The organism is Mucilaginibacter yixingensis (assembly GCF_041080815.1).
Classification (GTDB): Bacteria; Bacteroidota; Bacteroidia; order Sphingobacteriales; family Sphingobacteriaceae; genus Mucilaginibacter; species Mucilaginibacter yixingensis.
Window position 1 is genome coordinate 57,672 of the sequence record NZ_CP160205.1, and the last position, 461,373, is coordinate 519,044.

The window sequence follows — 461,373 nt, forward strand, 5'->3', positions numbered from 1 at the left end:
GCCACCGCCTCTGTCCTCGCCGCTGACTCGTCACTGGTACGTACTACCGCTACCGATAAAAACGGGATGCTCAACATAGAAGGATTGGCCTTTGGTCATTACCGGCTCATGGTATCGCAACTGGGCTTACAACATAAAATTGTGCCATTTACCCTATCCGCAGAAAAACCGGTTGTTGATCTGGGTAAATTGCAAATGGAAGTGGCCGTACATGCCCTGAACCAGGTAGATGTTGTGGGCGAGAAAGCCCCGGTAACCATTAAGGGCGATACCACAGAGTTTAATGCCTCGTCATTCAAAACCCAAAAAAATGATAATGTAGAAGCGCTGATAAAAAAGCTACCGGGTGTTGATGTAGATAAAGACGGAAAAATTACCGCCCAGGGCCAGCAGGTTAAAAAAGTGCTGGTGGATGGCAAAGAGTTCTTCGGGAATGATCCTAAGGCGGCCACCCGCAACCTGCCTGCCGATGCCGTGAAATCTGTACAGGTGATAGACGATAAGACTGACAAAGCGAAGAATACCGGTATTGACGACGGCCAGCGCCAGAAAGTAATGAACGTAACGTTAAAGGACGATAAAAAGTCGGGCTGGTTTGGCAATATCACCGGAGCGAGCGGTAATAGCGACCGTTACCTCGGGCAATTTAATTTGAACCATTTTGATACCAAAAGGCAGCTATCGTTCCTGTTTCTGAGCAATAACGTAAACGAGTCAGGTTTCTCTTTCGAGGATCTGAACAATTTTGCCGGTAATGGCCTGTTCGATATGTTTTCTGGCGGCGGCGGCGGTGGTATCACCATTAATATGAGCAGCAGTGGCAGGGTTGATATTAATGGCGCGTTCTCGGGCGTTGGTGGTGGCTTAATTACCAGTCACTCAGGCGGTATTAATTACTCGGACGAGTTTGCCAAGGGAAAGTTGAAGTTTAATGCCAGTACGCTATCTATCCTTACTCGAAATACGGTTGCCCGCACTTCAGATATTCAGGATTTGCCTAATAATTTGTTCACCAATCAGTTGAGCAACGGCAATAATACCAGTAACAGTTATCGCCTTAACTTTTCTCTGGAGTATAAGCTGGATAGTCTAACCACGTTCAGGCTGAAACCTGTGGTATCTACCACTTACAAAAAGAATTACTCATCGCTAACATCGGGTACAGTAGACCAACTGGCAGACAGCGTAAACAGCATCAGGCAGCTGTTTGACCAAAGCATGCATAGCCCGGCAATTGGCGGCCAGTTTACATTTAACCGTAAACTGCATAACAACGCGGGCTCGTTAAACTTTTTTGTGGACGGCAATTACTCCGCTAATAACTCCGATTATACCAACCGCTCCAATACCCTCTTTTACCAGGGTACGCAGCCAAATTCTAATCTGAACCAATTGGCTTCGCAGGATGCTGATGTGAGCTATTTGAACGGTACCGCCTCGTTTGTGCGCCAGTTGAACCGTATAAAACGCATTAGCTTAACCATGAGTCAGGGCTTTAACGTACAAAAGCAAAATGCCACCCAAAACACGCTTGATTATAACCCCGTAACCGGCAATTATGAGATATTGAACCCCTTGTACAGTGGTCTGTCTGATAACCATAGTCACCGCTATACCAGCACCGTTGGCTTGAGCAAAACCAACGATAAGTTTACTGTTAACGTTAACATGGCTTTGAGCGAGCTGGGGCTGTCGGGCTACTCTAACGCCAACAACGCCGTGAACAACGTTGGCCGCGAGGATTGGGCGTTCACCCCCAACGCATCGTTTTCTTTACGGAAAAATAAAAGTGGGCGCTATGCCTACATCAGCGTGGGTACAGATGTAAGTCAGCCGTCGGCTACAGATCTGCAAACGGTGTTTACCAATACTAATCCGCTCTACATCAGGCAAGGAAATCCGGACCTGAAAATGTCGCGTTCGTTCTATGTCAACGGTAGCTTTAGTCGTTTCAACCAGAAAAATAATACCTACTACAACGTTAACGCAAGCTATAATACCACTTATAATGGCTTTAGTACCGCAAGTAGCGTAAATGGTGGTGTAACCACATCGAGACCTATCAATGTTGACGGTAATTACAGTATGACGGTGGGCGCCAGCATGGGCAAGCCAACGCAGATCAAAGGGCTGAAATTTAATACAGGCATTTACACTAACATGAGTCGTAATATCAATATGATCAATGATAACCGTAATGCAGTTACCCGTTTCTCGCCAAATGTAAATGCGGGGTTAAACTTTGATCGCGATAAGTTTCAGACCAGCATCAACACCGCTGTTTTTTATAATAATGCAAAAAACTCTTACCAAAGCGCAGCCGACAGGCACTATTGGTCTTACAACAACCGCATGAGCGCCAGTGTGCTTCCGGTTAAAACGCTGCGCATTTTTAGCGATGTTACGCAAAGCATGTATAGGGGGCAGCCGGCCAGCGCCAACACTACTTACTATTTATGGAATGCCGGTATTGAGCGTTACTTTCTGAAAGGGCGAAACCTGACACTTTCGCTCAACGCGTTTGATTTGCTCGATCAAAACTCGGGCATCCAGCGCAGCGTAACACAATTGGGCGCTATCCAGAATAATCAGACCAATACCCTGGGCCGTTATTTTTATTTAAAATTGATCTACAAGATCACCAAAGTTGGCGGCCCGACTAACCGTGGTTCGGGGATTGTGATTGGGAGGTAAAGGCTTTAACCAGGATTGAACGGATGTTTAGGATTTACAGGATAGCTATTCTCGCCGCCTAAGATCCTATTAACCATTTGCCCAAAATATACACCGCGTCATTGCGAGGAACGAAGCAATCTCTGCATATGCAAAGCGGATTTGCACATCCGAGTATCCTTCGCAGAGATTGCTTCGTTCCTCGCAATGACGCGATGGAGTATGCTTAATAACGACTGACGTTTGTAAAAATCCTGTAAATCGTTAAAAATCTATCTAACCTTGTTTGGGGTTATTTGGAATTATTTTAAATAAAGTTTACATTTGCCTACCTTTAATAGAAAAATGAAGCTTTCGCAACTTGAAGTAGGTATGAGGGGTATTGTAAAAGAATTTACAGACCTTGAAATGTCCGTGAAATTAATGGAAATGGGCTGTCTTCCTGGTGAAGAAGTGGTGGTTGAGCGTATTGCTCCCCTGGGCGATCCTATTGCCATTAATGTATCAGGCTATCAATTAAGTTTACGCAAACTAGAGGCTTCAACTATTATCTTACAATAGTTTGAGCATTGAAAGCTGATCTGAGAGTTGCGCTTGTTGGAAATCCCAATACGGGTAAATCAACCCTTTTTAACGTATTAACCGGCCTTAACCAGAAAATAGGAAATTTTCCAGGTGTAACGGTTGATAAGAAAACGGGTACCTGCCAATTGCCCGACGGTCGCACTGCCGAGATTATTGACCTGCCCGGCACCTACAGCTTATATCCTAAAAGTAAAGACGAATCTATCGTGTTTTCTGTTTTGGCAGATAAACACACCGATACAACGCCAGATCTGGTAGTCATCATTCTTGATGCCACCAACCTGAAGCGTAACCTGTTGCTTTACACCCAGGTGGCCGACCTGAAGATCCCTGTCATTGTTGCCCTCAACATGACTGACCTGGCCGGTAAATCGGGCATCATCATCAATACAGAAACTTTTTCGCAAAAATTGGGCGTGCCGGTGGTATCCATCTCGGCCCGTAAAGCCAAAGGGATTGATGAGTTGAAACAGGCCATTGCCTTTGCCAACAAGGTGCCCCTGCAACTGGATTCCATTGATGTGGAGAGTATAGCTCCTGCATTGATAGCCGACATCAGCGCCGAGGTAAAGACCGATAACCCGTACTTCGCCCTGCAACTGGCGCATCAGCATGAGCACCTGAAATCTTTAACTTCTGAACAGAGCGACAGGATAGAAGCCCTGGAGCAAAAACACAGCTTCCACTCGCAAAAGGCTCAGGCAACCGAAACCATTGCCCGCTACAATTTTATCAATGAATTGCTGGCCGACACGGTAACACAACCCGAAAATGCCCGCGAGGAAAGCATGAGCAACAAAATAGATCACGTGCTAACGCATAAGGTGTTTGGCTTTGTGATTTTTATTGGCATCCTGCTGTTTATGTTCCAGTCTATCTTTGCGTGGTCTGCCTACCCGATGGATTTGATTTCCAGCGGATTTGTGCTGCTGCAAGATTGGCTGCATAAAGCCTTGCCCGCCGGCCCGCTCACCAGTTTGCTGGTGGATGGTATTGTGGCCGGTTTGAGCGGCGTGCTGGTGTTTATCCCGCAAATTGCTATTCTTTTTGCCTTTATATCCATACTGGAAGATACCGGCTACATGGCGCGCGTTACGTTTATGATGGATAAAATTATGCGTAAGGTGGGGCTGAACGGTAAATCTGTAGTGCCGCTGATTGGTGGTTTTGCCTGCGCGGTACCATCCATCATGAGTACGCGTACCATTGAAAACTGGAAAGACCGCATCATTACTATCATGGTAACGCCACTGGTTACCTGTTCTGCGCGCTTGCCGGTTTACACGCTGTTAATTGCCCTGGTGGTACCCAATAAAACCGTCTGGTGGATTTTTAACATGCAGGGTCTGGCGCTAACGGCTATGTATATCCTCAGCCTGGTATCGGCCGTGGTGGTTGCCCTGGTGTTTAAGTTTATCATCAAAGGTCGTGAGAGAGGTTACTTCATTATGGAGCTGCCGGTTTACCGCATGCCGCGCTGGAATAACGTAGCGCTCAGCATGTATGATCGATCTAAAGCCTTTGTGTTTGAAGCTGGTAAGGTGATCATTGCGGTATCTGTAGTGTTATGGGTACTGGCCAGTTACGGGCCGGGGAAACGCTTTGAACAGATTGAAAGCAAATACAGTCAACCGCAATATACCAAAACTGTTAAGGCTGATGACTTGCAGCGTATGGTGGCTTCAGAGAAATTGGAAAACTCTTATGCTGGTGTGTTGGGCCATGTGATAGAGCCTGCTATCCGTCCGCTGGGTTTTGACTGGAAGATAGGCATCGCCCTTATTACTTCATTTGCTGCCCGCGAAGTGTTTGTAGGCACTATGGCCACCATTTACAGCGTAAATGGCGATGCCGACAACATGCAATCGGTACAAGAAAAAATGGCCGGTGCCAGGAATCCTGATACCGGTAAGCCGGTGTTTACGGTGGCGGTGGCTTTCTCACTCATGATGTTCTATGCTTTTGCCATGCAGTGCGCCAGCACCATGGGCGTAGTATATCGCGAAACTAAAAACTGGCGCTGGCCGCTGGCCCAGTTTACCTACATGACCGTGCTGGCTTATGTAGTGAGTTTGATAACCTATCAGCTACTGAAATAAATTCGGATTTCGAATGTTCAAATCCGAATTTATGAAAATTTGGATTTGGGTTTATGGTGTTTCTTGTCAAGTCGCTCAACCGTAAATAAATCCGAAATTGAAAATGCGAAATCCGATATCTAATCGGTAATATAAAATTTACCATTCCGTAAGCCCTGCTTAGCAATAAAGTTACATAGGTTACTCGGCGAAACCGATGCCAAAAAGTGATTTTTGCGGCATGAATTGTAAACCTTTACTCAAAGTTTTTTCCATCATATTTTTATTTGGTGTTTTAAGTGCTCAGGCCCAGACAAATGTGCCTGTAAAAGGTGCCGTGAGCGGCAAACTGGTAGACGCGGCCAGCAACCAGCCACTGGCTTTTGCCACGGCGGCGTTGATCAGAAAGGCGGATAACACCGCGGCTAAAAGCATCCAGACCGATATGGATGGTAACTTTAAGCTGGATAACCTGGCCGATGGCCTCTACCTGCTGCGCACTACCTATGTGGGTTACGGCAACTATGTAAAAGACTCGATCTATATCAGTCCGAAGAAAAAGATCTTTCAACTGGGCCTGGTGAAGATGAAGCAGGCCGGAAAAGCCTTGAAAGAGGTGACTGTGAAGGCGCAGCGTAGCAATATACAATTGGGTGTAGACCGCAAAGTATTCAATGTAGAGCAAAGCCTGGTAAGTGCAGGCGGCTCGGCAACAGATTTGTTGAGCAACGTACCGTCGGTACAAGTGGATGTGGATGGTAACCTGAACCTGCGCGGATCAAGCGATGTGCGCGTGTTGATTAACGGCAAACCCTCTATGCTGGCCGGTGCCAGTATGGCCGACATTCTGCAGTCAATCCCGGCAAGTTCTATCGAGACTATTGAGGTGATTACCAATCCATCATCAAAATATGATGCCGAAGGTCAATCTGGTATCGTAAACATCGTGCTGAAGAAAAATGCGCGTGTGGGTACCAACGGTAACGTTGCTGTAGCTGTGGGTAATCAGCATACTTACAATGTGAGCGCTGCTGTTGCGCACCAGGGCAAAAATGTAAACCTGTATGCCAATTATAGCTACCGCGATGCTAACCGCAACGGGAATGGCTATACCAACAGAACCTCGTTACGGAATGATACCAGCATCCTGTCTAACCAGATCTCTAACCAGGCATTCACTTTTAACTCACACAACATTCGTGCGGGTATCGATATCAGTCTCGATCCTAAAACCACGCTGAGCTTTTCAGGTAACGGCAACTTCCGCCAGCGCGATAAGTATCAGTTTGGGAACACCAACACTTTCACCAATGGCGTACTGACGCAAACATTAGGTCAGAACAATCAAGCCATCAGCGGCACTAACCGTAACCTGGATTTTAATGCTGATTTTGATCATAAATACAAAAAACAAGGCGAAGAGCTGACCGCTAACATTGGTTACTCCAGCGAGCACGAGACCTCTAACGACAGTTTAAGAAGTACTTACAACTTTTTTAACCCGGCAAGTATCAGGGAGCGCATCCAGCATAACAACAGCTTGCAGAAAGAGTATAACATTAACCTGCAGGCAGATTACACTTTGCCGTTGAGCCATAATAACAAGATTGAAGCTGGTTACCGCAGTACTTTCTCTCAGAATGATAACGGTAACGATGTGGATACCCTGCAAGGCAGCGGCTTTGTGCACGATGGTACGTTAACCAACCATTTTCTTTATAAAGAGCAGGTGCATGCCGTGTATGGTACTTATCAGCAGCAGTTTGGTCAGTTTGGCGTGCAAGGCGGTGTGCGTATGGAAGAGGCTATTATCAATACGATGGTACACGAAACCGGCGAGCCGCACCATCAAGACTATTTCCGTGTTTACCCAAGCCTTTTCCTGACAGATAAGCTGAACGATAACCAAACGCTGCAACTGAGCTATACCCGCCGGGTAAGCCGTCCGCGCGACAGGCAGATCAACGCGTTTCTGGATAAGAGCGATCCGCTGAACTGGCAAACTGGTAACCCACTGTTGAAGCCGGAAGACACGCACTCTATGGAGCTGAGCTATATCAACTACTGGAAAGCGCTTACGCTGACCTCGTCTTTATATTACCGGTTAACTAACGACGATATTCAGCAGATCCGCACGCCAATTACCTCAACCATCAGCAGCCTGACCTATCAAAATATCAAGAACTCGCAGAACAGCGGTTTTGAGTTGATTGCCAAGGTTGATGCTTCGCAGGCGTTAGATTTTACGGCCAACGTTAATGCCTACTACCGCTACCTGCAAGGCGATGCATCACTCAAGCTACCAAACTCATCAGGTTTTGCATGGAATGCCAATCTGACTGCCAACATAAAACCAACCAAAGCGTTGGGCGTACAGCTGCGTGGCGATTACCAGGCACCGCAGGTAATTACTCAGGGTCGTCAACGTGCAATGGCTGGTATGGATGCCGGTTTGAAATATGACCTGACCAAAGCAATTAGCTTAGGCGCCAACGTGCGCGATGTGTTTAACAGCCGCAAGTTTGGTTCAATTACAGATATCGTACAGTCGCCAACCTTCTCGCAGCACTCAGAATCAGTGCGTCGTTTCCAAACACGTACCATTCTGTTTACAGCGTCATACCGTTTCGGGTCAACGCCTGGACAGCGTCGTAACCGTAACAAAGACAAAAAAGATCAGGACAATGGTGGCGGCGGCGACGATATGGGCCAAGACCAGGGCGGCGATGGCGGCATGAGCGCACAAAGGTCAAATTAAAACACCCCTCCCGACCTCCCCGAAGGGGAGGTGATTAAAGGAAATCAGACATAAAAAAGAGCGGCTTTCAAAAATCTTGAAAGCCGCTCTTTTTTATTTATCCAGTAGATCTCCTCCCCTTCGGGGAGGTCGGGAGGGGTGTTACTGCTGCTGTTGCTGCTGCATCATCTCCAGATGGCGCTGATAGCTGTTGCGCGAAAAATCGCTGGCCGGTTTGATGACCGGTTCTTCAAACGTTATTTCATGGTGCTCGGCGTTAGGCGCAGTCGGCATTTCCTTGTCGTATCCCACAGATACCGCTACCTCCAGTTTGTGCCCATGTGCGCCTTTATACACACCTTTAACAGGAGAACAATCAGAGAAATTGCGACCGACCGCCAGGCGAACATGCGTTTCGTTAGCCACACAGTTGTTAGTTGGGTCTATGCCCAGCCAGCCATAATCAGGGATGTAGGCTTCGGCCCAGGCGTGGGTGGCACCTTCGCCGCGCATACCGTTACGGTTGGGGCATATATAGCCGCTTACGTAGCGGGCAGGGATGCCTATTAAACGCAGCATCTCCATCAGTATGTGGGCAAAATCCTGGCAAACGCCGGCTTTGAGTTTCCAGATATCGTCTAACGTACTCTCTACGCTGGTAACGCCTTTTATATAGGTAAAGTTGTCATACACATATTGGCAAAAGCGTAGTGCCGCCTGGTAGGGTGTATCATGGGCCTGGCGTTCGGCTTGTACAATTTGTTCCAGCTCGGGCAGTCCGTCAAAGTACTCCTGCTTCAGAAAGTCAATGTAGGGTACTGTATAACGCAAGCGTTCGTAATCAGCCCACTGTTGCGCCGGGAATATATCGTTTACCGGCAGCGGGCGATGTTTGGTGCTTACCCAGAGTTGGGAGTTAATCACCAGCTCGGTATGCTGATCGCGGTAGGTAAAGCTGCCTACTTTGTTGCCGTAATAGTCGGTATAAATATCAACGGGTGGCTCGCCGGTAATGCTGACGTCCTGCTTCAGTACCTCCTGAAAATCATCCTGCATGGGGAAGAGGATGATCTGGTTGGCGCTGTCGCGCACCGGTCCATCGTAGGTATATTTGGTAATATGTTGTATCTTAAACTCAGGCATAAAAAGCTAGAAGATGAGGGCGTAAAGCTAAAACCTTTTTGGTGATTATGAATGGGCAAAGTAATTCTCGTTCAGCGCATTGCCAATGCCGTACAATTCGTTCCTGATCTGGGTGAGGTACAGGTGCAAGCCCTCCTGGCTAATACTGCTTACCGAACTATACTTAATTCGGCTCTGCAACCGGCCTATCTGGAACGCCATTTTGCGGTAGCCCTCTTGCTCTGCATCGTTCTTCAACCGGTCAAAATACCGTTGGATGTGATTAACGGCATACAGCACCGAGCGTGGGAAATCATTGTTCAGTACTACCTGTTCCAGTACATTGGGTGCCTCAAAGCCCGAGCGATAGGTTTTCAGGTAAAGCTCATGGCCACCGATGGAGAGCAGCAAGTGTTTCCAATAGGTGGTATCGGTCAGCAAATCAGGGTTGTCATTAATAGAACCAAATTTCATATCCAGCAAGTCTACCGACTGGATGCCGCGCTCCAGGTATTTGCCCAGGTTCATAAAGCTGCGGCCTTCGCCGCGCTCCATGGTAATCTCCGCCGTGCCATAATAGAGCATCACCTGCTTGATCAAAATATCCAGCGTACCAATGGGGTCTTCGCGCTGCAACAGCCGATCCATTTTGGCATCTTTCACGGTGTGGTAATACTCGTTAAGGCACTGCCAAAGGTCTTTGGTAATGTGTTCCTGTACACCACGGGCATTCTCCCGCGCCTGGGTAATAATGTTGAGTACCGAGTTCCGATTCTCTTTGGAAGAGATCATATACTTGAGCACCGCGCGACTGTCATTATTCAGCGTGGCCACTTCCTCGTCATTAGGATTACCGAACAGGCGGATCACCGGGTCCCATGTAAACTCATGCACCGTATCCTGCGATGATGCGTAGTTGATTTTTAGCATCCGCAAAAGCCCGTCGCTGCGCTCCACATAACGGCTTAACCAATATAAACTTGCTGCTACTCTGCTTAACATTTGTTGTTGATGTCGGATTGCGGATGTTCTATTTCGGATTTATCCGTCCGTTTAATTAAAAATTTATCTAATACAGGTTTTCGATTACTTGTTCAAATCCGAAATTGAACATCCCAAATCCCAAATTACGCTAACACCCACGTATCCTTACTGCCGCCACCCTGCGAGCTATTCACCACCAGCGAGCCTTCTTTCAACGCCACCCTGGTTAATCCACCGGGGACGATCTCTATACCGCTGGGGCCACATAAGGCATAAGGGCGCAGGTCAATCCGGCGTGGAGCCAATTCTCCCTGTATGTAGCAAGGCGCTGCCGACAGGCTGATGGTGGGCTGCGCGATGAAATTGCGCGGCGCCTTCAGGATCTGTGTCTTGTATTCTTCAATCTCTTTTTCTGATGCCGCATGGCCCATCAGCATGCCATAGCCGCCGCTCTCGTTGGTTTTTTTGACCACCAGTTTGTTGATGTTCTCAAACACATACTCTTTCTCGTCCTGGTTGCGCAGCTGGTAGGTGGGTACGTTTTTAAGGATAGGTTCCTCGTTCAGGTAATAGCGAATCATCTCGGGCACGTAGATGTAGATAGCCTTATCATCAGCCACACCGTTGCCCGGGGCGTTTACAATAGCCACATTGCCCTTGCGGTAGGCGCCCATAATACCGGCCACGCCCAAAACGCTGGAAGGGTTAAATACCAGTGGATCCAAAAATTCATCGTCTACTCGGCGGTAAATTACATCTACCTGTTGCAGGCCGTTGGTGGTTTTCATGTAAACCTTGTGGTTGTCTACCACCAGGTCGCGGCCTTCTACCAGTTCCACGCCCATCAGGCGGGCCAGGGTGGTATGCTCAAAGTAGGCTGAATTATAGATGCCCGGACTAAGCAACACAATGGTTGGGTTGCTGGTTGGCCGCGGCGAGAGTGCCATCAGGTTTTTATATAGGATGGACGGGTACTCGGTCACGCTGCGCACATTACATTGTGGCAGCAGATCGGGGAAGAGGCGCTTGGTGATCTCGCGGTTCTCCAGCATATAACTCACGCCCGATGGGGTACGCAGGTTATCTTCCAGTACATAAAAAGTGCCCTCGTTATCGCGTATCAGGTCAATACCGGCAATGTGTACGTAAATATCATAAGGCACCTGCAGCTGATACATCTCGCGCAGGAAGTGCGGGCACGAGTAAATGATAGCGATAGGGACGATGCCGTCTTTTATAATAAATTGATTATGGTAAACATCTTTCAGAAAAAGGTTCAGAGCGGTTAAGCGCTGCTTGATGCCTTTTTCTACAAAAGCCCATTCCTCGCCGGTGATGATGCGGGGAATGATATCAAACGGAAAAATCTTCTCAATACCCTCGCCGCTATTGTAAACGGTGAAGGTGATGCCCTGACTCATGAACAGGCGTTTGGCCAGTTCTTCTTTTTTATTCAGATCATCGGGCGATTCTTTGGATAGATAGCCAATAACGTTACAATAATGATTGCGAATGCTTGAATCTGAGCCAAACATCTCGTCCCATACACCATTTATGGGGTTGTATTTGTTAAAATAGCCTGATTCTTGCATGATTTTATTGTTATGTGAAATATTTTATAGTGAATTTTTAAAATTCAATGGTAATCTATTAAGTATTTTCAATAAAATCTAATTTATTTTAAAATAGTATTAATTATTGGTTTTATTTATGATTTAAATTAGATAAAATATAGAAATTTAGGCAATAAAAAAAGCGGAAGTGGATTTTTAAATCCTTCTTCCGCTTTTTTTGTGCAATCTTTTTGGGTGATTGCACGATATTTTTTGTTAGTTATTCTCTATGGCCGAAAAAACCTCCAATAAAACGTTCCATTTGTGCTGTGAATCCTGCTCCCAGAGGCGTACATAGTTATAATTGCTTACTACGTTGCCTTTTTTAATGCGGGCAGTGCCGTAAGTATAAGCCAGATCATTGCTCAGGGAGCGGCCAGAACCTACATTTTCCGCAGTGATGGAAATGGCCTCGTTAGCCAGGAATTTTAAGGTTTTATCTACACCCACAATCGGGTCAAAACCCGGGAAGTAGTAGCGGCCTTCGGCGCTCATAAACTCTTTGTATGTGCCCAGCGACGAGATGGTGAGTGCATGATTAAACATGTTGTCGGTTTCCATGATCACGCGTTTGCCGCCAAATGGGTCTTTGCTTTGTGCAGAGTGACCGGCGGTATCGGCTGGTTCTTTAAAATCCACAGTGGCGGTGAGGTCTGGATCAGGGTGCTGAATGCCCAGGTCAATAAGCAGTTTCAGATTGCCATCTGGATCGGCATGCCAGATAGATACATAATCACCATAAACTTTATCTTCTTCAGATTTACCGTTCTGATAAACGTATGGGCCTGCGGTAAAGGCCAGATCGCCTTTGGCAGATATGCGGGCAACGTTTGGTTTCCATGATAATGAACCTGGTTGCTTATCTATAGCGCCGTAAAACTCTGTAATTTTTTTTGGGAAGGGCTTAAACACAATGCCATCGGGATCAGCCACTGCCAGAAAGCCATCTTTTATACCTTTTTTTGCTACAAGCTTGTTAAAATTCTCTTCGGCGGTAATTACGTTTTGTACATGTACGTTTTTTTGCGCCAGTGCAGAGCCGGTTACTAAAAGCAGTGCTACGGCTGGCACAATCATTTTTTTCATTTTCATCAGGAGTGTATGTTAATTATAAAAAGGGCTTGGTTTAATGTAATATCTTGATAACGGGGATAAGCCCCAAACAGTATTAACACCTGCGGGCAATTTACTAAAAATACCAGCTAAGCCCCAAATCCTTATTCGCCGTTTATAACACCCTTGCTACAAGCTTGTTTGTTTGTCAGGCATTTTTTACAACCGGGCCGTTAGTAAACTCCAGTTGATTATTCACCGAAACCTGCAAATCATTGATATAAACTGCCAACTCAGGCGATGTGTTTTTTTGATTGATAACATTGACCAATAGCTCTATTTGCGCGGTGTTAGCGCGTATTTTTTGCTGCGTCTCAAAATCGGGTGTGTGCATGTGGGCCGCTATAAAATTGATGTGGCGCATTAAGATGCCAATTTCGTCCTGGTAACCTTCGGGGAGGTGAGGCATGGTGTTGTGCTGAAGGAATTTGGATAGCGAGCGTTGCGCCATTTTTAATGGTCTGACTAAGCCATATAATACCCATAGGGTAACGGCGGTGCCAGCCAGGGTAAGGCCAAGAATCAGTAGCAGGCAGGTGCTACGGCTCATAGTGTCGCCGGTATCTGCCAGTAAGTAAACAATTAAGCCAATAAGCGGTATGTGTGTGCCGATGAAGGCAGTGAGCATCAATTTGAAAGCATACTTGCGATCTGTAAAACGCAGACGCGACATAAAATGGTAGATCTTCATAGGTGGTGTGAGTCAGGGTGTTGGTGCTGGTAAGTGTATTGTGTTAATTATTGTAAAGGGTTGGCTTAATGTGTTTTAATAGGTGCAACTGCGTTGCAAGATAATAGGATAATCGAGATTTTGGTATGCTTTCTTCCATATATCACCAAATTAACGGTTTATATGGTGGGTTATTATTGGTGTTTCTGAGGAGTGGATAGGTTAGAGAAACCTACTAGTGATGTGGAAATATATGTGATAAGGGAATGGTGTAAAGCAAAAAAGCCCGGCCAATTGGCCGGGCTGCTCTTTTATATTTTATTCCAGGTGGTTCCTTCTTTACCGTCTTTCAGCTGAAAGCCCAGTTTCTGTAAACCATCTCGAATTTTGTCAGACGTGGCGTAATCACTGCTCTTTTTGGCTTCATTACGTAGGGTGATGATCATATCCATCACATGTGGCAGGTCATCGTTGGCCGCTGTTTCATCTTGCAGGCCCAGTACGTCATATACAAAAACCTGTATCAGCGTTTTGAGCGCATCAAGGTTAGCCTGATCAATCTTCAACTTGTTATCATGCACCGAATTGATAATGCGCGATGCTTCAAATAGTTCGGCAATCAGTATCGGGCTGTTAAAATCGTCGTTCATGGCGCCGTAGCATCTGTCAGATAGTTCGGCAATATTTACATCACTGGTGGCTGATGCTTTTAAGCCGTTTAACAAACCCAGAGAGTTCATTAATCGCTTAAAGCCTTTTTCTGATGCCTCCATGGCTTCGTTACCAAAATCAAGCGTGCTGCGATAGTGCGCCTGCATCATAAAGAAACGTACGGTCATCGGGCTGTAGCCCTTGTTCAGGATCTTGTTATCGCCGCTGAATAACTCATGCGGCAGGAAGCTGTTGCCCAGTGATTTTGACATTTTCTGCCCGTTCACCGTCAGCATGTTGGTGTGCACCCAGTAAACGGCCGGGTTTTCGCCACAGCAGGCCACGCTTTGGGCAATCTCATTGGTGTGGTGAGTAGGGATCAGGTCCATACCACCGCCGTGAATATCAAACTGGTTGCCCAGGTATTTCTGGCTCATGGCAGAACACTCCAGGTGCCAGCCAGGGAAACCCAGTCCCCATGGCGATGGCCATTTCATCAGGTGCTCTGGTTTGGCTTTAATCCACAGTGCAAAATCCAGGCGACCTTTTTTCTCATCCTGTCCACCAAGTGCGCGGGTGTTGGTAAGCAAGTCATCCAGGTTACGGCCGCTCAAAATGCCGTAGTTGTTGCCGGCATTAAATTTCTCTACATCGAAATAAATGCTACCATCTACCTCGTAAGCATAGCCTTGTTTTATGATCTCTTTTACCAGTTCAATCTGCTCTATAACGTGACCGGTAGCTGTTGGCTCAATGCTGGGTGGCAGGGTATTCAGCTGGCGCATTACTTCATGGAAACCAACGGTGTAGCGTTGCACAATCTCCATTGGCTCCAGCTGTTCCAACTTGGCTTTTTTTGCAATTTTGTCTTCGCCCTCGTCTGCATCACCTTCCAGGTGACCGGCATCGGTAATATTACGCACGTAGCGCACCTTGTAGCCAAGGTGGGTGAGGTAACGGAAAATCAGATCGAAAGAAATATAAGTGCGGGCATTGCCCATGTGCGCATCGCTGTAAACGGTTGGTCCGCAAACGTACATGCCCACATGCGGCGCATTTAGCGGTTTAAATTCTTCTTTAGTACGGGTTAAAGTATTGTAAACAAATAGATTTTGTTTCATGCGCGCAAACTTACGATTTTTTAATGTGCAGATGTGCGGATATGTAAATGTGCGGATGATTTTATAGGAGTTTGACACGAGGCTGTGATTACGGCGGCCAGAGAAGTGTTGGAACAAGTTAGATTCCCTTCTTGAGAGGGGGCGTGTTGACGGTGCGGCTGCAGGGGGGGATTTCGCACGAATAAAGGACACACCCCTCCACCCCTCTCAAGAGGGGAATCGCACAATTCCATGGCTTCTTTCTACTTTAATGAGAATTTCGCAATCGCTCGCGTCTTCGCGAGTGATGACTATCCCGCGGCCTCTGGCCGCCATCAGCAAACTAATCTTTGATTAAACAATTACTGTTACGGACGTAACACCAAATCACTATACACCGGGTAATGGTCCGACAGCTTTTTGCGGATCACCCCGTACGTCAGCACGTCAAATTGTTTGCTGGCCATAATGTAATCAATCTGGTAATTGGGGAAATTGCCATTGTAGGTACGACCCAAGCCTGATCCCTTCTCGCGGAAGGCGTTTTTTAATCCCTTGGCCATTTGGTTAACGGCAAAGGATGATGGTGTATCATTAAAATCACCGGCAATAAGGAAGGGGTATGGGCAAGCATCCATACTCTCGCGTACGAGCATTACCTGGCGGGCGCGTTCTTCAAAGGCATGCTTGAGTTTTGAGCCGATGCGGCGCGAGTTCTGCATATCGGTTTTGCCACGAGAAACGTCCTTAATGTAGTCATAATCCTCAAACTCCAGGTGGATTGATTGCAGGTGCACGGCATAAACACGGAAGGTCTGCGTGCCCTTTTTCATATCGGCCCAGATACATTGGTTGATATCATAATCGCCGGTGAGTTTGATGACGCCGGTGTTAATGATGGGGTAGACAGAAATGATGCCCATGCCTACACCCTCTTTCCTGTCGGCCGGAAAGGTGGCAAAATAAGCGTAGTCGGCACCCAATATTTTTTTGATAGAATCTACCGTGGCAAAGCGGCCTCTTCGGCGCGAGTAAAACTCTTCGGAACAAAAGATAGTCGGCTTTTCATGAGCAATGAGCTGAAAAGCGTCATGCCGGGTAACCACTTTGTAGTCTTCTAAACCAGGTTTGCGGAAGCCATGTACGTTGTAGTTCATCACCCTGATGGTGTTGCTATCTCTCAAGGTAAGTTTTGACGGAAACCGCAGGCCGATATTATTATTTAGTATCCCCCAGCCAATTAATATAGTGATTACAGATAATAGAGCCCAGCGTGTACGTTTGCGCATCCACCAGTAGGGGATAAAAATAAGGGTTGCAATAAGTATAAACGGATATGCCAGGCCGAAGAAAGCAATGGGCCAGTATTTACGCGGATCTGCAACAGGGGCCAGGTAGCTAAGCAGCATAGCCACAACCGCCGCGCAATTAAGAGCCAGTATTAGTTTGTCAAAAAATGTGAGTCTTTTTTTAACGATCATTACTTCGGCTGGCGCGGGCTAGAGTGTCTTTTTCCTGTTTGCTTAAACTCTCAAACCCACTTTGTGATATTTTATCCAATATACGGTCAACCTCGTCCTGGCGTGGTGTGCCGCGCTGGGCATCACCAGAACCACCTTTAGATACAACCTTCAGTTTGGATTTAGATTTAAACAAATTGTGGAACGGTTTGCTCCAGTCGTTACCGCGTTGCAGTTGCTTGATGTAAATGTAGCCAATAAGTGCACCACCCAGGTGAGCCATCTCTCCGCCGGCATTAGCGCCAACCGACAGTATGAAATCAAGCAGTACATAAAAAACAGCCAGCCATTTCAACTTTACCGGACCGATAAACATCAGGTAAAGCGTATAATCTGGCAATAACGTGGCGGTACCAACCAGAATAGCCATTACACCAGCAGAAGCGCCAACAATGGCAGCACCGCCATTATTCATGCTCACAAAATACGGTATCAGGTTATAGGAGCCTACAAAGAAGATGGCGCCGGCTAACCCGCCCAAAATGTAGAGCATTACGGTGTGGCGGTTGCCAATAAACTCTTCAAAAATCTGCCCCATCCAATACAACCACAACATGTTAAAGAGGATGTGCAGCACACCATCATGCATAAACATGTAGGTAATGGGCGTCCAGAAGTGAGTGGCCAGATTAGAGAGATTGGCCGGCATGCGCAGATAGGCAAAGGCTAGCTCCTGGATATTATCGCTCTTGAAAAACCAGTTCTCAAGCGTGCCTGCAATGTTAATAAACAAAAACACAAACACATTGATGCCAATGAGCAGCCCAATCTTACTGCCCGAGCGCAGCATCTTAATTCGAATATCTTGCCAGAGGTTATTCATGTGGAGCAGTGTCTATACCAAAGATAACCATAACGGTTAATAAAAGTTGTTTCGTCTGCCGTATCCCCACAATTTTATGACAATAAATCCAATTAGCGCACCGCCCAGGTGGGCAAAGTGGGCCACGTCATCGCCGGCAAACTGCTTAACCCCTAAAAATAACTCTACAAGTATGTAAACAGGAATAATGTATTTAGCCTTTACGGGTATGGGGATAAACATGATCATCAGCTCCAGGTTAGGATATAACATGCCAAAGGCCACCAGCAACCCAAAGATGGCGCCTGATGCACCTACTATTGTGCCGTTATAAACACCGTAGAGCTTTACCGCATTGGGGATATCATAAGCCAGAAAAGGACTTGTTGCATCGCGTACACCCACATTGGCGGCAGTAACGCCAGCCACCGTAAAGTGGCCGGTTATATAATAAACCTCAACAATCTGCACAATAAACTGCAGGGCCAGGGCACCAAGTCCGCAAATGAAATATAGGTTGAAAAATCTTTTAGAACCAAGCGCATATTCTAAGATCCCTCCAAAGCTATATAGCGCAAACATGTTGAAAAAGATGTGCGCAAAGCCGCCATGCAAAAACATATAAGTGATAGGCTGCCAGATTCTGAAGCTGGGCGAGCCAAAATAGTGCGCCGCGCAATACTCATATATCTGGTCCTGTAAATGCACAGGGAAAACAACAAACGGAATAAAGCAGATGATGTTGATGATGAGCAGGTTTTTTACAACCGGCGTTAAATTGGCAAAAGGATTTCGGGTATTGTTAAACATCTTTCTTAATTAAAAATCATTTCTCAAAACGCTCCAGCAGCTCGTCCATTTTAAAGGTGCTGATAACGGTCTTGCCGTTTAGGGCAACGTTTGGCATCTGGCAGGCAAACAGCTGATCAATCAGCATGTTCATTTCTTCCAGCGATAGTTTGGTGCCGGCTTTTATGGCAGCGTTGCGGGCAAGGGCACGGGCCAGGTTATCACGGCGGTCCAGCTTTAACAAGGCCATATTATTTTTAAAACCTTCCAGCAGGTGTTCCAGTAATTGGTGCTCGCCAGAGCTGTTGATATCGGCAGGTACGCCGTCTACAATAAAAGTATTCGGGCCAAACTCCCTGATATCAAAACCTAAGGCTTTAATATCGGGCAGCAGTTCGCGCAGTAACTCGTAATCGGCACCGTTTAAGGTGACTGTTTGCGGGAACAGGCTTTGCTGGCTCACGCCTGAGTGGTTTTGCAGTTGTTGTAAAAAACGCTCATATAAGATACGCTCATGCGCCGCCTGCTGACTGATCAGCATAAAACCCGATTTGATTTGCGACAGGATAAACCGGTTATGAATCTGGAACAACTGCCGCTCGGTAGATTTACTTACCTGCTCGTTCTCAATGGTGATCTGCTGCGTTGGTTCAATTTCCAGTTCTTGTTGGGATGATTCTTCCCTGCGGGCAATCTCATACAAGGTATCCCAGTTGGTGGGGATGGCCGCTTTCTGGAAATTGCCGCTGCCGCCCGAGAATGACGATGCTGTTGTACGCACCGGCTTATCCTGGGCAAACGGGTTAAAATCAGGATTGAAGCTTACCGATGGCGGGGTAATGTTCTCCAGCGGTATCGGCGTAATTAAATGCTGAATGCTGTTCTCCTGGTCAAAGTCCAGGCTTGGTGTGATATTGTATTTCCCCAGCGAGCGTTTCACTGCCGAGCGGATGATGGCATAAATGGCCTTCTCATCCTGGTATTTAATCTCGGTTTTAGTAGGATGCACGTTAATGTCAATCCGTGATGGATCGATATCAATGAACAATACATACAGCGGGAAAGACTCATCTGGCAATAACTCCTCATAAGCCGTCATGACGGCATGATTCAGATAGTTATCTTTAATAAAACGGTTGTTCACAAAGAAAAACTGCTCGCCGCGGGTTTTGCGCGCAAACTCGGGCTTGCCCACAAAGCCATGCAGTTTAATAATGCTGGTATCTTCCTCAACAGGTACCAACCGCTGGTTATAGTTGTTGCCCAGCAGGTGTACAATACGCTGCTTCAGCGTGCCCGGCGGCAGGTGATATACCTCCTGCAGGTCATGATGTAGCGTAAACATAATCTGCGGATTAGCCAGCGCTACGCGCTGAAACTCATCCAATATATGCCGCATCTCTACCGCGTTGCTTTTTAAAAAATTACGGCGGGCGGGGGTATTATAAAACAGATTTTTAACCGAAATAGAAGTGCCCGCGGTGGCCTGGCAAGGCAGCTGGCTAATCACCTCGCTGCCTTCAATGATTAGGCAGGTACCCAGCTCATCCTCGGTGCGGCGGCTTTTCAGTTCTACCTGGGCAATAGCGGCAATAGAAGCCATGGCCTCACCACGGAAACCCATGGTGCGTATGGCAAACAAATCTTCGGCACGGCGTATTTTTGAGGTGGCATGGCGCTCAAAGCACATGCGTGCATCGGTAATGCTCATGCCGCAACCGTTATCAATTACCTGGATCAGGCCCTTGCCGGCGTCTTTAAGGATCAGCTGAATTTTATCGGCTCCGGCATCAATAGCATTCTCCACCAATTCTTTTACGGCCGATGCCGGTCGCTGCACAACTTCGCCTGCCGCTATCTGGTTGGCAACCGCGTCTGGCAAAAGCTGTATAATATCCGTCATGTAAAAATTCCCTTCTATTTTGGTGTCGGTTGCGAAAATAAATATTTGAACTCATAACTTTAGATGAGTTATCGGCGGTGTTGGTAAGTCCCGATCACTATTTGTGCCATTTAATACGTTTAGCTTCTAAAACATGCTGTTAGTAAAAAAAATGTCACAATGTGTTCAGGGCAAATGCAATTTTGTCACCTTTCAGACTAAAACCAGGGCAACGGTGCAGGTGGTGTTCTACAGATTGAACATCACATCCCGCCAGAATAATTGTCGCATAATTGAGGTATAATGTCTGGCCATCATGCCGGGCGCTATCGGCACTCTTATTTGTTGATTATCCTCCTGGCTGCTTTTTACGGTACGTTTATCCCAAAGAATACCCGCAGATTTGCCGGCAACATAAGCAAAGATGGTTTGCTCGGTCAGAAACTCATAGCCCGGGTGAACTTGTTCAAGTATGGGCCCCAATTGGAAGTCTTCATAAATATTTCTTCCGTAAACGTAAAGCATGCCGGCATTTATACCCGGTTGTGTATGTAGGTTATTTGGCGGCAACAGCGCTAATACCCTATGGTCATACGCCTTGAGCTCATCTTCTGTGCCGCCGCATATAAAGTTTGCATTAAACACGGGCAGGCGTAGCTCCGGGTCCTGAAAAAAAAGGATGTCGCTATCAACCCATAAGATGGGAACTATTTCTGCATAGTGCAAAATTACCGCCATTTTTTTACCGAAAGGATGGCTGGTTGCATACTGTATTAAAGCCTCCCGGTTCTTTTCTTTATGATAAACGGCGCTTTGCTGCCACGATACTATATGAAGCTCGCCTTGCCAGAAACGCAATGTTTTTTTTATTGCAGCGTTGCTAATGGAGCCATCATTAATAACGGTGAGCTTTGGCAGGTTGTGCCAATTGCGGGCTATAGAAAAAACAGACCAGCGTAAAAGCTGGACGTGGTTTTTTCCGGTCATCATCAGTACATTGCGGTTAGACGATGGTTTTTGCGGAGCGCGAAGCTTTTTGTATTGTAATAGTTTTTTATAGAACAGCGGCAGCCTGAAAGCCAGTGATGATTTTAATCTTTTGATCATACAAATTTATAGATCCGCTATACAATATAACTCAAGGTAAGCCGTATTATCCGGCGTTTAAGTGTGCGAAGTACAGGGAAACATATTAAAGAAACACTTTTGAAGGTATGAAAAATAAATAGCACATTAAATTGTCTAACCCATAACTTTACATCGGGTTAATTGTATGTTACATAATTAACTTTGTACATTCATTGTGCCATGTCGCTTTCTATGAAAAAACTTCTGCCAATATTGCTGATGATGAGCCTTTTTGCCATCACCTCTTGTCAGCAAAAAGAATACAATGCCGATCTGCTGCTCAAAAACGGAGTTATTTATACCGTCGATAAAAATTTTACAACCGCTAATACCCTGGTGGTAAAAGGCGGTAAAATCATTGCCGTTGGCAGTGCCGATACCCTCGAGAAAAAATACATGGCCCGCCAGGTGATTGATCTGCAGGGCAAGCCGGTTTACCCCGGCCTGATTGATGCCCACGCGCATTTTTACCAATACGGACTGAGCCTGCAAAATGCCAACCTGATAGGCACCGCCAGTTGGCAGGCCGTGTGCGATACCGTTGCCAGTTATGCCCGTAAAAATACTGATGGATGGATTATCGGTCGTGGCTGGGATCAGAACGATTGGGAGGTGAAGAAAAATCCGGATAAACAAAAGCTTGACTCGCTGTTCCCGGTTCGCCCGGTGATGTTGACACGTGTTGACGGTCATGCCGCCATTGTTAACCAGGCCGCGCTGAATATTGCGGGTATTAAACCCGGTCAAAAAATTAACGGCGGCGAGATTGAAACCGTTAACGGTAAGCTGACCGGTGTTTTGTTAGATAATGCCGTAGGCATTGTGGCCCGTAAAATACCTGTACCAAGCGATCAGCAAACGGAATCGGCCTTGCTGGATGCACAGCGTAATTGTTTCCAGGTGGGGTTAACCACGGTTGACGACTGTGGCCTTTCCGCTAATATGGTGACTACTATTGAACAGCTGCAGCACAAAGGCGTGTTGAAAATGCGCATGTACGTGATGCTGTCAGACCGTCCGGAGAATTATGATTACCTGTTTAAACGCGGTGTGTTTAAAACCCCGGGTTTGAATGTGCGCGGATTTAAAGTTTATGCGGATGGTGCGCTGGGATCACGCGGGGCTTGCTTGCTGGCTGATTACAGCGACCAGAAAAACTGGAAAGGCTTTTTGCTGAGCAGCAGACAGCATTTTGAGCAGATTGCCCAGAAGCTGGCTGCCAAAGGTTTCCAGATGTGTACCCATGCCATTGGCGACTCGGCCAACCGCATGATGCTGCAAATCTACGCCAAGGTGTTGAAGGGCAAGAATGATCGCCGTTGGCGGATAGAACACTCGCAGGTAATTGCGCCCGAGGATTTTAAGCTTTTTGGCGATAACAGCATCATCCCATCGGTGCAACCCTCTCACGCTACCAGCGATATGAGCTGGGCTGGCCAGCGCCTGGGTGCCAAACGCCTTAAAACATCCTACGCTTACAAGCAATTGCTGGAGCAAAACGGCTGGATGCCGCTGGGCACAGACTTTCCGGTAGAGAACATTAACCCGTTATATACGTTTTATGCAGCAGTAGAGCGCAAGGACCTGAAAGGCCGGCCTGCCAAAGGTTTCCAGATGGAAAATGCGCTTACCCGCGAACAGGCCCTGCGTGGCATGACCATCTGGGCGGCTAAAGCTAACTTTGAAGAGAACGAGAAGGGGAGCATAGAGGTTGGCAAGTATGCTGATTTTGTGGTGCTGGATAAAGATATTATGAAAGTGCCCGGTGCGGAGTTGCCAGGCGTAAAAGTGCTGAATACGTATGTTAACGGAGATAAAGTGTATGATCAGAAATAAGCGGGTAAAACTATCCGTACTAGTAGCGGGCCTGATGTTGCAAACCGCCTGTGCCCAACAAACTCCTCATCAAATTAACATGCGCCTGGTGACAGACCAGGCGCGGGTGCAAAACACCACCTATTTGCTCAATAATACATCGCAAATGGTGCCGTTGTTAAACCTGGAGAATGCGCGGGTGGCTAGTGTGCATTTTATGTTCCCCTACGCTGCCCCGTTTGATAGCTTGCTGAACAAATATACCCGTGTTGATGCATTTGACGACAGCGACTACAACGGTATCAAAAATATCAATAACCTGAGTGATGATCTGAAGCTATATAACACGCTGGTTGTAGCGGTAACAGCTGCCGATCTGAACAATACCCAGGTGCTCGAATTTCTGAAGCATATTAAAAAAATAAAGAAGGTGGTGCTGGTTGGCTTCGGTAATGATGTGCTTACCAAGCTTGATGGCATTGATGTGCCGGTCATTTGGAGTAGCGAGGTGACGCCGGTGTCTGCTGCGTTTGCGGCCCAGGCGGTGTTTGGTGGCACGGCTATCACCCAGAAAATGCCGAAGGCGGTTGGCCCGTTTGCGGAGGGTAGTGGGTTTATTACCCTGCAAACCCGTTTGCAATATGCCGTTCCGGAAGCTGCCGGCGTAAATACCGAAATGCTGGATGAGATAGACAAGGTGGCTAACGAGGCTGTGCGCGTGCACGCAACGCCGGGCTGTGTGGTGCTGGTGGCAAAAGACGGTAAGGTGATCTATAACAAAGCTTTCGGTTACCATACCTATAATAATACGCAGCCCGATAAAATCACCGATATTTTTGATCTGGCATCGGTTACCAAGGTGTCTGCCACTACGATGGAAGTGATGCGGCTGTATGATCAAAACAAGATCGGGCTCGACTCTACCGTTGGTAATTACATCGCGTTGGCGCGCACAACCAGTAAAAATGATATCCGCATTCGTGAGCTGCTAACTCACCAGGCTGGTTTGGTGCCAGATGTGTCTACTTACGAGCGACTGAAACCAACCGATCATAGCGTGGATTCGTCAGCAGCTTTTCCAACTAAGGCGGGCGAAAACTATTTTATCCGCAAAGATTTTTTTAAAGATGTGATCTGGCCGAGCATGCTTAACTCACCGCTGCGTACACGCGGAAGATATGTTTATAGCGATCTGAGCATGTATTTTATGAAAGAAATTGTGGAAACCATCAGCGCCACGCCGCTTAATGTTTACGTGCAGCAAAACTTTTATACCCCGCTGGGGATGCAGACCGCCGGTTTCCTGCCGCTGCAACGTTTCTCTAAAGATCGCATTATCCCGACCGAGCAGGACGATATCTTCCGTCATCAATTGCTGATTGGTTATGTGCATGACCAGGGGGCCGGTGTGCTGGGCGGTGTGTCTGGACACGCAGGCTTGTTTGCTTCGGCTAATGATCTGGCTATCCTTTACCAGATGATCTTGAACAAAGGCAGCTACGGCGGCACTCAATATTTTAAGCCGGAAACGGTTGATCTGTTTACCAAGCAGCAATCGTCAGTTAGTCGCCGCGGGTTGGGCTTTGATCGCTGGGATCCGGAGCTGAGCAAACATTATCCGTCAGAACTGGCATCGCCGCAAACTTTTGGGCACACCGGTTATACCGGTACCTGTTTCTGGGTGGATCCGAAATATAACATGGTCTATATCTTCCTGTCAAACCGTGTAAATCCTAAAGAAACGCAGAAGCTGACCAGCCTGCAGATCAGAGGACGCATACAGGATGCCGCTATCAGGGCAATTGTGAAGGGGAATTGAGTGCTTTTAGGCAGCAATTAGGTAATACGCCAGATTAGACTTATTAGATGCAGACTTACGAAGTTTTTAAAACTTCGTAAGTCTGCATCGGTTATATAATCTAGCATCCAGAACCGAAATCAACATGAACTTACCTAATGGCTACCAACAAGTAATGCCCTATCTGATAGTGCCACGCGCGGCAGCATTTATGGCATTTGTGCAAACCGTTTTCGGTGCTACCGAGCGGATGAAAGTGATGCGCGATGAAAGCCTGATTATGCACGCCGAACTACAGATAGGCGGCAGTGTAATTATGCTGGCTGACGCCACCGAGGAGTATCAGCAACAAAATGCCGGTTTGTTCATCTGCGTGGAAAATTGCGATGAAACCTACAAAATAGCAATGGATAACGGCGCCGAGTGTGTAATGGAACCCGTTAACCAGGACTACGGCCGCTCTGCAGGCATCATAGATCCATTTGGTAATACCTGGTGGGTGACGAGTGATGTGAAGTAGAAATTTTATGTCATTGCGAGCGATAGAATCCCGGCGGCGGGACTATGAAGGTGAAATGACAAACAAGAGGGCTGTCAGTCTGAGCTTGTCGAAGACTCGCGCGGAGATGCCCACTCACCATGCTTCGACGGGGCTCAGCATGACATGGTGATTATTGCCCCTCCATCACCTGCCTGATGGCATCATCCAAAAAATTAGGGATCAATGTATTTTGTGTGTGGGTAATCTTATCCGGATCTTCCAGGTGCTCCAGCATTTCATTGTATTTGGCTTCGCCATGCTCGTTAATCACTTCGCGCTTCCTGGTTTCGGTTAATAAGGATACACGCATCCCATCGGCATCCACCTCGGGATGAAATTGTACACCATAAAAGTACGGACTGTAACGAATGGCCATCATGGCGCGCGGCAGATTTACATGCGGGCGCTCTTTCTCAATAGCGGTAAGTGTCATGCCCAGTTCCGCAAAGCGTTGTTCATCGGGATAAATGACCTGCCAACTGCGTGAGTCGACGGTAAAGAATGGATCGGCCAGGCGGTTAAGGATGCGGTCTTGCTGACCCGCAGCAGTCAAATGAACCGGCAAAATGCCAAATGAAGGCGAACGACGCGTGCCGATAACCCCCAAACGATATTTACGACACATGAGCTGAAACGAGTGACAAACAAACAGCGCATGCTTTTTCTGCTGGGCGTCAGAAGCGTTGATGGCTTCCAACTGATCCATCAGTTTCATGTAGTTTTGGTCCCACACCTGGTGCTCTGTATCCAGTGGACTGCCCGGTCCGCCGCTGCTGATGTAGATATCAAAATTGGTATCCGGTAACTCATGCTGAGCACGGGTATCAAAAATCTGGTAAGTAAGATTCAGTTGGTTTTTCTCCCGGTACCGGTCCAGTACCTGCTGAAATCCGCGTATGCCCTGGTTGGGGATACCGTTGTAAAGGTCTATAATGGCTACTTTTATCTCTCGCTGTTCGTTCAATGCTATCCGTTGTTAGCTGCCGTTATTTAAGGCAAATTGCAAACGGCAAAAGTACAGGGAATGAAAAACAATTCCAACGGCAGATTAATGCTTAAAGTGAGTTGGGGATAAGGCAAAATAACAGGCCGCCCCGATGGGGCTTAAGAAGGAGGGGGAAATAAGCTACAAACAGGCCGCTCCTCCGGAGCTATTAATCACTTTTGTTAAAATCCCGTAGGGATGCCCTGTTTGTAGCATGCAACGTACCCAAACAGAAAGCCCCATAGGGGCGACCTGTCTATCATTTAGGGTTGTCTTTTTTAACTGGTTAATTTATTTCGGATATTATAATCCACTCAACGTATGAGATGTAATATAATCAACAACACTGGTTAAATCACGGTTTTGCTCGTAAACGGCCAGTTGTCTGTCAGCGCCTGTGCCATGTTCCAGTATTTTGTGCACGTATTGCAGGTCGTCGCGGCAGCCCAGGTCGTCTACTACATCGTCAATCAGATCCAGCAGTTCCATCACCAGTGAGCGGGTGTCTACTTCTTGTTCTTTGCCAAAATCAATCATTTTACCGTCAATGCCGTAGCGGGCAGCGCGCCATTTATTCTCATTGATAAGGGCGCGGTTATAGTTTATAAACGTCATGTTTTGCTGGCGCAGTTTGTACAGCTTGGCGCAAAGAGCCTGGAATAAGGCTACAATGGCGATGGTTTCATCTACCAACATCGGGCAATCGCAAATGTGGAAACCGATGGTGCCGAAGAAGGGGTGCACGCGCACATCCCACCAGATCTTCTTGGCATTATCAATACAATGGGTTTTTACCAGTAGCTTGATGTAATTATCATATTCTTCAATACTGCCAAAGGCGTCTGGAATCCCCGTGCGCGGGAACTTGTCAAACACCTTGGTGCGGAATGATTTAAAACCGGTGTTACGCCCCTCCCAAAACGGCGAGTTGGTGCTAAGCGCATAAATGTGCGGCAAAAAGTAACGTGCCTGGTTAGCAATATGAATAGCCATCTGCCGCGACTGGAAGCCCACGTGCACGTGCAGCCCAAAGATGAGGTTAGAGCGTGCGGCATCCTGCATCTCGTCCACAATTTCCTGGTACCGCGGATGATCGCTGATGAGTTGGTCCTGCCAGTGCGAGAACGGGTGTGTGCCCGCCGCCCCGATATGCAGATCCAGATCGCCGGCCAGTTGCGCCACCGTGCGGCGCAGTTTGCAAACCTCCTGGCGTACCTCGGTAGTGTTTTGGCAAACATGGGTGCCCACTTCTACCACGGCCTGGTGCATTTCGGCCTTTACCTGGTCTTCATGGATCTTTTGCGCGGCATCAACAATTTTCTGCTCGTGCGACCGGAGCTCCCGCGTTACGGGATCAATCACCATAAATTCTTCTTCAACGCTTAGGGTAAACTCGTTCATTGTGCCTGTTGTAGTGGTAAGATAAAATTAGGAAATATTTGGATGAAGGGGATAGGTTAACAAAAAACGTCATTGCGAGGCACGAAGCAATCTCTGCGAAGGACGATTCAATGAGCTATGTAGGCTAGATATTCCTGTACAGAGATTGCTTCGTGCCTCGCAATGACGTGTGTGGGTTAGCCTGTTTATTCTTCATCATCTTATTGTTAAATAAAGGTTATGGAAAGAGCTCCTGATTTTCAGCGCTTTTTATTATGATAAAATAACCGTACCTTTGCGCCAAATTTTAAAGGCATAAAATGCAAAACATCAGGAACATTGCGATCATTGCGCACGTTGACCACGGTAAAACTACGCTGGTAGATAAAATTCTGCACAGCTGCGCTATCTTTCGCGACAATCAGGAAACAGGTGAGTTGATATTGGATAATAACGATCTGGAGCGCGAGCGCGGTATCACCATCGTATCTAAAAACGTATCGGTACGTTATAAAGACGTAAAGATCAACATTATTGATACTCCGGGCCACGCCGACTTTGGTGGCGAGGTGGAGCGCGTACTGAAAATGGCCGACGGCGTATTGCTGCTTTGTGATGCCTTTGAAGGCGCCATGCCGCAAACCCGTTTCGTAACTCAAAAAGCGCTTTCGCTGGGTTTGAAACCAATTGTGGTTGTAAACAAAGTTGATAAAGAGAACTGCCGCCCTGATGAGGTTTACGAGCAGATCTTCGAACTGTTCTTTAACCTTGAGGCTACCGAAGAGCAGCTGGATTTTCCGGTGATCTACGGTTCGTCAAAACAAGGTTGGATGAGCACCGACTATAAAAAGAAAACTGAAGATATCTTCCCGTTGATGGATACCATTCTGGAGCACATCCCTGCTGCGCCAATTCAAGAAGGTACCCTGCAAATGCAGATCACTTCGTTGGATTATTCATCTTTCGTAGGTCGTATCGCTATCGGTCGTGTGGCTCGCGGTACCATCAAAGAGAACATGCCGGTAACGCTGGTTAAGCGCGATGGCACGATGCAAAAATCACGCATTAAAGAGTTATACACCTTTGAAGGCCTGGGCAAAGTAAGAGCAACCGAAGTAAAATCGGGCGATATCTGTGCCGTTGTAGGTATTGAAGGTTTTGATATTGGCGATACCATTGCCGATTTTGAGAACCCAGAGCAACTGGAAGTAATCAAAATTGACGAGCCAACCATGAACATGCTTTTCACCATCAACAACTCACCGTTTTTTGGTAAAGAAGGCAAGTTTGTAACCTCACGTCACGTACGTGACCGTCTGTTCAAAGAGATGGAGAAAAACCTGGCGCTGAAAGTGGTTGAAACTGAATCGCCGGATGCTTACCTGGTTTATGGCCGTGGTATTCTTCACTTGTCAGTATTGATCGAAACCATGCGTCGTGAAGGTTATGAGTTGCAGGTTGGTCAGCCGCAGGTTATTGTTAAAGAAATTGACGGTGTTAAATGCGAGCCAATTGAAAGCCTGATTGTAGACGTACCTGGTGATGTTGCCGGTAAGGTAATCGAGCTGGTAACTCAACGTAAAGGTGACCTGTTGATTATGGAGCCAAAAGGCGACTTGCAACACTTAGAGTTTGAGATCCCTGCCCGCGGTATCATCGGTTTGCGTAACAACGTATTGACTGCTACCGGTGGCGAGGCTATCATGGCACACCGCTTTAAGGCTTATGAGCCTTGGAAAGGTGCTATTCCGGGCCGCTCTAATGGTGTACTGGTATCTATGGACACTGGTAAAACTACTGCCTTTGCTATTGATAAACTGCAAGACCGTGGCCGTTTCTTTATAGATCCGGGTGTGGATATTTATGAAGGCCAGGTATTGGGTGAGCATATTCGCGATAATGACTTGGTAATTAACCTTACCAAAGGCAAGCAGTTAACCAACATGCGTGCATCAGGTAGCGATACCAACGTAAGAATTGCTCCGGCTATCAAATTCTCGTTAGAAGAATCCATGGAATACATCCAGGCTGATGAGTATATCGAAGTTACTCCGCAAAATATTCGTTTACGTAAAATTTACCTGAACGAGAATGAGCGTAAGATTAACGCTAAGCGATTTGTAAATCAATAATCAGTTATTGGTTTTAATTAAGTGAGTGGTTGATTAAGTTAAGCCAGTCATTAAAATATAGAAAGCATCCGGAAAAACCGGATGCTTTTTTATTGTGATCGTTTTTTTCTAACTATTCACTCAATCAACATAATCAACCAAAAACTATACATTTGCTGCCAACTATGCGTATACCCGCCATTCCCGGTTTTGATCAGCAGGCTTTAGAAAAGTATTTTAAAAATACGGGTGCGTTGTTTGTTGGGCGTGTGGGAACGCTGTTTATTAAGATGGTGGTGAACATCATCATTGCCAACTATTTCCTCACCTATAAGAACGGGGTATTATCAGGCGGTACTAATTATATCTATTTCTTCTCGGCTATAGCTGCGTTGGGATTGGATCAGTTTATTGTTAAAGAGCTGCATGCGCACCCCGATAATCGCGACCGCATTTTGGGTACTTCATTTTTTATGAAGCTGATGGCCGGCACGGTCTGTATTCCACTTATTTGGGCAGCTTATAAGATCGAACCTATTAACGGAACGCCCTATGCGTATGTACTTATTCTTTCATTTATCGGCGTAGTACAAGCCTTAAATGTAATTGATCCCTATTTTCAGTCGCAGGTTCAATCCAAATACATTATGCAGGTGCAGGTAGTGGGCAACCTGGCATCGGCCGTTGTTAAACTGCTGCTGGTTTGGCAAAAAATGCCGCTGGTTTGGTTTGTTTATGCCTATGCGTTTGATTTTTTGCTGCTCTCTATCGGTTACTACTTTGTTTACCAGCGCAAGGGCCGGAGTGTGTGGCGATGGAGCTATAGCGCTCAACTAGCAAAGAAACTACTGGGGTACTCTTGGCCATTGATTATCTCGGGCATCATGATCACGCTGTATATGCGCATTGACGCCTTGATGCTGCAGAATATGGTCAGTCCGGCAGAGGCGGGTGCCTACGCCACCGTTGCCCAGTTTAGCGAGGCCTGGAACTTTATCCCAACGGTTATTGTTAGCTCACTCTTCCCGGCCATCCTGAACGCCAGAAGGGATGACCAGCAACGTTATGAAAAGCGTACCCAGCATTTGTATGATCTGATGGTATACCTGAGCCTGCCCGTAGCATTGGTGATTACCTTTGCATCACCTTTGATCTACAAACTATTATTCAGGCCCGAATATGCTTCGGCGGCACCGGTGCTGTCGGTCCATATCTGGTCTGGCGTGTTTGTGTTTCTGGGAGTGGCCAGCAGCCAATATCTCATTGCCGAAAATTATAATAAGCTCACCTTTATCCGCACGGGTTTTGGTGCTATAGTCAATATCCTGCTCAACCTGGTATTAATACCCAGGATGGGAATGATGGGGGCAGCCATAGCTACATTAGTGGCTTATGCCAGCGCCACGTTTTTTATTATTTTCATCCCCAAAGTCAACAAGCAGGGGGTAATGATGTTTAAATCATTATTCTTAATTTCACTTTTTCAAAAATTACTTAAACGTTGAGCAATCTATCTGTACTGTTGCAATTGCTGGCCAAGCCAAAAGGACTTGCGTCGCTGCTGTCGTTCCGCAAAAAAGGTTATTTAAAAGATATAGGCTGGTTCAACGCTTTTGATGAGCAGAAGCCGATAGATGCTTTTGGGCAGCCTATCCCGTGGGTCACCTATTCGTTTATAGATTTTATAAAAGACCGGATTAAGAAAGAACATCAGGTGTTTGAGTTTGGCTCTGGTAACTCCACCTACTTTTATGCCAAGTATGCAGGCAATGTAGTGTCTGTTGAGCACGATGCGGCCTGGTATAAAAAAATACAGGGCAGCAAACCGGCCAACTCAGAAATGATTTATTGCGAGCTGCAAAAAGACGGCGATTATTGCCGTATGCCCATCGCTCTCAATAAAAAGTTTGATATTATTATTGTTGACGGCCGAGACCGCGTAAACTGCTGCATACAGGCCGTTGAGGCACTTACCCCCGGTGGCGTAGTGGTGCTGGACGATTCTGAACGTGAGTTTTATGCCGAAGGCGTGGAGTTTTTGAAGAAAGCCGGTTTTAAACAATTATCGTTCAGCGGCATCTCACCGGGTTTGTTCTATCTCAAAGCTACCTCTGTGTTTTATAAGGCTGATAACTGCCTGGATATTTAAACTTTATTATTCTCCCCAGTGCAAAAGCTTGCCCCGATAGCGCTTTTTGTTTACAACCGGCCAGATCATACCCGCCGCACTATTGCCGCATTACAGAAAAATGTGCTGGCCGATGAGTCGCGCTTGTTCATTTTTAGTGATGCCGCTAAAACCGATGCCGACAAGGCCAAGGTAGAGGAGGTGCGTAATGTGATTGCCGGCGTAACCGGGTTTAAATCGGTAAAAGTAGTGGCGCGTGAGCAAAATATGGGACTGGCTAACTCCATCATCAGCGGGGTAAGTCAACTGGTGAATGAGTACGGAACGGTAATCGTTTTTGAAGACGATCTGCTGTCCTCACCCTACACCCTTCAATATTTCAATGAGTCGCTAGCACGGTATGAGCAGCAGGAGCAGATAATGCACATAGGTGCCTACATGTTTAACCTGAAAAATCAGCAGTTGCCCGAGACTTTCTTTTGGCGAGCCGCTACCAGCTGGGGCTGGGCTACCTGGGGCCGAGCCTGGAAACACTTTGAGCCAGATGTTGACAAGCTGATGGCGCAGTTTGACAAAGAGAAGATCAGTCAATTCTCTATTGAGGGCACCATGAATTTTTGGAAACAGATGCAGGATTTCAAGGCCGGTAAGAATAACTCGTGGGCCATCCGCTGGTATGCGTCGGTGTTTCTGCGCGGCGGCCTCACACTTAATCCTGCGCAATCGCTGGTGCATAATACCGGTAACGATGGTTCGGGTACCCACTCAAATGATGAGCCGATGTATGGCGTAAAAATAGCCCAGCAGCCGGTAAAGTATTTCCCTGATGAACTAGCCGAAAACCAGCAGGCCTATGATGCCATTAAAGCTTTCCTTAAAAACAGGAAGGGATCGTTGTGGCAAAGGGCTGTGCGGTTTGTAAAGCAAAAAATAAAGGGCTAACTTTTTATAAAAGTAAGTTAGCCCTTCTTGTTATTTACCTGCTTCAACCAGTTCGATTTGTTTCTTCAATATATCGGAACTTTTAGGTTTAATGTCACAATCAAAATTTCCAGTTGTGGTTTCAACTCTTAAAAAGGTAACCGTGTTGGCTTTTATTTTCTCTATATCCTCCCGTGATAAATCGTACAGACCGAATGCGCTGCCAGTTGTAATCACCATATCGCCAGCTAGGCCAACCCGTGGGTTACCAAAATCTAGTGTAGATGATGTTAATGTGATTATTGAGTTATCACTTAGTTTTAGATAAGCCTTACCGCCTTTTACAATCGAGTAGACTGCTCTTTGGTTTACTGTTTGGACATTTAGGATTAGAACAACAGCTTCTTCCTTTCCTGTTTTGATTTTTTCAACCACACTAAGCACGCCCTCTCCTTGCCCGGTTAAATAATTACCATGCATGTAGATTTTTTCTTTCGAAGTAGCCCATGTCGTGTCACTTGTTATTTTATCTACACTCGGCTTAAGCAGCTTTTGTGCGGACGCAAATAAAGGGAGAATTAAGAGGGTAGAAATTAAGATTTTTTTCATTTTAAAGATTAAGGTTATGTTGATAATATATTAGATTTTGCAAGGTTATTCACTTTTGGAAAGAGCGGCTATAGAGGTTATCAATCCTCGCGTAGGCGCTCATCGGTATAGAAAATCTCAGTTTTGCCGTGTGGAGTAGGGCGGCCTTCGGCGTCGACAGCAACAAATACAATTTTATCTATCGTAAGGATTACTTTTTGGGTAATCTTATTGCGTACCTGGCATGCCAGCGTTAGCGAGGTACGGCCAAAATGTGTGGCCTTAATGCCCAGTTCAATAATGTCACCCTGTTTGGCCGAGCTGATAAAGTTAATCTCAGACATATACTTGGTCACACAACCATTGGTGCCCAGTTGGATGATGGTATAAATGGCAGCTTCCTCATCAATCCAGCTCAATAAACTGCCGCCAAATAAAGTGCCGTGAGCGTTCAGGTCTTCGGGTTTTACCCATTTGCGTGTGTAGAAATTCATTCAGATTACAAAAAGTAGAAATAATGCCGGCGTTGACTTGTTTTTTAAAATGATGAAGGTAGATAAAAGAGTTGAAAAGGTACCTGTAAAAATGATACTCATTGTGCTTGGATATTGGCAAGAATGCTATAATATTTGTGTCGATATGCCGCTTAATGTGGTACAAGCAATTCAATAACTATTTAACCTTATGTCGCAATACCCCGCTAAACTCAGAACTATCTTTCTCCCCTTTCTTATAATTTCGGTTTTTATCATCTGTATCTATACTTTTTTAAACTGGCTGCTGCTGATTAAATATCAAGCTTTTGTTATTGATGAAACCATTGTGCAGTTTTTTATCCCGATGGTATTGCCATGGATTCCGTTGCTGATATGGATGAGGCCGAGACTAAAACTGTTGAAATTGGACGTAAGTCGTGGTCGAAATCCCGTAGCGGGGCTTCTGATGCTACTTTGGATTATTATTGCTCTGCCCATGGCGTTTGCGCAGCGTTATATGGTTACTGCTACCGGTAAGTTGACACAATTGGATGCAATGAGCCAGATTGCCACAAAGCCACCCACTAAGTATTATAAGGTAAAAAACTTTTATGCCGATAAAATATATACCCACGCCAGGTCGATATTTAATGTAAGTGGAAAATATAATCGTGATTATGATATCACAATTTATTTAGCGGTACCCATTTTTGATCACAAAATCGAGCCCGATTCGGTATGGCGGCTTAAGGTGTCTGCTGCGGTCAGGCCATTATTTGTAGTTAACGGCGTAATTGTGCCCGATAGTCTTCTTTCACGTATTGACAAAAAACACGTTGATAGAATTACGATAATCAAAAACAGATCTGCAGCCATTGAGCTTTATGGGCAGCAGGCAAAGAATGGTGTGGTAATGATTACCACCAAGGGGCTAAACAGGGATCTAAAACCGACAGACCCACCACCAGCTATTAAATGGCCAATTGCCTGGATGGGGTTTAAATACCAGGAAACCATCAAAAATAGCCGAAGTCAGCAGGATAAGGATCAAGAATATCGGCGTTTTTTTAAAGAATGTCTTGCCCAATTTAATGCATCAAATATCAATGACTTTGAGTATTTAGACAGGGTGGGATATAATGAAGACCGCCGCAGACTTATAGACGCTGTTAATAATGACGAACATTATAGCCTCAATGGAGCAATTGTACTCTTGCCGGTTAATGCTCCGTTTGAAAGCAGAAATGGCTCTACACTCAGTTGGGCGGTCGCTTCATTTACCATAGGATCAATAGCTTTTATGGTTTTATTGTCTTTTATAAAACTTAAGGAGCAAGAGAAGGACATCTCTTTTTGTAAATAATTGATTGCCAGCCAAAAGTTTGCTTTTTGGCTGGTTTTCCTCATTTTCTGCGTTTAAACGGTCTTCTCTGTCACCAACACTGCACTTAACGCACGCAACTGCCTGAAACACACTAAAATTTATCGTAAAAATAATTCCGTAACTATTTGAGAGTTAATCTAAAATTTCTATCTTTGCCGTCCCTTTCGAGGGAATAACGTGCCTTGAACGAAGCCCTACTGCTTCGATGGGCAAAAAACAAAAAAATAAAATGTCAGGAATTATTGGTAAAAAAGTAGGAATGACCAGTATTTTCGATGCGGCGGGAAAAAACATCCCATGTACCGTAATCGAAGCTGGGCCTTGTGTGGTAACACAAGTTAAGTCTGTAGAAACAGACGGCTACGCTGCTATCCAGTTAGCGTATGACGAGGCAAAGGAAAAAAACACTACTGCTCCTTTAAAAGGCCATTTCGAGAAAGCCGGCACTACCCCAAAACGTAAGCTGGTTGAATTCAAAACATTCGAGGACGAAAAATCATTGGGCGACACCGTTACTGTCGAGATTTTCGCTGTGGGTGATTTTGTTGATGTGGCCGGTACCTCAAAAGGTAAAGGTTTCCAGGGTGTGGTAAAACGTCACGGTTTTGGCGGTGTGGGTATGCAAACTCACGGTCAGCATAACCGTCTGCGTGCGCCAGGTTCTTTGGGTGCATCGTCATGGCCATCTCGCGTATTTAAAGGCATGCGCATGGCCGGTCAAACAGGTAACGTTCGCGTTAAAGTTCAGAACCTTGAAGTTGTTAAGGTTTTCACTGAGCAAAACCTGTTAGTAGTTAAAGGCTCTATCCCAGGAGCTAAGGGTTCATTTGTAATCGTTGACAAATAAGATGGAAGTAAAAGTTTTAAATGTTTCAGGTAAAGAAACAGGTGCCAAGGTGCAACTTCCTGACGCGATTTTCGGTATTGAGCCAAATGATCATGCTATCTACCTGGATGTTAAGCAATTCTTAGCAAACCAGCGTCAAGGTACGCATAAAGCTAAACAGCGTAATGAAATTGCTGGTTCTACCCGCAAATTATACAAACAAAAAGGTACAGGCGGTGCACGTGCCGGTAACATCAAATCACCTCTGTTTAACGGTGGTGGTCGCGTGTTCGGTCCGCAGCCTCGCGATTACAGCTTCAAACTGAACAAAAAGTTAAAATCACTGGCTCGTAAGTCAGCTTTAACTTATAAAGCTCAGGAAAGCAATGTAGTGGTTATTGAAGATTTCAGCTTTGATGCTGTAAAAACCAAAAGCTACGCAAAGCTGATTGCTGACCTTAACGTAGCAGACGTAAAGACTTTATTAGTATTACCTGCTGCTAATAACAATGTTTATTTATCAAGCAGAAACCTGAAAAAGGCTAAAGTAGTAACTGCCGATCAGCTGAACACTTATGATGTGTTAAACGCTGGCAAACTGCTGTTAACCACTGGTGCTGTTAAAACCCTGGAGGAGGCATTTGCTAAGTAATTATGGAAGTTTTAAAGAAACCTTTACTTACAGAAAAAGTAGCTCAGCTTACTGAGAAACTGAATCGCTTTGTTTTCAAGGTTGATCACAGAGCCAACAAAATTCAGATCAAAGCAGCTATTGAAGACATGTATGGCGTAACCGTAGTAGCGGTTAACACCATGAAATATTCTGGAAAATTGAAATCGCGCTCAACCAAAGCTGGTGTTGTAAGCGGCCGTGCGGCTACCTACAAAAAAGCGGTTATCACTTTGAAGGATGGTGAAACAATAGATTTTTATAACACTTTATAAAAACAGGAGATGGCAGTTAAAAGATTTAAACCGGTAACCCCGGGTACTCGCTTCAGAGTGGGTGCTGATAACTCTGACATTACTACCAACGTACCTGAAAAGTCGTTAGTAGTATCTGTAAACACACGGTCAGGCGGTCGTAACCATAGTGGTAAAATGACCATGCGCTACTTAGGTGGTGGCCATAAACAAGCCTACCGTTTGATCGATTTCAAACGTAATAAATTCGATATTCCTGCAAAAGTTGCAACTATCGAGTATGACCCTAACAGGTCTGCACGCATTGCACTGCTGCACTTTGTAGATGGCGAGAAAAGATATATGATCGCGCCTGCAGGTTTAAAAGTTGGAATGACAGTGGTATCAGGCGAAAGCGTGGCACCAGAAATTGGCAACACTTTACCATTAAAGAACATCCCTCTGGGTTCATTAATTCACGCAATTGAATTGAAGCCAGGTCAGGGTGCGATCCTTGCCCGCTCTGCAGGTACTTATGCGCAGCTTGCTGCACGTGATGGTAAATACGCGGTTGTTAAATTGCCTTCAGGCGAAACCCGCATGATCCTTTTAACTTGTTTAGCTACCATCGGTATCGTTTCTAACGCCGAGAAAGCTAACGAAGTGTTAGGTAAAGCAGGTAGAAACCGTTGGTTAGGTCGTCGTCCTCGCGTTCGTGGTGTAGCAATGAACCCGGTAGATCACCCTATGGGTGGTGGCGAAGGCCGTGCATCAGGTGGTCACCCACGCTCACGCAAAGGCTTACTGGCCAAAGGTTACAAAACCCGCGACAAGAAGAAATCATCTGATCGTTACATCATTGAAAGAAGGAAGAAATAATGGCTCGTTCAATTAAAAAAGGACCGTATATCGATCATAACCTGGACAAGAAAGTTTTGGTTCTGAACGAAACCAACAAAAAATCGGTAGTAAAAACATGGTCACGCCGTTCCATGATCTCTCCAGATTTCGTTGGTCATACATTTGCAGTACACAACGGTAACAAATTTATCCCTGTGTACGTAACCGAAAACATGGTAGGACACAAGTTAGGCGAGTTTGCGCCAACCCGTACTTTCCGTGGTCACGCAGAAAAGAAAAAATAAGCAATGGAAGCAACACAAAAAGTTAAAAAATCTGTGCTGGTAAAGCAACAGAAAGAAGAAGCGAAAGCCCAACAAGGTGGCCCTGCTGTTGCCAAGTTGAACGATTGTCCAACCTCTCCGCGCAAAATGCGTTTAGTGGTTGATCTGATCCGTGGCAAAGAGGTTTTTGCAGCATTAAGCATCTTAAAATTCACCAACAAAGAAGCCGCAATTCGCGTTGAGAAACTGCTCCTGTCGGCTATCAATAACTGGGAAGCTAAAAACGAAGGTAAACGTGCCGAAGAAAACGGCCTTTTTGTAAAGGAAGTTTCTGTAGCAGGTGGTCGTCAGTTGAAAAGACTGCGTCCGGCTCCACAAGGCCGCGGTTACCGTATCCGTAAACGCTCAAACCACGTAACACTTGTTGTGGATACTAAAAACGTTAACAATTAATTTGAAATGGGACAGAAAGCACATCCAATAGGTAACAGGTTAGGCATCATCAGAGGCTGGGATTCTAACTGGTTCGGTGGTAACAACTACTCCGACAAATTAGTTGAAGACGAGAAAATCCGCAAATATATTGCCGCCCGTATTTCTAAAGGTGGCGTATCTAAAGTGGTTATCGAGCGTACTTTGAAACGCATCACTATCACCATTCACACTGCACGTCCGGGTATCGTTATCGGTAAAGGCGGTCAGGAAGTTGACAAGATCAAAGAAGAGCTGAAAAAGCTTACTAAGAAAGATGTTCAGATCAACATCTTCGAGATCAAGCGTCCTGAACTGGATGCACAACTGGTGGCTGAAAGTATTGCAAAACAATTGGAAGCACGTATCTCTTTCCGCCGCGCAATGAAAACCACTATCGCATCAACTATGCGTATGGGTGCCGAAGGTATTAAAGTGATGACTTCTGGTCGTTTGGGCGGCGCCGAGATGGCACGTACCGAGCAGTACAAAGAAGGCCGTATTCCACTGCACACTTTCCGTGCCGATATTGACTACGCTTTGGGCGAAGCTTTAACCACCTATGGTAAAATTGGTGTTAAAGTATGGATCTGTAAAGGCGAAGTTTACGGTAAACGTGATTTATCACCAAACATTGGTCAAACCAGCAGCGCAAGCGGTAAAGGTGGTCGCCCAGAAGGCGCAGCCGGTTTCGGTGAGCGTGGCGACCGCGGCGACCGTCGTGGTGGTAACGACCGCAGAGGTGGTAACAACGATCGCAGAGGCGGTGGCAACAATCGTGGCGGTAACAACCGTGGCGGTGGCCAGAACCGTGGTGGTCAAGGTAGAAGATAATCAAAGTCGAGACAGACATCGTTTATATTTAAAAGCTTAAAACAATGCTACAGCCAAAAAGAACGAAGTTCAGAAAGATGCAAAAAGGCCGCATGAAGGGTAATGCCTCTCGCGGTGCAGAACTGTCTTTCGGTTCATTCGGTATAAAATCACTCGAAGCGGCCTGGATTACCAGCCGTCAGATCGAGGCTGCACGTATCGCTGTAACACGTTTCATGAAACGTGAAGGCCAGGTGTGGATCAGGATTTTCCCTGACAAGCCAGTAACTAAAAAACCGGCCGAGGTACGTATGGGTAAAGGTAAAGGTGCCCCAGAATACTGGGTTGCAGTAGTGCGTCCGGGACGTATCATCTTCGAAGCCGAAGGTGTGCCAATGGAAGTTGCTAAGGAAGCCCTGCGCCTTGCTGCCCAGAAGTTACCGGTACAAACCAAATTTGTAGTTCGCAGAGACTACGCAGAAGCATAACGAACCCTGGTAGCTACAGGTGGTAAACAATATAAAAAGTGATTGAATACCTGTAGTGTTCAATAAACATTGTAAGTTGTAAAGTTGTGAGTTTAAGTAAGCTTACAACTCACAACTTACAGCATACAACAAGTTAAAAAATGAAAAACTCAGAAATTTTAGCGCTTTCAACTGAAGAGTTGAACGCAAAGATCAGCGAGGAGACTAAGAATCTCACCAAGCTGAAATTCGCTCACGCGGTTTCTGCTATCGAGAATCCGTCACGCATTACAGTTTTGCGTAAGGATATCGCCCGCTTAAACACCGAATTAACAAAACGTAAAGCGGCAGCAGCGTCTGAAGCCAAATAAATTTATCAGGAAATGGAAAGAAATTTAAGAAAAACACGTACCGGCCTGGTAGTAAGCAACAAAATGGAGAAATCTATTGTAGTTGCGGTAGAGCGTAAGGTGAAACACCCGATCTACGGTAAGTTCGTTAAAAAAACTACCAAATTTATGGCTCATGACGAAACCAACACTTGTGGCGTAGGCGATACCGTATTGATTATGGAGACCCGCCCGCTGAGCAAGAATAAGAACTGGAGATTAGTTGAAATTATAGAGAGGGCTAAATAACATGGTACAGCAGGAATCAAGATTGAACGTGGCCGACAATAGCGGCGCGAAAGAAGTTCTGGTTATTCGCGTTCTGGGCGGTACCGGTAAACGTTATGCCTCTATTGGCGACAAGATTGTAGTTACCGTAAAAAGCGCACTGCCTTCAGGCAACGTTAAAAAAGGTACTGTATCTAAAGCCGTAGTAGTAAGAACTAAAAAAGAGATCCGTCGTAAAGATGGTTCATATATTCGTTTCGACGATAACGCAGCAGTTTTGTTAAATAACCAGGATGAGCCGAGAGGCACACGTATCTTCGGTCCGGTAGCAAGAGAGTTGCGCGAGAAACAATTCATGAAAATTGTATCATTAGCACCGGAGGTATTGTAAAATGGGAAATAAAATTAATAAACCTGCCAAAATCAAGATCAAAAAAGGTGATCTGGTAAAGGTAATTGCCGGCGACTCAAAAGGTAAGCAAGGTAAAGTTACCGAGGTGATAGTTGACAAAAATCGTGCAGTAGTTGAAGGCGTTAACTTGGTGTCTAAACACACTAAGCCAAACGCTGCCAACCCTAACGGCGGTATTGTTAAACAAGAAGCCGCTATTCATATTTCAAACCTGGCACTTATTGACCCTAAAGCTGGCGTTCCAACTCGCGTTGGTCGTAAAGTAACTGATAAAGGTATTGTAAGAGTAGCCAAAAAATCAGGGGAGGAGATCAAGTAATCATGACTTACGTACCAAGATTAAAAACCAAGTATTCGGAAGAGATCCGCACTGCACTGAAAGAGAAATTTCAGTACAAAACTATAATGCAGGTTCCGAAACTGACTAAAATAGCAATCAATCAGGGTGTTGGTGGTGCAACTACCGACAAAAAACTGATCGACGTAGCTATCAACGAGTTGTCAACCATCACTGGTCAGCAAGCTGTTGCTTCGAAATCTAAAAAAGATATCTCGAACTTCAAATTGCGTAAAAACATGCCAGTTGGTGTACGTGTAACATTGCGCGATAACAACATGTATGAGTTCCTGGATCGTTTGATCGCTGTAGCTCTGCCACGCATCCGCGATTTCAAAGGCATCAACGATAAAGGTTTTGATGGTCGCGGTAACTATACCCTGGGTATCACCGAGCAGATCATCTTCCCGGAGATCAATATCGACAAGATCAACAAGATCATGGGTATGGATATCACCTTTGTAACTACCGCTACCAACGATGTTGAGGCGCTGGAGTTGCTGAAACAATTTGGTTTACCATTTAAAAATCAGAATAGCAATGGCTAAAGAAGGTATCAAAGCACGTGAAGTAAAACGCGCTAAATTAGTTGCTAAATATGCCGACAAACGTGCTGCTTTAAAAGCAGCCGGCGATTATGAAGCTCTGGACAAACTGCCTAAAGCAGCATCACCAGTAAAACTGCACAATCGTTGTAAATTAACCGGCCGTCCTCGTGGTTATATGCGTCAGTTTGGTATCTCAAGGGTAACTTTCCGCGAGATGGCCTTAGCTGGTAAGATCCCGGGAGTGAAAAAAGCAAGCTGGTAATAACAGCGGCAAGCTAAACCCCGAAGGCCCGAAGCGTTGAGTAGGAACCGAGAAAGGCCGGAAAGATTAGCTTAGTCTTTGAGCTTAAATAACATAAGTACAAGAAATTCATAACGCACTAGGTTGTGTTATGAATTTTTTTGTACCTTTGCGGCTCGTTTTTTTAAGAAAATTAACAGGCAGCAGGTCATTCCGGATGTTACGGAAAGCGAAACCACTGCCACAAACAACAAATAATGAATACAGATCCAATCGCAGATTATCTTACACGAGTAAGGAATGCTATTAAAGCCAACCATAGGGTTGTTGAAATTCCTGCATCAAATCTGAAGAAGGAAATCACGAAAGTGCTTTTCGACAAAGGTTACATTGCCAACTTTAAATTTGAAGAGAATGGTCCTCAAGGTACTATCAAAGTAGCTTTGAAATATCATCCTGTTACAAAGATCCCGGCTATCCGCACATTAGAGCGTATAAGTAAACCAGGTTTGAGAAAATACGCAGGCGCAGAAACTATGCCACGTGTATTAAATGGTTTAGGTATCGCTATCTTGTCTACTTCTAAAGGTGTTATGACTGACAAAGAAGCACGTCAGCAAAACATCGGTGGCGAGGTATTGTGCTACGTTTATTAATAGTTAAAGGAGAAAAAAAGCAATGTCAAGAGTAGGAAAAGCACCTATAGCAATCCCGGCAGGCGTTACAATTACTGTATCTAATGATAACGTAGTAACTGTAAAAGGTCCAAAAGGTGAATTGCAACAAGCGGTAGATTCAGACATCACCGTAGCTCAGGAAGACGGCCAGTTACTGGTTCAGCGTCCTTCTGATCAAAAACGTCATAAAGCACTGCACGGTTTATACCGCGCCCTGCTGTTTAACATGGTAACAGGTGTAACCACTGGTTACAAAGTAGAGCAAGAGTTAGTAGGTGTGGGCTACCGCGCTACCAACAACGGCAACACGCTGGATTTAGTGTTGGGTTATTCTCACCACTACGTGTTCCAGTTACCACAAGAAATTAAAGTATCAACAACTGCTGAAAAGGGTAAAAACCCTACCATCATCCTGGAATCAATCGACAAACAACTGTTGGGCCAGGTTGCTGCAAAAATCCGCTCGCTGCGTGCACCAGAGCCTTACAAAGGTAAAGGTATCAAGTTTGTTGGCGAGGTATTGAGAAGAAAAGCAGGTAAATCAGCATCTAAAAAATAATCGTCATGGCAGGTAAATTAACAAGAAGAGACAGAATAAAAAGAGGAATCCGTAAGCGTATTTCGGGTTCTGCAGAGCGTCCTCGCTTAACCGTGTTCAGGAGCAACAAGGGTATTTACGCTCAGATCATTGACGATGTAACCGGTAAAACCGTAGTTTCGGCATCTTCATTATCAAAAGACTTCGCCGCTACTGCCGGCAGCAAATCAGATCAGTCTGTAGCTGTAGGTAAATTGGTAGCCCAGAAAGCAGTAGCTGCTGGCATTACCAGTGTAGTGTTTGACCGTAATGGTTATCTGTACCATGGCCGTGTTAAATCATTGGCTGAAGGTGCACGTGAAGGTGGTTTAATTTTCTAAACTGAAAGAAAGATGTCAACAATCAACGTAAAAAGAGTAAAAACAAGCGAGATCGAATTGAAAGATCGCTTGGTAAGCATACAACGTGTTGCCAAAGTAACCAAAGGTGGCCGTACTTTCAGCTTCTCAGCTATCGTAGTGGTAGGTGATGAGAATGGTGTAGTAGGTTATGGCTTAGGTAAAGCTAAAGAGGTAACAGAAGCCATTGCCAAAGGCGTGGACGATGCAAAAAAGAACCTGGTAAAAGTGCCAATTATCAACAACACTGTTCCGCATGAGCAGTATGGTAAATTTTCAGGTGGTTTTGTATTTATCAAACCAGCAGCCAACGGTACCGGTGTAATTGCCGGTGGTGCGATGCGTGCAGTATTAGAGTCTGCCGGTATCCACAACGTATTGGCAAAATCAAAAGGTTCATCAAACCCGCACAACGTGGTTAAAGCTACTGTAGCAGCCCTGGCGCAAATGCGCGATGCTTATACCGTGGCACAACAACGTGGCGTTAATTTAGGTAAAGTATTTAACGGATAATCAATCATGGCAAAAATCAAAATAACTCAGATTAAAAGCGTGATCGACAGGACCGAGCGCCAGAAAAAAACCATCGAAGCTTTGGGTTTGAAAAAAATCAACCAAAGTGTAGAGGTTGAAGCCACACCGGCCATTATCGGTATGGTTAGAAAAGTTAATCATTTGGTAGCAGTAGAAAATATTTAATATTATGAACTTAAGTAATTTAAAACCTGCAGAAGGTTCTACTAAAAATAGAAAAAGAATTGGTCGTGGTACCGGTTCTGGCCGTGGCGGTACTTCAACCCGCGGTCACAAAGGCGCAGGTTCACGCTCTGGTAACTCAACTAAGGTTGGTTTTGAGGGTGGCCAGATGCCATTACAGCGCCGTGTACCTAAGGTAGGTTTTAAAAACCCTAACCGTGTAGAGTACGTGAGCATTAACTTAGATGCTCTTCAGCAATTAGCTGAAAACCATTCAGTATCAGCAATTGATTTTGATGTATTGAAAGAGCACGGTTTAGCATCTCGTAATGACCTGGTGAAAATCCTGGGCCGTGGCGAGCTGAAAGCTAAACTGACCGTTAAAGCACACGCGTTTTCTGCCACTGCGCAAAAAGCTATTGAGGCAGCAGGCGGTTCAATTGAAAAGCTGTAATTTCGATGAATAAATTCTTCACAACAGTTTCCAATATCTGGAAAATTGAAGACTTAAGAGTGCGTATAACTAACACACTCTTATTTCTTTTAATATACCGTATAGGCTCTTACGTAGTGCTTCCCGGTGTAGACGGTGCAGTTATTAACGCTCAGCATAACGCTAAAGACGGCTTGCTGGGCCTCTTAAACATGTTTGCCGGCGGTTCATTCTCTCGCGCATCAATTTTTGCGTTGGGTGTAATGCCTTACATTTCTGCCTCAATCGTAGTGCAGTTGTTGGGTATTGCCGTTCCGTATTTTACCAAAATGCAGAAAGAGGGTGAAAGTGGCCGTAACAAGATTAACCAGTGGACCCGTTACCTGACCATCCTGATCACTGGCCTGCAAGCCATTGGTTATGTACGTTCTCAGGTTCCTCAAGAAGCTATCAGTCCTGCGATTGCTGGTTTCTGGTTCAACTTAATCACCATTTTTGTACTTACATCAGGTACCCTGTTTGTAATGTGGCTGGGTGAGAAAATCACCGACAAAGGTATTGGTAACGGTATATCACTCATCATCATGGTGGGTATTATCGCCCAGTTGCCAGGTGCTATTGGTAGCGAGTTCCATGACCGCGTTATTGCCGGCATTGGTGGTCCTATCGTTTTCATTGTGGAGATTGTAGCCTTGTTGGCTGTTGTGATGTTTACTATCCTGATTGTTCAGGGTACCCGTAAAGTTGCAGTGCAGTATGCTAAACGTATTGTTGGTAACAAACAATACGGTGGCGTGCGCCAGTACATCCCATTGAAAGTAACAGCTGCCGGTGTTATGCCAATCATCTTCGCCCAGGCGTTGATGTTTATCCCGGCTACCGTACAATCGTTCTTCCCGAAAATTGCTACCAACGGCGTATTGATCGCCTTGTCTAACTACACTTCGTGGGAGCACAACTTGGTATTCGGTATTTTAATCATCCTGTTCACTTACTTCTATACCGCTATCACTGTTAACCCAGCTCAGATGTCGGAAGATATGAAGAAGAACGGTGGTTTTATTCCGGGTATTAAACCAGGTAAAGCAACTACAGATTTTATCGACGGTGTGATTTCTAAAATTACCCTGCCTGGTTCAATCTTTCTGGCTATCGTAGCGGTTATCCCTGCATTTGCCAGTATGTTGCATGTAAACGGTGTGTTTGCAAGGTTCTTTGGTGGTACCTCACTTATCATCCTGGTAGGTGTAGTGCTGGATACCCTGCAGCAAATTGAAAGCCACTTACTGATGCGTCATTATGACGGTTTGATGAAAACCGGCCGCGTTAATGGCCGTACCGGTATACCTACAGCCGCAGGCACAACGCCTCCGGTTATCTAAAAGGAAGGAGTTAAACTATGCCAAAGATCAATTTAAGATCTGCCGAAGAAATTGAGCTGATCAGAGAGAGTTCTTTGCTGGTTTCAAAAACCCACGGCGAGATTGCCAAGGTGATCCGTCCAGGTATTCAGACTATAGAATTAGATAAACTTGCAGAGACCTTTATCCGTGACAACGGAGGGGTCCCTGCATTTTTAAATTATGGCGGTTTTCCTTATTCTTTATGTATCTCGATGAATAATCAGGTTGTACATGGTTTTCCCGGGAAGTACAAATTAAAGGAAGGCGACCTGATCTCTGTAGACTGCGGTGTGCTGATGAACAAATACTACGGCGACTCTGCCTATACCTTTGCCGTTGGCGAGGTTAGCGAAAGCACCAAGAAGTTAATGCAAGTAACCAAAGAATGCCTTGAGCTAGGAATAGAGAAGGCGGTAGTGGGGATGCGCATTGGCGATATTGGTTACGCTGTACAAGAGCATGCCGAGCGTCATGGCTTTGGTGTGGTAAAAGAACTGGTTGGCCATGGTGTGGGTACCCACCTGCACGAGAAACCGGAAGTGCCAAACTACGGCAAGCGTGGATCTGGCATTAAACTGGAAGAAGGCATGGTAATAGCTATTGAACCAATGATTAACGGCGGCCGAGCCGGTGTTAAATTCTGGGATGATGGCTGGACTGTTTCTACCGTAGATGGCAAACCATCGGCTCATTATGAGCATACGGTGGCTATCCGTAAAGGTAAAGCCGACGTTCTCTCGACATTTTCATATATCGAAGAAGTTTTAAATAAAAAATAAATTAAATAAATCAAAAAAATTATTTAATTTTGCGTCCCGCTTTGGAGGCGGGATAATAAAGTAATAATCAGGAATATATGGCTAAACAGTCCTCAATTGAGCAAGACGGTACAATTAGAGAAGCGTTATCAAACGCAATGTTTAGAGTTGAATTAGAGAACGGGCACGAAATTATTGCGCATATATCAGGAAAAATGAGGATGCACTACATCAAAATTTTGCCTGGTGACAGAGTGAAGCTGGAAATGAGCCCTTATGATTTGACGAAGGGCAGAATAACCTACAGATATAAATAATCAAAAGAGATGAAAGTTAGAGCATCGATCAAAAAACGCAGTGCTGATTGCAAAATCATTCGCCGTAATGGTAAACTGTACGTGATCAACAAAAAGAACCCTAAATTCAAACAACGTCAGGGTTAATTAATTAAAAATTGGAACGATTCGTACATCGGTAGCCGCCGGTCGGTCGTTCACAAAAGAACAATTTACAAATATGGCAAGGATTGCAGGTATTGATTTACCAAGAAACAAAAGAGGCGAAATTGGCTTAACCTACATTTATGGTATTGGCCGTACTACCGCTCAAAACATTTTAACTCAAGCTGGTATCAGCTTCGATACTAAAGTTCAAGACTGGAATGACGATCAGTTGGCTATCATCCGTGGTATCATCAACGATCAACTGAAAGTTGAAGGTGCGCTACGTTCAGAAGTTCAGCTGAACATCAAACGTCTGATGGACATCGGTTGCTACCGTGGTACCCGTCACCGTAAAGGTCTGCCACTGCGTGGTCAGCGTACTAAAAACAACTCACGTACCCGTAAAGGTAAACGTAAGACAGTTGCTAACAAGAAAAAAGCTACTAAATAGTAATTGATTAGTAAGCGGTTGATTGGTGAATGATTACCAGTTAACCGCTTATTAGATTAAGAAAATAACCGAGTTACGGGTCCAGGTTATGAGTTAACCAAGTAATCCCTAACTCAACAAGTAAAAAAGAAAATGGCTAAAGCTAAAAAAGTAACCAAAAAACGCATTGTAGTGGTAGAGCCAGTTGGCCAAGCCCACATCAACGCTACTTTCAACAACATCATTTTAACCTTGACCAACAACCAAGGTCAGGCTATTTCATGGTCTTCTGCTGGTAAAATGGGCTTCAAAGGTTCTAAAAAGAACACTCCATACGCCGCTTCACAGGCTGCTACAGATTGCGCTAAAACTGCGTATGATCTGGGTCTGCGTAAAGTAGAAGTGTTTGTAAAAGGTCCGGGTTCAGGTCGTGAGAGCGCTATCCGTACCCTGCAAACTGTAGGTATTGAGGTTACTACCATCAAAGATATCACCCCACTGCCACACAACGGCTGTCGTCCGTCTAAACGCAGAAGAGTTTAATTAACCCGATTTTTTAAAGCTAAGATTCGGCAGCTGCGGGCTGCTTGATACTTTAAAAGCAACACAACAATGGCAAGATACACAGGCCCCAAATCAAGAATTGCGCGTAAATTCCGCGAGCCGATCTTCGGTCCGGACAAAGCGCTGGAACGCAAAAACTACCCTCCGGGCATGCACGGCCCAAACAAAAGGAGAGGCAAACAGTCTGAATACTCTGTTCAGCTGCAAGAAAAACAAAAAGTTAAATACACTTACGGTGTTTTAGAGCGTCAGTTCGAAAACCTGTTCCACCGTGCTTCTGCTGCTCAAGGCATCACTGGTGAGAACCTGTTGAAATTACTGGAAGCTCGTTTAGATAACGTAGTTTATCGTTTAGGCATCGCGCCTACCCGTTCTGGCGCACGTCAGCTGGTTGGCCACAAACACATCACTGTTAACGGCGAAGTAGTAAACATTGCTTCTTACACTGTTAAACCTGGTGACGTTGTTGCCGTACGCGAAAAATCAAAATCTCTGGAAGCTATCTCTACTTCAGTAGCTGGCCGCCGAGTTAACAAATACAGCTGGTTTGAGTGGGATGCTGCTAACCTTACAGGTAAGCTGATCAACTACCCTAACCGCGATGAGATCCCTGAAAACATCAAGGAAAACCTGATCGTCGAGCTTTATTCGAAATAATGACAGATTAGAGATATGGGATACAGGAAGTGAGGCAATTTTAACAGTTACCTCATTTTCCGTATCTCGCATCTTTTTGTCTATTTTTTATATTTTGCAAACAAATTAACCAAGGATATAAATGGCAATATTAGCATTTCAAAAACCAGACAAGGTGATCATGCAGAAGTCAACAGACTTTGACGGCACGTTTGAATTTCGTCCGTTAGAGCCTGGCTTCGGTGTAACTATTGGTAATGCTTTACGTCGTATCTTACTTTCATCACTTGAAGGTTATGCGATTACTTCGGTACGTTTCTCGGGAGTTACGCATGAGTTTTCAACCATTAAAGGTGTTGTTGAAGACGTAACCGAGATCATCCTGAACCTGAAACAGGTTCGTTTAAAAAAGACTGGTGAATCAGGCGATAGTGAAAAGATCTTCGTGATCATTAATGGTCAGGAAGCTTTTAAAGCCGGCGATATCACTAAATTCTCAAACAATTTTAGCGTTTTAAATCCTGACTTGGTTGTTTGTAACATGGACCCTTCTGTAACGCTTGAAATTGAGCTTACTGTAAACAAAGGTCGTGGTTACATTCCAAGCGAAGAGAACAAAAACCCTGATGCGGCTGTAGGCGTAATCGCTATCGACTCGATCTACACCCCAATCAAAAACGTAAAATATACCATCGAGAACTACCGCGTTGAGCAAAAAACCGACTATGAGAAATTAGTTCTGGATATTGCTACCGATGGTTCTGTTCACCCAGAGGATGCCCTGAAAGAAGCAGCAAAAATCCTGATCCAGCACTTTATGCTGTTCAGTGATGAGAACATGATGCTGGAAGCTCAGGCTAAAGAAGAAACCAAAGAGGTTGACGAAGAGATCCTGCACATGCGCAAGATCCTGAAAACCGAGCTGGTTGATCTTGACCTGTCTGTACGCGCATTAAACTGCTTGAAAGCAGCTGACATCCGTAGCCTGGCTGACCTGGTATCTTATGACGTTGCCGACATGCTGAAATTCCGCAACTTCGGTAAAAAGTCACTGACTGAGATTCAGGACCTGGTAAAATCTAAAGGCTTATCTTTCGGCATGAACCTGTCGAAATTTAAACTGGACGAAGAGTAATCTTTTTAAGAGAGTGGTGAGTAGAGAATGGTGAATGGTTTCACTTTCAACTCACTCACTACTCACTTATTCACTAATAACTAAAATAGGCATAATTCCGAGGGCTTGACAGCAATGCCGCCCGACGGTATGCACGTGCCGCAAACAACAAAACAAAAATGAGACACGGTAAAAAAGTAAACCACCTGGGCCGTACCGACAGCCATCGCAAAGCGATGATGAGCAACATGGCCACTTCACTTATCCTGCACAAACGTATTACTACTACTTTGGCTAAAGCTAAAGCACTGCGCGGATATGTTGAACCATTGATTACCAAATCAAAAAGCGATACTACGCACTCTCGTCGTACCGTATTTAGCTACCTGCAGGACAAAGATGCTACAAACATCCTGTTCCGCGAGGTTGCTGAGAAAGTAGCTAACCGTCCGGGCGGCTACACCCGTATCATCAAATTAGAAAACCGTCTGGGTGACAACGCCGAGATGGCTCTGATCGAGCTGGTTGACTACAACACTGTTTACACCAATGGTGAAGCTGCTGTTGCTAAAAAATCAACCCGTCGTCGTGGTGGTGCTGGTAAAGCTAAAACTGCTGCTCCTGCTGCTGAAGCAGTTGTTGCAGAAGAAGCACCAGTTGCCGAAGCTCCAGCTGTAGAAGAAGCCCCAGAGGCTCCAGAAGCACCTGCTGCTAACGAAGAGAATGCAGAAAAAGGCGAGTAATTAACTCCCGCTTTTTAAAGCATAAGAAAACGGCCCGATCAATTTGATCGGGCCGTTTTTGTTTTGGAGTATATTTTCTGGTTTATTTCTTTCCCGTTCTGCTCAATTGGCGGGAATTGAATGTTGTTTTGATCCCTGCCAGAAATAGTGCCCCACGATAGGCATAGTCGGTAGTATGGCTGTTGTATGAGCGATAGCCGGGATAAGTGCTTGACGAGGTGCTGAATTTGTATCCCACGCCTGCGTAAACATCAAGAAAAAATATTGGGGAGTTGGTTAGTCGGCCCTGGATGGTGCAATTAACCAGCATGCTGTGTATTTTCAGTACATCGTTAAAAGAAGCATAACGGTAATAACGCTGACCATCTTCCTGGAAGGGAATGAAGCCTTTGTCGCTGTAACCCACGTTTATACTGCGCAGTGTAGCGCCTGCATTAAACATGAGCGGGCTGTTGATAAGCTTGCCAAAGTATTTTTTGCCGTATAAACCCAGACCGACCCCGGTAATTTTATCACGATTAAAGCCCAGGCTATAATAGTCGGAAAGATAAACCTCTGGTGTTAGTTCGATGCCGAAGCTTTTCTGTAAAGGCTTCACCTCAATCCATGTTTTAAAACAGTTATTGAAAGCAAACAGAAACTCGGTGCCGATGCTATAGTCGGTGCCCTTCAAGGTAGAATCAGGCTTGGTTTGGGCTTTTAAATTAATGCTGCCAAAAAGGAGCATTAACAGGATAAGGTATTTGTACAACGTGATATTAGTTAAGTTTAAGTTTGCTGATCTGAACAAGCGCACCAGTTGAGTAGTCAAACTGATATAGTCCATCTGGTCCGGCGGCGGCCAACTTACCGTTTTGAGCTGCCAGGGTGGTAGACGCTATGGGTAATGTGAGCTTTAAAACAAGGTTGGCCGGATTGCTGGCATCATAATATTTTAAGCCTTTATCGCATATAAACAGGTTGTTGCCATCAACGGCTATGCCAGCGGGTGAACTCAGAGGATAAGCTTTTATAAGCACGGGTTTTGCAGGATTGCTTATGTCTACTACCTTAAGCTGGGTATATATAGAGCCGCAATAAGAATCTAATCGCTCGGTAATAAAGGCATAATTTCCATTAACAGCTACCGGTGCGCAGCCTTGATAATCTGAGTAGGTGGCGCTTAATGTTGGCGTGCCCGTAGTGGTGTTATATATATTGAAATTCCCGGCTCCTGCAGTATAGATATAGTTTGAACCGGAGGTTAAAGTTGTGGGGATGATACCGGTAACCGTTGTGGTTTTAACGGCGGTAAGTCCGGTTGCGTTGGTGGCATCATATTGGGCCAATCCGTCTTTGGTATAAGCGTACAACACGTTGCCGCTTGCTGTAAACAAAGCCTGCTGGCGAACGCTTACCCGCACGCCCGAGCTACCCGGACCCGGCGTATCCTTGACGCAGGCGGCAACTGACAGGCTAATTAAAATAAGGAAGAGGTTTCTCAGGTTTTTCATAACTATTTCTCCCAACCAACGATGACGCTATTTGGTGGACGGTTGGCAACGCTAAATTCATCAGGTAAACTCTTTTCATCTGGCGAAGACATCTCATTAAATATGTTCTTAACCCGTTTAGCCACGGTTACTGTTGAGGAACCTATATTGCTAAGATCTATCGCCACGATATCTACCGCGTTGTTGGCGTATAGCGTATTGTCTTTTATAGCTACGTCAAGACAGCCAGGGATGCTGATGTAGCCGCGATTCACCGGGCGGCTGGGGGTACTGTTATCGATGACGTGTACGCCTTTTCCTTGTTGAAGAATGAGGATGTAGTTGCTTTGGTAATAAACTTTTGACGGCGTATCAATTGGTGCAGCGGGGTGGAAGCTGACAGATTTTTCCAGCGCTTCCCGCGTCATCATTACCGGGTAGTAGGTGGTTTGATAGTCTGACGATTTGCGTATACAGGACGTAAAGCAGAGTAATACAGCGTAAAGCAGTAGATAAGGTGGTTTCATTTTGACTAAGATATTGTTTTTGCAGAACAGCGTTGTTAACAGTACGTTAAACCTGTCAGTTTTGCTACATGGCCGCGAATTATAAACCCGATAGTAGCGGATATCGGCTGTTGAGTGTAAGGCCTGTCCGAAGGACCCCTTCGGGGCAGATGTATGAGCGGATAGCGGGGCTATCGGTACCAAAGAGCTATTGTCTGTTCATTTTCCCGGCGGGTCACTTTATTGGATAGCGGGTATTAAAGTTTATGAAGCTATTGACCTACCTTTTCAAAAGACATCCTGGCGCCATGATTTGGCATTTGCTGCATATGACATACGGGCTTGATCAGTTTCGACTATATTGTGCCAAGGATCGTGTTTTGGATCAACCCGACTCCGGGTTGCCATTTGCAATGTTCACTTTGGCGCTTTTTATAGCTAACGTGTTGAATCTGATATTTAGAAAGGAAGATAAAGTACTCTATTTGTATTTGATTGTGTGGCTGATTGTTTTTCTGACACTTCTATGTTTTCTTCCCGAACTTACCTGGAAGTGGTAATGTTGTCGCAAAACCCTCCCCATTTGTCGCTTTTAAAACCTCTCGCGGATTCATGCTGTATTTATCTTTGAACTATGAAAACCATCCTCGAACCCCAAACCGCACGCGAAGTAATTGATCGCATCAATCAACTTAATGAAGACAGCCAGCCACTATGGGGCAAAATGTCTGTTTACCAAATGCTGCGGCATTGTGCCATGTGGGAGGAGATGTTGCTGGAACGCCGCATCTATAAACAGGCTTTTATTGGCAAACTATTTGGCAGAACGGCTTTAAAAGGTATGCTGTCCGACAAACCGATGAAGCAGAACATGCCAACTGTACCGTCATTCAGAATTACGGACGAAGGCGATGTGGAGGCCGAAAAGCAAAGATGGATCACGTTGATTGGCGAGCATGAGCATCGCGCCAATACCGGCTTTATGCATCCGTTTTTCGGTAAGCTTACGGCTGACGAGGCCGGGCGACTGGCATATAAGCATGTGGATCATCATTTAAGGCAGTTTGGTGTTTAGTAACTGACAAATGTTTGTCGGTTTTATGTCAACCTGTCACCGAAAACCGACACGGGACTGACGTTTTAATACCATTCGCAACGCACAACTCACCATTCTCTAAAGAAAATTCTGCCAAATACACATTGGCACAGGCATTGATAATATAGTGTTGTTAGCAAATTAATAGTTAAAAGGAAAAATCAATCATATGTCTAAAATCATTGGAATCGACTTAGGAACAACAAACTCCTGCGTGGCGGTAATGGAGGGTAATGAGCCTGTTGTTATCGCAAACAGCGAAGGTAAACGTACCACCCCGTCTGTAGTAGCGTTTGTAGACAATGGCGAGCGTAAAGTAGGTGACCCTGCAAAACGCCAGTCTATCACTAATCCAACCAAAACCATCTATTCAATTAAACGCTTTATAGGTAACCAATTCAGCGAGGTGACGAGAGAAGCCGAGCGTGTACCTTATAAAGTGGTAAAAGGCGACAACAATACACCACGTGTAGAAATTGGCGACCGTAAATATACTCCGCAAGAGATTTCTGCTATGATTCTTCAGAAAATGAAGAAAACTGCTGAAGATTTCTTAGGTCAGGAAGTGACCGAAGCGGTTATTACCGTACCTGCATACTTTAACGATGCACAGCGTCAGGCTACTAAAGAAGCCGGTGAGATTGCTGGTTTGAACGTTAAACGTATCATCAATGAGCCTACTGCTGCTGCCCTGGCCTACGGCCTGGACAAAGCCCACAAAGACATGAAAATTGTAGTGTTTGACTGTGGTGGCGGTACTCATGACGTATCTGTACTGGAGCTGGGTGACGGCGTGTTCGAAGTAAAATCTACCGATGGTGATACTCACTTAGGTGGTGACGACTTTGACCAGGTGATCATTGACTGGTTAGCAGATGAGTTTAAGAGCGAAGAAGGCCTGGATCTGCGTAAGGACCCAATGGCACTGCAACGTTTGAAAGAAGCTGCTGAGAAAGCTAAAATTGAGCTTTCAAGCACTACTCAGAGCGAGATTAACCTGCCATACATCACCGCTGTTGACGGTATGCCGAAACACTTGGTAAAAAGCTTAACCCGTGCCAAATTTGAGCAACTGGCAGACAGCCTGATCAAACGTACCATCGAGCCTTGTCAAAAAGCTTTGAAAAATGCTGGTTTCAGCACTTCTGAGATTGACGAGATCATCCTGGTAGGTGGTTCAACCCGTATCCCTGCAATTCAGGAAGCGGTTCAGAAATTCTTTGGCAAAGCACCTTCAAAAGGGGTTAACCCAGATGAGGTAGTAGCTATTGGTGCTGCTATTCAAGGTGGTGTGTTAACAGGTGACGTGAAAGACGTGTTGCTGTTAGACGTTACTCCACTGTCATTAGGTATCGAAACCATGGGCGGTGTAATGACCAAACTGATCGAGGCCAACACTACTATCCCAACCAAGAAGTCAGAAACCTTCTCTACTGCATCTGATAGCCAGCCATCGGTAGAGATCCACATTCTGCAAGGCGAGCGCCCAATGGCGGCACAAAACCGCACTATCGGCCGTTTCCACCTGGATGGTATTCCGCCAGCACCACGTGGTGTGCCACAGATCGAGGTAACTTTCGATATCGACGCAAACGGTATCCTGCACGTATCTGCTAAAGATAAAGCGACAGGTAAAGAGCAGAAGATTCGTATCGAGGCTTCTTCTGGCTTAACCGATGCCGAGATCAAGAAAATGAAAGACGAAGCTGAAGCTAACGCTGAGGCAGACCGTCAGGCTAAAGAAGAGGTTGAAAAACTGAACGGCGCCGATGCCCTGATCTTCAGCACCGAGAAACAGCTGAAAGAGTATGGCGACAAGATCCCTGCTGATAAAAAAGCACCGATTGAGAGCGGTTTGGAAAAACTGAAAGCTGCTTACGCTTCTAAAAATTTAGCCGACATTGAGGCTGCACAAAACGAGCTGAACACAGCCTGGACTGCAGCATCAGAAGATATGTACAAAGCTGCCGGCGATGCCGGTCAGGCTCCGGGTGCCGATGCCGGTCAGGCTGGTGGCAATGCCCAGAGCAACGGTGGTGCAGATTCTGTAACCGATGTTGACTACGAAGAGGTAAAATAACCAACTCGATATATAAGTTGAACGCCCGTTAGCTGCAAAGCTGACGGGCGTTTTTTTGTTATTGGTTGGGGATTCCTACTTTTCTTAAACAACGCGTTCCGGGTGTCATCCTGAGCTTGTCGAAGGGTGCGCGAAAGCCCAGATGCTCTTGCAAAGCATATTGTATAAGTTCACTGCATGTGTTTCGGCGGGGCTCCATGACATCCTCCCTTTTTAGTTTCGATTGAAGCGCCAGGTGTCATCCTGAGCTTGTCGAAGGGCGCGCGAGGGCCTATTTTGCAAAGCTTTTACTACGAGATAACTCAGGCAGCAAATCCCAATTATCATTAATAATAGCTTCTTTCTTTTTTCTGCTCCAGCCTTTTACCTGCTTCTCAAAAGCGATGGCTTGGTCAATGCTATTAAATTCAGCAGAGAACATAAGTTTAATCGGTCTTCTTTGGTAGGTGTAGCAGGTAGTATTTTCGCCTTCCTGATGTTCGATTAGTCTTCTTTCCATGTCATTCGTAACTCCGGTGTAATATGAGTTATCACTACATAAAAGAATATAAACGAAATATTGGTTCATGGTGGGCTAAATATATGAGAAATATTTAGCAGTGTAGTTAGGCCCTCGCGCACCCTTCGACAAGCTCAGGATGACACCCGACGCGCGGATGCTGAGTGGCTGGTATAGACTGGTAAGGCCTTCACGCGCCCTTCGACAGGCTCAGGATGACACATGGCGCGCAGATGTTGAGATGATTGGTGTAAACTGTTTAGGCCTTCACGCGCTCTTCGACGATGCTCAGGAAGGCATCTTCCCCACTATTGTAGAGGCACATGTAGCTCCTGTAAATCCTAAAAATTTGTTAAATCCTAGTTCATGACGCAATAATATGCGCACTCGGCTTCACATCCATAGCCTTTACCTGGTGGACGATGCCGGCGGCATCAAAACCGCACTCTGCCCAAAGCTCAGGTTGCTCGCCGTGCTCTATTACATGGTCTGGGATTCCTAAACGTACTATGCGGGCGCTGTAGTTATTGTCGGCCATAAACTCAAGGATGGCGGTGCCCATGCCACCTTCAATACAGCCGTCTTCAATCGTGATGACTTTGCTGTATTTCTGGAACACTTCGTGCAGCAATGTTTCGTCTAAAGGTTTTACGAAGCGGATATCATAGTGTGCCGGGTAAAACCCTTCGGCATTTAATTGGGTAATCGCTTTAGCGGCCTCGTTACCTATCGGACCGATAGTCAGGATGGCTATTTCCTCGCCATCACAAATCTTGCGGCCTTTGCCAACCGGAATTTCTTTGAACGGACGCTTCCAGTCAACCATCACGCCACTGCCGCGTGGGTAACGGATCACAAACGGACCGGCATTCTCCAACTGAGCGGTATACATCAGATTACGCAGCTCTTCCTCGTTCATCGGTGATGATACCGTGAGGTTAGGGATGCAGCGCATAAACGCCAGATCATACGCACCGTGGTGGGTGCCACCGTCAGCGCCTACCAAACCGGCACGATCCAGGCAGAACACCACGTTGAGTTTCTGAATGGCTACGTCATGAATCACCTGATCATACGCCCTTTGCATAAAGCTGGAGTAGATGTTACAGAACGGCACCATGCCCTGCGTGGCCAGGCCGGCAGAGAAGGTAACGGCGTGCTGTTCGGCAATACCCACGTCAAATGCGCGGTTAGGCATAGCCTTCATCATCAGGTTCATAGAACTGCCTGACGGCATGGCCGGCGTGATACCCATAATTTTAGGGTTTTGCTCGGCTAGTTCTATAATGGTATGCCCAAACACATCCTGGTATTTAGGCGGCTGGGGTTTCTCGTAGTATGTTTTCTTGATCTCGCCGGTAATCTTGTCAAACAAGCCGGGAGCATGCCATTTGGTTTGGTCTTTCTCGGCCAGTGCATAACCCTTACCTTTAACGGTGACGCAGTGCAGCAGCTTCGGACCAGGAATATCACGCAGATCGCGCAGCACTTTCGCCAAGTGTTTTACGTCGTGCCCATCAATCGGACCAAAATATCTGAATTTCAGCGCTTCAAAGAAATTGCTTTGTTTCAGAATGGTGCCTTTAATGCTTTTCTCTATCTTCTTGGCATACTTAAATGCATCAGGACCGACAGACGAAAGCTTGTTGAGCACGTACGCAATATCATCGCGGAAGCGGTTGTATGATTTTGAGGTGGTAATATCTGCCAGGTATTCTTTCAGTGCGCCAACGTTCGGGTCAATAGACATGCAGTTGTCGTTCAGAATAACCAGCAGGTTAGAGCTTTCAATACCAGCGTGGTTCAACGCTTCAAAAGCCATACCGCCGGTCATCGCACCATCGCCAATTACAGCAACGTGCTGACGGTCAGTCTCGCCTTTATAGTGCGATGCCACGGCCATACCCAACGCCGCAGAAATAGAGGTTGACGAGTGGCCTACACCAAAAGTGTCATACTCGCTTTCAGAACGTTTGGGGAAACCGCTGATGCCATGGTAAACGCGGTTGGTATGAAATACATCGCGGCGGCCGGTTAGTATTTTATGACCATAAGCCTGGTGACCTACGTCCCACACCAATTGATCATACGGCGTATTCAAAATATAATGCAGCGCAACGGTCAATTCTACCACGCCAAGGCTGGCTGCAAAGTGACCGCCGTTAACAGATACCACGTCAATAATATATTGGCGCAGCTCCTGGCATACCTGCTCAAGATCGTCCTCGCTAAGCTGTTTTAAATCAGAAGGTTGGTTGATGTTTTGTAAAAGTTTGCCAGCGGGTACCTGCATCTAGTTTCGTAACAATGTATTGAGTTACAAATTACGGGAAATAATATCAAAAAAAGCAAATTTTTAATAGATCGATAGACCGGTAAGTTGGGCCGCATTAGTTATCCTGCTCGGGCTTGATAGCTGTATTTATCAAAAGTTTGCCTTTTTTAAACTTCGTATTTATGATAATGGTATAAGCGCCATGTGTAATTTTCTGTTCGCCAACATGATCAATGGCCATTTGGATCAGTTGCATCCGGGTATCAGATTGTAAAAAACGTTTGCGTATAATAGTTGCATCGGCCGTGTTAAATGGCCATAGGTAAGGTACCTTTCGATAGTCTGAATGATTATGCTTTTCGATGTCAGTAAACGTGTATTCTTTGGTGTCGATGGAGATGGTGTACTTTTTAATATAGTGTCGGCTTGCATTGTACACGCGCACAGTTACAGAGTCATCAGCATCCGCCAATGCATAGGTTCTGCCCGAAAAAAGGACAACTAAAAATAAAATCAATATAGGCTTTGACATGATGTAGGGTTTAAGCGATTTAAAGCTAAATTACTTAATTGGATTCGTCAAGTCTGCAGGGCAGTCACTATCAACAAAATACCTATCTTTGACGCCTTTATTATGACCGAGGAAAGTTTCGAAATAAAGATCCCGCAGTTTGAAGGTCCGTTTGACCTGCTCCTGTTCTTCATAGAACGGGATGAGCTGGATATTCAGGATATTTCCATCACCAGTATTACTAACGACTTCTTGGACTTCATCCACCAGATGAACAGCCTGAACATGGAGATTGCCAGCGAATTTATCTTTGTGGCTGCCACCCTGATGCGCATCAAGGCCAAAATGCTGCTGCCGCGGCACGAGGTAGACGAGCAGGGCAACGAGATTGACCCGAAAGAAGAGCTGATTCGTAAACTGGTAGAATACAAACGTTTCAAACTGATCTGCGAAGAATTGCGCCCAATGGAAGAAGAGCGCATGAAGCAGGAGAAACGCGGTAACATCAAATTTGATGTAGAGCAGGTGGAACGTGTTACCACCCCGGGCGAAGAGCTCTCCTCATTAACCCTGTACCGCTTGATGACGGTTTACGAGCGCCTGAACCGCCGCTGGATGAGCCGCAGCGAAGAGGTGACCCACACCGTGGTGCAATACCCTTACACCATAGAAAAGCAAAAGAAAGTAATCAACGAGTTGCTGAGCATCAACAGCCGACTGGATTTCCGGGCGTTTGTGAGTAATTCTGAAAATAAGGTGCACTTTGTCTACAACTTCCTGGCCATGCTGGAAATGTTACAGCAGGAGTTATTGAATATTCAGATTGGATTGGGCTTTAATAACTTTTGGGTGGAAGTGAAGTAAGAGTTGCCCGTTGCCTGGATAATTTGATTTTTGACGGCGGCCAGAGGCCGCGGGATAGTCATCACTCGCGAAGACGCGAGCGATGGCAAGAAATCAAAACAAACAAGAAAAGCGGCCTTTGCCGCTTTTCTTGTTTGTTAAACCCGCAGTCGCTCGGCTCCAGCCGAGTGGCACGCTATCCCGCGGCCTCTGGCCGCCGTAAAAATTACAGTTTCTTTACTTTAAAATCATATTTGGTTTGAGGAGTAATCATCAGAATGCCATACTGTGGATACAGAGTTGTGCCAACTCTTAGTGAATAAACGCCCGCGTCCGGCAAATAGCCTCGCATTGCAAGCAGTCTGCTATAGCTTGCAAAAGGCTCACTATAAACCACTAATCTCAAATCTCATATCCCACATCTCAAATCTAAATCCTAAATTCGCGGGATGAAAAGAGATAAACTGATATTTGATTTGTTAGCCGACGAGCAGGACCGCCAGGAAGAAGGTCTGGAACTCATTGCGTCTGAGAATTTTGTGAGCAAACAGGTGATGGAAGCAGCTGGTTCGGTTGCCACCAACAAATATGCCGAAGGCTTACCAGGCAAACGCTATTATGGCGGTTGCCAGATTGTAGACGAGATTGAGACCATCGCTATAGATCGTGCAAAACAACTTTTCAATGCCGCATGGGTAAACGTGCAGCCGCACTCTGGCGCACAGGCTAATGCCGCAGTAATGCTGGCTTGTCTGCAACCTGGCGATAAAATATTAGGTTTCGATCTTTCTCACGGCGGTCACCTTACCCACGGTTCGCCGGTTAACTACTCTGGTAAAATTTACAAGCCTTTCTTTTACGGTGTAAAAAAAGAAACCGGTTATATCGATTACGATCAACTGAAAGAAGTTGCGCTGAAAGAAAAACCAAAAATGATCATCTGCGGTGCTTCGGCTTACTCGCGCGATTGGGATTATGCTTTCATCCGCAGCGTGGCTGACGAGATTGGTGCGCTGGTACTGGCTGATATTTCTCACCCGGCCGGCCTGATTGCCCGCGGTTTACTGACCGATCCGCTGCCACATTGCCACATCGTTACTACCACTACCCACAAAACCCTGCGCGGTCCACGTGGCGGTATGATTATGATGGGGAAAGATTTTGAAAACCCATGGGGTTTAAAAACACCAAAAGGCGAAGTTAGAATGATGTCTAACCTGTTGGATATGGCTGTTTTCCCAGGTACACAAGGTGGCCCGCTGGAGCACATCATCGCTGCTAAAGCCGTTGCTTATGGCGAGGCATTGAGCGATAGCTATATGAAATATGTATTGCAGGTAAAACAAAATGCCCAGGCTATGGCTAAAGCGTTGGTTGCCAAAGGTTATGATATTATTTCTGGCGGTACAGACAACCACCTGATGCTGATTGACCTGCGTAACAAAGGTATCACCGGTAAAGCTGCTGAGCAGGCACTGGTAAATGCCGATATCACTGTAAACAAAAACATGGTTCCGTTTGATGATAAATCACCGTTTGTAACTTCGGGTATCCGTGTAGGTACTGCTGCTGTTACCAGCCGTGGTATGAAAGAGAAACAAATGGAAGAGATTGTTGACCTGATTGACCAGGTGATAACTAACCCAGAATCAGAACAATCGCTTAAGAAAGTACGTAAACATGTACACGCGTTAACAGAGAAGTTTCCGCTGTATAAGTAATATAAGTGGCAGAGCATTCCCCTATTCCTGCAAATGAGCAACAACGACTTGAAGCACTAAGATCATACGATATCTTAGATACTGCACCAGAAGCAGTGTATGATGCCATCACCAGATTGGCATCATACATTTGCCAGGTGCCCATGGCTGCTATTACCCTGATTGATAGCGACAGGCAATGGCTCAAGTCAAGAATAGGGTTTGATATCACCGAAACTCCCCGTGCCGAGGCATTTTGCCGTTACACTATTTTAGATGACGTGATCCTGGAGGTGCCAGACACCCGCGAGGATGCCAAATTTGCCAATAGCGATTATGTTACCCCGATAGACGGCATCCGCTTTTATGCAGGTGCTCCGCTGATTGATGAGAGCGGCTACCGATTGGGTTCGCTCTGCGTAATTGATAATAAGCCCCGGAAACTTACCGAAGAGCAGCGCGATGCCTTGCGGACGCTCTCGGTAGAAGTTATTTCCCACCTCACCCTTCGTAAGCAAAAGGCCGAACTGGAGCTAACCGTTCTGCGCCATCAGGAGTTTTTTAACCTGTTTAATAATTCGCCCGATATTCATTGCATTGTTAATGCCAATACCGATGTTGATATAGCCAATGAGGCCTTCAGCAGCATTTTAGAGCATACGCTGGATGAGGTGATTGGCAAGCCTCTCTGGAACTTCCTGGCATTTGATAGTGATGATCTCCGCATATTCAGGCGGCATTTTGATTCAAGAAAAAGCTTCGAGCTGGAAACCCGTATAAAAACAGGTGCCGACGAAGCAAAGTGGATTGATTGGTGTGTGTCATGTAAAAACGGCAAATGGTACGTTAGCGGCAGAGATATCACTTACCAAAAACAGATCCTGGCCAATTTGCAGGAGCTTTCTACCGTGGCCAGCAAGATTAGCAATGGTGTTGCCATTATGAATGCGGATAACCAGGCCATTTGGATTAACGATGCGTTTACCCGCCTTACCGGTTATACAATTGATGATATTCGTGGTAAGCAATTCCAGGAGTTGTTACAGGGCGACTATCATAATAATCTGTTCCGCCAGAAAACGGACGATCTGGTGCGCTCGCAAAAGCCATTTGATATAGAACTGCATGTTAACCATAAAGATGGTCGCCCGCTTTGGGTATCAGTCACCAGTTCTGTGGTGTTTGATGAGGCGGGCAATGTAGAGAAATATATCAAAGTACTCAGCGATATCACCGCGCGCAAGCAAGCCGAGCAGGAGCTGAATATCCTCACGTTTGCTGCCCGAAAATCGCCGGGAGGCATTATGATTCGCGACCGCGAGGCCCGCGTGTTGTGGATGAACGAAAGTTTTGAGAAAATAACCGGCTATACGTTAAAGGAGATGAAGGGTAAAACCTTCGGTGCCAAATTAATTGGCGAAGAAAGTAACCATGAACTGTTTGCCAAGGCGGTAGAGGCGGTAAAGAACAACCAGTCTTATGAGCTGGAAATGAAGATCTACCGTAAAGATGGTACGCCGTTCTGGGCGTCAATGTCAAACAGTCCGATATTAAACGAAGACGGGCAGGCTGACCGACAGGTAGGAGTGATGACTGATGTTACCCAGCGTAAGCAGGCAGAACAACAGCTCAAAATGCTCTCGCTTGTGGCCAGCAGCACTACCAGCGGTGTAGTAATTAACGATGCCGATGGCAATGTGGAATGGGTAAACGATGCCTTCCATGACATTACCGGTTATACGATTGACGAAGTGCGGCACCAGCATCTGGGCGACGTTATTAAAGGTGAACTAACAGACGTAAGCCTCATAGAGAAAGCCCGTGAGCTATCGCGCAATAAACAATCATTCGAAGTAGATGTGCTGGTTTACCGTAAGGATGGCCAGCCCTTGTGGATCTCGGTTATCAACTCCGTGATTTTGGGTGGCGACGGCCAGGTAGAGAAATATATTGAAGTAATTATTGACATTACCGCCAAAAAGAAGGCCGAGCTGGAGCTGATTGCCGCAAAAGAAGAAGCATTGCAGTTGGGCAGAGCCAAAGAGATGTTTATCTCGGTAATGAGTCATGAGATCCGTACGCCGCTAAATGCAGTGATCGGCATGTCGCGTTTGTTGCTGGAAGATAATCCGCTGCCATCGCAGCAGGAGAATTTGAGTGTGCTGAAATTCTCGGCAGAGAACCTGATGATGCTGATTAACGACGTGCTTGATTTTACCAAGATTGAGACCGGTAACATCCAGTTGGAAAAAGCCAAGGTTGATCTGCGCGAGTTGGTGCAAAGCGTTGCCGCCTCTATGCGCTTTAAGGCTCAGGAAAAAAATATCTATGTAAAATGTAATATAGATGAGGCCGTTCCGCCATTGATTTTAGGCGATAGCACCCGCCTGGTGCAGATTTTGCTTAACCTGGTGGGTAACGCCATTAAATTTACCGGGCAGGGCGGCGTAAGCATTGATTTAAAAGTAATTGAACAAAATACCGACGTTGTACGTATAAGATTTGGAGTGGCCGATACCGGCATTGGCATTGCGCCGGAAAAGGTAAATACCATATTTGAGTTGTGGAAGCAGGCCGAAACCGATACTACCCGCAAATATGGCGGAACGGGACTTGGTTTGGCAATAAGCAAACGATTAGTAACTTTGCATGACTCGCGGATAAATGTGGATAGTGTTGTTGGGCACGGATCTACTTTTTGGTTCACCATCTCATTTAGCAAGCCATTAGACAATTTAAGCAGTACTCAAAAATTAGTGGAAGCAGGATTAAAGATAAACATACTGGTGGTTGACGATAACCAGATCAACCGGTTGCTCATCAATAAAGTATTGAAGAAATGGGGCGCCGATGCCGATTTTGCCGAAAATGGCGCAGAGGCTGTTGATATGATTAAAGCTAAACAAAACTATGATGTGGTGCTGATGGATATCCACATGCCTGTTATGGGCGGATTGGAGGCCACACGGGTGCTGCGTGCTATGCCAGAGTCTTATTTTCAGCAGTTACCTATCATTGCCCTTACTGCATCTATGCTCAATAATCAGATGAATGAGATTGGCGGCGCCGGAATGAACGATTATGTGCTAAAACCCTTCAACCCGAAAACCCTTTACGATAAACTGGCCCGCTACCAGCAGCAATAAGGCACAAAAAAAGGCAGGATATTGTTACATAACCCCTGCCTTAACCAATTATAATTAAACGCTCCATTTACTTATACGCGCAGGGGTCTAAAAGGTTTTATATTTTCTATTAATTTTTTGATAAAAGTTAACCGATGGTTTTCCGGATGTCATATCGACCGACGGGAGAACTATTCTCTTGAGCGATAGCGAAAAAATCGTTTCGGTTGAACGAAGTGAAAATCTTAGACGTTTGTTAGATAAATGGAATGGTTAGCAGGAGGCTTGTTCATCGTCTAAGATTCCTCCTCACCCCAACGCTCAAGCCAACCCGAGTTCGTTCGGAATGACAATTGGATAGGATCTTGTTGTTATTCTGTATACGCAATCGTCGCAATAAATAATTTAACCCCCGGTACCTGCAATAACACCGCTCCGCAAGCCTCCAGTGTGGCCCCAGTGGTCATAATATCATCTACCAATAAAATATTTTTGTCAATCAACTGATCCGGATTTTTTATGGTGAAGACAGATTGCATGTTTTCTGCACGTTCTGCACGCGATTTTTTGGTTTGTGTTTTGGTTGCCTTAACACGGATGAGGTTATCGGTAACAACCCGGGCCAATAACTTTTCTGTCAATCCTTCCGCAAAATGTGTGCTCTGGTTATAGCCGCGTTTTCGCAGCCGGCTTTTATGTAGAGGTACCGGGATAATCAAATCAATTTGCCCAAATGTTGCTGATGCTTGTAGTTGAATCGATGCCAGGCTCCCCAGCAAGTTGCCTACCTGTGGTTGATTTTTATATTTCAGTTGATGCATCAGTTGCTGCACCTTGCCGCCTTTGGTAAAGTAAAGCATGGAGTAAGCGGCCTCTACCGGGAGTTTGCCCCAGAATTGTTTGGCTACCAAATTATCAGCCTGTAAATGGAAATTGGTGTAGGGGAGATGGTACCTGCAATCGGTACAGATCAAATGCTCGCCGGTTACCAGTGACGTGCCGCAAGCCCTGCAAAGGTCAGGAAAGAGCAGCGATACAAAATCGGCCAGGTAACTGCGTAAGGTTTTCACAGTAGGAAGATAGGGTTTTATAATTGTCTTTTTGTCATTGCGAGGAACAAGAGGGGGCTTCGTGCTAGATCCGCTCCCGCGGCACTGTTCGCAATGACAATGTTTTTAAATGATTGTAAGGGGGCCAAAAAGCAGGAGCCACAAATATGTGGCTCTACGAAAATATCTTATAATGCCCTTATGTTTCCTGCGTGATTTTCAGCCCCCTCTCCCTCGGAGAGGGCGGGGGGAGAGGTCTACGCCTGCTCTTTAATAGCTAACTGCCCGCACGCGGCATCAATATCCTTGCCACGGCTGCGGCGCACGTTGGTGATGATATTTTGCTTGCGCAGGTAAGCAGCAAAGGCCTCAATCTTATCCTCTTCGGCATTAATAAAGCTGGCGAAGGAGATGGGGTTGTACTCAATAATATTCACCTTGCAGGGCAGGTGTTTACAGAAGCGGGCCAGCTCCATGGCATCCTGTATGTTGTCATTAAAGTCATTAAAAACAATATACTCGTAGGTTACCGGGTTTTTGGTTTTGGCGTAGTAATATTTCAGCGCGTCGGCCAGGGCTTTGAGCGTGTTTTGCTCATTGATAGGCATAATGGTGTTCCGCTTCTGGTCGTTAGCCGCATGTAATGAAAGCGCCAGGTTAAACTTTACGTTATCATCACCCAGTTTCCGAATCATTTTGGCAATGCCGGCGGTTGAAACCGTGATGCGCTTCGGCGCCATGTTCAGGCCTTCTTCTGAAGTGATTTTTTCGATAGACTTCATCATATTGGCGTAGTTGAGCAGCGGCTCGCCCATGCCCATGTAAACGATGTTACTGAGCGGGATACCATAGTTTTCCACAGCCTGCTGATTGATCAGCACTACCTGGTCATAAATTTCATCGGGATTTAAGTTGCGTTTGCGCTCCATATAGCCCGTTGCACAAAATTTGCAGGTAAGGCTGCAGCCCACTTGAGAAGACACGCAAGCCGTCATACGCTCGGGTGTGGGAATTAAAACACCCTCAATCAGATGGCTATCGTGTAAAATAAAAGAATTTTTTATAGTTTTATCAGCACTAAACTGAGAGTTATGAATTTTTACGTTATTGATGGTAAAAGTTTCATAAAGTTTAGTCCGAAGTTCTTTAGAAATATTGCTCATCTCATCGAAAGAAATGCATGATTTTTTCCAAAGCCACTCGTAAACCTGCTTAGCACGAAAGGCTTTCTCGCCCATGGCAACAAACTGTTGTTGCAGCGCATCTAAGCTCAAGCTGCGGATATCTGTTTTACCTACTGTATTATTCACAATACAAAGGTACTCAATATTTTAAAAATCATTTTTTGAGAATGGTTTTTTGATTGTAAAATTAAAAAACAACAATCAAAGGTTAATTGTAGCTATCATTGAAGTTAAAATATTTCATCGGATGGGTGCGAAATTTGAGGTGTTTCTGTTAAGGTGTGCCAAGTTTTATTTTAAATGAAAAGTTTTAGAGCCGATTACGTTTTCCCTGTTTGTGCCGATCCTGTTAAAAATGGAATAGTTACCGTTGATGACTTCGGTAAAATTGTCGCCATCAGCGACCAACCTTCAGACCACCACAATCCTAATGCAGAGCACCTGCATGGCATCATTTGTCCCGGATTTGTGAACACCCATTGCCACCTCGAACTCTCGCACATGCAGGGTAAGGTAGAGAGGGGCACCGGGCTGGTTAATTTTATTAAAAATCTGCAAGCCCTGCGCAACAGCGAGCCCCGGGAAATTGAGGCCGCCGCCGCTGCTGCCGATGCTGCCATGTATCAGCAAGGCATAGTTGCTGTTGGCGATATTTCTAATAGCACCATTACCGCGCCCATTAAAGCCCAGAGCAAGTTATACTATCATACGTTTGTAGAGGTCTTTAGCTTTACCCCCGCCCGTGCCGATGCCGCTTTTCAAAGCGCGCTGGAGATTGTGGAATATTTTAGACCGCTCCCGGCCTCAATTACGCCACATGCGCCATATTCGGTGTCGAAAGAGCTGTTCAGGATGATCAAAAATTATACCGATCAGCACCCTAACCTCATCAGTATGCATAACCAGGAATGCGACGACGAGAACAAGTTTTTCCGCTATAAGCTGGGTGAGTTTGTATCGCTCTATGAGCACTTTGGTATTAATATCGACTTTTTTAAACCGCAGGCCCGCAACTCTATCCAGAGTGTGTTGCCCTTGCTCTCTAATAAACAGCCCGTCTTATTAGTGCATAACACCTGCACTAATCTGAAAGATATTTACTTCATCAAACGCTTCGACCGTAAAATTAACTGGTGCTTTTGCCCCAATGCCAACCTGTATATAGAAGGCAAGCTGCCAAAAGTAGACTTGTTTGCCGATCAGGGTTTTAATATTACGCTGGGGACCGACAGCCTGGCCTCAAACCACACGCTGTCTATACTGGATGAAATGCTGGTGCTGCAAAGCAATTTTCCTAAGCTAGACCTGAGCCGCCTGCTGGAATGGGGGACGCTGAATGGTGCTCAGTTTTTGGGTATCGACAACAAGTACGGAAGTATACAAGCCGGCAAAACCCCTGGATTAAACCTGATTACCGGACTGGATGGCCTGCGCCTGACGGGTAACTCGCAGGTAAAGAGGCTGGTGTAGCCCCCTAACCCCCTGAAGGGGGGACCTATTTCGGATTTCGGATGTTCCATTTCGGATTTAGTAAGTAATTGAAATAATAAAGCCGCTCTGTTTCAGAACGGCTTTATTTATTTTTAATCACTAAATCCGAAATTGAAAACTCGAAATCCGAAATCACGGCGCTTTCTTCTCTCTCACCACCAAAAACACATCCTCATTTGGTTTTTTCATGAGGTATTTTTCGCGGGCAAATTTTTCGAGTTCTTCTTTGCTTGAGCTGAGTTCGTTCAGTTCGGTAGTAACGTCTGTAGTTTCTTTCTGGTAAAAATCGCGCTCCTGCTCCAGTTTACTCAATTGCTGGCGGTACTGGTATTGAGAGAACAGGTCATTGCGGTCAAAAAAGATCATCCACACCAGAAAAGTTGCGCTGATGAGGAAGTATTTATTCTTAAAAAGCCCAATGAGGCGCTGCATATTTAATAACCGGTTAAAATTCATCTAAATTTAGTTAACAGATTTTACGGATGCAAATATGGTTATTAACTTTTCAACATGGTGCGGCTTTGTGGTGTTGATTGGTTAATTGGTTGATTAGTTGAGTGGTTAAGTTTACTTTTGAATAATGAAAAACCTGATCTTGTCGCTGTATCTGTTATTGTGCGTTACAATACCGTGCATGGCCCAAAATAAAATGAGACCATTAGCAGAATTGATTAACATTGAAGACCCGGCGTGGCCATTGGTTAAAGGTTGGATTGACAGCGCAAAAAATAAAGTACAGGTTTTACCACGTGATACCGCTAAAGCAGATGATGCTTTGCTGAAAACACAAGTTACCACACGGTCGCCAATGGGGGCAATTGTTTATGAAACTGGCGGCTTGCTGATTGATGGCGGCTGGATCAGGATACTGGGCTCGGGCAGTTCAGGGCTTAATCGTTCGCTACCCTATTGGAATAAAGGAAAAACCATCAAAGAATGGGGCGATGTCTCGCCATACTGGCTAATAGCAGACGATGCCGTTGGGGGCTTTTTTGCTATAAACGGTGGGGGATTGGGTGCTGATGCCGGCAAAGTCTATTACCTGGCGCCAGATACGCTGGAGTGGGAGTCGCTTGGCCTTTCTTATTCCGATTTCCTGATGTTTTGCTTTAGCGGAAACCTGCAGGCATTTTATAAAACCATACGATGGAAAAGCTGGCAAAATGATCTGATACAGTTGAAAAGCGATCAGGCGTTTAGTTTTTATCCGTATTTATGGACATCTGAAGGCAAAGATATTGAAAAGGACAGTCGGAAGCCGGTGCCGGTAGAGGAGATATTTACTTTTACTGCAGATAGCCGAAAGCAGATGGGAATAAGATAGATGTTGCTTCCTGTTCGTTGTGGTGAGCAGCTCATCGCAAAACCCGGTAGTAAACAAATCTGTTCTACAATATCACCCGGCCCTCTCACAAGAAAATTATTAATTCTCAAAAAAAAATTGACACTTATAAATAAAACCACTACATTTGCACTCCTGTTTTTAAAGGGAACGAATACAATAATATAGTCATGAAAAGAACGTTTCAGCCATCTCAGCGTAAAAGAAGAAATAAGCACGGTTTCCGTGAGCGTATGGCCTCTGCCAACGGCAGAAGAGTTTTAGCCGCAAGAAGAGCTAAAGGCAGAAAAAAATTAACAGTATCAGACGAGCGTCGTCACAAAGCATAATACCGGTTGCCGGCTCCGGTAAACGGGGTTTAGTTTTGGTCCGGTTGCTGTAGCTTCCGGTCACATCAGGCAATATGTATACTTTCAAAAAAGAAGAACGGTTATGTAATAAGAGGCTCATTGATGGGCTTTTTCATAACGGTTCTTCTTTTTTATGCTATCCCTACAAAGTCTCGTGGCAGTTAGTTACTGCCGGTGCTGTGCCTGCGCAGATAGTTTTTTCTGTGGGCAAAAAGCGCTTTAAACGAGCTGTTATTCGCAATCTCATCAAGCGCCGCCTGCGCGAGGCATACCGCCTGCACAAACAACAACACCTTTATGATCATTTAACGGCTCAGGGTAAGAGCCTGATTCTGTCTGTTGGCTACGTAGGCAAACAGGTAGAAGCTTATGCCTTTATAGAGACTAAAATGATCAAGATGCTCAATCAGCTTAACGAGCAAGTGGCCAAACAATGAAATGGCTGCTGCAAATATTGAAAAGCCTGATTGGCGCTATCTTTTTGCTGCTGATAAAAATATACCAGTATTTCCTGTCGCCTTTGTTAGGGGTATCGTGTCGCTACACGCCTTCTTGCTCGCAATATGGCGTTGAAGCCATAAAAAAATATGGTGCCTTTAAAGGCGGATGGTTAACTTTGAAACGCATTGCGCGCTGCAACCCCTGGGGCGGCCACGGGCATGATCCTGTGCCCTGAATTATGCGGCCCAGCAAAGTTTTGATTTTATCAGCCGTGAGTATATCTCTGCTTTATAAATCCAAAATTGAACATCCGATATCCGAAATATAATGAGCCTGATACTGCAAATAGAAACCGCTACCGCATCGTGCTCCGTAGCCTTATCGCAAAACGGAAATGTAATTGCGCTGAAAGAGCTGAACGAGCGTAACGTCCATGCCGAAGTAATCACCTTGTTTATTGAGGAAGTGTTAAAAGCTGCCGGCTTTACCTATGCGCAGCTGGATGCAGTGGCTGTGAGTAGTGGTCCGGGATCATATACCGGTTTGCGTATTGGCGTATCTACCGCCAAAGGATTATGCTATGCGCTGGATAAGTCATTAATTGCTGTAGAAACGCTGGAAGCGATGACCGATGGCATGATTGCCCAGTCGGGCGATAGTATTGCTGCCGGCACACTTTTCTGCCCAATGATTGATGCCCGCCGCATGGAGGTTTATACCGCTGTGTTTAATGCATCTGGCGAGCGGGTAAAAGCTACTGCGGCCGAGATTATTGATGGTGATAGTTTTGCAGATTTGCTGGAGCAACAGCAGATTGTATTTTTTGGCGATGGTGCTGCCAAATGCCGGGAAGCCATTACTCACCCTAACGCAATTTTTGTAGACGATTTTGTTAACTCTGCCGCTCATCTTTCCAAGCGGGCGCTACAGAAGTTAAACAACAAAAGTTTTGAGGATGTGGCTTACTTTGAGCCTTTTTACCTCAAGGATTTTATTGCCGGCAAAAAGCAACCTTAATAACTTCTATTAGACTTAAAGAAGCGCGACCACAGGCGACCCAAAAAGCCCTGCTCGCCCATTGGGATGTGGCTGGCGTTCATAGGGTGCTCTATTATGCCGCCAAATTTGAGCGAGAAACCCAAGAAGAAGTCGGCAGTGGTTGAATTGCTCATTTTATCAATCTGTCCCTGATTTTGGTTAATAAGGCCACGTAATGTGCTGGCTGTTCCCAGCATCCGCTCGCTGCCGATAAAGAATTCGGCGTTGGGCGATTTAATCATCAGCTGTCCACCTAGGTTAAACAATTTCAAATCGTTATAAGAAGCGCTAATGGTGCCAATGAACTTGCGGTATTGGAAGTGGTTAACAAGCACGCCGGTAAAATCATTATAGTTTAAACTTTTTGACAGGATAATGTTTGGCGTAATCTTAAACTGTTTATCATAAGATGGCCAATAGCTTTTAGACGCGCTGAACTCTGCCTTAGCATCGGTTGATGTGGTGAATGAGCCGCGGCCAACACCCTGTTGTAATAAAGAATTGGCAGTATTGTAAAAATTGTCCTCGCGGTTTGGTCCTGAAAGCTCGCTTACCACGCCGGTATTATCTACATGTCCCACTTGCGATTTGGCATTCCAGTGTATAAAGCCCAGATCTTTAATACTCCATTGTAAATTTACTGCGCTTGGCGTGTGGTAAGTGGCACCAATAGTAATGGATGCGCCAGGGTTTTTAAATGTAGGCAATATATCATGCTCTGTAAATGTGCCCGGCTCAAAGCTGTTGCGATAATAGCCCGCCATGCTGATAAAGGCCTGATCGCTGGATTTGTCAAAGGTTACATGTGAGTTGAGGATGTTGGCCTGCGTGTATGCTATACCCAACAAGCCGGCTACTTTAAAACCCAGTGCAAAAGTTTTGGTGACATCCTCGCGGTAGGTAAAACCTATTTGGTGATAAGCCTGGTAGCTAAAGCTGGAGTTGAGCAAACCGTTATAATCGGTACCCTTGTACACGGTGTAGTCATCCATGATCTGCACAATATCGTCTTTAAATATCCCCCGGCCTTCGCCACGGCTTTGTGCAAAAAAGCCAAGCTCCTGGTTGCCATCTAAACTGGTGTATAGCTTAAACATTACAGAGTAGGCATTAGAGTATGCATACATGCGGTTGTAGCTATTTTGCGTCGGTTTCATGCTGCCTTCGTCATAATGGCCTAGAAAGGCACGACTTCTCAGCGCTGTTTGTACATTGCCGGTAAGGGTAACATTGGTTTGGAACGTAGGTAAAAAAAGATTGAAAGCAGCTTTGCGGCTAGAATCTGGTATAAAAGCCCTTTGGGCCGGGTTTTCGAACGAATCGTATAACGAGCCCGTATTAAATTGCGAATACTGCTGTGCAAAAAGACGGGCGCCGATGGTTAGTAGTAGTAAAACAAGTATAAATTTCTTCATCCCGCTCTTTTAATCCGGTATTTGATAGTAAGTGTGATAACGCTTAAATATATTATTTAAGGCTGATGTAACGTAATGTATCCTAACATTAAATTGCTCTACTTTTAACGCAATAATACTGCCAAGTGTTATGACCATGCAACAAAATGTTTAGTTATCATTGCCGGTGGTATCAACTTTGTTTAGGCGCATATAAAAGTTGGTGTAAAAGTTACCCTCTGTTGCACTAAATTGATAAGAGAGCCCGTAAAATTGTCCCCATTTCTTTTTGTCAGGATCAACGTCATCTTTAAACGCGGGCTTCAAATCGCGCTTAAGGATGGGGAACATATTTTTAAACTGTAGAAAGAAGGCTACATTGCTGCGCTCAGGCAGGTGGCTGTCAAACTCGTTATAGGCCTGCGTTTTAGTAATCAGTTTCTGATTCTCATAGCTGTCTTTATAACTATGCAGTTCTTTCTCGCTATTGGCCAGAATGAGATAGTTATTCAGAATCATGAAGTATGGTTTCTTCAGCAGGCTAAAAGCATCACCTAGTAAATAAAATGGCAGTTTCTCGTATTTAAACTGGCCGATATCATCCGTTACCATGTTACTCACATTTACCAGTAGCGGGCGCAGGGCCGAGCCGTCTTTCATCATAATGATACCATAGCGTTCATCATAGCGGGTCACCACAACGCCAAATTCATTGCCCATCAGCGCGTGGAACTCGGTGTTGATCTGCACGCCGGTTTCGTTTTTTATTTTGGTGTAGGCGTCGTCCTCTTCCTGCCCAATGCCTGCTTTCTGCTGAAAATCTGTGAGGCTGCCAATAAAATGTTTGGGGTTTGAAACGGCGAAGGCAGTGGCGTATGCCGTGGTAGACGGATATACATCTGCCAGATGGGTGTCTACCGGTTGCTGGTCTTTAAACAGGGTGAGGTAACTGCTGGCATTGGGCGCCAGGTTGCTATAGCCGTTAAACATCAGCGCATCGGTTTTATAATTGAGCGTTAGCGTTGCCATGGCCGGCATCATTCTAAAACTTCTGAAAATACCGGTGTTGGGTTCATCAAATAACTGGTCAAACAATGGGGTGAGCTGCGCATAGTTTACATAAAGGTTGGCCAGCGAGTTGTGGTTCTGCCTGTCGGGAATCAGCACAAAATCCTGGCTGCCTTTCTGGGGCTTCCAGGCGGCGCTTTGTTGTGCCAGCTCTTTTGAGAAGCTGCCCGAGAGAATATGCTGCCCGGCATCGGCCACGTAAAAATGTTTTTTTAGGCTGATGAGATAGATGTCGTAAAAATCAACCCCGTTTTCGGTGGATTTTTTGGTGCTGAGCGTTCGGTTATTTAATCCTGTCAGCAGGTCACTAAGGTCGCCTTGGGGAGTGTGCTTAGCAGCAACGGTAATCAAGAAGTTTACGCTATCGCCCTTTTGTCCGTGCACGGATAGAAAGACGTGCTGCTGATCAAAAAAAGGCTTGAGTGAAGGGTATTGCAGCACATTATTGCATAGCGCGTTGAGGCTTTGGATCTTTGACTTGCCTACCACGGCATCAAACACCGGATTATCGGCAAACAGATCATAAAAACCCTTATCGTTATCAAACTCAAAAACCAGCGCGGCAGTGTTGGGGATGGCCTGCATCAGCTGACCGGTAGTGCCGCCATTGGCGTTCAATTGTTTAAAATAAGCAACGGTAATGGCCACCACAATGGCCAGCAAAATGATGGTTCCGGCTATTAATCTCTTCATTCTTGAGTTATCATTCAAAGGTAGATTTTTAACGGCTATGGTTAAAGTAATACTTGCAATTGGTACTTTAGCTTTTTATACCTGCACATGAATAAACAGATTACCGTTACCGCCGCAATTTTGGGTATGCTGGCCGTTGTTGCCGGTGCCTTTGGCGCACACGCTTTAAAAAAAGTGTTATCGCCCGAGCACCTGGAAGCCTGGCGCACTGCCGTTCAATACCATTTTTACCATGTTTTTGCCATATTGTTTTTGGCTATATACGCACGTGATGGCAAAGAGGTAACCTGGCCGTTCATTTTCTTTTTGCTGGGTATTATCTGCTTTTCGGGCTCGTTGTATCTGTTGTCTTGTCGCGATGTGTTAAAAGCACCGGGATTGGTAAAGCTTGGTCCGGTAACCCCGCTTGGCGGTTTCTTTTTTATTGTGGGCTGGGGTTGGCTGGCGGTTGCTGTGTTGAAAGCTAAGTAAATAAAACGCTTTTGGGCGTAACTTATAAATTTTGTCATTGCGAGGAGGAACAACGAAGCAATCTCGTCTCAGAACTAATGCGTGCGACGAGGTTGCTTCGTCACCCCTTTCACAACGCTTTACCGTTCCTCGCAATGACAAGGTTTTATACTATTGTAAGATACCTTAAGATTTATATAAATTCAGATGCTTGAGTTTGCCGAGGCAAAATATACCGACCGTACCACGCTTTTTGTTGAGGTGATATTGCCGCTGGCTATTGCCATTAACTATACTTACCGTGTGCCGCTTGAGCTGAATGACCAGGTGGCCATTGGCAAGCGCGTGGTGGTGCAGTTTGGCAAAAGCAAACTCTATACGGCTATTATTGCGCGTATTACCGATCGCGCTCCCGAAAAATACGAGGCCAAATACATTATAGAATTGCTGGACGACGTGCCCGTGGTGAACCGTGAGCAATTGCAGTTCTGGACCTGGATGGCCGATTATTATCTCTGCAACATTGGCGAGGTCATGAACGCGGCCTTGCCATCGGCACTGAAACTGGCCAGCGAGACTAAGATCACCCTGAACAAAGAATTTGAGTTTGACCGCAGCGAGCTGAACGACCGTGAATACCTGATTGTAGATGCGCTTGATTTGCAGCCCGAACTTACCGTAAGCGATATAGCCAAACTGCTGGGCCAGAAAACGGTAATGCCGATACTTAAACAGCTGTTTGAGAAAAACATCATCATTATATCTGAAGAAGTGAGCGACCGCTACAAACCGCGGCGCAAAACCTATATCAGCATTAACCCGGTTTATCATAACTCTGCCCAGTTGCAGGAGCTGTTTGAGATACTGGAGCGCCGTGCCCCTAAACAAGCCGATGCCGTGCTGGCCTATATGAAACTATCGCGCCAGCAAAAAGCAGTTTTAAAATCTGAGCTGATTGAGGCCAGTGGCGCCGGTGCTGCTGCCATAAAAGGACTGATTGACAAGGAAATATTTTTTGCCGAAGAACGCACGGTGAGCCGCCTGCGCGAAGGGGACGAAGAACTGGAAGCCAACTTTGAACTGAGCCCGGCGCAGCAAGTAGCCCTGGGCGAAATAAAAACACAGTTTGAACAAAAAGATGTGGTGCTGCTGCACGGGGTTACCTCGTCGGGCAAAACGCAACTATATATCAAACAGATTGAAGAGATGGTGAACAGTGGCCGGCAGGTACTTTACCTGCTGCCGGAGATTGCCCTTACCACCCACATAGTTGAGCGCCTGCGCAAGTATTTTGGCGCGGCCATTGGCGTTTACCACTCGCGTTTTAATGATAACGAGCGTGTAGAAGTTTGGCAAAAGGTGCTGAACGGACAATACCGTGTGGTACTGGGTGCGCGTTCATCCATCTTCCTGCCGTTTGACGATCTGGGTTTGATTGTGGTAGATGAGGAACACGAAACCTCTTACAAGCAGTTTGATCCCGCCCCCCGTTACAACGCGCGCGACGCTGCTATTTACATGGGCAACATGTATAACAGCAAGGTGCTGCTGGGCTCGGCAACGCCTTCGTTTGAGTCATATTATAATGCCAAGGGCGGCAAGTACGGTTTCGTCGAACTGATGGAGCGTTACGGCGGCGTTCAACTCCCGGCTACCGATGTGGTGAGTATTACAGAAGAGACCAAGAAGAAAACCATTCAATCGCATTTTACCAGCGTGCTGATGCAGGATATTGGCAACGCACTAACGGCCAAAGAACAGGTGATCTTGTTTCAAAACCGTCGTGGTTATGCGCCGGTGATGGTCTGTCGCACTTGTGCCTATACGCCCAAGTGTGTCAACTGCGATGTGAGTTTGACTTATCATAAAAGCAGTGGCAGGTTGCATTGTCACTATTGCGGTTATCGTGAGGAATCGCCTGCGGTTTGTCCGGCCTGTGGTTCTACACAGTTAGAGTACAAAGGTTTCGGTACCGAGAAAATTGAGGATGAACTGCAACTATTGCTGCCCGACAGCAAGATTGCCCGCATGGATCTGGATACCACCCGCTCTAAAAACGCATTCCAAAACATACTGAACGAGTTAGAGGAGAAACGGATTGACGTGCTGGTAGGCACTCAAATGGTAGCCAAAGGATTGGACTTTGACGGGGTGACGGTAATCGGTATCATCAACGCCGATAGTTTATTAAAATACCCCGATTTTCGCGCCAATGAGCGCGCCTTCCAGATGCTGGCCCAGGTAAGCGGCCGGGCGGGCAGACGGGGTAAGCAGGGCAAGGTGGTGATACAAACGTATGATCCGGGCAATCGTGTACTCAAGCAGGTGATAGAGAATGACTATATCGATCTGTACAATACCGAGATGCCCGAACGGAAGAGTTACAAATACCCGCCGTTCTATCGCCTCATCAACATCAACATCAAGCATAAAGAAGCCGAGGTATTGCACAACCAGGCCGAATACCTGGCCAAAGAGTTACGCCAGCATTTTGGCGACAGGGTAATTGGTCCGGAGTATCCGATGGTGGGGCGGATCCGTAACTACTTCATCAAAAGTATCCTGTTAAAGTTTGAAAAAGACGGTGTGTCATTGCCAAAAGTGCGTGCTACCCTGCGCGAGGTGATCTTGAATTACAACACTACCAAGCTAAGCAAAGGCAGTATTGTACAGCCGGATGTGGATCCGTATTGATGGTGACTATTGAATGAAGTCTTTAAATAGGTCCATGGTGATCGTTATCGAAGGATCATCTATATAATACGCCGGAACATCGCCGACGAAAGACGCCCAACTAGAGAAGGTGCTTGGCGGGCCCATAATAAAATTACAGGCTGCCAATAGATATAGATCAACAATAGCCGGCCGTGGGGTATAAACTACATTTAATTCCTGAAAATCATTTACATCGAGTTGTTCATCACTGCATAGAATAAAAGTACAGTGGGGTAAAATCTGATTAATCTCCAGCATTTTTGACAGGTAAAGTTGATTAGGATAATACCACCTCCCATTATTAAAATCCTTATAGTCTGTGCGCCTAATGTGTATGCCTACCAAGGTGCTGCCTAATGATTTTGCTTTGTTAATGTCGGTTTGTACCTGGATTTTGAATTGAGGTTTAGGCGAAAAAAAAGCAGCCAGATCCTTTTTAAATTCCTTCAGATGTTTAAAATCGCGGTATAACCATCCTTCTGGTAATACTATTTTTGATTTGGCGAGATTTATAAATGCCTCATCATTAATGTTAAATGGATTAAGCGCGTTATCACTTTCTGGAATAGAGTGAAATACTACCCTCGGTATATCAATATGTAATTTGCACAGTATACTCTTGCTTTTATTAATTAGACGATTAATGATTTTCTGAATAATACTATTTCCCAAAATGATGGCTGGGAAAGATTGAACTTGTGGTTCAAATAATGCATGGAATTCTGGAAAGCAAGTGACTATTAGCTGATAGTTGTGGGCTTTACTGTTGGCAATAAAATAGGTGACAAAATGTAGCCGGTTTGCCAATTGACCGGATAACTTACTGATAATAACCATCTAAAACTATAGGCTCGAATATACGTATTGTAGGTAACATTATTATTGTAATTTCGAGCTAATTGCAGATTGATGCGGCTTTGCCGATTTATGATTTATATTTACACTGATAATTATAACCTTTAGATGAAAAAAATATTTCTTGCTGCTGCGATGATTGCCTTAACGGCGTTAGGTGCATCGGCCCAGCAAATGAGCAAGGCCCAAGCCGAAAAATGGTTCAAGGCTAAGGAGTACCTTAACGGTTTAAAAATTGTGCCAAGCGCAGCCGCTACCGACAAGGAAGAGTTTGCCCGCCAGTACTCACTCAATAAAGCGCAATGGGATGCCGCCTTTGCCTACATGAAAAATACCAATCTGGATACCATTGCTCCGGGGAAGTATCCTATCCCCGGTACAGACCTGGTAGCGTCTATCACCCATACGCCTACCAAAGATTTTGATAAAACGCTGTGGGAGTCTCACCGTAAGGTGATCGATTTGCAATATGTAATTCAGGGCTCAGAAAAGATCAGCACCATCAAAATAGATAAAGCCAAAAACACCGTGCCTTATGATGAGGCGAAAGACGTGGCCCGTTATGAAGCCGATGGTACTGTTTATACTGCTGTACCGGGTACGTTTTACCTGTTCTTCCCGTCAGACGCGCACCGCCCGAGCATAAAAGTTGATGGGGTAGAGAAAGACAAAAAGTTGGTGATCAAAATAAAATATATCCCATAAGGTCAACCGGTTATTGTGCTGTGTGCTGTCGCCACCCTTTGCGGGTGGTGCAGACGGCCGCTTTTTGTATAAATTTGTACTGAAATGGCGCGCAATTACATAGACAATTACCGGGAAAAAGGTGCCCGTAAAAAGCTGGTTGAAGAACTGGCAAAAAAGGGGATTGAGGACGAGCATGTACTGGCAGCTATAGGTAAAGTGCCCCGCCACTATTTTTTTGACGAAACTTTCTGGAACCAGGCTTATAAAGATATTGCCTTCCCGATAGGCGAGGGACAAACCATCTCGCAGCCTTATACTGTAGCCTACCAAACTCAACTACTGCACATCCGCAAAAACGACAAGGTGCTGGAAATTGGCACAGGTTCGGGCTACCAAACCTGTATTTTGCTGGAACTGGGCGCTAAGGTTTACACTATTGAGCGTCAGGAAAAATTATACGAGCAAACCCGCCGTGTGCTGCCGCATATTGGTTATAAAAAAGCGAACTTCTTTTTAGGTGATGGCTCGATAGGCATTGCTGTCCACGCGCCTTATGATAAAATTATCGTTACCGCAGGTGCTCCCACCGTACCCGATGTGCTGCTGCGTCAGCTGAAGATAGGCGGAATTATTGTTATCCCCGTAGGTGATGAGAAATCGCAAAAGATGATTACCGTGCTGAAGGTTGGCGAGAACGACTACGAGAAAGTAGAACTGGATACTTTCCGCTTTGTGCCTTTGGTGGGCGATAAGGCGTGGTAGTGATGCTTCGCGAAGATTAGAGATTAAAAATTAAAGATTAGATTTTATGTTGAGACGCAATACTTTGCGTCTTTTTTTGTTTTTTAAACTGATGCTTGCCCGTTGCTGCCGACACATTTTGCTAAAAGTTCCCGGGCGTTATTCCTTTTTATTGAACGGTCGATAAAAAGGGTAATCAGCATAAAACCCGCGAGGAATAAGGCGAAAATATCAACCACGATGCAATATAAAACGGAAACGGCAAGAATGAATAAAGGGTAGTTATAAGACGCAATGAAACTGAGTATTAGAACAGGTTTGTCGCCTTTTGTGCTGAATTGAAAAAAGCCTTCAGGTAATGCAGGTTCGGTTTTCCAATTGGGGTAAAAAAAAGCAGAAGGAATTTTAAATCGAATTAAATCCACCTTTTCTTCTGCTATCTCATAGCCACGCTCTTTTAATTCATATAGAATAGTTTGCCTGACATCATCAGGCGATGCGTTAAAGACTATACTGGTTTCATACCTATATTTCATCCCCGATACTGGCCAATTAATACACCTGCCAATCAATAGGCGTCTCACCTTTCTGTTCCAGGTAAGTGTTGGCTTTAGAAAACGGCTTTGAGCCCCAGAAGCCGCGCTCTACCGACAGCGGCGACGGGTGTACCGATTTGATGATATGATGCCTGCTCTGATCAATCAGCGGAATTTTTGATTGGGCGTAGTTGCCCCATAAGATGAATACCAGTCCTGTGCGTTTTTCTGAGAGGGTGCGGATCACCTCATCAGTAAACTGTTCCCAGCCTTTGCGCTGGTGAGAGGCGGCTTCACCGGCGCGCACAGTAAGCGTGGCGTTTAAAAGCAGCACGCCCTGCTGGGCCCAGCCCTCCAGGTTGCCGTGCGGCGGTTTTACAAAGCCCGGAATATCTGTAGCCAGCTCTTTATAAATATTGATGAGTGATTTGGGTATGGCAATGCCTTTCTGTACAGAGAACGACAGACCATGTGCCTGGTTGGGGCCGTGGTAAGGGTCTTGCCCCAGTATCACTACTTTTACATCATCAAACGGGGTGGTGTTAAAAGCGTTAAAAATGTCAGTATTGCGCGGGTAGATCACTGCGCCGGCCTCTTTCTCTGTTTGCAGAAATTTGCGCAGGTTAACCATATAAGGTTTTTCAAACTCATCCTTTAAAACGGCCAGCCACGAAGCTTCTAATGCGATAGACATATTTTTACCTAACTATTTGATTTAGGCGCAAATTAACGGATATTTGCAGCCTGTAAAAAAGGAATAACAAATTATGTCAAATATTATCCGGTTAATTGTTGCCTGTGTGTTTTTAGGAGCTGCTGTGGCTATGCCATTCTTTGGCATTTGGGGTTGGGCAATATTGGCCTTGTTTATAGGCGGTATTGTGCTGCTCACTTTCTTCTTTAACGAGAAAATGATTATCTCTCAGTATTATCTGCGTAAAGAGAACTCTGAGAAATCTGAAGAGTGGCTGCTCAAAATAAAAGACTACGAGAAAGAGCTGAACAAAAATCAGCATGGTTACTATAACTTGCTGATCGGTTTGATCGAATCGCGTAAGCAACCGTTAAAATCAGAAAAATATTTCAAGAAAGCACTGTCGCTGGGCATGAAAATGTCGCACAATACGGCCTTGGCCAAACTGAGTCTGGCAGGTATTGCCATGGGTAAACGCAATAAACGCGAAGCCCAGATGTACTTACAGGAAGCTGCTAAGGATGACAAGAACAAACTGTTGGCCGATCAGATCAAGATGATGAAAAATCAGATGGCCCAGATGGACAAACAACAGGTAGTGCGCGGTGGTTTTCGCCCAGGTGGGGGCGGTCGCCAATTCTAAATCAAAATCTCAGGTAGGGAAAAAATAAAAAATGGAAGAAAAAACTATTTTTCTTCCAATGAGCCAAAGTAATCAGGCTCTGCAGTGTTGCGGCTTTGGCCCTGTGCATTAGTAGCTACAGAACGCTCGGCAACTTCGTACTCATCTACATGGTTGGATACCTCCACCATTTTAAGCAGACTGCGTACAAATGATAAATTAAAACGCTTGCGGTTTAATTTGATCAGGTACTCGTTTTCGTTTATTTCTAATATTGAGCTCATTGCTTACTCTTTAATATGGTGAAACCACACAATTTTACTCAATGTGTATTAGTGATTTTTTAACCCTGTGTTAAGAAATTGTGTTTCATTGGGTTTGTGACACAAAAATGGTGTAAAGAGGGGAGCGGAGCGGTAAACACCCAACTCGTCATTGCGAGGAGTGAAGCAATCTCTGCAATTTGTCATTCTGAGCGATAGCGAAGAATCTCTGAGGACAAGCGAACAGGAATGTCCTTAGAGATGCTTCGTTCCTCAGCATGACAGGATGGTCAAAGATTGTCGATCTTTAATCTTCAACTAATCTTACACTCACGGTGTAGTCACCGCTACCGGCAATACTTTCCCGTTAAAAAACTTGTGGCCGCCAATGGCAAAATCGGCAATATACTTGCCCATTTCAAACGCCATTACCGGCGATTCATAGCCCGGAAAAGCCTGTTCCAGCATTTCTGTTTGTGCCGAGCCCAGCGCCAGGCAGTTTACTTTGATCTGTTGTGGTGCCAGTTCTTGCGCCAGGCACTCTGTAAGCGTGTGTAAGGCCGCCTTGCTGGCAGAGTAAGCTGCCAGTCCGTTAAATTTAGAACTGCCCTGAAAGCCGCCCATGCTGCCAATATTAACAATGTGACTGCCGGAAGGCATCAACGGCAGCACGGCCTGTGTCATGCGCACGTGGCCCAGGTAGTTGCTTTGCAGCATCTCTACAAAGTCCATCTCCTGCAATTCCATAAACGGTTTGTTGATGAGCGCGCCCGCGTTATTAATCAACACATCAACACGGCCGTCAAAGCGGGCAGTAATAAAATCCTGCAGGCCGGTGTAGTCGTCGTGCACAATGTCAAAAACCAGCGGGTAAACAACAGCGTCAGGATTTAAGCCGAGTACAATTTCTAACAGGCGGGTCAATTTATCCTGTGAGCGTGCCAGGGCAATGATTTTATGCTGAGATGAAGCACTCAATTCTATAACGGCTTCAAAGCCTACGCCGCTGCTGGCGCCTGTGATGATGATGTTCATGGGAAAGAAAAATTATTATACATCGTCATTGCAAGGCACGAAGCAATCTCTGCAAATGCATATCGGACTTATATGTCTAATTGTCCTGTACAGAGATTGCTTCGTGCCTCGCAATGACGTAGTGGTATTTTTTTAAGTCTTCGAAAGTAATAAACTCCCCTCACACCACCAATTTCTGCTCTACGGGATGCTTAATGAGATAAAAGCCATCCTCGATCAGTTTCTTGTATTCGGGTTCTTTCCCGGCTTTATTTTTTAGAAAGGCGGCTATCTCTGCGGCCAGTTCCGGCTCAATGTCTTCGTGGTGCAGTATCTCGAGGATCTCCATAGCGCACAGCCAATCGTCATGATGATTGCGTTGCAGTACTTCCCAAACGTTTCCTAAAAAGTAATAAGCGGTGCCATTGTGCCGGCAGTTGCGTACCTGCTGGTACAGACGATGGAGTTCTCGCGTGCGACCATCATACTCGGCATGAAAAGTAGCCGTGGTTGATCTTGGGCCGATGTCTTCAAAAGCCTCTTTGTCGGCGGCGCCACAATATACCGAGGTGATCTTTTCGCCCACGGCCATATCGTAATCGCCCCATGATGGATCGAACAACAGGTTGCCGTCCTTATCCTTCACCGTACAATCGGTAAAAGTGATCAGCTGGATCTTGCCATCATTCTTTACCAGGCTTTTAAATTTACCCTCAAGGGCAATGGCGCTCTCAAAGTTGAGGTAAGCGGTTTTGCCCGGCATCAATCCGGCGGTAATGAGTTGGCTTTCGGCAAAATCTTCCAGTGGGGTTTCGTATTCTTTCAACTTACCAATCGGCGAGCTGAATCCATCATGATGATAGTTTTTACCATGCCCCTTTAATTGTTTGTTCTGATAAGCCAGGGCCGCAGCGCCGTTTAGCTTGATAAATGTTGGTTCATTGGCTTTGTCTTGCTTAAACTCGGTAACGGTGCCACTTACCTGCAGGCCTGAACTGTAGACTATGGTGCAAGTATTCCTGCAGTCGATAGCTTTTTGTAAACCATAAGCACCAGCGCGACGGAAAGCCATGCCATTGGCAAACGTTTCCAGCACGTCTATCAGGTTTTGAAAGGTAGGGGTGACAAACAGGTGTGGCTGCGGCTTGGTGATATCATACGGGTAATTCACCGCGTCAATAGTGTAAGCAATCTTTTTTACATCTGCCTTCATGCAGCTGGAACTTTCGCCGATGGATGACAGGAGGCCAGCGCCGTAAATCTTTGCCTCGTCCAGTGTGCCAATCAAACCATACTCTACCGTCCACCAATGCAGGCGACTGAGTAGCGCCATTTCTGAGGGCTCGCCCAGGTTAGCCTGGCAATACTCAACGCGGTCTTCAGCTTTTTTAATGTCGCTTTCAGCAGCATCCGGCATTTCTTTAAGGATGGATAGCGTGCGGATGGCTTCGTACAGTTCAAAATCCTGCGCAGAGAACATGGCTTTGGCTCCTATCGAACCAAAATAGCTCAGGTACTCGTGGTAGTCTTTATCAGCAATAATAGGCGCATGCCCGGCAGATTCATGGATGATGTCTGGCGCTGGTGTGTATTCAATATGTTTTAGCTGACGGATGTCGGCAGCAATAACCAGCACCCGGTAAGCCTGATACTCCATAAAAGCCTGTGGCGGGATAAAACCATCAACCGTTACTGCGCCCCAGCCAATTTTGCCCAGGGCATCGTTCATCTCCTGCAGGCTGGGGATTTTCTCAATAGTCAAACCTGCTTTTTGTAAGCCGGGGATGTAGGGGTAATAGGCTACATCTTTGAGGTAACTGTAATTTTGACGCATTACGTAGCGCCACACGGCATGGTCTACCGGTGTGTAGTGCTCGTAGTGCTGGTCTACTATAAATTGCTTTAAATGCGCAGGCAATGCCGCCACCTGCGGGTTATTAAAATCAGTAAAAGACATCCTAAGTTCGGTTTATTGAGTAACCAAAAGTAGGGAAATTGGTTTATTAAAAGAATGATGCTGGGGTAGATGACAATGTGAACTCTGAAATTTTCATGTCATGCCGAACTTGTTTCGGCACCCCACAGGATGGTCGTAGATTGCATGATTGCCCTTGAAGATCAGTATGATGTGTAGCCTTGCTAATGGGATGCCGAAACAAGTTCGGCACGACGTACTGGGTTCGTTTGATAGAGGAGATGATTAACTACAGCATCTCCATCAAATCGCGCAGGCTGGTGATCTGTACCGGCACGTCGGCAGGCTTTTCCAATTCGGCCGGGTTAAAGTAAATGGCATCCATGCCGTAGCCCATAGCTCCGTACACATCAGCCTCCAGGCTATCGCCAATCATGATGCTCTCGCTAATGGTGGCACCGGCCAGGTTGAGCGCGTGTTCAAAAATAGCTTTATCGGGTTTGTTGATGCCTACCAGTTCTGAGATGATGATGTTTTGGAAATAAGGTGTCAAACCCGTATTGGCCACCTTTATGCCTGTGGCTTCTTTAAACCCGTTAGAGATGATGTGCAGTTGATAGCGTTTGCTCAGGTATTGCAATACCTCATGCGCGTGCGGAAACAAGTTTGTTTTAGTTGGGCAAATACGCACATATTCATCCTCAAACACCAGCGGGATCAGATCAGGTTCTACACCCAGATCCAGGAAAGTTTTACGGAAACGGGTCTCTCTCAACGCCTGCTTGGTAATGCGCCCCATATGATAATCGGCCCAAAGCTGGTGATTGTTGCGCGTATAAGTTGCGATAAACACATCGGCTGACTGTAGTCCCAGATCATCCAAATTGTGAGTGATGTAAAGCTCCTGCAAGGTTTCTTCGGCATTGCGGTCAAAATCCCAGATGGTGTGATCGAGGTCGAAGAAGATGTGTTTTTTTATTTCGAATTTGGGATGTTTTATTTCGGATGGGTTCATTTCGGGCAGATGTTTGGTTTGGCAAAGGTAAGGCAAAACCAAAGATCAAACCAAAAACCGGGTATATAACCCGGCTTTTGGTTTGATTAATAAAGATGATTTACTTCTTAGCCGGTGCTAAAACGCCCGGATATAAAACGCCATCTGTCGCCAGCTTCAGGTCCAGTAGGTAGGCAATCAACGGTGCGATATCTTCCTGCCCGATTTGCGGTAATACAACGCCTGGTTTAATGCCCCGGCCATAAGCAACAAAACCGGTTTGGATATCCTTAAAATCTGTAGGCAGATAGCCATGTGTTCCGCCTTTAGCCGCTGTTAAAAGCTCGCCGGCGGCCGTGGCACCAAAACTTACCCCGCGATAGGCGGCTAGCGCCAGAGCTGCATTCGGATCTCCCTGCGCCTCGGTCACGTGCTTTTTATCAAGCACGTGGAAAAGCTTTTTAACACCATCAGGTAAATTGGCCAGGGCCTCGTTTACTTTGGCCAGCGTGGCTTTATCTTTTGGGTCGCGCAGCTGCAAAAAGGCAGAGCCACCGCTAGCCTGAAAATAAGCTTTCCAGTTTTCTTTATGGTCATTGTCATACAAGCCTGCTTTTGCCAGCATTACGTTAGGGTTAAACTGGCTATGGATATCAACAAAGCCATGATCGCCGGTGATGATGAAGGTGGTGTTTTTTGCTAAACCCGCCATCTCGATAGCATCGGTAATGGTTTTGATGGCAGCATCTGCACCCGAAACGGCCGAGCGGACTTTGTCGCCGTCGCGACCCTGCTCGTGCTCAAAATGGTCTGTTAGCGCAATATGCACTGCCAGAAATGCAGGCTTGTATTTACGGATGATGTAGGCAGCCATGCGCGCTTTATTCTGATCGCTGTTATAAAAATCAAGAGTGGCTCCATATTCGCCAAACTTGCCTATGGCATTTTCCTGCACTTCTTCAAACAGCGATTTCGGGTTTGATTCCATGTACATGGCTTTGATCTCGTCTTTCTTTTCGCCTTTGCCTTTAGGTAGGATCACATATTCTGGTAGGTTATAATCAATGGGCGCACCAACGGTTACCGGCCAACTTACGCCCGCAGTAGTAAGGCCTGCGTCTTTAGCAGCTGTCCATAGCGTAGGTACTTTGATATCTTTATAAAACCAGAACCATTTGCCTGTAATGCCCAACGGTTCAACCGGAGTGTTGTAATAAATGCCGTGCTTGGCAGGCAGTACCCCGGTGATAATGGTAGTATGCGATGGATAGGTAACGGTAGGGAAACTGCCGCGAACGCCCTCAGCATAAGTCCCTTTTTGCATGCCCTGGCGCACGTTTACCATGCCCCAGGCTGGGTCCATATAAAATTCTGGGCGGAAACCATCTACACTAATTAGCACAACATGTTTGTCTTGCGCCATAACAGCCGGTGATAATAGCAGGCAGCAAATCACACTTCTTAAAAATCTTTTCATTTGATGAGAATGTTATTTTAATAAGAAGAGTGTTTGCGTCGGGTTTTCTACCGAAACAAAACTTTATTTTACTGTTAATTTTGTATTAACCGCTCTGTGTTGATATAGGATAAATTCGAAATCGAACGTCTAGCGTTCGAAATCCAATCAATGTAGTTTCTCTCCATAAGCCAAATCCCCGGCATCGCCCAGTCCGGGTACAATGTAGGCGCGGGTGGTCATCTCCTCATCTATAGCGCATACCCAGATGTTGGCTTTGGGTAGGTGGGCTTTTACATGCTCAATGCCCTCGGCACTGGCAATTACCGCGGCAATGTGTAGTGTTTTGATGTTGTATTGAGCAAGGAGTTCTTTACACACTTCTACTACACTTTGGCCGGTGGCCAGCATGGTATCGCAAAGGATGAGCGTACGGTCATCTAATGATGGAGTGGCGATATGATCGATCTTGATAATAAAATCGCCGCTCTTTTTTACTTTACGATAGGCCGTGATAAAGGCCGCCTGCGAGCGGTCAAAAAAGTTTAGAAAGCCTTGCTGAAAGGGGAGGCCTGCGCGCAGGATGGTGCCAATTACGGGCTCATCTGCCGGAACGTTTATAGGGGCGGTACCCAGAGGGGTTTGTACTTCTTTCTGTTCGTAGCGCAGCTTTTTGCTAATCTCGTAGGCCATAATCTCGCCCAGACGCTCCTGGTTGCGGCGGAAGCGCATGCGGTCTTGCTGGATGCTGACATCGCGCAATTCAGCCAGGAAACGGTTGGCAACAGAGTCGGTTTTGTTGAGGGTGAAAAGCATAGTTTAAATTTAATCAATCAGTTTAATAACTGAAAATAGGGATGGATGTTTTTAAGAATCCGTAGAGCCACATATTTGTGGCTCTTTATGTGTATCCGTTGGCATGTGGGAGCCACAAATATGTGGCTCTACGGAATGGCCTTCAGCCACCAACTTGTCACAATCGCCCCCTTGGGTTTTCGCTTTAGGGTATCACTGGCTTAACATGGCAGCTATACCTTTGTGCCATTACATCACTTAAAAAACTAAGACAATGGCAACAATGATTTTTATGAACATCCCGGTTAAGGATCTGGATAGATCAAAAGCGTTCTTCGCATCGCTGGGTTATACGTTCAATCCACAGTTTTCTAATGAGCAGGGCGCTTGCATGGTGGTTAGCGATACAATTTTCTACATGCTGCTTACCGAGCCTTTCTTTAAATCATTTATTGATAAAGAAGTTGCCGACGCCACCAAAGCAAACGAGTGCATCAACTGCCTTTCTGTAGAAAGCCGTGAAGGTGTTGATGAAATTATAGCCAAAGCCAAAGCTGCCGGGGCCCGCATCCCGGAAGAGCCTACAGACTATGGTTTTATGTACAGCCAGGGTTTTGAAGATCTGGACGGCCACCTGTGGAATTATGTGTGGATGGATCCGAATGGCAAGCCTGAGCATCAGTAAGGAAATATACCTCACCCCAACCCCTCTCCGAAGGAGAGGGGCTTTTTTGTTTTAGGACAGATAACTCCCTCTCCTTTGTCCGAAGGGCTTCTTAGGAGGAGAGGACCGGGGAAAGATAATTTAAAATATCTTTTCCCCTCAATCGTCTAAAACATTAACGCGTTAGGGTTAATTAATCAATAAACAGCTTAGCTGCTTATTGTTACCTTTGCGCCCGAGACATCAATACCCGCTATGGAAAAGAAACCCGGTATTTTATCATTACTTAAACCTTATAGAGGACTAGTGCTGCTGTTGCTGCTTTTTACGCTGCTGGGCAACGGCATTAACCTGTTGCTGCCCAAAATTATTGCCAAAAGCATCGATGCCTTCGGTGCCGGCCATTATGATATGAAGCCCGTAGCGGTGGAGTTTTGCGTGGCCGTGGTAGCCATCTTTTTGTTTACCTATCTGCAAAGCATCATCCAAACTTATGCCTCAGAGAAGGTAGCGCGCGATTTGCGTACCCGGCTGGCCGGCAAGATATCGCAGCAAAGCCATGCTTTTATTGAGAAGGCTAATCCGGCAAAGTTGCTCACTAATCTCACTGCCGATGTTGATTCGATCAAGATGTTTGTTTCGCAGGCCATCGTATCAATCGTGTCGTCTATTTTTATTATTGTGGGGGTAAGCGTTTTGCTGCTCACCATTAATTGGGCGCTGGCGCTGTGCGTTATTGCCATTATCCCTATCATCGGTATTACTTTCTTTTTGGTGCTGCGCAAGGTACGTGCCCTGTTTGTGGAAAGCCGTGCCGTGATTGACTGGCTGAACCGCGTGATTAACGAGAGCATTATGGGTGCCGCGCTCATCCGCGTGGTCAACTCACAAACTTTAGAGTATAACAAATTTTTAGATGCCAACACCAAAGCCAAAGGATTCGGTCTGCAAATCTTAAAGTTGTTTGCGGGATTGATCCCGGTCATCTCGTTTTCGGCCAATCTGGCCACGCTGACCATTTTAGTATTGGGCGGCCATTTTGTAATTACCGGCAGCATGACCATGGGTAACTTTGCGGCTTTTACCAGTTACCTGACCATGCTCATCTTCCCGATCCTCATTATAGGGTTTATGAGCAACGTGATTGCGCAGGCTTCGGCATCATTCGGGCGTATTACGGCTATTTTGGAAACGCCGGAGCTGACCGACCCGGGCACCATTACGGCGGAGTTGCAAGGGAAGATCGACCTGAAAAACATCACCATTAAATACGGACAAAAACCTGTTCTGAAAGACGTATCCATCAGCATAAAACCCGGCGAACGCACGGCCATAATTGGACCGACGGCGGCGGGTAAAACACAATTGCTATACCTGCTTACAGGATTGGTTAAGCAGAATGAGGGCGAACTGTGTTACGACGATCATCACATTGACGAGTACCACCGCGAGAGTTTTTATAATCAGGTTGGTTTTGTTTTTCAGGACAGCATCATCTTTAACATGAGCATTCGCGAGAATATTGCCTTTAGCGATACCGTGACCGATGATTCATTATCAAAAGCCATCCACACGGCAGAGCTGCATGACTTTGTTGAGAACCTGCCTGATAAACTGAATACCATTGTTTCAGAAAGGGGATCGAGCCTTTCGGGCGGACAAAAACAGCGTATTATGCTGGCCCGGGCGCTGGCCGTTAATCCGCGCATTTTGCTGCTGGATGATTTTACCGCCCGTGTTGACGCCGGTACCGAGAAGAAGATTCTGCAGAACATCCGTCAGAATTATCCGGGCATTACGCTCATCTCTATCACCCAGAAAATTGCAGCGGTGGAAGATTATGACCAGATCATCCTGTTGATGGAAGGCGAAGTAATAGGCCATGGCAAGCATCCGGAACTGATGAGTACCAGTCCGGAGTATGTTCAATTGTATAACTCACAGCAAAGCACCAGTAACTATGAATTACAATCTTAATCAACAGTCGCAGCAGGCACAAAAAAACAACACCTTTGCCGCACTGCGCAGTCTGCTGAAGCTGATTGAGCATGAGCGCGGTAATTTGCTGGTAGCGTCGGGCACCGTGTTGCTCAACGCCAGCATTAACTTGTTGGGGCCATATTTAATTGGCTATGCCATTAACCATTATGTGGAGCATAAACAGTTCCATCAGTTGCTGCTGTTTTCATCTATTTTGCTGGGCATGTTTATGCTGGGTTTGTTTACCAGCTATTTCCAAACCAAGCTGATGGGCAGCGTAAGCCAGCGCATGTTGTTTACGCTGCGCAATACCATATTTAACAAGCTGCAATTGCTGCCGGTAGCTTTTTTTAATGCTAACAAGGCCGGCGATCTGATCTCGCGCGTTAATAACGATACCGATAAGATCAACAGTTTCTTCTCGCAATCGCTCATGCAGTTTATCAGCAATATTGCCATGATGATTGGGGCGGGCATTGCCCTGCTGGTCATCAATATAAAGTTGGGATTGGCAGCATTGGTACCAGGCTTGGTGATCTTTATTTTTACCAAGCTGATATCGCCCTGGGTGAAGCGAAAAAATGCCACCAACCTGAAAAGCACGGGTGGCATGAGCGCCGAGATCCAGGAGAGCCTCAATAATTTCAGGGTGATCATCGCTTTTAACCGTCGCGATTATTTCCGCCAGCGGTTTGATGAAGCTAATCAGCAGAACTACCGTACTGCTATTGGCGCAGGTTTAGCCAATAACTTTTTAATGCCGGTGTATACCCTGCTGGCCAGCTTGGCGCAGTTGATTGTACTGACCTATGGTATTTACCTGATGTCGCAAGGGACGTTCACTATTGGCTTTTTGGTGACTTACCTGACCTACTGCGTCAGCTTTTATAACCCGCTGCGTCAGCTGGCGGCACTTTGGGCCAACTTCCAGCTGGCTATGGCTGGCTGGGACAGGATTGCCCAGATTTTGGGTATGGAAAGTAATCTGCTATCGGTAGATCAATCCGCAGAAAATTCTGACGCATTAGTCGAATTTAAAAACGTTCACTTTGGCTACGTGCCTGAGAAAGAGATTTTGCACAATGTATCCTTCGCACTGCAACGCGGCAAAACCTATGCTTTTGTTGGGCCGACAGGTGGTGGTAAAAGCACCACGGCGTCGCTCATCTCGCGTCTGTATGACCCGACCCAGGGGACGGTGCTGCTGGGTGGCAAAGACATTCGTACGTATGATGCACAAGAGCGCAGTAAAAAGATTGGTTTTATTTTGCAGGAGCCATTCCTGTTTACCGGCACAGTGAGGGAGAACATTCTATACGGTAACGAACAGTACCACAACTACAGCAATGAGCAACTGGAAGCTGCCATTAAGCAAGCCGGCTTACAAAAACTGCTCAATGTTTTTGAGGAAGGATTGGAAACCAAAGTGTCTTCAGGCGGCGATGGCATCAGCTTAGGGCAAAAGCAGCTGATTGCCTTTATGCGGGCCGTATTGCGTAACCCCGAAGTGTTGATACTGGACGAAGCCACCGCCAATATTGACACGGTTACCGAGCAACTGTTGGAAGATATCCTGAATAATCTGCCCGAAACTACCACCCGCATCATCATAGCCCACCGCTTAAATACCATTGAAAATGCCGATGAGATTTTCTTTGTAAACGCTGGTGAAGTGATCAAAGCAGGATCATTCCAGGATGCGCTGGATAAGCTGATGGTGGGTAAACGGGCAAGTTGATCTTATTCATACGAATTAAAGACCCTGTCATTTCGACCAACGGGAGAAATCTTAGACGAATGCCAAGTAAGTTGCAAAGCATGGGGGCTAAGATTTCTCCTCACGCTACCACACTTTCCCCGCTCCGTTTCGTCGAAATGACATGTTTGTTTAATGCAAAAAAAGGGCCGACATCACTGCCGGCCCTCCCATTATAACAGGTTTAAGGTTCAAAGTATCTTTAAGAGCAATTTACAATCCTGTAAATCCCAAAAATTCGTTTCATCCTGGTTCAATAATCCAGTTTTAACAATGATACGCCTTGTCGAGGCAAATCAATATGCAGCGCCAGCGTATTATTCTTTACCATTAGCTTTTGCGGCGCACCCATGGTTTGCAGTTGTCCGGCTTTTTCAAGCTCAGCTATCTGTGCTGCCGTAGGGTTTTGCGGCGATCCCATCTTTTTCCAGATCTCGTATGAGTTGCTGTGCGTGTTATCTATGCGGTATTGGGTTAACGTAACGCTGGCAGCAGGCAGGTGATCAATGGTGATGGCTATCGGTTCGGCAGCGCCTTGCTGGTCGTTGTCGTGGTAGTTCCATACCATTACGGCGGCGGTGTTTTTGCCTTTGGAGGCCAGTACGCCAATATCGGTTAATGGTCCGCGTACGCTGGAATCCATCATGGCTTTGAGCGTGTACATGCGGGTGCTGGTAGCCTCCACGCGGTTGCCGCTCATCTTACCAAACATGCGGAACACGTTGAGCACGGGCTTATCTACCCCATTAGTAGCCAGATCGCGGAAGCCGTAGAACCAGGGCTGATTTTCAAACTCAAACGACCATGATACCGCACCTTTGAAATTGATGCCATATTCATCTGCCAATTCATACTTGCGGGCAAACGTAGCTGCAGTATAACTGGAATACATGGTGCCATTACGATAGGCGTTTGACGGATTAGTAGCCATGCCACAAGCCGCACACCCCTCCGGGTCAGATTCGCCGATGATGAGCGGAATATTTTTTGTTTGCGGATATGACGATGCAATGCGGAAGCCCGTAGCAATATCACGCAGCTGTGGCGCGGCATTCATCTGTACCATCTGACCCACCAGTTTAGGCGAACCTTTGGCGTGGAAACTCAGCAGATCAAGCGGTGAACCGATTTTACCCGTGGCGTAGTTGGTATCCTGAGTGCAGTGTTTGATGAAATTATTGGTCCAATCCTGTGCGCTTTTGCCTGCGGTGCCGGCAATATCCAGTCCGCCTACTTTAGCGGTCGGCAGAGCGCGTTTCAGGCCGTCGGTAGCGTAGTCATAGATCTTAAAGTAGTCTTGCTGAGTGCCGTGCAGGTAGCCGTTGGGCTCGTTCCATACCTCCCAATACCAGCTTTCTACTTCTTTTTTACCATAGCGCTCCACGCAGTGTTTTACCCAGTTGTAGATCAGGTCATCCCACTTTTTATAGTTGTTTGGCGGATATGACCAACCGGTGAGGATATCTTTATACGGGTCGCCCGGCTTCCAGTGATGGCGGTAAGGCTCGGGATGGGTAGAGAGGGCCTCTGGCATAAAACCAATTTGCGCAAAAGGCTTCATGCCGCGTTTTACGTAGGTGTCAAAAATGCTGTCAACAATGGCCCAGTTATAAACCGGTTTGCCGTTGGCATCTTCGGTATAGGCATTGGTTGATCCCCATTTCAGCGCCGCTTTGCCATCGCCTGTTACCAGCAGGCTGTGCGTGCGCACATAAACAGGCACCGGACTCAGTGCCGAAATTTCTGAAAGCAGTTTTTTGCCGTCTTTCATATAGGTGTAGTTTGGTTCGTCATAGCCAAACCAAGCCCACACGGGTTTCATGGGGGCTTTCTCTTTGGCAAGATCTACATTGATAACAGCAGGCCTTGCGGGCTGTTGTGCCACCGCTATCCCGACCGAAAATAAAGACACGCCGAGTGCTGCTTTTATGGTCTTCAGCATAAAAAAATAGAGGATTACAGATTTTATAATTTGGTTCATACCAAGGTATTTAAAAACTGTCGGTCTAACAAATAAAAGAAGAGAGGATAGGAGGCGTAAGAGTTTTGTAGCGAAGAAAATACAATGACCCTGGGAGGGAAGTTGCCGTAAATAAAGGAGCCGCAAACAGAAAGAGCCACAAATATGTGGCTCTACGTTATTTTAATCTTTAATCTCCAACCATTAGTACTCCATTGGTACAATCGGTTCTTTTTTGCTGGTAGACATAATCATCATGGTTTGGAAAGTTTTTACCACCGGGATGCGGCTGATTTTTTCCATAATCAGTTGTTCGTATGATTTAATGTCGCGTACGTAAACTTTCAGCAGAAAATCGCACTGACCGGTTACGTGGTGGCATTCGGTTACTTCCTTAATGCTCTTGATCTCGTCTAGAAACACCTGGATGGTGTTCTTTTGATGAAAATCCAGCGAAATCTGGATAAATGTTTTGATGCCCAGGCCCAGTTTTTCTTCGTCAACCAGTGCATGGTAGCTCTTAATATATTCGGCATTTTCCAGTTTGCGTACACGTTCCAGGGTGGGGGCAGGCGAGAGGCCTATCTCATTAGAGAGTTGCAGGTTGGTAATGCGTCCGTTCTCCTGTAATATTTTCAGAATCTGTAAATCAATCTTGTCAAGTTCAGCAGCCATCGTTCAGGTTATATGTATTCCAGTAAAACAAAATTAAATTTTTTATATCATACCAAAGACAAAAAATAATTTTTTACCCATTTTGTTTTTAGGCAAGTCTAAATTTATTATTAGATTTGCTTAAATGAATACGTTTACTGAGGAGAATTATCTTAAAACCATATATCACTGTTCGCTCAATAATGAGAGCGTGAGCACTAATCAGCTGGCGGCTGCTATTAACACCAAAGCGGCGTCTGTAACCGATATGCTGAAAAAGCTGGCTGAGAAACAACTCATCAACTATACCAAGTACCAGGGCGTTACGCTGACCGAGACCGGCGAGAAGATTGCCCTCGGCATCATTCGCAAACACCGCCTTTGGGAATATTTCCTGGTAGAAAAACTGCATTTTAAATGGGACGAGGTGCATGAGATGGCCGAAGAGCTGGAACATATCTCGTCTATAGAACTCATTAATCGCCTGGATCAGTTTATGGACTACCCCAAATATGATCCGCATGGCGACCCTATCCCTGATGCCAGCGGGCAGTTTAAACGCCAGGAGTTAAAACCGGTTTCGGCATTAGTTATCGGGCAGGCAGGTATCATCTCCGGCGTGGGCGATCACTCCCCCGCTTTTCTGCAATATCTGGAGAAAACATCGCTGGTGCTGGGCGCCCGTATTGAGGTGAAAGATATTGTGGCTTATGATCATTCTGTAGTACTACTAATTGGTAACCAAACCACCGGCATCAGCAGAGAGGTGGCAAAAAATCTGCTTGTAACCTTATGAACAACTCTATAAATCGCGAATCATTAGGCAGCGTACATGGCTCTGTCGATACCAATAAAACCGGCTGGCGCAAAGTTTTTGCGTTTATTGGTCCGGCGTACCTGGTAAGCGTGGGCTATATGGACCCGGGCAACTGGGCTACTGATCTGGCTGCCGGTAGTCAGTTTGGTTACCGGCTCATCTGGGTGCTGCTGCTCTCTAACCTGATTGCGTTGTTGTTGCAATCGCTCAGCGTGCGCCTGGGCATAGTGCGCGGACTGGATATTGCGCAGGCTTCAAAAAACAGCTATCCGCCGTTTGTAAATATTTGTCTGTACGTACTGGCGCAGATCTCCATCATTGCGTGCGATCTGGCCGAGGTAATTGGTATGGCCATCGGTCTGCAATTGCTGTTTAACCTGCCGCTCATTTGGGGCGTATCCATCACCATGCTGGATACTTTGTTGCTGCTCTTTTTGCTCAACAAGGGCATGCGCAAGCTGGAAAGCTTTATTGTGTCGCTGATATTTATTGTGGGTCTGTCGTTCCTTATTGAGCTGTTTATTGTGCAGCCGCAGCCAATGGAGATTGCCAAAGGCTTTATTCCGCATGGTTTGAGCCACCCGGAACTGTATATCGCTATCGGTATTATTGGTGCTACGGTGATGCCGCATAATTTGTATCTGCACTCATCGCTGGTGCAAACCCGTAAAATTGAGCGGACAGACACAGGGATACGCAGCGCTATTAAGTTTAACCTGTGGGATACCACTATTGCCCTCAACCTGGCGTTTTTTGTTAATGCCGCGATATTGATATTGGCGGCAAGTGCCTTCTTCCGCAATGGATACCACGAAGTAGCCGAAATACAGGATGCACACAAGCTACTGCGCAGTCTTTTTGGCGACGTTGCACCCAAACTGTTCGCGCTGGCTCTTATTGCTTCCGGGCAAAGTTCTACCATTACAGGTACGCTGGCCGGGCAGATCATCATGGAAGGTCACCTTAACCTGCGTATTGCCCCATGGCTGCGTAGATTGATTACCCGTTTGTTGGCTATCGTCCCTGCGTTCTTCACCATTTTGCATGCGGGTGAAGATGGCTTGGGCAAACTACTCATCCTGAGTCAGGTGGTGCTGAGTTTGCAGCTGGGTTTTGCGGTAATTCCGCTGATCCACTTTACGTCAGACAAAAAGCGGATGGGCGCTTTCGCTATTCGCAGGTGGACTGCAGTGCTGGCCTGGCTCTTTGCTATCCTCATTATCGGTCTCAATGGTCGGTTGGTGGTAGAGCAGTTGAGCGATTGGGCAGCCTCAAGTCCACAATCACAGCAACTGGTGCATTATGTGTTTACACCGCTCGCCATAGCCATCGGGGTGTTGCTGATTTATGTTTTTGTGCGACCGCTCATCTTTAAATACAACGATAGGCCAGCCTGGGTGCCACACGGACTGGCAACTTCGCTCAGTAAGATGGATGCCATTAACTATAACCACATCGGCGTTACCATTGATTTTTCTAAGAACGATCATGAGTCTATCCGCCATGCGGTAATGCAGGGAGGCAAAAAGGCCCGCTATACCCTTATCCATGTGGTAGAGACTGCCGGCGCACAATATCATGGCATTGAAACGATGGACCACGAAACGCAGAGCGACGTAGATAACCTGGAAAAATATGCAGAGGAGATTCGTACGCTGGGCTATAAAGCCGACCCGCAGATAGGTTTCGGTTTCCCGGCTGATGCTATTACCCAGATTGTGCAGGAAGAACAGATTGATTTTCTGGTGATGGGCTCGCACGGGCACAAGGTGCTCAAGGATATTATTTATGGATCGACAGTAGATAAGGTACGCCACAATGTGCACATCCCGGTGCTGATTGTGACGCCGAAGAAATAATATTTAAGGATCATGTCATGCTGAGGAACGAAGCATCTCTGACGCAAATCCACATGGACTGTCCTTAGAGATGCTTCGTTCCTCAGCATGACATGGAGCTTTTGGGTTAAACAGCCTGGCTGAGATCCCATCCCATTAACTGATTTATTTGCATATTTGCAAAATGGCAAACGCTAGCAAAGACATCTACATCAAGAACAAGAAAGCCTACTTTGAGTATTTTATATCAGATAAGTACACCGCAGGCGTAAAGCTGCTGGGTACCGAGATAAAATCCATCCGCGAGGGTAAGGCTAACCTGAACGATGCCTTCTGCACGTTTATCAACGAGGAGCTGTATGTGCGTAACCTGCATATTTCAGAATACTCGTACGGCTCGTTCTACAACCACGAGGCCAAGCGCGATCGTGTGCTGCTGCTCCACAAAAAAGAGTTGAAAAAATTGCAGAACCGCACCGAAGAAAAAGGTTTTACTATTGTACCTCTTGCCCTCTTCATCAGCGACCGTGGCTTTGCCAAGCTGGAAATTGGCCTGGCCCAGGGTAAAAAACTGCATGACAAACGCGAAACCATGAAAGATCGTGAAAGCAAAATTGAGATGGACCGCGTAATGAAGCGGTAATAAAGATGAAAGCTTAGAGATTAAAAGAAAACATACCGTACAGCCACATATTTGTGGCTTTTTTTGTTTAGATGAAGTAAGTAAAACGGGTGTCATCCTGAGCTCTGTCGAAGGGCGCGGGAGGATAGCATGGCGATACGCCCACCGCGCGTGTTTCGACAAGCTCAACATGACACCCCTCACTCTTTTTACGCTGTCTCATTTCAAAAGAAGGTTTTGTGGGACTTTTTCGTTATTCGCGATTCAGGAGGGAGGGTGTCATCCTGAGCTCTGTCGAAGGGTGCGCGAAGGCCGGGTTTATTGTTGAGCGCTCAGTGCCATTAGGTTGCCCAACTCGCAAGCCGTTCTGCGCAGGTTATCATAGGTATGATGTAATGCCGTAGGCAAGTCGGCCGGCTCATTGCCAATAGCCAATAGCGTGTCAAAATATTTAGATAGTTCTGGGTCTTGTTCAAGCGGTACTGCGCCCGCCAGTCCTATAACGGGTAGCTGATGTTGTTTAGCTGCAGAAGCCACCGCAAAAGGCGCCTTGCCCTGTAAAGTTTGCCGGTCAATGCTACCCTCGCCGGTTATCACCAGATTGGCCTGTTGCAGGGCTGCTTCAAAATTGGTTAGCTGCAGAAAATAAGCGCCGCCGCTCACCAGTTCGGCATTGAGCAAGGCGTATAGGCCGGCGGCTGCGCCACCTGCGGTGCCGCCGTGTTTTACCGCGGCCATATCTTTGCCGGTGGTTTTTAAAGCGACTTCGGCCAGGCGGGTGAGAGCTTGATCCAAAACTTCAACGTCGTCTTCGCTTGCTCCTTTTTGCGGACCGAATACGGTAGCCGCACCTTCATCACCCAGTAATAAATTGTCAACATCGCAAAGAACCGTAACGTGGCAATGGCGCAGGCGATGGTCTAATCCGGTGATGTCGATGCTTTGTAGCTCGGTAAGCTGCGCAGGGGTGCTGATAAGTTCTCCATCGGCATCTTTAAATTGCACACCCAAGGCCATGAGCATACCCATGGCTCCATCCACCGTTGCCGAGCCGCCCATACCCAGAATAATGCGATCAACACTATGGTCAAGCGCAGCTTTGATCATTAACCCCGTACCGTATGATGTTGCCTGCAGGGGATTGCGTTCGTCCTCCTTGAGTATTCTTAAGCCCGATGCAGCTGCCATTTCTATAACCGCTGTAGTTTCGTCATCAATCAGTCCAAAAATGGCATCAATTTCCCTGCCAAGCGCATCTACCGTTTCTACCGTGACCGGTTGCCCATTCCTGTGCTTGATAATGAGGGTGCCGGTGCCATCGCCGCCGTCTGCTACGGGGAAACGTTGACACTGGCAATCAAGCCGGCTTTGCTCAAGACCTTGTGCAATGGCGCGGGCGGCATCATCGGCCGTCAGGCTGTTTTTAAATGCGTTAGGCGCGATCAGGATGTTCATCACTTATAGGTTTTGGTTAGAAAACTTTGTCATTGCGCTCAACCCGCCCACGTCCCGCTCGTAATGACAATAATTGATTTGTACGTCATTGTCCGTTCACCACATTAACAGGTGCACCACTCACAAAAGCTTTAATGTTATTAACCGTCACATCCATTAACCGCGTACGGGCCTCTTTTGTTGCCCAGGCAATGTGCGGGGTGATAATACAGTTTTTGGCTTTAAGCAGTGGGTTGTCGGCCGGTGGCGGCTCAACGGGTAATACATCAATCCCTGCACCGGCAATGATGTTGTTATTCAGCGCATCGGTCAGATCGGCGGCGTTGATAATTGGTCCGCGTGAGGTGTTGAGCACAAAGGCCGATGGTTTCATCAGCGCCAGCGTTTCTTTATTAATCAGATCCTGCGTTTGCGGGGTGAGTGGGCAGTGGATGCTGATTACATCGGCCTCCTTAAACAGATCCATCATCTCCACCCAACGGAAACCAGGACGGTGTGATTGATCGGTATGTGTACGCCCCGCAGCAATTACCTTCATGCCGAAAGCTGCCGCAGCATCAGCCACCTTACCGCCTATCGATCCCAGACCAATAATGCCCATGGTTTTACCTTCCAGCTCTATCAGGGGATAATCCCAAAAACAAAAATCTTTAGAGCCCGACCATTTGCCCGCCATCACCGCATCGCTATGGCGTTGCACATGGTGCGTCAATTCCAACAACAAGGCAAAAGTTAATTGGGCTACCGATGAAGTACTGTAGCCAGGAACATTGCTCACTACAATGCCTTTCTGCTTACAAACCTCGGTGTTGATGATGTTGTAGCCGGTGGCCAGCACGCCGATGTATTTCAGGTCGGGCAACTGATTCAGTGTCTCCTCACTCATGGGTACTTTGTTGGTAAGCACCATATCAGCACCGGCGCAACGGGATACAATTTCTGATACCGGGGTGCGATCATGGATGGTAACATCGCCCAGGCTGTTAAGGACATCCCACGAAAGATCGCCGGGGTTAAGGGTATAGCCATCAAGCACTACAATTTTCATAAGCAGGTTTATTGGGAGGTAAGTTAACTAACTAAAGTTGCGGATTACTCAACGAGTGAAATCTTTTGTCATTGCGAGGAACGTGAGGGCTGGTGAATAGGGGTGACGAAGCAATCTCGTCGTATGGTTATCCATGCGACGAGATCGCTTCGCGCTCAGTTCTTACCCACAACCCTGCTCGCAATGACAAACTTTTTATAAGAATTTGTAGTCCGCAACTTGAGTTAATTGAATTGTTTTGAGATTTAACTATCGCAAAATATAAAATACCCTTGAAGACGACAATTGAAATAACAGTGCACCGGCCGATAAAAACAAAAAAAGGCCGGTCAATGCAGACCGGCCTCCCTGTTTTATGAGATTATTTTGATTAGTACTGTGCATCCAGCGCAGTCTTGAAATCGTTTAATAAATCTTCGGTATCCTCAATGCCTACAGACAGGCGGATCATTGAATCAGGAATGCCCATCTCCGCGCGGCGGTCTGCACCCAGCTCAAAGAAGATGGTATGTGCTACAGGGATAGCCAGTGTGCGGGTATCGCCAAGGTTACTGCTCTTGATTACCAGTTGCAGGTTGTTCAGGAACTGGAACAGGTCTACATCATCGGTCAAGGCAAAGCTTAATAAGGCGCCATTACGTTTAAACAGGCGACCGGCCAGCTCATGCTGCGGGTGCTGCTCCAGGCCAGGATAATAAACTTTGCTCACTTTTGGGTGATGCGCCAGCAGGGTTGCCACGGCAGCAGCATTGGTACAAGCACGCTCCATACGTAGCGCCAGCGTTTCTGAACCTACCGATAGGGTATGCGCTGCCTCTGGTGCCAGGGTGCCGCCACCATCGCGCAGGCCGCGCTTGCGAATCTGCGCCATGCCCAGCATTTGTGGTTTGATCATGCCTTTCAGCACCGGGGCAATATTTTCATAAGTATCCCAGTCAAACAGGCCGGTATCGGTCACACTACCGCCCAGGGCGTTGGCATGGCCGCCAATGTATTTGGTTAAGGAGTTAATAACCAAGCTGGCATTCACACTCACCGGACGGAACAGGTATGGCGATGTCATGGTGTTATCAACCACATAGATCACATTTTTCTCTTTGCAAAACTCGCCTATCTTTTCCAGATCTGCCACTTGGGTAGCCGGGTTGGCAACGGTTTCTACCAGTACCATTTTGGTACGGTTGGTATAGGCGGCTTTTACGTTTTCTACATCGGTCGCATCAACAAAATCAATGCTCAGGCCAATATCGGTAAGTGTTTGCAGGATGCTGCGGGTGTTGCCAAACAGGTATGAGCTGGCAATCATATGGTCGCCGGCTTTTAGCAGGGCCATGATGGTGGCCGTAATAGCCGCCATACCGGTAGAGAAAGCAATGGTAGCAAGCCCCTGCTCCATCTGGGTAATCTTATGCTCAAGCGCGGTAACGGTTGGGTTGCCCTGACGCGAGTATGCGTAACCTTTTGATTTGTTCTGAAAAACATCTACCAAACCCTGCACATCATCAAAACCCCAGGTAACGGCGTTGTGTACAGGTTGATGCAATGCACCGTGCTCTGGTTTCAGCAGACGGTCTGAATGAAGTATGGTGGTGGTAAAGCCTTTATTATTGCTCATGACGATAAATGATTTGCGTGTGCTACCAAGACGGTAACCGTTTAGCGCCGCTGCGGACTATGAGCGCCCGATTGCAATACGCCAAAATTTTGGCAATTATAATAGAAGTTTTAGGAAATCGACGCAAAAAATTTAAGTTATAAGCATTGGCTGACAATTCTGATGCTGAAACTAACCTTATAGTTGTTTTGTGCCAAAATATCGCCTAACTTTAACTATACTGAACCATTTATCAAACCAATTATGCGGATATTAACCAGATCCATTACGTGCCTGTTGTTAGCTACGTTGCTGGGAGCATGTAACCTGCACTCATCTCAGAAAACAGATGAGCCCATTACCCGCCAGGATGTCGTCAATGACTTTGAAACGCGCTGGGCAAAGCTGGTCAATGAACGTGGCAGCCGTAACCCGCATTTCGGCATCATACGGTTTGAAGAAGATGGTCCCGTTGCTTTCAGACTGCGCCACAGGTTGAAAAACAGCTACCTGGTAACCATGGATTTTTATAAGACTGAGCAAAACGATGCGGGTACTTTTGCCACCAGCTACTGGAACTACCGCTATCGTTTTTATCGCGGCAAATATGGCGATGTCGTGCTGGGCGATGAGATTAAGGGCGATGTCAGGACATCACAGGTGTTGCGTTGAGTAAACGGTCAAATTTTAATTCAAAAATCTTGTCATTGCGAGCGGGCTAGTGAGTTTGGACTGAGCGCGAAGCAATCTCGTCGCATGCTTAGGTATGCGACGAGATTGCTTCGTCACCCTTACGCACATTCCCAAACGTTCCTCGCAATGACATAATTTGTAGAAAAGCTTTTCCTCCCTAAAACTTCACCTGTATCGCCTGTCCCGAATAAGTAATCAATTTATCAGTCTGCGCGGTCTCTTCACCCGCCACGCCATGCCCCGGCTTAACTATTACCACCTTAAATCTGTGTTGCTTTGGCATACCCTTATACCATCCCTTAGTTGCACTGATGCTAAGAGTTTTCAGCTGATCGTTCCAATTAAAAGTATAGGTGGCAGAGCGGCCTTGCTCGTAGTTGTAATTATCGTTCTCATCTTCATAAACCTTAAACTGGCCGTTGGCGCCGGGATAGATACGCAACTCTGTCGGCTCATCGGTTTTTTGTGTGGCGTATTCTACCACCGGGCCCATTGGTATGATGGAACCTGAACGAACGTATAGCGGCAAGATATCAATCGGCGCATCGGCTTGGAGTGTCTGGCCGCCTCTCAGCGTTTGGCCGGTCCAGAAGTTGTACCATTGCGTGCCTGCCGGCAGATACACCTTGCGGCTTTTTGCACCTGCTACGGCGTGCGCCCTGGTATAAAGCTGATCTGTTACCGGGCAAACCATCAACGCTGGACCGAACAGATATTGATCTTTTATATCATAAACCTGCTGATCGTTCCTGAAATCAAATGCCAGCGAGCGCATCATGGTGTAGTTATCTTGAGTCACGCTGCCCGCTACTGAATAAATGTAAGGTAGCAGCCGGTAACGCAGCTGATCAAATTTTAGCAGGATGGCCTTGGTATCGGCATCCCAGTTGTCAGAAAACAGCGCACGCTCACCCTTGCCATGGATACGGAAGATGGGGCAGAAAGCACCGAACTGAAACCACCGGGTAAACAATTCGCGATTTTCGGGTTTGGCCCAGTTGGGGGCGTTCCATTTGTAATGGTAGCCGCCAATGTCCGACGTCCAGTAGGGCATCCCCGATGTACAGGCATTGATGCCCTGCGGTACCTGGCACTTGAATGCCTCAAACGTGCAGGTAATATCAGATGACCATAGCGTGGTGGCGTTACGCTGCTGACCGGCAAAGGCCTGGCGTACCAAAAAGAACGCCCGTTTGCCCGGCATATCCTCGCGCCAGCCTTTGTACAGGCCTTTGGTATGCTCCAGCGAGTAGGTGTTAAAATAATCAATTCCCTTGCCAACGCTAAAGTTAGCCTGGCGACGGGCATCCAGCAGGGCGCCGTTGTCGGGTTCGCATTGGTCAACCCACCAGGCATCCCAGTCGTAACGTTTAATCATGCTGTCGCGGGCCTGCTGCCAGTACAAATCGCGGGCTTTGGGGTTATGGGCATCGTAATAGGTATCAAAAGTATGGGTCATTACGTTGTCCCAGGTAATATCGGTTAAAAAGCCGTTTTTCTTTAAGGCATCAAAGTTGGCGGTGCCTTTGCCAAATACCGGCCAGATGGAGATCATGGCGTGGATGTTGGCCTGATGCAATGCTGATACCATAGCCTTTGGATCAGGGTAACGCTCTGGCTTCATGATGTGCGACCCGATGGGCAGTGGTTCCCAGTAATACCAATCCTGCACAATGGCATCAACCGGGATGTGGTTTTTGCGGTAATTGTCTTTCACGCTCAATACCTCTGCCTGGGTTTTATACCGGTCTTGCGACTGGAACAGTCCGTAAGCCCATTTAGGGAACATGGGTGTCGTGCCGGTTGCCGTGCGGTAAAGATTGATGATACGATCAAAATCGGGTCCGTAAAAGAAATAGTAATCTACCATGCGGCCGCTCTCTGATACATATTTAAAGCGCGTGTTGCCATCCTCGGCACCATAAAAGTTAGAGGCCGAGTAATTATCCCAGAGCAAGCCGTAGCCGCGTGTGGAGAGTAAAACCGGGATAGCGCCTGTAAGGTATTTAATGGCCAGATCCTGATTGCGTCCCTTGTAGTTGATGGAAAGTGAATCCAGCGGGTGACAGCCTAAGCCAAACAAACCCTCATTGGCCGGCGAGTTAAACTGGGTTTGGCAGTTATAGGTAGCAATGCCTGCAATGGTGGCCGGTTGCATGCTTTTGTTTCCGGTTGGAGATTCAGCGCAGATCTGTTGTCCGGCGGTATTGGCGTATGTAATAGCGTTGGTGATTTTATCAATCGTTATCTTCAACTTTTTTGTGGTGATGAACACCGATTTGCCGTTGCTGTTTAGTGTAAAAGCCGGACGCTGTTTCCACGCGTTATTAACTACCAGCGATTGCACTTGCGGGAAATTATCCAGAACGGTATAGCGCACGCGGATAATGTCGTCAGTGCAAACATTGATCTGCATTAGTCCTTCTTTTAATTTGAAGCTAACACCATCCTGATTTTTGGAGAATGATTCAATTTGCGCACCGGCGATATAATGAGCCAGCAGAAAAGGCAAACATACGGCGAGTACCCGACGATAAAATTTCGGCATAATGGTTTTAGGAAGATTAGGTTTATAATGCTACTAAGTTAACCTTTTTTGCGAGCTGTTAACAATCGATTGCGTGTCAGTGTGATATGCCGTTTAGTATAAGGGCATATAAGGTTGGGGCTAAAGCCTTTTTATTGTATGCTGCTTATCCGTTGGCTAAAGCCAACGGCACTAAACTCGCTTTAAGTTCATTGCCGGCCTATTTATGGGACGGGGGGGGGCAATGATCGGGAGTGGCTTTAGCCAAAACAGGGTGCTTTTTAATGCGATTCCCTGGTCGTATATCGGCATTTGAAAACAAACAAGGCGACCTTGTACAGGCCGCCTTTTAAATATCAGTCAATTTAACTTTTTGTCATTGCGAGGAACGGTCGGGTACTGCGTGAGGGCGACGAAGCAATCTCGTCGCAGGAATAGACAAGCGACGAGATTATTAATGAGTCTAATATTTTTTAAGGCATTAATGAGCTCCCTCCGGTCGGTTGTCTTCGCGCTCCATCCTGCTCACAGCCTGCTCGCAATGACAGATTGTATCTAGTGACTACTCACCAGCTCAATCAAGCCGTAAGAGAGGTATAGAAAAGCAACCTCCCGGTTATTAAACAAGATGGCCGGTTTAGGCGGCGATACCAGCATGGCACCCTCGCCAGTCAGGCGCTCAATCTCGGCATTGATATCATCAACCTCAAAACAAAGGTGATAGTAGGAGATGCGCTTTTTAACCAGGTTCTCTACCTGCTTGCCAGAGATCAGTTCGATGTTGGTGCCGTCTTCCAGTGTCAGCATTACCAGTTCTGCGTTCTGTTGCTCGTCAAACACCACGGGGGTTTGATCAATCACTTTATGCAGACGGTGGATGTTGGCTATCTCCTCGTTAATATCGGCACAGGCTACGCCAACGTGGTGCAGTTTCATGGCCATTAACCCAGTTTGGCGGTAATAGAATCAATCATTGCGCCCACATTGCTCCAGGAGTGGATCTCCTGCGAGGTAAAGCGGATCTTAAACTTTTTCTCAATAGCAACAATCAGCTGAATGTGGTTTAATGAGTCCCAATCTTCCACGTCATCAGCAGTGGTTTCTCTTGATAACACAATATCCTCGTTATCTAAAATATCAATAAAAACTTCGTTTACGGTTTTCAGTACTTCGTTGCTATCCATAATATATTAATCTTTTTGGGTGATGTATACTTCTTTTGGTTGGTAGGCGGTTACGTCCAGTTCCCAGCGGTCATTAACCGGGGTAAAGCCCAGGTTAAGGTAATGGTCTTTTACCAGTGCGTTCTTTTTGGTAGGCAGGTATTCGCCTACTATCTTTTTAAAGCCACTTGCGCTTGCTGCTGCTACAATGGTGTTAAGCGTAAATTGTTCCATGCCGCGCTTCAGTACACGGCAGCTCATAATCCAGCTGTCAACAAACAGTTCTTGTGCTGATAGTGCCTTGAGGATCACTACGGCAATTAGTCCGTGGTCGCCAAACTTATCGCCCAGGTTAAAGCTCAGGGTAATGAAATCGCCGCTGGTAGCCAGTTGGGCAATGTCGTCCTCGGTATAGCGCACGGTACGCAGGTTAAACTGGTTAGAACGCTGGGTAAGTTGAGATACGCGCGGCGTGTTAAACTTATCAAAGCTTTTTACATCGGCCAGCATTTGCAGGCTTTGCAGAAAATCCTGCTCGCTGGTAAAGCTGTTTTGCAGTTGCGTGCGTTTGGCCTCCTGCTGATATTGTTGGGTACGCTGTGCGTCTTCTTCGGTATATGATGCCGTTTCAAACAGGTTAAGCGTGCGCAGGTATTGTACGTATTCGGCAGGGTCTTCTGGTAGCTCGGGCACGGTAATATCAGGGATGCCAGATTTTACCATCTCGCGCTCGAACGGGTTGTCATCCAAAAACACCATCGAGTCAAACCCGATGTTCAGCACCTGTTGGATGTGGCGGATGTTATCCACTTTGTTTTCCCAGTTGGCAACAAAAATGGCAATGTCATCAATTTTCAGCACCATATCCGGGTGACTGTTGAATGGCTCTATGGCAATGGCCTCGGTATTTTTACTGCACACGGCCAATATAATGCCACGGCGTTTCAGTTCTTTGCACCACAGTTGCAGCTCGGTAAAAGCTTTACCCATGCCCAGGTAACCTATCTGGATACCCTCCATGCCGTCGTCGCCAATAATGCCGCCCCAGGTAGTGTTGTCCAGATCGAGCACCAGACATTTTTTGAAAGAGCCGGCAATAGCACTGATAATCTGCGTTAGCGCATGTGCAACCGTCGGCACAAAATCAATGTTAAACACCATATCTGCACTGATGTACATCTTGGTGTCGAACACGTGCTCATACCCGCGGTGAGCCGCAAGTGATGCCAGATCGGCAATGAAAAGGTTTTTATTCTGGCGCGCCAGATCCATCAGTCCAAGGTTGATCTTGCGGAGCTGATAAGTGAATGAAACATGGGTCTTATTAGCATAGTTGCCAAAAACCTTGTCGTCAATTTCAATATAAGTGTTGATGATAACACGAGCCGAAAGCCGCGCCGAGAGTTGCTGATACAAAGCCTCGGTTTGCGCAATGATATGATCGGCAAAACCGGCCCTGTCCTGGCTTTTATAAAAGTCTTTCAGCAGATGCTCTGTTGAGCGGAGGATGATAACGTAAGCAGGCCCGGCCTCGTACAATTCAGACGATGGATCGAACACCTGTCGTTCAATCTGATTGTAATCTGCCTCGTAGATATCCAGATTGAGGCCAAACTCAAAACCGTAACCAGAAACAGCCTGGTTGATAAATTGCGAAGCCGAATCGGCCAGCAAGGCCACCTTTATTTGCTTCAGCCCTTCACGGCTTTTTTTGTTGTTTTTTTTAAGGTCTAAGAAACTCAACATATGGCCGCAAAGCTATGTGTTTTCGGGTAATAATTGGTATTGATAATACTAGTAGTTGTAAGTGTGTTGTTAAATAATCTTTAACCGTTCCTCTTCCAAATCAATCTGATATAGCTGCACACGGATCATCTCTTCGTTCACCTCGGTATCTTTATTCAAAGGTGAATCGCTAAATTTTTACGGCTGTATATAAAATGTCATTTGTACAATTTATATTTGGTTAAACCAAAGAGAACCAATACTATGAGAAGATTTACATCTTTCGCATTTCTATTAATGTGCGTTTGCGGCGGCGTGGCCACGGCCCAACAGCCAGACAGGCCAAACCTGGCTATAATTGCCACGCCAAGCGGATCTGGCGGCGAGTTATTGCGCTTAAACGATGGCGTGATGCCCTCCGGTAACCGCACCCCGGCAGGCAATCGTCGCCAACAGCCCCGGTTAGGTACCCAGTGGGTGCAGTACGACTGGAAACAGCCCGTGGCCGTTAAAGAAATTGCCACCTATTGGCATAGCGTAGATGGGGGAGTGCCGATGCCCAAAGCTTACCACATACTATACTGGGATGGCAGCGCTTTTGTGCCGGTTAAAAACGCCAGTGCATTAGGCCTGCAAAATAATCAACTCAACAAAACCGCTTTCGAAGAAATAAAAACCAACCGAATGCGCTTGGAGGTTGACTCGACCGACCGTGGCGTTACTCCACTGCAGGAATGGATTGTTTATCAAACCGAGGGTACTGCATATCCGGCCGTAATTACCGCCGGTATAGATCGGGACGTGATGCTGAATGGTAAAACCTACCTGGCCGGCGTGGTGAAATCATCAACGCCCGTGCAACAGGTAAAATGGGAAAAGGTATCGGGCCCGGGCTCGGTTGCTTTTAGTAGCGCGACGGATAAAACCGGATCGGCCACTTTTTCTGCCCCCGGCAACTATGTGTTGTCGCTAACTGCGGGTTCGGGTAACCTGGCATCGTCATCAACTTTGAAAGTTAGGGTAGCTACGCCGCCGCCGGCTAAACGCCTGGATGTGGTTTATACCCGTCGTTATAAAATTGACAGCAAGTTGTGGAACGATAGGGCCAAAGCCATGATTGTTAACTGGATTCCGTTTTGTGTCGATCAATGCGAACGTACCGACCTGGCTACCGGGCAGGGCGGTTTAGATAATTTTATTGAGGCAGCCAAAGCCCTGCGCGGCGAGCCGCACGGTAAGCATAAAGGATATGTGTTCTCTAACGCCTGGGTGCACCAAACGGTAGAGTCAATGTGCGAGGCGCTGATGGTTGACCCACAGGGTGATCCGGAAATGATTGCTGCCCAGCAGGAAATGCAGCAGACCTTAGATCGCTGGATCCCGATCATTTTATCGGCTCAGGAGCCTGATGGTTACCTGCAAACCGCCTGGACACTGCGCGATACCAGCAGATGGCATCAACGCTGGTCGCCAACGGAAAGCCGTGGAAACCATGAGGGTTATACGGCCGGTTATTTTATCGAGTCGGCTATTAACCATTACACGCTTACTGGCGGTAAAGACAAACGTCTATATAATGCAGCCAAAAAGCTGGCTGATTGCTGGGTGGCCAATATTGGTCCGGGTAAAAAGACCTGGTATGACGGACACCAGGAGATGGAGCAGGCGCTGGTACGTTTCGGCCGTTTTGTAAATGACATGGAGGGCCACCAGAGCCATGGCGATAGTTACATCAAACTAGCTAAATTTCTGCTGGATAGCCGCGGTGGCGGCAGCGAGTATGACCAGAGTCATGTACCAGTGCAACAGCAATATGAAGCCGTTGGTCATGCCGTGCGTGCTACTTACAATTACTCAGGGATGGCCGATGTGGCTGCCGAAACCGGCGATGTTGATTACCAGAGCGCTGTCATGTCGCTTTGGGATAACATGGTGAACAAAAAATATTACATCACCGGTGGCATTGGCAGCGGCGAAACTTCTGAAGGGTTTGGTGGTAACTATTCGCTGCGCAATAACGCTTATTGCGAATCGTGCTCCAGCTGCGGACTCATCTTTTTTGAGTATAAGATGAATATTGCTTACCATGACGCCAAATATGCCGATTTATATGAGGAGACGATGTACAATGCCCTGCTCGGCTCGCTATCGCTGGATGGTAAAGATTTTACCTACACCAATGCGCTGGCTACTGCGCAGCCACGTTATGAATGGCATGCCTGCCCGTGCTGTGTGGGTAATATTCCGCGCACACTGCTTATGATGCCTACCTGGACATATGTGCTTGGCGATGACGGTTTATATGTTAATCTGTTTGTGGGCAGCACTATCCGCGTTGATAAAATTGCGGGCACCGATGTAGAGATGGTGCAGAAGACAGATTACCCGTGGAGCGGCAAAGTAAACATCACCGTTAATCCAGATCAAAGCAGGGCGTTCACGGTTTATGTGCGGGTGCCAAACCGTGCCACCAGTACATTATATAGTGCAGTGCCACAGGTAAAAGGCCTTAAATCAATTTCGGTAAACGGCCGGGTGTTTACACCTAAAATTACTAATGGTTATGCCGCCATTAAACGGGTATGGAAAAAAGGCGATCATATTGATGTGGAACTGCCTATGGAAATACAGCGCGTAACCGCCGATGAGCGTGTAGCTGCCGACAAAGGCAAAATGGCCCTGCGCTACGGTCCGCTGATTTATAATGTAGAGGCTGCCGATCAGGATATCAGCAAAACCATCAGCAATAAACCGCTCAGCCTTAAATGGCAACCAGATTTTCTGCACGGGGTAATGACTATTAACGGTACCTGGGCAGATGGCTCGCCCCTGCTGGCGGTGCCCAACTACGCCCGCATGAACCGGGTAGCCACAACGGCTACACCACAAGCAGAGCAGGTGCTGGCGCCAACGCGGCCAAATGAGCCGCCCAGTTATGTAGAACGCGGTCCGGTAAGCACGGTCTGGATCAATTCAAAAGCAGAAAACAAATGATAGGAGAGGTTCTGTAGTATAAACAAAAAAGGTTGAGCATTGCTCAACCTTTTTTGTTTGTAAATGATGGTTAAAAGCGTTTGTTTGGTGGGCAACTTCGGGCCAGATCTGGCCCGAAAACTCGTCACATGTGGTGTGTCAATATTTGTTTTGAATGTTACTTTTAATAAAAGTTGCAACTTTAATTTGTTTTGTGTAACTACGTGTTAAGATCTGTAGCCAATTGAAGGTGCCAGGTTTGAACGTTGCCAATTATTCTAAAGAGTTAAAAAATTTTCCTGTTCTAAAATAAATTTTGAATTGTAATAATTGTATTATAATTTAGCAATGCAATCGATTGTTAAGAGTGGGGTCCAATTGCCACCTAACAATTATCCAATTATTAACCAGGCCGATAACTTAACCATCTATCGGTAGTATGAATCTAAATTTATAGTTTATGAGAGAAATTTTACTTTTCCCCCATGCTGCTTTTTATGTGGCATCCCACAACCATTTGATAACAAACCTGCACGGGCCTACAAAGCGAGCGTGAAGTTTGCATGTACGAAACATTACCAGGATCAATAAACAGCATTGTTTATTGTTTTTTGGTATTTGTTGCAGCTGTATTTAGGTGATAGCCTTTAACGCTTCCTTTAAGTAAGGCCAGACAGGCAGAACGACTTAGAACTGGTGATGTTGTTTGTTTTACTGTCTAAGTAATATCATCTAAAAGCGGCTTTGTACAGCCCCATTGCTATTGTTATCAACCAATTACGTAAAGTATCTTGAAGAGTGTCTGGGTGGATGCCGCCAATTATCAAGCCTCCAGACTTATTTGTGAACCTTTTATAATCCCTATTCAATTATGAGTTTTTCTAACCAATTATCATTAAGCGCCAACCCCTGGCGACAAAAAAAACAACTCATTACACGATGCTTTTCGCTCTGCATGGTGTTTGTGTTGATGGCCGCGCAGGTGTTTGCGCAGGCAACCAAAACGGTGAGTGGTACAGTGCGTGATGATCACGGACAATCTGTTCCTGGTGTTACCGTAAGTGTTAAAGGCACTACTACCGGAACCGTTACCGATATTCAGGGCCATTACAGCCTGAAAGTTAGCGGAAATGCTACGCTGGTATTTTCGTCTATAGGCTATTTGTCGGTAGAAGAAGCAATTAACAACCGTGCCACTATTAACGTTACGCTGAAGGACTCAGAAAAAAGTCTGAATGAAGTAGTTGTTATTGGTTACGGCACCGTTAAAAAGAAAGATTTGACCGGTGCGGTAGCCTCAGTAAGTGGTAAAGACATTGCCGCTACACCGGTTACCAACGTGGCGCAAGCCTTACAAGGCAAGCTGCCAGGTGTAAGCATCGTATCGCAAGACGGTCGTCCGAATGCAGACGTCGCCATTCGCGTACGCGGCGGTACCTCAATTACACAAAGTAATCAGCCACTGGTTTTGATTGACGGTCAGCCAGGTACGATTGGTGACGTACCGGGAGACCAGGTGGAGTCAATCGACGTGCTGAAAGATGCATCTTCAACCGCAATTTATGGTACCCGCGGTGCTAACGGTGTAATTTTAATTACTACCAAAGCGGCAAAAGCAGGTAAAACTGTGGTTACTTATAACGGCTACGTTAAAATTAATACGCCAACCAAATATCTGCAGGCATTAAACCCTTATGATTATTTGAAATATGTTTGGGCCAACGCAGCAGCCAACGGCGCAGCTTACCAAACACCATTTGAGAAATACTATGGCCTGGGTGCCAATAGCGGTGCTAATACCGGTGGTATTAACAGCTATCAGGGTTTGGCTACAGATGATCCGCAGAAACAAGTGTATCATCAATCTACTTCATGGAACCATGCGTTAACCTTATCTGGCGGTACAGACAAAACCAAAATGTTGTTCTCTACCACTTATGCTGATGAGCAGGGTATGAAGGTGAACTCTTACCTTAAACGTTTAACCGCTAACTTTAAATTGAGCCACAAGATTGCAGACAATCTTACCTTTGATTTAAATACCCGTTACACCAGCACGCCAATTGTTGATGATGAGGGTACCAGCAGCGGCAGCGGTTCTTTACTGTCATCTGCTTACCGTTTCCGTCCAATTGCAACCGACCACGTTTTGGGTGATAAAACTGCATTGCTGACAGGTAACATTGAGCAGTATGGTAAAAACTCTATGTGGGATATGTATAACCCTGCAGTGCGTGCGGCAGATTTTGATCCATATTCTATTACCGATGGTATTGCGTCAATCCAATCTTTAACCTGGGGCATTATTAAAGGACTAACCTATCATACCGATTTCAACGTAACCAAATCATGGGGCCAGCGCAAATACTGGTCAGGCGCTATCTATAACGCTACTTATACTGATGATAGCGGTAATAAACTGTACGCCGGTAACGTTGACTACCGCAAAACTGATAGCTGGTCTTTACGCTGGACCAACACCCTGAACTATGAATTTAACATTAACAAAATTCATAACTTCAGTGTATTGGCCGGTCAGGAAGTTTCTAACTCGGGCGGTACAGGTTTAGCTACAACAGCAACCTATTTCCCTGCCAACTATACTGAGGCAACAGCTTTTGCCAACATCAACCAATACGATAAAACTAAAGGCTTGCTAACAACCACATCAAGCGTATCAGTTCCAAACCGTATTCTTTCTTACTTCGGTCGTGCTAACTATTCATTGCTTGACCGTTATCTGGTTACTGTAACATTCCGTGCTGATGCTTCTTCTCACTTCCCGCCAGCCAATCGTTGGGGATATTTCCCTGCAGCGGCTTTGGCCTGGAGAGTTACCGAAGAAAAATTCATGAAGAATGTTAAATGGTTGGATTACCTGAAAGTACGTGCATCATTTGGTGAGGTAGGTAATGACCTTAACAGCTCTGGCTTGTGGACTCAAACCTGGGCATCTGTTACAGACCAGCGTTTAAATTATGATCTGGGTCATCAGCCTCAGGCTGCTTATGACTATACCAACTCTACCACACTGGCCAACCTGAATTTGAAATGGGAAACCACCATTACCCGCGATTTGGGTTTTGACTTTACCCTGTTTGGCGACAAGCTGTCTGGTACTGTAGATGTATATCATAACACTACTAAAGACCTGTTGCTGCAAACCGTTATTCCGGGTATTACCGGTTTCTCTACCACTTATGCTAACGTGGGTCAAACCAGTAATAAAGGTGTGGAGATCTCTTTATCTGGAACGATATTTAAATCAAAAGACTGGAGAGTTTCTGCAAGCGGTAACATCAACTTTAACAAAAACAACGTAGATCAACTTGCGCCAAGCGTTACCGGTTTATATGGTACCAGCTGGGCAAGCAGCGCCAGCTACCCAACTCAGGATTATGTGCTGAAAGTAGGAAACCCGGTTGGCTTGGTAAGAGGTTTTACTTATACCGGTTATTATACACCGGCTGATTTTAATTATAGCAATGGTGTATATACACTGAAACCAGGTGTGCCAGATTTGGGCACCTTCCAGGGCGTTACCCACGGTTTAACTACTGCTGATAAGCCATCTACACAGGTTGCTTACCCAGGCTTACCAAAATACAAAGACCTGAACGGTGACGGTAAAATTGACGATAACGACGTATCTGTTATTGGTAACATGAACCCTAAACATACCGGTGGTTTCAACCTTTCTGCAGGTTATAAAAATATTGACCTGAGCTTAAACTTTAACTGGAGCTACGGTAACCAGGTTTATAACGTAAACAAACTGGCATCACTGTACGGTAACAAAGAAGCCGGTGTTTATGAAAACAAACTGTCAATCGTAAACAATGCCTATAAAATTTATGATGTGGTTAATGGCAGCCTGGTGCGCTTATCAACCCCAGATCAGTTAAATGCAGCAAATGGCAATGCTTCTTTGCCATTGGGTTATAGCGAAGGCGGTGTTACCTCAACATTGGGTATTGAAGATGGCTCATTCCTGCGTTTAAATACGCTTACTTTAGGTTATACTGTACCTAAAAAGGTATTAACCAGAGCAAAAATCAGCAACCTGCGTATCTACGGTAGCATCTATAACGTATTCACCATCACCGGTTACAGCGGTTTAGATCCGGAAGTAAACACCAACCTGTCGGCTAACTCAGTTTATCCAACTCCAGGGTTTGACTTTGGTACCTATCCGCGTGCCCGTTCATTCGTAATAGGCGTTAACCTTAATTTCTAATCTTAAATAGTAGAAACAATGAAAAAGATTGCAACATATATAACCGGATTAGCATTGTGCCTCAGTTTAAGCCAATGCAAGAAATCCTTTCTGGATGCAACATCTCCATCAAATCTGGACGACCAGTTTGTTACCAGTACCACTACAGAAACGTTTAAAACACTTTCATGGTGTTATGCCAACTATCGCCAGAACTGCGTGATGGGAACATACCGCTGGAATGACCCGATTGGCTCTGATGCCGAGACTTATCCGGAACAGGGATCAACCAACAACATCAACGCCATTGGCAGGTCAGACTTATTGCCTATAGACGCCCAGTCAGGCGGTTTTAACGCACTTTACAGCACCGCTGCACGTGCAATTAAAATAGCACAGATTATTGCTGCTAAACCTCAGTATCAGGCTGATGTTGCTGCCGGTAAAACTACCGACTGGACCCAGCTGTATGGCGAGGCTATAACCATTAAGGCTTTATGTTATTTTGATTTGATTAAACACTTTGGTGATGTGCCTTACGGTTACGAGAATACTTATACCGATAACTATACCATAACCTCTCGTTTCACTATTTATGATAACCTGATCAGCGATCTGAAAAAAGTAGAAGCAAACATGTATCCTTTAGGTAGTGGTGGCATTACTGCAGAGCGTTGCTCAAGGACCTATGCCGATGCACTGATTGGCCAGTTGGCAATGTTTTCTGGTGGTTACCAAACCATCCGTACAGATATAGCTGGTTTATATGGCAATGTAGCCTTCACCAACAAAGGTACTCAGGCTAATGGTTGTGTATATGCCCGTCGTAATGATTATCTTAACTATTATACATTGGCTGAAACCTGGCTGCAAAACGCAATTACCAATAAAGGTACTGCGCATTTGTTGACAGCAGATACCAGGGCTGCATCTGTAGCAAACAATCCTTTCCAGTTGGTTTTCCAATCATTTATGGATTTGAAAGTAGGCGACGAATCGGTGTTTGAATTAGGTAACTATCAGGGTGGCTCGCCTGCAACCAGCAGCGAGTACGCTTATGCTTTTGGTCGCCCGTCAGAAGGTGGTACCGCTACCGCTGCTCCTCCAAAGGTGTTTGATGCATTGCGTATTATCCCTACCGTTTATTACGGTGATTTTATCAAAGCTGATAAACGCAGAGACGTAACCGTGGCTGTTACCGGTAGTAATGGTGATGGTAATGAAAGAATGATCTCTTTTGTACCAGGTAATAAAACCACAGGTGGTTTAGCTATTAACAAATGGGACGAAAACCGTATGAGCCCGCCATATACCACAACCTCAAGACAGTCTGGTATTAACTGGACCATGTTGCGATTGGCAGACGTTATTTTGATGCTGGCCGAAACTAAAGCAGAGCAAGGTAAAACCGATGCAGTTGGTTTGGTTAACCAGATCAGAGAGCGTGCTTTCGGTAGCGCCAAATATGATATTGGCGCGCTGTCTGGTCAGGCATTAAAAGATGCGGTGGCACAAGAACGTAAACTGGAGCTAATGGGCGAGGGTACCCGTCGTTGGGATATGATCCGTAACGGTACTTACTCTGAAAGAGCAATGGCTGTACGTCAGGACATGCAAAACATGTATAACGGCTTAAGGGCAAACGGTTATTATACCTTCCCTAATGGCAACACTATATCCAATTACATCTGGATAAAAGCGGTGACTTTAACCAATCCGTTAACTTATGATTGTACCGATACCACCAACCTTGCAACTTACCCGGCATGGCGCGGTCAGTACAATTACAGCACCATTGCAGGTCTTAAAGTAGTGGGTACTACTCACAACCTGTCCATCCAGGGTATGTACCGTTATATTGACCCTGCTGGTCCGGAAGCAATTGCCTTGCAGGCTGCAGGCTATGTTAAAACCAACTGGGGTATTGATATTGTTAACAACTATGCCACTTATCAAACCAATATCCTTTCGGGTATAACTTCTGCTACGGATGCACCGAGAATTTACTGGCCTATACCATCATCAACGGTGGCCCAATCAAATGGGCAAGTGACCAATGGTTACGGGCTGGCTAACAAGTAAAAAGCGATAATAAGCACAAAATATAAGTCCCCGCCGGTATTACCGGTGGGGACTTTTTTATTAAATTTGATCCTATACCAGTTATAAATCTATAAAGTAAATAAGCAAGTTTACCTTATAGGGCGTATGTATGTGCAAAAACCCTAATTAGAATGATCAGCAAAGTATTATGTTTCGGTGAACTGTTGTTGCGAGTTTCACCGGCTCCCCAGAATGAAAAAGATGCAGAGAAACACCCCTTCTACCTTTATATGGGTGGCGCGGAAGCTAACGTGGCCACGGCATTGGCTGGTTGGGGCGTGCCCGTAAAATATTGTACAGCGCTGCCCGCTAACTTTATGTCGTCGCACATTATAGACTACCTGGAGTATAAGGGCATTTTTACATCGTCCATCTTAATGAGCGGCGATAGAATTGGCGTTTATTACCTGGAGCGCGGTGCCGATTTGAAAGGCAGCGTGGTTTACGACAGGGCCGGTTCTTCATTCTCAGCACTCAAGCCGGGAATGATTGACTGGGATAAAGTTTTCAGAGATGTATCCTGGTTTAATTTCACGGCTATTAGTCCGGCGCTGGGCTGGGATGTTGCCCAGGTGTGCCTGGAGGCCGTTAAAGCTGCATCAGCAAAAGGTATAAAAATTTCTTGTGATCTCAATTATCGCTCACGTCTCTGGAAATACGGCAAGGAACCGGCTGAGGTGATGCCGGCCCTGGTAGAATATTGTGACTTTGTTATGGGCAATATTTGGAGCGCCAATACGCTGCTGGGCACCAGCATTGATGCAGACATTCACGGGAAAAAGCAAAAGCAAGCCTACCTGGATCATGCAGAGCTGACCTCGAAAGAAATTATGGCCAAGTTTCCAAAGGTGAAGACCGTGGCCAACACCTTCCGCTTTGATAGCGAGGCCGATCATACACTGTATTATACAACCCTGTATCATGATCAAAAACTGCTCCACTCACCAGAGTTTACCTGCGGCGCGGTAGTTGACCGCTCCGGTAGCGGCGATTGCTTTATGGCTGGCCTGATCTACGGCTTCTATCATCATAACGAGCCCCAGGATATACTGAACTATGCCACCGCCGCCGCCTTTGGCAAATTGCAAGAGCAAGGAGATGCCACCGAGCAAGATGTGCTGATGGTGAAAAGAGTGACTTCTAATGATTGATTTGGAATAAGGGAGAAGTATGCTTGTGCCTATATATAACGCAGATTATTAAAAATACTTACAAGCAAGTGGCACAAGGCACAAGCACGCCTCTGTTTTGACAGGGCTGCATACCTGCGCCAGTTTTTAGGAAAAGGCTCTGCATAAAGAAGAATGGATTTTATTAAAGCAGTATTTTGTATGATTTTAAAGTAATCCAGGTTTAAACATTTAATTTATAAAAAGTGGAACAGGGTTCTAAAAAGAAGGACGGGTATTACATATGGGGACTATTCTATTATGAGGAAAATAATAAGAGCTTAATTGTTCGTAGTCCGAATGATCGATATACATTAAACTTCGCAAACAAATGGTCATATGTTTTAGAGGTTTTATTTTTTATAGTTCTTATAATGAATATTCTAGCCGCTTTCAGAGTTGTCAAATAGGAATGATAACCCTGGCTTCCCCCCCCGTAACTGGCGCAGGTGCTAGACTACATGCGCCTTAACATTATGTAAAGGTTGAATTAGTATCCTTCCATTTGCTAAGTATGTAGCATAAGGCACAAGTAAGCCGCCTTTGTGCCCGCTGTATACTAGCGCCAGTAAGAGCGCAATGCATAACAAAGGAAATATTAGGCTAAATTCAACTGCCCGGTATGGATTAGTTATATTTTGGAAAACTAATTGAAATGAAAATATTCTTTATTCTTGCTTTACTTTTTAAATTAACCTATTGCTTCGCAAATAACAGTTTTAAAGGACGTGTGGTTGAAACTTTCAGTAATAATAAGCTTGTAAAAAGGCAATATTTTCTCAAAAATCAAAACATTTATGCTATAGTCACTTTTGATAACAACGGTTCTACAAGAATAAGACCCGTTGACTCAATATTTTTCAAGTACAATATTTCTGATAATTTAATTGGAGTAATTGTTTATAATTACTCTAAAAGAGGTTTTACAAGAACGTCAAACATAGGTTTGGAGGAGTATTATAAAAGGATTTATTATAGATTCTGTATTCCGATATTAAAAGACGGCGAAATTTTTAGAGATATCTTAAACGATTTTTGCATTATTAACAACGCGGTATTATCTGATGGCAGAAGCACACAAGATTCAAAACAAATTTACCATAAAGGAAAATTGAACATTACTGAGTTTTCTGATTTGGACTCAAAATTTGCTGGTTTAGCCTTCGACGTACAAATGTATTTTTATAACCGTACTTTAAATTCATTTCGTTTTATTACTGAGAATAATTACTTGAAATCTGAAGATTATTATTTTGAAAATGGGGTATTCAAAAGATCATTTCATTATAGATATGGAAAGATAACGGAGATTATAAACCTCATAACTACAAGAGAAATTAAAACGAAAGAGATTCAACAATTTCGATATAGACAATGATTCTTTACTAGCGCCAGTTGGAGGGGGAGGGGCATAATACAAATACTACCGATATTTGGAGTAAATAAATAGCTGTCTTCAAGTCATTAAGCGCATGAGAAAATCATTTATAATTTTCATCTTGTTTTTAACAGCATGTAGTTCAAATTTCCCCGAACAAATGAAAGCGGAATCGCTCGTTAAAATAAAGTTGCATAGTTTCAATAATTCTAATAACTACAAAATAATATCGTTTAAGTCTTTCCATCCCAACTATACTACTTTTGAGGATGATATAAACTATAATAAGTACAAAACAATTCCTTCCAAGTTAGATAGCATAAAAAGAAACTATAAGCCATTTATAGCTGGTTGGGTAATGTATGTGAGATTTAGCGGATATGATGAACATGGAAAGTTTGGAACACATACGTATCAATGCGCGTTTAATAGCAAACTATCGAAGATAGTCGTTTCAATAGAAGTTGATGGGATGTCAATATGAACAACGCCTGTTTTCGCAAGTATGCAGCGTTGGTAATGAGGGCTAGAGTACTTGTGCCTTAAACATTATGTAAAGTTTGAATTAGCCTTATGCTATTTGCAGAGCAGGTAGTATAAGCCATATGTATGGCACGCTTTTACCAGAGCTGCATACTCGCACCAGTTGGGGGATTAATAGGGCACATAATTCTATAAATAGTTACTATCTGCATGATATGAAAAAATGAAACATTATCTGATTATAAGCTTAGTTGGTACCGTATTCCTTTTTGTGGCATGTCAGCGGCATACAAAGCCCCATTCATTGCTTTTTTTGGGTGCAAATACGCTGAATATTGATTCAATTATTGGTGTTGATCGCAAGGTCATTGATATCAAAGTAACAAACGATACCGCTATTGTGAGATTAAAAGGGAATAATAATGGTTCGGGAGAGTTTGTATTGATAGATTTAAAAAAAGGTAATATTTTATCAAGAAAGCGAATTTCGGAATTAGAGGGGATAATATTTGATTACTTGAATGGTCGGTTAATATATCTTTCAATGGTAAGGCCTGATTTGCTTTATCAATGGCGAGCTGGTAGCAATAAAGTTATTACATATAAATTAGACGAGCAGGGCGTTTTTTCATCGACGGATGTAATACAAAATCGCACTCAGACCTTTTTTATTGGGAATCTATATCGCGTTAGCTTAATGAAAAACAATAATGCAGACTTTTTTCTTAAGGGTAATTTGAATGGAGCTCTTAACGAAATTGCTAATACGATTTCTATTCCAGTGTCTGATACTCTAAACGTGTTATCAGGAGGAGTCACTGGACCTAATTCAGGTTATTTGCTAGCGATAGATAACAGTAATAGCATCCGATGGAGAATAAAAACCAACATAGTAAAGTCAAGGAATAAATTGCAAATTTTTAATTATTCAAACTTCTTTTTGGTTTGCAATGATTACTCTGTTTACGTCTTAAGAAAGAGTGACGGTTCAACTACTTTCGAAAAAACATTTAATAAAGAGATTAACAAAGTTTTGGCATCGGGTGACCAGGTTGCTATTGTTTTTTTATCCAATAATCAGATTTTTAGCCCCATTTCTTTAAATCATAAACTGTCCGTTGTTTCATTAAAGATTCCAGAATTTAAATTGGAACTAAGTTACGAAGCCAAGTTAAGAGGGGATGTCAACATTGCATTAAGTAATGACAAGTTGATATTAACTGATGAAAATACTTACCAAGTATTTAGTATAAATGAAAAAAAAGTCCTAAAAAAGATAAGCTTTTCTCCTAACGAATCAAAAATATACAGGTTTAAAAATATTTTGGATTCTCATACCCTTAAATCGTATAGATATAGTTATAACGGCATGCTTTGTTGGTAGCTTGCCCCCGTAACTGGCGCAGGTATGCAGCGTTGGCCATGAGGGCTAGAGCACTTGTGCCTTAAAATAAGTTTGAATTAGTATCCTTCTATTTGCAAAGCATGTAGCACATGGCACAAGTAGGCGCGCTTTTACCCACGCTGCATACTTGCGCAAGTTGTGGGGGGACTGTTTAATCCACCTGTTAGAAATCCTACACCCCGTAAAAGAAATTAATTTATGGATTCATCAATTTTAATTTTCGTTGATTTTAATAACTCTGATCCTGGGGGCCGTGTCAGATTGAATACAACTGGAACATTAAACGATCTTAAAACTAATAATATTAAACTTCATACCGGGCTCGTACTAAATTTAACAGATCAAGATGAATTGAGTACTACCGGTATTGTAGAGTATTCCGAGGAGGAGACAATATGGGTTGCGAAAATAGACTGGTCAAGCTTTTAAAAAAAAGCTACAACCTAAATTTAGCCCCCCCCCCCTCCCGATCTCGTGAGTTTATAAGCTCATAGAGTACACATAACACAGGTTTTTCTATTACCTGAGCCTAGCCGCAAGCTGGGCTTTTCTGTAGGCTTTCCTGGCTTTATAACGGGTAGGGCGCAAGTACGCCACGCCTTTTCCTGCGCTGCATACTTGCGCAAGTAGGGGGAAACCTGGTGGCAACGATAGCCCCCACGCTACCGCAAGCACTACTATAAACCCATTACTTTCAATCAAACCCTAGTATTTCTTCTTTGAAGTTTAGCCATTTGGTTGTGCTGGTATAACTCGAGTTTACATAATAGGGATCCTGGACTCCGTACGGTGATTCAAACTCCCATAGCCTTGGTGCTGGCGTGACGGCAGTGCTATAGTTTGACGTGTGGGTTTCTGAAACGTCTTTAAAAGAAACTGTAATTTTTGATCTCAGCGGGATACCGTAATACTTCATTGGTTTTTCTTCGGTAAATTTGTCAAGTGCATTTTGCAAAGCCTGTCTCAATGCCGGATCATTATTTCCAATTATTTCAGGATTGGTAAACCGGCCGTCTTTCTCCAGTATGAAGCTTACTTTGGCCGTGTCTAATGCTGATATTTTTATATTCGCGTTATTGGGTATCTTAAAATTGGCGCGTAACTTCCTAATAAACCTGAATGGGTCACTATTTACAGATGATTGATCTATGTATTCTTTAAATGGATACTGTTTCCCAAACTTGTCATACCCCGTCCCTGAAATAAGTTTGCCTTTTCTATAGATATAAGTGTATTTTATTGAATCGGCCTCAAATGTTTCCCCATGCCACTCGCCGTCAGGAAGCTCGTTATTAATGGGGCCTTGAATCATTGGTCTAAACTTATCATCGTATATAATCCATTGTCCGTTGCCTTTTTTACATATAAGTGATCCATTATTATCATAACATTCCCAATAGGTCCCATCGGCAGGCAAATATTGGCCAAATTTTCTGCTGCAGTATGCTCTTCCGTTAGGGTAAAAGAAATACCCCAGTCCATCTTTCATTCCGTTTATGTAATGTAGATAACACCTCCTCTTGCCATCAGGATAAAAGGCAATAAAGTCACCATCTAGTATCGTTAGTTTGGATTGGTTGTATCGTGATAAGCTGTACGATCCGATGAAATTAACTTTTCCATCGCTATAAAATTGCGTTACAGGTATGATGTTTTTGGCTTCGTTAGCCGGGTACATGACCTTTACAAAGTCAGCACTGTCGGCAGTGCTGACTTTGTAAACATTATTGTCTATTGATGATACCTTATAAAATGAATAGGTAGTATCCTTATACTGACATAAAGCCGTTCCTGTAAACAGGAACAATATTAAGTGACAGAATAAAATACTTTTGAGAATAACTCCCAATAGAGAGGGATGATCTGGTTTAGGTAGGTTTTTCAACATATTCTGCGATCTAAGACATTAAGCGCCGGGCCTAAAAACAGAAAGGTATTCTTTAATGGAACACCTTTCTGTTTTTTAGCGGAGAGGGAGGGATTCGAACCCTCGATACGCTTTTGACATATACACACTTTCCAGGCGTGCTCTTTCGACCACTCAGACACCTCTCCTTGTAAAAATCGGATTGCAAAAGTAATATAATAAGCCATTACCCCGAAATAAAAAAACGCCCATAGCGGGCGCTTTTTTCACAAACTTAACATATAAATCAAACGGCTAAATATTAGTAACGGCGGCCGTTATGTTTTGCGCGGTAAATGGCGCGGCTGTTCCGGTTTTCCATCCGTGTAATGTGGCGGCGCTCACGCGCGCTAACGTATCCGTCGCGGCGGGCATTGTGCTTTGCCATGGCAATGCGGCGCTCGTTGTTACGCAGGTGTGTGGCCTCACGATGGGTAATCTCTCCGCTCCGTACGCCCTGGTTAATCCGGTGATCTTCCGCGTGCTGGCGTTGGTTAATGTATGGGGTGTGCGTTTGTGCACTGGCTATAGAGGCGGTGGCTAAAACGGCCACCAAAACGGCTCCAAATATTTTAAGTTTCATTATCTTCTGGTTTTTATATAATAGAGCGATAAAAAAAGAAAGGGTTTAAACGCAGATCGGTTTTTTTAACTTATGTTTGCCCCCATTAAACGAAACTAAGTACTTAGGTTCCCTGCAAATGCTGAGCATCAACGAGATTAAAAAACCCATTGCTGCCGATATAGAGGTTTTTGAAGAGCGCTTTAAAGGCGCCATGCAAAGCTCAGTCCCGCTGTTGGATAGAATTACCCATTACATTGTAAAGCGTAAAGGCAAGCAGATCAGGCCCATGTTTGTGTTCTTTTCTGCCAGCTTGTGCGGCGGCATTACAGAGGCCACCCACCGTGGTGCTGCCCTGGTAGAACTGCTGCATACAGCCACCCTGGTGCATGACGACGTGGTAGACAACTCCTACCAACGCCGTGGCTTCTTCTCTATCAACGCCTTGTGGAAAAACAAAATAGCCGTACTGGTGGGCGATTACCTGCTGTCTAAAGGCCTGCTGCTATCTATCGAGCATCAGGATTTTGATATCCTGCGTATCGTGTCTGAAGCTGTGAAGCAGATGAGTGAGGGCGAGTTGCTGCAGGTAGAAAAAGTGCGCCGCATGGATGTAGATGAGCCGGTGTATTATGATGTGATCCGCCAGAAAACGGCTTCATTAATTGCCTCTTGCTGTGCCTGTGGGGCCGCGTCTGCAGGAGCCGACGCAGAGACGATTGAGAAAATGCGCCTGTTTGGCGAGAAGATAGGCATCGCTTTCCAGATCAAAGACGATATGTTTGATTTTGGTACCGATGATGTAGGTAAGCCACTGGGCATTGATATCAAAGAAAAGAAAGTTACGCTGCCGCTGATCTACGCGCTCAAAAACTGCGAGCCGGCTGAACGCAAGCGCATCATCAACCTGGTAAAAAACCATTACGAGGAAAACGATAAGATTGCCGAGATCATCGCCTTTGTAAAACGTACCGGCGGACTGGAATATGCCGAAACCCAGATGAAACGCTACCAGGATGATGCCTTTGAAATACTAAACACCTTCCCTCCGGGCGATGCACGCACCGGTTTGGAGCAGCTGGTAAGATTTACTACAGAAAGAAACAAATAAATGCCGAGCGAGATACTGTTTATTGGTGGCTTTGTGCTGTTCATCTTTTTTATGATGGCGGCAGATCTGGGCCTTTTCGGCAAGTCTGAAAAGCCGGTATCACTAAAACAGGCTGGTATTACCAGTGCCATATGGGTGTCGTTTGCGCTGGTGTTTTACGCGCTGATCTACAATTACGGTCACCTGCTGCATCATGTAGATAGCTTTGAGCGTCTGCAGCAAATCAACATTGATCACCAGCATCGCCTTCAACTTAACCCGGCCGATTTTCAGGGTGGTCTGAAAATGTATCGCAAAAACCTGGCACTGGAGTTTATTACCGGTTATGTGGTAGAGTACGCGCTCTCGGTTGATAACATCTTCGTCATCGTGCTCATCTTTACCGCCTTTGCCGTGCAGCAGCGTTATTACCACAAGGTGCTGCTTTGGGGTATTATTGGCGCGGTGGCCATGCGTTTCCTGTTCATATTTGTAGGTGCCGCGCTGATTGCCAAGTTCCATTGGGTGCTCTACCTGTTCGGCGTGTTCCTGGTTTATACCGGGGTAATGATGTTTGTGAACCGCAATAAAGAAGATGAGATAGATCCTGAACATCACCCGGTGGTTAAGTTCGCCTCCAAATATTTTGCGGTACACCCCAAATTTGAGGGCGGTAAATTCTTCATCAAGATCAACAAGAAAAAACTGATCACACCGCTGTTCCTGGTGCTGATGATTATCGAGGTAACCGATCTGATCTTCGCGGTTGACTCTATTCCCGCTATTTTTTCGGTAACTAAAGATCCTTATATCGTATTCTTCTCCAACATATTTGCCATTATGGGCCTGCGCTCTATGTTCTTCCTGCTGGTGAATATTATTGATAAATTCCACTACCTTAAAACCGGTCTGGCCGTGCTGCTGGCCTTTATTGGTGCCAAGATGCTGGTAGGCGAGTATGCCGAGCATATTGGTTTAACCACCTTCCGTTCGTTACTGGTTATCCTCGGTATTCTGGTGATCAGCGTGGTGGCATCGTTAATGTTTCCACAGAAGAAAGAAACAGCGCACTAGCAAAGCGTCATTGCGAGGGACGAAGCAATCTCTGCGTAGGATAGTCGAACTTTCTCGTCATCGGGGCGATTCTGGGGTAATTGTAAACGTTGTGTAATGCTGATAATTAACCAGCCAAAAAACATTAACTTCGTTTTGTGCATTTGCTACTGCTAAAATTCTCGCCTAACTTCTTCAGTGTATTAGATATACTGCTGGTGGCCGTTATTCTTTACCAGCTTTATAACCTGGTAAAAGGCACCATTGCTGTCAATATTCTGATTGGTTTAGGGGTAATTTACCTGATACTGCTGGGCCTGGTGAGTCTTGATAAAGACAACATGCCGATGACAGGCAAAATTCTGAGCAACCTGCAAAGTGTGGGTATTGTGGCCATTGTGGTGGTGTTTCAGCAGGAGATTCGACGGTTTTTATTGCTGGTGGGTAAAAATGCTTCGCTGCAGCGCAATCGCGAGTGGTGGATGTATTTCTTTGGCAAAAAGAAGGTAGAGAAAAACAACTACGCCCGCATTAAGCCAATTATTGATGCCTGCAAAAGCATGAAGCAAACCCGAACGGGCGCGCTAATTGTATTTGTGAAATACTACGACGAGCAATTTTACCAGAACAGCTGCGAAGTGCTCGAAGCCAAGATCTCTAAACGGTTACTAGAAAGTATTTTCCAGAAGCATAGCCCGCTGCATGATGGGGCGGTGGTGATTGCCGGTAACAAAATTAAATCTGCCAGCTGTATTTTACCACTGACTGATAAAACAGACCTTCCAGCCCAGTTCGGTCTGCGTCACCGCGCCGGTATCGGAGTAACCGAAAGTAATGATGCTACGGCCATCATCGTTTCAGAAGAAACCGGCGAAATATCCTACGCCAAACACGGCCGCGTAAAGATCAACATCAGCTTTGCTGAATTAGAGAAACTGCTGAATAAGGATTTTTAAACTTGTCTTGAACCGGGATTTATAGAATTTTAAGGATTCTAAAATATGATTGGATAAATATCCTGTAAATCTTTAAAGTCCTATAAATTCTGGTTCAAGACAACTATTCGCAGTCGCTCGCGTCTTCGCGAGTGACGACTATCCCGCGGCCTCTGGCCGCCGTGTCAACAGCTTAAAGAGTGATATTTCGATTACCCAGCTCTTCCGCCAAATTCTCCGCGCCTACAAAATGGATCGAATCAATACCCAGCTCACGCGCTGCTAAAACGTTGCGCAGGTTATCATCAATAAACAAACATTCAGCGGGCTGAAGCTGATAACGGTTCAGCAGGATCTGGTAAAAATCAGGAAAAGGTTTGCGGGTTTTCTCCACACCAGATATCACTACGCCATCAAACTCATTCAAAAAGCCATAACGTTCCTGCGCAATACCAAACGTTTCTGCCGACCAGTTGCTGAGTGCATAGAGTTTATACTGACCGCTTGCCTTCAAGCTGTTAAAAATTTCAACGGTACCGGCAATTGGTCCCCCCAGCATCTCATCCCAGCGGCCGTAGTAGGCGCGGATGTTGGCTTCGTGCTCGGGATATTGGGCAACCAGTAACTCGGTGCCTTCTTTAATGGGGCGGCCCATATCCTGCTCTTCGTTCCAGTCCATGGTGCAAATGGTTGTTAGAAAAGTGTGGATATCGGCATCGTTATCAAATAGTTGACGGTACAGGTGATAGGGGTTCCAGTCAATGAGCACCATGCCCAGGTCAAAAATGAAGGCTTTTACAGGAGTTGTCATACCGGCGCAAATTAGCATGTTTTTGTTACAATTTTGGGCATGGTTTGTTATGCTTTGGTGATGCAGGCTTTTCTCAATACCCTATCTTTTTAATAGTTTTGCCCCACATTAGCAAGCTGAAAAATGAATCACTGGTTGGTAAAATCTGAGCCCCACAAGTATAGCTGGGAGAAATTTAATGAGGATGGCCGTACTTTTTGGGATGGTGTGCGCAACTATCAGGCCCGCAATAACCTGCGCGATATGCGCGAAGGCGACCTGGTGCTGTTTTACCATAGCAACGAGGGCAAAGAGGTTGTGGGCGTAGCCAAAGTGGTTAAAGAATCATACCAGGATCCAACTACCGATGATAAGAACTGGGTTGTGGTAGACCTGTCGCCGGTTGAAACCTTGAAAAAGACAGTAACACTGGAGCAGATTAAAGCCGATGAGCAGTTACAAAACATCAGCCTGGTGCGCCAGGGGCGCCTATCGGTAATGCCATTGAAGCAAGAGGAGTTTGACCGGATACTGGAGCTGGGCAGCTAGACCTCTCCCTAACCCTCTCCTGAAGAGAGGGAATGAAGCGGGGTTTGGGTAGCATTTCATTTGACACATTAACATTAAAAGCCCTCTCCCTTGGAGAGGGTTGGGAGAGGTAACACACAATCACTCATTACTCTAATATGAATTATAGAAAATTTAAAGGCATTGATATTGCCGAAGTTGGTTTGGGCACCTGGCAGTTAGGCAGTGCAGACTGGGGCGTGGTGAACGACGAAGAGGCCTTTGCCATATTGCAGGCTTATGTTAATGCCGGCGGCAATTTTATTGATACCGCCGATGTTTACGGCATGGGCATCAGCGAGACCGTGATTGGCAAATTTCTGAAAACGCAGCAGAAAGAGCTTTACGTAGCCACCAAACTTGGTCGCCGTGGCGATGCGCCAAACGGCTGGCCGCAGAATTTTACTTATGATGCGATGAAGCGTCATGTGGAAGATTCTTTGAAGCATCTGGATGTGCCGCATCTGTTTTTGGAGCAATTGCATTGCATCCCTACTGAAGAAATGCGCAGCGGTAAAGTTTTTACACATCTGCGTAAACTGCAGTCAGAAGGTTTGATAGAGCACTTCGGCGCCAGCGTAGAAACATCAGAAGAAGCGTTGATTTGCCTGGAGCAAGAGGGTCTGGCATCGTTACAGATCATCTTTAACCTGTTCCGCCAGCACGTGGCCGACGAGATTTTTGCTAAAGCTGCCGAAAAAGGCGTGGCCCTGATTGTACGCGTGCCTTTAGCCAGTGGCCTGCTGTCGGGCAAATTTACCGAGGCTACCACCTTTGCCGAAAAAGATCACCGTAACTATAACGCCAATGGCGAGGCTTTCAACGCAGGAGAAACATTCTCTGGTGTTGATTTTAAAGAAGGCGTACGTTTGGCCAGCCAGATGAAAACCATGCTGCCTGATGAGCGCATGGCACAGTGGGCCATCCGCTGGATATTGGATCATCCGCAGGTAACCACCGTTATCCCGGGTGCAACCAAGATCAGCCAGGTTGAGGGCAACGTGGCTGCTTCGGCTTTACAGCCATTGCCACAGGCTACTCATCAGCAACTGCGTGCGCTGTATGACAGCGAGATCAAACCGCAAATTCGCGGTCATTATTAATGGCTGCTGACAGATAAGTCAGTGAGAGTGATCTTTGGCTGACGAATAAGTATGTAACATAAAAATAGTCTACTCCCAAAGTAGACTATTTTTTTTTATCTTTGCGGCGCGAAAAAGATAGTTATGAGAAGACGACTCAGATTACACGCCCGCCGCGCACGTTATATTATTTACAAAGAAACCCTTGTTGACCTCCGCGAACACTTGTGGACCTTTATCGGGTCTTTTCTTGGTATAGGCATTATCGGTTTTTTAAACAGCAGATACTTCACTGCTTATGATAATCTGTTCCTTATCGGTTCTTTCGGCGCGTCGTCTGTATTGATCTACGGTATTATTAACAGTCCGCTGGCACAACCACGCAACCTTATTGGCGGGCACCTGGTTTGCGCCATTACCGGTGTGGTTATTCATCACCTGATACCCGGACAGGTATGGCTGTCGGCAGCCTTGTCGGTTTCTATCGCCATCGTGCTCATGCAAATCACCAAAACGTTGCATCCGCCGGGCGGCGCTACAGCGCTTATTGCTAATATTGGTTCTCCTAAAATACAGGCGTTGGGTTATTTTTATATAATCAGTCCGGTATTGTCTGGCGTATTGATCTTGTTTTTTGTGGCCGTAATCTGTAACAACGCTACCAAGCACCGCAGCTATCCACGTAATAAGGAGTGGTATAAAATCTGGAAGCGGCAATACGGGTTTGGACACCGAAAAGTTTAAATAGAAGAAGCTCTCCCTTTTACTGAGCTATTGCCTTTCTGCAAAAAACAGCGCTTTTAATTCAGTAGCATCATCAGGATTCATCTTGCCACCCAAGATCAGGCGTAGCTGACGGCGGCGCAACGCCCCATCATAAAGCGACTTTTGATCTTCGGTTTCAGGTATCAGCTCCGGTACTTTTACCGTGTTGCCATCGTTGTCGAGCGCCACAAAGGTATAGTAAGCCTCGTTACTTTTTTCTTTCGTGTTTGAGGGAATGTTTTGCGCCCAAACATCCATCCGTACCTCTACTGAGGTATTAAAGGCGCGAGTTACTACCGCCTCAATACTCACCACATCGCCCAGTTTGATAGAACGTTTAAACGATACATTATCAACTGATGCTGTTACCACGATGCGGTTGCAATGCTTTTGTGCCGATATTGCTGCCGCAATATCCATCCAGTGCAGCAGGCGACCGCCCATCAGGTTGTTAAGGGTATTGGTATCGTTGGGTAACACCAGCTCGTTCATGATGGTATATGATTCTTGAGGCGATTTGGGAGTCATGCAGGTAGTTTGTTAGTGTGATGTAAAGATAGTGGATTAATGCATCATGTTATTGTATGCAAAAAACCTATGGTTAATAAAGAGGGTGTCATGTTGAGCCCTGTCGAAACACGTGCGGGGGGGGGGGGCGGCATGGTAGCGGGGCCTTCGCGCGCCCTTCGACAAGCTCAGGATGACACCCTGCGCTTAACCTGTCATCAGGAATGAAATGTTTTGATGTTCCGTCGATTACGCTTTCGGCGAATCAGCCCAAACCGTAGTTTCTTCCCAGGTATCAAAATCGTGCTGTAACTCGTTCAGTTTGTTACGCCCGCCTTTAAGCGCGGCCTGACCCAGCAATAAACGCAACGGCGGATTTTCAGACTCAACCGCTTTCAGGATAGCTTTGGCGGCGCGGGTCGGATCGCCGGGTTGGTTGCCGCTATAACCGCGGATGTTGCCCTGGTTGGTGTGGGCGGTAGTTTGGTAGTCGTCAATCTTGATTTTGCTATCGTTGGCAGAGCGACCGGCCCAGTCGGTACGGAAACCGCTTGGCGCAATCACGGTAACTTTAATGCCCAGCGGTTTTACCTCTTTAGAAAGCGATTCTGAGAGACCATCTACCGCAAACTTAGTAGCGTTATAATAGCCCACTGCCGGGAAGCCAACTAAGCCACCAATAGAGGCAATGTTTACCACATGTCCACTGCGCTGCGCGCGCATAACAGGCAGTACGGCGGTAGTCATGTTGGCCAGGCCCCAGAAGTTAATCTCGAACATGCGGCGTACTTCATCTTCCTCACTTTCTTCAACAGCGCCAAAGTAACCGATGCCTGCGTTGTTCACCAGCACGTCAATGCGGTTAAACCGGGCTTTTGCCTGCTCAACAGCGGCCTTGATCTGATCGTGTTGGGTAACATGCAGTTTCAGGGCGATGGATGTTTCAGGATAATCTGCTACAATGTCTTTAACATCATCAGGGTTGCGGGCTGTCACCACGGCCTGGTGACCGGCGGCCAGCACTTCTTTGGCCAACTCGCGACCGAAACCGGTTGAACAACCGGTAATAAACCATACTTTGCTCATAAAATAGTGTATTAAATGTGTGCCCCTAAATAACAGCTATGCGGGCAAATGTTTGTCAGCCGCGGCTCATTATCTTGCTGGCCCAGGTTAAAATCTATATCTTTCGCTCATCAAAGCGGCCCGGCCCTGCATGGAAGAACAAAAAGAGTTCAGGATAAATAATTTCGATTTGCTGCGGCTGCTGGCCGCTATTGAGGTGGTTTTCGATCATTATTTCCAACATCTCAGCATCCCAATCAGTCACACGGCCGAGAAAGTGCTTTATCTTTTTCCCGGTGTGCCGGTATTCTTCGTTATCAGTGGCTACCTGATCTCTGCATCGTACGAGCGCAATCCAGGATTGAAAAATTATTTCCGTAACCGCGCTCTGCGCATTTACCCGGGGTTGTGGGGCTGTATTATTTTAGCGGTTATTGCTATCAGCTTGACGGGGGTAAGTTTTCTGAATAAACAAGCCGCCGTTTGGCTGCCCATACAAATGGCCGGATTGAGCTACACACCCGCTTTTCTAACGCACTATGGCTTTGGCTCCTGGAACGGCAGCGTATGGACCATTCCCATCGAGCTGCAGTTTTACCTGCTGATGCCCGTGTGCTTTTTCCTCGCCCCTAAGAAACATTTGAACGCCTGGTTTGCCGGTCTGTTCCTGGTTTTTCTGGGTGCCTCGATAGCTTGCAGACTTATTCCGCTTGACGATCGGACGGGCAAGATCCTTCAATACAGCTTTATCCCGCATTTCTATCTGTTTTTGGTTGGGGTGATCTTTCAGCGGCTGCGCATCTATCAATCCGCTTTTATTTATGGCAAAGCTTTGTATTGGATGGTGGCCTACGTGGCGTTCACCATGTTTTTGTACGATAGTTTCCCGAGGGTGTATTTTGACACGGTGCAGTACCTGTTCATGTCATTGGTGATGCTCTCGATGGCTTACACGCTGCCAAATCTGGCTAATCAGTTGCTGCGCAAGAATGATATCTCTTACGGCATTTATATCTATCATGGGGTTATCCTCACCATCATCGTTCAGCTTAAACTAGTGTCGCATGTTAACCTGCCTTTGGTGCTCGCATTGTCGATGTTGATGGGGACGCTCTCGTGGATTTTTATTGAGAAGCCGTTTATTAAACGTAAGGAACGCGCATTGCGGAAGGTGGAGTGAGGCGAGCTAAGGCGTCAAAATTCATTGCCAAGTTATCGTCACGTCATTGCGAGGAACGAAGCAATCTCTGTACAGGATAGGATAGTCGGACACGTAAATCTGATTTGCATTTGCAGAGATTGCTTCGTTCCTCGCAATGACGTGGTGGTCAGGAATTATTTACTAACTTATAATTTGCCTAAAACAACGCGTATTGCAACTGATCAGGGTGATTAGGCAGTGACTCCGCAATCGCCAACTTACCTGTAATATGATATACCGGCGATTCCTCATACCGCGATGCCACGGTAACATGTACGCCATTGGCATGCTGACTAAACAACTCCTGCACCAACTGCGGATCGTTATTGTCTTTAGAAAGATGCGCCAGTAATAAATGCGTTAAGTGCGACGCCCGGTGATTGTTGAACAGTTGTAAGGCCTTGGTGTTAGACAGGTGCCCCTTACCGCCGCTGATGCGGTTCTTCAAAAACCATGGATAGCGGCCGTTGCTTAGCATCGATTCATCATAATTGGCTTCCAGAAAAGCGGCGTGGCATTGTTTAAAATGAGTGATCAATTGCTCGCAAACATCGCCCAGATCTGTAAACACTCCCACGTTAATACCATCGCAACTAATGACGAAACTATGCGGATCATTAGCATCGTGCAGTTTGGGGAAAGTGCGGATAGTGAGGCCGCCAATCTGCACATCATTAAAAGCTTCTAAATGGATCACCTGTTCGGGCGTTAAACCCAGATAGGCGTACTGCAAAGTGCCAGGCGTAATATAAACCGGCAAATTGTACTTACGCGAGAGTACGGCTATGCCCTTGATATGATCGCTATGCTCATGCGATACAAAAATGGCTTTTACTTTGGCCATGTTCAGGTTGAGGCGCTTCATACGGCGCTCTACCTCGCGGCAGGAAATGCCCACATCAACCAGTACGGCTTCGTGCTGATTGCCTACATAATAGCAGTTGCCATTACTTCCTGAATTGAGTGACGCGATGAACATTTTTGATTTCAGACAGCGTGCAAATTACTAAAAATAGTAGTTAAGTTAAAGATTAGAGATCGAAGAATAAAGATCGGTTTTTAGCACTGTAGAGACGCAATACTTTGCGTCTATTTTATGCATCGCAGGAAAATTGCAGGGGGGAGACGCAAAGTATTGCGTCTCTACGGGAATGCTGTCTTTAATGTTAGCCACAGAGGTCACAGAGTTTTTACACGGAGGTGCAGTTGATGTAAGTTGTTGTTTTATAGGTAATTTAATAGTGTTTAATACTCCCTCTCCCTTGGAGAGGGCCGAGGAGAGGTGCCACCATGACAGACCATCCAACTTCAAAATAAATTAAACGATACATTCGTTTTTATTAATACCAATTCTGAATAATGAAGAAGATTGCCGCCATAGGTCTTGGCCTGCTTTGCAGTGTTGCTATGCTGAAAGTTAGCGCCCAGCCCAAACCCATATTGAGCCTCAAAGAGATGAAAAGTCAGATTGACTATTTCAACTCCGTTGATACAGAAACGATCAAGAACTACGTCACCAACGCGCAGACTTATGATTTCCTGGCCAAAAATGCTCCGCTTTTTGAATGTCCGGATTCAGCTATCCAACGCATCTATTATTACCGCTGGTGGACGTTCCGTAAGCACCTGAAACAAACGCCTGCCGGTTTTATTTTTGATGAGTTTATTACCCCGGTAAGCTTCGGCGGTTTGTATAACAGTGGCAGCAGTGCGCTGGGTCACCAGGTGTATGAGGGCCGCTGGCTGCATGATCCGCAGTATATTAATGATTATGTGAGCTTTTGGTTATATACCGATGCAAAGCAACCAAAGCCGCGTTTCCACAACTTTAGCAGCTGGGTAGATAATGCTGTTTGGAACTACTACCTGGTCAATCAGAATAAAGCTTTTATCCAGAAGATCTTACCAGAGCTGGATAAAGACTACCGCCTGTGGGAAACTGATCGCCGTTTGCCGTCGGGCCTGTTCTGGCAGTTTGATGTGAAGGATGCCATGGAGGAATCCATTAGCGGTTCACGTAAAGACAAAAACCGCAGGCCAACTATCAACAGTTATATGTATGGCAACGCGGTGGCACTCTCGCAAATGGCTGCGCTGGTAGGCGATAACGTATTGAAAGCTCATTATACAGCAGAGGCTGCTAAAATGAAAAAGTTAACGCAGGATAGCCTGTGGGATGCCAAAGCCTCATTTTTTGAAGCGGTGCACCCTAACGGTCAGTTTGCTGATGCCCGCGAAGAGCTGGGCTTTATCCCCTGGTATTTTAACCTGCCGGATGACAAGCCGGAGTACGCTAAACAATGGGATCAGTTACTGGATGAAGGCGGTTTTAAAGCGCCATGGGGTTTAACCACTGCCGAGCGCCGTCACCCGTTGTTCCGCACGCATGGTAGCGGTCATAGCTGCGAGTGGGATGGCGCCATCTGGCCTTTTGCTACCACGCAGACTTTGAAGGGGCTGTCTAACCTGCTCAATAACTACAAAAACCATAACAGCATGACGCCGCAGGTTTTTTATGACGAGTTACATAAATATGCCATGAGTCACGTTAAACGCGGCGTGCCTTACCTTGGCGAATACCAGGACGAGAAAAACGGCTACTGGTTGAAAGGCGACAATCCGCGCAGCAGCTACTACAATCACTCCGGTTTTGTTGACCTTGTGATCAATGACCTGGTGGGCCTTAAACCTCGCATAGATAACGTGCTTGATGTATCTCCGTTGGTGCCAAAAGGCAAATGGCAATGGTTCGGTCTGGACAATGTGCTGTACCACGGCAAATACATCAGCATTTTGTGGGATGAAACCGGCAAAAAATACGGAAAAGGCAAAGGCCTGATGATTTTTGCCGACGGCAAGATGATTTACCATGGCGCCGAATTGAAACGTGTGCAGGTGAAGCTGTAAAGACCTCTCCCCAAACCCCTCTCCTTTGGAGAGGGGCTTTTTTATATCACGTATTTAAAAGCCCCTCCCCCTCGGGGAGGGGTTTGGGGTGGGGTAGATGGGGGTGTGTAACGAGATTATCACCGGTGATGACAAAATTGTACAACAGAAAGAAAAAATTTAAGACTAAAATTCGGGCTGCTGCCAATAATTTTGATTGCTTTATCTAACCGGTAAGGAAATAAACCTGAATACCCCTGCTATAAAAGTAAAACTTGCGGTAAAAATTATCGCCTTTTTCGTTGGTAACGGTCACTAAACTAAAATGAAATTAAAATTTGTATTTGCGTGCGCGCTGCTCCTGCTGTCGTCGCTTGTTTGTTTGCAGGGTTTTTCTGCAGAGAATCCGCCTGCTAAAAAAGTAAATATTGTATTGGCCAAAACGCACCATGCCCGGGTAACTTACGGTGCGGGCAGGCTAACGGCCGCGTTGCAAAAAGCAGGTTATACGGTAGCTACTACCAACGCGGTATCTGCCGCGGCAACCAATATTGTGGTAAGTGTAAAGCAAACTGATCCAGCGCAGCAGAGCAATCCGAAAGCGCCGGGTAAAGAAGGTTTTACCTTAAGCGGTGGTGGCAAAAGCTTTAAAATTATTGGTAATGATAATTCAGGTGCGCTCTACGGCTGTTTAGAACTGGCCGAGCGTATTACCAACGCACATAAACTACCAGCCAGCATCAACTTTAATGATAAGCCGGAGATGGTGATGCGCGGTACCTGCATTGGGATGCAGAAAACCACCTATCTGCCCGGTCGCGGCACTTACGAGTATCCATATACACCTGAGTTGTTCCCCTGGTTTTATGATAAAGCGTTCTGGGGCCGTTACCTGGACTCGCTGGCGCAAAACCGCATGAACTCGTTGTACCTGTGGAGCGGTCACCCGTTTGCGTCGCTGGTAAAGGTTAAAGATTACCCTTACGCGCTGGAAGTTGACGAAGCTACTTTTAAAAAGAATGAAGAGATTTACAACTGGTTGGCCAAGGAGTGCGATAAACGCGGCATCTGGCTGGTGCAGGGTTTTTACAACATCATCGTATCCAAACCTTTTGCAGAACATAACCACCTGAAAACGCAGGATCGTAACCGCCACATCGTTCCAATTATTGCTGACTATACCCGAAAATCTATCGCCGCCTTTGTGGAGAAATATCCGAATGTAGGCTTGCTAATTACACTGGGTGAGGCGATGGAAGGCGAGGGACAGGACGATATCGATTGGTTTACCAAAACCATCATCCCCGGTGTAAAAGACGGACTGAAAGCTCTGGGCCGTACAGATGAACCGCCGATTGTACTCCGCGGTCATGATACCAACGCGCCCGAGGATATGAAATATGCTAAGCCGCTGTACAGCAACCTTTATACCGAGGCCAAATACAACGGCGAAGCTCTGACTACTTATGAGCCACATGGCCCATGGGCCGATCTGCACCGCACGCTAAGCCGCATTGGTACCGTGCAAATTGAGAACGTGCACATTATGGCCAACCTGGAGCCGTTCCGCTATGGCTCGCCTGATTTTATTCAGAAATGCGTGCAGGCTATGCACAGCGTTTACGAGGCTAACGGCCTGCACCTGTATCCGCAGGCATCTTACTGGGATTGGCCTTACAGCGCCGATAACGTGGCCGGAGGCAAACGCCTTTACCAGGTAGACCGCGATTGGATCTGGTACCGCACATGGTCGCGCTATGCATGGAACTCACACCGTGATCGTAACGACGAGATTAAATACTGGAGCGAAGAACTGGGGAGCAAATACGGTGCTGATAATACCCATGCCCGCGAGATTTTGGAAGCTTATGAACAATCAGGCAATATCTCGCCAGAAATTCTGCGTCGCTTCGGTATTACCGATGGTAACCGTCAGACTATGACTTTGGGGATGCTGATGGCACAATTGGTAAATCCGGAGAAATTCGGCCTGTTTACGCTGCTTTATAACTCAGAAGGTCCGGTAGGCGAGATGCTGAGCGAGTATGCGCTAAAAGAGTGGAAACACCAACCGCACGAAGGTGAAACGCCAATGGACGTGATTAATAAAGTAAAAGCGCAGGGCAAAGCTGCGGTTGCCGCTATTGACAAAGCCACCCCAGGTGTAACCCGCGATAAAGCCGAGTTTGATCGCCTGAAAAATGATATGTACTGCTATGATGCTATGGGCGAGTGTTATGCGCACAAAGCACAGGCGACATTGTACATCCTGCGTTACAAATACTCTAACGATATTGCCGATCTGGAGAAAGCAGTACCGGAGATGGAGCAAAGCCTGCAATATTTCCGCAAGCTGACTGATCTGACAAAAGACAGTTACCTCTACGCCAACAGTATGCAAACCCAGCAGCGCAAGATCCCGGTAGGGGGCAATAACGGCAAAATGAAAACCTGGGTAGAGCTGCTGCCGGTTTATGAGCGCGAGCTGGATAACTTTAAAAAGAACATCGCGCAGCTGAAAACGGGTGGTAAGAAAGAAGAAAAAATTGTACTGACCAATACACAGGTAAACGTTCAGGGTAATCTGCCAACTTATACCCTAACCGAAGGTGCCACCATGTTTGCTGATACAGCCGCCACTTTAAAAGCTATCGCGCCGGAGCTGAAAGGCTTGCAGGGCATCAAGCTGGATCGCGCTAAACAAATGGCAGATGGTACCAATATTACCTTTACCAATAACAAGCCGGTTAAAGTGCTGGTTGGGTATTTCATCCGTAAAGGTCAAACCAAATTTTTATCGGAGCCACAGTTAGAAACCGATGGAACGGCTAATGATTACGGCCAGGCCGATAGCAAAATAACCAGCGGCGTGCAAATTGAAGGCATGCCACCGGTAAACGTGCATACCTTTAGCTTTAAAGCCGGCACCAACACGCTCACACTTGGCAAAGGCGCCGCACTGGTACTGGGTTTTATTGACGATAACGTTAATGTACCTGTTTATGATGCCGGCCTGAGCAACGAGGGAAATATTAAGGATTTGCGCTGGTTGTTTAATTAAGCTAATAAATAAATCCCCTCTTGAGAGGGGGCGCGTTGACAGTGCGGCTGCAGGGGTGTGTTTTTTCGCACGCATAAAGGACACACTCCTCCACCCCTCTCAAGAGGGGAATCGCACAGGGCCTCGCTTTAAATAAGGAATATATAACCGTAGCGATGGGTTTCAAACCCATCGCTATTTGTTAAAACATTACTAATGATACAAGAAAAAAAGTCCTTCCAGCCAGAAGGATGCCGCCGGAAGCAACGCCGGCAAAGTGGATATAAAGCGGTGCTTGGACTAAGCGCTGCTTTGCTGTTTTCTACCCTTGCCTTTGCGCAGAAAAGCACTCGACAGGATATCAGCCTCAATTATGGCTGGCATACTGCCGATGATGAGAAAAGCAGCACCGCTTTTAACGGCTTTGAGAAACCAGGCTATAGGGAGAACTGGCAAAGTGTAAGCGTTCCGCATAACTGGGATCAGTACTTTGGCTACCGTCGTTTAAAGCATGGTAACCTGCACGGGTATGCCTGGTATCGCAAAACGTTCCCGCTAACGGTAAAGCAACCGGGTAAACGTTATTTCTTGTATTTTGAAGGTGTTGGTTCTTATGCCACGGTTTGGCTTAACGGTCAAAAAGTGGGTTATCATGCAGGCGGCCGTACCACGTTTACTATTGACGTAACCGATGTAATCAAAGCCGGAAAAGATAACCTGTTGGCCGTACGTGCCGATCATCCTTCGTTTATTAAAGACCTGCCGTGGGTATGTGGCGGTTGTTCTGATGATCCGGGTTTCTCGGAAGGTTCGCAGCCGATGGGTATTTATCGTCCGGTGCATTTGCTGGTGACTAACCCCGTTCGTGTAGAACCTTTCGGCGTGCACATCTGGAACGATACTACGGTGACCGAAAAATCGGCCACGCTGAACCTGGAAACCGAGGTGAAAAACTATAGCGCTGCCACATCAGCTATCAGCGTAGTGAATCAGTTGGTAGATGCCCAGGGAAAAATCATCGCGCAAGCAAAAACAAACAAAAACTTAGATAAAAATACAACGGCTACTATTGCACAGGTGTTTCCGCAGGTGAAGAACGTGCACTTATGGTCGCTGGAAAACCCGTATCTGTACAAAGTGGTTACACAGGTTTGGAAAAACGGCGTACTGACCGATCAAACCGAGACCTCTTATGGTATCCGCTGGATTAGTTGGCCAATTGGTCGCCCCGGTAACGATGGCCGTTTTTACCTGAATGGTAAGCCCGTGTTTATTAACGGTATTGCCGAGTACGAGCATTTGATGGGCAAAAGCCAGGCGTTTGACAGTGAGGAGATCCGTGCCCGTGTAATGCAAGTAAAAGCTGCCGGTTTCAATGCTTTCCGCGATGCGCATCAGCCGCACAATCTGGAGTATCAAGAGTATTGGGATAAGCTGGGTATTTTGTGGTGGCCGCAATATACGGCTCACATCTGGTATGACACACCGGAGTTTCGCGAAAACTTTAAGAAATTGCTGGTTGATTGGGTGAAAGAGCGCCGCAACAGTCCGTCAAATATTTTATGGGGATTGCAGAATGAGAGCCGCCTGCCCGAGGCCTTTGCCAAAGAGTGCTGCGATTTGATCCGCAAGCTGGACCCGACCGCTTCATCGCAACGCAAAATTACTACTTGTAACGGTGGCAAGGGTACCGATTGGGATGTGCCCCAAAACTGGACCGGCACCTACGGCGGTAACCCGCAAACTTATAGCGAAGACCTGAAAAAGGAATTACTGGTAGGCGAGTATGGCGCATGGCGTAGTCTTGACCTACATACCGAAGGCGGATTTAACCAAAACGGCCCTTATAGTGAAGACCGTATGACCCAGCTGATGGAAACCAAAGTGCGCCTGGGCGAGGCCGTAAAAGATAAAGTAGCCGGTCAGTTTCAGTGGCTGTTGTACTCGCACGAGAACCCTGGTCGAACACAAGGCGGTGAAGGCTTGCGCGAACTGGATCGTGTTGGGCCTATCAACTACAAAGGTCTGTTTACCCCATGGGGCCAGCCGCTGGATGTGTTTTACATGTACCGCGCTAACTACGCGCCAAAGGATAAAGAGCCGATGGTATACATCGTATCGCACAGCTGGCCAAACCGCTGGACTAAGTCCGGTGTGAAAGACAGCATCAACATTTATTCTAACTGTGATGAGGTTGAACTGTTTAACGATGTACGCAGCGCATCGCTCGGGCGCAAAAAGCGCGGAGGCATTGGTACACATTTTATGTGGAACAAGGTTGATATTAAATACAATGTGCTGTATGCTGTTGGTTATGTAAACGGTAAAGAGGTTGCACATGACGAAATTGTGCTCAACCACTTGCCGCAGGCGCCGCATCTGGAAAAGCCACAGGCATCAACCCTGTTGCAACCTGCAAAAGGTTATTATTATAAAGCGTTGATCAATTGCGGTGGTCCGGCTTATACCGATAGCTATGGCCAAAGATGGGCTGCAGATGAGGAATTGAATAGCGGTCAGGCTTATCAGTCATCTTCATGGACTAACGCTTTCCCTGGCATGCCGGAGTATTTTGGTAGTCAGCAACGCACGTTTGACCAGGTTTCGGGCACAAGTGATAGCCAATTGTTCCAGGATTTCCGTTATGGGGAAGATAAGTTGAAATTTCATGTGGCAGTTCCGGCCGGTAAATACAAGGTCGACCTGTTCTTTAACGAACCCTGGTATGGAACCGGTGGTGGTTTGAATGCTGCCGGCTGGCGCGTGTTCAGCGTGGCTGTAAACGGCGCGGCGGTTATTAAAGATCTGGACATTTTTAAAGAGGCCGGTTATAATCATGCCTTGAAGAAAACGGTTGACGTGGTTGCCGGTAAAAACGGTATCAATATCTCGTTCCCTGATGTCAAGGCTGGCGAGGCCATTATCTCGGCCATTGCCATCAGTTCTACTGATAAGGCTGCGCCGGTGGTTACGTCAACTAAAAAAGAGATGGAAAATGCCTGGCTGGATATTGGCCAGCGTATTGATGATAAAAGCGAAGTGAAGTTTAGCCAGATCCCGCCGGCATTGTATGGTGCTAGCTGGATGCGGCGCCCGGCTCACGGACCCGTGGCAGATGGTGCGGCTGATCGTGATGTTGATCTGTTCGTAGCGCTTCCGGGTGATGCTGTTAATCGCCCGGCCTGGTTAAAAGACTTTGAGGTAACCGGTTTAAATATTGAAACTGATGCCAATGGTGGCACCCGCATTCCGCTTTATCGCAAACGTGTTAAGAAAGGCGAGAAGGGCAATCTGGGCGATGCGGCCAGTAATTATTTTGTAATTGTACAGCCGGTGAGCAGCATTGAGCCAGCCAGCGATCTGCGCAAAACCGCCAGTTACAGTGCCGATCTGGCCGAACTGAAAAATGCTACCGTGCGCGATACCGTGGCCGGTAAAAAAGTTGTGCGCTTTACACAGGCATCAGGCAGCAGCGTGAGCTTCCCGGTTACACCGGGCGTGGCCGACAAATACGCGCTTCGTATTAAATACTATAACTTTACCGATAAGACCATGACCGCCAAAATGCAGCTGTTAGCTGCCGATGGTCTGGTGATGAAAGAAGAAACACTGAGTTTTAAACCGATAGCCAAAGGTAAATCTGGCACCGTGGCTACAGATAGCGGCACCAGCATTAACGCAGGTAATTACCGCGTGGTGGTCACCGCTGTGGATGCCGAGGGATTGAGTTTGGCGAGTGTGGAAATGCAATAAGAGAGGTTATCCGTCATTTGTTGGACTGATAAAAAGAAGTGGTGGAATTGTGCGATTCCTTCCTTGGGGAAGGTGTAGGAAGGGGTTTAGCACGGCGATTAAACCCCTCCCTGCCTCCTCACAAGGCTTGCCCGCCCCTCCCCAAGGAGGGATCTAGGATCCTTTTACATTTTTGCCTTCGGAGATAGGCTTTATATAAAAAAATTAAATGAGAATCAACCTGAAATATAGCTTGCTGGCTGTGCTGCTGCCGTTGCAGGCCTTGTCACAAAATCTAAAAGTAGCTAACCTGCATTGCGAGTATGCAACTAATCCGCAAGGGGTGGAAAATCCAGCTCCAAAGTTGAGTTGGGAGCTGCAAAGCGATGGCCGCGGTGTGATGCAAACAGGCTACCGCATTTTGGTGGCCGATAATATAAGTGCCCTCAACGCCGGCACCGGGAATATCTGGGATTCAAAAAAAGTAAATTCGACGGCCTCCCTGCAGGTGGCTTATGCCGGTAAACCGCTGACATCGGCCAAAACCTATTTCTGGAAAGTGATGACTTGGGATAACCAGGGCCATCAATCAACCTGGAGCACGCCTGCCCAGTGGCAAATGGGCTTGCTCAATAAAGCTGACTGGAAAGGCGCGCAATGGATAGCCTATACCCGTCTGCGCGACTCATCACACTTTGTGCCTTTGATCCATCTGCGCGGTCCGAAGAAATTGGGGCCTGAAAATGATACCCTGCCATTGCTGCGCAAAACGTTCGCGGTAGCATCGGGCCTGAAAAAAGCTACACTGTACATCTGCGGCTTGGGGCATTTTGACCTGAGCCTGAATGGTAAAAAGGTAGGCAACAACTTCCTTGATCAGGGTTGGACGTTTTATGACAAGCAGGCCCTGTATGTGCCCTTTGATCTGACGCAAGAATTAAAGTCGGGCAAGAACACCCTTGGTGTGATGCTGGGCAATGGGTTCTACTACATTCCTCGCGACAAACGCTATCGTAAGATGACCGGAGCGTTCGGTCACCCGAAAATGATTTGTCGTTTGGTGATGGAGTATAACAATGGCAGGACAGAAAATCTGGTGAGCGATCTGTCGTGGAAAGCAACCCCGGGACCAGTTATTTACACCAGTATTTACGGCGGCGAGGATTATGATGCCACCAAAGAGCAACCAGGCTGGAACACCAATAATTTTAACGACAGTAAATGGCAGAAAGTAATTGCTGTCGATGGCTCGCCTGTATTGAACTCGCAAAAGGCTGATCCGCTGAAGGTGATGCAGGAGTTTACTCCGCAAAGCAAAAAGCAGATAGCCAGCGGTGCCTGGGTGTATGATTTGGGGCAGAATTTTTCGGGCATTCCGCAAATTGCGGTGAAAGGTAAACGTGGCGATACCGTGCGTGTTTATCCGGCTGAGTTAGTGAGCCCAGATGGCGGCGTAAACCAAAAAGGATCTGGCAGCCCGCATTATTACGATTATATTTTGAAAGGCAGCGGGGTAGAGATCTGGCATCCGCAGTTTACTTATTACGGTTTCCGTTACCTGCAGGTAGAGCGTGTTGTTCCGCAGGGCGAATCAAACCCTCAGCATCTGCCTGAGCTGCTGGAGATAAAAGGTTTGCATACCCGTAACTCAGCCGCCACTATAGGCAATTTCTCTTGCTCGAACGAGCTGTTCAACCGCATTTATAAACTGGTTGATTGGGCCATGAAGAGTAACATGGCCAGTGTATTTACCGATTGTCCGCACCGTGAAAAACTGGGTTGGCTGGAAGAAGCGCACCTGGTGGGCAGCTCTCTGCAATACAACTATGATATCCACCGCCTGGCGCTTAAGTGTATGAATGATATGCGCTATGCCCAAACCGCTGAAGGCCTGGTACCGGAGATTGCCCCTGAGTTTACCAATTTCGGCGGCATCTTCCGTGACTCGCCGGAGTGGGGTAGCAACAGCATCATCCTGCCGTGGTACATTTACCAATGGTATGGCGATAAAGATGCCCTGGCTACTAACTACCCAACTATGAAGCGTTACCTGGGTTACCTGGCCACAAAAGCTGATAACCATATCCTGACCCAGGGCTTGGGTGATTGGTATGATCAGGGTCCGAAAGCGCCGGGCTTATCGCAGCAAACGCCAAAGGGTATCACTGCCACCGCATTTTACTATTATGATCTGAACATTGTAGCGCACATTGCAGAGATGCTGGGCAATAAAGCAGATGCAGAGAGCTATCGCAAACTGGCTGTTGAAGTAAAATCAGCTTACAATAAATCATTCTTTAATGCCGACACCAAACAATACGGCACGGGTAGCCAAACGGCCAACTCCATATCGGTTTATATGGGTTTGGTTGATGAGAAAGATAAAGCCGCGGTAATTGAAAACATTGTGAAAGACCTGCGTAACCGCAATAACGCGCTTACCTCTGGCGATATCGGTTTCCGTTACCTGCTGCGTGCGCTGGATGAGGCCGGTCGCTCGGATGTGATTTTTGATATGAACAGTCGCGATGATGTACCTGGTTATGGCTACCAGCTGAAACATGGTGCAACCGCCTTGACCGAGTCATGGGCGGCATTATCGGCGGTATCCAATAATCACTTTATGCTGGGCGATATTACCGAGTGGTTCTTTAACGGACTGGCTGGTATTAATGAGGCACCTGGAGCAGTGGGCTTTAATAAAATTGAGATCAGGCCGGAAGTTGTGGGCGATGTAAAATCGGCCCGTGCAGATTATCACTCGGCTTACGGTAACATTATGACTGATTGGAAGAAAGCCGATAAAAAATTCAGCATCAGCGTTAGCGTGCCTGCCAATACAACCACGGTGGTTTACCTGCCGGTAGAAAAATCGGCCCAGGTAACCGAAGGTGGCAAAAGCATTAGTGCCGATAAAAATATAAAGAATTTAGGCTACCGCGATGGTAAGCTGATGCTGGGTATTGGCTCTGGTAAGTATAATTTTGAAGCTAACTGGTAATATGATATACACCATAACGTCATTGCGAGGCACGAAGCAATCTCTGTACAGGATATTCGGACACGCTAATCCGATTTGCATATGCAGAGATTGCTTCGTTCCTCGCAATGACGTGGTGGGACAGAGTTATTTACACTAACCCTCACTTGAGTTAACCATAAAAACAAGAAAACTGTAAATTCGTAACACGAAATTTATGATCAACAAGATAAAAACAACTGCACTGCTGCTTGGCGTTTTTGCCGGAGTGTGCGCCTATGCTCAACCAAAAAAAGTGGTTTCGCCAGAAACCATGAAGAAGGTTTATGAAGAAGTGAAAACCCCGTTCAAATACGGTATGGTGGTTGTTCCGGAAGATAACTCTAAAAAGGTGGATTGCCCGAGCGTTTTCAGAAAAGGCAACGGATGGTACATGACGTATATTATCTTTAACGGTCGCGGTTATGAAACCTGGCTGGCGAGCAGTCCGGATTTGCTGCACTGGAAAACTCAGGGTCGCATCATGTCGTTCTCTGATACTACGCAGTGGGATAACAACCAGAAAGCCGGTTACACTGCCCTGCAGGATATGAAATGGGGCGGCAGCTACGAGTTGCAGAAATATAACGGTAAATACTGGATGTCATATTTCGGTGGGCATGAGCGTGGTTATGAAAAAGGTAAGCTGGCCATCAGCATAGCTTACACCACTCAAGACCCGACCAAAGCGCACGAATGGACCCGCCTGGATCACCCGGTGCTGACTCCGGAAGACAAAGACGTATCATGGTGGGATAACCACATGCAATATAAAGAGACCGTAATCTGGGATAAATCAAAGCTGACCGGTCACCAGTTTGTGATGTATTACAATGCCAATGGTGATAGTGTTGACGCCAAACGCGGTGCAGAGCGCATAGGTATGGCAACCAGCGACGATATGCTGCACTGGAAACGCTTCGGTACCGAGCCGGTGCTGAACCATGGTCCCGGCATTACCGGCGACCCGAACGTTCAAAAAATGGGCGACCTGTATGTAATGTTCTATTTCGGTGCTTTCTGGAAAACAGGCGCCAGCGGCGTATTTAACCGCTTTGCCTGCTCTTATGACCTGGTACACTGGACCGACTGGACCGGTGAAAAACTGATTCAGGCTTCAGAACCTTATGACGCCGTGTTTGCGCACAAATCATTCGTAGTGAAATGGAAAGGCGTGGTTTACCACTTCTACTGCGCGGTTGATAAAGCAGATCAACGTGGTATTGCTGTGGCTACCTCAAAAGATATGGGCAAAAGCCAGGTGAACTTTGTAGAGCCGCCGCCAAGCAAAAGAAAGAAATAAGACCTCTTCCCCGGCCCTCTCCTGCGGAGAGGGCCGGGGAAGAGAACAAGATACGCTTATACGTCATTGCGAGGCACGAAGCAATCTCTGTACTTGGCTTGTTGGCCATGTAATTGCAGAGATTGCTTCGTGCCTCGCAATGACGTGATATATCAAGTCAAACCTAAGCCATCGCCATTTGTAGAAAATAAATACCCCTGCAAACATCACATTTAAACAGCAACTATGAAAAAACTTTTCCTCATACTTTTCTCTCTTTCAACGGCGGTGGCAGGTGCGCAATCGCGCCAAACACAGGATTTTGATACGGGCTGGAAATTCCATTTAGGTAATGATTCGCTAGCAAAGAGTGTTGTTTATAACGATGCCCAGTGGCGCAGCCTGAACGTGCCGCACGATTGGAGCATTGAAGGAAAGTTTGATGAGAAAAACCCCACGTTGCAGGGCGAAGGTGGCTTGCCCGCAGGCATTGGTTGGTACCGTAAAACGTTCACCATCCCGGCAACGTCAAAAAATAAAGCTATCAGCATTGTGTTTGATGGCGTGCAACATAACAGCGAGGTTTGGATAAACGGCCATTACCTGGGCAAGCGCCCTAATGGCTACATCTCGTTTGAATATGAATTGAGCCCATATCTGAAATATGGAGGCAAAAACGTGCTGGCCGTAAAGGCAGATAACTCAGATCAACCAAACTCGCGCTGGTATACCGGCTCGGGTATTTATCGTAATGTGTGGCTGGTTACATCGGCCCAAACCCATATTGCGCCGTGGGGTGTGTTTATCAGCACGCCAAAAGTAAGCGTGGCGCAGGCGCAGGTAAGCGTGCAAACCCGTGTAGATAATGTGCAGGCGATGAAAAACATCGAGGCCAAAACCGTTATTTATGATGCCGCAGGTAAAAAAGTAGCCGAAACCCACGGACCTGTTGATGGGCCGGACAATGAGGGTGGAGCCAACCAGTCGTTAACCGTAACAAAGCCGCAGCTATGGTCTGTTAATAAACCTTACCTGTACACCGTTACCGTTACGCTGGTTGACGGTAAAGGCAAAGTGATTGACGAGGTAAGTAATAAGGCCGGTATCCGCTGGTTTGATTTTGATGCCGATAAAGGTTTCTCTTTAAACGGCGAGCCAATGAAAATTCAGGGCGTTTGTTTGCATCATGATGCGGGCGCACTGGGTGCAGCTGTTTATAAAAGAGCTATCGAGCGTCAGTTACAGATCATGAAGGATATGGGTGTCAACGCTATCCGTACCTCACATAATCCGCCGGCGCCGGAACTGCTGGACCTATGCGATAAAATGGGTCTGCTGGTGATGGACGAGGCGTTTGACATGTGGAAGAAAAAGAAAAACAAAAACGACTATTATAAAGAGTGGGATCAATGGCACACCCGCGATCTGCAAGATCAGGTAGTGCGCGACCGTAACCACCCGTCGGTTTTTATATGGAGCATTGGCAACGAGATCCGCGAACAGTTTGACAGCACCGGCATCAGCATCACCCGCGAGTTGGTGAACACAGTAAAGAAGCTTGATAGCACCCGTCCGGTAACATCTGCCCTGAGCGAGTGGAACCCGGAGAAGAATTTTATCTATAAATCTGGCGCGTTGGACCTGGTGGGCCTCAACTACCACCAGGAGGTTTATGCCGACTTGAAAAAGCATTACCCCGGTCAAAAGATCATCGGCACAGAGCAAGTATCAGCCTTAATGAGTCGCGGACATTATGATATGCCTTCAGATTCGGTACGTATGTGGCCGCCTGATGCAAAGACCAAAATTAAAGGTAATCCCGATTATACGGTATCTGCTTATGATAACGTAGCCGCCTACTGGGGATCGACCCATGAAACCACCTGGAAGCTGGTTAAAAAGTATGATTACTTTTCGGGCATGTTCATCTGGACAGGCTTTGATTACCTGGGCGAGCCTACGCCATACCCGTGGCCTGCCCGCAGCTCTTACTTCGGTATTGTAGATCTGGCCGGTTTTCCTAAAGACGTTTATTACATGTACCAAAGCGAGTGGACCGCCAAGCCAGTACTGCACCTGCTGCCGCACTGGAACTGGAAAGCCGGACAAACGGTAGACGTAATGGCCTACTACAGCCAGGCTGATGAAGTGGAACTGTTTCTGAATGGCCGCTCGCTGGGTATCCAGAAAAAGCACGGTGATGACCTGCACGTAAAATGGAAAGTAAAATTTGAACCGGGCGTACTGAAAGCGGTATCGCGCAAAGGGGGCCAAACTGTATTGACCACGCAGGTAGTAACCGCAGGCGCGCCATATCAAATCAAACTTTCGGCAGATCGCAGCGCTATTAAGGCCGGTGGTAAAGATTTGAGCTATGTAACCATCAGCATATTGGATAAGGATGGTAATGTGGTACCCGATGCCAACAACCTGGTGAACTTTAAAGTAACCGGCGCAGGTGTATTAAGAGGCATGGATAACGGTTACCAGGCGGATCTGGAGCCATTTACCAGTAGCAGTCGTAATGCATTTAACGGGCTGGCTTTGGGTATTGTGGGCTCTGCCGTAAAAGGAGGCTCAATCAGTATTTCTGCCACAGCTGCGGGCTTAAAATCTGCAAATTTAACGATACAAAGCAGGTAGATGCCTGTTTCATGATAATATCGTACATTATTTGGAGAAAGCAATATAAGGATTTAATCGCTGGTTGAACTAGTTTTATCTTATCAAAACCGTATAAACTAACCATTTATAACGTAAGTAAGATGAAGCAGCAAAATATCTTTGATTATATCAATGTGGATGGCTTTTCGCTAACGCCAAAATACATCCAGCTGGCCAACTCAATTCAGGATGCGGTAATAGCCGGTAAAATTAAAAAGAACTGGATATTACCGTCGCTGCATGAGCTGACCTATCACCTTGAAATATCAAAGGAAACGGCAGACCGTGGGTATAAATACCTGCGAGATCTGGGCGTGCTGTCATCTATCCCCGGTAAAGGTCATTTTGTTACGGCTACCAATATGGCGCAGCCGCGCAAGGTGTTCCTGATGCTGGATAAACTGAGCGCCGGCAAAAAGCTTTTTTACGATACCTTTACCCACGCCCTGGGCGAGAATACCAGCATTGATTTTTATATCTATAACGATGATTTTGCGCTGTTTAAAAAGCTGCTTGATCGTCGTAAAGATGGTTATACGCACTATGTGATTTCGCCAAATTTTGTAGATGGCGGCAATAAAGCGCATGAGCTGATCAACGGTCTGCCGAAAGAAAAACTGATCCTGCTGGATAAAGCGGTAAACGGTGTTGAAGGCGAGTTTGGCGGTGTGTTTGAAAACTTTAAACGCAATATCTACAAAGCGCTGGAAGCCCTGTTGGCCGGTCTGAGCAAATACCACACCCTTAAAGTTATCTCGTCAGAAAACGCGTTCCTTTCGCCTGATATGACCTGGGGTTTTAACCTGTTCTGTCAACAGTATGCTTTTGACCGCAGCGTGATTAGCAGTATTGCCGATGATGAAATTAGCAAAGGCGATGTTTTCATTTGTATGAACGATGATGACCTGGTAACACTGATTGAGAAGATCAACGGACTGAACCTGGAAGTGGGTAAAGATGTGGGTATTATCTCCTACAACGAAACTCCGCTGAAACGTTACATCCTGAACGGGGTAACTACCATTTCTACTGATTACGAGCAGATGGGTTTGGCCGCCGCCCGCATGATTTTGAATAACCAGATGGACCGCGTAGAGCTGGATTACCTGCTCAACTCGCGCAACTCACTTTAATAATAAATATTAATCAATAGAATCAATGCCGGTATTAGCCGGCATTGTGCATAAATAATCCGCCGTTAGTTTTTTTGTTAAACTATTGCCCGGCACCATAAATAAAATGACTACCTGCTTAACCGTTTTACCCCTTCCAGACCTGGCTATTATTGCACTGTACCTTCTTGGGATGATAGGGGTGGGCTTCTACTTTTCGCGCAAAAACACCGATGCGGGGGAGTATTCTACAGGTTCTGGTAGCATACCGGGCTGGGCTATTGGCATTTCTATTTATGCTACATTTTTAAGCAGTAATACCTTTCTGGGTGTACCCGGCAAGGCCTTCGGCGGCAACTGGAACGCCTTTGTGTTCAGTATTTCTATGCCGCTGGCAGCTTGGGTTGCCGTAAAATACTTTGTGCCGTTTTACCGCAGCACGGGCGAGATTTCGGCCTATACGCATTTTGAAAAGCGGTTTGGTCCCTGGGCGCGTACCTATGCTGTAGTTTGCTTTTTGCTGACACAACTGGCACGCATGGGCTCGGTGTTCTTCGGTATTGCCTTGAGCTTACAGGCGCTGACCGGCATCTCCATGAAAACCATTATGATTGTGATGGGCATTTCCATCATTCTCTACACGGTATCTGGCGGTATCAAAGCCGTAATCTGGACCGAGGTGGTGCAGGGTATTGTTAAAACGCTGGGCGCCATGCTCATCATTTACCTCATTGTTACCAATGTACCGGGTGGCGCTAAAGAAATCATTAATATTGGTAAGGCCGATAATAAATTTAGTCTGGGTAGTTTCTCGCTCAATTTTACCGAGCCTACGTTCTGGGTAATCCTGTTGTATGGGTTCTTCATCAACCTTAACAACTTTGGGATGGATCAGAACTACATCCAGCGCTACCATACCGCAAAATCAACACAGGCGGCCCGCAAATCGGTTTGGTTGTGTGTTTACATGTATGTGCCGGCGTCGTTCCTGTTTTTTATCATCGGGTCTTGCCTGTACGCCTACTACAGTCAGCACCCAGACCTGGTAATGACGCTTAAACAACAAGTAATTGCCGAGCGTATGCCGCACGCAACAACTGCCCAGGCGGCTGATGCACTGTCCAAACTTACTCCTGCCGATTATGGCGATAAGGTAATGCCGCATTTTATGGTTACCAAAATACCGCAAGGTCTGGTGGGGGTTATCATTGCAGCCATCCTTTCGGCAGCTATGAGTACCATTAGCTCTGGCATGAACTCATCGGCTACGGTGTTTGTGGAGGATATTTATAAACGTTATTTCAAACCAGATCTTACCTCGCGCAAGTTGCTCCGGACGCTGCATATCTGTACCGTTATCTTCGGCGTTGCGGGGATGGTTTGCGGTATTGGCATGATAGGGGTAAAGAGTATCCTCGATATCTGGTGGAAACTTTCGGGCATTTTCGCCGCCGGTATGCTGGGGTTGTTCTTGCTGGGTTTCATGAGTACACGTACCAAAAACCACGAGGCTATTGTTGCCAGTGTGATTGGTGTTGTGGTTATTGCCTGGCTCACTTTCTCGTCGCTGTTGCCACCGCAATATGGCATGTTGCGCAGTACGATTGATACTAACATGATTATTGTGTTGGGCACGCTCTCTATTTTATTGGTGGGGATTGTGCTTACTAAGGCCAAAGCCAAAAAAGAACAAGAAGCCATTAACGCTTAGACTGAAAACAACGGGCTACATACAGCCCTATGGATATAATAAAATGAAGGAAAAAGGATTTATACCGGTAATGCTTACGCCGTTTAAGAACAATGGCGATATTGATTATGACATGCTCACCCAGCTTACCGAGCTGTATCTGGAAGCAGGTGCCGCTGGTTTGTTTGCCAACTGCCTGTCAAGCGAGATGTTTGAGCTGGAAGATGATGAGAAGCTGGATTCAATTAAACATGTAATCAAAGTGGCAGGCGGCAGTGTGCCGGTAGTAGCAACCGGTACTTTTGGCGGTCCAATTGCCCAGCAGGCTGATTTTGTGAAGCGTGTGCACGACACCGGTGCCGATGCGGTAATTGCCATCACCGGTTTATTGGCTGACGAAAGCGAGAGCGATGCCGTATTTAACGACCGCGTTTTTGATCTGTTGAAACAGACAGATAATGTTCCACTGGGTTTCTATGAGTGTCCGGTGCCTTATAAAAGATTAATCTCTGCCGAGCAACTGGGCAGCTTTGTTGATACCGGTCGCGTAATTTATCATAAAGACACCTGCCTGGATATTGACCAGGTGCGCGCTAAAATTGCCGCAGGCAAAAGCAATCCAAACTTTGGCGTGTATGATGCTTATATGGTACACGCAGTTGAATCGCTGAAAGCGGGTTCTGCAGGTTTATCATGCATCCAGGGTAACTACTTCCCGGAGCTGATAGTATGGCTGTGCAAAAACTATGATAACGCATCACTTGCTCCGCAGGTAGCCCAGGTACAACAATTCTTTGTTGATAACATGGATGTAATGCACAATGTGTATCCAATTGTTGCCAAATACTATCTTACACAGCGCGGCTTGAATATCTCTACTTTTACCCGTCGTAACGTAGGTGTGTTCAAACCATCTATCCGTAAGCAAGTAGATCAACTGTTTGCAGATTACAGCAAATTGCAGCATGAGATTGGAATAGCACAGGTGGCTGTTTAATCCTCATAAAATAAAAGCAGAAGGCCGAACATGATTCATGTTCGGCCTTCTGCTTTTTACCCGTATGTCATTTCAACCAACGGGAGAACTATTTCCTTGAGCGAAGTGAGAAAATCTTTTAGAGGATGCACCCCGTCGCGGAAAGTTGGAAGATGATTTGGCTAAAGGTCAAATCATCTTCCAACTTTCTTATTATTGTGTTTAATTAGAAATGGTATGTTGGCTTTAATCCTCGCATTGGTTGCAATAATCGGATCTGCATTGCTGAGTGTTGCTTTCTTTAAACCTTATCTTAAGACTTATCTTAAAACACCTTCAGATCGGGCAAAAGCGCTGAAGATATATTTAATTCTGGCGGTTTTAGCTGGTACGGGATATTGTATGGTGAGGTGTGTTTTTTTTTAACACCCCGAACTCATTTGATCAAGGAGTAGAGCAGTTGAAGAATAATCAGGATTTGATGAACAAGATTGGCGGCTTTGAGTCCTTTTCTTATTATGAGCATAATCTTCCTAAGAAGACAGATAACCCAGCGTATTTTAAGGTTTCATTAAGCGGTCCTGATGGAGAAATATATCTTTCTTGTAAGGTGAAGAAGCGAAAAGACGGGAACTGGCAATTGCTCGAAACAATACAAGATAGTTTAGTCAGAAAAAAGGCGGAAAAGTAAAAGCCCGAACTTGAGCCAAGTTCGGGCTTCCTTATTTTTACCCTCATGTCATTTCGAACGAACAGCGCGAGGGGAGGCAGTATGGCGTGAGGAGAAATCTTAGACGATAGACATACTCACATAAAAGCATGGGGGCTAAGATTTTTTCGCTATCACTCAAGAAAATAGTTCTCCCTTTGGTCAAAATGACAAGAGAAAGAAAATGGCATGATGGGATAGTGGATTTCCTATTTAAACTCCGCCGGCTGTCCTTTCAAATATTTACGCTTATACTCCAGTGGCGTCATGTTGGTCACCTTTTTAAAGTGGCGGTAAAAGTTAGATACATTGTTAAAGCCACACTCAAAGCACAATACCTCGGTAGGCATTTTATCCTCAATCAAAAAACGGCAGGCATGGCTAATGCGGATCTCCGTCAGGAAATCTGAATATGTTTTCTTCGTCATCAGCTTAAAATAACGACAGAATGAGGTTACGCTCAGGTTGCCAATAGCGGCAATCTCCTGCAGCCCTATTTCCTTCTTATAGTTAGCCAGGGTATAAGAACAGACTTTATTTAAACGGATGGTATCAGACTCGTTAGATTGGTGGAAATCGCTTGGCGAGAGGGTGATGTTGTCAAACTCATCTGTCTCTGCCAGTACCTTCAATATGGAGAGCAGCACAATGATGCGGTCAATGTTGGTAGCCTCTACCGCCTGGTGCATTAACTTGGTTAACTCTGTACGAGCTTTGCCGGTGAAAGACATGCCGCTTTTGGCTTTCTCAAAAAGTTTAGGCAACAGGTAAGCCTCGGGCAGGTTAAGCAAATAACGGCCCAGGCAATCCGGCAGGAAGTGAATTACGATAACCTCTACGTTTAGGTCAGACTCTGGTACAAAGTATTCTTCCTTACAGCGCCAGCAGTGCGGCAGGTTTTCGCCCAGTAAGGTTACCTCGCCGGCAGAAAAATTGCTGATGTTATCACCAATAAAGCGTACACCTTCGCCTTTTATTACATAATGCAGCTCAAGCTCCGGGTGATAATGCCATATACCCCTAAAGGTGGGCAGAATATCATGACGGATACTAAAAGAGTTTTGTGGCTTTACAGCAACTTTTAGAAAATGAGGTTTCATCTCGGTACTTCGGTTAGCGGTGCAATAAAATCAAAAAATGCTCTTAGGTTGTTGGCTTTTGCCTGCTGGGGCAATTAATAAAATTAAGTAATTTTTTGATCTGATTACAACGCTGTAAATAAAATAAAATTATCTGGAACAGATTTCAATGTCTTGAAATCGGATGCTAATATCGTACAATAAGTTGATAAATACATGGAGTAATGGAACTATCTATTGATAGATATTTGTTATTGTAGTATGGTTTTAAGGCCAATATGCTGCAGTTATAGATATAAACCAAGATAATTAATTATACATTTTGTTTAAAGCCGGTGTTGAGCTATGAATTGAATGGCGCTTCAATTGTCGTCCCGACAGTTAAGGATTTATCAACTTCAAATACAATCCTCTCAGCCATTTAAAATAATTGATCAATACTGGAAATTTGTTGCCAACAACACAATCTAAAAGAAACAGAATAGATGTCTTTTAACAATAAAGAAGTACTACTGGTTGCCAGCGGCGACCTGAGATTAGCGGCCAACCAGATTTGCTGGCCCGAGCAGGAAAAAGTGGAGCGTTTGCTTACCGAAGCGGTAGAAAAACTGGGCTTCACCGTAAAACGTGCTCACCCTTATGATGCAGCAAAAGGCCACGGTCTCATTGATTCTCAAAAAATGGGTATGGAAGTGTTCCGTAACCTTGATCCGGAGCAACCGCTGATGGTGGTAGAAAGCCTTTGGCAATATACCCATCACGTGCTGGCTGGCTTAACAACTCACAAAGGTCCTATTATTACCATTGCCAACTGGAGCGGTACTGCGCCAGGTTTGGTAGGTATGCTTAATATAAATGGTTCATTAGCTAAAGCAGGTGTAAACTTCAGCACCCTGTGGAGCGAGAACTTTGATGACGATTTCTTTATTGGCGGCCTGAAAACATGGCTGGAAAACGGCGAGGTAAAACACGATACCAGCCATATCAAAAGCCTGAGCAGCGTAACTATTCCTGTTGACGAGCTGAAACTGGGTAACGATTTTGCTGCCGAGTTTAAAAAGAACAAAGCCATTATGGGCGTGTTTGACGAAGGTTGCATGGGCATGTACAATGCCATTGTACCTGACGAATTGCTGCACCCAACCGGTTTGTTCAAAGAGCGCCTGAGCCAGTCTACCCTGTATGCTGCCATGCGTGAGGTTACTGATGCTGAGGCCCGCAAAGTTCTGGATTGGCTGCTGGCCAAAGGCATGCACTTTGAATGGGGTACAGACGGTGCGACCGAACTGACCGAAGCACAAACCCTGGAGCAATGTAAAATGTATATAGCCGCAGTGCGCCTGGCCGACGAGTTTGGCTGCAGCACTATCGGCATCCAATATCAGCAAGGTTTGAAAGACCTGGTGCCTGCCAGCGATTTGGTAGAAGGTTTACTAAATAACCAGGACCGCCCGCCGGTTTATGGCACTGATGGCCGCGAATTATATGCTGGTGAAGCATTGCCGCATTTTAACGAGGTTGACGAGTGTGCCGGAATTGATGCATTGGTAACCTATCAGCTGTGGAAACAACTGCGTATGCCAGGCGAAAATACACTGCATGATTTGCGTTGGGGCCAACATTACAAAGGCAACGGTGTGGATGATTTTGTTTGGGTGTTCCTCATCTCTGGTGCGGTACCTCCGGCGCATTTTGTTGGTGGTTATAAAGGCGCCAGCAGCGAGCGTCAGCCGGCTATGTATTTTAAACTGGGTGGCGGTAGCTTAAAAGGTGTAAGCAAACCAGGCGATATTGTTTGGAGCCGCATCTACGTAATGGACGGCGCCCTGCATGCCGATTTAGGTGTAGGTAAAAGCGTTGAACTGCCAGAAGAAGAAACTCAGCGCCGTTGGGAATCAACCACTTCGGTTTGGCCAATTATGCACGCTACGCTGAGCGGCGTGAGTCGCGATCAGATGATGGGTCGCCACAAGGCTAACCACATCCATGTAGTATATACAAATGATGAGGCTTCTGCGCACAAAGCCTGCCGTGTAAAGGCAGCAGCACTGGCCGGCCTGGGTATCCAGGTACATTTCTGCGGAAACGTAAATTTAAATTAATCAGAAAAGAGACTATGAACATTAAGAAATATATTGTAACGTTACTGTTACCAATTGTAAGTGTAGGAGCAGTTTCGGCGCAAGCCAAACAAAGTGAGGCCGATTATAACAAGGTGATCACCGAGCGTGCGGGCAAAATTGTAACCACTATCGGCGTAACCGATTCTGTTAAATTTAAAAAGGTGCGTGAGGTTATTGCCGATCAATATAAAGCATTGGGTACTATTCATGACGGTCGCAACGCCGAGGCAAAAGCCATTAAAGATGCCGCTGGCGTCGATAAGAATGCTGCTAACGCTAAGATTGCCGCTTTAGATAGCAGCGTAAACCAAAAACTGAGCGTGCTGCACAAAGAATACCTGACCAAATTAGGTAAACAACTTACGCCAGATCAAATTACAGCAGTAAAAAACGGCATGACGTTTAACGTGCTTAATGTAACCTATAATGCCTATATGGACGAACTGCCAAACCTTACCGAAGCGCAGAAAACCCAGATCATGGCATGGCTGGTAGAGGCCCGCGAGTTGGCTATCGATGCAGAATCTGCAAACAAAAAACACGAAGTGTTTGGCAAATACAAAGGCCGCATTAACAATTACCTGTCTAAACAGGGTTATGATATGAAAAAAGCAGGCGAAGAATGGCAGCAAAGAATCAAAGCGCGCCAGGAAGCCGCCGGTAAAGATAAAGGCTGATAAAGCCCTAGCTCCAATCCAAGTAAAATCCAACCAATAGTAATTAACCGAGTATGAATCTAAAAAACCAAACTGTATGAGAAGAATTCTCCTCATGTTTTCCGTGTTGCTTTTGTTAAGCAACGCGTTGTTTGCCCAAACCAGAACCATTTCAGGCGTGGTAACTGGTGAAAAAGGCGAGACCCTGCCGGGTGTAAGTATCCAGGTAAAGGGTAGCTCAAAAGGTACTACCACAGATATTGATGGTAAGTACTCAATTGTTGTAACTGATATGCAATCGGTAGTTATCACCGTTAAATATATCGGTTATACCTATCAGGAAAAGTCAGTTTCTGCAAATCAAAGAAATGCCGACTTTAAACTGGTCCCAACCGCAAGTAACCTTAACGAGGTAGTAATTACCGGTTACGGCGAGCAGAAAAAAGCCACATTGACCGGAGCGGTTTCTACCGTCGATCTGAAAAAAGTGGAAGATATCCCTGCATTAAGTGTCAGTGCAGCCCTTAAGGGTACTACAGTTGGCCTTAGTATATCAGGTGGTACTTCGCGACCTGGCCAGGGTACCACTATCGTTATCCGTAACCCGTCAAGCTATTCTAAAGACGGCCAGGGTATCACTCCGTTATATGTAATTGACGACATTATCCGTACCCAGGCTGACTTTGACGTTCTGGACATTAGCCAGATCGAAAACATCTCGGTACTGAAAGATGCTGAAGCAGCTATTTACGGTGTATTGGGTGCAAACGGTGTTATTTTGGTGCGTACCAAAAAAGGTAAAATGGGCGCTCCTAAGGTTAGCTTCAGCAGCTCAGTAGGTGCGGCTAATGCTACCACTTTGCCTAAAATGATGAACTCTGTACAATTAGCTACATGGGTGAATGATTATTATACCGGCAAATTGCAGATGCAAACTACACCAGGTGTTCCTAATAACGCCAGCTATTATGATGCTGATGGTTTCAAATATACCAATGGTGTTAAAACAACAGATCCTTCTCTGTCTACCTGGTATACTTCAGATGAGATGGCTTATTTTGCTAACCACAGCCACAACTATCTGCAAGAGGCTTTCAAAACCGCATATACAGAGCGTGAGGCCGTAAACATTAGCGGTGGTAGCGAAAAGACTACTTACTTTGTTGGTGGCGATTTTGTTAACGCCAATTCAAACTTTTCTGGTGTAAACTCTTACAAATACGGTTTAAGAGCAAACATTGAAACTAAACCAGCAACAGGTTTAACTATTTTGGCGTCATTAAGTACCGACGTTCAGTATAGCCGTAGCTACTGGTATAAACTGGCCAGTACTTCAGAAAGCTTAGATAATGATGCTGCTTCTTTAGAGAACGTACAGCCTTGGCAAGAGTATTTTATTAATAACAACCCTGTGTTATTGGTAAATGCTAACGGTGGTTATGATAACCTTAACTTCTTCCAGGTACAAAATTCAAACAACTTTACCCAGTCTAACTCAACTGCAACCAACTTGATGGGTAAAATTACTTATGAAATTCCTGGTGTTAAAGGTTTAACCGCTACTGCAACCATGAATAAGAACTTAAACTCTTCTAACAACAAGCAGTTCGGTACTTCATTCAACTATTATCAGTATGCTGGTACCGGTGCAAACAGCCACATTCCGGGCGGCGCACTTTTACAGGTTAAAAACGTAAGCAACGGCGACCGTGTGCGTTTAAACCCTGTTTTTGCTAACACTTATCAGTTAGATGCTGGTTTAAACTATAATCGCACTTTTGGTAAACATAGCATTAGCGCTACTGCTTTATATGAGCAGCGTGAGCAAAACGCGGAAGGCGTAGCAGCTGAGGCAGATGGTGTGGTATTAGGTGCATTACCTTATCAAACATTCACCGTTAGTACCCAAACCTCAAACCAGTCTTCACAAGTAAGCCAATTTGGTTTCCTTTCTTTCATATCGCGTTTAAATTACTCGTATGATAATAAATACCTGGTGCAGTTGGTATATCGTGCAGACGGTAGCTCAAGATTTGCAGACGGTAACAACTGGGGCGGTTTCCCATCTGCTTCAGTGGGTTGGGTGGCATCAGAAGAACCTTTCCTGAAAAATAAATTCACCTGGCTTGATCAGTTGAAATTCAGAGCTTCTGCCGGTTTAACAGGTACAGATAATACCAAAGCTTATCAATATCAGGCCAGCTATAAACTGGGTACCGGTAGCAGCGGTGGTGCTGTATTTGGCGAAGGTAACCGTAGCATCGGTATCCAAACAAACGTAGCTATCCCGAATACTGCTGTAACCTGGGATCACATCTTCAAAACCGATTACGGTATGGATGTGACTATGCTGAAAAGCCGTTTAAACTTAACCCTTGATTACTACTGGAACCACGGCTATGATATGTTGACCACACTGAGTTCATCAGTACCTGCTACAATTGGTGCTGCTGTACCAACAGAGAACTATAGCATCGTTAATATGTTCGGTTGGGAAGTTTCAGCTGGCTGGCGTGATCATATCGGTAGCAAGTTTACTTATAGCTTTACACCGTTCTTCGCTTGGTCTGATAACAAAACCATCCGTGCCGACGTATCTTCTGGTCTGATTGGCACCATTCAGGATCCTACCAATCGATCAAGTGATTTGGGATTCTATGGTTACCACTCTTTAGGTATCATCCGTACACAAGCTGATGCTGACGCTATCATCGCACAGCGTGCAGCAGCTGCAGGTGGCGCTGCCAACGTTAAAATCCAGGGTGATGCTGTTCAACCAGGTATGATCAACTATCAGGACGTAAACGGTGACGGTATCATTGATGCGAAAGACATGTATTACGTTAAAAACAAATCAAGCAACCACTACAATATGGGCTTGAACTGGAGCGTAGGTTACGGTCCGGTATACCTTAACGTAATTATGGGTCTGTCATGGGGTGGTTGGACTACTATGGATGGTATCAAACCATTTAACCAGTCAAGCTCTTCAACCGGCGCATCTATTGCAGATAACCGTCCGGTATGGTGGTCAGATCACTGGACTCCATCTAACACCAGCGCTAAATATCCTGCACCATATTTTACTAATAACTATACCCTTACATCAGATTTCTGGTTAGTTAGTGCCACTCAGTTCAACGTTACAAGCGCTAACTTGAGCTATAACATTCCAGCTGCATGGACCAAGAAAATTGGTATCTCAAGCGCAAGAGTATACTGTGTAGCTACAAACCCTATCCAGTTTATCAATCCGTTCCCGGATCACTATCGCGATTTCCAGACTAGTATGTATACCTACCCAAGTCTTAGAACAGTATCGCTGGGTATAAATGTTGGATTATAAAATATTCACAATCATGAGAAAAGTATTTGCAATCATTATATCAACCGGCGCAGCAGCACTGATGTTCAGTAGCTGTAAAAAAGTGCTGGACAAGCAAGATTTGGGTAACTTTACAGCTGCTCAGGTTTACAATGACTCAACTGTTGCCAAGTCAAGCATGGATTATATCTATAGCCAGAACCAGCCTAGCTGGTTCGGTAACTCTGGCGGTACCATCAGCGGTCAGTTAAGCGGTTTAACAGACGAGGCTTATTCTGACAACGCTTTTGTAAAAGGTACAGTTACTATCGAATCGGTTACTGATCTGGGTGCATCTGCAAGCAGCGGTAACTATACTAAAATTCGTACCATTAACATGTTTATCCGCGATATTAATGCGGGTACCATGGCAGATGGCGTTAAAGCGCGTTATAACGCTCAAGCTTATTTCTGGCGTGCTTACCGTTATTTTGAATTGGTAAAACTGTATGGTGGCGTGCCAATTGTAACTACCCCATTAGATGCTGTTGGCGACGAAGCAAAAAAAGCTGCTGCATTACCACGTAATACCACTACCGAAACATTTAACCAGATAGTGAGCGATTTGAACACTGCAATTGCTGCGCTTCCTATCAACTGGCCAAATACTGCTGATTACGGTCGCATTACCAAAGGCGCGGCACAAGCGTTCTTAGGTCGTGTATTGTTAACCTGGGCTAGCCCTCAGTTTAACGCCAGCAATGATCAGGCGCGTTGGCAGGCTGCTTATGATGCTAACACTGCTGCTATTGCAACCCTTACAACAGGTGGTTACGGCTTATACTCTAAATGGGATGTAAGCATGTGGACAACAGAAGGTGGTATCTCTGGTGGCAAACCAGGCAACCCTGAAGCAGTATTGGTTACTGAGTACAACACATCAACAACCGATATTTATCAGAACAATAACAGCTACACCGGCGGTACTATTCCAAAAAGCTTAGGTGGTAGTGGTAGCAACCAGCCTACCTGGGATTTAGCCCGTGCTTTCCCAATGAAAGATGGTAAAGATACGCTGACCTCTAAGTATGCTTATACTGCACAGAACTTCTACAACAACCGCGATCCTCGCTTCGCTCAGACTATTGCCTACAATGGCTGTAACTGGTCGTTAGAAGGTAACTCGGCTTATCGTCTGTGGACTTATTATTACTATAGTTCTGCAACTGCAGTTAAGTCAACCGAGTCATCTGCCAGCACCACCGGTCTGTACCTGCGTAAAGGTGTGGATCCGACCATTACTAACTCTAACCTTACCTATTCTGGTACCGACTGGATTGAGATTCGTTATGCCGAGGTATTGCTTAACCAGGCCGAAGCGGCTGCTGAACTGGGCCGTTTGGGTACTGCACAGGAGGCTTATGCCAACCTGATTGCTATCCGTAAAAGAGCTGGTATTGAAGCTGGTACCGACAACATGTATGGTTTAACTACTGGCATGAATCACGATCAGATGATTACAGCGATTATGAAAGAGCGCCAGATTGAGTTTGCTTTTGAAGGTAAACGCTACTGGGATCTGAGAAGAAGAAAATTGCTGGAAAGCACACTGAACGGTAAGAGAAGATCTGGTGTTGTATTTACGCTGGCTAAGAGCGGTACAAACTTCACCGATTATATCTTGAATACGCGTGATGCTTCTGCTAATACCAACCTTGATGCTATGTATAATACTACTGGTGCAGGTACCTTTGTGGTTTCAACCAAAACACTGGATACTTATAACATCGCATATCAAACTGCTGATTACTTCTTTGGTATTCCAACAACATCACTTAACAATAACGTTAACCTGGTGCAAAATAACACTTGGGGCGGTTCATTTGACCCAACCAAATAGTAAGTATATACATTACTTATATATCCAAAAGGGGGAGCATTTGCTCCCCCTTTTTTGTTTCAGGCAAACCGCCTTCTTTCCTATATCATTTTAACACAATTTTTACAAAGTAAATGGTTGTGTTTTGTAACCATTTTAGTGTGTTTTTTAGGCATATAGGCCATGTTTTATACCTGTTCTGTAACAACTGTGCGACACTGTCCTGCTCGCAAAGCTAAAAGTTGTGGCATGGTAAAATCATACAATAGTTAGTCAACATATTACATAAATCCGCATTTTTAAGCACGGATATTTGAAAAAGCATTAAATAAAAATCCAATTTAATACCTAAAGCCCCCAAGTTTAACCAACAGGTTTAGCACATTGTATCGTATTGCATTGTGTACCTGAGCGAGGGTCGCCCCAAACTGTTGCCAGTTCAGTATTAGGTTGACAATAATTTAAACGATGAGAAACAAATTCTTACCAATCTTGACTGTCGCCGCTGCGCTAACCGCGCAGGCCGCAATGGCGCAGTATCCACAAGTGCCGCAGGCCGTTCAACAGGCAAGCGCAGCTTTGATGAAACGTGCCCAGGCGCACTCAGACTCTGCATTTGCAGTAGCTATGCCTATCATTCAGGCAGATCGTGCTAAAGGCAAAATCTACGTGCCATGGGGCTCGCGCTCTACCGACTTTTTGCATGCTAAGATCCCTGCATTCCCGGGTGCTGAAGGTGGCGGCGCATGGACTATGGGCGGCCGTGGCGGTAAAGTAATCGTGGTAACCAACCTGAACGATGACGGTCCGGGCAGTTTACGCTGGGCTTGTGAGCAAGGTGGTGCACGTATCGTTGTATTTAACGTAGCTGGTATTATCCATATCAAAACTCCTATCAGTGTGCGTGCTCCGTACATCAGCATTGAAGGTCAAACCGCTCCTGGCGATGGTGTTTGTGTGGCTGGCGAATCATTCTGGGTAGATACTCATGATGTGGTTATCCGCTACATGCGTTTCCGTCGTGGCGAAACTAACGTAGGTCGCAGAGATGATGCTATCGGTGGTAATCCGGTAGGTAACATCATTATTGACCACGTATCGGCTAGCTGGGGTCTGGACGAAAACATGTCGATGTACCGTCACATGTTCGATCCGCAAGACGGCTCTAAAGAGCAGAAACTGCCAACTGCTAACATCACTACCCAAAACTGTATTTACTCAGAATCACTGGATTACTGGAACCACGCTTTCGGTAGCACAACCGGTGGCGAGAACAGCTTATTAACCCGTAATCTTTGGGCTGATAACACCGGCCGTAACCCATCAGTAGGTGAGAACGGTGTATATAACTTCATCAACAACGTGGTATTTAACTGGGATCACCGCTCAATGGACGGTGGCGATTACACCACTAACTACAACGTTATCAACAACTACTTCAAACCAGGTCCGGTTACGCCTAAAGACGCTCCGGTTGGTCACCGTATCCTGAAACCAGAGTCAGGCCGCAGCAAGCTGAAAGAAAAATATTTCGGTCGCGTGTATGCATCTGGTAACATCATGGAAGGCTACCCGGAAGTAACCAAAGATCCGTGGAATGGCGGTATCCAGGTTGATGACGGTCATGGCGAATTGAAAGATGCAGGCAAATACAAAGACGTTATGAAATCTGACGTTCCGTTCTACATGCCGCCATTAGATCATATCATGACTGCACAGGAAACTTACAAATATGTTGTTGCTAACGCAGGTGCTACACTGCCGGTGCGTGACGCGGTAGACAAACGTATTACCGAGCAGGTTCGTACCGGTAAAATTGCTTACGATAGCAAAATCAACACCGATACTGTATTCCAGTTCAAAGTGCGTAAACTGCCTAAAGACTCTTACAAATTAGGTATCATCACTGCTCCTTGGCAGGTAGGCGGTTACCCTAACTACCAGGGTACCCCTTACAAAGACACAGACGGTGACGGTTTGCCAGACGCATGGGAAGTTGCTCACGGCTTGAACCCGAAAGATCCTAAAGACAGCGCATTGCCAGCTAAAAACGGCGGTGGCTATAGCAATATCGAAGTTTGGCTGAACACTGTTGCAGCTAAAGGCGAAAAACCATTAGCATCATTGAAATAATAATTGAAGATGCGTAAAAGAAATCTCCATCAAATAATTTGGTTGATAACAGGGTGTGTGCTGATGCACACACCCTTGTTTGCACAGGACAAAAAAAAACCTGTTAAACCAGTACCTCCGCTTGTTTACAGCAAAGGCAAATTAGAATATAACGCAGCCCCAAATGGCGATCGCGTTCCTGATTATTCTTACTGCGGGTACATGGCTTCTGAGAAAGCTATTCCGGATGCTCCTGTTAAAGTAGTAGTTCCTGTAAAACCGGGCGATGCTACGTTGCGTATCCAATCAGCATTAGATTATGTAGCAACATTACCGGCCGATGCCAATGGCATCCGTGGTGCGGTATTGTTAGATAAAGGTACTTACCAGGTAAACGGTAGCCTCAAGATCAATGCGGCTGGCGTAGTATTACGCGGCAGTGGCATGGGTACAGATGGTACCGTATTGGTAGGTGCAGGCTTAGACCGCGCAACCTTGATACAGGTAGCAGGTAAGGATGATCGCCGGAAGGCATCGGAGGTAAAGATTAGTGATGGATATGTACCTGTAAACGCATTAACTTTTCATGTGGCTTCGGCAAACGGATTAAAAGCTGGCGATAACATCAGCATCCGCAGGCCAAGTACACAAAAATGGATCGAAACTTTAGGTACCGTTACTTTTGGCGGTGGCCTGAGTGCGCTGGGCTGGAAACCAGGCGAGCACGATCTGCATTTTGACCGCAAGGTGGTAGCTGTTAATGGTAACGAGGTTACTATTGATGCACCGCTTACAACAGCATTAGATACCGCCTTTGGTGGCGGCTTTGTTGCCCGTTATGATTGGCCGGGCCGCATTAGCCAGGTGGGTGTAGAAAACCTGTGCCTAAACTCGGTTTACGATGCTGCTAACCCTAAAGACGAAGCACACCGCTGGATGGCGATTACTATGGCGAGCGTGAGCGATGCCTGGGTACGCCAGGTAACGTTTATGCACTTTGCCGCTTCTGCAGTGTTTGTGCTGGAGACCGGTAACCGTATTACCGTGCAGGATTGTCGCTCACTGGCACCGGTATCTGAAATTGGTGGTCAGCGTCGCAATACGTTCTGGACTATGGGTGGTCAAACCCTGTTCCAGCGTTTATATTCAGACGAAGGTTTCCATGATTATGCAACAGGCTTCTGTGCACCAGGCCCTAATGCCTTTGTGCAGTGCCAGGCTACACGCTCATACAGCTTTAGCGGTGCTATTGACAGCTGGGCATCGGGCGTGTTGTTCGACGTAGTATCGATTGATGGCAAACCACTCAGTTACAAAAACCGCGAGCAAGATGGTCAGGGTGCCGGCTGGGCTGCTGCTAACAGCACGTTCTGGAACTGTACCGCATCTCGCATCGACTGTTATAAACCGCCAACCGCACAAAACTGGTCATTCGGTTCATGGGCGCAATTTGGCGGCGATGGTTACTGGGAAGAGTCAAACAGCAGCATCAATCCGCGTAGCTTTTACTATGCGCAGCTAGCTAATCGCTTAGGTAAAGATGTAAGCAAGCAAGCAGCTATATTGATGATTGCAAGCGAACCATCAAGCAGCCCAACTATAGAACAAGCTGCCGAGCTGATGAAACAGGCTCGTATGAAAGCTACCACTGTTAACGATTGGATTGGCAGCGCACCAACCCGCGACCCAATTTCGGTTGCTGCAGGCGGCGCAAAAACTATCGATCAGATTGGTGTTAAAGCTCCTGTTGCACCAGCTCTTGCTCCTAAAATGCAGGTGCTTAACGGCTGGCTGGTACGTGGTAACACCGTACTGCAAGGTCGTCATTTTGAAGCACCGTGGTGGAACGGTACCGTACACCCTGATTATATTGACAAAACAGCTAAGCCTGATGTTACCCGTTGGGTACCAGGTCGCACCGGTACCGGTTTAACCGATGACCTGACTGCCGTGGCCGATTGGATGCAGGCCAGTCACACCATCGCGTTAGCACATAACTACGGCTTGTGGTATGACCGTCGTCGTGATGACCACGAGCGTATCCACCGCGAGGATGGCGATGTTTGGCCTCCGTTCTACGAGATGCCTTTTGCCCGCAGCGGTAAAGAAACTGCGTATGATGGTTTGAGCAAATACGATCTGACCAAATACAACCCATGGTACTGGAGCCGCCTGAAACAGTTTGCAGATCTGGCCGATGAGCGCGGATTTGTACTGATCCATCAAAACTACTTCCAACACAACATTATTGAGGCTGGTGCTCACTATACCGATTTTACATGGCGCACCGCCAACAACATTAACGGCACCGGTTTCCCAGAGCCTGTTAACTACGCGGGCGACAAACGCCAGTTTATGGCCGAGCAGTTTTATGATGAGAAAGATCCGGCCCGCCGTAAATACCACATCGCTTACATTAACAAATGTCTGGACAATTTTGTCGATAACAACGGCGTGATCCAGTACATCAGTGCCGAGTATACCGGTCCGCTGCATTTTGCAGAGTTCTGGGTAGAAACCATTAAAGCCTGGGAAGCTGCTCATAAAAAGAAAGAAGTTATTGGCCTGAGCACTACCAAAGATGTGCAGGACGCCATTCTGGCTAACCCGGCTCTGGCGCCAACCATCAACGTAATTAATATTGAGTATTGGTATTATGAGGGCAGCGGTAAACTGTATGCCCCAATTGGCGGCCAGAGTTTAGCGCCACGCCAGCAGGAACGTATTTTCCACCCTAAAGCCAGCAACTTTGAGCAGGTATACCGTGCCGTGCATGACTATACCACCAAATATCCTGACAAGGCGGTAATCTACAATGCCGATGGCTTTGAGCACTTTGGTTGGGCGGTGTTTATTGCAGGCGGTTCATTACCGGTACTGCCGGCCGCTACCGATAAACAGTTCTTGTCCGACGCATCTGGCATGAAGCCGGTTGAACTGCCGGGCGCGCCTAAAAATCAATGGGCTATAGGGAATACTAAGGGAATGATTGTCTATGCCAGTGGCGGTGAGGCTGTTAAGCTGAATCTGGCCAATGGAACCAATTATACTGCAAAATGGATTGAGCCTCGCACCGGTGCTGCAACAACAGCTGAGCAGGTGAAAGGCGGCAGCGGCGTGGAAATAAAACCCGCCAGAAGCGGTGATGCCGTTTTGTGGTTAACCCGAAACTAAAACCTGATATGATAAAAAAAACCTTAATGGCAGCTTTGGCTGCCTTTTTATGCTTAACCGGGGCTGATGCACAGCAGCTGCCCGCACTAAAGGTATCGGCCAACCATCGTTTTTTTACGGCTGATGATAAACCGTTTTTCTGGCTGGGCGATACCGGCTGGCTGCTGTTTTCAAAGCTAACCCGCGAAGAAGCAGATCAATACCTGGATACCCGCGCCAAACAAGGCTTTAACGTGGTACAGGTAATGGTGGTGCATAGCATAAAAGAAGTGAATGCCTACGGTGATTCTGCCTTGACCGGCAAGAACATCGCCACACCCAAAGTTACTCCGGGCAATGATCCCACCAAGAAAGCTGAATATGATTACTGGGATCATGTAGATTACATTGTTAACAAAGCGGCCGAGAAAGGCCTGTATGTGGCCATGGTGCCGGTATGGGGTTCGGTAGTGGAGTCGAGCAAAATTGGTCCGGAGGCGGCAACTAAATATGCTACTTTTTTGGCCGAGCGTTATAAGGATCACACCAATGTGATCTGGATGGACGGCGGCGATATTGCCGGATCGCTGTTCAACTCTACCTGGAACGCTATTGGTAGTACGTTGAAGCAGTTGAATCCAAATCATTTGGTTACCTACCACCCGCGTGGTCGTACCCAGTCATCAACCTGGTTTCATAACCAGAGCTGGTTGGATTTTAATACATTTCAATCGGGCCACCGCACCTACGCGCAGGATACCTCTAAGAACGAGAAGCTGCACTATGGTGAAGACAACTGGCGTTATGTTAATGTAGATTATAATCTGAAGCCAACCAAGCCAACCCTGGATGCCGAACCATCATACGAGCGCATCCCATGGGGGCTGCACAATATCAAATTACCATTATGGACCGACGCCGATGTGCGCCGTTATGCATACTGGTCGGTTTTTGCCGGCGGTTGCGGTTACACCTATGGTAACAACGATGTAATGCAGATGCACAAAGACAACGACTCGAAGGTGGGCGCTTATGGCTCAACCCAAATGTGGTATAAATCCATCAACAATCTAGGTGCACAGCAAATGCAGTGGGTTAAAAAGCTGATGCTGTCTCGCCCTTATTTTGAGCGCGTGCCAGATCAGAGCATGGTGGCAGGTTCACTCGGTGTAAAATATAACCGCCTGCTGGCTACCCGTGGTAAAAACTACGCCTTTGTATACACCTACAACGGCCGCAACTTTACCGTGAATGCCACCAAACTGGAGGGTGCTAAAGTGAAAGCCTCGTGGTACAATCCGCGCACGGGCGAGAGCACCACTATTGGTACGATGACCAAAGGCGCTGCCATGAAATTCAACCCTCCGGGCGAGCAGAAGAATGGTAACGACTGGGTGTTGGTATTGGATTCGATATAGTTCAAAAATAAATAAACTGTTTGTCATTGCGAGGAACGCGAAAGACTGAGCAAGAGGGTGACGAGGCAATCTCGTCACATGGATAATAAAGCGACGAGATTGCTTCGTCGTTCCTCCTCGCAATGACAATGTTTTAAAATGAAACACACTATTAAACATATCTTCCTACTGATGGCCGCTGCAGTCATGCTGGCCTCCTGTAAAACGGGCAGAAGCGTTTACGTTTCTACCTCGTTCCATGAGCCTGCGGATAGTGGCTTGCGCTTTATCTACAGTAAAGACGGTTATCATTGGAACGATCTTAACCACATCTTCCTGAAACCGGAAGCTGGTAAAGCCAAGATCATGCGCGATCCATCCATCACCCGTGGTAAAGATGGTATCTTCCGCCTGGTGTGGACCACCGGCTGGAAAGGCGATCAAGGCATTGGTTACGCGTCATCGCCAGACCTGATCCACTGGTCGGCACAGCAGCATATCGATGTAATGAGTTACGAGCCGACGACGGTGAACGCCTGGGCACCTGAAATTTTTTATGATGACGAGCAGGACCGATTTATCATTGTATGGGCATCATGCATCCCCGGCCGTTTCCCGAAAGGGCAGGAGGACGCGGACAACAACCATCGTCTGTACTACACCATCACCAAAGATTTCAAAACTTTTAGTCCGACTAAACTTTTCCTCGATCCCGGTTTCAGCGTGATTGATGCTGAGATTGTGAAACGTGGCAAAGGCGATTATGTGCTGGTGATGAAAGATAACACCCGTCCTAACCGCAACATCCTGGTGGCTTTTGCCAATAATCCAATTGGCCCGTATCATGACTATACTTCGCGTTTTACAGAGAAGTTCAGCGAAGGTCCATCGGCTATTAAAGTGGGCAACAACTGGCTCATTTATTATGATTCGTACGATCTGAAAAGATACGGCGCTATCAGCACCCCCGATTTTAAAACTTTTACCAATATATCAGACAGCGTGAGCGTGCCTAAAGGGCATAAGCATGGCACCCTCTTTAAGATCACTCCTAAAGAATTAAACCAATTGCTAAAAGCCACGCCTAAATAAAATATAATGATGAAGAAAGCGATTTGCTTATTTTCCCTTGCCCTGGCGGCGCAGCTGGCCTGCGCGCAGGATACCGTGCGTTACGTTGGTAACACGGTTTCAAATGTTGATTATCATAACGGACAGTTGACTCCGGCAGTTGGCGTGCACAACATGCAGATCTTCCGCGCTAACCGCGAGCATCCTGAAGAGGCTGATGGTTTTGGTTTTACCTATAACCACGCGCCCATGTTGGCCTACTGGCATAACACTTATTATGTAGAATACCTAAGCGATAAGGTAGGCGAGAGCGTTCCGCCGGGCCATACGCTGATGATTACTTCTAAAGACGGCGAAAACTGGTCAAAACCAAAAGAGATTTTCCCAATCTATCGTATTCCTGACGGTACTACCAAGCCAGGTGTTGAAGGCGTTGCCAAAAACCTGGACGCAGTGATGCACCAGCGTATGGGTTTTTATACCGCAAAATCTGGTCGCCTGCTGGTATTGGGTTTCTATGGCATTTGTCTGGATGCACATGATGACCCGAATGACGGCCTGGGTATCGGTCGCGTGGTGCGCGAGGTGCTGCCAAACGGAGAGTACGGACCGATTTATTTCGTTCATTACAACCCAAAATGGAACGAGAGCAATACCTCTTTTCCTTTCTACAAAAAAAGCAAAGACAAAGGCTTTATACAGGCTTGTGATGAGCTGATGGCTAACCCGCTGATGATGATGCAATGGGTAGAAGAAACCGATAAAAAAGATCCGCTTATCCCGCTGCATAAAGATTATAAAGCGTTTAACTTTTATCACCTGCCTGACGGCCGTGTGGTTGGTTTATGGAAATATGCCTTGACTGCCATTAGTACCGATAATGGTAAAACCTGGCCTGAAAATGCTGCACGCGCGCCGCGTTTTGTAAACTCCAATGCTAAAATCTGGGGTCAGCGCACTTCAGATGGTAAATACTCAACCGTTTACAATCCTTCGGAGTTTCGCTGGCCGCTGGCTGTTTCTGTGAGCGATGATGGTTTGAACTATAAAAACCTGTTGCTGGTAAACGGCGAGATTACCAGTCTGCGTTACGGGGGCAACTACAAATCATACGGCCCGCAATATACCCGTGGTATTATTGAGGGTAACGGCGTAATCCCAGGCGGTAAAGAGTGGGTTACCTATAGCATGAACAAAGAGGATATCTGGGTAACATCAATCCCGGTGCCTATCGTTAGCGAGGTAACTGCCCAGGCTAACGAGGATTTTAACGCCCTGCCAGCCGGTAAAGAACTGGACCAGTGGAACACCTACAGCGGCCTGTGGTGCCCCGCCAAAATTGACAAAGCGCCTGATGGCTCTAAAGCTCTTGCACTGAAAGACTGGGATCCGTTTGATTATGCCAAGGCAGAGCGTGCCATCCCGGCTAATAAAAAAGTGGAGACTGAGTTTACCATCATCCCCGGCCAGAACAATACTGGTATGCTGGATATTGAGTTTCAGGATGAGCGGGGTACACCGGCCATCCGTTTAACTATCGACTCGACCGGCCAATTCAAAGCCAAGGTAGGTTATCGCGATAAAAACTTCTTTAAATACCAGCCGAATGAGGTTTGCCACGTGAGCGTGAAACTGAATACTGACACGCGTTTTTACACCGTAAACGTGAACGGTAAAGACGTGCTGACCAGCCTGTTTTTTGCCCCCGTATTGAAAGTGAGCCGCGTGGCCTTCCGTACTGGCGGTGTGCGCCGTTTCCCGGATGCTGATACCCCGACTGATCAGATGTATGATCTGAAAAACCCGGGAGAGAAGGCTAAACCGGCTGCTTATTATATCAAATCGTTTAAATCAAGCACTTATTAATTATGCGTAAAAGCGCACTCATATTAGGTTTAATGCTGATGGCCGGCGCCGCTGCCCGTGCAGAGGTAACATTGCCCAACATATTGGGCAACGGCATGGTTTTGCAACGCAACAAACCCGTACCCGTTTGGGGCACCGCCGCGCAAGGCGAAAAGGTGACCGTTAAATTTGGCAAGCAAACCAAAACTGCCATGCCCGATACCGCAGGCCATTGGCAGGTATTGCTGGACCCAATGCAGGCATCGGCCAAGGGCCAAACAATGACCATCAGCGGAACCAATACCATCAAGCTGGATGATATTTTGGTGGGCGAGGTTTGGCTGGCTTCCGGTCAGTCTAACATGACGTATGAGATGCGCAAAAACAGCAAAGTGCAAAAACCAGACAGCACGAGTAACTGGCCGGTTGACGAGCTGAAGTATGCGCACAACCACATGCTGCGGATTTTCCTGGTAACCAACAAAAACCTGCGCAAACCAGACACCACACATGCAGGCTGGGCAGTTGCAGAGAATGCTGCTTTAAGCAATTTTTCGGCTGTTGGTTATTTCTTTGCCAAACACCTGAACGAGGATTTGAAAGTGCCGGTGGGTATTATCGCTTCATCAAGTCCGGGTAGCCGTATTGAGCCTTGGGTGTCTCGTGAGGCTTTAGTTAATGAGCCTTATTTCAAAGAAAATAATATCAGAGTTGATGGCGATCCCGGTAAGTTTTATGACAACATGATTCAGCCACTGGCTCCCTTTGCAATCAAAGGCATCTTGTGGTATCAGGGAGAGTCTGGCGCTTATCTGAATGAGAATATCACTTACGCCTACAAAATGGATGCGCTGATTAACAACTGGCGCACTTTATGGAGCGATAAAAAATTGCCGTTCTATTATGTGCAGATTGCACCGTTCCGTTACTCAACAGTAAAAGACCCAGTTAAAAAATATACCATCTATACCGAACCTGAACTGCGCGAAGGCCAAGCTCAGGCGCTAAAAATTCCTTACACGGGTATGGTGGTAACTACCGACCTGAATGAGAACCTGGATAACCTGCACCCACATTACAAGTGGGAGATCGGTCGCCGGTTAGAATTGCAGGCCATGGCTAATACTTATGGTGCTAAAAATGTGGTGCCATCGGGCCCGTTGTATAGCGGAATGGCCACATCAGGCAATAAAATCGTCCTCAGTTTTAAATACACCGATGGCGGGCTGATAAGCCATGACGGTAAACCGCTTACAAATTTTGAAATTGCAGGCAGCGACGGCGTGTTTGTTCCCGCCCAGGCTGAGATAAAAGGGGATAAAGTATATGTATCGGCAGCGTCTGTTAGTCAGCCAACAGCAGCACGTTTTGCCTGGGACGAGGCGGCAAATCCAAACTTTTACAACAAAGCAGGTTTGCCGGCAGTGCCTTTCAGAACCAATACCCCTTACGTTTTTAAACCTATAACAAACTAAAACCTAAAATGATAAAACTAGTACGTAAACCATTGTTGCTTGCGCTGCTGGCCGCCGCAGGATTGAGCGCCCGCGCGCAAAATACACAGGTGCAATACCTATCAGGTACCAGCAGCGACCATACCGTTGACTGGGATTTCTTTTGTACCGCTGGCAATAACTCCGGCAAGTGGACCAAAATTCCGGTTCCATCAAACTGGGAGTTTCAGGGCTTTGGTAAGTTTAACTATGGTTTAGATAAAGATACCCTGCGTTTAAACGAGAAGGGTATGTACAAGCATGAGTTTACTGTGCCTGCTGCATGGCAGGGCAAAACCATTAACCTGGTTTTTGAAGGCTCAATGACCGATACCGAAGTGAAACTGAACGGCAAAAGCGTCGGTGCAGTTCACCAGGGATCGTTCTATCGTTTTAAATATGATATTACCAAACTGCTCAACTACAGCAAACCAAACTTGCTGGAGGTAACGGTTTCAAAAGCATCGGCCAATGCATCCGTAAACGGTGCCGAGCGTAAGGGCGATTTCTGGGTATTCGGCGGTATTTTCCGTCCGGTATTGCTGGAAGCGGTGCCGGTATCCCACCTGGAAAGCTGGGCGGTTAATGCCAAGGCTGATGGCAGCTTTACCGCACAGGTAAAACTGACAGATGCTAAAGCAGGATCGGTATCGGCACAAATTTATACGCTGGCTGGACAGAAATTCGGTGCGCCATTTACCTCACCGGTTAAAGCAGGCGATACTTCTGTATTTGTAAAATCTCGCCTGGCTGCACCTCAATTGTGGACGCCTGAAACGCCAAATCTGTATAACGTAGTATTTACTTATACCGAGGGCGGCAAAGCGGTGCATACCGTAAAACAACGGTTTGGTTTCCGTACCGTTGAACTGCGCCGTCAGGATGGTATCTACGTGAACGGCGTGAAGGTTAAGTTTAAGGGGGTCGATCACCACTCATTCTGGCCTACAACCGGTCGTGCCATGAGCAAAACCCGCAGCATAGAGGATGTGAAGATGATCAAATCGATGAACATGAACGCGGTGCGTATGTCGCACTATCCGCCGGATACCCATTTCCTGGATGTGTGTGATTCATTGGGCGTTTTTGTTCTGGATGAGCTGACCGGCTGGCACAACCATTACGATACCCCGGTAGGTTCAAAACTGGTAAAAGAAATGCTGACCCGCGACGTGAACCACCCATCCATCGTAGTTTGGGATAATGGTAACGAGGGCGGTTTCAACTTCGATCTGGATCACCTGTTTAAAGATTACGATCTTCAAAAACGCCCGTTGATCCACCCGTGGACAACCTTCGAGGGCACCAACACCCAGCACTATATTAATTATGATTACGGTACGTTCACTGCGCTGCATGGTCATGACGTATTTTTCCCTACGGAGTTTTTACACGGTTTGTATGACGGCGGTGCCGGTGCAGGTCTGGAAGATTTCTGGGAGCTGATGTATCATACCCCAATCTCGGCCGGCGGTTTCATCTGGGTTTTTGCTGATGAAGACGTAGTGCGTAACGATAAAGGCGGCATGCTGGATGGCGACGGCGATCACGCGCCGGATGGTATCCTCGGTCCGTTCCATGAGAAAGAGGGCAGCTACTTTGCCATCAAACAGATCTGGAGCCCGGTACATATTGAAGACCGCGATATCACCCCAGAGTTTAACGGTCAGTTGCGTATTGAGAACCGTTACCTGTACACCAACCTGAAACAGTGTACCTTTAAATATCGTCTGGCTAAACTGGGCAATCCATACCAAAAATCAACCACCCCAGATAAATCTGGCCCGATTGTAGCGCCCGATGCAGCGCCTGGTCAGTTTGGTACCCTGCAAATGGGTTTACCGGCAGGCTGGTCGAACTATGACGTGTTGTACCTGACTGCTTACGGTCCGGATAAAAACGAACTGTATACCTGGAGCTGGCCAATTGTTACGCATGATGCGGTAACCAAACGCATGATTACGCTGACCGGCGGTACTAAAGCAGAGATCAGCGAAACTGATTCGCTTTACAAAGTAAAAGCAAATGGCGGCCTGGAGCTGGAGTTTAACCGCAACAACGGTCAGCTGATGAAAGTGAAGAACGGCAAAGGCGGAATTCCATTCAACAACGGCCCGGTACTGGCAGAAGGTTTTGAGAAAACAGGTTTCCAGAAACTGAGTCACCGTTATGAAGGTGAGAACCTGGTGATAGAAGCCGAATACGAAAGAAAAGCCAATATGGCCGGTCTGAAATGGACCATCTATCCATCTGGCTGGGTGGGCATGACCGTGAAATACTGGCCGATAGGCGAGGAAGGCAACATGCTGGGCGTAAGCTTCTCTTTCCCAGAAAAAGATGTTAAAGGCGTAAGCTACATGGGCGATGGTCCGTACCGTGTATGGAAAAACCGTATGAAGGGTGTAACCATGAACGTGTGGGATAAAACCTACAACAACACCATCACCGGCGGCGGCAAAGTGGAGTATCCTGAGTTTAAAGGCTACTACAGCAACCTGTACTGGATGAAGCTGAACACCAAAGAGCAACCGATTACCATTGTGTGCGACAGTCGCGACGTATTTATGCGTTTGTTCACGCCGGCGCAACCGGCCAAAGTGTACAACACGGCACCTGCGTTCCCATCGGGCGATATCTCGTTTATGAATGGTATCACTCCAATCGGCACCAAATCACAGAAAGCCGACAAGTTGGGTACCCAGGGTTTCCCGAACAAGTATTTTGATTATTACAAAAACGTAGATATGGCGCTCACCATCAACCTTTACTTCGATTTCTCGGGTAAATAAGGAGATGGCCAATACCTACACACAATTATACGTGCACATCATTTTCGCGGTCAAAGGCCGCGAAAATTTGATTGGCAGTGGCAATCGCGAGGAATTGCATAAATATATTTCGGGGATTGTTGAGAAGCGCGGGCAGAAATTGTTGGCGGTGTTTTGCATGCCAGATCATACGCATTTGTTGGTTGGATTGAAGGGTGATATCAGTGTGTCAGATTTGGTAAGAGATGTAAAAGCCGGTTCGTCAGGATTTATTAATGATCAGCGATGGGTACGCGGCAAGTTCAATTGGCAGGAGGGCTACGGTGCGTTTTCGTATTCAAAAAGTCAATTAGATACCGTGATCAATTACGTGTTGAATCAGGAAAAACATCACGGCGTGCGTTCATTCAAAGATGAATATTTGGAGTTATTGCACCGGTTTGAGGTGGAATATGACGAACGGTATTTGTTTGAGTGGTATGTGTAGTTAGGTTTAGCCAACAGGCCGCCCCTTTGGGGCTGATGCAATTGGTTAACGTTTTCTACAAACAGGTCGCCCCTCTGGGGCTTGCCTGGCATATCAAGAATGACCCACATGCCCATTTGCCAATAAAAGCCCCAGCGGGGCGAGCTATTTGTAGAAATGTGGTTCCTTGCAAATAAAAGCCCCAGAGGGGCGACCTGTTTGTAGAAATGTGATTTCTCAAAACAGAGCTCCGTAGGAGCGGCCTGTTGGCTAACAACGTTTAAACGATTGCCACGCTAACTTTTTGACATACGATAAAACAACACCAATTAATACGGCTAACCACCGCTTATAAAACTTAAATGAAAAAACTAACTACCATAATCATCATTGCCCTGTGCCATCACCTGGCATTTGCGGGTGTGGGATTACAAAATCTGCGCTGCGAAATGCTGACGAACCCGCAAGGTATCGGCACCGCCAAACCGCGACTGAGCTGGCAGATCGCTGCCGATGCACGCAACACCAACCAGGTAGCTTATCAGGTATTGGTAGCATCAACCCCAGGAAAGCTGGCTGCTAATACCGGCGATTTGTGGGACTCCAAAAAGGTGACCTCATCGGCCTCTATCATGGTGCCCTACGCTGGACAGGCATTAACCAGCCGGGCTGCATGTTTTTGGAAAGTACGCGTGTGGACCAGCACCGGGGCCAGCGAATGGAGCCAACCGGCTCAGTGGACCGTAGGCCTGCTTAACCAAAGCGAGTGGACTGCTAAATGGATCGGCGCGGAGCATGGTTTCCCGTGGGATAGTATTGCTAAGTTCTCACGTTTATCAGCACGCTATTACCGCAAGCAGTTTGAGGTAAAACCGGCTCTGAAAAAAGCTACCGTTTATATTGTTGGTTTAGGCCACTATGAACTGTTTGTAAACGGTCACCAGATTGGTGATCAGGTGCTGAACACTCCTCCAACCGACTATACCCAATCGGTTATCTCTAATACTTTCGACGTTACTAAAGATATTAAACAAGGCGCCAACGCCATTGGTACGGTGCTGGGTAATGGTCGTTTCTTTACCATGCGCCCTATCTATAAGCCACAAAAGATCAAAGAATTTGGTTATCCAAAAATGCTGCTGCAATTGGAGTTGCAATATACCGATGGCTCTAAGCAAACCATTATTAGCGATGGCAGCTGGAAGTTTACAGCCGATGGCCCGATCCGCGCCAATAACGAGTACGATGGTGAGGAGTATGATGCCACCAAAGAGTTTGCCGGCTGGAACCAAACTGGCTTTAACGATAGCAAATGGCTGAACGCCGAACTGGTGAAAAGTCCGGGCGGCAAGATAGTGGCGCAAATGAACGAGCCAATAAAAGTAATGGGCACCGTTAAACCTGTAAGCCTGAAACAACTCCAAAATGGGGAGTGGGTGATGGATATGGGACAGAATTTCTCGGGATGGCTGGTAATGAAAGTGAAAGGTAACCGCGGCGACAAGGTGACGCTGAAATATGCCGAAACCCTGAAACCTGACGGGAGCCTGTACATTGCCAACCTGCGCGATGCCAAGGTGACCGACGTGTATACCCTGAAAGGTGGCGCCGAAGAAACCTGGAAACCGGCTTTTGTTTTCCACGGATTTAGATATGTATCGATAGAAGGTTATCCCGGCAAGCCGGAGATGAGCGATTTTATTGGCGAGGTGGTGTATGATGACCTGCCAACTATCGGTAGTTTTGAAACTTCAAACCCTTTGGTAAACCAGATCTATAAAAATGCCTACTGGGGTATCCTGAGCAACTATAAAGGTATGCCGATGGACTGTCCGCAACGTAATGAGCGTATGCCATGGTTGGGCGACAGAGCGGTAGGCTCGCTGGGCGAGAGTTTCATTTTTGGTAACGGTAACCTGTATGCCAAATGGCTGGATGATATTGAGCAGGCCCAGAAACCAGACGGCGCCATCCCTGATGTGGCTCCGGCTTACTGGAATTACTATAGCGATAACATGACATGGCCAGGTACTTACCTGCTGATTGGTGATATGCTGTATCGCCAGTTTGGTGATGCCGCACCAATTAAAAAGCACTATGCCTCCATGAAAAAATGGATGGATTACATGCGCAACAAATACGGTAAAGACGGCCTGATCACCAAAGATAAATATGGCGATTGGTGCATGCCGCCAGAGAGCCTGGAACTCATCCACGCTAAAGATACCTCGCGCATTACGGCTGGGCCGCTTATTGCAACGGCCTATTATATTCACTTCCTTGATCTGATGAAAAAGTTTGCCACCCTGTCTGGCAAACCGGATGAGGCCAAGGCCTGGACCGCGCAGAAAGAGAGCATGGAGAATGCGTTTAACAAAACGTACTTCAATAAACAAACCTATCAGTATGCCAACAACACGGTAACGGCCAACTTGCTGCCGCTATATTTCGGTATCACGCCGGCGCAGTACCGCCAGCAGGTGTTTAAAAATATTGTTGATAAAACGGTGAACGAGGGCCACGGGCACATCAGTACCGGTGTAATTGGCACGCAATGGATCATGCGCGGACTGACCGAATACGGCCGCCCTGATCTGGCCTGGCAAATGGCCAGCAATGAAGATTACCCGGGTTGGGGCTACATGGTAAAACGTGGTGCCACTACCATCTGGGAGCTATGGAATGGTGATACCGCAGATCCGGCCATGAACTCGCGTAACCACATCATGCTGCTGGGCGATTTAGTGGTTTGGTTCTATGAAGATCTGAGTGGCATTAAGCCTGTTACCCCAGGCTATAAAGACATCGTGATGTATCCGCAAACTACCAAGGGTTTAGACTATGTGAAAGCATCGTACCAAACTCCTTACGGCGAAGTGAAAAGTAGCTGGGAAAACAAAAGCGGCTTTAAGTGGAACGTAACCGTTCCGGCCAACACCACGGCTACTGTTTATGTGCCTGCGTCATCTGCTAACGCGGTGACTGAAGGCGGTAAGAAAGTACCGGCGGATGTGAAATTTATAAAAATGGAAAACGGTCGCGCTGTGTTCCAGGTAGGTTCTGGCACCTACAACTTTGAGAGTAAATAACCAATCACCATAACCAATAACCATTAATGAACAGTATGAAAAGATCAAAATTGTTTTTAATCGCGGCAGTAGCACTGCTGTTAAGCTGTGGTGCATTTGCACAGGCACCGGCTGCTAAAACTGCACCGTCACCAGAAGCTGCTGCTAAAGCTGATGCAGAGGTTGATAAGAAAGCCAGCGAATGGGCTGCTTCACTTACACTAAATGATGCTGCTAAAGAAGCCCGGGTTAAAGACGTAATAGCTACCCACCTGAAAGCCGTACGCGACTGGAACAACGCACACACTGCAGACGAAGTGCCTGCCGGTATTGATCCATTCAGCGGTAAACCGCTGAGCGCGATGGACCGTCAGATCATTGTGCTTTCATCTATCCCAAAATCAGTACATGAAAACCTGATGACCGGTCTGCGTAAAGACCTGACCGAGGCACAGGTAGAAGCTATTCTGGATAAATACACCATCGGTAAAGTTGCGTTTACCCTGAATGGTTATAAATCAATCGTTCCAGACCTTACTCCAACCGAAGAAGCTGCTATCTTAGCTAACCTGAAACAGGCACGTGAGCAAGCGGTAGATTTTAAAAACGTAAAACAGATCTCGGCTATTTTTGAGATCTACAAAACTAAAAACGAACAATACCTGAACGAGCATGGCCGTAACTGGCACCAGCTGTTCAGCAATTACGTTAATGCCCAGAAAGCTAAAAAAGCAGCAGCAGCTGCTGCCGGAGGCGACGCGAAAAAGAATTAAAGTTAAAATATTTCGACACAACAAATTCCCCTCTTGAGAGGGGGCGCGTTGTAAGGTGCGGCTGCAGGGGTGTGTTAGTCAGCATGAATAAAGGACACACCCCTACACCCCTCTCAAGAGGGGAATCGCACAAGTCCTTGCTCGCATGAGCTATAAATTTTATACCATAGCGATGGGTTTTAAACCTATCGCTATCATTGCGAAATAGGCCACATTTGAATAACAGAATGAAAAAGAAACTATTAATACTAGCAGCGGCCCTGACCATAGCGGGGCAATCTTTCGCGCAGCTGAAACTGTGGCAGAAAGGTGTAGTAACCGACGAGTTTATTTACGAGAAGGCACCATATCCTGAGTGTCATGCCTCAACCATTGCAGAAACGCCTACCGGCTTTGTGGCATCGTGGTTTGGCGGTACCAAAGAGCGTAACCCTGATGTTTGTATTTGGGTGAGCCGTTTGGTAAACGGTAAATGGACCGAAGCCATAAACGTTGCTAACGGTATTCAGAATGACACTTTGCGTTACCCAACATGGAACCCGGTATTGTACCAGATCCCAGGCGGCGATTTGCTGTTGTTTTATAAAATAGGCCCGAGCCCATCAACCTGGAAAGGTTTTATGCGCAGCTCTAAAGACGGTGGTATCACCTGGTCTGAGCAGAAAGCGTTGCCTCCGGGTTTCCTCGGCCCCATCAAAAATAAACCGGTACTGTTGAAAGACGGTGTTACGCTGATGAGCCCTTCAAGCACTGAAGGAAACGGTTGGCAAGTACACTTTGAGGCCACCAAAGACTGGGGTAAAACCTGGACCATGATTGGCCCTATCAACCCACCGAAAGATTCTGTTAACGCTATTCAGCCGAGCATCCTGTTCCATAAAGATGGCAGTTTGCAAATTTTGGCTCGTAGCTTAAACCGTGCAGTGTTGACCTCATGGTCTAAAGACAAAGGCAAAACCTGGTCGCCATTAACTAAAACATCTCTGCCAAACAATAACTCTGGTACCGATGCAGTAACCCTGCAAGACGGCCGCCAGCTGCTGGTTTATAACCACGTACTGCCTCCGGGTAAACTGACCAAAGGTGCGCGTACCCCGCTTAACGTAGCTATCTCTAACGATGGTGTTAAATGGTATGCGGCTGCTATTCTGGAAGATTCGCCAATCAGTCAGTATAGCTATCCTTCTGTAATTCAGGCTAAAGATGGCAAAGTGCACATTGTGTACACCTGGCGCAGGCTGCGGATCAAACACGTTGTGATTGATCTGTCTAAAGTGCAGTTGAAAGAAATTAAAGACGGCGTATGGCCTGCCATGACTGGTTACACCGCACCTGTTGTAAAAGACGGTAACACCAAAGAATTATAAGATTTAAAACGATGAGAAGGTTAAAAGCGATAGTTGCAGTTTGTGCCGCCCTGTTGGCCGGCACTGGCGCCTATGCCCAGCAAAACTCTGACGCCGGTTATCCAAAACCGCTGAAAGAGGTGCTGGCAGAGATCCAGGATCGATACAAGGTAAAGATCAAAACTGATGAAAAACTGATGGCCGACAAAACGGTGACGTATGCCGAGTGGAAGTTTCGACCGGATGTTGACCAGACGCTGGAAAATGTGCTGTCACCGCTTAACCTCAAAGTAATTAAAGATTCGCCGGGTAACTACAAACTGAGTGAGTTTCAGTACTGGAACTGGCCTGTAGAAGACGGCTGGAAACAGCTGGACAAAATAGCCTCGCAATACAACGATAAAGCCTCGTTCGAGGCGCGCAAGGCACTGCTTCGTCCGCAAATTTACGCGGCACTGGGCCTGTCGCCAATGCCGGCTAAGATGAACACCAAGCCTATCATCACCCCAAAACGGGTTTATGATGGTTACAGTGTAGAGAACATAGCTTTGGAAATTTTGCCTGGCGTTTATATCAACGGTTCATTATACCGTCCGTTGAACGTTAAAGGGAAAATTCCGCTGATGCTCTCGCCTGATGGTCACTGGTATCAGCACCGTTTCCGTGCCGATTGCCAGATCCGTTGTGCCACCCTGGCGCGGATGGGGGTAATGGCCTACAGCTACGATGTATTTGCCTGGGGCGAATCTGGCTTGCAATTTAAATCTTCTGATCACCGTAAGGCGCTGGCCGAAACTATCCAGGCGTTGGGCGCTATCCGCATTCTGGATTACATGCTCTCGTTGAAAGAAACCGATCCGGAGAGGGTAGGTATCAGCGGCGGCTCTGGTGGTGGTAGCCATACTGTACTGATGACCGCGCTTGATACCCGCATCAAACTGAGTGCACCGGTAGTTGCGGTATCATCCTACTTCTACGGTGGTTGTCCATGCGAAAGCGGTATGCCGGTAGCACAATGTGGTGGCGGTACCGATAACGTAGAACTGGCTGCCATGTCGGCTCCACAACCGCAATTATTAATTTCTGACGGCAGCGACTGGACCGCCCACATGCCTGAGCATGATTTCCCTTACCTGAAAAAGGTATATGGTTACTATGGTGCGGCAGACAAAGTAGAGAACGTACACTTACCAAATGACAAGCACGACTACGGTCCGTCAAAGCGCTTCCCGCTGTATGATTTTGTGGCGCGTAATTTCCACGTAGATATCAACAAGATTAAAAAAGACGGCAAGATCGACGAGTCGCACACCACGATTGAGAAAGAACCTCAGTTGTATGTGTTCGGCGATCACGGCCAGAACCTGCCAAAAGATGCCATCCACGGTTTTGACCAGCTGGAGAAAGTATTTGCGGCAGCGACAGGGAAATAAAGATACCTGGCTCGCTCACTCCCCCATTTGTCATTTCGACGACCGAAGCTGGGGATAGAGCGGCGCGGAGGAGAAATCTTATACGATTGACAAGCCACGAACCAAACAGGCAAAACGTATAAGATTTCTCCCTTTGGTCGAAATGACAAGAAGGTAATAGAGAATAAAACCTAACATGAAAAACAAATTCCTCCTAACAATATTAACCCTTGCCATAACCGGCGGTTACACCGCTAACCAGGCATCGGCACAAAGCAAACAGCGCTACAAAGTGGCTGTGGCTGATATTTACATCCTGAAACGCCAGAAAATCGGCGCATTTGAGCTGGCCAAAACCATTGGTACTGATGGCGTGGAAGTAGACATGGGCGGCCTGGGCGATCGCCCACATTTTGATAACCAGCTGACTGCTGATTCTACCCGTGATAAGTTTCTGGCTGCGGCAAAGGCAACGAACCTGGAGATCTCGTCTATTTCGATGGGTGGTTTCTTTTCGCAATCGTTCGCTAACCGGGCAGATGCGGTGAACCTGGCAACCGAGTGTATCAATACCATGGTAAGGATGAACGTAAAGATTGGTTTCCTGCCGCTGGGCATTAACAGCGATCTGGGTGCAAACCCAGAATATCGTCCAGCGATCGTATCCAAACTGAAGGAAGTAGGTAAAATTGCTCAAAAAGCAGGCGTAACAATTGCCATTGGCACTACGCTGAGTGCACAGGCAGATCTGGATCTGCTGAAAGAGGTAAACTCGCCGGCCATTAAAATCTACTACAATTTCCAAACCGCCCTGGATGCCGGCCGCGATCTGGAAAAAGAGTTGGAGCTGTTAGGTAAAAAGAATATCGCCATCATCCATTGTACCGATACCGATGGTAAATGGTTACAGAATGATCCAAAGATCGATCTGAAAAAAGTAAAAGCCACTTTAGATAAAATGGGCTGGAGCGGCTGGCTGGTAATTGAGCGCTCACGCGATGCTGCCGATGTGCACAACGTTAAAAAGAATTACAGCGCGAATGCGGCTTACGTGAAGTCGATTTTTCAGCAGTAATCAAAGGTTGTCATTGCGAGGAGGAACGACGAAGCAATCTCGTCTTAGGATAGTCGGAAATGCAAATCCGTCATGCATCCGACGAGATTGCTTCGTTCCTCGCAATGACAAACATTAATAAAAGAACAATGCAGTCGCTCGGCTCCAGCCGAGTGACGACTATCCCGCGGCCTCTGGCCGCCATAAGTACCAATAAAAACCGATGCAAACCGCCACAAAATACCTAGCCGCTTTTATGCTGAGTGCCATGCTCTCGGCAAGCGCATCTGCTGCCGATATCTGGGTGGCCGTAAACGGATCAGACCAGAATGCCGGTACCAAAGAACAACCCGTAGCCTCGCTAACCATTGCCTTGCGTAAGGCCCGCGAGTTGCGCCGTTTGAATGATGCCTCGGTAAAAGGCGGCATCACCATCCATATGGGGCAGGGTACCTACCAGTTGCAGGAAACGGTAATGCTTCGTCCTGAGGATTCTGGTACGGCAGATAGCCCGACCATTATTCAGGGTGATGGCGAGGCGCAAACTATTTTGAGCGGTGGTATAATGGTTAATGGCTGGCAAAAAGCAGGCGGCGTGAAAGGCTTGCCCGCAGCGGCCAAAGGTAAAGTTTGGGTAGCCGATGCACCGATGATAGGTGATGAGTTGATTAACTTTCGCCAGTTATGGGTGAACGATAAAAAAGCCACCCGCGCCCGCGAGGTAGATGCGCCAAAAATGAGTCGTATCCTTTCATGGGATCACAAAGCGCAAACCTGCTGGATTCCGTGGTCAAAAGCAGAACAAAAAATTATTGATCTCTCACAGATCAAAGGAATGGAAATGTTTATCCACCAATGGTGGGCCATTGCCATGCTGCGTGTTAAAGAAGTAAAAGTGCAGGGCGATAGCGCACGTTTATGGTTTGAACAACCAGAGAGTCGTGTGCAGTCAGAACACCCATGGCCTGCGCCTTGGATCTCTAAGAAGACCGGTAACTCACCTTTTTATCTGGTCAATGCATTGCAGTTTTTAGATCAGCCGGGTGAGTGGTATCTGGATCGCCTGCATCAGAAATTATATTATTACCCGCGTGCAGATGAGGATATGCATACTGCTAAAGCGGTTGTTCCTTATCTGGAAACGCTGGTTAGAGCTGCGGGCACTATTGATCATCCAATAAGTCATATCGGCTTCAAAAACATCAGCTTTGAACATAGCACCTGGCTGTATCCATCTAAAAACGGATTGGTACCGCACCAGGCCGGTATGTATATGACTGATGCCTACAAACTAAAAATTCCGGGCACGCCCGATAAAAAAGGGCTGGAAAACCAGGCTTGGGTTGGTCGCCCGGCTGCCGCGGTAGCTTTGAGCTATGTAGAAAGCACGGTGTTTACCGGTTGTCGTTTTGAACACATGGCCGCTACCGGTTTAGATTATGAGCGCGGTACCCACAACAATAAAATTGAAGGCAACTTATTCAAAGATATAGGCGGCACCGCCATTATGGACGGCGTTTTCAGTGACGAAGGCCAGGAAGTACACCTGCCTTACAATCCTACCGACAAACGCGAGGTAAGCAGCGGCGACCGCATCGAAAACAACCTGGTAAACGATGTAACCAATGAAGACTGGGGTTGTGTAGGCATAGGCGCGGGTTATGTAAGTAACATTACCATTGCCCATAACGAGGTTTGCGATGTTAACTATACCGGCATTAACGTAGGTTGGGGCTGGACTAAAACGGTTAATGCTATGAGCAATAACACAGTTTTTGCAAACCATATCCATCATTATGCACGCAATATGTATGATGTGGCGGCGGTGTACACGCTATCGGCACAACCGGGAACGGTGATCAGCAACAATTATGTAGATAGCATTTACAAGGCGCCTTACGCGCATGACCCGGTGCATTGGTTCTATTTGTATTGCGATGAAGGTTCGTCATACATCACCATGAAAGACAATTGGACGCCTGCTGAGAAATTTTTGCGCAATGCCAACGGTCCGGGCGATGTATGGGAAAATAATGGTCCGCAGGTAGCGGCAGAGATCAAAGCTAATGCCGGTTTAGAACCAGCCTGGCGCTGGCTGCTCAAGTACAGAACTGTAAACCCGGCTAACCAGCCCATAAACCATAAAGAATAAATGAGATTATTGAAATTAAAGAACGGCTTAGCGGCATTAGCGCTGGCCGTTTTGATTAACCTGTGCGCAGGTAATGTATGGGCCCTTAGCAGTCCGTTTGCTGCTATCGAGGTAATTGCCCCTGTGGGTAAAACCATTGATGCTAAAGCTGCCGTTAAAATTGGCGGTAATTTCGGTCTGCAGGCATCATCATTCTACACCTGGAAAAACCATTTGGTGGTGTATGGCAAGTTAACTCGCATAAACTTATTGCGCCATCAACTTGAAACAGCTTATCCAAAAACAGAGGTAAAAGTTTATCAAAACCCGTTTTATGATTTTGACCGTGCGCAGCGTTGCAAAACCGGCGTGGTGAAAGAGTGGGACAACATCCTGCTCACCGCCAACCTGGTGGCCGATCCTAAAATGCAAAAGGAATACCTGAATTACCATGCCACCCAGTTCCAGAAATGGCCGGAGGTATCGCAAGGGTTTTGCAATGCGCAGTTTCAGCAATTGCTGGTGTTCCGCAATGGGCGTCAACTGATGCTGATCATCAGCATCCCTAAAGGTGGCGACCTGGACAAACTTAACCCGCTTACCAGCAAAAACAACCCACGCGTTGACGAGTGGAACAAGCTGATGGGCAAATACCAGGAAGGCATCCCCGGTACTGCTAAAGGCGAAAGCTGGGTGTTTTTGAAGCCGGTAAAATGACCTCTCCTAAATCCTCTCCGAAGGAGAGGACTTGCATTGCAGTCGCTCGCGTCTACGCGAGTGACGATTATCCTGCGGCCTCTGGCCGCCGCTAGTTGACTTTTGAACGACGGCGGCCAGAGGCCGCGAGATAGCGTGTCACTCGGCTGGAGCCGAGCGACGGCGATAAAAGGTATACAGGATAGCCTATGAAACTAAAGCCGATGTTGTTAGGCATTTTAGTAGGCCAATAATAGAAACTAAAGAAAACGATCTTCCGGACTTTCGGACTTTCCGACTTCCGGACTAAAATACCATCATGCTAAACATAGGAATATTAGGATTAGGCGAAGGCCGCAGCATCATTTCGGCGGCGCTGGAAAGTAAAAAAGTTCAATTGAAAATGATGTGCGATATCAGCATCGAGATGTGCAAACATCGCGCGGCTGAGTTCAATTTTCACCATTATACTACCAGTTATCAGGAGATGCTGGATGATAAGGAGATTGACATTATTGCCATTTACACGCCCGATCACCTGCATGCACAACACATTATCCAAGCGCTGGAAGCCGGTAAAAATGTGATCTGCACCAAGCCGTTTATTGATGACCTGGGTAAGGCCGCCGAACTGATGCGCGTGGCCGAAAAATCAGGTAAAAAAATATTTGTAGGCCAGAGCTCACGCTTCTTTGAGCCGGCTAAACGTCAGCGTAAAGATTTTGAAGCCGGTTTACTGGGCGAGCTCATCACCATTGAGGCTTACTACCATGCAGATCACCGTTGGTTCCTGGAAAAACCATGGGCACTGGAACAAGCCTTTAAATGGTTGTACGGCGGTTTGAGCCACCCGATAGATTTCGTTCGCTGGTATTTGCCAGAGGTGGAGGAAGTAATGGGTTACGGCATGATCAGTAGCAACGGCAAAACCGCCGGACTAAAAAATGAAGATACCATGCACTTCATCTTCCGCGCTAAAGATGGCCGCATTGCCCGTGTGAGCGGCTGCTATACCGGTCCTACGCAACCTCCACTGCGCGATAGCGGTATGAGCACCGTATTGCGTTGTACCGAAGGCGCCTCACAAGCTGATTACCATGAACTGCGTTACTCGGTAACCGATAAAACCGGCGAAGAAAAAATTATTACCTGGGGCGATAAAGCCCTGAAACATTACTTCAGGTTTGAAGGCCAGAGCCACCACGCCGGTGAGTATCAGAATTATATGGAATACTTTGCCGATAGCATTGAACAAGGTTTTACCGCTTACCCCGATCTGAAAGAAGGCATTGGCACCGTGGCCCTTTTACAGGCTATGGACCGCACCCTGAAAACAGGCCAGCCCGTTAAAGTAGCCGATATACTGAAAGAATTTAACCTAACTCGCGAGGAATTAACCGCATGATATTAGCTGTAAGCAACATCGTATCCAAACTCACCACGCTCGATTATGTGATCGTTGTGGCCTACCTGGTGGTACTGATGATTATTGGATACCAGGCCAGTTTTAAAAAGAAAAAGTCTGAAGAAGATGAAACGCTGTTCCTGGCCAATAAATCATTGGGGTGGAGCAGTATTGGCTTTAACATGTGGGGCACCAATGTGGGCCCGAGCATGTTGCTGGCCTGTGCCAGTATCGGTTTTAAAACCGGTATTGTCGCTATCAACTTTGAGTGGTACGCCTTCATCTTTTTGATGTTGCTGGCGCTGGTTTTTGCGCCGCGATACATTGCATCCAAAGTATCTACCATGCCCGAGTTTATGGGGCAGCGCTATGGCGATAGCACCCGTAACATTTTGGCCTGGTACGCTTTGATCAAAATTCAGATCTCGTGGCTGTCACTCGGCTTGTATGCCGGTGGTGTGCTGGTGAGGCAAATTCTGGGCATCCCAATGTGGGAGTCGGTGGTGGTATTGGTAGCCTTTGCCGGTCTGTTTGCTTTTGCGGGTGGCCTTAAAGCCATTGCCAAAGTAAATGTTTTCCAGATGTTGCTCCTTATTGGTGTCTCGCTGATGCTGATGTTTATCGGTCTGCATAAGGCCGGTGGTTTAAGTACCGTTTGGCATAGTGTTCCGCATAATTACTGGAACCTGCTGCGCCCGGCTACCGATGCTGATTACCCTTGGTATGCCATTCTGCTGGGTTATCCGGTAGCGGCTGTGGCGTTTTTCTGTACAGACCAGGCCATGGTACAATCGGTATTAGGTGCTAAAAACCTGGAGCAAGGTCAGCTGGGAGTTAACTTCATCGGCTGGCTGAAAATCCTGTCGCTGCCGTTGTTCATCGGTACTGGTATTTTGTGTTACCTGTTGTTCCCTAAGCTTGATGACCCGAATATGGCTTACATGACCATGGTGACAAACTTGTTCCCTCCGGGCCTGAACGGTTTGGTAATTGTGGTAATGATTGCCGTTTTGGTAGGCACGGTAGGCTCATCGCTCAACTCGTTGAGTACCGTATTTACGATGGATATTTATGCAGAGAAGATCAACAAAGGCGCTACCAATAAAGACCTCATCCGCGTGGGCCGTATGGCTATCATCGTAGGTTGTATTTTGGCGGTAGGTGTAGTACTGGCAATAGATCAAATTAAAGGACTGAAATTCTTTGACGTGTTCCAGTCAATCCTGGGCTTTATTGCGCCGCCGTTGTCGGTAGTATTCCTGCTCACCGTGTTCTGGAAACGTACCACCAAACTGGCGGTTAATTTCACGCTGTCTATAGGCTCGGCAATTAGTTTGGGTATAGGGATACTGTATTTGTGGGTATTTCCGGCAGCAACCTATCATTTCTGGCCGCACTACCTGATGGTGTCGTTCTATACTTTCGCCATACTGTTTGTGCTTGCGGTGCTGATCTCGCTGGTAGATCCAAACCCGGTACGTTATGTGGCTACAGACGAAGATACCGCCAGCATTGCCAAACCAACCAAACGCGTAAAACTAGCATGGACGCTGCTGGTCATTGTGATGGTGTGCCTGTACCTTTTCTTTAACGGACATTGATATGAGAAGAAACCAACATAAAAACCTAATGAACGGGCTGAGCGCATTTTTGTGCTTCGGCCTTTTGTTTTTGGCTGATATTGCATCGGCACAGAAAGCTACGTGGATCTGGTATCCCGGCGATTACGAAGTTTGGTTGAGCAATAAAATGCAGGCCCGCCGTACCGAGCGTGGCTCGTTTTTGCCGCCGTTCTGGAAGCTGGACAGCCACTACGCGCTGATCGAGTTTCATAAAGATTTTGAACTGGCATCACCCGAGAAAGTAGAAATTTATGCTGATGGCCAGTACAACGTAAAGCTGGACGGTAAAGCGATCTCCGGATATCCGCACTCGCTGGATATCCCTGCCGGTAAGCACCGCATCAGCCTGAAAGTGTTTAACCAGGGCAACGTGCCGGCCATCTACGTAAAAGGCCCGCACCTGGTGAGCGATAACACCTGGGAAACCACCTTTGAAGATAAAGAGTGGATTGACCAAAGCGGTAAAACTTCAGACATCTCCGCCACCAAATATTTCCCTGCCGGTAGCTGGAACCTGAATGATCCTAAAACACCGCCGTCGGCTTTCAGCCTGCCAACCAAAGAGCAATCTGCTGTAAGCAAAGACAAAAAAGAGCATTCCATTTTTGTTGATTTTGGTAAAGAAACCTTCGGCTTTGTAAAACTCATCGGCCTGAAAGGTAAAGGTAAACTGAGCCTGCACTACGGCGAATCAAAAGAAGAAGCCATGTCGTTAGAGCATGGCGAACTGATGGACCCGATGGATGTGAATCAGGATAGCAAAACCGATTATATCATGCCGGGATCGCGCGCGTTCCGCTATGTAAACATTGTTTATGATGACAATGTGAGTCTGGATGATGTATCGATGCTATACGAGTACTCACCGGTTGAGCAGCGCGGCAGCTTTAAATGTAATGACGAAGAGATTAACAAGATCTGGGATGTAGCGGCTTATACCATGCACCTCAACACCCGCGAGTTTTTTATTGACGGTATTAAACGCGATCGTTGGGTGTGGAGTGGCGATGCTTACCAAAGCTACCTGATGAACTACTACTTGTACTTTGACTCGCCAACCGTAACCCGCACTATTTATGCGCTGCGTGGTAAAGATCCGGTAACCAGCCACATCAACACCATTATGGACTATACGTTCTACTGGTTCCTGAGTGTGTATGATTACTATCAGTACACCGGCGATAAAGCGTTCATTAAACAAGCTTACCCGCGCATGCAAAGCATGATGGATTTCTGTCTGGCCCGTCGTGATAAAGACGGACTGATGGAAGGCCTGCCGGGCGACTGGGTGTTTATTGACTGGGCCGATGGCCTGAGCAAAAAAGGTGAAGTAAGCTTCGAGCAGATGTTACTGTGCCGCAGCTTAGAAACCATGGGCCTTTGCGCAAACATTATGAATGATAAAGCTGCTGCTGTTAAATACAATGCTGCCGGTGCTGCTTTGAAGAAAAAGATTTTTGCTTACTACTGGAATCCACAGAAACAGGCTTTAGTACATAGCCGCGTTAATGGTAAGCAAACCGACAATGTAACCCGCTACAGCAACATGTTCGGTATCTTCTTTAACTACTTTAGCGATACCCAGAAACAAGAGGTTAAAAAATCGGTATTGCTGAACGATAAGATTCAGAAGATCACCACCCCATACATGCACTTCTACGAGTTGGAAGCACTGTGTGCCATGGGCGAGCAGGACTACGTGCGCAAACAGATCAAAGATTACTGGGGCGGTATGCTCAAATTGGGCGCTACCACTTTCTGGGAAGAATATGATCCGTTTAAAAAAGGTGCTGAACATTACGCCATGTACGGTCGTGAGTTTGGCAAGAGTCTTTGTCACGCCTGGGGTGCAAGTCCGATTTACCTGCTGGGTAAATACTACCTGGGTGTAAAACCAACCGCGCCGGGCTACAAACAATACAGCATTACCCCAAATCTGGGTGGTTTGCAGTGGATGGAAGGCAGCATACCAACACCTGATGGCGACATTAAGGTATACGCCAGCACCAAACAGCTGAAAATTGAAGGTGCTGCCGGTACCGGTTTGTTACGTTTCCGTAGCCAAACCAACCCAATGTGCAGCCAGGCCAAACCGGTATCAAAAGGTAACGGTTGGTACGAGCTGAGCATTGAGAAAGGTAAGAAGTATACGATTGATTATCAGGAGCTGAAATAAAAATAAAGGTCATCCCGAACTTGTTTCGGGAACCCACAGGACATTCCACATGCAACGCCCGGCTTTGCATGTGGGGTGCCGAAACAAGTTCGGCATGACGTGGGAGGGCAGAATTAAGCCCTGCTCGCAATGACAAATAGGTGAATAAGATACAATGCAAAAAATAAAAAGCTACTCGGTTTACACGGCTAAGGCTAAACTGGAAAAACCCATTGCCGATGCCACGCACGTGCTGACCGAAATATCCTTCATTGTGCTACGCATCCAGACCGATGGCGGCGTAGTGGGCGAGGGCTACATGCTCAGCTTTCAATACAGTCCGCAGGCTATTGCCGGGGCCATGAAGGATGTTGGCGAGATGCTGATTGGTGAAGATGTTTGCGATACGGTAAAAGTTTTTGAAAAACTGAACCATGCGAACGAGTACTTCGGCCAGGAAGGTATTAACCGCTGGGCGCAGGCCGCCTACAATATTGCTATGTGGGATGCCTGGTGTAAAATCCTCGGTCGGCCGATATGGAAAGTGCTGGGTACATCACGCACTTCGGTGCCGCTGTACGGTAGTGGCGGCTGGATCTCGTACTCGGTAGAAGAACTGATTGGCGAAGTAACCGACTACAAACAGCGCGGCTTTCAATCGGTAAAAATAAAAGTAGGCAAGCCCGATTGGAAAGAGGATCTGGAGCGCCTGCGCTTAGTACGCGAGGCCGTAGGTAATGAAATTGGTATTATGATGGACGCCAACCAGGGAATGACTGTTCCTTCGGCGCTGGCGTTGGCCCGTGCTGCCCGCGAACTGAACATCTACTGGTTTGAAGAACCCATTAACCATGCAGATTTTGAGGGCTACCGTTTGCTGCGTAACCAGGCCGGCATCTCGTTGGCTATGGGCGAGCGCGAATATTCATCATTACCACTGAGGGAGCTATTGACCCGCAATGCCATCGATATCTGGCAACCCGATATTTTAAGAATAGGTGGCGTAGAAGCCTGGCGTGATAGTGCTGCTTTGGCCGGAGCGTTTAACATCCCGGTGTTGCCGCATTATTACAAAGACTATGATATTCCATTGCTTTGCACCATCCCGAACGGGGCGGGCGCAGAATCATTTGATTGGATTGACCCGCTGATTGATCATCCGATTGCGATGACCAACGGCATGGCCGTACCGCACAATCGACCAGGCTGGGGTTTCAGCTTTAAAGATGCGGTGCTGAATGAGATATAGACCTCACCCCGGCCCTCTCCGAAGGAGAGGGAGATGAAGGGTAAGGGGAATGAAACAAATAATAAACAGGTCATCCCGAACTTGTTTCGGGATCCCATAGGACAGTCCACCATGCAAAGCAGAACCTTGCATGTGGGGTGCCGAAACAAGTTCGGCATGACAAAAGAAGAATTGCCCGTTCAAGCATATACGCTTGAACGAAATAATGATAGATAATAAACAGGTCATCCCGAACTTGTTTCGGGACCCCATAGGACAGTCCACCGTGCAAAGCAGAACCTTGCATGTGGGGTGCCGAAACAAGTTCGGCATGACGTAAGCTTTATACAAATGCGCAAACAACTCGCCATAATCACTTCCCTGCTGCTTAGCGGCAGCGCTTATGCCCAGCTGGTAGATAAAACACCGGCTGCCATACCTAATGCCCCGTCCGTTTACAATGCCGAGCCGTGGGAGAACCCGCAGGTAGATGGCATTAATCGAGATGAAGCCCGTGCTACTGCCTACTCGTACCCGAATGTGCAGGAAGCCCTGGTAGGCGATCGTACCAAATCCGGTCGCTGGCTGTCGCTTAACGGGATGTGGGATTTTAATTATGCCGCCAAGCCTGCCGATGCGCCGCAGGATTTTTATAAAGGACGCGTAAGCGGCTGGAAGAAGATCCCGGTACCATCAAGCATTGAGATGCAGGGTTATGATAAGCCGATTTATAAAAGCGCCGTTTACCCGTTCCGTCCGGTAAACCCGCCGCATGTGCCGCAAGATTACAATGGCATGGGCAGCTACCAGCGCACGTTTACCGTGCCTGCCGATTGGAAGGATATGAACATTACCCTGCATTTTGGTGGCGTAAGCTCTGGCTTTAAAGTATGGGTGAACGGTAAATTTTTAGGTTATGGCGAAGACAGCTTTATGCCGTCGGAGTTTAACGTTACTCCGTACCTGCAGGCCGGCGAGAACATCCTGTCGGTGCAATTGATCCGTTGGAGCGATGGCTATTTCCTGGAAGACCAGGATCAGTGGCGCATGAGCGGTATCCACCGTGAGGTAATGCTGATGGCCGAGCCTAAACTGCGTATTGCCGATTTTCAATGGGAAGGTAAGCTGGATAAAGAATACAAGGATGTCCGCTTCATGATTCGTACCCGCATGGAAAACCTGACCGGCAAAGCCGTCCCAGGTTACCATCTCGAAGCGCAGTTATATGATAAAAATAACAAGCCTGTATTTGCCAAACCGCTTAACCGCAGCGTAGAGAGCATTATTAATGAGATCTATCCTCGCCTGGACAACGTAAAGTTTGCCCAACTGGAAGCACAGGTGAAGAACCCGGATAAATGGAGCGATGAGCACCCGAACTTGTACACGCTGGCCCTCTCATTAATTGATACCACGGGCAAAACCGTAGAGGTAAAAAGTTGTAAAGTTGGCTTCCGCAGCATTGAGTTTTCTAAGACCGATAGCAAGCTGCTCATTAACGGTAAAGTAACTTACCTGTATGGTGTTAACCGCCCGGATCATGACCCGGTAAAAGGTAAGGCCCTTTCGCGCGAGGATATTTTGCGCGATGTGCAAACCATCAAGAAATTTAACTTCAACTGTATCCGTACCAGTCACTACCCGATGGACCCGTATCTGTATGACCTGTGCGATCAGTACGGTATCCTGGTGATCGATGAGGCTAATTTGGAAACACACGGTCTGGGCTCAAAACTGAGTAATGACCCAATGTGGACCGGTGCCTATCTTGACCGTGTGACCCGTATGGTGGAGCGCGACAAAAACCATCCAAGCATCATTGTTTGGAGTTTAGGAAACGAGGCCGGTCGCGGACCGAACCATGCTGCCATGGCTGGTTGGGTGCATGATTTTGATATTACCCGCCCGGTACATTACGAGCCAGCACAAGGTACCCCACAAGCCGAAGGCTACATCGAGCCAGGCGATCCACGTTATCCAAAAACAAACGATCACTCGCATCGCCTGCAGAACCCGATAGATCAGCCTTATACTGATTTTATCAGTAGGATGTACCCTGGTTTGTATACTGCACCGTTGCTGGCTAACCAGCAAAATGGCGATCATCGTCCTATCTTCTTTGTAGAATACTCGCACGCTATGGGTAACTCTAACGGTAACCTCAAAGAGTTTTGGGACCAGTGGCGCACTACGCCGCGCGTTATTGGCGGTGCCATTTGGGAGTTTAAAGATCAAGGCTTGTTAAAGAAAGACTCAACCGGTAAATCATACTACGCCTACGGCGGCGATTACGGCGAGCGCTATTATGACGATTTCACCATCAAAGGAATTGTAGATCCTGCTGGTCGCCCTAAGCCTGCTATTTATGAGTGCAAGCATGTATTTCAACCGGCAGAATGTACGCTGAAAGACGGCGCCAACATCCACATCAAAAACTGGAGCAGTGTTGCTAACCTGAACGAGTATGAGGTTTACCTGCAGGTGCGCGAAGATGGCCAAGTGATCAGCAAAAAAATAATGCCGCGTGTAAACCTGGCAGCCGGACACGATACCACCATCAGCATAAAATCTTACCTGCCGAGCTTTAAAGCCGGTCATGAATACCTGGCTGATATCCATTTTGCCCTGGCCGAAGATAAAGCCTGGGAAAAGAAAGGTTACGAGATTGCCGAAGATCAGTTTGCACTGACCAGCCTGGCTGAGGTTAAACCGGTAGCCAAAACTTATCCTGCATTGAAAGTGGAAGACATTGGCAACTTTGCCATGACAGGCATCAAAAATGGCAACGTAAGCATCAGCTTTGATAAAAAATCAGGCTTGCTGATTGGCTACGCTGTTAAAGGACAGCAACAGATCATCTCACCGCCAATGCCGCATTTTGTGCGCCCGGTTACTGATAATGACCACCGCGGTTGGAAAATGGAGCGCAAGCTGAAAGCTTGGTTCAACGCACAGTTAAAAGTTAAGAGCGTAAACATTGATAAATCTCAAGCTGATAATGGCATTGTAAAAATTACGGATGTGTATTCTGTAATTCCCGACAGTGCTTCGGTTACACTGGTTTATACCATCAATGGCGATGGCGCCATTAAGGTTGATTACAACCTGCAGGCCAATACCAAGTTGCCTAACCTGCCAAAAGTTGGTTTACAAATGGGCATTGATAAAGCCGATACAACGATTACTTACTACGGTCGTGGTCCGTGGGAAAATTATATCGATAGAAATACCGGTTCTGAGGCTGGCGTGTATACATCAACCATCAGCAACTTTATGGAGCCATATGTAATCCCGCAGGAGAATGGCAACCGTACCGATGTGCGCTGGATGCTGCTGGCCGATAAGCAAAACAAAGGCTTGCTGGTGGTAGCCGATAGTTTGCTGAGCATGAGCGCCTGGCCGTATACCGAAGATAATATTGTAAAAGCCAAGCACACCAACAAGCTGCGCGACGGCGGACAGGTAACGCTGAACATTGATCTGAAACAAATGGGTGTTGGCGGTAATGACAGTTGGAGTGAAGTAGCCGAGGCGCTGGAAAAATACCGCATTCCGGCAGGCAATTATCACTATAGCTTTTACCTGATGCCATACAGCGGCAAGCCTGAAGATGCCGGTGCTGCGGCTCTGAAACTTAAAACAAGATAATGATGCAAAAGAAAATCGTCCTTATAGCTTATGTATGCCTTTGCTGCCTAACGCTGCGGGGGAGCGCTCAGGTGCGGAGTGGTTCCCCTGCAAAGGATGACCTTAAACGTGTTTTTGAACATCCGCCCGAAAGCGCTAAGCCATGGGTGTTCTGGTACTGGATGTATGGCGCCGTAACCCGCGAAGGCATCACCGCCGATTTGCAGGCGCTAAAACAAAACGGTATTGAAGGCGCCTTTCTGATGCCTATCAAAGCGCCGGGTGCGCAACCGATGATACCCAACCCCATAGTGCAGCTGAGCCCGCAGTGGTGGGACATTATTAAATACACTATGCAGGAGGCCGACCGCATTGGCGTTAAACTGGCTATGCACGATGCCGATGGTTTCGCCCTGGCAGGTGGTCCGTGGATTACGCCGGAGATCTCGATGCAGAAGGTAGTGTGGAGCAAAAAGATTATCGCCGGAGGCAAAGCGTTTAACGATACGCTGCCAACCCCTGCGCATTATAAAAACTATTATAAAGATATTGAAGTGCTGGCCTACCCGTCGTTAACAGGCGAGGGGGTGAGCAGCTACGATTTTCATCCGAAGGTAACCACTAGCCTGGCTGGTACCGAAGTGCAGTCTTTAGGTGAGCGCGGTAACAGAAAGAGCGTGTCTACCTCTGATGCCTGCTGGTTCCAGTTAGAATTTGAGAAACCTTTTACCAGTCGTTCTTTGATCATCCATACTTCGGCCAGTAACTACCAATCAGAGCGATTGGAAGTGCAGGTGAGCGATGACGGTCAGACGTTCAGAAGCCTTGGTCACCTGGATCCGCCGCGTGCGGGCTGGCAGGATGGCGATTCGGAGATTACCAATGATATCCCGGAAACCACCGCCAAGTACTACCGCTTTGTATATGATAAAGCAGGCTCTGAGCCCGGTGCTGAAGATCTGGATTTTGCCAAATGGAAACCTATGTTGAAGTTTTGCGGCATTGAGTTGATGGCTCAGCCGCACATACATCAGTATGAAAGCAAAACCGGCGAAGCCTGGCGCGTAAGTAAGCATACCACTGCCCAGCAATTGCCGGACGCGTTGTGTATCCCGAAAGATAAGATCATCAATATAACCGATAAACTGGGAGCCGATGGTCGCCTGAACTGGACTGCACCTGCCGGTAACTGGACCATCATCCGCATCGGGCACACCTCAACCGGGCACATGAATGCCACAGGTGGTGGCGGTATTGGTTTGGAGTGCGATAAATTTAGTCCGGAAGTGGCTACCCTGCAATTCAACAGCTGGTTTGGCGAGGCCATTAAACAAGCCGGACCGGACCTGGCTAAACGTGTTTTAAAAACCCTGCATATTGATAGCTGGGAGTGTGGCAGCCAGAACTGGTCGCCAATTTTTGCAGAGGAGTTTAAAAAACGCCGTGGCTATGACCTGATGCCTTACATGCCGCTATTTGCCGGTGTGCCGGTACAGAGCGCCAGCGAATCTGAAAAAGTACTGGCCGATGTGCGCGAAACCATTGCCGAACTGCTGGTAGACAAGTTCTACGCCACCATGGCCAAACTGGCACATGAAAAAGGTTGTGATTTTACGGCCGAAAGCGTTGCCCCAACCATGGTTGGCGACGGTATGATGCACTACAAAATGGCCGATATACCGATGGGCGAGTTCTGGTACCGGAGCCCTACGCATGATAAACCAAATGATATGGCCGACGCCATTTCTGGCGGACACATCTACGGTAAGAATATCATCCAGGCAGAAGCATTTACAGAACTGCGCCTGATGTGGGACGAGCACCCCGGCACACTTAAAGCCATGGCCGATTATAATTTTACCCTCGGTATCAACCGTTATGTGTTTCACGTAAGTGTGCATAACCCCTGGCTGGACAGAAAGCCGGGTATGACGCTGGACGGTATCGGTAACTTCTTCCAGCGCGACCAAACCTGGTGGAAACCCGGCAAAGCCTGGTTTGAATACATTACCCGTTGCGAGGCACTGTTGCAAATGGGCCACCCTGTTACAGATATAGCTGTGTTTAGCGGCGAAGAAATACCGCGCCGTGCCGTATTGCCAAACAGGTTAACCACGGTGTTACCTGGCCTGGTAGGCGAAGAAGCCGTGAAAAAAGAAGCCGCCCGCCTGGCTAACAAAGGCGAGCCGCAGATCAGCATGGTAGAAGATGCCACCCACTCGGCCAATATGGAAATTGCCGGACAGATGATTGATCCACTTCGCGGCTATGCTTATGATTCGTTTAATAAAGACGCATTGTTGAACCTGATGAAGGCGCAAAACGGCCGCGTGGTATTGCCCGGTGGCGCCAGTTATGGTGTACTGGTTATTCCCGGACCTACGGCGCTTGACCCGAATGGCAAACTATCAGTAGCAAGCCAGAATAAAATCAATGAGCTGGAAAAGGGAGGCGTTAAGGTAATCTATGGTCAGCACCCCTACCAAAAAGCTACGTTTGATGACTGGAAGATCAGTCGCGATTTCATTGCCACAGAGAACAGCCAGCCTGCTAAAGGCGTTGCCTGGATACACCGTGCTGGCGCCGATTTCGATCTGTACTTCATCTCTAATCAACAGGCTGAAAAGAGGACTTTAAACCTTTCGCTGCGCGCGACAGGTAGAGCAGTGGAGTTGTGGGATGCGGTGACCGGTGAGATTGCTACTGCCAATGGCTGGAAAGTGAATGCTAGTCGCACGGAGTTGCCACTCGCGCTGGACGCCAATGGATCTATCTTTATCATCTTGCGTAAAAACGCGCCTGCAACCATCGCGAAAGCAAAAACAGGGGAAGCGAAAACCGTGCAAACACTTGGCGATAAATGGCAGGTGAAATTTAACCCAGCCTTCGGCGGACCGAAAGAGGAGGTGACTTTGAATACTACAGATGATTGGTCTAAACAAGCTGATGCGGGTATCAAAAATTATTCAGGCACCGCCATATACTCGCAAAGCTTCAACTGGAAACCATCGGCCTCAAAAGAGATCTGGATTGATTTTGGCAAAGTGAATAACCTGGCCGAGGTATATGTAAATGGTGTAAACTGCGGCGTAGCGTGGACCTACCCGTACCGCGTTAACATTACCAAAGCGCTGAAAGCCGGTAAAAACGATCTGAAAGTTGAAGTGACCAACACCTGGGCCAACCGTGTCAAAGCAGATCATGATTTGCCGCAGGCCCAGCAGGTAACCTGGACTAATGCGCGCTATTATTTAGAGAACCGCAAGCCGTTGCCTGCAGGTTTAACGCAGGTGGTGAAGCTGGTGGGACGGTAGCCTGCTTTTAAACCACTTTGTCATTTCGACGAACCGAAAGGGCCTTGTACGTTTGGGTGAGGAGAAATCTTAGACCTGCGGCATCCCACGGTGGGGGGCTTGGAAGGCGTCTAAGATTTCTCCCGTTGGTCGAAATGACAAAAGGGTTGAGGAATGTTCCATGCAGTCGCTCGCGTCTACGCGAGTGACGACTATCCGGCGGCCTCTGGCCGCCGTGATCTGATAGGCGATGCAGTTGGTCGATCCCGTCAAAGAGCGTCGGCATTGAGCGATTCCCCTCTTGAGAGGGGGCAGGGGTGTGTCCTTTAAACATGCGTAATGACACACCCCTACAGCAGCACTATCGACGCGCCCCCTCTCAAGAGGGGATTTAATCGCATGGTCTTGTGTTTGTGAAATTAAAATAACTATAAATTAAAATATATACCTATATTGTTTGGTTATGAGAAATGTGCTGAAGCTAATTGCCCTGGGGGCAGCAGGTGTTTTAGGGTTTAACCAGGCCAGTGCCCAGAGCAAGGCGCTCACCAATACCACGGGCAGCCCTTACGCGGTGCTGAACAGTGTTGATATGGGCAATGTTACCTGGACCAAAGGTTTCTGGGCCGACCGCTTTAAAGTGTGTCGCGATACGATGATCCCTAACCTGTGGCGTATTTATAATGACCCGAAGATCAGTCACGCATTTCAGAATTTTGAGGTTGCCGCCGGACTGGAGGATGGCGACCACGAGGGCCCTCCGTTCCATGATGGCGATTTCTATAAGCTGATGGAAGCCGAGATCAGCATGTATGCTACTACGCATGACCCGAAGATTGATGCGCAGTTAGACAACGCTATTGCCGTTATTGCTAAAGCGCAACGTGCCGATGGGTACATCCATACCCCGGTTATCATCTCGGCCCGGAAAAGCGGTAACGAGAAAGCCTTTAACGACCCCAATAACTTTGAGGCCTACAACCTGGGCCACCTGATGACGGCGGCTTGTATCCACTACCGTATCACCGGTAAAAAGAACTTTTTGGCTGTAGCTATTAAGGCGACAGATTACCTGGATAATTTTTATAAAAACCTATCGCCCGAGAATGCTCGTAGCGCCGTTTGTCCGTCGCACTATATGGGCGTGGTAGAAATGTATCGTACCACTAAAAATCCTAAGTATCTGGCGTTGGCCAAGCACCTGCTTGATATACGCGGAGAAAATAAAAACGGTACGGATGATAATCAGGACCGCATCCCGTTCCGCCAGCAAACACAGGCCAATGGGCACGCGGTACGCGCCAATTACCTGTTTGCAGGTGCCGCAGACGTGTATGCCGAAACCGGCGACACCACCCTGATGCACACGCTGAACCTGATGTGGAACGACGTGGTCACCCGCAAAATGTACGTAACCGGTGGTTGCGGCTCGTTGTATGACGGCGTATCACCTGACGGTACATCATACAAACCTGATGATGTGCAAAAGATCCACCAGGCTTACGGTCGTGATTACCAATTGCCAAATTTTACCGCCCACAATGAAACCTGCGCCAATATTGGCAACGTGTTGTGGAACTGGCGCATGCTGCAGGTAACCGGAAAAGCGCAATATGCCGATGTAATGGAGCTGGCACTGTACAACAGCGTACTTTCGGGCATCAGCCTGAGCGGTCGCGATTTTTTGTATACCAACCCATTGAGCTATTCTGATAACCTGCCGTTTAAACAACGCTGGTCTAAAGACAGGATAGGCTATATCAAGTTATCAAATTGTTGCCCACCGAACGTGGTGCGCACGATAGCTGAAGTGGCTGACTATGCTTATAGTACATCAGACAAAGGTCTATGGTTTAACCTATACGGCGGCAACACGCTGAACTCGAAACTGAAAGATGGATCAGCTATTAAAGTAACCCAGGAGACTGATTATCCATGGAACGGCAAGATCAACGTAACGTTGAATCAATCGCCGACTAAAGCTTACTCTATGTTTTTCCGTATACCGGGCTGGTGCAAAGGTGCAAGTCTGACGGTTAACGGTCAGCCGGTAAATGTGGTTTTGACCAGTGGCCAATATGCCGAAGTAAATCGCCAATGGAAAACCGGCGACAAGATTGAGCTGAACCTGCCGATGCCGGTACAAATGCTGGAATCGAACCCGCTGGTGGAAGAAACCCGCAACCAGGTAGCCGTAAAACGTGGCCCGGTGGTGTACTGCCTGGAATCAGCAGATTTGCCAAAAGGCGATAAAGTGTTTGATGTGGCTTTATCGGCCAAAGCCGAACTACAGCCGCAGATGATCAGCATAGACAACAGCCCGATCATGAGCCTGACCGGCAAAGCCGATCTGCGTAACCAGGCCAACTGGAATGGTCAGTTATATAAAGAGATAACACCTGTAAAAGAAAACGCGGTAAACGTTCGCCTGATACCATACTACGCCTGGGGTAACCGCGGGCATGTGGAGATGGAAACGTGGATGCCGTTTGATAGGTAAAAGTTTTACGAGGCGCGCCAGAAGGTGCGCCTCGTTTGTTTTAAGTTCGCCCCTTATGTCAACCCATTTGTCATTCCGAACGAACAAGCATGGGGCTGTGCGTGAGTGTGAGGAGGAATCTTATACGTGCGAAATACCGCCATGCTAACTCGATGCCAGGTCAAGCGTCTGCGCTTGACCGAGATAAAAGGATTTTAACGTCCGCGCTGAAATTTGCAAGCGTGGACGCTTGTTGTTGTTGTGCGGTCAAGCGCAGACGCTTGACCGGGCGGTTGTTTTGACTGGTGTAAATACTACACAAAGACTGGCAAAAGGGCAGGAAATTCCCGGCCTTATCGTCATAAAAAAGTGGATTGTTGATATGTGGGTAATTATTTTGTCACTTTGTCAGCGTGGTACTTGTGGCAAGAGATTTGATTATACATCTTTGTCAAACTAAAAAATAGATATCATGGCTTTAGAAATTACAGACGCAAACTTTGATGAGCTTGTGCTTAAATCAGATAAACCCGTATTAGTAGACTTTTGGGCAGAATGGTGCGGTCCTTGTCGCATGGTAGGCCCTGTGGTTGAAGAAATTGCCAAAGAGTATGAAGGCAAAGCTGTTGTAGGTAAAGTAAATGTGGATAACAACCCCGGCATTTCAATGAAATTCGGTATCCGCAATATCCCAGCATTGCTGTTCTTCAAAAATGGCGAAATTGTAGACAAACAGATTGGCGCTGTGCCAAAATCTATATTGGCCGATAAACTGGTAAAACAGCTGTAAGTAGTCTTGAACCAGGATTCTTTGGATTTTTAGGATTTACAGGATACTGGTTCTAATCGATAAATAAAAAGAGAGAGCCCTTTTGAATGTTTCAAAGGGCTCTCTCTTTTTATTTTAGGTTATGCCGAATTTGTTTCTGCACCCCATGTGCTAAGTGTGCATGATGGTTTGTCCTGAGGGTATCGGAATAAGTTCGGATGAAAGTAGGAATTTAAAATCCTGTAAATCTTAAAAATTCGTTAAATCCAGGTTCAGACTATTTTATCCCCCTTAACACCCTATCCCATCTAATCTTACTCACAAATGTTTTGGTCGAATCCAGGCTCAACCAGGTGATCATGGCTTTGCCGATGATGTGATCTTCCGGTACATAACCCCAAAACCGTGAGTCGAGCGAGTTGTGGCGGTTATCGCCCATCATCCAGTAATAGTTCATTTTAAAGGTATAGGTATCGGCCTTTTTGCCGTTTACTAAGATGTTGTTGTCTCCGGTAGTTACCTTGTTGCCTTCATAATTCTCGATAGCGGTGCGATAAAGCGTAAGTGTCGAGTCATTCAGTGGAATAGTCATACCTCGTTTAGGCATCACCAGCGGACCAAAATTGTCTACGTTCCACTTGAACTTGCTGTTGTGCGGGAACACCGTATTATCATACTGGCCCGGCGCTGCCACGTTAGGCACTACACTTTTAATATTTGAGAAAGCTTTAAACTCGGCCAGATGCTCGTTAGGGATCATCAGTTGGTATTGATTTTCGCTTTGGCCAAGGATATCGATATGCAGATCTTCCAGCATTTTGTTGTTCAGCTCGGTACCGTCGGTAGTAATAATATAGTCTAACTGTTGGCGTGGTGCCTCTGGTGCAGGTTGACCGTTAATATATACATGCGAGGCAATGATCTGCAGCTTATCACCCGGCGCCGCCTGGCAACGCTTAATGAGCGTGGTTCGGGCGTCAATGGGGCGGTCAATTTCTTCGGGTTTGTTAAATACCACTACGTCGCCTTTTTTAGGAGATGATAACCCCGGCAGGCGCATGTACGGTAGTTTAAGGCCGCTCCAATAAGTCTTCATGCCCCAAACCTCAGGCTCAGTAAACGGTACAGAGATAGGGGTAAACGGCATACGTGCGCCATAGCTAAACTTGCTCACAAAGAGGTAATCGCCGGTTAACAGGGAGCCTTCCATAGAGCCCGATGGAATAGCATAGGCCGAAAATAACAGGCCGCGGATAATGGTAGCGGCTACAACAGCAAAAACAATGGCATCAACCCACTCGCGTGTTTTTGATTTGGGCTTGCCACTTTTGTCTTTTTTAGAAAAAATATGTTTCAGATTCATTTTCCGAAGTATGTATGGTGTTAGATGTCAGGGGTATTGATTTGTTACTGGGGCTAAGTTAGTAAAAGTATTTATCGTATAACTTTTTGCAAAGGTTATGCTACTATTTAGGTGTAATCTATTGGGTTCTGCGGTCCCGCTCAGTTGCCGCGGGGGGCTGTTACTGAGCCGTCGCCCTGCAAATCACCCAGAAGCTGTCCGCTGTCGGCCACCACACTTCTGTTGAAAGCAGAGCGTAGGCCTGTCAGAACGCCGAGCCAGCGTTGGCGGGAATGCTGATTTTTTGTAGAGCTGTGCGAAGACAAAAAATTGCAGGGCGGGCGGAAGGATCGTTCTGACTTGACTTTTTGGTTACTTTTGTGTCAAGACAAAAGTAACAGCCACCCGCGGCAACTGAGCGGGACGAACGATAACTTTTGTAGAACACCTAAATACGAAGAAGAAATAGCCAGATAAATGAGACTTCGCATCAGTATCCTCCTCCTCTTCATCACTTGCCGTACATTGGCGCAAAACCAGCCGATGGTTTATGAAGATAAAACCTATCTGCCCGAAATTAAGACCGTGCAGTTTTACAACACCAAGAAAGAAGGCTCGTTTCCGCTGATCCCGCTAAACTCTGGTGAGCAGGTCATGTTGAGCTTTGACGATTTGAGCGGACAATCAAAAATATTAAACTACACACTGGAGCATTGCGATGCGCAGTGGAACTCGTCGCGCTTGTCGCCCATTGAATACTTGCAGGGTTTTACTGAGGACAGGCTGATGGAGTACCGTTACTCTGCAGGCACGCGCCAAAAATATATCCATTATGAACTGACGTTGCCCAACCAGAACCTATCGCCCAGGCTGGCGGGTAACTACCTGTTAAAAGTTTATCAGAACGGCGATCAAAGCAAGCCGGTACTTACTCGCAGATTGTATGTGGTGGGCAGTAAGGTGAGCATCACGGCGCAAATGGTACCGTCCGGCAATGTATCGCAGCGGGCGACAAATCAGAAGATCAATTTCTCGTTAGAATATGCCGGTTTAAATGTGCAAAACCCTTATACCGATATCCGCACGTTGATTATGCAGAACGCCCGGCCGGAGACCGGTATCTGGAACACGCGCCCGGCTAACATCCGTAGTACACAGTTGATTTATAATGATATCCTGACTAATGATTTTCCCGGTCGCAATGAGTTTAGGCATTTTGATACGCGGTCGTTAAAGTTGAATTCAGAGCGGATAGGGCATATTTATCGTGATACCGCCAATACCGTTATCCTGTTGCCTGATCCAAAGCGCGATCAGCCAGATTATGTATTTCAGTATGATAACGACGGTAAGTTTTTCATCATCAACCAGGACGGTCGCGACGGCCGTACCGATGGCGATTACGCCCACATGTATTTTACGCTGCTGGCCAATAAAACAGCCTTTGATGGATCGGCTTACATCGTTGGTCAGTTTAACAATTACCGCCTGGATGAACAAAGCAAGCTAAAGTATGATGGTTCGCTAATGCGTTTCTATACTGATTTGTACCTGAAACAAGGTGTGTACGATTATGGATATGTTTGGGTTGATGCCAAAACAAAAACACCAGACGATACTGTGCTGGAAGGCAATCACTTTGAGACGGAGAATGATTACCAGATACTGGTTTACTTCCGCGCGCCCGGTGCCCGTTGGGAAGAGTTGGTGGGATACAGGGTGTTGAATACGGCGAGGTAATCTCGGATTTCGAATGTTCGATTTCGGATTTTATTTTTATTCAAGATGCCATCGCTCGCGTCATCGACACAAGTGCTGGTAAGAGCTAAAATCCCCTCTTGAGAGGGGGCGCGTTGGAAAGTGCGGCTGTAGGGGTGTGTCATTTCGCAGGCATAAAGGACACACCCCTACACCCCTCTCAAGAGGGGAATCGCACAGTTCCTACGCTTCTTTCCATCTTTTCAATACTTGAGGGCTGGAGCCAGGCGACTGCAATATGAATGTTGTCGGTCTTTTAAAATCCGAAATCAAACATCCCAATTCCCAAATCCCGCCAATTCCTAAATCTTATTATCTTTGCCCATTATCATCAGCAACTGAATGAAAATATCATATAACTGGCTTAAGGAATTTATAGACACGGATAAAACGCCGTCAGAAATATCGCAGATACTTACCGGTACCGGACTGGAGGTAGAAAGCATGGAAAAAGTGCAGGCTGTTCCGGGGGGACTGGAAGGTCTGGTTATTGGTTACGTAAAAGAATGTATCGATCACCCCAACTCAGATCACCTGCATATTACTAAGGTTGATGTGGGCGGCGAGGCTGATTTGCCGGTAGTTTGTGGCGCGGCCAACGTAGCTGCCGGTCAGAAAGTTGTGGTTGCAGTGGTGGACACAACTGTGTACCCAACATCTGGCGAACCATTCAAAATCAAGAAATCAAAAATCCGCGGCGAGGTATCTGAAGGGATGATCTGCGCCGAGGATGAGATAGGTTTGGGCAGCAGTCACGAAGGCATTATGGTACTGCCGGAAGATGCACCTGTGGGCACGCCAGCTAAAGATTATTTTAAGCTGAACGATGACTATATGTACGAGATTGGCCTGACGCCTAACCGCGCCGATGCCACCTCGCACCTGGGCACCGCTCGTGATATTGCCGCTTTCCTGAAACTGGCCATCAAAAAGCCTGATGTATCGGCCTTCGCGGTAGATAATCATGATCTGGATATTAAAGTACAGGTAGAAAATCCTGCCGGTGCGCCCCGTTACTCTGGTTTAACCATGACCGGCATCACCGTAAAAGAATCGCCGCAATGGCTGAAAGAGCGCCTGGCTGTAATTGGCGTGCGCCCAATCAATAATATTGTTGACGTTACCAACTATGTGCTGCATGATCTTGGTCAGCCTATGCACGCCTTTGATGCCGCAGCTGTTACCGGTAATACGGTAGTGGTAAAAAACTGTGCTGAGGGTACGCCTTTTGTAACGCTGGACGGTGTGGAGCGCAAGCTGCATGCTGACGACGTGATGATTTGCAACGCCCAGGAGCCGATGTGTATTGCCGGTGTGTTTGGTGGCCAGAAGTCTGGTGTGACAGATGGCACAACCAGCATATTTTTGGAGAGCGCTTATTTCAACCCCGTATCGGTACGCAAAACATCAAAACGTTTTGGCCTGAAAACCGATTCGTCATTCCGTTTTGAGCGTGGTACAGATCCAAACATGACGGTGTTTGCTTTGAAACGTGCGGCTTTATTAATCAAAGAAGTTGCCGGTGGACAAGTATCGTCAGAGATCATCGACGTTTACCCATCACCTGTAGCACCTTTTGATGTAGAGGTGACTTACAACAACATCCACCGACTGATTGGTAAAAACATTCCGCAGGATGAGATCAAAGGCATTATTAAAGCACTGGATATTGAAGTGGTGAACGAGACTGCAGAAGGCCTCTCGCTGAAAGTGCCGCCATACCGTGTGGATGTAACCCGCGATGTAGACGTGGTTGAAGAGATTCTGCGTATATACGGTTATAACAACATCGAGATTCCTACCCAGGTGCGCGCGTCGCTTAACAATGCGTCGCGACCGGAGAAAGATACGGTGCAGAACGCCATCTCTGAGTGGTTAACTGCCAATGGCTTTAACGAGATGATGGCCAACTCGCTTACCAAATCTGCCTATTACGAGAATTTGGATGCGGTAGTAAAGATTCTCAACCCGCTGAGCAGCGATCTGGACGTAATGCGCGCCACCATGGTTTACTCTGGCTTGGAAGCCATTGCCTACAACGTTAACCGCAAAAGCAGCGATCTGAAACTGTACGAGTTTGGCAAAACCTACCACGTAAGTGAAGATAAATATCGCGAAGATCAGCACCTGGCTGTTTACCTGACCGGTAACACCGCCGGCGAGCAATGGAATCAGCAGGTGAAGCCGGTATCGTTCTACAACCTGAAATCGGTAGTGGATAATTTGCTGGAACGTTTGAATATTAAAGATTTTACCATCGAAGATTCATCGTGCTCAAAAACCACTTATGGTTTGCAGTATATGCGCGGTAACAAACGCATTGTAAAATTTGGCGCTGTTGGTCCGCAGGCATTGAAAAAGGCTCATGTTGATCAGCCGGTGTTCCACGCCGATTTTAACTTTGATCTGATTTTGAACCTGGTACGTAAAAACGTGATTACTAACCAGGAGATCTCAAAGTTCCCGGCCGTGCGTCGTGATTTGTCGTTGCTGGTTGACAAAGAGATCACTTTTGCTCAGCTGAAACAAGTTGCTCAAAAAACCGAGAAGAAGTTGCTGAAAGAAGTAAACGTATTTGACGTGTATGAGGGCGACAAACTTCCGGCTGGTAAAAAATCATACGCCTTAAGTTTTGTTTTACTTGACGAGGAAAAAACATTGACCGATAAGGCGATAGATTCGATAATGCAGAAATTAATTTTTACTTTGGGCAAAGAAACAGGGGCAGAGGTGAGGAAATAAGTTGGATGGAAAGAGTTGAGTAGCATGAGTTATTATCATGCAACTTAACAATATCATCAACTTAATCAGCCAATTAACTAACAAATGACTACGGCCGAACAACTGAACAGCATAATGGAGCGTACCGAACGCCTCATTACCCTATGCAACTCATTGCAGGAGGATAATGACATGCTGAGACTGGAAAACCAGTCGTTGGCAGTGGCGTTGGATACCAGCAGGGAGAAGACCAAAGATGTGGAAGAAAAGCTTCGTGTATTGAAGCTGGCTAAGTCGTTTTCAGAAACGAATGAAAAAAGCCTTGACATCAAGCAAAAAATTAACGAATTTGTGCGGGAAATAGATAAGTGTATTGTATTGCTGAAAAAGTAATACGAAAGTGAACAAGCTCAGATGGGAGAAATCTCAATAAAAATAAATATTGCTGACCGCGTTTACCCCTTAAAGGTGAACATGGAAGAGGAAGAAATTATACGTAGGGCAGCCAAACTCATAAACGACCGGATAAAAGAATATCAGGAAAATTATGCGGTAAGGGATAAGCAGGATCTGCTGTCAATGTGCGTGTTACATTACGCCACATCGTCTATAAAAGCAGAGCAGCGCATAACGGTAGAAGATACTGCCGTAACCGATAAAGTTTATCAGTTGGATAATTTGCTGGCCGATTTTTTCTCTAAGAGGTAATAAAACGTTCTTTAAAAGGCTAAAGGAGAAAGGTGAAGGGTGAAAGGTTACTTGTTAAGGTAGCTTTGTGCTTTTTGCTTTAGGCTTTTAGCTCATATACGAGCAAAGATTTAACCGCAGTTAAATTCTTAGGTTTCACTATTAAAAACTTAACGCTTCAATATCAGGCGGACAAGCAGAGGGTGCACGTTACTTCGTGTATTTAACGATGACCCCAGTCCAATTTATCTGACAAAGAGGTTTTTAAATATTGATACTTAAGGTTTAGCTGCGGTTTTTTTTATTTATATATATACCAATTACCAATCATGAACATTCTATACGTTATAATCGGGCTTTTAGGAGGCGTCATTGTCGGCATCGGCATTGGTCGTTTCATGCTAAGAAAGCTATTTAAAGATCAGGAGGCTGCGGCTCAGAATAAAGTGAAAAAGATTCTGAAGGATGCCGAGAACAACGCCGAAATATTGAAAAAGAACAAGTTGCTGGAAGCTAAAGAGAAGTTTCTGCAGATGAAAGCCGAGCACGAGCAGGAGGTGAACAACCGTAACAACTCCATTAACCAGCGCGAGAACGGCATCAAGCAGAAAGAGCAATCGTTAAATCAGAAACTGGAGAACGCTAACCGCAAAGAGAGCGAGCTGGATAACACCCGTAAGAAGCTTGAGGCCCAGACAGAAATTACTGTTAAGAAACAGGAGGAGGTGGAATTGCTGAAAAGCCAGCACATCCAGCAACTGGAAACTATTGCCGGCCTGAGCGCTGAAGAAGCTAAAAATCAGCTGGTAGACAGCCTGCGCGAAGAAGCCCGCACCAAAGCCATGATGCAGATCAAGGATATTGTAGATGAGGCTAAACTGACCGCTACTAAAGAGGCTAAAAAAGTAGTAATCCAGACCATTCAGCGTACCGCTACGGAGAGCGCTATTGAGAACACGGTATCTATCTTCAATATTGAGAATGATGAGATCAAGGGCCGCATTATCGGTCGTGAGGGTCGTAACATCCGCGCGCTGGAAGCTGCTACCGGTATTGAGATTATTGTAGACGATACGCCTGAGGCCATCATCCTTTCAGGTTTTGACCCGGTTCGTCGTGAGATTGCCCGTTTGGCTATGCACCGCCTGGTGACCGACGGTCGTATCCACCCGGCACGTATCGAGGAGATTGTAGCCAAAACCAAAAAGCAGATTGAAGAAGAGATTGTAGAGATTGGCGAGCGTACCGTGATCGACTTAGGCATTCATGGCCTGCACCCGGAGCTAATCCGTATGGTGGGCAGAATGCGTTACCGTTCATCTTACGGTCAGAATTTGCTGCAACACTCGCGTGAGGTGGCTAATTTCTGTGCTACCATGGCTGCTGAGCTAGGTTTGAACGTAAAGCTGGCTAAACGTGCAGGCTTGCTGCACGATATTGGTAAAGTACCTGATGATAACCCAGAGCTGCCACACGCTATTTTAGGTATGCAACTGGCCGAGAAATATAAAGAGCATCCGGATGTATGCAACGCCATCGGTGCTCACCACGACGAGATTGAGATGACCTCGATGATCTCGCCAATTGTACAGGCTTGTGACGCTATTTCTGGCGCTCGTCCTGGTGCACGTCGTGAGGTAGTAGAAAGCTACATCAAACGTTTGAAAGAACTGGAAGAACTGGCGTTGAGCTACCCTGGCGTAGAGAAAACCTTTGCTATCCAGGCTGGTCGTGAGCTGCGTGTAATTGTAGAGAGCGAGAAGATCAGCGACGCACAGTCTGAAATACTGGCTGCTGATATCTCTAACCGTATTCAAACCGAAATGACCTACCCGGGCCAGATCAAAGTAACGGTAATCAGGGAAACGCGTTCAGTAGCGTTCGCGAAGTAAACCCCGACCCCTCCTAAATCCTCCCCGATGGGGAGGACTTAAAAATATCAAATAATAAAAAGAGGCGCAGTTTTTGTGCCTCTTTTACTTTCAGATCATGGCAAAGCAGCAATCAAAACCACAGCCTAAAGCGGCACCAAAACCTAAAGCAGACGAGCGTTTGGTAGATAAATACTTTCGTGAACTGCCGCAGGCTTACCCAACAGCGGTAGACAGGGGCGTATTATTAATTAGCGCGCTCTTGATTCTGCTAGGTTTTACCGGACTGTTTTGGGCATTGCCATTTCCCTATTTAAGTTTTTTGGGTAAAAACAATGGGTTTATCAACTGGGCCTCGTTCCTGATGGCGCTGGCCGGGTACTTTTATTATCGCCTCTCGCCGGTGCTGTGTTACCTGGTTATTTTCATCTTGTTTGTTTTTGCCTATTTAATAACACGTTTGCTGGTTTGGCAAAATGCTGGCGGTCCATCATTGATGGTGATTAGCGATCTGGAGATTGTGTTGGGTGCTATTGGTTTTTATGGCGTTAGCTTGCGCAACAGACGCACCACACAATGGGAGGCGCTTAACCTGCTATTTATCAGCGTGGCGTGGTATCTGGGTAAATTGCTGAAAAAAATCGGCGCGCGTTATTAAAAATTCCTCACTTTTATTAGCTTTCTGTTAAGTAATGGCTGTTTTTCGCAGGAATGGCAATGTTTAAGTTGTGTTAAGTTAATTAAAGATTGGCTTAAATATCGATGTGTTAACATTGGTCAAAAAATGCGAAATTATTGCCTATGTTATCTTTTTCTTGCCATTTTAGTGTGTTATAGAGCCTATCGTTCAGTAATCTTTTAATAATTGTTAAGTAAATGTTCTATAATATAATCCTGAGTTAACATAGGATTAACATTGTAGCTGAACCTTTGTGAGCAAATTAAACACAAATGAAGAAGCTCTACTTTATCCTTATGTTGTTCTTTGTTGCAGGTGCTGTAAATCAGTCGCTTGCGCAGATAACAACCACAACAATCTCAGGTAAAGTGACCGACCAAAAAGGCGGCACATTGCCAGGTGTAACCATCTCGGTTGTAAACACCAGCACCGGTACTCGCTACGGTAACCAAACCAATGCAGAAGGCCGTTATGTAATTAACAACGTTAACCCAGGTGGTCCTTACGTAATCACCGCTAGCTTTGTTGGTTACAAAAAACAAGAAAATGCAGGCATTACCCTTAGCCTGGGTAACGCATCTTACAACTTCAAACTGGTTGACGAAACCACTGCATTGAAAGAAGTTGTTGTAAAATCAACCGGCGGTGCTACTAAAACTGGTGCAAGCACTCGTATTAACCAAGGTCAGCTGCGCGCTTTACCATCACTTAGCCGTAGCCTGCAGGATTTAACCCGTTTAACTCCTCAAAGCAACAATAACTCGTTCCAGGGTACTAACTACCGTTACAATAACGTAACCTTAGACGGTGCTATCAATAACGATGCGATTGGCTTTAGCCCTTCACTGGGTGGTCAGAACAACGTATCTGGTCAGGTAGGTAGCAGTACACGTACCAGCCCTGTATCACTTGACGCGATTCAGGATATCCAGGTTTACGTTGCTCCTTATGATATCAAAATTGGTAACGTACTGGGTGGTTCAATCAACGCTGTAACCCGTAGCGGTACAAACGAAGTTACCGGTTCAGTTTACGGTTTCGGTCGTGGCGCTTTCATGGTTGGTCCAAACAACCTGCCTGCTGCTGCTGGTGGCGACGGTGCTAAAGAGCCAAGCGCTTTCCATGATTTTCAATTTGGTGGCCGTTTAGGTTTACCTATCGTTAAAGACAAATTGTTCTTCTTTACCAACGAGGAGTTTGCCCGTCGTCAAGATCCGGTTATCTTCCCTGCTGGTAGCGCTGGTGCTAACCCAATTTTGTCTGCAACTGACGCGGTTAACTTAGCTAACGCTTTCAAATCATTTACAGGTGGTATTGATCCGGGTACTGCTGGCAACGCCAACATCTACTCTAACTCTAACAAGTTCTTTAACCGTTTAGACTGGAACATCGATTCTAAAAACCAGTTAACTATCCGTAACAACACTATCAGCTCTACTGCTACTAACTTAGAGCGCGATCAGCAGAACTTCCGTTTCAGCGGTATTGACTATACTTCACACAACAACTCAACTTCAACTGTTGCTGAGTTAAAATCACACTTCACCGGTTCAACAAGTAACGATTTCTTAGTAGGTTACTCAAACGTACATGACTGGCGCGATCCAAACTCGAACCCTGCTCTACCTCAGATCGAGATCACTGGCCGTACTCCTGGTACCACCATCTTTATGGGTACAGACCGCGAGGCTGCTATCTTTGATATGCACCAGAAAACTACTGAGATCACTGATAACTTTACCTGGAACCTGGGTCGTCATACCTTAACTGTAGGTACACACAACGAGTTGTATAACATTACTTACAACTTCGTAAACTCTTGGAACGGTCGTGACTCTTATAACAGCATTGAAGATTTCATTGCTAACCAGCCAAACCGTGTTAGAAATAACTACAACTATACTAACAACACCCGTGCTTACATCTTGGCTAACCCATCAGCTCAATTTAAAGTTAACCTGCTGAGCTTCTATGCACAAGATGAGTTCCAGGCTACAGATAACTTTAAATTAACCGGTGGTTTACGTGTAGACTACGCTGGTGTACCTAACAAACAACCGCTGAGCCCTAAAACTACCGGCGCTGCTGTAGACCCTGCTTACGGTACTACTTATACTTATACCAAACCAAAAGATATCCAGAACAAATTCCTGGATAACGCTGAGTTCAATGGCCGTTTATCATTCAACTGGGATGTTAACGGTGACCAGAGCGTAGTAGTACGCGGTGGTACCGGTACCTTTACCGGTCGTGTACCATTTGCCTGGTTCGGTTATGCATTCTATAACAACGGTGTAACTTACGGTGCTTACGATAGCAACAACATCCGTACTACAGGTACGCCTATTACTCCTGGTACTAACCCAACTCAGGCTGGTTCAGAAGGTGGTTTAACTTATGTTAAACAACAGGTTCCTGCTGTAAACACCAGCTCTACCGGTGCAACCCAGGTGGATATGATTGATAACAACTTCAAAATGCCGCAGGTATGGAGAAGCAGCTTAGCATTCGATTTCAAAACCCAAGATCAATGGCGTTTCACAGTGGAAGGTATCTATACAGATGTTATCCACGATTTGAAATTCCAGCAAACCAACACTGCCGATGTGGTAACTTACTATCCGTATGATACTCAACACCAGCAGCCAATCTTTAACAACACTAAGATCTCTCCTAACTTTACCAACGCTTACCTGTTGTCAAACACCAGCGAAGGTCACCGTTATAGCATCACCGGTCAGGTTGTTAAAACTTTTGATAATGGTTTGAGCGCTGATGTTGCTTATACCTACGGTCAGGCAAAAGATATCACCAACGGTATCCGTAACTCAATGGAGTCTAACTGGCAGTTGAACCAGGCACTTAATCCTAACAGCCCTACTTTAGCTTTCTCTAACTTTGACATCCGTCACCGTATCGTAGCTAACGTTGGTTACAAACTGTTCTGGGGGGCTGGTAAAAAGAATGCATCTAACTTCCAGATCTTCTTCAACGCTGCATCAGGTACACCATATACCTTCGGTTTCTACCCATCAGCTATCGATGGTACTGGTCAGCAAGTTAGCTTAGCTTACATCCCTAAAGTAGGCGAAACTATCAAATTGTTCAGCACTACTCCTAACACACCAACAGCTACAGAGCAGGCATATGCTAACGCTTTTGATCAGTTCATCAACAGCGATCAGTACCTGACTACCCGTCGCGGTCAGTTCACCGAGCGTAACGGCGCACGTACTCCTTGGAATACCAGTGCAGATTTCCGTTTCACTCAAGACTTTAAAGTGGGTGGCGAAGGCAGCAAACAAATGTTGACTTTAACTTTCGATATCATCAACTTGACTAACCTGTTGAACAAAGATTGGGGTCACTACTACTATTCTCCAAACACGTTCAACTCAACCTCAAGCATTGGCTTAACCAAAGCGGTTACTCCATCATTTGCTAACGCAGCTACAACTTATCCAACCTATAAGTTTACTAATCCAGGTCTGCCTTACGCAGTGGATCAGTTCCAGTCTCGTTACCAAATGCAATTGGGTGTACGTTACAGCTTCTAATACAGATAGAATACACATAGTTTTTAAATGCCCGGCCTTAGTGCCGGGCATTTTTTGTTGGAAGCGTTTGTGGCAACGTTGGTACATTAAAGCTTTAAGTTGTTGTTAAAGATTTAATTATGATTTTATAAGACGAAATAAAATGAGGAACTTTGGGCGTTTTTCAACCTAACCGTATTATGTTCAATCTTATCATTGCAGAGCAACATCGTGCTGCAAAAAATCTGAAGGCGCTGATTAAAATAGCCCTTATTTTACTGTTCACATTAAATTTTTCAAGCGCACACGCGCAAGATTTCTTCCCGGAACAAACTGACTATGGTTTTCGTTTTGGTGCCGATTTTGATCTGCCCGGAAAGAATTTATCGGCCGACTATCGCCCAGGTGTTAATTATAACCTAAGCCTGATGCGATATTTTGAGAAGTTTACGGTAGATGTAACCGCCGGCTACAGGCAGTTTCAGGCTAAATATCCTACGTTGAGCCAAGCCACAAATACAGGAACTACCGGAGTGTTTACTACATCGCCATTTGAGAGCTTTGCGCTGTCTGTAGGCGCCGTATATAACTTACCCTTAGGCGATAATACCAAGCTTTACGGTGGATTGAATAGCGGTTTCTATTTTACCAGTTACTCTGTAAGTTACCAGGATGAAAACACTAGTTTTTATGAGGGGTCGAGCTCAAAGCAAGCCTATGTTGCCCCTAAAATTGGAGCCGCATTTGCCATAAACAATAACCTTGATTTTGACGTGCACGCCGCCTACAACGTTTTTACAGAGCACTATGAGGTTAATAGTCGCACAGGAGAATCTGGCACGTTGTTTACCTCTTTCTCGGCGGGAGTGGGGTTAGTGTTCAAATTTTAATCTTAGTCGGGAAAACCGAAAGTCCGAAAGACGATAGTCATCATTACGATACTTACTTACGGACTTTCGGTCTTCCCGACTTACGGACTTTCTAAAGATTCTTCCCCAGTTTCTCCAGCATTTCATGAGGCACCTGCTGCAGGTCTAACACCAGGAAGCCATCCAAACAATCGGCAAATTTAGGGTCGATATTGAAACAGATGATCTTGGCATTGAGTGCTATGTATTGGCGTAACAACACCGGGATCTTCATGTTGCGGGTTTCAACCTCAGAGATAATGCTGTCGAGGCCTTTTAACGAATCGTCTGTGGCTGAGAGCAGCAGATCGGTATCGATTTTAGAAAAATCAACTTTGAATTTCTTGCGTGGCTTAACGTACTGCGCCATTTCATGATCAAAGTGATTGCGGGTGATGTAATCAACAATCAATGATTTAGAGAACTTGGAGAACGAGTTGCTGATACTTACCGGACCGATCAGGTACCGATAGCGCGGGTTATCCAGCAAGTATTTCAAAATGCCTTTCCACAGCAGAAACAGTGGTAGCGGCTTAGTCTGGTATTCTCGCCTGATCCAAGAGCGGCCCAGCTCCAAACTCAACTTTAATACATCAGTAAACGGTCCTTTGATCTTGAATACCTCGGCAGTATAAAACCCTTTTTTTCCGCGACTGTAATAGATTTCGTCGCCCAGGCCAATACGGTAGGCGCCCACAATCATTTTGGCATCGGTATCCCAGATAAACAGGTGGTGATAGTAGATGTCGTACTCATCCAGGTCGGTGCTTTTGTTGGTGCCTTCGCCCACCTCGCGGAAGGTGATCTCACGCAGCCGGCCAATCTCACGTATAATATTGGGTATAGCCGAGGTGGGCACGATGAATACTTCGTAGTTTTTCTCTACCCAAACGGTATAATCTTCACGCAGGGTTTCTACTTCTTTCTCCAGTACGGCGCGATCTGTTTCAAGGTCAATATCTTCTGGCTCCTGTTTTATTTTGAACAGGTTGCGCGGATTAAAAAGTTTCTTTTCTTCTTCCAGACCGGTACCCAGTGCGTATGTTTTAGCACGCAGATAGTTCAGTAACTTAGTGGCATTGTTATAATCAGGGATGTCCTCCACATGAATTGGCTTACCAATACGTAGCTTAATGGTATGTCCTTGTTTATTGAACAACTCAGAAGGCAACTTAGCGGTGCGCAGCGTTGGGTGGATGAGGCTGAGCAGGTTAAACAACAAACCGTTATTACCTTGGAAGTAGATAGGTACTACCGGTACTTTAGCCTTGGCAATAATTTTGCCTACAACCGGGTGCCACTTGCGGTCTGTTACTTGTTGTTCTTCCAGTTTGTAGGTAGATACCTCGCCTGCCGGAAAGATGCCTATTGGGGTGCCGTTTTTCAACAACTCCAGTGTGCTTTTCAGTCCGCTGATGCTGGATGAGTGCTCAATGTTTTCGAACGGGTTAACCGCAATAAAATAATCGCTCAGGTTAGGGATCTTCTTTAAAATAAAGTTGGCCATTAGCTTGGCGTCTGGCCGTACCATGCAGAGCAGTTTAAGCAACACCATGCCTTCAATGCCGCCGTAAGGGTGGTTGGCAATGGCTATAAAAGCGCCGTCGGCCGGAATGTTTTTTAGTTCGCGCTCGTCAAAATCAATCTCAACACCTACGCCCTGTAAAATAGCGTCAACAAACTCCGGACCTTGCTTGGGCTGGGCCTGGGCAAACAAATCGTTTACCTGGTTTATCTTCATGATCTCCATCAGCAGGGTTGCCAGTCCGGGCATTTTCAACTTATCCAGTTTAATGGCTTTGGCAAACTCTTCTTTGGTGATGATCTTCATAGTGCTTTTCCTGTATGTAGTTTTGCAGGTTTAAATATCCTAAAATTTATGCTAACTTAACCCTTGATCTGAATCTTATCATGAAATCGTTAATTAAAGACTACCTCACGGTTACTAAGAAAGAATGGAACGGGCTGGTGGTTTTAATATTGTTGATCATAGCTGTTTGGATGGCTCCAGTCGTGTACCAAAGGGTGCACAAAGATAAGCTAATTAATTTAAATGGCTTTGACGCTACGGCTGCCCGATTGCACATGCAACCCACGGATACCGCCGCAACCATTGCGGTCAAAATGTTCAGATTTAACCCTAATCATCTGCCGGCGACCGATTGGCAAAAGCTGGGACTAAATGATCATCAAATCACTACCATTCAGCATTACGAAGCTAAAGGCGGCCGCTTTTACACCAAGGCCGATCTAAAAAAGATTTATGCTATTACCGCCATAGATTATAAACGTCTGGAGCCCTATATCAATCTGCCTGAAAAGGACGATTATACAGAAAAATCCTTCACCATAGTAGAATTGAACAGCGCTGACTCGACCCGGATGACCACTATTCGTGGCATTGGCCCGGGTTATGCCGTGCGCATTATCCGTTACCGCGATAGGTTGGGTGGCTTCTATAAGAAAGAGCAGTTGAAGGAGATTTTCGGGATAGATTCGTTAATGTACCATGATCTGGCGCCGCAGGTTAGTGTAGATGCTGCACGCATCAGCAAGATCAATCTCAATATCGTTACCCTGAACAACCTGCTGGTGTTTCCGTACCTGAGCTACAAGCAGAAGAATGCTATTGTAGAATACCGCAACCAGCATGGAAACTACGCGGCGCTGGACGATCTGAAAAATATTCCCATTATTGATGACGGAATTTTAAGTAAAATTGCACCCTACATTACGTTTAAATAAGCCATGATAGAGCAACGCATCAAAGCCTCCATTAGAGATATTCATGATTTTCCGAAACCGGGTATCATCTTTAAAGATATCACCCCGATATTGAAAGACGCGCAACTATGTGAGGGGATTCTGGACGCCTTTGTAGAACAGCTGAAAGGGACAGAGATTGATGTGGTAGCAGGGGTGGAAAGCCGCGGTTTTTTGTTCGGACTATCATTGGCCTGCCGCCTGGGTGTGCCCTTTGTGCCGGTACGTAAAGCGGGCAAATTGCCTTATGCCATCAAACAAAAAGTGTATGAACTGGAATATGGTCAGGCCACCATTGAGTTGCACACCGATGCCTTTGAACCCGGTGCCCGCGTACTGATCCATGACGACCTGCTGGCTACAGGGGGCACCGTGACTGCTGCCAGCGAGTTGATAGCCGAAATGGGTGGAACGGTAGTTGGTTTTAGCTTTGTAGTTGGTTTGGGCTTTTTAAATGGTAAAGAGAAGATAGAGCCGATATCAGAAAATATTGTGGTGTTGGCAGGGTATTAAGCCCCGGGGCCTTTGAAGAGTAATAGCCCATCAATTGGCAGGAGTATAACAAATCCCTCCTTGGGGAGGGGCGCGGTGGTTTTGTGAAGTGGCGGGGAGGGGTTTATATCGTATGCAATCGCATAAACCCCTCCCTACACCCTCCCAAGGGAGGGAATAGCACTGGCCTTCGCGTCTTTAGATGCTTACTGCCTCTTTATGGGCTATTACCCTTTGAAGGGGGGAGTAATGGTATTTTTAATATTGAATCTTCGATAAATAATTCTCCCTTTTAGGGGGTGAGGGGTATGTTGAATAAAGATAGCCTGGTAACCGGTACATTAATTGGTTTGGTATTTCCGACGACATCGGTATTGGCACTGGATGTGGTATGGTACGATCCATACCTGAACGGTAAACCCGGTGTGCCTTACCTGATAGCCATTGCACTTAACTTGCTGCTCTTGAAATATTTTGCAAAAAAGGAGACTATTAAAACGGTGCAAGGCATTATGGCCATTACCTTTGTGTTTATGCTGTTGGTGTTTTTATTTAGAATTAGAGCATGAAATATTACCTGGTAGCAGGCGAGGCCTCGGGCGATTTGCACGGCGCCAACTTAATGAAAGCACTGAAGGCATTGGACGTCTCTGCAGAGTTTCGCTACTATGGCGGCGATTTGATGCAGGCCCAAGGCGGTACGCTGGTGAAGCATTATGCCGATATGGCCTTTATGGGTTTTGTGGAAGTGGTAGCCAACCTGCGCACTATTCTAAGAAACCTGAAGGCTTGCAAAGCTGACGTTGCCGCCTGGCAACCGGATGTGCTGATATTGATTGATTTTCCTGGCTTTAACCTCAAACTGGCTGATTTTGCCAAGCAGCAGGGTTTGCTGGTTTGCTACTATATATCGCCCAAAGTATGGGCCTGGAACCAAAAACGGGTGCTGAAGATTAAACGTATTGTAGATCACCTGTTCTGTATCCTGCCGTTTGAGGTTGATTTTTACAAGAGTTGGGATTATAAGGTTGATTACGTTGGCAACCCACTGCTGGATGCCAAAGCTGCTTTTAAGCCCGATGCCGGTTTCAGAAGCAAACACGGGCTGGAAGGTAAAAAGCTGGTAGCCTTACTGCCTGGCAGCCGCCGGCAGGAGATTAGCCGGTTGTTGCCTGATATGTTGCAGATCGCGTCGCGTTTCCCAGATCATCAGTTTGTGGTGGCCGGTGCCCCCTCGTTTCAGTTAGATTATTACAAAGAGTTTCTGGGCGATAGCCATATCCCTGTGGTGTTTAATGCTACGTATGATTTGTTGCACCAGGCGGATGCAGCCGTGGTGGCTTCCGGTACCGCTACGTTAGAAACCGCATTGTTCCACGTGCCACAATTGGTGGTATATAAAGGTAGCCCGGTGAGTATTGGGATTGCCCGTATGGTGATTAAGATCAAATTTATATCGCTGGTTAACCTGATTATGGACAAACTGGTGGTAAAAGAATTGATTCAGCAGGACTGCAACCCGCAACAAATTGGGGACGAGATGGAGCTGTTGTTAAACAATGCTGATTATCGTAATGCCATGCTGGCCAATTATGACGAGCTGGATGTGCGCATGGGCGAGCCCGGCGCGTCGGAACGGACGGCTGGATTGATTGTGAAGTATTTGGGGGAGAGAGGGAAGTAATAATACATATTGTCATTGCTGGAGCGCCCAACATAGCCATACCAATTCCTCAGCAATGACAAAGGGAACATTTCGATATCTTATTACTTCGCCGTATCAGCGGTGTTTTTGATCAGTATTACCCCCTGAAAAAAGAATAACAATGATATAACGCCCACTACTATCAGTGTAGTGAATTGTCTACTATGTTGTATAATGTTTGCACCGGTATAAATTAAGCCAACAATACCTAGTATAGTTAAAATGGCTCCAAATAAGCGTTTTAAGTTCATGACATTCGTTTTGACATTTTACTACTTCAAATTACAAACCAATAATTAAACCTATATTTAAACCATAAACCATTTATCGCCATGTTAGTAACAGCCGTTATCATTCTTTTTATCATAATTATTGTACTGGGCACCTCATTTGTCACCATCAGGCAAGGCACTGTTGGGGTAATTACCGTGTTTGGTAAGTACCGCCGTGTGTTAACTCCCGGTCTTAATTTTAAGATTCCCTTTATTGAGAACCTGTATGCCCGTATTTCCGTGCAGAACCGTTCGGTTGAATTGGAGTTTCAGGCCGTAACCATTGACCAGGCCAACGTTTACTTCAAAGCCATGCTGCTGTACTCTGTACTGGACCAACAAGAGGAAACCATTAAAAACGTAGCCTTTAAATTTATTGACGAGCGCAACCTGATGCAGGCGCTGGTGCGTACCATTGAGGGTTCTATCCGAGCCTTTGTGGCCACCAAACGCCAGGCAGATGTACTGATACTGCGTCGTGAGATTGTAGAACACGTAAAAGACCAAATTGACAACGTGCTGGAAACCTGGGGTTATCATCTACAGGATTTACAGCTGAACGATATTACTTTTGACGAAGTAGTGATGAAATCAATGAGCCAGGTGGTATCATCAAATAACCTGAAAGCTGCTGCAGAGAATGAGGGGCAGGCACTGCTCATCACCAAAACCAAAGCCGCAGAGGCCGAGGGTAACGCCATCAAAATTGCTGCAGAGGCCGAGCGCCAGGCAGCACAGCTGCGCGGTCAGGGTATTGCCCTCTTCCGCGAAGAGGTGGCCAAGGGTATGACGGTTGCCGCTAAAGAGATGCAACAGGCCAATATGGATACTTCGGTAATTATGTTCACCATGTGGACGGAAGCCATCAAGCACTTCGCTGAGAACTCTGAAGGCAACGTAATCTTCCTGGATGGATCAAGCGAGAACATGCAGAAAACCATGCGAGAGATGATGAGCCTGGAGATGCTGGACAGGAACAATAAGAAATAAAACAAAACAGCCCGGTTGATGAGACCGGGCTGTTTTGTTTTAGTGGCCACGATGTCATGCTGAGGAACGAAGCATCTCTGTGGGTATAAATAGCGACTGGGCTATCTTCAGAGATGCTTCGTTCCTCAGCATGACATGCGGGATAGAGGAGCAGTCATGCACCCTTCTTATGGCTCAAGCTCTGCATCAATTGATCATACAAATCATCACTCTTGGTGGTCTTCGGTTTGAGTTTCTTGATGGTTGGGCGTTTGCCTTTAGCTTTGGCCTTGATGATCTCCAGTAGCTCGTTATGATAATTGTCTTTGTATTTCGACACATCGAACTTTTCCGAATATTGATCAATCAGCGCGAGGCCGACTTTCAGCTCTTTATCGGTTACCTTTACCTCCTGCGATACATTCAAATCATCCATCCCACGAATTTCCTGCGCGAAGCGGATTTTGGTCACTACCAGCACATTGCTGACCGGGTGCACAATACACAAATTCTCGTTATTGCGGAGTACGAAACGGGCCAATCCGGCCTTTTTGGATTTGAGCATGGCCTGTACCAGCAAACCATAGGCTTTGTTGTTTTTGGAATCCGGCTCGGCATAGTAAGACGTTTCGTAAAACATCGGGTCAACCTCGGCAATGTTTACAAAGCTTTCTATTTCTATCTCTTTACTTTTCTCGGACGCAGCATCTTCAAAATCGGTATCCTCCAAAATCACGTATTCATCGTCAAGCTTGTACCCTTTTACAATCTTGTCATACGGCACTTCTTTGCGGGTATCCTCGTTGATGCGCTGGTAGCGGATGCGGGCATGATCGCGCGAGTCGAGCATATCCAAACTCAGCGAACTGCTTTGCACCGCCGAGTACAGCTTAACAGGAATATTAACCAGCCCGAAACCAATCGAGCCCTTCCATATCGATCTCATAATAAAAGCATTGAGACTGATATAACCGATGAGCGGGCAAAGGGTTTTTGATGAAAACCAAGCCCCTGGGAAAACACAAATTTGGGATCCAATGAATACACCTCGTAATTGCGAGGTATGAAGCAATCTTCTATGTTGAAAAGCAACCTTTAGTTTTTACTTTTTGTTAACTTTAAGTTACTGTGAAACGTTTTCCGAAGCTTACTTTTCAAACATACTAACTCTTAGTAAGACAGCCCATAAATGCATACTCGATTTGCATCCGCAGAGATTGCTTCGTTTCTTGCAGAGATGAAGTGGTATAGAGTTGCGGTTAATGTATCTAAAAAAGCCGGCGCATAAAGCGCCGGCCCCCTATATATTCAATTTTAAATTACTTACGTTTTTGAGTTTTGGCCCCTATTAAGGTTAAAATTGACGGGCAAGGTGCGCTGGCGAACAGTTTTCTACAGTGCTTCACTCTCGGGTGGATGCATTGCTGATTTTTGTTGGATTTTGTGAACGCACTTTATTTTGCTGCTGTGCAAAAGCTTTAACAGCAATGGTAATAGTGATCAGAATAAAAAATAACAGGCATGCCCGTTTCAGGTTATTAAATTGCATTGGGTTTAGAATGTTTATTAATTGGTAAAAGCGAAGATATTACTTTGTATCATATTTGCTACTTAATGAGGAAAAATTCAGGCTAAATTTTTGTTAAGTTTTTAATCCGTTATGGCCGAACAACGGCTCCAGAGGTTTGTTTTATAGGTAACAAGCCAATTAAACATTAGGTCATGAACGCAGAAAAATCAAAATCTGCCGAGGCGCAGATGCTTATCCGCCGGCCGGTTGCCGAGGTTTTTAACGCCTTTGTTGATCCGGAAGAAACCACCAAGTTTTGGTTTACCAAAAGCAGCGGCCGGCTGGAGCTTAATAAAACGGTTAATTGGGAGTGGGAGATGTACGGCGTATCCAGTCCGGTAAAAACCACCATGCTGATTGAAAATGTACAGATCAGCATAGAGTGGGGGGAGCCGCCAACATTCGTCGATTTTAATTTTAAACCGATGGGAGATGAGGCTACCTATCTCACCATACAACATTACGGCTTCAACAAAACGGGCGACGAACTGATTCAGGCTATCAAAGATTCAACAGGCGGTTTCACAACGGTAATTGATGGACTGAAGGCCTGGCTGGAACACGGTATACAGCTAAATCTGGTGGCTGATAAGTTTCCGCATGGGAAGTAGTTTAGTCTAATTGCGGGTCAATATACACCGGTATGGTATATCGCATTCGTACCGGTCTGCCTTTAACTTTGGCTGGTATCCACCGTGGCGAAAGTTTTAATACACGTATCAATTCGTTATCTATTTGCGATGCAGGTTTGCGCACTGCTTTAAAGCCTGATAGTGTACCGTCTTTTTCTATTATAAAACTCACTACGGCCTTACCTGTTACTGCTTCACCTTGCTTAATATCAGGGTAACGTATATGCTTGTTAATAAAGGTATAAAACTTATCTATCCCGCCGGGAAACTCCGCCGATTGCTCAACAGCGTTATAGATTTTTTCTTTATGCTGCGATTGGCAGGTGATGGAAAAACTACAAATCAGTATGACGAAAAGCGTACGTAAAAACATTGCTCTAAAATTAACAAAGTCCGGCCATCATCGCGATAGCCGGACTTTTAGGATTAAACAAAAAACGTCTCTATAGAAGAGAACTTAAACTCTTGGGCCTACCGTTGAAACAAGATAGGAATGGTATATTGTTGCCTTACCGGTTTATTGTCATGCATAGCAGCATTCCACTTCGGAGATAATTTCATTACGCGTATCGCTTCTTCATCGCATCCGTAGCCAATGCCCCTAACTACTTTGATGTCTGTAAGCGAACCATCCTTCTCTACCACGAAGGTTAAAAATACCTTGCCCTGTACATTGTTCTTTTTAGCATCCGGCGGATATTTGAGGTTCTTACTCATAAATTTAAAAAACGAATCTATGCCTCCCGGAAACTCTGCCGATTGCTCTATTTTGCTATAGATTTCTTCTTGTTCTTGTGCGTGCAACTTGCCAATAGAGAACAGCAGTGCGGCTATCAGTAGTAATGTTTTTAGACCCTTAATTTTCATTCGATAAAATTTAAATAACTAATTGATTAGTTGTTTAAAACTAATGCATTAGTTTGTCGAATGCAAGGGAAATCTCAAAAAAGTTTTTAGGTTGATTGTTTTAAAAATTCATCGCTTTGTTTTAGAATCTTTAAAACCCATCGGAGTAAGCTTGTTTTTTAATTACCAACAGTTCAAACCATTGAAAACAAGCTTTTTATTGCGTATTCTATAACGCCAGGGGCATCCCCTGTTTATATGTGGAAAACTCTGCATTGAAAACGGTTAACGCTAAAATTAAATTTGATTTAAAACCCCTAATCATATTTTAATGGCCGCTTAACTTTAAATCAACGTATCGTATGAGCAAAAACATTACCCGTAAAAAATCTGCTGCAGACAGCAAAGGTTTAAAGCTCGACAGGTATTTTACCAAAGAGGGCACCCCGGTGTATGACCTGTTTAAATACGAGAAACGATCATCGGTTATCCGTAACCCCTCAGGTGATGCCGTTTTTGAGATGAACGACGTTGAGGTGCCCACCAGTTGGTCGCAAGTGGCTACAGATATCCTGGCTCAAAAATATTTCCGCAGAACCGGCGTGCCACAGTCAGACGGTACCATCGGTGCCGAAAAAAGTATTAAACAAGTGGCCCACCGTATGGCCGCCTGTTGGAAAGACTGGGGCATGCGCCATGGCTATTTCGCTTCGGCTGCAGATGCACAGGTTTTTTATGACGAGATTGTTTACACCATAGTTGGCCAGCTGGCTGCGCCAAACTCGCCGCAATGGTTCAATACCGGCTTGCACAATACTTACGGTATTACCGGCAAGCCACAGGGGCATTACTTTGTAGATCCTGAAAGCGGTAAGCTCAGTAAATCCACATCAGCTTATGAACGCCCGCAACCGCATGCCTGTTTTATCCTCTCGGTAGATGACGATCTGGTGAACGAGGGCGGTATTATGGACCTGTGGGTTCGCGAGGCACGTATCTTTAAATATGGCTCAGGTGTAGGCACCAACTTTTCCAAATTGCGCGGCGATAATGAGAAACTGGCCGGCGGTGGTTATTCATCGGGCCTGATGTCGTTCCTTAAAATTGGCGATCGTGCTGCCGGTGCTATCAAATCTGGCGGTACTACCCGCAGGGCCGCCAAAATGGTTTGTCTTGATCTGGACCATCCCGAGATTGAAAGCTTTGTGAACTGGAAGGTAGAGGAAGAAAAGAAAGTAGCTGCGCTGATTGCTGCCGGTTATTCTTCAGATTACGAGGGTGAGGCTTATCGCACGGTATCGGGCCAAAACTCAAATAATTCGGTGCGCATTTCTAACGCCTTTTTCCGTGCGCTGCAAGATCAGAAGCCGTGGGACCTGACCAGCAGGGTAAGTGGCAAAGCGGTAAAATCCGTTTCCTCTCAAAAACTTTGGGACGATATAGCCTTTGCAGCCTGGGCCTGTGCAGATCCGGGTGTGCAGTTTGATACCACCATTAACGAGTGGCATACCTGTCCGGAAGGTGGCCGCATCAATGCGTCTAACCCATGCTCTGAATATATGTTCCTGGATAATACGGCCTGTAACCTGGCCTCTATCAACCTGGAACATTTCTTTGATAAAGAAACCCGCCAGTTTGATGTAGCCGGCTTTGAACACGCCTGCCGCGTGTGGACCATCGTGCTGGAAATTTCAGTCCTGATGGCGCAGTTTCCATCAAAAGAAGTAGCACAGCTATCTTATGATTACCGCACGCTCGGGCTCGGCTATGCCAATTTAGGTTCCGCGCTGATGGTGGGCGGTATTCCGTATGATAGTGATAAAGCCCGCGCCATAGGTGGTGCCATTACCGCAATTATGACGGGCACGGCTTACGCTACCTCGGCAGAGATGGCGCGCGAGCTTGGTCCGTTTGCCCGATATAACGACAACAAAAAACATATGATGCGCGTAATGCGCAACCACCGCTACGCGGCCTATAACTCAGTAGAGAACTACGAAGGACTGGAAATTGCGCCTCCGGGCATAGACCAGCGCTCTTGTCCGGATTACCTGCTCTCTGCCGCCTGTAATGCCTGGGACAGGGCAGTGGAGATGGGCGAGAAATATGGCTATCGCAACGCACAAACAACCGTTATTGCTCCAACCGGCACTATCGGTTTGGTGATGGACTGCGATACTACCGGTATCGAGCCGGATTTTGCATTGGTGAAATTTAAGAAATTATCAGGCGGTGGCTATTTCAAGATCATCAACCAGGCGGTGCCAGAAGCGTTGAGAAATCTGGGTTATCGCGAGCATGAGGTAACCGCTATTGTTAATTATGCAAAGGGTGCGGCAACACTATACAATGCGCCCCATATCAATCTGCAAAGCCTCAAAGCAAAAGGACTTACCGATGATGAACTGGAAAGGCTGGATAAAGCGGTGGTATCGGCTTTTGAAATAAGCTTTGCCTTCAACGTATGGACGTTGGGCGAAGACTGCCTGAAACGCCTGGGCTTTGTACCAGAACAATACAACGCACAAGATTTTAATCTGTTGCGGGCACTAGGCTTCAGTAAGAAACAAATTGCCGAGGCTAACGAGTATGTGTGTGGTACGATGACCATTGAAGGCGCGCCTTTTCTGAAACAGGAGCATTACCCAATATTTGATTGCGCCAACAAATGTGGCGCCAAAGGCGAACGCTACATCCACGCGCACGGACATATTAAGATGATGGCCGCTGCCCAGCCGTTCCTGAGCGGGGCCATCTCCAAAACCATCAACCTGCCCAATGAGGCTAAGGTAGAGGAGATTAAAGACTGTTACCAGCTATCCTGGGAGTTGGGTTTGAAAGCAAATGCGCTTTATCGTGATGGGTGTAAGCTGTCGCAGCCGTTGTCAACAAAATCTGACGTAAAAGAAGAGGAAGAAGATATAAAAGGAGCGGTAGACGAAATGCTGGGTGAGGCAGCCAACGCCAAACTGAGCGACCTGACCGCTGAAGAAGTGCTGGAAGCTGCCATGGCTATCATGGAGAAATCAAAGGATACCGATTTTATGCGCAAGCTCTCACGAGTGGTGCAGAAAAAGAGCATGCCCTACAAACGCCGCGGTTTTACCCAAAAAGCCAGCATAGACGGGCAAACCCTGTTTGTGCGCACCGGCGAGTATGAAGATGGAACGCTGGGCGAGATATTTGTGGATGTGCACAAAGAAGGCGCCACATTCCGCTCGCTGATGAACTGCTTTGCCATTGCGGTATCTATCGGTCTGCAATATGGTGTGCCGCTGGAAGAATATGTAGAAAAATTCACCTTCACCCGCTTTGAACCTGCCGGGATGGTGATGGGACATGCCAATATTCGCAGTGCTACTTCTATTATTGATTATATTTTCCGTATGTTAGGCTACGAGTATCTTAACCGTACGGATCTGGTGCACGTGCTCACCGAGCAAAATGCTATCACCGGTAATCCGCAAATGATTGATAGTGATTTTAATACGGATGAGAGTAACGTTTATGAACCTGTTCCCGTAAAAAGTGAAGGGCCCGGCCAAAAGCAGTGGACTGTAGACGTAAGCATGGGCGTTCAAAGCGATGCGCCAAGTTGTAACGTTTGCGGGCATACCACCGTGCGCTCAGGCACTTGTTACAAGTGTTTGAACTGTGGCAACTCTATGGGTTGCTCATAAAATCAGAGTAAGAAATAAGACAAACGGCTGGCTCCCGTTTGATACTTATGCTTTATAGTTTAGTTTAATGTGAGGGGCTGCGGTATACATACTGCGGCTTCTTTTTTTGTTTCTGGGCAACACCATTTGTCATGCTGAGTAATAGAATCCCGGCAGCGGGACTATGAAGGTGAAATGACACGATTAGCCGCTAACCAACAGCGTCGGGCTTCGGGTGAAAGCGGGCAGCACAGGAAGGGTTTGTGTGGTGGAAGAGGGCATTCAATTGCCGCCAGAAGCGTAGGGTTTGTGTGATGCGATAGCGGGGGCGGTAATTGCGGCCCTGTGGTGCTGACTGATTTGCAGGGAAAGGCCTTGTGCGGCAAAGAAGCCATTACGCTGTTAAAGCCTTTTGGATACTTTTGGGCTCAAAAGTATCGAGCCCTCCGGCGGCGACTGAGCCGGACTGACGCTCAATATCAGCACTTACTTTACCGACAAAGTACAACATGTCATGGGCAGTCTGTCGAAACATTGCAAGCTGTTTTGGCCTTCGCGCGCCCTTCGACGAGGCTCAGGATGACACCCTCGCGCCTATTGAAGCCAATGACCAATGGCAGCGCAACGAATTGCCCATTAACCACATTTATTTAACATCCATTCATTAATTTGCCCCCATGCAAAACCCTGAAGAAAATCCGTGGGCGATCACGTCCCAGCAAAATATTTATGATAATCCGTGGATCAATGTAACCGAATACCAGGTAATCAATCCATCAGGAAATCCGGGTATCTATGGCAAGGTGCATTTTAAAAATCGGGCCATCGGCGTGGTTACGCTAGACGCTGATATGAACACTTATCTGGTTGGTCAATACCGTTTCCCGATTGATGAGTACAGCTGGGAATTGCCCGAGGGCGGCGGCCCGCTTGGAATTGAACCAATAGAAGGGGCCAAGCGTGAGTTACTGGAAGAAACCGGGCTAATTGCTCATGAATGGACCGAAATACAACGGATGCATCTTTCTAACTCCGTAAGCGATGAGTTGTGCTTCCTCTTCCTGGCCCGCAACCTGGAACAGCATGAAGCTGAGCCTGAGGAGACAGAGCAATTGCAGGTTCGCAAGTTGCCGTTTAAAGATGTTTACGAAATGGTATGCAATGGCCAGATTACCGATTCAATGACCGTGGCTGCAGTGTTGCGGGTACAATTGATGATTTTGGAGGGGAAGATTTAACCCACTGCCCCTCTGAAGGGGGAACTAATGGTCTGCATTTCAGGAAAACTATTATTTTTACACTTTAAATAAAAACGCCCCCTTTAGGGGGCTGGGGGGCAAATGAGAAAAATATTCGGCATCATTCTTACACCTATTCACTATATCTTTTTCGGTTTATCGTTGCTGGTTTTTCATCCTTTACAGTGGATGGCTTATAACTGGTTTGGCTATACCGCTCATAAGCGGGTGGTTGATGCGTTGAACTGGTGCTTAACAGCCTCTTATTATTGTTTAGGTAACACGGTTACGTTTATAAACAACCAGAACCTGCCGCTGGATCGTTCCATTATATTTATTGCTAATCACCAGAGCACTTATGATATCCCGCCGATGATTTATTTCCTGCGGAAATACCATGCTAAGTTTGTTTCTAAGATAGAATTGACCAAAGGGATCCCATCGGTATCTTATAACCTGAAATACGGTGGTGCGGCTAATATTGACCGTAAAGATCAGCGCCAATCTATCACCGAGCTGATGAAGCTTGGCGAACGCATGAAGGCCAATACCTGGGGCTGTGTGATCTTCCCCGAAGGAACCCGCTCTAAAGACGGACAAGTAAAAACATTCCAATCTGCCGGTGTGGCTGCCATTATGAAACGTTGTCCTGATGCTTTAATCGTACCCATTGCCATCAAAAATTCATGGAAAATGGTACAATGGGGCGCTTTCCCGCTCGGTCCGTTTAACACTATGCGTTGGGAAGTGCTGGATCCGATTGATCCTAAAAGCGGGACGGTGGCCGAGGTGGTGTTGAAAGCTGAGGAAGCGGTGAAGAAGTGTTTGGGGCAGTAAACGTTTTACGGCGGCCAGAGGCCGCGGGATAGTCGTCACTCGCGTAGACTTTATAGGTGTTGGGAAGATTAAAAGAAGCGGTGGAATAGAGCGATTCCCCTCTTGAGAGGGGTGGAGGGGGGTGTCCTTTATACATGCGAAATGACACACCCCTGCAGCCGCACCATCAACGCGCCCTCTCTCAAGAGGGGGGGAGCTCTTCCCAACACTTATAGCGTAAACACGAGTGACTGCAAATACATATAAAATAGGAAAGGCGCATAATGCGCCTTTCCTATTTTATAAATCAGTAAAAACTAATCTTTGATCTTCTGTCTCTAATCTTTATTTAACCAAAGTACCAATTGGCTCGCCCTGGGCAATCTTTATAAAGTTGCCTTCTTTGTTCATATCGAAAACGATGATTGGGAGTTTGTTTTCCTGGCACAGGGTAATAGCGGTCATGTCCATTACGTTCAGGCCTTTGTCGTACACTTCCTGGAAGCTGATCTCGTCATAACGGGTAGCAGATGGGTCTTTCTCCGGATCGGCAGTGTAGATGCCGTCTACACGGGTGCCTTTCAAAACCACATCAGCTTTGATCTCGATAGCACGCAGGGAAGCCGCGGTATCTGTAGTGAAATACGGGTTACCGGTACCGGCGCCGAAGATCACAATTTTGCCCAATTCCAGGTGACGCATAGCGCGGCGACGGATGTATGGCTCGCAAATCTGCTCCATTTTAATAGCCGACTGCAAACGGGTATCTACCCCTAGCGATTCCAGCGCGTTCTGGATAGCCATACAGTTAATTACTGTGGCCAGCATGCCCATGTAATCTGCCTGTGCGCGTTCCATGCCAGATTTCTCGGCGCTCAGGCCTCTGAAAATGTTACCGCCACCAACAACAATCGCCATTTCAATGCCTGCTTCATGCGCTTGTTTAATGTCATGGGCATATTGCATTACACGGGCGTTGTCGATGCCGTACTGTTTATCGCCCATTAGCGATTCGCCGCTCAGTTTCAGTAATATTCTTTTGTATTTCATCCGGAGAGAAGTTTTGACAAATAGTTTTAAGTTATCTTATTGTTTGATAGTCTGAGTTAGATCACCTTGTAACACCGTGCCCACCACCTCGAAACCGGGGCCAAAGATAATAAAATCTGCGTTGAAGCCGGGGGCGATGCTGCCTTTTTTGTTTAGCCCTGCCAATTGGGCTGGGTAGAGCGATGCCATGTTAATAGCCTCGGGTAAATCAATGCCGGCACGCTCAACCCCATTTTGTACAGCTTTGAGCATGGTTAGACATGAGCCGGAGAGTGTGCCATCAGGCATGGTGTAGCGGTCGCCTTTAAACTGGTGCTGGTAGGTGCCTTCAGCGGCTTCGGCCACGGCATCGGTGATGAAGAACAATTTGTCGCCCAGTTCGCGCTTGGCCATACGGATCATCGCAAAATCTACATGGATGCCGTCGGCCACGATGCTGGTATAGGGGCGCTCTTCAAATATTGCCGGAATAATACCCGGCTCGCGGTGATGCATTTGCGGCATGGCATTGTACAAATGCGTAATAGCCTGCACCGGTTTATTAATAAAGCTCTTGGCCTCGGCATAAGTGGCATTGCTGTGGCCCGACGACAGGATGACGCCTTGCTGATGCAGGTAATTGATCACCTCAGCGTCTTGTTGTTCTGGCGCTATGGTCATCATCCTGATCTCGCCATCGGCTATTTCGAGCCATTGCTGTACTTGAGCAAGGGTGCCTTTTTTGATGAACTTTTCAGGATGTGCGCCGCGGCGTTTGGGGTTGAGGTAGGGGCCCTCCAGGTGTAAGCCCAGGAAAGCGCCTTTTGCCTGTTTACGAAATGCTTTTGCTGCCGCGATGCCTTGATCAACTACATCATCGCTATTGGTAGCTATGGTGGCCAGAAAGCCTGTGCAGCCTTGTTTAATCAGTTCCTGCTCCATGCCGGCCAGCATGGCTACCGTGGGTGTGCCGCCAAAAAAGTAGGGGGTGCCCGGTGCGCCATAGATTTGCAGATCAATCAGGCCGGGAGCAAGATAGTTGCCCTTTAGATCGATCTTGTGCGCTGTTGCCGGAATTTCGTTTTCAGGGATGATGGCTTGGACGGTATCGCCTTCAACCAATACCGCTTTGCCGGTCAGTTGTTGACCGTTGGTGATGATGGTGGTGTTATGGTAGGCAGATAGCATAATTTACCTCTCCTAAATCCTCTCCAAAGGAGAGGACTTCGATTTGCATGTGTAAATGAGTTCTGATAGAGACTTAAGAAGTTTTAAAACTTCTTAAGTCTTATATGGTCAAACTTCATCCCGCGTTAGGGATGGTAGCGGATACCGGCCGTGCCCAGGGGACTCCTTCGGGGTGGCTAATGCCTGTGCAGTATGAGCGTACGGCCCGGGCCGCAGGCAACGCCCTAACCTCTCCAAAGGAGAGGACTTTTAATATCGCTCTAACCAGGCTATTCCGTTTCGTTCCCTCTCCTTCGGAGAGGGTTAGGGAGAGGTGGGAGGTTATTGCAAAAAAAATCCCCCTCGTTTTAGCGAGGGGGATTTTAATATTAAGCTCCTAAAGTTACGCGCTTAAAGGCGGTAACGGTGAGGCCTTTGTCGATACCTTGAAGGAATTGTGCAACGCTCTTAGATGAGTCTTTCACAAACTCCTGGTTTAACAGGGTAGAGTCTTTGTAGAATTTGTTCAGCTTACCTGCGGCGATTTTTTCAACCATTTCTTCAGGTTTGCCTTCAGCACGGATCTGCTCTTTAGCAATTTCCAGTTCGCGCTCGATGGTGGTTGAATCAACGCCGTCTTTATCAACAGCAATTGGGTTCATGGCAGCAATTTGCATTGCTACGTCTTTACCAGCGTCTTCAGCACCTTCTGGGTTAGCGCTCAAAGCAACCAGTACACCTAAACGGAAGTTACCGTGGATGTAAGCTACTACTTTCTCGCCTTCAACAATCTCGTATTTAGATACGCCAATTTTCTCGCCAATTTTACCGGTTTTGTCTAAAGCAGACTCAGCGATAGTTGCGCGACCAGTTTCGGTATCAATACCCAGTTGGTTCAGCTCATCTAAAGTAGCTGGTTTGTTTTCAACAGCAACGTTAGCAATAGCGTTACCGAAAGCAATAAACTCAGCGTTTTTAGCTACGAAGTCGGTTTCGCAGTTCAGCTCGATGATCACACCGAATTTGCCATCTGCGCTGGCACGTGCAACAACCACACCCTCATTGCTCTCGCGATCCTGACGGCTGGCGGCTACTTTAGCGCCTTTTTTTCTTAAATAATCTACTGCTGCTTCAAAGTCACCGTTAGTTTCGGTTAAAGCTTTTTTGCAATCCATCATACCGGCACCAGTTTGCTGGCGCAGTTTGTTTACATCCGATGCAGAAATTTGTACTGTGGACATGAGTATCTGTTTTTTGGGTGTTTTATAAAATGCTGTAAAGTTACAATGTGGCAGCGTTGTTACGGCTGCATCCGGTGTAACCGCCGGATTACCTTTTGGTTATTTTTTAAATGAACAAGGTTGTAAAGCGGCCATGTTTATGCAAACATACCTGCCCTACAACCTTATCACTTATAGATTACTCTTCTGAGCCTTCTGCTTCAGTTTCGGCAGCAGGAGCTACGGCTTCAGCTTCTACGTCGGCAGTTACGCGTTTGCGTTTACCACCTTCTGCAGGAGCGGCCTCGTTGCTGTCAACTTTAGTTTTTGCAGCAACTGCTTCTTTTTCTGCTTCTTCTTCTTTATCGCGTTTGCGCTCTTCTAAACCTTCCTGGATAGCCTGGATGATAACACCAGTTACCAAAGAGATTGATTTAGTAGCGTCATCGTTAGCCGGGATAGGGAAGTCGATGTTTGAAGGATCTGAGTTAGTATCAACCATTGCAAAAGTTGGGATGTTCAGTTTCAACGCCTCAGAAACAGCGATGTGCTCTTTCTTAACGTCGATCAGGAACAATGCAGCCGGCAGACGGTTCAGGTCAGAGATACCACCAAGCAGGCTTTCCAGCTTGATACGCTCACGCTGAATCATCAGACGCTCTTTTTTAGAAAGGTTGCTGTAAGTACCGTCTTTAGTCAGTTTATCGATGTTAGACATTTTTTTGATTGACTTGCGTACGGTAGCAAAGTTGGTTAACATACCACCTAACCAACGCTCGGTTACGAAAGGCATGTTTACGCTTTTTGCGTAATCAGCTACAATGTCTTTAGCTTGTTTCTTGGTAGCAACAAACAGTACTTTGCGGCCTGATTTTACAATTTGTTTGATAGCTGTAGCAGCTTCATCAAGCTTAACTACAGTTTTGTTAAGATCGATGATGTGGATACCGTTGCGCTCCATGAAAATGTACTGAGCCATTTTCGGATCCCATTTGCGGGTAAGGTGACCAAAGTGTACACCTGCATCCAGTAAATCCTGATATGTTGTTCTTGCCATTGTTGTGTCCTCCTTAAAAAATTAACGTTTACTGAACTGGAATCTCTTACGTGCTTTTTTGCGGCCTGGTTTCTTACGCTCAACCATACGGTCATCACGTGTCATGATACCTTTAGCACGCAACGCTGGTTTTTTCTCAGCGTCAAGTTCAACAATAGCTTTGGCAATAGCTAAACGAACGGCCTCAGCCTGTCCTTTTACGCCACCACCGGCAACGTTTACCTTAACATCGTACTGACCGGTAACGCCAGCAACTAAAGCTGCCTGGTTAACGATGTACTGTAAAGGTAGGGTTGGAAAATATACAGTGTAATCTTTACCGTTTACGGTAATTGCACCGTTGCCTGCGCTTAAATAAATGCGGGCAACTGCTGTTTTTCTTCTGCCTGAAGTGTTAGTAGCTGGCATTTCTTTTCTCCTTTTAAATTAATTGAGTTAAATGGTTTTAGGGTTTTGAGCGGCGTGTGGATGCTCTGAACCAGCATACACATACAGGTTGCCAAATAAGGCACGGCCCAAACGATTTTTAGGTAACATACCACGAACGGCTTTTTCAATTACACGCTCTGGGTGTTTTGCCATTAACTCCTTAGGAGAAATGAAACGCTGACCACCTGGGTAACCAGTGTAAGAAACATAAGTTTTGTCGTTAAACTTGTTTCCGGTCAGTTTTACCTTGTCTGCATTGATAACGATCACGTTATCACCGCAGTCTACGTTTGGGGTAAAGCTTGGCTTGTTTTTACCTCTAATGATCATAGCGATCTTAGTAGACAAGCGCCCCAAAATCTCGCCTTGTGCGTCAACAACAACCCATTCTTTGTTAACGGTCTTTTTGTTGGCTGAGACAGTTTTGTAACTTAACGTATTCACTTGCTTAAAATTAAATTAATTAAACGTTTTTTCTACCCCGTAAAATCGGGACTGCAAAGATACGCTTATTTACTTAATTGTCAAATGGTTTTTGTGGTTTTGTTGGGTAGTAGGGTTGGAGCGTCAAGTAATTGGTTGACAAGTTGTTCAATCAATCCATAATCCTACCCGGCCGTAACGGTAAGGGTAACGTTTTACACTGTCTCTGAAATTCTTCGGAACAACGATTCTACAGTGGGGTAGTACTGGGGTTTTATCTATGGTTATATAGAAATTTTCGGGGTTGTCAGGCAGTGCGGGTTGCAAATCTGTATCCAGCACCAACACCGTATCTGCTTGGGTTCGGGTGCTATCACGATAAACAGCGCATAAATAAGCGTCGGCCCATAAGGTGTCATTAAATCTACTTTGGCTGCGTCGGCATAAAAAAGGTTTAATCAAAAAAGCGCCCATTTTGGGAATAGTGTCGTTTTCTGATTGATATATGGCACGCATCCGGCTGGTATTCAGAGAAACTACAGTTGGTGCCATCTGTTTTATATGTTCAGCCCGGTCATGACGGATGGACAGGCAACCTTTTAGCAGAATAAACCCCACCCCGCCAAAAACTATGATGCACGCAATAATGAGGGGTTTGGTGTATTTATCCATTACAGATTAATACCACGGTCAATAAAAAGTAACCTGCTGTTTTGATATTAATTAGGTCTTTAAAAACGAACGTTCAGTATTACTTCGGTGCCTGTAGTCCCGCTATCCGCTCATACGCCTGCAGGCATTAGGCGCGAAGGCCGGTATCCGCTTCTATCGGGTTTAAGTTGAGCGGTTGCCAATGTTTACTCCTGATTTTTATCTTTAACATAGTAAACCCTATTGCATGGACTATCAGATCTTTATTTATTCGGTACGAGTTTGGCTTTCGGCGGTTTTTCTTTCGCCCGTTTTGGTGCTGATTCCTGATGGACAGCTATTTAAAATGACCCTGAGTGATTGGTCAATTTATTTGTCAGTTGTATTGCTCAGTATATTCTTTTCTATTCCTTGTTTTCTTTCTTTATGGTTAGCAGTCAACCTGGTGCAATTCTCAAGTTGGCATATAATGCTGAAAAAGCTCTCGCTTTGCATTATTGGAGTGGCTTTCACGATACTTCCTTTTTTTGTACTGCTTGGATCCGAAGCAACCTTTAACGATTCGTCAAGTCCCGTTTTAGCTTATGTGTTAGTTATTTGTGCAGGTATCTGGTTTTACCGGTTAACGCCTAGATAAACGGATGTGGTTAAATGGAAGAATATCAAAATCTTCTAACCATTTTCAAAAGAGACTTAAGGTCAGGATAGCGAATGCCTAAAGGAATATCCTCATACATAATAGGTACGTCTTTGTTATTAATTACCATCTGATAAAGCCCCTCTTGCTCTTCGGTTCCATAAATTAACTCCCCTCCATTTGCCTGGCGGATGATATAGATGCGGAATTTGAACGTTGTTTTTATGTGCAATTTCTCCGTTTTTCCTGTTGATTTGCCGTTAATGTAAACAGGGTTGCCATCTTCAAAAGTGTCTACCGGCAGGTTGATGGCGGCCTGGTAAATGGTTAAGCCGCCTTTATTGGCTTCTGCCCATTTGTCAATGACGTAACCACCGGTCTGCCTTCTTGAATAGTGAAACCGGGATAGATCAAGTTTGGTAAAGGGTTTGAACAGATCGAACCGAACGTCTTTTAATTGCGGTTCTCCCCAGGGTTCGGATACTAAACGTTCCTGGTCTTTGTGTATGTCACCGGCTAGTTTTAAACTTGGCGAGCCAAGTATAAGCGCTGTGAGGGCGATTAAAAACAGTCGTGTCATTCATTATAAATATATAGTTATAGCTGGTGCGGCAAAAAACTCAATGCCAAAAATATTACCGCGCCTACAAGTAATATAAAATAAAGTGTGGAGCGCATGTCTTTAATATAAAAGCCGGGTTTAACAGCACGTTGCTGCACAGCAGGAACAAATAGTACTAAGATGGTCAGTAATGCCAGAATACCAATATCTACCCGGGCAGCCAGTATAAGTTTGGTGAAATTATGAGTGGTAAAGACATCAACTATTCCGGCTAATGGTAATGAATTCCAGATGGCTATAAAACACACCACAAACCATATTCTCAATCCAAAGCTACCACTGGCCTGTGCCTGTGCAATTTCGGCCTCTATATCAGCCGGCAATAAGGGATCCATATTATTTAGAAAGCCGGATTGTTCTATACGGGCAATCAGATCAGCCTCACGGCCGCTACAAGTAAAAACTACATTTTCTTTATAATTACCAACGCGGTGCTTAATGCGTATGCCTGTTTTAATCATCGAGGCGGGCTCGATGCTTATCACTTCAGACGGACGAAATAGTACCTTGCCCATAATGCCCATATTTAACGTGAGACAGTAGCGGGTAACGGTAAGTTTGGCAAATGGGTAGGAGGCGCTGATTCTTCCAATTTGTCCACCGCCGGTTTCTTCAACTTGGGTTGTGTTAAGGTTTAGTGTGTTGATAGACATAAGGTAAATTTAAATGATTTATCAATACACCGCCACAAAAACCTGACAAATCATCAACACACCCTTATCTAACTTTGTACGCATCTAAATATCCTATGAGTACAAAACATATCCGCTTGAGCGTGCTTGATCAATCGCCCATTCGTAAGAGGGCAACCGCCGTGCAGGCCGTGCGCGAAACCATCGAACTGGCTAAATTAACCGAACAACTGGGCTACACCCGCTATTGGGTGGCCGAACATCATAACACCGGCATATTGGCTGGCTCAACCCCCGAAGTATTGCTGGGGCACCTGGCTGCACATACCAAAACCATCCGCATTGGTTCGGGCGGTATTATGCTGCCCAATCATAGTGCGTTGCAGGTGGCCGAGCGTTTCAGGATGCTGGAAGCACTGGCGCCGGGTAGGGTAGACCTGGGTATGGGTCGTGCCCCGGGGACTGATCGCATAACGGCGTCGGTACTTAATCCGTCAAACCAGTTTCGCGAGCAGGATTTTATTGAGCAGTTGTATGAGCTGAACCATTACCTGCACGATACTTATGAACCCGGTACCATTCAGCAAAAAATCCGCGCCATCCCGCAGGTTGAAACCGTGCCATCGTTATGGCTATTGAGCAGCAGCGGACAAAGTGGTTTGTTTGCCGCGCACTTTGGTATGGCCTTTTCATTCGCACATTTCATCAACCCCTTCGGCGGACCGGAAGCCGTTAAAACTTACCGCGAGCGCTTCCAGCCCTCGGCAGATCTGGCTGTGCCGCAGGCTAACATGGCCATCTTTGTGTTCTGTTCTGAAGATGCCGAAAAGGTAGAGCGTCACAAAGCAGTAATGGGCCACCGTTTCCTGCAGTTTGAAAAAGGCGGACCAATTGTACCGCTTACCTATGACGACGTAAAAGACGTTGTTTACACCGATGCCGAGCAGGACAGGTTACGCTATAATCGGCAGCGCGTGGTAGCGGGCAGCCCGCAGTTTGTAAAAGAACGTCTGAGCGCCCTGGCCGAAAGCTATGGTGTAGACGAGATAATGATGGTCACCATCACCGAAGATTTTAATGACCGCCTGCTGTCTTATGAATTGGTAGCACGCCAGTTTGGTTTACAGCCATTGGTATAACCCAATAAGTTAGCCCAGATGTCATGCTGAGTGATAGCGAAGCATCTCTGATGTAATTCTATCAGGAATATCCGCAGAGATGCTTCGTTCCTCAGCATGACATTCGTTTTGACGATCGCTGTTAAAACGCCCCACGCCCTCCGCTCATCCCTCCGCAAAGATCAAGTTTGTTAAAAATTTAACAGTAACCTGCATCTTTCTTTATATTAGCCTCCTCGCTAAACAAACCTGCCATGCGCAAAATATTGTTATTGACTGCATTGTGCGGCGCATTTACTGTTGCCCATGCACAAACACTTACTATACCACCGGGCATAGCCAAAACTTATGAAAACGGAACCCGCCTGGCCAATGGCAAGCCGGGTAAAACTTATTGGCAAAACCATGGCCGCTATGATATTTCGGTAAACGTTGCTCCTCCCAATAAAATGGTGAAAGGTGTAGAGCAGATTACCTATTTCAATAATAGTCCGGATACACTGAAGGAGCTTAACATGAAGCTGATTGTTAATATCCATACCAGGCCCCAGCGCCGAGGGGCCGACGCCAAGCCCGAATTTGGTATAACTGTAGATGATTTTAAAGTTAATGGCGCGGCGGCAACCTGGCAAAATGCCCAGGCCGCCGGCACCAACTATATGGTCCCTCTCGGTAAACCGCTGCTGCCAAAAGATTCGGTAAAGCTGGATATTAAGTGGCATTATCAGTTGGCTCAAAGTAAATCGATAGACCGCGAGGGGACTTTAGATTCAACCTCGTTTTTTATCGCCTATTTCTATCCGCGTGTGGCAGTTTATGATGATTATAAAGGCTGGGACATCCAACCCCATACCGGCGATTTTGAGTTTTATAACGATTTTAATGATTACGCGCTGCACGTTACGGTTCCCAAAAACTTCATAGTGTGGGCCACGGGCACATTTAAAAATCCGGATGAGGTGCTGCAGCCCGAGTTTGCCCAGCGTCTGAAACGCTCTATGGCCGACGACTCAACCGTGCATATTGTAACCACGCAGGATCTGGCCGGGAAACACGTAACCGCACAAAATGCTACCAACACGTGGACGTTTACCGCCAAAAATATTCCAGACATGACTGTTGCCCTGAGCGACCATTACGTATGGGATGGTGCCAGCATAGCCGTGCACGATGTAACCAAACGCCGTGCAAGCGTGCAGGCCGCTTATATTGATTCTGCAAAAGATCTCCATCACTCGGTGCAATTCAGTCGTTATGCGCTGGACTGGTTTTCGCACAATTGGCCGGGCATTCCGTATCCGTATGAGAAAAGCATCGCTATACAAGGTCTTGCCGATATGGAATACCCGATGATGGTGAATGATAGTCCGCAGGATGATCTAAAGGAAGCCCAGTCATTGCAAGATCATGAGCAGTCGCACACCTATATGCCTTTTTACATGGGTATCAACGAGAGCTATTATGCCTTTATGGACGAAGGTTGGGCAACCACTTTTGAATATCTGATAGGCATCAGCGAGCGCGGACAAGAGGATGCCGATAAGGTTTTCAAGAAAGAGAGGGTAGAGCGCTGGATCAAGTCTAAACATAACCGGGAGGATCCTATTATTACGCCATCGCCCGATGTGAAATTTCCCATTGGCGATAATCCTTACGGCAAACCAGCGTTGTCTTACCTGGCGCTAAAAGACATGCTGGGCGATAACCTGTTTAAAAAGGCGCTGCATTATTATATGGTTAACTGGCATGGCAAGCACCCCATTCCGTGGGATTTCTTTAACGGAGTGAAGGCCGCGACCGGCAAAAACCTCGATTGGTTTTTCTATAACTGGTTTTACACAAAATCATATAATGACTTGAACCTGGCCGGTGCCCAAAAAGAGGGTAATGATTACATTTTGGACATCAAAAACGTTGGCGGCTTTGTTATTCCGTTCGATGTAGTTGTTTCTTATACCGATGGCAGTAAAGATAGCTTCCATCAAACGCCGCTGGTGTGGGAAAAAGATCAGAAGGAGATCAACCTGAAGGTTAAAGCTCAAAAAGCGGTAAAAGAGATCAGGCTGGATAACGGTATTTTTATGGATGCCAATGAAGCTGATAATAGCTGGATAGCGGGGAGCTAAACGTTTATTTGAAAGAGTTCCCGTCTCGTCACCACTGTTGTCCGGTAAAAGAGATTTCAGGTATAAAAAGGCACCAGGTAGAAGCACTTTATGTGATGCCAACCAAAAACGACCTTGCGAGGTTTTTCAACAATTATATGAGCAACTTTACCAGAGATATAAACAGTTTTTACCGGACAGCCGAACGACCTTCGGCACTAAACTCTTTATAGCAGCATATCAACTTAAACTCGGGGGCTTAGAGTTTGATTTTAAACCGTAAACGCATGAAACGTACTCATAATAGCATTTTTTTTGATTAGTCGGCTTTTTACCGGACAACAGTGTCTCGTCACAGCAATGACATTAGGGATTAAGTTAATGAGCTTTATCCCCCCAACTCAAACTTTTCATGCTGATACGGGATGTGGATATGCTTAAACCCGGCATCCTTCAGTTTGCCTGCAAAGTTTTGCTGCACTTCATACTCGCCGTGCACCAGAAAGATCTGTTTCACTTTTTCGGGGTCCTGCTTTTGCAAAAAATGGATCAAATCCTCGTAGTCGCCATGGGCACTCATTGATTTGATGCTTTGCACCTCGGCCACCACATTATATTCTTCACCAAAAATGTGTACATGCTTTTCGCCACGCAGCAGGCGCCCGCCCAGCGAGTTGGGTTCGCAATACCCCACCATCAGGATGGTGTTTTTCTTACTGGCAATGTTATTTTTTATGTGATGCTTTACCCTACCAGCCTCGGCCATACCCGATGAGGAGATGATGACACACGGGCGAGGGTCATTATTAAGTGCGATAGATTCCTGGGTAGATTGTACAAACCGCAGCCCTTTAAACGCAAACGGATCGGCATCAACCTTCATCACCTGGTTCACATTATGGTTATAAACTTCGGGGTGATCTTTCAAGATCTGGGTAGCTTTTTCAGACAGCGGACTATCTACAAAATATGGCAGATCCGGCAAACGGCCTTGGTTTTCCAGCGCGTTGAGGGCATACAGAATCTCCTGCGTACGGCCAACGCTAAAGGCAGGGATGATCACCTTACCTTTCTTCACCATACAGGTATGTTTAATCACCTCGTACAGCGCATCCTCAATCGGACCGATATCTGCATGCAAGCTGTCGCCATAGGTTGATTCCAGCAGGATGTAATCGGCTTGGTTAAATCCTTGCGGACTTTTCAGTATCATATCGCCATAACGCCCAACATCTCCACTGAAGGTGATCTGCGTCTTTTGCCCATCCTCATGAACCGTTAAATGCACCGCTGCACTACCCACCACGTGGCCTGCATCTGTAAAATAAAGGGTCACCCCGGGGGCTATCTCCGTTTCCTGATGATATTCCACCAGTTTAAACTGACGCATGGCGTTCATGGCGTCTTCTTCGGTATAAAGTGTTTTGAGTAGCGGCAAACTTTTACGGGCACGATGCTTGTTGCTATACTCGGTATCCTGCTCCTGGATACGGGCCGAGTCGGCCATCAGGATGCGGGCCAGATCCATCGTGGGTGGCGTGCAGTAAATAGGGCCCTCGAAGCCTTCGGCTACCAGGCGGGGGATCAACCCGCAATGATCAATGTGCGCGTGCGAGAGCACCAGCATATCAACCTTTTTGGGGTTGAAGCCAAAGTGCTCGTTCAGATCCTCGGTATGGTCGCCCAAGCCTTGAAACATGCCGCAATCCAGCAAAATATTGGTACCGTTGGTTAATGTTAGCAGGTGCTTACTGCCGGTAACCTGCCGCGCAGCTCCATGAAACGTTATGTGCATAATAGGTTTAAAAAGCGCAGGCTAAATAAAAAGTTTGTGATGTGCAAATAAATTTGCGAAACTAACGTATTAGTTATAAGTTTATATATTGTTTTATTGCACATAGTGTGTGCTGCCCTAAGTAAAATTAAAATGGAAATCAAAGAGTTAACGCGTGCCGAAGAGCAGATTATGCAGGTATTGTGGCAATTGGGGAAGGGTTTTGTAAAGGAGGTGATAGATCAGCTGCCGGAGCCTAAACCTGCTTATAATACTGTGTCTACCATTATCAGGATATTGGAGACTAAGGGCTTTATTGGCCATAACGCATTTGGCAAAAGCCATGAGTATTACCCGCTGATTACCCGCGAGCAATACCAAAACTTTGCGACTGATAAATTACTGAACGGCTATTTTGATAACTCAGTGAAACGCATGTTCTCTTTCTTTGTTCAGAAAGAAAAGATTGACCTGAAAGAGGCCGACGAGATTATGCAGTTAATTGAAAAACTGAAAGATAAGTAATTAGCTAAAACGCTGAACCTATGAACTGGTGGCATTATCTTTTGCTGGCCAACATTTACCTTACGCTATTCTTCAGCTTTTACATGCTGTTTTTACGTAAGGAGACCTTTTTTAACCTGAACAGGGTTTACCTGGTAGGCGGAGCGGTATTGTCATTCGCGCTGCCGCTGGTGCAATCGGCATGGGTAAAACAACTGTTCATCACACAAAAGGTACAGCAAACTATTTTGCGGGTTGATCCCAATGCTATCTACCAGTTCAACGTAGCCGCCATGGCACATACACAACGCCAGGTAACCCTGGGCGAGGTGCTCGCAGCTGTTTACGGCGCGGGGATATTGTTCTTTTTCTGCCGATTCTTTTATCAGCTGATTCAGCTGCAGGTAGATATCCTTCAACCCAAAGCACCAAGCACCTTCTCATTCTTTAACAAGATCAGGATTGAGGAGAGCGATGCTGATAACATGTACATCACCGCGCATGAGGAAGCGCACGCCCGCCAGTGGCACTCGGCCGATATTATTTTGATTGAAGCCATAACCATCCTCAACTGGTTTAACCCGGTGGTGTACCTATATCGCAATGCCATCCGTCACATCCACGAGTTTATTGCCGACCGCGATGCCCTGCATGGCGGTGCCGACAAAGCCGAATATGCCATGCTGCTGGTAGCGCAAACCTTTCACGCACCGCCGCACCGTATGGTTAATCCGTTCTTTAACAACAGCATGCTCAAAGAGCGGATTAAAATGCTGCAAAAGAACCGCTCGGCACGTATTATGCTGTTTAAATACTGGTTATCGGCACCGCTGTTTATGCTGATGCTGATCTTGTCGTCAGCCACGGTAAATAACAGCAAGGCGGTTAACGCCATTCAAAACCGGGCGCAACAAGTATTTGCTACACCGGCTATCAATGCCATCACGAACGATCACTCGGGCGAGATTCCCGAGGAAATGACTGCACCCAACAATAGCGCGCAGCCATTTAATGAGCATAGCATTAAAGATTATACAGCGCTTGAGCAAACTGCCGAGTTCCCTGGCGGCCTTGATGCGTTTTATGCTTTTTTGGCGATGAATATGCATTACCCGCAGGAGGTTGACGCCCAGGGGAAAGTGCTGGTAAGTTTTATCATCGAGAAAGACGGCGCACTCAGCAATTTCAAGATTACCCAGAGCCTTGCTCCTGCTTTTGACAACGAGGCGATGCGGGTTGTAAAATTATCGCCCAAATGGCACCCAGCCGTACAGAACGGTCAGCCTATTCGCGAGCAGTTTACCGTGCCTATCAGCTTCACTTTATTTGCCAATAACAACAAGAAGCCACCTGTGGTTAAACCAGCTCCGCAGCCAGAGAATAACAACGAGGTGTTTACTGCGGTAGAACAATCTGCCGGCTTCCCCGGTGGTATAGAAGCCTTCTACCGTTATCTATCTTTAAACATCCGCTACCCGGAAGAAGCCCGCACGCACAATGTACAAGGCAAGGTGTTTTTAACCTTTATAGTTGAGCGAGACGGCTCCATCAGCAACATTAAACTTTTGCGCGGCATTGGCAGCGGTTGTGACGAAGAAGCTATCCGCGTATTTAGCAACATGCCTAAATGGAACCCTGGCCTGCAAAATGGTTATGCCATAAGACAGCAATACACGGTGCCCATCAGTTTCTCGCTGGTGGAGAACCACACGCCGGCTCCAAAAGCCACAACCGACAGTACAGCCCGTAACTAATTACAAAACAGACGCGTATAAAAGGTTTCCAATTAAATAATTATATTTAACAACAACCTTTCAAACCCCTGTTATGATTAATTTACGACTTTGCTTTCTGCTATCGTTATTTGGGCTGGCTATGGCCCTGGCTACCATCTCTTTTATTCCCACGCAAACTGAATGGATGTTTTGGCTGCCTATCTTCCTGGTATGCGCGATTATTATTGCCCGCCGTGCGCCGGGAAAATATTTTTGGCATGGTATGATTACCTGTCTGCTTAACTGCGTATGGATAACGGGCCTGCACCTGTCTTTTTTTGATACCTACACCGCCCATCATCCAGACATGGCCGCCATGCAACCCAAATCAGGTTATTTTGCCGTCCATCCCCGCCAAATGATGCTGATGGTAGGACCATTTGTGGGCATTGCCAGCGGCATTATCCTGGGCCTATTTTCTGTTATAGCCGGAGCAATCTTTAAGTCGAAGAAAGCGGCCGCTTAGGCTAAAAGCGATAACACAAATTTGAATGAAGACTTACGAAGTTTCTAAAACTTCGTAAGTCTGGCTAATAGTTACGGATCTTGTCATTGACAATCTGATTTAGATCAGCTACCACAAGCTGTTTGTTTCTAATAAAACTTTCTGCTTTTACCTTTCTGCTTTCAGCTCCGAAGGATTTACCTTTGGGACACTATGAAAATTGAAATCATCTCCGGAAGCCCGAGAAAGGTTAGCGTAACTAACCGCCTGGCGCTATATCTGCACAAATTATTAAGTGAGAAGACAGGGCACGAAGTTGGCCTGATTGACATGCGCGAGCATGATTTGCCGATGATCCAATCGGTATACTCATCGCCAGAGAAAGCCCCTGCCGAGCACCGCGAACTGGCCGAGCGCATGTTTGCCGCAGATGCTTTTGTGGTAGTAACCCCAGAGTATAACAGCAGCTTCTCGCCTGCCATGAAAAACCTGTTTGATCACTTCCCTAAGCAAATGCATAAAACTTTTGGTATTGTAACTGCATCTGTAGGTGCACTGGGTGGTATGCGTGCGGCACAGCAAATGTTGTTGCTAACCGCAGGCTTGTTTGGCATTGCTTCACCTAACCTACTGGTAACGCCTTTTGTAGATAAGAAATTTGACGCAGATGGCAACCTGGTTGACGAATCGTTCCAGGGCAGCATAGACACTTTTATGCACGAGTTTTTGTGGCTGGCAGAGCGCGTGGCCGCTAATGCCGATGTGCTGAATTAAGGTTTTGAGCTGAAAGCAGAAAGACCTTAACTGTTCACGTCATAGCGAGGAACGAAGCAATCTCTGTACTTGCAGAGCGGATATGCATGTCCCGATTGTCCTTCGCAGAGATTGCTTCGTTCCTCGCAATGACGTATTTATAATATTGCTTTCGGCCTCAATAAAATCAATTGTAAAACGCCCACGATACGCCAATCTTCAACAACCTATCCTGCATCGGGTAGCGGTTAACCGTGTAGAAACCGGGACTGAATATGCCCTGGTTAGCGTAATCATACATCACAAAAATATTGGTGCTTTTCAGCGTTGCTTTTACGTAGGCTGTTATGTATGGATACGAGGTGAACGTTACATCGGCACCATTATAAAACTGACCGATGGATGGCGCGTATGACGGCGCTACGTAAGTACTGTTATACCGCACGTTAGCACCAACGGTTAAGTTAATGGCATCAAACAGATACTTGTTGTAATAAATATTGCTGTACAGATAAACCTCTGGCGTGCGCAGGGTAGACTGGTAGTCGGTCTTCTGGTAAACCAGGTAGTTATCCATGTGCCAGCGGCGCCAGCTAAAGCTTTTGCTTAATGATACTTTGAGCAAGTTAATAGGTGCGGTTAACTGCGTTGGCGTAGCGTCTATTCCGCCTGTCTGCGCTTTAAAATACAGGTAGTCTGATATCAGGTAATATTGCGCCTTCAGATCAAGCGCCAGGGCATCGTTAATATAGTTGAAAGACGCGCTGGTGATCTTCTGGTTATCAAACTTATTCTTGAACACATAGTGGTTGGATACCCAATTGGTAAAAACCAGCGACGGTGTGTTGTTTTGCGCATAGCCTTCTAAAATAATGCGCCCGGCCCGGCGGCCGCCAGCAATGTGCAGCTTGGCATCATACAGGTAGTCGCCGCCATTGTAACCCTGTGCAACCTGCTGAAAATTACCCTCCAGCAACAGCCTGTCGCTAAAGCGATAGCTAAACTTAGCTTTCAGCGTGATGTTCTGAAAGGTTCGGCCCGCAATACTGTCATTACGCGAGATCTGCCCTACAGAAGTAGCCAACGAGTCGCTCACCCATTGCGAGTAGTGATAAAGATCGTGCGCTATACCCAGATCCAGCTTAACCTCATTTTTCACAAAGCCAACCGAGCGCCCACGCAGGTAAAAACTATAAGAGAAATCGTTATGAATGTCAGTCAGCCCCAGCGAGTCGCGTGAGAGGGTGTTGTTGTAGAAATAATCGGGGAAAACCTTATAAGTATCCGGTCCGCTGGAAGTAAAGATGTAGCTCTGCTTATTGTAGTAGAACGTATGCGTTACACGTTGTGTAGGCAAAATCTTGCCACCGGTAGCGGTGCTATCTATGTGCCCTATAAAATAAAACTGCTTCAGGTAAAAAGTATTATTCCGAATACGGTCTATAGCGTTAGTAAGGCGCACCGGCTCGGTTATCTTATCAAAAGAACCAGCGGTAAACACCGAGTCGTTACGGATGGCGCCGCTCTCCGGCGTGCGCAGGTTATTGAACACCATGCTGGTAAGCAGGTTATAACGCTTGCTTTTTGACTCGTACCAGCTAAACAACGCAGCATTCAAATCACTCACTCCCTGCCGGTTATAAAAACCCTGCGAACCAATGAGGTTAAAATTAGCCCCAATATTTAATTGCGGATTGATATTTTGCGTATGGATAACCTTAAACACCTGCTCTTTACGCCCGGCCGTTACCAGGTACATATTGGTGTAAGGCACCCGCGCCTTGTAATACTGAACATCCTGCGGGGTAAACATATACGCATCCAGGTAGTGCAGGCCCACATCAAACCCAACCGTTTGCCGGGGCTCAAAAAGCAGATCGCGCTCTGGCAAACCCAAGCTACCCAAACCTATTTTAGGCGATTTAGGCTGATACAGCGGACTATAATTCTCAAAGTTGGTCAACCCGGTATCCAGCGGAAAAACCTGTGTGCTATCTGTCAGCAACAGCTCATTGGTAACACGGATAAACTTGGAGTTGAGTATAACCGAGTCTTTTTTCTTCTCTTCGCGGGCACGCAGGGTATCCATTAATTCATCGCCGGTAAGCTGGCGGGCGGCTTTGCGCCTGGAAGTATCATTAGGGTTTTGCAGCAGCGAGCCCTGTCCGTAAGCGCCTTGCTGGTTAGGATAAGTACCTGTACCATTTATAATCTGGCCAAAAGCAGCAGAAGTAGCCAGCAAACAGCTGAACACCAGTAAAAGATATTTCAGTTTATGTAGCATTAAAGGCCGGCAATCAGTTCTTTTAATACCTGGGTCATTTTGGGTTCGGCTTCCTGCGCAATAGCCAGAATATCATCTACCGATACCGGCGACAACGTATCCGGGAAACCCTCATCAGTTAAAACAGAAATAGCAAAAACCGGCAGGCCCATGTGGTTGGCCACAATTACCTCCGGCACGGTACTCATACCCACGGCGTCGCCGCCAATAATACGCAGGTATTTGTATTCGGCACGCGTTTCAAGGTTCGGACCGGTAACGGCTACATATACCCCCTTGTGGCAGGTAATCTGGTGAGCCGATGCTATATCCAGCGCCTTCTGGATTAGGTCCAGTTTATATGGCTCGCTCATGTCCGGAAAACGCGGACCCAATTCTTCCTCGTTTCTGCCAATAAGCGGGTTATGCGGCTGCAGGTTAATATGATCTTCAATCACCATCAAATCGCCTTTCTTAAAGGCCGGGTTAAGCGCACCGCTGGCATTTGATACCAGCAACACTTTAATGCCCAGCATCTTCATCACCCTAACCGGGAAAGTGATCTGCTGCATGTTATAGCCCTCGTAATAGTGCAGACGGCCCTGCATAGCCACCACCTTTTTACCACCCAGTGTACCGAAAATTAGCTTACCGGCATGAAACTCTAAGGTTGAGATAGGAAAATCAGGGATGTTAGAATACATCAGCTGTTTTTCAATCTCAATTTCGTTTACCAGCTTACCCAGGCCAGTGCCCAGGATAATGCCTACCTCGGGTTCAAAATCGCCGATGCGACTTTTAATATATGCGGTGGTGTGTTCTATGCTCTCTAACATAATTTTCTGCTAATTTATTGAATTGCTGCCTGCCATCGCCTAAAAAATCAATCCCGATAGGTAGTACATAAAAAGGGAGTTTACTTACCTGCTGCAGTAAACCCTGTTCACCTAAACGCTGTGCGTCCTTTTCTGTTGTGATGATTAGCTTTTTTTGTTCGGTACAGGCATTAAAATCATCGGCAAGTTTAGCAATATTTTTTAACGTAAACGGGTGATGATCGGGGTATTTATGATGATTGATGTGCGATGTAAATGCTTGCAGATGCCTGGTAAGCGGCCCGGTACCGGCAATACCTGTAAGCAGGAAAACGGTGGTATCGTTATCAATCTGCACACTAGCCGGCTGTCCCTGCAAATTGGTAAACGGCAAATAAATAATGGTGCTGAAAAATACCTGCTGATGGGGAAAAGGCGATGCTTTACTGATCATGCGCTGTTGTTCAGCATCACTTAGATTTGCCGGACACTTGGTAATAATAATCACATCGGCCCGTTTGCGCCCGATGAAGGGCTCCCGACGATTCCCGGCGGGCAACATCAGGCTAATGCCTTGTAATTTGCTATAGTCAAACAGCAGCAAGCTCAATCCGGGTTTTACGGCGCGGTGCTGATAGGCATCGTCCATAATAATTAGCTGATGATCGGCCTGCAAGCGTTCAATACCTGCTACCCTATCCTCACAAACAGCAACAGTAATATCCGGGAATTTATGTTTGATCTGTGCCGGCTCATCACCAACTAAGGTAGCCGAAGGCTTTACATCAGCCAATAAAAAACCTTTGGTACGGCGACCGTAACCACGACTGAGTGTAGACAGGTGATAATCATCCTTAAACTGACGGATCAGATATTCGGTCATCGGTGTTTTACCCGCTCCGCCCACATCCAGGTTACCTACGGAGATAACCGGCAAATCAAAACTCCGGCTTTTAAATACGCCTGCATTGTAAAGCCAGTTACGCACGGTAACCACCAGGCCATACAACAAAGCAAACGGGAATAAAAGCCAGCGCAGGTTGTTCATTTCAGATGGTAAAGATACTAAAACTTGACGCTCGCCAATCTCAGCAAGCAACCAACCAGATAAACGATTGATCTTTATCCATTCATAACAAAAATTTCACAAACCAGAGCGCGCCTGAAAGGTTAATTAAAGACATCTTTGCTGGCAAGAGATAAATTGACCGCCACACCCGATCTCGAACCAACAGTAAATACTTATTCACCTAAAAACAATAAATTATGACTACTCAAGAAATTGCTGACAAATTTGTTCAGCACCTGCAGGCCGGCAAATTTATGGATGCCATTGACGATTTTTATGCTGATGACATTGTAAGCCACGAAATGCCGGGCATACCTAACGAGCGTACCGAAGGTAAAGCAGCAGTAAGAAACAAAAGCGCAGAATGGGAAGCTTCAGTACAGAGCATTAACAGTGCCGAGGTATCAGACGCGCAGGTTGCCGGCAACTTTTTCTCTATCAGTCTTAAAATGGACGTTACTTTTAAAGAGCGCGGCCAGATGAATATTGAAGAAATTGCTGTATATGAGGTAAAAAACGACAAAATTGTAAGTGATCGTTTTTTCTACAGCATGGATATGTAATAGCTGGCTGTATCAACCTTTCTTAATTAACACAAACGCCGCAGGTACCTGCGGCGTTTGTGTTTAATACCCTGCTCTCTAAATAAAATAGCTATCTTAAGCCCCAACCAAAGCACGGATATAAACCTTCAAATCCGCCTTTTTACAATGAGAAAATTCAACCTGTTTAAAACGGTGTGCGCACTGGTGGCTATAATGCAGTGTGTGCAATCGTCAGAAGCACAAAATCTAAAAGCACAGTCGGTAAGAGTCGTTGACGCAGATGTCAGTAAAATAAGTGGCCCGCTTAACCAGGCATATAAAATGTGCGTTGGCGCCGGTAGAGCCAATGAAGGTTTGCGGGCTGATTGGCAACGCCAACTACGCATGGTGAAAAAGGATTGTGGGTTTGAATACATCAGGTTTCATGGCTTGCTTACTGATGACATGGGTGTTTATACCGAAGACAAGCAGGGCAACCCCATTTACAACTGGCAGTATATAGATGAGTTGTATGATTTTCTGCTATCTATAAAAGTGCGCCCATTTGTTGAGCTTGGCTTTATGCCTAAAGCCCTGGCCAGCGGCAATCAGACCGTTTTTTGGTGGAAAGGCAACATTACCCAACCCAAAGACTTTAATAAATGGGCAGACCTGATTAAACACCTGGTTGCACATTGGACCGAGCGTTATGGCGCAGCCGAGGTGCAGCAATGGTATTTCGAAGTTTGGAACGAACCCAATCTGAACATCTTCTTCGCAGGCAAGCAGGCCGATTATTTTAAACTTTATGAAACCACAGCCAAAGCCATAAAAGGCGTAAACCCCAAATACCGGGTAGGCGGGCCGGCCACCGCAGGGAGCGCCTGGATACCCGAGATGATTAGCTTTTGCAAAACCAATAACGTACCGCTTGATTTTGTTTCTACACATACCTACAGTGTAAAACGCGGCTTTGTTGATCTTACCGGCGATGCGGGCACCATCATCAATCCAGACAAAAATGCGGTGGCCAAAACCATGCGTCAGTCGCGCCAGCAGATTACAAACTCTGCCATGCCTAACCTGGAATTGCATTATACCGAATGGAGCTCGTCATACACCCCGACAGATTACCTGCATGATACTTATGAAGAAGCATCGTTCATCCTTGATAATATTAAACGTGCTTCACCTGCCGTCACCTCCCTTTCGTACTGGACATTCACCGATATCTTTGAAGAGAACGGCCCGCGCTCAACACCTTTTCATGGTGGTTTTGGTCTGGTTAATTATCAGGATATCAAAAAACCGGCTTACTATGCTTACCAGTATCTGAACAACCTGGGCAAATATGAAATTGTCAGTAAAGACTCAAGTGCCATCATTACTAAAGATGACCGCGGGAACATCTCGGCCCTGGTTTGGAACTGCACCATCGATCATCCCGGCGACTCTACTAACGATCAGGTATACTATCGCCGGGAACACCCGGCCCAACCAATCGGACAACTTCACCTAAATTTAAGCGGATTGAAACCGGGTAAATACCAACTGCAAATCAATAAAACAGGGTACCGCGCACATGATGCCTATACCGCTTATCTCGACCTGCAAGCCCCCGCACAACTCACCCGTCAACAGGCAGCCTTAATAAAACAACAGCAAAATAATGAACAGCCGCTGGCGACAACAACCGTTACCGTAGCCGGCAACGGCACATTCAGCAAAACGCTGACACTGGCGCAAAATGACGTCTACTTTTTAAGGCTGATCAAAGATTGATTTGAGGCAAAAGATTTTAAACACAAAAGCCTTACGAGAACTCGTAAGGCTTTTTGTTTTCAGTGGAGAATATCGGAGTCGAACCGATGACCTCTTGCATGCCATGCAAGCGCTCTAGCCAGCTGAGCTAATCCCCCAATTGCGGGTTGCAAATATAGCAATCTGCAATTATTAAAAGCAAAAAATAATTTTTTTATCAGCAGATTGCTCATTTAGCGCCCTGCCCACGCTCCATGTGGGCTACATGCTGCTTAATCTGCTCTAATATTGCGCCCACCCCGTTGGTTTTAATTTCAAAAGTGGTTGATAGCAGCATACCCAGCTTGTCTTTGCTGAAACCTTTACTGGCCATCCATTCCAGGTAGTACGGGGGTAGGTCGGCTATCAGCGTGCCCTTGTATTTACCGTAAGGCATACGGGTTTTTACAATATCAATTAAAACCTGCTTGTTGGGCTCTACATTTTCCATTGCCCAAAAGTAAGTATCTGCAATTTTTACTTTCAGTAAATCTTTCTAAAAAAACACACCTGTACTTTTGCACCCGAAAGTTTATAAAAAAGTAAAGCCCCTGATGGGCAGGGGCCTTTACTAACCAATTATAAACCTAAATTATGAGAAGACGATTTTGAGTATCTTTTGAATACGGTGTAAAAGTAACACTTATTTTTTAAACTCGTTTAATTTTTCTTAAAAAAAGTGAAAAAAGTTTGTCATAATCGTATCAGATTTTAGTTTTAAGTATCAAAACGATTATTTTTAATCAAAATGGGAATAAAATATATTTATTAACAATCAGTTTACATATTCTTAACCATAATCAACCGATAGATTTTTACAAAAAACACAAAACAACCCAAAATACCAGACCAAAAACGCACAATAACTGCACAAATTGTGTCTATTATTAAAAATAAAATAAAAAACAGCAAACACCAGCAAATGAACCATCAAAAAACAACAAAACCAACCCTAACATCAGCCACTTTATGGATCATGACCATTACTACCGGTTTTGTTGTAGCCAATATTTATTATAACCAGCCCCTGCTGGGCGATATTGCCCACACTTACCATGTAAACAACGGCAAAGCCGGACAAGTTGCCATGCTCACGCAAGTTGGATACGCCCTCGGTTTGCTGTTCATTGTCCCCCTGGGTGATATGTTTGAGCGCAAGCGACTCATGCTGGTTGATTTTGTTTTTATCATCGCCTCTTTATTAATCACAGCCTGGGCGCCAAGCATCAATGTATTGTTAGTTGCCAGCCTGTTTGTGGGTATTACTTCTGTGCTCCCGCAATTGCTGGTACCCATGGCCGCCCACCTGGCTAAACCGAGTGAGCGTGGTAAAAAAATTGGCTTTATTATGAGCGGCCTGCTTATTGGCATCCTGCTCTCGCGTACCATCAGCGGGTTTATTGGTGGCAACTTTGGCTGGCGGGGCATGTTTTATATTGCAGCTGGTCTAAACCTTATTATCTGGGCGCTGGTTTATTTTACCCTGCCCGAGGTAGAGCCCGATCATAAAGGCAATTACAAAGAGCTCATGATCTCGCTCGTTCACCTTATTAAAGAAGAACCCCGCTTGCGTATTGCCTCTTTGCGCGGCGCTTTGTGTTTCGCCTGTTTCAGTGCTTTCTGGACCACACTGGTATTCCTGCTCAAACAACCGCAGTTTAACCTGGGCAGTGAGGCTGCGGGGACTTTCGGCCTCATCGGTGCAGCAGGCGCTATTGCCGCCGGACTGGTGGGTAAACTAAACGATCGCATGGACGCTTATAAACTATCTACCTTCACCATCATCCTTATTATTGTTTCGTTTGGTGTATTCATGGCATCAGGTAGCAGCCTTATCGGTCTGGCTATAGGTGTGCTGGTTATGGATGTAGGTGTACAGGCCACACATATTTCTAACCAGGCCATCATCTTCGCATTAAATCCACTGGCGCGCAACCGCATCAATACAGTTTATATGGTGTCTTATTTTATCGGTGGCTCATCAGGCACCTTGCTGGCTAGTTTGGTGTGGGACAAGTTTCAGTGGAACGGCGTATGTACGGTGGGCATTGTACTGTCTGCAATTGTGCTCATTGTCCATTTAAGCAGTCGCCGACAAATGCAACAGCCGTCGCCGGTCGCCCACGCTTAAAGACATTCTGGTGACTATTTTAAACACCACTGTGTATACCTTTCAATATAACTATTGTTTTAAAATATATACTTAAAGCCCCTGTAATGGGGCTTTTTTGTTAACCACCACTAGTTTTAGATACATTTTTTAACGCTGCGGCAATTTTTGGCACTGTATTGGGAGTATGTCAGTCAAACGTCAGCAAAATGGTTGTCATTAAAAACATACCGCCGCAACACAAAGAAGGGGAACAAGAATGGGAAAACCCAGCCAACCCCGAGAAGCCAGCCGATGCCCGCGACAAGGAGCAGCTGGAGCGGCAGTATAAAGAGGCCAAGCGCCGCAAAGACAATTTAACCGAAACTGACCATATTGATAAAGAGAAAAAGAATTAACGTTCAACCAAAAAAATTACCACTTATGAAAACCAACCAATCAGTAAATAAACTAATTGAACGCTTTGATAAAGAACTGAAAAAGATCTTGCTTAATGATCTTAAAGCTACTAAAGCCCAAAACATCATTAATGGCATTAAAGGAAAAATAAACAATCAGCTAAGTGCAGCATAAGCGATCCTACATCTATCTACTACCAAAAAACAAAACTACCTACGCTTATGAAAACCAACAGAAAAGCTGCACCAAGCAAATTAGTTGCCCGCTTTGATACGCTATTACTTCAGGTCTTAACCGAAGACCTGAAAGCTTATCGGGCAAAACAAACCAGCACACGTAAGGCAGGTCAGCATCTATCGGCCGCCTGATCCATATACATCTACCTATCAAATTCTTTCTACATTACCTATGAAAACGGTAGCGCCTTTTATAAAAAGGGCGCTATTTTTTTTTAACCAGGATTTTTTGGAGAGAGCTTCGCCGTTTTTAGGATTTACAGGATACCTATTCCTGCTGTCATCCCGATGAGCGTGTGATGGGTTTGTGCGCGGGAGCGAAAGAGGGATCTTTTCGAAGCGATCCACAATTAAACACAAAAAGCACGGAGGCTTTCATGCTTACGAAGTTTTTAAAACTTCGTAAGTATCTATATCGGTACAACAATTTATTTCTTTGAAAACGAACTGATAGTAGTTCTTCGGTTCGGCCTGCCCCGCTATCCACTACAAGTCCTCGCCTTGCTGCGGGCTTTCCGCTACTATCGGGTTTAGAGTGAAGGTTGTGGACTTGGTCATTGCAATGACAAAGTTATCGTTAGCTCGGTGGTATATAACTTTACTGCTTTTCCTCCGCCAGTTCAGGAGCTGGCATCAGGCTAATACTGCCATCGTCCGTAATATTCAGCACCGATTCTGGGAAATCAGTCTGCGTAAGATATTTAATGCGGGCGATGACTTTGTTGGCCGTATCGCGCACCAAGCCATTAGCATGGGTTTGCTGGAGGGCGATGATACGTCCGTTAAGAAATTCGCCTTTGCGATTCACTTTTATTTTGAGTAGAGGAGCCAGCCCGCACACTCCGGCCACACTCACGCTGCGGTAAGTGCAAAAATTGCCCAGACTATAAGCTATCATCCGTCCCTTGTAAACCTCCATGGCCCTGCATACGTGCGGGCCGTTGCCAAAAACCATATCCGCGCCGGCATCAATGGCGTTGTGGGCAAAGGCGTATACGTCGCCCCGTTTTTCGCCAATATAACTTTCCATCTGGCGGGGTACATGCTCGTAATCAACACCCTCGCCGCCGCCGTGAAAGGAGACGATCACGATATCGCACTGTTTCTTCAGGTTGCCGATCACATTGGCAGCGTTCGGTAGATTTAATAAAGGCAGTACATTGGCATTAGGCGCAAATGCACAGAAACCATAGCGCACGCCGTTAATGGTGAACACGGAAGTGGGGTGGGCCAGTAACCCACCATAATTTAAGCCGGCGCTATCCAGGTTGCGCATGGTGTTTTTGCGACCGGCTTCATCAAAATCGCTTACATGGTTGTTGGCCATGCTCAGCACATCAAACCCCGCATCTTTCAGTACTTTTCTATAAGATGGCGGCATCCTGAACAGGTAAGCCGTACTGCGCTGATGTAGTTTGTAATGTGCAGGTGGTACGCTGTCGCTCATTACGCCTTCCAGGTTGCCCATGGTTACATCGGCGCTACGCAGCTCGTCGGCAATGGCGGCAAAACTGTGGCGGGCGCTGTCTGGCGGCAAAGTGGCATCGGTAGGGTAGGCGGTGCCCAGCATAATATCGCCAACGGCAGCAATGACCAGGGTATCCGCCGGATTAGAGGCTACTGCTGTTTGGGCAGTATCTTTGGCCTGCGGCAATTTATGGGTATGATCTCCGGCAGTAGGTGTGTTGCTAACCTCGGGCTCGAAAAAGCAGGCCGAAAGCGAGCAAAGCGCCAGGAGGGTAGCTGATAATAAACGAAAGTTCATTGCAAAAAAAATCCCTCCGAATTTCGGAAGGATCTGTTTATGTTTTGTGATTTAGTTGTTATCCTTGTCATCCGAGCTTTCCGTCGTCAGTTCCTCTTTCAATGAGGCCAGCATGCGGCCACCTTTATAAAAGTAACGGCTATAGTAAGCATCATTAATATTGCTGATGGCCACACCTCTTGACGATGCATGAGCAAAACGGCCATTACCTAAATAAATACCAACGTGAGAGATGCTGCGGCTGTGAATCTTGAAGAAAACCAGATCGCCTTGACGCAGGTCGTCTTTAGAAACCGGATCAACCATGCTGAAGATATCGCGTGAGTTACGTTTGATATCCAGGTTAAATACTTTCTCGTAAAGTTCTTTGGTGAAGGCAGAGCAATCAATACCTTTTCTTGATGAACCGCCAAAACGGTAAGGGGTGCCAATCCAATCGTAAACAAATTGGAACAGCTTTACATTTGAGGTAGCGTTAACGGCTACACCCATTATTTGTGAAAGATAATCTTTTGCTAAACTTTCCTGCTCGTCGCCTGGTTTGTCGGCTGTCTGAACTGGCACGCTCTTTGTTTGAGCCTGGGCGAATAAAACACTGATAAATAGTGCAATAGTAAGAGCAGTTTTCCTCATTAATCCTTAGTCTTTTCGGGTTAATCCTCCAGGGTGTTTACTTAATTAGACGCCTGTTTCTATTGTGCCGACAAAACTATACAAATTTTTGATACTACCAAATGTGGAAAGGTATTTTTAACGTTACCTTAACATTAAATAGTTTTAAACATGTGTCAATAAAGTTTCTTGAAAAGAAAGATTGTTGACTGTTTTTATCGCTATAAAAAAAATCTGACAAAAAATCCTTTTCAAAGAAAATTAGGTAAGCTAACACCAATACAACACTAAATTAATATGCATGCATAGTCTGCCAAATCTTATTTTGTTATGAATTGAATTGGCAAAAAGCCTGTTGTTGAGTAAAGTTATCAGTAAAGGGTAATCTTTTATAACAAATCAATTGCGTTTCGATTTTTTGCCGGATATATTTAGATTTGCGCTTTCTACTCAAAAAAGAAAATTGATCGTTTAACAAATGGGTTCAATCGCTATTACAAAAGATACCTACCTGATGTGGTATGAGTCAATGCTGCTAATGCGCAGGTTCGAAGAAAAATCAGGACAACTATACGGACAACAGAAGATCAGAGGTTTTTGCCACCTGTACATTGGACAGGAAGCCGTTTTGGCTGGCGCTATGTCTGTATTAAGACATGAAGACGCTATGATTACCGCTTACCGCGATCATGCCCACGCCCTGGCAAAAGGTACCACACCTAATGCTGTTATGGCCGAGTTGTATGGTAAAGCTACCGGTTGCTCTAAAGGTAAAGGCGGATCAATGCACATGTTTGATAAAGAAAACCATTTCTACGGTGGTCACGGTATTGTTGGCGGTCAGGTTCCACTGGGTGCCGGTATCGCTTTCGCCGAAAAATATAAAGGTACCGACAACTTATCTGTAGCCTACATGGGCGACGGTGCCGTACGTCAGGGTGCGCTTACCGAAACGTTTAACATGGCTGCGCTGTGGAAACTGCCGGTAATTTTTGTTTGCGAGAACAATGGTTATGCAATGGGTACTTCAGTAGAGCGTACCACTGTACAAACCGATATCTATAAATTAGGTTTACCTTATGGTATCCCATCTTCACCGGTTGATGGTATGGATCCGGTAGCTGTTCACAACGCTATGGACGAAGCCGCTCAGCGCGCACGTGCCGGCGAAGGTCCAACCTTCCTGGAAATGCGTACTTACCGTTACAAAGGTCACTCTATGTCTGACCCTCAGAAATACCGTACCAAAGAAGAGCTGGAAAGCTACAAAGCAAAAGATCCTCTTGAGGCGGTAAAACAAACCATCCTGAAAGAGAAATATGCTGATGAGGCTTGGTTTGATGAGATGGATGCTAAAATTAAAGCGATTGTAGACGAGTCAGTTAAATTTGCTGAAGAGTCTCCATGGCCGGAAGCTTCTGAACTTTATACCGATGTGTACGTACAGAAAGATTATCCGTACATTCGCGACTAGTCCCATTTCATTCATCAATCAAGTAAAAACAACTCCATCAAATAATATATGGCTGAAGTAGTTAAAATGCCTAAAATGAGCGACACCATGACCGAAGGTGTGTTTGCTAAATGGCATAAAAAAGTTGGCGACCAGGTAAAATCGGGTGATGTGCTGGCCGAGGTAGAAACCGATAAAGCCACTATGGACCTCGAATCATACAATGACGGCGTATTGCTGTACATTGGTGTTCAAGAAGGTGGCGCTGCTCCTGTTGACAGCGTAATTGCTGTTATTGGTAAAGCAGGCGAAGATTATAAAGCTGCTTTAGATGCGGCTAGTTCTGGCGCCCCTGCTGCCGAAGAAAAGAAAGAAGCTGCACCTGCCGCACAAGCTAACGCTGCTCCTGCTGCACCAAAAGTAGATACCTCAAGCATCCCGGCTACGGTTATCCGCATGCCATTGCTGAGCGATACCATGACCGAGGGTACCATTGAAAAATGGAACTTCAAAGTGGGTGATACTGTTAAATCTGACGACTCACTGGCAGACGTTGCTACCGATAAAGCTACCATGGAAGTGGTAGGTTATGAGGCCGGCACCCTGCTGTACATTGGTGTTAAAGAAGGCGAAGCCGCTAAAGTAAACGATATTATTGCCATTGTTGGTAAAGCCGGTACCGATGTTACCCCGCTGTTGCAAGCTGGTAACGATGCACCTGCACCTGCCGCCGCTGAACAGAAAGCTGAGGCACCTGCCGCTGCTCCGGCTGCCCAGGAAGCTGCCGCCTCATCTGATGATGACAGCCGTGTAAAAGCTTCTCCGCTGGCCCGCAAAATGGCTAAAGATAAAGGTATCAATCTGAACGATGTTAAAGGCTCTGCCGAAGGCGGCCGCATTGTGAAGAAAGATATTGAAGATTACAAACCGTCTGCTGCTGCTCCTGCACAGGCCGCTGCTGCTGCACCTGCTGCCGGCGCTCCTGCTAAAGCAGAAAAAGCGATCACCCTGCCAACCTTTACCGGCGAGGAGAAATTCAGCGAGCGTCCGGTTACACAGATGCGTAAGGCTATAAGCCGTCGTCTGTCTGAAAGCTTGTTCACTGCGCCGCATTTCTACGTAACCATGTCTATCGATATGGATTCGGCTATTGCTGCACGTAACAAAATGAACGAGTATGCGCCGGTTAAAATTTCATTTAACGACCTGGTGGTTAAAGCCTGTGCCGTTGCTTTGAGACAACACCCTGCCATCAACTCATCATTCCTGGGCGATAAGATCCGCACTAACGAGCACGTACACGTTGGCGTTGCCGTAGCGGTTGACGAAGGCCTGCTGGTACCGGTTATCAAATTTGCCGATGGCAAATCACTGAGCCACATCTCTGTAGAGGTGAAAGACTTTGCCGGTAAAGCCAAAAACAAAAAACTGCAACCAGCAGAAATGGAAGGTTCTACCTTTACCATCTCTAACCTGGGTATGTTTGGTGTAGATGAGTTTACAGCTATCATTAACACTCCTAACGCCTGTATCCTGGCGGTTAGCGGTATCCAACAAGTTCCGGTTGTTAAAAATGGTGCTGTAGTACCAGGTAACGTTATGAAAGTTACCCTGAGCTCAGACCACCGCGTGGTTGACGGCGCCCTGGCTGCTGCCTTCCTGCAAACACTGAAACAACTGCTGGAAGAGCCGGTGCGTTTACTGGTGTAATTCTTTCAAGAGATTCAAGAATTTAGAATCAAGATATAAGAGCGATGGGTTTTCCCCTCGCTCTTTTTTGTTTTTATTGAACCGGGATTTATAGGATTTTAAGGATTGACAGGATGCTATTATAAAGAATTTGTCATTGCGAGCTGGTTTGTGAGGGGCTTGAGCGCGAAGCAATCTCGTCGCATGGTACACGAGCGACGAGATTGCTTCGTCACCCATGCGCACAGCCCTTGCTGTTCCTCGCAATGACAATAACGGCTTTTGAATTAAAGCTATAGAAGACTTCTCGGGGCAGTATGTTCTTTTAACTCGCCACCATCCGGCTACTCACATTTTATTGCTATTTTGCGTTATGCCGCCATCATTTAAATATAACGGAAAGCTTTGGATCGAAAATGGCACCGAGCGCTTGCTGGGGCCGGGTAGGGTAGAGCTGCTGGAGCGTATCCAGCAAACGGGTTCTATACGGCAGGCAGCCATGCAAATGCAAATGTCATACCGGCAGGCCTGGCAAATAGTGGCTCATCTGAACACCCAATTTGGTGAGCCAATAGTGGTGTCGCATCGCGGCGGTAAGGGCGGTGGTTACGCCGAAATTACTCCTAAAGGACTCGCCGTTATGAAAATCTTTCGCGATTTCCACCAGCAGTTTCATGCGTTTTTGGATGCTCATACTCAGGAGCTAATTGCCAATCTGACAACATCAGTAGAAAAATAATGCAAAACAATTAATGTTTTCTGCACTTTTTTCTCGACTTTCGTTATTCACAACCGTGAATAACGCTTTAACACTTTTATGAAATCAACCTGTACAACATTCGTCGCAATCCTCTTGTCGGCAGGCTTTGCCCGTGCACAGCAACCAGACACCAGCAAGCACATTTTTTCCCTCGGTGAAGTCACCATTAAAGGCCACCGCGATACCCTGAAAAGCAACCATCTTGACGCCGCGGCCATCAGCAAATTTAACCGCCTGGATGTGTCGCATGCGCTTAACCTGTTGCCGGGCGTTACGCTTTCGGCCGTAGGCCAACGTAATGAATCGGCCGTTAACGTTCGCGGTTTTGACCTGCGCCAGGTTCCCGTTTACCTGGATGGTATGCCGCTTTACGTACCGTATGACGGTTACGTAGATCTGGCCCGCTACACCACTTTTAACCTGTCCGAAATTCAGGTAGCCAAAGGCTACTCGTCTGTATTATATGGTCCAAATGCCGAGGGCGGTGCCATCAACCTGATTACCCGCAGACCAGTCAACGCATTTGAGGCCAATGCCGTTGCCGGCTGGCTAAGCGGCGGCTATCGCTTAAATACCAACATCGGCTCTAAGCTGGGTAAGTTTTACTACCAGGTATCGGCATCGCAGTTGAAGCAGAACTGGTACCCTATGTCGGGCAGTTTCACACCGGTTAAGAATGAAGACGGCGGCCATCGCGATAACTCTTACCGTAACGATGTTGGCGTGAGCGGCAAAGTTGGCTTTACGCCCGACAGCACGCAGGAATATGCGGTTGGCTACAGCTACCAGCACGGTCAAAAAGGAACCCCGGTTTATGCAGGTTCTGACCCGCTGAACTCGCTATTTAAAAGTCCGCGCTATTGGAAATGGCCGTTCTGGAATACCCAAAGCTTATACTTTTTGAGCAATAACAAGTTTGGCAGCAACAATAAACTCAGCACACGCTGGTATTACAACAAGTTTGATAACGAGACTGATAGCTATGATGATGTAACCTATACCACCATTAGCAAGCCTTATGCTTTCCAGAGCATTTATAACGATTACACGCTGGGTGCCAGTCTGGTATTTGAGAATACATCTATCAAAAAAAACAATTTCAGCATAGCTGCGCATTATAAAGAAGATGTGCACCACGAGCACAATATTAGTCAGCCCACCCTGCGTGATGCCGACAACAACTATACTGTTGGTGCCGAAGATACCTATCACCTAACCCCGGCGTTGAAAGTTAACGCAGGCGTAAGCTTTATGCGCCGCAGTAACGACGGTGCACAGAGTTACAACAGCTCTACCAAAACCGTTTTTGATCAACCGTCAGGCAGCAACAATGCCTGGAACCTGCAAGGTTTGGTGCAGTATGATCTCGATGCCACCAACGCCATCAGCTTTTCGGTAGCGCGTAAAACCAGGTTCGCTACCATAAAAGACCGCTACTCCTATAAATTAGGCACAGCTATCCCTAACCCCGATCTGAAAGCAGAAGACGCCCTGAATTATGATCTGACCTATCATGGTTCCGCCAATGGAAAAGTTTTCTATGAGGTATCAGGCTTCTACAGCAAAATCAATAACAGCATCCAAACGGTAAACAACGTTTTCTTTGATGCTACCACTAACACCAATCTTGCACAGGTGCAAAACGTAGGCAAGGCCGAGTATTACGGCGCCGAAGCAGGCATCGGCTATCAGCCAATCAAACAATTGCGCTTAGATGCTAACTATACCCATCTGGTACGTAACAACCTGAGCAGCCCAACCGTATATTTTACCGATGTGCCGAAAGACAAAGTTTTTGCCTCGGCAGAATACCATCCTTTAAACAAACTGTATGTGTTGGCGTCGGAAGAATATAATTCATCTCGCTACAGCACTAGCTACGGTACCACCGTAGGCGGTTTTTATTTGACCAATGCCAAAGCGCATTTGGTGCTGCAAAAAGGCTTCTCGGTAGAGGCAGGCGTAAACAACATCTTTGATCGCAATTACCAGTTAACTGAGGGTTACCCGGAGGTAGGTCGTAATTATTTTGCCAATATCATTTTTAACTACTAAACAGTATCGGCTGTTGTGAAATAAGGAGTGATGGGCGATGCCTGTCGCTCTTTTTTTGTTTCGATTTTTTTCCTGCTGTCATTTCGACCAACGGGAGAAATCTTATCCCCCGTGCTTTCCTATATGGTATGTCAATTGTATAAGATTTTTCCTCACCCTATAGCAGTCCCGTCGGTTCGTCGAAATGACAATAGGGTATTATATTTGTGATATGACCTTCGCCCAAAAGATCATCAATTTTAACGAACACCTCACGTACACCGGCCTGGCACTGCCGCCGGGTATCGGTATTATGAATCCGTTTGCGGGAGATATGTCGCAGGCTGAAACAGTGCGGGCTATTGGCAGGGCATTTTACCAGAAATATTATAATGATGAAGAGCGCCGGCACCTTATCCTGGGTATTAACCCGGGCAGATTTGGGGCGGGGCTAACGGGCATTCCGTTTACCGATCCAAAACGGTTAAGAACCGAGTGCGATCTGCATTTCAATATTCCTGACGCTCACGAGCCATCGTCGGTGTTTATTTATGAGATGATCAACGCCTTTGGCGGACCAGAAGCCTTTTATAAAAAGATCCACATCAATTCGGCTTTCCCACTGGGCTTTGTGCAAATGAAGAATGGCAAAGAGGTAAACTATAACTACTACGATAGCAAAGCGCTGATTGATGCCGTGCGGCCAGCCATTATAGAGAACATCCAAAAGCAAATTGCCATGGGTGTTTATACCGATGTGTGCTTTTGCTTTGGCACCGGCAAAAATTACGAGTTTTTAAACAAGCTGAACCAGCAGTATAACTTTTTTGGCAAAATGGTGCCTCTGGAGCATCCGCGGTTTATTATGCAATATAAGAGCAAAAGCAAGCAGAAATACATTGATAAATACCTCGAAGCATTCCACTCCGTATAACAGAAAAGCGCCCCTCGCGGGCGCTTCTTTGTTTTTGTTGGATAAGTTTTAGGTTTGAAGGTTTTGATGTATTTTCTCACGTCATTGCGTGGAACGAAGCAATGACGTGATGGGATCGCTTATTTAAGTCCCTCTCATCTGGAGAGGGGTTGGGGTGAGGTCGCCAACTCACTATGCATCATAGCCCCGGCGGTTTCTGCCAGGCGCACAAACTCGGCGCGATAGCCTTCTTGATCATCACCGCGTGCGGCACGGGCAATGCCGATGGCCTGGTTAAAACTGGCTTTGTCTTTAAACTCAGAGTTGCGCAGCAGCATGCCTACCTCTGCCACGGCAGCAGCAAAACGGAAATCGACAGAAAGCTTGTCGAATGTTTCAGGCTTGTTCATTACTACGGCCTGACTCAGTTTGCTTACATCGCCACCAGGCTGTTTGTAGCGGAATTTTACAGTCACCAGTTCATTCGATGTTGATTTTACCGGCTTCGTTTCGTTTTTCTGGTATTTCAGCGGATCAACGCTGCCCGCATAATCATCCTTAATACCGGCCGGTACAATTTCATAGAAAGCCGTAACGGTGTGCCCAGAGCCCATATCGCCGGCGTCTTTTTTGTCGTTATTAAAATCTTCTTTGGCCATCAGGCGGTTTTCGTAGCCAATCAATCGGTAGGCCTGTACTTTGGCCGGGTTAAACTCAATCTGCAGTTTCACATCTTTAGCCACGGTGAACATGGTGCCGCCAAACTCGTTTACCAGTGCTTTGTGGGCCTCGGTAAGGTTGTCGATATAAGCGTAGTTACCGTTGCCCTTATCGGCCAGAGTTTCCATTTTGCTGTCTTTATAGTTGCCCATGCCAAAGCCCATGATTGAAAGGTCAACCTTGCTTTCGCGTTCTTCGGTAATCAGTTCTTCCATGCTTTTATCGCTGGAAGCGCCTACATTAAAATCACCATCGGTAGCCATTACGATGCGGTTGTTGCCGCCTTTCATAAAGTTTTCGCGGGCAATTTTGTAGGCCAGTATAATACCTTCGCCGCCTGCGGTAGAGCCACCGGCCTGCAGGTTGTCAATTGCCTCGTCAATTTTAGCTTTCTCATCGCCTGATGTTGCGGGAAGTACCAGTCCGGCATTGCCTGCGTATACCACAATGGCTACACGATCTTTTTTGCGCAGCTGATCAACCAGCATCTTCATAGAGGTTTTTACCAGCGGTAGTTTGTTAGGCATATTCATTGACCCTGAAACATCAATCAAAAACACCAGGTTTGATGCCGGCAGACTTTCTGCTGGGATGGTGCGCGCTTTCAGCCCGATGCGCAGCAGCTGATGTTTAGGGTTCCATGGTGCGATGGCCAGATCAGTCTGGATGGTCACGGGTTCCCCCGCTTTCGGCTCGTTATATTGATACTTAAAATAGTTAATCATTTCCTCAATGCGGATGGCATCTTTTGGAGGCAGTTGCCCGCCCTGAATAAAGCGGCGCATGTTGCTGTAAGAAGCGGCATCTACATCAACCGAGAAGGTAGACAGCGGACTTTCCAGCGGATTTATAAACTTGTTCTCTACTATCGGGGCGTATGATTCTGTACCTGGTGCCGCGCCGCGTATTTGTATCTGCGTATATCCCTTAACGCCAGTTCTTGATGCCTGGTCGCCATAAGTGTCAATTATCTGAGCTTTTTCAATTACCGTTGCGGGCAGGTTTGTTGTGCTTTGTTGCGTATTGCCCCCAGTATATGCTTTGCCATTAAGCCGTACTTTGGTTACCTGCTGCCCCTGGTGGGTTACCGTTCCGTCGGCACCAACCTCCATGCCTTTCAGTTTCTTTAGTAATTCATCAACAGCAGCCGGGTCGGCGTTTACATGGTAAGGACTGGCATTATATTGGTCGGTATCTACTTTGACCACTACTTCCTTAAGATCGGCATTGCTGGGCTGTAGAATAATTGACCCCAGTTTAATTTCCTTTGTTGTTAGTTGGGCCGGATAGCTTTTAACTTGCTTAATAAAACCAACATAGCTGAAAGACAGGGTAAAGGGTGATGGCTTAATGTTTTTAAAGGCGAATGTCCCCGCCGCATCAGTGGCCTGGACAATAGTATCTTTTACCGAAACAAATTTTATGGTAACGCCAGGAAGCGCTTTTCCTGATTCGTCTACCACCTTGCCGCTGATGGTTTGCGTTAGTGTATAAGGTATTCCAATGGCTGTAGGTTTATTTTGTGCCTGTCCGGTCGCGGCGGCCAGCAACATGAAAAGCAAAAGTGTTGTTGTTTTCATTTTCATAAGTTTTAGGGGTAATATGCTTACCATTAATTAATTGGTGAATAAAAAGACATGTCATACCACCAAGTTAGCGCGTTATTGTGCGCCCATATTGAAATAGAGATGAACCGCCCTTTTAATTAGACGCTGCGCCGAAAAAAGTCGACTTTATTGCCAGCGCCATTGTCTTCATCGTTTAAAAGATGCAGTGCGCAAGGCATTTCCATAAGCCATTAAAAAAAATTATTTTGATGCCGATAAATGAATCCGTTCAAACCGTCTGCCTATAACGATGATGCTGCCGATCAGCAACTGCTGGCCAACTACCGGGAAACCGGCGATGTGGCCGTGCTGGGCCGGTTGTATAAACCGTATATGGGACTGGTTTATGGCGTTTGTTTAAAGTATCTGAAGGACGAAGAGCTGTGTAAAGATGCCGTGATGCAGATATTTGAGGAGCTGGTAAACAAAGCTGCCCGGCACGAGGTAAAACAGTTTAGAAGCTGGCTTTACGTGCTTACCCGCAACTTTTGCTTGATGGAACTGCGCAAAACAAAAAAGGCGGAAATGGTTAATTTAGATGATGTTATGGAAAATGCCCTTGTTTTGCATCATGAAGATGGAGACAGTGAGGCAACCATGAAGGCGCTGGAGCGTTGCATGCAAAAACTGCCCGCCGCCCAGAAGCAAAGCATCAGCCTGTTTTATTATGAGGAGCGATGCTATAAAGAAGTAGCCGAACAAACCGGCTACAGCATGAATGAGGTGAAGAGTTATATACAAAACGGGAAGCGCAACCTGAAAATTTGCCTGGAAAAGAACCGTGAGTAATAAAAAAGCAGACATATCGCAAATCAGGAAGTATCTGGAAGGAGAGCTTGATACCCGCGCCATGCACCAACTGGAACGCCAGGCACAGGACGATCCTTTTTTGATGGAGGCGATAGAAGGCTTTGAACAATCGGGTAAAGATCAGCACGCTAACCTGGCCGATCTGGAAAACCGGTTACAGGCGCGTACGGAAAAGAAAAAGGTGCGCCCGTTGTGGCCTTATATTGGCGCAGCAGCTTCGCTACTGGTGGCCATTACTATTGGCTATCTGTTATGGCCACATAACAGTCCGGAAAAAATGCCGGCAGAAAAACGTTTTGCTGCGCAGATTGATCATCCACAGGTGAAGGTAGATACCGTTATTCCGCCGGTGGTAAATCATCAGGAGTTAGTGGCAGCTACGCCAGTGCCCACACAAACTTACCGGCAGGCTACCGTAAAAGCTGCGGTGCAAGCGCCGGTACCGGCTGGGCAAGAGGAGGCTCAGCAAGAGATGGTTCAGCCGTCAGATGAACAGACGCCAGCAGGTAGCCCGCTGGCAGAAGATAAAGCAGGCCCTGGTGAAAATAGTCTTTTCAAGAAGGAGGCGAAAAGTAGCTATGGATATGTCAATCAGGCAACCATCCAGAATAGCTATACACAGGCACACCGGGCTGATACTGCTGCCCTGATGTTGAAAGAGGTGGTGGTGCCCGGTCGCAATCAACCTAAAAAGAATATCAATACAGCCGTTAACACGGCAGTACCCGGCAGTGTGGAAGGTGTAAAAACAGTTACACCCGAATTTAGAGTGAATGGGCGGGTTTATGACGAACTAGGTGTGCCGCTGCCGGGTGTTAGTGTTACCAACGCCATCACCAGGATATCTGCCGTTACGGATGTGGAAGGACGATTTACCCTACCGGCCAAAGACGGCCAAACACTCGATATCAGTTACATTGGCTATGCCCAGAAACATGTAAAGGCTAAAGATAGCCTTCGGGTTGCCCTGGAAGCCAGCAATAATAGTTTAGCAGAAGTAGTGGTAGTAGGTTATGGCGGCGTAAAATCTGAAGAGCCGGATAACAGCGCTCACCCTAAAACGGGTTGGGATAACTATAACAGCTATCTTAAAAAATTGGCTATTGCGCCCAACGGTCAAACCGGCGCTGTACGTATCTCCTTTACTGTTAATAGCAACGGCGGTTTGGATAATTTCAAGATTTTAAAAAGCCTAAACGCATCGGCCGACCAAATGGCTATTGAACTGGTGAAGAACGGCCCTGCATGGCAGCCTGATGCCAGCGGAAAAGCCAAAACAATTAGACTGAGAATTCATTTTAATAAAAAATAGCAATAAACTTTTGCGCTACCCAAACTTATCTAACATTTACCTGCAATGAAAAAAGCGTTTTTGATATTGGCTGTTGTCATAGGCATGGCAGCATGTAAGCAGCCTTCTGGGCATCAATCTACCGAAATCACTACCGGTAATGCTGATTTTGCCAAAGTACTGGACGATTATTACAACGACCGTATGGAGTTGTTTCCGCTGGAATCAACCTTTGCCGGCGATACCACTTATAATGATTTGCTGCCTAATGATGGTTCGCAGGCTTTCTTGAAACAGTCGCATGATCTGTATAGCACCTACCTGGCCAAGGTAAAAGCGTTTAAACGCGATGATCTGGACGAGAACGATAAGCTATCCTACGATATTTTTACCTACGAGGCTCAGCTGGCGCTGGATGGTTTTCAATACCATTTTGAATACATGCCGTTTAGCCAGTTTTCTGCGTTGCCATTAACTATGGGCCAACTGGGATCGGGCACTAATGCGCAGCCATTTAAAACGCCCGGCGATTACCTGCGCTGGGAAAAGCGTGTGCAGGCGTTTACCGTTTGGGCCGATACCGCCATTGCCAATTTTAACAAAGGAATCAAAGCGGGGGTAGTGCTACCGAAGGCGCTGGTGGTTAAAATGATTCCACAAATGCAGGCCATGGTGGTTACATCGCCAGAGAAAAGTTTGTTTTATGGGCCGATTGATAGCTTGCCAAAAACCTTTAGTCCGGCACAGAAAGAGCAATTGATTGTCGCTTATAAATCAATGATTATGCAGCAGCTGGTGCCCACTTATAAAAAACTGGCAGATTACCTGCAAAACGATTACCTGCCGCACGCGCGCACCACGTCGGGCTTGTCGGCTTTGCCAAATGGTGCAGCCATGTATCAATACCTCGTAAAACAGCAAACCACTACCGATAAAACACCTGATGAGATCTATAACCTCGGCCTTAAAGAAGTAGCCCGTATACGTACCCAGATGGATAGCATCAAAAGTATGCTGCTGTTTAAGGGCGATCTGCAAGCATTTTTTAAATCGCTCAAAGACGATCCTCGGTTTATGCCGTTCACAAAGCCTGAACAGGTGTTGAACGCCTTTGAGCAGATCCACAAACGGATGGAGCCAAACCTGAAGAAGATGTTTAACCATGTGCCCAAAACACCGTTTGAGATCAGACAGACCGAGGCCTTCCGCGCCGCATCTGCCAGTGCAGAGTATATGCCGGGCAGTGCAGATGGCAAGCGCCCGGGGATTTTTTATGTACCGATACTGGATGCGCGTAAATTCAATATCACCTCGGGCATGCAATCGTTGTTTTTGCATGAGGCTATTCCGGGTCATCATTACCAGATCTCTTTGACGCAGGAAAACACATCGTTGCCTAAATTCCGTCGCTTTGATACCGGCGAGACGGCCTACGTAGAAGGCTGGGCATTGTACTGCGAGTCATTAGGTAAAGAGCTGGGTTTATATGAGAACCCATACCAGCATATTGGTGCGCTTGGTGATGAGATGCATCGTGCCATCCGCCTGGTGGTGGATGTTGGTTTGCACACTAAAAACATGACACGCGAAGAAGCCATTAAATACATGATGGACAACCAGTCTATCAGCGAGCAGGGCGCTACTGCCGAGATTGAGCGTTACATGGCTATCCCGGGGCAGGCGCTGGCCTACAAAATTGGTGCGTTGAAGATCAGAGAACTGCGCAATCGCTGTCAGCAGAAATTAGGCGCTAAGTTCAATTTAGCCGAATTTCATAACCAGGTGCTGAAAGATGGTGCCATGCCAATGAGCGTGTTTGAGCGCAAGATCAATGCCTGGGCCGATGCGCAGGCCAAACAATAAGCCGGTATTGGTGTCAGTAAGGTATGATACCTTACGGCAACAAGGCGGGTAATTCAGGCGTGGTGGCTTTTGAGGCCGGCAGCGGATGGATAACGGTACGCTTTATTGATGGTACCGATTATACCTATACTAATGCCAGCGCAGGCGCAGCTAACATCAGGCAGATGAAAGAGCTGGCAGCAAGCGGCCGCGGGTTAAGCACGTTTATTAGTACAACCGTTAAAAACCGGTATGAAAGTAAGCATTAGGTTTTTTGATATGATCTTTATAACTTACTTATCCAAAGCCCCCTAATTATGTTAAAAACTGCTGTACCTATTCTGGCCTCGCTGAATACTGCCGAGACCATTAGCTATTACACCCAGAAATTGGGGTTTAACTTGCAAGCCAACTGGGATGGTTATCTCATCTTTAACCGCAATGATGTTGGCATTCATCTCTGGCTCACGGATAACCCGGAGATCCCCAAAAACACCGGCTGTTATATTTATGTAAGCGATGTGCGCACGTTATATGGCGAGTATCAGGCGCATAATATCATTCATCCCAATGGTAAGCTGGAATTAAAGCCCTGGAAAATGCTGCAATTCAGCGTTCTGGATAACAACGGGAATATTATTCATTTTGGAGAGAGCACGGGAGAGTAAGCGTTCCAAAAAACGTAGAGCCACATATTTGTGGCTCCATTAAGATATTCAGACCTCGCATGTGTGAGCCACAAATATGTGGCTCTACGGTGTTAATTCACCAGCAACTTATATCCTTTACCATGCACATTGATGATCTCTACGCTAGGGTCATCGCGCAGGTATTTGCGAATCTTGCTCAGAAAAACGTCCATGCTGCGGCCGTTAAAGTAGTTGTCGTCATGCCAGATGTTCAGCAGGGCTTCCTCGCGGGTGAGCACTTCGTTTTGGCGCAGGCAGAGCAGGCGCAGCAGTTCGGCCTCTTTAGTAGATAATTTCTGCTGCTGATCGCCGTGAGTGATGATCTGGGTGGTAAAGTCAAAATCGTACTTGCCCACTCTAAATTGTTGTTGCTTTACTTCCTCCTTTTTGTCGGCGCCTGCGGCAACGCGTTTCAGCAGGGCGTTAATGCGCAGCAACAACTCTTCAATGCGGAAGGGTTTGGTAATATAATCATCGCCACCCAGGGTAAAAGCCTGTGTTTTATCTTCAATCATGCCTTTGGCGGTAGCAAAAATAATGGGTACCCCGGTATCCATCTTTCTGATCTCTTTACCCAATGTAAAGCCGTCTTTTTTTGGCATCATTACGTCCAGAATCAACAGGTCGAAGCTTTGCTTGGTAAACTCGCGTAAACCCTCCTCGCCGTCTTTACACAGCACCACGTCAAATTTACCTTTTAGCTGCAGATAGTCCTGTAACAGCATACCCAGGTTTGGGTCGTCCTCAACTAGTAGTATTTTTTTCATGTATTTTATGATGCCAGCGGAAAACGAAGTTCAAATTCCGAGCCTTTTTCTTTTTCAGACCGTACGCTAATATCGCCGTCCAGTCGCTTAATAATGGTGTTCACGTAGCTCAGGCCCAAACCAAAGCCTTTTACGTCGTGCAGGTTGCCGGTAGGTACACGGTAAAACTGTTCAAATATACGGGCCTGGTGCTCTCTGCTCATGCCTATGCCTTTATCGGCCACCACAATTACCAGCTGGCCCTTGGTGTTAAAGGTGTTAATGGTGATTTCAGGCGCGTTGCGACTGTATTTAATGGCGTTATCAATCAAGTTATAAATTACGTTGCTAAAGTGCAGTTCGTCAGCTTCAATCAGCGCGTCCATGGCATCGAGGTGCATGGTGGTTTGCGCGCCATATTTTTGCAATTTGAGCGACATACTGTCAACCACGGCGGTGATCATTTCGTTCACATCAACCGGTTTAATATCCAGCCTGAAGTCGTTTTTTTCTATGCGGGCGATGTTCAGCACGCGCTCAATATGGCTTCCAAGGCGTGCGTTTTCCTCATAAATTACGTTGGCCAGGCGGGCAATGCGGGTTTTGTCTGATGCAATGTCTTCATCCTTGAGCGCCTCGCTGGCTATCATAATGGTTGATACCGGAGTTTTAAACTCGTGGGTCATGTTGTTGATGAAGTCGGTCTTCATTTCAGAGATCTTCTTTTGCCTCAGGATAGAGAAGATAGTGAAACCGAAGCAGAAAATCAAGATCAGCAACAGCCCCCCGGAAGTAGCCATGCCAAAAGCCATATTGCTGAGGATAAGCGAGTTTTTCTCGGGGAACTTAATGCGCAGCATCCCCGGGTCATTAATTACATCTTTGGTAAAGATGGGTTTATGAAAATCGGCATTGATAAACTTTGGTTTAGTATTTGCCTCAACGTTTGACGCATTAGAGAAAATGAGCGAATCATTATTGGCATTAGTTACCTCATAACTAAACGGCAGGGTAATGCCCTTGTTCTGCAACTCAAAGCGCAGTAAAGAGTCAATCAGCATCGGGTCCAGACGGGTGCGCAGCGGCTCGTCCATTTTGCGGTACTCATCGGCAATATTGGCAAACATGCTCCGGCTGCTGCTGTTGCCTTCTTTCATCGTTTGCAACGAGTCTTGCGCCAGTATTTTTTTGATATTACGCAGCTGACGTACTTTTTGGCGGTGCACTTGCTCTGCCTTCCAGAAAGGGTTCTCCTGAATTACGTTCACTACCTGACGGCCCAGTTGCGCGTCTATGTAATCGTAGTGCAGGGTATCGTAGCGGTGTAATTTGTGCTGTTTCAGGGCATCGCCCGTAAGCGGAGTGATCTCAAACTCTGGCAGACGTTGCTGATGGGTGTAGCCATACTCATCGGTATAAGTTTCATAACGCCAGCGGATGCTGAAAGTTCCCTGTTGGTCAGGGTAGGCCAGCTCGGCGGAAAGGCGTTTGCTCTCGTTTTTCAAGCTATCGCGTACAAAACGCCGGCGACGGTTGCGCTGCGGGCTGTTATGCCCGGTGTCATTAACAAAGGTTACGGTACTGCGCAGCTCGGCGCTTTTAATGCGGGCTTGCGGCATGCGCGTACGGGCATTGATAAAGTTGATGGCATCTTGCTTGGCAACTTTAGATACCACGTTATCCAGCGCCTCATACACGGTGCTGTCAAACTGCCTTGACTGCAGCTGGTAAGTTTGCACCAGGAAATATAATTGCATGGCCAATACCCCCAGCAGTGCGCTCCCCATCAGGCCAATAATTAGTGTGATGCTCCTTTTCTTCATTTGTTAGTAAAAACAAAAATATTTTAAATATGCCCATAGTGTTGGGTCTTTAACACTTTTTAACAATTGCTAAGCCCCAATTTAACAAATTGGTGTTTAATGGTTTATTAATTTTGCAGCATTGAACCTTAATTTGTTTTGGTGATGAAGAAGTTGATAACATTAAAGCCAGGCTTTGAGCTGATTTTTGCGCTGAGCATCATGGCCATTTTTGTGCTGCCTGCAGTGGTGTGCGGACAGGGTAAGTACAACAAAAAGATGAGCATTATTATCCAGAATGGTGATACCACGGTGAACGGCAAAAAGTTGAAAGACCTATCGCCCGAAGAACGTAAGGAAGCGCTGGGGGTATTTGATCAGGATAACAGCAGGCCGCATTGGCGTAGAAGCGGGCGCGACAACGCATTCGGCTTTAGAGGGGATAGTGCGCAGAATTATCAGTTTAAAATAGACACAAATGGTACTATGTTGACTGATAGAAGCGGACGCCTGCCGGAGATGATGCGCCGCATGATGCCCGATATGCAGAACTTCGGGGCCCCGCGGTGGGAAATGCGTACGCCGGGCGGATCGGAGATGAATGATCGCAGATCACCTCGTCGCAACCGTCTGGATGTACAGGAGTTTAATTTTAGTAATACCGATAAGAACGGTGTTTATACCAGCATCAGCTTCCGCGTAGGCAGAGCCAACCCCGAAGACACCAAACGTATTGCCAAAACGGAGAAAAACGATCTGGAATTAGATGATTTGACCCTTACACCCGAGTTTACGAGCGGCAAAACACTCCTGAATTTTAGTCTGACTGAAAAAGCCCCGGCAGAGGTGACATTCACCAATGACGAAGGTAAACCCTTGTGGACTGCTAAAGCTAACAGCAGCTTTACCAAAAGCTTTATGATGCCAACAAACGGTTATTATTACCTGGTGGTAAAACAGGGTGGTAAAGTGGCGGTGAAACGGGTGGTGAAAGAGTAGTTTTGATTTAGGATTTCGAATGTTCGATTTCGGAGTTATGAATGGAAAAAACGTCTAGTCTGTACTAAAGAAGTAGACAGGCTTTTTACGTTATATAAATCCGAAATTGAACATTCGAAATCCGAAATCTGAAATCATTCTCAATCCCGCTCAATCAGACAAACCGCATAAGCCACCACGCCTTCTTCACGGCCAATAAAGCCCATTTGTTCGTTGGTGGTAGCTTTGATAGAAATATCTTCCTCGCTGATGCCGGCGGCCTGGGCAATATGCACTTTCATGGCCGGTATGTGCGGGTTAATTTTAGGTGCTTCCAGGCAAATCATGGCGTCTATGTTGCCTATCTGCCAGTTTTTTTCTTTTAGCAGCTCAACTACGTGTTGCAGCAGAATCAGACTGCTGATACCGCGCCAGCGCTCGTCTTTGTTGCTGAAGTGATAGCCAATGTCGCGCAGGTTAGCGGCGCCCAGCAGGGCATCGCAAATGGCGTGCAATAAAACATCGGCGTCTGAGTGGCCATAGGCGCCGGAGGTATGCTCCAGCTTTACGCCACCCATAATAAAGGGATGCCCATCTTTCAGTTGATGAACATCAAATCCAAATCCTACTCTGATCTTTGACATTATTTTTTCTTAACGCTGCCAAAGTTAGCGGTAAGTGTGAAACGCAGCGTATTTGCCAGCGGACTTTTTTGCTGGCTGGCCAACAGGTATGACAAATCAATGCCATAAATATCGTAACGGAAGCCGGCCCCCATGGTCAGATATTGACGGTCGCCCTTATTGGGATTTTCATAAAAATAGCCGGCACGCAGCGCAAACTGTTTGTTATACATGTACTCAACACCCGGCGAGAAGCTGACCTCTTGTAACTCCTCATGGAAACCGCCCGGCGCATCGCTAAATGATTGGAAGATACCGGCCGGAACCGATACATCATCATTTTTACCAGCGATGATATTGCCCTGTGCGTCTCGGGTAGGAGGAGTAGGTACCAGTAATTTATTGATATCGAAGGTTAATGTAAACTCGTTATAAGCATCAAAATACCAAGTGTTTGCTGCGCCAATTTTTAGGTTGGTTGGCAAAAAGTAGGTAACGCCGCCATTAGCATAGCTAATTTTGGTGCCGATGTTAGAGATGTCAACACCGAAGGCAAACAAGGCATCCGTGCCAAACTGTTGGGTAGGGTTGCGGTAATACGCAGATATATCGGCTGCAAGTGCATTGGCTGCCTTGGTTTGCTGGCCGCCCACAAAGGCGCCGTTTGACAGGTTGGAGTGAATATACCGGCCGGTTAAACCCAATGAAAAATCAGGCCCGAATTTGCGCGATAGCGATACATCTAACGAGAACTCATTAGGGCGATAAGTGCCCAGGGTGTTCTGGTTGCCATCAACCAGGTCAATCTGTCCCAAATTAAAATAACGTAATGAGGCGCCGATGGTGTTTCGGTCGTCTAATTTATGGGCATAGCTCAGGTAAGCCAAACTTACGTCTGGTACCAGCTGACGCAGCCACGGGCTGTATGATAATGACAGTGCATTTGCGGTACTGTCCATAAAAGTAAGCTTAGCCGGATTCCAGTAATTGGCGTTTACATCAGGCGAGAGCGCCACACCGGCATCGCCCATAGCACCTGAACGTGAATCTGGAGAAATAGTAAGAAAGGGTACGCCCGTAATTACCGCGTTTGATGAGGCTGAGCCATTGGTATTGGTACCGCCTGGACCAATAACCTGAGCCTTCGCCGTTACCGAAAATAGGAGCGAAAAAAGTGCAATAGGTATTAATTTAGGGGAGGTAAGCTTCATCATCAAAAGCGTTGTGTTTGTTTAAGTTTTGGCGTTATGAAAGTAAATAAACGCATAAATATTTAATAAGTTACAATAGACCAAATTTATTCAATTAATCATAACCAAATTTGCTTTATTTCGTTAAAGTTGAATTGTTAGATATTTTGAAAATTATATCAGTATATTGTGTGGGTGTTATCACACAATTTTTAATTAGATTTACGCTCTGAATAATTTTGATGCATGAAAATTACGTTTAGCAGGTGTGCATTTGTGCTGTTGGGCTCGGGTTTATTACTGGGCGCGTGCTCTCAAAAGCCGCAGTCTGAAAAGACCGGCATGGAATATAACAATAAGTATAACGGCGGGTTTCAATACTTCAAAAACACGCATCCGGCACCCGGCCCAGGTCTGGTACCTATTGAGGGTGGTACTTTTGTGTTGGGTGGAAGTGCCGGCGAGGATGTAAACTACGAATACAATAACATTCGCAAACGCAAATCCATCTCTACTTTTTATATGGATGAAACCGAGGTATCAAACCGTAACTGGTGCGAATACCTTTACTGGCTGCAAATCAACTTCCCGCAAGATCGTGAGTTGTATTATAATGCCGTGCCGGATACACTGGTTTGGAGACGTCCGCTCTCTTACAATGAGCCTTATGTAGAAAATTATCTGCGCCACGCAGCATTTCAGGATTACCCGGTTGTAGGTGTGAGCTGGAAACAGGCACAAGATTATTGCGACTGGCGTACCCAGCGCATGAACGAGAATATTCTGCGCCAGCAAGGTCGTTTGGTGGGTTGGAAGGATATGGCTAAAGATTCTACCAAAGGCAAAAGTGATCCTTTCAATACCGATATGTACCTGAATGGCCAGTACAAAGGTGCCGGTAAAGACGGTAAGCACATGATAGTTGACCTTAACCCGCTGGCTAAAAAAGACAGCTCGGGTAAAACACCTCATCGTGCTGTGCGCCTGGAAGATGGTATTATCCGCGCTGGCTATCGTTTGCCAACGGAGGCCGAGTGGGAGTATGCTGCCTTAGGCCTGGCTGGCAATACCCAGTTTGAAAACATTGAAGAAGGTAAAGTTTATCCATGGAACGGCATGGGCGTACGCTCGCCAAAAGCAAAAACCCGTGGTTTAATATTAGCTAACTTTAAGCGTGGTGGCGGCGACAACGCCGGTGTTGGTGGTTACCTGAATGATAAGGCCGACATTACCGCTCCGGTACGTTCATACGCGCCAAACGATTTTGGTTTGTATAACATGGCTGGCAACGTGAACGAGTGGGTGCAGGATACTTATCGCCAAACCTCATTTGAAGAATCTGATGATTTTAACCCTTTCCGTGGCAACGAGTTTACTGATAAACAATACTCAGATCCCGTAAAAGGTATCTATGCAAAAGATAAATATGGCCGCCCGGTAAAAGCACCGGCTAAAGCCTACAAGAAAATGACCTGGGCCGAGATGGTTGCGCAGCAAAACGGAGGTCAACCGGTTGCGGCTCAAACCCAGCAGGCAAACGGCGCCAAAGCTGCTCCTGCAGCTGCAGGTAGCACGCCACAAGCTTTGGCTACTGCAAAAAGCCCGCTTGTTGGCAAACCTTACAACCCGGATGCCCGCGGCATGAATGATACCGTTAATACCACTTTGTATGGTGTTACCACTCTGGTGAATGATCATTCTAAAGTTTACAAAGGCGGTTCATGGAACGATAGGATCTACTGGTTAAACCCAGCCTCACGCCGCTTTATGGATGAGGAGGAATCAAGCGCCGAGATCGGTTTCCGCTGCGCGATGAGCAATGTAGGTGGGCCTGAGATCAACCCACAAGGCAAGCCAGAGTTTAGCGTGAAAAAAGCTAAGCGCTTTAACCCTAAAAACTAATTGTTTGACAAACATATTAAAGCCCCGCAACAGCGGGGCTTTTTTGTTTTTATAGGCCTAACAATTTCATTATGCTTAATTGAAAAACATTCTATCGCATTTTAAGATTAATACCTATATTGGCCCCATTATTTTTTGATATGAAAAACCTCATTTCCACCACATTTTACGGTTATTTTAACTACGTAATCGCTTTGGTTACGCTGTCATCACCATGGTTGTTTAAATTCTGGCCTGTTGGCGGCGCTTCTTTGTTCTTGCCTATGGCTTTCGGCTGGTTCCAGCTGATTATGGCTATCTTCAGTGTTAACAAAGCAGGTTTCATGAAAGTGTTCCCTAACCAGATGCACCACTTGCTGGATGTGTTTTGCGGTTTTTGGCTGCTGGTTGCGCCATTCTTCTACGGTTTCTGCGATCGCGTAATGTGGCCGCACGTTATCCTGGGTGCTATCTTCCTTATCTTAGGTATCTGCACTAAAAACTCACCATTTACTAACAGAGCAACAGAAATGCTGCCTGAGGCTGGCATTCAGTCTTTAGACGCGCACGAAGGCCGCATCATGCACTAAGATATAAAGTCCGGTCAACGCCGGTTTTAAAAGCCCATGCTGATTTCAGTATGGGCTTTTTTTATGAACCAGGATTAACGGATTGATAGGATACTCAAGATTCCTTTTAACGTATTATCCTGAAAGTTTTATCAATTCGTTAAATCTCGGTTCTCTATTTGAATACTGATAAATAAGCCGTACCTTTGCGCCCGATTTGGCGATGTTGCCGAATTCGTTATTTTAATTCATGAACCCATTTAGTCAACTGGGAATCCGTCATGATATTGTTAATGCCATTACTGCGTTAGGTTTTGAAAACCCTACGCCCATCCAAGAACAAGCCATTCCGGTTTTGTTAACAGGCAGCAACGATTTTGTCGGATTAGCCCAAACAGGAACCGGCAAAACAGCTTCATTCGGGCTGCCCTTATTAGAATTGCTTGATTTTGAACAGAATCATCCGCAGGCACTTGTGTTGTGCCCTACGCGTGAGCTGTGTTTGCAAATTGCCAACGATCTTAAAAACTACGCCAAAAATATACCTGGCGTACACATTGTAGCCGTTTACGGTGGTGCCAGCATTTCAGACCAGCTGCGCCAGATAAAACGCGGTGTACAGATTGTTGTGGCCACACCAGGCCGTATGCTCGATATTATTGGTCGCGATGCGATTGATTTTTCGGGTGTACAATATGTAGTATTGGATGAAGCCGATGAAATGCTCAATATGGGCTTTCAGGAAGATATAGACAATATCCTGTCTACCACGCCAGAAGATAAAAAAACCTGGCTGTTTAGCGCTACCATGCCTGCCGAGGTACGCCGTATAGCCAAACGCTATATGGATAATCCTTTTGAGCTTACCATGGGCGAAAAAAACACTGGCAACCAGAACATCGAGCACGAGTACTATGTAGTGCGTGCCCGCGATAAGTATGCTGCCTTTAAACGTATTGTAGATTTCAACCCCGAAATTTTCGGTATTGTTTTCTGTCGTACAAAAATTGAAACGCAAGAGATTGCTGAGGCGCTGATCAAAGACGGCTACAATGCCGATTCATTGCACGGCGACCTTTCACAGCAGCAGCGCGACAAGGTAATGAAACGTTACCGCGAGCGCAGCCTGCAACTGTTGATTGCAACCGACGTAGCTGCCCGTGGTATTGATGTAAACAACGTTACCCACGTAATAAACTACTCGTTGCCTGATGAGATTGAGAACTACACCCACCGTAGCGGTCGTACTGCACGTGCGGGCAAAACAGGTGTATCTATCGCCATCATCAACTCAAAAGAGTTAGGTAAAATTCGCCAGATTGAACGCGTTATCGGTAAGAAATTTATTCCGGCCGAAATACCAACAGGTTTTGACGTTTGCGAGAAACAGCTGTTTGGTATGATCCATAAAGTGCATAACGTTGAAGTAAACGAACCACAAATTGAGCCATACATTACCCGTATTATGGATGAGTTTGTTGATATGGACAAAGAAGAGATTATCAAACGCTTTGCATCTATAGAGTTTAACCGTTTCCTGGATTATTATGAAAACGCACCAGATCTGAACGCTCCGGCAGATGATCGCGTTGGCAGAGAAAGAGGAGAAAAAGGTGGCGACAAATATGCGCGCACCGGTCAGCGTGGTGATTTTACCCGTTTGTTCATTAACCTGGGTTCGGTAGACGGCTTTAGCCGCGGCGACCTGTTGGGTTATATCTGCAACAGCTCTCGCATCAGCGGACGCATTGTAGGTAAGATTGATGTAAAAGGTGTTTACTCATTCTTCGAAGTGCCACATGCCGAAGTTGATAACGTTCAGAATGGCTTTAAAGGGGTAGATTTCCACGGCCGTGATGTACGTATTGAAGTTGCAGGCGAAGGCGTAAGCGAGAGCCGTGACCGTGGTAATGGTGGTGGCGGTCAGCGTCGTGATCGCGGCGATCGTAATGATCGTGGCAGCTACGGCGGCGGTAACCGCAGAGACCGTGATAACAACGGCGGCGGCAACAGAAATGGAAACAGTGGCGGTGGTTTCCGCGATTTCTCTGGCAAACGCCGTGAAGATCGTGGTGGCGAGCGCAAGAAACGTTACTAAAGTTGATTGAGTTGAATAAGTTGATTAGGTGAGTGATTTTATAACCATTCACTTAATCAACCCAATCAACCACTCGCTATAAAATACTAGTTTTTGTTTAAGTTTACAGATGGCCTCTTCGAGAAATCGGAGGGGCCTTTGTTATTCATAGCAATCAAAAATGATAGGCTGCCCCTAACCCTAATCCTGAGTTGAAGCTGGAGCTAAACAAGCTTCCGGTAGTTTTGTTTTCAGGTGTGGTAGAGTGATCGGTAATGCTTTGCGTTATCCACTGTATTGACCCCAGGCTAATGTTAATTGCGATGTGACGGGTTGGGAAAAACGCAAAGTTTGGACTTAAGGAAACAATGTTTTCTCTAATATCCATAGGATCTTTGCTGTCAAAAGAAGCAAGTACGCTTTCTGACAATAGCGGGAAGAAGGAAAACTTGTCTGTAATTTGAAAGTAATAACGCACCTCTAATCCACCCCCAATCATTTTTCTTTTAACGATGCTACCGCCGCTATAGCCTGGTCCGGCAACATAAGCAGTATCTTTCATGTAACTGTACATGGGCGTAATGCCAATAGCCCAGTGCTCGTTAATAAATTTGCCAATAGTTGGAGATATCTCAAGCTGCCGGTTTGTTGTATTGCTGCCAAAAGCTCCATTCGTTTTTTGGGTAAGATAACTTACGCTGCCGCCCAGATATAGCGTTCCCTTTTGGGTTTGGGCTTTAGCAAATAAAACACAGATGATGAAGGCTAGGGTTAAGGTGATCTTTTGCATGGTTTAGATATTAAGTTTTGGTAGGGTAAGATAGATAAAAAAGCCATGCTGCTGAGAGAGCGCAACGGTGATTAGCCATGTCAAGAATTAATGGTATTGATTATAAGAGGATTATTATTCAGAAACAGACGAATACTGGGGGGCTAAATGCAGCTTTGTTTTAGTTTGAATTTGTTAAGCCGACGCCTGTTTCTTTCTAATGCCAGCTAGTAACCCGCCGATTTAGATCTTAAATTGTCAATCACCAATTGATCATGTTACTTCCCAAACTCTATACTCACCGAGTCCGGATACAGTAAAGTAAGATGCTTGTCATCCAGTTTCTGAATCACAAATTTGGTGTAAGGTAAGTTGCCTTCAAACGAGGTAAAAATGGTATCGCCTTTAACAAAGTAATCCTCAGTTACGGGTGGCTGTCCGGTATCTTCGGTAAAGGTTTTATCGGTAATTTTTAGTTTGGTGCTGCCGTCGGCTGTTTTCCATTCGCCTTTAAGTTTTGGATTTGATTTAGATCCGCAGGCCGAGAGCATTAGCATGGCAGCAAGGCAACTGAAAGAGAATAATGTAAAGGGTTTCATGATGAGATCAGATTGAAGTTTAAAAAATCAGGTGGTTGGTGGTAGCGAAGATTAGCGGTTGAAGACTAAAGATTAGGATAATTTACATACCACCAATCTCTAATCTTCAATCCTTAATCTTTATCATCAATGCTTGTTTCTTAAGCGAGACTTAGCAATATATACGTGGTGGCCTTTTTTATCCACGTAAAAATAGCGCGAGTGTTTATCAATGTAAACCGCTTCGCCATTAGGGGCTACTTTGCCTTCGTATCGTTTATCGGCAACAACAGCGGCACCTTTAGACGCCAGTTCTGATGTTTTATGGCCAACATTTGTGGCGGCATGGCCAATGCTATGGCCAATTTTTTTTACGGTTTGTGCCTGTACCTGGCTTGCTAAAAGCAGGCCCGCGGCAAACAATACCGTTGTGAATAGCTTTTTCATAACAGGGTAAATTAAGTGTTAACAATTAACTTAACTCAATTGCTCTGCCAAATGTTTCATTTCTAATGCAGGTGGGCGTTTTTGATATAAAATAGCGTAAACCGCCTCGCAAATAGGCATAAAAACTTTATAGTTTTTGTTTACCTGGTGTAGGCAATTTACTGCATAATAGCCCTCGGCAACCATGTTCATCTCCAATTGGGCCGACTTTACCGTGTAGCCCTTGCCAATCATATTGCCAAACGTACGGTTACGGCTAAATTGAGAATAGGCGGTCACCAGTAAATCGCCCAGGTAGGCCGATTCTTTGATATCACGGTCAATAGGGTGCACGGCCTCCACAAAACGTTCCAGCTCGCGGATGGCGTTAGAGATGAGTACCGACTGGAAGTTATCGCCATAACCTACGCCGTGACAAATGCCGCTGGCAATGGCGTAAACGTTTTTAAGTACGGCGCCATATTCGGTACCGTAAATATCATCGCTCACAATGGTTTTGATGTACCGGTTGTTAATCATTCCGGCAAAACAAGCCGCCAGTTCGGTATCAGGCGAAGCAATAGTAAGGTAGGAGAGTTTCTCCAGTGCAACCTCTTCGGCATGGCAGGGGCCGCTTAATACCAGCAGGTTACTGAATGGGATGTTGTATCGCTGATTTAAAAATTCACCAATAATCAGGTTTTCATCAGGTACGATACCTTTAATGGCCGATACCACTTTCTTGCCCGCCAGATCTTCAGGGGTAATATCTGCCAGCGCTTCTTTCAAAAAGGCCGCCGGTACGTTAAGCACAATAAATTCGGCCTGACTAATAATATGTTTTAGATCTGTACTGATGTGCTGTGCCGGTATACTTACCTCTACCGAGCTAAGGTAGTTGGGGTTATGCCTGAAACGTTCTATGTGTTCTGCCTGCGTTGCGCTGCGCATCCACCAGTAAATCTCTTTCGGGGTGGCGTTGTCAGTAAGCATTTTAATATTGGCAGTAGCCCAGCTGCCGCCACCAATAACCGCTACAGTATTTTTGTTAGTATGCATTTATTCTAGAATATCAACCGGGCGCAGGTTGTTTGCAACCCGGAAGGACAAAGTAATGAAAAATATTATACTGTGGGAGCAGGGAATTTGCGATTTGGGTTAGCGAATGGTGTAAGATGGTTTGGATCGTGTCATGCTGAGGAACGAAGCATGACACGATCGCAAATAAAAAGCGCCATCCAGCAAAGAATGGCGCTTGTAAAATATCTAATTAACTGATCTCTAATTCCTAGCCTTACTTCTTATCCCCGCTATACAGGTTCGATTTATCAACCTTTTCTACTTCCTGTTTATCTTTCAGGGTTTTGGAGATGGCTTCAAACGGACCTGCAACCACTTCTTCGCCGCCTTTCAGGCCTGAGAATACCTGTATATAAGTGTCATCCTGAATGCCGGTAGTTACAGGCACTTGTTTCACTTTGCCGGCATCGTACACAAACACATAAGTTTTTACCTGTGGGGTGTTGGTGGTTTTTGCCTTATCGTTCTTAGGAGCAGATTTGTCTACGTCTTTTTTTGCTTTAGTGCTATCCTCACGGGTAGTTACAGACATGATGGGTACCGAAAGCGCCCTGGCTTTGTTGGTATGAATGTCTACCGTAGATGTTAATCCCGGACGGAAAGGCGATGGGTTTTTAGCATCTTTCTTCATTACATTAGCGTACGATGTGGCATCGATACGAACCTTTACGGTAAAGTTAGTCACCTGGTCTGCATTGGTGCCCACCACATTGGCCGAGCTGCCAATCTCGGTCACCACGCCTTTAAATTTTTTACCGTTGAAAGCATCGATCTCGATATCAGAAGAATCGCCGATGGCTACGCGGTTAATGTCGTTCTCGTTTACGTCAACGTTTACATCCATGGCGCTCAGGTCAGATATAGTCATAATCTCGGTACCGGCAAATTGCTGGGTACCCAGTACGCGCTCGCCTTTCTCTACCGATAGTTTTGATACCACACCATCAACCGGGGCATAGATGCTGGTTTTAGCCAGGTTATCATTAGCCTCTTTAACAGAAGCGGCGGTTTGGGCCAGGCCGTAACCTGCACCGGTTAAGTTTTGTTTGGAGGCTTCCAGCGATGCTTTGGCACCGGCATATTCGGCACGGGCGGCATCAAACTCAGATGCGGTGAGTACTTTGGCTTCATACAACTCTTTGCTGCGTTTGTATTTGGCGGCCACATTATCAAAAGTAGCTTGCGCCTGCGCCAGCATTTGTTTTGAATTGCCCACGCTGGCTTTTTGGGTGTTGTATGATGCCACGGCACGATCATATCCCGATTGCAAAATATCAGGCCTGATGCGGCACAGCAGCTGGCCTTTCTTTACCACATCGCCTTCTTTAATAGGTAACTCTACAATCTCGCCCGATACTTCCGGACTGATCTTTACCTCAACCTCCGGTTTGATCTTGCCGCTGGCAGATACCGTCTCGGTAATATCGCGTACGACGGCTTTTTCTGTAGCTATTTTTGTTTTGGCTGGCTTGCCAATTACGCCCGTCACCTTAAGTACGATGAGCAGCACAACTAAAACGCCGAAGCCGTAAAGAATATATTTGGTAGTTTTTCCCATGTGATGGTTAAGCTTTAGTGTATTATAAAAGTATGGGTTTGCCCAGGTAATAGTCAATCACCTTACTGCGGAAGATCATCTGGTACCGGGCCTGTATCATATCGTTTTGTGACTTATTAAGATTGGTGAGCGAGGTGTTATAATCAAGCGAATTTACCAGTCCCACGTTATAACGTTGCTGTATCACATTAAAAGCATCTTTGTTGGCCTGGTAAGTTTGCATGGCCGATTGATACTGGTTACCCGCTGCACGCGCATCCAATACCGCCTGATAAATAGTTTTAGCCAGGTTGTTTTTGGCCAGTTGAGTGCTCACCTGTGCGTTGGCAAAATTGATCTTTGCTTTTTTTACCGAAGTATGCGCGTTGAAGCGATTAAAGATCGGTATCTGTAAACTCACACCCACGCCTTGGTAAAAGTGATCGCTCAGCTGTTCGCCAAAAGGATAGTAAGCGGTTTGGCCATTGGGTAAAAACTTACGGTTGGCATCAGAGTAGTTAGAACCTATCTGCGAAAAAAGCGCTAATGAAGGGAAGTAACTGCCTTGAGCAACCCTCACGCCCTGTTTATAAATAGCCTCTTGTGCTTCGGCCAGTTTAACATCGGGGTTAACCGTTAGGGCGGTTTGTAAAATCTCGTCTGCTGCAAACAGGGTTTGTACGTCGGTAATCTTACTTATGTCCGGGCGTTCAACATCAATATGGGTTGATGGGTCCATCTCCATATATTGTTTTAGGACCAGTACAGACAGATCCAGCTGATTTTGTGCGTTAGTAAGATTCAGCTCTGCGGTTGAAACGCCTGCTTTGGCTTGCGAGAGGTCGGCCAGGGTTTGGTTGCCTACCTTAAAGTTGATATCAGAGCGATTGAGCGTTTGCTTGGCAATATCCAGTTGCTGATTGGCGGCGTTTACCAGATCCTGGTTGGTGAGGATCTGCAGAAAGTCAACAATGACGCTCAGCACCAGATCGTTTTTGATTTTGGCCGTGTTTGATTTATCGGCATCAACAACCAAACGGTTCTGAATAATCTGGTTGCGTAGCTGCCCGCCCTGGAAAAGCGTAACCTGTGCCGTTACCGATCCATTAACCAGAAAGGTGGTTTGATTGGCCGTGTATTGATAGGTGGTAGGGTCAAGGCTTCGGCCAAAGTTATAAGATGCCTGCGGCGATGAGCTGACCGATGGCAGCATGTTGTATTTGGCCTGTTTAAGATTGGCATCATCCAATGCCTCACTAAACTGAGCCTGTTTTATGGTGAGGTTGCGCTCTAGCGCCAGGTCGACCGCCTTTTGCAGGCCAATTTTTTCTTGCGCGTTGCTGGATAATGCTGCACACAAGAACAGAGCGCAGGCAACCGGAGTAATTTTTGATTTAAAAAATGCGCTCATCATATGGTTGTGGTACAGTCTGAAGGTTTTTGCATAAATAAGCGTTCGAAATTTTGACGGTAATAACAGACTACCTAACTTAGATCAATGTACTTTTTTAAAACCCCCTGGTTACTAAAAAAAATATATCCTGCATTAACATGGAACCGTACCCGGGGAGAAAAAGTCATTTATCTTACCTTTGACGATGGCCCTATCCCAATTGTTACACCGTTTGTTTTAAATATTTTAAAGCAATATAATGCAAAAGCCACGTTCTTTTGCATTGGAGATAATGTTAAAAAACATCCGGAGGTTTTTAATGAGGTGAAGGCCGGGGGGCACGGCATAGGTAATCATACCTTTAATCATTTAAAAGGATGGGTAACTGATGATGATACGTATGTTGCCAACTTTTTAAAATGTGATGAGTTGTTGCATACATCATTGTTCCGGCCGCCGTATGGGCGGATCAAGCGCTCGCAGGCGGACAAGCTGCGCGGGGTGCGTCCGGAGGTGCAGATCATAATGTGGGATATGTTGAGTGGAGATTTTGATTTGAACCTCGACCCGGAAATTTGTTTGAAAAAAGTAATTAAGCATACGCAAAACGGCTCGGTAGTCGTTTTTCATGATAGTCTGAAAGCGTTTCCGCGATTGGAATATGTGTTGCCCCGTGCGCTGGAATATTTAAGCAAGCAGGGCTTTTCTTTTAAGGCTTTGGCATAGCCGCAGGGTACATAGTGTATCGGGCGGCGTTAAAAGCAAGCGGCGGATAATAGCCCGCTTATTTGGAAGCGCTTGTTTTTAAGGTTTTATTTACCTCAATTAAACAATAATTATTTGTTGCGATTGGGTTAAATGTGTTAGTTTTGTACCGTTTTACAGATTGGTTTTACATGGATCGTCTCAATTATATCAATAGCGGAAACGCCGCTTATATTAACTCCCTTTACGAAGCTTATCAACAAGATCCCGAATCGGTTGATTACGGATGGCAGAAATTTTTTGAAGGTTTTGATTTTGGCAGGGACAACCCTGCTGCCGGCGCTTCTTTTGAGGGTAGTACCCCAGAGCATGTGCTCAAAGAAATTAATGTGCTGAACATGATTAACGGCTACCGTAGCCGTGGTCACTTGTTTGCCAAAACTAACCCGGTGCGCGAGCGTCGTAAATATTTCCCTGGCAGGGAACTGGAAACCTTCGGCCTTACAGATGCCGATATGGATACCGTTTTCAATGCCGGTGTTGAAATTGGCCTAGGCCCGGCAAAACTGCGTGATATTCGTGAGATGCTGGAGCAAACTTATTGCGCCGCCATCGGTACAGAATATACTTACCTGCGTAACCCTATTAAGGTAAAGTGGTTTCAGGACAGGATGGAGCCTGGCCGCAACACGCCAAACTTTAGTGCCGACGAAAAGAAGAAAATGCTGAGCAAGCTGAACGAGGCTGTAATCTTCGAAAGCTTCCTGGGTACCAAATTCCTGGGTCAGAAACGTTTCTCGCTGGAAGGTGCCGAAGCATTGATTCCTGCCCTTAACTCAGTTATCCTGAAAGGTTCTGAGCTGGGTATTGAGGAGTTTACCATTGGTATGGCTCACCGCGGTCGTTTGAACGTGCTGGCTAATATCATGGAGAAAACTTACAAAGAGATTTTCTCTGAGTTTGAAGGTAAAAACTACGACCTGGACTCACCATTTGGCGGCGACGTTAAATATCACCTGGGTTACTCAACAGATATTGCTGCACCCGGTGGCAAAAAGGTACACCTGAGCCTTTGTCCAAACCCGTCTCACCTGGAAGCAGTAGATCCGGTGGTTGAAGGTTTGACCCGCTCTAAAATTGACTTTAAATATGAGGGCAACTACTCTAAAATTGCCCCTATCCTGATACACGGTGACGCTTCTGTTGCCGGACAAGGCATTGTTTACGAGGTATTGCAAATGGAGCACCTGGAAGGTTACCGTACAGGTGGTACCATCCACCTGGTGATCAACAACCAGATTGGTTTTACTACCAACTATCGCGATGCCCGCTCAAGTACTTATTGTACAGACGTTGCTAAAACCGTACTGTCGCCGGTATTCCACGTAAACGGTGATGACGCTGAGGCTGTGGCCTACGTAATCAACCTGGCTATGGAGTACCGCCAAACGTTCAATAGCGATGTGTTCATCGATATCCTGTGCTACCGTCGTTTCGGTCACAACGAGTCTGACGAGCCTAAATTCACCCAGCCGGTATTGTACAAAGCCATTGAGGGACACGCTAACCCGCTGGAAATTTACAAAGGCAAACTGATTGCCGAAGGTGTGGTTACTGCAGATGACGCGAAAAAACTGGAAGCAGATTTCCGCGCCGTATTGCAGAAAGACCTGGACGAAAGCAAATCGCTGGAGCGTTTTACCGAAAGCAAACCAATGTTCCTGGGCGCATGGCAAGGCCTGCACCTGGCAACAGAGAAAGAAATGTCGGCAACGATGGATACTGCCGTGTCTGAAAGCGAACTGCTGGAAGTGGGCCGTAAACTGACCGAGTTGCCAAAAGATAAAAACATCTTCAAAAAGATTGAGAAGCTGTTTGATGATCGCCGTAAAATGGTTGAAGAAACCAAAACGTTTGACTGGGCAATGGGCGAGCTGATGGCTTACGGTACCTTACTGAAAGAAGGCCACCCCGTGCGCCTGAGCGGTGAGGACGTAAAACGTGGTACTTTCTCACACCGTCACGCGGTAATTACCCTGGCAGATTCTGAAGAAGAGTACGCCCCGATCAGAAGTATTGAAGGTGCTGCTAAATTCTCTATCTATAACTCCCTGCTGTCTGAGTACGGTGTATTAGGTTTTGAATACGGCTACGCACTGGCTAACCCACATGCTTTAACCATTTGGGAAGCACAGTTTGGCGACTTCTTTAACGGTGCGCAGATTATTATTGACCAGTACATTGCCAGCTCTGAAACTAAATGGCAGCGTGGTAACGGTTTAGTAATGTTATTGCCACACGGTTTTGAAGGTCAGGGCCCAGAGCACTCATCAGCACGTATTGAGCGCTTTATGGAGCTTTGTGCCGATAATAATATCCAGGTGGCTAACTGTACCACGCCGGCCAACTTCTTCCACATCATGCGTCGTCAGCTGAAACGTGAGTTCCGTAAGCCGTTGGTGATCTTCTCGCCAAAAAGCTTACTGCGCCACCCGGCCTGCGTATCGCCTATCAAAGATTTCACCGAAGGCAAGTTCCAGGAGGTGATTGATGATAGCTACGCTGATGCAAAGAAAACTAAACGCGTATTGTTTGTATCTGGTAAATTATACTACGAGTTACTGGAAAAACAACAGGCTGATAAACGCAAAGACGTTGCCATTGTGCGCGTTGAGCAGCTGTATCCAACTCCGGTTGCGCAGATGCAAAAAGTTGCGGCTAAATACAGCAATGCCAAAGAGGTGTACTGGATTCAGGAAGAGCCTGAGAACATGGGTGCATGGCCATACATGCTGCGCAAGTTCCGCAACAGCGGCTTAAACCTGGATATGATCTCTCGTAAAGAGAGCGCCAGCACCGCTACCGGTTATTCAAAACAACACACCCGTCAGCAACTGTACATCATTGGTAAAGCCTTTGAATCTACAGCGGATGGCAGCGTAAAAGATACAGTAACAAAAACTGCCGACAACATGTCAAAAGTTGTGGCAGATTAATTTTAAGTGAGTTGTGAATAGTGAGTTGTGAGTGGAAAGGGGTTAAATAGAACCTTACTACTCACAACTCACTATTAACAACTCACCACTCACAAAAGACAAAATACACTACTTAACAATATGAGTTTAGAGATCAAAGTTCCGCCGGTAGGCGAATCGATAACCGAGGTAACCCTTTCGCGCTGGATCAAAAAAACAGGCGATGTTGTTGCGATGGACGAAGTGATAGCCGAGCTGGAATCAGACAAGGCCACTTTTGAGCTTACTGCTGAAAAAGACGGAACTTTAACCACCTTGGTCGCAGAAGGTGATACCCTTTCTATTGGGGCTCCTGTTGCAAAAATTGAAGAAGGCGCGGGCGCTGCTGCCGCAGCTCCAGTAGCAGCTGATAGTAGCAGTAGCACTCCGGTTGCTGCTGCAGAAACTACTACTGCCACTGCTCCTGCTACTTCAAGCACTATTGATATTAAAGTTCCGCCGGTAGGTGAGTCAATCACCGAGGTTACCCTGTCTCGCTGGATCAAAAAAGACGGCGATCAGGTAGCGATGGACGAAGCCATTGCCGAACTGGAATCAGACAAAGCTACTTTTGAACTGACTGCTGAGCAGGCAGGTACCCTGAAAACCATTGCTAAAGAAGGTGATGTGTTAGCTATTGGTACTGTTGTTTGCCAGATTGCTGCTGGTGCCGGCGCTGTTGCTGCCGCACCAAAAGTTGAAGCTGCTGCCGTTGCTGCAGGTGCTCCTGCCGCTCAAAACTCAGCAAGCTATGCTGCTGGTACCCCGTCACCTGCTGCCGGTAAAATACTGGCTGAAAAAGGTGTTGATCCTGCATCAGTAAATGGTACAGGTGTTGGTGGCCGCATTACTAAAGCCGATGCCATCAGCGCACAAAAAGCTAACGAGAACCCACAAGGTCGTGTTGAAGGTGCTAAAATACCGGTACCATCTGTACAAGCTACACCTGCTGTTAAAGCAGACGCACGCGGCGAGCGCAGAGAGAAAATGACCTCATTACGCAAAACCGTTGCCCGCCGTCTGGTAGCCGTTAAAAACGAGACTGCCATGTTAACTACCTTCAATGAGGTGGATATGGCGCCAATTATGGAGCTGCGTGGTAAATACAAAGACAAATTCAAAGAGAAACATGGCGTAGGTCTTGGCTTCATGTCATTCTTCACCAAAGCCGTTACCGAGGCGTTGAAAGAGTGGCCTGCCGTTGGTGCCCGCATTGAAGGCGAAGAAGTAGTATACAGCAACTTTGCTGATATCTCTATCGCTGTATCAGCACCAAAAGGTCTGGTGGTTCCGGTAATCCGTAACGCTGACGCAATGAGCCTGGCTGAGATTGAGAAAGCTATTGTTGCCCTGGCTGTTAAAGCCCGCGAAAACAAGCTGACACTGGACGAAATGACCGGCGGTACCTTTACTATTACCAATGGTGGCGTGTTCGGTTCAATGATGTCTACTCCAATCATTAACTCACCACAATCTGCTATCCTGGGTATGCACAACATCGTAGAGCGCCCTGTTGCCATTAACGGGGAGGTAGTAATTCGCCCGATGATGTACCTTGCCCTGTCATATGATCACCGTATCATTGACGGTCGTGAGTCTGTAAGCTTCCTGGTGAAAGTAAAACAACTGCTGGAAGATCCTGCAAGATTGTTACTGGGTGTTTAATTTGATTTAAGATTCCGGAAGTTCGATTTCGGATTTACATAAGAGCCCTGGCTGATAGCCGGGGCTTTTTTTGTAGCATTACTACATCATCCCATTATGTCATTGCGAACGAACGTGCAGGGGCTGTGTTGAGGAGTGAGGAGAAATCTTAGCCCCCATGTTTATGGATGCCTGCTAAGTAGATCGTATATAAGTATGGGGGCTAAGATTTCTCTTCCGCTCCCGCACTCAGCCCTTCCCTCGTGCTCATCGAAATGACATGAAGGTAAGAAGAAAACGAGGCCATTCCCTTAAAAATCAAAAACCCAGCCATGGCCGGGTTTTTAACTTTGTTTGTTTAGTGGTCAATACAGATGACTTTGGCTGACTAACGGACGGGTAGCCGCCACCTGTATTAATTAGTGTCCGTAACACAAAAGAATATCTTTTTTAAAATCACAACAACCAGTAAAAAGATATTTTAATAACCTCAACTTTGACGATGCAATGATAGCGTATTTGCTCTTTTCAAGCACATTTTATCAATAGCACTATCGGTGCGTTTGGTAGCACTATTTGGAAATCGGTTTAAACATGTTTGTTTAGGCCGACTGCTGTCTGAAGGTTTCTGGCGTGATGCCCGCCTGCTTCCTGAAAAAGCGGCTGAAGTAGGAAGGTCCCTTGAAACCAAGCTCGTAGGCTATTTGTTTGATGGGTTTTTTACTATGGCTTAGCTCGCGCTTGGCCTCAATAAGGGTATAATTATAGATTAGCTGACTTACGGTGATGCCCATCTGCGCTTTCACAATTTGGTTAAGACGCTTGCTGCTCACCCCAATTTTATCGGCATAAAACTCATTGGTTTTCTGGTCGCGGAAATGGTCGCTCACCAGCCGGAACAATAGTTGCAAGCGCTCGTTGTAAAAGCTGCGACCACCGTCGCCATCTGTGCTGATGCGAAACAGGTGGGTAAGAAAAGCTTCGGTATACCAGTGCAGCAACTTCAGGTCATTATTAGCGTGGTACTCGCGCTCCATCAGCTCAAATAGGTAATTCAGTTCAGTGAGGCAGCCCTCCGGAATGTACAGCGCGTTATTATTAAACGGCACAAACATCAGGCGGTATTCACTTTCCTCAATCGAGTCAAAAAACCATCGGTCAAAAACAATTACGTTGCTTTTTATGAAGTGGTTGGGCAACGTATGTACCTGGTTGCGTGCAATTAAATAAATGCTGTTTTTATGGATGGGATAAGAAACAAAGTCTATATAATGTTGCAACTCGTTATCTTCCAGAAACCACACAATGGCATAAAAGTCAAGCCGGTGGCTGGGCACAAACTCGTCAAACTTTAACAAGTGCCCCTGCGTAGCCACAAAGTTATGGCCAAGGCTATGCGAAATTATTTCCTGGTCTGGCTTCATACCTGCGGTAGCTGATCAGGGCTAAGTTACAATCCTTTTGTGTATTAAACCAATCGCTTCATAGAGCTAATCACGCCCAGGTGTAAGCCGTCATGAAAAGGCAGAAATTGCACGGCTTCGTGGACGTTGGTAATGGCAACACCATAGCGGGTTGTCCACGGGGTGTAGTTATCAAATAGCTCGGTTGTTAAATCGGCCTCCAATTGATCAAGTGTCGAAGTAAAAAGTGTTTGAATAATGGCCATATCATCGGCGCCAAACTCGCGCTCAGGCCTGGTGCCGCTTTTATAAAGATCCCAAAACGCAACATCAACTTTGAGATCCACTCCTCCGCGCAAATAGCAAATGTTTTGTTGCGATGCTACCATGTGGCCCAGGTTCCAGGCAATATTATTGTTGAAACCAGCCGGGATACGATTCAACTGCTCTAAAGAAAGTTCAGTAATCATGCCCAATAAAAACCGGCGGGGCTGACGTATAAGATCAATAGCGTTATTCATGGTAGTAGATGATTAAATTTCTGTGATCAATTTTTTATAAACGGCAATTCGGTCGGCATGTAGTCCCTCATGAAATGGGAGATAGCAAAGCACGTCGTTAACGTTGTTCAGTTCGATATCATGACGATTAACCCAAGATGTGTAACCAGCAAAGTAGTTACTGTCCAGATCTGCCTGTAATTGATGCAGGGTGCTAATGAGGAGCTCCTTTATTTCGGTAATTTCCTCGTCACCAATAAATCGCTCAGGCTTGGTGCCCGGTGCGTACTCTTCCCTCATCTGGGCAGTCACCCGCATAGGTGCATTAGCGCGCAGGTAACATAAGCCCTGCTGGGCTGATACCAGGTGGGCTAAATTCCAGATAATATTGTTTTTGAAGCCTTGCGGAATGTGGTTTAATTGTTCGGCGTTGAGGTCATCAATACCGGCAATTAGTTTTTGTCGGGTTTTGATGAGGGTGTCTATAAGTTTGTTCATCGGTATAAAAATAGGAATTACCTCTCCTAAATCCTCTTCCAAAAGCGAGGTCTTCATAAAAAACTTTTTTTAGAGAAGAGTTGACGAGTAGGTTATTTTCCAAATTCAGCCAACCTTCATTTAACTGTGTGTAGCTTAGCGCGCCGTTTCTTAAAGGCCATCTCAAAAGGAGAGGGTTGGGGCGAGGTGATTTTATTTTACCTTTGCAGATCAAAAGCGAGCACACTCAACTAATGCAGGATATTGCGCTAAATAACCACAAAGCTTCAGACAAACCCATCTGGTATTTCCTGCTTTTGTGGACTATACTCAACATCATCCAGGCCGCCACGTTAGAGGTTCACCCCGATGAAGCTTACTACTGGCTTTACAGCCGGTTTATGGATTGGGGTTATTTTGACCACCCGCCAATGGTGGCCATATTTATCCGCGTTGGCGATGCCATTATGCATAATGAGCTGGGCCTGCGCCTGGTAACGGTGTTGGTAAGTCCGCTAAGCATTTGGTTGCTGTGGCAAACGCTTAAACCTTATGCGGTGAGCGCCAAATGGTTTATCCTGGTGGTATCGGGCCTGGTTATTTTGCACATGTATGGCTTTACCACCACGCCAGATGCGCCGCTGTTTTTCTTCACCGCACTATTTTATTATATCTATCAGCGTTACGTTGAACACGATAAAATGAAATGGGCCCTGCTGCTGGCCCTTATTATAGCCGGACTGCTCTACAGCAAATACCATGGTATTCTGCTGATTGGGTTTACGGTACTCAGTAACATCAAACTTTTAAAACGCCCTTCGTTTTGGTTGATTGTGGTGTTATCTGCAGTGTTGTTTATGCCTCATGTTTGGTGGCAAATGCAGCATCAGTATCCGTCGCTCAGGTATCATTTGTATGAGCGCTCGTCATCAGGTTATGATGTGTCGCGTACGTTACTTTACCTGCCGGGGCAGTTTGTAATGGCCGGTCCGCTCATCGGCTGGTTTCTTTTCGGCTTTACGGTGACTACTAAGATCAAGGATGCGTTTATCCGCTGCCTGATGGTCAACTTTATTGGTACCATCGCCTTTTTTATGCTGAGCACCATTAAAGACGATGTACAATCGCACTGGACGTTGATTGGCTTCGCGCCATTGATTTTGCTGGTGATGATCCGCTTTAGCCAAACCCAATATCAGCCGCGCTGGCTGATGCGGCTGGCGGTGGTTAATGCTGCGCTGATTGTTTTGCTGCGCATTGGCTTGATGGTTGGCGTGCCGTTCATTAAACAGAGCTCGCGCTTTCAAAGCTATTATGGTTATAAACAATGGGCGCAACAAGTAAAGCAACGGGTGGGCAATAGCTATGTAGTGTTCATCAGCGGTTTTCAGGATGCGTCTAAATATTGCTACTATACCAACAGCACCAAGGGCTTTGATTATGATGCACGCGAGTATCGACGCACGCAGTTTGATATCTGGCCTATTGAAGATAGCCTGCAACATAAACGCACCTATTACCTGCTGGATTTTCATGCACAGGGATCATTTCAACTGGATAGCTTTAAAACGGCACGCGGCCAATGGTACGGTACCTGGTTAAATGATACGCGCATGTATCAGAAAGTGGATATCCAGGCTGATAAAGGCAAGGTGAAAGCTGCACCGGGACAGAAAATCGTCTTTAACCTTACGGTGAACAACCCATACAATCACACCATCAGCTTTAAAAACGAAGGCTACCCGCATGAACTGGTGATGGCGGCCTGCTTTTTACAGGGCGACCAAAACACCGGCGGTGAGCAAGCCGGCGACGATTTTAACCGCATTACCTTAAAGCCCGGCCAAACCGCGCCTTACCGCTTTGTGGTAGCTGCACCAAAAACTAAAGGAAAATATGTGCTGGTGTTCTCTATCCGCACAACGCCTTTTCCCGGCGGGCGCAACAGCCGGGCTATAGATTTTACGGTTGAATAAACATCTCTTTTACTATGATTAAAAAATTATACCTCATTATTGCTTTTTGTGTGCTAACGGCCGGCAGTGCCATGGCTCAATCTGTAGATGTGCATTTTAATGCACTAGGCTTTCTGGATAACCACGAGTACAAAGAGTTTATAGATCGCTCGCACACCTACTCGGGCACCCGCACAGCGCTCGATTTTGGTTTGAAGCTCGATTCTGTTAACAGTTTTATTGTTGGTGTGAATGCATTGCATGAGTTTGGCGCCCGTGTGTTTTTTGGTAAGGTTGATCCGGTGGCTTATTACCAATATAAAAGCAGCAACTGGCAGTTCAATGCAGGTATGTTCCCGCGCGAGGGTTTGATTAGCGACTACCCGCGTGCGTTGTTGAATGATACGCTGCGCTACTATCGCCCCAATGTAGAGGGTTTGCTGGCGCAGTATCATGATAAACATTTTAAAGAAACCTTCTGGTTGGACTGGGTGAGCCGCCAAACCGCTACTGACCGCGAACAGTTCTTGTTCGGGGCATCGGGTAGATATTATCCAAAAGTTGATGGTAGCTTTTATATCTCGCACTATTTCCTGCTGCTGCATGATGCTGGTGCGGCGGTACTGTTGCCAAATGACCATATTAATGATAACGGCGGTGCACAGGTTCGCTTAGGTTTAGATCTGACCCACAAACAGCGCCTGTTCGACTCATTGACCGTTGAGGCCGGTGGCATGTTCTCGTTAGAGCGCTCGCGCGGTATTGATGGTTTCCAGACCCCAAAAGGTGTGGTGGCCAGTGCCTACTTTGGCTACCGCCGCTTTGCTATATATGACGAGTTTTACAAAGGCGAAGGCAGCCATATTGATTACGGCGACTCCTACTACTCGTTCCGTACCTATAACCGTGTGGACGTGATCTATACCCCGTTCCTGTTTAAAAATATCAAAGGGCAGTTTATCTTCAGCTTCCATCAAACAACCCAAAGCACGGGCAGCAACCAGCAGTCATTTAGGATTACTTATGACTTGGGCAGGAAGACGATTGCCAAGTTTAAGGATTGATGAATAGTGAGTGGTTGATTGAGTTGATTAAGTGAGTGGTTGAATGGGTATAGTATTTCGCTTCCAACTACTCACTTAATCAACTTAATACAACTCAATCCCCCCAATAAAACCTATCAAACACCGTTACCATAATCTAATCAAAACCCAAATCAATGAAACTAAAATTGTTATCCTTTACATTCCTCTTTTTCGCGGTCACGGGCGTGGCTTCGGCGCAGGTGAATGAGCTGAGTACCTGGGGAGCCTGGTTCCACACGCAGAAATTTTCTGAGCACTGGGGAATCATGTTCGACGGACAGTTCCGCTCGGCGCACCACGCTGCTTATTTGCGCAATGTGTTATTGAGACCCTCTGTGGCTTATCATTTCAGTAAAACCAAAAATGTATCATTGGGCTACGCTTATGTGGCTACCAATGGTCGCAACCCGGCAGGCGAGCATACCTTCCGTCCAGAGCACCGCATTTTTGAACAATTTATTGTAAACCACAAAGCAGGCACCAACACCAACGTGATGCACCGCTTTAGACTGGAACAGCGCTTTCAGGGCAAAACGGCCACACAGCCGGATGTGTTCTCTCAGCGTTTCCGCTATTTTGTTCGCGGTGTAATTCCGGTGAACAACAACCAGCCAACCTTTACCAAGGGTACCTTTGTAGCCCTGCAAAATGAGGCGTTTGCCAACGTGCAAAACAAAAATCAGGTAAACAAACATGTGTTTGATCAGAACCGTGCCTATGCGGCCTTCGGTTACCGTTTAAGCAAGCTGATGGATATTGAGGCAGGTTACCTTAATCAATACATTAAACAGGCCGAGGCTTACACCATTAACCATGTGGCGCAGGTGGCAGTTTATACCAGGTTTTAATGTGATAAGGTTAAGTTTGTAATTACAATCGCGTCATTTCGAGGAACGAAGCAGTCTCTGTACAGGCAAAGCGGATATGTAAGTCCGATTGTCCTTCGCAGAGATTGCTTCGTTCCTCGCAATGACGCTTTTATTTAGTAGCAGTTATCGTTTCGTAAAAGGCTTGTTTTTGTCTATTAGAATTTATATTCTTTCAATATCTCCGCTGCCCGTTGATGATTTCATGACGCTTTTTGGCGAGCCTGCATAATGGATATCGCCACTGCCTGATGAGTGTGCCATCAGGTTCTCGCTCACCCTGATGCTTACATCACCGGAGCCGCTGGTGCTTACGTTGGCAGATGCGGTAGACAGGTCACGGCCATCAAAATCGCCCGAACCTGATGTTTTTACCGAGCAGTTAGTAGCGCGTCCGCGTAGCTGGATATCACCTGATCCGCTTATCTGCGTGGTCAGCAGGTTTACATCAACCCTGCCGTCAAAATCGCCGGAACCGGAGATGTTTAGCGCCAGCCTATCAGCTTTTAGTCCGCTTTTAAATGATACATCGCCTGCACCACTCATACTGATGCCGCTAATATTGCGGACACTGATATAAATGATCATCTTACCATGATTGAAAAAGTTGTCCCAGTGGAAGCCTTTTTTCATATAGATCCTCAGTTCGCCATCACGTACCTCAGTAATAATGTTGTCAATTACTTTGGGAGAAGCGTCGACCTTTACAGATTCGGTACCGCCTTGGGTAATTACCAGGTCGCACGAGGTGCTGGAGCTAATGGCATGAAAGCCGGTCAGGTGGCGGTCCTGCACCTCGGCAGCAGCGCTTAAGCCAGCCAGCATAGCCAGAACAAAAATAATTTTAGCGATTGATTTCATGTTTGATGTTTGTTTAGTATAAGATGCGTTGGGGGAGCAACAGGTTGCACTAAAATTAAACTTTTTTAGCCATTGCTGATAAGCGCTATGGTTGTTCTGCTTTTATCTCTTCTGATTCATTTCGGCCTCAAGTTTCTTTTTAACTCTTTTAATTCCTTTTCAGAATTGTTAAATAATCAGGAGAGGGTGATTGCGATTTTAAACATGATGATATTGGTTTGGTTTGTATCTCAAATATATTGATTTACGGTATCCAAAACATTGTCTGAAATTGATATACAGCGCCTTTTGTGAAATAAATTACCTTTTAAAATATGTTTTTTGTCACAAAAACGTTATAGTTGCACGTTGTAACGCAAGTGGGCCTGGCATTAGTAGATGGTCAACTTTATTGATATTCATATATTGTAGGTATAATTGTTTAATTTTGCGCCATGATTCAAGGGATTATAGTAGCGGTAGTTTTTGCAGCAGCGTTGTTTTACCTGGGCCGCAAGGCTTATGCATCGTTGTTTGTAAAAAAGGGCTGTGGCGGTAATTGCAAATGTGGTGTTGATTTTTCTAACATTGATCCTACCAAACCAGTACACTAATAAACCGGTTCTCTTTCTTATAAATCTCTTTCGTTAAAACAATAAACAAGCTTAATCATTATAGTTCTTAATGGCTCATAAACAGGTTTTTCAAGCTGATAACCCCGGTAGATGGAACCGTTTTAAGTGGCTTAGCCGTATCATCATACTTGTACTAATTGGCAGTGTGATTGGCGCCATCATCACCATCCGTTCTACCCAGTACCCCGAACTGCCTAACCTTAACGCTGCTCCAAAAAAATTCTCAAAAGAAGATCTGGAATACCTGCGCAGTACACGCAAGTACAAAGCATTTAAGATTGATACCGAAAGGCTGGTAGAAATGCGCCGCAACCTGCAGTTGCATCGCCAGAAACATCCTAACAACAAGGCTCGTATTAACGTAGGCTTTTACCGTGCTTGGGAAACGCAGGCCTATACATCGCTGCAAGATCATATCTCTCGTTTGGATATGATTGTGAGCGAGGGTTTCACCGTTACCCCCAACGCAGACACGCTTACGGTGCGCATTGACACGGGGCTTGTTAACCTTAACCGGCGTTATAATAAGCCTATCCTCATCTCGCTTAGTAACTACATCAATATTGATAATAAAACCGGTGGGTTTGACAGCAAGGATGTTGTGCGTATTGTAAATAGCAAAAAATCGCGCACTACGTTTATCAACAGCATTGTATCCAAGCTGGTTAAATATAACATGCAGGGTGTTAACCTGGAGTTGGAGGATCTTAAGGATCGTAACACCCCTGGTTTTATCGCCTTTGAGAAAGAACTCTATGAAACCCTGCACGCCCAAAAATTCCTGGTAACGCAAAACGTTGCTGCCGATGACGAGGCCTACAATCTGGAGATGCTGCAGCATTATAACGACTATCTGTTTGTATTTGCAGTAGATCAGCATGGCGAGAATACTACGCCCGGCGATGTTGCCCACCAGCACTGGGTGGAGGAGATTCTGGATAATGTATGTTCAAGAATACCAAGCAACAAGGTTATTTTAACCATTGCCGGCGGCGGTTATGACTGGCCGGAGAACAGTGAGGGCCGGGCCGTGGGTTATCAGGAAGCGGTAAGTACGGCAAAAGAAAATAACAGCCAGATTGTGTTTGATCCGCAATCGGCCAATTTGCATTACAATTACATTGCGCAGGACGGCATTAAGCACACCGTTTATTTTGTTGATGCGGTGGCCAATTTTAACATCATCCGCATGGCTGATGATTGGGCTACCGGTGGCGTTGCCCTGTGGCGTATTGGTGTAGAAGACCCGCGGTTGTGGAGTTTCTTCCAGAAAAACCTGGCTATAGACATTCTGCGTAAAACAGGTATTGATACCGCTCAGCTTACCCGGGTTGGACTGAACAATCACATTGATTATGCAGGTGATGGTGAAGTGCTCGATCTGGTAACCACACCAGATACCGGCAAGATCAGTATTAAAATAGATCATAATAACTTTATGATCACCGATCAGAAGTACATCAAGCTGCCAACCAAGTACGTGATCCGTAAATATGGATATGCTCCTAAAAAGGTAGTATTGACGTTTGATGATGGTCCGGATCCTGATTATACGCCACGCATCCTTGACATTCTGAAACGTGAGCATGTACCTGCAGCCTTCTTTGTGGTGGGCTCTATGGTAGAAAAGAATATACCACTGCTACGCCGTGAGTTTGACGAGGGATACGAAATTGGTAATCACACCTACTTCCACCCGGATATTTCTACCATTGATACCCAGCGTGTAAAATTGGAGTTGAACGCTACCCGTAAGCTTATTGAGTCGGTTACCGGCAGAAGTACCATTTTGTTCCGCCCGCCGTTCAATGCCGATGCCGAGCCGCAAACGCTGGCTGAGGTTATCCCGGTGGCGCAGAGCAAGCGCCAAAGCTACATCAACATCGGTGAATCTATTGACCCGTGGGACTGGCAGCCTGGCGTAACTGCCGATAGCATCATTGCCCGCGTTAAGCGCGATTATAACAAAGGGTCAATGATCCTGCTGCATGATGCCGGTGGCGATACCCGTGAAGAAACCGTAAAGGCCCTGCCAGAGATTATCCACTTCTTTAAGAGCAAAGGCTACACGTTTACCACCATTGCCGATGTATTGGGCAAGAAAAAGGAAGACCTGATGCCGCCGATACATGATGACGCTAACAGCGGCATTACCGGCAGGCTTTATGATATTTTTATTGGCGGCTACTTTTATGGCTCGTGGATATTGGAGTACATTTTTGTTACGGCCATATTCCTGGCTATAGCGCGTATCATTTTTGTGGGGGTACTGGCGCTTAAACAATATTCAGATACCAAGAAAGAAGAGCGCAACCTGCCACCAGCCAGCGAGCTGCCGCCGGTGAGCATTATTGTGCCAGGCTACAATGAGGAGGTTACGGCCCTTAAAACCATCAACTCGCTGTTAGAAACAGAATACAGCGTCTACGAAATTATTTTTGTGGATGACGGATCGAAAGATAAAACCTTCGAGATTGTAAACAATGCCTACGGCGATCATGAGTCGGTACGTGTGCTTACCAAGCCAAACGGCGGTAAAGCATCGGCTCTGAACTTCGGTATCAGTCATGCCAAGTACGATTTTGTGGTTTGTATTGACGCCGATACCCAACTGAGTAATGATGCCATTTACCACCTGATGGCCTATTTTACCGATGAGGAAATAGGCGCAGTGGCGGGTACCGTTAAAGTGGGTAACGCCAATAACCTGATCACCCACTGGCAATCTATCGAGTACATTACGGCCCAGAATATGGACCGCCGTGCGTTTGATGTGCTGAACAGTATTACCGTGGTCCCTGGTGCTATTGGCGCCTTCCGTAAGTCGGCCATCTTTAAGGCGGGCGGCTTTACCATGGATACCCTGGCAGAGGATTGCGATTTAACCATGCGCATCCTGAAACTGGGCTATATTGTACGCAATTGCGATACCGCCTTTGCTTATACCGAGGCGCCGGAAACGCTGGAGGCACTGATGAAACAACGCTTCCGCTGGAGTTTTGGCGTAATCCAAAGTTTCTGGAAAAACAGGGACGCGCTGTTCAACAAAAAGTATAAATACTTCGGTATGGTGGGGATGCCAAACATCCTGCTGTTCCAGATCATCCTGCCGCTGTTCTCGCCGCTGGCAGATATTATGATGGTATTTGGCCTGTTCAGTGATAAGCCGGGCAAAATCCTGATCTATTACCTGGCGTTCATTGTGGTAGACTTGCTGGTGTCAGTCCTGGCCTTCCGCATGGAGAAGGAGGATTATAAGAAGCTGGTCTACATCATCCCGCAAAAATTTGCGTGGCGACAGCTGATGTATTACATCCTCTTTAAATCGGTTCGTCGCGCCCTCAAAGGTCAGCATAGCGGCTGGGGTGTACTGAAACGTACCGGTAATGTAAAATTGAAAGAAGCAGGGAAGAAGTAGGGATTATTTGTCCCATTGTTATTCCTAATCGTCATTGCGAGGAACGAAGCAATCTCTGTAAAGGACAGTCGGAAGTGTTAATCCGATCCGCATACGCAGAGATTGCTTCGTTCCTCGCAATGACGTGGATGAAACAATTGCTGATCAACTACTCTCTGGTCAAAAAAGAATTAAACCATTTCTCTCAACCCCAGTCCAATTATTGAACCAAACGATAATCGCCATGTGGATAATCAGAATATGTTGGAATTATTACTTCGGTCACCTGGATAGGTTGCAGGTGCAAGCGTGTCGTGCCGGGGTATATTAAAAAAGAAAACGCCCGGGGTTGCCGGGCGCTTCGTTTCTTTATTGGGCTGACCAGCGTATTGCTGGTTGGCTTTTTTTATTCAATAACAGCTACTTTAAGCATGTTGGTTTTGCCTTGTTTAGCAATTGGCACTGCGGCAGTGTTAATCACTACATCGCCAACCTCAATCAGATTCTCGGCTTTCAGGATACCGTTTACATCGGCAATCGTTTTGTCGGTGCTCTCTTGTTTATCGTAATAGAAAGCTTTTACACCCCATACCAAGCTCAGTGCGTTAAGCAGGTTGCGGTTTGAAGTAAAGATGTAAGTGCTGGCTTTAGGGCGATAGCTTGAAATTTCAAATGCGGTATAACCAGAGAAAGTCATTGACACGATACCTACAGCATTGGTATGACCAGCCAAATGCACTGCCGACTCGCAAATAGCGTTGCTCAGGTAGTTTGCAGGTGCAATTTTATCATAAGGCAGTTTCTCGGCATTGAACGGATAGCCGCGCTCTTCCACATTACGAACGATCTTAGCCATGGTCTCGATAACAATCAGCGGGAATTCACCTACTGATGTCTCGCCGCTTAGCATCACGGCATCGGCGCCATCAAGTACAGAGTTAGCAACGTCATTCACCTCGGCACGGGTTGGGCGAGGAGTGGTGATCATTGACTCCAGCATCTGGGTAGCCACAATAACCGGTTTAGAAGCTGCACGACATTTCTTAACAATCATTTTTTGCAGTAATGGCACTTCTTCCAGCGGCATTTCCACACCCAGGTCACCACGGGCCACCATCACACCGTCGGTTGCTTCAACAATACCGTCAATGTTATCAATAGCCTCAGGTTTCTCTATTTTGGCAATAACGCGGGCAGCTTTACCACTGCGGTTAATAATGCGTTTAAGCTCGGTAATATCATTAGCAGAACGTACAAAAGAAAGACCGATCCACTCTACATCATTTTGCAGCGCAAATTCCAGGTTTTCCAGATCTTCTTCAGTTAAGCTAGGGATAGATACTTTGGTGTTTGGCAGGTTAACGCCTTTGCGTGAGGTAAGGATACCACCGTGAACAATTTCACAAACTACCAGGTCTTTTTTGTTGGTTTCAACCACCTTCATTTGGATCTTGCCGTCGTCCAGCAAAATAATTTCACCGGCTTTTACGTCCTGTGGGAAGGCTTCATAAGTAATGTAGATCTGGTTGTCATCGCCAATACACTCGTTGGTGGTCATGTTGATGCGTTTGCCGTTGGCCAGGTGGATACCACCATCTTTTACCAAACCGATACGAATTTTAGGACCCTGTAAATCGGCCAGGATGCCTACATTCATTTTATATTTATCGTTGATCTCGCGAATAATATCAATAGTTTTCTGGTGATCTTCTGGTTTACCGTGCGAGAAATTCAGGCGGCAAACGTTAACACCGGCTTTTACCATGGCCAAAAGCACATCTTTTTTGGCAGATGCCGGACCCATGGTGGCAACTATTTTTGTTCTGTTATAAGATAATTTCATATTTAATCAGGTTAAACTGGCTTAAAAAGCAGGCGCAAATTAGTGTATTTTTAACACATTGAAAAACTTGTTCTAAAATAAAAGGTTTTCTTTGGATTTGATGCGCTTCGGATCAATTTTTATAGCAGCCACAATCTCGGGTATCCGGTTCAATCCGTTAATGATTTCGGCCAGATCATAGTCGTCTATATAGTTCTTAATCATTAAAAAATAGTCGGCTTCGCGCATTTCAGGTATCAGCATACCGTCTGTTCCGCGGTTGGCAATGAGGTAAAAATCGGTCTCGCTGGCCTCCCAAAAGTCATTAAACATAGCAAATGGCACTGGTTCTGCACTGGTAGGGTAAATCTGCACTTCGTGGTCATTTATCCGCACAAAATTAAAGCGCAGATGCTTGTTAATCAGGTAAGCTACACGATAATCCCTCAATGGTGCGGTGATGGCAATCAGCACAAAATCAAGGTCAATCTCTAACTTTAAAAGCTTTTTATTCAAAACCATACGGTTAAAAATGCAAATTTAACAACAGAAACATCCGAGCAGAAATTTTGTTAAAACTTTGTTAAAGATTAATGCAAAGATTTTAGATTTGATATTTGATTTAATTTATTTTTCTTTGCACAGAATTTTATTAATCATTTAAAACAGAAAAACCATGTCTGATATCGCTTCAAGAGTAAAAGCTATCATCGTAGAAAAATTAGGTGTTGACGAAAGTGAAGTAACACCAGAAGCAAGTTTCACCAATGACCTTGGCGCAGATTCTTTAGACACCGTGGAATTAATCATGGAGTTTGAAAAAGAATTTAACGTGGCTATTCCTGACGATCAGGCAGAGACCATCGGTACAGTTGGTCAGGCTATCGCTTACCTTGAGAAAAACGTTAAATAATTATACTCCCTTACACGATTAGATGGAGTTTAAAAGAGTTGTTGTAACCGGGCTTGGAGCACTTACTCCAATTGGTAATTCCGTATCAGAATACTGGAACGGACTTATTAATGGAGTAAGCGGCGCAGCCTTGATTAAGAGTTTTGATACCTCAAAGTTCAAAACACAGTTTGCCTGCGAAGTAAAAAACTTCGATGCTGATGGTTTTTTGGGTAAAAAAGATGCCCGTAAACTTGATCCGTTTGTTCAATACGCGCTGTATTCTACAGAAGAAGCCGTAAACGATGCAGGCCTTAACTTTGAAACGCTGGACACCAGCCGCATTGGCGTGATCTGGGGCTCGGGCATTGGTGGCTTAAAAACTTTTTTAGACGAAGTTGTTAATTTTGCCAAAGGCGACGGGACTCCCCGTTTCAATCCTTTCTTCATTCCTAAAATGATTGCTGATATAGCTCCTGGCCATATCTCTATCAAATACGGATTGCGCGGACCGAATTTTACCACGGTTTCTGCCTGTGCCTCTTCAAACAATTCATTAATTGATGCCTTCAATTACATCCGCCTGGGTAAAGCCAATATGTTTATCAGCGGTGGTTCTGAAGCTATTATTAATGAAGCGGGTATAGGTGGTTTCAATGCCATGCACGCCCTTTCAACCCGTAATGATGACCCGGCAACGGCCTCACGTCCGTTTGACCTTGACCGCGACGGCTTCGTAGCTGGCGAGGGCGCTGGTACCATCATCCTGGAAGAACTGGAGCATGCTAAAGCACGCGGAGCCAAAATTTATGCCGAAATGATGGGCGGTGGCATGAGTGCCGATGCCTACCACATGACGGCTCCTCACCCAGAGGGTTTGGGCGCTGCGCTGGTAATGAAGGCTGCGCTGGAAGACGCAAACATGACCCCTGCCGATATTGACTATGTGAACGTGCATGGTACATCAACCCCAATAGGCGACCCACAAGAGGTAAAAGCTATCTCTGAAGCCTATGGTGATGATCTGTTCCGCATCAACATCAGCTCAACCAAATCAATGACCGGTCACCTTTTGGGTGCAGCAGGTGCTGTTGAGGCTATTGCGGCAATTATGGCTGTTAAGCACAATATTGTTCCGCCAACCATCAACCACTTTACTGATGATCCGGCTTTTGATCCACGCATTAACTTCACCTTCAACAAAGCACAAGAACGTGTGGTAAGGGCGGCTCAAAGCAATGGCTTTGGCTTTGGCGGGCATAATGCATCTGTGATTTTCAAGAAGTATGAAGATTAAAGCACGATTGAATGCCTATAGCTGGATTTTATAAGCTTTATCTATCCCCCAACAGGAAATATATTAAAAAACTACACAATTTGCTCGGTTTTGTGCCGGGCAATTTGTCTTTATACCGTATGGCTTTTCGCCATAAGTCGGTAGCACAGGCCGTAAAAAAAGGCGTAAAGAACAGTAACGAGCGCCTGGAGTTTCTGGGCGATGCCGTGCTGGGCTGTGTTATAGCCGAGGTGCTTTTTAAATTATATCCCTACGGAGACGAAGGTTTTCTGACCGAGCTTCGTTCCAAAATCGTTAGTCGCGTTAACCTCAATCAGCTGGCCCGCAAGCTGGGCTTTGAGCAGTTGATTGAGTATGATACCCGCATGGTAAACTCTACCCGCCAGGGCTCGCTTCTGGGCGATGCTTTTGAGGCGCTGGTAGGCGCCGTTTACCTTGACAAAGGCTACGAGTTCACCAAAGATTTTCTGATCAATAATATCATTAAATCGCACATTGACATCCACACGCTGGAGCAAACCGAAACCAACTTCAAAAGCAAGCTGATTGAATGGTGTCAGCGCCATAGCAAAGACATCAGTTTTGATCTGATTGAGAACCAGGAAGGCGAAAGCACTAAGCTATTCACCATACAGGCCATTGTAGACGGCGAAGTAATGGGCATGGGCAAAGAGTTCAGCAAGAAGAATGCGGAGAAGCTGGCTGCTGAGAAAGCGTGTGAAGCGTTAGCGATTTAAGGCGCTGTGGAGATTAGTTAATCAGAGATTAAGTTTTCTTAGTTTGTATTTGCCCATTTTGTCATTGCGAGGAACGAAGCAATCTCCTCGGATGCAAGGCAAATTGGCGTGTCCTGATGATTTGTCCTGCGACGAGATTGCTTCGTTCCTCGCAATGACAGAGGGCTATCAAGGTTATCCCAAACCTGTTTCGGGACCTAACACGCAAAGTAAACCGAAAGGCCCGTTAGTTTGTTCCTATGGGATGCCGAAACCAGTTCGGCATGACGTTAATGAAAGAAATTCAGAATTGATATTAAGGCTTGCCTTGCTGCAACGTATCTCTCCCTGGCGTAACCAAGGGCTGTAACTCAGGCGGGAAGCCAAATTGCTTGTAGTTATCATAACTCCGCTTCACATAAGCAATTACATCATAATCGCTCCATTTCTGCAGGTCATCATGGTTTGGCACATATACGCTTACAAAGCGTTCGGCGGTAGCATCGTCCAGACCGGTAATGCGTTTTACTACTTCTTTATTGTATTTGCGATGATCGGCAGCGGCATCAACCTCGCGTTTGCTCATAGCGGCAAACCGACGGGCATTTTTAGGGCCTGAGCCAAACAGATCATACAAGCCATTAAGGGGGTGAGCGGCGGCAGAGAGGGCTGTTGTTTTACCGCCATTAAAGACGCCTTTCTTGCGGTAGTCGTCCATATATTCTGACATTTCCTGCTGCTTGGACTGCGCCTTTACGGTCACGGTGCCAAGCATGGTTACTTCCTGCAAAAAGATGACCATATTGGCCGAGCTGGCCACTATTTGTATGGCGGTAGTAAACTTGTCTTTGCTAATGGCTACGGTATCGCCTCTGCTGGCTTTAACGTTAAATAAGCCGTTGTCATCACTCTCGGAAATAACGCCGGTATGCTTATTTAATATCTGTGCGCCAGCAATGCGGTTATTGCTGTTTTTGGTAAAAACAATACCGCGAATGCTGTAGACTTCCTGTGCATGCAAGTGCAACACAGCAGCGCTCAACAGCAAAAAAGTAAACAGCAGGCGTTTATTTAACAAATACATTCAACAAGTTCCGAGTTCTGTGAATATAACAGGTTTAGGTGAGTTTTATTGCGGCCGGGAAGTTAATAAGTGTTAAACCCGGCCACAAAATGAGCTGCTTACAGCAGGTCAAAGCCAATGTCTTTACGGAATACCATACCATCATAATAAATACGGCTGGCGTCAGCTGTGGCCTGTTGTAAGGCTTCAAACATGGTGTCTTGCAGGCTGCTTACCATCAATACGCGGCCGCCGTTAGTTACCACGTCATCACCTTGCAGGGTGGTGCCCGCCTGGAACACGTGCGAGTCGCGCAGGTTTTCCAGTCCGGTAATTACCTGGCCTTTCATATAATCGCCCGGGTAGCCGCCGGCCACGCAAACAACGGTGGCTGCAGTTTTAGGGCTCACTTTAAAGTCTTTCTCGTGCAGGGTTTCCTGGGCAACGCCTAGCAGTAGCTCAACAAAGTCGCTTTCAATGCGTAGCATTACGCTTTCGGTCTCCGGGTCGCCCATGCGGCAGTTGTACTCAATTACGTAAGGTTCGCCGCCGTCATTCATCAAACCAATAAAGATGAAACCTTTGTAAGGGATGCCCTCTTTCTTCAGACCTTCAACGGTAGGGATGATCACGCGTTGCTCCACCTTATCCATAAACGCCTTATCAGCAAACGGAACCGGTGAAACGGAGCCCATACCGCCGGTGTTAAGGCCGGTATCGCCCTCGCCAATACGTTTGTAGTCTTTTGCCTCTGGCAGAATCTTGTAGCTGTTGCCGTCGGTTAAAACGAATACCGATAGCTCGATGCCTTTCAGGAATTGCTCAATCACTACCTTGCTGCTGGCCGCGCCAAATTTGGCATGGCTCAGCATTTCGGTCAGCTCTTGCTTGGCTTCTTCAAGCGTGGTGCAAATGAGCACACCTTTGCCTGCTGCCAATCCGTCGGCTTTCAATACTATCGGCAGACCTGCGGTTTCCAGGTAGGTTAAACCTTCCTGCAGGGTATCTTGTGTAAATGTTTTTGATGCAGCGGTAGGCACGTTATTACGCTCCATAAACTGCTTAGAGAAATCCTTGCTGCCTTCTAACTGCGCAGCCTCGGCTTGCGGGCCAATAACCGGGATGTTTTTCAGCGCATCGTCATTCAAAAAGAAATCGTGCACGCCTTTTACCAATGGTTCTTCAGGGCCTACTAGTACCATGTCAATAGCATTGGCCAGGGTAAAGGTTTTAATGCCTTCAAAATCGGTTGCGCTAATGTTAACGTTGGTTCCGTATTGCGGGGTGCCGGCATTACCGGGGGCAATATATAGGTTGCTGCATAGTGGACTTTGAGCAATTTTCCAGGCGAAGGCGCTTTCCCTTCCGCCCGAACCAAGGAGCAGGATATTCATGCCCGCAAAGATAGCTTTTGGCAGGCAATTATGCTAACTGCCTCAAAGCAATTGCAGTTCCTCAGACCATGACGGACAAATACAGCTTTGTTATCCGTTTTCTCTATTTTGCACATTCACCCCAATAGAGAAAGATATGTCGCGCCACCTGAAAAAAATCGAGAAACTGCCCATTTACCAAAAGGCCCAGGAGCTGCTTGATCTTTCTGAAATTATTGCCGATGCGCTGAAGGATGGAGAGATGAAGGAATCGCTGGCCAATCAAATGGTGGGTAACGCCATGCTGGTACAGGCCAAAATTGCCGGAGCCGAGGGTGGTGGATTATACTCGCTGCGCATGCAAAATGCGGTGCTGATTAAGATAGCTGTGCAGGAGATGTTCAACGCCATTTCGTTTGCATCGATGGTAGAGATTAACGAGGAAGATTATGTGCAGCTGATGCGTGATAAGGTAGAAGAGTTTCGCGAAGAATTTGTGGAGTGGATTCGCGGATTTGATAAAGAGTACGATATTCCCGATAACTGGGGCATTCGCTTTGATGCCAGCACCCCTGAACAGGAAAGGCTGGAAGAGCTCATGTTTGATGACGAACGTTTTCTGGATGACTTTGACGAAGATGCTTTTGACGATGAAGACGAAGAGGACGATATTGATGACGAGGATGAGTATGATCATCCGGGTAATTAACTGCCGGCCTTCTTTATCAATCCACCCCTGAATTTGCCCTTGTGCATAAACCGGAGGTTATCAAACCAATAAAGCCAGAACAACGTAGCAAACACACCTACGGCCGAGCCTGCGGTAACATCCTCAAAAAAATGTTCGCTCAGGTACATGCGTGAGTAGCCAATCAGGATAGCCACTATCAGCATCAGCACATCCAACCACTTATTGCGAAACAGGTAAGCCAACGTGATACAAGCCGAAAAAGCCGTTACCGTATGCCCCGATGGAAAGCTATGGTAGCTGAGCATATAAACGCCTTTAACCAGGTGCATGTGCGCCACCTGGGTTTTAAAATAAAGGTAGGGGCGGGGCAAATCAAAAATATATTTTAATACTTGTGCCACCAGCGCCGTAAAGCCATAGGCTGTAAGCAGTAAAAAAGCTTTGCGCAGGCTGAATAAAGCCATAATCAGCCCCAGTAAAACAACGGCTAAGCCATCGCCCAGATTGGTGATGTAAGGAAAAATAGCATCAGCCAGGCCGCTGTTTACGCCGTTTACGGCAAAATAGATCTGCTCGCGGGTGTAAATGCATTTGATGGTTAAACAAGCCATCAAGATCACCAGGTAGGGGATAAGGAAGAACTTTACCTTGCGGTAGATATCAAGTAGGGTGATGTATTGAAAATCGTTATCCATTCTTTATTTTAAGATAAGTACAATGGTGCCGGCAATAATGAGCAGCGCGCCGATAGAGTTTTTCCAGGTGAGCGGCTCGCCCAGAAATATAGCGGCCAGCACAATAGCCAGTGCCACACTCAGTTTGTCTACAGGTGCAACCTGCTGTACCTCGCCCATCTGCAGTGCTTTAAAGTAAAATACCCACGACAGGCCCGTTGCACAGCCCGAAAGTGCCAGAAAAATCCAGTTAGTGCGGGTGAGGCTGCCTACGTTGGCCCCGCCTTTAAACAGCGCAATGGCCCAGGCAATTACCAAAATGAACACCGTACGGATGGCTGTAGCCAGATTACTATCTACATCCTTAATGCCAATTTTGGCAAAAATGGCCGTGAGCGCAGCGAAAAGTGCAGAGAGTAAAGCGTATATCCACCACATGGGTAATCAGTTTAATTAATGGTACAATTTTTAACCGTGTATAGTTTCGCGCTTGCCGTAGTTTTGAATTACCTGCGCTTCGTAAGCCAGAAACTCACTCCAGCGGCTGTCTACATCAATACCATTAGCGTATTTTCTGGCAAGGCGGATGAAGGTAGCGTAGTGTGTTGCCTCGCTCACCATCAGTTCATAGTAAAAAGCAGAAAGTTGCTCGTCGTTAATGTTTTCAGACAGTACCTTGAAGCGCTCGCAGCTGCGGGCCTCAATCATAGCGGCAAATAGCAAACGGTCAATCAATTGCTCACGGCGATGGCCGCCTTTTTTCAGGAACTTGAGGAGTTCGCCGACGTAATCGTCTTTGCGTTCTTTGCCCAGTACGTAACCACGTTCCAGGATGATATCGTGCACGCGTTTAAAGTGATCCATTTCTTCCTGTACCAGGGCTGCCATTTCCTGCACCATGTCTGATAGTTCAGGGTTCTGCACAATCAATGTGATAGCATTGCTGGCTGCTTTCTGCTCGCAGAAGGCATGGTCGGTCAGTATCTCTTCAATGTTGCTTTCTACCACGTTCTTTACCCAAAGCGGGTCGGTAGGTAGTTGCAGTTTTAATATGGTTTTCTCGCTCACGGGAGCAAAGATAGGGAATTAACGATTATTCGTCGTCTGTATCGAGTGCGGGATTGTTGGAGAAGGAGCGGGCATGGTGGTGGATAGATAAAATCTCCATTAAAGAATCGTCGATAAGTCGGTAAATTATGAGATAGCTTCTGAACGGGAATTTTCTTGCGTTAACATTCTTGTAATTAAAGATCGTACCGAGCTCTGGAAAATATCCAAGTTTGTCGATTATTTCTATAATTAACAGTTTTTCTCTTTTGGCGTAGGCTGGAGAGTCTTTTGCAATAAAGCTCACAATCTCTCTTAAATCTTGCTGAGCTGTCGGAAGAATAATGATCTTTAAAGATCTTCGTTTAGCCATTCTTTTTTAAAGTCATTCCAATCAGTACCTAAACCAGCATTGGATTCTTTTATAGCTTTGTCTAATTTATTCTTCAGCTCGTTGGTTAGGAATTTATTATCTAAATGTTCTGGTTTTTCCATTCTTCTAACAATCACCTCTTCGACAAGCTGGTTTAATGAAAATTCAACTGGCATGTGTTCAATCAAATCGTGCATTTTTTCCCTGGTAAGCATAACAATTCCTCCTGAAGTTAAAGTTACTGATTTTTATACAAACTCTTGTCGTCTATAAACTTCAGTACGGCATCGGGAACAAAATATTGTACGTTCTTTTTCTGTGCCAGCGATTGGCGGATAAAGGTGGCCGAAAGCTCCATCAGCGGTGTCATGGTGATGGTTACGGATGGGTGCGGGGCCAGTTCGGCGTTTTCATAGCCGGGGCGGGGGTATACAAAAATGCGGTAATCGCGCAGCAGGAGTTTATAGTTTTTCCATTTGTGCAGGGTGGCAAGGTTGTCTGACCCCATGATGATGGCAAACTCGTGCTCGGGGTATTTTTCGGTGAGATGCGTAAGGGTATCTATGGTGTATGATGGTTGCGGTAACTTTAGTTCCACATCGCTTACCATAATATTGGCGGAGTTATCGGTAGCCAGTTTGGCCATCTCCAGGCGATCATAAGTATTTACCAGGTCGCTATATTTCTTCAGTGGGTTCTGGGGCGATACAATCAGCCATACCTTTTCCAGTTCGGTATGGTTAGCCATGTAATTGGCAATAATCAAATGCCCGATGTGGATTGGGTTAAAGGAACCGAAGAAAAGCCCGATTTTCATGAGTAAACCAATTTTTGTTTTAGTTATTCCAGTAAATGACCGCTGCTTGGATGCTAAAAACTATCAAATTGGGGATTTAATAGTTTTTAATCGGCTATAAGTTGATTTTTTCTGATAAAAAATCGTTTACTAATACTTCAGCTTCGTTGCAGGCCGTCTGAAGATCGTAATTTTTTAGAATAACATCAAATTTTGGCGCGTAATTCAACTCTTTTTCGGCTTTTGCGAAGCGTTCCTGTAGTTTTTCTGGGCTATCGGTACCACGGCCAGATAAACGCTGCTTTAAAACCTCTAAAGATGGTGGCTGCACAAAGATGGCCAGCGCCTGGTCTTCATACTTGCGTTTCAGGTGCAGTCCGCCTTCCACGTCAATATCAAATATCACGGCTTTACCTTTGGCCCAGATGCGCTCAATCTCTTCGCGCAGGGTGCCGTAGAAAGTGCCGGTATACACCTCTTCAAACTCTACAAAGTGCTTTTTGGCAATACGGTGCAAAAACTCCTCTTTGCTGATGAAATAATAGTCTTTATGGTTGGTCTCCGTGCCCCTTGGCTCGCGCGTGGTGGCCGAGATAGAAAATTCCAGCTTGTCTGAATATTTGCTCAGCAAATGCTGTACGATGGTGGTTTTACCCGCGCCGCTTGGTGCCGAAAATATGATGAGTTTGCCCTCTGGGTTCATAGTGGATGATTCATGGTTCATGGTAAATAGCTATGAACTATAAACCATGAACGATGTGCTGCTTACAGCACGTTTAATAATTGCTCTTTAATTTTTTCCAGTTCTTCCTTCATGCCTACTACCAGTTTCTGGATGTCGGCATCATTGGCTTTTGAACCGATGGTGTTGATCTCGCGACCAATCTCCTGCGAGATAAAGCCCAGTTTCTTGCCATTGGCATCGGGGCTTTTCAGCGTTTCCAGGAAATAGTTGCAATGTGCACGCAGGCGTGTTTTTTCTTCGGTAATGTCAAGCTTATCAATATAATAGATTAGCTCCTGCTCAAAGCGGTTCTGATCTACCTGTTCGCGGCCAACGGCTTCAGTTAAAAACTGGTTCAAACGCTCGCGGATCAAGGGAACGCGTTTTGGCTCAGCTTCTTCAACACCATTCAGGTTTTGCTGAATGAGGCCGATACGCATGCGGGCGTCAGCTTCCAGGATGTTACCCTCGTCCTGACGGAATTGCTGGAAGTTTTTCAGCGCTTGCTGAAAGGTGCGTTCAACGGCTTTCCATTCATCTTCAGAAACGCTCTCTTCATCAAACTTTACCACGTCAGGCAAACTCAACGCCAATTGCAGCAGGTTGCTGGTTGGTTCGTTAACGTCGGCGCTAACAGCTTTAAGTTGCTCCAGATAATGTTTCAACAGCGGAGTGTTAATGCCGGCGGCTTTAACAGCAACGTCGTTTTTCTCAGCGCTGATGCTCAGGTTTACCTTGCCGCGTTCAATCTGCTTGTTACACTCAGTGCGCAGCTGAAACTCTTTTTCAGAAAAGCTTTTTGGGATCCGCAGCGATAGTTCCAGGAACTTGCTGTTCAGCGATTTGATTTCAACAGTATATTTTGTGGTACCAAGATCACAACTGGCTACGCCATACCCTGTCATTGATTTTATCATGCGCAAAGATAGGAAAATATCTGAAGTAGGATTGGAACCAGAATTAAACGGATTTTTAAGATTTACAGGATGCTTCTTACATATCAGATTGCTATCAAGCAGTAAAATATTTCTGTTAACTCTTCAGAACTTATAAACAATGATTCAGGTAATCATCCTGTTAATCCTAAAAATCCGTTAAATCATGGTTCAGAATTTTTACCTTTGCAGTCCAAAATTTAAGTACTATGAGTATTGCTTTATCTGAGCAGGAGTTGCTGCGCCGCGAATCATTAAAACAACTGCGTGAGTTGGGTATCGATCCCTATCCCGCTGAAGCATTCCCGGTAAATGCCTTTGCAAAGGATATCAAAGATAATTTTAACGCTAACCCTGATGCCTATAAAGAGGTAGTACTGGCCGGCCGTATCATGAGCCGCCGCGTAATGGGTAGCGCATCATTTGCCGAGTTGCAGGACAGTACCGGTCGTATCCAGGTTTACCTGAAACGTGACGACCTATGTCCAGGCGAGGACAAAACTTTATACAATACCGTATTCAAAAAACTGCTGGACCTGGGCGATTACATCGGTGTGCGTGGTTATGCCTTTTTGACCCAAACCGGCGAGCTTTCTGTACACGTACAGGAGCTGACCGTCCTTAGCAAATCGCTGAAACCGCTGCCGGTGGTTAAGCGCGATGACGATGGTAATATTCACGATGGTTTTACCGATCCAGAGCTGCGTTACCGCCAGCGTTATGTGGATCTGACTGTTAACCCGGAGTACAAACAGATCTTCATCAATCGCTCAAAGGTGATTAGCTCTATGCGTAGCTTCTTTACGGATAAAGGCTGGATGGAGGTAGAAACCCCAATTCTGCAAGCGGTGCATGGTGGTGCTGCTGCGCGTCCGTTCAATACGCACCACAACACGCTGGATATGCCTTTGTATCTACGTATTGCTAACGAATTGTACCTGAAAAGGCTGATCGTTGCCGGTTTTGACGGCGTGTTTGAGTTTGGTAAAATGTTCCGTAACGAGGGCATGGACCGCACCCACAACCCGGAGTTTACTGCCATGGAGATCTATGTAGCTTATAAAGACTACATCTGGATGATGGACATGATGGAGCAATGCCTGGAGCACGTAACCCGCGCCGTACACGGTGTGCCGGTAGTACAGGTAGGCAACAACGAAATTAACTTTGCCGGACCGTACGAGCGCCTGAGCATGTACGATTCAATTTTGAAGTACACCGGTATTGATGTATCGGCGATGGATGAGCATCAGCTGCGCCAAACCTGTCGCGACCTGGCTATTGAGGTTGACCAAACCATGGGCAAAGGCAAATTGATTGACGAGATCTTTAGTGCCAAGGTAGAGGCCCACCTGATCCAGCCGACTTACATCACCGATTACCCGATTGAGATGACGCCGCTGGCTAAAAAGCACCGTACTAAGGAAGGCTTGGTTGAGCGTTTCGAACTGTTTGTAAACGGTAAAGAGATAGCTAATGCCTACTCAGAGCTGAACGACCCGATTGATCAGCGTGAGCGTTTTGAGGATCAACTCTTACTGGCCGGTCGTGGTGACGAAGAAGCTATGGCCATGGATGACGATTTCCTGCGTGCTTTGGAATATGGTATGCCGCCAACCTCAGGTCTGGGTATTGGTATTGACCGTTTGGTTATGCTGATGACCAACCAGAGCACCATCCAGGAAGTATTGTTCTTCCCGCAGATGCGCCCTGAAAAGAAAGCCAAAGTAGCTACCGTTGATGATTTTGTAAACGTAGGCGTACCTGCCGAGTGGGTACCTGTACTCAATAAAATGGGCTTCAACACCGTTGAAGAACTAAAAGCAGGTAATCCCAACAGGGTATTTAATGACCTGGGCGGTATGCGCAAAAAATTGAAACTAGACATTGCCATGCCTACAAAGGATGAGGTGATGGCTTGGTTTGAATAAGAGTCTGAACCTGGATTTAACGGATTTTTAGGATTTACAGGATGCTTTTCTTGTCCTGAATTACAGATCGGAGATATCCTGAAAATCCTGGAAATTCGTTAAATTTTAGTTCGTTATGAAAATAATCGCTATCGGTCGTAACTACGCCGAACATGCAAAAGAGCTGAATAACCCGGTACCTACCGTGCCGGTGATCTTTATGAAGCCCGATACCGCTTTACTGAAAGAGAACAAGCCCTTTTATCATCCCGATTTCTCGGAGGATGTACACCACGAGATTGAGTTGGTGCTGAAAGTTTGCAAAGAAGGCAAGCACATCGACGAGAAGTTTGCGGCAAACTATTATGACGAAATTGGTTTGGGTATAGATTTTACCGCTCGCGATATACAGGCTCGTCATAAAGAAAAAGGTTTGCCCTGGGAGTTGGCTAAAGCATTTGACGGCTCGGCGCCGGTAAGCAATTTTGTACCGAAGGCAGATTTTGAAGATCTGTATAACCTCAACCTCAAACTGGAGATTAACGGTGAAGTGCGTCAGGAAGGCAGCACCGAAGACTTATTGTTCAGCTTTGAGCAGTTGATTGCTTTTGTATCACGCTACATCACCCTGAAAAAAGGCGATCTCATTTTTACCGGCACGCCTCCTGGTGTAGGCAGAGTGAAAATTGGCGATCATTTGCAAGGTTACCTGAATGATAGTCTGATGCTGGATTTCTGGGTGAAGTAACCCCCCCCGGCCTCCCCGAAGAGGAGGAAGTAAATAAGGCGAATTTTCGAGGAAGAGATAACTACAGGTCATGCCGAACTTGTTTCGGCACCCCACAGGACATGTGCTCAAGGGTAGGGTTTGTCGTTTAACTTAGCATTTGGGATCCCGAAACAAGTTCGGGACGACAGTTTCTTTCATCGTTTAGCGTATTTGCCACAAAACATCACATCAATTTTACCGTTGTTAAAACGTATTATCTCATATGTTAAAACATCTCCTATTTCTTTGCCTCTTATTTGTCGTTATTAAACCTGCCCACGCGCAGGACGAAGTCCGTTCCCAGGTATATCCGCAAGGGTATTTCCGTTACCCGCTTGATTTGCCGCCCAGCACCGCTGGCTCTTTTGGCGAGTTGCGGGCCAATCATTTTCATTCGGGGCTAGATTTTCGCACTAATCAGCGTATTGGCTACCCGGTACATGCCCCGGCTGATGGCTGGGTATCGCGTTTGCGAGTGCAGTTCGGCGGGTTTGGTAATGCGGTTTATATTACGCACCCTAATGGGTTTACCACGGTTTACGGTCACCTGGATCATGTCGCGCCTGAGTTGCTGACTTTGATCCGTCAACAGCAATATGCACAGCACAGCTACGTGGTCGATTTTAATTTGGCCCCTTTCCAGGTGCCGGTTACCAAGAATCAGGTTTTCGCCTGGTCGGGCAATACCGGCGGCTCTGCCGGTCCACACCTGCATTTTGAGATCCGCGATACCAAAACGCAGGAAACCATCAACGCCCAACTATTCGGCTTGACTATTCCGGATCACGTTCCTCCTACTATCAGCAGCATCAGCGTTTATCATTTAAATGGTCGTCCGTTTAGCGAGAGTACTTTGCGTCAAACCTATGGCGTAGCTGGCACAGCCGGAAATTACCATTTACTCAAGCCACAAACATTTGACTTAAGCGGACAAATAGGTTTCGGCATCAGTTGTGTAGATATGAACAGCGCATCGCCAAGCCACAACGGTGTTTTCTCCATTCAGCTAAATGTTGATGGTAAAACGGTGTACACCTTCGCTGCCGAGCGTTTCGCGTTTGATCAAACGCATGCCATCAATGCTTATATAGATTATCCCAACTTTATCCGTACCAACGGTTTTACGCAGAAGTGTTTTATCCTGCCGGGAGCGGCCATTACGCTCTATCCGCAATCCATCAACCGCGGACTGGTGGATTTTAATGACGATGCCGAGCACAACGTAGAATTTGTAGTGCGCGATGTAGCCGGTAATACCTCACGCGTGGCCATCAAGGTAAAATCATCAATTCCTAAAGATCGCCCTGTTTTTCATCCACAAGGTACTTTGTTTAAATACAACACCCGCAATGAGTTTAATGCCAATAACGTAAAAGTGATTGTTGATCCGGGTAATTTGTATGACGACCTTGATTTTCGGTACAGCGTGTCAGCCAAACGCCCGGGAGCCTACTCGGCCGTACATCATATTCATGATAATTTGACACCGATACATGATTCTGTTGAAGTTTGGATAAAGCCGGATATTGATCTTTCCAAATACGCAAATAAGGCCTTAGTGCTCAACACGGCGTCTGGTGCGTGCGAAAGTAAGTACGAAGATGGGTGGGTGAAAGGAAAAATAACCCGTTTTGGCAATTATGAGGTGCGAATTGATACCGTTCCGCCGGTAATTACGCCTATAAATATCCACAATGGTGCAAATCTTTTAAAAGTTAAGGCTATTTTCTTGAAAATGAGTGATAATATGTCGGGATGCAGGGATTTTAACTGTAAAATTGACAATAAATGGGTTTTAATGGAGCGAGATTATAAAAGTAAGATTTTAAGTTATACATTTGGCCCGGAAATTGGTACCGGTAAGCACACCTTTGAGCTGACCGTTACTGATTATAAGGACAATAGTACAACTTATACCGCTGAATTTTACAGATAATGGCAACATTAAAAGAAGGCGATAAAGCTCCCGCTTTTACCGCAAAAGACCAGAACGGCAAAGAAGTTTCATTAGCCGATTTTAAAGGAAAAACCGTTATTCTTTATTTTTATCCAAAGGATGATACCCCTGGCTGCACTGCCGAGGCTTGCGATTTTAGGGACAATTACCAATCATTAGCAGCTAAAGGCTTTGAAGTGATTGGCGTGAGCACTGATGACGAGCACTCGCACAAAAAATTTGTAACCAAATACAGCCTGCCATTTACCCTGATTGCTGATGACAGCCAGGAGATTGTAAATGCTTACGGTGTTTGGGGCGAAAAAAACAACTTCGGTAAAGTTTACATGGGTACCATCCGTACCACTTTTATTATTGATGCCCAGGGCACCATCAGCCATATCATCAATAAAGTTGACACCAAGAACTCTTCGCAACAGGTATTAGATCTGTTAGCTTGATATATTTTAAAAAATAGTGCTTATGTTCGCAGAACAATCGATTGCAATGACTAAAACAATCCCGGAACTAAAACAAGTGGCCTCACAGGTGCGTCGTGATATCGTACGCATGGTGCATGGCTGCCAATCAGGTCACCCAGGTGGCTCTTTGGGCTGTACAGACTTTTTAACGGCCCTGTATTTTTCAGTAATGGAACACAATCCGCAGTTTAGCATGGACGGCGTTGGCGAAGACTTGTTCTTCCTGTCAAACGGTCACATCTCACCGGTGTTCTACAGCGTGCTGGCACATGCCGGTTATTTTGATAAATCAGAGCTGGCTACTTTCCGTAAGCTGAATTCACGTGTGCAGGGTCACCCAACCACGCATGAGAAGCTGCCAGGTGTACGTATTGCCTCAGGCTCACTGGGCCAGGGCTTGTCGGTAGGTATTGGTGCCGCGCTTGCTAAAAAACTGAATGGCGATAACAAGACCGTATTTACCTTGCACGGTGACGGCGAGCTGCAGGAAGGCCAGATTTGGGAAGCTGCCATGTTTGCCCCTCACCATAAAGTAGACAACCTGATTGCTACTGTTGACGTGAACGGCCAGCAAATTGACGGCCCGACCGACAAGATTATGAGCTTGATTGATCTTGCCGCTAAATGGACCGCATTTGGTTGGGACGTAATGACCATGAACGGTAACGATATGGAAGACGTGGTTAAGGTACTGAACGACGCCAAAGGCCGCACCGGTCAGGGCAAACCAATTGTTATCCTGATGACTACCGGTATGGGTTACGGTGTAGACTTTATGATGGGTAGCCACAAATGGCACGGTGTTGCTCCAAACGATGAGCAACTGGCTGCTGCACTGGCACAATTAGAGGAAACCTTAGGCGATTATTAATTTGGTAGTGAGTAGTGAATGGTGAGTTGTGAGTGTTTCATAATTCATCAGTTCAACAACTACTCACAACTCACCACTCACCATTCACAAAATGAAGAAATACACATTCACAGATAAAAAAGATACACGTTCTGGCTTTGGCGCTGGCCTGGTAGAGGCTGGTCGCAAGAACGATAAAGTGGTTGCCTTGTGTGCCGACCTGATCGGTTCACTTAAAATGGGCGACTTTATTAAAGAATTTCCGGAGCGTTTTTTCCAAACCGGTATTGCAGAAGCTAACATGATGGGTATTGCTGCTGGTTTAACCATCGGCGATAAAATTCCTTTCACTGGTACTTTTGCCAACTTCTCAACCGGTCGTGTTTATGACCAGATCCGTCAGTCTATCGCTTACTCAGACAAAAACGTAAAAATCTGTGCTTCACACGCAGGTTTAACGCTGGGCGAAGACGGTGCAACTCACCAGATCCTTGAAGATATCGGCTTGATGAAAATGCTGCCAGGTATGACCGTAATCAACCCGTGCGATTACAACCAGACTAAAGCTGCTACCATCGCTATCGCTGAATACGAAGGTCCGGTTTACCTGCGTTTCGGTCGTCCGGTAGTGCCAATCTTTACAGATGCAGATCAGAAATTTGAGATCGGTAAAGCTTGGATGGTAAACGAAGGTAAAGATGTATCAATCATTGCTACCGGTCACCTGGTATGGGAAGCCATCAAAGCAGGCGAGATTCTGGAGCAGGAAGGTATTGATGCCGAGATTATCAACATCCACACCATTAAACCATTGGATGAAGAAGCTATCCTGAAATCAGTAGCAAAAACCGGTTGCGTAGTAACCGCTGAAGAGCACAACCGCTTAGGTGGTTTGGGCGATAGCGTTGCCCACGTACTGGCTACTAATAACCCAACCCCGCAAGAGTTTGTAGCTGTTGATGACAGCTTCGGCGAGAGCGGTACCCCAGAGCAATTGATGGATAAATACGGCCTGAACGCCGCTGCCATTGTTGCCGCTGTTAAAAAGGTTATTGCTCGTAAAAAAGCGTAAGCAAAATAGCTTTAGATATAAAAGCCGCACAGGAATACTGTGCGGCTTTTTTGTTGTTGCTACGGCGGCCTCTGGCCGCCGTAGCGAAAAGCGTTAGGGATAGGAGCGGATACCGGCCCGGAGGCTAAGGCCTGTGCAGTATGAGCGGATAGCCCGGCCCGAAGGGAACGCCCAAGTGAGTGAAACGATGTTTCTTGAGCATCTCATTATAACAATACCTTAAGCAATCTCTTTAAATCCTATAAATCCCGATTCAGGACAAACACCATTGCCTCAAAACTGTTAACTTTGCACATTAATTAAATTCGCCCTATGTCTCAACAGGTTGATGATGCAGAGATTTTAAGCAAGTTCCAGAACGAGCGTACACGGAACGAGGCTTTTAACCAGCTGCTCAAGAAATACCAGCAAAAAATATACTGGCACATCAGGCGCATGGTAATAGATCATGATGATGCCGATGATGTAACGCAGGACGTATTTGTGAAGATATGGAAAAGCCTGCCCGGTTTTCGCAGCGATGCCCAGTTATATACCTGGATGTACCGCATCGCCACTAACGAGTGTATTACTTTCTTAAATAAAAAGAAGCAGAAAAATAACATCCCGCTGGATGAGGTATCGTATGAACTGGCTGAGTCATTGGCTGATTCAACTTACTTTAATGGCGATAAGGCTCAGCTGAAATTACAGCAGGCGCTGCTTACCCTGCCCGAAAAACAACGCCTGGTATTCAACATGAAGTATTTTGATGATATGAAGTATGAAGAGATCTCAGGCGTGTTGGGTACCAGTGTGGGAGCGCTGAAGGCATCGTTCCACCTGGCGGTGAAAAAAATTGAGGCACATTTGCTGGGTAATGATTAATTTAAAAAAGTAATTAAACCTTTTCATTTAAATTTCATCTATACCGAATATGGAAAGAGAAATGGACAATAGGGAATGGCTGAATGAATTTCCGTCACTAAAGCAAGTAAAGGAAAGTAACCCGTTTACTGTACCTCCAGGTTATTTTGACGAATTACAGCAGCGCACCATGTCTTCTGTTTTTCTGGAAGGTTTAAATAGAGAGGCTGGTTTCGCTGTTCCTGAAAATTATTTCAGTGAATTGGAGAGCAACCTGCAAAGCCGCATAAATATAGAGGAAGCCCTGGATAAGGCTACTAATAGCTTCACTGTGCCCGAAAATTATTTTGAGGGCATGGAGGCCCAGTTAAGCGCACGTATTGCCATAGAAGAGGTGATGGAGGGGAAATCGGAAGGCTTTACCGTGCCAGATGAATATTTTGACAACATGCAGGCGCAGATTAGCGCCCGTATTGCTGTTGAGGAGGCTTTGGAAGAGGGTGAAGGTTTTACTGTGCCTGATCAGTATTTCAGTAAATTGCAGGACGCTATTTTGGCTAAAACAAGCGGTGCGGCAGAAGATGCCCCGGTAGTGCAGCTAAATCCAGCCCCGAAGCAGCAGCAACCCGCTCAACGCCGCGGCGTAGTGCGCAGGCTGGTTAATTCGGGGGGGTTTAAATATGCTACAGCTGCCTGTTTGGTGCTGGCAGTGGGTACAACCTGGTTAATTAATAGATATGAAAGTCCAGAGGCGGTGCACAAGCGTTCTTATATCCATAAGGCCTTGTCTAATGTATCTGACGAGGATATTATTGATTACCTGCAGTTGCACATGGACGCGGCCGATACCCGCGGTGTAATGGATGAAGCCGACCAGATCAATACAGATAATGCAAGTGCTGACGATTTGAAAGAATACTTAAGTACGCATTGATAGGGTAAAATTGTAATGACCAGACTAATCAAAAATATTTCTGTTTTATTGTTGTTGCTTTGTGTCTCATTGGCCGTCCGCGCACAGCGGGGTGGGCAGGCCGCATTCAGGCAGCGCAATGAGGCGCGTGTAATGCGCCCCAATGTAGCCAAGCGCTTTGATCAGATCAAGAAGAACTACATTGCGCGCCAACTGAATTTAACGCCCGAGCAAAGCGCACGTTTTTGGCCTATGTATGATGCTTACCAGGCCGAGCTGGACGAGATACTGATACTGCGCCGCCAAAATAACACCAACGTGCAGCCCGGCGGCGAAGATCAGTTTGACCGTGAGCTTACTTATCAGCAAAGGATTACCGCCGCTCAGAAGAAATATTACCACGAGTTTTGCAACGTGCTACCACCCGACAAAGCCGCGCAAGTATTTAAAAGCGAACGCGATTTTAAATTTGAACTACTCCGCAGATTGAAAGAGGGTCACGGGCCGGAGTAAGGGTGGAGATTAGAGATTGAAGAATAAATATTGAAATTTTAAAAAGCAAATAGGCACCCATTGGGTGCCTATTTGCTTTTGTTCAATACGTCATTGCGAGGGACGAAGCAATCTCTGTACAGGACATTCGGATATTTAGATTTGCTTTGCATTTGCAGAGATTGCTTCGTCCCTCGCAATGACGTGTTGAATTATGCCTTATCTCTGCCTTCGGCTTTCATTCCTTAGAAGTTTCCTCAAAAATCCCCCTCGTCCCGCATGCTATAATACCCGTCATCGGTAATAATCAAATGGTCCATTACCTTAATATCCAGAATATTTCCCGCTTGTATTAAACGTTTGGTGAGGTTAATATCCTCATGACTTGGCTTTTTGTTGTTAGAAGGATGATTATGCGCCAGGATGATGTTGGATGCCTGATGCTGTAGCGCAATGCTAAAAATGATCTTAGGATCGGCAATGGTGCCCGACAGGCCTCCTTTGCTGATCAGTTCTTTAGAGATCAGTTTGCATGACCGGCTCAGTAATAACAGCCAGAATTCCTCATGATTCAGATCAACCAGGTGGCGGCGTAATACCTGCCATGCCAGTTTACTGCTATCGATAGTTTCAGGGGGCTTACTGTCGGCCTCGCCGCGACGACGGCCCAGTTCTAAGGCAGCTATGATGGAGATGGCTTTGGCTTCGCCGATGCCTTTAAATTTGGATAATTCGGCGATAGACGCACGACCTAACCGGTTCAGGTCATTATCGTAATGATGCAGAATGCGCTTGCTCAGTTCCACCGCACTTTCATCCCGGCTGCCAGAGCCTATCAGTATGGCAATCAGCTCGGCGTCGCTTAATGCCCGGCGTCCCTGGGCGCCCAGTTTCTCACGTGGGCGATCTTCCTCGGCCCAGGCTTTAATGCTGATCTTATTGTCATAAGGTTCCATAGTCTTGAACTTGGATTTTTAGGATTTTAGTGATGTTCAGGATATTTATCTGAATCCGAATTTACAGAATTCAGGAATCTATCGAATACACCACTATATTTAAATTCTGTAATTCCTGAAATTTGAGTTCGAACAAGTATCCTGTCAATCTTAAAAATCCCAATAATCCAGGTTCAAGACAATAAAAAAGGGACGGTATTTGCATACCATCCCTTTTTTATATCGCGTTTGTAAAACAGCTTATTTCAGGCCGTTTACGTATTTGGTCAGTTTTGATTTATTGTTAGAAGCTTTGTTTTTGTGAATAACATTCTTCTTAGCTAAACGATCCAGCATAGATATCACTTTAGCCAATAAAGGCGTAGCCGCAGTTTTGTCAGTAGTGCCTCTTAATTTTTTGATAGCATTTCTGGTGGTTTTAGCCTGATACCTGTTACGCAGACGCTTCGCAGCGTTAGCTCTGATTCTTTTGATCGATGATTTATGATTTGCCATTGCTTAGCTAATATTCTTATTTAAATTTCGGACTGCAAATATATGGCGATATTATTTAAATCACAAGTACTTATGTAAAAAAAATTAAGTAACCTGTATTAGTTCACCGTAATGGCGCTAATGCTTAACGCACTTGAACCACTGCCACTTACAGAACCTTTGCTGTAAATGGTGTAAATTTTGCCTGCTGCCAGTGTAATAGAGCTACCGGTTGCCAGTACGGTACTGGTTGATGCATTTACCAGTCTGAAGATGTAAGTGCCCGCAGTAACCTCTGCATAGGCGCTCACGCCTTTATAGTTCAGTGCGGTAAACAGGCCTGTGCCATTGGCGGTTACGTTTGAAACAGGCGCATCTGCCGATGCCTGTACAAAACGTACTCTGGCGTTGCCAGAGGACGGTGCGGTTTGATCATCTTTAACCGTAATTACCGAAGTGTTACTGCTGCTGCCTGCCAGGATAAAAGAGTAGTAATTTGCTGCATCTACCTGTGCCGAACCTGACGCAAGTACGGTGCCTGAAGGGCTTTGAATACTGAAGTCCTGCTGACCGGTGTAACTATCGTTATAGCCAGAGACGTTGCCATAACTTACAGTATTTGGCGTACGTAACACGTTCTGGATAAATAATTGTGCTGGACCGGCATCTGGGTTGGCATTAACCAATTGTACTTTGGCTGTTACAGCGCCGTCAAACTCATAGCCATTGTCTTTCTTGCACGACGATACCAATACAGCTGCCGCCACGCCAAATAATGAGCCAATAAATACCCTGCGGGATAGTGTGTTAAAACGTTTTTTCATAAGAAGATAGTAGGTAAATAATAATAAATTATTTGATAGCCTGCGGTTGATGTTTTGACAGGAAATCTCCTCAATAACGTTTTTTGTTAATCTTTAGTTTAAAAAAAATATGGTTTTGTAAAAATGAGGGGGCTTGGAGCATGGGTTTTTGTCAGTTTTATACTGCAAAAAGCTGTATTTTGGCATTATCTGCATAAACTTAAATGAAACCGCTTTATCGCATTGTTTTATGTGTTTTTCTGTTGCTCACATGTGCATCCTGGGGCTTTTTTGCGCACCATCGCATTAACCGGCTGGCGGTTTTTACTTTGCCTAAAGGCATGGCCGTATTTTATCAGGCTAATATTGATTTTATTGACGAGCACGCTGTTGACCCGGATAAACGACGCTATGTAGACTCGCTGGAAGGGCCGCGCCATTTTCTGGATGCAGATCATTACGGCAAAGCACCGTTTGGCCGTTTGCCGCAAAACTGGTATGATGCGGTGAAGAGATACTCGGTAGATACGCTGGATAAATATGGCACGGTGCCCTGGGTAATTCAATATCATTATTACTGGCTGGTAAAAGCTTTTAAACAGCATGATACCACTGCCATCCTCAAAACATCGGCCAACCTGGGGCATTACATTGCCGATGCTTGCGTGCCGCTGCATCTCACGCAAAATTACGATGGGCAACTAACCAATCAAACCGGCATCCATGCGCTATGGGAAACCCGCCTGCCTGAGTTGTTCAGCAACCGGTATAGTTATAATGTTGGCAGGGCAAAATACATTGATAACCCGCTCGCACAGGCCTTTGCCATCTGCCGTTCATCTTATAAATGTGTGGACTCGGTGTTGTTGTTTGAGCGTAAACTGAATGCAGTTTTTCCAGGCGATAAAAAGTATGAGACAGTGCAACGCGGTAACCGTAAGGTGAAAGATTACTCGGCAGCCTATGCCGCCGCTTATCATAAAATGCTGAACGGTATGGTAGCCCGGCGCATGCGTTTAGCTATACTAAATGTAGGCAGCTTTTGGTACTCGGCCTGGGTTGATGCCGGGCAGCCTGACTTGAATAAATTCATCGCGCGGCCGCCATCTGCGCAGCAAAAGGCGGAGTTGGTAAAAGAAGAGGTTTTGTTTAAGCAAGGGAAAGTGTTAGTGAAGAACTAGATATTAGATTATGAAGTCAACCTTTACAACCTTAGTTTTTTGTTTTCTTAGTCTTCTGATATCGGCACAGCAAAAGTCGGTTAATAAGAATAAAGGCGATATTGCGCTTGATATGGTTGGCAAATTGCCTGAAGTGAAGAAGTTTGTTAGGCAATACAAAGACGGCGCATTACTGTTGTACAAGAAACCAGATAGTGATTTTCACTTTTATTGGATAAAAATGGGCAATAACAAGGTAGACATGTTTGCAACCCTTGAAAATTTTTATGTAGAACCCAAAACGTATAAGGTGTTTTATGTAGATGTGTTTGCAGATTTTAACCCCATTACGTTAGCACAATGGCGCAAGTGGCGTAATAGTCCAAATTTTCATGAACTCCATACATATAAGCGCGGCAGACTAATCCTTCAGAAGCAGTAATTACGCTTTCTTCCTTTTAAAAAAGGAAAGCATTAATCTCAGAAAAAAAGTAGTTATGAAACGGTTTGTCCTGCTCGTTACACTCCTTAACCTTTCGGTACTGGTATTGGCACAGGATTTTTATTATAAGCTTCCCAAAAGGCGCGGGCACATGACGGAGAGAGAAAAAGCACTAGTTGCCATAGCCGAATTACCCGAAACGAAACGGCTATTTATAACGTCGGCTAAATCAGAGCCAGCACTGAATATAGCCGGTGAACCCGAACCCGGAAAGCCTTACTATTGGATTAAAGTAGGCATATCAAATTTCGATATGTTTCGCACGACCTACAATTACTATTATTATCCCCAGACCAGGCAAATTTTCTATTTGGATTGGGTGAATGCCGATTTTCAACCCATTAGCTTACAGCAATGGCGTTACTGGCGAACAAAGCCCGCGTGGCGTAAAGATCATGTCTATAAACGCGGTAAGCTGATGGCAAAGAGCTAGAAAAGTCAGGATTATGCCTTCTTTCTCTTAAACACCGCTACTACCGCCGGAATAACTGATACCAGAATGATGGCCAGTGCAATCAGCGAGAAGTGGTCTTTAAAGAATGGGATAGTCCCCAACCAGTAACCGGCAAACAAGAAGATCAAGATCCATGATGCACCGCCAATAACGTTATAAATGGTATAACGCAAAAATGGCATCTTACCCACACCGGCTACAAATGGCGCAATGGTACGGATGATAGGCATAAAACGGCTCAGGATAACTGCTTTGCCGCCATGCTTGTCAAAAAAAGCTTTGGTTTGCAGGTAGTAATCGAGCTTTAATATTTTGTTGTTCTCTTTAAAAACTTTTGGTCCTAAAAAGCTGCCCAGCATGTAGTTTACGGTGTTGCCTACTACAGCTGCAACAATGAGTATCAATGCCAGCAGATAGATACTTAAACCGGTGTTACCGGCAGCAATAAGTGCACCGGCGGCAAACAGCAGCGAATCGCCGGGAAGAAATGGGGTTACCACAAAACCGGTTTCGGCAAAAATGATGACGAAAAGAATGAGGTAAGTAAGCGTGTGGTATTGGTTGATGATTTCTGCCAGGTGTTTATCAATATGCAGAATAAAATCTATCAGGTGTTTTATTAATTCCAAAGCTGTTTTGAATTTGGCGTGAAAATAGCAATTTGAGCCGAAAGGAAAAAGGTAAAAGCAGAAAGGTAATATTCGGGGCCGAAAAAGGCAGTTCTGTGAAAAGTAACAGGCGCAGACCCTTTAACCTTTATCCTTAATGCTACCTGTTGGTAATAATGTTCATCCCGAAGGTGGCCGAGTCTGTTCTGCCCAATATACCTTGCGAGTAAATGGTATAGAGTTTGCCGTCCTGAACCGTAAATCTGGACAGATCTGCCAGTGCATCGGTGGTGCCGGTGGTAAAGATCTTGAAATCATAAATGCCTGCGGGCATTTCTACATACTTGCTAACCTTTGCAAAAGCCAGATTTGAAAAGGCGATGGTGCCATTTGCCGTTAAATCAAGATTGATAGAGCGTGCCGATGCATTAACAAAGCGCACTTTGCCCCGGCCAATTGTAGGCGCAGCGTCACTATCCAGGGTCATGATTGTAGTTTGAGATTTGTCGGCTACTAACCCTGTAGTAAAAACGGTATAGCGGTTGTTTAGAACAAGCACCTTGTTGTAGTTAAAGTACGACACGTTGTCGCGCGTTCTCAATTCAAAAGGCACATTGGTATTAAGAACAGCTACATAGCCCGACGGCTTACCATAGATATATGGTTTAAAGACGCCGTTTTGTTGCAGGAAGTTAGACCAAAGATATAGCCCACCCATATCGGGGCTCAGATTAACAACGTTGATCTGCGTAATGATGCCGTTTGATGGCGTAACCGGCGTAGTGCTTTTGCAGGCCGATATGAGAGAAAACACCATGACGCCCAGAATAATCAGCATAAAAGCCGGTAACGTTTTGATGCGGTATTTTTTAGGAGCAATCATCTGTTTAATATGATAGAAGTGGCCAAAGCATCTTTACCCGTTACATTAGGTTGACCGTAAGTAAATAAGGTGTAATAGCTGGCGGCCAACACGGTTACAGAAGTAGTATAAAGCACGGTACTTGTGCCTGCAGCCATCACTTTGACGGTTTTTTTACCCTGCCCCGTAGGCATAAAATCGGTTACAGATTTAAAGGTCTGGTTTTTAAACGCCAAAGTATCGCCAACAAAAACATCATAAGCCTGTGTGCCCTGTGAAGCCTGGATAAACCGGATATGACTTCTAAGCACGGTATCGGCCACAAACTTGTCTTGTGTAAAAATGGTTGTAAGGTTATTGGCACTGCGTTGCCCCGCAAGTACCGCGGTGTAAACAGCGCCAGAATCAGGTAAGGTTATTTTTACCTCAGTTAGCAGCGTTCTGCTCGGCGAATCAACTTTAAACTGATAGGTCTGCGTGCCGATGGGAAAATTGTTATATCCCGATGTGCCCCCCAGATATATAGCCGAGTTGGTGTTTTGCCGGGTACCGTTCAGATAAAAATTAACGGCGTTAACGTCAGTTACCGCGTTAACAACGTTCAGACTGGCCATTTTTGGCGTTTTCTGCGGCGCGTCTGAGCCTTTGGTGCAGGCACCTGCAGCCATGGCCGCAATAATGAGCAAAACGGGAGTATATTTTTTAAAACCGGGCATCTGTATTTAATATCCGCTTATCAAAACGCAAAATAGCTTTTTTGTTTACTACGCCTGATAAGCATAAACGCAAAAATACTTCTATTATTCCGTTTATCTAAGTACTTTTATTTTCAGCGCTTATTATGGTATGATCTCAAACTTAAGGAAAACGCTTTGGCTAGCAGCGCTTACGCTATTTTGCCAGTTACTACAGGCTCAAACCATACTGGTAAAACCGGTTAACATACAGCAGGCTTATACCAACGGTACCCGCAGCGATGATGGCCGTCCCGGCAAAAATTACTGGCAAAACACGGCCGATTATCATATCAAAGTTAGCTTCGATCCGCAAACCCGAAACGTTGGGGGCTCGGTAGAAATTGATTACGTCAATAACAGCCCGGATACGCTGAAGCAAATAGTATTTAAGCTGTATCCCAACATTTATAAAAAAGGTGCCGCCCGCGATAAACCCGTTAATCCGGAAGATCTTACAGACGGTGTACAGATCTCGCATCTCAAAATCGGCAGCAAAAATATTGATGTAAACAACCATGATGCCCTGACTATTGACGGTACCAACATGACGGTGCCAAATCAACAGGTTTTGCCGCATCAAAAAGTGCATATGTCGGTTGGCTATGCGTACAATCTTAACAAGGGCTCGCACAACCGTACCGGGCAGGTTGAGGATGGATCGTATTTCATTGCTTATTTCTTTCCGCGTGTGGCTGTATACGATGATATTGATGGCTGGAACACCATCCCATACACCGGCACGGCGGAGTTTTATAATGATTTCTGTCATTTTAACGCGGAGGTTACCCTGCCCGCTGATTATGTGGTATGGGCCACCGGTACGCTTACCAACGCTACCGAAGTGCTGAATAAAAGAATTGCCGACCGTATAGCCCTGGCTGCCCAACAGGATAGTGTAACCAATATTATTACCGAGGCCGATGTGAAGGCGGGCGACGTTACCACTAAAGGCGATAAGCATACCTGGAAGTTTGAGGCCGATAGCGTGACTGATTTTGTGTTTGCTACCAGTAATCACTACATCTGGCAGGCATCAAGCCTGGTGGTTGACCCCCAAACCGGCAGACGTACACGCGTTGACGCAGCCTTCAACCCTAAACACAAAAGTTTTTTTAACGTGATTGGCTATGCCCGTAAAACGGTAGCGGCTATGAGCTATCAGTTTATTAAATGGCCCTTCCCGTATGAGCATGAAACCGTGTTTGATGGGCTCGACCAGATGGAATACCCCATGATGGTAAACGATAACCCGTTGGATATTGTAGCCGATGATATTGAACTGACCGATCACGAGATTTTTCATACCATGTTTCCTTTTTACATGGGTATTAACGAAACCAAATACGGCTGGATGGATGAAGGCTGGGCCACCATTGGCGAGTGGCTGATTACCGCGATGATTGATCCGTCTGTTACCGATAAATATGGAATAGACAATTATGCTCTGTCTGCCGGGCACGAGGATGATGTGCCTATTACTACCCTTACTACAGAACTGGGGGGCTCGGCAGAGTTTACCAATCCCTACTCCAAACCGGCTATGGGCTACCTGTATATAAAAGATCTGCTGGGTGATGAGCTGTTTACCAAAGCTATGCATCATTATATTGCCCTGTGGCACGGCAAACATCCCGGACCGTTTGATTTTTTTAATTGCATCAATGAAGGCTCGGGCCGTAACCTTAACTGGTTTTGGCAGCGCTGGTTTTTTGAGCGTGGCGTGCCGGATATGGCCATCAGCTCGGTAACCCACATCGGTAATCAATACAAAGCCACCATTAAGCAGGTAGGCAACAAGCCACTGCCCATCCATCTCACGCTAAATTTGGCCGATGGCAGCAAACAGATTGTGCATAAAGACATATCAGCCTGGGAGAAGGGTAACAAAACCTATGTGGTAGATTTTACCACTGGAAAAAAGATTAAAACCATTGTACTGGGCGATGTGCTGATCCCCGACTCGGACCCTAAGAATAACACGTTTGTGATGAAGCGTTGAGAGGGTATAGACGGTCGGGAGAAAAGGTTCCCCAGGGTGCTAAAAAGGGTAGGGTGTCATCCTGAGCCCCGTAGAAGGGCGCGCGATGGCTAATTGCTCAACAAGCGTGTTTCGACAAACTACCCATGACAGGTTGTGCTTTGTGGTTAGAGCTAGTACTGATGCTGAGCGTCAGTCCGGCTCAGTCGCCGCCGGAGGGCTCGATACTTTTGAGCCCAAAAGTATCCAAAAGGCTTTAACAGCGTAATGGCTTCTTTGCCGCACAAGGCCTTTGCGCGGCAAATCAGTCAGCACCACAGGGCCGCAATTACCGCCCCCGCTGTCGCATCACACAAACCCTACGCTTCTGGCGGCAATTGAATGCCCTCTTCCACCACACAAACCCTTCCTGTGCTGCCCGCTTTCACCCGAAGCCCGACGCTGTTGGTTAACGGCTAATCATGTCATTTCACCTTCATAGTCCCGCCGTCGGGATTCTATTACGCAACATAACACCTTTGTTATACTGTATTTAACCCGCCCGTGCTTTGGATTTTGTATCTTCTAATGGTAATGGGTGCTAGGCAAATCTCAACATCATACTTAACTTTACTTATCATCAACAACCATTTATCCACTATATGAAAATTATTATTGTTGGCGCCACTGGCACCATTGGCAAGTACGTTACCGCTGCTTTGCAAAAAGATCACGAGATTATACAAGTGGGCTCAAAAAGCGGCGATATACAGTTAGACATTACCTCGCCCGATGCCATTAAACAGTTTTTTGAAAAGATTGGCAGCTTTGATGCTTTGATCAGCACCGCTGGCGATGGCCATTTTGGCCCGCTGGGTAGTATGACCGATACCGATTTTCGCAAGGGTATTAATAGCAAACTGATGGGACAGGTTAACCTGGTGCTGCAGGGGCAGCATTATATCAATCCTAAAGGTTCATTTACGTTAACCTCTGGTATTTTGTCAGAAGATCCTGTTGTTTATGCCGCAGGCTTGAGTGCCGTTAATGCTGCCCTGGATGGCTTTGTGCGTGGCGCAGCTATAGAGCTGGATAATGGCGTACGTATTAATGCGGTTAGTCCGGGTGTGGTAGAAGACTCGCCTGGTTATTTCCCTTACTTTCCCGGCCATATTCCGGTTAAGATGGATCGTGTTACGCAGGCTTACCTGAAAAGCGTATTGGGTGCGGCTACAGGGCAGGTGTTCAAGGTGTTTTAGCTGCCCTATACGTCATGCCGAACTTGTTTCGGCACCCCAAGGGACAAGTAATCAGGAGAATCAGCATGTGGGGTCCCGAAACAAGTTCGGGATGACCTTAAGTAGAATAAACAAATAGGCCGGGTAACCGGCCTTTACTATTTCAAACGCTGATGCCAGTCGCCGCCAGACTCGCGGTCAACCGTTTGTTGCGATTCAAAGTTAATTAACACCGCGTCGCGGGCTTCGGCAGGATAGTCGTATTTTTCAAAGAGCCCTCTTAGTTTGCTATTCAGGCCGGCATCGGTTTTCAGAAAATCGCGTTCGGTATCGGTTTGTACGCATATCCAAAATACCAGATTTTTTGGATCAGCCTGATAATCGCCCAACCAAAGGATGTTAAAACGTTCATCGGTATGGCCCTGAACAATCAGTTCAAAATTATCATTGATAATGGCGATGACGTTCTTTAGATCGCTATCTGCCTGGCTTGCGAAAAGGTTTTTGAAGAAACTCATTTTCTAAGATAGCGAAAATGACTTAATGTAGGTGATAACGTTTAATTAAGCTGTTGTGTTGTCCATTTAAAGCAGGTACATTTAATAAACCAATAATCACAGCCGAATATGAGTCCTGAGGTTCCCGTTATCCTTTTAGTTTTAGCTACTCCTGTTTTTCTTTTCTGGTATTGGTTTTACCGTAAAAGGATAGCTAGTAAAGTCAAAAGGCGTTTTTTTATCTGGATTTCTACTGTTATTTCAACCCCAATTTTCTATGCGACCTTAATTGGTATATGGATCTTCTGCATAACTTATTATCCTAACCGAGATTTTGATAGAAAGAGATGGATTAGAGATAAACAAAAACGCTACGAACTTGCAAAGGACATTATTGACAGTAAGATGCTTATTGGTAAGAACAAAAGCGAAGTAAGTGCACTGTTGGGAGTGGATGAAAACAAAATTGACAATAACGATTGGTACTATTATCTAGGATTTGTTCCAGAGTTGGTCAATATTGATCAGGATGTATTGCAGGTGAGTTTTAGGAATGGTAGAGTGTACTACGTTAGTGAGTTTCAAGAATAATTAAATTATTAGTTTCAGCGGCTCGAGCTTAGGTCAGAAAATGTTTTTATGGACACTGCGACTATCATCACATCAAGTCAAGAAGTTATCGCTCGGTTCGATAAATTTATCTATGCTTATCCGGCTTTGCGCTATCAATCTAAAGATCAGGACACAGCCTTTTTTTGTAGTACAGATAATGAAAGAGTACGGTTGTTCTATCATTTTAAGTTAGAAGATCCCGAATACCAGTTTAAATGGAACTATCCAAAGGAAAATGCCGATTGTATAAGAAGCTTTTACAATAGTCAGCCTTTCTTTATGATTGATTTATCGTACAGGTCTGAAGATATGCTATTTGTTTTAATTAGGTACTTTAAAGATTACTTATTGCAACATGACAAAGAAGGTTTATCGACTGTTCTGTTTAGTGATAAAGACTTCAATCTGATAAAATTAGAGGAATACCTGTAGAGCCACATATTTGTGGCTCCGGTTGCAAGTCGGCATTGCATGGTGGAATTTATGATGGGAGCCACAAATATGTGGCTCTACAAAATAAAAAAAGCCGGTCTAAAAGACCGGCTTCTCTATTTAAAACCTTTTACCTCAAAACTCACGTTCCAAACTCAGGTGTGCTTACTTCGCTTTCTTCAAACTCATAATCGCTTAGTGGCGGGCATGAGCAGATGAGGGTTCTGTCGCCATAGGTGTCGTTTACACGGCCTACTGACGGCCAGAACTTATAGTCGGCTACATAAGGTAGTGGGAAGGCTGCTTTTTGGCGGGTATATGAGTGCGTCCACTCGTTGCCGGTTACAACGGCAGCGGTGTGCGGTGCATTTTTCAGCGGGTTGTCTGTTTTGTCTGACAGGCCTTTTTCAACATTGTCAATTTCATGACGGATGGCAATCATCGCATCGCAGAAACGGTCAAGTTCGCTTTTAGGTTCGCTTTCAGTTGGCTCAACCATTACCGTGCCTGCAACCGGGAATGATACGGTTGGCGCGTGGAAACCATAGTCCATCAGGCGCTTGGCAATATCTGTTACCTCAATGCCGAAGCTTTTGAATGAGCGGCAATCCAGTATCATCTCATGCGCGCAACGGCCATGCGAGCCGGTGTACAGCACCGGGTAATGATGTTCCAGGCGAGATTTGATATAGTTGGCGTTCAGAATAGCATAACGGGTAGCATCGGTCAAACCCTCGGCGCCCATCATGGCAATATAAGCATGAGAGATGATGAGGATAGAGGCCGAACCCCAAGGCGCAGCCGAAACCGCGTGGATAGATTTACCTTGCTCAATATCAACCACGGCATGGCCTGGCAGGTAAGGCACCAGGTGTTTAGCCACACCAATAGGGCCCATGCCAGGGCCACCGCCACCATGCGGGATACAGAAGGTTTTGTGCAGGTTAAGGTGGCAAACATCGGCACCAATATTGGCCGGACTGGTTAAGCCCACCTGTGCGTTCATGTTGGCGCCATCCATATAAACCTGGCCACCATTCTGGTGAATAATATCGCAAACCTCAATGATGCTTTCCTCAAATACCCCATGGGTAGATGGGTAGGTTACCATCAGGCAAGAAAGATCGTCTTTGTGTTCTTCGGCTTTGGCTTTCAGATCGGCTACGTCAATGTTGCCGTTCTCATCGCATTTTACCACGATGATCTTCATGCCGGCCATAGCTGCCGAAGCAGGGTTGGTGCCGTGTGCTGATGACGGGATCAAAGCGATGTTACGGTGATGATCACCACGATCATTATGATACGCGCGGATTACCATCAACCCGGCATACTCGCCTTGTGCGCCGGCATTTGGCTGCAGGCTCATAGCGGCAAAGCCGGTAATTTCGCTCAACCAGTTGTTCAGTTCGTCAAATAGTTGCATGTAGCCGCCGGTTTGGTCGGTTGGTGCAAATGGGTGCAGTTTGCTAAACTCGGGCCAGGTAACCGGTACCATCTCGGTGGTGGCATTCAGCTTCATAGTGCAAGAACCCAGGGCGATCATGCTGTGGCACAGCGAAAGATCTTTCGTTTCCAGCGATTTGATATAACGCAGCATCTCATGCTCAGAGTGATGCGTGTTGAATACCGGGTGGGTTAAGTAGGCAGATTGACGCTGTAACTCAGCCGGGATAATCGTGGTTACATTAGCCTGCAGACCGCTAAAGTCAACATCGCTCAACGTTTTGCCCTTTACTTTGGCAAATACACGAACAATGGTTTTAATATCTTCCAGGCGGGTAGTTTCATCAATGCTGATAGTTACTTCGCTGCCGTTATAGTGGAAATTACATTCCTCATTAATAGCTACGCCGTGCAGCGGAGCTGCCAGATTGCCCAGATCGAATTTAACTGTATCAAAGTAAGCCTGGTTCAGTTGCTTGTAATCCAACTGCTCTAATGATTGGGTTAACAGAACTGCTAAGCCATGTATACGCTCAGCAATCAGCTTCAAACCCTGCGGACCGTGGTAAGCGGCATACATACCAGCCATTATAGCCAGCAGCGCCTGCGCGGTACAAATGTTAGAAGTTGCCTTATCTCTGCGGATGTGCTGCTCGCGGGTTTGGAGAGCCATACGCAGGGCATAGTCGCCGGCGCTGTCAATAGTTACGCCAATAATGCGGCCCGGCATTGAGCGCTTGTACTCTTCCTTAGTAGTAAAGAAGGCCGCATGCGGACCACCAAAGCCCATCGGTACGCCGAAGCGCTGCGAGGTACCCACCACAATATCTGCGCCCCACTCACCCGGAGGGGTAAGCAGTACCAGGCTCATCAAATCGGCCACTACGGTCAGTTTGATGTTTTGCTGGTGTGCGGCGGTGGCAAAATCAGTATAGTTATAAGCCTCGCCTTTGCCTGCCGGGTACTGCACAATGGCGCCAAACATGCTGTCGGTCAGTTCAACCGTGCGGTGGTCACCAATTTGCAGCTTGATGCCGTAAGGCTCAGAGCGGGTTTTAAGAATGTCAATAGTTTGCGGGAACAGCTCTTCAGATACAAAGAAGGTATCGGCCTGCTGGTTTTTACGCAGGGTATACTGCATAAACATGGCCTCGGCGGCGGCGGTACCTTCGTCAAGCAGCGATGCATTGGCAATTTCCATCCCGGTCAGATCAACCACCATGGTCTGGAAGTTGAGCAGCGCCTGCAAACGGCCCTGGGCAATTTCGGCCTGGTAAGGTGTGTACTGGGTATACCATCCCGGATTTTCCAGAATGTTACGCTGAATAACGCCTGGTACAATCACATCATAATAACCCTGGCCAATAAATGATTTGAAAACCTTGTTTTTAGAAGCGGTTTGCTTCAGTGTATTCAGGTAATCAAACTCGCTTTTGGCGGTTGGTAAATTAAGCGGGTTTTTTAAGCGGATGCGTTGCGGAATGGTCTGATCGATGAGTTCATCGAGGGATTTTACTCCTACAGTTTGCAGCATTTTTGCCGTGTCGGCCTGGCTGGGGGCAATGTGCCGCGACTGGAATTTCTCCTGGTAAGCTGTGTTTAAAGTCATGTATTAAGCTGTCCCTTTTTTAATGGCGCAAAGGTACGCTTTTAACATTGCACTAACAATCGGGAAACAAAAGGTTACAATATATTAACGTGTAAATTTATTAACTTGGTTGGCTGAAACCTCGACCTGATGGGACGATCACAATTTGTACTATTACTCCTGATGCTATTGGCGCGTCTCGGCGCGCAAGCCGCCACCTTACAGTAACCAGCAATGCTGATGGCGGGCCGGGTACATTGCGCCAGGCCTTGCTGGATGCTGCGGCAAATGGCAGTGCGGAGAAGGATTATATTGTTTTTAATTTGCCGGATGTGAGCGAGGCGGGGAGGACGATAACAATCTCTACTAATTTGCCTTATGTTTCTTCAAATATAGTAATTGACGCTACAACTCAACCCGGCACAGCTTTTGGGCGGAGCAACGCGAAAGTTATTTTGCAGCCGGATTCTCCTACTAAAATAATTTATGGACTAATGCTAGTGAATACCAAAGGGGTAGAACTCTATGGTTTTTATATCCGTGATTTTAACGCCAAAATAGAAGAGTATAAGTATACTGCCGGTATATTTATGGAGAACAGCGAAGATGTACAAATAGGAGCATTTGGTAAAAATAACGTGTTTTCACATAATTACTCTTCTATCGCAAATACTGCATCTCCATTAAAAAGCGGCGGAGGGTTAACCTTGAGTGTGAACAATCTGAAAGTTTATGCCAATATTTTTGGTTTTGAACCTGACGGGAAAACCGCAAGAAATTACGATAATTTTCAAAGCTTTGACAATATCTATCTCAATTGTTGGCAAGGAAATATTGAGATCGGTGGCAATGATATTTCTCAGCGGAATTTTTTCGGATACGGTGCTACTATAATTAATTATGGAACACAGCCCAATAACATAGCCACGATAACTATAAAAAATAATTACTTTAATTATGATATCGATGGTTTGCCCAAGCCCCGGACCGGAGGTCCTAACAAAGGCTCTGCATCTTCAATAAAAGTTGCACTGGATTATGGTCAAGATGATAGTTTTTTTTACCCTTATACAGTTAATGTAACTAATAACAAGATGGTCTATCCGTCTGATATATATATAGGACTGATATCTGGAGATCTTAATTTTAAAGGTAATATTATTGCAAATGAGCTTGGGAGCGCGGAAAATTATGGTACCCACGTTCAGTTAAAATCAAAAGCAAATATCCTTATCGGTGGAGAAAATATCGGTGAGGGAAACAGTATCTATAACCAGCCATTATGGTTGTATTCCACGAAATCAGTTGAGCTTCATCGTAATAGCTTGTTTTGTGTTGGCGATACATTTGGTCCCTGGCTTTATACGGCTCCCAATATTGGTCAGCCCGTTCTACCAGAAATATCCATAATTCAAATAACACCCACAACAATATCTGGCAAGGCTACACCTCTTTCAAAAATTGAGGTGTTTGACGATGGTGGCTGCATGCGTTGCGAACCCTATACCTATATTACAACAACTACTGCTGACGCTAATGGCAATTGGAGTTGTAATGGCTCAATAAGTAACGGTGCAATTGCATCTGCAACAATTAATGGTTTTACTTCTTATTTCACAAAGGCAGCTTGGTACGAAGGTGGCAAAAAGATACATTATTCATGTACAGAGGGGGGATCGGTAAAAAGTACGGTAATTCACAACGGCACTTATGAATGGAGGGATCCGGCTGGCAATATAATAGGAACCACTCCCGAAATTACCGGGCTAACTCCCGGTAATTACACATTAAAAGTGCTTAACGGAATAAGTTGCTCATCTCAAATCTACACTTTTAGGATTATTGACTCAAAGCCAATTCTTAATGAGTCTGATAAACATATTGTACAGCCATCGTGCAATATTAAAGGTTCAATAACCGGTTTGTCTCTGGTTAACACTGATGCAACCAATGATGCCTATTATCAGGGCCAATTCAATATTTATACTTATAAATGGGTTGACGCTACAGGAAGTGTAAAAAGTAATACGATAGATCTGACCAATGCAGATGCCGGAACATATCAGTTGCAGATTACATACAACCAAGGATGTACTACCACATTTGGTCCTTTTGTATTAACAAACAGCACCGGCCCATCTCTCAATCAAACCACCGCCATCATCACCCCAACACCCTGCGGCCAAAGCACAGGCAGCATTACCGGCATAATTCCAACGGGAACCGGTAACCTCAGATACAGCTGGAAAAATGGGCAAGGTAACGAGGTAGCCACTACTAAAGATTTGACGGGGCAACCAGCCGGTGTTTATACGCTTACGCTAACTGATGATACCCAATGCGGCCCGGTTAGCACAACCGCCATCCCTATTCCAGAAACCAATGGTATCACCTTAAATGATAATGGCATAGCAACCAGCCCAGATTGTGCCGGAGGTAAGAGCAGTATCACGGGTATTACAGTAACCGGAGCCACCAATTACCAATGGATAAACACCACACAAAGCCGCACATACTCGTCGGCAACGCCTGATATTACAGATTTACCGCCGGGTACCTATCACCTGATGGCTTTTAACGGCAATGGCTGCAGCAAAATCAGTAAAGATTATATAATTACTGCGGCCGGCAACACCGAGAACTATGGCGGCCTTACCAAGGTGCTAACCCCTGCCACTTGCGGACAAAACAACGGCATTATTGAAGCCATTTTTATGCCGAACAACCAGCCTATGGTAACACCCAAATCGGTACGCTGGGTGCAGAAAAGTACCGGAATAGAGGTAGGGCACAGCATGAAGCTGGAGGGGATTGATGCGGGCACGTACTCGCTTTACGCAACGGGCCAAAATGGCTGCGAGCGTTTTTTAATAGACTACAGCATTACACGCACACCCGGCATCAGCGTGAGCGGAGGCAGCGTGACGGATGATAATTGCAATAGCGGCAGCGGCAGCATCTCAGGTGTTTCGGTAAGTGGCGGTATTGCATCAAGTGTGCAGTGGACTGATGCATCGGGCAAAACGGTTGGCACACAATTAGATTTAACAGGCGTATATGCCGGTACATACCTGTTAAAAGTTACCGGCAGCGGCTGTTCGGTGCCTTTACCATTTACGGTGGGTAATGCTGATGGCTTTATCGCGGCCCCAGCAGCAAACAACCTGCAACTTTGCAGTGCAGGCGATGCGCTGCTTACTGCCGGCTATCCGGCCACAGGCTCCGGTTATCGTTTGTATAGCGATGCTGTGAGCACTACTCTGCTTGATCAGCAAACCTCGGGCAAGTTCAAGATCAGAGTATCGGCAGATCGCAGTTACTACGTATCGCGTTATAAAGGCAATTGTGAAAGTGCGCGTACTGAAATAAAAGTGAGCCTGGGTATAGGAGCGCTAACCATTGCCAACGCCTTTACGCCCAACGGCGATGGTGTGAATGATACCTGGGCAATAAAAGGGGCAGAGGCTTACCCTAACGGTACAGTACAGGTATTTACCCGTGGCGGCGATAAGATTTTTGAATCAAAAGGCTATGCCCACCCGTTTGATGGTAGCTACAATGGGCAGCCGCTACCATCGGGTACGTATTATTATATCATCAACTTTAATACTAGTTGCGGGTTGCTCTCGGGCAGCCTTACTATTATCCGTTAGTTAGTTGGCGCAGATACATTTGCACGGTGTTTTCCAGTCCGTAGTACAAGGCATCGCAAACAAGGGCATGGCCGATGCTTACCTCTAACAGACCTGGGATATTGTCTGAAAAATATTTCAGATTGTGCAGGTCAAGATCGTGCCCGGCGTTAAGGCCCAGACCCAGTTGCTGCGCCAGTTGTGCGCTTTGCAGGTAAGGCGCCAGGGCCAGCTCTTTGCCCTGATGAAAGTGCGATGCATAGCCTTCGGTATACAGCTCAATACGGTCGGTACCGGTATGGGCCGCGCCTTCCACCATTTTCAGATCAGGGTCTACAAAGATGGATACGCGGATGCCGGCCTTTTTAAAAGTGCTGATCATATCGGTCAGGTAGTTACGATACTCAATGGTATCCCAGCCGTGGTTGCTGGTTAACTGGCCCTCCGCATCGGGTACCAGTGTTACTTGCTCTGGCTTAACATCCAGCACCAGATCTATAAATTTTTGCTCCTGACAGTTGCCCTCGATATTGAACTCGGTAGTCACAATCTTTTTCAGATCATAAACATCGGCATAACGGATGTGGCGTTCATCCGGTCGCGGGTGTACGGTAATGCCCTGCGCGCCGAAGCGTTCGCAATCTTTAGCAACCTGAACCAGATCCGGATTATTGCCCCCGCGCGAATTACGCAGCGTAGCTATTTTATTGATGTTTACTGATAGACGTGTCATAGTGAAGCAAATATAGCTGATGTGTCAATAAGTAAATGTGTGGATGTGTAAATGGTTTTAAGAAGATGACATCTGTTGCAGAATTGGTAAATTCGGGATGTTATGTTTATTTGTTATTGAAGACCTTGTCATTGCGAGGAACGAAGCAATCTCGTCGCATGCTATAGGATCAGCATGGCCGAAAGTCTTATGACGAGATTGCTTCGTTCCTCGCAATGACAAATGTGAATTTACCGATGCAAAAGCTTAAATATTTATATGTACTCATCGCGCTCTTCGCCATCAGCGGAGCGCAGGCTCAAACCGTTTACCGTAACATTAACAATTACCAGGTTTACTTTGGCTGGGCGCGCCATTATCCGCAGGATTATATAATACTGCGCCGATTTGAAAGTCAGGGTAAAGCTTACTTGCTGATGGTGAACCCCATCACCATGCAAACCTATGTGAACGATGCAGATTTTTATCAGATCAAACCGATGACGCTAGCTGAGGCGCGCAAGTTTTTTAAGAGTACGCCTTACCAGAAAGCCTTGCGTAAAGCCGAAAGCCAGTCGGTTAATATACAAGATGCTGGGATTGAACGCGGGATGCCTCAGGAAACGGGTATCAGTTTGACGGCTGATCTTTGCCCGTCACACCGGCCGCTGGACCGGGCGATCTTTACCGATATGATCAAGGCTTTTCAGCAGGTTGAAAAACCTGTGCCTATTGCGCTATCTATCACCGGCACCTGGATGAACCGGCACCAGCGCGACCTGGAATGGCTCAAACAAATGGAAGCAGACCGCGAGATTACCATTACCTGGATCAATCACTCTTACAATCATCGCGTTAGCAAAACGCTGCCGCTTAAAGAGAATTTTTTATTAGAGGCCGGTACCGATATTAATTATGAGGTACTGCAAACCGAAAAAGATATGCTGGCCAATGGACTGCAGCCGTCGGTATTCTTCCGCTTTCCGGGTTTGGTATCAGACCAGCAACTGGTAAACCGGATTACAGACTTTGGTCTTATCCCCATCGGTACGGATGCATGGCTGGCCAAAGGGCAACAACCACAGGCGGGCAGCATTGTGCTGATTCACGGTAACGGCAATGAGCCCGTTGGGGTGAATGATTTTATCAGTCTGCTCAAATCAAAAGCACAGTCTATAGCCAAAAAACAATGGCTGCTTTATGATTTGCGGGAGAGTGTGGATGAGGAGTTCAGTTCACAATAAAACCCCATGTCATTTCGAAGAAGCTGCGGTGGGAATGCGTAGCTATAAAGAAGGGTGTCATGTTGAGCGCTGTCGAAACATGTGCGTGGGCCTTCCCGCGCCCTTCGACAAAGCTCAGGATGACACCCTCGCTCGTTTTATCAGTCACTTAGCTTACAGTCTAAACTGCAGCGTAACCCTTGTTGCAAAGTTTGACGGCGGTACGCCTGCTTCGTCCACATGATCACGGTGGGTTACACGGTGCAGGAAATCAACACGGAGGAATTTAAAAATGTTCTCTAAGCCATAACCTAACTCCACATATGGCGTGCCTTCCAGGTTACGTGTAGGGCGACGGTTAGACGGGCGACCGCCATTGGCGTCGCTCAGGCTGCCGTCTAATACGTTCAGATCGGCCACGGTACGTACATTTAATGAGCGCAGCAGCGGAATACTGTTGGTAATTAAACCTTCCATGTGTTGGGTATAATTAAGGGCCACATAGCGGTCGCTCACGTATTCCAGGAAACGCATGGTGTTAAAGTTATAGCGGTGATTCTCCAGCATAGGAGATGGCAAGCTGGACGGAATATAACCACCGGTAAGCGAATACTCACCTTTGCCAAAAATGCCCATGTGGATTTTCTGAGTGATGTTGGCCGCTATCTTATCATAATCAAAATCGCCGCCGGTTACGCCTTTAAAGCCATGGGTGTAGCGTATGGTAATGACAGGGTTATCGGTACCTCCGCCCAGCGCAATGCGCTTGTTAACCTGTGCCGATTGCAGCAGCCTGCGGCCCGGTTGCCATTGCAGCTCTGTAATGGCTTCGGCTACCTGGTAGTTGCGGTAATGCAGCCCGTCTATGGGGCTGATATAATCGAAATTATAAAGCGGATCAAAAGTACGACGGTCAGTAGTAAGCTTGGCCGTTAGGTTGGGGGCTACGTCGGTTTGTACATAAGCGCGCAATTCGTTCTGCTGAAAGGGGCCGCGGCGCAGCAGGTTGCCGTTGCGGATGGAAGCTTTGAATATATTATTGCTTTTGCTGAAGTTTTCAAATTGGTAGCCGGTTTGTCCCAAATCTCGGGTGAAAGAGATGCCGGCTTCTGTCCATGGTTTGCGGGAAAAGATGTAATCTACTGATCCATTAAAGTTCCATTTTCTATCGCGGAAGCCATAGGCTACATAGCCGCCCAAAATTAAATTTTCGCTAAAGTAACGGTTGCTAATTCCGCCTAGTCGCAGCACGCTGCCCTGCACATCGTTATAGCTGTAAGTATACAGATATGGTCCAAAGCTAAACTTACTGTTACCCGGGCGATAGTAGCCATTAATGAGCATGGCGGCAATGTCTGCGTAGGTGCGCACAATAGGCAGGTTTTTTACGGTGTCAATCATCTTGTACACCTTTTTATCAACGTCGGTTAATGGCTCAGGGCGGTTAGTGGTCCAATAGCTTTCGTCTTTATTGGTTACATCGTTGGCCATGGTTAAGGGCTCTTTGAAAACCTCTGGCGGGTATATTTTATTTACCACGATGTTTTTATTAGAGATATAGAATTTACCCAAAAAGCCCGACCATTTTGGGTTGATGTTAGAAACATGCACAGTGATGCGGGTTTTCTCAGGCAGCCAGCTGCTGGTACCCTCAGGCTGTGTCATTTGCTCCTGGATCCTGATCTTGTTCAGAAAATCAAGGTTGGCATCGGGCGTAACAGATACATCCATGCGATAAAGCGCATAGTTGTCATGACTGATCCACATGGTGCCCACAAAAGAAAGATCATGCGAGCGTTTAGGCTTAAACTCCAGACGGTAGTAATCCTTGCCGTCAATTTTCACGTCGCGCTCGGCCAGGTCATAGTTGTAGAGCATCTTCCAGCTATCGGTAATTGGCGACATAAAGTCTTTATTTGCCAGGCGGATGTAATTGCGATAAAAGTTGTACTGCTGCAAGCTGCTGCCCACAATTTGCGATATCAGTGTTTCATCCTCAATGCCCACTCCGCTCATTTTGGTGCGTTTAACCACTTCGGCTTTCTGATCGGGATTTGTCTGATGATAGTAGTCTGATACGGTTTCAGACATAAACACCGGCAGTACAGGGGTGCCATCTTCACCGGCAATTTTCTGCAGGCTGTCCATCAGCGGTAAAATCTGGCGCATTAGTTTGCGCTTTTTCATCTTGTCGCTAATGTTGGTTACAGAAAGTTCCAGGCGGCTATAGCTTTCGTATTGGTAGCTTTTCAGTTTGTCTGGATCGTTCTCGGCTTTATGCTTTACCACGTTGGCCATAATTTCCCACGCCGGGTTAACGTAGCTTTTAGGAGTAATATTTACCTGGGCCAGCATCTTATTATCAGATGCCAGCTGGAAATCAACCGTGGCCGGATTGGCTTTAGGAAGGAGTTTCTGTGTTGTTTTATAACCTACGTAGGTAGCAAAAATGCTATCGCCAGCCGCTGCAGGAGCAGCAAGATGGTAAATGCCCGAGAAATCTGTCGACGCCGCTTTATGTGAGTGCCCGGGTACTTTAACAAACACCGTGACGTAGGGCAAGGGCTCGCCCGTCTCAGAGTCGGTTATTTTGCCCGAGATGTTTTTTACAGATTGTGCAGCCGATGAAACAGTCATTACACACACACAAATTACACACCAAATGGGGAATAAAATCCCCAAACGGTTAACGCTATGGCAGGCACGTACTCGCATTATCAAAGTTTACTAAGGGTTATTGTTCCTGTTCCACAGAACAACTGTCTGAAATTACATTAAAAAGATGACATTTTTGAAAATATTGTAACCTTTAATCAATATCGGCAGTCCATTTTGTGAAATTATCAATAATAGTCATTCAACTTTCATGCCTCGTCATGGTAAAACAGGCTATTTATTGTATAGACGCTGCTAAAAATTAAATTTGCCTTATGAGCAAAACATATTTGATCAGCGGAGCAGGCAGCGGCATTGGTCGCGCTATTGCCCAGCAACTGGCCGACGATGGCCACCAATGCATTTTACTGGGACGCAATGCCGATAACCTGAACGATACCCTGATATCGCTGGATCGTGCACATCACCAGATGCTGATTGCCGACATTCGCGACAAACAGCAACTGGCCGACGCGGCACAACAAATAGCTGATCTGACCCTGGATGGCATCATCGCCAACTCTGGCATTGGTGGCGAAAACCAATGGGGTAAAGCCGATCGATGGAATGAGATTGTGGATACTAACCTAACCGGCACCTATAATTTTGTCAATACTTTTTTGCCCCTGCTACAGGCCTCAACCTCGGCAGAGCGACATATTCTGATCACCTCATCTGTGCTGGCACGCCTGGGTGTGGCCAATTACTCGGCTTACTGTGCTTCTAAGGCGGGGTTGCTGGGTTTGATGCGCTCGTGGGCAGTACAGTATGCACCCGATGATATACTGGTAAACGCCATTTGCCCCGGTTGGGTAGATACCGAAATGTCTGAACAAGGCATGCAAGGTATTGCCGATGGATTGGGCATCAGCAAAAAGGAGTTTTATGATATGGCGATGCAAAGCGTACCACTGCGCCGCATGAGTCAACCGAAGGAGATTGCCGGCCTGGTAGCCTACCTGCTCGGCCAGCGCGCGATGACAGGGCAAGCCATTGATATGAATGGTGGCGCGGTGATGAACTCGTAAGGGAAGATTACCGTATTGTCATTTCGAACGGAGCGTAGCGCAGAGAGAAATCTTGTACGACATGCACGTTTGCCCATTTTATGGCATGTCGCACGTACAAGATTTCTCCTCACGACAACGCTCAACCCGACCTCTGTTCGTTCGAAATGACATGGGGTAAACGAGAAACGGCCCGAATAGGGCCGTTTCTCGTTTAAATATTCATTAATATCAGTTTGGCAATTCTGCCGTTTCCGGCACAATCTTTTCGCCAATTTGCTGGCGCCACATGGCGTAGTAGAGGCCTTTTTGGGCCAGCAGGTCATTATGTTTGCCTTCTTCAATGATGCTGCCTTTTTCCAGCACGTAAATCCTGTCGGCATGCATAATGGTGCTGAGGCGGTGGGCAATAAGGATGGTAAGGTGATTGGTTTGATCGCTCACCTCTTTAATGGTTTCGGTAATCTCTTCCTCGGTGATAGAATCCAGTGAAGAGGTTGCCTCGTCAAACACCAGAATGTCCGGTCGGCGCAGCAGGGCACGGGCGATAGACAGACGTTGTTTTTCGCCACCTGATACTTTTACGCCGCCTTCGCCAATCATGGTATCCAGGCCTTTATCGGCACGGGCCAGCAGGCTTTGGCAGGCTGCGCGATGCAGTACGTGCATACATTCTTCATCCGTTGCCTCCGGGCGAACAAACAACAAATTCTCACGAATAGTGCCGCTGAACAGCTGAGTATCCTGCGTTACAAAGCCTACACGCTCGCGCAACAGATCCAGGTCAATCTCGCTGCTTTGTACGTCGTTATATAAAATATCGCCGGTTAGCGGTTGGTATAAACCTACCAACAGTTTTACCAGCGTAGTTTTACCTGAGCCCGATGGGCCAACAAAAGCCACCGTTTCGCCGCTGTTCACATCAAAGCTGATATGCGTTAACGCGTTCCGATTAGCAGTCAAGTGTTTAAAACCCACATTGCTGAAAGTCAGTTTTTCTACCTTGTTAATCAGTACTGGTTTGGCCGGTTTTATATCGATAGGAGTTTTCAAGATGCGTTCAAAATTGGCCAGCGATACCTGCGCCTCGCGCCATGACTGGATCACGTTGCCCAACTCCTGCAGCGGGTTGAACAGGAAGAACGAATAAAACAAAAACATAAAATAATTACCCGGCGTGAGTGATCCTTTAAAGATCAGGATCAGCAACACCATCACCATGCAGCTGCGCACAAAGTTTACGGTTGTGCCCTGTATAAAGCTCATGCTGCGCACAAATTTTACTTTCTTCAGCTCCAGGTTAAGGATCTTGTAGGTGGTTTTGTTGAGGCGCTCAATCTCCTGTTTAACAAGGCCAAGACTTTTGATCAGTTCTATATTGCGTAATGACTCGGTAGTTGAGCCGGCCAACGATGTGGTTTCGGCCACAATGGTTCGCTGTATGGTTTTTATGCGCTTGCTGAGTGCACTGCTTATAAAAGCAATAACCGGTATGGCCGCAAAGTAAACCAGCGTAACCATGTAATTAACTTTGATAGAATAAATGATCACAAACAGCATACCCACCAAGCTGATAAACAATACGTTGATGAACGAGGTGATAAACTTCTCAGAGTCGGTACGTACCTTTTGCAGGATGCCCAGTGTTTCGCCGCTGCGCTGATCTTCAAATACCTGGTAAGGCAGCTCAAGCGAGTGCTTCAGACCATCGGCATACATTTTGGCGCCGGTTTTCTGGATGATGATATTGGTGAAATAATCCTGAAAGTTTTTGGCAATGCGCGATACCATGGCCGCGCCAATAGCCAGCCCGATCATTACCAGCGAGCCGTGCAGACGGTACTCATAGCTGTAAACTTTATGGTCTTTAGGCACCATGTACTTGTCTACAATGTTACCGGTAATCATGGGGTCCAGCAAAGAGAAGCCGATGTTAAATGCCGCCAGCACCAGGGCCAGCGCAACAATCCATTTATGCTCTTTGAGATAAGATAAAAGTAACTTCATGCCCCAAAAATAAAAAAGGGAATGGCACCAACGTGCTCATTCCCTTTAATTTGACATTCCGCTGTCGCGGTATTATACAGTCATAACGTCTTTTTCTTTTTCTGCAGACAGGCTGTCAACTTTAGCAATAAAGTTGTCGGTCAGTTTCTGTACGTCGGCTTCGCCGGTTTTAATTTCGTCGTCAGATACGCCATCGCCTTTCAGCTTTTTGATCTTGTCGTTAATATCTTTACGGATGTTACGTACAGATACCTTTGCGTTTTCGGCCTCAGATTTTACTTTTTTCACCAGGTCACGACGACGCTCTTCAGTCAACGGCGGTACGTTGATGCGGATGATCACACCATCGTTCTGAGGGTTAACACCCAGGTTGGCCTCTTTTATAGCTTTCTCAATAGCAGGCAGTAAGTTTTTTTCCCATGGCTGCACCACAATGGTTTTAGCATCTGGTGTGTTTACGCTACCTACCTGGCTAAGTGGGGTAGGGTTGCCGTAATAATCAACCATAATGCCATCTAACATAGCAGGACTGGCTTTACCGGCTCTGATCTTGTTAAGTTCACTATCTGCGTGGTCCAGCGCCTTTTCCATCAAGGCTTTGGCATCATTCAATTGTTTCTTAATGAGTTCGCTCATGGAGTTGTATTTTCTGCAAAAATAAAAAAAAATGTCAAACCGGGATTTATAGGATTTATATTGGATTAATTAACTCAATTGTAATTAAAATAAGCCGTCACGTCATTGCGAGGAACGAAGCAATGACGTGACGGTGATGACGTTGTCTGGTTTTTATTGTCCGCCTGCTGTGTTAAAGGCATCCTGTAAATCCCAAAAATTCGAAAAATCGTGGTTAAAAATCCTGGTTCAACACAATATCCTTCCTTCTGCTCTCCGGCCAAACTTTCAAATCCACCACTTTACCATTCTTTAGCGTCGCTTCTACAGTGGTTTGTTGTGGTGCGTGCAGTTTAAAATGCACATCCCAATCCTTCGGCCAGGCGGGGAACAGGTAGATCTTTTGGTCATCGGTTTGCATCAGCATTTCCTGCAGGCCAATCATGCCCGAGCCGCCCCAGTTATGATCTGGCGTCCAGTCAAAACCCGGTCCCCAGAATGCAGGGAAACGACGACCTGAATCTTTGAGTTTGAACGAAGTGAGGCGGGCCGCTTCTTTGGTCTGGCCCAATCGCGCAGCAAAAATATTATCCTGTTTCCAGCCAATACCACTGCGGAATTTCACCGCCAGTGTATCATATTTCCAGGTGTTAAGGGCAGTATCCAGTCCCGGTTTATGAAGCCCGAAGATAGACCACGGGAACACCGTATAAAACTGCATGTTCTCCACATTGTTAACGCGCTCCCATGACAGTGCCGGACTAAGAACGGTATGCCCGTTCATTTGCCTGAAGGTGATAGGCGGGATGCGTTTTTGCAGAGCGGTTAGCTTTTCGCGTTGCTCTTTGCTCAGATATTTTTCAGGCAAAGCCAGCATCCTCGCGGTAATGGTTTGCAGGGCACCGATGGTTGAGTTGGCGTTATAAGCCATCTTAAAAGTCTCGGCGGCCGAGCCTGGGTACAGCACCAGGTGACCGGCACCATCCAGCGTTTTTGCTCCGCGATGACTGGCCAGGTATTGGTAATGATCGTCAAAAAAAGTAAGACAGCTTTCTACAAACGGGATGTAGGCGTTAACATCTTTGCCCGCGTAGCTATCCTGCATCAGCATCATCTGGCAAAACTCAAAAACGGTATCCCAGGTATATTCCAGCCAGGCATTGTATTCTACACCTTTGTCATAACCTGCAGGGCGTTTCAGGTTGTATTCGGCAGCGTTGGGCAGGCCAAAGTTTTCTATCTGTTCGGTAAAGCAGGCGCCGCCATGGTTCCAGTAAACTTTGCTACGCAACTCGGCATTATGTAACGAGCGCGTATAGAATTTAAACTGCGAAGGCATCATGTCAAAATCGCCGCTGCGTAGCATCGGATAATAAACCAGCCGCTGGTTTTGAGCGGTCATTAGCCCTCCACCCCAATTGCGGAAATCGGGCGTGTAGTCCATGGTTTTGTTGATGAAAACCGGATCATAAGTGAACAAGCCTCCATTAAACTTGGTAGGGTACTGGCCATAAGCATTGCAGCCCAGCATATAGCGGAACAGCTGATAATTCCGGCCCACTTGCCAGGCTGTATCTGCCGCGTTACTTTTATCGGTGTTGATCTCTACGAAGCTGCGTTGCCAGTATTGTTGCCACCAGTCTATAGTCTTTTGGCGGGCGGTTTTGGCTGCGCTGTTTGCTGCCACGATGGTATTATTCAAACCTTGCTGCCAGGCATCAACCGATGGTGTTTGCTGGGTATGCAGGCTAACGGTGATCTCGGTTTGTTTTGTAGGTGATGCGCTCTCTAGTTTCCAGCCCTCAAAATCGGTATTGATATAGGTGCCGGTGTAAGTGCCGGCGGGTTTCATGCCCTTGCCAGTCATCATACCGCCGAAGGTGAGGTTCTTGAGCGGATTGAACATGTCGGCTTTTACCGCATCCATGCCCTCCTGGTTCACCGTAAAATCAAAAATGGTAGAATCGAGGTTATGGTGATAAAACAGGATGCCGTTATTCTTAAAAGCTATCTGATCTTTTAGGGTCTTAACATCGTTTATCGGGGCAAATTTTTGCGACCCTTGGTTTTTCTCGGTCTTATTTACCGGGCGGTCTTTATAACGCCAGCTTTCAAAAGCGGCTTCGGTTTTTACAGGCTGATTGCTGCTCACGCTGAAATGAATCACCGGGCGAAATACATCAACCCAAACATTTACCTGTGCGCTCAGGCCATTGTTCTTACCGCTTACCACTACTGAGCCATTTTGCAACTGCAGCTCCTGCTTAAAGTCTGTTCCCTCAAAAGGATTAGGCGACAACTTGATCCGCACGCGACCGGCCTTTAGCATGGCGTTGTTCTGATCAAACGTGCCACTGCGGGCAATGTAGCAATACAGGTTGCCTTGCTCTACCCAAACATTCAGACCGATATCACCGCCGCCGCATGGCATAGACTCGCTGGAGTTTTTGCTCTGGCTGGTCCAGGTGAGGTTGTATTGCTCTTTTTGCGCCGACGCGATGAATGAGTAAGAAAGTAGCAGTAGTAGTAGCAGTTTTTTCATGATGGTTTATTATGATCCAAAAGCGCGATTGTTTTGCTCCATGCGCAACTAATACATAGGGCGAAGGGTGTCATCCTGAGCTTGTCGAAGGGCGCGGGAAGGCCCACCGCACGTGTTTCGACAGGCTCAACATGACACCCTTTTTTTGGCTTAGTTCCTCGCAATGATGTTGTGGGGTATTAAGCAAATATAATATTTCTTGTCTGGGCAGCGGGAGCCACAAATATGTGGCTCTACGTTTCATCTCCCTCTCCTTTGGAGAGGGCCGGGGAGAGGTTTACCACTCATCCGTTCTGAATGACGATACGGGCAAGCCGTTGGTGCCAAACAGATCGCCTGTCACAAAATCTTTCCAGGCATAACGTACGGCCACCGGCTCTTTTACATTTGGTGATGATACCACAATGGTGCTGCCTGAAATTGAGGCCTGCGCCGGATAGAAATATTTATCCTTTCCGGCTATTTCAAACAACTGCATTGGCTTGAAGTAAGAGGTCAGGCCGTTTTCTGCATTGTTGAAACGCACGGTTACGGTGTTGCCGGCTACCGACATATCTTTATAAGTTGGGCTGGCAAAGTCAAAACCTTTTTGTCCGTAAGTTTGGCCCAGGGCCAGGTAAGCCAGGCGCTCGCCTGCCTGCTGTTTGCGCGGCGGGTGAATGGTGGCCTGCTCGCCCACGTCCAGCAATACGGCCATGCCGCTGCTCGGGATGTAGTTTAAAGCCTTACGCTGCGCATCACGCTGATAGGCCGAGTTGTATTTACCGCCTGCATTGTATGGGGGTAGCTGGGCATAATCATAAGGCGCAATCTGCACGTAGTAGAACGGAAACTCACCTTGTCCCCAAAGGTCTCTCCAGCGTTTAACAGCTGCGGGGAACAGTTTCAAGTATTGGTCCGGACGGTCATAGTTTGATTCGCCCTGGTAAAAGATCTCGCCTTTAATACCGTAGCCAATGATAGGGTACAGCATGGCATTGTACAAAGTTGTAGGCGTGCGCGATACGGCTTTGATGGAATCTGTTTTAGCCGGGATGTGGATTTCGGGGAAATCTTTCAAAGCTTCAGGATCCAGCCAGGCCTCAAGGCTTGAACCGGCATAGTTACAGCTCAGCAAACCGATTGGAATATTCAATTGCTCCTGCACTAACCGACCGAAGAAATAACCGGTAGCACTAAAGTTTGATACAAACTCAGGTGATGCCTCATGCCATACCGATGCTTTGCTGTTCTCTTGCAATTCAGTACGAGAACCATGAGGAACAGTATAAATGCGGATGTTTGAGTTTTTGGAATGGGCAATGGCTTCCAACGATCCGGTAATCGGTTGGCTTTTGTAACCTTTCACCGGGATCTCCATGTTTGACTGACCGCCGCATAACCATACATCGCCTATCATGACGTTTTTCAGCTTAACCGGTTTGCCGTCGCTGATGGTAACAGTATATGGGCCACCGTATGATGGCGTTGCTACTTTTACCAGCCATTTACCGGTTGATGTGGTGGTAACGTTATATTTTTTACCGTTCCAGGAGGTGGTAACGCTTACGGTTTTACCGGGCGCATCCCAGCCCCAGATGGGCGCCTGCATCTGTTGCTGCAGTATCATGTCGTCGGTAAATAATGAGCCTAGTTTTAACTGAGCCTTGGCAGAAAGGCCGGCGGTTAATCCGGCAAGGAGGAGGGGTATTAATTTGAGTTTCATGGTTGTTTTTGGTGATCAGAGATCAGTGATAGTGTCTATTACGTTATTGCGAGGAACGAAGCAATCTCTGCGAAGGATAGCCGGATACGTAAATCCGATATGCATGTACAGAGATTGCTTCGTTCTTCGCAATGACGTGGTAAGGTGTTTTTTATTTGTTAACGACGGCTGAATCCGTATTCGAACATTCGAAATAAGGTCTATGCTTCCGCTTCCTCCAGCTTATGCTCGCGTTTTGCGTCGCGCCAGCCTTTGTAAAGCAGGTGTTTGTCCACCTCCTGTTTAGGGAAGAACAAGCTGGCAACGTAGCCAACCACTACCACAATCAGGTGACTGTATACACCCAGCATATACTTGTGCTGTTTAAAGTTGAAGCCGCCCAGGTCTAGCCAAGGGTGTTTAGCACCGCCCAGTTTAGCTGAGGTTAAGAAAGCCCATGCGGTAAAGATGATGCAGGCAATAATACCGATGTTCAGACCCTGACGGTTAGCCCTGCTGCTAAACAGACCCAGCAGGAAGATACCCGCAATACCACCCGAGAAGATGGCATACAGCGCAAACACAATACCCAGTACCCCGTCTTCGCCGGCCATCAGATAAAGCATGGCAATACCTATAGAGCCAATACCAGCCCATACCACAATCCATTTACCGGCTCTTAATGCCTGGTGATCATCGGCCTTTGGCTTAAATTTCTTGTAGTAATCTTCCACACCAATGGCAGAAAGACAGTTAAGATCTGCACCCAGGCTGGAGATAGCAGCCGAGATCAGCGCAGCTAAAATTAAGCCCACCGCACCCGGAGGCAGCTTGCTGGTAATAAAGTATGGGAACACCGCTTCGGCCTTCATGCCGGCAGGCAGCGGATTTTGCTGATAATAAGCAAAAAGTGCGGTACCAATAAACATAAACAAGCCCCACAGCGGAACGGTGATAGCCACACCCATTAAAGAAGCACGGATGGCCGCTTTATCAGTTTTGGCTGTCAGATAACGTTGTACCATGGTTTGGTCGGTACCGTATTTTTGTACGGCATAGAACACACCGTTAATAGCCATCACAACGAAAGTGAGTTTCTTAAAGTCCCACTTATATGGCCCGAAGTTGTTTTTATGGTTAACGGTAGCAATATGCCAAAGTTCAGGGAAGCCGCCTTTGATAGAATACATCAGAATGATTAGCGAGGCCACGCCACCTGCTATGAGCAGGAAACCTTGCACCACATCGGTCCAGATTACGGCTTCAATACCGCCTATCAGTGTAATAATAATAATCACCACGCCAATACCGCATACCACCATGTAAGGGTTGGTATCAGTCATACTGGCCAGTGCCAGCGCCAGCAGGTAAAATACTGTGCCCATTTTAGAGAAGTGGGTGAGTACAAAGCTGATGGAACTGTAAAAGCGTGCAAAGGTGCCAAAGCGTTTCTCAAAATACTCATAGGTACTCACGCCAATTACCTTCCGGTAAAGCGGAATGATGAACCACACCATGCCTAGCAGCACAATGGGTACCATGAGGCCTTGTACCAGCAGTATCCAGTTAGAGGCAAAGCCCTCGCCGGGATAAGCCAGAAACGTTACCGAGCTGATGAGCGTAGCCATAAGCGACATGCCAATGGCCCAGGCTGGCAAGTTGCCACGCGAAACGAAATATTTTTTGGTTGATTTTTGGCCACCTGCAAAACGCAGGCCAATGCTGAGTGATGTGATCAGGGCCACTAAAATAATCACATAATCAATTAGATGCAGAGTTGCATGCTTCATGGTTTCTTCTGGTAAATTGGTTAGGCCCAAACGGGCGCCGGCCACACATAGCTGCCGGGTTTTACGGTAATATACAATTGGTTGTTGCCCGGTACACGCATACGTATTACACCAGGCGCAAGTTGCTGTTCGGGATACAGGCGGGTAATGCCCATCTGCATCAAAATAGCTGCTGCCGTGGCGCCACCCTCTATCACCAATTCTGCAGGGTGGGCTTGTGCGGTAACTTTGTTTACTATGTTGCCCATGTTTTGCGCCAGCTGTACCGGGTCAATTTTCACGTTGATACCTTCTGTGCTGATGCTGATGATGGCGCTGCCCTCATTTTTGAGCAAGGCCGATACGTGGTTAACGTAGTCATCAGGCTGATAATTGTCAGGCGCGGTTAACGCCTGCGCGGGCAAATAGGTTAGGGGTATATTGTTAAGCCGACCATCAATAATTTCCAGTCGGTTTTGGTAAAAGGTGCTGCCGAATACATAGAGCCGCGGCCACTGCAAGGTTACGGGTTTTGTATCGGTTTGGGTCTGCTTACCGGTTGTTTTTTGTAAAAGCTGATCAAACAGCTCTGCCGCGCCGGCTACCAGTGTGTTTTCATCCAACTGGTCAACCCAATGCGCCAGATCATCTTGCCCGGTTACATCGCCCACAAAAATACCTTTTTTTGGTAGCGATGCCTTTTGCGCCAGCACTTGTACACTTTCATCTGCCCTCAACAGATGATGGACGTGCGATGCACTGATCGGGAAAGCCGGATCATGCGCAAAACTGCTTTGGTGCACCGGTGCATCCTGGTAATAATAAATACCATCAACCACGGTTTTGCGGTGTGATGGATTACCGGGGATAATGAGTGCCCGTTGCATGTTGCCCGCTGCTTCTAACTGCGCTTCAATCTCGGCCAGGATATGGCCGCGCAGCACCGAGTCGATTTTCTTATAAACCAGCTGCGGTTTCAGTTTGGCTACCTGGACAGCAATTTGCCGGGTAACCTGTTTGGCCTCTTCGGCTGTTAAAGAACGGGTGTCGGCGTTGATGATGAGCAAATCGGCATCGGTAGCATCTGCCACCACCGTATTCACTTCCGTTTTAAGCTGATAATTTAAGCCGATGCCTGCCAGTTCGGCGGCGCCGGTGATGTCATCTGCAATAACGGCAATCATCTTCTTGTTCTTCATGTCATTTCGACGAAGGAGAAATCTTTTCGATTATGCATTACCGCAGAACTATCGCCCCGAAAAGATCCCTCACTCCGTTCGGGATGACAACCTTGTGTTATGTCAAAAAGCTTTCAGCCTGCGGCTGGAAGCTTTTTGACGGTTTTTATTCTTCTATTTCTTCAAACTAAGCTTTCTGCATACGGTGCTTGCTCAGCTGGATGGCCGATTCGATAGCCAACACCATTGCATCAGGACTAGCTACGCCTTTACCGGCAATCTCAAAGGCGGTACCATGGTCAACCGAAGTACGGATGATAGGCAGGCCCATAGTGATGTTTACGCCTTTTACGCTATCCATCTGCTGTTTCTCTGCATTCCATTTAAAGCCGGTCAGCTTGAACGGAATGTGGCCCTGGTCATGATACATGGCCACAATACCACCGTAGTAACCGGTTGCCGCTTTAGAGAACAGGGTATCGGCAGGGATTGGTCCGTCTACATCATAACCCAGTTTGCGGGCTTCTTCAACAGCTGGTAAAATCTCGCCGTCGTCTTCAGTACCAAACAGGCCTGAGTCGCCAGCGTGCGGGTTCAAACCAGCAACGCCAATCTTCAGGTTTTTCTCGCCCAAAGAGATCAGGCCGTTGTGTAACAGTTCAATCACCTGGATAATGCGCTCTTTCTTCACCAGATCACAAGCCTGACGCAGCGATACGTGGGTTGATACGTGGATCACTTTCAAGTTATCCTCAACCAGCAGCATGGCGTACTTTTTGGTATCGGTAAAGTGAGCATAAATCTCGGTGTGACCAGCAAAGTGGTGGCCAGCCTCATTAACCGATTTTTTGTTGATCGGACCGGTAACAGTAGCGTCAACATCGCCGGCCAGGGCCAGTTCAATTACTTTTTTTACGGCAGCGAAAGATGCTTCGCCCGCCATGGCAGAGATCTCACCAAATTTCAGCTGGCTCATATCTACGTTTGCCAGATCATAAACATCAGGCTGGCCGTAAACAAATTTTGCATCGCTAACGCTTTTTACGGCGTTAATTTTAGCCGGCAGGTTAAGGCGGCTAACAATATCTTCAAAAACGCCTGCATCGCCAACAATGATGGGGTTGCAAACGTCATACAAACGCTCGTTAAGCAATGCTTTGATGGCAATTTCCGGACCGATGCTGGCCGGATCGCCCATGGTAATACCTATAGTTGGTTTATCGTTGTTCATTATTGGTATGATGGCAAGTTAATATGTTCTTTAGCTACTATAGACTGCAGGTTCTGCTCCAGCAATACGGCATCAGCCTCGGTTACGCGTTGCAGCGGTGGCATTACGTAAGGCTGGCACAGGCCGCGGCTTTGCATCAGCGATTTCAACGCACCTAATGATCCGCCCAGCAGGCGACCGCTTTGGTACAAACCACCCAAGGTGTCTGACAGTACTTGCAGCGCATGGGCTGCGGCTGCATCGCCACGCTCAACTGCCTGCATCATTTCGTTATAAATATCGGGGCACAGGTTGCCGGTGCTTGGCACCAAACCGTCTGACCCATTCAGCATAGCATGGGCAGATTGCGCGGCCCAACCCAGGTAATGGCTAAAATCCTGACGGTCTTTCCACAAAGCTAATGATTGATCCAGACGCTCAATGCTGCGCTCAGAATCTTTAGTGCCTACAATATTTTCATGATGGCTCAGCTCATCCAGCAAAGTCAACGGAATAGAAACGTGTGTGGTTGCCGGGATATTGTAAATAATTACCGGACAAGGGCTGGCATCGGCCAGGTGCTCAAAATAGCTTTTAATCTCGCCTTCAGTCAGCGCGAAGTAAGATGGCACAGTAGCTACAACAGCATCAACACCCGCATCTGCACTGATTTTGGCCATCTCTACAGACTCGGCTACGCAGTTTGATGAGATGCCTGCATAAAGCAATGTACCTGCTTGTTTCAGTTTACCAGACAATTCAATAAACTCGGTTTTCAGGGCCATAGACATAGAAGATGCCTCGCCGGTAGTACCGAGTATAAACGGCACAGAGCCGTTGTTGTAAAAGTTGTCAAAAATCTTTTCTACCGCACCATGATCAAGTTTATAATCGCTGGTGAGAGGGGTTATAGACGGCACCGCCAGGCCATTAAATTTCTTCTTCAGTTTCATTTGTGCTGTCAAAACGCGGCTTCAAAAATGCCAATAGCATCTGGCAAAGTTATCGGGCGCGGATTATTTTTTAGTAAACGGGTTATTTTCATGGCGTCTTCTGCCATTTCTGGTATAGCCTCTCGGTTCACACCGGCGGCACTTAAAGTGGCCGGGATGCCACACTGGGCAATCATCTCTCTAATTTTAGCAATACCGTTGCGGGCAGTTTCCTCATCGGTAGCGCCGCTGTTGCAACCTAAAGCGCGGGCCACATCAGCGTAGCGTTTTGGCGCGGCCGGCAGGTTGTACTCCATTACGTAAGGCAACAGTAAAGCGTTTGACAGGCCGTGCGGCAAGTGGAACATGCTGCCCAGCGGATATGACAAGGCGTGTACACCAGCCGTATTTACCGGCCCCAGGCAGAAACCACCCAGCAAGCTGCCAATAGCCAGTTGCGTGCGTGCATCTTCGTCGCTGCCGTCTTCAACTGCTTTGATCAGGTTGGCGGCTATCAGGCGCATGCCTTCGTAGGCATACATATCTATAAATGGATGTGCAAACAGGTTAGTGTAAGCTTCCAGGCAATGGGTTAACGCGTCAAGGCCGGTTGCTGCGGTAATAGGCGCAGGCAGGCTAACGGTCAGTTCCGGATCAAGGATCACTACGTCAGGCACCAGAAACGGGCTGATGATGCCTTTTTTCTGATTATCGGCATCGTCAATCAAAATAGCATTTGGCGATACCTCGCTGCCGGTACCGGCAGTGGTTGGTACGCAAATTAATTTGGCGTTGCGCTGTTTCAGGTTGCCAATACCGGCAATTTCGCCCAGGGTTTGGGTGTTGTCCAGTTGTGCAGCCAGTACTTTAGCGGCATCCAGTACGCTGCCGCCGCCAATACCGATGATGGCCTGGGCTTTAACACCTCTAACGGTATCAAGCAGTGCATCAAAATCAGCAAAAGAAGGTTCGCGTACAATAGAAGTATCCACGGTTACCTTAATGTTCTGCGCTTCCAGCTGACTGATGAGCGGAGCGAGTTTTGGTAACAGGGGTTCAATAGTTACAATAATTACATCGGTATATCCGGCTTGAGATACCTCATCAACCAGTTTAAGCAACGAGTGCTTGCCGATGATGATCTGTGCAGGAAATCTAACGGTTATATCCCGGTAAGCAGTTTCAGTTAAAGACATTCTTTTGAGACCTATAGTTCTTATCAGTTAGTAAAAGTAATTATCATTTTTTCTTTCACTTTCATAGACTGTCCTAGTCGGGCAGGACGGTTTGCTTTGCGTGCCTAAATATGAATACGTTTTGTAGCAAATAGCGGTGCAGATGCGTAATGAGTTTAAATACTAACCAATAACTGACACACAAAATGAAAAAGATTTACGGTTTACTAGCCCTTACGGCGGTTTTGGCCTCGGCCTGTAAAAAAGAAGATACAAATGGCGGCAACGCTCAATTGCAGGGTAGATGGAAGTCAACTCAAGTCTATTTAGGAACCGGTGGACCTACTGATTGGCAAAATGTTCAGACGGTTACTGATGTGACTTTTGGGTCTAACGGTCAGGTAAGCGGTAATGCCTTTGCAGAATATGTAAACTATACATTAAAAGACAGTATAACCATTACTTTTAAGAAAGCTGACGGTGGCTCTCAGGATTATTACTATAAAATTAAGCATGACACGCTGCAGATGAGCCCAGGGGCACCTATGTTTTGTTATGAGGGGTGTGGTATTAGATTTAAAAAAGCCAAATAATCTTACCTGCACGTATGAAGGCTCCACAGGCAATCAATGCCATCGGTAGCCATGTGCATGAGCAGGCCCAGTGCAACCAAACGGGTTTTTGGGAAAAATAACAGCACGCAATAAACGGCAATGGCCCAGTAACTATGCAACGGATGAAAGCCGATGCTGCAGCGGCAGGGATCAAAAATGGGGGTAGCCAGCAAGTGGTCCAGGTCTACCAGCATGGTCAGCAACAGGATGATGTAGCATTTTACCCAGTCTCTTCGAAAGAAAATCCAGGAGATGATGCCGGGAAAGATCAGGTGCAAAAAATAATGTACCAGTTGTTGCATGAGCCGGCAAAGATAAATGAAGTTTTGGTAGAGACGTATAGTTGCGTATCTACGAGGACGGCTCTATAAACAGGCCTTGGAGATCGCATGGGGCAGATGCAATGATGCGTCTCTACGTTTAGAAAAAATGAAAAGCTAACCCATGGGTTAGCTTTTCATTTTCTTCAGCAAACTTTCAATCACCCGTGGAAAATGGTGATGCTCCAGTTGTTGTATTTTGAATTTTACCACATCAAGGGTATCGCCTGGCTCAATACGAAATTTGGATTGATGCAGGATCTCGCCCTCGTCAAAATGCTCATTAGCAAAGTGGATAGTAATGCCCGATTCTTCTTCGCCGGCCGCCAGTACGGCTTTGTGAATATGATCGCCATACATGCCTTTGCCACCAAATTTGGGTAGTAACGCAGGGTGTATGTTGATGATCTTATTAGGGAAGGCGTTGAGTAAACTCACCGGTACCAGCCACAAGAAGCCGGCCAGTACAATTAAATCAACCTGCAGGTTTTTAAGTAGTTTAATTACGCTGTCGGTATCGTAAAACTCGGTGCGGTTAAAAACGTGGGTAGGTATCTCAAAGTTATCAGCCCTTTGCAGTACGTAAGCCTGCGGGTTATTGGTAAGGATGATAACTACCTCGGCCTCGGGGTGACGTTTAAAATGCTCCATGATCTTCTGAGCATTTGATCCTGAACCGGAAGCGAAAATAGCAATCCTTTTTTTCATTAGCAGTTAGTCAAGTTGCCGGGTGCGCCAGTCAGCAATAAATGTAAGTCAATTATGCTTAAACGGCTATTCTCCCTCAAATATAAAATAATGACTTCCTAAACAAAATCTTTTTAAAAAATTAGGCGGAAGCGTTTTTATTGTGTGCGCACAAAGCCAAATCGCTTAATGTGCCTTTTATCAGTAGATTTATAAACCGAACGCAGGTCGCCGGTTTCTAACACCATCGAGTAAAAACCAAGGGTGTTTACGCGGGCGGTATCAAATGGCGTGGTGGTGCCTACCGTATCCTGGCATTTCATGTTAGAGTACAGCACGGCTTTATCATTACTCAGGGTCCAGCTGCCTTTGGTGGTTTGCACTTTACAGGCATAACCGGTAAAGGTGCAGGTGTTATCAGCACTAAATCTAAAAACTTGCGGGTCTGGCAGGCAGGCCGCGTTGAGCGTGTCATTACTGGTGTTGGTACTGCCCACATAGTTATATACAATAACCGATGCCAGTTGCCAGCCGCCGCGGGTAAGCTGTGCTTCTACCGGGTTCTCGCCGCTTTTTTTGCACGAGTTGCTTAGTAGCGCCCCTGTAACAAGTATGCAGAAGATTAAAATAAATGGTAGTCTTTTGATCATGGCGATGTTGCAAAAATAGTAAAACCTGCGTGAGTGCAATTGTTTTATTACAAACCGGTGTTTTTTGCACTAACGCTATTAAATACCTTTGCTTATACATCAACTTAAATTTATACCCATGCGCATTGCCTATCAGGAGTTAAAGGCCGAGTTTGAACGGATATTATTAAGTCTGGATTTTAACCCGCAGAAGGCCAATGCCATAGCCGGTATTTTTGCTGATAATAGCCTGGATGGCGTTTATACGCACGGACTAAATCGTTTCCCGGTGTTTGTGCAGTATGTAAAAGACGGATTGGTTAAGGTTGATGCCGAGCCCGCACTGGTTGATGCCATGGGCGCCATAGAACGCTGGGACGGTCAGCTGGGGCCAGGTATGCTTAATGCCCGTTTTTGTATGGACCGGGCTTTGCAGTTGGCTGCGGCACATGGCACAGGTTGTGCGGCCATTCGCAATACCAACCACTGGATGCGTGGTGGTACCTACGGCTGGCAGGCTGCAGATGCAGGCTATATCGGTATTAACTTTACCAACACTGTAGCATTGATGCCGCCCTGGGGTGGGATAGACCCGCGACAAGGCAATAACCCCATGGTAATTGCCGTGCCACGTAAAGATGGGCATGTGGTGCTGGATATGGCCATTACGCAATTCTCTAACGGTAAGCTATTGCAATATCAAGCTGCGGGTGAGCAATTGCCTGTACCAGGTGGTTACTCAGCTAGCGGTTGGTTAAGTACAGACCCTGGCGAGATTTTGGAGAGCAAGCGCCATTTGCCTATTGGTTTCTGGAAAGGTTCGGGACTGTCTATGATGATTGATCTGCTGGTATCAGTATTGAGTCATGGTAAAACTACGGCCGGTATTACGCAATCGGGTAGTGAATACGGTGTGTCGCAGGTTTTTATGGCCATCAGGCCCGATGACGAGGCAAGGAGTGAGCAAATTATTGACGAGATCATTGCCTATAGCAAGGAAAGCAGAACAGAGGGCGATGGCAGCATCCGTTATCCGGGCGAAGGCACGCTGCGCACCCGTCAGCGTAATCAAAAAGATGGCATACCTGTTGATGTAAAGATCTGGGAGCAGGTGAAATCACTTTAATCCCTGCAGTTATCATTAGTACACAAATAATAAATTAAAATCTTTCCCCTTAGGGGAGTAAGGAGGGGTAAATGGAATATAACAAACTAACACCCGAAGAAGAGCGGGTAATATTATACAAAGGTACCGAGCGCCCTTTTACCGGCGAGCTGCTGAACAACAAAGCGCGCGGATTGTACGTGTGTCGCCGGTGCGATGCGCCGTTGTACCGGTCTGAAGATAAGTTTGAATCATTTTGTGGCTGGCCCAGCTTTGACGATGAAATTCCTGGTGCCGTGCGCCGGGAGACCGATGCTGATGGTAGCCGAACCGAGATACTTTGCGCTAACTGTGGCGCTCATTTGGGGCACGTTTTTGAGGGCGAGGGTTTCACGTCGAAGAATACCAGGCATTGTGTCAACTCTGTGAGCATGAAATTTGTGGCGCTGGAAGATTAATGTCTTTAATCATGTAGCGATGGGTTTGAAACCCCATCGTTATGGTATAACACAAAGAGGTGGCTTGCGAAGACACTACGGGTGTTGGGAGGATGGAAAGAAGCGTTGGAGCTGTGCGATTCCCCTCTTGAGAGAGGGGTGCAGGGGTGTGTTCTTTGTACCTGCGAGATGACACACCCTACAGCCGCACTTGCCAACGCGCGCCCTCTCAAGAGGGGATTTTAGCTCTTCCCAACACCTGTGGCGAAGACGCGAACGACTGTGCGATTAATTTAAAAAAAGAAGCGATATACATGGGTTATAATCTCTGGTTATAGCCCCCTGCTGTCATTATAAATTAAGCAACTATTAAGAACGAAAAACAATCACAAGCGATTGTATTTCAACTATTATGCAAGAAGCGTTGCTTATAAGATATTCGTTAAAGTTGTTCTAAAAAGTTTAAAAAAGTTTTGCACTTTTTGATGTTAAAAAATAGGTCACCAAATTGTTTATAACTCGCCCTTTTGTTTAAAACTTCGGTGTAAAAGTTTAAGATCGCTCCCCTACATTTGTTTTTGTCGTCTGGCGCTATTGAGGACTATGCTAAGACTAAGTTAACGTGATGTAAATCACAGGTTAACAGAAAATAAAGCCAGACTGATTTACACAGGTTACTTATTAAGAATACGGTTTATCCGCTTTTTTACAAAAATAGAGCGGGAGGGTGAAGTGTCGTCTCTTTACAAGGCAATGCGGCCACAAAAAATTAAGAAAATATGAGTCAGGAAAATGAAGTATTGCTAAGGGAAAATAAGGACAGGTTTGTAATTCTGCCCATTAACTACCCTGCTATTTGGGAGATGTACAAAAAGTGCGAAGCCAGCTTCTGGACCGCTGAGGAAATTGACCTGAGCGATGACCTGAAACATTGGGATGGCCTTAATTCTGGCGAGCGTCACTTCATTTCGCACGTACTGGCTTTTTTTGCTGCCAGCGATGGTATTGTGAACGAAAACCTGGCCGTAAACTTTATGAGCGAGGTGCAGATTCCAGAAGCGCGCTGCTTCTACGGTTTCCAGATCATGATGGAAAACATCCACTCTGAAACCTACGCCTTGTTGATTGATACTTACGTGAAAGATCCGGTTGAGAAAGATCGTTTGTTCCACGCCATTGATACCATCCCGGCTGTAAAACGCAAAGCCGAGTGGGCCCTGCGCTGGATTGACAACGGAAGCTTTGCCGAGCGCTTGGTTGCCTTTGCTGCGGTAGAAGGGATCTTCTTTTCTGGCAGTTTCTGCTCTATCTTCTGGCTAAAGAAACGTGGTTTGATGCCGGGCCTGACCTTCAGTAATGAGCTGATTAGCCGCGATGAAGGCATGCACTGCGAGTTTGCCTGCTTATTATATAGCATGCTGCAAAACAAGCTGCCTAAAGAAGACGTGGTTAAAATTATCATCGACGCGGTAGAAATTGAGAAAGAGTTTGTAACCGATGCATTGCCGGTAAACCTGATTGGTATGAACGCCAAACTAATGCAGCAATACATTGAGTTTGTAGCCGACCGCTGGTTGAGCGAACTGGGTTGCGGCAAGTACTACAACGCTACCAATCCGTTCGATTTCATGGAGATGATATCGCTGCAAGGCAAAACCAACTTCTTTGAAAAACGCGTAGGTGATTACCAGAAAAGCGGTGTAATGAACGCGGGGAACGACAGCAAGTCGTTCTCTTTAGATGAGGATTTTTAAGGTGAGTTGTGAATAGTGAGTTGTGAGTAAATGTTTTTGCAGTTAGGGCATACCAAGTTAAACGCTTATACAATTGCGAGACAGTTTGTAAAAGCTTGCTATAAAATAACAACCATGTTTCCAGCGGAAGAAAGATATGTTCTGACGCAACAAATAAGAAGAGCTGCTTTATCCGTTCATTTAAATATTGCAGAAGGCAGTTCGCGAAAATCTGAAGCGGAGCGGAAAAGATTTTATGAAATAGCGAGAGGCTCCATAATAGAAGTAGATGCTGCATTGGATATAGCGGCAGATATGAATTATTGTACAAAAGAAGATTTGGGGGAGTTAGGCGGTGTGTTAGTAGATGTTTTTAAATGCGTAACAGGATTGATAAATGCGTATACAACAAATAATAACACTCACAACTGACAACTCACAATTCACTAAATATTAGAAAACATAACAATGACAGCCAACATCATCAGCGGACCGGTTTTTGACCGCTCGCCATAGTTGGGTAGCTCAGGCCACCTAAACTATCACAGAGCAAATAATCCATTTCACCACCATTAACTATTCATCAGATGTTTGTAATAAAGAGAGACGGCAAAAGAGAGTCCGTAAAATTCGATAAAATCACCGCACGTGTTGAGAAACTGTGCTACGGTTTAAATCCAGCTCACGTAGATCCTATCGACGTGGCGAAGAAAGTAATTGAAGGTTTATTTGATGGTGTTACAACGTCTGAATTGGATAACCTTGCCGCTGAGACAGCTGCTTCATTAACCACCAAACACCCTGATTATGCTTTGCTGGCATCGCGCATTGCGGTATCTAACCTGCATAAAAATACGGTAAAATCGTTCTCAGAAACCATGCGCATGCTGTATGAGTATGTTGACCCAAAGAACGGTAACCCTGCTGCGCTGATTGCTGACGACGTGCACGAGATTATCCAGGCTAATGCCGAAATTCTGGACAGCAGCATTATTTATGACCGCGACTTTGGTTTTGACTACTTCGGTTTCAAAACGCTGGAAAAATCATACCTGCTGAAACTGGACGGTAAAATTGCCGAGCGCCCGCAGCACCTGTTTATGCGTGTGTCTGTAGGTATCCACAAAGAAGATATCGAAAGCGCCATTGCTACTTATAACCTGATGAGCGAGCGCTGGTTCACCCACGCTACGCCTACACTGTTCAACTCTGGTACGCCAAAACCACAAATGTCATCTTGCTTCCTGCTTTCTATGCAGGGCGATAGTATTGACGGCATTTATGATACCCTGAAACAAACCGCTAAAATTTCACAAAGCGCAGGCGGTATTGGTCTGAGCATCCATAACATCCGTGCTACCGGTTCATACATCAGCGGTACTAACGGTACCAGCAACGGTATCATCCCAATGCTGCGCGTGTTTAATGATACTGCCCGTTATGTAGACCAGGGCGGTGGTAAACGTAAAGGTGCTTTTGCTATTTACCTGGAGCCATGGCATGCAGATATTTTTGAATTTTTGGACCTGCGTAAAAACCACGGTAAAGAAGAAATGCGCGCCCGCGATTTGTTCTACGCACTGTGGGTAAGCGATTTGTTTATGCAACGTGTTGAGGCTAATGAAGACTGGAGCTTGTTCTGCCCGAACGAAGCACCAGGCCTGGCTGATTGCTTTGGCGATGAGTTTGTAAAACTTTACACCCAATACGAAAAAGAAGGCCGCGCGCGCAGAACCGTAAAAGCACAAGAACTGTGGTTTGCGGTATTAGACGCCCAGGTAGAAACCGGTACACCTTACCTGTTATATAAAGATGCTGCCAACAGCAAATCAAACCAACAGAATCTGGGTACTATTAAAAGCTCAAACCTGTGTACCGAGATTATCGAGTACACATCGGATAAAGAGGTTGCTGTTTGTAACCTGGCATCGTTGGCATTGCCTCGCTACGTAATTAACGGTGTGTTTGATCATCAGAAATTGTATGAGGTAACTTACCAGGCTACCATCAACCTGAACCGTATTATTGATAACAACTACTATCCGGTAGAAGAGGCTCGTTACTCAAACCTGCGTCACCGCCCTATTGGTTTGGGTGTACAGGGTTTGGCAGATACTTTCATTCTGCTGCGCATGCCTTTTGAAAGTGAAGATGCCAAACAATTGAATAAAGAGATCTTTGAAACCATCTACTTTGCGGCAATGACTGCCTCTAAGGATATGGCTATTAAAGATGGCGCTTATGAAACCTTCCAGGGTTCGCCATTGAGTAAAGGTCAGTTCCAGTTTGATCTGTGGGGTGTTAAGCCAGAAAGCGGTCGTTGGGATTGGGAAAACCTGCGCCTGGATGTAATGAACCACGGCGTGCGTAACTCACTGTTGGTAGCGCCAATGCCTACCGCATCAACTTCACAGATTCTGGGTAACAACGAGTGTTTTGAACCATATACCTCAAATATCTATACCCGCAGAGTACTGAGCGGTGAGTTTATCATCGTTAACAAATTCCTGCTGCGCGATTTGGTGGGTTTGGGCTTGTGGACACCTGCAATGAAAGATAAGATCATTGCTGCCAACGGTTCAATCCAGGATATTGCTGAGATTCCGCAGGATATTAAAGATCTGTACAAAACCGTTTGGGAGATCAAGATGCGTAACATCATTGACATGGCTGCCGACAGAGGTGCTTACATCTGCCAGTCGCAGTCGCTCAACCTGTTCATCAACTCGCCAAACGCGTCTAAGCTAACTTCAATGCACTTCTACGCATGGAAGAAAGGTTTGAAAACAGGCATGTACTACCTGCGTACGCAAGCTGCAAGCCAGGCTGTGAAGTTCACGGTAGAGAACCAGGGCGGCAAAAACATGGATCCGGTAATTCCGGCAGTAGTAGAGTCTGTGGTAGACGAAATTCCGGCCGGCCCAACCTGCTCAATGGAAGAAGGTTGCGTTACCTGCTCTGCATAAGCAAAACCTAAGCTTTAATTTTCAAGATTAAACGTGATTTATATGGAAAGGGCGCTCGAAAGAGCGCCTTTTTTTGTCTTGGACCGGATTATGGAATTGACTCTTACGTCGTCCCGAACTTGTTTCGGGATCCCACAGGACAGTCCTGCTGGTCAGCTAATCATGTGGGGTACCGAAACAAGTTCGGCATGACCTATTGATATTTGTGGGGTAATTCTTTAATTCCATAAATTCCGATTCAGACAATATTTACAAACCAATTATCAAAAACTCCTCAATCTTCCCGACCTTCGGTTTTCATCAAATGACTCATCATCCCAAACACGAGATTGTCCGTTGCGAGCGCTGTAGTGCGCCGTTTGAGTGTAAGGCCAATGCTTACACCAAATGCCAGTGCAGCACGGTGCAGCTTACCCTTAACGAAGTACAGTATGTAAGCGAACTGTATGATGGTTGCCTTTGCGCGGCATGTCTTTTGGAGCTGAAGAAAGAGTATTCCGAGGTTAACGGACTGTAAAACATTATTCCTTCTTGCGGCATAGCGCGGATAGCTTATATTTATAGCGCAATTATTCAACTATGAAAGCCTTAGCGCTCGCTTTATTTAGCCTGTTTTTATTTAGTCATACTGTCTACGCACAGAATATGGATACCGTACAGCCTGATTCGCTTTACAAGAAATATAATATCCATTACAGAACTTCGCAGCAGGGCTATATCTCAAAAGCCAAGCAAATATTTGTGTTTGATAAGGCGGGACGCGTTACGGGTTTTGTTGTTACCGATAATGCTACGGGTAAATGGCCGCAAATGGTAATGGCCTATGAGTACGATACCAATGGTAGGCTGCTGGCCGAACATGATACCTCTTTTTATCGTAACGGGAAGAGCATTAAAGAAGTTAAGTTAACTTTTGATGCTGAGGGCAGCCTTATTAAAAAAACATCATACAGAAACGGTGACATTACCAGCGAGATACAATACTCGCAGAAAGAAAACAAAGAAACAGAGTCACTCTATCGTTACGATGCAATTTATCGTGTGCAGACTACTTACTACGATGAGCACCACAAAAAGATAAGATTTACCGGCACAGAGAAGGCAGACACAGCAGCAAAGCCAAGAACTATTGAACTATACGGCAAGAAAGTCACCATCTCCCCGGCCAATAAAGATGAACAGTGGGATTACATTTTTAAGAACAGCTACGACAGGCAGGGGAATTTAATATCGCAACAACGCCTGGTAAATAATAAACTTCAGGATGAAACCACATTTACTTACGACGATAGAGGGCTGTTGATCCGCACCAAACAATCTGACCACGAAGACGCTGAGGTGTTTGATTATAAGAGTTATTGAGTGAATATGCTCCGGCAGAAGAAGGTTTGTTATTCCTTTTTTGTCATTGCGAGGAACGAAGCAATCTCGTCGGTGGTTATTAAACTTATATGCCCAATAGCAAGTGACGAGATTGCTTCGTCACCCTAAGGCTCAGCCTTTCCCGTTCCTCGCAATGACAAAGTGGTTGAGATTGGTTCTTCAATTCTTAAACTGTTCAATCACCTGCTTCAACTGCTGGGCTTGCACCACACCGCTCTGGCGCCATTTGGTTTGTCCGTTTTTAAAGAGAATGAGCGTTGGTACACCTTGTACGTTGTAAGCCTGGGCAGCTTCGGGGTTTTTGTCTACGTCTATTTTAAAGATGCTTACGTCATCGCCCACCATTTCTTTTACTTGTTTTAGTATCGGCGCCATCATTTTGCAGGGACCGCACCACTCGGCAGAGAAATCAATCAATACAGGTTTGTCAGAGTTTATCAGTTCAGCAAATTTGGCCATAGTTTGGGTCCTCCCGGGTTTGTGTTATAGTATAATACGTGTTGAGGGATTGATTTGTTTTTAGTCGATCAGTAAGGTCATTAGCGCTTCCATGGGCTTGCCTTCGGCGATTAGCTGTTTAGCTTTCAAGTGCAGCTGTAGGTCGCGGGTGTGGCTATCGCCGATGGTAGCGTCCAAAATTTCTTTGATAGCGTCGGATGCGGCATATTCGGCAACCTCCCTGTCGCCCGGTACGGTTGTTAAATTACCCAGTTGCCCCAGATCATTACCGGTTAAAACGGTAGACAAACGCACGTGACGAGGCAAGGTATCAACGCCAATGCCTATATGTATATTGGGTTTGGGTACTTTAAACAGATTGTCTGGCGTTACGCGGCAGTACCAATCGCCGCCCAAACGGGCCACATGGTTTACCTTTAGCTGGTCAATTTGTCCGTTAGCATCCAGAATGTGCTCGCTTACGTGGATTAGTTTTACCTCGGCCAGTATCAGGTTTCCGGCGCCAGCCTGATCTCCCAATGGGATAATCTGCTTCACCACGCATTCCATTTGTACGGGCGACTCACCCACACGCGGCGGCTTTACCAGTTGCGAAGGCAGTGGCGTAAGGCCGGATTTTACAAACTCATTTACTCCCTTTGGATATTCTACACTGGCCAGCGATACCTGCTGCACCATATCATAATTAACAATGTTAATGACGCACTCTGGCACCTCATGCAGGTTTTGCAGTGTATGCTTGGTAGTATTATCACGCACCCGGCGGCATGGCGAGAATATGCAAAGCGGCGGGTTACTGCTAAACATATTAAAAAAACTGAACGGACTCAGGTTAACGTTCCCCTCAGCATCCATGGTTGATGCCAGGCAGATAGGGCGCGGCGCAATGGCATACTGCATGTAGCTATGCAGGTCTGCAGTTTTCAGTTCAGCAACATTAATGGTTACCATAGGAGGGAGATCGGTTTATATCAAACATAAGTTTTTAACGGCATATTGTGTTACAGCTACTTAAAATTTGAGTTTCCGAGGTTTTTCATTTCTTAACATTTAATTAACATAGGATGCGTAGCTTTGATATACATTCAAACTAAAATCTTATGGAGCAAGCCATAGCTAGAACTTTTGTGCCAAAGCACAACCGCGTTTTTTTCAAGCATTTTGATCATGCGGCCGAGAACGTGAAAGTAATGTCGGAGCTCCTTTATGAGGCTCTTGAAGGTAGTGGCGACCACGAAAGCCGCCCGCAGTATGCGCAGATTGCTAAATTACGTGCGGTGAGTAATGAGATTAAGCGTGCCATCTTTGCCGATTCTGGTCGTGCTTTCATCTCTCCTTTTGAGCGTAACGACATGTGCGATCTGGTGACGGCAATTGACACAGTTGCGGGTTACATCAATATTTCAGCACGCCGTTTCAGTCTTTATCAGCCAGTGCAGGTTAGTCCGGCGATGAAAGAACTGGTAGGTTTGATTGTGGAGATGGGCAACTGTTTGGCCAAATGCGTAAAACATTTAACCAACATCAAATCATTAGGCCCAATTAGCGATGCTTGCACCCAGCTTAGAACTTTAGAGCACTATGCTGATAAGGTTTACAACAAGGCAGTGGCCGAAGTACTGGTAAGCGAGACCAACGTAATTGAGCTGATGAAGCACAATGAAATACTGACGGCCCTGGAAACTACTACCGATAAGGCTGAGAAAGTAGCGGCTGTAGTTGAGGCCATTGTTGTAAAGAATTTTTAGTCTTTTAAGTCCGGAAGTCAGTAAAGTCCGGAAGTCCGAAAGATGAATGTCTGCTGGGCAGATATAGTAAAAACAAAATAGCGATGGGTTTCAAACCCATCGCTATTTTGCTTTTATAAGGAAGATTCGACCTATTGTACAGAGATTACTTCGTTTCTCGCAATTACGTAAGCGCGTGATAAGTTAGAGTATATAAAGTGCAATGAAATCTTCCGGTCTTTCGGACTTTACTGACTTCCGGACTCTTCCCGGCTTATAAAATCGAAATCCGTTTAATTACAGATTCAGAGCCTACCACCACACGTACAAAGTAGAAACCGCTGTTGAGTTTGTTGCTCAGGTTATAAGTAAACTTCTTTTCGCCTGGGTCAACACGTTGAGAGAAAAGGGTGGCAATTTCATTACCCAGTACGTCCATGATTTTAATGGTAACGTTTGAGTTTTTGCTGATGAAGTATTTAAGATTGATCTGATCTGTTACCAGGGTAGGGTATACCTGCACATCACTCAACAGCTTATCATCCTGCTGAACAGCTCTGGCCGGAATTTTTACCGGACTCATTTGCGGCATGTTCATATGATAGGTTGGCCGCAGATAAGATGTTTTTGTTTTTTTGAGATGCAGCAGCGTGGTATCGCCGCTACTGTAAAGGGTACCCGCAGACAGACTAACGCTTGCGCACAACACGCAAATCATAGTCAGCATCCACGAAAAAAATTGAGTACACCTTATTCTCATATCAGATTATTAATGCAAAAATATAAATAAACCGTTTGACATCTTACATTTAATAACGGTTTAAATTATAATTTAACAAATTTTAACATAGCCCGGAAGCGCCATAGTGTGAAAATCACAATTATTTATACGGCTCATAAAATATTAGGTTATATACAAATAACATTTAATACTTTTGCATGCCTCTATAATTTAAAAAAGTGACACAGCACAAAGATTTACAGAAGCTGTCCATCGCAGGACTTCTGATCAGTTTAGGTATCATTTATGGAGATATAGGTACCTCTCCTTTATACGTATTTAAAGCAATCATCGGCCAAAATCACGGTCATTTCAACCGTATTGATGAGTTGGTGGTATTAGGTGGTGTATCCTGTATTTTCTGGACACTTACCTTGCAAACCACGCTTAAATACGTAGTAATTACCCTTCAGGCCGATAATAAGGGTGAGGGGGGGATTTTTTCCCTCTTCTCATTGGTGCGCCGTAAGGCTAAATGGCTTATTGTGCCAGCCGTAATAGGTGGCTGCGCGTTGTTGGCCGATGGTATTATTACCCCGCCCATCACCGTATCGTCAGCTATTGAGGGTTTGCAGCCACTTTATCCTAACATACCGGTAATTAGCATTGTGGTGGCTATTTTGCTGTTCTTGTTTATTATTCAGCAGTTTGGCAGTTCGTTGGTAGGCAAGGCTTTCGGGCCCATTATGTTTATCTGGTTTACCATGATGGGGGTGCTTGGCGTATCTTACATTGTACAGATGCCAATGGTAATTAAGGCTATTAATCCTTATTATGCTTTCAAGCTTCTGTCTAGCGGTAACCATGATGCCTTTATTATTCTGGGTGCGGTTTTCCTGTGTACAACAGGTGCCGAAGCGCTGTATTCAGATCTTGGTCATTGCGGTAAAGACAACATCCGCATGAGCTGGATCTATGTTAAAACCTGTCTGGTATTAAATTACCTGGGCCAGGCTGTATGGCTGCTGCACCACCAGGGTGAGGCGCTTAACCTTAACCTGATGAATCCGTTTTATATGATCATGCCGCGTGAGTTCCTCATCTTCGGTATCGGTATAGCAACGGTAGCGGCAGTTATTGCCAGCCAGGCGCTCATTTCAGGTTCTTACACGCTGATTGCCGAGGCCGTTCGACTGAATTTGTGGCCTAAGGTACGTATCAACTACCCGAGCGAGCAAAAAGGCCAGTTATATGTGCCAAGTATCAACTGGATTTTGTGTGCCGGCTGTTTGATCGTAATCTTGCTGTTCAAACATTCAGATAATATGGAGGCGGCTTACGGTTTAAGTATTACCGTAGCCATGTTGATGACTACTATTTTGGTGTCTAAATTTCTGCGCCGCCGTAAGGTACCTAGCTATATCATCTGGACTTTCCTGGCTGTATACTTTGTTATTGAAGGCACATTCCTCTTTGGTAACCTCAAGAAATTTATCCACGGCGGTTGGTTCACCCTGTCAATGGGTCTGGTGCTGTTTGTGGTGATGTGGGCCTGGCATACCGCCCGTAAAATTAGAAACCGCTATGTAAAATTTGTAGAGATTGAAGATTACTACAGCATTTTGCAAGAGCTGAGCGAAGATGAAAGCGTACCCAAATATGCATCGCAATTGGTATATCTGACCAGTGCAAACTTTGACTCAGAGGTTGAATCAAAGATCATCTACTCCATCCTGCAAAAGCAGCCTAAACGTGCCGATGTGTACTGGCTGGTACACGTAGACGTAATGGACGAACCTTATACCCGCGAGTACCAGGTAGATCACCTGGTGCCAAACAAGGTGATCCGTATTGACTTTAAGCTGGGTTTCAGGGTTGAGCAGCGTATTAACCTGTTGTTCCGTAAAGTGGTGGAGGATCTGGTGAAAAAAGGCGAAGTAGAGATTATGAGCCAATACAAATCGCTCAATAAACATAAAATTGTCGGCGATTTCCGTTTCGTAGTGATCGAAAAAATCCTGTCACGTTCGCATGGACTGTCGTTCTACGAGGGTCTGGTGATGAAGATCTACAAGCAACTCAAGAAGATGAGTCTCTCAGAAGAGCGTGGTTTCGGCCTCGATCTGAGCTTTGTAACGGTAGAGAAAGTTCCGTTGATGCTCTCTAATCCTGAAGAGGTAGAGTTGCATCGGGTAAATTAAACTGTCAAAACCAGAATTCATAGGATTTTAAGGATTTCTGGGATATTGATGTAGACTTGAGTTTAAGCGTTATTAAGTAGGTCGTCCCGAACTTGTTTCGGGATCTCATAAGATAGGTTGCAAACCCTCACTTAGCATATGAGGTGCCGAAACAAGTTCGGCATGACGTATGGGTTTACATTGTGCCAGCCTAAAAATCCAATGAATCAAGGGTCAAGGCAGATCATAAAAAAAGCGATTGGAATACCCAATCGCTTTTTTTATGTTAAGGATTTGATAGTTTTAACCTGCTTTTGTAGGCATCCTGTAAATCCTAAAAATCCGTTTAATCCTGGTTCTTAGAACGGCAGGTCGTCATCCTCTGGTGCAGAGCTAATATCAACCGGTGGCGCGTAGGCTGGTTGTGCATTGGCAGCAGCGTTGCCGGTTATTACATTAATTCTCCACAGCTGAAGGGTGTTAAAATAGTTTTTCTTGCCGGTTTTGTCTGTCCACGGGCGGCCGCGCAGGTTAAAGAATACTTCTACGTCGTCGCCAACTTTTACGTTGTCTAACAGGGCGCAACGATCTTGAATGGCTTCAAATTTGATATATTCAGGGTATTGCGGGTTTTCGATGTATTCAACAACAAGCTCTCTTTTCTTAAGTGAGTCAGTTACCTGAAAAGAAGCGCTAACTTCGTGTACTTTACCTTTGATGTCCATGGTGTTCGTAAATTAAAAACGTAAAGTTAATGATGTTATGTCAATAACGGGTGCAATTTTATCCTTAATTTTGCCAATTCATGATGCAAGTTTTCCACACTGAAAGTAAGATCGTAATCACCTGCAATAAACGGCTGTCGCCCTATTTGCAGCAGGAGGTCGAAGAGTTAGGCTTTGAGCCAACACGTGTTTTTGCTACCGGCGTTGAGTTACAGGGTACTGTAAACGATGCCATTACGCTTAACCTTAACCTGCGCTGCGCCAGCCAGGTACTTTATCATTTAAATAGCTTTACAGCGGCAGACCCGCAGGCGTTATATGACAACCTGGTGCAGATGCCCTGGGAAGAACTGATTGACTTTACCGGCTACTTCTCGGTAACATCAAACGTTAATAACGAGCATATCCGCACACCGCTGTTTGCCAACGTGAAGGTAAAAGACGCGGTGGTAGACCGCATAACAGATAAAAAAGGTATCAGGCCAAACTCTGGTCCGGAGTTGAATAAAGCTGTGCTTCACCTGTATTGGCAAAACGATAAAGCCGATATTTTTGTAGATACCTCAGGCGAAACCCTGGCCAAACACAGCTACCGTAAAATACCGGGCAAAGCGCCTATGCTGGAGGCTTTGGCGGCATCAACCATTATGGCTACCAAATGGGACCGGAAGAGCTCCTTTATTAACCCTATGTGTGGTTCAGGCACGTTGGCTATAGAGGCTGCGCTGCTGGCTACAGATAAGCGCCCGGGCTTGTTTAGGATGAATTATGCCTTTATGCACCTGATGGGTTATGAAGAGCAGGTGTTTTTTAGTGCACGTAGGCTACTGAAGGATAAAGCGCAGAAAGAAACCGGCTTTAAGATCATCGCTACAGATATCTCTGATGATGCTGTTGATGTGGCCCGTAAGAATGCCCGCACCGCCGGTGTAGAACATTTGATTGATTTTGACGTTTGTGACTTTGGCGATACCGTTGTGCCTGAAGAGCCCGGGGTGGTTATGTTTAACCCGGAGTATGGCGAGCGTTTAGGTGTGCATGCTAAACTGGAAGGTACTTACCGCCGCGTTGGCGATTTTATGAAGCAAAAATGTTTGGGCTATCATGGTTATATTTTTACAGGTAACCCGGATTTGGCTAAGCGTATAGGCTTGAAGGCATCGCGTCGTATAGAATTTTATAATGGTAAGCTGGATTGCCGCTTGCTGGAGTACGAACTGTACGATGGGACACGACGTGAGCCTAAACTTGATTAATAAGATATGAAAAAATTGTTTCTGATGCTGATGGCCGTAATGGCCTTCGGCCGTGTAATGGCTCAGGCCGAGATGGATTTTCCTTTTCAGGGCGGGAAGGATGTAATGACCGATTTTTTTGCAAAGAACATTCTGGTAAGTGACCAGATTCGCAGCCATGCCAATACCGGTCTGGTGGTAATGAAATTTACCTCGGATGTGCAGGGAAGTATCATTAAAATGGTTGTTTATTATGCAGATGATGCTAACCTTACTATCCCCGTTGTTGCTGCGCTTAAAGCCACCAACGGTAAATGGATCATCCCGGCCAGGCAGAAGACTTATGATTTTATCATCCCGTTTTCTTTCAGCATGAATAAACCTGATGCAAAATCGTCCAAAGCAATTTTGCAGTATTTGGGTCACCGCACCCCAATAACGGCGGACGATCAGATTCCTCTCAATACCGTTACGCTGCTACCAACTGTTAAGGTAGTTTATGATTTTCTGGCCCCGGTCAAAAAAGTAACGAAGTGATTTTAATAACAAAAAACGTCATTACCTCTCTTTAGTAATGGCGTTTTTTGTTTTGATAGCGTGAAAGTCCATCCTTTGGAAAAGGAGAGTAGTGTTGTTGTTATTTCAGACACGAATGTCCTTTATTTGTCCACCCCATGGACAAATCAGATACATGAGAATATCTCAGATTGTTGTGAAAGTTAAACTTCTTAAAACAAATAAGAATAAATAGCCTTTTTCTATTCTTTCCGGTAAAAAAGTTTCAATAAATCAGCATCTTAGTGCAAGATTTGGAAATCCAAGTGTATTGACGTTTCGTAAGTAACGTGATTACAACCCATTGACCCCATGAAGCAATCACTTGAAAATAAAATACGCACTGTAGCCATAAATATTCGTCGTATTCGTGAGTCGAAAGATTATACTCAGGACTACCTGGCTGTTAAGTTAAATATATCTCAAAACGCGTACAGTAAAATTGAGTTAGGCTATACCAAAATAACCGTTGAGCGTTTGTTTCAGATAGCGCAGATATTAGAAGTTGACCCCGTGGCTCTCATTAATTTTAGCGACGAAGAACAAACCCGCCTGCTTCAGGTAAACGGTCTGTAACAAATCAGCATTTACATACTGTCTGTTTTTATATTTGCGTGAAATTTTTTTCACCGCAACAGTATGACGCATCCCCAACTTATTGATAGTACCGCCGCGTTTGTGCGCCGCACATTAGAGAACGCCGAAGGCGGGCATGATTGGTGGCACATCCATCGGGTGTGGCACAACGCACGCCTTATTGCCCAAACCGAGCAAGCCGATCGGCTGACTGTTGAACTGGCCGCTTTGCTGCATGATATAGCCGATAGCAAGTTTCATAATGGCGATGAAGAAATTGGTCCGCAAACGGCCATGAACTGGCTGCGCAGCATCGGCGTAGATGATGCCGTGGTAGCGCATGTGGGCAACATCATCAGGCACATGTCTTTCAAAGCAAGTTTTAACGATTCCGGTTTTTACTCCATGGAAATGGGTATTGTCCAAGATGCCGACCGCCTTGATGCCATTGGCGCCATTGGCATTGCACGTGCTTTTACCTATGGTGGTTTTAAAAACCGCGAGATCTATAACCCCGAAATTCCGCCTAATCTGAACATGACTAAGGAGGAGTACAAGAACAGCGCATCGCCCAGCCTTAATCATTTTTATGAGAAGCTGTTGTTGTTGAAAGACCGCATGAATACCGTAACAGGCAAGCGTCTGGCCGAAGAGCGCCACGCGTTTATGGAAGCCTATCTTGATCAATTTTATAAAGAGGTAAAATAAATTTTAGGCTTATCTAAAAATAATATTAGATTTGCTTAATTAATTGTAGCGACATGAATAAACACCTACCCCTGATTTTTTTAATGACAGCATTAACCGGTTTGGCCAAAGCGCAAGACACGGTGAAGCAACAACGATTTAACCTGCATTTTCAGCAGACTATCATCACCCAAAACAAACCGCACTTTAATGCCAAGTATTCGGGCGATAATAGTATGTCTACTGACGAGGAAACACAAACCTCATTAACCACCACACTTTATGGCGGTGCACGCTTGTGGAAAGGTGCAGAAGTATTTTTCAACCCCGAGATGAGCGGCGGATCCGGCCTGAGCAAAACATTGGGTGCGGCGGGCTTCCCCAATGGTGAAACGTTTAGGGTAGGGGCGGCCGAGCCGAAAATTTATATAGCCCGAGCCTATTTTACTCAAAAGTTTGAGTGGGGTAAGGATTATGATAAACAGGATGACGAAGCCAATCAACTGGCAGGTTCATTGAGTCAGCGTCACTTCCTCATCACCGTAGGAAAATTTGGCATGGCCGATTATTTTGACAATAACAGTTTTAGTCATGACCCGCGCACGCAGTTCATGAACTGGTCGCTCATGAGCAATGGCGCCTGGGATTATCCGGCCAATACCCGCGGTTATGTATTAGGTGCATACACCGAGTTTGCGCAACCTACCTGGACACTGCGTTTTGCCTACACCATGGTAACCACCGAGGCCAATGGAGCCATTTGGGATACCAAACTAAGCAAAGCAAACTCGCAAACGCTGGAATTTGAAAAGCGCTACAAATTGGGTGGATACGATGGTACCTTCCGTGTGCTGGGCTTTGCTAATAACGGCAAGATGGGTAACTATCGCGACGCTATCGCCAAAAATCCATCAGCACCAGATATTGATGACGTGCTGGCCTACGGTCACCATAAATATGGTTTCGGACTGAACGCCGAGCAGAACCTAACCAATGATCTGGGCGTTTTTGCCAAGTACAGTTATAACGATGGCAAAACCGAAACCTGGTTCTTTACCGAGATTGACCGTTCGCTCAGCTTTGGTGGCGTGCTTAAAGGCACCTCATGGAAACGCACGGATGACGAACTGGGGCTGGCCTTCGTTGCCAACGGCATCTCCAAACCACACCGCGATTATCTGGCCGCCGGTGGCTACGGTTTTATCATTGGCGATGGTAAACTGAATTACAGCAACGAGCTGATTGCCGAGCTTTATTACAAAGTGAATGCCTATCAGAAAAAGATCTGGTTAACGCCCGATTACCAGTTTATCGTTAACCCGGCCTACAACAAAGACCGTGGTCCAGTAAATGTGTTCTCGTTGCGGATGCATGTAGAGTTTTAGTCTGTCTTGAACCGGGATTCATAGGATTTTTAAGATTTTCGGGATGCTTACGTTTGTGAGCATCCCGAATTTGTTTTATAACATTTTGCTGGTGATTTCTTCAGCTTAAGAGCGGGGGCGACAGCGGGCGGCTTCTGGGCGAAATCAGTTAGAACAAGGTGGCTTGATGCGGTGGGAAAGGGCATTCATCTTCGGCGCCTGAAGCGCAAAGGCACGTGTGTGGCGCAAGCGGGGGAGCCGAAGTGGCGCCCTGTGTGTTCTGACTGGTTTGCAGGGTAAAGGCCTGTGCGGCAAAAGAAGCATTCCGCTGTCTTGATTTTTGGTTACTTTTTATCAAGAAAAAGTGACGAGCCCTCCCGCGGCGAATGAGCGGGACGAACGATAAGATAGCACTGACCGTTCATTAAGCCTCAAACTTTAATTAAACCATTCCGCTTAGATTCAATCTCAATAATGTTATACTTGTAGCACTTGATCGTACTTAATGAAAAGATTATTTTTCGCTCTTATCCTCCTGTTGCCGGCCATCAGCATGGCGCAAACAAAATATAATGTAACCAGCTCATCGGTTACCTATGTGGTTAAAAATCTCGGTATCAATACGGGTGGCGGCTTTGGTGGTTTGCAAACAGCCAGCATTGTGTTTGATAAGCAACACCTGGATGCCTCAAGCATACAAGCCACGGTTGATGTGAAAAAGCTCGACTCAGGTATCGACTCGCGCGATGAGCACATGAAAGGCGCCGATTTTTTTGATGTGGAGCATTATCCAACTATCACCATCAAATCGGTATCCTTTAAACAAAAAGGGGGGAATAAATTTGTGGGCGTGTTTGATCTTACTTTAAAGGCTACCACCAAACGTATTGAAATACCTTTTACCCTTACGGATACTGGCAGTAATGCTGTTTTTCAAGGCTCGTTTAAAATAAACCGGATGGATTATGGCGTAGGGGGCAGTACTTTAACGCTATCTAATGATGTTACCATCGCCGTAAACATACAGGCTGCAAAGTAATTACTTTACATTGGGGTGTTAAATTAACCTTGGCTTAATATGCGGGTATGGCCAAAGATGTTAACTTTAGGGCATGAAACTCCGCGTACTCATCTTAATAAACGCGGCCGCGGTGGCCATTGCGTTATCGGCGGTTAACTATTACTTTCAGCACAATTGGTATGATGTAGGCATCACTTTTGTGTTGTCGTTTGCTATCAGCTTTATTATTTTCTACTACCTGATAGAAAAATACGTCTACTCAAAAATCAAACTGATCTATAAACTGATCCATAACCTCAAATTGGGCCGCGACCTGCGCGATGCCCTGGGCGATCATATTGTGAGCGCAGACCCGATTAAAGATGTGCAGCAAGAGGTGAAAGAGTGGGCCAGTCAGAAAAAGATAGAGATTGACGAGTTGCGCAAGCAGGAGAAATTCCGCCGTGAGTTTTTGTCAAACATCTCGCACGAGTTTAAAACGCCGCTTTTTGCCATTCAGGGTTATATTGAAGCTATTCAGGACGATAACTTTGAGGATACCGACATGGCGGCCCAGTTTTTAGAGAAAGCCTCAAAAAACGTAGATCGGTTAAGTTATCTGATCAAAGATCTGGACGAGATTTCAAAACTGGAGTCGGGTGAAATTCCGATCAACTACAGCAAGTTTAAAGTAAATGATCTGATTAAAGAGGTGTTTGAATCGCTGGAGCTAAAGGCTAATCAGCATAGCATCAGATTGATTTTTAAGCAGAAATATGACGAGCCTTTCCTGGTAACGGCCGATCGTGAGAAGATACGCCAGGTATTGGTAAATCTGATTGATAACTCGTTTAAATATGGTAAAGAAGGCGGCACCACGTCTGTAAGTGTGTTTGATTTGCATGACCAGGTGTTGATTGAGGTAACCGATGACGGCATTGGCATTGAAGAGCATAACCTGCCACGCTTGTTTGAGCGGTTCTTCCGTACAGACCAAAGTCGCTCGCGGCAGATTGGTGGCTCGGGCCTGGGCCTGGCTATTGTGAAGCATATCATTGAGGCTCACCAACAAACCATCAATGTGCGCAGTACAGCTGGTTTAGGTTCAACTTTTGGCTTTACGTTACAAAAAGTTAAACAAATACAATTCCCAGCTATACCTGTATTAAAAAGTTAACATTAACTTAACACATAAGACGTACCTTTGCCAAACAAATATTAGCAATGTCATTAAATAGTATCTTCCAGTATTTTGTTCCGAAGGATAAAAAAGTGTTCTTTCCCTTGTTTGAACAAGCAGCTGCAAACGTTGTAGCTATGTCTACTGTTTTGGTAGAAGCCGTAAACTCTCTTGATGCCAACGCACGTGAGGAAATGTTTAAACAGATTGACAAACTGGAAAACAAAGGCGACGAGCTGACCCACCAGATTTACCTGGAACTGGGTAAAAACTTTATCACGCCGTTTGACCGCGAAGATATCCACTCGCTGGCTACTGCCATTGATGACGTTGCCGATTATATTCAGGGTTCTGCCAACCGTATGAGTCTGTATGCTATTGAAGAGTATACTGAGCCTATCCGCAAACTATCTGAACTGATCTTACAAGGTAGCGTTGAGCTTGAAAAAGCTGTTCGCGAACTGAAAGACCTGAAAAACGTACGCAACATTGCCGACTCTTGCATTCGCATTAACAGTATAGAAAACCAGGCCGACTATGTATTTGACCGCGCCGTGGCCGACTTGTTCTTGTACGAGAAAGATGCATTGCGACTGATTAAATACAAAGAAATTCTGGCTGCGCTGGAAACAGCAACCGACATGAGCGAGGACGCTGCCAATGTAATGGAATCGATTTTAGTTAAAAACGCTTAATCGCCACACCCAACTCAACCTCCCCATGGTAACCACCCTGCTTGTTGTTGTTATTATACTTGCCGTAGTATTCGATTTCATCAACGGATTTCACGATGCGGCAAACTCTATAGCCACAGTTGTATCAACCAAAGTACTTACTCCTTTTCAGGCTGTTATTTGGGCTGCGGCCTTCAACTTCCTGGCTTTCTTTATTATAAAAGAGCATAATGTTGCCGGCACCGTTGCCAAAACCGTGCACGAGCAATTTATTACCATGCACGTTATTCTGGCCGGTTTGCTTGCCGCCATCACCTGGAACTTAATTACCTGGTGGTTTGGTATCCCGTCAAGCTCATCGCACACGCTGATTGGTGGTTTTGCCGGTGCCGGTATGACCAATGCAATGTTTATGCACTCAAGTGCTATAGCAGCTATCAACGTGAAGCCAATTTTAACCATTATTGCTTACATCTTTTTAGCGCCATTCATCGGCCTTATCATCGCATACATTATTACCATCATTATTTTGCATGTGTGTAAAAATGCACGGCCCGCAATGGCCGAACGTTGGTTTAAAGCCCTGCAGCTGGTATCGTCAGCAGCATTGAGTTACACCCACGGTGGTAACGATGCGCAAAAGGTAATGGGTATTATTTATGTATCGCTGGTAGCTTCAAAATTGATCCCGATGCATGCCGGTGCCGAGAACATGCCAGAGTGGATTCCGCTTACCTGCTACACTGCCATTGCGTTGGGTACCATGAGCGGCGGCTGGAAGATTGTTAAAACCATGGGTACCAAAATTACCAAGGTAACCCCGCTGGAAGGTGTAAGTGCCGAAACCGCTGGCGCCATTACCCTGTTCATTACAGAACGTTTGGGTATCCCGGTATCAACTACGCACACCATCACAGGTTCTATCATCGGTGTTGGTTTAACAAAACGTGTATCAGCCGTGCGTTGGGGCGTAACCCTTAACCTGGTTTGGGCCTGGATCATTACCATTCCAATCTCTGCACTTATTGCTGCTATTGTATTCTCTATCATTCATTTTATAGGTTAATTTTTGTTCTGCCTTTAGTAATTTTAGGGCATGAAAAAAATCTACTTAGGTATTGCCTTGCTGTCGGCTGTTTTTGTAAGTAATACGGCTTCTGCTCAGTCATTCAACGATATTCTTTCGGGACTGAAAAAGAAAGTCACTACACAAACAACCGACAGCAAAACTACCTCCTCAACTACCGCAAACTCACCAAGTACTTTAGAAATAGGCGACGCGCTGAAACAGGCCCTTACCCAGGGAACTGGTAAAAGCAGCGACAAGCTATCAGCCGTTGATGGCTTTTTCAAGGATGCCGAGGTAAAGATCCTCTTCCCGCCAGAAGCACAAAAAGCCGAGAGGACCCTGCGCTCATTAGGTTTAAATAAATTGTGTGATAACGTCATCCTTTCACTCAACCGTGCTGCCGAAAGTGCCGCTAAAGAGGCCAAGCCCATTTTTATAGACGCCATTAAGCAGATGACGCTGCAGGATGTAACCAATATTCTGCTGGGCAGTCAGGATGCAGCCACCCAATATTTTAAACGCACCACCACCCTGCAATTAAGCGCTAAATTTAAACCCGTAGTTCAGGCTAACCTGGACAAAGTAGGCGCCACCAAATTCTACTCGCAAGCTGCCACCCAATACAACCGCGTACCACTGGTAATGAATAAGATTAATCCAGATATCAGCGATTATGTAACTCAGAAAGCCATTGAAGGACTGTTCCTGGAGATAGCCAAAGAAGAACTAAATATCCGCCAGAACATTGGCGCACGCAGCACACCGCTAATGCAAAAGGTGTTTGGATTTGCGCAGGGGATAAAGAAATAAAATAACAACGCCAAAAGAGACGCAATACTGTGCGTCTCTAAGATAAATCCCCTCTTGAGAGGGGGTGCGTTGTCGGTGCGGCTGCAGGGGTGTGTCATTCGCACGTGTGAAGGACACACCCCTCCATCCCTCTCGAGAGGGGAATCGCACTATTCCACCGCTTTTTTTTATCTTCCCAACACTTATGGGCTGGAGCCGAGCGACTGCAAAGAGATGGCTTTTATCCCCATCGCTATTGTGACTGAAGAAGCACATAAACCCCTTGCGCTTTTACCCGTCAATCTGCACATTTGTATATCTGTACATCTACAGATCACAAAAATCATGATTCATAAAAAACCGAGAAAATACATCCCTGCGGACTTTGAGATCCGTTGGGAAAACCTGGAACCTTTGTTTGTTGAACTGCGCGATCGTCAAATCAGTTCTGTTGACGATCTGGAGCAATGGCTGCGCGACCGCAGCGAGGTGGAGGCCGCACTGGAAGAGGATTTTGCCTGGCGCTACATCCGCATGACCTGCGATACGGCTAACGAAGACCTGCTGCAGGCATTCCAATACTTTGCTACCGAAATTGAACCTAAGATTGCGCCTTGTAATAACGAACTGAATGAAAAACTGGTAGGCAGCGCGTACATTGATCAGCTTGATCACGATAAATATTTTATTTACCTGCGCGGTGTGCGCAAAGCGCTGGAACTTTTCCGCGAGGAGAATATTCCGCTGCAAACCGAGATCCAGGTAGAGCAGCAGAAATACCAATCGATCACCGGCTCCATGTCAGTACATATTGGCGATAAGGAATACACGCTGGAGCAGGCATCGGTATTTTTGAAAGATGTTGATCGTGCTAAACGTCAGCAGGCCTGGGAAACCATTACGGCCCGCCGTTTGCAGGATAAAGATCAGCTGGATCAACTCTTTGATAAACTGCGCGAACTGCGCCATAAAGTTGCGCTGAATGCCAATTTTGAGAATTTCCGCGATTATATGTTCCAGGCGCTGGGACGCTTTGATTATACCCCGCAGGATTGCTACGCGTTCCACGAGGCCATTGAGAAGGAGATAGTGCCGATACTGCGTGATAAGGCACACGAGCGCCAGCAAGCCCTCAACCTGCCATCATTGAAGCCATGGGATCTGGATGTGGACGTGAGCGGTAAACCAGCCCTGAAACCGTTTAACAATGGCGACGATTTGATTGAGAAATCTATCCAATGCTTCAGCAACATCAGTCGTTACCTGGGCGAGCGGTTGGAGATTATGAAAGATAACCAGCTGTTTGATGTAGAGAGCCGCAAAGGCAAGGCGCCGGGTGGTTACAACTATCCGCTGGCCGAGACTGGCGCGCCGTTCATCTTCATGAACTCGGCTAACACTTTCCGTGATTTGACGACGATGGTACACGAGGGCGGCCACGCGGTACACACCTTCCTTACTGCCGATCTGGAACTGAACGATTTTAAACATTGCCCTGCCGAAGTTGCCGAGCTGGCCTCCATGTCGATGGAGTTGATCTCTATGGATAACTGGGAAGTGTATTTTGACAATGCTGAGGATCTGAAACGCGCCAAACGCGATCAGTTGTTTGATGTGCTGAAAACGCTGCCGTGGGTAGCTGTGGTAGATCAGTTTCAACACTGGATCTATACCAATCCAGATCATACCGATGCTCAGCGTACCGATGCCTGGGTGCAGATCTACGAGCGTTTCGGCGCCGGCTTTGCCGATTGGAGCGAACACCGCGACTCGTTGCAAAACCTGTGGCAAAAACAGCTGCACATCTTTGAGGTGCCGTTCTATTACATTGAATATGGTATGGCTCAACTGGGCGCCATTGCGGTTTGGAAGAACTATAAAGAAAATCCTGAAACCGGCCTGCAGCAGTATCTGGATGCCCTGAAACTGGGTTACACCAAATCAATCAGGGAGATCTACGAAACCGCCGGTATCAAGTTTGATTTCAGCGCCGATTATGTAAAAGAACTGGCAGACTTTGTAAAAGCCGAAATGGATAAAATATAAAACAGTAGAGCCACATAATTGTGGCTCTTTTTGTATGTATCAGGAGCCACAATTATGTGGCTCTACAAATCATTATACCATGAAAAAATACATCTCCGTTATTTCCATCCCCGTAACTGATCAGCAACGGTCAAAAGAGTTTTACGAGAAGGTAGGTTTCAAACTACTGATAGAGGCGCCCATGGGCAACGGCGAAACCTGGGTGCAGTTGGAGCTTGAAAATACGCAAACCTCCATCGCGCTGGTCACCTGGTTTAAGCAAATGCCGCCCGGATCTGTATGTGGCTGGGTAATTGAAACAGATGATATCCAACGCGAAATTGATGCCCTGAAAGCGCAAGGTATCGAAGCATCGCCCATCGATCAGACCCCTTGGGGTAAGTTTGCCTGGGTGAAAGATCCGGATGGCAATTCGTTTAATTTTAGGGAGGAGTAGATTATACGCTATTATAAACACCCTGTTGTCATTTCGATAAGCACGCGGGTTGGGTGGAGTAAGGGAGCGGAAGAGAAATCTTAGCCCCCATGATTAGCAGGCAAGGAGTATTTCATTTCCCCTTCTTGTCCCCACTTCCCTTCACATTCCAAATCTTCTCTGCTTTGCGGCCGATGAGCCAGAATGAGCCGGCCAGGATGGTGAAAAATACCGCTACGTTGGTCTCTTTCCAGAAGTACTCAAAGTATTTGGTATAGAGCAGAATGATAAGAAAGGTGATGCCAAACTCGCGGGCAATAACGTCTTTGCTTTTCAATCCGTATAATAGAAAGCCCCCGGCCACAAGGCCGCTGATGATGCCCCAGTAAAAAAGGGTGATCTGTTTGATGTTCCACCAGGCCTCCAGATCGCCGTAGTTGCCAAAAATGGTAAGCATCCACAGAGACAAGAATAGATAGAGCAGACCTACTACATACGTTACCTCCCAGAAGTATTGCAGCCATTTGGCCTGGCGCAACAGATAGCAGGCAGCTACCAGCAATATGCCGAAGCCCACAAAGCGCAGCGGATAGTTCATGCCCAGAAAATAGCCGCTCCAGCGGGTCTGATACCCCGTCTCGGTACCAAACCAACTGCCCAGTGAAATAAGAGCGAACAGCCAGATCAGTTTTGATTCCATGCGGTAGGCCAGAAAGCCATACAAAAAAACCGAGATGAGGAACAGGATTGAAAAATGATGCGAGCCATCATCAAACGTTTTGCCCAAAAACGCAAGGCAGCAGGCGGTAAACAGTACACCGGTAAAGATGAAAGCCTCGTTACTAAACACGCGCTCCGGCGTTTTGCGCTTGCCTAACCGGCCGTAAATAAAGAAACCTGTAGCCAATAAACCTGCTATGGCGGCAATCACTACATCGGGGGTGTTATAAAGCTGGCGCAGCCAGTTGATAATGGCCTGATTATACAGTAGTGAGCCAAAGGCAACTACTCCACACACCAGCGCAATCCAGAAAGAGTATTTGGCCAGTCGCATCCAGTCGAAACCTTTGGTCTCGTAAGAGTTGCGCAGCTCGTCAGCCTTTCCGGTGCTCAGTAGGTCATTCTTTTCCCATTCGGCTATTACCTTGGTCAAAAATTCACTTTCCTGCTTGTCGAGGTTGAGTTTCATGGGTTAGATCATAGTTCATAGATCATGGTTCATTGTTTTAGAATGAGCCATGGTTCATAGGCGGTATTGCTTTGCAAATATAAGTAATACCGAAATAGGGATTTTGTTCGACTAATTAAGCCGGAAACCGTCATGAACTATGATCTATAAACCATCAACTATGAGCCTAACAGTCGCAACGTATCAATCTTATCCTGCGCCAGTTGGGCGGTCAATGCGTCGAGGCCGTTAAATTTCATATCACCACGAATGTAGTGGAGGAAATTCATGCGGATATCCTGGTTGTAGATCTCGCGGTTAAAGTTAAAGATGTTTACTTCGATATTGCGGGTAATGCCGTTTACCGTTGGGCGCTGACCAATGTAAGCCATGCCTTTGTAGGTTTCACCATCAATGTCTACAGTCACGGCAAAGATGCCGTCGCCAGGGATAAGTTTATAGCTTTCGTGCGGCTGAATGTTGGCGGTAGGATAGCCAATTTGCCGACCGATCTGATCGCCGCGAATTACTTTGCCGGTAATAAAAAAAGGATAACCCAGACAGTTGTTGGCGGTAGCAATATCATTCTCTAACAGTGCATTGCGGATGCGGGTAGAACTTACGGCTACATCATTGATATCCTGTTCCGGAATCTCCATTACTTCGAAACCATATTGCGGGCCCAGGCGTTGCAGATCGGCCAGGCTGCCGGCGCGGTCTTTGCCAAAATGATGATCGTATCCAATCACAATTTTGCGGGTGCCAATTTTTTCAACCAACACCTGGCGGATATATTCTTCTGGCGATTGATTAGAGAAATCGCGCGAAAATGGCGTGATAATGAGGTGATCTACCCCAAGCTCTTCCAGCAAAGTTGCCTTCTCTGCAATAGTGGTAATGAGTTTAAGCCACTGATCTTCCGGATGCAAGATCATACGCGGGTGGGGGAAGAAGGTGAGGATCACGCTTTCGCCGCCCGATGCTTTGGCCAGTTCTGTAATACCAGAGATGATTTTGCGGTGTCCCTGGTGCACACCATCAAACGTGCCAATGGTTACCACGGCGCCGGGCACTGGACTAAACTCATCAATATGGTGGTAGATCTTCATTCAATTATTTTGATTACACCGATTTTTATTTTTCTGATTTACACTGATGTAATTCATGATTACACTGATGATAACGGTATAATGTTCTTAATGGTTGATATGCTGTAAAAATAAAACCTTGAGCTTATTAAGACGGTATAAGCAATGTAAATTATTTAATGTTTCTTTAACCGATGACATCATGAAACAGCAACCGGTGCAATCTCATTAGTATCTGCGGAATCATCGCGCAGCGCACGAATGCTGCCCACCATTTCCATCACCTCACTGGCATCTTCAATTTTAAAATCGCCACTGCGGGTACGGCGCAATCTTGAAAGATGCGCACCGCTGTTCAAAGCCTTCCCGAAATCATTAGCCAGCGAGCGGATGTAGGTGCCCTTGCTGCACACCACCCTGAAGTCAACTTCAGGTAACTCAATCCGGGTCAGCTCAAACTCGGTAATGGTTACGTTGCGCAGGCGCAGTTCTACTTCCTCGCCGCGGCGGGCCTTTTCATAGAGGCGCTCACCATCAACCTTAACGGCCGAGTGTGCGGGTGGGTATTGCTGTATGTCGCCTATAAACTGCTGGCAGGTATCGCGCAGCAACTGTTCTGTAATGTGGCCGGTTTCAAACGTGTGGTCAACGGCGCTCTCCAGATCATAAGTAGGAGTGGTGGCACCGATGGTGAATGTACCGGTATACTCTTTCTCCTGCGCCTGGAAGCTGTCTATCTGCTTGGTCATTTTACCGGTGCAGATGATCAGTAAGCCAGTCGCCAGCGGATCAAGCGTTCCGGCGTGACCTACTTTTAGTTTCAGCGGTTTGAAGGCGTTGCGCAGTTTGCCAACAACGTCAAAGCTGGTCCACCGGTAAGGTTTGTTAATTAACAGCAGTTTGCCGTCTATATATTCCTGTAATTTCGGGTTCAAAACAAAAGTGTTTAAATAAAAACGGCGCAAAGGTAACTATTTGGCCTGATAAGCCGTTAACCGGGTCGCAACGGTATGATTGTTGCTGCATTTTCTACGTACTTATTTGCAGAACTACAGCTTAAACTTTTTATGATAGATCCGATTGAATTTAAGATTGAAACAGAAACAGGCCCGCGCCTGATCACCATATCGCCCGTAAACCTCACACTGGGTAACGGGATTTTATATGCCACCGGCGAGTACAAGCTGGATGAAGGCAACGTTGGTATTGGCACCATCACTTTTAAAAATGCCAAAAGCTGGGATTATGATGGTTTTGGCGATATCAGCAAGAGCGATTTAGCCGCCATTGCCGATTTTATTCGTGAGCGTGATTTTACCGGCAAGAAAGCGGCAGCCCAATCTCAACCCAAAAAAGAAGAAGAAGAAGCGCGTTATAACAGTCCGGCAGACCCATCGTCATCAGTTATCAACTTTTTGGTTTACCGCGATGGCGCCCCTGTTGATGTGCACGTGCAGATGCATTATCCAACTTATGATATCAGCCTGTCTGGTAAACCCACTGCACAACTACAGCAAGATCACCACAGTAACTGGTACGTAGCCACCGGACACCTGGAAGACAAGCTGGTGCAAGAGATTGGCCGCCGCATCACCAAAGCGGTAATGGGCGATTAAAATAAGCAGATCGTAACCTTTATGAAAACTGAGCGCTAAGCGGTCGCATTGTAGTAGCATGGCAAAAGCTAGTACTTAAACAACGTTCAACATGTCTGCACCGCCTGCAATAACCAAAATGTCTATCGCGGGAGGAGCAGGCACCTAAGCTAATTGAAAAAATAGTTAACACCACCTTGAAAGTTGATGGTTTTGCCGGTAATTTCTACATAATTATCTGTAAGCGGCATAGTGTAGATATAACTCAGATTAATTTCAACACGCTTATTTAAAGCAACGCCGGCATGCAATGGAACGCCAAACCACATTTTGCGCATGTTAGGAAAATTGTTATAAACAATTCTATCAGGATCTGAATTGGGTACAGTAATGTTTTTGGGATATGTAGAAAAATTTAAAACGATACCGGTAGACAGGAAAAGTTTTACATGCTGTGCGTTGTAAAAATTATATAAAAACTGAGGTGATATGCCCAGCGTCCTTTGATCAAGCATTTCTGTTGCTATGGCGTTTGATGCTTTAAGGTTATTGCCGGTATAATAAATCTGCATTCTGATATATGATCGTGCTGCATCGCGGTTATCAATAAAATCTAAACCGGCGCTAATCATTGGATATGCCGAAAACTTTGTTTGCGGATTATTATAGGCCAAGGAGATAGACCCGGTGTATGTCAGACTTTGTACGTTTACACCTGCGCCTGCAAAAAATCGAAATTTAGACTGACCTGTTTTTTTGCCGCCGATAGCATCTCCGCCATTTAACTTGAGAATGATTTTCTCCAGGTCATCTTCAAAGTAATTAGTGCGGTTAATATTATTTACTAACCTCTCATTGTCAAGATGTAGTACATTGGCCAGATTAATGAGCTGCTGCCGGTAAATATTGCGTATGGCCATGCGGCTGGCGTCGTCATCGTTTAAATAAACACGATATAGTAATTCTTGCGGCACCTCTTGCCGGTTTGTTTTAATATAAAACCGGGTTTTAATTGGGTCAGTATAAGTGTACAGATTAACGTTCGGTCCGCGGGATACTATTTTTAGAAAAACGGTATCAATATGTGTAGTGGTATCAACAGTTGTTAACTGGTCTGCCCGGGTGCCGGCCTGGCTGGCAGAAACCACATAGCGCTCAAAGTAATCGGCGTTATTTATGCCGAAAGCAGTAGCATTGCTTAAGTTGTATGTTTCAATATTGCTGCCTTTTCTAAAATGCACTTCCCGCGGGTTATTATTCCATTGGCGATAATCAATCTCGCCGCGTAATGTGTCGCCATGGGTTACAATGTAGCCGGGTTTGAAGTTGGTTTGAGCAGATAGTTGAAAAGAGACGAATAGACACACTATTAGCGTCAAGGGCAGTAATTTCATTTGAATTGTGACGGTTATAATTATGGGTTAAACATAGCAAAAACTACCATGACGAAGATCAAAAAGCAATAAACTTCTCAATCTGCTCATCGGTAAACTTCAGTGTTTCCGGTTGAAAAAGGTTGCCTTCTTCATTCAGTTCTTGTCTTACAAAGGGGATATAAATACGTAGCGGTAACAGGTGAATGTGCATATAGCCACACACGCCTGTAAAGTGCTCTACCCCGCGTATATTGCCGTATCGGCCTGAGGACAGGCCCACCAGTGCGGCTTTTTTCTCGTAAAAACTGTCTGGGAAATCGCAAGCATCAACAAAGGTTTTCAATATGCCGGGGAAACTGCCGTTATACTCGGGTATTACAAATAAAAATTTACTGGTTGCGCTAATGAGTTCCTGGATGGGTTTAAACTCTTCGCTGCGTTTGCCATACAAATCGGTAGCAATAAGGCTGGCGGGTAAGTCGGTTAATGATAGGAGGTGGCAATCCTGCCCTTTGGCGCTTAGTTGACTCTGATAATATTTTGCCAGTTTAAGCGTAGCGCTGTTGGGGCGATTAGTGCCAGATATAATGGTGATCATTTTTTTCTGAGGTAAAAAGACGAAAGGTAAAAGGTGAAAGGTGAAAAAGCAAATGGATCAAGCTGAAAGACAAAACGTGCTGTATTTTTATGCAATAATAATTCAACGTTTTAAGCTGAAATTAGTAGATGATATAAGAGAACCTTTTGCCCCTTGCCTTTACCCTTTCTCCTCTCTATTTAACTGTAAATTGTTTGTAAGTAGCCCTAACCTGTGGATTGTCGGATAGTTTAAATTCGTATCTTTAGCCCGCGGTAAAAACTTCACGAAAGTAAAAATTTTTATGTTGGCTTTCCGTTCATAACTAATCGACATCAATTATAATTTAATTAGATATAATGGGTAAAATAATTGCTTTGGCCAATCAAAAAGGCGGAGTGGGTAAAACCACATCATCTATCAACCTGGCGGCAAGTTTAGCCGTGTTAGAGTATAAAACATTGTTGGTAGATGCAGATCCGCAGGCCAATTCTACCTCGGGTATCGGGTTTGACCCCCGTACTATTAAAAACAGCATTTATGAGTGCATTATTAATGGTACAGACCCGCACGAGGCTATTCAAAAAACAGAAACCCCAAATCTTGACCTGCTGCCTGCCCACATTGACCTGGTTGGTGCCGAGATTGAGATGATTAACCTGACAGACCGCGAATATAAAATGCGCGGTGTGCTTGATCAGGTAATTAACGAGTATGATTTCATCATTATAGACTGTTCGCCATCTTTGGGTTTAATTACCATTAATGCGCTTACTGCCGCTAACTCGGTAATTGTACCGGTGCAGTGCGAGTATTTTGCGTTAGAGGGTTTGGGCAAATTGCTTAATACCATCAAGATTGTGCAAACCCGTTTGAACACCAACCTGGATATTGAAGGTATTTTATTGACCATGTATGATGTGCGCTTGCGCCTGAGCAACCAGGTAGTAGAAGAAGTGCGTACGCATTTTGAAGATCTGGTGTTCGAAACCATTATTCAGCGTAACACCCGTTTAAGCGAGGCCCCAAGCTTTGGTATGTCTGTAATTATGCACGATGCCAATTGCAAAGGCGCTATTAACTATTTGAACCTTGCGCGCGAGATTGTACGCAAAAATGGTATGGTAAGAGACGAGGCCGAGGCCACTACAGCAACAGTTTAATAAATGAGCGTAGAAAAAAAGAGAGCATTAGGAAAAGGATTAAGCGCGTTACTGGATGACACCCCTCAGGTAACCAATAATCGGACAGCCACCCCGCCGCAGGTGCAAACCACAGATGGCCCGGGCGCTATTAATGAAATAAGTATTGACGAGATTGAGGTTAACCCTTTCCAGCCGCGTACAGAGTTTGATCCGCAGGCGCTGCAGGAGTTGTCAGATTCTATTAAACTGCAGGGGCTGATACAACCCATCACCGTGCGCCGTATTAGCGGCAATAAATATCAGTTGATATCTGGCGAACGCCGTTTGCGTGCCTCTAAGCTGGCAGGTGTTAGAAATATTCCGGCCTACATTCGCACCGCTAATGACCAGCAGATGCTGGAAATGGCGCTGATTGAAAATATCCAGCGCGAAAACCTGAACGCTATTGAGACCGCGCTCAGTTTTCAGCGGATGATTGATGAACTGAACCTGAAACAGGAAGAACTGGGCGAACGCGTAAGCAAAAACCGCTCTACCGTAACCAACTACCTGCGCTTGTTAAAACTGCCGCCGGCTATCCAGGTGGCTATTCGCGATGGGGCTATTACCATGGGGCACGCCCGCGCGCTGCTTGGTCTGGAAAGCCCGACTGATCAGCTGTACATCCATCAGATGATTATCCGCGATGGTTTATCTGTGCGCAAGGTAGAGGAGATGGTGCGTAACGTGCAGCAAAACGCATCTTCGGCAAAAAAAGGTAATAATAAACTAAATGAGCCGTTATCGTACCAGGTACAAAAAATTCAGGACGATCTGTCATCTCGCTTTAGCTCAAAAGTTAAATTGAAAGTGGGTAGCAAAGGCTCCGGCCTTATCGAAATTCCGTTTTTATCGGATGATGACCTGAATCGTATTCTTGAAATGCTGGATTGGTAAATGACTAAATTACTGCTCACTTTTATATTGATTGCAGGCCTGGCCCTCACGGCCGCCGCACAAAAGCCAGATACGCTAAAGCGTACCAAAGCTACAGTGACGGATAGCCTGAACCACAGGGCAGATTCGCTCCAGTCTAAACCATTTAAACCCGGGCTGCTTTCTAAGAAGGATAAGATAATTATTCCAGATACGCTGCACAGTCCGCACAAGGCGGTTATCCGCTCATTGATTATTCCGGGTTGGGGACAGGCCTATAATCATCATTATTGGAAAATTCCCCTTATTTATGGTGCCTTAGGTTCATTAGGATATTATATCTGGTATAACGAGCGAGACTACCAGGGTTTTTTGGCGGTAGCAAAATACCAGCGAGATCCTAATTATACCAACGCCAAGTATAATAACTATATCCAACAATACGCCAAGTACCCTAACGCATCTATCGTCAATCAAAAAGATTACTCACTGCGTAGTCGCGATTTATGTATCCTGGGCTTCCTGCTCTCCTGGGGCGTTAACTGTATAGATGCTTATGTGTTTGCCAAGTTCAAGCACTCATATTCTATGGATAATAACCTGAGCGATGTTCACATCAGCGGCGGTTTGTTGAATAATCCGCTCAGTCCGGTTTATGCGGCAAATTTTAATACCTTTACGCCTGCCATAAAACTCACCATTACACTAAGATGAAAATTGCATTGTTAGGCTACGGCAAAATGGGCCGTATTATTGAAAAAATCGCCATAGATCGCAAAAACGAGATCGTACTGAAAATAGACGAAAATAACGCGCACGAACTGACTACCGAAAACCTGAAAAAGGCCGATGTAGCCATTGAGTTTAGCATCCCCGATACCGTACTTGGTCATATTGACGCATGTTTTAAAGCCAATGTGCCTATTGTTGTTGGCACCACCGGTTGGTACGGGCATTTGCAGCGTATAAAAGATGATTGCGTTGACGGCGGCCACACCCTGCTTTATGCATCGAACTTTAGCGTTGGGGTAAACGTGTTTTTCCACGTTAACAAAATTTTAGCTAAGCTGATGAACAACTATCCGTACTATGATGTGCAGGTAGAAGAAATTCATCATACCCAAAAGCTCGATTCGCCAAGTGGTACAGCTATTACCATCGCCGAAGGCATTATTGATGGGTTAGCAGACAAAAAGGAATGGGTAAACGAGCTGGTTGATGCCGGCGCTTCTGCACAAGAGGTGGTAAAACCAGACCAGGTATTGATTGAATCATTACGGGTAGAAAACGTACCGGGCACACATACTGTAATTTATGACTCTGAGGTAGATACCATTGAGTTTAAGCATACCGCGCACAACCGTAACGGTTTTGCGTTAGGCGCCGTATTGGCTGCCGAGTGGGTGCAAGGCAAAAAAGGATTCTACTCGGTTAAAGATATGTTTAACTTTAGCCTGTAACCAATTAACCGCTACCCAAAGTGAACAACGTTGTAATTCTGCTCTTCGTCGTTTTATACGTCATTATACCGTTTATTGGTCTTTATAAAATGTTTGAGAAGGCTGGCGAAGCTGGCTGGAAAGGCGTTGTTCCGCTCTATAATGCCTGGGTGATGATGGAGCTGAGTGGTAAACGCAAATGGTGGTTTATACTGATGCTGGTCCCGGTGGTAAACATTCTGGCCATCATTAGCATTGTTACTGATTTTGTAAAATCATTCGGTAAGTTCAGGCTTCGTGAGCAGGCCGCCGCCATTCTGTTCCCGTTTATTGCCTTTTACAAATGGGGGACCGATAAAGACACCAAATACCTGGGTAAAGCTGCCAGTGATTCTTTCAAAGAGCGTCATAAACTAAGTCTTAAAAAATCATCGGGCCGTGAGTGGACCGAGGCTATTATTTTTGCCGTGGTTGCCGCAACGCTGATCCGTACATTCTTTATTGAGGCTTATACTATTCCTACGCCATCAATGGAACGCTCGCTGCTGGTGGGCGATTTCCTGTTTGTAAGCAAGGTAAACTACGGCGCGCGCACGCCAATGACGCCTGTTGCATTTCCGTTTGCGCATCATACCATGCCGTTAATTGGTACCAAAGCTTATTGGGATGGCCTGGAGTTACCATACTACCGTTTGCCAGGATTGAGCGAGGTGAAAAAAGGTGACGTAGTAGTATTTAACTACCCTATGGAAGCCGACTCGCCATTTAACCGACCGGTAGACAAACGCGAAAACTACATTAAACGCTGTCAGGGTACCCCGGGCGATACGCTTTCGGTTGTTAACTCGCAGGTTTTTGTAAACGGTAAGGCTGCCGAAAACCCACCCGAGAGTCAAATTCAATACACTATAGTTAATGCCAGTGCTGCCGCTTACGGCTTAAACCCAAAGTTGCTGGATGATCTGCATATCAGTATTTACGAAGGTGATACGCTGGCAACCATGACCAAAGCATCCGCCGCTACGCTGCGTACTTACCCGGATGTAAAAGCAGTTAACCCGGTTATAGCCCCTAAAGGTGTTGCTGATTACCAGACTTTTCCACAAGACCCAAAACATTACAAATGGAATGCTGATAATTATGGTCCGGTAATTATCCCAAAAAAAGGGTGGACCGTTAAATTGGATAGTTTGACCATCCCAATCTACTATCGCGCCATCAAAGTTTACGAAGGTAACAAGGTAGAACAGAAAGATAAAAACACACTCTACATAAACGGTGCTAAGGCTGATACCTATACCTTTAAAATGAACTACTACTGGATGATGGGCGATAACCGCCATGACTCGCTCGACTCGCGTTACTGGGGTTTTGTGCCAGAAGATCACATCGTAGGTAAAGCCCTCTTTGTTTGGATGAGTTGGGATGACAACGCCAGCTTTATCCACAAAATAAGATGGAGCAGGCTGTTCATGCCGATACACGCTTATTGAAGAAAATTAGGGATCGAAGATTAAAGCATAGCAAAGGCTGCAGTTAACTGCAGCCTTTTTTTGTTGCATATCCTGTAGAGCCACATAATTGTGGCTCTTGCCCTTGCAGATAAATGCTCGCGGGATGCTGTTTGTTATCTATCACGTCATTGCGAGGAACGAAGCAATCTCTGTACAGGACATTCGGTTATGCACATCCAGTAGCATATGCAGAGATTGCTTCGTTCCTCGCAATGACGTGGTAAAGGGTGGCTCATTGGATATAAAACAAAACGAGGCGGCTCATTGAGCTGCCTCGTTTATAAAATGATAATCTCTTATTCGCTAGTTACCAGTCTTTATCAATTATCCCTTAAACGCACCTAAGTGGCCAGAATAATACAGCGCAATAATAACCACGCCGATGATGATACGGTAAACACCAAATAGTTGGAAGCCTTTCTTCTCCAGGAAGGTGATAAACGAGCGGATAGCCAGTAATGCCACCACAAACGCTACGGCACTGCCAATCAGCAGCAGAGAGATTTCCTGGTGCAGGTTAGCGCCTTTAAAGCCACCGTCTTTATAGTAGTCTAAAATATCTTTAGCAGTAGCTGCCAGCATGGTAGGCACCGCCAGGAAGAATGAGAATTCGGCAGCGGCCTTACGGCTCAGCTTCATAGACATACCGCCTACAATTGATGCACCAGAACGTGATACACCCGGAATCATGGCCAAACACTGGAAGAAACCGATTTTTAATGCGGTTGGCAGGTTGATATTCTTTTCTTCTTCAACTTCTACCTTGTTAAACCATTTGTCAACAAACAACAGGATAACACCACCCACAATAAAGGTGGTAGCGGGGATTAATGGGTTACCCATCATCTCTTTGATCTTGTGGTTAAACAAAGCGCCAAAGATCAATGCCGGGATAACGGCCACCACCAGCTTTACATAAAAATCGAACGAACGGAAAAAGCGTTTGAAGTACAGGATCACCACCGAAAGGATGGCGCCCAGTTGGATCACAATTTCAAACAGCTTTACAAAATTGTCTTCGCCAATACCCATCAGGGAGCTGGCTATGATCATATGCCCGGTAGATGATACAGGCAAAAACTCGGTCAAACCCTCAATAATAGCGAGGATGATCGCTTGAAAAGTAGTCATGATTATTTGGTGGCTGGTTTTTTAAGTAACGCGTAAAAGCCTAAACCAAAGCCGGCCAGCACCAAAATAGGTGCAATGACGATTTTTGTAGTGCTGTAAATGTCGGTATTACCGCTCATCAGCACAAAGCCAAAGGCTACCACCAGTACGCTGATGCCCAGCCAGGTGTAGTTGCCTTTATCATAAAGTAGGTTAACGGGCTCCTGTACAGGGTTGGCGGCGGTAGCGCCACTGCGCTTAATAGGGGATGACGGCGTAGTTTTTAGTGCCATGTTTTATCTGTATAAACTAATGATTTTTGAACGAAGGAATTTGTTTACGGCCAGCCAGGTGCTCAGGCCAGATATCAGGATACCCAGGCCAATAACAATTAAAAACACCATGCCAAACTCGGCATAATTTTGTAGCACCACCAGTTCTGGTATGGTGGTATTGGCCAGGTATAGCGTACCCATCAGTATAATAATGGCTATCAGCGCGCCCAGCAGGCCATGCCATATACCATATAAAATAAACGGTTTGCGGATGAAAGAGCGGGTAGCCCCCACCAACTGCATAGATTTGATAATGAAACGCTGTGAGTAAATAGCCAGGCGGATGGTATTGTTAATCAGCCCCACAGAAACCACCACAAATATAGCGGCAAAGGCCAAAATAATCAGCGTAATAGCAGCCAGGTTATGGTTCATCTGATCTACCAGTGATTGCTGGTATTTGATCTCCTTAACAATAGGGTTTTTAAGCAACTGCGCTTTAAACATGGCAATATGCTCGTTATCGGCATACTCGGCCTTCAGATACACATCCAGTGATTCTGACAGTGGGTTGTAACCCAAAAACTTTACAAAATCTTCGCCCAGATCTTTCTGCAGGTTGCGGGCAGCTTCTTCTTTAGTAACAAAAGTAGATTGCTTTACAAAAGGGTGGTTTTCCAGCTGGTGCTGCAGTTGCTGCACATCGGCATCGCGTGCGCTTTCGTCAACAAAAACGTTCAGTACGATGTTTTCTTTAACGTATTTAGATAAGTTGTTGGCATGCACCAGAATAAGGCCCAGCAGGCCCACCATCAGCAATACCATCGAGATGCCAAATACAGTTGATATGTAGATGGTTTTGGTTTTTTTTGCTGATGAGCTTTCCTCAAATTCTTCCATAAAGATCCTCCTGGTTGCGAAAATAAGAAACCACGCCTAAAGGTAAAATAATAAATGCGATAATCGTTCCCACGGGGCGTGATTTGATAACAGATTTAACATTAATTAACGTGGTTGGCGTGGTGTTGTTGTTCTGTCCCTTGTCATCTCGACCCAAGGAAAGATCTTTTCGGAGCGACATGCAGGATATACGCGCCAGGATGCATAATCGAAAAGCTCCCTCACGCTGTTCGGGATGATAGTAAGGACTTTAATTAGCTTTAACTTTTTACCCTATCAGCGGCAGCGTAAAATAAAAGGTTGATCCCTGGCCCAGCGTGCTCTCGGCCCAGATTTTGCCGCCATGTTGTTTGATGATTTCTGAACAGAGATACAGCCCGATGCCAAAGCCAGAAATGTGCTTGGTGCGACTGGATTCTACGCGATAGTAACGGTCAAACAAACGTTTAATGTCAATGGCATCAATGCCCATGCCTTCATCGCGCACGCTGATTTGTACATACTTGCCTTCGATGCCACATTTTACACGGATGGTGGTACCCGGAGGCGAGTATTTTACCGCATTACTAAGTAGGTTTGATATCACTGAGCCAACCTTATCGCGATCTGCCCTGATGCCGAGGTAACCGCACAAGTCAAGCTCAATTTCATGATTGGTTGCTGTGAGCGAGATCTCGTCGGCAATGTCTCTCATCAATGCTTCCAGGTCAAAGTTCTCTTTATCGATAATGAGTTTGCCCGATTCCAGTCGCGAGATGTTCAGAAAGCCGTTAATCATGGCCGTCATGCGTTTTACCTGGTTGTTAGCGCGTTCCATGGCCCCTTTTAAAAATGCGTCCTCACTGTCTTTTAGCTTCAAGCCGGCCACCTGTATAATGGCGCTTAACGAGGTTAATGGCGTCTTCAACTCATGGCTGGCCATGCCAATGAATCCGCTCTTGCGCATATCTTCTAGCTTTTCATCAGTTATGTCTATCACCAAACCAGAGAAGTGGGCGCCCCATTTGCCTTCTCCTGGATAGCGTTTGCCAATGGCGCGTACCCAGCGCTCACGATCATCGGGCATTTTAACCGGGTGCTCATTCAGGTAGGGGCTACCGTCTGCAATAGTTTGTTCTACCTGCTCCTTTAATGTTTGTTGGTAGGGAGCAGGCACACGGGCAAGCAAATCATCGTAACCGGCCTCTTCTTCCGCACGAAAGCCATAAAGGCTCTTCATGCCTTCAGAAAAAACAAAGCTGCGGGTAGCTATATCCATGTGCCAGGTAGCGGCGCCGGCTGCGTCCACAGAAAAGCGCAGCATTTCTTCTGTACGGGCCAGGGCCAGGCGGGCATTTACCTGTTCGGTTACATCGGTTCCAATAGTAATAAAACCGTTAATAACACCATCGGCATCATAAAGCGGTTCATAAGAGAAATTGAGATAAAGCGTTTCCAGATGATCGCCACGCCGCAAATCAACCGGGCGCTCTGTAAAATAAAACTTTTCTCCGCCGTGATACACGGCATTTAGTAGCTCATCAATGCCCTGGGCTTTCAGCTCTGGCATGGCTTCCAAAATGGGTAAGTGTAACACTTCATCCTCGCTACGCCCCCACAACGTAAGGGCGTGACGATTGGCAATCTCAGTAATATATTGCGGCCCGCGGAGATGGCAATGGCCACCGGGGCTTGTTGTATCACCAGTCGCAAGTTCAATTCACTCTCACGTAAGGCCCGGGTACGGGCAACTTCGGCTCGGCGCACTTCTTCAAGGGCATGGCGGTTTTGTACACTTTCGGTCACATCGGTTGTAGTGTGCAGTATGGCATAGGTTTCGCCGAGCTCATTAAGCAGGGCGCGGTAAGCAAAATCAAAGTAGAAGGTTGTTAATTTACCATCAATCTTCAGCTCGGCAGAAGTATCCCGGGCTTCGTAGGTTTTACCGGTGCGCCAAACATCCTGTAGCAGACCAATAAAGGGCTGCCCTGCCAGTTCGGGCACGGCCTCCAGCAAGGGTTTGCCAATAATAGAACGGTCTTTCCCCCAATAGCTAATCATGGCATCGTTAGCCATCTGCACTACAATATCCGCACCGGTGTAAATAGCCGTGGCGTCTTTAGAGAGATTGAGAATAGCAAGCAGCGCATCACTGTTGAGGCGGATGGATCCGGACATGTTATTAGAAAGTAAGAAGGAGTGAAGATACAATAATGGCTAAACAGATTTACGGCGGTTAAGTTTATGGGGAGCGGAAATTTATGGGAAAGGTTATAAAATGAAAAAAGTTGCAGCGGATTGGAGCTGCAACTTTTTATATAGATCGTTGTCATTTCGACCTCACGCTATCGCGCAATCCAACGCCTGTTCGGAAATGACAAGATTGTAGACGCTTTTTACTTCGCCTGATACACCACGCTACCACCAACAATGGTAGTATTTACTTTAATGTTACGGATCTGGTCCGGATCAATTTTGGTTGGGTCTGCATCCAGTACCACCATATCTGCAAGGTAGCCGGGTAGCAAACTGCCTTTTTTCTTTTCTTCAAAAGTGGTGTAAGCGCCGCCGTAGGTATAGGCCTTAATGGCATCCTCGGCATCAATACATTGGTTGGCACCAACTACCACGCCCTCTTTGGTTTTGCGGGTAACGGCGCTGCCCAGGCGCGGCATGGCCTGGTAGGGCGAAATTGGCGCATCTGAGTGCAGCGCGTAAACAATGCCCATATCCTGCGCGGTTTTAGTTGGGTGCAGCATTTTTAATCTATCGGGACCGTAAACCAGCATTTTCTCGCCCAGCTCATACATATAACAATGGAACACCGGGATAATACCGTCTTTCTTAATGTTGTCCATTATCTTCTGTGTTGTCAGGCTGCAATGTTCAATACGATGACGCGGGTCTGGACGCGGGTTTGCCTTTTGCGCTTTTTCAATAGCCGAAATAACCATATCAATCTCGCGGTCGCCATTGGAGTGGCAGGCAATCTGCCAGCCAAAATTGTGGATTTTGGCAAACAAGCTATCCAGTGCGGCCTGACTGCGGGCTGGCGGAATGCCATAATAATCGCGCTTACCGGTAACCGGGTTAATCATGTCATAAGGCTCGTTCAGCCAACAGGTTTTGCCGCTTAGCGAGTTGCCGTGGATTACTTTTACCGATGCAATGCGCAGGTAGTCAGTCTCTGTACGAGGGATCTTGCCACTCAGCACCTGGTCCAAATATTCCCACCAAATGATGGCGTTTACACGAATAGGGAAATGCTCTGCCACCAGTTTGCGGTAAATCTCCACCCTGTCTGGCGAAGTATGTGCATCGCCAATACTGGTAACGCCGCTGGCCAGTACTTTGTTAAAATACAGGCGATAGCCGTTCATCTCCTCCTCGGGTGTTGGCTGCGGCGGGGTAGTGATCTTAGCGCGATGCAGGTAACCTGCGGCAGATTCTTTACAAATGCCATCGGGTTTGTTAGTGCCCTGGTAGCGTTCAAACAGACCGCCAGCCGGATCTTTAGTAGTATCAGTAATGCCCGCCCGATCCATCAGGTAAGAGTTGGCGGCAGAAAGATGCCCGCTTACGTGACTGATCAGCACCGGGTGATCTGTAGTGGCTTTATCCAGGCTATCGCGAATAGGCTGGCCGCCTAGTGCAGTCTCGTTATATCCCACGCCACGGATAAGCATGCCTTTAGGAGTAATGGCCGCTTTGCGTTTAATCAGAGCGATCAGGTTTTTCATGGAGCTTACTGTATCCAGTTCTAACGATGCATAAGGTGCCTCGAAGGGGTAAAGTGCAGCAGGGTGCTGGTGCACATCATTAAAACCAGGTACCACCGTTTTGCCGTTAAGCTTGATGATTTTAGTTTGCTTGCCAGCATACTTCATCACTTCGGCATCGGTGCCGGTAGCCAGTATTTTACCGTCGGCCATGGCAATGGCCTGGGCGCGGCTGCCTTTTTGTTTCAAGGTGATGATGTTGCCGCCGGTTAAGATCAGGTTAGCCTGTTGGGCATGTAACTGTAGCTGCAGGGTGAGCAGTGCAATTATTAAAGTAAATAGCTTTTTCATATCGGCCGGCAATTTCTAAAGCAATTGTTAGCCGTTGATTTGCCGCTCATGAAAATTGGATTTGGTTTGCTAACAGATAGGTTTACCCGGCTCACGGCAAAACGCACAACCGGCGTGTTTTTTAATATTATCTAAATATTTATCCGGACCGATGGCTTTATCTTCGCAAAAAATATCTATAGATAAATTCCTGTCACATGAAGAAACTTTTAATTTTTGCGGTGCTTGGCCTGATGCTGGCACCGGCTGCTTTTGCCCAAAAAAAAGTAGCGGTAATTACCTTTTACATTAACAAACAAATTGATGTAACTGAACTTGGCGCCGCCGCCTACGCCGCCTCTGTAAAACTGAGCGACGACCCGCGGTTTAACCTGACCCCTTTGCTGCAAGGCTTCCACCAGCAATTTTTTAATAACTATTCAAAAAATCTGCCGTTCCAATTGCTGCCAGAAGATCAGGTGACCGGTAGCGATGTTTACAAAAACTTTACCCCGGCAAACGGCGAGGGTAGCGGCGTACTTAAGTTGAGCAATTACCTTACGCCTTATGATGGTTATAAAACCATCATCCCACTAGCTGGTCATGCCAGCGAGAAACAGCTGGCTAAACTGATTGAGCAGTGCGATGGCGTAATGGTGGTATATATTGATTTTAAACTGACCAAAATTGGTTTCGGCGGTATGGGTGTGGTAAAGGTTATTGCTAAAGCCAACATTGCCCTTTACAATAAAGCGGGCGACAAAGTTTTTGCCGTATCAGAAGAAGCTAAATCAAAAAGCCAGAGCCCGATGGTAGGCGGTGTTCCGGTAATGTCGGCAGATAAAGTGATGCCGATGTGCCAAAGCGCCCTGGCAGAGCTGATGGACGAATTACCTGGTGATCTGCCTAAGATTGTTAAGAAAACGGATGCTAAACTTTAAAGAGAGTACTATTCTAAAAGCTTTCAGATAAATCTATAATACAAAAGCCAGGCATTGCCTGGCTTTTGCTGTTTTACTTATGTATTATTTCCAGAATAGTCGATTTAATAATAAATACGCAAAATAGGGCGTGTTGGTTTTAGTGGGTGAGCGTAGCCGAAGTTTTATCGCTTCAGCAATAAATAAAAAATAGCGCTTACCGTTAACACATCATGATTAACAAAGGCAACGCGCAGCAAACGCAGGGCTTTGCGCACATGCTGCTCTACCGTGTTTTCTGAAATGTTGAGGCCCTGGGCAATCTCTTTGTTCATGGCACCTTGTTGTTTCATCTCCAACACCCTGCGGCATTGCGGCGGCAGCTTGGCAATCTCGTCGCTCAGCAGGCGCTCCAGGTCGCGGGTTTCAATAAGGGCCTGGGTAGAGTTATCTACATCGTTAAAATAATGACCAAAATCTTCCTGGTATCGCTTATAGGTGCTGCTTTGGCGGTGCGTATCCAGAATTTTGTTTTTTACAACGATGTATAAGAAAGCAAATACCGAGTTGATGCTTGTTGCCTGTGTTTGCAATTTATGAAAGGCAATAAAGGCATCCTGCACAATCTCCTCGGCCATAACGCGGTCGCGGGTTTTATCAAGGGCAATAGCAAGTAATTTGAGGGCGTATTTATGATAGATCGCATTAAACGCGCCATCATCGCCCTCAGACCATCGCAGCAACAAGGCCGCATCACTATGATCTGTTACAAGCTTAATAATGTTTATAATTAGTTGGTTCTACGAAATTAAGACATCCACAGGGCAAATGTAAATTTTTTTTCATTTAGAGTAACGGCAATGTTACCCGAGCCGCGTCTTACTATCAAATACCGATATAAACCCGTTTTTCGTGACCCTATTTTACCACCAGCTATGAACCAAGATCGCCTGGATTATTTATTAGATCAATACCACAACGGCATTTGTTCGCCCGATGAGCAGGCCGAGCTGGACAACTGGTATCATAACCTGAAAGGCGGCAAACCAGACTTTGAAGCCTGGGTAAATGAGCAGGGGGGAGAGGAGCAGCTAACCGATACGCTGTATCAAAACTTTCAGCAAAAACTACAGCAAAATAAAAAGCGGTCGCGCTTTGCATATTCTGGTTGGGTAGCTGCATCGGTAGTTATAGCACTGATATCGGGTTATTTCCTGTTTAAAACTAACAAGCAAATACCTCAAACCAATACTGTTGCTCAGGTAAAAGCACCAGCCGGACAGCCCGGTAAAAACAAGGCGTTCCTTACCCTGGCTGATGGCCGTAAGATAGATCTGGATGATACCCGTCCGGGGCAATTAGCCCAACAGCAGGGCGTGGTTATTCATAGCACCTCAGGCGGTAAAATAATCTACCAGATGGCCGGTAATCAGAAAGCCGCTGCTAAAGACACGCTGGCGTGGAACAACATCACCATCCCGCGCGCGGGGCAGTATGAGTTGGAATTGCCAGATGGCACCAAAGTATGGCTCAATGCCGAGACCAGTTTGCGTTTCCCGGTACAGTTTCAGGGTAAAGAGCGTAGGGTGATGTTAACCGGCGAGGCTTATTTTGAGGTGGCGCACAACGCCAGCATGCCGTTTAAAGTGAGTACCGGTAGCCAAACGGTTACCGTACTGGGTACCCACTTTAATATTAAGGCTTATGCCGATGAAGAAAAAATGTCGACCACGTTGCTACAGGGCAGCGTGAGTATTGCCAATAGCGTTTCGGGCCAGAGCAAACTGTTGGTACCGGGCAAACAGGCTGATATTTATAAAGGTAACGGCGCCATAGCCATTAGCAATGCCAAGGTTGATGAGGTGATAGCCTGGAAGAACGGCTACTTTATTTTTGATAACCAGGATATCCGCAGCATTATGAAACTGGTGAGCCGTTGGTATGATGTGGATGTGAACTACCAGATTAACAAACCGGTAAGGTTTGGTGGTACGTTCTCGCGCTCATCTAATCTGAACGAACTGTTAAAGAACTTTGCTTTAATAAGCAACTTGCATTTTGACGTAAAAGAAAGGAGGATTATCGTATCAAACTGATACACATTATTTTAAATTAACTGTTGCTATTAATCTGCAATCGATTGCAGGTGAGATAGGGCAGTGGAACAAGTATTTAGAAAACCAATTATAAACGTCCCCTAAAAAGTCAGGGAGCCCGCCAAGACCCCCCGATGATCGGCCTGTAGCAGACCGAGTTAGGAATCCATTATTGAGACTCAACAATAACAATTATTTAAACCTAACAATCAAATGTACAAAAAAATTGCTGAATCAAGGTTCAGGGATATAAGCCCCTTATTGCCTAAAATTTTATTGAGGATGAAGTTTACTGTTCTTTTGTTGGCCGTTACATTATTGCAGGCAAAGGCCTCAATATTTGCGCAAAAGATTAATCTTTCTGTAAAAGATGCTTCGTTAACCGAAGTGATCACCAAGATCAGGATGCAAACGCAAATTGACATCCTGTACAACAATAGCGCCGTTTCTGGCATGAAACCCATCACCCTGGAAGCCAAAAACGAAGACCTGAAGGTGGTATTGAACAAATGTTTTAAAGACCAGCCGCTTACCTACAAAATGGTAGGTAATACTATTCTTATCACCCCAAAGCCCGAAGAGGAGCCCGCTCCCGTAGAAAATGAGAAGCCGGCTGCTATTACCATAACCGGTAGGGTGGTAGATGAAAAAGGTTTACCGTTGCCAGGTGTAACCGTTAAGGTAAAGAATACAAAAACGGCAGCGGCGTCAGACATCAATGGTAACTACAAGATCAGTGTGCCTGATGTGAGCGCTGTGCTGGTATTTTCATTTGTAGGTTATGAATCGCAGGAAGCCGCTGTTGCCGGCCGCACCACTATTAATATCTCTCTGAAAGCTCAAAACACAGGTTTGAATGAGATTGTGGTGGTTGGTTATGGTACCCAAAAGTCTAAAGATTTGACTGGTTCTGTAAGCTTTGTTACTGCCGAGAACATGAATAAAGGCCCGCAATTAACACCGCAGCAGATGCTTCAGGGTAAAGCGGCCGGTATTAACATTGCACAAAATAGTGGTAAACCTGGTGGTTCCAACACCATCAGAATTCGTGGTGGTCAATCGTTGACCCAGTCTAACGAGCCACTTTACGTAATTGACGGTGTGCCTATTGCGGTATCTAACCAGGGCCAGTCTAACATTGCGGTAAGTGGTACAGACGTATTTGACGAAGAAGCCATCAACCCGTTGCAAACGCTGAACGCCAATGATATCGAATCTATTTCGGTGTTGAAGGATGCATCTGCGGCGGCAATTTATGGGGCAAGAGCGGCAAACGGCGTTATCATTATTGTTACTAAAAGCGGTAAAAATGGTAAGGCACAAGTTTCTTACAATGGTTCGGCCAGCGTGTCAAATGTTGCCAAAGAACTGAACATGCTATCTGCAGATCAGTACCGCAGCTTAATCAAAACACTTAGCTTACCAATTGACGATAAAGGCGCCAGCACCAACTGGCAGGACCAAATTTATCGTACTGCTTACAGCAGCGACCATAACGTTGCGCTGTCTGGCGGCACCGATAAAACAAGTTACCGCACCTCTTTAGGCTATAGCAATCAGCAGGGTATTGTGCGCAGCTCAAGCATTGAGCAGGCCAATGTTACCATAAACCTAACCCACAAAGCATTGAATGACCGTTTGAAATTTGATTTTCACTTAAACTACGGTCAGAACAAGCAGCACGTAGCGCCAATTTCAAACACAGTGGGTAGCGAGTTAGGTACCAGTATGAACTACGAGGCTTATGTATTTAATCCTACTTACCCGGTTTATGATCCTAATGGCAATTACTACAATATTCCGCCATATCGTGTTAACCCTGTATCATTCTCTACCGAGGTAACAGATCAAAAAGCCAATCAGCGTATCCTGGGTAACTTAACAACCTCATACAAAATTCTTGACCCGCTGAGTATTAACGTAACGTTGGGTTATACCCGCACCGGTACAGATCGTAATACCTACATTGATAAATCAAAAGGTAACAGCCCGCTGGGCAACGGTTTAAACGGTTGGGCCAGCATGCAGAAGTTTTCTGATTACAGCAAGCTGTCAGAAACCATTTTGCGCTTTGCCAAAACCTACGGAAAGCATGATATAGAGGCTTTGGCCGGCTACTCATACCAGTATTTTTACTCAGAGAGCAGCAGAATAACTGCCAACAACTTCTTGTCTGACAACTTTATGTGGAACGCATTGCAGGCTGCCGGGACACCTGCTACAGTAAGCAGCGGAGCTGGAGACAACAAGCTGATATCTTTCTATACCCGTGCTAACTATAACTATGACAGCCGTTACCTGGTAACCGCAACCCTGCGTCGCGACGGATCAAGCCGTTTTGGTGCCAACAATAAATGGGGTTATTTTCCGTCAGGCTCTGTGGCCTGGCGCATCTCTCAGGAGAAATTCTTTAAAGTTAAACCAATTTCAGATCTGAAACTGCGCGCCAGCTATGGTGTAACAGGTAACCAGGATATTTCTAACCTGCTTTCTCAAAGCTTATTATCGCCCAGCTCTACTGGATATATTATTGGAGGAACGCGTTACACGCTTATTGGCCCAAGCCAGCTACAAAATCCTAATATCAAATGGGAGTCTACCAAACAGTTAGACCTTGGTCTTAACTTCGCTTTGTTCAATAATCGCCTGCACGGTACTGTAGATTATTATAACAAGCAAACTAATGACCTGTTGCTGTCAATCATCCTCCCTCAGCCAACTGTTATAACAAGGCAAACAAATAACGTAGGTAGTGTTGAGAACAAAGGCTTTGAGATTGAGTTAGGCGGCACCATTATAGATCATAAAGACTTCAACTGGGATGCCAATATCGTGTTTAGCCGTAACATGAACAAGGTAATCAGCCTGTCAAATAGCGTATTTAAAAGCGCCAATATCCAGAGCTATCCTGTTCAGGGAACCGTTTCCGGTGGTAACACCCAAATCATTATGCCCGGACAGCCGCTGGGCACCTTCTACGGTCCTGTTTATACTGGTCTTAACTCGTCTGGTATGGAAACCTATGCACCAGGTGGCAACCAGATTATTGGTAACGCTCAGCCAAACTTTACCTACGGCCTGTCAAACACATTTAGGTATAAACAATTTACGCTTACTGCTAACATGCGTGGTTCTTACGGTAATAAAGTATATAACCTTACCGCCAATAACCTGGGTTATAAGAAACTGCTGCCAGGTAAAAACGCACTGGCCTCTGTAGTAGATGATGGTGTTTCTGCCAGTCAGCCTCAAACTTTCTCTTCACGTTGGATTGAAAGCGGTTCGTTCCTGCGGATGGATAACGCCACTCTGGGTTATGATGTAAAGTTAAAAACAGCTGCTATTTCTGGTTTACGCGTGTATCTGAATGCTCAGAACCTGTTCCTGATCACCAAGTACTCTGGTGTTGATCCGGAGGTAAATGCCGAAACGTCTCGTACCGGTACTGCTCCGCTGGGTATTGATTACCTGGGCTATCCACGAGCCAGAACCTTTAGCATGGGCGTTAACCTGACATTTAATTAATGAATTTTTAAAATATCACTAAAATGAAATTAAGACCAATACTATATACCGCCGCACTGGGCGCAGTTATGCTGGGCAGTTGTACAAAACTGAATGAGAACACTTATGCCAGCCTTCCGCCTTCAAGTTTTTATAATAATGAAACAGAAGCGCTGTCTTCGGTTGCTAACCTGTACTCGGCAATGGGTAACGTTGCCAACGTTTCTGCACCGTGGACCATCTCTGAAATTGGCTCTGATGAGTTTGTGGTACCAGGCCGCGCCAGCGGTGGTTGGTATGACCAGAATAATATTGATATTATGCTGCATAAACCAACAACTACTAACACGCAGATAGCTAATGCATGGACTAATATCTTTAGTGCTATTGGTTCTGCCAACTATATTCTGGAAAACCTGAACAATTCTGCAGCTGCTGCAAGTCTTAAACCGGAAATTGCCGAAGCCAAAGCTTTGCGCGCCTATTTCTATTTTTACGCTCTTGATTTCTGGGGTAATGTGCCTATTGTAACAACCTCACGCCTTGACCAGGGCAACTTGCCAACTAACGCTGCGCGCGCTGACGTGTTTAAGTTTGTTGAATCAGAAATGCTGGCTGCAGCAGACGGGTTGCCTTCTGCCAGTACAGTAACAGCGGCCTACTATCCTCGGATGACTAAAGAAGCGGCCTATATGGTGCTGGCTACCATGTATCTGAATGCGCAGGTATATACCGGTACTCAACGCTGGTCTGACGCTTCTGCCATGTGCGATAAGATCATCAGCAGCGGAGCTTACGCATTGGAGGCAAACGTGGTAGATAATTTTAAAGTTGCCAATAAAGGCAAAACCAAAGAAACCATTTTTGCTGTTTCAATGGATCCTACCAAAAATGCGGGAGGTAATCCATTTATTATCTATGCGCAGCCATTTGCAGATCAGCAGAAATATAACCTGCCATTTGCGCCGGCCAATGGTTTCTCAACCTTCCAGGTAGCGTTAGACCGTTATGAAAATCAGGATAACCGTAAAAAATTATTAGAGTACGGTCCGCAATTTTATAAAGACGGCGTTACGCCGTTGCTGGATAGCAAAGGTCAGCAGTTAAACCTGATTAACATTGTGAGCTATACTGCCGCCGCCGATAATGAGGCTTACCGCGTATTAAAATATGTGCCAGATGGGGCCACTTTCTCGGGCATCAGTGCTAATAACGATTTGGTGGTTACCCGTTATGCCGATGTTTTGTTAACCAAAGCCGAAGCCCAATTTCGTTTAGGTAATGTAGCTGCCGCATTAACATTGGTTAACCAGGTGCGTGCCCGTAGTAACGCCTCTGCATTGGCTGCATTAACCTTGCAGAACATTGAAGATGAACGCGGTCGCGAGTTTATCTGGGAAGGTCATCGTCGTAGAGATCAGATTCGTTTTGGCGACTACTTTACCGGTACCTGGACCTTTAAAACATCAACAAATGACCCACTAACGTTGGGCGTTTATCCAATTCCTGCCGTTGAGCAGGCAACAAACCCTAACCTGAAGCAAAACCCAGGATATTAATTAATTGGTTAGTTCATGGCCCGGCGGGAGCGCCATCTCGCCGGGCTTTTTTATCTTCATCTTATGAAAAAATACCTGTTGCTTTTAAGTCTGTTCTGCGCAGGCAAAACCATGGCTCAATCTAAAGAGTGGCTAACCGGCGTGCCCGACACCTCTTTTAACATCAACAAAGATTATCGCCAAAACTTAAAGACTTATCCTTTTATTAAGATTGCGCCAGATAGTGTTACCGCTGCCGTAAAAGAACAGCGCAACCTGGTTTATTGTCAGTTAGGCGATCGTCAATTACATATAGATGCCTTTACTCCGGTTAAAAAAAGCAAACCCACACCTGCTATAATTATGGTACATGGTGGTGGCTGGCGCTCAGGGAATCATACCCAGCACATTCCGCTGGCCCAGCATTTGGCGGCTTTGGGCTATGCCAGTTTTACGGTAGAGTACCGCTTGTCTACCGAGGCGCTGTATCCTGCCGGTGTTAATGATATTAAATCGGCTATCCAGTGGATGCACGCTAACGCTAAGAAATTTAATATCGATACCAATAAGATTGCTATCCTGGGCTTCTCTGCCGGCGGTCAACTGGCCGCGCTGGTGGGTATGACCTCAGGGCTGAATAAATTTGATGCGCTCAATTTCAACAAACCGCACTCCAGCGCTGTACAGGCGGTGATTGATATTGACGGTACGCTATCGTTCGTATCGCCCGATGCATGGGAAACACAGAATCAGCAAACGGTAGCGCCATCTGCCTGGTGGATGGGGTATAAGCGTACCGAACGTTTGGATCTGTGGGAAGAAGCCAGTCCACTAAGTTATGCAGAGCGTAATAAGCTGCCGTTCCTGTTCCTGAATAGTTCGGTTGAGCGGATGCATGCCGGTCGCGATGTGTTTAAAACCATGATGGATAAAAAAGGCGTATACACCCAGATCATCAACTTTAAAGATACACCACACACCTTTTGTTTATACCGACCATGGTTTGATGACGTGGTAAAAGATATTGATGTATTTTTAGCCAAAGTATTTAAATAAACCACCAATGTTATTTCCTAAGCTCTTGAAGAACAGCCTGCCCGTGTTGGCCCTGGCAGTAATGTCCGTTAAACCGGCATCGGCACAAAACAAACAGCCATACTCGCAGCAAATGGCCCACACGGTAACCACCCTGTGGAAAGACAGCCTGCCCACCGGCAACAAGTGGACCTATGACCAGGGCGTGATCCTGAAAGGGTTCGAAGGCATTTGGCAGGATACCGGCGACAGGAAATACTACGATTTTATAAAATACTGCCTGGACAAGTTTGTGCAGCCCGATGGCAGCATCCGCACCTATCGTATGGATGAGCACAATCTGGACTATGTGCTTTGCGGTCGCAACGTCCTCACCTTATATAAACAAACTAAAGAAGAAAAATACCTGAAGGCCCTGCAGATGCTGCGCAGCCAGCTGGCTACCCAACCGCGCACTTTTGACGGCGGCTTTTGGCACAAGAAACGTTACACCAACCAAATGTGGCTGGACGGACTGTACATGGCAGAGCCATTTTATGCCGAGTACGCCGCAACGTTTCACGAAGACTCTGTTTTTAATGATGTAGCCCGTCAGTTTATCCTGATGGAGCAGCACTCACGTGATGATAAAACCGGCTTACTATACCACGCCTGGGATGCCGCCAAAGCCGAGCGCTGGGCCGACCCGAAGACCGGTCGCTCACCTCATGTATGGGGTAGGGCAATGGGTTGGTACGGTATGGCTTTGGTTGATGCGTTGACGCAATTCCCGGCTGATCATCCTAAACGTAAAGAACTCATTGCCATACTGCAGCGCTACGCGGATGCAGTAACCCGCTTTCAGGACAAGCCAACCGGCTTGTGGTATGACATTGTAGATATGGGAACCGAGAAAGGTAATTATCTCGAGGCATCAGCGTCGTGCATGTTTGTGTATGCCCTGGCCAAAGGCGTGCGCGAAGGTTTCTTACCGGCCAGCTACCTGCCGGTGGCACAAAAGGGTTATGATGGCATTATCAAAAAATTTATCCGTACGGATGAGCGTGGTTTGCTGGTTCTGGACGGTACCGTACAAGTGAGCGGCCTGGGCGGTAAGCCTTACCGCGATGGCAGTTATGCTTATTATATGAGTGAGAAGGTGATTACCAATGATGCCAAGGGCGTAGGGGCATTCCTTCAGGCCAGTGTAGAGATGGAACGTGCCGCTAAAAACAAAAAGTAAACCATAAACCCCACCATAACCACCATGAAATTTTTGAATAAGCTAGGTCTTTCCATCGTTACTTTACTGCTGGTTATCGTCAGTATCGCATCGGCTAAAGACAAAATTGTAGTTGCCCAGGATGGCAGCGGCGATTACCGCACCGTGCAGGAAGCCGTTAACGCTGTGCCCGATCACTCCACAAAAACTGTTACCATCTTTATCAAGAACGGTACCTACAAAGAAAAGCTGACCGTTCCCGAGGGCAAAAACCATATCACTATGATTGGTGAGAGCCGCGATAAAACCATCCTTACTTATGATGATTTTGCCTCAAAGCCAGATGCCGCCGGCAAAAATATCGGTACATCAGGCTCATCAAGCGTTTTTATTTTTGGCGATGATTTTACCGCGGTAAACATCACATTCCAAAACTCAGCCGGACCGGTAGGCCAGGCCGTAGCCATGCGTGTTACCGGCACCAGGGCTTATTTCCAGAACTGCGCATTTCTGGGCTTTCAGGATACTTTGTATACCCATGGTTTCGGCACGGTGGAGTTTTACCGCGATTGTTATATTGAAGGTACCGTCGATTTTATTTTCGGCGCGGCTACTTCATGGTTCGAGAACTGCTCCATTTTCTGTAAAAAAGGCGGAGGTTATGCATCCGCCGCGGCTCAGCCAGACTCGGTTAAATATGGCTACGTATTTAACAATTGCCATCTGAGTGGCGATGCCGCTCCGCAGGCCTTTGCGCTTGGCCGCCCGTGGAGACCGTATGCCAAAACCGTATATATCAATTGCGATCTGGGCGACCGTATCAGCGCCAAAGGCTGGCAGGAATGGTCGAACGAGAAAGACCTGTCTACCACTTATTATGCCGAATACAAGAGCAAATCAACCGTAACGCCACAGCGCCCGGCATGGACACACCAGTTAACCGATGCCGAAGCTGCAGTTTATACGCCTGCCAATGTGTTGGGCGGTTGGGTGCCCAAAGTAGTTAAGCTGTAAAAGATTGTACATGATAACCTGGGCAGAATTGGTGTCTGCCCGGTTCAAAATAATGCAGGGAAGGCGTTGGTTAGTTAGTTACACTTTTCTGTGTTCCTCTTCAGGGGAGGGAGGGCATGCTGACCCGTGTCCTCAAAAAAGTAAGAGCCGCCCAATTGGGTGGCTCTTACTGTTATTAATACAATGGAATAGCCACCATGTCATTTCGACCAACGGGAGAACTACTCTCTTGAACGAAGTGAAAAAATCTTATCCCGCATGCTTTCTGATCCGGCGACTAATTGCACGTATAAGATTCCTCCTCACGCAACCGCACAATCCTGCCCCGGTTCGTTCGGAATGACAAGTGGGGTAGCACAGAAAGAGCCGCCCAATCGGGCGGCTCTTTCTGTGCATTTAAAGTTTAGATTATAGTAGAGTGATTGTTTTAGCAACAGTGCGTTTCTCCACCACACTCTTAGCATCCGGCTGGCTGCCGCCAACGCTCAGCTCCAGCTTTCCCGGGAGTTGTACCAGTTCGCCATCTGCGTTAACTACCGATAGATCGCTTACCGGAATGGTAAAGGCCACATCTTTAGTTTGACCGGCTTTGATAAACGTGCGCTCAAAACCTTTTAGCGCGCGGATGGCGGTACGTTGTTTCAGGCCTTTGTGGGTAAGGTAAAGCTCGGTTACCTCTTCGCCGTCGCGGGTGCTTTTGTTGGTTACTTTTACGTGTACCACCAGGTTTTGGCCCTTAGCGATGGTTGCAGGAGCGGTAACGTCACCGTACTCGAACTTGGAGAAGCTAAGACCATAGCCAAAGCCAAACAGCGGCGTACCTTTAAAGTAGCGGTAGGTGCGGTTGGCCATAGAGTAATCCTCAAAATCAGGCAAGTCTTTGTCAGACGCATAAAAAGTTACCGGTAAACGGCCTGCAGGGTTGTAATCGCCAAAAAGTACATCGGCAATGGCGGTACCCGCCGACTGGCCGCCATACCAGGCGTTAACAATGGCCGGCAGGTTCTGTGCTTCCCAAGGTGTAGCAACGGCCGATCCGGTCATCATCACAAATACCACCGGTTTGCCTGTGGCTTTCAGTGCTTTTAAAAACTCGGTTTGCAAGCCTGGCAGCAGGATGCTGGTTTTATCGCCGCCGTGGAAACCGGCTTTGTTCACTTTCATCTCTTCGCCTTCCAACTGCGGGGCAATGCCGCCAACGTACACAATTACATCGGCATCTTTTACCTTATCTATTGTTGATTGGAAGTTGAGGTTGGTGGTAGAGTCGGCCACAAAATCAACGCCTTTTTCATAAACCACCTCTGTGTTTTTACTCAGTTTTGATTTGATGCCTTCCAGCGCGGTAACTACGTGTGATGGGGTACCGTTATAGTTACCCAGTACACTTACGGCGTTGTCAGCATTTGGTCCCAGTACGGCAATCTTTTTCAGGCTTTTGCTGAGTGGCAAGGTGTTGTTGCTATTTTTCAGGAGTACGATAGATTGGTGTGCCATCTTTAGCGCCTGTGCAGTGTGTGCAGGTGCTTCCAACGCCTCTTTGCCAATGTTGTTATATTTCACCGCATCAGCCGGATCAAACATACCCAAACGGAAACGGGTCATGAATAGTCTTTTAAGTGATGTATTCAGTTGATCTTCACTTAGCTTCCCATTTTTAACCGCTTGCAATAGCGATAGATAGGTAACTTTGCCACACTCCACATCGGTGCCATGCAGAACTGCATCGGCAGCGGCGCTCTCGGCATCAGGCTGGGCAAGGTGACCATTCTTTTTGTAGAAATCATCGATACCGCCACAATCTGATGTTACGTAGCCTTTAAAGCTCCATTTGTTGCGCAAAATGTTGGTCATCAATAAATCGCTGCCGCAGCAGGGCTGGCCTTTCAACGCATTGTAGGCACACATTACACCGGCCACTTTAGCGTCAACCACCAGCTTGCGGAAGGCTGGCAGGTAAGTATCCCACAGGTCATAATCACTTACATCGGTATTGAATTTGTGGCGTAGTTCTTCCGGGCCTGAGTGCACTGCATAGTGCTTGGCGCAACCGGCTGCTTTTAAATATTTAGGGTCGTTACCCTGTAAGCCCAGTACAAAAGAGCGACCGATCTCGCCGGTCAGATATGGGTCTTCCCCATAAGTTTCCTGTCCGCGGCCCCAGCGTGGGTCTCTGAATATGTTGATGTTGGGTGTCCAGTAAGTCAGGCCTAGGTAAATGCCGTGCTTATCATCTTTAATGCTCTGGTTATAAATGGCTCTGCCTTCATCGGCCGTGTAATCGGCCATGGTATGGATAGAGTTACGATCCCAGGTAGCGGCCATGGCAATAGCCTGCGGGTAAACCGTCACCTTAAACGGTGTGCGCGCTACGCCATGCAAACACTCGTTCCACCAGTTATAGGCGGGTACACCCAGGCGGGGGATGGCCGGTGCCGAGTTGAGCATCTGGCCCACTTTTTCTTCCAGCGTCATGCGGCTAACCAGATCGTTAACGCGCTGCTCCATGCTTAACGCGGGATCTTGAAAAGGGTAATCAAAATGATGACGGGCTCCTTTAAATCCCGTAAACAGGGCCACTGTTAGCAAAGCGGCACTAATTGGCGCAAGAATTTTTCTCATCGTATGAATAGGACTAATTCGGTTGATTGGTTATTGATGCACGCAATTTCAATCTTTTATTTTAAAAATGCAATCGATTGCATAAAATATATTTTGGCCTGAAAGATGATGCTATTAGAGCGAGAAGATAAGGCACGTTTGGGTCGATGATGTTTTTAAAAGATGCATCATCAAAAGATGGTCGGGATAAAATAGTCACCATGTCATGCTGAGGAACGAAGCATCTCTGAGGACCGTCCTCTAGGCTTGGTCACAGAGATGCTTCACTATCGTTCAGCATGACATGGTGAATAGATTAAATTATATCAGTACTAATACTTCTCGTCCATGTGCCAATTGGCCGCAATGCGCTGCGCCTCTTTACGGGTAATCAAAATAACCGCCGGGTGTTTGGGGATGGCAAAATTACTGGCCTTCATTACGCCCTCGTTAAAGTGCCCCAGATCTGTAAAGTGAACAAAATCAGACGTCTCGCTGAAACCGAAGTTTTGCGGTTTAATGCCGTAGATATCATAGATCAGCACCCACTTGTTTTGACCAATGCGTTTAAAAATGTTGGGTGCCTCGCAGCCATGTTTTTCAGGGTCAACCCAGTCTGGGTTATACTGATAGCCGGTATTAACCGAATCTGATATGGCCTGTTTGATGCCGGCCGTACCATCGTGTGAGCAATAGAACATGTGATACTTGTTGCCCACCTTGGTTATATCAGCGTCAATATATTCGGTGCCTGCTTTAGGGTATTCAAATATGGGCTTTGGCTGGGTTTCCATACGGGTAAAATCCTTATCCATGTAAGTGTAGTACACTTTGTTTTTGCCGTTGCCAAAGCGCATGGTAAAGTAAAGCATGGTTTGCTTGCGGGTGTCGTCATAGATCATTTCAGGTGCCCAGGCACAGCCAATGTCTGCCAGTTCTGGGAAGGCTTTGTCAACCCTCAGCACGGTGTGCGACCAGTGCACCAGATCCGGCGATTTGAGCAGGACCAGTCCGCGGTTGTTGCCCCAGCCATATTGCGCACCATCGCGTTCCCACTGGGTAGTGCGGTAACCGGCTTGCTGGCCGTAAATGTGCAGATCGGTCAGCGCCATATAAAACCAGCCGGTTTGTGGGTCGCGGTAAATGTAGGGGTCGCGGATGCCTTTCTGCTCGGCAATGGTATCGCCGGCAATAATAGGTTTGGCCCGGTTTACATCGGTAAAGGTGTAGCCGTCTTTGCTCAACGCAAAGTATAGGCCATGGGTGTCGTCTTTAAAGTAAACCATCAGGTAAGCGCCCATGTCTTTCTCTTTGGGCACTTTGATCTTCTTTTGCGCGTTTGCACTTATGGCAAAGCAGGCAAACAGCAAACCGGTAATTAATATTTTAGTTCGATGCATTTTTGTTGAGTTAGCAACTATAAGAAAAGCAAACTTTGTCATTGCGAGCAGGGCTGTGGTTAGGACTTAGCGCGAAGCAACCTCGTCGCACGGGATGAATAAAATCCCCTCTTGAGAGGGGGCGCGTTAACGGTGCGGTTGCAGGGGTGTGTCATTTCGCACGTATAAAGGACACACCCCTCCACCCCTCTCAAGAGGGGAATCGCACAATTCCAACGCTTCTTTTTATTCAATGACAAAATGTTTTTGATTTATTAAAAATGGAACGGCGTGGCCTTAAAGTAAACCTTGTAATTTTTCACCATGCCATTGGGTTTTTTATCAGAGCGCGGCAGATACCTGAAACCTTTAACGGCTACGTTTTCGCCCAGATCCAGCACAAACTGGTGTGGCTGCGCGGGTGATGCCCCGGTAGAGCGGCTTTGCCAGAAGGTAGACTCCTGCGAGTCAAAAACCTTATCGGCAGTGCTGTTGCTGGCAATGGTTTCTTCGCTATCGGCATAAATCACTTTCCATTTAAGTGAAGAGATAGATTTGCCGTCGGCGCCGGTCAGCTCAATTTCTGCAACGGTGGTGAGCGGGTCCCCCGGTTTTTGGGCGCTCAACGCTTCAAAGCAGAGATAGCGACCAGTGTAAGCTTTATCAAAACTTACTTCTTTCCAACCATCCCCGGCAGGGAATTCGCCCTGATTGATAACGTTTTCTTTACTCAGATCAAGGTTTTGATCTTTACGACGATGCGATAGTGATTCATCAGGATTGATCTTATCCAGAATTGGCTGTTTTAAGCCGGCCATAGTGGTTTGTGTTGGTTTATCTACATCCAGCACAATTACTTCGTTCTGGCCTTTCTTTAGCCATACCCCAGGCGCAAACATAGTTTGCTGCGGACCGATTTTCCAGAACCGGCCCAGGTTATGGCCATTTAACCAAACCATGCCTTTGCCCCACGTGCTCATATCCAGAAAAGTATCACCCGTTTCTGTCAGCGTGAAAGTACCGCGATGCCAGGCTGGTCCGTTGGTTTTCTTCGGAGTAAAAGCGTGCTGTTTTTGAAAAGCATAATCAACCGGGAAATTATAAACGCTCCAGTTTTCAAGCGATGTAGTTTTGTTGCCATCGGTTAGTTCAACCTTTTCGGTGATCCCTTTGCGGTCAATGATCGCTTTACCATAGTTTACGCGGCCAGTAGCCTCAACCAATATATCCAGTTGTGCGTTGGCCGGTGTGGCAGGTATCTCTAATGTATTATCACCACGACGGCGGTCCAAAATGCCTACTTGTTTGCCGTTGATAAACACGTTGGCCCAATCGTGCACCTCGGTAATCACCAGTTTTCTTTTGTTTGGAGATGCCGGGATGCTGGTGCGATACAAAATTCGTCCCCAACCCTGATCAAAGGCCTCCATTGGTTTGATCTGCTGACTTTTCTTAACCGCAGGAAGATTATCAAATAACGATGCCGTTTCATTTAACGAAAATGCAGGTATTTCGATCACCGGTTTTTCGGCAGGAGGGTCTGGCAGGGTTTCGCCCTCATTCAAATAGTTTTTCAGCAGGTTGCGTACCGCCCAAAACTTATCGGTGATGTTACCCTGCTCGCCTATAGGCGCATTATAATCATAAGACGCCACCATGGCCGAATACGGCGGAGAATTAGCGCCACCCCACTGACCGAAAGATGTACCGCCATGCGCCATGTACAAACTGAAGGAAATCTTCTTATCGCACATATCTTTCAAACTGCCTATGAAGCTTTCAATCGAACGCGTTTCATGTGGGCGACCAAAATGGTCAAACCACCCCGTCCAGTACTCGCTGCACATCAATGGGGCTTCGGGATATACCTCCTGGAATTTTTTAAACTGATTATCAATGTTAGAACCCGCACCAAAGTTGAGCGTGGTAGCCACACCATCAAGCTTGTACTTGGTAAAGTTTGACGACCAATCGCAGCGGAACAGCTGCACTTTATCAAAGCCCGCGCCGCGCACGGCATCGCGTATGGCTTCCATATAAGCCTGATCGCCGCCGTAGGCACCATACTCATTCTCTACCTGCACCATAATAATGTTGCCCCCGTTCTGGATTTGCAGCGGTGCCAGTTGACCCGCTGCGGCTTTGAGGAATTGTTTGGTGCGATCCATAAAATACGGATCGGCCAGGGTGCGTACCTGCAGGTCGGGCTTTTTGAGCAGCCACCAGGGCAGCCCGCCCATTTCCCACTCGGCGCAAACATAAGGGCCGGGGCGTACCATACAGTACATGCCATTCTTTTGAATGAGTTTTACAAAGGCCGCCACATCATTCTGACCGGTAAAATCAAAAACGCCGGGCTGTTGCTCATGCAGGTTCCAGAACAGGTAAATGCAAATGGTGTTCATGCCCATGGCCTTGCACTCCTGTATGCGGTGCTCCCAATACTCGCGCGGGATGCGGGCATAATGCAGCTCTGCCGCCCTGATCACGAATGGCTTGCCATTCAGCAGAAACTGCTTGTTGCCGAGGGTAAACGTTCCGCCGGGTTGCTGGGCGTGGAGTGATGTACTGATCATGCCGATGCAGAGCATCAACAAGATCAGTAGTTTATTCATAAATGATCTGGCCATAATTACTGCGCTTTAAGCTGTATTACGGTAATAGAATATGGTGCAAACACCCGGTTGAAGTTTTTGCCCAAGCCGGTAATGTTAGCCGATGCCGGTACAATCTTTTCAGGATCTTTAATGGTATTGGTATCTTCCGGATGGTCGCCTTTCAAAGTTGTTATCGTACCTGATGACGCAATTTTAGCAGCGCCGTTGATGGCAATATCTACTGCTTGCGCTGTGCTGGCCGTATTCACCACCTTAATAAAAATGCTGCCGGTTTTAGTGTCCTTAGTAACGGCATAGAACAAGGTAGGGATAATGGCTTTTTTAGGCAGACTGCGCACATTGGTGCTGTCTTGTTTACCGGCTTTTTTTGTAGGGATGTTGGTGGCTACAACTGGTACCACTTGGTTGCCCAGATTATTGCTGAACATTTTTTGCGCATGGTATGATGGTGAGCCATAGCTGTTCAAGGCGTCGTAACCAATCAGGTCAGATCCCCATTGCCAGGCGCGGGGCAGCTCCTCTGTTTTTTCGTTTACGTTGACAAACAACGGCGCATAGCACGACATTTTGATCAGATCGGCGTTGCGCTCCATACCGGTCATCCATGCGGCATCGCCCAGAGCGGCGTTCATGTTGGTGGTTGGTGCGCCCTCGCGGGTTGCCCATTCGCCTACAAATATTTTGGCACCGTTGCGGTCATAGCTATCGTATTGATCAGCGTTTTCTTCCATCTGCCAGGCCGTGCGGTAGTAATGCTCATCAACCAGGTCATAGCGCGATGTTGGCGCCGGGATGCGTGAGCCTAAACCATCCTTGCCGCCTACGGTCGAGATCAGTTTTAACTGCGGATATTTGGCACGGATGGCGGCGGCAAATTGATCAAACCGCTGGCTGTAGCTTTTTGCACGGTCAAAGCCGTCTTCGTTACCAATCTCTACAAATTGCAGTTTAAACGGCGCCGGGTGGCCGTCTTTAATACGTCTTGCACCCCAAACGGTGTTAGCGCCGCCGGTAACGTATTCAATTTCTTCCAGGGCTTCGTCAATGTAAGGTTTCAGCAGCGGACCGGGTGGCACAAAATCGCCTTTGAGCGAGTAGCCGGCATATACTGCCAGTACGGGCTCGATCTTCAGATCTTCGCACCATTCCAGAAATTCCAGCAGGCCCATACCGTCAGACGCGCGGTAACTCCAGCAGCCTGGATGACCCGGGCGTTCTTCCAGCGGACCTAAAGTAGTTTTCCAGGGGAAACGGGTGGTAAAGTAATCGCCCTCTAAAAAATTACCGCCAGGCAAACGCAGAAAGCTTGGTTTCATGGCGCCCATCATCTGCATCAAATCAGGGCGGTTGCCGTTAGTACGGTTATTGAAAGTAGGAGGGAACAATGATACCAGGTTAAAGAAGTAGGTGCCGGTGCGATCTGTAGTAATTACAAAGCGGGCATCTTTGGTAGGCTTAATGCCTGCGGCGGTGTTGAGCGTTAGCTGGTACTTTTGCCAGTAACCTTTCTCTATAGTTACCTTGCCTGATGCAAAAACGGTTTTGCCGTCATTGCTTTCTAACGATACGGTTAGCGGACCAGCAGCATTATCATCGCATTTGGCATAAAAAGAGGCGCGGTAAGCTGTTGATGGTTTAACGGGAATGCCCCAAAAACCCTCGTTGGCAATACCCACGCGACCGGCCGTTTCTACTGTTAGTTTCAGACAGGTGGTCAACGCATCATTAATGGCATTGCGCCCCTGATCTGCCGGTACGTTGTGCTCGTTTGCGCCAATCAGCATAATGTTGCCTTTGCCGCCGGCATCTTGTACGGTGCTCCAGCCTTCGGGCTTGTCGGCGTTGTCTTTAAATACACGGTTACGGATCAGCTCGGCATACAAGCCGCCGTCATAAGAGTGGTTAATTTCCTCGGTCATCAGTCCATAAAAAGTTGGACTAACCGCTGCTCCGGGCTTATCAAGTTGAAGTGTTAGGGCAGGAGTTTGTGCCTGCACATTTACCCAACCCGTTAGCGCGCACGCCAGCAGGGTAAAGAAAATAGGTTTACGCATGTTTGGTCTAATTTGGTTTCGAGTACTAATATAAAGTGTCAAAACCACATTTAAAAAACTGATGCGTATTTATTTACAGATTGTTACATAGCTGAACTTAACAAAGTTTAAAACGAACGGAAGTTTGGGCGACTGATTAAGGGCGAGAACGACCAGGGAATAGAAGTAAAGATGATGAATAAAGCGATGCTGAACCAGACGGCCATGGTTTTAAATTTTTCCAGATCGGTAGGCTTTCTTTTGGCTTTTGCCGAGCCGATGGTGATAAGGATGATTGCCGTCAGCATCATGGTTACGTGTTCCATCCCGAAGAAACGGATATCGCGAATAACCACAGCCTCCTTAAAGTGATGCAGAAAATAATCAACAATTGGGCTGATGAAATATAGGGTGATGCCTAACAATAACTGGATGTGGGCGATGGTGGCGGTAATCCAACGCAGGCGTTCATCGGCCAAAGTATAAGGCTGATGCTTTAGCCAGCCCCGGTATGCCCTGATGATGGCGATAATTAAACTGGCCAGTACAAACCAGCGGACAAGCGAGTGCAGGGCAAGCAGAGTTGGATACATAACGTCGAGGCTTTAAACAAACCGACGAATATCGGGCAAAAACATTTTAAAGGGATGGGAAAAAAACAATGTTTCCTTAAAGATGTCATGCTGAGGAACGAAGCATCTCTGAGGACAGGTCATCAAGACGGTCCTTAGAGATGCTTCGTTCCTCAGCATGACATGTCGGCTATTTATGCCTTCGCGCGCCCTTCGACGAGGCTCAGGATGACACCTGGCGCTTTTTGTTATAAAGATCCCTCCTTGGGGAGGGGTACGTAAGGTAAGAGCGATGGTAGGGAGGGGTTTAGTCGCTTTGTTAAACCCCTCCCTACACACTCCCAGGGGAGGAAATCGCGCGTTTCCCGCGCTTTTTATTGCCGGTTGCAGCTCATTTAAAAGCCTTATGCATAAAAGAATTAATGTCCGTCACCACATCATCAAACCATGGACGGTACAAACAGAAGGAGTGTGGCGTATCTTTAAAGTTGACGATCTCTGTATAAATATGTTTCTCATCCATCGCCTTTTTAAATACGTCGCGACCGGCGTGCATGCGTTCCAGATTGCTGTTGAGGAACAGGAAAGGCACCTTGTTTTGATCGGTATAAGTTAGCGGACTGGCCTGTGCCCATAAATCTAAACGCTCGGTGCGCGGGTAGCCTATCCACCAGGCCGAGTAGCTTACGGTTTGAAGGTTCTTGGTTTCCTGCGCGTCGGGAGATACAAATGAAAGCGTGCCGTCAATATCAATCACCGCCTGCACATCGCTGGAGTGTGACTGGTTGCAATTATTGCCGGGGAACACGTTCGTGCCTGAGGTAACGCCCACCAGCGCCGCAATTTGCCCGCCTGCTGAGAAACCCAGTACCGCCATCTTGTTGGTATCTACCTTAAACTTTTTACCCTGAGCGCGTACCCATTTAATGGCCGATTTAATATCATTTAAAGGAGCCGGATATATGGCTTCGGTGGAGAGACGATACTCTACCGTAAAACAAGCATAACCCAGCGCTGCCAGATGCTGCGCCAGTGGGATATGCTGGGTACGGTTGCCCGAGCGCCAGCCACCGCCATGCACCATAATAATGGCAGGCACGGCTTTCAGTTTTGATTTGGCAGGGATGAAGGCATCGATGTGTAAAGCCCGGTTGCCTATTTGACAATACACCAGGTTGCGGCTTTCTTTGACGCTTGTTGTCGGGCTATCGGGCACCATTTTGATGAACGGATAGACCTTCAGGTTTTTCTGAAAATCGCTATAGGTGGTGTAAGAGGTATCGGGCACGTTGGTAATCCTGGCGGCAGGCTGGGCCAATGCAGCGCCGGTGCATAGCACCAATAGTAGCAGGCAGTTAATCAGCTTTCTCATAGGTTTAAATATGGTGAAATAATACTACAAAAACGTCATTGCGAGGAATGAAGCAATCTCTGCGGATGCTAATCGGATATGCATGTCCGACTGTCCTTTACAGAGATTGCTTCGTTCCTCGCAATGACGTCAGGGTTGTTTTGTGATTCGATCTGCGCTACTTAGTAAGTGCTGCATCCTTATGCACAATCTTATCAGCCAGTGCCAGGTGCTGTGCTTTAATCTCGTTCAATACAATCTCCGCCATTAAGCGGGCACCGTACTCATTAAAATGGGTGTTGTCATGGCGGCCAACCGGATAGTTGGGATGCTCTGCGGAGTCCAGTTCCATAAACAGCAGTTTAGATCTGTCCGGTCCTAATTGCTGGTACAGGGCGCGGCTTTTGGCGTCCAGATCAATAACGGGTACCTGATATTGTTTGCCTACATCAAATACGGCTTGCGTATATTCTACGTGTGTTTCTTTGGCATTACCATCCTTATCAAAATTACGGCGGCTCACCGGGGTTACCAGAATAGGGATCGCATTTTTCTGGCGTGACTCGGTAATGAATTTGATGAGGTTGGTTTTATAGTCGGGCACCGGGGTGTAGCGGGCGGCAAATTGTGGCTCTTTGGCTTCATCGTTGTGACCAAATTGCATAATCACATAGTCGCCGGGTTGCAGGCTGTCTGCAATGGGTTGCCAGCGGTTTTCTTCTAAAAAAGTGCGGGTGCTCCGGCCGCCTTTGGCCCGGTTGTCTATGGTTACGGTTGGATCAAAATAATCGGCAAACGGCATCCCCCAGCCGGTTATTGGGAACTGGCGCGTGCCGTACAGGCACATGGTAGAGTCGCCAATCATATAGATCTTGGTTTTGCGCGGGGGAAGGCTGAAGGCCAGCAACGCCAGTAAACCTGTGGCGGCCAAAAGGCCAAAACGATATTTTTTCATTGGGGTATTTTATTTAATGCCAAGGTGTGATACTACAATGCGGCTGGCCAGTTCAAGATTTAGTGTTTTGATGTCTTTCAATACAATTTCGGCCATTTTTCGGGCACCCAGTTCGCTGAAATGGGTATTGTCTGATTGTCCGTTCGGGTAGTTTGGGTTTTCACCCGGCTTTACGTAGTTGAATAACATTTTAGAATCATCGGGCCCAAATTTCTGGATTAGCTCCATGCTCTCCTTATCCAGATCAATCAGCGGAACCTGTTGGGCTGATGCCACCTGGCGCACAATGGCTGCATATTCCTCGTGCGTGTCTTTCACGTTGCCCGTACCATCGAAAGAACGGCGGGCCACGGGAGTAATCAATATCGGGTTGGCGCCTTTGTCGCGAGTTTCTTTAATCATGCGTTCCAGGTTGGCCTGATAATCGGCTTTGGGCGTGTAGGTGGTTTTGGTAGGTACTTCATCGTTATGGCCGAATTGAATCAGCACATAGTCGCCGGTGTGCAGGCTGTCTGTGATAGATTTCCAGATGCCTTCGTCAATAAATGATTTGGTGCTGCGGCCGTTCTTTGCCTTGTTATCTACGCGTACTGTGGTGTCAAAAAAAGCATTGAAAGGCATGCCCCAGCCGGTCTCGGGCCGTGCGCTGATGGCTTTGTTAGCCATGGTTGAGTCGCCGGCCAGGTAAACCGTAATTTTGCCCGGCTGCAAGGTAAATGCCGCAGAAAGCGAGGCAATGAGCGCAGTTGCCACCACAAAGGGAAGTCGTTTTTTATCTCTCATTTTTAATATAAAAGGGGTATTGTAATTGGTAGCGTAAATGTAAAAAAAGCCGGAGATCAGTTAATGATCTCCGGCTAAGATGTTACATACGGTTAGTAACCGTAATCTTGTGTCAGCACGCCTCCACTGGCGTTGATCTGGTTAATGTAGATTGGGTAAAGCTCGCTATGGTTGGTTTTAAACGAGCTGGCAAATACGGTGGTAAACGTAGAGTTGATACCGCTATAACTAATCCAGCTTACCTTTGCGGTGTTGGCCGGTGTGGCAGTTGGCGCTGGTTTATAAACCGAGTTGGCAAACATGCGCGAGTCATCATAAGTATTGAGGTTACTGCCGTTGAATACGGTTGGCAGCGTGGTCCAGTAATACAATGAGGTAGGCAGGGTGCCGGTCATCGAATAGCTTGGCGGCGGCGCCATATAGCTTGGTGCAGCCATTGGTAACTGGGTGGTTGCACCAAAGTTGGCCAGGTTGTTTTTTGTTTCGTTAATGGCAGTGGTCAGTAAATTCCAGCGGATCAGATCATATTTCCTGATGCCTTCGTTGCCAAACTCCAGGTAACGCTCTTTCACCAGGAATTTGAAGAAGCCATCGTGATCCGTCGGGATGGTTGGCACCAGCGCCGCGTTACCGCCGTGACCGCGTTTATCTACCTCGGCAACTGCGGCCACATCCGCGGCAGAGGCGCCGTTGTTCAGCTCGTTATCGGCTTCGGCATACATCAGCAGCACGTCAGAGAAACGGATCAGGATCCAGTTGATGCCCGAGTTAAGGGTAGCCAAGGTAGGGTTAACCGGATTTGACCACCAATCGCGGCGGAACTTGCCGTCATATACCACGTTAATGTTGTGTGCCTGCACGCTCTTACCGTCGGTTTTTATTTCATACGGAGCGGCGGTTACATCACGGCGCACATCGGTCGAGTCAAAATAATAATAATAATTGGGCAGTACCGACAATGAGCCACCGCCCGCGCCGGCAAAGCGGGTACCGTTGTAAATACCTATACGTCCGTCTGTGCTACCGGTGTTACCACCTTCGGCAATCTGGAAGAGAAACTCGCCATTAGGCTCGTTAGCGTTACGGCCGCATACATAGGTTTGCCACAAGGCCTTATAGCTTGGGTTCAAAGTATGCTGATCGCGACGGGCCATAATATCGGCACACTCGTCGCGCGCTATTTTGTAGTAAGTCAGGTAATCAGGGCGGCGCTCCATTTGGTTGGTGGCACGGCGCAGAGAGTAGCCGCCACGGAATAGTGCTATCCTGGCGCGCAGCGCTTTAACGGCGCCTTTGGTAATACGCTCATCGGCACCATCGCCTAAAGCGCCTATCTCGGTGCGCCATGGCACTAGGTCTTCGGCGGTTTTCAGATCGCTCAGGATGTGGTTATAGATTGTATCACGATCTGTTTTTGGTAAGAACAAGTTAGATTGCTCTGCCGATGGTGTCCACTGTGCAGGCACATCACCCCAGATTTTAACCAGGTCAAAATAAAACTGGGCACGTAGGGTGAGCGCTTCGCCCAGTAATCGTTTCAGCTCGCCTTTTTCCTGGGTGGTACCGGTGTTGTTGAGCGACATTTTCGGCAATTGCTCAATACAGATATTCGCACGCTCAATGCCCGAGTATTGGTTGGCAAAGGCCGATGCAATGCCACCGTTAGTGCTCAGGATGTTGTAGTGGGCCAAATCGCGGCGCTCGCCATCGGCAGTACCGCTGGCGCCCATCATCTCGTCAGAGTCATACGGATAGTATCCGCTAAAATAAAGACCGTAAGAGTTCTGGCCCGAAAGGTTATTGTAAACGCCAATTACGGCTGCCTTGGCATAAGGCAAGTTGCTGAAAACATAATCCTGACTGAAAGAAGATACCGGGTCTGGCGACAGGTACTTTTTGCAGGAGGTGAGCCCGGTTGCCGCAATAACAGCAGCGATGGCAGCCCGGGTAAGTTGACGATATATGCTATTTTTCATGATGATACCTTAATTAGAATGAAACATTTATACCAGCCACATACATGCGCGAGCGAGGGAAGGCAGAGTAATCTGCCCCGGCAGTAACCGGCGAAGAACGCCTGGTGCTTACGTCAGGATCATAACCTGAGTAACCTGTAATGGTGGCAATGTTGTTGCCGGTAACAAACACACGCAGGTTAGATACCGCAAACTTTTTGCTGATGCGCGATGGCAGCGTATAGCCCAGCGTAATGGTGTTGATACGCAGGAACGAGCCATTCTCCAGCGCGAAGGTTTGGTTGTTATCCCACTCAATGCCTTGTACCGGAATCCAGTATTTGGCGTTGGCGTTGAGCGCCTGCAAAACATCTGGCGATGCACCAATGGCGCCGGTAGTTGCGCTGGCGTATTGTACCTGTGCGCCGGTGGCAGGGTTAACCGTACGGTAACGATCGTTGAAGATTGATAGCAGGTTGGCGCCGTTAGAGTAGGTGCTGGTGAACTCCAGTTTGTTGTAGTTGGCCACTTTGCCACCATAAGAGAAGTTAAAGAATACACTGGCATCAAAACCTTTCCATGAAAAGTTTTGCCCGAAACCGCCAATGGCACGTGGCAGGGCATGACCAATAACAGTAAAGTCTGCAGTAGTGATCTTGCCGTCGCCGTTTACATCCACAAATTTCTGGGTGCCCGGCTGGATGGTGGTTGAAGTGATGCCAGAAACCGGTACGCCCGCTTTAAGCGTGTATTTGGTGGTAGCAAAAGGATAGGTAGGGTTACTGTATGGTTGGGCATCAAAGTCTGATACTTTGTAGTAGCCATCGTTAATTAAACCGTAGAAGGTGCCCACCTCATCACCCACTTTAACCAGGTAATCTGCCGGTTGTTGTGAAGTGTTGAAGTAACCAGAGTTAACGGTGAATGATTGCTGAGAGCCCAGGCTTTTAATGATGTTTTTGTTCCATGAGATGTTGAACGAGCCTGTCCAGCGGAAATCTTTACGCTGCATAATGGTACCATTCAGCTGAATCTCCATACCGGTGTTCTGGGTAGCGCCCACGTTCTGGAACTGGCTGCCGTAACCAGAGTTAACCGGGATAACGTTATTGAGCAACAGGTTGCTGGTGCTGTTGCGGTAAACATCTACCGTTAACTGTAACCTGCCTTTAAAGAAGGCTGCGTCCACACCAATATTGCGCGAGATCTGCGACTCCCACTGCAGGTTTGGATTACCCAGGCCCGCGGTTGAAGCGCCAAAGATGAACAAGTCATTTAAATAATAAGAGCGACCCGGAGCAAAGAAATTGCCGAATGAGTAGGGCGAAATACGGTTGTTACCCACAGAGCCGTAGCTGACGCGCAGTTTCAGGTCTGATACCAGGTTCTGCGATTTCATAAAGTTCTCGTCCGAGATGCGCCATGCAGCCGAGGCCGATGGGAAGTAGCCCCATTTATGCAATGGCCCAAACACCGAGCTGCCATCAGCCCGTAAGTTGAAGGTGGCCAAATATTTGCCCGCATAATTGTAGCTGGCGCGGGAGAAGAGCGAGAAGTTATGAATAGGTACTTCTGACACCGTTGGCGGCTGCACGGTTTGGGCAAGGCTGTAATTGGCAAAAGCCTGGTCTGGCGAGGTGCCGATAGGGAAGTTGCGCAGGTCAAGACCATTGGTCCAGGTGTAGGTTTGGTATAACTCGCTACCTACCAACAGGTCAATACCATGTTTAGAGCCAAAGATGGATTGATTGTTATAATCAATGGTATTGGAGTTGTTGATGGTGCGGATGTTGTTGTTAGCCACCAGAATTAATGGTTGCTTACCGCCGGTAGTACGCGCGTTATAAGTAACGGTATCATCAAAAGAACGGCTGTTGGTGTTGTTATAGTCAATAGCCGCAACGGAGCGGATAGTTACGTTTTTGATGATGTTGAAATTGAGGTACGCATTAAGATCAAGCACGTTGTTTGATTTTTTGCGGTACTGCTGCTGCAACTCCTTCAGTGGGTTGATGAGCGACAGGCCATTACCTGCGGTAGCGGTAGCTTCGGCTGCATCATAATAATCAAGCGATTGGCCGTCTTGCTGAATAGGCACATAACGCACAATCTGGCGCAGGTTGTTGGTGCCGGCGCCGCCGGCATCGGTAGTGCCCTGGCCGTCAAGCACGTTGTTATTGTAGCGTACGTTAAAACCAATTTTTAGCTTTTGGCTGGCCTGATGGTCAAACCTGAAGTTGATGATGCCCCTTTTATATTCGGTGTATTGTAAAATACCCTGCTGATCGTTATAGGTACCACTTAAATTGTACTGGGTTTGCTCGGTACCGCCGTTTACGCTTATGTTGTGCGTTTGTTGTAAGGCATTACGACCGAACATCACCTTCTGCCAATCTACAAACGGGGTGTTCTGGTAACTCAGCACCTTGCTGTATGGGTCGCTGTTGTGTACAAAGCGGGTAATGAACGTGGTATCGTTAGTAAACTTTGAGCGCTCATACTGGTACTCCACAAAGTCAAACGGTTTCATCATGTCTAGCTCTTTGGGCAGTTTCTGTATGGCAAAGCTGTTGTTGTAGTTTACAGAAGTTTTGCCGTTGGTGTTTTTACCGCCTTTGGTGGTGATAATTACCACACCGTTAGATCCACGCGCACCATAAATAGAGGTTGATGCAGCATCTTTCAGAACGTCAATGCTGGCTATGTCTTGCGGTGAGAGTACGCTCAGCGCGTTATCTACCTGTACCCCGTCAACAATATAAAGGGGACTACCGCTTTGGGTAATTGAAGTACGGCCGCGGATGTAGATATCAGCAGGTGCACCCGGCTGACCGTCGGCCACGGTAACCTGCACACCGGCCAGCTTGCCTTGCAGGGCTTCGGCGGCTGAGAGGGTAGGGTTATCACGCAGGTCTTTATCGGTTACAGATGATACCGCACCAACCAGGTCCCGGCGACGCACGGTTTGGTAACCAATGGCCACCACCTCATTAAGCAGGGTAGCATCGGGCTGCAGGCTAATATTGATTTGGCTCTGGCTGCCAACGGCTACTTCTTTGGCTTTGTAGCCCACAAATGAAAACACCAGCACCGAATGTGTGCCGGGAACCGACAGGTGATAGGTACCATCACCCCCAGTGGAGGTGGCAATGGGGGTCCCTTTAACTTTTACGCTGGCACTGGGCAGCGGCTGGCCGGTTTCGTCGGTTACTTTACCGCCAACTGTTTTGGTTTGCGCCCATGCTGAGCATAGAAAGAACAGCATGAAAAGTTGTAGTAAAACTTTTTTCATAATTGTACTTGGATTTTGATCCGTACACAATTGACCCTTTGATCAATCAATGCAGGACAGGTTATAAATAATTGGTTACCGTGCTTCTTAGAGAAATGAGCACGAAACAAACATAGACAGGAAGGGCTGCCGGGAGGGTTTAAAATTCGGGCAAATGGGTTTAAAATTCAGGCAAAAACGGCCTACAGCTGCGTAGAGCGCGCTTCCTGACTTTTTTTGAGGTAATCTGAAGGCGTAAGCTGGTAGTAATCTTTAAAGCAGGTGCTGAAGTATTTTGCGTTGTTAAAACCTACCGAATAGGCAATTTCGGCAATGTTATGTTCGCCGGCATCCATGAGTTGGCCGGCGCGTTTCAGTCGCATTTCGCGCACAAACTCTACCGGCGGCTGGCCGGTCAGGCTTTTAAATTTGCGGTAGAAGGTGGAGCGACCCATGTTCATGGAATCGGCCACGTTATCAATGTTAAAGTCAGGGTCGGTCATGCCTTCCTCTACCACCTGGATGATCTTTTTAAGAAACTGCTGATCCTGCGTGGTAATGGTAATCTCGCTGGGCGACAAATCAACCTGCGTCTTTTCGCCGGTAACCAACTGTTTAAATAGCTGCCTGCGCTGTTTGATCAGGTTATCAATAGCCACCATCAAAAAATCGTTATGGAAAGGCTTGGTGATGTAATAATCGGCCCCGTATTTCAAACCCTCAATCTGGCTTTCTATAGAAAACTTGGCCGATAGAATAACCACCGGGATGTGGCTGGTCTGCATATCGTTCTTCAACTTATCCAGCATGGTAATGCCGTCCATCTCGGGCATCATCACGTCGCTTAGGATCAGGTCGGGTAAAAGCGTTTTGGCTTTGGTCAACCCATCAAGACCGTTAACGGCTACTGCCACCCGGTAAAACTCGGCCAATTGAAAACTCAGGAATGAGCGTAATTCCTGATGGTCTTCTACCAGCAGCACCAATGGCTTATCGCCTGAGGTGTCTGGCGCCGGAGCAGGCAGTTGCGTACTGATATCGGCAGTCAACTCATGGCGGGGCTCTGAAAACTCAGGTTCATCGGCAAAAATTACTTTGTCTGCATCAAAATGGGCGCTGCCCTGTAATAAGGTGATGGTGACGGTCAATCCACCAAGGGCGTTGTTGTGTGCGGCAATTTGTCCATGATGCAGTTCTACAAACTCTTTACACAACGCCAGGCCAATACCTGTGCCTTTGGCGTGCTTGCTATCGGTATGCTGACCTTCATAATATAGTTCAAAAATATCCTTCAGCTGATCTTCCGGAACGCCTTTGCCTTCATCTGTAACGGCAATAGCTAACTGTCCATCGGGTTGCCCGCTGATGCGAACGGTAATGGTTTTATCCGGCGGACTAAACTTAAACGCGTTAGACAGCAGGTTGTAGATCACTATATCCAGCTTATCGGCATCTATCCAGGCGCGCTGCAGGTCGTCATCAGCAATGACTTGCAGGTTGATGCGTTTCTCGGCGGCGGCATCATTAAAATATTCGCTTATCTTTTTTACAAAGGCCTTGATATCCACTTGCGAGATATGCAGCACGGCCTTGCCGCTCTGTACCTTGCGCAGGTCAAGCAGCTGGTTAATAAAGTAAACCATGCGCCGCGCATTTTTGCGCACCACCTGGATGTGGGCCGATGCCTCGTTAGATAATCGCTCTTTCTTAAAAATTTCCTCGATAGGGTTGAGGATGAGCGTCAACGGGGTGCGCAACTCGTGCGAAACATTGGTGAAGAAGTTCATCTTCAGGTCGGCCAGTTTTTTCTCTACAGCTACCCGTTGGCGCAGGCGCAACATGGTAAAGGCAATACGGCGTGCTATCTCGCCCGCTATGATCAGGATGATGAGGTAGCAAAGATAAGCCCACCAAGTTTTCCACCAGGGTGGGGTAATGTGGATGGACAAGCTTTTGTAAGGCTCTGTGGTATACAAACCCGTGTTTACGCATTTGACCTCCAGCTCATAATTGCCCGGTGGCAAGTTGGTGTAAACCACCCGGCGCAGGCCTTTGTTAATGTGCCAGCTATCGTCAAAATTGCGCAGGCGATACGCATATTCCAGCCGGTCATTAGAGCGGAAATCCAGCGTGGCAAAATCAAGGCCAACAATGTTCTGGTTATACTTTAGGTTGATGCTGCTGGTTTCATTAATATTGTTTTGAAGGATATGGGTAGCATCGCCCGCGGCAATATCAGCATTGTTTACCTGTAAGTTGGTAAACACCATTTTGGCAGCAATTTTTGGCGCCGCCAGCTGCACAGGGTTAAAATAAGTAAACCCGTTAATGCAGCCAAAAGCCAACCACCCGTTAGCCAGCAGGGTAACAGAAGCTTCGGAAAAACCCGAACCCGGAAGCCCGTCAACCGAGTCATAGTTTTTAAACTTGCCGGTGGATGGGGTAAAGCAGCTCAGGCCATTTTCGGTAGCCAGCCACAGGCGACTTTGCTGATCTTCAATACAGCTCAAAACATAATCGTTAGACAAGCCGCTGGCCGTTATGAATATCTTGAATTTTAATGATTTTGATGGATCATCGCCAATGGCCTCATTCAATCCGCCGCCGGCGGTGGCAATCCACATGCGGCCGCTTTTGGCTTGGTAAATGTATTGCACATCGTTATTGCCCAGGCTCTCCAAATTACCGGGCACCCTGGTGTAGGCAGTAAACCGCAGTTGATCTAATGCTTTAGGGATGGGCTGGGTAACCAGCAGGCCATCGGTAGTTGCAATCCATAGCCGCCCGGCGCGGTCTTCCTGCAGGTGCCGTATTTTTCTAAAGGTTGATCTTGGATAGTTTTTAAACGTGTTGGCATCATTCAAAAAAACTGGCTTTCCGTTACGGGTAACCAACAAGTTCAGGCCATTCTCATAGGTGGCTACCCAAATCCTTTTGGCGCTGTCTTCAAATACATCATAAATGATATTACTGTTCAGGCTGTACGGATCATTTTTATCCTGTTCAAAGTGGGTTAATCTATACGTGGTTTGGCCGGCATCAACCGGTTCGGCTTTATAAAGACCTTTGCCTTTGGTGCCCAACCACATGTTGCCCTGCGTGTCTTGAATAATTTTGTAGATCACTCCCAGACCATCAGCCGGTAAATTATTGTAAGTGATTTTTTGCTCAATGCCCGATTTATAGACAAATAGACTGCCCGATCTTGACGCCGCCCACACCCGGCCGAGCCGATCGCTACCAATGCCCCTGATCTCGTTATCCCACCGGATGGTACTATGTGGCGCCACCAGTTGATGACGAAAGTTATCGGGTTCTACCACCACCTTATCCAACCCCTTATCATCCGGACTAAACCACAGGATGCCCGATGGGTCTGCGTACGCACAAATTACAATGTTTGAAAAACGCTTGTCGCTGGTGCCCGGCTTGTTGTAAAAATATTCAACGCTGTCTTTTTCGGCGTTGTAATAGCCAAAGCCGCCGTTTTCCATGCTCACCCACAGCAATCCGTTTTTATCCTCGGTTAGCCTGAAAAAGTGGGAGGCATTTTTATAATCGGCATCAATAACCTGCTCAAAATATTTAAAGGCACGCTTTGCGGGATCGAACTTTAAGATGCCTTTGTTTTCGGGTGCTATCCACAGCAGGCCCCTCCGGTCTTCATACATGGCACGTAGTGAGCCTGGTCTGGGGCTTTTAAAACTGCTCACTTGCATGGTGTTGCGATCAACAGCCACCAGTTCGCCGCTTTGAGTTGTCAGGTAAATGTTGTTGTTGTGCTGTGCTTCAAAAATCCGGTTTACAGATGATTTAGCTGCCTTTACTCGGGTAAACAACTTGGTTGTTTTATCAAGGCAAAAAAGATCGCCCGTGGCCGATGCCATCCAGGTTTTATATTGCGTGCCTGCTATGGCAGTTATAGTTTGTCCCGGCGGACCGTGTAGTGTGGCGTCCACCTCAACTTTTTGCCCGTTTCTGCGCAGGCAGCATACCCCGGCGGTAGTACTCAGCCAAACATTGGCATCGTGGTCCTCATAAAAATAGGTCATCTCGTTTGATGGCAAGCGATAGGCTGGCGCTGAAGTTGTAGCGAACCAGATATAATGAGGATGAGGAGCGTCAGGATCGGGGATAAGATAGATGCCGTTGTCGGCAGTGGTTAGCCAGATCTGCCCGGTATGACTGAGGAAAATCCTGCTAAAAGAAACAGCAACGTTGGTTCCCGGCTTTTTAATATCTATCGCCAGAAACTGTTCTTTGGCTTTATCAAAACGGTAGATGCGATTATCATAGGGCCGTAGCCACAGGTAGCCCTGTTTGTCTTCCACCATTTCCTGGATGCGGTCGTTCTGCAGGCTGGAGGTGTCGCCAGGTCTTGATTTGTAGACAATGAAGTTATGTCCGTCAAACCTGTTCAATCCGTTCCAGGTGCCAAACCACATAAAGCCATCGCGGTCTTTGAGCATGCAGTTGATACGGTTGTGCGAAAGCCCGTCTTCGGCAGAGTAATGCACAATCTTGCATTTGAGCTGCGCATAAACCGGCACCCAAAACAATAGACATAATAATAGACCGTGAATAACTTTAGCAGGCCTTAACATTGGTTTATAAAAGACAGGACCAAATATAAATGCTTTTACCAATAAGCAGCCAGATTAACAACGTATTTACCAGAGTTGTACGAAGTATAATTTTAATGTTACAAAGGCGATGAATAGGTAATTTTTGGACCTTTTTGACCAAATTACTTACCTCAAGAATAAATAGACCGCTTAGGTTTGTGCTGTACAACGGCAGACCAGGACGGCTGCATCATTAGCCAATTATAAAGCATAACCAACCATCGGCAATTCATCGGCATTGGCCGTGTTGCGATTAGTATTCTTGAAAGTATAAACCATAAAACCAATGAGTAATTGTAAGCAATTTATTAAGTGTGGCAAGTGGCTGTTTGCTGTTTGTTTTGGGCTGATAATTGGCCTGGCACAAACGGCCATAGCCAAAAGCAAAATTGTGGTGGCCCAGGATGGCAGCGGCGATTATAAAACCGTACAAGAAGCCCTTAACGCAGTACCCGACAACTCCGCCACCGAAACCCAGATATTGGTTAAACCCGGCATTTACAAAGAACGCGTAGTATTAGAGGCCAATAAAAACAACGTAACCATGATTGGCGAAGATGCTCTACATACCGTTATTACCTATGATAATTATGCCTTGCGGCTAGACTCTGCCGGTAAACAGTTAGGCACATCGCGCACGGCCAGTTTTTATGTTTATGGCAACAACTTCACCGCCAAGAACATCACTTTTGAAAACTCTGCCGGGCCGAAAGGGCAGGCACTGGCTATTTATGTTAAGGGGGATAAAGCCGGCTTTTATAACTGCCGTTTCCTGGGTTTTCAGGATACCATTTATACCCACGGACTGGGTAGCCGCCAGTACTACAAGAACTGCTATATAGACGGTGCGGTCGATTTTATTTTCGGTGCAGCTACCGCGCTGTTTGAAGATTGCCACATCTTTTGTAAAAAAGGCGGCCTGTACATAACGGCTGCATCAACCCTGGACACTACCCGCTACGGCTACGTTTTTATGCACTGCAAAATTGATGGCGATGCGCAAGAAAATACCTATGCGCTGGGCAGGCCCTGGCGCCCTAATGCCAAAGTGGCTTACCTGTACTGCAATTTAGGCAACGTGATTAGCGGCGATGGCTGGGACAACTGGCGTAATGCTGAAAACGAGAAAACAGCCTACTATGCCGAGTACAAAAATACGGGTCCGGGTTACAAGCCCGCAGAGCGCGTAAAATGGTCGCACCAACTAACAGACGACGAAGCCAAACAATATAAAAAAGACCTTATTCTTGGTGACTGGAAACCTAACTTTTAAACCCTTATGAAGCATTTTATAGCCCTTTTAGCTGCCTGTACCATAGCCGTTGGCAGCTTTGCCCAAAGCAAAAAAGTTACCGTAGCTGCTGATGGCAGCGGCGATGTGAAAACCGTTCAGGCAGCATTAGATCTGGTACCCATGAACAATAAAGCACCGTTTAATATCTACATTAAAAATGGCACCTATCATGAGAAACTGCGCCTGGACAGCGGTAAAAATTTTGTGCACATGGTGGGGCAATCTAAAGAAGGCGTGATACTGACGTATGAGGATCATCCCGGAATGACCAATGCCCAGGGCAGACCTGTTAATACCCAAAACTCAGAAAGCTTTTTAATTGCCGGGGATGACTTCACGGCCGAGAAGATCACTTTCCGTAACGATGCCGGTTTTTCTGCCGGGCAGGCCGTAGCTGTTCAGAGCCGCGGCGACCGGATGGTTTTCAGCGATTGCCAGTTTATAGGTAACCAGGATATCCTTTTCCTGAATAGCGAGCGCAGCAGGCAATATTTTACCCATTGCTACATTGAAGGTACTACCGATTTTATTTTTGGCGCAGCCACGGCATGGTTTGAGCAATGCCATATCGAGAGTAAAAAGAACTCGCACGTTACTGCGGCATCAACACCGCAGAGCCATCCTTTTGGCTATGTGTTTAACGAGTGTAAGCTGACTGCAAAAGACACTTCATTGCATAGGGTGTCATTGGGTCGCCCATGGCGCCCTTATGCCTGCGTGGCTTATCTGCATTGCGAAATTGGTGCCCACATTATGCCCGAAGGCTTTGCCAACTGGAACAATACCGAAAGCTATAAAACAGCACGATACAGCGAGTACAAAGATTACGGTCCGGGCGCTAATCCCGAAGGCCGCGTAAAATGGGCGCACCAATTAACCGATGAGGAAGCCAAGACTTACACTGTAAAAAATGTATTGGCAGGAAAAGATAACTGGAACCCGCTTAAGCAAATTAAATAACCCCTAATAATGAAGATGAATAAATACACCCGTGCTGCATTTTTGCTGGGCCTTTGCCTGGCCGCCGGTAAAATGCAGGCGCAAACGCCCGCACATACGATAGACTATTACATAGCGCACGCGCCTTTCAAGATGCCTGCCATCACCGCACCAACGTTTGCCGGTAAGGTGTTTAATATTAAAGACTACGGCGCCGTTGGCGATGGGCAGACGCTCAATACATCAGCTTTTGAAAAAGCCATCAGCGCTTGTAATGCGGCTGGCGGCGGCACGGTGCTCATCCCCTCAGGTTTGTGGCTTACCGGACCAATCGAGCTGAAAAGCAATGTGAATCTGCATGCCGAACGTGGCGCGCTCATCACCTTCAGCACAGACCATTCGATCTACCCCATCGTTGAGGGCAAAACCAAAACACTGCTGAGTGGCAACAAACTGGAAAACGTAGCCGTGACCGGCGATGGTGTATTTGACGGCGGCGGCGATACCTGGCGACCGCTCAAAAAAACAAAAGCATCGCCCTCGCTTTGGGCTGACATGCAGAAGCATGGCCATGTGGTAAGTAAAGACGGTAGCATGCTTTGGCCTACCCAGGAAGCTATGGACGGCGAAGCCTACCTGAAAACACTGAAAGGCAAAGCCAACCTGACCCCGCAGGACTATCTGCCCGCCCGCGATTTCCTGCGCCCAACTATGGTATCTATCACTAATAGTAAAAACGTATTGTTTGACGGACCGACGTTCAAGAACTCACCGCAATTTGCGCTGAACCCTAAGAACTGTACCGATATGATTATTCGCAATGTGACCATCTTTAACGAATACTGGGCACAGAATGGCGACGCGATAGATCTATCGAGTTGTAAAAATGCCATAGTGTTTAACTGTACCGTACACGCCGGCGATGATGGCATCTGCATGAAATCAAGCGGAACGCCTAAAGACGGCGAAGCTGCACTGAAAAATATCATCATTGCCGATTGTGTGGTGTACCACGCTCACGGTGGCTTTGTGGTAGGCAGCAATACCGACGGCGGCATGCAAAATGTTTATGTAACCAACTGTAATTATGTTAATACTGATGTAGGCATCCGTATTAAAAGTTCAAGAGGCAGAGGCGGATTGGTGCACGATATTTATATCGATAACATCTACATGCACAACATCTTGAACGAGGCTGTGCTCTTTAGTACTTATTACGAAGATGACGGCCCTGGTGGCGATAGCGGCAAAACTTTTGAGGTGAACGCCAAGACCCCGCGTTTTCAGGATTTTCATATCAGCAACGTGTACTGTAGCGGCGCCCACAACGCTATCTCTATTGTTGGCCTGCCAGAAATGCCGGTAAGCAAGCTGTATTTTGAAAACATGATTATCTCGGCAGATAAGCCGGTTGATATGTCGCAGGCCGCAGATATCAGTCTTAAGAATGTGAAAGTTTTATCTCCCGAAAAAACATTGTTCAGCCTGAATAATACTTCAAACCTCAAGATAGATCACATGGAGTTTGGCGATAACATCCACACATTTATCAGTCTGAAAGGAGAGAAGAGCAGTGGTATAAGCGTGGCCAATACCCGAATGGAAGGGATAAGCGCACCGGTTGAAGCCGGCGACGGCGCCAAGAAAGATGGTGTGGTGATTAAATAGAGGATTTTATCTGAAAGTAATGAAAAAGCGAGTGACTCTTTGGAGATTAATAACAGTCGGCTGTTTAAGTTTAAACATCAGTCAGGCGCAAACACCCAAGCCCAGAATTGTGATAGATCGGCAGCGTGCCATGCAAATGAACCACGAATACACAAGTGAAGGTGCGCCTGCAAAGGTTGATAAAAAGCCCGCTCCCGTAATTGTATTTGCCTTTGATAAAAAAGACGCTATTTATAAAACTGGGGAAAACGTTCACTTTTTGATCTCCATAAAAAACGCAGATAGTACGGCTTTTAACGGAAAATGCCAGTTTCGATTAACCGATGAAGATTCAAAAACTATTAAGGAGGGTGATTTATCCGTTGTTGCCGGTAAAACTGAATATCTGACGACAACTACCACGCCCGGTTTCATCAGACTATACATCACCGCTGAGCAGAATGGTTATAGCGATACCAATTATGCTACCGCGGCATTTGATCCCGAAAAGATCAATGCGAGCCAAACCTTTCCGTCAGACTTTATGGCATTTTGGAAGAAGGAGAAGGCGGGCCTTGATGCTATCCCAATGAATTTGAATCGCGTTGAGTTTGACGGACCAGATCCCAATTTTAAATATGAGTACATCGATTTTCAGAATGTCGAAGGCAAGCGGTTCTATTTCGTGATGACCCAGCCCAAAAAGCCCGGAAAATATATTGTGAGTATGCGCATTCCGGGGGCTGGTGTTTATAAAAGGCATGTGCATATCAGTACGGCGCCTAATACCATATCCATCGAATTGAGCGTGCATGATTTCCCGATCAATCAGCCGATAGAGAGCTATGAAAAAGTTATCCCGAATTATTTCAGAATGATCAATGGGCGTAAGCAACGCTATGAAATGTTTGATATCCAGGACCGCGAGAAATACTACTACAGATCGGTTATCCTTGGCCTGTGGCGCACCCTTGACATTGCCTGCGCAGAACCCAATGCAGATGTCAATAAACTGATGGTCGCCGGTGGCAGCCAGGGCGGGGGCCTGACGCTGGCTATTGCAGGCCTTGACCAGCGCATCAAATACATCGAAGTACAATGCCCTGTATTGTGCGATCATACCGCCGCCATCCGCCAGCCCGGCAGAGAAGCCGGATGGCCAAGGGTATTAGACGCAGTAGAAAAGCCTGAATATTTGCAGGATGCCATCAAGGTATCAGCGTACTATGATAACTGTAACTTCGCCCGGTTTATAAAAGCACCGGTTTTTCTGGCACAAGGCTTTAACGACAAAACCGTACCACCAAGTGGCACTTACGCCATGTTTAAACTTATTACCTCGCCCAAAGAAATGTATGTAGAGCCGTTCTCTGCTCATGGTTTTACCCCCGGAGCAGTTAAACAAATTGCCATCCGTTCGGCCGAGTTCAGAAAGAAATATTTTGTTGAAACCAACAAACGTGACTCCTGGCGCGAGGGCGGAGATGGTGAGAAATAGGACTTTGATTCATAAAAAAAGCCGCTTAAAGATGTTTAAGCGGCTTTTTTATAAGGAGCTGTTAGTTGATATTATTTGCCGATACAGAAAGCAATGTGGTACTGATTATCAGTAAGTTATGAGGTTTTAGTTACAAAATAGTAACAAAAAATAAGATAAGCATTATTTTGTTGATAATCAATATGTTAATAAGTTTTTTCTAGCATGTTTGCTGCTGGAAAATAAACAATGCTGATCTTCAGTTAGTTAATGGTGTCAAAGTTACAGATCAGTAACAGTTTTTTCATTACGAATCATACTCGCTTATTTTTCGGACGAGGGCAATACCCTGTTATATCTAATGATAAAGAAACCTGAAAAGTTCTAATCTTCCTGTTGTTGATTCTTTATTATTCTTTCTCCTGGTCTTCCATGTAATTTTATTTCTGTTGTTACTGGTGTTCGAGAAGTTCGTTCTATATTTTTCTTCTGTATATCCGTGTAACTGTACGTTTATATATCCGTGTACTTGTACATTTATTTATCCGTGCAACTGTACACGATTGTTGCTTTTAAAGTTGCTGTGTTTGTTCGTGCTATTATACTTGAACTTGTATGTGCAACTGCGCGTTGTTGCGACGGAATAGCTAATAATGAATGTATGCATGAATTGCATGTTTATTTAATGGTATTGCTGCACGGATTAGTTATCCATATAAACATCTAAAGTTAAATAATAAGTCACCTCAGGAAAGATTAGCACAGGCGTTAGAAGAACTGAAGGCACTGCAGGATATACAGGCAAGGTAGCCATTCACACTGATGACATCAGTAACGATAAAGTCAGACTGCGTCTCGTTAAAAACGGGTTTCTTGAGGAGGTTACCAAAGGCTGGTATATACCAATGGCCAATGCCGCACGTGTCAGCGGTCAGCCGGAATACCTGTAGCTGGACTCAATATCAAATAATGTTGGTTTTCTTTCCTGCAAATTAAACCAGTCAGCAGGGTTCTTAAAAGTATTTATCTCCAGGTTTAATTTCAGTAACTTATTGACAGTCAGTATTTAAATTATTATATTGAACCAGAATTGGCGAACCGGCGCTTTAGCCTGACCGCCGGTTCTTACACCTAAACTGCAACTTATGGGCCTTATCACTGCAAAGCGGCAACCCCGCGTTCTGGTTCTGAATCTGATCGTGCTGGCGGCACTGTCCTTCGGCTTTTACCGGCTGAAAAGAATGGATCTCACCGATAGATCGGTCGGCCTCTTTTGGGGGCTGGATCTGATCCTCCTTTCCCTCGGCATGACCATCTTACTATTTTACCTGGTCACGGTCATTTTCGGCTTTACCACCTTTAAAAAAGGCGTCCTTAATTTTCTGATCGGGGACAGCGGCACCTATAGCCTTTCGCGGCTCCAGGCCGTCGCCTGGGCGGTGCTCATCATGTCCTGCCAGATCGCGCTTATTATCTGTCTTTGCTGCAATAAGGACCTTACCTTTAAAATGTACGAACCGCTCTTCTCCGAATCGGAGATCTGGCTGCTCGGACTGAGCCTGGGCAGTACGATCGCGGTCAAATCCATTACCGTCAAAAACGGAGATGTCAACCCGAATGTGCCGGCCACCGGTGTCGTCAGACCCAGCCTCAAGGATATTTTGAACGGGGAAAACGGACTGGACTTTACCCGTTGCCAGATGCTGATCTGGACGCTGCTGGCCATGGTCGTGTTTCTGAGCAAAGCCTTCTATTTCAACCAGGCCGTCTTTGTGCACCACAAGGATGGCATCGACGATCTCCTCAACCACTTTTACAACGAATACAACGGACAGGTGCGACCCCATGCCGAGCTCCCTTATGTACCTTACCTGCCCTGGTCCTTTGTGGTCCTGATGGGCATGAGCCAGGGCGTCTATGTCGGTAAGAAGCTCGTTCCTTCTTTCAAACTCGCCGATGTCCGGACGGACAAACAACAGCAACTGGTCTTCCAGAAAGATCAGCTCGAAAAGAAAAGGACCATCCTGACCGGTATCATGAAGGTGACCCAGCCCGGAAAAGATTCCGTAGTGGATCAGCGCTCCGTGGCCGCCATTAACCAAGATATCAACGACACCCAGTCACTCATCGACGACCTGACCGGGGACATTAATCAGATCAACGCTTACATCAGTTAAGGATATGGAAAAAAAATCGATGATGGTCGGACTGGGAAAGTTCTATGCCGACTTTCCGACGGGATTATCCGCCCTGCCTTTTGTGTATAATAATGTCCTGTCGCTGGCCACCGATCTGACCGCCAGACAATGGGTCTGCAGCACGCCGCTGTTCGATCCGACCGCAGGTGCGGAGAACATCAAGTTGAAGTTCCTCGAGATGGTGAAAGCCTGTACGACACCGGATGCCCGCATGCTGTTCTATTTTACCGGGCATGCCTCCAAGTATTATCCCGATCCGAACAGCGTCCCGCTCACCTATGCCGTGACTTATTATAACGGACTCACCCGCGGTAGTTTTCCGCCGATCGGCAACTTTATCAGCGCCGCCGATTACCATCAGCTGGTAGAAGCCTTTCATGAAAAGGTGCCTCAGGGCCACCTCATTACCATATTTGACTGCTGCTATGCTTACGGACTCATTGATGAGTTCCTGGAAGCTACAGCCTATCATACCGTTATCGCAGCCTCCGCGCGGAATGCCCCCGCGCTTTATGATGATAACAGTGTCTTCTATAAGGAACTGAAAAAAGTGATCGGCCTGCCCTTCAACCAGATGCAGCAGGCGATCAACAACAGTTTTAGCGCCCAGGGCATTCCCGAAACCTGCGTCGTCAAGCCCGCGACGGATTATCCTCAGGAAACATTTTAATCCAGATTATATGAAAACAAAACCTTACCTCATCCTCCTCCTGGTCCTTTCTTCAATGACCAGACTCTATGCCCAGCAGGGCCAGACCGAATTTGAAAGCAGCCGGGTCTATGCCGACCTGGAAAACACCCCGTCCAAACAGCTGATCAGCGCGCTAAGAAAAGATGACGCCAGCGCCTTTAAGCAGTTACAACAGATCTTCCAGAACGACGGCGACCTGACCGGGGCCAATCCCTCAGAGAAACTGGGTGACATGAAAGCTGGCCTGGCACAGGCGCTGAAAGATGTCAATGACGGAAAAAACGTGGCCGTCATCCTGGTGTACCGGACCTTAACCGACAATGCCGCCAATTTTGACATCGACTTCAGTTCTTTGAACGTAAAGGTCTTCCATAAGGCGCACCGCACCGATACGCTTTACAGCAATTACCTGCTGGCCACTAAGACGGTCTATTTCGTATTGGTTGATGGTTCAAATGACTTTTTTGCGAACAGTGAGTCGGCCAATGTGGATAAAAAATTAACGACCAGTACGGTAAAGGTAAATTACAAAACCAGTTACCTCAAACAAAGCTTCAATGACCTGGTCAAAGTCTGGGGATCAATGGGCGCAGCACCGGTTCCAAAGCTGGGCGTGACCATGATCAAAGTTAATGCTTCCCGTATAAAAGATCCCTGCGATATCGTCCTGAGCAATAAATCATTTAAAGCGGATCAGACCTTTACAGTGCATGAGATGAACTACGGCAGTTTCCAGGTGGGCGTGACCAACAGCAAGCTGAATGTGCAGGATGTCTCCATCTCCGGCGGCAACCTGACCGTTAAACCGAGTGCGGATCAGGCCAAAGACTGGAAAAGCAATGCCTATGCGATCCTGGAACTGCATCCGGGCCGCGACATCGATAACTTCCGGCCACTGTGGAAGTCCCTGTTCTCCAAACAGGACGGACAAACAGAACGTGACGCCGGCCAGTGGCTCGTGGAGAACATCTTTGGCCGTATGGGCGTCTATGGCGGTGCCAAGATCTCCAGCGATCCTTTATCGAATTTGTATGCCGGCTGTAATTTCGCGGTAACCAAAGAGTTTGGCTTTAACTTCGGCTGGAGCTGGGTCAACCAGTATGCCAACCAGGTCACCAGTATCGGATCGATCACATCGGTAGATGATGCCCTTAAATATGCGCATCGTCAGTATGCCAAAGGCGCTTTCTCCATCGGTATCAGTTTTTCACCCGCAGCGTTTTCAACCGCATTGGGTCTGAAAAGCAAATCTGCTGATTCCGGAAACTAAACGCTATTTGTAAATCGAGCAAAGGGGCCGTCAATCTTTGACGGCCTTCTTTTTTTGTGGGGCAGCCGGACGTTTTTTAGGGCGCGGTTCTTGCTTCTTTTCCTTCCGGTCCGGCCAGATGCGGTCCGCCACCGGCTCCAGTATTTTCTTTTTGAGCTTGTCGCCAAACAGTGCCACTAAGCTGAGGATCAGCCAGCCCAGGACCTTTCCCGGACCCCAGTCTTTGGTCGTTTCACCGATGACATTATTCAGCCAGGGATTAAGCAGCCGCAGCCGTAGGACCATCGCCGGATGCTCATTATCCGTGAGCTGATTCAGGTCAGCCGCATTGAAACGGTAGACCTCTCGGTTCCCCTCGTCGAGCAGGTCCGCTGGTTTTGCAGCTGGATAAGTCTGAGTAACTAATCCGTGCGGACTGTAAAGTGCAAGTTCCGAACCTGCAGACAGCTTATAGTTGAAATCGACCAGCCGCCTCGGATCGATGACCAGCGTATCGTGCTGCAGCACATCCGTATTACCCAGCTCTTCAAACAGCAAACCGATGGGCAATACCTGGAACCGGTGCCAGCCGTCACGGCGGAAGGTCCTGCTGACCTGCCGTTTAAAACGATAGTGCTGATCCGAAGTGTCGCCTAAGGTCCAGCCTCGTGTGCCCATACGCTGAAAATAAACCATTCGCCAGTTCGGTACCATCCGCGACGCATTCGCGCGGGCAAAACGCAGCTGTGCGCTATCCGGCTGCCTGCCTTGTGTCAGCATCTTAAGAAAACGCTGATAGGTAAAGGAATCCAGCTTGCTCTTGACAAAGCTGATCTGTTCGCTGATCTTGAAGCTCGTGTTTTCCAGATCCACACGACCATGATAATCCCCCGCAAACTGACCGTTGACCTGTTCGCCCGGAAGAAGTTTCACATTGGGGACACGATGACTGCTGATAATATAATAGGCGGCTGCGGAAAGGAGCAGCGCCAGAGCAATGCGGACAAGGTTGAGTAAACGCATGGGATAAGATTTGCAGACAAGATACGAAAATCATGTGCAGAATTCTTAGCCAGACAGCTTAGCATCAGGCTCAAGCAAAGTCGTTAACGGAAAAGTTGAGAACTGACCTTTTCCGTTAAAATGCATATCCCAGCAACAGTCCCTTGTAGATCTCCAGCATATGGCGCATGGCGGTCTGCTCGGTGGGGCTGATGGTCCGGGTCTGACGGCTCCTGCCGGTATGGTAGGTAATGGTGAGTTGCTGCGCATTGATCAACCGGAGCAGTAAAGCGATGTTGTCGGCGTCTATCAGATCTTCGCTCTGGGCCCAGTTCCCTGTGTTGTCGCTTTCAGTGCCGAACGTAGGCGCATAGGTTTTCTTTTGACCATCCATTTGAAAAATAACTTTACGAAGTTGCTGAAAATCCGGGTTGACATAACGGACGAACAGGCGCAAATGATAGCCGATCAAATCGGAGCTGACCGTCGCATAAACCGCATGCTTAGCCGGTGTTAGAATGGTTGAGGAATCCAGGAGCGTGAACTCATCGGAAAACAGGGTGTCCTGCTGACAGGTATGACGCAGGCTCCGGAAGAATAGTGCACGGTCGGTGGCCACGCCCGCTAGCTGCTTTAAGACCGCCCGGTTATCAGGGATGGCTTGTTTATTGATGTAGCCGCCGGATAGTTTGCCCAGCAAAAATACACTGTCAGCAGCGAACGCATCGGTAGCCGCGGCCTGTTTACTGGTCACCGGTGGTGACAGGACCAGCCAAAGACAGCTGACCAGTACGATAACGACAGCGGTGCAATCCAGTTGAGCCAGCTTTTGTTGCGCTTGTCCGGTTCTTTGGGGATCACCCTGGCCACCGGTCCGTCGCCGGAAACAGCAGCAGGTGCCAGCGGTACGACCGGTGTCCCGTAAGTACTCCCGCAGTAAGCGCAGCGATAATTGTCGCTGGTTCCGGATTGAAGTTCCGCACTACAATTTTGGCATTGTTGGATTTGGGTAGTTGACATAGCGTTTAATCAGGTTGGTCGTAGCCCAGCAGCAGGCCTTTATACAGTTGTAACTGGCGTTGCAAGGCGGCCTGTTGATTTGGCATAATGTCAGCAATGATTGTGCCGAGTTCGCCGATATATTTGATCTGCGCTTTTTTAGCTGCCGCTATGTTAACCAGTGCCTTAATTTGTTCGCTGGCTGTGCCCTGATCGCTGGTCTCCCAGGTTTGGTGGTGGCCGCGATGATGTTCAAAATGCACCGGGTATTCGTAAGTTTTACCGTCGAAAAGAAAGGTAGCATCATTTAGCAGCAGCCACTTTTCGGCAGCATATTGCAGCGTGAACCACGCCGATGTTTCGGCGGAACCTTTAGTCAGGTAGACATAGCAGGCGTTCACCTTTTCGCTTTTCGGCGAGGTTTTGTCATGAAGATAAATTTCGACCGGACTCTTTTCCTTGCGCGCATTGCGGTAGAGTTTGCGGAAACCCGCGATATCGATCTTAACCGGATTGAGGGCCTGCAGGATCTCGCGGTCGTGCAGGGAAACTTCGACGCGGGCAGTGGCCAGACCATCGATCACCTGAGGTATGGTATCCCGGTTGTAGGCCGCGGTGCGGATCGAATCCTGAACGAGTGCAGCTTCACCTTCCTGACGGCTGGTACTGATCTTAGCGATGACCATGCCGATCAGTATCAGGAAGCCAATGACGGCTACGATCCAATCGGCGTTATTGTCTTTGTCCAGAGAAGACGGCGTCTCGGAGGCGATGTTTGGCCCGGATGCCGGGGTTTGCAGGGCCTGCGGGGCATATACTGTTCCGCAATAAGTGCACCGGAGCGCTCCTGCAGGATCAGCTTGCAAGTCTGCGCCGCAGTTCTGGCAATGGGCGGGTGTGTTGGCCATACGAGGTTAGGTGTTGGTTTTCAGGAAGAGGAAAGTATTTTGATGACTGGCTGCTTGTTTAGCGATGCGCCCGCGTTGAACACGGAAACGCTGATAATAAGCCTCGGTGATTTTAGGGTAAAATACACTGATCATGAGCAACGGAAAAATAACGACGAAGATCAGACCCCGGATAAACCAGAACATTTCGGCAGGTTCGCTAAAGAGCGGATTATTCATCGCATGCGTATCAAACGGATGCCCGATAAATGCGCCTAGCGCAGCGCGTAAGACAAGGATACCGAACCACAGGCCAAGGCCAATGAGGGCGTATTTCTTCAACACGTTCAAACGGGCCGGCGCTGCAATCTGGAGGTTCTGGGGCCTCGTCCCGCTGATCTCACCGGTAACACCGTTCATGAAGATCAAAAAAGAATGACCCTGGTATTCGTAAAGGGTGAACCAGCCGGGATAGTAAAACAGACCGGTAGCTTGCAGGTTTGTGGGTTGCAGACGGATGCCGCTCGTGTCTGCACGGCTGATCGGGATGATCTGTTTAAGATCGGTCCTGATGGCAAAAGGTGTGATACTTTCACCATCATAATCACTGTCGCCGCCATAGATGGGTTTGGGAAAGGGACGCTTCTGCTCATCGCCGGTATAAAAAGGATAATAAACCTGTTCTACCAGGTCGATACTGGCATTGGGCAACGCATCTACAGGCGTTTGATCGCCCGTGGTTAAATATTCGATGACTGCCTGACGGAAATCATCGAGCGTTTTTTGAAAAGGGATGCAGCCAGCTTCGAGACCCTGTGCAGTCGCTTGCTGTTGTTGGCCGGCATGCTGGAAAATACTGCCACAATAACCACATTGATAAGCATTGGCAGCATAGTCGAAAGACAGCGTCGCACCACAATTAGTACAATTGATTTCCATATTAGCTGAGCTGCTGATAAGTTTGAATGGCAGTTTGGGCGAGGTCGTGATAATAAACCGGCTGGCCGAGCTCAGAAAGCACATAGGATTCCGGGTAAGCCTGAAGCGATACGCTTTCTTTGATGGCTGCTGCTACTTGACCAAGCCTGAGGTGACAATTGATCAGGGCATAATGGGCTTTAGCGGCGGTCCGGCCAAATTCTCTCCCGGCATGACCGTCGTATATGGTGGCTTCGGGATATCGCCTGATCAATTCCTCAAACAAGTTAACTGCAGCCGGAAAGTTATTCAACTGAAACTGGCAAAGACCAGCATTATAAAGCGCATCATCGGCCAGTTCATGGTCTGGATAGTCGTCGGCGATCTGTTGAAACACCGCAAAGGCCTCTATGAGTACCTGAGCCTGTAGTAAGGTGACGGCTGTGGTAAAAAGTTCGTACGGTAAGGTTTCCATCAGGGTTTAGAGCTGACTTAACAATTGTGATTTTTTCTGATCGAACTCTGCCTGGGTAATAATCTGGAGATCCAGCAGCCCCTTGAGTTCTTTTAGTTTTTCGACAGAGGATGCCGCCGGAGCCGGTGACTGGACAGCGGAAGCCAAGGTTTGTTGTACGATCTGTGGCATCATCAGTCCCATGCCGAGTCCGACGCCGCTACCCACCGTCTGCCCGGCTGCTCCGTTAGGATTAGCAGCGGCATCCTGGATAGACATTGCCATTTTGTACTTCATAAATTCGTCCAAATTACCTAATGCCGACATGCCGGAACGCTGGTCGATCATTTGCTGAACTTCTTCAGGCACGGAGATAGCAGCGATGTTCAGCTCATCCAGAGCCAGGCCGAGGTGCTGAAAGTCGGGAGCTAAGGCGGCTTTGGCGTTTTCACTTATACTGTCATACGCGGCGGGCAATTCCATAACGGATTGTGCCTGACGGGCGATCACCCCGGCTAATTTACCGGTGATGAGGGTGCGGAGGTAATCAGCGATAGTGGCATCCTGGTACAGGCCCATCGTGCCCACCACCTGATTTACAAAAACGTGGGAATCGACGATTTTGATCGCATAATTACCATAGGCTCGCAGGCGGACCATCTTGAGATCTTTATCAGCAAATAGGATGGGTTCCTGTGTCCCCCATTTGAGGTTCAGAAACAGTTTTTTGTTAACAAAATAAACTTCAGCGCGGAACGGTGAATCCGGTCCATAGGCAAAGCTGGTCACCCATTTGGTGATCACCGGGAAGTTACGGGTTTCCAGCATATAGCGGCCCGGACCAAAGACGTCTACGACCTCACCGTCGCGGAAGAAAATCGCTTCCTGACTGTCGCGGACCGTTAATTGTGCACCCCATTTGATTTCAGTGGGCCCGTCGTCAGGTACCCGCTTGACCATAATGGTACCAGTATTGTCTAAAAACTCAAGGACTTCGGTTAATTGCGGCATAAGAATTCGTGATAATGTTTACGATTGCAAGACTAAGATAAAAACTTACCAAAGCAAAAGAAATTTTTGATGATAGCAGGCAGATAAAAAAAGGGAGGTGAATTCAGATTTGTTATTTGCTAATAAATTTAGTATTTTTAAACATGGAATCAAACCAAATCGCCTGGCTCACCAGTCTGGCCGGATTAGCCGGCGCCTTACTGACACAGCTAATGACTGGACTCTTCAGCTATGTCAATGACCGCCGTAAGCAACAGCTGGACCTGCAAAAGGACTACCGGAACAAAAGGACCGAGATTGGCGAGAACTTTTATTTTATGAACGGCGAGCTCATGGCCATGATCAAAAAGAACATTGCCTACTGGCACACGCGCCTGGATTACCGGAGCGATGCCGCCCTTAACTTTTTACGCCAGGAAATGGACCGCCTCGATGCCTATCAGACAAAACTCCATAACGAAAACTGGAAATATAACCTGATCGGCATCTATTTTGATACCCCCTACGACTTTGGCGAAATGCTTGAGGATAATAAGCGGTCACATGAATTATACCTCAAAGTGCTCGATCAGTCGGATATCATCCGGCGCACCTTGCCCCAGGAACGCGACGATCTCTATCCCGAGTATCAGGCAGCGCTCAAACGGCTATGCGAACATTATCAGCTGATCTATGAAAAGATGGGCACTAACATGAAAGCGGTAAAAAGCGCATTGGTCGCCGGATTTGAATTGTGAACATTTTGGTTGTCAAAATGTTGCAATTTTATGAATCGCCATCAGGTACCGATGTTCAAGCGTAATATCATGCGCCGGCGCTTTATTGAGGGGACTTATAGCACTTACCAGCTGGCGCATGAATTGCGAGTGTCTACGATTACGACCTATCGTTATCAAAAGGAGTTTGAGCGGATCAAGGCACATTATCCGGATCAGTTAGATAACATGTACTTCTACATGCCGGAGCAACCCAAGCCGCATCGGGAAACGCCGTTATACAAAGAGCTGATACCCATGTTGCCCGTGTTGGCTGCGGGCATGCAGGGGAAGGTGCTGAAAGCCATGCCGCTCTGGGAGGAGTACCGTAAACATTGTCCTCAGGGATACAGTTATTCTCCATTCAAGTTTATCTTTTTTGATTGGTTTGAAGATAGTGTTATTCCTTACCCGGTCCCTTTGTTGGACAGTATTGCACCCGCCGATCAACCGATACTGCAACATTGGCGCAGGGGAAATGATCACCGGCATTGGCAGATCGCCGTGGTCCTACAGGGAGCGATAACAGCAACGACGTTAGCTGAACTGATGAGTAAAGCGGAATCTTCCTGGCGTACCGTGACCCAATGGATCCGTGCTTATAAAACCAAAGGCCTGGCTGGGTTGGAGCCTACTCCCCGTAAACCTAACGTACGTATCCAAGCTACGATCAAGAACCGGAAAGAGAAATTGGTCAAGCTATTGCATGAGTCCCCGCAAAGCCATGGTCTTAACCGGACGAGCTGGTCAATTGTTGCACTGACCCGTATTTATAATCAATTATATCAGCCTGAAGTTCATGTGATGCAGGTATCGCGTTGTTTACGGCAATTAGGTTACCGGTATAAACAATCCCGCGATATGCTCACCAGTCCAGATCCGAAGTTCCGGGAGAAGATCAAGAAGATCCAGCGCATACTACAGCATCTGAAGCCCAATGAAAAGTTCTTTTCGATCGATGA

At 46.4% G+C, this 461,373-nt stretch carries 387 protein-coding genes and 2 tRNA genes (2 of these 389 running past the window's edge); 233 read left to right on the plus strand and 156 right to left on the minus strand.

The window, feature by feature from the left end; all coding sequences use genetic code 11:
- The 4 genes from ABZR88_RS00315 to ABZR88_RS00330 form a co-directional block, all read left to right on the plus strand.
- Nucleotides 1-2,694 carry the 3' portion of a TonB-dependent receptor gene (locus tag ABZR88_RS00315; protein ID WP_107829381.1) on the plus strand. 129 nt of this gene lie to the left of the window's left edge, so only the last 2,694 of its 2,823 coding nucleotides appear in the window; the start codon falls outside the window, past its left edge; it ends in the stop codon at nt 2,692-2,694.
- A 324-nt stretch (nt 2,695-3,018) separates the two neighbouring features.
- Nucleotides 3,019-3,234 carry a ferrous iron transport protein A gene (locus ABZR88_RS00320; protein ID WP_107829380.1) on the plus strand — a complete coding sequence of 72 codons (216 nt, stop codon included), beginning with the start codon at nt 3,019-3,021 and terminating at the stop codon, nt 3,232-3,234.
- Between the two features lie 8 nt (nt 3,235-3,242).
- A complete protein-coding gene (gene feoB / locus ABZR88_RS00325) occupies nt 3,243-5,357 on the plus strand; it encodes a ferrous iron transport protein B (RefSeq protein ID WP_107829379.1) in 2,115 nt (704 codons plus the stop codon).
- Between the two features lie 220 nt (nt 5,358-5,577).
- Entirely contained in the window at nt 5,578-8,094 is a 2,517-nt protein-coding gene (locus ABZR88_RS00330; RefSeq protein WP_170113632.1) for a TonB-dependent receptor, read from the plus strand.
- A gap of 141 nt (nt 8,095-8,235) precedes the next feature.
- Here the strand turns inward: ABZR88_RS00330 and ABZR88_RS00335 are convergent, their stop codons facing one another.
- The 11 genes from ABZR88_RS00335 to ABZR88_RS00385 form a co-directional block, all read right to left on the minus strand.
- Nucleotides 8,236-9,216 (minus strand): transglutaminase family protein, encoded by a 981-nt coding sequence (locus tag ABZR88_RS00335; RefSeq protein WP_107829377.1) that lies wholly within the window; start codon nt 9,214-9,216, stop codon nt 8,236-8,238.
- 45 nt (nt 9,217-9,261) lie between these two features.
- Complete coding sequence (locus ABZR88_RS00340) at nt 9,262-10,197, minus strand: alpha-E domain-containing protein (protein ID WP_107829376.1); 936 nt, start codon at nt 10,195-10,197, stop codon at nt 9,262-9,264.
- A 125-nt stretch (nt 10,198-10,322) separates the two neighbouring features.
- Nucleotides 10,323-11,771 (minus strand): circularly permuted type 2 ATP-grasp protein, encoded by a 1,449-nt coding sequence (locus ABZR88_RS00345; RefSeq protein ID WP_107829375.1) that lies wholly within the window; start codon nt 11,769-11,771, stop codon nt 10,323-10,325.
- Nucleotides 11,772-12,008: 237 nt separating this feature from the next.
- Nucleotides 12,009-12,884 carry a hypothetical protein gene (locus ABZR88_RS00350; protein ID WP_107829374.1) on the minus strand — a complete coding sequence of 292 codons (876 nt, stop codon included), beginning with the start codon at nt 12,882-12,884 and terminating at the stop codon, nt 12,009-12,011.
- A gap of 169 nt (nt 12,885-13,053) precedes the next feature.
- Nucleotides 13,054-13,596: a hypothetical protein gene (locus ABZR88_RS00355; RefSeq protein ID WP_107829373.1), complete on the minus strand. Its 543-nt coding sequence runs from the start codon at nt 13,594-13,596 to the stop codon at nt 13,054-13,056.
- Between the two features lie 290 nt (nt 13,597-13,886).
- A complete protein-coding gene (cysS, locus tag ABZR88_RS00360; RefSeq protein WP_107829372.1) occupies nt 13,887-15,347 on the minus strand; it encodes a cysteine--tRNA ligase in 1,461 nt (486 codons plus the stop codon).
- Between the two features lie 347 nt (nt 15,348-15,694).
- Nucleotides 15,695-16,807: an endonuclease/exonuclease/phosphatase family protein gene (locus ABZR88_RS00365; protein ID WP_107829371.1), complete on the minus strand. Its 1,113-nt coding sequence runs from the start codon at nt 16,805-16,807 to the stop codon at nt 15,695-15,697.
- A complete protein-coding gene (locus ABZR88_RS00370) occupies nt 16,797-17,669 on the minus strand; it encodes a rhomboid family intramembrane serine protease (RefSeq protein ID WP_107829370.1) in 873 nt (290 codons plus the stop codon). Before ABZR88_RS00370 ends, ABZR88_RS00365 begins: the two co-directional genes overlap by 11 nt.
- A gap of 36 nt (nt 17,670-17,705) precedes the next feature.
- The gene (locus ABZR88_RS00375; protein ID WP_107829369.1) at nt 17,706-18,458 is read right to left on the minus strand and encodes a rhomboid family intramembrane serine protease; all 753 of its coding nucleotides are present in this window, start codon (nt 18,456-18,458) and stop codon (nt 17,706-17,708) included.
- Between the two features lie 16 nt (nt 18,459-18,474).
- Nucleotides 18,475-20,340, minus strand: a complete 1,866-nt coding sequence (gene mutL / locus ABZR88_RS00380) for a DNA mismatch repair endonuclease MutL (RefSeq protein WP_107829368.1) — start codon at nt 20,338-20,340, stop codon at nt 18,475-18,477.
- Nucleotides 20,341-20,568: 228 nt separating this feature from the next.
- Nucleotides 20,569-21,426, minus strand: coding sequence for a hypothetical protein (locus ABZR88_RS00385; RefSeq protein WP_107829367.1), 858 nt, complete (start codon nt 21,424-21,426; stop codon nt 20,569-20,571).
- Between the two features lie 213 nt (nt 21,427-21,639).
- On the opposite strand from ABZR88_RS00385, the gene ABZR88_RS00390 reads away from it, so the two are divergent.
- The 3 genes from ABZR88_RS00390 (at nt 21,640) to ABZR88_RS00400 (ending at nt 25,580) form a co-directional block, all read left to right on the plus strand.
- A complete protein-coding gene (locus tag ABZR88_RS00390) occupies nt 21,640-23,283 on the plus strand; it encodes an amidohydrolase (protein WP_107829366.1) in 1,644 nt (547 codons plus the stop codon).
- Nucleotides 23,270-25,081 (plus strand): serine hydrolase, encoded by a 1,812-nt coding sequence (locus ABZR88_RS00395; RefSeq protein ID WP_107829365.1) that lies wholly within the window; start codon nt 23,270-23,272, stop codon nt 25,079-25,081. Before ABZR88_RS00390 ends, ABZR88_RS00395 begins: the two co-directional genes overlap by 14 nt.
- A gap of 124 nt (nt 25,082-25,205) precedes the next feature.
- Nucleotides 25,206-25,580, plus strand: coding sequence for a VOC family protein (locus ABZR88_RS00400; protein WP_107829364.1), 375 nt, complete (start codon nt 25,206-25,208; stop codon nt 25,578-25,580).
- A 151-nt stretch (nt 25,581-25,731) separates the two neighbouring features.
- Here the strand turns inward: ABZR88_RS00400 and ABZR88_RS00405 are convergent, their stop codons facing one another.
- Both ABZR88_RS00405 and ABZR88_RS00410 read right to left on the minus strand, forming a co-directional pair.
- Nucleotides 25,732-26,565 carry a type 1 glutamine amidotransferase gene (locus ABZR88_RS00405; protein ID WP_107829363.1) on the minus strand — a complete coding sequence of 278 codons (834 nt, stop codon included), beginning with the start codon at nt 26,563-26,565 and terminating at the stop codon, nt 25,732-25,734.
- A gap of 324 nt (nt 26,566-26,889) precedes the next feature.
- Nucleotides 26,890-27,987, minus strand: a complete 1,098-nt coding sequence (locus ABZR88_RS00410; RefSeq protein ID WP_107829362.1) for a carboxylate-amine ligase — start codon at nt 27,985-27,987, stop codon at nt 26,890-26,892.
- 299 nt (nt 27,988-28,286) lie between these two features.
- On the opposite strand from ABZR88_RS00410, the gene typA reads away from it, so the two are divergent.
- From typA to ABZR88_RS00430, 4 genes are all read left to right on the plus strand, one after another.
- Nucleotides 28,287-30,098 carry a translational GTPase TypA gene (typA, locus tag ABZR88_RS00415; protein ID WP_107829361.1) on the plus strand — a complete coding sequence of 604 codons (1,812 nt, stop codon included), beginning with the start codon at nt 28,287-28,289 and terminating at the stop codon, nt 30,096-30,098.
- Between the two features lie 164 nt (nt 30,099-30,262).
- Nucleotides 30,263-31,582 (plus strand): flippase, encoded by a 1,320-nt coding sequence (locus tag ABZR88_RS00420; protein WP_107829360.1) that lies wholly within the window; start codon nt 30,263-30,265, stop codon nt 31,580-31,582.
- Complete coding sequence (locus ABZR88_RS00425) at nt 31,579-32,226, plus strand: FkbM family methyltransferase (RefSeq protein ID WP_107829359.1); 648 nt, start codon at nt 31,579-31,581, stop codon at nt 32,224-32,226. The genes ABZR88_RS00420 and ABZR88_RS00425 overlap by 4 nt, the downstream gene beginning before the upstream one ends.
- A gap of 18 nt (nt 32,227-32,244) precedes the next feature.
- Nucleotides 32,245-33,147, plus strand: coding sequence for a glycosyltransferase (locus ABZR88_RS00430; RefSeq protein ID WP_107829358.1), 903 nt, complete (start codon nt 32,245-32,247; stop codon nt 33,145-33,147).
- Nucleotides 33,148-33,177: 30 nt separating this feature from the next.
- Here ABZR88_RS00430 and ABZR88_RS00435 read toward each other — a convergent pair whose 3' ends face one another.
- Nucleotides 33,178-33,735, minus strand: a complete 558-nt coding sequence (locus tag ABZR88_RS00435) for a hypothetical protein (RefSeq protein WP_107829357.1) — start codon at nt 33,733-33,735, stop codon at nt 33,178-33,180.
- A gap of 80 nt (nt 33,736-33,815) precedes the next feature.
- Entirely contained in the window at nt 33,816-34,208 is a 393-nt protein-coding gene (locus ABZR88_RS00440) for an acyl-CoA thioesterase (RefSeq protein ID WP_107829356.1), read from the minus strand.
- A 190-nt stretch (nt 34,209-34,398) separates the two neighbouring features.
- Between ABZR88_RS00440 and ABZR88_RS00445 the strand changes: the two genes are divergently transcribed.
- The 30 genes from ABZR88_RS00445 (at nt 34,399) to rplQ (ending at nt 51,166) form a co-directional block, all read left to right on the plus strand.
- Entirely contained in the window at nt 34,399-35,553 is a 1,155-nt protein-coding gene (locus tag ABZR88_RS00445) for a hypothetical protein (RefSeq protein WP_107829355.1), read from the plus strand.
- Nucleotides 35,554-35,803: 250 nt separating this feature from the next.
- Entirely contained in the window at nt 35,804-36,421 is a 618-nt protein-coding gene (gene rplC, locus ABZR88_RS00450) for a 50S ribosomal protein L3 (RefSeq protein ID WP_107829434.1), read from the plus strand.
- A 1-nt stretch (nt 36,422) separates the two neighbouring features.
- The gene (gene rplD / locus ABZR88_RS00455) at nt 36,423-37,052 is read left to right on the plus strand and encodes a 50S ribosomal protein L4 (RefSeq protein ID WP_107829354.1); all 630 of its coding nucleotides are present in this window, start codon (nt 36,423-36,425) and stop codon (nt 37,050-37,052) included.
- A 2-nt stretch (nt 37,053-37,054) separates the two neighbouring features.
- On the plus strand, nt 37,055-37,345 hold the full coding sequence (gene rplW / locus ABZR88_RS00460; RefSeq protein WP_107829353.1) for a 50S ribosomal protein L23: 291 nt from the start codon (nt 37,055-37,057) through the stop codon (nt 37,343-37,345).
- A gap of 9 nt (nt 37,346-37,354) precedes the next feature.
- Nucleotides 37,355-38,182 carry a 50S ribosomal protein L2 gene (rplB, locus tag ABZR88_RS00465; RefSeq protein WP_107829352.1) on the plus strand — a complete coding sequence of 276 codons (828 nt, stop codon included), beginning with the start codon at nt 37,355-37,357 and terminating at the stop codon, nt 38,180-38,182.
- Complete coding sequence (gene rpsS, locus ABZR88_RS00470) at nt 38,182-38,448, plus strand: 30S ribosomal protein S19 (protein ID WP_107829351.1); 267 nt, start codon at nt 38,182-38,184, stop codon at nt 38,446-38,448. The genes rplB and rpsS overlap by 1 nt, the downstream gene beginning before the upstream one ends.
- A gap of 3 nt (nt 38,449-38,451) precedes the next feature.
- Nucleotides 38,452-38,880 carry a 50S ribosomal protein L22 gene (rplV, locus tag ABZR88_RS00475; RefSeq protein ID WP_107829350.1) on the plus strand — a complete coding sequence of 143 codons (429 nt, stop codon included), beginning with the start codon at nt 38,452-38,454 and terminating at the stop codon, nt 38,878-38,880.
- A gap of 6 nt (nt 38,881-38,886) precedes the next feature.
- On the plus strand, nt 38,887-39,732 hold the full coding sequence (gene rpsC / locus ABZR88_RS00480) for a 30S ribosomal protein S3 (RefSeq protein ID WP_107829349.1): 846 nt from the start codon (nt 38,887-38,889) through the stop codon (nt 39,730-39,732).
- Between the two features lie 44 nt (nt 39,733-39,776).
- Nucleotides 39,777-40,199, plus strand: a complete 423-nt coding sequence (gene rplP / locus ABZR88_RS00485; RefSeq protein WP_107829348.1) for a 50S ribosomal protein L16 — start codon at nt 39,777-39,779, stop codon at nt 40,197-40,199.
- A 140-nt stretch (nt 40,200-40,339) separates the two neighbouring features.
- The gene (gene rpmC, locus ABZR88_RS00490; RefSeq protein WP_107829347.1) at nt 40,340-40,549 is read left to right on the plus strand and encodes a 50S ribosomal protein L29; all 210 of its coding nucleotides are present in this window, start codon (nt 40,340-40,342) and stop codon (nt 40,547-40,549) included.
- Between the two features lie 12 nt (nt 40,550-40,561).
- On the plus strand, nt 40,562-40,816 hold the full coding sequence (rpsQ, locus tag ABZR88_RS00495; RefSeq protein WP_107829346.1) for a 30S ribosomal protein S17: 255 nt from the start codon (nt 40,562-40,564) through the stop codon (nt 40,814-40,816).
- Nucleotide 40,817: 1 nt separating this feature from the next.
- A complete protein-coding gene (rplN, locus tag ABZR88_RS00500) occupies nt 40,818-41,186 on the plus strand; it encodes a 50S ribosomal protein L14 (protein ID WP_073405786.1) in 369 nt (122 codons plus the stop codon).
- Nucleotides 41,187-41,217: 31 nt separating this feature from the next.
- Nucleotides 41,218-41,526, plus strand: a complete 309-nt coding sequence (gene rplX / locus ABZR88_RS00505; RefSeq protein WP_211309838.1) for a 50S ribosomal protein L24 — start codon at nt 41,218-41,220, stop codon at nt 41,524-41,526.
- A gap of 2 nt (nt 41,527-41,528) precedes the next feature.
- On the plus strand, nt 41,529-42,092 hold the full coding sequence (gene rplE, locus ABZR88_RS00510; RefSeq protein ID WP_107829344.1) for a 50S ribosomal protein L5: 564 nt from the start codon (nt 41,529-41,531) through the stop codon (nt 42,090-42,092).
- Nucleotides 42,085-42,354, plus strand: a complete 270-nt coding sequence (gene rpsN, locus ABZR88_RS00515; protein WP_107829343.1) for a 30S ribosomal protein S14 — start codon at nt 42,085-42,087, stop codon at nt 42,352-42,354. Before rplE ends, rpsN begins: the two co-directional genes overlap by 8 nt.
- 233 nt (nt 42,355-42,587) lie before the next feature.
- Nucleotides 42,588-42,989: a 30S ribosomal protein S8 gene (rpsH, locus tag ABZR88_RS00520; protein WP_245917074.1), complete on the plus strand. Its 402-nt coding sequence runs from the start codon at nt 42,588-42,590 to the stop codon at nt 42,987-42,989.
- Nucleotides 42,990-43,011: 22 nt separating this feature from the next.
- Complete coding sequence (gene rplF, locus ABZR88_RS00525) at nt 43,012-43,569, plus strand: 50S ribosomal protein L6 (RefSeq protein WP_107829341.1); 558 nt, start codon at nt 43,012-43,014, stop codon at nt 43,567-43,569.
- 5 nt (nt 43,570-43,574) lie between these two features.
- Nucleotides 43,575-43,928: a 50S ribosomal protein L18 gene (gene rplR / locus ABZR88_RS00530; protein ID WP_107829340.1), complete on the plus strand. Its 354-nt coding sequence runs from the start codon at nt 43,575-43,577 to the stop codon at nt 43,926-43,928.
- 12 nt (nt 43,929-43,940) lie between these two features.
- Nucleotides 43,941-44,459 carry a 30S ribosomal protein S5 gene (rpsE, locus tag ABZR88_RS00535; protein ID WP_107829339.1) on the plus strand — a complete coding sequence of 173 codons (519 nt, stop codon included), beginning with the start codon at nt 43,941-43,943 and terminating at the stop codon, nt 44,457-44,459.
- A 6-nt stretch (nt 44,460-44,465) separates the two neighbouring features.
- Nucleotides 44,466-44,645 (plus strand): 50S ribosomal protein L30, encoded by a 180-nt coding sequence (gene rpmD / locus ABZR88_RS00540; RefSeq protein WP_107829338.1) that lies wholly within the window; start codon nt 44,466-44,468, stop codon nt 44,643-44,645.
- Nucleotides 44,646-44,649: 4 nt separating this feature from the next.
- A complete protein-coding gene (gene rplO / locus ABZR88_RS00545) occupies nt 44,650-45,096 on the plus strand; it encodes a 50S ribosomal protein L15 (RefSeq protein WP_107829337.1) in 447 nt (148 codons plus the stop codon).
- A 5-nt stretch (nt 45,097-45,101) separates the two neighbouring features.
- Nucleotides 45,102-46,457, plus strand: coding sequence for a preprotein translocase subunit SecY (gene secY, locus ABZR88_RS00550; RefSeq protein WP_107829336.1), 1,356 nt, complete (start codon nt 45,102-45,104; stop codon nt 46,455-46,457).
- Between the two features lie 17 nt (nt 46,458-46,474).
- The gene (map, locus tag ABZR88_RS00555; RefSeq protein ID WP_107829335.1) at nt 46,475-47,257 is read left to right on the plus strand and encodes a type I methionyl aminopeptidase; all 783 of its coding nucleotides are present in this window, start codon (nt 46,475-46,477) and stop codon (nt 47,255-47,257) included.
- A 77-nt stretch (nt 47,258-47,334) separates the two neighbouring features.
- Nucleotides 47,335-47,553, plus strand: coding sequence for a translation initiation factor IF-1 (gene infA, locus ABZR88_RS00560; protein WP_022833270.1), 219 nt, complete (start codon nt 47,335-47,337; stop codon nt 47,551-47,553).
- Between the two features lie 9 nt (nt 47,554-47,562).
- Nucleotides 47,563-47,679 carry a type B 50S ribosomal protein L36 gene (gene ykgO, locus ABZR88_RS00565; protein WP_022833269.1) on the plus strand — a complete coding sequence of 39 codons (117 nt, stop codon included), beginning with the start codon at nt 47,563-47,565 and terminating at the stop codon, nt 47,677-47,679.
- Between the two features lie 73 nt (nt 47,680-47,752).
- On the plus strand, nt 47,753-48,130 hold the full coding sequence (gene rpsM, locus ABZR88_RS00570; RefSeq protein ID WP_107829334.1) for a 30S ribosomal protein S13: 378 nt from the start codon (nt 47,753-47,755) through the stop codon (nt 48,128-48,130).
- Between the two features lie 132 nt (nt 48,131-48,262).
- The gene (rpsK, locus tag ABZR88_RS00575; RefSeq protein ID WP_107829333.1) at nt 48,263-48,652 is read left to right on the plus strand and encodes a 30S ribosomal protein S11; all 390 of its coding nucleotides are present in this window, start codon (nt 48,263-48,265) and stop codon (nt 48,650-48,652) included.
- 69 nt (nt 48,653-48,721) lie between these two features.
- Nucleotides 48,722-49,330 (plus strand): 30S ribosomal protein S4, encoded by a 609-nt coding sequence (rpsD, locus tag ABZR88_RS00580; RefSeq protein ID WP_107829332.1) that lies wholly within the window; start codon nt 48,722-48,724, stop codon nt 49,328-49,330.
- Between the two features lie 121 nt (nt 49,331-49,451).
- Nucleotides 49,452-50,444 carry a DNA-directed RNA polymerase subunit alpha gene (locus ABZR88_RS00585; protein ID WP_107829331.1) on the plus strand — a complete coding sequence of 331 codons (993 nt, stop codon included), beginning with the start codon at nt 49,452-49,454 and terminating at the stop codon, nt 50,442-50,444.
- 158 nt (nt 50,445-50,602) lie between these two features.
- A complete protein-coding gene (gene rplQ, locus ABZR88_RS00590) occupies nt 50,603-51,166 on the plus strand; it encodes a 50S ribosomal protein L17 (RefSeq protein ID WP_107829330.1) in 564 nt (187 codons plus the stop codon).
- Nucleotides 51,167-51,248: 82 nt separating this feature from the next.
- Here the strand turns inward: rplQ and ABZR88_RS00595 are convergent, their stop codons facing one another.
- From ABZR88_RS00595 to ABZR88_RS00605, 3 genes are read right to left on the minus strand one after another with little or no spacing between them, the layout of a single operon-like run.
- A complete protein-coding gene (locus ABZR88_RS00595; protein WP_146166563.1) occupies nt 51,249-51,917 on the minus strand; it encodes a hypothetical protein in 669 nt (222 codons plus the stop codon).
- A 7-nt stretch (nt 51,918-51,924) separates the two neighbouring features.
- A complete protein-coding gene (locus tag ABZR88_RS00600) occupies nt 51,925-52,659 on the minus strand; it encodes a hypothetical protein (RefSeq protein ID WP_107829328.1) in 735 nt (244 codons plus the stop codon).
- A 2-nt stretch (nt 52,660-52,661) separates the two neighbouring features.
- Entirely contained in the window at nt 52,662-53,165 is a 504-nt protein-coding gene (locus ABZR88_RS00605) for a hypothetical protein (protein WP_107829327.1), read from the minus strand.
- Between the two features lie 613 nt (nt 53,166-53,778).
- Between ABZR88_RS00605 and ABZR88_RS00610 the strand changes: the two genes are divergently transcribed.
- Nucleotides 53,779-54,219, plus strand: coding sequence for a DUF1569 domain-containing protein (locus ABZR88_RS00610; protein ID WP_107829325.1), 441 nt, complete (start codon nt 53,779-53,781; stop codon nt 54,217-54,219).
- 190 nt (nt 54,220-54,409) lie between these two features.
- Nucleotides 54,410-56,320 carry a molecular chaperone DnaK gene (gene dnaK, locus ABZR88_RS00615; RefSeq protein WP_107829324.1) on the plus strand — a complete coding sequence of 637 codons (1,911 nt, stop codon included), beginning with the start codon at nt 54,410-54,412 and terminating at the stop codon, nt 56,318-56,320.
- Between the two features lie 271 nt (nt 56,321-56,591).
- On the opposite strand, the gene ABZR88_RS00620 is transcribed toward dnaK, so the two are convergent.
- The 3 genes from ABZR88_RS00620 to ABZR88_RS00630 all read right to left on the minus strand — a co-directional run bounded on the left by ABZR88_RS00620 (nt 56,592) and on the right by ABZR88_RS00630 (nt 59,626).
- On the minus strand, nt 56,592-56,888 hold the full coding sequence (locus ABZR88_RS00620; protein WP_107829323.1) for a GIY-YIG nuclease family protein: 297 nt from the start codon (nt 56,886-56,888) through the stop codon (nt 56,592-56,594).
- A 295-nt stretch (nt 56,889-57,183) separates the two neighbouring features.
- Nucleotides 57,184-59,112 carry a 1-deoxy-D-xylulose-5-phosphate synthase gene (dxs, locus tag ABZR88_RS00625; RefSeq protein ID WP_107829321.1) on the minus strand — a complete coding sequence of 643 codons (1,929 nt, stop codon included), beginning with the start codon at nt 59,110-59,112 and terminating at the stop codon, nt 57,184-57,186.
- A 97-nt stretch (nt 59,113-59,209) separates the two neighbouring features.
- Nucleotides 59,210-59,626, minus strand: coding sequence for a hypothetical protein (locus tag ABZR88_RS00630; protein WP_107829320.1), 417 nt, complete (start codon nt 59,624-59,626; stop codon nt 59,210-59,212).
- Nucleotides 59,627-59,728: 102 nt separating this feature from the next.
- Here ABZR88_RS00630 and ABZR88_RS00635 point away from each other — a divergent pair, with 102 nt between their 5' ends.
- The 3 genes from ABZR88_RS00635 (at nt 59,729) to ABZR88_RS00645 (ending at nt 65,294) form a co-directional block, all read left to right on the plus strand.
- Nucleotides 59,729-60,469 carry a ScpA family protein gene (locus tag ABZR88_RS00635; protein WP_107829319.1) on the plus strand — a complete coding sequence of 247 codons (741 nt, stop codon included), beginning with the start codon at nt 59,729-59,731 and terminating at the stop codon, nt 60,467-60,469.
- A 428-nt stretch (nt 60,470-60,897) separates the two neighbouring features.
- Nucleotides 60,898-62,169 (plus strand): serine hydroxymethyltransferase, encoded by a 1,272-nt coding sequence (gene glyA, locus ABZR88_RS00640; RefSeq protein WP_107829318.1) that lies wholly within the window; start codon nt 60,898-60,900, stop codon nt 62,167-62,169.
- A gap of 5 nt (nt 62,170-62,174) precedes the next feature.
- The gene (locus ABZR88_RS00645; RefSeq protein WP_107829317.1) at nt 62,175-65,294 is read left to right on the plus strand and encodes a PAS domain-containing protein; all 3,120 of its coding nucleotides are present in this window, start codon (nt 62,175-62,177) and stop codon (nt 65,292-65,294) included.
- Between the two features lie 350 nt (nt 65,295-65,644).
- Here ABZR88_RS00645 and ABZR88_RS00650 read toward each other — a convergent pair whose 3' ends face one another.
- Nucleotides 65,645-66,343, minus strand: a complete 699-nt coding sequence (locus ABZR88_RS00650) for a ComF family protein (protein ID WP_107829316.1) — start codon at nt 66,341-66,343, stop codon at nt 65,645-65,647.
- Nucleotides 66,344-66,579: 236 nt separating this feature from the next.
- Nucleotides 66,580-67,632 carry a 23S rRNA (adenine(2503)-C(2))-methyltransferase RlmN gene (gene rlmN / locus ABZR88_RS00655; protein WP_107829315.1) on the minus strand — a complete coding sequence of 351 codons (1,053 nt, stop codon included), beginning with the start codon at nt 67,630-67,632 and terminating at the stop codon, nt 66,580-66,582.
- Nucleotides 67,633-67,806: 174 nt separating this feature from the next.
- Between rlmN and ABZR88_RS00660 the strand changes: the two genes are divergently transcribed.
- Nucleotides 67,807-68,976, plus strand: a complete 1,170-nt coding sequence (locus ABZR88_RS00660; protein WP_107829314.1) for an amidohydrolase family protein — start codon at nt 67,807-67,809, stop codon at nt 68,974-68,976.
- Nucleotides 68,977-69,129: 153 nt separating this feature from the next.
- Here the strand turns inward: ABZR88_RS00660 and ABZR88_RS00665 are convergent, their stop codons facing one another.
- On the minus strand, nt 69,130-69,429 hold the full coding sequence (locus ABZR88_RS00665) for a septum formation initiator family protein (protein ID WP_107829432.1): 300 nt from the start codon (nt 69,427-69,429) through the stop codon (nt 69,130-69,132).
- 217 nt (nt 69,430-69,646) lie between these two features.
- Between ABZR88_RS00665 and ABZR88_RS00670 the strand changes: the two genes are divergently transcribed.
- The 5 genes from ABZR88_RS00670 (at nt 69,647) to tsaB (ending at nt 72,147) form a co-directional block, all read left to right on the plus strand.
- A complete protein-coding gene (locus tag ABZR88_RS00670) occupies nt 69,647-70,321 on the plus strand; it encodes a DUF2625 domain-containing protein (protein ID WP_107829430.1) in 675 nt (224 codons plus the stop codon).
- A gap of 188 nt (nt 70,322-70,509) precedes the next feature.
- Nucleotides 70,510-70,668: a 50S ribosomal protein L34 gene (rpmH, locus tag ABZR88_RS00675; RefSeq protein ID WP_107829312.1), complete on the plus strand. Its 159-nt coding sequence runs from the start codon at nt 70,510-70,512 to the stop codon at nt 70,666-70,668.
- A gap of 74 nt (nt 70,669-70,742) precedes the next feature.
- Nucleotides 70,743-71,126: a ribonuclease P protein component gene (locus ABZR88_RS00680; protein WP_107829311.1), complete on the plus strand. Its 384-nt coding sequence runs from the start codon at nt 70,743-70,745 to the stop codon at nt 71,124-71,126.
- Nucleotides 71,123-71,365 carry a membrane protein insertion efficiency factor YidD gene (gene yidD, locus ABZR88_RS00685; RefSeq protein ID WP_107829310.1) on the plus strand — a complete coding sequence of 81 codons (243 nt, stop codon included), beginning with the start codon at nt 71,123-71,125 and terminating at the stop codon, nt 71,363-71,365. Before ABZR88_RS00680 ends, yidD begins: the two co-directional genes overlap by 4 nt.
- A gap of 92 nt (nt 71,366-71,457) precedes the next feature.
- The gene (gene tsaB, locus ABZR88_RS00690) at nt 71,458-72,147 is read left to right on the plus strand and encodes a tRNA (adenosine(37)-N6)-threonylcarbamoyltransferase complex dimerization subunit type 1 TsaB (RefSeq protein ID WP_107829309.1); all 690 of its coding nucleotides are present in this window, start codon (nt 71,458-71,460) and stop codon (nt 72,145-72,147) included.
- On the opposite strand, the gene ABZR88_RS00695 is transcribed toward tsaB, so the two are convergent.
- Together ABZR88_RS00695 and ABZR88_RS00700 are read right to left on the minus strand one after the other, a co-directional pair.
- Nucleotides 72,144-73,583, minus strand: coding sequence for a DUF5723 family protein (locus tag ABZR88_RS00695; protein ID WP_107829308.1), 1,440 nt, complete (start codon nt 73,581-73,583; stop codon nt 72,144-72,146). The genes tsaB and ABZR88_RS00695 overlap by 4 nt on opposite strands.
- Nucleotides 73,584-73,733: 150 nt before the next feature.
- Nucleotides 73,734-75,323 (minus strand): hypothetical protein, encoded by a 1,590-nt coding sequence (locus ABZR88_RS00700; protein ID WP_107829307.1) that lies wholly within the window; start codon nt 75,321-75,323, stop codon nt 73,734-73,736.
- 87 nt (nt 75,324-75,410) lie between these two features.
- On the opposite strand from ABZR88_RS00700, the gene ABZR88_RS00705 reads away from it, so the two are divergent.
- Both ABZR88_RS00705 and priA read left to right on the plus strand, forming a co-directional pair.
- The gene (locus ABZR88_RS00705; protein ID WP_107829306.1) at nt 75,411-75,794 is read left to right on the plus strand and encodes a DUF423 domain-containing protein; all 384 of its coding nucleotides are present in this window, start codon (nt 75,411-75,413) and stop codon (nt 75,792-75,794) included.
- 186 nt (nt 75,795-75,980) lie between these two features.
- Entirely contained in the window at nt 75,981-78,467 is a 2,487-nt protein-coding gene (gene priA / locus ABZR88_RS00710; RefSeq protein ID WP_107829305.1) for a primosomal protein N', read from the plus strand.
- Between the two features lie 6 nt (nt 78,468-78,473).
- On the opposite strand, the gene ABZR88_RS00715 is transcribed toward priA, so the two are convergent.
- Entirely contained in the window at nt 78,474-79,325 is an 852-nt protein-coding gene (locus tag ABZR88_RS00715) for an alpha-1,2-fucosyltransferase (RefSeq protein ID WP_107829304.1), read from the minus strand.
- A gap of 126 nt (nt 79,326-79,451) precedes the next feature.
- Between ABZR88_RS00715 and ABZR88_RS00720 the strand changes: the two genes are divergently transcribed.
- A complete protein-coding gene (locus ABZR88_RS00720) occupies nt 79,452-80,048 on the plus strand; it encodes a YhcH/YjgK/YiaL family protein (protein WP_107829303.1) in 597 nt (198 codons plus the stop codon).
- An 84-nt stretch (nt 80,049-80,132) separates the two neighbouring features.
- Nucleotides 80,133-80,792, plus strand: coding sequence for a protein-L-isoaspartate(D-aspartate) O-methyltransferase (locus ABZR88_RS00725; RefSeq protein WP_107829302.1), 660 nt, complete (start codon nt 80,133-80,135; stop codon nt 80,790-80,792).
- An 83-nt stretch (nt 80,793-80,875) separates the two neighbouring features.
- Here the strand turns inward: ABZR88_RS00725 and ABZR88_RS00730 are convergent, their stop codons facing one another.
- Both ABZR88_RS00730 and ung read right to left on the minus strand, forming a co-directional pair.
- Nucleotides 80,876-81,307, minus strand: coding sequence for a hypothetical protein (locus ABZR88_RS00730; RefSeq protein ID WP_107829301.1), 432 nt, complete (start codon nt 81,305-81,307; stop codon nt 80,876-80,878).
- A 16-nt stretch (nt 81,308-81,323) separates the two neighbouring features.
- Entirely contained in the window at nt 81,324-82,001 is a 678-nt protein-coding gene (ung, locus tag ABZR88_RS00735) for a uracil-DNA glycosylase (protein WP_107829300.1), read from the minus strand.
- Nucleotides 82,002-82,074: 73 nt separating this feature from the next.
- Between ung and ABZR88_RS00740 the strand changes: the two genes are divergently transcribed.
- Nucleotides 82,075-82,644 carry a DUF2892 domain-containing protein gene (locus tag ABZR88_RS00740; RefSeq protein ID WP_107829299.1) on the plus strand — a complete coding sequence of 190 codons (570 nt, stop codon included), beginning with the start codon at nt 82,075-82,077 and terminating at the stop codon, nt 82,642-82,644.
- A 44-nt stretch (nt 82,645-82,688) separates the two neighbouring features.
- Here the strand turns inward: ABZR88_RS00740 and ABZR88_RS00745 are convergent, their stop codons facing one another.
- The 6 genes from ABZR88_RS00745 to upp all read right to left on the minus strand — a co-directional run bounded on the left by ABZR88_RS00745 (nt 82,689) and on the right by upp (nt 89,081).
- Nucleotides 82,689-82,907, minus strand: coding sequence for a hypothetical protein (locus ABZR88_RS00745; RefSeq protein ID WP_107829298.1), 219 nt, complete (start codon nt 82,905-82,907; stop codon nt 82,689-82,691).
- A gap of 309 nt (nt 82,908-83,216) precedes the next feature.
- On the minus strand, nt 83,217-83,921 hold the full coding sequence (locus tag ABZR88_RS00750) for an SDR family oxidoreductase (protein WP_107829297.1): 705 nt from the start codon (nt 83,919-83,921) through the stop codon (nt 83,217-83,219).
- A gap of 160 nt (nt 83,922-84,081) precedes the next feature.
- A complete protein-coding gene (locus ABZR88_RS00755; RefSeq protein ID WP_107829296.1) occupies nt 84,082-85,857 on the minus strand; it encodes an aromatic amino acid hydroxylase in 1,776 nt (591 codons plus the stop codon).
- Nucleotides 85,858-86,104: 247 nt separating this feature from the next.
- Nucleotides 86,105-86,830 (minus strand): YjjG family noncanonical pyrimidine nucleotidase, encoded by a 726-nt coding sequence (locus tag ABZR88_RS00760; protein WP_107829295.1) that lies wholly within the window; start codon nt 86,828-86,830, stop codon nt 86,105-86,107.
- Between the two features lie 100 nt (nt 86,831-86,930).
- Entirely contained in the window at nt 86,931-88,286 is a 1,356-nt protein-coding gene (locus ABZR88_RS00765; protein WP_107829294.1) for an alkaline phosphatase family protein, read from the minus strand.
- A gap of 147 nt (nt 88,287-88,433) precedes the next feature.
- Nucleotides 88,434-89,081 carry a uracil phosphoribosyltransferase gene (upp, locus tag ABZR88_RS00770; RefSeq protein WP_107829293.1) on the minus strand — a complete coding sequence of 216 codons (648 nt, stop codon included), beginning with the start codon at nt 89,079-89,081 and terminating at the stop codon, nt 88,434-88,436.
- A gap of 253 nt (nt 89,082-89,334) precedes the next feature.
- On the opposite strand from upp, the gene ABZR88_RS00775 reads away from it, so the two are divergent.
- The 3 genes from ABZR88_RS00775 to ABZR88_RS00785 all read left to right on the plus strand — a co-directional run bounded on the left by ABZR88_RS00775 (nt 89,335) and on the right by ABZR88_RS00785 (nt 93,442).
- Entirely contained in the window at nt 89,335-89,745 is a 411-nt protein-coding gene (locus ABZR88_RS00775) for a VOC family protein (protein WP_107829292.1), read from the plus strand.
- Nucleotides 89,746-89,979: 234 nt separating this feature from the next.
- The gene (locus ABZR88_RS00780) at nt 89,980-91,701 is read left to right on the plus strand and encodes an ABC transporter ATP-binding protein (protein ID WP_107829291.1); all 1,722 of its coding nucleotides are present in this window, start codon (nt 89,980-89,982) and stop codon (nt 91,699-91,701) included.
- A complete protein-coding gene (locus ABZR88_RS00785) occupies nt 91,685-93,442 on the plus strand; it encodes an ABC transporter ATP-binding protein (RefSeq protein ID WP_107829290.1) in 1,758 nt (585 codons plus the stop codon). The genes ABZR88_RS00780 and ABZR88_RS00785 overlap by 17 nt, the downstream gene beginning before the upstream one ends.
- A 271-nt stretch (nt 93,443-93,713) precedes the next feature.
- On the opposite strand, the gene ABZR88_RS00790 is transcribed toward ABZR88_RS00785, so the two are convergent.
- Together ABZR88_RS00790 and ABZR88_RS00795 are read right to left on the minus strand one after the other, a co-directional pair.
- Nucleotides 93,714-95,441, minus strand: a complete 1,728-nt coding sequence (locus tag ABZR88_RS00790) for a beta-xylosidase (RefSeq protein WP_245917070.1) — start codon at nt 95,439-95,441, stop codon at nt 93,714-93,716.
- Between the two features lie 183 nt (nt 95,442-95,624).
- Nucleotides 95,625-96,095 (minus strand): Lrp/AsnC family transcriptional regulator, encoded by a 471-nt coding sequence (locus ABZR88_RS00795; protein WP_107829289.1) that lies wholly within the window; start codon nt 96,093-96,095, stop codon nt 95,625-95,627.
- A gap of 124 nt (nt 96,096-96,219) precedes the next feature.
- Here ABZR88_RS00795 and ABZR88_RS00800 point away from each other — a divergent pair, with 124 nt between their 5' ends.
- From ABZR88_RS00800 to smpB, 3 genes are all read left to right on the plus strand, one after another.
- Nucleotides 96,220-96,870: a metal-dependent transcriptional regulator gene (locus tag ABZR88_RS00800; RefSeq protein WP_107829288.1), complete on the plus strand. Its 651-nt coding sequence runs from the start codon at nt 96,220-96,222 to the stop codon at nt 96,868-96,870.
- Nucleotides 96,867-98,750: an Nramp family divalent metal transporter gene (locus ABZR88_RS00805; RefSeq protein ID WP_107829287.1), complete on the plus strand. Its 1,884-nt coding sequence runs from the start codon at nt 96,867-96,869 to the stop codon at nt 98,748-98,750. Before ABZR88_RS00800 ends, ABZR88_RS00805 begins: the two co-directional genes overlap by 4 nt.
- A gap of 163 nt (nt 98,751-98,913) precedes the next feature.
- Nucleotides 98,914-99,372: an SsrA-binding protein SmpB gene (smpB, locus tag ABZR88_RS00810; protein WP_107829286.1), complete on the plus strand. Its 459-nt coding sequence runs from the start codon at nt 98,914-98,916 to the stop codon at nt 99,370-99,372.
- A gap of 297 nt (nt 99,373-99,669) precedes the next feature.
- Here smpB and ABZR88_RS00815 read toward each other — a convergent pair whose 3' ends face one another.
- The 3 genes from ABZR88_RS00815 to ABZR88_RS00825 form a co-directional block, all read right to left on the minus strand.
- Nucleotides 99,670-100,806, minus strand: a complete 1,137-nt coding sequence (locus ABZR88_RS00815; protein WP_107829285.1) for a glycerate kinase — start codon at nt 100,804-100,806, stop codon at nt 99,670-99,672.
- Between the two features lie 85 nt (nt 100,807-100,891).
- Complete coding sequence (locus ABZR88_RS00820; protein ID WP_107829284.1) at nt 100,892-101,854, minus strand: D-2-hydroxyacid dehydrogenase; 963 nt, start codon at nt 101,852-101,854, stop codon at nt 100,892-100,894.
- A gap of 370 nt (nt 101,855-102,224) precedes the next feature.
- Complete coding sequence (locus tag ABZR88_RS00825; protein WP_107829283.1) at nt 102,225-103,469, minus strand: cystathionine gamma-synthase family protein; 1,245 nt, start codon at nt 103,467-103,469, stop codon at nt 102,225-102,227.
- Nucleotides 103,470-103,712: 243 nt separating this feature from the next.
- On the opposite strand from ABZR88_RS00825, the gene ABZR88_RS00830 reads away from it, so the two are divergent.
- Nucleotides 103,713-104,120, plus strand: a complete 408-nt coding sequence (locus tag ABZR88_RS00830) for a hypothetical protein (protein WP_146166562.1) — start codon at nt 103,713-103,715, stop codon at nt 104,118-104,120.
- A gap of 178 nt (nt 104,121-104,298) precedes the next feature.
- On the opposite strand, the gene ABZR88_RS00835 is transcribed toward ABZR88_RS00830, so the two are convergent.
- The 4 genes from ABZR88_RS00835 to ABZR88_RS00850 form a co-directional block, all read right to left on the minus strand.
- Nucleotides 104,299-106,689 (minus strand): TIM-barrel domain-containing protein, encoded by a 2,391-nt coding sequence (locus tag ABZR88_RS00835; protein WP_107829281.1) that lies wholly within the window; start codon nt 106,687-106,689, stop codon nt 104,299-104,301.
- 534 nt (nt 106,690-107,223) lie between these two features.
- Nucleotides 107,224-107,610: a VOC family protein gene (locus ABZR88_RS00840; protein ID WP_211309835.1), complete on the minus strand. Its 387-nt coding sequence runs from the start codon at nt 107,608-107,610 to the stop codon at nt 107,224-107,226.
- Entirely contained in the window at nt 107,610-107,852 is a 243-nt protein-coding gene (locus ABZR88_RS00845) for an acyl carrier protein (RefSeq protein ID WP_107829280.1), read from the minus strand. The genes ABZR88_RS00840 and ABZR88_RS00845 overlap by 1 nt, the downstream gene beginning before the upstream one ends.
- Nucleotides 107,853-107,858: 6 nt before the next feature.
- Nucleotides 107,859-109,577, minus strand: coding sequence for an HAD family hydrolase (locus tag ABZR88_RS00850; RefSeq protein ID WP_107829279.1), 1,719 nt, complete (start codon nt 109,575-109,577; stop codon nt 107,859-107,861).
- Between the two features lie 243 nt (nt 109,578-109,820).
- Between ABZR88_RS00850 and ABZR88_RS00855 the strand changes: the two genes are divergently transcribed.
- The 6 genes from ABZR88_RS00855 to ABZR88_RS00880 all read left to right on the plus strand — a co-directional run bounded on the left by ABZR88_RS00855 (nt 109,821) and on the right by ABZR88_RS00880 (nt 123,262).
- Nucleotides 109,821-112,550, plus strand: coding sequence for a glycoside hydrolase family 127 protein (locus ABZR88_RS00855; protein ID WP_170113631.1), 2,730 nt, complete (start codon nt 109,821-109,823; stop codon nt 112,548-112,550).
- Between the two features lie 850 nt (nt 112,551-113,400).
- Nucleotides 113,401-116,766, plus strand: coding sequence for a TonB-dependent receptor (locus ABZR88_RS00860; protein ID WP_107829277.1), 3,366 nt, complete (start codon nt 113,401-113,403; stop codon nt 116,764-116,766).
- 18 nt (nt 116,767-116,784) lie between these two features.
- A complete protein-coding gene (locus ABZR88_RS00865; protein WP_107829276.1) occupies nt 116,785-118,827 on the plus strand; it encodes a RagB/SusD family nutrient uptake outer membrane protein in 2,043 nt (680 codons plus the stop codon).
- Between the two features lie 152 nt (nt 118,828-118,979).
- Nucleotides 118,980-119,999: a sugar kinase gene (locus ABZR88_RS00870; RefSeq protein ID WP_107829275.1), complete on the plus strand. Its 1,020-nt coding sequence runs from the start codon at nt 118,980-118,982 to the stop codon at nt 119,997-119,999.
- Nucleotides 120,000-120,672: 673 nt separating this feature from the next.
- Entirely contained in the window at nt 120,673-121,395 is a 723-nt protein-coding gene (locus tag ABZR88_RS00875) for a hypothetical protein (RefSeq protein ID WP_107829273.1), read from the plus strand.
- A 706-nt stretch (nt 121,396-122,101) separates the two neighbouring features.
- On the plus strand, nt 122,102-123,262 hold the full coding sequence (locus ABZR88_RS00880) for a hypothetical protein (protein ID WP_146166561.1): 1,161 nt from the start codon (nt 122,102-122,104) through the stop codon (nt 123,260-123,262).
- Between the two features lie 715 nt (nt 123,263-123,977).
- Here ABZR88_RS00880 and ABZR88_RS00885 read toward each other — a convergent pair.
- The 3 genes from ABZR88_RS00885 to ABZR88_RS00895 all read right to left on the minus strand — a co-directional run bounded on the left by ABZR88_RS00885 (nt 123,978) and on the right by ABZR88_RS00895 (nt 125,772).
- Complete coding sequence (locus ABZR88_RS00885; RefSeq protein WP_107829269.1) at nt 123,978-125,171, minus strand: hypothetical protein; 1,194 nt, start codon at nt 125,169-125,171, stop codon at nt 123,978-123,980.
- Nucleotides 125,172-125,250: 79 nt separating this feature from the next.
- Nucleotides 125,251-125,338 (minus strand) — tRNA-Ser (locus tag ABZR88_RS00890).
- A 113-nt stretch (nt 125,339-125,451) separates the two neighbouring features.
- Nucleotides 125,452-125,772, minus strand: coding sequence for a hypothetical protein (locus tag ABZR88_RS00895; protein WP_107829268.1), 321 nt, complete (start codon nt 125,770-125,772; stop codon nt 125,452-125,454).
- Between the two features lie 118 nt (nt 125,773-125,890).
- Between ABZR88_RS00895 and ABZR88_RS00900 the strand changes: the two genes are divergently transcribed.
- From ABZR88_RS00900 to cdaA, 3 genes are all read left to right on the plus strand, one after another.
- Entirely contained in the window at nt 125,891-126,862 is a 972-nt protein-coding gene (locus ABZR88_RS00900; protein WP_107829267.1) for a polyprenyl synthetase family protein, read from the plus strand.
- Complete coding sequence (locus tag ABZR88_RS00905; protein ID WP_107829266.1) at nt 126,863-127,915, plus strand: TerC/Alx family metal homeostasis membrane protein; 1,053 nt, start codon at nt 126,863-126,865, stop codon at nt 127,913-127,915.
- 143 nt (nt 127,916-128,058) lie between these two features.
- Complete coding sequence (gene cdaA, locus ABZR88_RS00910; RefSeq protein ID WP_107829265.1) at nt 128,059-128,850, plus strand: diadenylate cyclase CdaA; 792 nt, start codon at nt 128,059-128,061, stop codon at nt 128,848-128,850.
- 172 nt (nt 128,851-129,022) lie between these two features.
- Here the strand turns inward: cdaA and ABZR88_RS00915 are convergent, their stop codons facing one another.
- A complete protein-coding gene (locus ABZR88_RS00915) occupies nt 129,023-129,640 on the minus strand; it encodes an HAD family phosphatase (RefSeq protein ID WP_107829264.1) in 618 nt (205 codons plus the stop codon).
- Nucleotides 129,641-129,763: 123 nt separating this feature from the next.
- On the opposite strand from ABZR88_RS00915, the gene ABZR88_RS00920 reads away from it, so the two are divergent.
- The 3 genes from ABZR88_RS00920 to ABZR88_RS00930 all read left to right on the plus strand — a co-directional run bounded on the left by ABZR88_RS00920 (nt 129,764) and on the right by ABZR88_RS00930 (nt 132,012).
- Nucleotides 129,764-130,168 carry an EVE domain-containing protein gene (locus tag ABZR88_RS00920; RefSeq protein WP_107829263.1) on the plus strand — a complete coding sequence of 135 codons (405 nt, stop codon included), beginning with the start codon at nt 129,764-129,766 and terminating at the stop codon, nt 130,166-130,168.
- Between the two features lie 137 nt (nt 130,169-130,305).
- A complete protein-coding gene (locus ABZR88_RS00925; RefSeq protein ID WP_107829262.1) occupies nt 130,306-131,289 on the plus strand; it encodes an aldo/keto reductase in 984 nt (327 codons plus the stop codon).
- 123 nt (nt 131,290-131,412) lie between these two features.
- On the plus strand, nt 131,413-132,012 hold the full coding sequence (locus ABZR88_RS00930) for an HPP family protein (RefSeq protein WP_107829261.1): 600 nt from the start codon (nt 131,413-131,415) through the stop codon (nt 132,010-132,012).
- Between the two features lie 27 nt (nt 132,013-132,039).
- On the opposite strand, the gene ABZR88_RS00935 is transcribed toward ABZR88_RS00930, so the two are convergent.
- Nucleotides 132,040-132,561 carry an acyl-CoA thioesterase gene (locus tag ABZR88_RS00935; protein ID WP_107829260.1) on the minus strand — a complete coding sequence of 174 codons (522 nt, stop codon included), beginning with the start codon at nt 132,559-132,561 and terminating at the stop codon, nt 132,040-132,042.
- 228 nt (nt 132,562-132,789) lie between these two features.
- Nucleotides 132,790-133,626, minus strand: coding sequence for an oxidoreductase (locus ABZR88_RS00940; RefSeq protein WP_107829259.1), 837 nt, complete (start codon nt 133,624-133,626; stop codon nt 132,790-132,792).
- A 130-nt stretch (nt 133,627-133,756) separates the two neighbouring features.
- Here ABZR88_RS00940 and ABZR88_RS00945 point away from each other — a divergent pair, with 130 nt between their 5' ends.
- Nucleotides 133,757-134,785 carry an acyltransferase gene (locus ABZR88_RS00945; protein ID WP_107829258.1) on the plus strand — a complete coding sequence of 343 codons (1,029 nt, stop codon included), beginning with the start codon at nt 133,757-133,759 and terminating at the stop codon, nt 134,783-134,785.
- A gap of 178 nt (nt 134,786-134,963) precedes the next feature.
- Here ABZR88_RS00945 and ABZR88_RS00950 read toward each other — a convergent pair whose 3' ends face one another.
- Nucleotides 134,964-135,785 carry an MBL fold metallo-hydrolase gene (locus ABZR88_RS00950; protein WP_107829257.1) on the minus strand — a complete coding sequence of 274 codons (822 nt, stop codon included), beginning with the start codon at nt 135,783-135,785 and terminating at the stop codon, nt 134,964-134,966.
- Nucleotides 135,786-136,165: 380 nt separating this feature from the next.
- Between ABZR88_RS00950 and ABZR88_RS00955 the strand changes: the two genes are divergently transcribed.
- The 10 genes from ABZR88_RS00955 to ABZR88_RS01000 all read left to right on the plus strand — a co-directional run bounded on the left by ABZR88_RS00955 (nt 136,166) and on the right by ABZR88_RS01000 (nt 155,898).
- A complete protein-coding gene (locus ABZR88_RS00955; protein ID WP_211309833.1) occupies nt 136,166-137,713 on the plus strand; it encodes a glycosyl hydrolase family 65 protein in 1,548 nt (515 codons plus the stop codon).
- Between the two features lie 304 nt (nt 137,714-138,017).
- Nucleotides 138,018-140,753, plus strand: coding sequence for a hypothetical protein (locus ABZR88_RS00960; RefSeq protein WP_107829256.1), 2,736 nt, complete (start codon nt 138,018-138,020; stop codon nt 140,751-140,753).
- A gap of 195 nt (nt 140,754-140,948) precedes the next feature.
- Nucleotides 140,949-144,485: a malectin domain-containing carbohydrate-binding protein gene (locus ABZR88_RS00965; RefSeq protein ID WP_107829255.1), complete on the plus strand. Its 3,537-nt coding sequence runs from the start codon at nt 140,949-140,951 to the stop codon at nt 144,483-144,485.
- Nucleotides 144,486-144,693: 208 nt separating this feature from the next.
- Nucleotides 144,694-147,465 carry an alpha-L-rhamnosidase gene (locus ABZR88_RS00970; protein ID WP_107829254.1) on the plus strand — a complete coding sequence of 924 codons (2,772 nt, stop codon included), beginning with the start codon at nt 144,694-144,696 and terminating at the stop codon, nt 147,463-147,465.
- Between the two features lie 196 nt (nt 147,466-147,661).
- Complete coding sequence (locus ABZR88_RS00975) at nt 147,662-148,786, plus strand: glycosylase (RefSeq protein WP_107829253.1); 1,125 nt, start codon at nt 147,662-147,664, stop codon at nt 148,784-148,786.
- Nucleotides 148,787-149,011: 225 nt separating this feature from the next.
- Entirely contained in the window at nt 149,012-151,408 is a 2,397-nt protein-coding gene (locus ABZR88_RS00980) for a sugar-binding domain-containing protein (RefSeq protein ID WP_107829252.1), read from the plus strand.
- Nucleotides 151,409-151,530: 122 nt separating this feature from the next.
- A complete protein-coding gene (locus tag ABZR88_RS00985) occupies nt 151,531-152,562 on the plus strand; it encodes a winged helix-turn-helix domain-containing protein (protein WP_107829251.1) in 1,032 nt (343 codons plus the stop codon).
- A gap of 106 nt (nt 152,563-152,668) precedes the next feature.
- Entirely contained in the window at nt 152,669-154,252 is a 1,584-nt protein-coding gene (locus ABZR88_RS00990; RefSeq protein WP_107829250.1) for a sodium:solute symporter, read from the plus strand.
- A gap of 43 nt (nt 154,253-154,295) precedes the next feature.
- Complete coding sequence (locus tag ABZR88_RS00995) at nt 154,296-155,228, plus strand: dihydrodipicolinate synthase family protein (protein ID WP_107829249.1); 933 nt, start codon at nt 154,296-154,298, stop codon at nt 155,226-155,228.
- 460 nt (nt 155,229-155,688) lie between these two features.
- Complete coding sequence (locus tag ABZR88_RS01000; RefSeq protein WP_170113630.1) at nt 155,689-155,898, plus strand: hypothetical protein; 210 nt, start codon at nt 155,689-155,691, stop codon at nt 155,896-155,898.
- A gap of 227 nt (nt 155,899-156,125) precedes the next feature.
- On the opposite strand, the gene ABZR88_RS01005 is transcribed toward ABZR88_RS01000, so the two are convergent.
- Nucleotides 156,126-157,016 carry an AraC family transcriptional regulator gene (locus ABZR88_RS01005; protein ID WP_107829246.1) on the minus strand — a complete coding sequence of 297 codons (891 nt, stop codon included), beginning with the start codon at nt 157,014-157,016 and terminating at the stop codon, nt 156,126-156,128.
- Between the two features lie 464 nt (nt 157,017-157,480).
- Here ABZR88_RS01005 and ABZR88_RS01010 point away from each other — a divergent pair, with 464 nt between their 5' ends.
- From ABZR88_RS01010 to trxA (ABZR88_RS01140), 27 genes are all read left to right on the plus strand, one after another.
- Nucleotides 157,481-159,097, plus strand: coding sequence for a fucose isomerase (locus ABZR88_RS01010; RefSeq protein ID WP_107829245.1), 1,617 nt, complete (start codon nt 157,481-157,483; stop codon nt 159,095-159,097).
- 14 nt (nt 159,098-159,111) lie between these two features.
- Nucleotides 159,112-159,795: a DUF3826 domain-containing protein gene (locus ABZR88_RS01015; protein ID WP_107829244.1), complete on the plus strand. Its 684-nt coding sequence runs from the start codon at nt 159,112-159,114 to the stop codon at nt 159,793-159,795.
- Between the two features lie 76 nt (nt 159,796-159,871).
- Complete coding sequence (locus tag ABZR88_RS01020) at nt 159,872-163,120, plus strand: SusC/RagA family TonB-linked outer membrane protein (protein WP_107829243.1); 3,249 nt, start codon at nt 159,872-159,874, stop codon at nt 163,118-163,120.
- A 13-nt stretch (nt 163,121-163,133) separates the two neighbouring features.
- Nucleotides 163,134-164,978, plus strand: a complete 1,845-nt coding sequence (locus ABZR88_RS01025; protein ID WP_107829422.1) for a RagB/SusD family nutrient uptake outer membrane protein — start codon at nt 163,134-163,136, stop codon at nt 164,976-164,978.
- 447 nt (nt 164,979-165,425) lie between these two features.
- On the plus strand, nt 165,426-167,090 hold the full coding sequence (locus ABZR88_RS01030; RefSeq protein ID WP_107829242.1) for a thrombospondin type 3 repeat-containing protein: 1,665 nt from the start codon (nt 165,426-165,428) through the stop codon (nt 167,088-167,090).
- Nucleotides 167,091-167,291: 201 nt separating this feature from the next.
- Nucleotides 167,292-170,243, plus strand: a complete 2,952-nt coding sequence (locus tag ABZR88_RS01035) for a DUF6298 domain-containing protein (RefSeq protein WP_146166559.1) — start codon at nt 167,292-167,294, stop codon at nt 170,241-170,243.
- An 8-nt stretch (nt 170,244-170,251) separates the two neighbouring features.
- On the plus strand, nt 170,252-171,640 hold the full coding sequence (locus ABZR88_RS01040; RefSeq protein ID WP_107829240.1) for a glycoside hydrolase family 140 protein: 1,389 nt from the start codon (nt 170,252-170,254) through the stop codon (nt 171,638-171,640).
- A gap of 171 nt (nt 171,641-171,811) precedes the next feature.
- Nucleotides 171,812-172,711, plus strand: a complete 900-nt coding sequence (locus tag ABZR88_RS01045) for a glycoside hydrolase family 43 protein (RefSeq protein ID WP_245917069.1) — start codon at nt 171,812-171,814, stop codon at nt 172,709-172,711.
- Nucleotides 172,712-172,717: 6 nt separating this feature from the next.
- Nucleotides 172,718-174,556 carry an exo-alpha-sialidase gene (locus ABZR88_RS01050; RefSeq protein ID WP_245917068.1) on the plus strand — a complete coding sequence of 613 codons (1,839 nt, stop codon included), beginning with the start codon at nt 172,718-172,720 and terminating at the stop codon, nt 174,554-174,556.
- A 2-nt stretch (nt 174,557-174,558) separates the two neighbouring features.
- Nucleotides 174,559-176,010: a sialate O-acetylesterase gene (locus tag ABZR88_RS01055; protein WP_107829238.1), complete on the plus strand. Its 1,452-nt coding sequence runs from the start codon at nt 174,559-174,561 to the stop codon at nt 176,008-176,010.
- Nucleotides 176,011-176,018: 8 nt separating this feature from the next.
- Complete coding sequence (locus tag ABZR88_RS01060) at nt 176,019-178,817, plus strand: glycoside hydrolase family 2 TIM barrel-domain containing protein (protein WP_107829237.1); 2,799 nt, start codon at nt 176,019-176,021, stop codon at nt 178,815-178,817.
- 4 nt (nt 178,818-178,821) lie between these two features.
- Nucleotides 178,822-179,283 carry an IS200/IS605 family transposase gene (gene tnpA / locus ABZR88_RS01065; protein WP_107829236.1) on the plus strand — a complete coding sequence of 154 codons (462 nt, stop codon included), beginning with the start codon at nt 178,822-178,824 and terminating at the stop codon, nt 179,281-179,283.
- 341 nt (nt 179,284-179,624) lie between these two features.
- Complete coding sequence (locus ABZR88_RS01070; protein ID WP_107829235.1) at nt 179,625-182,351, plus strand: glycoside hydrolase family 78 protein; 2,727 nt, start codon at nt 179,625-179,627, stop codon at nt 182,349-182,351.
- Between the two features lie 35 nt (nt 182,352-182,386).
- Nucleotides 182,387-183,103 carry a DUF3826 domain-containing protein gene (locus ABZR88_RS01075; protein WP_107829234.1) on the plus strand — a complete coding sequence of 239 codons (717 nt, stop codon included), beginning with the start codon at nt 182,387-182,389 and terminating at the stop codon, nt 183,101-183,103.
- Nucleotides 183,104-183,330: 227 nt separating this feature from the next.
- Complete coding sequence (locus ABZR88_RS01080; protein ID WP_107829233.1) at nt 183,331-184,470, plus strand: exo-alpha-sialidase; 1,140 nt, start codon at nt 183,331-183,333, stop codon at nt 184,468-184,470.
- Nucleotides 184,471-184,481: 11 nt separating this feature from the next.
- Complete coding sequence (locus tag ABZR88_RS01085; protein ID WP_107829232.1) at nt 184,482-185,882, plus strand: acetylxylan esterase; 1,401 nt, start codon at nt 184,482-184,484, stop codon at nt 185,880-185,882.
- Between the two features lie 175 nt (nt 185,883-186,057).
- A complete protein-coding gene (locus ABZR88_RS01090) occupies nt 186,058-186,936 on the plus strand; it encodes a sugar phosphate isomerase/epimerase (protein ID WP_211309832.1) in 879 nt (292 codons plus the stop codon).
- A gap of 202 nt (nt 186,937-187,138) precedes the next feature.
- Nucleotides 187,139-189,067 (plus strand): hypothetical protein, encoded by a 1,929-nt coding sequence (locus ABZR88_RS01095; protein WP_245917067.1) that lies wholly within the window; start codon nt 187,139-187,141, stop codon nt 189,065-189,067.
- A complete protein-coding gene (locus tag ABZR88_RS01100) occupies nt 189,068-189,763 on the plus strand; it encodes an L-rhamnose mutarotase (RefSeq protein ID WP_107829230.1) in 696 nt (231 codons plus the stop codon).
- Nucleotides 189,764-190,061: 298 nt separating this feature from the next.
- A complete protein-coding gene (locus ABZR88_RS01105) occupies nt 190,062-191,147 on the plus strand; it encodes a Gfo/Idh/MocA family protein (protein WP_107829229.1) in 1,086 nt (361 codons plus the stop codon).
- The gene (locus ABZR88_RS01110; protein ID WP_107829228.1) at nt 191,144-192,748 is read left to right on the plus strand and encodes a sodium/solute symporter; all 1,605 of its coding nucleotides are present in this window, start codon (nt 191,144-191,146) and stop codon (nt 192,746-192,748) included. Before ABZR88_RS01105 ends, ABZR88_RS01110 begins: the two co-directional genes overlap by 4 nt.
- A gap of 1 nt (nt 192,749) precedes the next feature.
- On the plus strand, nt 192,750-194,945 hold the full coding sequence (locus ABZR88_RS01115; RefSeq protein ID WP_245917066.1) for an alpha-L-rhamnosidase C-terminal domain-containing protein: 2,196 nt from the start codon (nt 192,750-192,752) through the stop codon (nt 194,943-194,945).
- Nucleotides 194,946-195,099: 154 nt separating this feature from the next.
- A complete protein-coding gene (locus tag ABZR88_RS01120) occupies nt 195,100-196,173 on the plus strand; it encodes a mandelate racemase/muconate lactonizing enzyme family protein (protein WP_107829227.1) in 1,074 nt (357 codons plus the stop codon).
- Nucleotides 196,174-196,503: 330 nt separating this feature from the next.
- A complete protein-coding gene (locus ABZR88_RS01125) occupies nt 196,504-199,800 on the plus strand; it encodes a glycoside hydrolase family 2 TIM barrel-domain containing protein (protein WP_107829226.1) in 3,297 nt (1,098 codons plus the stop codon).
- Complete coding sequence (locus tag ABZR88_RS01130; protein ID WP_107829225.1) at nt 199,800-203,093, plus strand: glycosyl hydrolase; 3,294 nt, start codon at nt 199,800-199,802, stop codon at nt 203,091-203,093. The genes ABZR88_RS01125 and ABZR88_RS01130 overlap by 1 nt, the downstream gene beginning before the upstream one ends.
- A 442-nt stretch (nt 203,094-203,535) precedes the next feature.
- Nucleotides 203,536-205,572, plus strand: a complete 2,037-nt coding sequence (locus ABZR88_RS01135; protein WP_107829224.1) for a glycoside hydrolase family 127 protein — start codon at nt 203,536-203,538, stop codon at nt 205,570-205,572.
- Nucleotides 205,573-206,023: 451 nt separating this feature from the next.
- Entirely contained in the window at nt 206,024-206,341 is a 318-nt protein-coding gene (trxA, locus tag ABZR88_RS01140) for a thioredoxin (protein WP_107829223.1), read from the plus strand.
- Between the two features lie 256 nt (nt 206,342-206,597).
- On the opposite strand, the gene lepB (ABZR88_RS01145) is transcribed toward trxA (ABZR88_RS01140), so the two are convergent.
- On the minus strand, nt 206,598-207,683 hold the full coding sequence (lepB, locus tag ABZR88_RS01145) for a signal peptidase I (RefSeq protein ID WP_107829222.1): 1,086 nt from the start codon (nt 207,681-207,683) through the stop codon (nt 206,598-206,600).
- A gap of 456 nt (nt 207,684-208,139) precedes the next feature.
- On the opposite strand from lepB (ABZR88_RS01145), the gene ABZR88_RS01150 reads away from it, so the two are divergent.
- From ABZR88_RS01150 to ABZR88_RS01185, 8 genes are all read left to right on the plus strand, one after another.
- Nucleotides 208,140-209,402 carry a DUF5103 domain-containing protein gene (locus tag ABZR88_RS01150; protein WP_107829221.1) on the plus strand — a complete coding sequence of 421 codons (1,263 nt, stop codon included), beginning with the start codon at nt 208,140-208,142 and terminating at the stop codon, nt 209,400-209,402.
- A 360-nt stretch (nt 209,403-209,762) separates the two neighbouring features.
- Entirely contained in the window at nt 209,763-212,162 is a 2,400-nt protein-coding gene (pheT, locus tag ABZR88_RS01155) for a phenylalanine--tRNA ligase subunit beta (RefSeq protein WP_107829220.1), read from the plus strand.
- An 84-nt stretch (nt 212,163-212,246) separates the two neighbouring features.
- Nucleotides 212,247-212,534: a hypothetical protein gene (locus ABZR88_RS01160; protein ID WP_107829219.1), complete on the plus strand. Its 288-nt coding sequence runs from the start codon at nt 212,247-212,249 to the stop codon at nt 212,532-212,534.
- 21 nt (nt 212,535-212,555) lie between these two features.
- Nucleotides 212,556-212,849: a cell division protein ZapA gene (locus ABZR88_RS01165; protein WP_107829218.1), complete on the plus strand. Its 294-nt coding sequence runs from the start codon at nt 212,556-212,558 to the stop codon at nt 212,847-212,849.
- A 308-nt stretch (nt 212,850-213,157) separates the two neighbouring features.
- A complete protein-coding gene (gene rny, locus ABZR88_RS01170) occupies nt 213,158-214,720 on the plus strand; it encodes a ribonuclease Y (protein ID WP_107829217.1) in 1,563 nt (520 codons plus the stop codon).
- Between the two features lie 97 nt (nt 214,721-214,817).
- Nucleotides 214,818-215,357: a hypothetical protein gene (locus ABZR88_RS01175; RefSeq protein ID WP_107829216.1), complete on the plus strand. Its 540-nt coding sequence runs from the start codon at nt 214,818-214,820 to the stop codon at nt 215,355-215,357.
- Nucleotides 215,358-215,650: 293 nt separating this feature from the next.
- The gene (locus ABZR88_RS01180; protein ID WP_107829215.1) at nt 215,651-218,935 is read left to right on the plus strand and encodes a TonB-dependent receptor; all 3,285 of its coding nucleotides are present in this window, start codon (nt 215,651-215,653) and stop codon (nt 218,933-218,935) included.
- Between the two features lie 179 nt (nt 218,936-219,114).
- Complete coding sequence (locus tag ABZR88_RS01185; RefSeq protein WP_146166558.1) at nt 219,115-219,804, plus strand: hypothetical protein; 690 nt, start codon at nt 219,115-219,117, stop codon at nt 219,802-219,804.
- Nucleotides 219,805-219,895: 91 nt separating this feature from the next.
- Here ABZR88_RS01185 and ABZR88_RS01190 read toward each other — a convergent pair whose 3' ends face one another.
- A complete protein-coding gene (locus tag ABZR88_RS01190; protein ID WP_107829213.1) occupies nt 219,896-221,653 on the minus strand; it encodes a lysophospholipid acyltransferase family protein in 1,758 nt (585 codons plus the stop codon).
- An 80-nt stretch (nt 221,654-221,733) separates the two neighbouring features.
- On the opposite strand from ABZR88_RS01190, the gene ABZR88_RS01195 reads away from it, so the two are divergent.
- From ABZR88_RS01195 to ABZR88_RS01215, 5 genes are all read left to right on the plus strand, one after another.
- Nucleotides 221,734-222,567 carry a helix-hairpin-helix domain-containing protein gene (locus tag ABZR88_RS01195; RefSeq protein ID WP_107829212.1) on the plus strand — a complete coding sequence of 278 codons (834 nt, stop codon included), beginning with the start codon at nt 221,734-221,736 and terminating at the stop codon, nt 222,565-222,567.
- 3 nt (nt 222,568-222,570) lie between these two features.
- Nucleotides 222,571-223,098 (plus strand): adenine phosphoribosyltransferase, encoded by a 528-nt coding sequence (locus tag ABZR88_RS01200; RefSeq protein WP_107829211.1) that lies wholly within the window; start codon nt 222,571-222,573, stop codon nt 223,096-223,098.
- Between the two features lie 287 nt (nt 223,099-223,385).
- On the plus strand, nt 223,386-223,646 hold the full coding sequence (locus tag ABZR88_RS01205) for a hypothetical protein (RefSeq protein WP_107829210.1): 261 nt from the start codon (nt 223,386-223,388) through the stop codon (nt 223,644-223,646).
- Nucleotides 223,643-224,761, plus strand: coding sequence for a lipid-A-disaccharide synthase (lpxB, locus tag ABZR88_RS01210; RefSeq protein ID WP_107829209.1), 1,119 nt, complete (start codon nt 223,643-223,645; stop codon nt 224,759-224,761). Before ABZR88_RS01205 ends, lpxB begins: the two co-directional genes overlap by 4 nt.
- A 353-nt stretch (nt 224,762-225,114) precedes the next feature.
- Nucleotides 225,115-226,044 (plus strand): SPFH domain-containing protein, encoded by a 930-nt coding sequence (locus tag ABZR88_RS01215; RefSeq protein WP_107829207.1) that lies wholly within the window; start codon nt 225,115-225,117, stop codon nt 226,042-226,044.
- 154 nt (nt 226,045-226,198) lie between these two features.
- On the opposite strand, the gene ABZR88_RS01220 is transcribed toward ABZR88_RS01215, so the two are convergent.
- The gene (locus tag ABZR88_RS01220; RefSeq protein ID WP_107829206.1) at nt 226,199-226,969 is read right to left on the minus strand and encodes a Ku protein; all 771 of its coding nucleotides are present in this window, start codon (nt 226,967-226,969) and stop codon (nt 226,199-226,201) included.
- Nucleotides 226,970-227,745: 776 nt separating this feature from the next.
- Between ABZR88_RS01220 and ABZR88_RS01225 the strand changes: the two genes are divergently transcribed.
- Nucleotides 227,746-228,204, plus strand: coding sequence for an SRPBCC family protein (locus ABZR88_RS01225; protein WP_107829205.1), 459 nt, complete (start codon nt 227,746-227,748; stop codon nt 228,202-228,204).
- Nucleotide 228,205: 1 nt separating this feature from the next.
- Here the strand turns inward: ABZR88_RS01225 and ABZR88_RS01230 are convergent, their stop codons facing one another.
- Together ABZR88_RS01230 and ABZR88_RS01235 are read right to left on the minus strand one after the other, a co-directional pair.
- Nucleotides 228,206-228,598: an energy transducer TonB gene (locus ABZR88_RS01230; protein ID WP_107829204.1), complete on the minus strand. Its 393-nt coding sequence runs from the start codon at nt 228,596-228,598 to the stop codon at nt 228,206-228,208.
- Nucleotides 228,599-228,696: 98 nt separating this feature from the next.
- Complete coding sequence (locus tag ABZR88_RS01235) at nt 228,697-229,092, minus strand: energy transducer TonB (protein WP_107829203.1); 396 nt, start codon at nt 229,090-229,092, stop codon at nt 228,697-228,699.
- Between the two features lie 341 nt (nt 229,093-229,433).
- Between ABZR88_RS01235 and ABZR88_RS01240 the strand changes: the two genes are divergently transcribed.
- The 3 genes from ABZR88_RS01240 (at nt 229,434) to ABZR88_RS01250 (ending at nt 234,805) form a co-directional block, all read left to right on the plus strand.
- Complete coding sequence (locus ABZR88_RS01240; RefSeq protein WP_107829202.1) at nt 229,434-232,751, plus strand: vitamin B12-dependent ribonucleotide reductase; 3,318 nt, start codon at nt 229,434-229,436, stop codon at nt 232,749-232,751.
- 656 nt (nt 232,752-233,407) lie between these two features.
- Nucleotides 233,408-233,968: an NUDIX hydrolase gene (locus tag ABZR88_RS01245; RefSeq protein ID WP_107829201.1), complete on the plus strand. Its 561-nt coding sequence runs from the start codon at nt 233,408-233,410 to the stop codon at nt 233,966-233,968.
- A gap of 102 nt (nt 233,969-234,070) precedes the next feature.
- Nucleotides 234,071-234,805 (plus strand): 1-acyl-sn-glycerol-3-phosphate acyltransferase, encoded by a 735-nt coding sequence (locus ABZR88_RS01250; protein WP_107829200.1) that lies wholly within the window; start codon nt 234,071-234,073, stop codon nt 234,803-234,805.
- A 324-nt stretch (nt 234,806-235,129) separates the two neighbouring features.
- Here the strand turns inward: ABZR88_RS01250 and pyrH are convergent, their stop codons facing one another.
- The 7 genes from pyrH to ABZR88_RS01285 form a co-directional block, all read right to left on the minus strand.
- Nucleotides 235,130-235,834, minus strand: a complete 705-nt coding sequence (pyrH, locus tag ABZR88_RS01255) for a UMP kinase (protein WP_107829199.1) — start codon at nt 235,832-235,834, stop codon at nt 235,130-235,132.
- A gap of 36 nt (nt 235,835-235,870) precedes the next feature.
- On the minus strand, nt 235,871-237,001 hold the full coding sequence (gene nagA / locus ABZR88_RS01260) for an N-acetylglucosamine-6-phosphate deacetylase (protein WP_107829198.1): 1,131 nt from the start codon (nt 236,999-237,001) through the stop codon (nt 235,871-235,873).
- A 368-nt stretch (nt 237,002-237,369) separates the two neighbouring features.
- Nucleotides 237,370-238,221: a translation elongation factor Ts gene (gene tsf / locus ABZR88_RS01265; protein WP_107829196.1), complete on the minus strand. Its 852-nt coding sequence runs from the start codon at nt 238,219-238,221 to the stop codon at nt 237,370-237,372.
- Between the two features lie 178 nt (nt 238,222-238,399).
- A complete protein-coding gene (gene rpsB / locus ABZR88_RS01270; protein ID WP_107829195.1) occupies nt 238,400-239,257 on the minus strand; it encodes a 30S ribosomal protein S2 in 858 nt (285 codons plus the stop codon).
- A gap of 21 nt (nt 239,258-239,278) precedes the next feature.
- Nucleotides 239,279-239,665: a 30S ribosomal protein S9 gene (rpsI, locus tag ABZR88_RS01275; RefSeq protein ID WP_107829194.1), complete on the minus strand. Its 387-nt coding sequence runs from the start codon at nt 239,663-239,665 to the stop codon at nt 239,279-239,281.
- Between the two features lie 27 nt (nt 239,666-239,692).
- A complete protein-coding gene (gene rplM, locus ABZR88_RS01280) occupies nt 239,693-240,130 on the minus strand; it encodes a 50S ribosomal protein L13 (protein ID WP_107829193.1) in 438 nt (145 codons plus the stop codon).
- Nucleotides 240,131-240,277: 147 nt separating this feature from the next.
- Nucleotides 240,278-240,781, minus strand: a complete 504-nt coding sequence (locus tag ABZR88_RS01285) for a hypothetical protein (RefSeq protein WP_107829192.1) — start codon at nt 240,779-240,781, stop codon at nt 240,278-240,280.
- 226 nt (nt 240,782-241,007) lie between these two features.
- On the opposite strand from ABZR88_RS01285, the gene ABZR88_RS01290 reads away from it, so the two are divergent.
- Nucleotides 241,008-241,397, plus strand: a complete 390-nt coding sequence (locus ABZR88_RS01290) for a hypothetical protein (RefSeq protein ID WP_107829191.1) — start codon at nt 241,008-241,010, stop codon at nt 241,395-241,397.
- Between the two features lie 25 nt (nt 241,398-241,422).
- On the opposite strand, the gene ABZR88_RS01295 is transcribed toward ABZR88_RS01290, so the two are convergent.
- Together ABZR88_RS01295 and ABZR88_RS01300 are read right to left on the minus strand one after the other, a co-directional pair.
- On the minus strand, nt 241,423-241,977 hold the full coding sequence (locus ABZR88_RS01295; protein WP_107829190.1) for a hypothetical protein: 555 nt from the start codon (nt 241,975-241,977) through the stop codon (nt 241,423-241,425).
- 17 nt (nt 241,978-241,994) lie between these two features.
- Nucleotides 241,995-242,672, minus strand: a complete 678-nt coding sequence (locus ABZR88_RS01300; RefSeq protein WP_107829189.1) for a hypothetical protein — start codon at nt 242,670-242,672, stop codon at nt 241,995-241,997.
- A gap of 95 nt (nt 242,673-242,767) precedes the next feature.
- Between ABZR88_RS01300 and ABZR88_RS01305 the strand changes: the two genes are divergently transcribed.
- Together ABZR88_RS01305 and ABZR88_RS01310 are read left to right on the plus strand one after the other, a co-directional pair.
- On the plus strand, nt 242,768-243,790 hold the full coding sequence (locus ABZR88_RS01305; RefSeq protein ID WP_107829188.1) for an LLM class flavin-dependent oxidoreductase: 1,023 nt from the start codon (nt 242,768-242,770) through the stop codon (nt 243,788-243,790).
- A gap of 233 nt (nt 243,791-244,023) precedes the next feature.
- The gene (locus ABZR88_RS01310; protein WP_107829187.1) at nt 244,024-245,895 is read left to right on the plus strand and encodes a M1 family metallopeptidase; all 1,872 of its coding nucleotides are present in this window, start codon (nt 244,024-244,026) and stop codon (nt 245,893-245,895) included.
- 367 nt (nt 245,896-246,262) lie between these two features.
- Here ABZR88_RS01310 and ABZR88_RS01315 read toward each other — a convergent pair whose 3' ends face one another.
- Nucleotides 246,263-247,669, minus strand: coding sequence for an MBL fold metallo-hydrolase RNA specificity domain-containing protein (locus tag ABZR88_RS01315; RefSeq protein ID WP_107829185.1), 1,407 nt, complete (start codon nt 247,667-247,669; stop codon nt 246,263-246,265).
- A gap of 132 nt (nt 247,670-247,801) precedes the next feature.
- On the opposite strand from ABZR88_RS01315, the gene ABZR88_RS01320 reads away from it, so the two are divergent.
- From ABZR88_RS01320 to ABZR88_RS01335, 4 genes are all read left to right on the plus strand, one after another.
- Nucleotides 247,802-248,173: a BlaI/MecI/CopY family transcriptional regulator gene (locus ABZR88_RS01320; protein WP_107829184.1), complete on the plus strand. Its 372-nt coding sequence runs from the start codon at nt 247,802-247,804 to the stop codon at nt 248,171-248,173.
- A 20-nt stretch (nt 248,174-248,193) separates the two neighbouring features.
- Entirely contained in the window at nt 248,194-249,906 is a 1,713-nt protein-coding gene (locus ABZR88_RS01325; protein WP_107829183.1) for a M56 family metallopeptidase, read from the plus strand.
- A gap of 73 nt (nt 249,907-249,979) precedes the next feature.
- On the plus strand, nt 249,980-250,393 hold the full coding sequence (locus tag ABZR88_RS01330) for a hypothetical protein (RefSeq protein ID WP_211309831.1): 414 nt from the start codon (nt 249,980-249,982) through the stop codon (nt 250,391-250,393).
- Nucleotides 250,394-250,585: 192 nt separating this feature from the next.
- On the plus strand, nt 250,586-251,146 hold the full coding sequence (locus ABZR88_RS01335; RefSeq protein ID WP_107829182.1) for an NADPH-dependent FMN reductase: 561 nt from the start codon (nt 250,586-250,588) through the stop codon (nt 251,144-251,146).
- Nucleotides 251,147-251,312: 166 nt separating this feature from the next.
- Here ABZR88_RS01335 and ABZR88_RS01340 read toward each other — a convergent pair whose 3' ends face one another.
- The 3 genes from ABZR88_RS01340 to lpxK are packed head-to-tail and all read right to left on the minus strand — an operon-like array spanning nt 251,313 to nt 255,251.
- Nucleotides 251,313-253,409: a putative porin gene (locus ABZR88_RS01340; protein WP_107829181.1), complete on the minus strand. Its 2,097-nt coding sequence runs from the start codon at nt 253,407-253,409 to the stop codon at nt 251,313-251,315.
- On the minus strand, nt 253,409-254,224 hold the full coding sequence (locus ABZR88_RS01345) for a purine-nucleoside phosphorylase (protein ID WP_107829180.1): 816 nt from the start codon (nt 254,222-254,224) through the stop codon (nt 253,409-253,411). Before ABZR88_RS01345 ends, ABZR88_RS01340 begins: the two co-directional genes overlap by 1 nt.
- The gene (gene lpxK / locus ABZR88_RS01350; protein ID WP_107829179.1) at nt 254,187-255,251 is read right to left on the minus strand and encodes a tetraacyldisaccharide 4'-kinase; all 1,065 of its coding nucleotides are present in this window, start codon (nt 255,249-255,251) and stop codon (nt 254,187-254,189) included. Before lpxK ends, ABZR88_RS01345 begins: the two co-directional genes overlap by 38 nt.
- Before the next feature lie 218 nt (nt 255,252-255,469).
- On the opposite strand from lpxK, the gene ABZR88_RS01355 reads away from it, so the two are divergent.
- Together ABZR88_RS01355 and ABZR88_RS01360 are read left to right on the plus strand one after the other, a co-directional pair.
- Nucleotides 255,470-255,835, plus strand: coding sequence for a nuclear transport factor 2 family protein (locus ABZR88_RS01355; RefSeq protein ID WP_107829178.1), 366 nt, complete (start codon nt 255,470-255,472; stop codon nt 255,833-255,835).
- Between the two features lie 147 nt (nt 255,836-255,982).
- The gene (locus tag ABZR88_RS01360; protein WP_245917065.1) at nt 255,983-257,578 is read left to right on the plus strand and encodes a glycoside hydrolase; all 1,596 of its coding nucleotides are present in this window, start codon (nt 255,983-255,985) and stop codon (nt 257,576-257,578) included.
- A 63-nt stretch (nt 257,579-257,641) separates the two neighbouring features.
- Here the strand turns inward: ABZR88_RS01360 and ABZR88_RS01365 are convergent.
- A tRNA-Ala gene (locus ABZR88_RS01365) sits at nt 257,642-257,715 on the minus strand.
- Between the two features lie 71 nt (nt 257,716-257,786).
- Nucleotides 257,787-258,047: a DUF3820 family protein gene (locus ABZR88_RS01370; RefSeq protein ID WP_107829177.1), complete on the minus strand. Its 261-nt coding sequence runs from the start codon at nt 258,045-258,047 to the stop codon at nt 257,787-257,789.
- A 471-nt stretch (nt 258,048-258,518) separates the two neighbouring features.
- Between ABZR88_RS01370 and ABZR88_RS01375 the strand changes: the two genes are divergently transcribed.
- The 4 genes from ABZR88_RS01375 to ABZR88_RS01390 all read left to right on the plus strand — a co-directional run bounded on the left by ABZR88_RS01375 (nt 258,519) and on the right by ABZR88_RS01390 (nt 260,473).
- A complete protein-coding gene (locus tag ABZR88_RS01375; protein ID WP_107829411.1) occupies nt 258,519-259,727 on the plus strand; it encodes an MFS transporter in 1,209 nt (402 codons plus the stop codon).
- A gap of 188 nt (nt 259,728-259,915) precedes the next feature.
- Nucleotides 259,916-260,104, plus strand: a complete 189-nt coding sequence (locus ABZR88_RS01380) for a hypothetical protein (protein WP_107829176.1) — start codon at nt 259,916-259,918, stop codon at nt 260,102-260,104.
- A 25-nt stretch (nt 260,105-260,129) separates the two neighbouring features.
- On the plus strand, nt 260,130-260,279 hold the full coding sequence (locus ABZR88_RS01385) for a hypothetical protein (protein WP_170113629.1): 150 nt from the start codon (nt 260,130-260,132) through the stop codon (nt 260,277-260,279).
- Between the two features lie 47 nt (nt 260,280-260,326).
- Complete coding sequence (locus ABZR88_RS01390; RefSeq protein WP_170113628.1) at nt 260,327-260,473, plus strand: hypothetical protein; 147 nt, start codon at nt 260,327-260,329, stop codon at nt 260,471-260,473.
- Nucleotides 260,474-260,939: 466 nt separating this feature from the next.
- Here the strand turns inward: ABZR88_RS01390 and ABZR88_RS01395 are convergent, their stop codons facing one another.
- Complete coding sequence (locus ABZR88_RS01395; protein ID WP_107829175.1) at nt 260,940-262,106, minus strand: CapA family protein; 1,167 nt, start codon at nt 262,104-262,106, stop codon at nt 260,940-260,942.
- 51 nt (nt 262,107-262,157) lie between these two features.
- Nucleotides 262,158-262,739, minus strand: a complete 582-nt coding sequence (locus ABZR88_RS01400; protein ID WP_107829174.1) for a C40 family peptidase — start codon at nt 262,737-262,739, stop codon at nt 262,158-262,160.
- 457 nt (nt 262,740-263,196) lie between these two features.
- Here ABZR88_RS01400 and pdhA point away from each other — a divergent pair, with 457 nt between their 5' ends.
- From pdhA to ABZR88_RS01425, 5 genes are all read left to right on the plus strand, one after another.
- Nucleotides 263,197-264,192, plus strand: a complete 996-nt coding sequence (gene pdhA / locus ABZR88_RS01405) for a pyruvate dehydrogenase (acetyl-transferring) E1 component subunit alpha (protein WP_107829173.1) — start codon at nt 263,197-263,199, stop codon at nt 264,190-264,192.
- 48 nt (nt 264,193-264,240) lie between these two features.
- Nucleotides 264,241-265,881 carry a pyruvate dehydrogenase complex dihydrolipoamide acetyltransferase gene (locus ABZR88_RS01410; RefSeq protein ID WP_107829172.1) on the plus strand — a complete coding sequence of 547 codons (1,641 nt, stop codon included), beginning with the start codon at nt 264,241-264,243 and terminating at the stop codon, nt 265,879-265,881.
- A 352-nt stretch (nt 265,882-266,233) separates the two neighbouring features.
- Complete coding sequence (locus ABZR88_RS01415) at nt 266,234-266,599, plus strand: winged helix-turn-helix domain-containing protein (protein ID WP_107829170.1); 366 nt, start codon at nt 266,234-266,236, stop codon at nt 266,597-266,599.
- A gap of 78 nt (nt 266,600-266,677) precedes the next feature.
- Complete coding sequence (locus ABZR88_RS01420) at nt 266,678-268,675, plus strand: TonB-dependent siderophore receptor (RefSeq protein WP_107829169.1); 1,998 nt, start codon at nt 266,678-266,680, stop codon at nt 268,673-268,675.
- A gap of 211 nt (nt 268,676-268,886) precedes the next feature.
- Nucleotides 268,887-269,588 (plus strand): uracil-DNA glycosylase family protein, encoded by a 702-nt coding sequence (locus ABZR88_RS01425; RefSeq protein ID WP_107829168.1) that lies wholly within the window; start codon nt 268,887-268,889, stop codon nt 269,586-269,588.
- Nucleotides 269,589-269,722: 134 nt separating this feature from the next.
- On the opposite strand, the gene ABZR88_RS01430 is transcribed toward ABZR88_RS01425, so the two are convergent.
- Nucleotides 269,723-271,867 carry a von Willebrand factor type A domain-containing protein gene (locus tag ABZR88_RS01430; RefSeq protein WP_170113627.1) on the minus strand — a complete coding sequence of 715 codons (2,145 nt, stop codon included), beginning with the start codon at nt 271,865-271,867 and terminating at the stop codon, nt 269,723-269,725.
- Between the two features lie 246 nt (nt 271,868-272,113).
- Between ABZR88_RS01430 and ABZR88_RS01435 the strand changes: the two genes are divergently transcribed.
- The 5 genes from ABZR88_RS01435 to ABZR88_RS01455 are packed head-to-tail and all read left to right on the plus strand — an operon-like array spanning nt 272,114 to nt 276,505.
- On the plus strand, nt 272,114-272,683 hold the full coding sequence (locus tag ABZR88_RS01435; protein ID WP_107829166.1) for an RNA polymerase sigma factor: 570 nt from the start codon (nt 272,114-272,116) through the stop codon (nt 272,681-272,683).
- Complete coding sequence (locus ABZR88_RS01440) at nt 272,676-274,016, plus strand: energy transducer TonB (protein WP_107829165.1); 1,341 nt, start codon at nt 272,676-272,678, stop codon at nt 274,014-274,016. Before ABZR88_RS01435 ends, ABZR88_RS01440 begins: the two co-directional genes overlap by 8 nt.
- 45 nt (nt 274,017-274,061) lie before the next feature.
- Nucleotides 274,062-275,858, plus strand: a complete 1,797-nt coding sequence (locus tag ABZR88_RS01445; RefSeq protein ID WP_107829164.1) for a DUF885 family protein — start codon at nt 274,062-274,064, stop codon at nt 275,856-275,858.
- Nucleotides 275,859-275,881: 23 nt separating this feature from the next.
- Complete coding sequence (locus ABZR88_RS01450; RefSeq protein ID WP_107829163.1) at nt 275,882-276,106, plus strand: hypothetical protein; 225 nt, start codon at nt 275,882-275,884, stop codon at nt 276,104-276,106.
- Nucleotides 276,107-276,154: 48 nt separating this feature from the next.
- Nucleotides 276,155-276,505 (plus strand): VOC family protein, encoded by a 351-nt coding sequence (locus ABZR88_RS01455; RefSeq protein ID WP_107829162.1) that lies wholly within the window; start codon nt 276,155-276,157, stop codon nt 276,503-276,505.
- A gap of 92 nt (nt 276,506-276,597) precedes the next feature.
- Here ABZR88_RS01455 and ABZR88_RS01460 read toward each other — a convergent pair whose 3' ends face one another.
- Nucleotides 276,598-277,293: a response regulator transcription factor gene (locus ABZR88_RS01460; protein WP_211309830.1), complete on the minus strand. Its 696-nt coding sequence runs from the start codon at nt 277,291-277,293 to the stop codon at nt 276,598-276,600.
- 5 nt (nt 277,294-277,298) lie between these two features.
- Nucleotides 277,299-279,095, minus strand: a complete 1,797-nt coding sequence (locus ABZR88_RS01465) for a sensor histidine kinase KdpD (RefSeq protein ID WP_107829160.1) — start codon at nt 279,093-279,095, stop codon at nt 277,299-277,301.
- 144 nt (nt 279,096-279,239) lie between these two features.
- Between ABZR88_RS01465 and ABZR88_RS01470 the strand changes: the two genes are divergently transcribed.
- Nucleotides 279,240-280,073: a T9SS type A sorting domain-containing protein gene (locus ABZR88_RS01470; protein WP_107829159.1), complete on the plus strand. Its 834-nt coding sequence runs from the start codon at nt 279,240-279,242 to the stop codon at nt 280,071-280,073.
- A 140-nt stretch (nt 280,074-280,213) separates the two neighbouring features.
- Here the strand turns inward: ABZR88_RS01470 and ispF are convergent, their stop codons facing one another.
- Nucleotides 280,214-280,696 (minus strand): 2-C-methyl-D-erythritol 2,4-cyclodiphosphate synthase, encoded by a 483-nt coding sequence (gene ispF / locus ABZR88_RS01475; protein WP_107829158.1) that lies wholly within the window; start codon nt 280,694-280,696, stop codon nt 280,214-280,216.
- Nucleotides 280,696-281,889, minus strand: a complete 1,194-nt coding sequence (porV, locus tag ABZR88_RS01480; RefSeq protein WP_107829157.1) for a type IX secretion system outer membrane channel protein PorV — start codon at nt 281,887-281,889, stop codon at nt 280,696-280,698. The genes ispF and porV overlap by 1 nt, the downstream gene beginning before the upstream one ends.
- A 222-nt stretch (nt 281,890-282,111) precedes the next feature.
- Between porV and ABZR88_RS01485 the strand changes: the two genes are divergently transcribed.
- From ABZR88_RS01485 to ABZR88_RS01495, 3 genes are all read left to right on the plus strand, one after another.
- Nucleotides 282,112-283,767 carry an SUMF1/EgtB/PvdO family nonheme iron enzyme gene (locus ABZR88_RS01485; RefSeq protein WP_107829156.1) on the plus strand — a complete coding sequence of 552 codons (1,656 nt, stop codon included), beginning with the start codon at nt 282,112-282,114 and terminating at the stop codon, nt 283,765-283,767.
- Between the two features lie 140 nt (nt 283,768-283,907).
- A complete protein-coding gene (locus tag ABZR88_RS01490) occupies nt 283,908-284,336 on the plus strand; it encodes an SPW repeat protein (RefSeq protein WP_107829155.1) in 429 nt (142 codons plus the stop codon).
- A 229-nt stretch (nt 284,337-284,565) separates the two neighbouring features.
- Nucleotides 284,566-286,413 carry a DEAD/DEAH box helicase gene (locus ABZR88_RS01495; RefSeq protein WP_107829154.1) on the plus strand — a complete coding sequence of 616 codons (1,848 nt, stop codon included), beginning with the start codon at nt 284,566-284,568 and terminating at the stop codon, nt 286,411-286,413.
- A gap of 154 nt (nt 286,414-286,567) precedes the next feature.
- On the opposite strand, the gene ABZR88_RS01500 is transcribed toward ABZR88_RS01495, so the two are convergent.
- The 6 genes from ABZR88_RS01500 to ABZR88_RS01525 all read right to left on the minus strand — a co-directional run bounded on the left by ABZR88_RS01500 (nt 286,568) and on the right by ABZR88_RS01525 (nt 292,196).
- The gene (locus ABZR88_RS01500; protein ID WP_107829153.1) at nt 286,568-287,182 is read right to left on the minus strand and encodes a hypothetical protein; all 615 of its coding nucleotides are present in this window, start codon (nt 287,180-287,182) and stop codon (nt 286,568-286,570) included.
- Between the two features lie 257 nt (nt 287,183-287,439).
- Complete coding sequence (locus ABZR88_RS01505; protein ID WP_146166557.1) at nt 287,440-287,760, minus strand: hypothetical protein; 321 nt, start codon at nt 287,758-287,760, stop codon at nt 287,440-287,442.
- Nucleotides 287,761-287,886: 126 nt separating this feature from the next.
- Complete coding sequence (locus ABZR88_RS01510) at nt 287,887-288,186, minus strand: hypothetical protein (RefSeq protein WP_107829151.1); 300 nt, start codon at nt 288,184-288,186, stop codon at nt 287,887-287,889.
- A 30-nt stretch (nt 288,187-288,216) separates the two neighbouring features.
- The gene (locus ABZR88_RS01515) at nt 288,217-289,224 is read right to left on the minus strand and encodes an NAD(P)H-dependent glycerol-3-phosphate dehydrogenase (protein WP_107829150.1); all 1,008 of its coding nucleotides are present in this window, start codon (nt 289,222-289,224) and stop codon (nt 288,217-288,219) included.
- Between the two features lie 235 nt (nt 289,225-289,459).
- Complete coding sequence (locus tag ABZR88_RS01520; protein ID WP_107829149.1) at nt 289,460-290,803, minus strand: efflux RND transporter periplasmic adaptor subunit; 1,344 nt, start codon at nt 290,801-290,803, stop codon at nt 289,460-289,462.
- A gap of 22 nt (nt 290,804-290,825) precedes the next feature.
- Nucleotides 290,826-292,196: a TolC family protein gene (locus tag ABZR88_RS01525; RefSeq protein WP_107829148.1), complete on the minus strand. Its 1,371-nt coding sequence runs from the start codon at nt 292,194-292,196 to the stop codon at nt 290,826-290,828.
- A gap of 84 nt (nt 292,197-292,280) precedes the next feature.
- Here ABZR88_RS01525 and ABZR88_RS01530 point away from each other — a divergent pair, with 84 nt between their 5' ends.
- The 3 genes from ABZR88_RS01530 (at nt 292,281) to odhB (ending at nt 297,559) form a co-directional block, all read left to right on the plus strand.
- Nucleotides 292,281-292,901 (plus strand): polysaccharide deacetylase family protein, encoded by a 621-nt coding sequence (locus tag ABZR88_RS01530; protein ID WP_107829147.1) that lies wholly within the window; start codon nt 292,281-292,283, stop codon nt 292,899-292,901.
- A 170-nt stretch (nt 292,902-293,071) separates the two neighbouring features.
- Nucleotides 293,072-295,876 carry a 2-oxoglutarate dehydrogenase E1 component gene (locus ABZR88_RS01535; RefSeq protein WP_107829409.1) on the plus strand — a complete coding sequence of 935 codons (2,805 nt, stop codon included), beginning with the start codon at nt 293,072-293,074 and terminating at the stop codon, nt 295,874-295,876.
- 120 nt (nt 295,877-295,996) lie between these two features.
- A complete protein-coding gene (odhB, locus tag ABZR88_RS01540; RefSeq protein WP_107829146.1) occupies nt 295,997-297,559 on the plus strand; it encodes a 2-oxoglutarate dehydrogenase complex dihydrolipoyllysine-residue succinyltransferase in 1,563 nt (520 codons plus the stop codon).
- Between the two features lie 581 nt (nt 297,560-298,140).
- On the opposite strand, the gene ABZR88_RS01545 is transcribed toward odhB, so the two are convergent.
- The 3 genes from ABZR88_RS01545 to ABZR88_RS01555 are packed head-to-tail and all read right to left on the minus strand — an operon-like array spanning nt 298,141 to nt 299,939.
- The gene (locus ABZR88_RS01545; RefSeq protein ID WP_107829145.1) at nt 298,141-298,962 is read right to left on the minus strand and encodes a helix-turn-helix domain-containing protein; all 822 of its coding nucleotides are present in this window, start codon (nt 298,960-298,962) and stop codon (nt 298,141-298,143) included.
- A 44-nt stretch (nt 298,963-299,006) separates the two neighbouring features.
- On the minus strand, nt 299,007-299,462 hold the full coding sequence (locus tag ABZR88_RS01550; protein ID WP_107829144.1) for a DinB family protein: 456 nt from the start codon (nt 299,460-299,462) through the stop codon (nt 299,007-299,009).
- 12 nt (nt 299,463-299,474) lie between these two features.
- A complete protein-coding gene (locus ABZR88_RS01555; RefSeq protein WP_170113626.1) occupies nt 299,475-299,939 on the minus strand; it encodes a DinB family protein in 465 nt (154 codons plus the stop codon).
- Nucleotides 299,940-300,142: 203 nt separating this feature from the next.
- Between ABZR88_RS01555 and ABZR88_RS01560 the strand changes: the two genes are divergently transcribed.
- The 3 genes from ABZR88_RS01560 (at nt 300,143) to ABZR88_RS01570 (ending at nt 303,806) form a co-directional block, all read left to right on the plus strand.
- Complete coding sequence (locus ABZR88_RS01560; RefSeq protein ID WP_146166556.1) at nt 300,143-301,894, plus strand: glycosyltransferase family 39 protein; 1,752 nt, start codon at nt 300,143-300,145, stop codon at nt 301,892-301,894.
- A gap of 14 nt (nt 301,895-301,908) precedes the next feature.
- The gene (locus tag ABZR88_RS01565; RefSeq protein ID WP_107829141.1) at nt 301,909-302,937 is read left to right on the plus strand and encodes a hypothetical protein; all 1,029 of its coding nucleotides are present in this window, start codon (nt 301,909-301,911) and stop codon (nt 302,935-302,937) included.
- A gap of 155 nt (nt 302,938-303,092) precedes the next feature.
- Nucleotides 303,093-303,806, plus strand: coding sequence for a DUF2490 domain-containing protein (locus ABZR88_RS01570; RefSeq protein WP_107829140.1), 714 nt, complete (start codon nt 303,093-303,095; stop codon nt 303,804-303,806).
- A 183-nt stretch (nt 303,807-303,989) separates the two neighbouring features.
- Here ABZR88_RS01570 and ABZR88_RS01575 read toward each other — a convergent pair whose 3' ends face one another.
- Nucleotides 303,990-304,685 carry a head GIN domain-containing protein gene (locus ABZR88_RS01575; RefSeq protein ID WP_107829139.1) on the minus strand — a complete coding sequence of 232 codons (696 nt, stop codon included), beginning with the start codon at nt 304,683-304,685 and terminating at the stop codon, nt 303,990-303,992.
- Nucleotides 304,686-305,119: 434 nt separating this feature from the next.
- Here ABZR88_RS01575 and ABZR88_RS01580 point away from each other — a divergent pair, with 434 nt between their 5' ends.
- Complete coding sequence (locus ABZR88_RS01580; RefSeq protein WP_107829138.1) at nt 305,120-305,278, plus strand: FeoB-associated Cys-rich membrane protein; 159 nt, start codon at nt 305,120-305,122, stop codon at nt 305,276-305,278.
- Between the two features lie 70 nt (nt 305,279-305,348).
- On the plus strand, nt 305,349-308,717 hold the full coding sequence (locus tag ABZR88_RS01585) for a glycosyltransferase (RefSeq protein WP_107829137.1): 3,369 nt from the start codon (nt 305,349-305,351) through the stop codon (nt 308,715-308,717).
- Between the two features lie 385 nt (nt 308,718-309,102).
- Here ABZR88_RS01585 and pyk read toward each other — a convergent pair whose 3' ends face one another.
- Together pyk and ABZR88_RS01595 are read right to left on the minus strand one after the other, a co-directional pair.
- On the minus strand, nt 309,103-310,539 hold the full coding sequence (gene pyk, locus ABZR88_RS01590; RefSeq protein WP_107829136.1) for a pyruvate kinase: 1,437 nt from the start codon (nt 310,537-310,539) through the stop codon (nt 309,103-309,105).
- Between the two features lie 72 nt (nt 310,540-310,611).
- A complete protein-coding gene (locus tag ABZR88_RS01595; protein ID WP_245917064.1) occupies nt 310,612-311,040 on the minus strand; it encodes an IPExxxVDY family protein in 429 nt (142 codons plus the stop codon).
- Nucleotides 311,041-311,194: 154 nt separating this feature from the next.
- Here ABZR88_RS01595 and ABZR88_RS01600 point away from each other — a divergent pair, with 154 nt between their 5' ends.
- The 3 genes from ABZR88_RS01600 to rnc are packed head-to-tail and all read left to right on the plus strand — an operon-like array spanning nt 311,195 to nt 313,444.
- On the plus strand, nt 311,195-311,431 hold the full coding sequence (locus tag ABZR88_RS01600; RefSeq protein ID WP_008508386.1) for an acyl carrier protein: 237 nt from the start codon (nt 311,195-311,197) through the stop codon (nt 311,429-311,431).
- A 22-nt stretch (nt 311,432-311,453) separates the two neighbouring features.
- Nucleotides 311,454-312,707: a beta-ketoacyl-ACP synthase II gene (gene fabF, locus ABZR88_RS01605; RefSeq protein WP_107829135.1), complete on the plus strand. Its 1,254-nt coding sequence runs from the start codon at nt 311,454-311,456 to the stop codon at nt 312,705-312,707.
- 11 nt (nt 312,708-312,718) lie between these two features.
- Nucleotides 312,719-313,444: a ribonuclease III gene (rnc, locus tag ABZR88_RS01610; RefSeq protein ID WP_211309829.1), complete on the plus strand. Its 726-nt coding sequence runs from the start codon at nt 312,719-312,721 to the stop codon at nt 313,442-313,444.
- A gap of 295 nt (nt 313,445-313,739) precedes the next feature.
- Here rnc and ABZR88_RS01615 read toward each other — a convergent pair whose 3' ends face one another.
- Together ABZR88_RS01615 and purD are read right to left on the minus strand one after the other, a co-directional pair.
- Nucleotides 313,740-314,507: a hypothetical protein gene (locus ABZR88_RS01615; protein ID WP_107829134.1), complete on the minus strand. Its 768-nt coding sequence runs from the start codon at nt 314,505-314,507 to the stop codon at nt 313,740-313,742.
- A gap of 98 nt (nt 314,508-314,605) precedes the next feature.
- On the minus strand, nt 314,606-315,880 hold the full coding sequence (gene purD, locus ABZR88_RS01620; RefSeq protein ID WP_107829133.1) for a phosphoribosylamine--glycine ligase: 1,275 nt from the start codon (nt 315,878-315,880) through the stop codon (nt 314,606-314,608).
- Between the two features lie 136 nt (nt 315,881-316,016).
- Between purD and ABZR88_RS01625 the strand changes: the two genes are divergently transcribed.
- The gene (locus tag ABZR88_RS01625; protein ID WP_170113625.1) at nt 316,017-316,568 is read left to right on the plus strand and encodes a hypothetical protein; all 552 of its coding nucleotides are present in this window, start codon (nt 316,017-316,019) and stop codon (nt 316,566-316,568) included.
- Here ABZR88_RS01625 and ABZR88_RS01630 read toward each other — a convergent pair.
- From ABZR88_RS01630 to ABZR88_RS01665, 8 genes are all read right to left on the minus strand, one after another.
- The gene (locus tag ABZR88_RS01630) at nt 316,565-317,245 is read right to left on the minus strand and encodes a phosphatase PAP2 family protein (protein ID WP_107829132.1); all 681 of its coding nucleotides are present in this window, start codon (nt 317,243-317,245) and stop codon (nt 316,565-316,567) included. The genes ABZR88_RS01625 and ABZR88_RS01630 overlap by 4 nt on opposite strands.
- A gap of 3 nt (nt 317,246-317,248) precedes the next feature.
- On the minus strand, nt 317,249-317,662 hold the full coding sequence (locus tag ABZR88_RS01635) for an EamA family transporter (RefSeq protein ID WP_107829131.1): 414 nt from the start codon (nt 317,660-317,662) through the stop codon (nt 317,249-317,251).
- 30 nt (nt 317,663-317,692) lie between these two features.
- Nucleotides 317,693-318,292: a tRNA-(ms[2]io[6]A)-hydroxylase gene (locus tag ABZR88_RS01640; RefSeq protein ID WP_245917063.1), complete on the minus strand. Its 600-nt coding sequence runs from the start codon at nt 318,290-318,292 to the stop codon at nt 317,693-317,695.
- Between the two features lie 25 nt (nt 318,293-318,317).
- Entirely contained in the window at nt 318,318-318,644 is a 327-nt protein-coding gene (locus ABZR88_RS01645) for a type II toxin-antitoxin system RelE/ParE family toxin (RefSeq protein WP_107829130.1), read from the minus strand.
- Complete coding sequence (locus ABZR88_RS01650; RefSeq protein ID WP_107829129.1) at nt 318,623-318,859, minus strand: hypothetical protein; 237 nt, start codon at nt 318,857-318,859, stop codon at nt 318,623-318,625. The genes ABZR88_RS01645 and ABZR88_RS01650 overlap by 22 nt, the downstream gene beginning before the upstream one ends.
- Before the next feature lie 23 nt (nt 318,860-318,882).
- Nucleotides 318,883-319,461 carry a nicotinate (nicotinamide) nucleotide adenylyltransferase gene (gene nadD / locus ABZR88_RS01655; RefSeq protein ID WP_107829128.1) on the minus strand — a complete coding sequence of 193 codons (579 nt, stop codon included), beginning with the start codon at nt 319,459-319,461 and terminating at the stop codon, nt 318,883-318,885.
- Nucleotides 319,462-319,555: 94 nt separating this feature from the next.
- On the minus strand, nt 319,556-320,143 hold the full coding sequence (gene gmk / locus ABZR88_RS01660; protein WP_107829127.1) for a guanylate kinase: 588 nt from the start codon (nt 320,141-320,143) through the stop codon (nt 319,556-319,558).
- A 62-nt stretch (nt 320,144-320,205) separates the two neighbouring features.
- Nucleotides 320,206-321,081 (minus strand): YicC/YloC family endoribonuclease, encoded by an 876-nt coding sequence (locus tag ABZR88_RS01665; RefSeq protein WP_245917061.1) that lies wholly within the window; start codon nt 321,079-321,081, stop codon nt 320,206-320,208.
- 227 nt (nt 321,082-321,308) lie between these two features.
- Here ABZR88_RS01665 and lysS point away from each other — a divergent pair, with 227 nt between their 5' ends.
- The 9 genes from lysS (at nt 321,309) to ABZR88_RS01710 (ending at nt 330,390) form a co-directional block, all read left to right on the plus strand.
- On the plus strand, nt 321,309-323,030 hold the full coding sequence (gene lysS / locus ABZR88_RS01670; protein ID WP_107829125.1) for a lysine--tRNA ligase: 1,722 nt from the start codon (nt 321,309-321,311) through the stop codon (nt 323,028-323,030).
- A 115-nt stretch (nt 323,031-323,145) separates the two neighbouring features.
- Nucleotides 323,146-323,757 carry a fumarylacetoacetate hydrolase family protein gene (locus tag ABZR88_RS01675; protein ID WP_107829124.1) on the plus strand — a complete coding sequence of 204 codons (612 nt, stop codon included), beginning with the start codon at nt 323,146-323,148 and terminating at the stop codon, nt 323,755-323,757.
- Nucleotides 323,758-324,001: 244 nt separating this feature from the next.
- Nucleotides 324,002-325,714 (plus strand): M23 family metallopeptidase, encoded by a 1,713-nt coding sequence (locus ABZR88_RS01680; protein WP_107829123.1) that lies wholly within the window; start codon nt 324,002-324,004, stop codon nt 325,712-325,714.
- Nucleotides 325,714-326,175, plus strand: a complete 462-nt coding sequence (bcp, locus tag ABZR88_RS01685; RefSeq protein WP_107829122.1) for a thioredoxin-dependent thiol peroxidase — start codon at nt 325,714-325,716, stop codon at nt 326,173-326,175. Before ABZR88_RS01680 ends, bcp begins: the two co-directional genes overlap by 1 nt.
- Nucleotides 326,176-326,221: 46 nt before the next feature.
- Nucleotides 326,222-327,067: a transketolase gene (locus ABZR88_RS01690; RefSeq protein WP_107829401.1), complete on the plus strand. Its 846-nt coding sequence runs from the start codon at nt 326,222-326,224 to the stop codon at nt 327,065-327,067.
- A gap of 91 nt (nt 327,068-327,158) precedes the next feature.
- Entirely contained in the window at nt 327,159-328,118 is a 960-nt protein-coding gene (locus ABZR88_RS01695) for a transketolase family protein (RefSeq protein ID WP_107829121.1), read from the plus strand.
- A 312-nt stretch (nt 328,119-328,430) separates the two neighbouring features.
- Nucleotides 328,431-328,985 (plus strand): RNA polymerase sigma factor, encoded by a 555-nt coding sequence (locus ABZR88_RS01700; RefSeq protein ID WP_107829120.1) that lies wholly within the window; start codon nt 328,431-328,433, stop codon nt 328,983-328,985.
- Nucleotides 328,986-329,034: 49 nt separating this feature from the next.
- Complete coding sequence (locus ABZR88_RS01705) at nt 329,035-329,898, plus strand: hypothetical protein (RefSeq protein ID WP_146166555.1); 864 nt, start codon at nt 329,035-329,037, stop codon at nt 329,896-329,898.
- Nucleotides 329,899-329,913: 15 nt separating this feature from the next.
- Nucleotides 329,914-330,390, plus strand: coding sequence for a hypothetical protein (locus ABZR88_RS01710; protein ID WP_146166554.1), 477 nt, complete (start codon nt 329,914-329,916; stop codon nt 330,388-330,390).
- Nucleotides 330,391-330,626: 236 nt separating this feature from the next.
- Here ABZR88_RS01710 and radC read toward each other — a convergent pair whose 3' ends face one another.
- The 3 genes from radC to ABZR88_RS01725 form a co-directional block, all read right to left on the minus strand.
- Entirely contained in the window at nt 330,627-331,325 is a 699-nt protein-coding gene (gene radC / locus ABZR88_RS01715) for a DNA repair protein RadC (RefSeq protein WP_107829117.1), read from the minus strand.
- A 240-nt stretch (nt 331,326-331,565) separates the two neighbouring features.
- A complete protein-coding gene (rpsT, locus tag ABZR88_RS01720) occupies nt 331,566-331,820 on the minus strand; it encodes a 30S ribosomal protein S20 (RefSeq protein ID WP_107829116.1) in 255 nt (84 codons plus the stop codon).
- Between the two features lie 98 nt (nt 331,821-331,918).
- Nucleotides 331,919-332,623 (minus strand): DUF4397 domain-containing protein, encoded by a 705-nt coding sequence (locus ABZR88_RS01725; protein WP_107829115.1) that lies wholly within the window; start codon nt 332,621-332,623, stop codon nt 331,919-331,921.
- A gap of 203 nt (nt 332,624-332,826) precedes the next feature.
- On the opposite strand from ABZR88_RS01725, the gene ABZR88_RS01730 reads away from it, so the two are divergent.
- The 3 genes from ABZR88_RS01730 to ABZR88_RS01740 are packed head-to-tail and all read left to right on the plus strand — an operon-like array spanning nt 332,827 to nt 334,697.
- Nucleotides 332,827-333,783 carry a zinc dependent phospholipase C family protein gene (locus ABZR88_RS01730; protein ID WP_107829114.1) on the plus strand — a complete coding sequence of 319 codons (957 nt, stop codon included), beginning with the start codon at nt 332,827-332,829 and terminating at the stop codon, nt 333,781-333,783.
- 10 nt (nt 333,784-333,793) lie between these two features.
- Nucleotides 333,794-334,204, plus strand: coding sequence for a hypothetical protein (locus tag ABZR88_RS01735; RefSeq protein ID WP_107829113.1), 411 nt, complete (start codon nt 333,794-333,796; stop codon nt 334,202-334,204).
- 55 nt (nt 334,205-334,259) lie between these two features.
- A complete protein-coding gene (locus ABZR88_RS01740) occupies nt 334,260-334,697 on the plus strand; it encodes a hypothetical protein (protein WP_107829112.1) in 438 nt (145 codons plus the stop codon).
- Between the two features lie 11 nt (nt 334,698-334,708).
- Here the strand turns inward: ABZR88_RS01740 and ABZR88_RS01745 are convergent, their stop codons facing one another.
- From ABZR88_RS01745 to ABZR88_RS01755, 3 genes are all read right to left on the minus strand, one after another.
- Nucleotides 334,709-335,347, minus strand: coding sequence for a DedA family protein (locus ABZR88_RS01745; RefSeq protein WP_107829111.1), 639 nt, complete (start codon nt 335,345-335,347; stop codon nt 334,709-334,711).
- 139 nt (nt 335,348-335,486) lie between these two features.
- Entirely contained in the window at nt 335,487-336,209 is a 723-nt protein-coding gene (locus ABZR88_RS01750; RefSeq protein ID WP_107829110.1) for a DUF4397 domain-containing protein, read from the minus strand.
- On the minus strand, nt 336,206-336,904 hold the full coding sequence (locus ABZR88_RS01755; RefSeq protein ID WP_107829109.1) for a DUF4397 domain-containing protein: 699 nt from the start codon (nt 336,902-336,904) through the stop codon (nt 336,206-336,208). Before ABZR88_RS01755 ends, ABZR88_RS01750 begins: the two co-directional genes overlap by 4 nt.
- Before the next feature lie 130 nt (nt 336,905-337,034).
- On the opposite strand from ABZR88_RS01755, the gene ABZR88_RS01760 reads away from it, so the two are divergent.
- Together ABZR88_RS01760 and ABZR88_RS01765 are read left to right on the plus strand one after the other, a co-directional pair.
- On the plus strand, nt 337,035-338,924 hold the full coding sequence (locus tag ABZR88_RS01760) for a M1 family metallopeptidase (protein WP_107829108.1): 1,890 nt from the start codon (nt 337,035-337,037) through the stop codon (nt 338,922-338,924).
- Between the two features lie 620 nt (nt 338,925-339,544).
- On the plus strand, nt 339,545-340,141 hold the full coding sequence (locus tag ABZR88_RS01765) for a short chain dehydrogenase (RefSeq protein WP_107829107.1): 597 nt from the start codon (nt 339,545-339,547) through the stop codon (nt 340,139-340,141).
- A 137-nt stretch (nt 340,142-340,278) separates the two neighbouring features.
- Here ABZR88_RS01765 and ABZR88_RS01770 read toward each other — a convergent pair whose 3' ends face one another.
- The gene (locus tag ABZR88_RS01770) at nt 340,279-340,638 is read right to left on the minus strand and encodes a hypothetical protein (RefSeq protein ID WP_107829106.1); all 360 of its coding nucleotides are present in this window, start codon (nt 340,636-340,638) and stop codon (nt 340,279-340,281) included.
- A gap of 108 nt (nt 340,639-340,746) precedes the next feature.
- On the opposite strand from ABZR88_RS01770, the gene ABZR88_RS01775 reads away from it, so the two are divergent.
- Together ABZR88_RS01775 and ABZR88_RS01780 are read left to right on the plus strand one after the other, a co-directional pair.
- Nucleotides 340,747-341,208 (plus strand): hypothetical protein, encoded by a 462-nt coding sequence (locus ABZR88_RS01775; RefSeq protein WP_107829105.1) that lies wholly within the window; start codon nt 340,747-340,749, stop codon nt 341,206-341,208.
- A gap of 48 nt (nt 341,209-341,256) precedes the next feature.
- On the plus strand, nt 341,257-341,661 hold the full coding sequence (locus ABZR88_RS01780) for a hypothetical protein (RefSeq protein WP_107829104.1): 405 nt from the start codon (nt 341,257-341,259) through the stop codon (nt 341,659-341,661).
- A 142-nt stretch (nt 341,662-341,803) separates the two neighbouring features.
- Here ABZR88_RS01780 and gcvP read toward each other — a convergent pair whose 3' ends face one another.
- A complete protein-coding gene (gene gcvP / locus ABZR88_RS01785; RefSeq protein ID WP_107829103.1) occupies nt 341,804-344,713 on the minus strand; it encodes an aminomethyl-transferring glycine dehydrogenase in 2,910 nt (969 codons plus the stop codon).
- 473 nt (nt 344,714-345,186) lie between these two features.
- Here gcvP and ABZR88_RS01790 point away from each other — a divergent pair, with 473 nt between their 5' ends.
- On the plus strand, nt 345,187-348,345 hold the full coding sequence (locus ABZR88_RS01790) for a gliding motility-associated C-terminal domain-containing protein (RefSeq protein ID WP_107829102.1): 3,159 nt from the start codon (nt 345,187-345,189) through the stop codon (nt 348,343-348,345).
- On the opposite strand, the gene ABZR88_RS01795 is transcribed toward ABZR88_RS01790, so the two are convergent.
- Nucleotides 348,335-349,057: a pyridoxine 5'-phosphate synthase gene (locus ABZR88_RS01795; RefSeq protein WP_107829101.1), complete on the minus strand. Its 723-nt coding sequence runs from the start codon at nt 349,055-349,057 to the stop codon at nt 348,335-348,337. The two genes, ABZR88_RS01790 and ABZR88_RS01795, sit on opposite strands and share 11 nt — an antisense overlap.
- Before the next feature lie 236 nt (nt 349,058-349,293).
- Between ABZR88_RS01795 and ABZR88_RS01800 the strand changes: the two genes are divergently transcribed.
- Nucleotides 349,294-350,280: a polysaccharide deacetylase gene (locus ABZR88_RS01800; protein ID WP_107829100.1), complete on the plus strand. Its 987-nt coding sequence runs from the start codon at nt 349,294-349,296 to the stop codon at nt 350,278-350,280.
- Nucleotides 350,281-350,433: 153 nt separating this feature from the next.
- Here ABZR88_RS01800 and ABZR88_RS01805 read toward each other — a convergent pair whose 3' ends face one another.
- Nucleotides 350,434-352,896, minus strand: coding sequence for a DUF5686 and carboxypeptidase-like regulatory domain-containing protein (locus ABZR88_RS01805; RefSeq protein ID WP_170113624.1), 2,463 nt, complete (start codon nt 352,894-352,896; stop codon nt 350,434-350,436).
- Nucleotides 352,897-353,189: 293 nt separating this feature from the next.
- On the opposite strand from ABZR88_RS01805, the gene ABZR88_RS01810 reads away from it, so the two are divergent.
- Nucleotides 353,190-353,942 carry an SDR family NAD(P)-dependent oxidoreductase gene (locus tag ABZR88_RS01810; RefSeq protein WP_107829098.1) on the plus strand — a complete coding sequence of 251 codons (753 nt, stop codon included), beginning with the start codon at nt 353,190-353,192 and terminating at the stop codon, nt 353,940-353,942.
- Between the two features lie 210 nt (nt 353,943-354,152).
- On the opposite strand, the gene ABZR88_RS01815 is transcribed toward ABZR88_RS01810, so the two are convergent.
- The 9 genes from ABZR88_RS01815 to ABZR88_RS01855 all read right to left on the minus strand — a co-directional run bounded on the left by ABZR88_RS01815 (nt 354,153) and on the right by ABZR88_RS01855 (nt 367,054).
- Nucleotides 354,153-355,928, minus strand: a complete 1,776-nt coding sequence (locus tag ABZR88_RS01815) for an ABC transporter ATP-binding protein (RefSeq protein WP_107829097.1) — start codon at nt 355,926-355,928, stop codon at nt 354,153-354,155.
- A gap of 72 nt (nt 355,929-356,000) precedes the next feature.
- Complete coding sequence (gene frr / locus ABZR88_RS01820) at nt 356,001-356,564, minus strand: ribosome recycling factor (protein ID WP_107829096.1); 564 nt, start codon at nt 356,562-356,564, stop codon at nt 356,001-356,003.
- Between the two features lie 214 nt (nt 356,565-356,778).
- Nucleotides 356,779-359,085 (minus strand): DUF5703 domain-containing protein, encoded by a 2,307-nt coding sequence (locus ABZR88_RS01825; protein ID WP_107829095.1) that lies wholly within the window; start codon nt 359,083-359,085, stop codon nt 356,779-356,781.
- A 277-nt stretch (nt 359,086-359,362) separates the two neighbouring features.
- Nucleotides 359,363-360,790, minus strand: coding sequence for a sialate O-acetylesterase (locus ABZR88_RS01830; protein WP_107829094.1), 1,428 nt, complete (start codon nt 360,788-360,790; stop codon nt 359,363-359,365).
- 200 nt (nt 360,791-360,990) lie between these two features.
- Nucleotides 360,991-362,559, minus strand: coding sequence for a sodium:solute symporter (locus tag ABZR88_RS01835; RefSeq protein WP_107829399.1), 1,569 nt, complete (start codon nt 362,557-362,559; stop codon nt 360,991-360,993).
- Between the two features lie 20 nt (nt 362,560-362,579).
- Complete coding sequence (locus ABZR88_RS01840) at nt 362,580-363,737, minus strand: four-carbon acid sugar kinase family protein (RefSeq protein WP_107829093.1); 1,158 nt, start codon at nt 363,735-363,737, stop codon at nt 362,580-362,582.
- Between the two features lie 166 nt (nt 363,738-363,903).
- The gene (pdxA, locus tag ABZR88_RS01845; RefSeq protein ID WP_107829092.1) at nt 363,904-364,947 is read right to left on the minus strand and encodes a 4-hydroxythreonine-4-phosphate dehydrogenase PdxA; all 1,044 of its coding nucleotides are present in this window, start codon (nt 364,945-364,947) and stop codon (nt 363,904-363,906) included.
- Nucleotides 364,947-365,879: a dihydrodipicolinate synthase family protein gene (locus tag ABZR88_RS01850; RefSeq protein ID WP_107829091.1), complete on the minus strand. Its 933-nt coding sequence runs from the start codon at nt 365,877-365,879 to the stop codon at nt 364,947-364,949. The genes pdxA and ABZR88_RS01850 overlap by 1 nt, the downstream gene beginning before the upstream one ends.
- An 8-nt stretch (nt 365,880-365,887) precedes the next feature.
- Entirely contained in the window at nt 365,888-367,054 is a 1,167-nt protein-coding gene (locus ABZR88_RS01855; RefSeq protein WP_107829090.1) for an iron-containing alcohol dehydrogenase, read from the minus strand.
- Between the two features lie 185 nt (nt 367,055-367,239).
- Here ABZR88_RS01855 and ABZR88_RS01860 point away from each other — a divergent pair, with 185 nt between their 5' ends.
- Entirely contained in the window at nt 367,240-367,626 is a 387-nt protein-coding gene (locus ABZR88_RS01860; RefSeq protein ID WP_107829089.1) for a hypothetical protein, read from the plus strand.
- Between the two features lie 2 nt (nt 367,627-367,628).
- Here ABZR88_RS01860 and ABZR88_RS01865 read toward each other — a convergent pair whose 3' ends face one another.
- The 3 genes from ABZR88_RS01865 to ABZR88_RS01875 all read right to left on the minus strand — a co-directional run bounded on the left by ABZR88_RS01865 (nt 367,629) and on the right by ABZR88_RS01875 (nt 369,304).
- Nucleotides 367,629-367,949 (minus strand): DUF6122 family protein, encoded by a 321-nt coding sequence (locus tag ABZR88_RS01865; RefSeq protein WP_107829088.1) that lies wholly within the window; start codon nt 367,947-367,949, stop codon nt 367,629-367,631.
- 147 nt (nt 367,950-368,096) lie between these two features.
- The gene (gene purN, locus ABZR88_RS01870) at nt 368,097-368,675 is read right to left on the minus strand and encodes a phosphoribosylglycinamide formyltransferase (protein WP_107829087.1); all 579 of its coding nucleotides are present in this window, start codon (nt 368,673-368,675) and stop codon (nt 368,097-368,099) included.
- A 137-nt stretch (nt 368,676-368,812) separates the two neighbouring features.
- The gene (locus ABZR88_RS01875) at nt 368,813-369,304 is read right to left on the minus strand and encodes a hypothetical protein (RefSeq protein ID WP_107829086.1); all 492 of its coding nucleotides are present in this window, start codon (nt 369,302-369,304) and stop codon (nt 368,813-368,815) included.
- Between the two features lie 118 nt (nt 369,305-369,422).
- On the opposite strand from ABZR88_RS01875, the gene yiaK reads away from it, so the two are divergent.
- From yiaK to ABZR88_RS01910, 7 genes are all read left to right on the plus strand, one after another.
- Complete coding sequence (gene yiaK / locus ABZR88_RS01880) at nt 369,423-370,409, plus strand: 3-dehydro-L-gulonate 2-dehydrogenase (RefSeq protein ID WP_107829085.1); 987 nt, start codon at nt 369,423-369,425, stop codon at nt 370,407-370,409.
- Nucleotides 370,410-370,480: 71 nt separating this feature from the next.
- A complete protein-coding gene (locus ABZR88_RS01885; RefSeq protein WP_107829084.1) occupies nt 370,481-370,846 on the plus strand; it encodes a methionine-R-sulfoxide reductase in 366 nt (121 codons plus the stop codon).
- 758 nt (nt 370,847-371,604) lie between these two features.
- The gene (locus ABZR88_RS01890) at nt 371,605-372,579 is read left to right on the plus strand and encodes a ribonucleoside-diphosphate reductase small subunit (protein ID WP_107829083.1); all 975 of its coding nucleotides are present in this window, start codon (nt 371,605-371,607) and stop codon (nt 372,577-372,579) included.
- A gap of 30 nt (nt 372,580-372,609) precedes the next feature.
- Nucleotides 372,610-372,990, plus strand: a complete 381-nt coding sequence (locus tag ABZR88_RS01895; protein ID WP_107829082.1) for a four helix bundle protein — start codon at nt 372,610-372,612, stop codon at nt 372,988-372,990.
- A gap of 155 nt (nt 372,991-373,145) precedes the next feature.
- Nucleotides 373,146-375,524, plus strand: coding sequence for a ribonucleoside-diphosphate reductase subunit alpha (locus tag ABZR88_RS01900; protein ID WP_107829081.1), 2,379 nt, complete (start codon nt 373,146-373,148; stop codon nt 375,522-375,524).
- Nucleotides 375,525-375,828: 304 nt separating this feature from the next.
- The gene (locus tag ABZR88_RS01905; RefSeq protein ID WP_107829080.1) at nt 375,829-376,041 is read left to right on the plus strand and encodes a cysteine-rich CWC family protein; all 213 of its coding nucleotides are present in this window, start codon (nt 375,829-375,831) and stop codon (nt 376,039-376,041) included.
- A gap of 62 nt (nt 376,042-376,103) precedes the next feature.
- Nucleotides 376,104-376,886 (plus strand): hypothetical protein, encoded by a 783-nt coding sequence (locus tag ABZR88_RS01910; protein WP_146166552.1) that lies wholly within the window; start codon nt 376,104-376,106, stop codon nt 376,884-376,886.
- A 180-nt stretch (nt 376,887-377,066) separates the two neighbouring features.
- On the opposite strand, the gene trxA (ABZR88_RS01915) is transcribed toward ABZR88_RS01910, so the two are convergent.
- Entirely contained in the window at nt 377,067-377,366 is a 300-nt protein-coding gene (trxA, locus tag ABZR88_RS01915) for a thioredoxin (RefSeq protein ID WP_107829078.1), read from the minus strand.
- Nucleotides 377,367-377,426: 60 nt separating this feature from the next.
- Nucleotides 377,427-378,317 carry a flavin reductase family protein gene (locus ABZR88_RS01920; RefSeq protein WP_107829077.1) on the minus strand — a complete coding sequence of 297 codons (891 nt, stop codon included), beginning with the start codon at nt 378,315-378,317 and terminating at the stop codon, nt 377,427-377,429.
- A 149-nt stretch (nt 378,318-378,466) separates the two neighbouring features.
- Between ABZR88_RS01920 and ABZR88_RS01925 the strand changes: the two genes are divergently transcribed.
- Nucleotides 378,467-379,114, plus strand: a complete 648-nt coding sequence (locus ABZR88_RS01925; protein ID WP_107829076.1) for a DUF47 domain-containing protein — start codon at nt 378,467-378,469, stop codon at nt 379,112-379,114.
- Nucleotides 379,115-379,367: 253 nt separating this feature from the next.
- Here the strand turns inward: ABZR88_RS01925 and ABZR88_RS01930 are convergent, their stop codons facing one another.
- Nucleotides 379,368-379,853 (minus strand): T9SS type A sorting domain-containing protein, encoded by a 486-nt coding sequence (locus tag ABZR88_RS01930; protein WP_107829075.1) that lies wholly within the window; start codon nt 379,851-379,853, stop codon nt 379,368-379,370.
- 200 nt (nt 379,854-380,053) lie between these two features.
- Between ABZR88_RS01930 and ABZR88_RS01935 the strand changes: the two genes are divergently transcribed.
- A complete protein-coding gene (locus ABZR88_RS01935; RefSeq protein ID WP_107829074.1) occupies nt 380,054-382,015 on the plus strand; it encodes a KUP/HAK/KT family potassium transporter in 1,962 nt (653 codons plus the stop codon).
- Between the two features lie 338 nt (nt 382,016-382,353).
- Here ABZR88_RS01935 and ABZR88_RS01940 read toward each other — a convergent pair whose 3' ends face one another.
- Complete coding sequence (locus tag ABZR88_RS01940; protein WP_107829073.1) at nt 382,354-382,719, minus strand: DUF3127 domain-containing protein; 366 nt, start codon at nt 382,717-382,719, stop codon at nt 382,354-382,356.
- Nucleotides 382,720-382,802: 83 nt separating this feature from the next.
- On the opposite strand from ABZR88_RS01940, the gene ABZR88_RS01945 reads away from it, so the two are divergent.
- From ABZR88_RS01945 to ABZR88_RS02000, 12 genes are all read left to right on the plus strand, one after another.
- Entirely contained in the window at nt 382,803-383,975 is a 1,173-nt protein-coding gene (locus ABZR88_RS01945; protein WP_107829397.1) for a class I SAM-dependent RNA methyltransferase, read from the plus strand.
- Between the two features lie 6 nt (nt 383,976-383,981).
- Nucleotides 383,982-384,491: a hypothetical protein gene (locus ABZR88_RS01950; protein WP_107829072.1), complete on the plus strand. Its 510-nt coding sequence runs from the start codon at nt 383,982-383,984 to the stop codon at nt 384,489-384,491.
- A gap of 330 nt (nt 384,492-384,821) precedes the next feature.
- On the plus strand, nt 384,822-385,085 hold the full coding sequence (locus tag ABZR88_RS01955; protein WP_107829071.1) for a helix-turn-helix domain-containing protein: 264 nt from the start codon (nt 384,822-384,824) through the stop codon (nt 385,083-385,085).
- Between the two features lie 63 nt (nt 385,086-385,148).
- Nucleotides 385,149-385,793 carry an HD domain-containing protein gene (locus ABZR88_RS01960; protein ID WP_107829070.1) on the plus strand — a complete coding sequence of 215 codons (645 nt, stop codon included), beginning with the start codon at nt 385,149-385,151 and terminating at the stop codon, nt 385,791-385,793.
- A gap of 83 nt (nt 385,794-385,876) precedes the next feature.
- A complete protein-coding gene (locus ABZR88_RS01965) occupies nt 385,877-387,157 on the plus strand; it encodes a carbohydrate porin (protein ID WP_107829395.1) in 1,281 nt (426 codons plus the stop codon).
- A gap of 484 nt (nt 387,158-387,641) precedes the next feature.
- On the plus strand, nt 387,642-388,175 hold the full coding sequence (locus ABZR88_RS01970) for a YceI family protein (protein WP_107829069.1): 534 nt from the start codon (nt 387,642-387,644) through the stop codon (nt 388,173-388,175).
- Between the two features lie 73 nt (nt 388,176-388,248).
- Nucleotides 388,249-389,313 (plus strand): cell wall metabolism sensor histidine kinase WalK, encoded by a 1,065-nt coding sequence (locus tag ABZR88_RS01975; RefSeq protein WP_107829068.1) that lies wholly within the window; start codon nt 388,249-388,251, stop codon nt 389,311-389,313.
- A gap of 47 nt (nt 389,314-389,360) precedes the next feature.
- The gene (locus ABZR88_RS01980; protein WP_107829067.1) at nt 389,361-390,011 is read left to right on the plus strand and encodes a DUF47 domain-containing protein; all 651 of its coding nucleotides are present in this window, start codon (nt 389,361-389,363) and stop codon (nt 390,009-390,011) included.
- Nucleotides 390,012-390,036: 25 nt separating this feature from the next.
- Nucleotides 390,037-391,056, plus strand: coding sequence for an inorganic phosphate transporter (locus ABZR88_RS01985; RefSeq protein ID WP_107829066.1), 1,020 nt, complete (start codon nt 390,037-390,039; stop codon nt 391,054-391,056).
- A gap of 30 nt (nt 391,057-391,086) precedes the next feature.
- Nucleotides 391,087-391,869: a DUF4197 domain-containing protein gene (locus ABZR88_RS01990; protein WP_107829065.1), complete on the plus strand. Its 783-nt coding sequence runs from the start codon at nt 391,087-391,089 to the stop codon at nt 391,867-391,869.
- Between the two features lie 324 nt (nt 391,870-392,193).
- A complete protein-coding gene (locus ABZR88_RS01995; RefSeq protein WP_107829064.1) occupies nt 392,194-393,894 on the plus strand; it encodes a M3 family oligoendopeptidase in 1,701 nt (566 codons plus the stop codon).
- 79 nt (nt 393,895-393,973) lie between these two features.
- Nucleotides 393,974-394,330: a VOC family protein gene (locus tag ABZR88_RS02000; RefSeq protein ID WP_107829393.1), complete on the plus strand. Its 357-nt coding sequence runs from the start codon at nt 393,974-393,976 to the stop codon at nt 394,328-394,330.
- 112 nt (nt 394,331-394,442) lie between these two features.
- Here the strand turns inward: ABZR88_RS02000 and ABZR88_RS02005 are convergent, their stop codons facing one another.
- From ABZR88_RS02005 to truB, 3 genes are all read right to left on the minus strand, one after another.
- A complete protein-coding gene (locus ABZR88_RS02005) occupies nt 394,443-395,498 on the minus strand; it encodes a DUF2157 domain-containing protein (protein WP_107829063.1) in 1,056 nt (351 codons plus the stop codon).
- 158 nt (nt 395,499-395,656) lie between these two features.
- Complete coding sequence (locus ABZR88_RS02010; protein ID WP_107829062.1) at nt 395,657-396,586, minus strand: bifunctional riboflavin kinase/FAD synthetase; 930 nt, start codon at nt 396,584-396,586, stop codon at nt 395,657-395,659.
- Nucleotides 396,587-396,765: 179 nt separating this feature from the next.
- Complete coding sequence (truB, locus tag ABZR88_RS02015; RefSeq protein WP_107829061.1) at nt 396,766-397,500, minus strand: tRNA pseudouridine(55) synthase TruB; 735 nt, start codon at nt 397,498-397,500, stop codon at nt 396,766-396,768.
- 132 nt (nt 397,501-397,632) lie between these two features.
- Here truB and ABZR88_RS02020 point away from each other — a divergent pair, with 132 nt between their 5' ends.
- The gene (locus ABZR88_RS02020) at nt 397,633-398,181 is read left to right on the plus strand and encodes a hypothetical protein (RefSeq protein ID WP_146166551.1); all 549 of its coding nucleotides are present in this window, start codon (nt 397,633-397,635) and stop codon (nt 398,179-398,181) included.
- A gap of 149 nt (nt 398,182-398,330) precedes the next feature.
- On the opposite strand, the gene ABZR88_RS02025 is transcribed toward ABZR88_RS02020, so the two are convergent.
- Nucleotides 398,331-399,554 (minus strand): hypothetical protein, encoded by a 1,224-nt coding sequence (locus ABZR88_RS02025; RefSeq protein ID WP_107829059.1) that lies wholly within the window; start codon nt 399,552-399,554, stop codon nt 398,331-398,333.
- Nucleotides 399,555-399,612: 58 nt separating this feature from the next.
- Entirely contained in the window at nt 399,613-400,134 is a 522-nt protein-coding gene (locus tag ABZR88_RS02030; protein ID WP_107829058.1) for an NADPH-dependent FMN reductase, read from the minus strand.
- Nucleotides 400,135-400,472: 338 nt separating this feature from the next.
- Between ABZR88_RS02030 and ABZR88_RS02035 the strand changes: the two genes are divergently transcribed.
- Genes ABZR88_RS02035 through lepB (ABZR88_RS02055) form a run of 5 tightly spaced genes read left to right on the plus strand, consistent with a single transcriptional unit; the run spans nt 400,473 to nt 405,105 of the window.
- Entirely contained in the window at nt 400,473-401,276 is an 804-nt protein-coding gene (locus ABZR88_RS02035; protein ID WP_107829057.1) for a ParA family protein, read from the plus strand.
- Between the two features lie 3 nt (nt 401,277-401,279).
- On the plus strand, nt 401,280-402,194 hold the full coding sequence (locus tag ABZR88_RS02040) for a ParB/RepB/Spo0J family partition protein (RefSeq protein WP_107829056.1): 915 nt from the start codon (nt 401,280-401,282) through the stop codon (nt 402,192-402,194).
- Nucleotides 402,195-402,887 (plus strand): DUF5683 domain-containing protein, encoded by a 693-nt coding sequence (locus ABZR88_RS02045; protein ID WP_107829055.1) that lies wholly within the window; start codon nt 402,195-402,197, stop codon nt 402,885-402,887.
- Nucleotides 402,884-403,633: a 4-hydroxy-tetrahydrodipicolinate reductase gene (gene dapB, locus ABZR88_RS02050; RefSeq protein WP_107829054.1), complete on the plus strand. Its 750-nt coding sequence runs from the start codon at nt 402,884-402,886 to the stop codon at nt 403,631-403,633. Before ABZR88_RS02045 ends, dapB begins: the two co-directional genes overlap by 4 nt.
- A gap of 20 nt (nt 403,634-403,653) precedes the next feature.
- Nucleotides 403,654-405,105, plus strand: a complete 1,452-nt coding sequence (gene lepB / locus ABZR88_RS02055) for a signal peptidase I (RefSeq protein WP_245917059.1) — start codon at nt 403,654-403,656, stop codon at nt 405,103-405,105.
- Nucleotides 405,106-405,450: 345 nt separating this feature from the next.
- Here lepB (ABZR88_RS02055) and ABZR88_RS02060 read toward each other — a convergent pair whose 3' ends face one another.
- From ABZR88_RS02060 to ABZR88_RS02085, 6 genes are all read right to left on the minus strand, one after another.
- On the minus strand, nt 405,451-406,257 hold the full coding sequence (locus tag ABZR88_RS02060) for an undecaprenyl-diphosphate phosphatase (RefSeq protein WP_107829052.1): 807 nt from the start codon (nt 406,255-406,257) through the stop codon (nt 405,451-405,453).
- 2 nt (nt 406,258-406,259) lie between these two features.
- On the minus strand, nt 406,260-406,529 hold the full coding sequence (locus ABZR88_RS02065; protein WP_107829051.1) for a DUF3098 domain-containing protein: 270 nt from the start codon (nt 406,527-406,529) through the stop codon (nt 406,260-406,262).
- Nucleotides 406,530-406,532: 3 nt separating this feature from the next.
- Complete coding sequence (locus tag ABZR88_RS02070; RefSeq protein ID WP_107829050.1) at nt 406,533-407,411, minus strand: ABC transporter permease; 879 nt, start codon at nt 407,409-407,411, stop codon at nt 406,533-406,535.
- A gap of 268 nt (nt 407,412-407,679) precedes the next feature.
- Nucleotides 407,680-409,011 (minus strand): ATP-binding protein, encoded by a 1,332-nt coding sequence (locus ABZR88_RS02075; RefSeq protein ID WP_107829049.1) that lies wholly within the window; start codon nt 409,009-409,011, stop codon nt 407,680-407,682.
- A complete protein-coding gene (locus tag ABZR88_RS02080; protein WP_107829048.1) occupies nt 408,948-409,568 on the minus strand; it encodes a PAS domain-containing protein in 621 nt (206 codons plus the stop codon). The genes ABZR88_RS02075 and ABZR88_RS02080 overlap by 64 nt, the downstream gene beginning before the upstream one ends.
- Before the next feature lie 218 nt (nt 409,569-409,786).
- On the minus strand, nt 409,787-411,460 hold the full coding sequence (locus ABZR88_RS02085) for an amidohydrolase (RefSeq protein WP_146166549.1): 1,674 nt from the start codon (nt 411,458-411,460) through the stop codon (nt 409,787-409,789).
- Nucleotides 411,461-411,657: 197 nt separating this feature from the next.
- Here ABZR88_RS02085 and ABZR88_RS02090 point away from each other — a divergent pair, with 197 nt between their 5' ends.
- On the plus strand, nt 411,658-412,380 hold the full coding sequence (locus ABZR88_RS02090; protein ID WP_107829046.1) for a hypothetical protein: 723 nt from the start codon (nt 411,658-411,660) through the stop codon (nt 412,378-412,380).
- A gap of 164 nt (nt 412,381-412,544) precedes the next feature.
- Here ABZR88_RS02090 and ABZR88_RS02095 read toward each other — a convergent pair whose 3' ends face one another.
- Complete coding sequence (locus ABZR88_RS02095; protein WP_170113623.1) at nt 412,545-413,105, minus strand: RNA polymerase sigma factor; 561 nt, start codon at nt 413,103-413,105, stop codon at nt 412,545-412,547.
- Between the two features lie 189 nt (nt 413,106-413,294).
- Here ABZR88_RS02095 and ABZR88_RS02100 point away from each other — a divergent pair, with 189 nt between their 5' ends.
- The 6 genes from ABZR88_RS02100 (at nt 413,295) to ABZR88_RS02125 (ending at nt 422,747) form a co-directional block, all read left to right on the plus strand.
- On the plus strand, nt 413,295-414,455 hold the full coding sequence (locus ABZR88_RS02100) for a FecR family protein (protein WP_170113622.1): 1,161 nt from the start codon (nt 413,295-413,297) through the stop codon (nt 414,453-414,455).
- A 282-nt stretch (nt 414,456-414,737) separates the two neighbouring features.
- Nucleotides 414,738-417,980 (plus strand): TonB-dependent receptor, encoded by a 3,243-nt coding sequence (locus tag ABZR88_RS02105; protein WP_170113621.1) that lies wholly within the window; start codon nt 414,738-414,740, stop codon nt 417,978-417,980.
- A 23-nt stretch (nt 417,981-418,003) separates the two neighbouring features.
- Complete coding sequence (locus tag ABZR88_RS02110) at nt 418,004-419,518, plus strand: RagB/SusD family nutrient uptake outer membrane protein (RefSeq protein WP_211309827.1); 1,515 nt, start codon at nt 418,004-418,006, stop codon at nt 419,516-419,518.
- Between the two features lie 63 nt (nt 419,519-419,581).
- On the plus strand, nt 419,582-420,553 hold the full coding sequence (locus ABZR88_RS02115; protein WP_170113620.1) for an alpha/beta hydrolase: 972 nt from the start codon (nt 419,582-419,584) through the stop codon (nt 420,551-420,553).
- A 7-nt stretch (nt 420,554-420,560) separates the two neighbouring features.
- A complete protein-coding gene (locus ABZR88_RS02120) occupies nt 420,561-421,754 on the plus strand; it encodes a glycoside hydrolase family 105 protein (protein WP_211309826.1) in 1,194 nt (397 codons plus the stop codon).
- A 24-nt stretch (nt 421,755-421,778) separates the two neighbouring features.
- Nucleotides 421,779-422,747 (plus strand): pectinesterase family protein, encoded by a 969-nt coding sequence (locus ABZR88_RS02125; protein ID WP_107829041.1) that lies wholly within the window; start codon nt 421,779-421,781, stop codon nt 422,745-422,747.
- A 408-nt stretch (nt 422,748-423,155) separates the two neighbouring features.
- On the opposite strand, the gene ABZR88_RS02130 is transcribed toward ABZR88_RS02125, so the two are convergent.
- The 11 genes from ABZR88_RS02130 to ABZR88_RS02180 all read right to left on the minus strand — a co-directional run bounded on the left by ABZR88_RS02130 (nt 423,156) and on the right by ABZR88_RS02180 (nt 444,869).
- Complete coding sequence (locus ABZR88_RS02130; RefSeq protein ID WP_107829040.1) at nt 423,156-425,369, minus strand: glycoside hydrolase family 3 C-terminal domain-containing protein; 2,214 nt, start codon at nt 425,367-425,369, stop codon at nt 423,156-423,158.
- Between the two features lie 311 nt (nt 425,370-425,680).
- A complete protein-coding gene (locus tag ABZR88_RS02135) occupies nt 425,681-426,748 on the minus strand; it encodes a glycoside hydrolase family 43 protein (RefSeq protein WP_107829039.1) in 1,068 nt (355 codons plus the stop codon).
- Between the two features lie 254 nt (nt 426,749-427,002).
- The gene (locus ABZR88_RS02140) at nt 427,003-429,357 is read right to left on the minus strand and encodes a beta-galactosidase (protein ID WP_211309825.1); all 2,355 of its coding nucleotides are present in this window, start codon (nt 429,355-429,357) and stop codon (nt 427,003-427,005) included.
- A gap of 2 nt (nt 429,358-429,359) precedes the next feature.
- Complete coding sequence (locus ABZR88_RS02145; protein WP_107829038.1) at nt 429,360-431,399, minus strand: alpha-L-arabinofuranosidase C-terminal domain-containing protein; 2,040 nt, start codon at nt 431,397-431,399, stop codon at nt 429,360-429,362.
- A 107-nt stretch (nt 431,400-431,506) separates the two neighbouring features.
- The gene (locus tag ABZR88_RS02150) at nt 431,507-431,971 is read right to left on the minus strand and encodes a hypothetical protein (RefSeq protein WP_107829037.1); all 465 of its coding nucleotides are present in this window, start codon (nt 431,969-431,971) and stop codon (nt 431,507-431,509) included.
- A gap of 370 nt (nt 431,972-432,341) precedes the next feature.
- The gene (locus ABZR88_RS02155) at nt 432,342-433,322 is read right to left on the minus strand and encodes an alpha/beta hydrolase (RefSeq protein WP_107829036.1); all 981 of its coding nucleotides are present in this window, start codon (nt 433,320-433,322) and stop codon (nt 432,342-432,344) included.
- Nucleotides 433,323-433,479: 157 nt separating this feature from the next.
- Nucleotides 433,480-434,256 carry a rhamnogalacturonan acetylesterase gene (locus ABZR88_RS02160; protein ID WP_107829035.1) on the minus strand — a complete coding sequence of 259 codons (777 nt, stop codon included), beginning with the start codon at nt 434,254-434,256 and terminating at the stop codon, nt 433,480-433,482.
- 9 nt (nt 434,257-434,265) lie between these two features.
- Entirely contained in the window at nt 434,266-435,039 is a 774-nt protein-coding gene (locus ABZR88_RS02165) for a rhamnogalacturonan acetylesterase (RefSeq protein WP_107829034.1), read from the minus strand.
- A 92-nt stretch (nt 435,040-435,131) separates the two neighbouring features.
- A complete protein-coding gene (locus ABZR88_RS02170; RefSeq protein ID WP_107829033.1) occupies nt 435,132-437,015 on the minus strand; it encodes a RagB/SusD family nutrient uptake outer membrane protein in 1,884 nt (627 codons plus the stop codon).
- A 13-nt stretch (nt 437,016-437,028) separates the two neighbouring features.
- Nucleotides 437,029-440,286 (minus strand): TonB-dependent receptor, encoded by a 3,258-nt coding sequence (locus ABZR88_RS02175; RefSeq protein ID WP_107829032.1) that lies wholly within the window; start codon nt 440,284-440,286, stop codon nt 437,029-437,031.
- 182 nt (nt 440,287-440,468) lie between these two features.
- Nucleotides 440,469-444,869, minus strand: coding sequence for a two-component regulator propeller domain-containing protein (locus tag ABZR88_RS02180; protein WP_107829031.1), 4,401 nt, complete (start codon nt 444,867-444,869; stop codon nt 440,469-440,471).
- A gap of 307 nt (nt 444,870-445,176) precedes the next feature.
- Here ABZR88_RS02180 and ABZR88_RS02185 point away from each other — a divergent pair, with 307 nt between their 5' ends.
- From ABZR88_RS02185 to ABZR88_RS02215, 7 genes are all read left to right on the plus strand, one after another.
- Nucleotides 445,177-446,163 carry a pectinesterase family protein gene (locus ABZR88_RS02185; RefSeq protein ID WP_107829030.1) on the plus strand — a complete coding sequence of 329 codons (987 nt, stop codon included), beginning with the start codon at nt 445,177-445,179 and terminating at the stop codon, nt 446,161-446,163.
- A gap of 6 nt (nt 446,164-446,169) precedes the next feature.
- Complete coding sequence (locus tag ABZR88_RS02190; RefSeq protein ID WP_107829029.1) at nt 446,170-447,144, plus strand: pectinesterase family protein; 975 nt, start codon at nt 446,170-446,172, stop codon at nt 447,142-447,144.
- Between the two features lie 9 nt (nt 447,145-447,153).
- Complete coding sequence (locus tag ABZR88_RS02195) at nt 447,154-448,791, plus strand: glycoside hydrolase family 28 protein (RefSeq protein ID WP_107829028.1); 1,638 nt, start codon at nt 447,154-447,156, stop codon at nt 448,789-448,791.
- Between the two features lie 19 nt (nt 448,792-448,810).
- The gene (locus ABZR88_RS02200; protein WP_107829027.1) at nt 448,811-450,268 is read left to right on the plus strand and encodes an acetylxylan esterase; all 1,458 of its coding nucleotides are present in this window, start codon (nt 448,811-448,813) and stop codon (nt 450,266-450,268) included.
- A 1,124-nt stretch (nt 450,269-451,392) separates the two neighbouring features.
- Nucleotides 451,393-452,424, plus strand: coding sequence for a hypothetical protein (locus ABZR88_RS02205; protein WP_107829026.1), 1,032 nt, complete (start codon nt 451,393-451,395; stop codon nt 452,422-452,424).
- 4 nt (nt 452,425-452,428) lie between these two features.
- Nucleotides 452,429-453,115, plus strand: a complete 687-nt coding sequence (locus tag ABZR88_RS02210; protein ID WP_107829025.1) for a hypothetical protein — start codon at nt 452,429-452,431, stop codon at nt 453,113-453,115.
- 10 nt (nt 453,116-453,125) lie between these two features.
- The gene (locus ABZR88_RS02215; RefSeq protein ID WP_107829024.1) at nt 453,126-454,406 is read left to right on the plus strand and encodes a hypothetical protein; all 1,281 of its coding nucleotides are present in this window, start codon (nt 453,126-453,128) and stop codon (nt 454,404-454,406) included.
- A gap of 30 nt (nt 454,407-454,436) precedes the next feature.
- Here the strand turns inward: ABZR88_RS02215 and ABZR88_RS02220 are convergent, their stop codons facing one another.
- The 6 genes from ABZR88_RS02220 to ABZR88_RS02245 form a co-directional block, all read right to left on the minus strand.
- The gene (locus ABZR88_RS02220) at nt 454,437-455,408 is read right to left on the minus strand and encodes a DUF2462 domain-containing protein (protein ID WP_107829023.1); all 972 of its coding nucleotides are present in this window, start codon (nt 455,406-455,408) and stop codon (nt 454,437-454,439) included.
- 115 nt (nt 455,409-455,523) lie between these two features.
- Nucleotides 455,524-456,141: a hypothetical protein gene (locus ABZR88_RS02225; RefSeq protein ID WP_107829022.1), complete on the minus strand. Its 618-nt coding sequence runs from the start codon at nt 456,139-456,141 to the stop codon at nt 455,524-455,526.
- 271 nt (nt 456,142-456,412) lie between these two features.
- Nucleotides 456,413-457,294, minus strand: a complete 882-nt coding sequence (locus ABZR88_RS02230) for a hypothetical protein (protein WP_107829021.1) — start codon at nt 457,292-457,294, stop codon at nt 456,413-456,415.
- A gap of 6 nt (nt 457,295-457,300) precedes the next feature.
- Nucleotides 457,301-458,212 carry a hypothetical protein gene (locus tag ABZR88_RS02235; protein ID WP_107829020.1) on the minus strand — a complete coding sequence of 304 codons (912 nt, stop codon included), beginning with the start codon at nt 458,210-458,212 and terminating at the stop codon, nt 457,301-457,303.
- A 1-nt stretch (nt 458,213) separates the two neighbouring features.
- A complete protein-coding gene (locus ABZR88_RS02240; protein ID WP_107829019.1) occupies nt 458,214-458,666 on the minus strand; it encodes a tol-pal system YbgF family protein in 453 nt (150 codons plus the stop codon).
- 6 nt (nt 458,667-458,672) lie between these two features.
- Entirely contained in the window at nt 458,673-459,656 is a 984-nt protein-coding gene (locus tag ABZR88_RS02245; RefSeq protein WP_107829018.1) for an SPFH domain-containing protein, read from the minus strand.
- Nucleotides 459,657-459,799: 143 nt separating this feature from the next.
- On the opposite strand from ABZR88_RS02245, the gene ABZR88_RS02250 reads away from it, so the two are divergent.
- The gene (locus ABZR88_RS02250; RefSeq protein WP_107829017.1) at nt 459,800-460,393 is read left to right on the plus strand and encodes a hypothetical protein; all 594 of its coding nucleotides are present in this window, start codon (nt 459,800-459,802) and stop codon (nt 460,391-460,393) included.
- Nucleotides 460,394-460,444: 51 nt separating this feature from the next.
- Nucleotides 460,445-461,373: the 5' portion of an IS630 family transposase gene (locus tag ABZR88_RS02255; RefSeq protein WP_170113618.1), read on the plus strand. The gene runs 595 nt beyond the window's last position; the window shows 929 of its 1,524 coding nt (coding positions 1-929); the start codon lies at nt 460,445-460,447; its stop codon lies off the right edge, out of view.

Bases quoted from the DNA above. Each gene is read 5' to 3' on its own strand.
- ABZR88_RS01565 (WP_107829141.1), top strand. From the start codon at position 301,909: ATGATTAAAAAATTATACCTCATTATTGCTTTTTGTGTGCTAACGGCC.
- ABZR88_RS01285 (WP_107829192.1), bottom strand. From the start codon at position 240,781: ATGGATAAATACACCAAACCCCTCATTATTGCGTGCATCATAGTTTTT.
- ABZR88_RS01135 (WP_107829224.1), top strand. From the start codon at position 203,536: ATGAGAAATGTGCTGAAGCTAATTGCCCTGGGGGCAGCAGGTGTTTTA.
- ABZR88_RS01105 (WP_107829229.1), top strand. From the start codon at position 190,062: ATGCTAAACATAGGAATATTAGGATTAGGCGAAGGCCGCAGCATCATT.
- rnc (WP_211309829.1), top strand. From the start codon at position 312,719: ATGCCTATAGCTGGATTTTATAAGCTTTATCTATCCCCCAACAGGAAA.
- ABZR88_RS01700 (WP_107829120.1), top strand. From the start codon at position 328,431: ATGTCTCAACAGGTTGATGATGCAGAGATTTTAAGCAAGTTCCAGAAC.
- pheT (WP_107829220.1), top strand. From the start codon at position 209,763: ATGAAAATATCATATAACTGGCTTAAGGAATTTATAGACACGGATAAA.
- ABZR88_RS01520 (WP_107829149.1), bottom strand. From the start codon at position 290,803: ATGGGAAAAACTACCAAATATATTCTTTACGGCTTCGGCGTTTTAGTT.
- ABZR88_RS02205 (WP_107829026.1), top strand. From the start codon at position 451,393: ATGGGCCTTATCACTGCAAAGCGGCAACCCCGCGTTCTGGTTCTGAAT.
- ABZR88_RS01725 (WP_107829115.1), bottom strand. From the start codon at position 332,623: ATGAAAAAACGTTTTAACACACTATCCCGCAGGGTATTTATTGGCTCA.
- ABZR88_RS00990 (WP_107829250.1), top strand. From the start codon at position 152,669: ATGACTACCTGCTTAACCGTTTTACCCCTTCCAGACCTGGCTATTATT.
- ABZR88_RS01375 (WP_107829411.1), top strand. From the start codon at position 258,519: ATGAACCATCAAAAAACAACAAAACCAACCCTAACATCAGCCACTTTA.
- ABZR88_RS01295 (WP_107829190.1), bottom strand. From the start codon at position 241,977: ATGACACGACTGTTTTTAATCGCCCTCACAGCGCTTATACTTGGCTCG.
- ykgO (WP_022833269.1), top strand. From the start codon at position 47,563: ATGAAAGTTAGAGCATCGATCAAAAAACGCAGTGCTGATTGCAAAATC.
- ABZR88_RS01555 (WP_170113626.1), bottom strand. From the start codon at position 299,939: ATGAACAAACTTATAGACACCCTCATCAAAACCCGACAAAAACTAATT.
- odhB (WP_107829146.1), top strand. From the start codon at position 295,997: ATGAGTTTAGAGATCAAAGTTCCGCCGGTAGGCGAATCGATAACCGAG.
- rplD (WP_107829354.1), top strand. From the start codon at position 36,423: ATGGAAGTAAAAGTTTTAAATGTTTCAGGTAAAGAAACAGGTGCCAAG.
- ABZR88_RS00940 (WP_107829259.1), bottom strand. From the start codon at position 133,626: ATGAGCAAAGTATGGTTTATTACCGGTTGTTCAACCGGTTTCGGTCGC.
- ABZR88_RS02175 (WP_107829032.1), bottom strand. From the start codon at position 440,286: ATGAAAAAAGTTTTACTACAACTTTTCATGCTGTTCTTTCTATGCTCA.
- ABZR88_RS01500 (WP_107829153.1), bottom strand. From the start codon at position 287,182: ATGCAAAAGATCACCTTAACCCTAGCCTTCATCATCTGTGTTTTATTT.
- ABZR88_RS01940 (WP_107829073.1), bottom strand. From the start codon at position 382,719: ATGGACATCAAAGGTAAAGTACACGAAGTTAGCGCTTCTTTTCAGGTA.
- ABZR88_RS00760 (WP_107829295.1), bottom strand. From the start codon at position 86,830: ATGAACCCATCCGAAATAAAACATCCCAAATTCGAAATAAAAAAACAC.
- ABZR88_RS02120 (WP_211309826.1), top strand. From the start codon at position 420,561: ATGTTATTTCCTAAGCTCTTGAAGAACAGCCTGCCCGTGTTGGCCCTG.
- ABZR88_RS02180 (WP_107829031.1), bottom strand. From the start codon at position 444,869: ATGTTAAGGCCTGCTAAAGTTATTCACGGTCTATTATTATGTCTATTG.
- ABZR88_RS00725 (WP_107829302.1), top strand. From the start codon at position 80,133: ATGGCGCGCAATTACATAGACAATTACCGGGAAAAAGGTGCCCGTAAA.
- ABZR88_RS02240 (WP_107829019.1), bottom strand. From the start codon at position 458,666: ATGGAAACCTTACCGTACGAACTTTTTACCACAGCCGTCACCTTACTA.
- ABZR88_RS02215 (WP_107829024.1), top strand. From the start codon at position 453,126: ATGAAAACAAAACCTTACCTCATCCTCCTCCTGGTCCTTTCTTCAATG.
- ABZR88_RS01160 (WP_107829219.1), top strand. From the start codon at position 212,247: ATGACTACGGCCGAACAACTGAACAGCATAATGGAGCGTACCGAACGC.
- ABZR88_RS01570 (WP_107829140.1), top strand. From the start codon at position 303,093: ATGAAACTAAAATTGTTATCCTTTACATTCCTCTTTTTCGCGGTCACG.
- ABZR88_RS01355 (WP_107829178.1), top strand. From the start codon at position 255,470: ATGACTACTCAAGAAATTGCTGACAAATTTGTTCAGCACCTGCAGGCC.
- fabF (WP_107829135.1), top strand. From the start codon at position 311,454: ATGGAGTTTAAAAGAGTTGTTGTAACCGGGCTTGGAGCACTTACTCCA.
- ABZR88_RS01705 (WP_146166555.1), top strand. From the start codon at position 329,035: ATGGAAAGAGAAATGGACAATAGGGAATGGCTGAATGAATTTCCGTCA.
- ABZR88_RS01810 (WP_107829098.1), top strand. From the start codon at position 353,190: ATGAGCAAAACATATTTGATCAGCGGAGCAGGCAGCGGCATTGGTCGC.
- ABZR88_RS01550 (WP_107829144.1), bottom strand. From the start codon at position 299,462: ATGAATAACGCTATTGATCTTATACGTCAGCCCCGCCGGTTTTTATTG.
- ABZR88_RS00665 (WP_107829432.1), bottom strand. From the start codon at position 69,429: ATGCAGCGCCTCATTGGGCTTTTTAAGAATAAATACTTCCTCATCAGC.
- ABZR88_RS00365 (WP_107829371.1), bottom strand. From the start codon at position 16,807: ATGATCGTTAAAAAAAGACTCACATTTTTTGACAAACTAATACTGGCT.
- ABZR88_RS01395 (WP_107829175.1), bottom strand. From the start codon at position 262,106: ATGAACTTTCGTTTATTATCAGCTACCCTCCTGGCGCTTTGCTCGCTT.
- dxs (WP_107829321.1), bottom strand. From the start codon at position 59,112: ATGCAGGTACCCGCTGGCAAACTTTTACAAAACATCAACCAACCTTCT.
- lysS (WP_107829125.1), top strand. From the start codon at position 321,309: ATGAGTATTGCTTTATCTGAGCAGGAGTTGCTGCGCCGCGAATCATTA.
- rpsE (WP_107829339.1), top strand. From the start codon at position 43,941: ATGTCAACAATCAACGTAAAAAGAGTAAAAACAAGCGAGATCGAATTG.
- ABZR88_RS02105 (WP_170113621.1), top strand. From the start codon at position 414,738: ATGAAGTTTACTGTTCTTTTGTTGGCCGTTACATTATTGCAGGCAAAG.
- ABZR88_RS01085 (WP_107829232.1), top strand. From the start codon at position 184,482: ATGAGAAGGTTAAAAGCGATAGTTGCAGTTTGTGCCGCCCTGTTGGCC.
- ABZR88_RS02150 (WP_107829037.1), bottom strand. From the start codon at position 431,971: ATGTATCCAACTCTGCTTGCCCTGCACTCGCTTGTCCGCTGGTTTGTA.
- ABZR88_RS01230 (WP_107829204.1), bottom strand. From the start codon at position 228,598: ATGTTTTTACGTACGCTTTTCGTCATACTGATTTGTAGTTTTTCCATC.
- ABZR88_RS01380 (WP_107829176.1), top strand. From the start codon at position 259,916: ATGGTTGTCATTAAAAACATACCGCCGCAACACAAAGAAGGGGAACAA.
- ABZR88_RS00885 (WP_107829269.1), bottom strand. From the start codon at position 125,171: ATGTTGAAAAACCTACCTAAACCAGATCATCCCTCTCTATTGGGAGTT.
- ABZR88_RS02135 (WP_107829039.1), bottom strand. From the start codon at position 426,748: ATGCATCGAACTAAAATATTAATTACCGGTTTGCTGTTTGCCTGCTTT.
- ABZR88_RS01465 (WP_107829160.1), bottom strand. From the start codon at position 279,095: ATGAAGAAAAGGAGCATCACACTAATTATTGGCCTGATGGGGAGCGCA.
- ABZR88_RS02085 (WP_146166549.1), bottom strand. From the start codon at position 411,460: ATGAAAAAGCTATTTACTTTAATAATTGCACTGCTCACCCTGCAGCTA.
- ABZR88_RS01735 (WP_107829113.1), top strand. From the start codon at position 333,794: ATGAAGTCAACCTTTACAACCTTAGTTTTTTGTTTTCTTAGTCTTCTG.
- ABZR88_RS01900 (WP_107829081.1), top strand. From the start codon at position 373,146: ATGTTTGTAATAAAGAGAGACGGCAAAAGAGAGTCCGTAAAATTCGAT.
- purD (WP_107829133.1), bottom strand. From the start codon at position 315,880: ATGAATATCCTGCTCCTTGGTTCGGGCGGAAGGGAAAGCGCCTTCGCC.
- rplN (WP_073405786.1), top strand. From the start codon at position 40,818: ATGGTACAGCAGGAATCAAGATTGAACGTGGCCGACAATAGCGGCGCG.
- ABZR88_RS01990 (WP_107829065.1), top strand. From the start codon at position 391,087: ATGAAAAAAATCTACTTAGGTATTGCCTTGCTGTCGGCTGTTTTTGTA.
- infA (WP_022833270.1), top strand. From the start codon at position 47,335: ATGGCTAAACAGTCCTCAATTGAGCAAGACGGTACAATTAGAGAAGCG.
- ABZR88_RS00805 (WP_107829287.1), top strand. From the start codon at position 96,867: ATGAACAACTCTATAAATCGCGAATCATTAGGCAGCGTACATGGCTCT.
- ABZR88_RS00385 (WP_107829367.1), bottom strand. From the start codon at position 21,426: ATGATCAAAAGATTAAAATCATCACTGGCTTTCAGGCTGCCGCTGTTC.
- ABZR88_RS01875 (WP_107829086.1), bottom strand. From the start codon at position 369,304: ATGATCAAAAGACTACCATTTATTTTAATCTTCTGCATACTTGTTACA.
- ABZR88_RS01995 (WP_107829064.1), top strand. From the start codon at position 392,194: ATGATTCATAAAAAACCGAGAAAATACATCCCTGCGGACTTTGAGATC.
- ABZR88_RS02230 (WP_107829021.1), bottom strand. From the start codon at position 457,294: ATGGCCAACACACCCGCCCATTGCCAGAACTGCGGCGCAGACTTGCAA.
- ABZR88_RS01050 (WP_245917068.1), top strand. From the start codon at position 172,718: ATGATGAAGAAAGCGATTTGCTTATTTTCCCTTGCCCTGGCGGCGCAG.
- yidD (WP_107829310.1), top strand. From the start codon at position 71,123: ATGAAATGGCTGCTGCAAATATTGAAAAGCCTGATTGGCGCTATCTTT.
- ABZR88_RS01795 (WP_107829101.1), bottom strand. From the start codon at position 349,057: ATGACACGTCTATCAGTAAACATCAATAAAATAGCTACGCTGCGTAAT.
- ABZR88_RS01895 (WP_107829082.1), top strand. From the start codon at position 372,610: ATGTTTTTGCAGTTAGGGCATACCAAGTTAAACGCTTATACAATTGCG.
- rpsK (WP_107829333.1), top strand. From the start codon at position 48,263: ATGGCTAAAGCTAAAAAAGTAACCAAAAAACGCATTGTAGTGGTAGAG.
- ABZR88_RS01130 (WP_107829225.1), top strand. From the start codon at position 199,800: ATGATGCAAAAGAAAATCGTCCTTATAGCTTATGTATGCCTTTGCTGC.
- ABZR88_RS02115 (WP_170113620.1), top strand. From the start codon at position 419,582: ATGAAAAAATACCTGTTGCTTTTAAGTCTGTTCTGCGCAGGCAAAACC.
- ABZR88_RS01240 (WP_107829202.1), top strand. From the start codon at position 229,434: ATGAGCAAAAACATTACCCGTAAAAAATCTGCTGCAGACAGCAAAGGT.
- tnpA (WP_107829236.1), top strand. From the start codon at position 178,822: ATGGCCAATACCTACACACAATTATACGTGCACATCATTTTCGCGGTC.
- ABZR88_RS02210 (WP_107829025.1), top strand. From the start codon at position 452,429: ATGGAAAAAAAATCGATGATGGTCGGACTGGGAAAGTTCTATGCCGAC.
- ABZR88_RS02005 (WP_107829063.1), bottom strand. From the start codon at position 395,498: ATGAAACTCAACCTCGACAAGCAGGAAAGTGAATTTTTGACCAAGGTA.
- ABZR88_RS01305 (WP_107829188.1), top strand. From the start codon at position 242,768: ATGAGTACAAAACATATCCGCTTGAGCGTGCTTGATCAATCGCCCATT.
- rplQ (WP_107829330.1), top strand. From the start codon at position 50,603: ATGAGACACGGTAAAAAAGTAAACCACCTGGGCCGTACCGACAGCCAT.
- ABZR88_RS01300 (WP_107829189.1), bottom strand. From the start codon at position 242,672: ATGTCTATCAACACACTAAACCTTAACACAACCCAAGTTGAAGAAACC.
- ABZR88_RS01625 (WP_170113625.1), top strand. From the start codon at position 316,017: ATGTCGCGCCACCTGAAAAAAATCGAGAAACTGCCCATTTACCAAAAG.
- ABZR88_RS01410 (WP_107829172.1), top strand. From the start codon at position 264,241: ATGGCTGAAGTAGTTAAAATGCCTAAAATGAGCGACACCATGACCGAA.
- ABZR88_RS01185 (WP_146166558.1), top strand. From the start codon at position 219,115: ATGTTCAATCTTATCATTGCAGAGCAACATCGTGCTGCAAAAAATCTG.
- ABZR88_RS01490 (WP_107829155.1), top strand. From the start codon at position 283,908: ATGAAAAACCTCATTTCCACCACATTTTACGGTTATTTTAACTACGTA.
- ABZR88_RS01340 (WP_107829181.1), bottom strand. From the start codon at position 253,409: ATGCTACATAAACTGAAATATCTTTTACTGGTGTTCAGCTGTTTGCTG.
- ABZR88_RS00840 (WP_211309835.1), bottom strand. From the start codon at position 107,610: ATGGCCATGAAACTGCACCACGTTGGCGTAGCCTGTGCCGATATTAAC.
- ABZR88_RS00860 (WP_107829277.1), top strand. From the start codon at position 113,401: ATGAGTTTTTCTAACCAATTATCATTAAGCGCCAACCCCTGGCGACAA.
- ABZR88_RS01070 (WP_107829235.1), top strand. From the start codon at position 179,625: ATGAAAAAACTAACTACCATAATCATCATTGCCCTGTGCCATCACCTG.
- ABZR88_RS01635 (WP_107829131.1), bottom strand. From the start codon at position 317,662: ATGTGGTGGATATACGCTTTACTCTCTGCACTTTTCGCTGCGCTCACG.
- rplO (WP_107829337.1), top strand. From the start codon at position 44,650: ATGAACTTAAGTAATTTAAAACCTGCAGAAGGTTCTACTAAAAATAGA.
- ABZR88_RS01345 (WP_107829180.1), bottom strand. From the start codon at position 254,224: ATGTTAGAGAGCATAGAACACACCACCGCATATATTAAAAGTCGCATC.
- ABZR88_RS00600 (WP_107829328.1), bottom strand. From the start codon at position 52,659: ATGAAAAACCTGAGAAACCTCTTCCTTATTTTAATTAGCCTGTCAGTT.
- rny (WP_107829217.1), top strand. From the start codon at position 213,158: ATGAACATTCTATACGTTATAATCGGGCTTTTAGGAGGCGTCATTGTC.
- ABZR88_RS00720 (WP_107829303.1), top strand. From the start codon at position 79,452: ATGAAAAAAATATTTCTTGCTGCTGCGATGATTGCCTTAACGGCGTTA.
- ABZR88_RS02140 (WP_211309825.1), bottom strand. From the start codon at position 429,357: ATGGCCAGATCATTTATGAATAAACTACTGATCTTGTTGATGCTCTGC.
- ABZR88_RS00745 (WP_107829298.1), bottom strand. From the start codon at position 82,907: ATGAGCTCAATATTAGAAATAAACGAAAACGAGTACCTGATCAAATTA.
- ABZR88_RS01020 (WP_107829243.1), top strand. From the start codon at position 159,872: ATGAGAAGAATTCTCCTCATGTTTTCCGTGTTGCTTTTGTTAAGCAAC.
- ABZR88_RS01115 (WP_245917066.1), top strand. From the start codon at position 192,750: ATGAGAAGAAACCAACATAAAAACCTAATGAACGGGCTGAGCGCATTT.
- ABZR88_RS01060 (WP_107829237.1), top strand. From the start codon at position 176,019: ATGATAAAACTAGTACGTAAACCATTGTTGCTTGCGCTGCTGGCCGCC.
- ABZR88_RS00775 (WP_107829292.1), top strand. From the start codon at position 89,335: ATGGCAACAATGATTTTTATGAACATCCCGGTTAAGGATCTGGATAGA.
- ABZR88_RS01945 (WP_107829397.1), top strand. From the start codon at position 382,803: ATGCAAGTTTTCCACACTGAAAGTAAGATCGTAATCACCTGCAATAAA.
- ABZR88_RS00925 (WP_107829262.1), top strand. From the start codon at position 130,306: ATGAATTATAGAAAATTTAAAGGCATTGATATTGCCGAAGTTGGTTTG.
- ABZR88_RS00400 (WP_107829364.1), top strand. From the start codon at position 25,206: ATGAACTTACCTAATGGCTACCAACAAGTAATGCCCTATCTGATAGTG.
- rpmC (WP_107829347.1), top strand. From the start codon at position 40,340: ATGAAAAACTCAGAAATTTTAGCGCTTTCAACTGAAGAGTTGAACGCA.
- ABZR88_RS02185 (WP_107829030.1), top strand. From the start codon at position 445,177: ATGAGTAATTGTAAGCAATTTATTAAGTGTGGCAAGTGGCTGTTTGCT.
- ABZR88_RS01960 (WP_107829070.1), top strand. From the start codon at position 385,149: ATGACGCATCCCCAACTTATTGATAGTACCGCCGCGTTTGTGCGCCGC.
- ABZR88_RS00960 (WP_107829256.1), top strand. From the start codon at position 138,018: ATGAAATTAAAATTTGTATTTGCGTGCGCGCTGCTCCTGCTGTCGTCG.
- ABZR88_RS01290 (WP_107829191.1), top strand. From the start codon at position 241,008: ATGGACTATCAGATCTTTATTTATTCGGTACGAGTTTGGCTTTCGGCG.
- ABZR88_RS01095 (WP_245917067.1), top strand. From the start codon at position 187,139: ATGCAAACCGCCACAAAATACCTAGCCGCTTTTATGCTGAGTGCCATG.
- ABZR88_RS01445 (WP_107829164.1), top strand. From the start codon at position 274,062: ATGAAAAAAGCGTTTTTGATATTGGCTGTTGTCATAGGCATGGCAGCA.
- ABZR88_RS01910 (WP_146166552.1), top strand. From the start codon at position 376,104: ATGAAAGCCTTAGCGCTCGCTTTATTTAGCCTGTTTTTATTTAGTCAT.
- ABZR88_RS02155 (WP_107829036.1), bottom strand. From the start codon at position 433,322: ATGAGAAAGCTGATTAACTGCCTGCTACTATTGGTGCTATGCACCGGC.
- tsf (WP_107829196.1), bottom strand. From the start codon at position 238,221: ATGTCCACAGTACAAATTTCTGCATCGGATGTAAACAAACTGCGCCAG.
- gmk (WP_107829127.1), bottom strand. From the start codon at position 320,143: ATGAACCCAGAGGGCAAACTCATCATATTTTCGGCACCAAGCGGCGCG.
- rpmH (WP_107829312.1), top strand. From the start codon at position 70,510: ATGAAAAGAACGTTTCAGCCATCTCAGCGTAAAAGAAGAAATAAGCAC.
- ABZR88_RS00895 (WP_107829268.1), bottom strand. From the start codon at position 125,772: ATGAAACTTAAAATATTTGGAGCCGTTTTGGTGGCCGTTTTAGCCACC.
- ABZR88_RS02170 (WP_107829033.1), bottom strand. From the start codon at position 437,015: ATGAAAAATAGCATATATCGTCAACTTACCCGGGCTGCCATCGCTGCT.
- ABZR88_RS00375 (WP_107829369.1), bottom strand. From the start codon at position 18,458: ATGTTTAACAATACCCGAAATCCTTTTGCCAATTTAACGCCGGTTGTA.
- dapB (WP_107829054.1), top strand. From the start codon at position 402,884: ATGAAAATTGCATTGTTAGGCTACGGCAAAATGGGCCGTATTATTGAA.
- ABZR88_RS00750 (WP_107829297.1), bottom strand. From the start codon at position 83,921: ATGAACATCATCATCACAGGCGCCAGCAGCGGCGTAGGCTTTGAAGCC.
- ABZR88_RS02030 (WP_107829058.1), bottom strand. From the start codon at position 400,134: ATGATCACCATTATATCTGGCACTAATCGCCCCAACAGCGCTACGCTT.
- ABZR88_RS00700 (WP_107829307.1), bottom strand. From the start codon at position 75,323: ATGAAGAGATTAATAGCCGGAACCATCATTTTGCTGGCCATTGTGGTG.
- ABZR88_RS01195 (WP_107829212.1), top strand. From the start codon at position 221,734: ATGAAATCGTTAATTAAAGACTACCTCACGGTTACTAAGAAAGAATGG.
- ABZR88_RS00340 (WP_107829376.1), bottom strand. From the start codon at position 10,197: ATGTTAAGCAGAGTAGCAGCAAGTTTATATTGGTTAAGCCGTTATGTG.
- ABZR88_RS01485 (WP_107829156.1), top strand. From the start codon at position 282,112: ATGAAAATTACGTTTAGCAGGTGTGCATTTGTGCTGTTGGGCTCGGGT.
- ABZR88_RS01315 (WP_107829185.1), bottom strand. From the start codon at position 247,669: ATGCACATAACGTTTCATGGAGCTGCGCGGCAGGTTACCGGCAGTAAG.
- ABZR88_RS01040 (WP_107829240.1), top strand. From the start codon at position 170,252: ATGATAAAAAAAACCTTAATGGCAGCTTTGGCTGCCTTTTTATGCTTA.
- ABZR88_RS02165 (WP_107829034.1), bottom strand. From the start codon at position 435,039: ATGAGAGATAAAAAACGACTTCCCTTTGTGGTGGCAACTGCGCTCATT.
- ABZR88_RS01975 (WP_107829068.1), top strand. From the start codon at position 388,249: ATGAAACTCCGCGTACTCATCTTAATAAACGCGGCCGCGGTGGCCATT.
- ABZR88_RS00355 (WP_107829373.1), bottom strand. From the start codon at position 13,596: ATGAAGATCTACCATTTTATGTCGCGTCTGCGTTTTACAGATCGCAAG.
- ABZR88_RS00995 (WP_107829249.1), top strand. From the start codon at position 154,296: ATGAAGGAAAAAGGATTTATACCGGTAATGCTTACGCCGTTTAAGAAC.
- ABZR88_RS00875 (WP_107829273.1), top strand. From the start codon at position 120,673: ATGAAAATATTCTTTATTCTTGCTTTACTTTTTAAATTAACCTATTGC.
- ABZR88_RS01150 (WP_107829221.1), top strand. From the start codon at position 208,140: ATGAGACTTCGCATCAGTATCCTCCTCCTCTTCATCACTTGCCGTACA.
- ABZR88_RS01730 (WP_107829114.1), top strand. From the start codon at position 332,827: ATGAAACCGCTTTATCGCATTGTTTTATGTGTTTTTCTGTTGCTCACA.
- ABZR88_RS00605 (WP_107829327.1), bottom strand. From the start codon at position 53,165: ATGAAACCACCTTATCTACTGCTTTACGCTGTATTACTCTGCTTTACG.
- bcp (WP_107829122.1), top strand. From the start codon at position 325,714: ATGGCAACATTAAAAGAAGGCGATAAAGCTCCCGCTTTTACCGCAAAA.
- ABZR88_RS01045 (WP_245917069.1), top strand. From the start codon at position 171,812: ATGGCCGCTGCAGTCATGCTGGCCTCCTGTAAAACGGGCAGAAGCGTT.
- ABZR88_RS02010 (WP_107829062.1), bottom strand. From the start codon at position 396,586: ATGAAGATCTACCACCATATTGATGAGTTTAGTCCAGTGCCCGGCGCC.
- ABZR88_RS00900 (WP_107829267.1), top strand. From the start codon at position 125,891: ATGCTGAGCATCAACGAGATTAAAAAACCCATTGCTGCCGATATAGAG.
- ABZR88_RS00800 (WP_107829288.1), top strand. From the start codon at position 96,220: ATGAATACGTTTACTGAGGAGAATTATCTTAAAACCATATATCACTGT.
- ABZR88_RS01690 (WP_107829401.1), top strand. From the start codon at position 326,222: ATGACTAAAACAATCCCGGAACTAAAACAAGTGGCCTCACAGGTGCGT.
- rpsS (WP_107829351.1), top strand. From the start codon at position 38,182: ATGGCTCGTTCAATTAAAAAAGGACCGTATATCGATCATAACCTGGAC.
- rpsI (WP_107829194.1), bottom strand. From the start codon at position 239,665: ATGCCAGCTACTAACACTTCAGGCAGAAGAAAAACAGCAGTTGCCCGC.
- ABZR88_RS00620 (WP_107829323.1), bottom strand. From the start codon at position 56,888: ATGAACCAATATTTCGTTTATATTCTTTTATGTAGTGATAACTCATAT.
- ABZR88_RS02025 (WP_107829059.1), bottom strand. From the start codon at position 399,554: ATGAAATTACTGCCCTTGACGCTAATAGTGTGTCTATTCGTCTCTTTT.
- ABZR88_RS02090 (WP_107829046.1), top strand. From the start codon at position 411,658: ATGAAGAAACTTTTAATTTTTGCGGTGCTTGGCCTGATGCTGGCACCG.
- ABZR88_RS02220 (WP_107829023.1), bottom strand. From the start codon at position 455,408: ATGCGTTTACTCAACCTTGTCCGCATTGCTCTGGCGCTGCTCCTTTCC.
- ABZR88_RS01710 (WP_146166554.1), top strand. From the start codon at position 329,914: ATGACCAGACTAATCAAAAATATTTCTGTTTTATTGTTGTTGCTTTGT.
- ABZR88_RS01760 (WP_107829108.1), top strand. From the start codon at position 337,035: ATGATCTCAAACTTAAGGAAAACGCTTTGGCTAGCAGCGCTTACGCTA.
- ABZR88_RS02130 (WP_107829040.1), bottom strand. From the start codon at position 425,369: ATGAGAAAAATTCTTGCGCCAATTAGTGCCGCTTTGCTAACAGTGGCC.
- ABZR88_RS01420 (WP_107829169.1), top strand. From the start codon at position 266,678: ATGAAATCAACCTGTACAACATTCGTCGCAATCCTCTTGTCGGCAGGC.
- ABZR88_RS00765 (WP_107829294.1), bottom strand. From the start codon at position 88,286: ATGAAAAGATTTTTAAGAAGTGTGATTTGCTGCCTGCTATTATCACCG.
- pdxA (WP_107829092.1), bottom strand. From the start codon at position 364,947: ATGAACAACGATAAACCAACTATAGGTATTACCATGGGCGATCCGGCC.
- ABZR88_RS01460 (WP_211309830.1), bottom strand. From the start codon at position 277,293: ATGAAAAAAATACTACTAGTTGAGGACGACCCAAACCTGGGTATGCTG.
- ABZR88_RS00715 (WP_107829304.1), bottom strand. From the start codon at position 79,325: ATGGTTATTATCAGTAAGTTATCCGGTCAATTGGCAAACCGGCTACAT.
- map (WP_107829335.1), top strand. From the start codon at position 46,475: ATGCCAAAGATCAATTTAAGATCTGCCGAAGAAATTGAGCTGATCAGA.
- ABZR88_RS01250 (WP_107829200.1), top strand. From the start codon at position 234,071: ATGAGAAAAATATTCGGCATCATTCTTACACCTATTCACTATATCTTT.
- ABZR88_RS02020 (WP_146166551.1), top strand. From the start codon at position 397,633: ATGATAGATCCGATTGAATTTAAGATTGAAACAGAAACAGGCCCGCGC.
- ABZR88_RS01415 (WP_107829170.1), top strand. From the start codon at position 266,234: ATGCCGCCATCATTTAAATATAACGGAAAGCTTTGGATCGAAAATGGC.
- ABZR88_RS01190 (WP_107829213.1), bottom strand. From the start codon at position 221,653: ATGAAGATCATCACCAAAGAAGAGTTTGCCAAAGCCATTAAACTGGAT.
- ABZR88_RS01825 (WP_107829095.1), bottom strand. From the start codon at position 359,085: ATGAAAAAACTGCTACTACTACTGCTACTTTCTTACTCATTCATCGCG.
- pyk (WP_107829136.1), bottom strand. From the start codon at position 310,539: ATGAAATTATCTTATAACAGAACAAAAATAGTTGCCACCATGGGTCCG.
- ABZR88_RS01920 (WP_107829077.1), bottom strand. From the start codon at position 378,317: ATGGTAACCATTAATGTTGCTGAACTGAAAACTGCAGACCTGCATAGC.
- ABZR88_RS00660 (WP_107829314.1), top strand. From the start codon at position 67,807: ATGAAAAGTTTTAGAGCCGATTACGTTTTCCCTGTTTGTGCCGATCCT.
- rpmD (WP_107829338.1), top strand. From the start codon at position 44,466: ATGGCAAAAATCAAAATAACTCAGATTAAAAGCGTGATCGACAGGACC.
- ABZR88_RS01830 (WP_107829094.1), bottom strand. From the start codon at position 360,790: ATGAAACTCAAATTAATACCCCTCCTCCTTGCCGGATTAACCGCCGGC.
- ABZR88_RS01805 (WP_170113624.1), bottom strand. From the start codon at position 352,896: ATGACTGTTTCATCGGCTGCACAATCTGTAAAAAACATCTCGGGCAAA.
- ABZR88_RS01495 (WP_107829154.1), top strand. From the start codon at position 284,566: ATGAACCCATTTAGTCAACTGGGAATCCGTCATGATATTGTTAATGCC.
- ABZR88_RS01595 (WP_245917064.1), bottom strand. From the start codon at position 311,040: ATGGTTTTGAATAAAAAGCTTTTAAAGTTAGAGATTGACCTTGATTTT.
- ABZR88_RS01360 (WP_245917065.1), top strand. From the start codon at position 255,983: ATGAGAAAATTCAACCTGTTTAAAACGGTGTGCGCACTGGTGGCTATA.
- frr (WP_107829096.1), bottom strand. From the start codon at position 356,564: ATGAGCGAACTCATTAAGAAACAATTGAATGATGCCAAAGCCTTGATG.
- ABZR88_RS01320 (WP_107829184.1), top strand. From the start codon at position 247,802: ATGGAAATCAAAGAGTTAACGCGTGCCGAAGAGCAGATTATGCAGGTA.
- mutL (WP_107829368.1), bottom strand. From the start codon at position 20,340: ATGACGGATATTATACAGCTTTTGCCAGACGCGGTTGCCAACCAGATA.
- ABZR88_RS01215 (WP_107829207.1), top strand. From the start codon at position 225,115: ATGTTAGTAACAGCCGTTATCATTCTTTTTATCATAATTATTGTACTG.
- ABZR88_RS01530 (WP_107829147.1), top strand. From the start codon at position 292,281: ATGTACTTTTTTAAAACCCCCTGGTTACTAAAAAAAATATATCCTGCA.
- ABZR88_RS01585 (WP_107829137.1), top strand. From the start codon at position 305,349: ATGGCTCATAAACAGGTTTTTCAAGCTGATAACCCCGGTAGATGGAAC.
- cysS (WP_107829372.1), bottom strand. From the start codon at position 15,347: ATGAAACAAAATCTATTTGTTTACAATACTTTAACCCGTACTAAAGAA.
- yiaK (WP_107829085.1), top strand. From the start codon at position 369,423: ATGCGCATTGCCTATCAGGAGTTAAAGGCCGAGTTTGAACGGATATTA.
- ABZR88_RS02080 (WP_107829048.1), bottom strand. From the start codon at position 409,568: ATGTCCGGATCCATCCGCCTCAACAGTGATGCGCTGCTTGCTATTCTC.
- ung (WP_107829300.1), bottom strand. From the start codon at position 82,001: ATGTCTATCGCATTAGAAGCTTCGTGGCTGGCCGTTTTAAAGGATGAG.
- ABZR88_RS01840 (WP_107829093.1), bottom strand. From the start codon at position 363,737: ATGAAGAACAAGAAGATGATTGCCGTTATTGCAGATGACATCACCGGC.
- ABZR88_RS01455 (WP_107829162.1), top strand. From the start codon at position 276,155: ATGTTAAAAACTGCTGTACCTATTCTGGCCTCGCTGAATACTGCCGAG.
- ABZR88_RS00945 (WP_107829258.1), top strand. From the start codon at position 133,757: ATGGAAGAACAAAAAGAGTTCAGGATAAATAATTTCGATTTGCTGCGG.
- ABZR88_RS01125 (WP_107829226.1), top strand. From the start codon at position 196,504: ATGCGCAAACAACTCGCCATAATCACTTCCCTGCTGCTTAGCGGCAGC.
- ABZR88_RS01435 (WP_107829166.1), top strand. From the start codon at position 272,114: ATGAATCCGTTCAAACCGTCTGCCTATAACGATGATGCTGCCGATCAG.
- rplF (WP_107829341.1), top strand. From the start codon at position 43,012: ATGTCAAGAGTAGGAAAAGCACCTATAGCAATCCCGGCAGGCGTTACA.
- rpsM (WP_107829334.1), top strand. From the start codon at position 47,753: ATGGCAAGGATTGCAGGTATTGATTTACCAAGAAACAAAAGAGGCGAA.
- ABZR88_RS01815 (WP_107829097.1), bottom strand. From the start codon at position 355,928: ATGAAGTTACTTTTATCTTATCTCAAAGAGCATAAATGGATTGTTGCG.
- ABZR88_RS01245 (WP_107829201.1), top strand. From the start codon at position 233,408: ATGCAAAACCCTGAAGAAAATCCGTGGGCGATCACGTCCCAGCAAAAT.
- trxA (WP_107829223.1), top strand. From the start codon at position 206,024: ATGGCTTTAGAAATTACAGACGCAAACTTTGATGAGCTTGTGCTTAAA.
- ABZR88_RS00955 (WP_211309833.1), top strand. From the start codon at position 136,166: ATGAAGAAGATTGCCGCCATAGGTCTTGGCCTGCTTTGCAGTGTTGCT.
- ABZR88_RS00350 (WP_107829374.1), bottom strand. From the start codon at position 12,884: ATGAAAATGAAAAAAATGATTGTGCCAGCCGTAGCACTGCTTTTAGTA.
- rpsC (WP_107829349.1), top strand. From the start codon at position 38,887: ATGGGACAGAAAGCACATCCAATAGGTAACAGGTTAGGCATCATCAGA.
- ABZR88_RS02200 (WP_107829027.1), top strand. From the start codon at position 448,811: ATGAAAAAGCGAGTGACTCTTTGGAGATTAATAACAGTCGGCTGTTTA.
- ABZR88_RS00320 (WP_107829380.1), top strand. From the start codon at position 3,019: ATGAAGCTTTCGCAACTTGAAGTAGGTATGAGGGGTATTGTAAAAGAA.
- ABZR88_RS00825 (WP_107829283.1), bottom strand. From the start codon at position 103,469: ATGAGCAATAATAAAGGCTTTACCACCACCATACTTCATTCAGACCGT.
- ABZR88_RS02045 (WP_107829055.1), top strand. From the start codon at position 402,195: ATGACTAAATTACTGCTCACTTTTATATTGATTGCAGGCCTGGCCCTC.
- ABZR88_RS01425 (WP_107829168.1), top strand. From the start codon at position 268,887: ATGACCTTCGCCCAAAAGATCATCAATTTTAACGAACACCTCACGTAC.
- ABZR88_RS01775 (WP_107829105.1), top strand. From the start codon at position 340,747: ATGAGTCCTGAGGTTCCCGTTATCCTTTTAGTTTTAGCTACTCCTGTT.
- ABZR88_RS00785 (WP_107829290.1), top strand. From the start codon at position 91,685: ATGAATTACAATCTTAATCAACAGTCGCAGCAGGCACAAAAAAACAAC.
- pdhA (WP_107829173.1), top strand. From the start codon at position 263,197: ATGGGTTCAATCGCTATTACAAAAGATACCTACCTGATGTGGTATGAG.
- ABZR88_RS01645 (WP_107829130.1), bottom strand. From the start codon at position 318,644: ATGGCTAAACGAAGATCTTTAAAGATCATTATTCTTCCGACAGCTCAG.
- ABZR88_RS01035 (WP_146166559.1), top strand. From the start codon at position 167,292: ATGGCTTCTGAGAAAGCTATTCCGGATGCTCCTGTTAAAGTAGTAGTT.
- lepB (WP_107829222.1), bottom strand. From the start codon at position 207,683: ATGAATCTGAAACATATTTTTTCTAAAAAAGACAAAAGTGGCAAGCCC.
- lpxK (WP_107829179.1), bottom strand. From the start codon at position 255,251: ATGAACAACCTGCGCTGGCTTTTATTCCCGTTTGCTTTGTTGTATGGC.
- ABZR88_RS00905 (WP_107829266.1), top strand. From the start codon at position 126,863: ATGCCGAGCGAGATACTGTTTATTGGTGGCTTTGTGCTGTTCATCTTT.
- purN (WP_107829087.1), bottom strand. From the start codon at position 368,675: ATGAAAAAAAGGATTGCTATTTTCGCTTCCGGTTCAGGATCAAATGCT.
- ABZR88_RS01075 (WP_107829234.1), top strand. From the start codon at position 182,387: ATGAAAAGATCAAAATTGTTTTTAATCGCGGCAGTAGCACTGCTGTTA.
- ABZR88_RS01235 (WP_107829203.1), bottom strand. From the start codon at position 229,092: ATGAAAATTAAGGGTCTAAAAACATTACTACTGATAGCCGCACTGCTG.
- ABZR88_RS00345 (WP_107829375.1), bottom strand. From the start codon at position 11,771: ATGCAAGAATCAGGCTATTTTAACAAATACAACCCCATAAATGGTGTA.
- rpsD (WP_107829332.1), top strand. From the start codon at position 48,722: ATGGCAAGATACACAGGCCCCAAATCAAGAATTGCGCGTAAATTCCGC.
- glyA (WP_107829318.1), top strand. From the start codon at position 60,898: ATGAAAAGAGATAAACTGATATTTGATTTGTTAGCCGACGAGCAGGAC.
- ABZR88_RS01525 (WP_107829148.1), bottom strand. From the start codon at position 292,196: ATGATGAGCGCATTTTTTAAATCAAAAATTACTCCGGTTGCCTGCGCT.
- ABZR88_RS01055 (WP_107829238.1), top strand. From the start codon at position 174,559: ATGCGTAAAAGCGCACTCATATTAGGTTTAATGCTGATGGCCGGCGCC.
- ABZR88_RS01030 (WP_107829242.1), top strand. From the start codon at position 165,426: ATGAGAAACAAATTCTTACCAATCTTGACTGTCGCCGCTGCGCTAACC.
- ABZR88_RS01110 (WP_107829228.1), top strand. From the start codon at position 191,144: ATGATATTAGCTGTAAGCAACATCGTATCCAAACTCACCACGCTCGAT.
- ABZR88_RS00855 (WP_170113631.1), top strand. From the start codon at position 109,821: ATGAGAAGATTTACATCTTTCGCATTTCTATTAATGTGCGTTTGCGGC.
- ABZR88_RS00975 (WP_107829253.1), top strand. From the start codon at position 147,662: ATGATCAACAAGATAAAAACAACTGCACTGCTGCTTGGCGTTTTTGCC.
- ABZR88_RS00970 (WP_107829254.1), top strand. From the start codon at position 144,694: ATGAGAATCAACCTGAAATATAGCTTGCTGGCTGTGCTGCTGCCGTTG.
- ABZR88_RS00795 (WP_107829289.1), bottom strand. From the start codon at position 96,095: ATGGCTGCTGAACTTGACAAGATTGATTTACAGATTCTGAAAATATTA.
- ABZR88_RS01080 (WP_107829233.1), top strand. From the start codon at position 183,331: ATGAAAAAGAAACTATTAATACTAGCAGCGGCCCTGACCATAGCGGGG.
- ABZR88_RS00815 (WP_107829285.1), bottom strand. From the start codon at position 100,806: ATGAACATCCTGATCGCGCCTAACGCATTTAAAAACAGCCTGACGGCC.
- ABZR88_RS02195 (WP_107829028.1), top strand. From the start codon at position 447,154: ATGAAGATGAATAAATACACCCGTGCTGCATTTTTGCTGGGCCTTTGC.
- ABZR88_RS00965 (WP_107829255.1), top strand. From the start codon at position 140,949: ATGATACAAGAAAAAAAGTCCTTCCAGCCAGAAGGATGCCGCCGGAAG.
- ABZR88_RS02125 (WP_107829041.1), top strand. From the start codon at position 421,779: ATGAAATTTTTGAATAAGCTAGGTCTTTCCATCGTTACTTTACTGCTG.
- ABZR88_RS01100 (WP_107829230.1), top strand. From the start codon at position 189,068: ATGAGATTATTGAAATTAAAGAACGGCTTAGCGGCATTAGCGCTGGCC.
- ABZR88_RS00820 (WP_107829284.1), bottom strand. From the start codon at position 101,854: ATGAAAATTGTAGTGCTTGATGGCTATACCCTTAACCCCGGCGATCTT.
- ABZR88_RS00730 (WP_107829301.1), bottom strand. From the start codon at position 81,307: ATGAAATATAGGTATGAAACCAGTATAGTCTTTAACGCATCGCCTGAT.
- ABZR88_RS01545 (WP_107829145.1), bottom strand. From the start codon at position 298,962: ATGAAGCCAGACCAGGAAATAATTTCGCATAGCCTTGGCCATAACTTT.
- ABZR88_RS01955 (WP_107829071.1), top strand. From the start codon at position 384,822: ATGAAGCAATCACTTGAAAATAAAATACGCACTGTAGCCATAAATATT.
- lpxB (WP_107829209.1), top strand. From the start codon at position 223,643: ATGAAATATTACCTGGTAGCAGGCGAGGCCTCGGGCGATTTGCACGGC.
- ABZR88_RS02245 (WP_107829018.1), bottom strand. From the start codon at position 459,656: ATGCCGCAATTAACCGAAGTCCTTGAGTTTTTAGACAATACTGGTACC.
- ABZR88_RS01025 (WP_107829422.1), top strand. From the start codon at position 163,134: ATGAGAAAAGTATTTGCAATCATTATATCAACCGGCGCAGCAGCACTG.
- ABZR88_RS01470 (WP_107829159.1), top strand. From the start codon at position 279,240: ATGAAGAAGTTGATAACATTAAAGCCAGGCTTTGAGCTGATTTTTGCG.
- ABZR88_RS00585 (WP_107829331.1), top strand. From the start codon at position 49,452: ATGGCAATATTAGCATTTCAAAAACCAGACAAGGTGATCATGCAGAAG.
- rpsT (WP_107829116.1), bottom strand. From the start codon at position 331,820: ATGGCAAATCATAAATCATCGATCAAAAGAATCAGAGCTAACGCTGCG.
- ABZR88_RS00705 (WP_107829306.1), top strand. From the start codon at position 75,411: ATGAATAAACAGATTACCGTTACCGCCGCAATTTTGGGTATGCTGGCC.
- ABZR88_RS00980 (WP_107829252.1), top strand. From the start codon at position 149,012: ATGAAAAAACTTTTCCTCATACTTTTCTCTCTTTCAACGGCGGTGGCA.
- ABZR88_RS01615 (WP_107829134.1), bottom strand. From the start codon at position 314,507: ATGTATTTGTTAAATAAACGCCTGCTGTTTACTTTTTTGCTGTTGAGC.
- ABZR88_RS00630 (WP_107829320.1), bottom strand. From the start codon at position 59,626: ATGTCAAAGCCTATATTGATTTTATTTTTAGTTGTCCTTTTTTCGGGC.
- ABZR88_RS00915 (WP_107829264.1), bottom strand. From the start codon at position 129,640: ATGACAACTCCTGTAAAAGCCTTCATTTTTGACCTGGGCATGGTGCTC.
- ABZR88_RS00865 (WP_107829276.1), top strand. From the start codon at position 116,785: ATGAAAAAGATTGCAACATATATAACCGGATTAGCATTGTGCCTCAGT.
- ABZR88_RS01680 (WP_107829123.1), top strand. From the start codon at position 324,002: ATGTTAAAACATCTCCTATTTCTTTGCCTCTTATTTGTCGTTATTAAA.
- ABZR88_RS01765 (WP_107829107.1), top strand. From the start codon at position 339,545: ATGAAAATTATTATTGTTGGCGCCACTGGCACCATTGGCAAGTACGTT.
- ABZR88_RS01950 (WP_107829072.1), top strand. From the start codon at position 383,982: ATGAAAAAATTGTTTCTGATGCTGATGGCCGTAATGGCCTTCGGCCGT.
- rplE (WP_107829344.1), top strand. From the start codon at position 41,529: ATGACTTACGTACCAAGATTAAAAACCAAGTATTCGGAAGAGATCCGC.
- typA (WP_107829361.1), top strand. From the start codon at position 28,287: ATGCAAAACATCAGGAACATTGCGATCATTGCGCACGTTGACCACGGT.
- ABZR88_RS01000 (WP_170113630.1), top strand. From the start codon at position 155,689: ATGAACAAGATTGGCGGCTTTGAGTCCTTTTCTTATTATGAGCATAAT.
- ABZR88_RS01770 (WP_107829106.1), bottom strand. From the start codon at position 340,638: ATGAGTTTCTTCAAAAACCTTTTCGCAAGCCAGGCAGATAGCGATCTA.
- ABZR88_RS00935 (WP_107829260.1), bottom strand. From the start codon at position 132,561: ATGACTCCCAAATCGCCTCAAGAATCATATACCATCATGAACGAGCTG.
- secY (WP_107829336.1), top strand. From the start codon at position 45,102: ATGAATAAATTCTTCACAACAGTTTCCAATATCTGGAAAATTGAAGAC.
- ABZR88_RS02235 (WP_107829020.1), bottom strand. From the start codon at position 458,212: ATGGAAATCAATTGTACTAATTGTGGTGCGACGCTGTCTTTCGACTAT.
- upp (WP_107829293.1), bottom strand. From the start codon at position 89,081: ATGCTTTTCACCCTCAACAAAACCGACTCTGTTGCCAACCGTTTCCTG.
- ABZR88_RS00880 (WP_146166561.1), top strand. From the start codon at position 122,102: ATGAAACATTATCTGATTATAAGCTTAGTTGGTACCGTATTCCTTTTT.
- ABZR88_RS00610 (WP_107829325.1), top strand. From the start codon at position 53,779: ATGAAAACCATCCTCGAACCCCAAACCGCACGCGAAGTAATTGATCGC.
- ABZR88_RS00335 (WP_107829377.1), bottom strand. From the start codon at position 9,216: ATGCCTGAGTTTAAGATACAACATATTACCAAATATACCTACGATGGA.
- ABZR88_RS01515 (WP_107829150.1), bottom strand. From the start codon at position 289,224: ATGCATACTAACAAAAATACTGTAGCGGTTATTGGTGGCGGCAGCTGG.
- ABZR88_RS01535 (WP_107829409.1), top strand. From the start codon at position 293,072: ATGGATCGTCTCAATTATATCAATAGCGGAAACGCCGCTTATATTAAC.
- rplP (WP_107829348.1), top strand. From the start codon at position 39,777: ATGCTACAGCCAAAAAGAACGAAGTTCAGAAAGATGCAAAAAGGCCGC.
- ABZR88_RS01180 (WP_107829215.1), top strand. From the start codon at position 215,651: ATGAAGAAGCTCTACTTTATCCTTATGTTGTTCTTTGTTGCAGGTGCT.
- ABZR88_RS00930 (WP_107829261.1), top strand. From the start codon at position 131,413: ATGAGAAGACGACTCAGATTACACGCCCGCCGCGCACGTTATATTATT.
- ABZR88_RS00440 (WP_107829356.1), bottom strand. From the start codon at position 34,208: ATGAATTTCTACACACGCAAATGGGTAAAACCCGAAGACCTGAACGCT.
- ABZR88_RS01980 (WP_107829067.1), top strand. From the start codon at position 389,361: ATGTCATTAAATAGTATCTTCCAGTATTTTGTTCCGAAGGATAAAAAA.
- ABZR88_RS01010 (WP_107829245.1), top strand. From the start codon at position 157,481: ATGTCTTTTAACAATAAAGAAGTACTACTGGTTGCCAGCGGCGACCTG.
- ABZR88_RS01925 (WP_107829076.1), top strand. From the start codon at position 378,467: ATGGAGCAAGCCATAGCTAGAACTTTTGTGCCAAAGCACAACCGCGTT.
- ABZR88_RS00740 (WP_107829299.1), top strand. From the start codon at position 82,075: ATGTCAAATATTATCCGGTTAATTGTTGCCTGTGTGTTTTTAGGAGCT.
- rpsN (WP_107829343.1), top strand. From the start codon at position 42,085: ATGGCTAAAGAAGGTATCAAAGCACGTGAAGTAAAACGCGCTAAATTA.
- ABZR88_RS00635 (WP_107829319.1), top strand. From the start codon at position 59,729: ATGACCGAGGAAAGTTTCGAAATAAAGATCCCGCAGTTTGAAGGTCCG.
- ABZR88_RS01400 (WP_107829174.1), bottom strand. From the start codon at position 262,739: ATGAGGAAAACTGCTCTTACTATTGCACTATTTATCAGTGTTTTATTC.
- ABZR88_RS01665 (WP_245917061.1), bottom strand. From the start codon at position 321,081: ATGATAAAATCAATGACAGGGTATGGCGTAGCCAGTTGTGATCTTGGT.
- rplW (WP_107829353.1), top strand. From the start codon at position 37,055: ATGGAAGTTTTAAAGAAACCTTTACTTACAGAAAAAGTAGCTCAGCTT.
- ABZR88_RS01850 (WP_107829091.1), bottom strand. From the start codon at position 365,879: ATGAAACTGAAGAAGAAATTTAATGGCCTGGCGGTGCCGTCTATAACC.
- ABZR88_RS01970 (WP_107829069.1), top strand. From the start codon at position 387,642: ATGAAAAGATTATTTTTCGCTCTTATCCTCCTGTTGCCGGCCATCAGC.
- ABZR88_RS01630 (WP_107829132.1), bottom strand. From the start codon at position 317,245: ATGGATAACGATTTTCAATACATCACCCTACTTGATATCTACCGCAAG.
- radC (WP_107829117.1), bottom strand. From the start codon at position 331,325: ATGGAACCTTATGACAATAAGATCAGCATTAAAGCCTGGGCCGAGGAA.
- ABZR88_RS00790 (WP_245917070.1), bottom strand. From the start codon at position 95,441: ATGAACCAAATTATAAAATCTGTAATCCTCTATTTTTTTATGCTGAAG.
- pyrH (WP_107829199.1), bottom strand. From the start codon at position 235,834: ATGAAATACAAAAGAATATTACTGAAACTGAGCGGCGAATCGCTAATG.
- ABZR88_RS01505 (WP_146166557.1), bottom strand. From the start codon at position 287,760: ATGAAACCCTTTACATTATTCTCTTTCAGTTGCCTTGCTGCCATGCTA.
- ABZR88_RS01390 (WP_170113628.1), top strand. From the start codon at position 260,327: ATGAAAACCAACAGAAAAGCTGCACCAAGCAAATTAGTTGCCCGCTTT.
- ABZR88_RS00830 (WP_146166562.1), top strand. From the start codon at position 103,713: ATGCGGATATTAACCAGATCCATTACGTGCCTGTTGTTAGCTACGTTG.
- ABZR88_RS01330 (WP_211309831.1), top strand. From the start codon at position 249,980: ATGATTAATTTACGACTTTGCTTTCTGCTATCGTTATTTGGGCTGGCT.
- ABZR88_RS02250 (WP_107829017.1), top strand. From the start codon at position 459,800: ATGGAATCAAACCAAATCGCCTGGCTCACCAGTCTGGCCGGATTAGCC.
- ABZR88_RS01450 (WP_107829163.1), top strand. From the start codon at position 275,882: ATGATACCTTACGGCAACAAGGCGGGTAATTCAGGCGTGGTGGCTTTT.
- ABZR88_RS01800 (WP_107829100.1), top strand. From the start codon at position 349,294: ATGCAAAAGCTTAAATATTTATATGTACTCATCGCGCTCTTCGCCATC.
- ABZR88_RS02060 (WP_107829052.1), bottom strand. From the start codon at position 406,257: ATGACTACTTTTCAAGCGATCATCCTCGCTATTATTGAGGGTTTGACC.
- tsaB (WP_107829309.1), top strand. From the start codon at position 71,458: ATGAGCCTGATACTGCAAATAGAAACCGCTACCGCATCGTGCTCCGTA.
- ABZR88_RS01005 (WP_107829246.1), bottom strand. From the start codon at position 157,016: ATGAAACCTCATTTTCTAAAAGTTGCTGTAAAGCCACAAAACTCTTTT.
- ABZR88_RS00680 (WP_107829311.1), top strand. From the start codon at position 70,743: ATGTATACTTTCAAAAAAGAAGAACGGTTATGTAATAAGAGGCTCATT.
- ABZR88_RS01015 (WP_107829244.1), top strand. From the start codon at position 159,112: ATGAACATTAAGAAATATATTGTAACGTTACTGTTACCAATTGTAAGT.
- ABZR88_RS00395 (WP_107829365.1), top strand. From the start codon at position 23,270: ATGATCAGAAATAAGCGGGTAAAACTATCCGTACTAGTAGCGGGCCTG.
- dnaK (WP_107829324.1), top strand. From the start codon at position 54,410: ATGTCTAAAATCATTGGAATCGACTTAGGAACAACAAACTCCTGCGTG.
- ABZR88_RS01510 (WP_107829151.1), bottom strand. From the start codon at position 288,186: ATGAAAAAGCTATTCACAACGGTATTGTTTGCCGCGGGCCTGCTTTTA.
- ABZR88_RS01905 (WP_107829080.1), top strand. From the start codon at position 375,829: ATGACTCATCATCCCAAACACGAGATTGTCCGTTGCGAGCGCTGTAGT.
- ABZR88_RS00835 (WP_107829281.1), bottom strand. From the start codon at position 106,689: ATGCCGAAATTTTATCGTCGGGTACTCGCCGTATGTTTGCCTTTTCTG.
- rpsB (WP_107829195.1), bottom strand. From the start codon at position 239,257: ATGGCAAGAACAACATATCAGGATTTACTGGATGCAGGTGTACACTTT.
- ABZR88_RS01370 (WP_107829177.1), bottom strand. From the start codon at position 258,047: ATGGAAAATGTAGAGCCCAACAAGCAGGTTTTAATTGATATTGTAAAA.
- ABZR88_RS00670 (WP_107829430.1), top strand. From the start codon at position 69,647: ATGAGACCATTAGCAGAATTGATTAACATTGAAGACCCGGCGTGGCCA.
- ABZR88_RS01600 (WP_008508386.1), top strand. From the start codon at position 311,195: ATGTCTGATATCGCTTCAAGAGTAAAAGCTATCATCGTAGAAAAATTA.
- ABZR88_RS00780 (WP_107829291.1), top strand. From the start codon at position 89,980: ATGGAAAAGAAACCCGGTATTTTATCATTACTTAAACCTTATAGAGGA.
- nagA (WP_107829198.1), bottom strand. From the start codon at position 237,001: ATGCTATCTGCCTACCATAACACCACCATCATCACCAACGGTCAACAA.
- ABZR88_RS01325 (WP_107829183.1), top strand. From the start codon at position 248,194: ATGAACTGGTGGCATTATCTTTTGCTGGCCAACATTTACCTTACGCTA.
- ABZR88_RS00420 (WP_107829360.1), top strand. From the start codon at position 30,263: ATGCGTATACCCGCCATTCCCGGTTTTGATCAGCAGGCTTTAGAAAAG.
- ABZR88_RS00920 (WP_107829263.1), top strand. From the start codon at position 129,764: ATGAATCACTGGTTGGTAAAATCTGAGCCCCACAAGTATAGCTGGGAG.
- ABZR88_RS00695 (WP_107829308.1), bottom strand. From the start codon at position 73,583: ATGAAGAAATTTATACTTGTTTTACTACTACTAACCATCGGCGCCCGT.
- rplC (WP_107829434.1), top strand. From the start codon at position 35,804: ATGTCAGGAATTATTGGTAAAAAAGTAGGAATGACCAGTATTTTCGAT.
- rplV (WP_107829350.1), top strand. From the start codon at position 38,452: ATGGAAGCAACACAAAAAGTTAAAAAATCTGTGCTGGTAAAGCAACAG.
- ABZR88_RS02100 (WP_170113622.1), top strand. From the start codon at position 413,295: ATGAACCAAGATCGCCTGGATTATTTATTAGATCAATACCACAACGGC.
- ABZR88_RS00870 (WP_107829275.1), top strand. From the start codon at position 118,980: ATGATCAGCAAAGTATTATGTTTCGGTGAACTGTTGTTGCGAGTTTCA.
- ABZR88_RS02040 (WP_107829056.1), top strand. From the start codon at position 401,280: ATGAGCGTAGAAAAAAAGAGAGCATTAGGAAAAGGATTAAGCGCGTTA.
- ABZR88_RS02035 (WP_107829057.1), top strand. From the start codon at position 400,473: ATGGGTAAAATAATTGCTTTGGCCAATCAAAAAGGCGGAGTGGGTAAA.
- ABZR88_RS02145 (WP_107829038.1), bottom strand. From the start codon at position 431,399: ATGCGTAAACCTATTTTCTTTACCCTGCTGGCGTGCGCGCTAACGGGT.
- ABZR88_RS01835 (WP_107829399.1), bottom strand. From the start codon at position 362,559: ATGAAGCATGCAACTCTGCATCTAATTGATTATGTGATTATTTTAGTG.
- ABZR88_RS01580 (WP_107829138.1), top strand. From the start codon at position 305,120: ATGATTCAAGGGATTATAGTAGCGGTAGTTTTTGCAGCAGCGTTGTTT.
- trxA (WP_107829078.1), bottom strand. From the start codon at position 377,366: ATGGCCAAATTTGCTGAACTGATAAACTCTGACAAACCTGTATTGATT.
- ispF (WP_107829158.1), bottom strand. From the start codon at position 280,696: ATGTCAAAGATCAGAGTAGGATTTGGATTTGATGTTCATCAACTGAAA.
- ABZR88_RS02160 (WP_107829035.1), bottom strand. From the start codon at position 434,256: ATGAAAAAATATCGTTTTGGCCTTTTGGCCGCCACAGGTTTACTGGCG.
- nadD (WP_107829128.1), bottom strand. From the start codon at position 319,461: ATGAAAATCGGGCTTTTCTTCGGTTCCTTTAACCCAATCCACATCGGG.
- porV (WP_107829157.1), bottom strand. From the start codon at position 281,889: ATGATGAAGCTTACCTCCCCTAAATTAATACCTATTGCACTTTTTTCG.
- ABZR88_RS00850 (WP_107829279.1), bottom strand. From the start codon at position 109,577: ATGTTGAGTTTCTTAGACCTTAAAAAAAACAACAAAAAAAGCCGTGAA.
- ABZR88_RS01310 (WP_107829187.1), top strand. From the start codon at position 244,024: ATGCGCAAAATATTGTTATTGACTGCATTGTGCGGCGCATTTACTGTT.
- ABZR88_RS01930 (WP_107829075.1), bottom strand. From the start codon at position 379,853: ATGAGAATAAGGTGTACTCAATTTTTTTCGTGGATGCTGACTATGATT.
- ABZR88_RS00445 (WP_107829355.1), top strand. From the start codon at position 34,399: ATGTCGCAATACCCCGCTAAACTCAGAACTATCTTTCTCCCCTTTCTT.
- rplB (WP_107829352.1), top strand. From the start codon at position 37,355: ATGGCAGTTAAAAGATTTAAACCGGTAACCCCGGGTACTCGCTTCAGA.
- ABZR88_RS01385 (WP_170113629.1), top strand. From the start codon at position 260,130: ATGAAAACCAACCAATCAGTAAATAAACTAATTGAACGCTTTGATAAA.
- ABZR88_RS00845 (WP_107829280.1), bottom strand. From the start codon at position 107,852: ATGGATAGCAACGAAGTACTGAAAACCGTAAACGAAGTTTTTATTGAT.
- ABZR88_RS01780 (WP_107829104.1), top strand. From the start codon at position 341,257: ATGGACACTGCGACTATCATCACATCAAGTCAAGAAGTTATCGCTCGG.
- ABZR88_RS02070 (WP_107829050.1), bottom strand. From the start codon at position 407,411: ATGGAAGAATTTGAGGAAAGCTCATCAGCAAAAAAAACCAAAACCATC.
- smpB (WP_107829286.1), top strand. From the start codon at position 98,914: ATGGCAAACGCTAGCAAAGACATCTACATCAAGAACAAGAAAGCCTAC.
- ABZR88_RS01575 (WP_107829139.1), bottom strand. From the start codon at position 304,685: ATGAAATCAATCGCTAAAATTATTTTTGTTCTGGCTATGCTGGCTGGC.
- ABZR88_RS01755 (WP_107829109.1), bottom strand. From the start codon at position 336,904: ATGCCCGGTTTTAAAAAATATACTCCCGTTTTGCTCATTATTGCGGCC.
- ABZR88_RS01855 (WP_107829090.1), bottom strand. From the start codon at position 367,054: ATGTCTTTAACTGAAACTGCTTACCGGGATATAACCGTTAGATTTCCT.
- ABZR88_RS02190 (WP_107829029.1), top strand. From the start codon at position 446,170: ATGAAGCATTTTATAGCCCTTTTAGCTGCCTGTACCATAGCCGTTGGC.
- ABZR88_RS01165 (WP_107829218.1), top strand. From the start codon at position 212,556: ATGGGAGAAATCTCAATAAAAATAAATATTGCTGACCGCGTTTACCCC.
- ABZR88_RS01225 (WP_107829205.1), top strand. From the start codon at position 227,746: ATGAACGCAGAAAAATCAAAATCTGCCGAGGCGCAGATGCTTATCCGC.
- ABZR88_RS00410 (WP_107829362.1), bottom strand. From the start codon at position 27,987: ATGAACGAGTTTACCCTAAGCGTTGAAGAAGAATTTATGGTGATTGAT.
- ABZR88_RS01205 (WP_107829210.1), top strand. From the start codon at position 223,386: ATGTTGAATAAAGATAGCCTGGTAACCGGTACATTAATTGGTTTGGTA.
- ABZR88_RS01675 (WP_107829124.1), top strand. From the start codon at position 323,146: ATGAAAATAATCGCTATCGGTCGTAACTACGCCGAACATGCAAAAGAG.
- ABZR88_RS01120 (WP_107829227.1), top strand. From the start codon at position 195,100: ATGCAAAAAATAAAAAGCTACTCGGTTTACACGGCTAAGGCTAAACTG.
- ABZR88_RS01175 (WP_107829216.1), top strand. From the start codon at position 214,818: ATGGCAAAGCAGCAATCAAAACCACAGCCTAAAGCGGCACCAAAACCT.
- ABZR88_RS02065 (WP_107829051.1), bottom strand. From the start codon at position 406,529: ATGGCACTAAAAACTACGCCGTCATCCCCTATTAAGCGCAGTGGCGCT.
- ABZR88_RS02000 (WP_107829393.1), top strand. From the start codon at position 393,974: ATGAAAAAATACATCTCCGTTATTTCCATCCCCGTAACTGATCAGCAA.
- gcvP (WP_107829103.1), bottom strand. From the start codon at position 344,713: ATGACTTTAAACACAGCTTACCAGGAGAAATTCCAGTCGCGGCACATT.
- ABZR88_RS01790 (WP_107829102.1), top strand. From the start codon at position 345,187: ATGCTAGTGAATACCAAAGGGGTAGAACTCTATGGTTTTTATATCCGT.
- ABZR88_RS01750 (WP_107829110.1), bottom strand. From the start codon at position 336,209: ATGATTGCTCCTAAAAAATACCGCATCAAAACGTTACCGGCTTTTATG.
- ABZR88_RS00330 (WP_170113632.1), top strand. From the start codon at position 5,578: ATGAATTGTAAACCTTTACTCAAAGTTTTTTCCATCATATTTTTATTT.
- ABZR88_RS00985 (WP_107829251.1), top strand. From the start codon at position 151,531: ATGAAGCAGCAAAATATCTTTGATTATATCAATGTGGATGGCTTTTCG.
- ABZR88_RS00370 (WP_107829370.1), bottom strand. From the start codon at position 17,669: ATGAATAACCTCTGGCAAGATATTCGAATTAAGATGCTGCGCTCGGGC.
- ABZR88_RS01200 (WP_107829211.1), top strand. From the start codon at position 222,571: ATGATAGAGCAACGCATCAAAGCCTCCATTAGAGATATTCATGATTTT.
- ABZR88_RS01695 (WP_107829121.1), top strand. From the start codon at position 327,159: ATGAAGAAATACACATTCACAGATAAAAAAGATACACGTTCTGGCTTT.
- ABZR88_RS01865 (WP_107829088.1), bottom strand. From the start codon at position 367,949: ATGCAACAACTGGTACATTATTTTTTGCACCTGATCTTTCCCGGCATC.
- rpsQ (WP_107829346.1), top strand. From the start codon at position 40,562: ATGGAAAGAAATTTAAGAAAAACACGTACCGGCCTGGTAGTAAGCAAC.
- ABZR88_RS01965 (WP_107829395.1), top strand. From the start codon at position 385,877: ATGACAGCATTAACCGGTTTGGCCAAAGCGCAAGACACGGTGAAGCAA.
- ABZR88_RS01885 (WP_107829084.1), top strand. From the start codon at position 370,481: ATGGAATATAACAAACTAACACCCGAAGAAGAGCGGGTAATATTATAC.
- ABZR88_RS01740 (WP_107829112.1), top strand. From the start codon at position 334,260: ATGAAACGGTTTGTCCTGCTCGTTACACTCCTTAACCTTTCGGTACTG.
- ABZR88_RS01430 (WP_170113627.1), bottom strand. From the start codon at position 271,867: ATGAAAACAACAACACTTTTGCTTTTCATGTTGCTGGCCGCCGCGACC.
- ABZR88_RS00435 (WP_107829357.1), bottom strand. From the start codon at position 33,735: ATGAAAAAAATCTTAATTTCTACCCTCTTAATTCTCCCTTTATTTGCG.
- ABZR88_RS01220 (WP_107829206.1), bottom strand. From the start codon at position 226,969: ATGAGATCGATATGGAAGGGCTCGATTGGTTTCGGGCTGGTTAATATT.
- priA (WP_107829305.1), top strand. From the start codon at position 75,981: ATGCTTGAGTTTGCCGAGGCAAAATATACCGACCGTACCACGCTTTTT.
- ABZR88_RS00755 (WP_107829296.1), bottom strand. From the start codon at position 85,857: ATGTCTTTTACTGATTTTAATAACCCGCAGGTGGCGGCATTGCCTGCG.
- ABZR88_RS02110 (WP_211309827.1), top strand. From the start codon at position 418,004: ATGAAATTAAGACCAATACTATATACCGCCGCACTGGGCGCAGTTATG.
- ABZR88_RS01985 (WP_107829066.1), top strand. From the start codon at position 390,037: ATGGTAACCACCCTGCTTGTTGTTGTTATTATACTTGCCGTAGTATTC.
- ABZR88_RS01890 (WP_107829083.1), top strand. From the start codon at position 371,605: ATGAGTCAGGAAAATGAAGTATTGCTAAGGGAAAATAAGGACAGGTTT.
- ABZR88_RS01335 (WP_107829182.1), top strand. From the start codon at position 250,586: ATGAAAATTGAAATCATCTCCGGAAGCCCGAGAAAGGTTAGCGTAACT.
- ABZR88_RS00950 (WP_107829257.1), bottom strand. From the start codon at position 135,785: ATGTTCATCGCGTCACTCAATTCAGGAAGTAATGGCAACTGCTATTAT.
- ABZR88_RS00390 (WP_107829366.1), top strand. From the start codon at position 21,640: ATGAAAAAACTTCTGCCAATATTGCTGATGATGAGCCTTTTTGCCATC.
- ABZR88_RS01860 (WP_107829089.1), top strand. From the start codon at position 367,240: ATGAAAAAGATTTACGGTTTACTAGCCCTTACGGCGGTTTTGGCCTCG.
- ABZR88_RS01650 (WP_107829129.1), bottom strand. From the start codon at position 318,859: ATGCTTACCAGGGAAAAAATGCACGATTTGATTGAACACATGCCAGTT.
- rplR (WP_107829340.1), top strand. From the start codon at position 43,575: ATGGCAGGTAAATTAACAAGAAGAGACAGAATAAAAAGAGGAATCCGT.
- ABZR88_RS01090 (WP_211309832.1), top strand. From the start codon at position 186,058: ATGAAAAACAAATTCCTCCTAACAATATTAACCCTTGCCATAACCGGC.